The 394894-nt window shown below is 65.3% G+C and carries 356 protein-coding genes, 2 tRNA genes, 5 pseudogenes and 2 riboswitches (1 of these 365 only partly in view); of the genes and pseudogenes, 168 read left to right on the forward strand and 195 right to left on the reverse strand.

The window, feature by feature from the left end:
• Both LOC56_RS16210 and LOC56_RS11775 read right to left on the reverse strand, forming a co-directional pair.
• A protein-coding gene (locus LOC56_RS16210; RefSeq protein WP_269437983.1) for a resuscitation-promoting factor crosses the window boundary here: on the reverse strand, positions 1 to 1058 show its 5' portion. 40 nt of this gene lie to the left of the window's left edge; 1058 of the gene's 1098 nt are visible here — the first part of the coding sequence; the start codon lies at positions 1056 to 1058; its stop codon lies beyond the left edge, outside the window.
• Between the two features lie 426 nt (positions 1059 to 1484).
• The gene (locus LOC56_RS11775; RefSeq protein WP_229952451.1) at positions 1485 to 2417 is read right to left on the reverse strand and encodes a TatD family hydrolase; all 933 of its coding nucleotides are present in this window, start codon (positions 2415 to 2417) and stop codon (positions 1485 to 1487) included.
• A gap of 156 nt (positions 2418 to 2573) precedes the next feature.
• Between LOC56_RS11775 and LOC56_RS11780 the strand changes: the two genes are divergently transcribed.
• The 3 genes from LOC56_RS11780 (at position 2574) to LOC56_RS11790 (ending at position 7390) form a co-directional block, all read left to right on the forward strand.
• Positions 2574 to 3638, forward strand: a complete 1065-nt coding sequence (locus LOC56_RS11780) for an AAA family ATPase (RefSeq protein ID WP_229952452.1) — start codon at positions 2574 to 2576, stop codon at positions 3636 to 3638.
• A gap of 69 nt (positions 3639 to 3707) precedes the next feature.
• Positions 3708 to 5054 (forward strand): DUF58 domain-containing protein, encoded by a 1347-nt coding sequence (locus LOC56_RS11785; RefSeq protein WP_229952453.1) that lies wholly within the window; start codon positions 3708 to 3710, stop codon positions 5052 to 5054.
• A complete protein-coding gene (locus tag LOC56_RS11790) occupies positions 5051 to 7390 on the forward strand; it encodes a transglutaminase family protein (protein WP_229952454.1) in 2340 nt (779 codons plus the stop codon). Before LOC56_RS11785 ends, LOC56_RS11790 begins: the two co-directional genes overlap by 4 nt.
• 91 nt (positions 7391 to 7481) lie before the next feature.
• Here LOC56_RS11790 and LOC56_RS11795 read toward each other — a convergent pair whose 3' ends face one another.
• Together LOC56_RS11795 and rsmI are read right to left on the reverse strand one after the other, a co-directional pair.
• Positions 7482 to 8963: an NAD-dependent succinate-semialdehyde dehydrogenase gene (locus tag LOC56_RS11795; RefSeq protein WP_229952455.1), complete on the reverse strand. Its 1482-nt coding sequence runs from the start codon at positions 8961 to 8963 to the stop codon at positions 7482 to 7484.
• A 170-nt stretch (positions 8964 to 9133) separates the two neighbouring features.
• Positions 9134 to 10003, reverse strand: coding sequence for a 16S rRNA (cytidine(1402)-2'-O)-methyltransferase (rsmI, locus tag LOC56_RS11800; protein ID WP_331460949.1), 870 nt, complete (start codon positions 10001 to 10003; stop codon positions 9134 to 9136).
• A 229-nt stretch (positions 10004 to 10232) separates the two neighbouring features.
• On the opposite strand from rsmI, the gene LOC56_RS11805 reads away from it, so the two are divergent.
• Positions 10233 to 11705, forward strand: coding sequence for a dolichyl-phosphate-mannose--protein mannosyltransferase (locus LOC56_RS11805; RefSeq protein WP_229952782.1), 1473 nt, complete (start codon positions 10233 to 10235; stop codon positions 11703 to 11705).
• 44 nt (positions 11706 to 11749) lie between these two features.
• The gene (locus tag LOC56_RS11810) at positions 11750 to 13558 is read left to right on the forward strand and encodes an AMP-dependent synthetase/ligase (RefSeq protein ID WP_229952456.1); all 1809 of its coding nucleotides are present in this window, start codon (positions 11750 to 11752) and stop codon (positions 13556 to 13558) included.
• A 72-nt stretch (positions 13559 to 13630) separates the two neighbouring features.
• Here LOC56_RS11810 and LOC56_RS16305 read toward each other — a convergent pair whose 3' ends face one another.
• Together LOC56_RS16305 and LOC56_RS11820 are read right to left on the reverse strand one after the other, a co-directional pair.
• The gene (locus LOC56_RS16305; protein WP_331460940.1) at positions 13631 to 15367 is read right to left on the reverse strand and encodes a TIGR01906 family membrane protein; all 1737 of its coding nucleotides are present in this window, start codon (positions 15365 to 15367) and stop codon (positions 13631 to 13633) included.
• A gap of 78 nt (positions 15368 to 15445) precedes the next feature.
• The gene (locus LOC56_RS11820; protein ID WP_229952457.1) at positions 15446 to 16438 is read right to left on the reverse strand and encodes a stage II sporulation protein M; all 993 of its coding nucleotides are present in this window, start codon (positions 16436 to 16438) and stop codon (positions 15446 to 15448) included.
• Between the two features lie 54 nt (positions 16439 to 16492).
• On the opposite strand from LOC56_RS11820, the gene LOC56_RS11825 reads away from it, so the two are divergent.
• Positions 16493 to 17293 carry an RDD family protein gene (locus LOC56_RS11825; protein WP_229952458.1) on the forward strand — a complete coding sequence of 267 codons (801 nt, stop codon included), beginning with the start codon at positions 16493 to 16495 and terminating at the stop codon, positions 17291 to 17293.
• Positions 17294 to 17643: 350 nt separating this feature from the next.
• Here the strand turns inward: LOC56_RS11825 and ahcY are convergent, their stop codons facing one another.
• The 3 genes from ahcY to LOC56_RS11840 form a co-directional block, all read right to left on the reverse strand.
• A complete protein-coding gene (gene ahcY, locus LOC56_RS11830) occupies positions 17644 to 19110 on the reverse strand; it encodes an adenosylhomocysteinase (protein WP_229952459.1) in 1467 nt (488 codons plus the stop codon).
• Positions 19111 to 19147: 37 nt separating this feature from the next.
• Complete coding sequence (locus LOC56_RS11835) at positions 19148 to 19333, reverse strand: Trm112 family protein (RefSeq protein ID WP_229952460.1); 186 nt, start codon at positions 19331 to 19333, stop codon at positions 19148 to 19150.
• A gap of 89 nt (positions 19334 to 19422) precedes the next feature.
• Positions 19423 to 19812 carry a DUF3499 domain-containing protein gene (locus tag LOC56_RS11840; protein WP_229952461.1) on the reverse strand — a complete coding sequence of 130 codons (390 nt, stop codon included), beginning with the start codon at positions 19810 to 19812 and terminating at the stop codon, positions 19423 to 19425.
• A 141-nt stretch (positions 19813 to 19953) separates the two neighbouring features.
• Between LOC56_RS11840 and LOC56_RS11845 the strand changes: the two genes are divergently transcribed.
• Positions 19954 to 20496, forward strand: a complete 543-nt coding sequence (locus tag LOC56_RS11845; protein ID WP_229952462.1) for a metallopeptidase family protein — start codon at positions 19954 to 19956, stop codon at positions 20494 to 20496.
• Between the two features lie 22 nt (positions 20497 to 20518).
• Here LOC56_RS11845 and LOC56_RS11850 read toward each other — a convergent pair whose 3' ends face one another.
• From LOC56_RS11850 to LOC56_RS11860, 3 genes are read right to left on the reverse strand one after another with little or no spacing between them, the layout of a single operon-like run.
• Positions 20519 to 22225 carry a DUF5719 family protein gene (locus LOC56_RS11850; protein ID WP_229952463.1) on the reverse strand — a complete coding sequence of 569 codons (1707 nt, stop codon included), beginning with the start codon at positions 22223 to 22225 and terminating at the stop codon, positions 20519 to 20521.
• A complete protein-coding gene (locus tag LOC56_RS11855; RefSeq protein ID WP_269437989.1) occupies positions 22222 to 25740 on the reverse strand; it encodes a glycosyltransferase family 2 protein in 3519 nt (1172 codons plus the stop codon). The genes LOC56_RS11850 and LOC56_RS11855 overlap by 4 nt, the downstream gene beginning before the upstream one ends.
• Positions 25686 to 26231, reverse strand: a complete 546-nt coding sequence (locus LOC56_RS11860; RefSeq protein ID WP_229952464.1) for a WhiB family transcriptional regulator — start codon at positions 26229 to 26231, stop codon at positions 25686 to 25688. The genes LOC56_RS11855 and LOC56_RS11860 overlap by 55 nt, the downstream gene beginning before the upstream one ends.
• Positions 26232 to 26570: 339 nt before the next feature.
• Here LOC56_RS11860 and LOC56_RS11865 point away from each other — a divergent pair, with 339 nt between their 5' ends.
• Complete coding sequence (locus tag LOC56_RS11865; protein ID WP_229952465.1) at positions 26571 to 27305, forward strand: TIGR03089 family protein; 735 nt, start codon at positions 26571 to 26573, stop codon at positions 27303 to 27305.
• On the opposite strand, the gene LOC56_RS11870 is transcribed toward LOC56_RS11865, so the two are convergent.
• The gene (locus LOC56_RS11870; protein WP_229952466.1) at positions 27283 to 27834 is read right to left on the reverse strand and encodes a GtrA family protein; all 552 of its coding nucleotides are present in this window, start codon (positions 27832 to 27834) and stop codon (positions 27283 to 27285) included. The genes LOC56_RS11865 and LOC56_RS11870 overlap by 23 nt on opposite strands.
• Positions 27835 to 28027: 193 nt before the next feature.
• Between LOC56_RS11870 and LOC56_RS11875 the strand changes: the two genes are divergently transcribed.
• From LOC56_RS11875 to manA, 4 genes are read left to right on the forward strand one after another with little or no spacing between them, the layout of a single operon-like run.
• A complete protein-coding gene (locus LOC56_RS11875) occupies positions 28028 to 29194 on the forward strand; it encodes a 5-(carboxyamino)imidazole ribonucleotide synthase (protein ID WP_229952467.1) in 1167 nt (388 codons plus the stop codon).
• A 3-nt stretch (positions 29195 to 29197) separates the two neighbouring features.
• Positions 29198 to 29737 carry a 5-(carboxyamino)imidazole ribonucleotide mutase gene (purE, locus tag LOC56_RS11880; RefSeq protein ID WP_229952468.1) on the forward strand — a complete coding sequence of 180 codons (540 nt, stop codon included), beginning with the start codon at positions 29198 to 29200 and terminating at the stop codon, positions 29735 to 29737.
• Positions 29734 to 31380, forward strand: a complete 1647-nt coding sequence (locus LOC56_RS11885; RefSeq protein ID WP_229952469.1) for an LCP family protein — start codon at positions 29734 to 29736, stop codon at positions 31378 to 31380. Before purE ends, LOC56_RS11885 begins: the two co-directional genes overlap by 4 nt.
• A 48-nt stretch (positions 31381 to 31428) precedes the next feature.
• Positions 31429 to 32751 carry a mannose-6-phosphate isomerase, class I gene (gene manA, locus LOC56_RS11890; RefSeq protein WP_229952470.1) on the forward strand — a complete coding sequence of 441 codons (1323 nt, stop codon included), beginning with the start codon at positions 31429 to 31431 and terminating at the stop codon, positions 32749 to 32751.
• Between the two features lie 4 nt (positions 32752 to 32755).
• On the opposite strand, the gene LOC56_RS11895 is transcribed toward manA, so the two are convergent.
• Both LOC56_RS11895 and glpX read right to left on the reverse strand, forming a co-directional pair.
• Positions 32756 to 33784, reverse strand: coding sequence for a lipid II:glycine glycyltransferase FemX (locus tag LOC56_RS11895; RefSeq protein ID WP_229952471.1), 1029 nt, complete (start codon positions 33782 to 33784; stop codon positions 32756 to 32758).
• A gap of 136 nt (positions 33785 to 33920) precedes the next feature.
• Positions 33921 to 34961 carry a class II fructose-bisphosphatase gene (glpX, locus tag LOC56_RS11900; RefSeq protein WP_229952472.1) on the reverse strand — a complete coding sequence of 347 codons (1041 nt, stop codon included), beginning with the start codon at positions 34959 to 34961 and terminating at the stop codon, positions 33921 to 33923.
• Between the two features lie 175 nt (positions 34962 to 35136).
• Between glpX and LOC56_RS11905 the strand changes: the two genes are divergently transcribed.
• From LOC56_RS11905 to LOC56_RS11925, 5 genes are all read left to right on the forward strand, one after another.
• Entirely contained in the window at positions 35137 to 35730 is a 594-nt protein-coding gene (locus tag LOC56_RS11905) for a DUF4245 domain-containing protein (protein ID WP_229952473.1), read from the forward strand.
• A 63-nt stretch (positions 35731 to 35793) separates the two neighbouring features.
• Entirely contained in the window at positions 35794 to 36456 is a 663-nt protein-coding gene (locus tag LOC56_RS11910) for a carbonic anhydrase (protein WP_229952474.1), read from the forward strand.
• A gap of 41 nt (positions 36457 to 36497) precedes the next feature.
• The gene (locus LOC56_RS11915; protein ID WP_229952475.1) at positions 36498 to 37919 is read left to right on the forward strand and encodes a class II fumarate hydratase; all 1422 of its coding nucleotides are present in this window, start codon (positions 36498 to 36500) and stop codon (positions 37917 to 37919) included.
• Between the two features lie 122 nt (positions 37920 to 38041).
• Positions 38042 to 38746 (forward strand): TetR/AcrR family transcriptional regulator, encoded by a 705-nt coding sequence (locus LOC56_RS11920; RefSeq protein ID WP_229952476.1) that lies wholly within the window; start codon positions 38042 to 38044, stop codon positions 38744 to 38746.
• Positions 38747 to 40486 carry an MDR family MFS transporter gene (locus LOC56_RS11925; protein ID WP_229952477.1) on the forward strand — a complete coding sequence of 580 codons (1740 nt, stop codon included), beginning with the start codon at positions 38747 to 38749 and terminating at the stop codon, positions 40484 to 40486.
• An 81-nt stretch (positions 40487 to 40567) separates the two neighbouring features.
• Here the strand turns inward: LOC56_RS11925 and LOC56_RS11930 are convergent, their stop codons facing one another.
• The 4 genes from LOC56_RS11930 to LOC56_RS11945 form a co-directional block, all read right to left on the reverse strand.
• Complete coding sequence (locus LOC56_RS11930; RefSeq protein WP_229952478.1) at positions 40568 to 41038, reverse strand: NUDIX hydrolase; 471 nt, start codon at positions 41036 to 41038, stop codon at positions 40568 to 40570.
• Positions 41039 to 41042: 4 nt separating this feature from the next.
• On the reverse strand, positions 41043 to 41576 hold the full coding sequence (locus LOC56_RS11935) for a prepilin peptidase (protein WP_229952479.1): 534 nt from the start codon (positions 41574 to 41576) through the stop codon (positions 41043 to 41045).
• 61 nt (positions 41577 to 41637) lie between these two features.
• Entirely contained in the window at positions 41638 to 42954 is a 1317-nt protein-coding gene (locus LOC56_RS11940; protein WP_229952480.1) for a PhoH family protein, read from the reverse strand.
• 180 nt (positions 42955 to 43134) lie between these two features.
• Positions 43135 to 43896: an isoprenyl transferase gene (locus LOC56_RS11945; RefSeq protein ID WP_229952481.1), complete on the reverse strand. Its 762-nt coding sequence runs from the start codon at positions 43894 to 43896 to the stop codon at positions 43135 to 43137.
• Positions 43897 to 44080: 184 nt separating this feature from the next.
• Here LOC56_RS11945 and trhA point away from each other — a divergent pair, with 184 nt between their 5' ends.
• A complete protein-coding gene (gene trhA / locus LOC56_RS11950) occupies positions 44081 to 44833 on the forward strand; it encodes a PAQR family membrane homeostasis protein TrhA (RefSeq protein ID WP_229952482.1) in 753 nt (250 codons plus the stop codon).
• Here trhA and LOC56_RS11955 read toward each other — a convergent pair.
• Genes LOC56_RS11955 through mca form a run of 3 tightly spaced genes read right to left on the reverse strand, consistent with a single transcriptional unit; the run spans position 44830 to position 48238 of the window.
• Positions 44830 to 46944 (reverse strand): thioredoxin domain-containing protein, encoded by a 2115-nt coding sequence (locus tag LOC56_RS11955; RefSeq protein WP_229952483.1) that lies wholly within the window; start codon positions 46942 to 46944, stop codon positions 44830 to 44832. The genes trhA and LOC56_RS11955 overlap by 4 nt on opposite strands.
• A 10-nt stretch (positions 46945 to 46954) precedes the next feature.
• Entirely contained in the window at positions 46955 to 47269 is a 315-nt protein-coding gene (locus LOC56_RS11960; protein ID WP_229952484.1) for a hypothetical protein, read from the reverse strand.
• Between the two features lie 51 nt (positions 47270 to 47320).
• Complete coding sequence (gene mca / locus LOC56_RS11965; RefSeq protein WP_229952485.1) at positions 47321 to 48238, reverse strand: mycothiol conjugate amidase Mca; 918 nt, start codon at positions 48236 to 48238, stop codon at positions 47321 to 47323.
• Between the two features lie 57 nt (positions 48239 to 48295).
• Here mca and LOC56_RS11970 point away from each other — a divergent pair, with 57 nt between their 5' ends.
• Entirely contained in the window at positions 48296 to 48754 is a 459-nt protein-coding gene (locus LOC56_RS11970; protein WP_229952486.1) for a DUF4307 domain-containing protein, read from the forward strand.
• A 223-nt stretch (positions 48755 to 48977) separates the two neighbouring features.
• Complete coding sequence (gene greA, locus LOC56_RS11975) at positions 48978 to 49469, forward strand: transcription elongation factor GreA (RefSeq protein ID WP_227924248.1); 492 nt, start codon at positions 48978 to 48980, stop codon at positions 49467 to 49469.
• Between the two features lie 31 nt (positions 49470 to 49500).
• Here the strand turns inward: greA and LOC56_RS11980 are convergent, their stop codons facing one another.
• The 6 genes from LOC56_RS11980 to LOC56_RS12005 all read right to left on the reverse strand — a co-directional run bounded on the left by LOC56_RS11980 (position 49501) and on the right by LOC56_RS12005 (position 55297).
• Positions 49501 to 50082 (reverse strand): rhomboid family intramembrane serine protease, encoded by a 582-nt coding sequence (locus tag LOC56_RS11980; protein WP_229952487.1) that lies wholly within the window; start codon positions 50080 to 50082, stop codon positions 49501 to 49503.
• A gap of 4 nt (positions 50083 to 50086) precedes the next feature.
• Positions 50087 to 51328, reverse strand: coding sequence for a threonine ammonia-lyase (gene ilvA / locus LOC56_RS11985; protein WP_229952488.1), 1242 nt, complete (start codon positions 51326 to 51328; stop codon positions 50087 to 50089).
• Complete coding sequence (locus tag LOC56_RS11990; RefSeq protein WP_229952489.1) at positions 51325 to 52557, reverse strand: AI-2E family transporter; 1233 nt, start codon at positions 52555 to 52557, stop codon at positions 51325 to 51327. Before LOC56_RS11990 ends, ilvA begins: the two co-directional genes overlap by 4 nt.
• 66 nt (positions 52558 to 52623) lie before the next feature.
• Positions 52624 to 53574 (reverse strand): aldose 1-epimerase family protein, encoded by a 951-nt coding sequence (locus LOC56_RS11995; RefSeq protein ID WP_229952490.1) that lies wholly within the window; start codon positions 53572 to 53574, stop codon positions 52624 to 52626.
• 30 nt (positions 53575 to 53604) lie between these two features.
• On the reverse strand, positions 53605 to 54315 hold the full coding sequence (locus LOC56_RS12000; RefSeq protein ID WP_229952491.1) for a GAF and ANTAR domain-containing protein: 711 nt from the start codon (positions 54313 to 54315) through the stop codon (positions 53605 to 53607).
• Between the two features lie 139 nt (positions 54316 to 54454).
• On the reverse strand, positions 54455 to 55297 hold the full coding sequence (locus tag LOC56_RS12005) for a Bax inhibitor-1/YccA family protein (protein WP_229952492.1): 843 nt from the start codon (positions 55295 to 55297) through the stop codon (positions 54455 to 54457).
• 345 nt (positions 55298 to 55642) lie between these two features.
• Between LOC56_RS12005 and LOC56_RS12010 the strand changes: the two genes are divergently transcribed.
• The 4 genes from LOC56_RS12010 (at position 55643) to LOC56_RS12025 (ending at position 59743) form a co-directional block, all read left to right on the forward strand.
• The gene (locus LOC56_RS12010; protein WP_229952786.1) at positions 55643 to 56938 is read left to right on the forward strand and encodes a branched-chain amino acid ABC transporter permease; all 1296 of its coding nucleotides are present in this window, start codon (positions 55643 to 55645) and stop codon (positions 56936 to 56938) included.
• Positions 56939 to 56952: 14 nt separating this feature from the next.
• The gene (locus tag LOC56_RS12015; RefSeq protein ID WP_229952493.1) at positions 56953 to 57933 is read left to right on the forward strand and encodes a branched-chain amino acid ABC transporter permease; all 981 of its coding nucleotides are present in this window, start codon (positions 56953 to 56955) and stop codon (positions 57931 to 57933) included.
• Positions 57934 to 58052: 119 nt separating this feature from the next.
• The gene (locus LOC56_RS12020) at positions 58053 to 59000 is read left to right on the forward strand and encodes an ABC transporter ATP-binding protein (protein WP_229952788.1); all 948 of its coding nucleotides are present in this window, start codon (positions 58053 to 58055) and stop codon (positions 58998 to 59000) included.
• Complete coding sequence (locus tag LOC56_RS12025; protein WP_229952494.1) at positions 58997 to 59743, forward strand: ABC transporter ATP-binding protein; 747 nt, start codon at positions 58997 to 58999, stop codon at positions 59741 to 59743. Before LOC56_RS12020 ends, LOC56_RS12025 begins: the two co-directional genes overlap by 4 nt.
• A 143-nt stretch (positions 59744 to 59886) precedes the next feature.
• On the opposite strand, the gene LOC56_RS12030 is transcribed toward LOC56_RS12025, so the two are convergent.
• Positions 59887 to 61278 carry an ABC transporter substrate-binding protein gene (locus LOC56_RS12030; RefSeq protein WP_229952495.1) on the reverse strand — a complete coding sequence of 464 codons (1392 nt, stop codon included), beginning with the start codon at positions 61276 to 61278 and terminating at the stop codon, positions 59887 to 59889.
• Between the two features lie 212 nt (positions 61279 to 61490).
• Here LOC56_RS12030 and LOC56_RS12035 point away from each other — a divergent pair, with 212 nt between their 5' ends.
• A complete protein-coding gene (locus LOC56_RS12035; protein ID WP_229952496.1) occupies positions 61491 to 62042 on the forward strand; it encodes a hypothetical protein in 552 nt (183 codons plus the stop codon).
• Positions 62043 to 62045: 3 nt separating this feature from the next.
• On the opposite strand, the gene LOC56_RS12040 is transcribed toward LOC56_RS12035, so the two are convergent.
• The 18 genes from LOC56_RS12040 to LOC56_RS12125 form a co-directional block, all read right to left on the reverse strand.
• Positions 62046 to 62119: transfer RNA gene (locus tag LOC56_RS12040), tRNA-Leu, on the reverse strand.
• 110 nt (positions 62120 to 62229) lie between these two features.
• Entirely contained in the window at positions 62230 to 63615 is a 1386-nt protein-coding gene (locus tag LOC56_RS12045; RefSeq protein WP_229952497.1) for an NAD(P)/FAD-dependent oxidoreductase, read from the reverse strand.
• Between the two features lie 69 nt (positions 63616 to 63684).
• Positions 63685 to 65094 carry a S8 family serine peptidase gene (locus tag LOC56_RS12050; protein WP_442860099.1) on the reverse strand — a complete coding sequence of 470 codons (1410 nt, stop codon included), beginning with the start codon at positions 65092 to 65094 and terminating at the stop codon, positions 63685 to 63687.
• Positions 65091 to 66035, reverse strand: coding sequence for a Ppx/GppA phosphatase family protein (locus LOC56_RS12055; RefSeq protein ID WP_229952791.1), 945 nt, complete (start codon positions 66033 to 66035; stop codon positions 65091 to 65093). Before LOC56_RS12055 ends, LOC56_RS12050 begins: the two co-directional genes overlap by 4 nt.
• A gap of 29 nt (positions 66036 to 66064) precedes the next feature.
• Positions 66065 to 66730 (reverse strand): DUF501 domain-containing protein, encoded by a 666-nt coding sequence (locus LOC56_RS12060; RefSeq protein ID WP_229952498.1) that lies wholly within the window; start codon positions 66728 to 66730, stop codon positions 66065 to 66067.
• Between the two features lie 64 nt (positions 66731 to 66794).
• A complete protein-coding gene (locus LOC56_RS12065) occupies positions 66795 to 67628 on the reverse strand; it encodes an FtsB family cell division protein (protein WP_229952499.1) in 834 nt (277 codons plus the stop codon).
• A 164-nt stretch (positions 67629 to 67792) separates the two neighbouring features.
• Positions 67793 to 69079, reverse strand: a complete 1287-nt coding sequence (eno, locus tag LOC56_RS12070; RefSeq protein ID WP_229952792.1) for a phosphopyruvate hydratase — start codon at positions 69077 to 69079, stop codon at positions 67793 to 67795.
• Positions 69080 to 69251: 172 nt separating this feature from the next.
• Positions 69252 to 69941 (reverse strand): MazG nucleotide pyrophosphohydrolase domain-containing protein, encoded by a 690-nt coding sequence (locus LOC56_RS12075; protein ID WP_229952500.1) that lies wholly within the window; start codon positions 69939 to 69941, stop codon positions 69252 to 69254.
• Positions 69934 to 71073 carry an adenosine deaminase gene (locus tag LOC56_RS12080; RefSeq protein WP_229952501.1) on the reverse strand — a complete coding sequence of 380 codons (1140 nt, stop codon included), beginning with the start codon at positions 71071 to 71073 and terminating at the stop codon, positions 69934 to 69936. The genes LOC56_RS12075 and LOC56_RS12080 overlap by 8 nt, the downstream gene beginning before the upstream one ends.
• Before the next feature lie 19 nt (positions 71074 to 71092).
• Positions 71093 to 71761, reverse strand: coding sequence for a DedA family protein (locus tag LOC56_RS12085; RefSeq protein WP_229952794.1), 669 nt, complete (start codon positions 71759 to 71761; stop codon positions 71093 to 71095).
• A gap of 424 nt (positions 71762 to 72185) precedes the next feature.
• Positions 72186 to 73475 (reverse strand): thymidine phosphorylase, encoded by a 1290-nt coding sequence (locus LOC56_RS12090; protein WP_229952502.1) that lies wholly within the window; start codon positions 73473 to 73475, stop codon positions 72186 to 72188.
• Between the two features lie 2 nt (positions 73476 to 73477).
• Positions 73478 to 73894, reverse strand: coding sequence for a cytidine deaminase (locus LOC56_RS12095; protein ID WP_229952503.1), 417 nt, complete (start codon positions 73892 to 73894; stop codon positions 73478 to 73480).
• A gap of 90 nt (positions 73895 to 73984) precedes the next feature.
• Positions 73985 to 75274: an ABC transporter permease gene (locus LOC56_RS12100; RefSeq protein ID WP_229952504.1), complete on the reverse strand. Its 1290-nt coding sequence runs from the start codon at positions 75272 to 75274 to the stop codon at positions 73985 to 73987.
• Complete coding sequence (locus LOC56_RS12105; RefSeq protein WP_442860100.1) at positions 75271 to 76620, reverse strand: ABC transporter permease; 1350 nt, start codon at positions 76618 to 76620, stop codon at positions 75271 to 75273. Before LOC56_RS12105 ends, LOC56_RS12100 begins: the two co-directional genes overlap by 4 nt.
• Positions 76617 to 78179 carry an ABC transporter ATP-binding protein gene (locus tag LOC56_RS12110; RefSeq protein ID WP_229952505.1) on the reverse strand — a complete coding sequence of 521 codons (1563 nt, stop codon included), beginning with the start codon at positions 78177 to 78179 and terminating at the stop codon, positions 76617 to 76619. Before LOC56_RS12110 ends, LOC56_RS12105 begins: the two co-directional genes overlap by 4 nt.
• Positions 78180 to 78307: 128 nt before the next feature.
• Complete coding sequence (locus LOC56_RS12115) at positions 78308 to 79396, reverse strand: BMP family lipoprotein (RefSeq protein ID WP_442860101.1); 1089 nt, start codon at positions 79394 to 79396, stop codon at positions 78308 to 78310.
• Between the two features lie 288 nt (positions 79397 to 79684).
• Positions 79685 to 80827: an amidohydrolase gene (locus LOC56_RS12120; RefSeq protein ID WP_229952797.1), complete on the reverse strand. Its 1143-nt coding sequence runs from the start codon at positions 80825 to 80827 to the stop codon at positions 79685 to 79687.
• A 148-nt stretch (positions 80828 to 80975) separates the two neighbouring features.
• The gene (locus LOC56_RS12125; RefSeq protein WP_229952506.1) at positions 80976 to 82115 is read right to left on the reverse strand and encodes a mannose-1-phosphate guanylyltransferase; all 1140 of its coding nucleotides are present in this window, start codon (positions 82113 to 82115) and stop codon (positions 80976 to 80978) included.
• A 225-nt stretch (positions 82116 to 82340) separates the two neighbouring features.
• Between LOC56_RS12125 and sdhC the strand changes: the two genes are divergently transcribed.
• From sdhC to LOC56_RS12150, 5 genes are all read left to right on the forward strand, one after another.
• Complete coding sequence (gene sdhC / locus LOC56_RS12130) at positions 82341 to 82718, forward strand: succinate dehydrogenase, cytochrome b556 subunit (RefSeq protein WP_146363726.1); 378 nt, start codon at positions 82341 to 82343, stop codon at positions 82716 to 82718.
• A gap of 6 nt (positions 82719 to 82724) precedes the next feature.
• The gene (locus LOC56_RS12135) at positions 82725 to 83207 is read left to right on the forward strand and encodes a succinate dehydrogenase hydrophobic membrane anchor subunit (RefSeq protein WP_229952507.1); all 483 of its coding nucleotides are present in this window, start codon (positions 82725 to 82727) and stop codon (positions 83205 to 83207) included.
• Between the two features lie 68 nt (positions 83208 to 83275).
• On the forward strand, positions 83276 to 85042 hold the full coding sequence (gene sdhA / locus LOC56_RS12140; protein WP_229952508.1) for a succinate dehydrogenase flavoprotein subunit: 1767 nt from the start codon (positions 83276 to 83278) through the stop codon (positions 85040 to 85042).
• Positions 85042 to 85818, forward strand: a complete 777-nt coding sequence (locus tag LOC56_RS12145; protein ID WP_227914227.1) for a succinate dehydrogenase iron-sulfur subunit — start codon at positions 85042 to 85044, stop codon at positions 85816 to 85818. Before sdhA ends, LOC56_RS12145 begins: the two co-directional genes overlap by 1 nt.
• 77 nt (positions 85819 to 85895) lie before the next feature.
• A complete protein-coding gene (locus tag LOC56_RS12150) occupies positions 85896 to 86672 on the forward strand; it encodes an alpha/beta hydrolase family protein (RefSeq protein ID WP_229952509.1) in 777 nt (258 codons plus the stop codon).
• Here the strand turns inward: LOC56_RS12150 and LOC56_RS12155 are convergent.
• From LOC56_RS12155 to LOC56_RS12170, 4 genes are all read right to left on the reverse strand, one after another.
• Positions 86669 to 87265 carry a 2'-5' RNA ligase family protein gene (locus LOC56_RS12155; RefSeq protein ID WP_331460941.1) on the reverse strand — a complete coding sequence of 199 codons (597 nt, stop codon included), beginning with the start codon at positions 87263 to 87265 and terminating at the stop codon, positions 86669 to 86671. The genes LOC56_RS12150 and LOC56_RS12155 overlap by 4 nt on opposite strands.
• Before the next feature lie 4 nt (positions 87266 to 87269).
• Positions 87270 to 88304, reverse strand: coding sequence for a tryptophan--tRNA ligase (trpS, locus tag LOC56_RS12160; RefSeq protein WP_229952510.1), 1035 nt, complete (start codon positions 88302 to 88304; stop codon positions 87270 to 87272).
• 11 nt (positions 88305 to 88315) lie between these two features.
• Complete coding sequence (locus LOC56_RS12165; protein ID WP_229952511.1) at positions 88316 to 89143, reverse strand: exodeoxyribonuclease III; 828 nt, start codon at positions 89141 to 89143, stop codon at positions 88316 to 88318.
• A 134-nt stretch (positions 89144 to 89277) separates the two neighbouring features.
• A complete protein-coding gene (locus tag LOC56_RS12170; protein WP_229952512.1) occupies positions 89278 to 89781 on the reverse strand; it encodes a hypothetical protein in 504 nt (167 codons plus the stop codon).
• A gap of 112 nt (positions 89782 to 89893) precedes the next feature.
• Between LOC56_RS12170 and LOC56_RS12175 the strand changes: the two genes are divergently transcribed.
• The gene (locus LOC56_RS12175; protein ID WP_229952513.1) at positions 89894 to 90415 is read left to right on the forward strand and encodes an O-acetyl-ADP-ribose deacetylase; all 522 of its coding nucleotides are present in this window, start codon (positions 89894 to 89896) and stop codon (positions 90413 to 90415) included.
• Between the two features lie 8 nt (positions 90416 to 90423).
• On the opposite strand, the gene LOC56_RS12180 is transcribed toward LOC56_RS12175, so the two are convergent.
• The 5 genes from LOC56_RS12180 to glyA form a co-directional block, all read right to left on the reverse strand.
• Positions 90424 to 91257, reverse strand: coding sequence for an ABC transporter permease (locus LOC56_RS12180; protein WP_229952514.1), 834 nt, complete (start codon positions 91255 to 91257; stop codon positions 90424 to 90426).
• Positions 91254 to 92150: an ABC transporter permease gene (locus tag LOC56_RS12185; protein WP_229952515.1), complete on the reverse strand. Its 897-nt coding sequence runs from the start codon at positions 92148 to 92150 to the stop codon at positions 91254 to 91256. Before LOC56_RS12185 ends, LOC56_RS12180 begins: the two co-directional genes overlap by 4 nt.
• Positions 92143 to 93108 (reverse strand): ABC transporter ATP-binding protein, encoded by a 966-nt coding sequence (locus LOC56_RS12190; protein WP_442860102.1) that lies wholly within the window; start codon positions 93106 to 93108, stop codon positions 92143 to 92145. Before LOC56_RS12190 ends, LOC56_RS12185 begins: the two co-directional genes overlap by 8 nt.
• Positions 93109 to 93187: 79 nt before the next feature.
• A complete protein-coding gene (locus LOC56_RS12195; protein WP_229952517.1) occupies positions 93188 to 94162 on the reverse strand; it encodes a bifunctional methylenetetrahydrofolate dehydrogenase/methenyltetrahydrofolate cyclohydrolase in 975 nt (324 codons plus the stop codon).
• A gap of 20 nt (positions 94163 to 94182) precedes the next feature.
• The gene (gene glyA, locus LOC56_RS12200) at positions 94183 to 95466 is read right to left on the reverse strand and encodes a serine hydroxymethyltransferase (protein ID WP_331460942.1); all 1284 of its coding nucleotides are present in this window, start codon (positions 95464 to 95466) and stop codon (positions 94183 to 94185) included.
• Between the two features lie 282 nt (positions 95467 to 95748).
• Between glyA and LOC56_RS12205 the strand changes: the two genes are divergently transcribed.
• On the forward strand, positions 95749 to 96819 hold the full coding sequence (locus tag LOC56_RS12205; RefSeq protein WP_229952518.1) for an FAD-dependent oxidoreductase: 1071 nt from the start codon (positions 95749 to 95751) through the stop codon (positions 96817 to 96819).
• Here LOC56_RS12205 and LOC56_RS12210 read toward each other — a convergent pair.
• A complete protein-coding gene (locus tag LOC56_RS12210) occupies positions 96794 to 97333 on the reverse strand; it encodes a GNAT family N-acetyltransferase (protein ID WP_229952519.1) in 540 nt (179 codons plus the stop codon). The genes LOC56_RS12205 and LOC56_RS12210 overlap by 26 nt on opposite strands.
• A gap of 54 nt (positions 97334 to 97387) precedes the next feature.
• On the opposite strand from LOC56_RS12210, the gene purU (LOC56_RS12215) reads away from it, so the two are divergent.
• The 7 genes from purU (LOC56_RS12215) (at position 97388) to LOC56_RS12245 (ending at position 105633) form a co-directional block, all read left to right on the forward strand.
• Positions 97388 to 98257, forward strand: coding sequence for a formyltetrahydrofolate deformylase (gene purU / locus LOC56_RS12215; protein ID WP_229952800.1), 870 nt, complete (start codon positions 97388 to 97390; stop codon positions 98255 to 98257).
• A gap of 64 nt (positions 98258 to 98321) precedes the next feature.
• Positions 98322 to 98849, forward strand: a complete 528-nt coding sequence (locus LOC56_RS12220) for a gamma carbonic anhydrase family protein (protein WP_229952520.1) — start codon at positions 98322 to 98324, stop codon at positions 98847 to 98849.
• Between the two features lie 50 nt (positions 98850 to 98899).
• Complete coding sequence (locus tag LOC56_RS12225; protein WP_229952521.1) at positions 98900 to 100114, forward strand: ROK family transcriptional regulator; 1215 nt, start codon at positions 98900 to 98902, stop codon at positions 100112 to 100114.
• 212 nt (positions 100115 to 100326) lie between these two features.
• Positions 100327 to 101898: a multiple monosaccharide ABC transporter ATP-binding protein gene (gene mmsA, locus LOC56_RS12230; RefSeq protein ID WP_229952522.1), complete on the forward strand. Its 1572-nt coding sequence runs from the start codon at positions 100327 to 100329 to the stop codon at positions 101896 to 101898.
• Positions 101895 to 103187, forward strand: coding sequence for a multiple monosaccharide ABC transporter permease (mmsB, locus tag LOC56_RS12235; RefSeq protein ID WP_229952523.1), 1293 nt, complete (start codon positions 101895 to 101897; stop codon positions 103185 to 103187). The genes mmsA and mmsB overlap by 4 nt, the downstream gene beginning before the upstream one ends.
• Positions 103188 to 103243: 56 nt before the next feature.
• Positions 103244 to 104326, forward strand: coding sequence for a substrate-binding domain-containing protein (locus LOC56_RS12240; protein WP_229952524.1), 1083 nt, complete (start codon positions 103244 to 103246; stop codon positions 104324 to 104326).
• 218 nt (positions 104327 to 104544) lie between these two features.
• The gene (locus LOC56_RS12245) at positions 104545 to 105633 is read left to right on the forward strand and encodes a Gfo/Idh/MocA family protein (RefSeq protein WP_229952525.1); all 1089 of its coding nucleotides are present in this window, start codon (positions 104545 to 104547) and stop codon (positions 105631 to 105633) included.
• A 90-nt stretch (positions 105634 to 105723) separates the two neighbouring features.
• Here the strand turns inward: LOC56_RS12245 and LOC56_RS12250 are convergent, their stop codons facing one another.
• From LOC56_RS12250 to LOC56_RS12260, 3 genes are read right to left on the reverse strand one after another with little or no spacing between them, the layout of a single operon-like run.
• Positions 105724 to 106353, reverse strand: a complete 630-nt coding sequence (locus LOC56_RS12250; RefSeq protein WP_229952526.1) for a DUF3618 domain-containing protein — start codon at positions 106351 to 106353, stop codon at positions 105724 to 105726.
• A complete protein-coding gene (locus tag LOC56_RS12255; RefSeq protein WP_229952527.1) occupies positions 106350 to 106775 on the reverse strand; it encodes a phage holin family protein in 426 nt (141 codons plus the stop codon). The genes LOC56_RS12250 and LOC56_RS12255 overlap by 4 nt, the downstream gene beginning before the upstream one ends.
• Positions 106775 to 107548 (reverse strand): hypothetical protein, encoded by a 774-nt coding sequence (locus LOC56_RS12260; protein WP_229952528.1) that lies wholly within the window; start codon positions 107546 to 107548, stop codon positions 106775 to 106777. The genes LOC56_RS12255 and LOC56_RS12260 overlap by 1 nt, the downstream gene beginning before the upstream one ends.
• Positions 107549 to 107773: 225 nt before the next feature.
• Between LOC56_RS12260 and LOC56_RS12265 the strand changes: the two genes are divergently transcribed.
• The 3 genes and pseudogenes from LOC56_RS12265 to LOC56_RS12275 form a co-directional block, all read left to right on the forward strand.
• Complete coding sequence (locus LOC56_RS12265; RefSeq protein WP_229952529.1) at positions 107774 to 108313, forward strand: hypothetical protein; 540 nt, start codon at positions 107774 to 107776, stop codon at positions 108311 to 108313.
• 6 nt (positions 108314 to 108319) lie between these two features.
• The gene (locus tag LOC56_RS12270) at positions 108320 to 109789 is read left to right on the forward strand and encodes a glutamate--cysteine ligase (RefSeq protein WP_229952530.1); all 1470 of its coding nucleotides are present in this window, start codon (positions 108320 to 108322) and stop codon (positions 109787 to 109789) included.
• Positions 109790 to 109973: 184 nt separating this feature from the next.
• Positions 109974 to 110402: pseudogene (locus LOC56_RS12275) on the forward strand (Hsp20/alpha crystallin family protein); the annotation flags it as partial.
• Between the two features lie 335 nt (positions 110403 to 110737).
• Here LOC56_RS12275 and LOC56_RS12280 read toward each other — a convergent pair.
• The 4 genes from LOC56_RS12280 to LOC56_RS12295 all read right to left on the reverse strand — a co-directional run bounded on the left by LOC56_RS12280 (position 110738) and on the right by LOC56_RS12295 (position 116044).
• Positions 110738 to 111700 (reverse strand): bile acid:sodium symporter family protein, encoded by a 963-nt coding sequence (locus LOC56_RS12280; protein WP_229952531.1) that lies wholly within the window; start codon positions 111698 to 111700, stop codon positions 110738 to 110740.
• A gap of 128 nt (positions 111701 to 111828) precedes the next feature.
• The gene (locus LOC56_RS12285; RefSeq protein WP_227924196.1) at positions 111829 to 113064 is read right to left on the reverse strand and encodes an NADP-dependent isocitrate dehydrogenase; all 1236 of its coding nucleotides are present in this window, start codon (positions 113062 to 113064) and stop codon (positions 111829 to 111831) included.
• 163 nt (positions 113065 to 113227) lie between these two features.
• A complete protein-coding gene (purH, locus tag LOC56_RS12290) occupies positions 113228 to 114841 on the reverse strand; it encodes a bifunctional phosphoribosylaminoimidazolecarboxamide formyltransferase/IMP cyclohydrolase (protein ID WP_229952532.1) in 1614 nt (537 codons plus the stop codon).
• Positions 114842 to 115069: 228 nt separating this feature from the next.
• Positions 115070 to 116044, reverse strand: coding sequence for an endonuclease domain-containing protein (locus LOC56_RS12295; protein WP_229952533.1), 975 nt, complete (start codon positions 116042 to 116044; stop codon positions 115070 to 115072).
• A 117-nt stretch (positions 116045 to 116161) separates the two neighbouring features.
• On the opposite strand from LOC56_RS12295, the gene LOC56_RS12300 reads away from it, so the two are divergent.
• Entirely contained in the window at positions 116162 to 117514 is a 1353-nt protein-coding gene (locus LOC56_RS12300) for an MFS transporter (RefSeq protein WP_229952534.1), read from the forward strand.
• 7 nt (positions 117515 to 117521) lie between these two features.
• On the opposite strand, the gene purN is transcribed toward LOC56_RS12300, so the two are convergent.
• Positions 117522 to 118100 (reverse strand): phosphoribosylglycinamide formyltransferase, encoded by a 579-nt coding sequence (gene purN, locus LOC56_RS12305; RefSeq protein ID WP_229952535.1) that lies wholly within the window; start codon positions 118098 to 118100, stop codon positions 117522 to 117524.
• A 40-nt stretch (positions 118101 to 118140) separates the two neighbouring features.
• Between purN and LOC56_RS12310 the strand changes: the two genes are divergently transcribed.
• Entirely contained in the window at positions 118141 to 118572 is a 432-nt protein-coding gene (locus tag LOC56_RS12310; protein ID WP_229952536.1) for a hypothetical protein, read from the forward strand.
• On the opposite strand, the gene LOC56_RS12315 is transcribed toward LOC56_RS12310, so the two are convergent.
• Positions 118569 to 119819 carry a cell division protein PerM gene (locus LOC56_RS12315; protein ID WP_229952802.1) on the reverse strand — a complete coding sequence of 417 codons (1251 nt, stop codon included), beginning with the start codon at positions 119817 to 119819 and terminating at the stop codon, positions 118569 to 118571. The two genes, LOC56_RS12310 and LOC56_RS12315, sit on opposite strands and share 4 nt — an antisense overlap.
• A 116-nt stretch (positions 119820 to 119935) precedes the next feature.
• The gene (locus LOC56_RS12320) at positions 119936 to 120682 is read right to left on the reverse strand and encodes a TSUP family transporter (RefSeq protein WP_229952537.1); all 747 of its coding nucleotides are present in this window, start codon (positions 120680 to 120682) and stop codon (positions 119936 to 119938) included.
• A gap of 22 nt (positions 120683 to 120704) precedes the next feature.
• Between LOC56_RS12320 and LOC56_RS12325 the strand changes: the two genes are divergently transcribed.
• From LOC56_RS12325 to LOC56_RS12335, 3 genes are all read left to right on the forward strand, one after another.
• Positions 120705 to 121340, forward strand: coding sequence for a DUF1684 domain-containing protein (locus LOC56_RS12325; RefSeq protein ID WP_229952538.1), 636 nt, complete (start codon positions 120705 to 120707; stop codon positions 121338 to 121340).
• Positions 121341 to 121408: 68 nt separating this feature from the next.
• The gene (locus LOC56_RS12330) at positions 121409 to 121966 is read left to right on the forward strand and encodes a GNAT family N-acetyltransferase (protein ID WP_229952539.1); all 558 of its coding nucleotides are present in this window, start codon (positions 121409 to 121411) and stop codon (positions 121964 to 121966) included.
• A gap of 12 nt (positions 121967 to 121978) precedes the next feature.
• Entirely contained in the window at positions 121979 to 122773 is a 795-nt protein-coding gene (locus tag LOC56_RS12335) for an MSMEG_6728 family protein (protein ID WP_229952540.1), read from the forward strand.
• A 398-nt stretch (positions 122774 to 123171) separates the two neighbouring features.
• Here LOC56_RS12335 and LOC56_RS12340 read toward each other — a convergent pair whose 3' ends face one another.
• The gene (locus LOC56_RS12340; protein ID WP_229952541.1) at positions 123172 to 123897 is read right to left on the reverse strand and encodes a hypothetical protein; all 726 of its coding nucleotides are present in this window, start codon (positions 123895 to 123897) and stop codon (positions 123172 to 123174) included.
• Positions 123898 to 124072: 175 nt separating this feature from the next.
• Complete coding sequence (locus LOC56_RS12345) at positions 124073 to 124738, reverse strand: DUF6318 family protein (RefSeq protein ID WP_229952542.1); 666 nt, start codon at positions 124736 to 124738, stop codon at positions 124073 to 124075.
• A 259-nt stretch (positions 124739 to 124997) separates the two neighbouring features.
• On the opposite strand from LOC56_RS12345, the gene LOC56_RS12350 reads away from it, so the two are divergent.
• Entirely contained in the window at positions 124998 to 125579 is a 582-nt protein-coding gene (locus LOC56_RS12350) for a GNAT family N-acetyltransferase (RefSeq protein WP_229952543.1), read from the forward strand.
• Between the two features lie 9 nt (positions 125580 to 125588).
• Here the strand turns inward: LOC56_RS12350 and LOC56_RS12355 are convergent, their stop codons facing one another.
• Positions 125589 to 126239, reverse strand: a complete 651-nt coding sequence (locus LOC56_RS12355) for a hypothetical protein (RefSeq protein WP_229952544.1) — start codon at positions 126237 to 126239, stop codon at positions 125589 to 125591.
• A 331-nt stretch (positions 126240 to 126570) separates the two neighbouring features.
• Between LOC56_RS12355 and LOC56_RS12360 the strand changes: the two genes are divergently transcribed.
• A complete protein-coding gene (locus LOC56_RS12360; protein WP_442860103.1) occupies positions 126571 to 128064 on the forward strand; it encodes a stealth family protein in 1494 nt (497 codons plus the stop codon).
• Positions 128065 to 128130: 66 nt separating this feature from the next.
• Here the strand turns inward: LOC56_RS12360 and LOC56_RS12365 are convergent, their stop codons facing one another.
• Positions 128131 to 129804, reverse strand: coding sequence for a catalase (locus LOC56_RS12365; protein ID WP_229952545.1), 1674 nt, complete (start codon positions 129802 to 129804; stop codon positions 128131 to 128133).
• 140 nt (positions 129805 to 129944) lie between these two features.
• Here LOC56_RS12365 and LOC56_RS12370 point away from each other — a divergent pair, with 140 nt between their 5' ends.
• The gene (locus LOC56_RS12370) at positions 129945 to 130370 is read left to right on the forward strand and encodes a pyridoxamine 5'-phosphate oxidase family protein (protein WP_229952546.1); all 426 of its coding nucleotides are present in this window, start codon (positions 129945 to 129947) and stop codon (positions 130368 to 130370) included.
• Here the strand turns inward: LOC56_RS12370 and LOC56_RS12375 are convergent.
• Entirely contained in the window at positions 130367 to 131263 is an 897-nt protein-coding gene (locus LOC56_RS12375; protein ID WP_229952547.1) for a phosphodiesterase, read from the reverse strand. The genes LOC56_RS12370 and LOC56_RS12375 overlap by 4 nt on opposite strands.
• A 197-nt stretch (positions 131264 to 131460) precedes the next feature.
• On the opposite strand from LOC56_RS12375, the gene LOC56_RS16310 reads away from it, so the two are divergent.
• A complete protein-coding gene (locus LOC56_RS16310) occupies positions 131461 to 132111 on the forward strand; it encodes a hypothetical protein (RefSeq protein WP_331460943.1) in 651 nt (216 codons plus the stop codon).
• 9 nt (positions 132112 to 132120) lie between these two features.
• Here LOC56_RS16310 and LOC56_RS12385 read toward each other — a convergent pair whose 3' ends face one another.
• Positions 132121 to 132870, reverse strand: a complete 750-nt coding sequence (locus LOC56_RS12385; RefSeq protein WP_229952548.1) for a sulfite exporter TauE/SafE family protein — start codon at positions 132868 to 132870, stop codon at positions 132121 to 132123.
• Positions 132871 to 132966: 96 nt separating this feature from the next.
• On the opposite strand from LOC56_RS12385, the gene LOC56_RS12390 reads away from it, so the two are divergent.
• The 7 genes from LOC56_RS12390 to LOC56_RS12420 are packed head-to-tail and all read left to right on the forward strand — an operon-like array spanning position 132967 to position 138298.
• A complete protein-coding gene (locus LOC56_RS12390) occupies positions 132967 to 133269 on the forward strand; it encodes an urease subunit gamma (RefSeq protein WP_229952549.1) in 303 nt (100 codons plus the stop codon).
• Positions 133266 to 133583 (forward strand): urease subunit beta, encoded by a 318-nt coding sequence (locus LOC56_RS12395; protein WP_331460944.1) that lies wholly within the window; start codon positions 133266 to 133268, stop codon positions 133581 to 133583. Before LOC56_RS12390 ends, LOC56_RS12395 begins: the two co-directional genes overlap by 4 nt.
• A gap of 2 nt (positions 133584 to 133585) precedes the next feature.
• Complete coding sequence (locus LOC56_RS12400; protein ID WP_229952550.1) at positions 133586 to 135292, forward strand: urease subunit alpha; 1707 nt, start codon at positions 133586 to 133588, stop codon at positions 135290 to 135292.
• 8 nt (positions 135293 to 135300) lie between these two features.
• A complete protein-coding gene (locus LOC56_RS12405; RefSeq protein ID WP_229952551.1) occupies positions 135301 to 135984 on the forward strand; it encodes an urease accessory protein UreF in 684 nt (227 codons plus the stop codon).
• On the forward strand, positions 135977 to 136732 hold the full coding sequence (gene ureG, locus LOC56_RS12410) for an urease accessory protein UreG (RefSeq protein ID WP_229952552.1): 756 nt from the start codon (positions 135977 to 135979) through the stop codon (positions 136730 to 136732). The genes LOC56_RS12405 and ureG overlap by 8 nt, the downstream gene beginning before the upstream one ends.
• Positions 136704 to 137543: an urease accessory protein UreD gene (locus LOC56_RS12415; RefSeq protein ID WP_229952553.1), complete on the forward strand. Its 840-nt coding sequence runs from the start codon at positions 136704 to 136706 to the stop codon at positions 137541 to 137543. Before ureG ends, LOC56_RS12415 begins: the two co-directional genes overlap by 29 nt.
• 32 nt (positions 137544 to 137575) lie before the next feature.
• Positions 137576 to 138298: an AAA family ATPase gene (locus tag LOC56_RS12420; protein ID WP_229952554.1), complete on the forward strand. Its 723-nt coding sequence runs from the start codon at positions 137576 to 137578 to the stop codon at positions 138296 to 138298.
• Between the two features lie 44 nt (positions 138299 to 138342).
• Here LOC56_RS12420 and LOC56_RS12425 read toward each other — a convergent pair whose 3' ends face one another.
• The 7 genes from LOC56_RS12425 to LOC56_RS12455 form a co-directional block, all read right to left on the reverse strand.
• Complete coding sequence (locus LOC56_RS12425) at positions 138343 to 139440, reverse strand: HoxN/HupN/NixA family nickel/cobalt transporter (RefSeq protein ID WP_229952555.1); 1098 nt, start codon at positions 139438 to 139440, stop codon at positions 138343 to 138345.
• Positions 139441 to 139616: 176 nt separating this feature from the next.
• Positions 139617 to 140633: a zinc-binding dehydrogenase gene (locus LOC56_RS12430; protein ID WP_229952556.1), complete on the reverse strand. Its 1017-nt coding sequence runs from the start codon at positions 140631 to 140633 to the stop codon at positions 139617 to 139619.
• Positions 140634 to 140765: 132 nt separating this feature from the next.
• Entirely contained in the window at positions 140766 to 141821 is a 1056-nt protein-coding gene (locus LOC56_RS12435) for a zinc-dependent alcohol dehydrogenase family protein (protein WP_227923509.1), read from the reverse strand.
• Positions 141822 to 141969: 148 nt separating this feature from the next.
• Entirely contained in the window at positions 141970 to 142383 is a 414-nt protein-coding gene (locus LOC56_RS12440) for a YchJ family protein (RefSeq protein WP_227933961.1), read from the reverse strand.
• A gap of 27 nt (positions 142384 to 142410) precedes the next feature.
• A complete protein-coding gene (locus tag LOC56_RS12445) occupies positions 142411 to 143838 on the reverse strand; it encodes a serine/threonine-protein kinase (protein ID WP_229952557.1) in 1428 nt (475 codons plus the stop codon).
• 185 nt (positions 143839 to 144023) lie between these two features.
• Entirely contained in the window at positions 144024 to 145322 is a 1299-nt protein-coding gene (locus LOC56_RS12450) for an Nramp family divalent metal transporter (protein WP_229952558.1), read from the reverse strand.
• A gap of 281 nt (positions 145323 to 145603) precedes the next feature.
• Positions 145604 to 145807, reverse strand: a complete 204-nt coding sequence (locus LOC56_RS12455; RefSeq protein ID WP_146362590.1) for a cold-shock protein — start codon at positions 145805 to 145807, stop codon at positions 145604 to 145606.
• Positions 145808 to 146013: 206 nt separating this feature from the next.
• Between LOC56_RS12455 and glsA the strand changes: the two genes are divergently transcribed.
• Positions 146014 to 147828 carry a glutaminase A gene (gene glsA / locus LOC56_RS12460; protein WP_229952559.1) on the forward strand — a complete coding sequence of 605 codons (1815 nt, stop codon included), beginning with the start codon at positions 146014 to 146016 and terminating at the stop codon, positions 147826 to 147828.
• Between the two features lie 562 nt (positions 147829 to 148390).
• Here glsA and LOC56_RS12465 read toward each other — a convergent pair.
• The 5 genes from LOC56_RS12465 to LOC56_RS12485 all read right to left on the reverse strand — a co-directional run bounded on the left by LOC56_RS12465 (position 148391) and on the right by LOC56_RS12485 (position 151790).
• Positions 148391 to 148594, reverse strand: coding sequence for a cold-shock protein (locus tag LOC56_RS12465; RefSeq protein WP_146362594.1), 204 nt, complete (start codon positions 148592 to 148594; stop codon positions 148391 to 148393).
• A 202-nt stretch (positions 148595 to 148796) separates the two neighbouring features.
• Positions 148797 to 149564, reverse strand: a complete 768-nt coding sequence (locus LOC56_RS12470; protein WP_229952560.1) for a VWA domain-containing protein — start codon at positions 149562 to 149564, stop codon at positions 148797 to 148799.
• A gap of 71 nt (positions 149565 to 149635) precedes the next feature.
• Positions 149636 to 150181, reverse strand: a complete 546-nt coding sequence (locus tag LOC56_RS12475; protein ID WP_229952561.1) for a DUF421 domain-containing protein — start codon at positions 150179 to 150181, stop codon at positions 149636 to 149638.
• A 99-nt stretch (positions 150182 to 150280) separates the two neighbouring features.
• A complete protein-coding gene (locus tag LOC56_RS12480; protein WP_229952562.1) occupies positions 150281 to 150751 on the reverse strand; it encodes an acyl-CoA thioesterase in 471 nt (156 codons plus the stop codon).
• 49 nt (positions 150752 to 150800) lie between these two features.
• Positions 150801 to 151790: an LLM class flavin-dependent oxidoreductase gene (locus LOC56_RS12485; protein ID WP_229952563.1), complete on the reverse strand. Its 990-nt coding sequence runs from the start codon at positions 151788 to 151790 to the stop codon at positions 150801 to 150803.
• Between the two features lie 197 nt (positions 151791 to 151987).
• Between LOC56_RS12485 and LOC56_RS12490 the strand changes: the two genes are divergently transcribed.
• Complete coding sequence (locus LOC56_RS12490) at positions 151988 to 152722, forward strand: DUF72 domain-containing protein (RefSeq protein WP_229952564.1); 735 nt, start codon at positions 151988 to 151990, stop codon at positions 152720 to 152722.
• On the opposite strand, the gene LOC56_RS12495 is transcribed toward LOC56_RS12490, so the two are convergent.
• Both LOC56_RS12495 and LOC56_RS12500 read right to left on the reverse strand, forming a co-directional pair.
• Positions 152719 to 153681, reverse strand: a complete 963-nt coding sequence (locus LOC56_RS12495) for an L-lactate dehydrogenase (RefSeq protein ID WP_229952565.1) — start codon at positions 153679 to 153681, stop codon at positions 152719 to 152721. The genes LOC56_RS12490 and LOC56_RS12495 overlap by 4 nt on opposite strands.
• A 111-nt stretch (positions 153682 to 153792) precedes the next feature.
• Positions 153793 to 155610 carry a gamma-glutamyltransferase family protein gene (locus tag LOC56_RS12500; protein ID WP_229952566.1) on the reverse strand — a complete coding sequence of 606 codons (1818 nt, stop codon included), beginning with the start codon at positions 155608 to 155610 and terminating at the stop codon, positions 153793 to 153795.
• 118 nt (positions 155611 to 155728) lie between these two features.
• Here LOC56_RS12500 and LOC56_RS12505 point away from each other — a divergent pair, with 118 nt between their 5' ends.
• The 3 genes from LOC56_RS12505 to LOC56_RS12515 all read left to right on the forward strand — a co-directional run bounded on the left by LOC56_RS12505 (position 155729) and on the right by LOC56_RS12515 (position 159249).
• Positions 155729 to 156430 (forward strand): YoaK family protein, encoded by a 702-nt coding sequence (locus LOC56_RS12505; RefSeq protein WP_229952567.1) that lies wholly within the window; start codon positions 155729 to 155731, stop codon positions 156428 to 156430.
• A 165-nt stretch (positions 156431 to 156595) separates the two neighbouring features.
• Positions 156596 to 158335, forward strand: coding sequence for an L-lactate permease (locus tag LOC56_RS12510; protein WP_229952568.1), 1740 nt, complete (start codon positions 156596 to 156598; stop codon positions 158333 to 158335).
• Positions 158336 to 158388: 53 nt separating this feature from the next.
• Entirely contained in the window at positions 158389 to 159249 is an 861-nt protein-coding gene (locus LOC56_RS12515; RefSeq protein WP_229952569.1) for a methylenetetrahydrofolate reductase, read from the forward strand.
• A gap of 2 nt (positions 159250 to 159251) precedes the next feature.
• Here the strand turns inward: LOC56_RS12515 and LOC56_RS12520 are convergent, their stop codons facing one another.
• Positions 159252 to 160235, reverse strand: coding sequence for an ABC transporter substrate-binding protein (locus LOC56_RS12520; protein ID WP_229952570.1), 984 nt, complete (start codon positions 160233 to 160235; stop codon positions 159252 to 159254).
• Positions 160236 to 160538: 303 nt separating this feature from the next.
• Between LOC56_RS12520 and ligM (LOC56_RS12525) the strand changes: the two genes are divergently transcribed.
• Both ligM (LOC56_RS12525) and LOC56_RS12530 read left to right on the forward strand, forming a co-directional pair.
• Positions 160539 to 161945, forward strand: a complete 1407-nt coding sequence (gene ligM, locus LOC56_RS12525) for a vanillate/3-O-methylgallate O-demethylase (protein ID WP_229952571.1) — start codon at positions 160539 to 160541, stop codon at positions 161943 to 161945.
• Between the two features lie 217 nt (positions 161946 to 162162).
• Positions 162163 to 163272 carry an alpha/beta hydrolase gene (locus LOC56_RS12530; RefSeq protein ID WP_229952572.1) on the forward strand — a complete coding sequence of 370 codons (1110 nt, stop codon included), beginning with the start codon at positions 162163 to 162165 and terminating at the stop codon, positions 163270 to 163272.
• Positions 163273 to 163283: 11 nt separating this feature from the next.
• On the opposite strand, the gene LOC56_RS12535 is transcribed toward LOC56_RS12530, so the two are convergent.
• From LOC56_RS12535 to LOC56_RS12545, 3 genes are read right to left on the reverse strand one after another with little or no spacing between them, the layout of a single operon-like run.
• Positions 163284 to 163904: a LutC/YkgG family protein gene (locus tag LOC56_RS12535; RefSeq protein ID WP_229952573.1), complete on the reverse strand. Its 621-nt coding sequence runs from the start codon at positions 163902 to 163904 to the stop codon at positions 163284 to 163286.
• A complete protein-coding gene (locus LOC56_RS12540; RefSeq protein ID WP_229952574.1) occupies positions 163901 to 165400 on the reverse strand; it encodes a LutB/LldF family L-lactate oxidation iron-sulfur protein in 1500 nt (499 codons plus the stop codon). The genes LOC56_RS12535 and LOC56_RS12540 overlap by 4 nt, the downstream gene beginning before the upstream one ends.
• A complete protein-coding gene (locus tag LOC56_RS12545) occupies positions 165397 to 166221 on the reverse strand; it encodes a (Fe-S)-binding protein (RefSeq protein ID WP_229952575.1) in 825 nt (274 codons plus the stop codon). The genes LOC56_RS12540 and LOC56_RS12545 overlap by 4 nt, the downstream gene beginning before the upstream one ends.
• A 168-nt stretch (positions 166222 to 166389) precedes the next feature.
• On the opposite strand from LOC56_RS12545, the gene LOC56_RS12550 reads away from it, so the two are divergent.
• Positions 166390 to 166752 carry a hypothetical protein gene (locus LOC56_RS12550; RefSeq protein ID WP_229952576.1) on the forward strand — a complete coding sequence of 121 codons (363 nt, stop codon included), beginning with the start codon at positions 166390 to 166392 and terminating at the stop codon, positions 166750 to 166752.
• A gap of 6 nt (positions 166753 to 166758) precedes the next feature.
• Here LOC56_RS12550 and LOC56_RS12555 read toward each other — a convergent pair whose 3' ends face one another.
• From LOC56_RS12555 to LOC56_RS12575, 5 genes are all read right to left on the reverse strand, one after another.
• Positions 166759 to 167148: a VOC family protein gene (locus LOC56_RS12555; protein WP_229952577.1), complete on the reverse strand. Its 390-nt coding sequence runs from the start codon at positions 167146 to 167148 to the stop codon at positions 166759 to 166761.
• A gap of 180 nt (positions 167149 to 167328) precedes the next feature.
• Positions 167329 to 168738 (reverse strand): vanillate/3-O-methylgallate O-demethylase, encoded by a 1410-nt coding sequence (ligM, locus tag LOC56_RS12560; protein WP_229952578.1) that lies wholly within the window; start codon positions 168736 to 168738, stop codon positions 167329 to 167331.
• A gap of 44 nt (positions 168739 to 168782) precedes the next feature.
• Positions 168783 to 169712: a formyltetrahydrofolate deformylase gene (gene purU, locus LOC56_RS12565; protein WP_229952579.1), complete on the reverse strand. Its 930-nt coding sequence runs from the start codon at positions 169710 to 169712 to the stop codon at positions 168783 to 168785.
• A 12-nt stretch (positions 169713 to 169724) separates the two neighbouring features.
• Positions 169725 to 169883, reverse strand: a complete 159-nt coding sequence (locus LOC56_RS12570) for a hypothetical protein (RefSeq protein ID WP_229952580.1) — start codon at positions 169881 to 169883, stop codon at positions 169725 to 169727.
• 13 nt (positions 169884 to 169896) lie between these two features.
• Positions 169897 to 171384, reverse strand: coding sequence for an aldehyde dehydrogenase family protein (locus tag LOC56_RS12575; RefSeq protein WP_229952581.1), 1488 nt, complete (start codon positions 171382 to 171384; stop codon positions 169897 to 169899).
• A gap of 227 nt (positions 171385 to 171611) precedes the next feature.
• On the opposite strand from LOC56_RS12575, the gene LOC56_RS12580 reads away from it, so the two are divergent.
• Genes LOC56_RS12580 through LOC56_RS12595 form a run of 4 tightly spaced genes read left to right on the forward strand, consistent with a single transcriptional unit; the run spans position 171612 to position 175444 of the window.
• A complete protein-coding gene (locus LOC56_RS12580; protein WP_229952582.1) occupies positions 171612 to 172502 on the forward strand; it encodes an aldo/keto reductase in 891 nt (296 codons plus the stop codon).
• Positions 172503 to 172546: 44 nt separating this feature from the next.
• A complete protein-coding gene (locus LOC56_RS12585) occupies positions 172547 to 173248 on the forward strand; it encodes a type 1 glutamine amidotransferase domain-containing protein (protein WP_229952583.1) in 702 nt (233 codons plus the stop codon).
• A gap of 3 nt (positions 173249 to 173251) precedes the next feature.
• On the forward strand, positions 173252 to 174097 hold the full coding sequence (locus LOC56_RS12590) for an SDR family oxidoreductase (RefSeq protein WP_229952584.1): 846 nt from the start codon (positions 173252 to 173254) through the stop codon (positions 174095 to 174097).
• Positions 174098 to 174130: 33 nt separating this feature from the next.
• A complete protein-coding gene (locus LOC56_RS12595) occupies positions 174131 to 175444 on the forward strand; it encodes a multidrug effflux MFS transporter (protein WP_229952585.1) in 1314 nt (437 codons plus the stop codon).
• 20 nt (positions 175445 to 175464) lie between these two features.
• On the opposite strand, the gene LOC56_RS12600 is transcribed toward LOC56_RS12595, so the two are convergent.
• The 3 genes from LOC56_RS12600 to LOC56_RS12610 all read right to left on the reverse strand — a co-directional run bounded on the left by LOC56_RS12600 (position 175465) and on the right by LOC56_RS12610 (position 177268).
• The gene (locus tag LOC56_RS12600) at positions 175465 to 175920 is read right to left on the reverse strand and encodes a DUF3817 domain-containing protein (protein WP_229952586.1); all 456 of its coding nucleotides are present in this window, start codon (positions 175918 to 175920) and stop codon (positions 175465 to 175467) included.
• A 55-nt stretch (positions 175921 to 175975) separates the two neighbouring features.
• On the reverse strand, positions 175976 to 176230 hold the full coding sequence (locus tag LOC56_RS12605) for a MarR family transcriptional regulator (RefSeq protein WP_229952587.1): 255 nt from the start codon (positions 176228 to 176230) through the stop codon (positions 175976 to 175978).
• 135 nt (positions 176231 to 176365) lie between these two features.
• Positions 176366 to 177268: a DUF5996 family protein gene (locus LOC56_RS12610; RefSeq protein WP_229952588.1), complete on the reverse strand. Its 903-nt coding sequence runs from the start codon at positions 177266 to 177268 to the stop codon at positions 176366 to 176368.
• A gap of 143 nt (positions 177269 to 177411) precedes the next feature.
• Between LOC56_RS12610 and LOC56_RS12615 the strand changes: the two genes are divergently transcribed.
• From LOC56_RS12615 to LOC56_RS12625, 3 genes are all read left to right on the forward strand, one after another.
• A complete protein-coding gene (locus LOC56_RS12615; protein ID WP_229952589.1) occupies positions 177412 to 177795 on the forward strand; it encodes a VOC family protein in 384 nt (127 codons plus the stop codon).
• 608 nt (positions 177796 to 178403) lie between these two features.
• Positions 178404 to 178793: a hypothetical protein gene (locus LOC56_RS12620; protein WP_229952590.1), complete on the forward strand. Its 390-nt coding sequence runs from the start codon at positions 178404 to 178406 to the stop codon at positions 178791 to 178793.
• On the forward strand, positions 178742 to 179830 hold the full coding sequence (locus LOC56_RS12625; protein WP_229952591.1) for an HNH endonuclease signature motif containing protein: 1089 nt from the start codon (positions 178742 to 178744) through the stop codon (positions 179828 to 179830). The genes LOC56_RS12620 and LOC56_RS12625 overlap by 52 nt, the downstream gene beginning before the upstream one ends.
• A gap of 217 nt (positions 179831 to 180047) precedes the next feature.
• Here the strand turns inward: LOC56_RS12625 and LOC56_RS12630 are convergent, their stop codons facing one another.
• Positions 180048 to 181073 carry a LacI family DNA-binding transcriptional regulator gene (locus tag LOC56_RS12630; RefSeq protein WP_229952592.1) on the reverse strand — a complete coding sequence of 342 codons (1026 nt, stop codon included), beginning with the start codon at positions 181071 to 181073 and terminating at the stop codon, positions 180048 to 180050.
• Positions 181074 to 181208: 135 nt separating this feature from the next.
• Here LOC56_RS12630 and LOC56_RS12635 point away from each other — a divergent pair, with 135 nt between their 5' ends.
• The 5 genes from LOC56_RS12635 to LOC56_RS12655 are packed head-to-tail and all read left to right on the forward strand — an operon-like array spanning position 181209 to position 187718.
• Positions 181209 to 182519: an ABC transporter substrate-binding protein gene (locus LOC56_RS12635; protein WP_229952593.1), complete on the forward strand. Its 1311-nt coding sequence runs from the start codon at positions 181209 to 181211 to the stop codon at positions 182517 to 182519.
• Between the two features lie 20 nt (positions 182520 to 182539).
• On the forward strand, positions 182540 to 183490 hold the full coding sequence (locus tag LOC56_RS12640) for a carbohydrate ABC transporter permease (RefSeq protein WP_229952594.1): 951 nt from the start codon (positions 182540 to 182542) through the stop codon (positions 183488 to 183490).
• Positions 183490 to 184308 (forward strand): carbohydrate ABC transporter permease, encoded by an 819-nt coding sequence (locus LOC56_RS12645; protein WP_229952595.1) that lies wholly within the window; start codon positions 183490 to 183492, stop codon positions 184306 to 184308. Before LOC56_RS12640 ends, LOC56_RS12645 begins: the two co-directional genes overlap by 1 nt.
• 2 nt (positions 184309 to 184310) lie before the next feature.
• Entirely contained in the window at positions 184311 to 186674 is a 2364-nt protein-coding gene (locus tag LOC56_RS12650) for a glycoside hydrolase family 3 N-terminal domain-containing protein (RefSeq protein ID WP_229952596.1), read from the forward strand.
• Positions 186675 to 186725: 51 nt separating this feature from the next.
• Entirely contained in the window at positions 186726 to 187718 is a 993-nt protein-coding gene (locus tag LOC56_RS12655) for an acetylxylan esterase (protein ID WP_229952597.1), read from the forward strand.
• Here the strand turns inward: LOC56_RS12655 and LOC56_RS12660 are convergent.
• From LOC56_RS12660 to xylA, 5 genes are all read right to left on the reverse strand, one after another.
• The gene (locus LOC56_RS12660) at positions 187715 to 188260 is read right to left on the reverse strand and encodes a GNAT family N-acetyltransferase (RefSeq protein ID WP_229952598.1); all 546 of its coding nucleotides are present in this window, start codon (positions 188258 to 188260) and stop codon (positions 187715 to 187717) included. The genes LOC56_RS12655 and LOC56_RS12660 overlap by 4 nt on opposite strands.
• Before the next feature lie 31 nt (positions 188261 to 188291).
• Positions 188292 to 188453: a hypothetical protein gene (locus LOC56_RS12665; protein ID WP_229952599.1), complete on the reverse strand. Its 162-nt coding sequence runs from the start codon at positions 188451 to 188453 to the stop codon at positions 188292 to 188294.
• A 335-nt stretch (positions 188454 to 188788) separates the two neighbouring features.
• On the reverse strand, positions 188789 to 189706 hold the full coding sequence (locus LOC56_RS12670; protein WP_229952600.1) for an aldose-1-epimerase: 918 nt from the start codon (positions 189704 to 189706) through the stop codon (positions 188789 to 188791).
• Positions 189707 to 189716: 10 nt separating this feature from the next.
• The gene (locus tag LOC56_RS12675; protein WP_229952601.1) at positions 189717 to 191138 is read right to left on the reverse strand and encodes an FGGY family carbohydrate kinase; all 1422 of its coding nucleotides are present in this window, start codon (positions 191136 to 191138) and stop codon (positions 189717 to 189719) included.
• A gap of 90 nt (positions 191139 to 191228) precedes the next feature.
• Complete coding sequence (gene xylA / locus LOC56_RS12680; RefSeq protein ID WP_407079881.1) at positions 191229 to 192410, reverse strand: xylose isomerase; 1182 nt, start codon at positions 192408 to 192410, stop codon at positions 191229 to 191231.
• A gap of 205 nt (positions 192411 to 192615) precedes the next feature.
• Between xylA and LOC56_RS12685 the strand changes: the two genes are divergently transcribed.
• Entirely contained in the window at positions 192616 to 193803 is a 1188-nt protein-coding gene (locus tag LOC56_RS12685; protein WP_229952603.1) for an ROK family protein, read from the forward strand.
• 12 nt (positions 193804 to 193815) lie between these two features.
• On the opposite strand, the gene LOC56_RS12690 is transcribed toward LOC56_RS12685, so the two are convergent.
• Positions 193816 to 194970 (reverse strand): NAD(P)/FAD-dependent oxidoreductase, encoded by a 1155-nt coding sequence (locus LOC56_RS12690; protein WP_229952604.1) that lies wholly within the window; start codon positions 194968 to 194970, stop codon positions 193816 to 193818.
• An 88-nt stretch (positions 194971 to 195058) separates the two neighbouring features.
• Between LOC56_RS12690 and LOC56_RS12695 the strand changes: the two genes are divergently transcribed.
• A complete protein-coding gene (locus LOC56_RS12695) occupies positions 195059 to 196102 on the forward strand; it encodes a nucleoside hydrolase (protein ID WP_229952605.1) in 1044 nt (347 codons plus the stop codon).
• On the opposite strand, the gene LOC56_RS12700 is transcribed toward LOC56_RS12695, so the two are convergent.
• The 7 genes from LOC56_RS12700 to LOC56_RS12730 all read right to left on the reverse strand — a co-directional run bounded on the left by LOC56_RS12700 (position 196089) and on the right by LOC56_RS12730 (position 205261).
• On the reverse strand, positions 196089 to 196961 hold the full coding sequence (locus LOC56_RS12700) for a 3-hydroxyacyl-CoA dehydrogenase family protein (protein ID WP_331460945.1): 873 nt from the start codon (positions 196959 to 196961) through the stop codon (positions 196089 to 196091). The two genes, LOC56_RS12695 and LOC56_RS12700, sit on opposite strands and share 14 nt — an antisense overlap.
• Complete coding sequence (locus LOC56_RS12705; protein WP_229952606.1) at positions 196942 to 197751, reverse strand: enoyl-CoA hydratase/isomerase family protein; 810 nt, start codon at positions 197749 to 197751, stop codon at positions 196942 to 196944. The genes LOC56_RS12700 and LOC56_RS12705 overlap by 20 nt, the downstream gene beginning before the upstream one ends.
• Positions 197752 to 197836: 85 nt before the next feature.
• Positions 197837 to 198901 carry an SGNH/GDSL hydrolase family protein gene (locus LOC56_RS12710; protein WP_229952607.1) on the reverse strand — a complete coding sequence of 355 codons (1065 nt, stop codon included), beginning with the start codon at positions 198899 to 198901 and terminating at the stop codon, positions 197837 to 197839.
• A 117-nt stretch (positions 198902 to 199018) separates the two neighbouring features.
• A complete protein-coding gene (locus LOC56_RS12715) occupies positions 199019 to 200959 on the reverse strand; it encodes a DUF7937 domain-containing protein (protein WP_229952608.1) in 1941 nt (646 codons plus the stop codon).
• A gap of 290 nt (positions 200960 to 201249) precedes the next feature.
• Entirely contained in the window at positions 201250 to 203685 is a 2436-nt protein-coding gene (locus tag LOC56_RS12720; RefSeq protein ID WP_229952609.1) for a hypothetical protein, read from the reverse strand.
• Positions 203686 to 203811: 126 nt separating this feature from the next.
• Complete coding sequence (locus tag LOC56_RS12725; protein WP_229952610.1) at positions 203812 to 204270, reverse strand: class F sortase; 459 nt, start codon at positions 204268 to 204270, stop codon at positions 203812 to 203814.
• Between the two features lie 157 nt (positions 204271 to 204427).
• On the reverse strand, positions 204428 to 205261 hold the full coding sequence (locus LOC56_RS12730) for a hypothetical protein (RefSeq protein ID WP_229952611.1): 834 nt from the start codon (positions 205259 to 205261) through the stop codon (positions 204428 to 204430).
• Positions 205262 to 205501: 240 nt separating this feature from the next.
• Here LOC56_RS12730 and LOC56_RS12735 point away from each other — a divergent pair, with 240 nt between their 5' ends.
• Positions 205502 to 206125 carry a sigma-70 family RNA polymerase sigma factor gene (locus LOC56_RS12735; RefSeq protein WP_229952612.1) on the forward strand — a complete coding sequence of 208 codons (624 nt, stop codon included), beginning with the start codon at positions 205502 to 205504 and terminating at the stop codon, positions 206123 to 206125.
• Positions 206122 to 206877, forward strand: a complete 756-nt coding sequence (locus LOC56_RS12740) for an anti-sigma factor (protein ID WP_229952613.1) — start codon at positions 206122 to 206124, stop codon at positions 206875 to 206877. The genes LOC56_RS12735 and LOC56_RS12740 overlap by 4 nt, the downstream gene beginning before the upstream one ends.
• A gap of 65 nt (positions 206878 to 206942) precedes the next feature.
• Here LOC56_RS12740 and LOC56_RS12745 read toward each other — a convergent pair whose 3' ends face one another.
• Positions 206943 to 207248: a variant leucine-rich repeat-containing protein gene (locus LOC56_RS12745; protein WP_229952614.1), complete on the reverse strand. Its 306-nt coding sequence runs from the start codon at positions 207246 to 207248 to the stop codon at positions 206943 to 206945.
• Between the two features lie 325 nt (positions 207249 to 207573).
• Here LOC56_RS12745 and LOC56_RS12750 point away from each other — a divergent pair, with 325 nt between their 5' ends.
• The 11 genes from LOC56_RS12750 (at position 207574) to LOC56_RS12800 (ending at position 218510) form a co-directional block, all read left to right on the forward strand.
• The gene (locus LOC56_RS12750) at positions 207574 to 208686 is read left to right on the forward strand and encodes a DUF475 domain-containing protein (RefSeq protein WP_229952615.1); all 1113 of its coding nucleotides are present in this window, start codon (positions 207574 to 207576) and stop codon (positions 208684 to 208686) included.
• Between the two features lie 12 nt (positions 208687 to 208698).
• A complete protein-coding gene (locus tag LOC56_RS12755; protein WP_227923335.1) occupies positions 208699 to 209289 on the forward strand; it encodes a TerD family protein in 591 nt (196 codons plus the stop codon).
• 28 nt (positions 209290 to 209317) lie between these two features.
• Positions 209318 to 209899 (forward strand): TerD family protein, encoded by a 582-nt coding sequence (locus tag LOC56_RS12760; protein ID WP_227923333.1) that lies wholly within the window; start codon positions 209318 to 209320, stop codon positions 209897 to 209899.
• Between the two features lie 28 nt (positions 209900 to 209927).
• Positions 209928 to 210509, forward strand: coding sequence for a TerD family protein (locus LOC56_RS12765; RefSeq protein WP_227923331.1), 582 nt, complete (start codon positions 209928 to 209930; stop codon positions 210507 to 210509).
• Between the two features lie 92 nt (positions 210510 to 210601).
• A complete protein-coding gene (locus tag LOC56_RS12770) occupies positions 210602 to 211795 on the forward strand; it encodes a toxic anion resistance protein (RefSeq protein WP_227923330.1) in 1194 nt (397 codons plus the stop codon).
• A gap of 38 nt (positions 211796 to 211833) precedes the next feature.
• Positions 211834 to 212352 (forward strand): hypothetical protein, encoded by a 519-nt coding sequence (locus LOC56_RS12775; protein ID WP_229952616.1) that lies wholly within the window; start codon positions 211834 to 211836, stop codon positions 212350 to 212352.
• Positions 212352 to 212903 (forward strand): TerD family protein, encoded by a 552-nt coding sequence (locus tag LOC56_RS12780; protein WP_229952617.1) that lies wholly within the window; start codon positions 212352 to 212354, stop codon positions 212901 to 212903. The genes LOC56_RS12775 and LOC56_RS12780 overlap by 1 nt, the downstream gene beginning before the upstream one ends.
• 3 nt (positions 212904 to 212906) lie before the next feature.
• Positions 212907 to 213815 carry a hypothetical protein gene (locus LOC56_RS12785; protein ID WP_229952618.1) on the forward strand — a complete coding sequence of 303 codons (909 nt, stop codon included), beginning with the start codon at positions 212907 to 212909 and terminating at the stop codon, positions 213813 to 213815.
• A gap of 5 nt (positions 213816 to 213820) precedes the next feature.
• The gene (locus LOC56_RS12790) at positions 213821 to 215011 is read left to right on the forward strand and encodes an HpcH/HpaI aldolase/citrate lyase family protein (protein ID WP_229952619.1); all 1191 of its coding nucleotides are present in this window, start codon (positions 213821 to 213823) and stop codon (positions 215009 to 215011) included.
• Positions 215008 to 217707 (forward strand): phosphoribosyltransferase domain-containing protein, encoded by a 2700-nt coding sequence (locus LOC56_RS12795; RefSeq protein ID WP_229952620.1) that lies wholly within the window; start codon positions 215008 to 215010, stop codon positions 217705 to 217707. Before LOC56_RS12790 ends, LOC56_RS12795 begins: the two co-directional genes overlap by 4 nt.
• 5 nt (positions 217708 to 217712) lie before the next feature.
• On the forward strand, positions 217713 to 218510 hold the full coding sequence (locus tag LOC56_RS12800) for an HAD family hydrolase (RefSeq protein WP_229952806.1): 798 nt from the start codon (positions 217713 to 217715) through the stop codon (positions 218508 to 218510).
• Here the strand turns inward: LOC56_RS12800 and LOC56_RS12805 are convergent.
• The 4 genes from LOC56_RS12805 to LOC56_RS12820 all read right to left on the reverse strand — a co-directional run bounded on the left by LOC56_RS12805 (position 218507) and on the right by LOC56_RS12820 (position 221097).
• On the reverse strand, positions 218507 to 218917 hold the full coding sequence (locus LOC56_RS12805; RefSeq protein ID WP_229952621.1) for a hypothetical protein: 411 nt from the start codon (positions 218915 to 218917) through the stop codon (positions 218507 to 218509). The two genes, LOC56_RS12800 and LOC56_RS12805, sit on opposite strands and share 4 nt — an antisense overlap.
• A gap of 67 nt (positions 218918 to 218984) precedes the next feature.
• The gene (locus LOC56_RS12810) at positions 218985 to 219584 is read right to left on the reverse strand and encodes a hypothetical protein (protein WP_229952622.1); all 600 of its coding nucleotides are present in this window, start codon (positions 219582 to 219584) and stop codon (positions 218985 to 218987) included.
• A gap of 120 nt (positions 219585 to 219704) precedes the next feature.
• Positions 219705 to 219896, reverse strand: coding sequence for a hypothetical protein (locus LOC56_RS12815; RefSeq protein WP_229952623.1), 192 nt, complete (start codon positions 219894 to 219896; stop codon positions 219705 to 219707).
• A gap of 16 nt (positions 219897 to 219912) precedes the next feature.
• Complete coding sequence (locus LOC56_RS12820) at positions 219913 to 221097, reverse strand: thiolase family protein (protein ID WP_229952624.1); 1185 nt, start codon at positions 221095 to 221097, stop codon at positions 219913 to 219915.
• A 108-nt stretch (positions 221098 to 221205) separates the two neighbouring features.
• On the opposite strand from LOC56_RS12820, the gene LOC56_RS12825 reads away from it, so the two are divergent.
• Positions 221206 to 222435, forward strand: coding sequence for an acyl-CoA dehydrogenase family protein (locus LOC56_RS12825; protein ID WP_229952625.1), 1230 nt, complete (start codon positions 221206 to 221208; stop codon positions 222433 to 222435).
• Between the two features lie 12 nt (positions 222436 to 222447).
• Here LOC56_RS12825 and LOC56_RS12830 read toward each other — a convergent pair whose 3' ends face one another.
• Positions 222448 to 223635: a hypothetical protein gene (locus LOC56_RS12830; RefSeq protein WP_229952819.1), complete on the reverse strand. Its 1188-nt coding sequence runs from the start codon at positions 223633 to 223635 to the stop codon at positions 222448 to 222450.
• Positions 223636 to 223814: 179 nt separating this feature from the next.
• The gene (locus LOC56_RS12835; RefSeq protein ID WP_229952626.1) at positions 223815 to 224639 is read right to left on the reverse strand and encodes an excalibur calcium-binding domain-containing protein; all 825 of its coding nucleotides are present in this window, start codon (positions 224637 to 224639) and stop codon (positions 223815 to 223817) included.
• A gap of 179 nt (positions 224640 to 224818) precedes the next feature.
• Between LOC56_RS12835 and LOC56_RS12840 the strand changes: the two genes are divergently transcribed.
• Positions 224819 to 225340 (forward strand): hypothetical protein, encoded by a 522-nt coding sequence (locus LOC56_RS12840; RefSeq protein WP_229952627.1) that lies wholly within the window; start codon positions 224819 to 224821, stop codon positions 225338 to 225340.
• Here the strand turns inward: LOC56_RS12840 and LOC56_RS12845 are convergent.
• Positions 225303 to 225893 (reverse strand): TetR/AcrR family transcriptional regulator, encoded by a 591-nt coding sequence (locus LOC56_RS12845; RefSeq protein WP_229952628.1) that lies wholly within the window; start codon positions 225891 to 225893, stop codon positions 225303 to 225305. The two genes, LOC56_RS12840 and LOC56_RS12845, sit on opposite strands and share 38 nt — an antisense overlap.
• 26 nt (positions 225894 to 225919) lie before the next feature.
• Here LOC56_RS12845 and LOC56_RS12850 point away from each other — a divergent pair, with 26 nt between their 5' ends.
• Positions 225920 to 227185, forward strand: a complete 1266-nt coding sequence (locus LOC56_RS12850; RefSeq protein ID WP_229952629.1) for an MFS transporter — start codon at positions 225920 to 225922, stop codon at positions 227183 to 227185.
• A gap of 51 nt (positions 227186 to 227236) precedes the next feature.
• Here the strand turns inward: LOC56_RS12850 and LOC56_RS12855 are convergent, their stop codons facing one another.
• From LOC56_RS12855 to LOC56_RS12890, 8 genes are all read right to left on the reverse strand, one after another.
• Positions 227237 to 228445: an alpha-hydroxy acid oxidase gene (locus LOC56_RS12855; protein ID WP_229952630.1), complete on the reverse strand. Its 1209-nt coding sequence runs from the start codon at positions 228443 to 228445 to the stop codon at positions 227237 to 227239.
• 448 nt (positions 228446 to 228893) lie between these two features.
• Positions 228894 to 229340 carry a hypothetical protein gene (locus LOC56_RS12860; protein WP_229952631.1) on the reverse strand — a complete coding sequence of 149 codons (447 nt, stop codon included), beginning with the start codon at positions 229338 to 229340 and terminating at the stop codon, positions 228894 to 228896.
• Positions 229331 to 229915, reverse strand: coding sequence for a hypothetical protein (locus tag LOC56_RS12865; RefSeq protein ID WP_229952632.1), 585 nt, complete (start codon positions 229913 to 229915; stop codon positions 229331 to 229333). The genes LOC56_RS12860 and LOC56_RS12865 overlap by 10 nt, the downstream gene beginning before the upstream one ends.
• A complete protein-coding gene (locus tag LOC56_RS12870; protein ID WP_229952633.1) occupies positions 229866 to 230870 on the reverse strand; it encodes a hypothetical protein in 1005 nt (334 codons plus the stop codon). Before LOC56_RS12870 ends, LOC56_RS12865 begins: the two co-directional genes overlap by 50 nt.
• Complete coding sequence (locus tag LOC56_RS12875; RefSeq protein ID WP_229952634.1) at positions 230867 to 231361, reverse strand: hypothetical protein; 495 nt, start codon at positions 231359 to 231361, stop codon at positions 230867 to 230869. The genes LOC56_RS12870 and LOC56_RS12875 overlap by 4 nt, the downstream gene beginning before the upstream one ends.
• 138 nt (positions 231362 to 231499) lie before the next feature.
• Positions 231500 to 232678: a YkvI family membrane protein gene (locus LOC56_RS12880; RefSeq protein WP_229952635.1), complete on the reverse strand. Its 1179-nt coding sequence runs from the start codon at positions 232676 to 232678 to the stop codon at positions 231500 to 231502.
• 194 nt (positions 232679 to 232872) lie between these two features.
• Positions 232873 to 233493 (reverse strand): phosphatase PAP2 family protein, encoded by a 621-nt coding sequence (locus tag LOC56_RS12885; RefSeq protein ID WP_229952636.1) that lies wholly within the window; start codon positions 233491 to 233493, stop codon positions 232873 to 232875.
• Positions 233494 to 233567: 74 nt separating this feature from the next.
• Entirely contained in the window at positions 233568 to 234596 is a 1029-nt protein-coding gene (locus LOC56_RS12890) for a LacI family DNA-binding transcriptional regulator (RefSeq protein WP_229952637.1), read from the reverse strand.
• Between the two features lie 148 nt (positions 234597 to 234744).
• Here LOC56_RS12890 and LOC56_RS12895 point away from each other — a divergent pair, with 148 nt between their 5' ends.
• The 5 genes from LOC56_RS12895 to LOC56_RS12915 all read left to right on the forward strand — a co-directional run bounded on the left by LOC56_RS12895 (position 234745) and on the right by LOC56_RS12915 (position 240091).
• The gene (locus LOC56_RS12895) at positions 234745 to 236106 is read left to right on the forward strand and encodes an ABC transporter substrate-binding protein (protein ID WP_229952638.1); all 1362 of its coding nucleotides are present in this window, start codon (positions 234745 to 234747) and stop codon (positions 236104 to 236106) included.
• A gap of 65 nt (positions 236107 to 236171) precedes the next feature.
• Entirely contained in the window at positions 236172 to 237092 is a 921-nt protein-coding gene (locus LOC56_RS12900) for a carbohydrate ABC transporter permease (RefSeq protein WP_442860106.1), read from the forward strand.
• On the forward strand, positions 237092 to 237916 hold the full coding sequence (locus LOC56_RS12905; protein ID WP_229952640.1) for a carbohydrate ABC transporter permease: 825 nt from the start codon (positions 237092 to 237094) through the stop codon (positions 237914 to 237916). Before LOC56_RS12900 ends, LOC56_RS12905 begins: the two co-directional genes overlap by 1 nt.
• Before the next feature lie 34 nt (positions 237917 to 237950).
• On the forward strand, positions 237951 to 238925 hold the full coding sequence (locus tag LOC56_RS12910; protein ID WP_229952641.1) for a glycoside hydrolase family 68 protein: 975 nt from the start codon (positions 237951 to 237953) through the stop codon (positions 238923 to 238925).
• Positions 238922 to 240091, forward strand: coding sequence for a serine hydrolase domain-containing protein (locus tag LOC56_RS12915; RefSeq protein WP_229952642.1), 1170 nt, complete (start codon positions 238922 to 238924; stop codon positions 240089 to 240091). The genes LOC56_RS12910 and LOC56_RS12915 overlap by 4 nt, the downstream gene beginning before the upstream one ends.
• Positions 240092 to 240136: 45 nt before the next feature.
• Here LOC56_RS12915 and LOC56_RS12920 read toward each other — a convergent pair.
• Positions 240137 to 240244: pseudogene (locus tag LOC56_RS12920) on the reverse strand (arginine deiminase family protein); the annotation flags it as partial.
• Positions 240245 to 240369: 125 nt separating this feature from the next.
• On the opposite strand from LOC56_RS12920, the gene LOC56_RS12925 reads away from it, so the two are divergent.
• Positions 240370 to 240783 carry a hypothetical protein gene (locus LOC56_RS12925; protein WP_229952643.1) on the forward strand — a complete coding sequence of 138 codons (414 nt, stop codon included), beginning with the start codon at positions 240370 to 240372 and terminating at the stop codon, positions 240781 to 240783.
• A gap of 141 nt (positions 240784 to 240924) precedes the next feature.
• Here LOC56_RS12925 and LOC56_RS12930 read toward each other — a convergent pair.
• The 10 genes and pseudogenes from LOC56_RS12930 to LOC56_RS12975 all read right to left on the reverse strand — a co-directional run.
• Positions 240925 to 241084 (reverse strand): annotated as a pseudogene (locus LOC56_RS12930) (arginine deiminase); the annotation flags it as partial.
• Between the two features lie 26 nt (positions 241085 to 241110).
• Positions 241111 to 242559 (reverse strand): basic amino acid/polyamine antiporter, encoded by a 1449-nt coding sequence (locus LOC56_RS12935; protein ID WP_331460946.1) that lies wholly within the window; start codon positions 242557 to 242559, stop codon positions 241111 to 241113.
• A gap of 288 nt (positions 242560 to 242847) precedes the next feature.
• Entirely contained in the window at positions 242848 to 244113 is a 1266-nt protein-coding gene (locus LOC56_RS12940; RefSeq protein WP_229952644.1) for an arginine deiminase, read from the reverse strand.
• Positions 244114 to 244199: 86 nt separating this feature from the next.
• Positions 244200 to 245306 (reverse strand): hypothetical protein, encoded by a 1107-nt coding sequence (locus LOC56_RS12945; RefSeq protein WP_229952645.1) that lies wholly within the window; start codon positions 245304 to 245306, stop codon positions 244200 to 244202.
• A gap of 9 nt (positions 245307 to 245315) precedes the next feature.
• Positions 245316 to 246377, reverse strand: coding sequence for a restriction endonuclease (locus LOC56_RS12950; protein WP_229952646.1), 1062 nt, complete (start codon positions 246375 to 246377; stop codon positions 245316 to 245318).
• Positions 246378 to 246544: 167 nt separating this feature from the next.
• Positions 246545 to 247282: a M48 family metallopeptidase gene (locus LOC56_RS12955; protein WP_229952647.1), complete on the reverse strand. Its 738-nt coding sequence runs from the start codon at positions 247280 to 247282 to the stop codon at positions 246545 to 246547.
• Positions 247269 to 250370, reverse strand: a complete 3102-nt coding sequence (locus tag LOC56_RS12960) for a type I restriction endonuclease subunit R (protein ID WP_229952648.1) — start codon at positions 250368 to 250370, stop codon at positions 247269 to 247271. The genes LOC56_RS12955 and LOC56_RS12960 overlap by 14 nt, the downstream gene beginning before the upstream one ends.
• Positions 250367 to 251569, reverse strand: a complete 1203-nt coding sequence (locus LOC56_RS12965; RefSeq protein WP_229952649.1) for a restriction endonuclease subunit S — start codon at positions 251567 to 251569, stop codon at positions 250367 to 250369. The genes LOC56_RS12960 and LOC56_RS12965 overlap by 4 nt, the downstream gene beginning before the upstream one ends.
• Positions 251566 to 254016 (reverse strand): type I restriction-modification system subunit M, encoded by a 2451-nt coding sequence (locus LOC56_RS12970; protein ID WP_229952650.1) that lies wholly within the window; start codon positions 254014 to 254016, stop codon positions 251566 to 251568. Before LOC56_RS12970 ends, LOC56_RS12965 begins: the two co-directional genes overlap by 4 nt.
• 403 nt (positions 254017 to 254419) lie before the next feature.
• Positions 254420 to 256519, reverse strand: a complete 2100-nt coding sequence (locus LOC56_RS12975; protein WP_229952651.1) for an N-6 DNA methylase — start codon at positions 256517 to 256519, stop codon at positions 254420 to 254422.
• 350 nt (positions 256520 to 256869) lie between these two features.
• On the opposite strand from LOC56_RS12975, the gene LOC56_RS12980 reads away from it, so the two are divergent.
• The gene (locus tag LOC56_RS12980; RefSeq protein ID WP_229952652.1) at positions 256870 to 258642 is read left to right on the forward strand and encodes a nuclease-related domain-containing DEAD/DEAH box helicase; all 1773 of its coding nucleotides are present in this window, start codon (positions 256870 to 256872) and stop codon (positions 258640 to 258642) included.
• Between the two features lie 93 nt (positions 258643 to 258735).
• A complete protein-coding gene (locus LOC56_RS12985; RefSeq protein ID WP_229952653.1) occupies positions 258736 to 259530 on the forward strand; it encodes a hypothetical protein in 795 nt (264 codons plus the stop codon).
• 197 nt (positions 259531 to 259727) lie between these two features.
• Here the strand turns inward: LOC56_RS12985 and LOC56_RS12990 are convergent, their stop codons facing one another.
• The 3 genes from LOC56_RS12990 to LOC56_RS13000 all read right to left on the reverse strand — a co-directional run bounded on the left by LOC56_RS12990 (position 259728) and on the right by LOC56_RS13000 (position 264195).
• Positions 259728 to 260141 carry a hypothetical protein gene (locus tag LOC56_RS12990; protein WP_229952654.1) on the reverse strand — a complete coding sequence of 138 codons (414 nt, stop codon included), beginning with the start codon at positions 260139 to 260141 and terminating at the stop codon, positions 259728 to 259730.
• Positions 260142 to 260243: 102 nt separating this feature from the next.
• Positions 260244 to 263375: a DUF3427 domain-containing protein gene (locus LOC56_RS12995; protein WP_229952808.1), complete on the reverse strand. Its 3132-nt coding sequence runs from the start codon at positions 263373 to 263375 to the stop codon at positions 260244 to 260246.
• 121 nt (positions 263376 to 263496) lie between these two features.
• On the reverse strand, positions 263497 to 264195 hold the full coding sequence (locus tag LOC56_RS13000) for a restriction endonuclease (protein ID WP_229952655.1): 699 nt from the start codon (positions 264193 to 264195) through the stop codon (positions 263497 to 263499).
• Between the two features lie 296 nt (positions 264196 to 264491).
• On the opposite strand from LOC56_RS13000, the gene LOC56_RS13005 reads away from it, so the two are divergent.
• Positions 264492 to 264983 carry a hypothetical protein gene (locus tag LOC56_RS13005; protein ID WP_229952656.1) on the forward strand — a complete coding sequence of 164 codons (492 nt, stop codon included), beginning with the start codon at positions 264492 to 264494 and terminating at the stop codon, positions 264981 to 264983.
• A gap of 435 nt (positions 264984 to 265418) precedes the next feature.
• Here LOC56_RS13005 and LOC56_RS13010 read toward each other — a convergent pair whose 3' ends face one another.
• Complete coding sequence (locus tag LOC56_RS13010; protein ID WP_229952657.1) at positions 265419 to 266567, reverse strand: GDSL-type esterase/lipase family protein; 1149 nt, start codon at positions 266565 to 266567, stop codon at positions 265419 to 265421.
• Between the two features lie 312 nt (positions 266568 to 266879).
• Here LOC56_RS13010 and LOC56_RS13015 point away from each other — a divergent pair, with 312 nt between their 5' ends.
• Entirely contained in the window at positions 266880 to 267296 is a 417-nt protein-coding gene (locus LOC56_RS13015; protein ID WP_229952809.1) for an HNH endonuclease, read from the forward strand.
• 17 nt (positions 267297 to 267313) lie between these two features.
• Here the strand turns inward: LOC56_RS13015 and LOC56_RS13020 are convergent, their stop codons facing one another.
• From LOC56_RS13020 to LOC56_RS13030, 3 genes are all read right to left on the reverse strand, one after another.
• Complete coding sequence (locus LOC56_RS13020; RefSeq protein ID WP_229952810.1) at positions 267314 to 268498, reverse strand: ROK family transcriptional regulator; 1185 nt, start codon at positions 268496 to 268498, stop codon at positions 267314 to 267316.
• 79 nt (positions 268499 to 268577) lie between these two features.
• Positions 268578 to 269633: an ABC transporter permease gene (locus LOC56_RS13025; protein WP_442860104.1), complete on the reverse strand. Its 1056-nt coding sequence runs from the start codon at positions 269631 to 269633 to the stop codon at positions 268578 to 268580.
• Positions 269630 to 271105 carry a sugar ABC transporter ATP-binding protein gene (locus LOC56_RS13030; RefSeq protein ID WP_229952812.1) on the reverse strand — a complete coding sequence of 492 codons (1476 nt, stop codon included), beginning with the start codon at positions 271103 to 271105 and terminating at the stop codon, positions 269630 to 269632. Before LOC56_RS13030 ends, LOC56_RS13025 begins: the two co-directional genes overlap by 4 nt.
• Positions 271106 to 271335: 230 nt before the next feature.
• Between LOC56_RS13030 and LOC56_RS13035 the strand changes: the two genes are divergently transcribed.
• The 4 genes from LOC56_RS13035 (at position 271336) to LOC56_RS13050 (ending at position 277611) form a co-directional block, all read left to right on the forward strand.
• Positions 271336 to 272376 (forward strand): substrate-binding domain-containing protein, encoded by a 1041-nt coding sequence (locus LOC56_RS13035; protein ID WP_229952658.1) that lies wholly within the window; start codon positions 271336 to 271338, stop codon positions 272374 to 272376.
• Positions 272377 to 272456: 80 nt separating this feature from the next.
• Positions 272457 to 273644, forward strand: a complete 1188-nt coding sequence (locus LOC56_RS13040) for a Gfo/Idh/MocA family protein (protein ID WP_229952659.1) — start codon at positions 272457 to 272459, stop codon at positions 273642 to 273644.
• Between the two features lie 52 nt (positions 273645 to 273696).
• Complete coding sequence (locus tag LOC56_RS13045) at positions 273697 to 274698, forward strand: sugar phosphate isomerase/epimerase family protein (RefSeq protein ID WP_229952660.1); 1002 nt, start codon at positions 273697 to 273699, stop codon at positions 274696 to 274698.
• A gap of 258 nt (positions 274699 to 274956) precedes the next feature.
• Positions 274957 to 277611 (forward strand): M14 family metallopeptidase, encoded by a 2655-nt coding sequence (locus LOC56_RS13050; protein WP_229952661.1) that lies wholly within the window; start codon positions 274957 to 274959, stop codon positions 277609 to 277611.
• 64 nt (positions 277612 to 277675) lie between these two features.
• Here the strand turns inward: LOC56_RS13050 and LOC56_RS13055 are convergent, their stop codons facing one another.
• The 3 genes from LOC56_RS13055 to hisD all read right to left on the reverse strand — a co-directional run bounded on the left by LOC56_RS13055 (position 277676) and on the right by hisD (position 280797).
• On the reverse strand, positions 277676 to 278641 hold the full coding sequence (locus LOC56_RS13055) for a 3-hydroxyacyl-CoA dehydrogenase family protein (protein WP_229952662.1): 966 nt from the start codon (positions 278639 to 278641) through the stop codon (positions 277676 to 277678).
• Between the two features lie 62 nt (positions 278642 to 278703).
• Positions 278704 to 279447 carry an SDR family NAD(P)-dependent oxidoreductase gene (locus tag LOC56_RS13060; RefSeq protein WP_229952663.1) on the reverse strand — a complete coding sequence of 248 codons (744 nt, stop codon included), beginning with the start codon at positions 279445 to 279447 and terminating at the stop codon, positions 278704 to 278706.
• A gap of 6 nt (positions 279448 to 279453) precedes the next feature.
• Entirely contained in the window at positions 279454 to 280797 is a 1344-nt protein-coding gene (hisD, locus tag LOC56_RS13065) for a histidinol dehydrogenase (protein ID WP_229952664.1), read from the reverse strand.
• Positions 280798 to 281001: 204 nt separating this feature from the next.
• Here hisD and LOC56_RS13070 point away from each other — a divergent pair, with 204 nt between their 5' ends.
• Positions 281002 to 282351, forward strand: coding sequence for an MFS transporter (locus tag LOC56_RS13070; RefSeq protein ID WP_229952665.1), 1350 nt, complete (start codon positions 281002 to 281004; stop codon positions 282349 to 282351).
• Positions 282352 to 282554: 203 nt separating this feature from the next.
• On the forward strand, positions 282555 to 283553 hold the full coding sequence (locus LOC56_RS13075) for a LacI family DNA-binding transcriptional regulator (RefSeq protein ID WP_229952666.1): 999 nt from the start codon (positions 282555 to 282557) through the stop codon (positions 283551 to 283553).
• Here LOC56_RS13075 and LOC56_RS13080 read toward each other — a convergent pair.
• Positions 283485 to 284438, reverse strand: a complete 954-nt coding sequence (locus tag LOC56_RS13080; protein ID WP_331460947.1) for a helix-turn-helix domain-containing protein — start codon at positions 284436 to 284438, stop codon at positions 283485 to 283487. The genes LOC56_RS13075 and LOC56_RS13080 overlap by 69 nt on opposite strands.
• Before the next feature lie 34 nt (positions 284439 to 284472).
• On the opposite strand from LOC56_RS13080, the gene LOC56_RS13085 reads away from it, so the two are divergent.
• Positions 284473 to 285015: a VOC family protein gene (locus LOC56_RS13085; protein ID WP_229952667.1), complete on the forward strand. Its 543-nt coding sequence runs from the start codon at positions 284473 to 284475 to the stop codon at positions 285013 to 285015.
• Positions 285016 to 285031: 16 nt separating this feature from the next.
• Here the strand turns inward: LOC56_RS13085 and LOC56_RS13090 are convergent, their stop codons facing one another.
• Both LOC56_RS13090 and LOC56_RS13095 read right to left on the reverse strand, forming a co-directional pair.
• On the reverse strand, positions 285032 to 285466 hold the full coding sequence (locus LOC56_RS13090) for a VOC family protein (RefSeq protein WP_229952668.1): 435 nt from the start codon (positions 285464 to 285466) through the stop codon (positions 285032 to 285034).
• Positions 285467 to 285615: 149 nt separating this feature from the next.
• The gene (locus LOC56_RS13095; RefSeq protein ID WP_229952669.1) at positions 285616 to 286005 is read right to left on the reverse strand and encodes a hypothetical protein; all 390 of its coding nucleotides are present in this window, start codon (positions 286003 to 286005) and stop codon (positions 285616 to 285618) included.
• A 389-nt stretch (positions 286006 to 286394) separates the two neighbouring features.
• Here LOC56_RS13095 and LOC56_RS13100 point away from each other — a divergent pair, with 389 nt between their 5' ends.
• On the forward strand, positions 286395 to 287318 hold the full coding sequence (locus LOC56_RS13100; protein ID WP_229952670.1) for a thermonuclease family protein: 924 nt from the start codon (positions 286395 to 286397) through the stop codon (positions 287316 to 287318).
• 94 nt (positions 287319 to 287412) lie between these two features.
• On the opposite strand, the gene LOC56_RS13105 is transcribed toward LOC56_RS13100, so the two are convergent.
• A complete protein-coding gene (locus LOC56_RS13105; protein ID WP_229952671.1) occupies positions 287413 to 290181 on the reverse strand; it encodes a beta-glucosidase in 2769 nt (922 codons plus the stop codon).
• A gap of 385 nt (positions 290182 to 290566) precedes the next feature.
• Here LOC56_RS13105 and LOC56_RS13110 point away from each other — a divergent pair, with 385 nt between their 5' ends.
• The 5 genes from LOC56_RS13110 (at position 290567) to LOC56_RS16405 (ending at position 298438) form a co-directional block, all read left to right on the forward strand.
• Positions 290567 to 291961 (forward strand): FAD-binding oxidoreductase, encoded by a 1395-nt coding sequence (locus LOC56_RS13110; protein WP_229952672.1) that lies wholly within the window; start codon positions 290567 to 290569, stop codon positions 291959 to 291961.
• Between the two features lie 176 nt (positions 291962 to 292137).
• Positions 292138 to 292896 (forward strand): LamB/YcsF family protein, encoded by a 759-nt coding sequence (locus LOC56_RS13115; protein ID WP_229952673.1) that lies wholly within the window; start codon positions 292138 to 292140, stop codon positions 292894 to 292896.
• Complete coding sequence (locus tag LOC56_RS13120; RefSeq protein ID WP_229952674.1) at positions 292893 to 294704, forward strand: carboxyltransferase domain-containing protein; 1812 nt, start codon at positions 292893 to 292895, stop codon at positions 294702 to 294704. The genes LOC56_RS13115 and LOC56_RS13120 overlap by 4 nt, the downstream gene beginning before the upstream one ends.
• Positions 294701 to 296461 (forward strand): acetyl/propionyl/methylcrotonyl-CoA carboxylase subunit alpha, encoded by a 1761-nt coding sequence (locus tag LOC56_RS13125; protein WP_229952675.1) that lies wholly within the window; start codon positions 294701 to 294703, stop codon positions 296459 to 296461. Before LOC56_RS13120 ends, LOC56_RS13125 begins: the two co-directional genes overlap by 4 nt.
• A gap of 558 nt (positions 296462 to 297019) precedes the next feature.
• Entirely contained in the window at positions 297020 to 298438 is a 1419-nt protein-coding gene (locus LOC56_RS16405; RefSeq protein WP_442860107.1) for a DUF222 domain-containing protein, read from the forward strand.
• 76 nt (positions 298439 to 298514) lie between these two features.
• Here LOC56_RS16405 and LOC56_RS13130 read toward each other — a convergent pair whose 3' ends face one another.
• From LOC56_RS13130 to LOC56_RS13145, 4 genes are all read right to left on the reverse strand, one after another.
• Complete coding sequence (locus tag LOC56_RS13130) at positions 298515 to 299762, reverse strand: MFS transporter (RefSeq protein ID WP_229952676.1); 1248 nt, start codon at positions 299760 to 299762, stop codon at positions 298515 to 298517.
• A gap of 51 nt (positions 299763 to 299813) precedes the next feature.
• Positions 299814 to 301103 (reverse strand): NRAMP family divalent metal transporter, encoded by a 1290-nt coding sequence (locus tag LOC56_RS13135; RefSeq protein WP_442860105.1) that lies wholly within the window; start codon positions 301101 to 301103, stop codon positions 299814 to 299816.
• A gap of 107 nt (positions 301104 to 301210) precedes the next feature.
• Positions 301211 to 302038: an MBL fold metallo-hydrolase gene (locus LOC56_RS13140; protein WP_229952677.1), complete on the reverse strand. Its 828-nt coding sequence runs from the start codon at positions 302036 to 302038 to the stop codon at positions 301211 to 301213.
• A gap of 17 nt (positions 302039 to 302055) precedes the next feature.
• Positions 302056 to 302694: a GNAT family N-acetyltransferase gene (locus LOC56_RS13145; RefSeq protein WP_229952678.1), complete on the reverse strand. Its 639-nt coding sequence runs from the start codon at positions 302692 to 302694 to the stop codon at positions 302056 to 302058.
• 156 nt (positions 302695 to 302850) lie between these two features.
• Here LOC56_RS13145 and LOC56_RS13150 point away from each other — a divergent pair, with 156 nt between their 5' ends.
• The 7 genes from LOC56_RS13150 to LOC56_RS13180 all read left to right on the forward strand — a co-directional run bounded on the left by LOC56_RS13150 (position 302851) and on the right by LOC56_RS13180 (position 309533).
• Positions 302851 to 303219 (forward strand): ArsR/SmtB family transcription factor, encoded by a 369-nt coding sequence (locus tag LOC56_RS13150; protein WP_229952815.1) that lies wholly within the window; start codon positions 302851 to 302853, stop codon positions 303217 to 303219.
• Positions 303216 to 303722 (forward strand): SRPBCC family protein, encoded by a 507-nt coding sequence (locus tag LOC56_RS13155; RefSeq protein ID WP_229952679.1) that lies wholly within the window; start codon positions 303216 to 303218, stop codon positions 303720 to 303722. Before LOC56_RS13150 ends, LOC56_RS13155 begins: the two co-directional genes overlap by 4 nt.
• Positions 303722 to 304213 carry an SRPBCC family protein gene (locus LOC56_RS13160; RefSeq protein WP_229952680.1) on the forward strand — a complete coding sequence of 164 codons (492 nt, stop codon included), beginning with the start codon at positions 303722 to 303724 and terminating at the stop codon, positions 304211 to 304213. Before LOC56_RS13155 ends, LOC56_RS13160 begins: the two co-directional genes overlap by 1 nt.
• A 9-nt stretch (positions 304214 to 304222) precedes the next feature.
• Positions 304223 to 304657 carry a VOC family protein gene (locus tag LOC56_RS13165; RefSeq protein ID WP_229952681.1) on the forward strand — a complete coding sequence of 145 codons (435 nt, stop codon included), beginning with the start codon at positions 304223 to 304225 and terminating at the stop codon, positions 304655 to 304657.
• A gap of 281 nt (positions 304658 to 304938) precedes the next feature.
• Entirely contained in the window at positions 304939 to 306312 is a 1374-nt protein-coding gene (locus LOC56_RS13170; RefSeq protein ID WP_229952816.1) for an amino acid permease, read from the forward strand.
• A 458-nt stretch (positions 306313 to 306770) separates the two neighbouring features.
• On the forward strand, positions 306771 to 307703 hold the full coding sequence (gene gluQRS, locus LOC56_RS13175) for a tRNA glutamyl-Q(34) synthetase GluQRS (protein ID WP_229952682.1): 933 nt from the start codon (positions 306771 to 306773) through the stop codon (positions 307701 to 307703).
• A 9-nt stretch (positions 307704 to 307712) separates the two neighbouring features.
• Positions 307713 to 309533, forward strand: a complete 1821-nt coding sequence (locus tag LOC56_RS13180; protein WP_229952683.1) for a glycoside hydrolase family 15 protein — start codon at positions 307713 to 307715, stop codon at positions 309531 to 309533.
• 69 nt (positions 309534 to 309602) lie between these two features.
• Here LOC56_RS13180 and LOC56_RS13185 read toward each other — a convergent pair whose 3' ends face one another.
• On the reverse strand, positions 309603 to 310601 hold the full coding sequence (locus LOC56_RS13185) for a GmrSD restriction endonuclease domain-containing protein (protein ID WP_229952684.1): 999 nt from the start codon (positions 310599 to 310601) through the stop codon (positions 309603 to 309605).
• Positions 310602 to 310750: 149 nt separating this feature from the next.
• On the opposite strand from LOC56_RS13185, the gene ppk2 reads away from it, so the two are divergent.
• Positions 310751 to 311785 (forward strand): polyphosphate kinase 2, encoded by a 1035-nt coding sequence (ppk2, locus tag LOC56_RS13190; protein ID WP_229952685.1) that lies wholly within the window; start codon positions 310751 to 310753, stop codon positions 311783 to 311785.
• Between the two features lie 84 nt (positions 311786 to 311869).
• Positions 311870 to 312679: an alpha/beta fold hydrolase gene (locus LOC56_RS13195; RefSeq protein WP_229952686.1), complete on the forward strand. Its 810-nt coding sequence runs from the start codon at positions 311870 to 311872 to the stop codon at positions 312677 to 312679.
• Here LOC56_RS13195 and LOC56_RS13200 read toward each other — a convergent pair.
• A complete protein-coding gene (locus LOC56_RS13200; RefSeq protein WP_229952687.1) occupies positions 312676 to 313248 on the reverse strand; it encodes a GNAT family N-acetyltransferase in 573 nt (190 codons plus the stop codon). The two genes, LOC56_RS13195 and LOC56_RS13200, sit on opposite strands and share 4 nt — an antisense overlap.
• Positions 313249 to 313510: 262 nt before the next feature.
• Between LOC56_RS13200 and LOC56_RS13205 the strand changes: the two genes are divergently transcribed.
• The 3 genes from LOC56_RS13205 to LOC56_RS13215 all read left to right on the forward strand — a co-directional run bounded on the left by LOC56_RS13205 (position 313511) and on the right by LOC56_RS13215 (position 317868).
• A complete protein-coding gene (locus LOC56_RS13205) occupies positions 313511 to 316828 on the forward strand; it encodes a DEAD/DEAH box helicase (protein ID WP_229952688.1) in 3318 nt (1105 codons plus the stop codon).
• A gap of 217 nt (positions 316829 to 317045) precedes the next feature.
• Positions 317046 to 317306 (forward strand): hypothetical protein, encoded by a 261-nt coding sequence (locus tag LOC56_RS13210; RefSeq protein WP_229952689.1) that lies wholly within the window; start codon positions 317046 to 317048, stop codon positions 317304 to 317306.
• 109 nt (positions 317307 to 317415) lie between these two features.
• Positions 317416 to 317868, forward strand: a complete 453-nt coding sequence (locus LOC56_RS13215) for a MarR family winged helix-turn-helix transcriptional regulator (RefSeq protein ID WP_229952690.1) — start codon at positions 317416 to 317418, stop codon at positions 317866 to 317868.
• Between the two features lie 17 nt (positions 317869 to 317885).
• Here LOC56_RS13215 and LOC56_RS13220 read toward each other — a convergent pair whose 3' ends face one another.
• A complete protein-coding gene (locus tag LOC56_RS13220; protein ID WP_229952691.1) occupies positions 317886 to 318509 on the reverse strand; it encodes an FMN reductase in 624 nt (207 codons plus the stop codon).
• Between the two features lie 234 nt (positions 318510 to 318743).
• On the opposite strand from LOC56_RS13220, the gene LOC56_RS13225 reads away from it, so the two are divergent.
• Complete coding sequence (locus LOC56_RS13225) at positions 318744 to 319277, forward strand: hypothetical protein (protein WP_229952693.1); 534 nt, start codon at positions 318744 to 318746, stop codon at positions 319275 to 319277.
• Between the two features lie 74 nt (positions 319278 to 319351).
• Here the strand turns inward: LOC56_RS13225 and LOC56_RS13230 are convergent, their stop codons facing one another.
• Positions 319352 to 321022, reverse strand: a complete 1671-nt coding sequence (locus LOC56_RS13230; protein ID WP_229952694.1) for an FAD-binding dehydrogenase — start codon at positions 321020 to 321022, stop codon at positions 319352 to 319354.
• A 193-nt stretch (positions 321023 to 321215) separates the two neighbouring features.
• On the opposite strand from LOC56_RS13230, the gene LOC56_RS13235 reads away from it, so the two are divergent.
• Positions 321216 to 321359: a hypothetical protein gene (locus tag LOC56_RS13235; protein ID WP_229952695.1), complete on the forward strand. Its 144-nt coding sequence runs from the start codon at positions 321216 to 321218 to the stop codon at positions 321357 to 321359.
• 124 nt (positions 321360 to 321483) lie between these two features.
• On the opposite strand, the gene LOC56_RS13240 is transcribed toward LOC56_RS13235, so the two are convergent.
• Positions 321484 to 321720 (reverse strand): YegP family protein, encoded by a 237-nt coding sequence (locus tag LOC56_RS13240; protein ID WP_229952697.1) that lies wholly within the window; start codon positions 321718 to 321720, stop codon positions 321484 to 321486.
• Between the two features lie 127 nt (positions 321721 to 321847).
• Between LOC56_RS13240 and LOC56_RS13245 the strand changes: the two are divergent.
• From LOC56_RS13245 to LOC56_RS13255, 3 genes and pseudogenes are all read left to right on the forward strand, one after another.
• Positions 321848 to 322261, forward strand: a pseudogene (locus LOC56_RS13245) (very short patch repair endonuclease); the annotation flags it as partial.
• A gap of 151 nt (positions 322262 to 322412) precedes the next feature.
• Positions 322413 to 323105: an HAD family hydrolase gene (locus tag LOC56_RS13250; protein WP_229952698.1), complete on the forward strand. Its 693-nt coding sequence runs from the start codon at positions 322413 to 322415 to the stop codon at positions 323103 to 323105.
• Positions 323106 to 323124: 19 nt separating this feature from the next.
• Entirely contained in the window at positions 323125 to 323349 is a 225-nt protein-coding gene (locus tag LOC56_RS13255; protein WP_229952699.1) for a hypothetical protein, read from the forward strand.
• Positions 323350 to 323357: 8 nt separating this feature from the next.
• Here the strand turns inward: LOC56_RS13255 and LOC56_RS13260 are convergent, their stop codons facing one another.
• Positions 323358 to 325838: a Tex family protein gene (locus LOC56_RS13260; RefSeq protein ID WP_229952700.1), complete on the reverse strand. Its 2481-nt coding sequence runs from the start codon at positions 325836 to 325838 to the stop codon at positions 323358 to 323360.
• A gap of 54 nt (positions 325839 to 325892) precedes the next feature.
• Positions 325893 to 326186, reverse strand: a complete 294-nt coding sequence (locus LOC56_RS13265; RefSeq protein ID WP_229952701.1) for a DUF503 domain-containing protein — start codon at positions 326184 to 326186, stop codon at positions 325893 to 325895.
• Between the two features lie 78 nt (positions 326187 to 326264).
• On the opposite strand from LOC56_RS13265, the gene LOC56_RS13270 reads away from it, so the two are divergent.
• The 5 genes from LOC56_RS13270 to LOC56_RS13290 all read left to right on the forward strand — a co-directional run bounded on the left by LOC56_RS13270 (position 326265) and on the right by LOC56_RS13290 (position 330796).
• The gene (locus LOC56_RS13270; RefSeq protein ID WP_229952702.1) at positions 326265 to 326753 is read left to right on the forward strand and encodes a DUF2243 domain-containing protein; all 489 of its coding nucleotides are present in this window, start codon (positions 326265 to 326267) and stop codon (positions 326751 to 326753) included.
• The gene (locus LOC56_RS13275; protein WP_229952703.1) at positions 326746 to 327525 is read left to right on the forward strand and encodes a cytochrome c oxidase assembly protein; all 780 of its coding nucleotides are present in this window, start codon (positions 326746 to 326748) and stop codon (positions 327523 to 327525) included. The genes LOC56_RS13270 and LOC56_RS13275 overlap by 8 nt, the downstream gene beginning before the upstream one ends.
• Positions 327526 to 327664: 139 nt before the next feature.
• Positions 327665 to 328879 (forward strand): type III polyketide synthase, encoded by a 1215-nt coding sequence (locus tag LOC56_RS13280; RefSeq protein WP_229952704.1) that lies wholly within the window; start codon positions 327665 to 327667, stop codon positions 328877 to 328879.
• A complete protein-coding gene (locus LOC56_RS13285) occupies positions 328876 to 329607 on the forward strand; it encodes a class I SAM-dependent methyltransferase (protein ID WP_229952705.1) in 732 nt (243 codons plus the stop codon). The genes LOC56_RS13280 and LOC56_RS13285 overlap by 4 nt, the downstream gene beginning before the upstream one ends.
• 10 nt (positions 329608 to 329617) lie before the next feature.
• On the forward strand, positions 329618 to 330796 hold the full coding sequence (locus LOC56_RS13290) for an FAD-dependent oxidoreductase (RefSeq protein WP_229952706.1): 1179 nt from the start codon (positions 329618 to 329620) through the stop codon (positions 330794 to 330796).
• Positions 330797 to 330800: 4 nt separating this feature from the next.
• Here the strand turns inward: LOC56_RS13290 and LOC56_RS13295 are convergent, their stop codons facing one another.
• The 5 genes from LOC56_RS13295 to speB all read right to left on the reverse strand — a co-directional run bounded on the left by LOC56_RS13295 (position 330801) and on the right by speB (position 336173).
• Complete coding sequence (locus tag LOC56_RS13295; RefSeq protein ID WP_229952707.1) at positions 330801 to 332516, reverse strand: MDR family MFS transporter; 1716 nt, start codon at positions 332514 to 332516, stop codon at positions 330801 to 330803.
• Positions 332513 to 333025 (reverse strand): MarR family winged helix-turn-helix transcriptional regulator, encoded by a 513-nt coding sequence (locus tag LOC56_RS13300; RefSeq protein ID WP_229952708.1) that lies wholly within the window; start codon positions 333023 to 333025, stop codon positions 332513 to 332515. Before LOC56_RS13300 ends, LOC56_RS13295 begins: the two co-directional genes overlap by 4 nt.
• A 77-nt stretch (positions 333026 to 333102) precedes the next feature.
• Positions 333103 to 333492, reverse strand: a complete 390-nt coding sequence (locus tag LOC56_RS13305) for an ACT domain-containing protein (RefSeq protein WP_229952709.1) — start codon at positions 333490 to 333492, stop codon at positions 333103 to 333105.
• A gap of 34 nt (positions 333493 to 333526) precedes the next feature.
• On the reverse strand, positions 333527 to 335209 hold the full coding sequence (locus LOC56_RS13310) for a thiamine pyrophosphate-binding protein (RefSeq protein ID WP_229952710.1): 1683 nt from the start codon (positions 335207 to 335209) through the stop codon (positions 333527 to 333529).
• The gene (gene speB / locus LOC56_RS13315) at positions 335199 to 336173 is read right to left on the reverse strand and encodes an agmatinase (RefSeq protein WP_229952712.1); all 975 of its coding nucleotides are present in this window, start codon (positions 336171 to 336173) and stop codon (positions 335199 to 335201) included. The genes LOC56_RS13310 and speB overlap by 11 nt, the downstream gene beginning before the upstream one ends.
• Before the next feature lie 124 nt (positions 336174 to 336297).
• On the opposite strand from speB, the gene LOC56_RS13320 reads away from it, so the two are divergent.
• A complete protein-coding gene (locus LOC56_RS13320) occupies positions 336298 to 337989 on the forward strand; it encodes an FAD-dependent monooxygenase (protein ID WP_229952713.1) in 1692 nt (563 codons plus the stop codon).
• Between the two features lie 25 nt (positions 337990 to 338014).
• Here LOC56_RS13320 and LOC56_RS13325 read toward each other — a convergent pair whose 3' ends face one another.
• A complete protein-coding gene (locus LOC56_RS13325) occupies positions 338015 to 338590 on the reverse strand; it encodes a helix-turn-helix domain-containing protein (RefSeq protein WP_227923078.1) in 576 nt (191 codons plus the stop codon).
• Between the two features lie 150 nt (positions 338591 to 338740).
• On the opposite strand from LOC56_RS13325, the gene LOC56_RS13330 reads away from it, so the two are divergent.
• A complete protein-coding gene (locus LOC56_RS13330) occupies positions 338741 to 340273 on the forward strand; it encodes a sodium:solute symporter (protein ID WP_229952715.1) in 1533 nt (510 codons plus the stop codon).
• A gap of 7 nt (positions 340274 to 340280) precedes the next feature.
• Here LOC56_RS13330 and LOC56_RS13335 read toward each other — a convergent pair whose 3' ends face one another.
• Positions 340281 to 341450 carry an AI-2E family transporter gene (locus LOC56_RS13335; RefSeq protein WP_229952716.1) on the reverse strand — a complete coding sequence of 390 codons (1170 nt, stop codon included), beginning with the start codon at positions 341448 to 341450 and terminating at the stop codon, positions 340281 to 340283.
• A gap of 16 nt (positions 341451 to 341466) precedes the next feature.
• Positions 341467 to 343254 (reverse strand): long-chain-fatty-acid--CoA ligase, encoded by a 1788-nt coding sequence (locus LOC56_RS13340; protein WP_331460948.1) that lies wholly within the window; start codon positions 343252 to 343254, stop codon positions 341467 to 341469.
• A 333-nt stretch (positions 343255 to 343587) separates the two neighbouring features.
• Between LOC56_RS13340 and LOC56_RS13345 the strand changes: the two genes are divergently transcribed.
• The 6 genes from LOC56_RS13345 (at position 343588) to LOC56_RS13370 (ending at position 352782) form a co-directional block, all read left to right on the forward strand.
• Positions 343588 to 344718: a VIT1/CCC1 transporter family protein gene (locus tag LOC56_RS13345; protein ID WP_229952717.1), complete on the forward strand. Its 1131-nt coding sequence runs from the start codon at positions 343588 to 343590 to the stop codon at positions 344716 to 344718.
• 155 nt (positions 344719 to 344873) lie between these two features.
• Positions 344874 to 346136 (forward strand): DUF6507 family protein, encoded by a 1263-nt coding sequence (locus tag LOC56_RS13350; protein WP_229952718.1) that lies wholly within the window; start codon positions 344874 to 344876, stop codon positions 346134 to 346136.
• Positions 346133 to 347998, forward strand: coding sequence for an alpha/beta hydrolase (locus LOC56_RS16315; protein WP_229952719.1), 1866 nt, complete (start codon positions 346133 to 346135; stop codon positions 347996 to 347998). Before LOC56_RS13350 ends, LOC56_RS16315 begins: the two co-directional genes overlap by 4 nt.
• On the forward strand, positions 347995 to 348579 hold the full coding sequence (locus LOC56_RS13360) for a hypothetical protein (protein WP_229952720.1): 585 nt from the start codon (positions 347995 to 347997) through the stop codon (positions 348577 to 348579). The genes LOC56_RS16315 and LOC56_RS13360 overlap by 4 nt, the downstream gene beginning before the upstream one ends.
• A 447-nt stretch (positions 348580 to 349026) precedes the next feature.
• Positions 349027 to 350934: a BCCT family transporter gene (locus LOC56_RS13365; RefSeq protein WP_229952721.1), complete on the forward strand. Its 1908-nt coding sequence runs from the start codon at positions 349027 to 349029 to the stop codon at positions 350932 to 350934.
• Between the two features lie 294 nt (positions 350935 to 351228).
• Complete coding sequence (locus LOC56_RS13370) at positions 351229 to 352782, forward strand: alpha/beta hydrolase family protein (protein ID WP_229952722.1); 1554 nt, start codon at positions 351229 to 351231, stop codon at positions 352780 to 352782.
• A 65-nt stretch (positions 352783 to 352847) separates the two neighbouring features.
• Here LOC56_RS13370 and LOC56_RS13375 read toward each other — a convergent pair whose 3' ends face one another.
• The 5 genes from LOC56_RS13375 to LOC56_RS13395 form a co-directional block, all read right to left on the reverse strand.
• Positions 352848 to 354251, reverse strand: a complete 1404-nt coding sequence (locus LOC56_RS13375) for a sugar porter family MFS transporter (protein ID WP_229952723.1) — start codon at positions 354249 to 354251, stop codon at positions 352848 to 352850.
• Positions 354252 to 354328: 77 nt separating this feature from the next.
• Entirely contained in the window at positions 354329 to 355231 is a 903-nt protein-coding gene (gene sucD / locus LOC56_RS13380) for a succinate--CoA ligase subunit alpha (RefSeq protein WP_229952724.1), read from the reverse strand.
• A gap of 36 nt (positions 355232 to 355267) precedes the next feature.
• Positions 355268 to 356437 carry an ADP-forming succinate--CoA ligase subunit beta gene (sucC, locus tag LOC56_RS13385; protein WP_229952726.1) on the reverse strand — a complete coding sequence of 390 codons (1170 nt, stop codon included), beginning with the start codon at positions 356435 to 356437 and terminating at the stop codon, positions 355268 to 355270.
• A gap of 204 nt (positions 356438 to 356641) precedes the next feature.
• Complete coding sequence (gene pcrA / locus LOC56_RS13390; RefSeq protein ID WP_229952727.1) at positions 356642 to 359092, reverse strand: DNA helicase PcrA; 2451 nt, start codon at positions 359090 to 359092, stop codon at positions 356642 to 356644.
• Positions 359093 to 359179: 87 nt separating this feature from the next.
• Positions 359180 to 359983 carry an inositol monophosphatase family protein gene (locus tag LOC56_RS13395; RefSeq protein ID WP_229952728.1) on the reverse strand — a complete coding sequence of 268 codons (804 nt, stop codon included), beginning with the start codon at positions 359981 to 359983 and terminating at the stop codon, positions 359180 to 359182.
• 91 nt (positions 359984 to 360074) lie between these two features.
• Here LOC56_RS13395 and LOC56_RS13400 point away from each other — a divergent pair, with 91 nt between their 5' ends.
• The gene (locus LOC56_RS13400) at positions 360075 to 360713 is read left to right on the forward strand and encodes a hypothetical protein (RefSeq protein ID WP_229952730.1); all 639 of its coding nucleotides are present in this window, start codon (positions 360075 to 360077) and stop codon (positions 360711 to 360713) included.
• A 21-nt stretch (positions 360714 to 360734) separates the two neighbouring features.
• Here the strand turns inward: LOC56_RS13400 and LOC56_RS13405 are convergent.
• Positions 360735 to 362696, reverse strand: a pseudogene (locus LOC56_RS13405) (MMPL family transporter); the annotation flags it as partial.
• Positions 362697 to 362780: 84 nt separating this feature from the next.
• Between LOC56_RS13405 and LOC56_RS13410 the strand changes: the two are divergent.
• Together LOC56_RS13410 and LOC56_RS13415 are read left to right on the forward strand one after the other, a co-directional pair.
• Positions 362781 to 363314: a MarR family winged helix-turn-helix transcriptional regulator gene (locus LOC56_RS13410; RefSeq protein WP_229952732.1), complete on the forward strand. Its 534-nt coding sequence runs from the start codon at positions 362781 to 362783 to the stop codon at positions 363312 to 363314.
• A 32-nt stretch (positions 363315 to 363346) separates the two neighbouring features.
• Positions 363347 to 363420, forward strand: a tRNA-Arg gene (locus LOC56_RS13415).
• 29 nt (positions 363421 to 363449) lie between these two features.
• Here LOC56_RS13415 and LOC56_RS13420 read toward each other — a convergent pair.
• The 3 genes from LOC56_RS13420 to LOC56_RS13430 all read right to left on the reverse strand — a co-directional run bounded on the left by LOC56_RS13420 (position 363450) and on the right by LOC56_RS13430 (position 366583).
• Entirely contained in the window at positions 363450 to 364355 is a 906-nt protein-coding gene (locus tag LOC56_RS13420) for a carbohydrate ABC transporter permease (RefSeq protein ID WP_229952734.1), read from the reverse strand.
• 1 nt (position 364356) lies between these two features.
• Positions 364357 to 365280, reverse strand: coding sequence for a carbohydrate ABC transporter permease (locus LOC56_RS13425; RefSeq protein WP_229952735.1), 924 nt, complete (start codon positions 365278 to 365280; stop codon positions 364357 to 364359).
• Positions 365281 to 365344: 64 nt separating this feature from the next.
• Complete coding sequence (locus LOC56_RS13430) at positions 365345 to 366583, reverse strand: extracellular solute-binding protein (RefSeq protein ID WP_229952736.1); 1239 nt, start codon at positions 366581 to 366583, stop codon at positions 365345 to 365347.
• Positions 366584 to 366938: 355 nt separating this feature from the next.
• Here LOC56_RS13430 and LOC56_RS13435 point away from each other — a divergent pair, with 355 nt between their 5' ends.
• The 3 genes from LOC56_RS13435 to LOC56_RS13445 are packed head-to-tail and all read left to right on the forward strand — an operon-like array spanning position 366939 to position 368827.
• Positions 366939 to 367166 (forward strand): hypothetical protein, encoded by a 228-nt coding sequence (locus LOC56_RS13435; RefSeq protein ID WP_229952737.1) that lies wholly within the window; start codon positions 366939 to 366941, stop codon positions 367164 to 367166.
• Positions 367163 to 368017 (forward strand): class II fructose-bisphosphate aldolase, encoded by an 855-nt coding sequence (locus tag LOC56_RS13440; protein WP_229952739.1) that lies wholly within the window; start codon positions 367163 to 367165, stop codon positions 368015 to 368017. The genes LOC56_RS13435 and LOC56_RS13440 overlap by 4 nt, the downstream gene beginning before the upstream one ends.
• Before the next feature lie 6 nt (positions 368018 to 368023).
• Entirely contained in the window at positions 368024 to 368827 is an 804-nt protein-coding gene (locus tag LOC56_RS13445) for a DeoR/GlpR family DNA-binding transcription regulator (protein ID WP_229952741.1), read from the forward strand.
• A 3-nt stretch (positions 368828 to 368830) separates the two neighbouring features.
• Here LOC56_RS13445 and LOC56_RS13450 read toward each other — a convergent pair whose 3' ends face one another.
• On the reverse strand, positions 368831 to 370726 hold the full coding sequence (locus LOC56_RS13450; RefSeq protein WP_229952743.1) for an ABC transporter ATP-binding protein: 1896 nt from the start codon (positions 370724 to 370726) through the stop codon (positions 368831 to 368833).
• Positions 370727 to 370922: 196 nt separating this feature from the next.
• Here LOC56_RS13450 and LOC56_RS13455 point away from each other — a divergent pair, with 196 nt between their 5' ends.
• Positions 370923 to 372635, forward strand: a complete 1713-nt coding sequence (locus LOC56_RS13455; RefSeq protein WP_229952745.1) for an ATP-binding response regulator — start codon at positions 370923 to 370925, stop codon at positions 372633 to 372635.
• A gap of 20 nt (positions 372636 to 372655) precedes the next feature.
• On the opposite strand, the gene fdhD is transcribed toward LOC56_RS13455, so the two are convergent.
• The 9 genes from fdhD to LOC56_RS13500 all read right to left on the reverse strand — a co-directional run bounded on the left by fdhD (position 372656) and on the right by LOC56_RS13500 (position 380296).
• Positions 372656 to 373501, reverse strand: a complete 846-nt coding sequence (fdhD, locus tag LOC56_RS13460) for a formate dehydrogenase accessory sulfurtransferase FdhD (RefSeq protein WP_229952747.1) — start codon at positions 373499 to 373501, stop codon at positions 372656 to 372658.
• Positions 373502 to 373593: 92 nt separating this feature from the next.
• Entirely contained in the window at positions 373594 to 374889 is a 1296-nt protein-coding gene (locus tag LOC56_RS13465) for a molybdopterin molybdotransferase MoeA (protein WP_229952748.1), read from the reverse strand.
• A complete protein-coding gene (locus tag LOC56_RS13470; protein ID WP_229952750.1) occupies positions 374886 to 375170 on the reverse strand; it encodes a DUF6457 domain-containing protein in 285 nt (94 codons plus the stop codon). The genes LOC56_RS13465 and LOC56_RS13470 overlap by 4 nt, the downstream gene beginning before the upstream one ends.
• Before the next feature lie 36 nt (positions 375171 to 375206).
• Positions 375207 to 375848 (reverse strand): molybdenum cofactor guanylyltransferase, encoded by a 642-nt coding sequence (gene mobA, locus LOC56_RS13475; protein ID WP_229952751.1) that lies wholly within the window; start codon positions 375846 to 375848, stop codon positions 375207 to 375209.
• On the reverse strand, positions 375848 to 376348 hold the full coding sequence (locus LOC56_RS13480; protein WP_229952752.1) for an HNH endonuclease: 501 nt from the start codon (positions 376346 to 376348) through the stop codon (positions 375848 to 375850). The genes mobA and LOC56_RS13480 overlap by 1 nt, the downstream gene beginning before the upstream one ends.
• A gap of 263 nt (positions 376349 to 376611) precedes the next feature.
• Entirely contained in the window at positions 376612 to 377418 is an 807-nt protein-coding gene (locus LOC56_RS13485; RefSeq protein ID WP_229952753.1) for an NlpC/P60 family protein, read from the reverse strand.
• An 18-nt stretch (positions 377419 to 377436) separates the two neighbouring features.
• Entirely contained in the window at positions 377437 to 378231 is a 795-nt protein-coding gene (locus tag LOC56_RS16320) for an NlpC/P60 family protein (protein ID WP_229952754.1), read from the reverse strand.
• A 3-nt stretch (positions 378232 to 378234) separates the two neighbouring features.
• Positions 378235 to 378393: riboswitch (cyclic di-AMP (ydaO/yuaA leader) on the reverse strand.
• Positions 378394 to 378541: 148 nt separating this feature from the next.
• The gene (locus LOC56_RS13495) at positions 378542 to 379306 is read right to left on the reverse strand and encodes a M23 family metallopeptidase (protein WP_229952755.1); all 765 of its coding nucleotides are present in this window, start codon (positions 379304 to 379306) and stop codon (positions 378542 to 378544) included.
• Positions 379307 to 379309: 3 nt separating this feature from the next.
• A riboswitch (cyclic di-AMP (ydaO/yuaA leader) is annotated at positions 379310 to 379507 on the reverse strand.
• Between the two features lie 90 nt (positions 379508 to 379597).
• Positions 379598 to 380296 (reverse strand): metal-dependent transcriptional regulator, encoded by a 699-nt coding sequence (locus tag LOC56_RS13500; protein ID WP_229952756.1) that lies wholly within the window; start codon positions 380294 to 380296, stop codon positions 379598 to 379600.
• A gap of 216 nt (positions 380297 to 380512) precedes the next feature.
• Between LOC56_RS13500 and serC the strand changes: the two genes are divergently transcribed.
• Complete coding sequence (serC, locus tag LOC56_RS13505; RefSeq protein ID WP_229952757.1) at positions 380513 to 381640, forward strand: phosphoserine transaminase; 1128 nt, start codon at positions 380513 to 380515, stop codon at positions 381638 to 381640.
• 48 nt (positions 381641 to 381688) lie between these two features.
• Here the strand turns inward: serC and LOC56_RS13510 are convergent, their stop codons facing one another.
• Genes LOC56_RS13510 through LOC56_RS13520 form a run of 3 tightly spaced genes read right to left on the reverse strand, consistent with a single transcriptional unit; the run spans position 381689 to position 384010 of the window.
• Positions 381689 to 382969, reverse strand: a complete 1281-nt coding sequence (locus tag LOC56_RS13510; protein ID WP_229952758.1) for an MFS transporter — start codon at positions 382967 to 382969, stop codon at positions 381689 to 381691.
• A gap of 54 nt (positions 382970 to 383023) precedes the next feature.
• Positions 383024 to 383605 (reverse strand): DUF3027 domain-containing protein, encoded by a 582-nt coding sequence (locus tag LOC56_RS13515; protein WP_229952818.1) that lies wholly within the window; start codon positions 383603 to 383605, stop codon positions 383024 to 383026.
• 21 nt (positions 383606 to 383626) lie between these two features.
• Entirely contained in the window at positions 383627 to 384010 is a 384-nt protein-coding gene (locus LOC56_RS13520; protein WP_229952760.1) for a cold-shock protein, read from the reverse strand.
• A 211-nt stretch (positions 384011 to 384221) separates the two neighbouring features.
• Here LOC56_RS13520 and LOC56_RS13525 point away from each other — a divergent pair, with 211 nt between their 5' ends.
• The 11 genes from LOC56_RS13525 to LOC56_RS13575 all read left to right on the forward strand — a co-directional run bounded on the left by LOC56_RS13525 (position 384222) and on the right by LOC56_RS13575 (position 394761).
• Positions 384222 to 384533 carry a hypothetical protein gene (locus tag LOC56_RS13525; RefSeq protein WP_229952761.1) on the forward strand — a complete coding sequence of 104 codons (312 nt, stop codon included), beginning with the start codon at positions 384222 to 384224 and terminating at the stop codon, positions 384531 to 384533.
• Between the two features lie 39 nt (positions 384534 to 384572).
• Positions 384573 to 387005 carry a helicase-associated domain-containing protein gene (locus LOC56_RS13530; RefSeq protein WP_229952762.1) on the forward strand — a complete coding sequence of 811 codons (2433 nt, stop codon included), beginning with the start codon at positions 384573 to 384575 and terminating at the stop codon, positions 387003 to 387005.
• Positions 386998 to 388644: a DNA repair helicase XPB gene (locus tag LOC56_RS13535; RefSeq protein WP_227933795.1), complete on the forward strand. Its 1647-nt coding sequence runs from the start codon at positions 386998 to 387000 to the stop codon at positions 388642 to 388644. The genes LOC56_RS13530 and LOC56_RS13535 overlap by 8 nt, the downstream gene beginning before the upstream one ends.
• A 146-nt stretch (positions 388645 to 388790) precedes the next feature.
• Positions 388791 to 389132 (forward strand): DUF6507 family protein, encoded by a 342-nt coding sequence (locus LOC56_RS13540; RefSeq protein WP_229952764.1) that lies wholly within the window; start codon positions 388791 to 388793, stop codon positions 389130 to 389132.
• Entirely contained in the window at positions 389129 to 390328 is a 1200-nt protein-coding gene (locus tag LOC56_RS13545) for a hypothetical protein (protein ID WP_229952765.1), read from the forward strand. The genes LOC56_RS13540 and LOC56_RS13545 overlap by 4 nt, the downstream gene beginning before the upstream one ends.
• Positions 390322 to 390762, forward strand: coding sequence for a hypothetical protein (locus tag LOC56_RS13550; RefSeq protein WP_229952766.1), 441 nt, complete (start codon positions 390322 to 390324; stop codon positions 390760 to 390762). The genes LOC56_RS13545 and LOC56_RS13550 overlap by 7 nt, the downstream gene beginning before the upstream one ends.
• Complete coding sequence (locus LOC56_RS13555) at positions 390743 to 391198, forward strand: hypothetical protein (protein ID WP_229952767.1); 456 nt, start codon at positions 390743 to 390745, stop codon at positions 391196 to 391198. Before LOC56_RS13550 ends, LOC56_RS13555 begins: the two co-directional genes overlap by 20 nt.
• Positions 391191 to 392030 carry a hypothetical protein gene (locus LOC56_RS13560; RefSeq protein WP_229952769.1) on the forward strand — a complete coding sequence of 280 codons (840 nt, stop codon included), beginning with the start codon at positions 391191 to 391193 and terminating at the stop codon, positions 392028 to 392030. The genes LOC56_RS13555 and LOC56_RS13560 overlap by 8 nt, the downstream gene beginning before the upstream one ends.
• A gap of 75 nt (positions 392031 to 392105) precedes the next feature.
• Positions 392106 to 392819: a response regulator transcription factor gene (locus tag LOC56_RS13565; RefSeq protein ID WP_227913521.1), complete on the forward strand. Its 714-nt coding sequence runs from the start codon at positions 392106 to 392108 to the stop codon at positions 392817 to 392819.
• A gap of 55 nt (positions 392820 to 392874) precedes the next feature.
• Positions 392875 to 394290: a sensor histidine kinase gene (locus tag LOC56_RS13570; protein ID WP_229952770.1), complete on the forward strand. Its 1416-nt coding sequence runs from the start codon at positions 392875 to 392877 to the stop codon at positions 394288 to 394290.
• Between the two features lie 180 nt (positions 394291 to 394470).
• Positions 394471 to 394761, forward strand: a complete 291-nt coding sequence (locus LOC56_RS13575; protein ID WP_229952771.1) for a WXG100 family type VII secretion target — start codon at positions 394471 to 394473, stop codon at positions 394759 to 394761.
• Positions 394762 to 394894: the final 133 nt, after the last annotated feature.

Below are 394894 nucleotides of genomic sequence, written 5' to 3' on the forward strand. Positions count from 1 at the left end.
CCCCATCCGCCGTTGGCCCGCAGCTTCTCGGCTACCGCGATCTGCTGCTCCGGGGTGGCTTCGCTGGCAACAGGAGCGTAGGCGCCGCCGCCGGCACCCAGCCAGCTGCCGGAGCTGAACTGCAGGCCGCCGTAATAGCCGTTGCCGTTGTTGATGTGCCAGTTGCCACCGGATTCACACTGCGCCAGGGCAGCCCAGGTTCCGGACGCGGGTGCCTCACCGCCGCCGCCGCCGCTACCCGAACCTGTAGCGGGTTTGGCTTCCGGGCGCTTCTTGGTGCCCTTGGCCACGGCTTCGGCTACGGGTTCCTTAGTGACGCTTTCCTTCACGAGGGTACGGCTGACTTCCTTGCCGTCGACGCGGGTGACCGAGAAGACACGGGAACGTTCCCCGTCCACTCCGGCAGTGGTGACCTTCTTCTCGCCTTCCAACAGGTCCGCATTGGGAACCTCGGAGCTGGTAAACGGCACCGGTTCAGTGACGGTTTCCTCAACGCCGGCGGAAACACGCGTGACCTTCAGGCCCATGCCGTCCACCAGGCCGGCGCTGCGCGGAGCCGAGACCTGGTCCGCGGCGCCGAGCTGCACCCCTGATTCCTTCAGCAGGTCCCGCACCGTTCCCGCTGTGGAGCTGTGTTCGTGGGTTTTGCCGTCCACGGTGACGAACACCGTCTTGGGAGTGGAGATCGAAATTCTGCCGTCCAGCCCGTCCAAAGAAGTATCCATCGGGGCGGAGACGGCGGAGTTGGTGGCCACCCGCAGCTCCGAGACCAGGTCCTCGACAGTCTCGCCGGTGGTGTGGACCGTGGTTCCCTTCCCGTCCACCACGACGTCCACCGCGAGTGCCCGCTGGACTTCGATGGTGGCGCCGTCCTCCAGGGTTGCCGACGGCTCCGGCGTCACCCGATCAACGGAGGTTACGGACACGTCGGCCTGGGCCAGTACCTCGGCAACGGTGCCGTCGAAGGTCTGCACCTCCTGGCTCTCACCGTCGACGGTCAACACCACCGACTTGCTGGCGCCGACAAAGGCAACCATGCCGAGCAGGAGGCACACCATAACGGTTGCCTGGCCAACGAGCTTTACCCCACGCCTTACGAGTGAATTTGCCACGAAATTCCAAACTGTCACAGAATCCGGGCACGGGGACATTAAGCGCCGTGCGCATTCCGGTGCACCCTGCCGGACGGCAGGGTAAAGGAACGCGGCCAGGCACAGGCATGGCGAACAAAACCATGACAGCAGCAGCGAACTGCCGCGGACACGGCTCCACAGGTCCGTGCAGCCGCTCGGCGGCATGGGCCCGCAAATTGTTGCAGTGATTATGCAGTGTTATTGCAGTGATAGTCCGGATGCCTTCCCCGACCCCGGCTAATTGCTCCCTACCGTAACCGAACCGTGATGTGAGGGCAAACAGGGGGTCGGCGGGTAGCGTGGCGGCCCGCGGCGCGGCGCCGGCTTCAGCAGGTAATGCCGACCTTCCTACTACTCGGCCCAGGAGCCGTAGGCCCGGACAGTGTTCGCGGCCAGCGCTGCGCCCAGCTCGGAAAGGTCAACGCCCATGCGGTCGGCCATGGACCGCACCGTGTAGGGGACCATATAGCTGGCGTTGGGACGCCCGCGGTGCGGGTGGGGGGTCAGGAACGGAGCATCCGTTTCAACCAGCAGCAGGTTCCGGTCCGCGATTGAGAGGGCCTCGTGGAGACCGTGCGAATTCTTGAAGGTCACGGTGCCGGAGAAGGACATGTACCAACCGTTTTCGTTGCAGGTACGGGCCAGCTCACGGTCCCCCGAGAAACAGTGGAAAACCACCGTATCGGGGGCTCCCTCCTCTTTCAGGAGGCGGACGACGTCGTCATGGGCATCGCGGTCATGGATCTGAAGTGCCAGGCCCAGGCGCTTGGCGATGTCGATGTGCCGGCGGAACGAATAGTGCTGGCGTTCCCTGCCGTCTTCCCCGGTCCGGAAGTAATCGAGCCCGGTTTCGCCGATCGCCCGGATGCGCGGATGCGCTGCGAGCGCCTCGATCTCGGCGAGCGCCGGCTCCAGCGTCCCCTCCGTGGCAAGCACGGGTGCGTCGTTCGGATGGATGGCCACCGCGCCGAGCAGGCGCGGATCGGCGTCGACGGCGGAGGCAGTGAAGCGGGAAGACTCCAGATCGGTGCCTACCTGGACGGCGCCCTGGACGCCGGCCGCCTCGGCCGCATCAAGGGCAGCGGCGAGGGCAACCGTAAAGTCGCCGGCAATGTCACCGGCAGGAAAGTCGAAATGCGTGTGGTTATCCATTACGGGCACGGGCAGCGGAACAGGTGCCGGCGGATAGCCTTTGCCCTTGTGCCGGACGGTTCCGGCGCCTTCGGCGGACGGGAGGTAGGCCGCCGGCGTACTGCCGGGGACAAATCCACTTCGATTAATCATGTTCTTAAGCCTAGGTGAGCTAGTAGCCTAAACAGACAAACTGCTGTTGGAGCTCCCGCCGGTCGACTACGGATAGCGGTGCCGACTCCGCCTGCCGTGTTCCCGCAGGTGCGGTCCGTATGCTGCAGCTGCAACCGCCGAGTATGGAAGGTGTCCATGGACGCTCCGATCCCCTCTGCCGCCGGAGCGTCCGTTACCGGCTTTCCTTCCCGGCCATCAGCCGCGACCCTTCAATCCTCTCCCGCCGTGGCCGACGCCGAGTCCTTCTCCGCTGCGGCGGAAGGGATCCTGGCCGCCGTGAATACGGTGATTGACGGCAAGGAGGACGCGGCCCGGCTGGTGCTGACGGTCCTGCTTGCCGAGGGGCATGTGCTGCTTGAAGACGTTCCCGGGGTCGGCAAGACGATGCTCGCAAAGACACTGGCCCGGACCATAGACTGCACGGTCAGCCGCATCCAGTTCACCCCGGATCTGCTTCCCTCGGATGTCACCGGGGTGTCCATCTATAACCAGGACAGCCACCGGTTCGAATTCCGCCAGGGTCCGGTGTTTGCCAACCTGGTGATCGCGGATGAAATCAACCGGGCTTCCGCAAAGACCCAGTCTGCCCTGCTGGAGTGCATGGAGGAACACCAGGTGACCGTCGACGGCGGCACTCACCGGCTCTCGGCGCCCTTCATGGTGGTTGCCACGCAGAATCCCATCGAGATGGAGGGAACCTATCCCCTGCCGGAGGCCCAGCGGGACAGGTTCATGGCCCGGCTCTCCCTGGGCTACCCCGATGCGCGTTCCGAAGTGGAAATGCTTGAAAACCATCAGTCCGGTTCACCGTTGGAAAGCGTTACCCCGGTGGTGGGAATACGGGAGGCCTCGGCCATGATCGCCAGGGTCCGCGACATCTACGTTTCCGACGCCGTCAAGGAGTACACGGTTTCCCTGGGCCGGGCCACCCGCGAACACCCGGATCTCCGGCTGGGCGCCAGCCCCCGTGCCCTCCTGCAGCTGCTCCGTGCGGCCAAGGCCTACGCGGCGCTCGAAGGCCGGGATTTCGTGCTGCCTGATGACGTGACGAGGCTGGCGGATCCCGTCCTCGCGCACCGGCTCCTGTTGCAGCGCAAGGCCGCCGGAGCCGGGATCAGCGCCACGAGCGTTATTGCTTCCGTGATTGCGGCCGTGCCGGTTCCCCGGTCCGCCGGTACTCCTCAGCGGCTGCACCGCTAGCTGCACCGAACGGTTTCCCCGCGCCGGCTTCCGACGCACCGAGTCCGCACCGCCGAGCGAAAGGCTCCCATGGACACCTCATCCGTTACGAGGTTTTTCACCCCGCGCGGCTGGGGCCTGGTGTGCGCCGGGGCGGTGGCGCTCCTTGGCGCAGTTAGCCTGGGCCGCCGGGACCTACTGGCGCTCGCGGTCCTGCTGATCGGGCTGCCGGTCCTGGCCGCAGCGCTGCTGCGCCTGTTCAAACCGGGCTTTGAGGTCGAGCGGACCTTCTCTCCCCCGCTGGTGGAAACGGGCACGGCCGCCACGGTATCGCTGCGGGTGCTCAGCCGGGGAACGCCTGCGTCGGGAGCACTCATGCGCGAGGGCCTGCCGTTCCGTTTCGGCCCCAGCCCCGTGTTCCGGTTTCCGTCCGGATATGCGGCGGAGGACGGATCCAGCACCTATGAGTACCGCCTGCGGTCGAGCCGCCGCGGCCTCTATGCCATCGGGCCCGTAACCGCAGAGTTCGTGGATCCCCTGGGCCTGGCGCGGACGGTGCACACGCTGGGCGGAACCGACCGGCTGGCAGTGGCGCCGGCCCCGCTTGAGTTTCCGCCGTCGTCGTTGTTCGGCGCCCTGGGCACCGACGGCAGCGCGCCGAGCAGGCGCCGCGGAACACCCAGCGAGGATGATGCTTCCACCCGCGAGTACCGCCACGGCGACCCTATGCGCCGGGTGCACTGGCCGGCCACGGCCAGGCACGGGGAGTTGATGGTCCGGCAGGAGGAACCCGTGACGGCTCCAACCGCTTCCATCGTGCTGGACCAGCGCCTGGCCTCCTACGATGACGGATCGCCGCTGAATCCCGGGAACGGGGAGCTGCTGACCTCGGAAACTTTCGAATGGGCAGTTTCGGCGGTTGTCTCGTGTGCCGTTTTCTTCGCCGAGTCCGGCTACGGCGTGCGCTTTACCGATGAGCTCTCCCGGCCCGGGCTGGCCCGTTCCCCGTCTGCCGTAGACGGCAGCGAGACCGGTTTCCGCGGGTCCGACGGGGTACAGAACCTCGCCGAAGGATTGGCCGCCCTGGGCCTGGAATCTCTGCCGCCGTCGCAGGCCGGGCCTCCCCGTGGCGCCGATGCTGCCGCCCCCTTTGCCGCGCTGGACGGGTCCGGCCAAGCGCCCGGTCCCCTCCTCGTTGTCGCCGGCCGGATCGACGTTGCTCAGGCACATACGCTGGCTCCGGCTGCCCGGTATGCCCGCCAGCCGCTGGTGCTGCTGGTCACCGACCGGCCCGCCGCTCTGCGTCCCGTACTGAAAATCCTGCGGGAGGCCGGGTGGACTGCCGTGGCCGTAACACCGGCAACTCCGGTACCCGCGGCCTGGTCCCTCCTGGACCATGACCCGCAGGGCGTGCACGCCGCCGGGGGACGGGTATGAGCGCCCTGCTTAGCCGCCCGGAGGCCGCGCCGGCGTCCGGCCACCTGCAGGGCACGGAACCGGCGCCCGCGGGCGACCGCCAACCGGCCAACCTGGCGGTAGCCGGGGCAGGAGCGTTGGCGGTCCTGCTTTGTTCGCTCAGCGTGCACGGGGTCATCGAGGGCTGGTCCTGGCTGCCGCCGCTTTTCTTCGCCGTTCTCGTCCCGCTGGCGGCCACCGCAGGTGCGCGGCGGCTGAGGATGCCGCAACCTCTGGTTCCAGTGGTGGGAATGGCTGTCCTGGCGTGCACCCTGACGTGGCTGTTTGCTTCATCGGCGTCGTTCCTGGGGTTCCTGCCCGGGCCGGGGACCCTTGCCCGTGCGGATGCGCTGTTATCCGAGGCGCGGATGGTCGTCCTTACCGAAGTCACCCCCGTGCAGCCATTGCCCGGCATCCTGTTCCTGTGCTGTGCGGGAATCGGACTGGTAGCCGTCCTGACGGATACCCTGGCGGCCACGCTGCGAATGCCGGCAACGGCCGGGCTGGGCCTGTTCGCCGTGCTGATGATCCCTGCAGTGCTGAAACCCGAGAGCCTGGGAGCAGGATATTTCTCCCTCGCTGCGGTCGGATACCTGTTGCTGCTTGCGGTCGGTGCACGCAGGGAACAGCACGAATCCGTTACCCCGCGGACCTGGCTGGTACGCGGAACCGCAGTTTCGGCATCTGCCCTGGCGTTGGCACTCCTGCTGCCTCCGGTGCTGCCGGGATTCAACGGCGGTGCCTTCCCGGAAGGCACCAGATTCAATTTCTTCTCCGGCAGCACCGGGCTGAATCCCATAGTCACCTTGGGCAATGACCTGCGCCAGCCCCAGTCCGCCGGACGGATTACCTACGCAACCTCGTCGGTTGAACCCGTGTATCTCCGCTCCACTACCTTGGAGGACTTTTCCGGGAGCCGCTGGGCTCCAAATGTGCGCGAGGAGGAACGTCGGGAGGGCGTGGCAACCATGTCGGGAGGCACCTACCCGCTGCCGAGGGGAAGCGGGGCCGAGACAGTGGTAACGCGGATCAGCTCCGACGCCTATTCGAGTCCTTGGCTGTTGGCCCCCTACTATCCGCTGGGCATTACCGGTGCCGAAGGAAGCTGGTCCTGGGATCCCAAGACCATGACCGTACTGGAGGGCGATTCCAACGACGCAGCCCGGCAGGACTACCAGGTGCTGAGTGTCGCAGCCGAGTTCACACCGGAGCAGCTGGCTGCAATTCCGGCGGCCGACAGCACAAGTCTGGACCCCGTGTTTACGGACCTGCCCGCAGACCTCCCCGGAAACATCCGGGATGCCGCCGCGGACGCCGTCGGGGATGCCGCCACACCGTATGCCAAGGCCATGGCTATCCAGAGTTATCTGCGCGGGCCGCAGTTCTCCTATTCGCTTCAGGCACCGGTGGAGGGCGGCTATGACGGGAACGGGATTTCCGTCCTGTCCGAGTTCCTCGAACGCAAGGCCGGTTACTGCGTGCATTTCGCCGCGGCCATGGCCGTGATGGCCCGCCAGGAGGGCATCCCCAGCCGGATGGCTCTGGGATACGCACCTGGCGAGGGCACCGGCGAGGCCCCGGACGGGACCGGGCCCGGCGGAGAACCGCTGCGTGAGTTCGTTGTCGATTCCACGGACGCCCATGCGTGGCCCGAGCTGTACTTCGAAGGTGCCGGCTGGGTCCGTTTCGAGCCCACCCCTTCCCGCGGATCGGTGCCTGCCTACGCCCAGCAGCAGCGGACGCCCGGGAGTACCGCTATTTCCGACGACGACGATCCCCGGGTCCCTGACGCGCTCGCGACGGCGCCGGCCGTCCCGCAGCAGGAAACTCCGCTGGCACCGGAAACCGTGCTCGAATCCGATGCGGGCACAACGGCGTGGCTGGCTGCCCTGCTTGGAACGCTGGCGGCCGCGGCTGCCGTGCTGATGCCCTGGGCGATGCGGCGACGCCGTGCGGCTCGAAGGCGGAAGGCTGCCGCCGACGGCACCCGTTCGGGTCCGGTCTGGGACGAAATAGCGGATCTGGGGATCGATTACGGGTATCCCGGCCGGACATCCGACACTCCCCGGACCTACGCCCGCCGGCTCGCTGCCGAAGCCGGTTTCTCCCCGCAGGCTGAGGAGGCGCTGGCCCGCATCCGTGTCTCGTTCGAGGAAGAGGCTTACGCCGGGGCGGGCCGCGGCGGACGGAGAGCCGCACCGACGTGGGCGGACCTTGAAACGGTGCAGCAGGAACTGCGGAGCGGCACCAGCCTGTTCGAGCGGCTGCACGCGCGGTTCCTCCCGCCGTCGCTGGCTATGCGGTTTCGGCACGACTGAGCACCCTGGCACGCACCCGCCTGCCCGGAAGCGGCAAAAAAGAAACCCAGTGATGCCGGGGGCGTCACTGGGTTTCTTCTACGCCGGTTACCTACCCGGCGTAGAGGTCGGCGATCCCGATGTACTGCGTGTAAAGGTACTCCTCGATGCCTTCGGCGCCGCCCTCGCGGCCCAGCCCGGACTGCTTGACGCCGCCAAACGGTGCAGCGGCGTTGGACACCACGCCGGCGTTGAGTCCCAGCATGCCGGATTCCAGCTTTTCGCCGATCCGCAGTCCGCGGTTCAAGTCCCGGGTGAAGACGTAGGACACCAGTCCGTATTCGGTGTTGTTGGCCAGCGCGACGGCTTCGTCTTCAGTGGAGAAAGTAACGATCGGTGCCACCGGGCCAAAGATCTCTTCCTTCAGGATCCGGGCGTCCGGGGCAACGTTCTTCAGGACGGTGGGCCGGTAGAAGTAGCCCGGGCCGTCCACGGGTTCGCCGCCGACCAGTGCCACCGCGCCGCCGTCGACCGCTTCGCTGACGAGTGCGTGCACCTTGTCCCGTGACTTGGCGTCAATCAGCGGCCCGATCTTGGTGTCGTCTTCGGTGCCCCGGCCGGTAGTCATGGCACCCACTCGTGCCGCGAACTTTTCTGCGAACTCTTCCGCGACCGAGTCCTGGACGATGAAGCGGTTGGCCGCAGTGCAGGCCTCGCCCATGTTCCGCAGCTTGGCGGTCATGGCGCCGTCCACGGCTTTGTCCAGGTCTGCGTCCTCGAAAACAATGAAGGGTGCGTTGCCGCCGAGCTCCATGGAGGTGCGCAGAACGTTTTCGGCAGCATCCCGGATCAAGCCCTGGCCTACGGGCGTGGACCCGGTGAAGGAGACCTTCCGCAAACGGGAATCCTTGAGGATGGGCCCGGTGACGTCGCCGGCAGAAGTAGTGGAGACAACGTTCAGGACCCCGGCAGGCAGCCCGGCTTCCATCATGACGGACGCGAAGAGCTGGGAGGTCAGGGGGGTCAGCTTGGCGGGCTTGAGCACCATGGTGCAGCCGGCCGCCACGGCGGGCGCGATCTTGCGGGTTGCCATGGCCAGCGGGAAGTTCCAGGGCGTGATCAGCAGGCACGGCCCCACCGGCTTCTTGTTCACCAGCATCCGGGATTTACCGTCCGGGGAGGTGCTGTAGCGTCCGGAAACCCGGACGGCTTCCTCGGAGAACCAGCGCAGGAACTCCGCGCCGTACACCACCTCGCCGCGGGCTTCAGCCAGCGGTTTACCCATTTCCAGCGTCATCAGCAGGGCGAAGTCCTCGGCGCGTTCCGTCACCAGCTCAAAGGCACGGCGCAGAATTTCCCCGCGTTCACGGGGTGCCGTCCGCGCCCAGCCATCCTGTGCGGCTGCGGCGGCGTCCATCGCGAGCGCACCGTCTTCGGTGGAGGCATCGGCAATGCTCATCAGCACCTTGCCGGTGGCGGGATCTTCGACGTCGAACGTGCGGCCGCCGGACGCCTCCCGCCACTGGCCGTCAATCAACAGGCCGGTGGGGACCTGTGCCAGAAGTTCGGCTTCACGGTCTGCGGGAATGCCCATAGGGAATGCCTCCAAAATGATCGGATCCACCGCGGGCGGCGTGCCCGCGGTCTCTCCTAAACCGTAGGCTTCGGCGGCACTGCCTGTAAATGCGGGTATGCACTACCTTCTGCGGGAACTACTGTGCATCTGCCCAGCGTCCGGCGTGGTGCTGCCGGTCGTCCGCAGGCTTAGCTGCGCGCTTCCAATACCGCCGAGTACAGTTCGCGCTTGCTGATCCGTGCGTCCTCGGCCACGGCAGCCACTGCGTCTTTGAGCCGGATGCCCTGCTCCACCAGGGAATTTACGGCGGCCACGTGGTCCGCTGCCTGTTCCGGTGCGGCGTCCGGTGCACCTTCCACCACCACGGCGATTTCCCCGCGCACGTCCCCTGCTTCCGCCCATTCCAGCAGCTCACGCAGGGGCCCGCGCAGTACCTGTTCATGCAGCTTGGTGAGCTCGCGGGCGACGGCGGCGCGGCGGTCCCCGCCGAACGCGGCATCCAGTGCACGCAGCATGGGTTCGAGGCGGTGCGGGGCCTCGAAGAACACCATGGTCCGTTGCTCGCCGGCCAGCTTCGCGAGCCGGCTGCTGCGTTCCCCGGGCTTCCGGGGCAAGAAGCCTTCGAAGCAGAAGCGGTCCGTCGGCAGGCCGGAAAGGGCCAGCGCGGTCAGCACCGCAGAGGGTCCGGGGGCGGCGGTGACGGTCAGCCCTTCGGCGGCCGCAGCCTCCACCAGGCGGAAGCCGGGATCGGATACGGCGGGCATGCCGGCATCCGTCACCATCAGGAGGGTGGCGCCGCCGCGGACCATCTCCAGCAGATCCGCAGTGCGGGAAGCTTCGTTGTGTTCGTGGTAGCTGATGATCCGGCCCCGCGTGGTGATGCCGAGGGCGCTTACCAACCGGTGCAGACGCCGGGTGTCCTCCGCGGCAATGATGTCGGCGCTTTCCAGCAATCCGATCAGCCGGTTGGTTGCGTCGCCCATGTTGCCGATGGGCGTAGCCGCCAGGACAATCTGTCCCGGCCCTGCGGCGTCGCTGTGTGCGGTGCCTGCCGTTATCGTGCCTGTCTTGCTGCCTGTTACCTTGCTCGAGTCCACACTCTAACCCTACGCGACAGGCTATAGAGTGGTGCGCGTGAGTCTCTCCGGCACCTCGACGACCCGCCGCGCGGCGCCGGCCCCGGTCGAGTCCCCACAGCATGCGTTCACCTTCGATGCCCTGCGGAACCGCCTGCTGGGCAGCACCTTGGTTCCGCTGGGAGCGGCCGGATGGATCCTGCCGCTGCTGATGGCGGTACTGGGCGGTGTGCTGCGCTTCACCCGCCTGGGTGAGCCGGGATCCCTGGTTTTTGACGAAACCTACTACGTCAAGGACGCCTACTCGCTGCTGCAGTCCGGCTATGAACGTGCCTGGCCGGAAGATGCAAACGAGTCCTTCACTGCGGGCCAGCCCCAGGTCCTGCTTGATGAGCCCGAATATGTGGTGCATCCGCCCGTTGGCAAATGGATGATCGCTTTCGGGATGGCACTTTTCGGCTCGGATAATTCCTTCGGCTGGCGCTTCGGCGCCGCGCTGACCGGCGCCCTCACGGTCCTGCTCCTGGGACTCATCGCCGCACGGTTGTTCTCCTCGCCGGCTCTCGGTGCCCTGGCCGGGTTGTTCCTGGCCGTGGACGGACACCATCTGGTCCACTCCCGCACCTCCCTGCTGGATGTCTTCCTGACGTTCTGGGTTGTGGCCGCGTTCGGTGCGCTCCTGTTGGACCGAAGGGACGGCCGGCTGCGGCTGGCACGTGCCCTCTCACGCACGGCCGGCGGCGGGGACCCGGGCGGCGGGGCATTGCTGTACGGGCCGTGGCTGCTCTGGCGTCCGTGGCGGATCGTCGCCGGCGTCTGCCTCGGCCTCGCCGTAGGCACCAAGTGGTCAGCCCTGGCCTTCGTTGCCGTGTTCGGGCTCATGACTGTCCTCTGGGATGTCAGTGCCCGGCGGGTGGCGGGAGTTCACCGGTGGGAAAGTGCCCTGTTCCGGGACGGCATTCCAGCGTTCCTCACCATCATCCCCACCGCGTTGATCACCTATGCTGCCAGCTGGAGCGGGTGGCTGTTTTCCGATGACGCGTATAACCGGCAGTGGGCCCGGGAGAACCCTGACGAAGGCTGGAGCTGGCTGCCTGCTCCGGTGCGCTCCCTGGCCGAGTACCACCGCAGTGCCTACGCCTTCCACAACGGACTCAGTTCGGAGCACAGCTACTCCTCCAACGCCTGGACCTGGCTGTTCATGGGCCGCCCCACTTCGTTCTTCTACGAGTCCTCTGCCGAAGGAGAGGCCGGCTGCGCCGTGGTGAGCTGCTCCACTGCGGTCACCTCCGTTGGCAATCCCCTGATCTGGTGGGCTGCCGCCCTGTCGCTGCTGGTGGTGCTCTTCTATTGGGCCGGCCGGCGGGACTGGCGGGCCGGTGCCGTACTGTCCGGAGTGGCGGCTGGATACCTTCCGTGGTTCGCCTATCCTGAACGGACAACTTTCTTCTTCTATGCGGTGTCCTTTGAACCGTTCCTGATCCTCGCCCTGGTGTATGTCCTGGGCCTGATCCTCGGCCGGCCGTCGGACAGTCCGCAGCGCCGGCGGGTCGGCCTCCTGGTAACCGGCTGCTTCGTCGCGGGGGTCCTGGCGCTCTCGGCATATTTCCTGCCGGTCTGGACAGCGGAAACCATCCCGTATTCTGGCTGGCGGCTGCGTATGTGGATGCCCAGCTGGATTTAGTCTCATTACCCATGTGCTCAACGCACAGAAAGCGAGGGTCATAAGTGCGCGAGTCCGCCACTGACCTCCTGGTTAGCCTTCCCGAAGATTCGAATGTTACGGATCTCCTGCTCCAGATGCATCGAAAAGACCCCGGCCGCGTCCTGTACGCGGTCAAGAACGGCAGCAGCTGGGAAGACATCACCGCCGCGCAGTTCCTCGCAGAAGTTACCCGGCTGGCCAAGGGCTTGATCGGATCCGGTGTCCGTCCCGGAGACAGCGTTGCCGTCATGTCCCGGACCTCCTACGAGTGGACCGTGGCGGATATGGCCAACTGGTTCGCCGGGGCCGTCACCATCCCGATCTATGAAACCTCCTCCCCCTCCCAGGTCGAGTGGATCCTCAAGGATTCCGGTGCCCGGCACGTGTTCGTGGAGGACGCACGCAAGGCCGACGTCGTGCTTGCTGCCGCTTCCGCCCTTGAAGGGGAGTTTTCCATCTGGCTGATGAACGACGGCGACGGCGCCGACACGTTCACCGGCCTCAGCGCCGCAGGAAGCAGTGTCAGCGACGACACGCTGGAAACGGCCCGCAGTACCGCGAACCTCAGTGACACCGCGTCGATGGTGTACACCTCCGGAACCACCGGCCGGCCCAAGGGCTGCGAAATCACGCACGGCAACTTTGCCCTCTTCGGCGTAAACGTCATTGAAGTCCTGCCGGAAATGCTGAAGATCCCCAAGCCGACCACGCTGATGTTCCTGCCGCTGGCACATGTGCTGGCCCGCGCAGTCCAGGTGGGCTGCCTGCATGCCGGCGTCAAGGTGGGCCATTCCCGCAGTGCCTCCGACCTGATGTCGGACCTCAAGTCCTTCCAGCCGACCTTCCTGCTGGCCGTGCCGCGGATCTTCGAAAAGATCTACACCGGCGCCCAGGCTTCGGCCGAAGCCGCCGGCAAGGGCAAGGCCTTCGAGGCTGCCGCCGCCACGGCCATTGCCTACTCCGAAGCGCAGGACTCGGCCGCCCGCGGCGGCCGCGGCCCGTCGGTGGCGCTGGCAATGAAGCACAAGCTTTTTGAGCGGCTCTTCTACCCGAAGGTGCGTGCGGTCCTTGGCGGAAACGCCGCATTCGCCATCTCCGGTGCCAGTGCGCTGAGCCCGATGCTCGCGCACTTCTTCCGCGGCTGCGGCGTCACGGTGCTGGAGGGCTACGGCCTGACCGAAACCACCGCCCCGGCGAGCGTCAACCAGGCAACCCGCACGCGGGTGGGATCGGTGGGACTGCCCATGCCGGGCACCACCATCCGGATTGCCGACGACGGCGAGGTCCTGGTCCGCGGCGCCGTGGTCTTCAAGGGCTACCACCGCAATCCTGAAGCAACTGCGGAGGCCTTCGAGGGCGAGTGGTTCAAGACCGGCGACGTGGGCGTTCTCGACGACGACGGTTTCCTGCGCATCACCGGCCGCAAGAAGGACCTGCTGGTCACGGCCGGCGGCAAGAACGTGGCCCCCGGACCGCTGGAAGAAAAGATCCGCGAGAACCGGCTGGTCTCGCAGGCCATCGTGGTGGGCGAAGGCCGCCCGTTCGTTTCCGCCCTGATCACCCTGGACGAGGATGCCCTCGCCGCGTGGAGCCGGGAAAACGGTGCCCCGGACGGAGATGCCGCGGAGGATCCCCGGGTGCAGCAGCTGCTGCAGGAGTCGGTCGACGCCGCCAATGCAACGGTGTCCCGGGCCGAACAGATCCGCAAGTTCACCGTGCTGCCCAAGGATTTCACCCTGGAATCGGGCCATCTCACGGCCACGCTGAAGCTGCGCCGCAATGCAGTGATTGCGGATTACTCCGACGAGGTCGACAAGCTCTACGCCAAGTAGGCAGCGGCAGTAAAAATCCCCCGTACCGATACCGGTACGGGGGATTTTTATGCTTACGCTGCGGGCACCGGCCTAGAGCGCTTCGAGGGACTCTGCGTAACGGCGTCGGGCGTCTTCCCGGGCCTGCTGCACGCGTTCCCTGCGTGCCCGGGTGGGCCAGCAGCAAACCAGCACGACGATGCAGGTGAGCAGCACCAGCGCGGCGATGGTAATCCCGGCGTCCATCCAGAACTGGGCCGGGAAGAGCCGGATCAAGGTGTCGTCCAGCCGGAAGGTCCAGTTTCCGTTCGCGAAGAAGATCGTATGCAGCTGGGTGAAGAACTGTTCCCAGCCCAGAACGGCGAGGACCACCAGTGCCGCCACCAGTACCAGTGTGAGCACCGCCCCGGAGAACAGCGACCGGCGGATGCCGCCCGGGCTGCGGCGGTGCAGATACAGCGCGGCGAAGAGGCTCAGGACCGCCATCACCATCGCGGCGATGAAGGCCACCGTCAGCACCGTCTTAACATCGGCCATGTGGCTGACTTCGCTGTCCAGGTACAGCGGTTCTCCGCCGTCCCCGACCAGGTCCCCCAGATACCGCGAACCGCTGAAGTTGAGCAGGTAGTCCACGGCGTAGGAACCGTAGGTCATCCGGTCATCGGTGGAGAAGCCGTAGCTGTCTGCCGGGAAACCGGGACGGTGGTACTCCACCCACAGGAACAGGGGCGTCGCGACCGCACGGATGGCGGCGGCCAGCACCATGATCGGGAAGAACACGGCAATCATTACCTGGAGGACACGGGCCAGGACTGGCTTGCCTGCTGCCGCCTTCTCCCGTTCCTGGGCGCGCCGCTGCGCTTCCGCCAGGGCGGGGTCGACGTCGTCAGCGTGGTCCGCCGAGTCATGGACTGACTCCGTCCCGTTCTTCGTCTCCCTCTCAGTTTCGGCGGAGCGGGCGATGACGGGTGTGACGGCAGTGTGTGTGGACTCGGTGGTCTCCGCCGCAGCGCCGTCATGCCCGTCGACGGCGCCGGATGTTTCCGTTTCGCGGTCCGGCGTCGTTTCGAAGTCCGTTTCGAAGTCCGATTCGGAGTCCCCTGGCACGTCGGCTTCATGGCGGCCGGCTTCATGGGCTCCGGAGGGCACGGCATGCGGCCGGTCTTCGCCTGCTTCCACTGCGCCGGAAGACGTTTCCACGGAGGTTGCCGCCGTTTCCTCTTCCGGGGCGTTCCGGTCCTCGGGGCCGGCGTCCACGGCATCGTCGGTGGAGGAATAGCCGCTCAGGTCCGGCAGGGTGCTGGCACGGCGCATGGGAAGGTGGCTGCGCTGGGCAACCTTCGGGTGCCCGCCCGGAACGGTTCCGCCGGCGCCGGCGGTTGCTGCTGTTGCTGCTGCTGCGCCACGATTTTCGGATGCAGCCGGGCTCTCAGCCTCGTCCCGGATGTCGACGTCCTCAGCGTCCTCCGCGTCTTCGATGCCCGTCGCGTCCTTCGACGCTTCCGGGTCCTCGACGCCCTCCGGCGACTCCGGGGTCCGCTCGACGTCCGGTTCTTCGGCGTCTACGGGTGCGTCGCCCGCCTCATCTGCCGCAGCCTCCACATCGGCATCGGCCCGCTCGGAGGCGGTGAGGTTGTCGAACTCGGCGTCCCAGTCGGCGTGCTCACTGGTCCCGGTGAGATCCGGGGCAGTAGCGGCGTGGGAGCCGGATCCGTCGGGGGCACTCCCCTGCGACGGCACTGAAGCCTCGGTTCCGTTGAGCGGCTCCCCTCCGGCCGTCGATCGATGCGTGGGGGTTTCGTCCTGGCTAGCCACTGCTTCCTCTTTCACTTCCCTAAACTGTTCTCCGCTGGTCTTACACTCGACCCTACCGGGACAGCACCGGGTGGACCGCACGCCACCCCGCGGCTAGGCAGTACGCAGGTGCACCCCGGCGTCGCGCGCGGACAGGTCACCGCGGTGGCCGGCCCGGTAGGCCCTGCCGCCGAGGATGAGCGTGTACGCCCAGTACGCCGCGAATACTCCGAACCCGATGGTCAGGCGCAGCCAGGCCGGCAGCGGGCTGGGTGTAACGAATCCCTCAACCAGGCCCGAGATAAACAGGACCACTACCAGGCCAAGGGCAACCGTCATCAGGGAACGTCCCTCCTGCGCCACAGAGGTCATCCGGGAACGCCGGCCGGGTGCAACGAAGGCCCAGAAAATCCGCAGCCCCGCGGCTGAGGCAATGAAAATGGCGGTCAGTTCCATGAACCCGTGCGGCAGGATGTAGGTGAAAAACACATCCAGGCGGCCGTGCGCTGCCATCATGCCCGCGGACAGCCCCACGCTTACGGCGTTCTGGTAAAGGATCCAGGGCACCCACACGCCGGTGATGCCGAACGCAACCGCTTGGACGGCGATCCAGGCATTGTTGGTCCAGACCATGCCGGAGAACGACGCCGCCGGGTTTTCGGAGTAGTAGTTGACGAAATCCTCTTCGACATAGCGGCGGAGCTCCTCGTCCGTCCCCACTGCTGCCAGCACGCCCGGTGTATTGACGGCCCAGAAACCGGTCAGCCAGGCCACCAGGACGAAGACTGCACCTATTGCAACGGTGAGCCAGCGTACGCGGTAAAAGGCTGCGGGGAGGGAGAAAACGAAGAAGTTCGCGAGGTCCTCCATGAAGTTGGACCGGCTGCCGGTGAACCTGGTGCGCGCACGGGACAGGCGCATGGAGAGGGAGGCGGAAAGCGTTCCTTCCGGCGCCACCGAGCGCACGATGGAAAGATGGGTGGAGGCACGTTGATAGAGCCGAAGCAGTTCGTCCGCTTCGGGGCCGCTTAGGCGGCGGCGGGCAGCCAGCTCGTCGAGGCGTTTCCAGTCATCGTTGTGCACGGCAGTGAAGGCATCGAGGTCCACGGTTACACCCTAACGGGTCGGTACAGTGGTCCTCATCACTTCAGGAGGACTCGAATGAGCAGCATTGTTACCGGCGAAGCGGTGGTCCTTGAACTCCGTCCTGCCGGCTTCGCCGCCCGAATAGTCAGCGCCCTCATTGACGTCGTTGTCCAGGTCCTCGTGTTTATCGTCCTGTTGCTGCTGGTCGCTCAGGCCGTCGCGTCGTCGGACCCTGCCCTGGCGCAGGCTTTATCGCTGAGCCTTGTGGTGCTGCTGTTTGTGTTGGTCCCGGCGACGGTGGAAACCCTGACGCGGGGAAAGTCGCTCGGCCGGCTGGTCATGGGGCTGCGGATCGTCCGCGACGACGGCGGTTCGGTGCGGTTCCGGCACGCCTTCATCCGGGCGTTCACTGCGGTACTGGAGATCTACATGCTCGCCGGTTCGCTGGCCCTCATGGTGGCGTTGTTCAATGACAAGTCCAAGCGCCTCGGGGACCTCATGGCCGGCACCTACGCCCTGCGCGACCGGGTGGTGGCACCGCTGCCGGAACTGGTGGCGGCGCCCCCGGAGCTTGCCGGCTGGGCGGACCTGGCCGATATCGGCCGCCTGCCCGACGGGTTGGCCCGCCGCATCTCCCGCTTCCTCGCGCAGAGCGGACGGATGACCGGAACGGCCAGAATGGTGCTCGCCTCCGAACTTGCCTCGGAAACCACTGCGCATGTTTCGCCGCAGCCGCCGCCGGGCACGCATCCGGAGACCTACCTCCGGGCGGTCGTCGCGGAGCGCCGGGACCGCGACTACGTCCGGCTGGACCGCCAACGGCGGCAGTCCCGGGCCCTGGCCGAACGGCTGCACCGGATGCCGTTCACCGATTGAGCCCGGGTTATCCGGCGGGACCGGCCGCCGGTAGTACAGAAGACGGGCTTATCCAGCGCCCCAAGCCCCATTAGCTGTACACCCAACGCGCAACTGATAGCCCTGGACCGCTGGTAGTACAGCTGACGGGCTCATCCGCCGCCCAACGCCCCACTAGCTGTACACCCAACGCGCAACTGATAGCCCTGGACCGCTGGTAGTACAGCTGACGGGCTCATCCGGCGGGACCGGCCGCCGGTAGTACAGCTAACGGGCTCATCCGGCGCCCAAAGCCCCATTAGCTGTACACCCAACGCCCACCAGACAGCCCCAACCGCCGGTAGTACAGCAAACGGGCTCATCCGGCGGAGTCAGTACCGGTAATGCTCAGGCTTGAAAGGCCCGGCCACGTCAACGCCAAGGTAGTCCGCTTGGCTCTTGGTCAGCTCAGTCAGTTCGACGCCGAGGGCGGACAGGTGCAGGCGGGCCACCTTTTCGTCCAGGACCTTGGGCAGCACGTAGACCTGGTTGGCGTAGGTCCCGTCGCCGTGCCTGGTGAACAACTCAATCTGCGCGATCGTCTGGTTCGCGAAGGAATTGCTCATTACAAAGGACGGGTGGCCGGTGGCGTTGCCTAGGTTGAGCAGCCGCCCTTCGGAGAGCACTATGATGCTGCGCTGCGCGTCGGTGCCTTCATCGAACACCCATTCATGGACCTGCGGCTTGATTTCAATCTTGCGGATTCCGGGAACCCGGGCCAATCCAGCCATGTCGATCTCATTGTCGAAGTGGCCGACGTTGCCGACGATCGCCTGGTGCTTCATGGCGGCCATGTGGCTGGCCATGATGATGCCCTTGTTGCCGGTGGTGGTGATGAAGATGTCGCCCTGCGCCAGCACGGATTCCAGCTTCGCCACCTGGTAACCGTCCATCGCCGCCTGCAGCGCGCAGATCGGGTCGATTTCCGTGACGATCACCCGGGCGCCCTGCCCCCGAAGTGCCTCCGCGGCTCCCTTGCCGACGTCACCGTAGCCGCAGACCACGGCAACCTTGCCGCCGATCAGCGTGTCGGTGGCACGGTTCAGACCGTCCGGGAGGGAGTGCCGGATGCCGTATTTGTTGTCGAACTTGGACTTGGTGACGGAGTCGTTGACGTTGATGGCCGGGAACAGCAGCCTGCCTTCGGCCGCCAGCTGGTAAAGGCGCAGCACACCGGTGGTGGTTTCCTCCGTGACGCCCCGGATGCCCTTGGCGATTTCGGTCCACTTCCCCGGATGCTCGGCCAGGCTGCGGCGCAGCCGGTCGAGGATTACGGTGAACTCGTAGGAGTAGCCCTCATCACCGTCCTGGGGGTTCTCCGGAACGAACCCCGCAGCTTCGAACTCCACGCCCTTGTGCAGCAGGAGGGTCGCGTCGCCGCCGTCGTCAAGGATCATATTCGGGCCGCCGGACCCTTCCGGCCAGGTAAGGATCTGCTCGGCGGTCCACCAGTAGTCCTCGAGGGACTCGTTCTTCCAGGCGAAGACGGGAACGCCAGCGGGTTCGGCCACCGTTCCCCCGCCCACCACCACGGCAGCAGCCGCTTCGTCCTGCGTGGAGAAGATATTGCAGGACGCCCACCGGACTTCAGCGCCCAAGGCCGTCAGCGTCTCGATCAGCACGGCGGTCTGCACTGTCATGTGCAGGGACCCGGCGATTCGGGCCCCTGCCAGCGGCTGGCTTGGACCATACTCGCGCCGCAGCGCCATCAAGCCCGGCATCTCGTGTTCGGCCAGGCGGATCTGGTGGCGTCCGGCTTCGGCGAGGGAAAGGTCGGCTACTTTGAAGTCAATGCTCACGCTGGAATCCTCACAGGTTCGCGGCGGGTCCGGGCGGTTAGCCCTCCTGCCGAGTGGCGGCGGCCTTCAGCAGAACGGGAATTCCTTCTTCCACGCGGTACCGCACCGGTTTGCCGCCTGCGTCGGGAACGGTCGAAACGAGTTCGTCACCGTCCTGGACGAGGACGGATCCGGTGACGGGGCAACGCAGGACGTCGAGGAGTCCGGCTGTCAGATTGGCCATTGATACAGCACTTCCTTGAATTCGGGTGCCGCGGTGGGCGGCGCATCACAGCCAAGCCTAACGCGTGGAAGCCAGGCGCAGGGCGGTGCCTAGTTCTGTTCGCGCAGCACTTTCAGGTGCGCCCGGCGCGTCCCGGGGGTTTCCGCCGGTGGTTCCAAGGCATGCTTTCCGTTGCGCTGCGGCTCTGTGCTGTCCTCGTCCGTTGCCTTCGAGGCCTGTTCGCGTACGGCATCCACCAAAGCGGAGAGTTCGTCACCGCTCGGAGTCCGGGGCCGGCCCTCCAGGTTCAGGCGGACAAGTTCCCATCCCAGCGGGGCGGTAAGCCGGGCGGAGTGGCCGGCACACAAATCGTAACAATGCGGTTCGGCGTAGGTCGCCAGCGGGCCAAGCACTGCAGTGGAATCGGCGTATACGTAGGTCAGCGTTGCTACCGCCGGCTGGCGGCAGGCTGACCGGGAGCACTGGCGTAAAGATTCCACGGACGACCACTTTACCCGCTCCCTGCTCGGTGCCCGCGCAGGCGCGCCGGACCGCGGTCCCCCGGGCCCCGCTGCGCCGCCGGCGGTTGCACAAGAAAAAAAGGGGTCCCGGGGGCCGGGGGCAGCGGTTAGAGTTCTTACATGTCCATGGGATCTTCATTCCGGGTGCGCCTCGACGTTGAGTCAAGTGCCGTTGAGTCAAGTGCCGTTGAGTCAAGTGCCGCAGCCGCCTCCTCCCCCGGCGTGCCGGCCCGGTCCTTCCGGCAGCGGCGGCGCAACCGGCACGGCCGCGGCCTGCGGGGAGATGTGATCCCGCCGCATCTGGCCGGTGCCCGCACGCGTGCGGAACGTTTCGACGAGTGGGTACTCGAATCAGCCCAACGACTGGAACGGCTCTGGGGCGAACGGATCCAGACCTACCAGTTCGTGGTCGAGGAGATCCCTCCGGGGCTTGAGGAGCTGGCGCGTTCCGGCGGACCCATTCCGCTGGGCGCCGGGACGGCTTCCGCACCGAACCGGCCGCCGGTCATCACCATCTACCGGCATGCCGTCGAAACGGCTGCCCGCTCCCTGGTGCCCGCCAGCGAATTGGTCCATGACGTCATCGTGGAGCAGCTGGCGATATTGATGGGAATGGACCCGGAAACCGTTGATCCTGCCTACGGCCGGTTCCGTCCCCTATAGGTTCCGTCCCTCTAGCGGAGGGCTAGTACCCCACGCCCACCTGTACGCGGCTGCCGCCCACGGTGCCCCGGGGCAGGGGCAGTACGCTGATCCCGGTATCTCCCCCGGTCACTATCTGTGCGCCGTAAACCGGTGCTCCTGTGGCCCTGACCAGGACTGCGGCTGCCGGTCCACCCAGGTCGCCCGGGTTGACCATGGTTGTGGAGGCCGCTTTCAGCTGCACTGTCTTCTCGGCCAACAGGACGCCGTCGGCGGTGACAGCAGCGAGGCGCACTTCGGACGCCCCTTCCGGTGCCGTGAAGGAGAGCGTGGAGTCCCCCGATGCCAGCACCGCCAGGTGCTCGCTGCCCAGGCGTTCACCGGCGGGAGCAACTGCAAGATCGGTTCCCTTCTCGGCATCGGAACCGCGGCTGAAGACGGCCGAGGCGGCCACGGCGACGTCGGACGAGATATCGAGCGTGTAGGTGCCTTCGGGCAGCGTATCCAGCGGAAGGCGCGTGACTGTGCCTGCCGCAGCGTTGTAGCTTCCGCCGCCCTCAAGGACGGCTTCGCCGTTGCTGCCGAAGACCCGGACGTTCACGACGGCGTCGCTGGCGCCGGGCACCGCTATCTGCAGCGACGGCGTGACCGACGCGTAGCCCTCCTCCTTCGCCAGGTTGCGGGTAGCCTCCGGGTTCTGGATGCGCACGCCGCTGACCACCTGCGCCGGCCCGGGAGCCGCTGTGGGCTGGATCAGCTCCACACCGCCGGGGGTCAGGCCCCGCAGCAGGTTCTGTGAAATCACCGCTGAAACCGGGCCGCCCGAACTACGCACCCGCACGGCAAGGGAGTCCTGGTTGGCGGCCAGTCCGGCAAGGACCACCGACTTTGTTTCGCCCGGTCCCACGGCGATGCCCCTGCTTCCCGGCCCTTCCACCGGACCGGCAGTGCCGTAAAGTTCCAGGTTGACATCGGCAGGGGTTACGGACGGGTTGGTTAACTGCAGCACCGCGGCGGCTCCGACGTTGGTCCGTGCCCCCACCAGCCAAAGGTCGTTGGCCGGGGCCTGGCAGGTGGCTGCCGTGAGTCCGGCCAGATCGCCGTCCGCAGCGGTATAGGTCATGGTGGCACCGGCCGTGACCTGCTGGGCGCCGGAAGGCTCCGCACTCAAAAGCGCCGCCGCAGAGACCGGCATCTCGCGTACGACGCCGGCGGTCCGCTCTCCGGCAAGCGGTGAGTCCGTGCCGCCGCCGATGCTTTTGAGGACCGATCGGTCCGAGACTGTTGACAGCTCGGCGGCGGGCAGCGGGTTGCCTGCATCGGCTAGGAGAACGGCGCTGACTACGGACTTGGCAGAGGTGGACTCCGCACTGAACTCGGCGTCCGTACCGGCTGTGTTGCCGGCGAGCAGCCGCGGCGGCTGCGGGCACACACCGGTCAGGGGGCCGGCGGGAACTTCGGCAGAGGGAACGTCGACGGCACCGCCTGCGGAGCCTGTTCCAACAAACGACGTCCCCGCCACCAGGGCACCGGTGGCAGTCAGGAGCAGGACTCCCGTGGTCCAGCGTCCTGCGGTTTTGGCCCCGCCGGAGCTGGACCGGCGGGCAGTGGCCCCGCCGGAGCCGGCTGGCGCGGACGCAGGAGAAGTTGAAGCAGACCGTTCGGGCGCCTCTGGTCGCACCTCAGCCTCTTCCCCGGTGGAAGAGTGGTTTTGCTTTCCCGGCTTGCTGCCGGACTTGTCCCTGCTCATTGCTGGCTTCCTTCCGGGGTCCGGTCAACCCGGTGCGGGCCTGCGCCGAAGGGCACGGGCGATTCCTCTTTTGCAGCCGGCTGTTCCGAACCGGATACCGGCCCGGGAGCGGGCTGCAGCTCGCTGGCCGCCGTTTGTATCTCGGGGTAATCCCGTTTGCCGGGAAGGCGGACAGTCCGGCCGGTGGGTGTTGGAAGCGCCAGCAGCAGAGTCAGTCCGATCACCAGGATCTGCAGCGCCTCAAGCCACGGCGAAGCTGCGCTGACATAGTCCACGCGAAGCTCTCCACCCTCGGCAGGCAGTTCGAAGGCCTGCACCCACTCACGATCCGTTGCGGTCAGCGGCCTGCCGTTCAGGCTGGCCTGCCATCCGGCGTCGGCGCGTTCCGCGAGGACCAACAGTCGGCCCTCGGCGCCGGCCGGGATGGAGGTGCGGATGTCTTCGGGCTGGGACGGCACGGCCGACGCAGTGCTGCCGTCCGCATTAAGGATGCGCGCCCTCGCGCCAAGCCCGGACTGCGTCTCCGTACCGGCTGCGCTGAGTGGTTCACTCACCCGCCAGAGCCACCCTGAGCCGGTTTGTCCCACTGCGGACAATCCGGGTACGGAGTCCATCCGCCCGGCCAGCAGCTCGGCCGCCGTATCGGATTCCTGCAGCACCACGAAGGCGACGCCGAGACGGGCAAGGTCCGTCCGGGGGTCAACTCCCGTGCCGGCGGTAATCGCGGCAACCGCGCGGCGCAGGTCAGCAGTCGCCGGATCGTCGTCCGACAGCGTTTCCTCGCCCGCACCGCCCTTTACGCCGCGGGCAGCGTAAATGGTGGAAAGCTGCTCCAGCGTGGTCCCGCCGCCCCGCATGAGCGCGGCTGAGACATTGCCCTCGCCGTCGACATGAAGGACGAGGCTGCGTGACTGTGTAGTGTCATGGCCGGCATCGGCTGCCGTGGCGGGCAGGCTGCGGTCTTCTGCACCCTGGACCTCCAGATTGGTTCCCGGCAGGATGGCCGCGGCGGCCTCGTCCGGGGTCTCGGTTCCGGGGAAACCGCTGCCGGTGAACTGCGGGATGACCCAGAAGCCCAGGCTGGCGGCCGGACCGGCTGCCAGCACCGTTCCGAGCACTACGGCCAGGACGCGGCTGCCGCGGGCCACCGTGCGGCGCCGCGCACCGGACAGGAGGTCGCCGGCAAAGACCAGCGCCGGGCAGAGAAGCAACAGTATGCAGACGGAGACGAGCGGTCCCGTGAATGCCGTCACCACCGCATCCGGTGCGGCGGCGGTTCCCACGTAGGACGCTGCGGCGTTGAGTGCCAGGGCCGTCAGGACCAGCAGCCAGCTCAGCCTGGCCAGCGGCGCGGACCGGGGCCGGAAAAGGGCAAGGGCCGCCAGGAACACAACAGGAGCACCGACCACCAGTGCCAGCACCAGGGGCCAGGGGCCTACCGGAAGCAGGCCCGCCAGGGTGCCGTTGATGTCGAAAGCCAGCGGATAGCCGAGCAGTTGCTGCCAGGCCTCGGACCGGACGAAAGCAAGCGGCATGCCAGGATCGGCCAGGAGTGCGCGAAGGTTGGGAGCAGCCGAAAGGACCTGCGGTAGCAGGAGGACAGCACCGGGCAGCAGGGCCCACCACAGGGTCCTTGCACGGCGCCGCAGTCCCAGCGTCAGGAGGAGCACTGCTGCGGCAGCCAGCACGAACACAAGCGGAGCGGCAGAAGTGACGGCGGCCAGCAGCAGGCCTGCGGCGGCGGCAGCGGTCCAGGAGGCGGCACCGGCAGGTGCTGCGGTCCCGGATGCTGCTGTCCCGCGTGCTGCGGTCCCGGGTGCTGCACCCGAGCCAACGGCGCGGGCAACCGCCAGCACCGTAAGTGGAAGCAGGATGTGCACAACCAGTGCACCGAGCCGGCCGCTGCCCAGGGCCACCTGGAACGCAGGAACCGCCGCCCAGAACATCGCTGCCCAGAAGCGCAGCCCGCGATGGCTGGTAAAGGCCCCGGCTGCGAACCAGGCACTCAGCCCTGCCAGCGGGAGCGCGAGCAACAGCAGGATCAGCACGGCGGCATTGCCGTTGCCGAATCCGGCGATCGCCAGCAGTGAGAGGACAAAGTTGAACGGGTCGCCATGGGCCGGGGCTCCGGAGCCCAGGTGCGCCCACCAACCGGTCGCCGCGGCCCAGACCTCGCCCACGCCCTGCCCCAGGGGCACCAACGCCCCGCCGGCCACGGCCGAGGCGCCGAAGAGCCGGTGCAGGCCGGCCAGGGAGAACCCTGCCAGCAACAACACAGCAGCGAGGGCGCCGAGCCCTACCCAGGCGCGTCCAGGACCTTCCAGGGCGGCAAAGTCGTTATTGGTGTCCCCGCTGGGGACGTATTCCGCGCTCCCTGTTTCGGAAGCTTCCGGCGAAGCATCGCGGTACATGGTCCGCCGGTGCTCCCGGACCTCCCTGCTGCCGCTGCGCAGTGCATTAACCGCGTTGCGCGGGCGACGACGGGTACCCGCCGCACGCCGTCGGGAGCGGTACAGATCGACCGGACGCAGGACCGCCGCGGCGCTGGATAGCAGCGAGGACACCGCATATCCGGGGTCCTTCGCCACCATCCCGAGGAAGAAGCGGCCAATGCCGCCAAGGACCGCACCTACCGCTAGGAACGGCACCTGCCACAAGGGGGCGTGCTTGAGCCGGAGGAAGATCTCCGCCCGTCGGGCAGCAGATGCGGAGGCAGCAGGGTTGGGCCGGTTGCCCGCATGGCGCATCCGCGCCGAAGGCACCACGACCACCCGGTTTCCGGCCAGCCGGTTCCGCCAGCAGAGGTCAATGTCGTCTCCGCTTCCGGGCAATGCAGGGTCGAACCCGCCCAGCAGGTCCCAGGCATCGCGGCGGATCAGCATGCCCGCCGAGTTCACGGCAAATATGTCGCTGCGGGAGTCGTACTGCCCCTGGTCCAGTTCATCGGCGTCGATCAGCGTGAGCCTTTCGGCCCACCGGTCAATGCTGAGGCCCACGTCCACCAGGCGTCGGTCGTTGTCCCATTCCACCTGCTTCGCGCCCGCGATGGTTACGGAAGGTGCGCGCTCAACGGCCAGGAGCAGTTCTTCCAGTGCCCCCGGATCCGGAGCCGAGTCGTCATGAAGCAGCCAGATCCATTCCTGCACGGTGCCGGCGCCGTCCCCGGTTCCGCCGTCGTGAGCGGACGCGCTGCCGGTGGAGCGCAGGTTGTCCGGGAGTTCGGCCAGGCCCGCCTTCACAGCTGCGCCGAAGCCGCTGCGCGCCGGAACTGCAATGACCGGGCTGCCGACCGGGAGTCCCAGTTGCAGCAACGAGGCGCTGGCATCCGTGGAACCGGCGTCAACGCCGATGCAGAAGTCCGCAGGCCGGGTTTGGGCCGTCAGCGCAGAGAGTGTATCGGGCAGATAAGAGGCACCGTTATGGGCTACAACAACAGCGCAAACATGGACTTGCGAATGAATTAGACTGCCTGCTTCCGAAGCCGACGGCGTTCGCGCTCGGACAAGCCGCCCCAGATTCCGAACCTCTCGTCATTGGCCAGTGCATATTCGAGGCACTGCGAACGGACATTGCAGGCCGCGCAGACCTTTTTGGCGTCCCGCGTGGAGCCGCCCTTTTCGGGAAAGAAAGCCTCGGGATCGGTCTGTGCGCAGAGGGCATCCGCCTGCCAGCCCAGCTCGCCCTCGTCTGCGTAGTCCTGGCCTAGGCCCGGCAGTCCAATCCAGACGGGCCGGCTTTCGGACTCGGGCGGAGCCTGGAACAACGAAACGGGCGGGTCCAGCACGAGCTCTTCGTCGGCAGGAGCATCCGCCAGCGCCTCATGCGCGGCGAGGAAGGCAGTGGCCTGGTCCTCGAGGGTCCCGGCGGTTTCCCGGCGGTAGCGCTCGGCAGCAGCCGGATCTGCAGGATCCACGTACCAGTCAACGGGGACACCCCTTGAGCCGTAGCTGGCCGAAGCCTGCCCGGCGATGACCGTGCTGTCCTGCGTTTCTTCTGCTTGCCCCATGGAGTCCTCCCGGTGTTACTGCTCCAGCGGCGGCTGTGTGGTGGTGCCGGCGGGGCCTGGGCCCTGCGGCTCCTCCCATGTGGCTGGAACAAATCCGATACCTAATTACACGCGTGTAATACGGCTCCGTCAAGCTGTTCAGGCATCCTATAGAGTTCAATCAACGGATGCCGGGAACGCCACGCCCGGGATTTCGCACATCAGCCCGGCGCGTCGCACTTTTCCCGGTCCGGGAACCGGGAACTGCATGTTCCCCACATTTATTACGCGCCGCCATTCGCATAAGGCCGGTGCACGCCGTGCCGCCTCATGCGGGAACCAACGAAAGAGGCCATTTCCATGACCATGTCTGCAGCAAGCACCCTGCTGTCGGGGCTCCGCACGCACCAAGCTACTTCCCCTGCCCTGATCTGGTACGGCCCCGCCGGGGAACGGATCGAGCTTTCAGGGAAGGTGCTGGACAACTGGGTGGCCAAGACCTCGAACTTCCTGGTCGATGAACTGGACGCCGAGCCCGGCCTGCGCGTCCGCCTGGACCTCCCCATCCACTGGAAGACCCTGGTCTGGGCACTGGCTGCCTGGCAGACCGGCTGCACCGTGGTTCTCGGTTCCCCGGCCGACGGAGACCACGTGGACGTCACAGTCACCGACGCTGCGGACAGCGGCGCGGAAGGGACCATCGTCGCCGTCGCGCTGGGGGCCTTGGACCTGGCGTTCCCGTCGGAGCTGCCGGCCGGCGTCGTCGACTACGCGGCGGAGGTGCGCTCCTACGCCGACACGTATATGGAGGGCGACCGGCCCGAGGGCGGACAACCGGCCCTCGAGGTCGGGGGCCCTACTGCCGCCCGCGAATTGAACGGAACGGTGTCCTACGGATCGCTCGGGACCCTGCTCGGAGCAGCGGATGATTCCGCCGAAGTGCTGCTCGCTTCGGCTCCGGACCTGCCGCTCGTGCTGGAGGAGGCGGTGGGCACATGGGCCTCGGGCGGCGCCGTCGTGCTGACTGCGGCCGGCGTGGAACCGGATGAACGGGTATTGGCCTCTGAGAAGGTTACGAAGCGCTTGGAGGCTTAACGGCGCCGTACGGCTTGACCTTGCCGGGCGGGATTATGGACTCATCGATCAGTTCATAGTCCTGCTCGAAGCCGGGCTCCTGGTCCAGTTCAACGTTGAAGACCCAGAACCGGTACGCAAAGAACCGAAGGACGGTGGCGACGGCGATGCCCAGCACGCCGGCCAGGAACAGCATGTTCTTGTCCTCTATACCCATGGGGTAACGGGCGACCCAGGTGAAGCCCGTGGAAATCACGATGCCCACGCCGTTGATCAGAATGAACAGTCCCAGTTCACGGCCCACGTTGTCCACGCTGCGGCGGCGGCGGAAGGTCCAGTAGCGGTTGGCAATCCAGGAGACCATGGTGGCGACGACGGCGCCCACGAACCGTGCCTTGACCTCGCTGCCGGACATCGGTCCGTGCATCAGGTAGAGGGTAAGGCCGTTGTCCACCACGAAGGCCACGGCACCTACCGTCCCGAACTTGGCAACCTCACGCCAAAAAAGAGAAACCAGGCCCCGAAGCCGATCTGACAGCGATGTATTCATGACCCTCCGAGGCCGATCCGCGGCAGCACTTCCGAAAACTCGCGGAAGAGTCGACGGCTGCCAGTTGCCGACGCGCGGACGCGCGGCGGTCAACAGCCGATATTACCGCGCCTTTATGGGAGTCTGCTTAGTGTCCAGGGCGACAACGGTGCCGCGAGGCGGGAATAACAGCCCTCTTCGGTACGCTTAAGCCGTGGATTTCCCAATTATCGGCGTGATAGGCGGCGGCCAGCTCGCCCGGATGATGGCCCCGGCGGCCACAGCCCTCGGATTTGAGCTGCGTGTGCTCGCCGAGGGCCCCGAGGTATCTGCCGTGGCGGCAGTGGCCAATGCCACAGTGGGTGACTACCGGAACCTTCAGGATTTGGCGGATTTCGCCGCCCAAGTGGACGTTGTCACGTTTGACCACGAGCACGTGCCCGGTGACTATCTGCGGGCACTCGTGGAAAAGGGCATCAATGTCCAGCCCGGTCCGGCCGCACTGATCCATGCCCAGGACAAACTGGTTATGCGTGCCGCCGTGGAGCGACTCGGACTGCCCAATCCCCGCTGGGCGGAGGTCTCCACTCCCGGGGAGCTGGTCTCGTTCGGCAACGCCGCCGGCTGGCCGGTGGTCCTGAAAACGCCGCGCGGCGGCTATGACGGCAAGGGCGTACGCATAGTGGACGACGCCGCGGCTGCCGCGGACTGCGCCGACTGGTTCGGCTCCGGGCCCCTGCTGGTCGAGGAGAAAGTACCGTTCCGCCGGGAATTGTCCGCCCTCGTGGCCCGCACGCCCAGCGGCGAGAGCCGTGCCTGGCCGGTGGTCGAATCCATCCAGGTCCACGGTGTCTGCGACGAGGTCATCGCGCCGGCACCGCACCTGGATCCGGCCGTCGCGGATGCTGCCGCGGCAGCGGCCCTGCGCCTGGCCGAGGAACTGGGCGTCACCGGCGTCATGGCTGTCGAACTCTTCGAGACCCCGGGCCGCGGCCCCGGCTTCCTGATCAATGAACTCGCGATGCGCCCGCACAACTCCGGGCACTGGACCATGGACGGCTCCGTCACCGGCCAGTTCGAGCAGCACCTGCGCGCGGTCCTCGACCTCCCGCTCGGCGCAACCGCTTTGCGGGGCGGTGCTGCCGTGATGAAGAACTTCCTCGGCGGCGACAACAGCGACCTGTTTGCCGCCTATCCCCTGGCGTTGGCGGCCGAACCCGCCGTCAAGGTCCATACCTACGGCAAATCCGTCCGGCCGGGACGTAAGATCGGCCACGTTAATGCCGTCGGTTCCGCCGACGACCTCCCCGCCCTCCGCCGCAGTGCCGGCCGGGCAGCAGCCATCATCCGTGACGGCCGCGACCCCCTGAAGGAGAACTGAAGCATGCCCCACCGTGCTACCACGCCGCTGGTAGGCCTCGTTATGGGTTCGGACTCCGATTGGCCGGTCATGGACGCAGCAGCCGCTGCCCTTGCCGAATTCAATATCCCCTATGAAGCCGACGTCGTTTCAGCCCACCGGATGCCGGTCGACATGCTGGAGTACGGGCAGGACGCCCACCGGCGCGGGCTGCGCGTCATCATTGCCGGAGCGGGCGGCGCCGCCCACCTCCCCGGCATGCTGGCCGCCGTTACCCCGCTTCCGGTCATTGGAGTCCCCGTGCCGCTGAAGTACCTGGACGGGATGGACTCCCTGCTCTCAATCGTCCAGATGCCCGCGGGAGTGCCGGTGGCCACGGTCTCGATCGGGGGTGCCCGGAACGCCGGCCTGCTTGCTGTCCGGATCCTCGCAGCGGGCACGGACCCGCTCGCTGCCCGCCTCCAGCAGCAGCTCATCGAGTTTGCCGGCGGGCTGCGCCAGTCCGCCATGGCCAAAGGCGCCGCGCTGCGCACATCCCTGCCCGGAACGGACCAGCAGCAATGAACCAGCAACGCTCCGAACCATCGGGCAGCTCCTACACCGATCCCGTGCGGTACCCCCAGGCTGCGGCCCCGGCGGTGCGCACCAAGCGGGCCTTCATCCTCCTGCTGCTGACCCTGGTGCTTCCCGGGTCAGCGCAGGTGGTTGCCGGGGACCGGCGCCTCGGCAGGCGCGCCCTGAAAGTCACCTTCGCGGTCTGGGCAGCGGCGATTGCAGCCATCATCCTGGCCGTCACCAACCGTGCACTGCTGATCAACGTCCTGACCAATGGCTGGGCCTCGTTCCTCATCATGCTGGTGCTGGCCGCGCTGGCCGTTGCCTGGGGTCTATTGTTCCTGAACACCCTGCGCATCATCCGCCCTCCCCTGCTCCAGCGCAGGGTGCGGCCGCTCGTTGCCGGTTGCCTGGTCCTGCTGATGGTTGGCACCAGCGGCAGCCTCGCCTACGGTGCCTACCTGATGAACGTCAGCCGGCAGACTTTCGGCTCCATCTTTTCCTCGGGCCCGTCCCTTGACCCGGTGGACGGCAGGTACAACTTCCTGCTGATGGGCGGAGACGCCGGCGAGGACCGCACCGGCCTGCGTCCCGACAGCATCTCGATGATCAGCGTGGATGCGAAAACCGGCCAGCCCGTGACGTTCAGCATTCCCCGCAACTTCCAGAACGCCCAGTTCCCCACGGATTCCCCGCTGCACGATGTGTACCCCGACGGCTATAACTGCGGCGACGAGTGCATCATCAACAGCCTTTACCAGACGGTGACGGAGAATTACGCGGATCTCTACCCCGGGGCAGCTGATCCCGGCGCTGAAGCCATGATGGACGCCGTCAGCGGCAGCCTGGGGCTTGAGGTGCAGGCCTACGTCATCGTGGACATGGGCGGTTTCGAACAGCTGGTCGACGCCATGGGCGGCGTCACCATCAATTCCGGCGGCTGGGTGCCCATCACTGCCGGGGAAATTCCCGGCACGAACCGGCACTATCCGCCGGACGGCTGGATTCCGCCTGGCACCCAGACCCTCGACGGCTACCATGCACTTTGGTACGCCCGCTCGCGCGAATTCGTGACCGACTACCACCGGATCGCCCGGCAGCAGTGTGTCCAGCAGGCCATGGTGGCGCAGATGGACCCGTCTACGCTCCTGACCCGCTTCCAAGCCATCGCCACGGCCGGTGAGGAGATCGTGAAGACGGATCTCCCCCAGGACCAGCTGGGCAGCTTCGTGGACCTGGCGTTGAAGGCCAAGGGCCAGCCCATGGAGCGGATGACCATCGGCCCGCCGGACTTCGGCGCGGCGGCGGACAACTTCGTGACCTATCCGGACTTCAACCTGATCCATGCCCGGGTGCAGGAATTCCTGGCCGGTCTGGAAGCCGCACCTGCCGAACCTGCTCCGGCCCCCGCTCCCGCGGAGGAAGCTGCCCCGGCCGCACCGGAGGAAGCTGCACCAGAGGAAGCCGCACCGGCACCGGAGGCGGACGCCGGGACGGACGGCGAAGCAGCCGACGGAACTCCCATCACCGAGGTGCCGCTGGAGGAAGAAACCGAAATAACGGTGGAGTATCTTCAGTACCTCGCGGAAATAGGCCATGATGCCACCCTCGGCTCGCTCCTGAACAACAACGGCGAGTGCAGCGTGGGATAGTTCCGCCTTCCCAGCCCGACCCGACTCTCCAGCACACGAAAGAGGCCCGTGTACCTGCTCCGGAACACCGTTCGACCCTATGCCTGGGGATCGACCACAGCGATCGCCGAGCTGTTCGGCCGGGAACCCTCCGGTGATCCCGAGGCTGAACTGTGGATCGGTGCGCACCCGGGGGCACCCTCGGCGCTGGTTCCGCCCGTGGACGGAAGCGAAACGCTCGACGAGTTGATTGCGGCCGATCCCGAACTGATGCTCGGCGCCGACACCGCCGGGCGTTTCGGCCCCGAGTTGCCTTTCCTGGCAAAAATCCTTGCGGCCGGGGCTCCCCTGTCCCTGCAGGTCCACCCCACACCCGAGCAGGCCCGGGCCGGGTACGCCGCGGAGGAGGAAGCCGGCGTGGACCGCGGTGCCCGGGAACGCAACTACAAGGACGGGAACTCCAAGCCCGAGATGATTCTCGCGCTCACGCCCTTCGAGGCGTTGTGCGGTTTCCGGAAGCCGGAGGACTCCGCGGGCCTCTTCCGTGCCGTCAATGCTGCGGTCACCGCCTCCGGCCGCGAGGTGCCCGACCTGCTGGAATGGATCGTGGCGGAGCTGTCCTCCGGCCATCCTGCCCCGGCGCGGCTGCAGTCCGTCTTCCGCACCCTTATTAATGACGGCGAATCCGTGCGTGAGGCCGTCGAACTTGCCGCGTCCGCCGTCGCGAAGCTCGACGGTGAATATGCCCGCGAAATGTCCACGCTGGCCGAGCTGAACGGCTACTACCCGGGGGACCCCGGTGTCCTGATCTCCCTGCTGCTTAACCGTGCTTCGCTGCAGCCCGGCGAAGCGGTCTACCTGCCGGCCGGCAATGTCCATGCCTACCTCAGCGGGTTGGGGGTGGAGGTTATGGCGGCCTCGGACAATGTCCTGCGGGGCGGGCTGACCCCTAAGCACATTGACGTACCCGAACTGCTTCGGACCGTGGATTTCCGTCCCTTGGGCGTCCCGTACCTGGCTGCCGAGGACACGGGGGCGGGTCAGCAGGTATTCCGCCCGCCGTTCGAGGAGTTCGCGCTCCAGCGCCTGGAGCTCGCTCAGGGACCTTCCGCCGCGCCCGGAGATCCGTTCCCGGCCGAAGCGCCGGTCCTGCAGCACGGACCGGCGGTCGTCATTGCGGTGCGGGGCACCATTGCCCTGACGTCCCCGGCGGGCAGCCTGACGCTCGAGGCCGGAGACAGTGCCTTCCTTCCGGCGTCCGAGGGACCCGTGGTGGCCCGGCTCGCTGCGGATTCCGCACAGCACGACGACGGCGCGCTTGCGTTTGCCGTGACGGTCGGGTCGGTTCCGGCCGGGGAAGCAGATGCCCCCCGGCTGGATATCGAGGCCTAGGCGGCTAGCGGCCCAGCCGGGCCTTCAGGGCGGCCGCTGCCCCGCGGGCCTTGCGCATTGCTGTCTTGGCCAGCGGCAGCGCGGTGGAGAAGACCGGATAGAGCGGGGACAGGGGCTTGTCCCAGGTGCCGGCCAGCTGATCCTCGTGCTTCGCCCAGCCCATCTTGAACTTCGACACCCCGTCATTGAGCAGGCCGTTGAAGTCGTACCGCGTGATCCCCCGCTCCTTCATGTCGGAGATGGCATGCCATTTGAGGGCGTAGTTCGCCCGTAGCCGTTCGCCCTCCTCCGTCATTCCGCCGTAGAGCTCGAACGAGGTGTAGTCACTGGTGGAAAGCCACAGGAAAGCGACCACGTCCTCGCCCTTGAAGGCAGCGTAGACCGGTGAATCCTCGCCGAGGTTGTCGAAGATATCCAGGTAGTAGGAATCCTCGTGGATGCCGAAGTTGGCCCGTTCGGCGGTCAGCTTGTACACGGCCAGGCATTTGGCGATTTCCCCGCGCGTCACGCGCCGGTAGGTCAGGTCCTCGCGCCCGGACTTGCGGATGTACTGCCGGTGTTTCTTGCTCATGTCCCCCGACAGGTCCTCGAGGCTGCGCTGCAGGTCCAGGATCAGCGTCCGGCCGATGAGGATGGTGTTTTCGCTGCTGCGGAAGCCCAGTCCGGGCAGCCCCGCCACCAGCTTCCCGTCCGCATCCCAATCGGGTTCGATGGACAAGGCCACGGCGGAATGGGTGCTCTTGACGTAATCCGCAACGGCGTCCAGGACTTCGAGTTCCCGCCCGGACTCGCCCTGCGGGCCGCGGGGAATGTAGGCAAGGGCCCGGAAGGGGAAGGGAAGCGCACGCAGCAGGACCTGCGCGCATCCGAGGACCGTGCCGGCGTCGTCGCTCACCAGGACGCGGTCTACGTTCCATCCGTGGTCTGCCTTGGTCTTCCCCCAGCCCCACAACTGCTGCGGATGTCCGCGGAAGCGGTTCACGGTTTCGTTCCAGGAAGCAGCATCGGAGCAGGAGGTAACGCGCAGTGTCATGCCTTCCAGCCTACTTGGCTCCGCTGCCACACCCGAAAAGCGGCGGTACCGGCGCCTTACAAACAGCTGATGCTGCCCGGCGGATCCGCCGGGCAGCATCAATTGCGTCTTGTCAGTTCGGGTCCTGCGTCAGCGCCTAGTTGGAGCGGGCGTAGGACTCCCACTTGTGTGCCTGGTGTTCGCCGTCCACCACGCGGATGGTGCCGGACTTGGAGCGCATCACGATCGACTGGGTCAGGACCCGGTCCTTCTTGTAGCGGACGCCGCGCAGCAGGTCGCCGTCGGTGATTCCGGTAGCGGCAAAGTAGCAGTTATCGCTCGTGACCAGGTCATTGGTGGACATCACGCGGTCCAGGTCATGTCCGGCGTCGATGGCCTTCTGCTTCTCGTCGTCGGAGGTCGGCCACAGCCGGCCCTGAATGACGCCGCCCAGCGTCTTGATCGCGCAGGCGGTGATGATGCCCTCGGGGGTGCCGCCGATGCCCATCAGGGCGTCGACGTCGGTGCCTTCGCGCGCTGCAGCGATGCCGCCGGCGACGTCGCCGTCCATCAGCATCCGGGTGCGCGCACCGGCGTCGCGGATTTCCTGCACCAGCGGCTTGTGCCGGTCCCGCTCCAGGATCATCACATTGAGCTGGTTGATTTTCTTGCCCTTGGCCTTGGCAATCAGGTGCAGGTTCTGCTTCACCGGAAGGCGGAGGTCCACCATGTCTGCGGCTTCGGGTCCCGTGACCAGCTTTTCCATGTAGAAGACAGCCGAGGGATCAAACATGGTGCCGCGTTCCGCGACGGCCAGCACGGCAAGGGCGTTGTTGATGCCCAGTGCAGTCAAGCGGGTGCCGTCGATCGGATCCACCGCGACATCGCAGAGGGCTCCGGTGCCGTCACCGACGTGCTCACCGTTGTAGAGCATCGGCGCTTCGTCTTTTTCGCCTTCGCCGATCACCACCACGCCGTTGAAGTGGACCGTGGAAATGAGCGAGCGCATGGCGTCAACGGCAGCACCGTCTGCCGCGTTCTTGTCGCCGAAGCCCACCCAGTGGCCGCCGGCGATGGCCGCCGCCTCGGTGACTCGGACGAGTTCCAGGGCCAGGTTGCGGTCCGGCTCGGAGTCCCCGACTGCCAATGCGGGGGAAAGTGTGGAGTACTGGGCACCTTTGGACACGTCAAACCTCATCTTCGAAATTATGATGTAGAAATTCTGCTGTAAACGTCTGCGGACACCGCCAAAAGCGGGTGGCCTTTGTCCGATCATAGTCTGCGTGCCCCCCGTCACCACCTCAGGCAAAAGATTTCGGCGGCCGCCGTTACTCGGAGTAGGACATCGCATCCGAATAAGAGAATATGGATGGGTGAGTGAAACGCAGCCCGATCCCCAGCAGACCGATGAACCCGTAACGCCGGTATTGACCGCCAAGCAGGCCAAGCGGGCCAATGCCACCGTGATAGGCATGCTGATCGCCACCGGACTCACGCTGGCGCTGTGCCTGGTGCCCGTGCTGCTGAATCCCGCGCCCAAGATGCAGGCCCGCAACGTCGATGTTGCTGCCGCTGCCAACCAGGCTGCCGGAGACGCCGGCTACCAGCCGCTGGCTCTGGAGCTTCCGGATGGGTGGAGTGCCAACTACGCCCGCTGGAACGCCGGGACCAACGACGGCGTCCCGAACTGGGAAGTCGGATATGTCACCCCGGATACCGAGTTCATCTCCCTGACGCAGACCAACGCCGCCAATCCCACCTGGATCTTCGAGCACAGCGGCAACTCGACCGTGTCCGGTGAACGGCCGGCAGGCGGAGTCTCCTGGGAGCTGCGCGATTCCTCCAACGCGGACTCAACACTGGTCGGGGAAATCGACGGGCAAACCGTGATCCTCACCGGATCCGCCGACCTGGCGGAATTCGATGTGCTCGCCGAACACGCGGTCCGAGAACTGCGCGGCAACTGACCGTGACGGCTGCGGGCGTCACGTGTAGGCACCACCGGTTCCCGTAGGAGTAACCTCGATAGCGTGGAAACAGCGAGCGAAAAGATCATCACACCCGCCCAGGCCTGGCAGAAGCTGCGCGAAGGCAACGAACGTTTCGTAGCCGGCACCGCCAGCCACCCCAATCAGGACGCGCCTCGACGCAGTTCGCTGGTTGAGGGGCAGAACCCGTTTGCAGTGATTTTCGGCTGCTCGGATTCCCGCCTCGCCGCCGAGATCATCTTCGACCTCGGTCTCGGGGACGCGTTTGTGGTCCGCACCGCCGGGCAGGTCATTGACGACGCCGTGCTCGGCTCGCTGGAGTACAGCGTGGGCACGCTGGGCGTGCCCCTCATTGTGGTGCTGGGCCATGACAACTGCGGCGCCGTTACTGCCGCCAAGGCCACCGTGGACACGGGCGAAATGCCCACCGGGTACGTCCGCACCCTCGTGGAGCGGATCACTCCGTCCGTGCTGGCGGCGCAGCGCAAGGACCTGCACGAAGTCAATGACATGGTGGTTGAACACACCAAGCAGACCGCGGAACGCCTGGTGGAAAGCTCCCGCCTCATTTCCGCGGCAGTGGAGGAAGGGCGAGTTGCGGTCATCGGCCTGTCCTACCGGCTGGCGGAAGGCAACGCCGAGCTCGTCTCCGGCTTCGGCGCCCTCGAGCATCCCGCCGTCGTGCGTTCGTCGCTGCCCACGTAGCGGTTATCACTGCGGCGCCTTCGGAGATTAGGCTTGGGGGCATGACTTCTGACACCTCCGAATACCGCATCGAACACGACACCATGGGTGAGGTCCGCGTTCCGGCCTCCGCCCTCTACCGCGCCCAGACCCAGCGCGCGGTCGAGAACTTCCCCATTTCCGGCACCACGCTGGAACCCTCGCACATCGAAGCGCTCGCCCGGATCAAGAAGGCCGCCGCGACCGCCAACGCGGAACTGGGAGTACTCGACGACGAGCGCGCCCGGGCCATTGAAAAGGCCGCCGACGCCGTCGCCGCCGGCACCTACAATGACCAGTTCCCGATCGACATCTTCCAGACGGGCTCCGGCACCTCCTCGAACATGAACACCAACGAGGTCCTCGCGGAGCTCGCCACCCGGGCGCTGAAGGATGCCGGCAGCGAGACCACTGTCCACCCCAACGACCATGTGAACGCCTCGCAGTCCTCCAACGACGTTTTCCCGACGTCGGTGCATGTTGCCGCCACGTCCGCCCTGATCAATGACCTGGTCCCCGCCCTCGAGCACCTTGCCGTGTCCCTGGAGCGCAAGGCCGAAGAATTCAAGGACGTCGTCAAGTCCGGGCGAACCCACCTGATGGACGCCACTCCGGTCACCCTTGGCCAGGAATTCGGCGGCTACGCCGCACAGGTGCGCTACGGCATCGAGCGCGTACAGGCATCCCTGCCCCGCGTAGCCGAAGTCCCGCTGGGCGGCACCGCCGTCGGCACCGGCATCAACACTCCTGCCGGATTCCCGCAGCGCGTGATCGAACTGCTGGCAGCTGACACCGGCCTGCCGCTGACCGAGGCGCGGGACCACTTCGAAGCGCAGGCCAACCGCGACGCACTGGTCGAGGTGTCCGGCATGCTGCGCACCATCGCCGTGTCCTTCTCCAAGATCGCGAACGACCTGCGTTGGATGGGTTCGGGCCCCAACACCGGCCTGGGCGAAATTGCCATCCCGGACCTGCAGCCGGGCTCCTCGATCATGCCGGGCAAGGTCAACCCCGTCATCTCCGAGGCCGTCCTGCAGGTCGCCGCGCAGGTAGTGGGCAACGACGCCGCCGTGGCCTGGGCCGGAACCTTCGGTTACTTCGAACTCAACGTGGGCATCCCGGTGATCGCCGCGAACCTGCTCGAGTCCATCCGGCTCCTGGCGAACTCCTCCCGCGTGATGGCGGACAAGATGATCGACGGCATCGAAGCAAACGTCGAGCGCGCCCGCTACCTGGCCGAGGCTTCCCCGTCCATCGTGACTCCGCTGAACAAGTTCATCGGCTACGAAAACGCTGCGAAGATCGCCAAGTACTCGGTCAAGGAAGGCAAGACCATCCGCCAGTCCGTCGAGGACCTCGGTTACGTGGAGCGCGGCGAGCTCACGGTTGAACAGCTGGACAAGGCACTGGACGTCCTGTCCATGACGAAGCCGCCGCAGGCCTAACGGACACTGCTGCCCAGCAAGGCAGGCCCGCCGAAGGAGCGTCCGGATCCCCGGGCGCTCCTTCGTTTTGCCCGGCAACCGGAAATTTGCACCTGCGGACCACAAGTGCAAAACTCTACTCCGTGACGAAGGGTGCAACAGGAGACTGCGGACTGCGGGAGCGCAAGCGGACGGCCACCCGGGCCGCCATCACGGCACAGGCCCGCATCCTGACCGCCGCCAACGGTGTCAACGGCTTCACCGTCGAACAGCTGTGCGAACAGGTCGGCATTTCCCGCCGGACGTTTTTCAACTACTTCCCTGCCAAGGAAGATGCCATCCTGGGTTCACCCGCAGATGACCTTCCCGAGGATCTGGTTCAGCGCTTCATTGACGGCGGAGCAGGCTCCGCAGGCGAAGGAACCTCCCCCACCCTGGTTGCCGACTTCGTGGACCTGGCCGTCGGCATGACCGAACGCATGGCCATGTCCCGCTCGGAGATGGCCCAGCTGAAGGACGCTGTCAGCGCCGAACCCCGGCTCATCTCCAAGGCCATGCGCGGCTCGCAGGAGACCGAGGAAACCTTTGCGCGGTTAGTAGCTGCCCGGGAGTCCCTGCCGGCCGATGACCCACGCGTCCGGGCAACCGTTGCCGTCCTCGGAGCACTGGTCCAGCGTGCCGGGCTCCGCTTCTTCGATCCGTCCAACACCGATTCCTACCGCAGCATCCTCGTCACCGAGGTCAACGCGGCCATCGACGTGTTTTCGTCCGCGCCTCCACTCTCCGTCGAACCGACGGACCACCGCCCTGCATCCACCGCCCCTGCCGATACCGCCAAGGACACGTAAATGACCTCCACCACCGAGCGTGCTTCCGGGCCGCTTCTGCTGACCCAGAAACGCATCTGGATCATCTTTTCCGCCCTGATCGCGGGCATGCTGCTTTCCAGCCTCGACCAGACCATTGTGTCCACCGCCATGCCCACCATCGTGGGAGAACTGGGCGGCGTCGAGCATCAGACCTGGATCACCACCGCTTATCTGCTGGCCACCACCATCGTGATGCCCATCTACGGCAAGTTCGGTGACGTGCTGGGCCGGCGCAACCTGTTCCTGTTCGCCATTGTCCTGTTCACTGCGGCATCGGTTGGATGTGCCTTCGCCACCGATTTCTGGGGCTTCGTGATCTTCCGGGCCATTCAGGGCCTTGGCGGCGGCGGCCTGATGATCCTGTCGCAGGCCATCATTGCGGACATTGTGCCGGCCGACCAGCGCGGCAAGTACCTCGGCCCGCTGGGCGGCATCTTCGGTCTGTCCGCCGTTGCCGGACCCCTGCTGGGCGGCTTCTTCGTGGACCACATGACTTGGCAGTGGGCGTTCTACATCAACATCCCGATCGGCATCGCTGCCTTCCTGATCGCCTTCTTCACCCTGACGCTGCCGAGCAAGAAGGCAACCAAACGGATCGACATCGCCGGCGTGGTGCTGCTGTCCATTGCCACCACCTGCCTGATTTTCTTCACGGACTTCGGCGGCAGCGACGAGCGCGGCTGGACCGACCCGCTGACCCTGGCCTTCGGTGCCGGGATGCTGGTCGCGGCAACCCTGTTCGTCATGGTGGAAAACCGCGTCGCGGACCCGATCATCCCGATGAGCCTGTTCCGGAACCCGATCTTCGTCAACAGCACGGCCATCGGCTTCACCCTGGGCATGGGCATGTTCGCCGCCCTTGCCTTCGTGCCGACCTTCCTGCAGATGTCCACCGGCACCTCGGCCGCGGTCTCCGGCCTGCTGATGCTGCCGATGATGGTAGGCATGATGGGTACCTCGATCTACTCGGGTCTCGCCATCACCAAGCACGGCACCTACAAGAAGTACCCGATCATGGGTGCGGCCCTGGTGATCGCTGCCATGCTCTGGATGACCACCCTCTCGGCCGACACCCCGGTCTGGGTGATCTGCGCACAGCTGTTCGTCTTCGGCGCCGGGCTCGGCTACATCATGCAGGTGGTGGTCCTGGTGGTGCAGAACTCCGTCCCCGTGGACCAGATCGGCACCGCGACCTCCAGCAACAACTACTTCCGCGAGGTCGGTGCCTCCCTGGGCGTGGCCATCTTCGGTGCCATGTTCACCTCGCGCCTTTCGGACAACCTGAATGAGGTCTTCACCAAGGCCGGCTTCGATCCTTCCGCGGCCGGGGAGGCCACCGCGACCCTGCAGCCGTCCGTCATGAACGACCTGCCGGAACCGATCCGGGACGGCATTGTCACCGCCTATGCCGATTCGCTGGCCCCCGTTTTCTGGTATTTGATCCCGTTCCTGGTCATCGCGCTGGTCCTGGCCTTCTTCCTGAAGCAGATCCCGTTGTCAGACGTCGCCGGAATGGTGGCCCGCGGGGAAGCCGTCGCCGGCCCGGAGGCGGACCGGCTGGAGGCCGAACGCCTGGCCGCACTCAAGGGAACCGGTGCGCAGGCCGCCGGCCCTGCTGCGGAAGCCGGCCCCAAAGAAGCCGGCCCCAAAGAAGCCGGCCCGGCAAAAGCCTCAGAGCCTCCGCTGCCGGCTCCGGAGAACCCCGACCGGGAGAAGTAGCGGCTTCGCTGCCTTAACCGGCGAAAGGGCCGTCCCGCTGCTGCGGGGCGGCCCTTTCCCGTTCGGGGAGGGGTCAGCGGCTCAGCGTTCGAAGACCGGCACGCCGTCGGCCGTCAGGGCCAGGTCAATCAGCATTCGGTGCCGTTCGCTCAGGGGCGGCAGGGCGTCCAGGTGGTACCAGCCCACCTCGGTGGACTCGTCGTCGTTCACGCGCGCCTCCCCCGACACATACCGGCAGCTGAAAGCCAGGTTCAGGAAGGAGCAGACATCGCCGTTGGGGAAGGTAACCGGCCCGTGGGCGCCGACGTGGATGAGGTGCTCCAGTTCGGCCCGGATGCCGGTTTCCTCTTCCACTTCACGCACGGCTCCCGGCCCTGCTTCCTCCCCCGGTTCGAGCATTCCGGTGATCAAGGCCCAGCGTGCGTTGTCCGCGCGGCGGCCCAGCAGCACCTGCCCTTCCGCGTTGAACACCACGGCCGTGACGCCGGGAAGCCAGAGCGGATCATGTCCTATCCGCTTCCGCAGGGACAGGACAAAATCAGGGGTAGGCATGCTTCTACTGTAGGGCAGGGGCCAACATGGCCACGGCGGCCCCCAGGAGCAGGAACGGACCGAATGCCACCGTTGACGACGCCGTTCCCCGCCGGGCGAGGATCAACGCCACTCCCCAGAGTCCGCCGAAAACAAATGCAGCCACTATCCCCGCCAGGACGTGGCCTGCGCCGAGGAAACCCAGATAGAGGCCCAGCAGCCCGGCAAGCTTAACGTCCCCGAAGCCCATGCCGGCCGGACTGAGCAGCCGCAGGGCAAAAAACCCGATCCACAGCGCAGCGGCCCCCACCAGCATTGCGCCGACGCGGTCCGGCTCGCCGGCGGCCAGCGCCGCACCGGCCAGCAGCGCCCCGGCTACCGGATAGGACGGCAGGACCAGGGCGTTGGGCAGGCGCCGGGTACGGACATCGATCACGGCCAGCCGGACGGCGACGGCTGCAAACCACACGAGCGCCGCACCAAGCAGCACCACGGCAACGGATGGACCCGCTTCACCGTTGGCGCCTGCTGCCCAATAGCCCGCCAGGATGCCCACCATGGAACCACCGTAGCCTGAGGCCCGCCCGGTTCAGGGGTCCTGGCCTGCGGCTGTGGACAAGCTAGCCGATCTGCCCTTCCTCCAGCAGTTCGGTCACGAGTGCGGCAATCGGCGAGCGCTCCGAGCGGGTGAGCGTCACGTGTCCAAAGAGCGGATGGCCCTTGAGCGTCTCCACCACGGCGGCCACGCCGTCGTGCCGGCCCACCCGCAGGTTGTCCCGCTGTGCGACGTCGTGGGTCAGGACCACCTTGGAGTTCTGTCCGATCCGTGACAGGACCGTGAGCAGGACGTTCTTCTCCAGGGACTGTGCCTCGTCCACGATCACGAAGGCGTCATGGAGTGAACGGCCCCGGATGTGGGTCAGGGGCAGCACCTCGAGCATGCCGCGGTCCAGGACCTCCTCCACCACCTCCGCGGAGACCAGCGCCTCAAGGGTGTCGAAGACCGCCTGGCCCCAGGGGCCCATTTTCTCGGACTCCGTGCCGGGCAGATAACCAAGCTCCTGGCCGCCCACGGCGTAGAGCGGCCGAAACACCATCACCTTGCGGTGTTCCCTGCGTTCGAGCACCGCTTCCAGCCCGGCGCACAGGGCCAGCGCGGACTTACCCGTGCCTGCCCGGCCGCCCAGCGAAACAATGCCCACCTCCGGGTCCATCAGCAGGTCGATGGCCAGCCGCTGTTCGGCAGAGCGTCCGTGCAGCCCGAAGACGTCCCGGTCCCCGCGGACCAGCCGCAGCCGCTTATCCGCCCCCACCCGGCCAAGGGCCGAGGAGCGTCCGGCCATCAGCACCGTGCCGGTGTTGACGGGCAGGTCCGCGGCTTCGGGGATCAGCAGCGGCTGGTGGTCGTACAGCAGCGCCATGTCCGCGTCGGAGATTTCCAGTTCCGCCACACCGGTCCAGCCCGAATCCCGGACGAGTTCGTTGCGGTACTCATCCGCCGCCAGTCCCATCGCCGAGGCCTTCACCCGCATGGGCAGGTCCTTGGACACCACTGTCACGTTCCGGCCGCCGTCGGACAGGCTCTTGGCCACGGCGAGGATCCGGCTGTCATTGTCGCTGCCCCGGATGCCCGCCGGCAGCACGTCCGTGGAGATGTGGTTCAGCTCCACCCGCAGTGTGCCGCCGCTCTCTCCCAACGGGATGGGCGCCCCGAGCCCGCCGTGCTGGACCCGGAGGTCGTCCAGCAGCCGCAGCGCGTTCCGGGCAAAATACCCGAGTTCGGGATCCTGGCGCTTGCGCTCCAGTTCGGTGATGACCACCAGGGGAAGGATCACTTCATGTTCGGCGAAACGGAGGATCGCCCGCGGATCGGACAATAGCACCGAGGTGTCCAGCACAAAGCTGGCCCGCTCCTGCACTTGCTGTTCAGCTGCCACGTGGAACTCCCGTCAGGGGCGCCCCAGGGCCCCGGTCGCTGGATGTATTCCATCCCGATGTTGCGTTGGACGTTCCGCCCGCTGCCTCAGCCGGGCCGGTAGCACCAAAGTACGCCCGCAGGCCGCAGTCCCGCAGCAGGACACGGCCGTTCCCGGCCTGCCGGCCCTGCGGAGAAGCCGCTAGGAGCCGAAGCGCCGCTGCCGGCTGGCGTAATCGCGCAGGGCACGCAGGAAATCGACCCGCCGGAAATCCGGCCAGAGCGCTTCGCAGAAGTAGAACTCGCTGTAGGCGCTCTGCCACATCAGGAAGCCGGAGAGGCGCTGCTCGCCGGAGGTCCTGATGACCAGCTCCGGATCCGGCTGGCCGCGGGTGTAGAGGTATTCGGAAATCTTGGTGTCGCAGATTTCCTCGGTCACTTCCGCGATGCCCTTGCCTTCGGCTTCGGCGTCCCGCAGAAGTTCCTTGACGGCGTCGACGATTTCCCGGCGTCCGCCGTAACCGATCGCCACGTTGACATGCAGCCCGTCGGCGTCGCCAGTGCTTTCGCCAAGCTCAGTGAGCTGTTTGGCCAGCCGCGACGGGAGGATCTCCAGTGCCCCAACCGGCTGGACCCGCAGGTTGCCTTGTTCACCCAGCCGGTCCAGGGTGTTGCCGATAATATCGAGCAGCGGTTCCAGTTCGTCCGCATCGCGGTTCAGGTTGTCCGTGGAGAGCATGTAGAGGGTAACCATCCGCACCCCGAGCTCCTGGCACCACCCCAGGAACTCCAGGATCTTGTCCGCTCCGGCCTGGTGCCCGTCGCTGGTCGGCGCCCCGGCGAGTTTGGCCCACCGCCGGTTTCCATCCACCATCACCCCGATGTGTTCGGGGATACGGTCTCCGATAAGGGACCGCCGCAGCTTACGCTCATAGTAGGCGTAGACAACACCGGGGAATTTCATTGTTTGCCTCACGTGCCTGGGATCCGGAGCGGGGACCGCCAAGGGTCCCGCATACCCCGGGTCTGCCCATAGGATAAAAATCTTCTCTTAGGCTACCGCTAGCTCGGCTCGCCGAAGCGCATATCTGCGCCGCCGTCTGCTTACCGGACCGTAACTTACCGGGACGTAGGTTAGAATTTCCGTTATGGATTCGTCACCATTTTCCGCCCCGTCTCCGGGAGTTCCCGCACAGCACGACCCCGAATCACGGACCACGCCCGGCCCCTTGGAAAACGCCGTTGAAGCAGTAGCCGAAGAACTGGAGATCAAGCCCAGGCTGCGCGGCTGGCTGCATGCCGGCGCCACTCCCCTTGCCCTGGCGGCGGGGATCATCCTTGTAGTCCTGGCACCGACGACGGACACCCGGATTGCCTCCGCAATCTACGCCTTTACGGGCGTGCTGCTGTTCGGCACCAGCGCCGTCTACCACCGCGGCAACTGGTCCCCGAAGGTGAAAGTGGTGCTCAAGCGCCTGGACCACACGAACATCATGCTGGTCATTGCCGGTTCCTACACCCCGCTGGCGTGGTCCCTCCTGCCCCGGGACAGCGCGGTCACGCTGCTGTGGATCATCTGGTCCGGTGCCCTGGTGGGCGTCGCGTTCCGGCTCCTGTGGCTCCACGCGCCCCGCTGGCTCTACACACCCGTCTACATTGCGCTGGGGTGCGCGTCCCTGTTCTACATTCCGGATTTCTACGGGACCAACCCGACGGCCGCCATCCTCATCTGCGTGGGCGGGGCCATGTACATTGCCGGTGCCGTTATGTATGCCATGAAGAAGCCCAATCCCTCGGTGGACTGGTTCGGCTTCCATGAGATCTTCCACGCCTTTACCCTGGCTGGATTCGCCGCCCACTACGTCGCCATCATGATGGCCGTCCGCGCGGTGGCAGGCTAGGAGTCCAGCGTGCGGAACTGGGCCGCCAGTTCCTCCGGATCCGCCACCGGCCGGCTGCAGACCATCCCCCGGCAAAGGTAGGCCAAGGCACCGCCGTCCGGCGCGGGCCGGTCCCGCAGCAGCGGCACCGCTGTTTCCCCTCCGGAGCCGCTGGCTACGACCACGGCGGGCCCGCCCGCGGCCCGCCCGGTCCGAAGCAGCTCACGCACCAGCCGCGGATCGCTGCCTGTGACGGCGAGTTCGCGGGGACCCTCCAGCGCCTGTACCAGGACGGACATCGCCCAGCCGCCGGCGCGCGGGGCCCGTGCCGCCACCAGCTGAACATGGGACAGCAGCGCTTCTGCGAGGGCACGGTGCCGGGAGGATCCGGAATAGGCCGCGTAAGTCACCAGCACACCGGCAAAAAGCGCTGTGCCGCTGGGGGTGGGGCCGTCCATCGGATCGGCGGCCGAGAGCGAACCCTGCGCGGCCGCCAGCTGGTCCGTGCGCACAGCGGTGTCCTGCAGGACGCCGTCCACGATGAAGCGCTGCTCTGCGGCCAGTACCAGCTCCTCTGCGGCGCGGTACCACTGTTCCTCACCGGTGGCGGCGAAGAGCGCAAACATTCCCTCGGCGACCCCGGCATAATCTTCGAGCAGGCCCTCGATGCCGGCGGCCGTGCCGGCATGGGACACCCGCGCCAACAGACCGTTCCGGTAGTGGACACGCAGCAGGTAACCGGCAGCGTCCCGGGCCAGGTCGAGGATGATTGCTGCCTTCTCCCCCGGGTCTCCGGCATCGTCAAGTGCCAGGGCGGCGTCGGCCAGGCCGGCGATGGCCAGGCCGTTCCATCCGGCCACCACTTTGTCGTCGCGGTCCGGCTGGGGCCGCCGGTCCCGTACGGCCAGCAGCGCAGGCCGCACGCGCTGCCAGAGCCGGTCCTCCTCCGGCTGCAGGACGCGCCCGAAGTGCAGGGTGGACCCGCCGTCCTCCATCCGGCCGGTTTCCAGGTCCAGCAGGGACAGGACCGCATCGGGGTCGGCGCCGGAACCGGACAGGACCGTGCGGAGCTCGTCGGGAGTCCAAACATAGGTGGCACCTTCCCGGCGGTGCCCGTCCACGAGGGTGTCGGCGTCGAGCGAGGACGCAAATCCTCCCCCCTCGACGCGCAGCCGCTTGGCCAGCCAGGCTGCGGTATCGGCGCTCACCTGCAGCGCCAGGTGCCGCTGGTCCTCCGAGGGCGCCGAACGGCTCCAGTGGGCGTAGAGGCGCAGCAGCTGGGCATTGTCGTAAAGCATTTTTTCAAAGTGCGGGATGGCCCAGGCCCGGTCCACGGTGTACCGGGCGAAGCCGCCTTCGAGCTGGTCGTACAGTCCGCTGCGGGCCATGGTTTCCAGGGTTCGGTCAGCCACGGACGCGGCGGCGCCGGCAGCCGGCCGGTCAGTGGATCCGTAAACCAGGAGGAACCGCAGCAGGGGCGACGGCGGGAACTTCGGGGCACCGCCCAGCCCGCCGAAACGCTGGTCAACTTGTTCGAGCACCGCGTCCACCGCGGCCTCGAGCACCTCGCCTGAGAGCGGACCGGACTCGGCCGTCACCTCCAGGCTGCCGATCAGCCGCCGGTTTCCCGCCTGGGCGGAGGCAAGGTGTGCGGCAATCTGGGCGGCGCTTGCTTCGACTTCGGCCGGGCGGTCCCGCCAGGCGGAGGAAACCGCTTCCATAACCTGCTGGAAGGACGGCATACCCTGCAGCTGCCGGGGCGGAAAATAGGTGCCGGCATAGAAGGTGCGGCCGTCCGGCAGGGTAAACACGCTCATCGGCCAGCCGCCCTGGCCGGTCAGCGCCTGCGTAGCTGCCATGTACACGGCGTCGACGTCGGGACGTTCCTCGCGGTCCACCTTCACCGACACGAAGTGCTCATTCAGGTACCGCGCCGTGGCTGCGTCCTCGAACGATTCGTGCGCCATGACATGGCACCAATGGCAGGCCGCGTAACCCACGGAGATAAAGACGGGAACATTCCGGCGCCGGGCTTCGGCAAAGGCTTCCTCACTGAAGGGCCACCAGTCGACGGGGTTGTCCGCATGCTGGCGCAGGTAGGCCGACGCCTGGTCCCTCAGTCTTTCAGCCATGGCTTTCTCCTTACCGGAGGTGGTCCCAGGTGGTGTCCCGTTCCTCCGGCGCACCGGGGGTGCCCTTTGCAGGCGCGGTTCCGGAGGCGTCGCGCTCCGCGCTCTCCTGGGCAGCTTCCTGGGTGGCCAGCACCTGTTCGCGGTAACGGACCCTGCGGATGCGTTTGGTCATATCGCGGATCAGGAAGATGATCGCAATCACCACGAAGAGCGTGAAGAGGAACCCCAGGGTTCCCGGGGTGACGTCTTCTGCGGCAACTCCCGGTGCGAGGGACTCCTCGGGTGCCGGAGTGGCGGCCGTAGCCAGGCTGTACAGGAAGTTCACGGTATATCTCTCTTTTAGCCAATACTGCGGCGGAACCTACGTTCCCAGGGTCTATCGTATGCCAGCGAACAGGTCGGTTTCAGGCAGGTCAGTGTCCACGCGCGACTCAATCAGGGAGTAGTCCTCCCAGGGCCAGACCTTGCGCTGCAGATCCGGGCTGACCGCGAAAAAGAAGCCGTTCGGATCCACCTGCGTGCGGTGGCTGCGCAGGGCTTCGTCCCGCACTTCGAAGAAGTCGCCGCACTCGATCTGCGTGGTGGTCGCATGAGTGGGAGCGGGCGGCTGGTGGCCTTCCGCATCGGTTTCCTGCCAGGCGGCGATCCGCTCCGCGTACGGGGACTCCAGGCCGGCCTCTTCCAGGGCAAAGTGCAGGGCACGGAACCGCTCCGGGTTGAAGGCCCTGTCGTAGTAGAGCTTCGACGGTTCCCACGCGGCCCCTGTCCCGGGGTACCGCTCCGGATCGCCGGCCGCGGCGAACGCCTCCACGGCGACCTTGTGGGCCATGATGTGGTCCGGGTGCGGATAGCCGCCGTTTTCGTCGTAACTGATGATGACGTGCGGCCGGAACTCGCGGACCAGCTTCACCAGGGGCGCCGCAGCCCGCTCCAGCGGCTGCAGGGCGAAGCAGCCAAAGGGCAGGTCCGGCAGCGGATCGCCCTCGGGCAGCCCGGAATCCGTGAATCCAAGCCAGCGGTGCCGGACTCCCAGGGCCGCCTGTGACGCGGCCATTTCACGCCGGCGCAGTCCGGCCAGATCCCGCTTGCCTGCGGGATCATCTTCGGCACCGGGGTTGAGGATGGATCCCCGTTCCCCTCCGGTGCAGGTGGCAACCATCACTTCGACGCCGGCGGCGGCATAGGAGGCCATCATGGCCGCGCCCTTGCTCGCCTCGTCGTCGGGGTGGGCATGCACCGCGAGCAGGCGCAGCGGGGCGGTAGGCCGGGAATCGGTGCTTTCGCGGGCAGACAAGGCAACTCCTGAGGTAAGCGGAAAACGACGGTGGAATCGAGAAGCTAAAATGGGCCTGTGAGCACTTCGGAAGGTCAGCCCGAGACGTCGGCACCCCATCAGCCGGACGTTTCCACGTCCGAGTCCAGATTAGCCAATCGCTACGGCGCGCCAAAGCGGCGCCTGTCGCGGCGGGCGCGGATCATCGGCACGTCGGCCGCGGTGGCCGCCGGCATAGTGGCCGCGGCGTGGATGAACATCCCCGCCTCCACCGGAACGGTCACGTCGAAGGACGTGGGCTTTACCTTTCCGGAGGACGGCCGTGTGGCGGTGGATTTCAAGGTCGACAAATCGCCCGGAAGCACCGCTGCCTGCGCCATTCAAGCGCTGAACGAGAGTTACGCCGTCGTGGGCTGGAAGACGGTTGTCCTGGGTCCGGATGCTCCGGAAAGCAGCACCCAGCGGGTTGAACTCCGCACGGACTCCCCGGCAGTTACCGGCGGTGTCTCCTCCTGTTGGATAGTGGACGAGGGCTAGCCCCGTAAGACGTCCCGCCCGCATATTGGGTTATGTGCGCGGGCAAACTACTATGGGAACTTACGACATGCCCCGCCCAGGTGTCCGGCTGGTCTTTGGTAGACATTCCAAACCAGTTGGTCTCCGCCCGGCGGGGTCTTTGCTTGTCAGGCCAATCCGGCCGGCGGGCATTCAGCCATGCCGGACCAATGGATGGCCCGGACGTTTATATAAGGAGATACCCGTGTCAACCAACAGCGCATCTGTCGCCTGGCTCACGCAGGAGTCTTACGACCGCCTGAAGGCGGAACTGGATCACCTGTCCGGCCCCGGTCGGACGGAAATCGTTGCCCGCATCGAGCAGGCACGGTCCGAGGGCGACCTCAAGGAAAACGGCGGCTACCACGCAGCCAAAGAGGAACAGGGCAAGGCTGAGGCCCGGATCCGGCAGCTGACGCAGCTCCTTGAAAGTGCACAAGTTGGTGAATCTCCGGCCGACGACGGCGTCGTGGAGCCGGGCATGCTGGTGGAAGCCCGCGTCGCCGGCGATGTGGAGACCTTCCTGCTGGGCAGCCGTGAGATCGCCGGCGACGGCAATATCGACGTCTACAGCGAAAAGTCTGCGCTGGGTGCGTCCATCCAGGGCCTCAAGGCCGGGGACAGCACTACCTACACCGCACCGAACGGCAAGAACATCTCCGTCGAGATCATCTCTGCCAAGCCCTACACCGGGTAGGTTTTCCACGGTTCGGTGGTGGCGGGCTCTCCTACGGGAGGGCCCGCTTTTGCGTTGATGCGCGGCGGTCGTGCCGCAGCACGACGGCGGCCAGCACGCCGCCCATCGCGCCGAACAGGTGCGCCTGCCAGGAGACGCCCAGCGAGGTGGGGAAAAGGCCCCAGAGAATGGATCCGTACACCAGGAACAACACGCCGCTGAGCAGGATCTGCCCGATATTGCGGTTATAGAAGCCGCGGACAATCAGATACGCGAATAAACCGAACACCACACCGGAGACGCCCACGGTCAGTCCGCTGCCGAACAGCCATACCCCGATTCCAGAGCACAGCCAGGATATGGCAAGCACCGAAACGAACCGCCGCACCCCCTCCAGCAGCGTCAGGAACGAAAAGACGATCAAGGGGAGCGTGTTGCCCAGGAGATGGGACGTCCCGCCGTGGAGCAGCGGAGCGAACACCACGCCGTCGAGCCCCTCAAGCTGCCTCGGCAGGATGCCCAGCAGCGGAAAGAGGACCGGTTTGAAGAGCAGCGTAAGCAGGTACACCGCCCAGAGTACGGCGGCGAACAGGAGCGACCCGGCCAGGGCAGTGCGTGCACGGGAGGCAGCCATCGGCTTAACCCTCCAGCACTACGGGTTGGAAGCCAACAGTGCGCAGGTTCTTCAGCACCAGTTCGCAGTGCTCGTGGCCCTTTGTTTCCATGTTGATGGTGATCGCTACGTCTCCCATGCTGATTGATCCTCCTACCCTCGTGTGGTCCACTCCGGTGACGTTGGCGTCCGCTTCCGCGATGATCCGCGAAATGGTGGCCAGCGACCCGGGACGGTCGTCAAGGAGGATGCGGACCACCAGGTAACGGCCCGCAGCCGCCAGTCCCCGTTGGATGACCTTCAGCATCAGCATCGGGTCGATGTTGCCGCCGGAGAGGATGACCGCCGTGTTTCCAGGATTGTCGATTTTCCCGTCCATCAATGCAGCCACGCCCACGGCTCCGGCCGGTTCCACGACCATCTTGGCACGCTCGAGAAGGAAAATCAGTGCGCGGGCAAGGGAATCCTCGCTCACGGTCACCACATCGTCCACCAGTTCACGGATGATCGAAAAGGGCAGTTGCCCGGGCCGTCCGACGGCGATGCCGTCCGCGATGGTGCTGACCCTGGTCAGGGGTACCAGCGCGTCGGCAGCCAGTGACGGCGGATAGGACGCAGCGTTTTCCGCCTGCACTCCGATGATCCGGATCTCACGGCCCAGTTCCCGTGCACGGGACTTGATCGCGACGGCGACGCCGGCAAGCAGGCCGCCGCCGCCCACCCCCATCAGCACGGTGTCCAGGTCCGGTATCTGGTCCAGGAGCTCAAGTCCGATGGTCCCCTGACCGGCCACCACATCCACGTTGTCGAACGGATGGACAAAGACGGCACCGGTTTGGTCGGAGTACCGCTGGGCCTCTCCCAGGGCCTCGTCGACGGTATGGCCGTGAAGGACGACCTCCGCGCCGTGTCCCCTGGTGGCGGCCAGCTTGGGCAGCGCCACTCCCTGCGGCATATAGATCCGGGCGGAAATACCCAGGCGCGCCGCAGCTACGGCCACACCCTGTGCGTGGTTGCCGGCAGAGGCGGCCACCACTCCCCTGGCTTTGTCCGCGGGAGACAGCTTGGCCATGCGGACATAGGCGCCGCGGACCTTGAACGAACCTGCCCGTTGGAGGTTTTCGCATTTGAGGTGAACCGGCGAGCCGATTTCGCGGGCCAGGGCCCGTGATGACTCGACGGGTGTGTGGGCAATGACTCCGTCGAGGAGCTTCGCCGCAGCCCGGATATCGTCCAGGGTGACGGGCAACTGCGACAGATCGGTCATTTGCGGTGCTCTTCCTCTGTAGCCAACGTATCCACCGTGCCGGAACCGTGTTCCCCCGACACAGGGTTATCGCCGTCGTCGTTCTCTTCCCCCTCCTGTTCCATAGCCGGGTCGTCCTCCCAGCCGCGGGCCGCTATATAGCGGACCATCGTGTTGAGGATGGCCAGCAGCGGCACTGAAAACAGGGCTCCGGGAACCCCTGCGGCGAGGGTGCCCCCAGTGACTGCCAGGATCACGGCCAGGGGGTGGAGGGAGACGGCCTTGCCCATGACCAGCGGCTGGAGGATGTGGGATTCCAGTTGCTGCACCAGCAGGACGATGCCCAGCATGATCAGCGCGTTGACTCCGCCGTTTGCCACCAATGCCAGCAGGACCGCCACGAAGCCGGTGACAAACGCACCTACCAACGGAACGAACGAGCCCAGGAAGACCAAAACCCCGAGGGGCAGGGCGAGCGGTACACCGATGAGGGCTGCGCCGCCGCCGATGCCGATGGCATCGATGAGCGCCACCACCACCTGCACCCGCACGTAGTTGACCATGGATTCCCAGCCATGGATGCCGGCTCCGTAGGCAGCGGGCCGTGCCCGGCGCGGCAGTAGTCCGGAAGTGAACTCCCAGATCCGGCGGCCGTCCAGCAGGAAGAAAACCAAGGCGAAGAGGGTCAGCAGGATGCCGGCGGCGAAGTGGCCGGCACTGCTGCCCACGCTCAGGGCACCGGAGAGGATGTTGGCCGAATTGTCCTGCAGCGTGGTCGTGGCTTCGTTGAACAGCGAGTCCATGTCGCCTGCGGTGATGTTCAGCGGACCGTCGGACAGCCAGCCCTGGATCTGGCGGACCCCCGCAAGCGTTTCTCCCCAGAGATCCCGGAACCCGAGGGCAAGCTGCCGTCCCACCAAGGTCAGGGCAGCGATAACGACGCCGAGGAAGGCCACGATGGTCACAGCAACCGACAGACCGCCGGGGAGCCGGTTCCGCCGGAGCCAACTCGAAACCGGGGACAGCAGCCCGGCCAGCAGGGCGGCGATCATCAGCGGAATGATCAGCAGCGAGAAGTGGCTGAGGATCCAGATAAGCCCGGCGCCGACGATCAGGACAATGCCGAGGCGCCAGGCCCAGGCGGCACTGACCCGCAGGGCGAAAGGGACCTCGTCGTTGTTCCGGTTGGAATTCGCCGCTGCTGCCTGCAGCACGCGGGGCGCCGCTGTGCGTCGCGCATGGGGTTTCATGGGGCCATCTTTCCATACCGGGCTTGGGCAGGGACCCCTCTTTACGTGCCTATCCGCGCTGTTACCTCAAGCCGGGTCCAGCTGGGCGCGGATGCCCCAGTGGGCGGAAAAGACCGAGCCCGGGGGCAGCCACGCCAGCCCCTCCCCCGAATTCAGGGCGTTGGCCGGGGCGGTCATCGGTTCCAGGGCCACCGCGCGCCGCTGCCCGGGGAATGTGTCGGTGACGAAAACGTGGACATAACCGCATTCGGCTCCGGTCCAGAGACTCACCGTTCGGCCGTCCGGCGCGGTGAGCGTATGCCGGTGGGTGCCGGGGGCAGCCTCATCGAACGACAGGTCCGTGTAGGCGTTGTCCAGTGCCAGGTCCCCTACCCTGGCCCCGCCGCGGAGGTCCGCCGTTCCGGTTGGTTCCTGCCGGCCATTGGGAATGAGCCGCTCATCAACGGTCAGCACGGTGGCCGCAGACACCGTGAGCACCAGGTCTTCGGTCGGCACGTCGCCGAGCCGCAGGAAGGGATGGGCTCCGAGGGCAACGGGAGCGGCGGCGGTGCCCACATTCGTCAGGCTCTGCTGCACCCGCAGACCGCCGTCGTCGTCAATGCTGTAGCGGGCACGGTGCAGCAGGTGGAAGGGATACCCGTGCTGCGGGAAGATTTCCGCGCTGAGCTCCACGGCGCCCGGCACCTGTTCCCGGACCGTGTAGCCGGTATTGCGCAGCAGGCCGTGGCTCGCGTGCCCGCGGGAGGGCTCGGTGATGTCCAGCTGCTGGGTCTTCCCCGCCAGGGTCCAGCGTCCGTCCGCTGTCCGGTTGGGCCACGGCGCCAGCAGCACCCCGTTGGCGGACGGGGGTATCGCAGCGTCCGGATACGTCTGCACCAGATCGACGCCGTCAACCGTGTACCGGCGCAGCGCGCCGGCCAGGGAGGCGATGACGGCGCGGGCACTGCCGCGGCTGATTTCATATTGCGGACCGGTGGCCGGGCGGGCCTCCACCGGTTCGCTGCCGGTTGCGTTCATGCCACCCGATCTTACCCGCGCGCCCGGTAATCACTCATCGAAATGCGTGTTGACGCGGTCGCTGACGGCGGCAACCACACCTGCTGCGACATTGCGGATTTTGATATTACGGCTGTTCGAGACACTGCGCAGGATGTCGATTGCAGCCTGCTGGCTGCAGCCGTTCTGCCCCATGATGATGCCTGCCGCAAGGTCCACCACGGTCCGCGATTCCAGCGCGGCCTGGAGGTTCGCCGCCCGGTTCGCCTGCGCATCGATCTGCAGGGCCAGCCGGAGGACCTTGGCAGTTTCAGCGGCAACCGCACGCACACCGGCAATCTTGCCTGGGCCGAACGCGTGTCTCCGCGCCGAATAGCAGCTGAGGACCCCGCGGTCCCCCTCCAACGGCAGGGCGACGGCGGCAATTGACCGGATTCCGTTATCGGCTCCCCCGGCGAGCGCGGGCCAGTGCTGGTCCGCGGCAAGGTCCGTCACCACGACGTCGGGTCCGCCGCCCAGCACCGTCCCGCCCGGGCTGCCGGGACCATGCTCCGCCCGGACTGCCGGTAACCCCGGGGTCCGGACGGTGAGCAGCGGCCGCCGGCTGCGTTCCACGGCGATCGCACAGCCGTCCGGTGCAGACAGGCCCAGCCGTCGGGCAGCGATCCCGGCGGCAACGGACAGGAATACCTCGGTATCCGATCCGGCCAACAGGGCGGCAACGAGCTCCTCGACCACCGGCTGCCGCTCAGATTCGGCCATCGAAGCCCCCTTTCCCGGTCCCCCAGCGGCCATGCTACGTCCGTATAAGGAGGGTGCCCAGAGTCATCCCCTTAAACGACGGAAGGACCGCAGGCACGGTCCTTCCGGTAGTACTACCGATGTGTCGTTGCCGGAACGTCTAGTCGTTGCCTCGGAGAATCGACAGGAGACGGATGATCTCCACGTACAGCCACACCAGCGTCACGGTCAGGCCGAACGCAGCGGTCCAGGAGTAACGCTCCGGGGTGCCGGCCTTGACGCCCTGCTCGATGGACGTGAAGTCCATGATGAGCGAGAACGCTGCCAGGCCGATGGCCAGGACGCCGATGAAGACGCCCAGCGGGATGCCGAAGATCTCCACGCTGCCCCGCAGGCCCCACGGGTCCTGCACGCCGCCGAAGATCATCAGGCCGACGTTAAGCAGGGAGAAGACCGCGTAGCCGATGATCGCGATCATAAAGAAGCGGACAGCCTTAGGTGTGGCGCGCACCTTGCCGCTGCGGAACAGCACAAGGGTGACAGCGAAGACTGCCAGGGTTCCGAGCACTGCCTGCAGGCCGACGCCCGGGTACATGTTGTCCAGGACAGCGGTGAGACCGCCGAGGAACATACCTTCGAGGAAGGCGTAAGCCAGGATCATTGCGGGAACGGGCTCACGCTTGAAGGAGTTGACCAGGCCCAGGACGAAGCCGCCCAGTGCGCCCAGGATCATCAGTCCGCCGCCCAGTCCCGGCAGCAGCAGGGTCGGAACTGCGGCACCCACCAGGACCATCGCCAGGCAGAACACCGTCTTCATGATGACGTCGTCGTAGGTCATGCGGCCCATGTCCGACGGCTTGGCCGAAGGGGCCGTGTAAAGATCCTGCAGCTGCTGCGGGGTCATGTAGCTGTTATCTGTTGCCAGGGAGCCCGTTGCGGTACCGCCGCGGGTCTGGGAACGGAAGTTCTTTCCGTTGAATACCGGATTTCCGCCAAGTGCCATTGAATCTGTCCTCCATCTGGGGGCTGTTTCAGCCCAGCCTACCAAGTACAACGAGCACAGGGGGCGGCAGATTCCCGCGGAACTGCTGCCGGGAGATAACGGTTTGGCACCGCCGGATGCCCCGGAGGAACGCGGGCTTGCGTTTGCACCAACCCAGTCGTTACCCGATCGCGACATGCACACCCGGAGAAAGGTCATTGCCTGAAACATTCTGTGGGTAGCATGTTCTCCAATCGGTGACCCGTGTCACATCTGCCCGCCTGTGCGCCGTTTTTTCGGTTCCGCAGCCCTGCGTGGAGGTTTCAAAACTTGGTAAGAACATCGGCGCTGACCCGTTATCTGGGGATGCTGGCGGCCGTGGCAGCAATGTTTGCTGCCCTGCTGCTCTCGGCTCCAGCCGCGTCCGCAACCACTGCAACGTCTGACGCCTCGCCGTCATCCACAAGTCCCGCCCCCGGGGCGGACTACCCCGACCGGATCAGCGGCGTCATCAAGAATGAGGGCACTCCGCTCGAGGGGGTGAAAATCACCGCGACCGGCAACGGGTACGAGGGCGAAGCCGTCACCGGGGCAAACGGCTCCTGGTCCATCGGCGTCCCGCAACAGGGCGCATATGAAGTGGAGCTGGACGAATCCACCCTTCCGGAGGGTGTCGCCCTGGCGGAAGACCAGCAGAACCCGCGCACCGTCACCTTCGCCAACACCACCAACATCACCACGCTGTTCCTGCTGGGTGAAGGCATCGTGCTGCAGGAGGAAAGCTTCGGGTCCCTGCTGCTCGAACGAGCCGTGGCGGGCCTGAGCTTCGGACTCCTGCTGGCGCTGAGCGCCGTCGGTCTCTCGCTGATCTTCGGCACCACCGGCCTGACCAACTTCGCCCATGGGGAAATGGTGACTCTGGGCGCCATCCTGGCCTTCGCCTTCGCCTCACTGGGCATGCCGCTCTGGGCCGCGCTTCCGCTGGCGGTAGTGGGCGGCGCGGCCTTTGGCTACGTGCAGGACGCCGGTATCTGGAAGCCGCTGCGACGCCGCGGCACCGGCCTGGTGCCCATGATGATCGTCAGCATCGGCCTCGCCGTGGCAGTGCGCTACACCGTCCTGTTCTTCTTCGGCGGCGGAACCCAGCAGCTGCCGGGCTCCCAGAGCCCCATATTGGAACTCGGCCCCGTGTCCATCCCCCGGAATACCTTGGTGTCCCTGATCGTCAGCCTGGCCGTCATCCTGGTGGTCGCGCTCCTGCTGCTGCGCACCCGGATCGGCAAGGCCACCCGGGCAGTGGCGGACAACCCCGCCCTGGCCGCGGCGTCGGGCATTGACGTGGACCGGGTCATCCGGCTCGTCTGGGTGATCGGTGGAGCCCTTGCCGCCATGGGCGGCATCCTCTGGGCGTACTACCGCCCCGGTGTGTCCTTCAACATGGGCCAGCAGATCCTGCTGTTGATCTTCGCCGGAGTGACCCTGGGTGGTCTCGGCACGGTCTTCGGAGCACTGGTCGGATCCGTCCTGGTAGGCCTCTTCGTGGAAATCTCCACCCTCTGGCTGGAGGCGGACCTGAAATACGTGGGCGCCCTGGTCATCATGATTCTTGTCCTGCTGGTCCGGCCGCAGGGACTCCTCGGCCGCCGCGAGCGCATAGGTTAGGGGCTTAGGTACAAATGGATTTCGCCAACATTCTTCTCGGTGCCTTCACTGAAATCATCAGCCCCACCACGGCCGCGTACGCACTGGCCGCCCTCGGGCTGGCCGTGCACTTCGGCTACACCGGCCTGCTGAACTTCGGCCAGGCCGGGTTCATGGCCGTCGGCGCCTACGGCTTCGCCATACCGATCCTCTCCTTCAATGCCCCGCTGCCGCTGGCGCTGTTGATCGCCCTGCTGGCATCCGCGGTGTTTGCCGTCATCCTGGGCATACCCACGCTTCGCCTCCGTGCGGACTACCTTGCCATCGTTACCATTGCCGCTGCCGAGATCATCCGGTACGTCGTCACCACCAACTCCATGACACCGGTGACCGGATCCGCCAACGGCCTCGCCGCCTTCACCGGCAGCTTCTACGCCCTCAACCCGATACCGGACGGCTCCTACAGCCTCGGCCCCGTCTCCATGAACGAGCGGGATCTCTGGATCCGTCTGGTGGCCTGGAGCCTTGTGGCCCTCGCCTGCCTCTTGGTGTGGATGCTGATCCGCAGCCCGTGGGGCCGCGTGCTCAAGGGCATCAGGGAGGACGAGAATGCCGTCCGTGCCCTGGGCAAGAACGTGTACGCCTACAAAATGCAGGCGCTGGTCATCGGCGGCCTCCTGGGCTCGCTGGCCGGAATCATCTTCACCCTCCCCCGGGACGCCGTGCAGCCGGCAAACTACGGGACCGAGTTGACCTTCTACCTCTACACGGCCCTTCTCCTGGGCGGAATGTCGACCGTACTGGGACCGGTCCTGGGGTCGATGATCTTCTGGGCCATCCTCTCTGTCACGCAAGGTCTGCTTTACGGTGCCATTGAATCCGGGTACATCACGTTCATCACCACTACCCAGGCAGGCCAGATCCGCTACATCCTTGTAGGCGTAGCCCTGATGCTGCTGATGATCTTCCGGCCCCAGGGCATTCTGGGCAACAAGAAGGAGCTGTCGTTCGCATGAGCCACAAAGCAGACGAGCCCCGGGCGAAAGCGCGCGCCGCAGGGGCGCACGCAGCCGGTACGGAAGCGGAAGCATCCCACGCCGGTCCCGTCACCCCGGTGTCCGTGGACAACGAATACATGGACGACACCCGTCCCATCGCACAAGGTGAGATCGGCCCGGGATGTGCCAAGCGGGATCCGATCCTGGTGGCGGAAAACGTCACCCGGACCTACGGCGGAATCAACGCGGTGGATGTGGAGCACGTGGAGATTCCGCGGCATAAAATCACCGCACTGATCGGCCCCAACGGTGCCGGGAAAACGACTCTTTTCAACCTGCTGACCGGCTTCGACACGCCCCAGTCGGGCGCCTGGCAGTTCGAGGGCAAAGACCTCGCCGGGGTCTCCGCCTATAAGGTGGCACGCCTTGGCATGGTCCGCACATTCCAGCTGACCAAGGTCATGGGCAAGCTGACCGTCTTGGAGAACATGCGCCTGGGTGCCACCGCCCAGCCGGGGGAATCCCTCAGGCGGGCGCTCCTGCCTCCGCTGTGGCGCCAGCGGGAAAAGGAGATTACCGAACAGGCCGACGTCCTGCTGGCCAAGTTCAAGCTGGACACCAAGCGGAGCGACTATGCAGCGTCCCTCTCCGGCGGCCAGCGCAAGCTGCTGGAGATGGCCCGGGCCCTGATGGTCCGCCCCAAACTGGTCATGCTGGATGAGCCCATGGCCGGCGTGAACCCGGCGTTGACCCAGTCCCTGCTGGACCACATCAAGAACCTAAAGGCCGAGGGCATGACCGTCCTGTTCGTCGAGCACGACATGCACATGGTCCGCCACATTGCCGACTGGGTGGTGGTTATGGCCGAAGGAAAGGTGGTGGCCGAAGGCCCGCCGAGCGAGGTCATGAAGGACCAGGCCGTGATCGACGCCTATCTTGGGGCGCACCATGATGTGGACCTCGCCGATTCGGAGGGTTTCGAAAAGCTGGAGGCCGAGTTGGAGCACGACGCCGAGTCATCGGTGGGTATGGAACCTGACGGCGTGGTCGGCGGGCGGATCGACGAACGGAAGGACCAGGCATGACTGCCGATGCATTCGAAGGCGACTCCGTCGTCAAGGTAACCGATCTCGTGGCGGGCTACATCCCCGGGGTGAACATCCTCAACGGCTGCAGCATCGAAGCCCGCCGGGGAGAGCTGATCGGGATCATCGGACCCAACGGTGCCGGTAAGTCCACCCTGCTCAAGGCGATGTTCGGCCTGGTCAAGGTGCATTCCGGGACCGTCGTGGTCCGCGGCCAGGACCTTACCGGGCTCAAGGCCAACAAGCTCGTCAGCCGGGGTGTGGGATTTGTTCCGCAGAACAACAACGTCTTCCCTTCCCTGACCATCGAGGAGAACCTGCAGATGGGCGTCTACCAGGCGCCCAGGACCTTTCGGGAACGCTTCGATTTTGTGGCCGGCGTGTTCCCCGAGCTGGCCAAGCGCCGTGCCCAGCGGGCGGGTTCCCTGTCCGGCGGTGAACGCCAGATGGTCGCCATGGGCCGTGCCCTGATGATGGATCCCGCCGTGCTGCTGCTCGACGAACCCTCCGCCGGTCTCTCCCCCGTCAAGCAGGACGAGGCGTTCCTGCGGGTGCATGAGATCAACCGGGCAGGGGTCTCCGTGATCATGGTGGAACAGAATGCCCGCCGCTGCCTGCAGATCTGTGACCGGGCGTACGTACTGGACCAGGGCCGGGACGCCTACACCGGTACAGGCCGCGAACTTATGAAGGATCCAAAGGTCATCCAGCTCTATCTGGGCACCCTGGCCGAGACCGCCTAGCCCCTCCCGGCCTCAGGAGGGGCCCAGGGGAGGTACGGAAGACTCCGCGCGCCTCTGGGAGGCATCACCAGAGGACAGTCAGCAGCAAGGAAGAAGCCCCCGCCGGAACCGGCGGGGGCTTCTTCCTTGCTGTTCTGCTTCAGTTACAGTTTGCCCGCTTCGGAGCGGCTCGGCTGCGGCACGTTGTCACCGTCGTACTGGTAGATACCGATGAAGGCCTCCGTGGGGTCGCCGTTCTCATCGAACGTGATCGGTCCGGAGTAGCCGTCATAATCGATGTCTCCGCCGCCGCGCAGGATGGTCACGCAGCCGGCAAAGTCGTAGCATTTCTCGCCCTCGCCGGACACGCTCTCCAGCTGGGCGGCTATGGCCTTGCCATCGGTGCTGCCCGCGGCCTCGGACGCGAGCGCCAAGAGGGTAACGGCGTCGTAGCTTTCACCCGCGTAGGACCAGTCCTTCAGGGCCGGATCGACTCCAAGCAGGGACTCCTTGAAGTTTTCCGATGCGAAGGTTCCGGGAATGGTTCCCTGCGCGCCTTCAAGGGTTCCGGCGTCCAGGTCCTTGCTGTAGTCCGACGTATTGCCGTCCACAAAGAACAACTGGCTGGCGTCGACACCCTTGGCCGTCAGCAGCGGCACGATGCTCTTGGCCTGGTCAAAGCTGATCACCACGATGGCGTCGGGCTTTGCTGCCACAACGGAGTCCACCTGGCTGCTGAACTGGGAGTCGCCCTCATTGAACATCTCCTCGGCCACTACCTGGCCGCCGGCGGATTCAACCGAGGTCTTCACGTTGCTCTGCAGCCCCGTGCCGTAGGCGTCGTTAAGCACGATCATGCCCACGGTCTGCGCGCCGCAGGACATGATGTAGTTGCCCAGGATGCGTCCCTGCAGAAGATCCGAGGGAGCGGTCCGCCAGTACAGTCCGTTGTCATCCCAAGTGGTGAAGTCCGGTGACGTGTTGGCCGGGGAGAACTGGATGACGCCGGCGCCGGTGATGTTGCCGATCACCGTTTTGGAGACGCCCGAGGACGCTGCACCGACAATGGCGCTGACGCCCTGGCTGAGCAGGTCGTTTACCGACTGGGTGGCGATATCCGTGGTGGTGTCGCCGGAATCGCGGTGGACAATTTCGATGTCCTTGCCGAGGACGCCGCCGGCCGCATTGATTTCCTCAACTGCCAGGTTGGTGCCGGCAATTTCCGGCGGGCCGAGGTACGCCAGTGAACCCGTGGTGGGCAGCAACGTGCCGACCTTGAGCGGTACGTCCGTGGTGCCGGTGGAGGCAGGAACCGCCGCCGGATCGCCCTTGGCGCCCGGGTCTTCCCCCGTTCCCCCCTGGCTTTCCGGGCAGGACAGGACTGATGCAGCGGCGGTTTCGGTCTCTGCGGATGTTTCTTCAGCGGACGATTCCCCGCTGCCGCCGCTGCATCCGCTGGCGAACATTGCGAGGCCCAGCCCAAGGGCGGCGATCTTGGCGGTGCGGGCGTATCCCGTGCCCGTGCCAAAACCGCTGGCAGTGCGTAGTGCAGTCATAAAAGTTTCTCCCCGATCGAAAGGCGGGTGCCTTTGACGCAAATACCAGGTGTTCCTGATTAGAAGAAAAGCTAGTAGATCATTGTGTCGAATATAAGAGGCTGCGGTTACAGCCTTGTAACGCTCGTCACATTCCAACATTGATCCCCTTGCCGGGAAGTGCGCGTTAGCCCTATACGATGGCCGTAGAACCGTTATCTTGGGGGAAACAAATGCATATTCCGCGCCTGTCCACTGCCGCTTCCGCACTTGCCGTGCTGCTCCTGATGGGGCCTGCTGCTCCGGCACAGGCCCTGGAGTGCGCGCCGGGCTACCTTCCCGCCGTCGTCGACGGTGTCGAGACGTGCGTCGTTAGCACCTACAGCCCCGCTGTGCCGGCACCGTCCTACAACCCGGGCGAAAGCAACTACGATCCGTCCACCGGCAACTACTCCGAAGCGGTTCCCGCCGTTCCGGTTCCGGCCGCGCCCGCCGTACCCGCGGAGCCCACGCCGGAAGCCACGCCGTCCGCCGTGCCGCCGTCCCCGGCTTCCACCGGCAGTACGGGCGGAACAACCGGCGGCGGAACGGGAGGGAACTCTTCGACCGGCACGACGTCGCCGAGTCCCAGCCGGACTGCCAGCCCCTCGCCGTCCGCTACGGACGCGGTGGATGAGGAACGTACCGCCTCGGATCTGGCGCTGCCGGCAATTGCGGCCGTCGTCATCCTCGGGCTGCTCGCCGGCGGACTGCTGCTGCGCCACCGGAACCGGTCACGCGGCTAGGGGTACCCCAGGTCGGACTCGAACCGACAACACGCGGATTTTAAGTCCGTTGCCTCTGCCAATTGGGCTACTGGGGCTCTGCGATTGCCTTCCAAGCCTACTGGAAACGCGTGGACGGCAGGAAACACAACAACGGCGGCCCTCCTGCTGGAGGGCCGCCGTCGTCGTCTGTGACGAATGCGGAAGACTAGGCCTTCACGGCCGGCTTCTTAGCCGGCGTTGCTGCTTCCTCGAAGCCGCGGCGCGGATCTTCCAGGTTTCGCAGCGACGTCAGGTCGCGGCCGTAGCTCACGTTCAGCAGCCAGCCCGAGATGACGCGGAACTTGCGCTCGAACATCGGCATGGCCAGGCCGTGGTAGCCACGGTGCGCCAGCCAGGCCGGGAAGCCCTTCAGGCCAAAGCCCATGATGTTGGCGACACCCTTGTACTGGCCGAGGCCGGCAACAGCGCCAAGGCTCTTGTGGTTGTACTCTTCCACGGTGCCGACGCCGTAGCGGGCGGCCATGATGTTCTTGGCCAGCAGCTTCGCCTGGCGGACGGCATGCTGTGCGTTCGGGACGCAGAAGCCGCCCACTCCGCCGCCGGAAAGATCCGGAACCGCGGAGACGTCGCCGGCAGCCCAGGCGCCGTCGATGGGGCCGTCGTCGCCGGTGATGCGCAGTTCGGCGTTGGCACGGACACGGCCGCGCTCATCCACCGGGAAGTCGGTGGCGCGGACCATCGGGTTCGCCTGCACACCGGCGGTCCAGATCAGGGTGTCAGCACCGAACTCGCCCGCCGGGGACTTGTCCGCCATGTTGATCAGCTTGAGGAGGCCGCCTTCTGCGGACGCCAGCGACGTGTTCAGCAGGACCTCGATGCCGCGCTCACGCATGCTGGAGACAACCCACTCGGCCTGGTCCGGCTTGACCTCGGGCATAACCCGGCCCATGGCCTCGATCAGGACGAAGCGGAGGTCTTCGCGGCGAAGCCGGTCATTGATACGGACCGCATCGCGGGCCATGTCTTCGAGCTCGGTCAGGGTTTCGATGCCGGCAAAGCCGCCGCCGACGACGACGAAGGTCAGCGCGCGTTCGCGTTCCGGGCCGACGGGCATGAGCGATGCGGTTTCAATGCGCTCGAGCACGTGGTTCCGGGTGGCCATTGCTTCTTCGATGCTCTTCATTCCGATGCCGGCCTCGGCGAGGCCCGGGATCGGGAAGGTGCGGGTGATCGAGCCAGCCGCTACGACGACATCCTGGTAGGGCAGCTCGAACGGCTCGCTGCCGTCGCCCGGCTCAACGGTCGCGGTGCGGGCGGCATGGTTGATGGAAGTCACCTTGCCGTTGATCAGCTCGGTCTGCTTCAGGTGCATGCGGTGGGACACAACGGCGTCGCGGGCTTCAATGGTGCCTGCGGCAACCTCGGGAAGGAAAGGCTGGTAGGTCATGTACGGCAGCGGATCCACTACCGTAACAATCCCTCCCTGTTCCTTTACCTTCTTCTGGAGGTCTTTGGCTACGTACAGACCGACGTAACCACCGCCGACCACCAGAACGCGGGGACGGTCAGAAAACTGCTTGTTCGATGCCATGCCCCAATCCTACCTGAGTTTGTGAAAGCTTTCACGAACCATTTGACAAACCACGAACAGGGCGTTTCGCTACCGGACTCCGGCTTCGTCCAGGGAGCCCGTTTCGGTGGGCTGCGTCCCGCCGGCCGTTCTCCCGCGCCGTCGAATGTGGGTGACATGCACAGTGCCGGCCACCAGCAGGGCCACCAGGAGCCCGCCGAAACCGAGTACGACGACGGCGGGAAGGTCGCCGTTCGCAGCTGCCGGCTCCTGCGCCTCCGGGACTTCGGGTTCCGGCAGGTCCGGGACCGTGGGGGCGGGAATGTCGGCGGCGCCGGGCGAGGCGTCCGCCACCCGCCGGTGCACGCGGATCCACTCGGCAATGGTTCCCAGCGGGTTGCTGGTGACGGAAGGAACATCGGCATTCACTGCGGCATTGGCGTCCAGGATCCCGTACCCATAGATGGTGTCCGTACCCGGGGCGCCGGCATCCCGCGCGGTACTGACGATCCGGTTGACTACGTCCGCAGCGCTCATTTCCGGATGTGCCGCACGGATCAGTGCAGCAACACCGGACACCAGCGGCGCCGCCCCGGAGGTGCCTTCCCACGTTGCATACCGGGATGTGTTCCCGGGCATCCCCCCGATCAGGTCTTCGGCAGGAGCGGCAACACCAATGCTGATGCCTTCGGAGGACGATTCCTGGCTGGCCTCGCCCTGCCGGTTCAGGCCGGCCACGGTGAGGACCCCGGGAATGGTGGCGGGTGCTCCCACCTGGATCATGCCGACACCGCGGTTGCCGGCGGCTGCGACAACCACCACGTCATTCTGCTCGGCGTAAAGGAACGCGTCATCCCAGCTCTCCGGCCAGGCGGTCGAGGTACTGCCGAGGGACATGTTGATGACCTGGGCACCGTTGTCCACGGCCCAGCGGACGGCGGCGGGGATCTGCGTGTCAATCGGAACTCCGCCGGGATTCGTTCCGCCGATCCAGGTGGAGACAGCGAGGATCTCCGCCTCGGGGGCAACGCCGATAATGCCGTCGGGGCGGTCCGCCGGCTTGTCCTTGTCCTCTTCTTCCTTTTTGTCGCCTTCGCTGGCTTCCGTGTCCTCCGGGGGTTTCTCGTGGCCGCGGCCCGCCAGCAGTGTCGCCACCAGCGTTCCGTGCCCGGGTGTGCTGCCCAGGCCCTTGGCACCCTGCGGATCGCCCGCGCCTGATGCATCGAACCCTCCGACGACGGCACCGGCAAGGTCGGGGTGGGTTGCATCGACGCCGGTATCGATGACGGCCACCTTCACTCCTGCGCCCTTGGTGGTCTTCCAGGCCTCGGTCACACCGTAGTCGGTGAGCCAGTACTGTTTGTCCCGCCATTCATCGGCCTGTGCCGGAGCAGGTGCCAGCAGCGGCACCGCCACTGCTGCGCAGAGCGCTGCGGCGGCGGTCCTCAGGCGTGCTGCGCCTCCCCGGCGGCGGCCGGGCGCGGTTCCCGTTGCCCTCACGCGCTCAGCGCAATGCCGTCAAGGATGTCGTGTTCGCTGGCGAACGCCGTGGCCACGCGGCCGTCGGTCAGTTCGTCGATGCGGTCCACGATGGTGCGCCAGATCAGCGCTCCGGCCCCGATAACGTCCACGCGGCCCGGATGCATGTACGGCAGCGCTGCCCGCCCGGCACGGTCCCGCCGCAGCAGGGCGTCGGCTGTCTCGTCAATCCGCTCCCGGCTCAGCTCGGCCCCGTGTATGGCCTCGGGAGAGTACTCCGCCAAGCCCAAGGCCGCGGCGGTGACAGTGGTGATGGTCCCGGCCACCCCGACCAGCCGATCGGCTTCGGCCAGCGGCACAGTAACCAGTGCGGAAGCAATCATGTCCAGGATATCGGCGCGTGCGGACGCGATTTCTGCTTCGGTAGGCGGATCCGACAGCAGGTACCGTTCGGTAAAGCGCACGCAGCCCATGTCGGTGCTCTTCGCCGCCAGGACGCCGGAGCCGTCACCGAGGACGAACTCGGTGCTGCCGCCGCCCAGGTCCACCACGAGCGTCTTGGCGCCGTTCCCGCCGGCGAAGACGCTAGCCGCGCCGGTAAACGAAAGCGCCGCTTCCTCGTCTCCGCTGATCACTTCGGGTTCAACGCCGAGGCGTTCGCGGATTCCGTCGACGAATTCCTGCCGGTTTTCGGCGTCGCGGCTGGCGGAGGTGGCAACAAACCGGATCCGGGCGGCCCCATGCTCACGGATCAGGGAAGCGTACTCATCAGCCGCGGCAAAGGTGCGTTCCAGTGCTTCCGGGGCCAGCCGTCCGGTGGCATCCACACCCTGTCCCAGCCGGTTAACCCGCATCAGGCGAACGACGTCGGTGAGCTGGGCCGCGCCGTGATCGTCCCGGGTGATGTCCGCGATGAGGAGCCGGATGGAGTTGGTGCCGCAGTCGATGGCTGCAACCCGCATGCCTTCGGCGCGGGTGTCTTCCTGGCCTGTCACAGTTCCCCCTCGTTCGTTGCGGCATCCGTTGCCTGCCGGCGTGCAGCCTTCTTGCTCTCGAGTTCTTCCGGGCTTAGGCCCTGCGTCTTCATGTGGCGGCTAAGGTCACGCGCCGGAGCGGGAGCTGCAGTGTCCCAAGCACCTTCGCAGTAGCAGCGGTCGGTTGTCCACCATTGTTCAATAGCGGCCAGCGCTTCGTCGCCCAGCGGATTCACCCCGGGGCCGGCGGCCAGGGAATGGCCCACCAGCACGTGCAGGCATTTCACGCGGTTGGGCATTCCGCCCGCGGAGACACCGTCGATTTCCGGTACCGGACCGGTTCCGGTGCGCTCCCCGATCTCGTTACGGACCCGGAGGTAGTGTTCGTGGGCGCTTCGGTACCGCTGCGCCAGCTCCGGGTCTTCCTCCAGCCGGCGGCTCATATCGGTCATCAGGCCGGCGGCTTCCAGCCGGGACACGGCAGCCGTGATGACCGGATGCGTCAGGTAATAGGTGGTGGGGAAAGGTATGCCGTTGCTCAGCCGGGGGGCCGTGGTGGCTACCAGAGGGTTGCCGCAGACGCAGCGGGCGCCGATTTCAACGACGTCGCGCACCGGGCGGCCAAGCTGCCGGCTCAGGGTTTCCAGGTCTTCCTGGGTGGGGGCGAGCTGGTCCTGGGTCATGCAGGAGGTTCCTTCCGTGGGGGCCGGTGAGGGCCCCGGGCTGCTTCTTCTATCAGCCTCCAGATTACTGTGCCGTGGCGGATTTCTTGACCGAGTCCCACAGCGAATCCACCCACTGCAGGTCTTCGGGCTCCTCTTCGGAAGCAATCTGCTCTGCTTGTTCCACGCCGTTTTCACCCTTGACCAGGTACCGTTTCTCCCCCGGCATCACCAGGAAAATCCGGTCCCTCGCCTGCTGCTTGATGTAGGCAGGATCTTCCCAGCGGCCAAGCTGGACTTCCAATTCGGCCTGTGTTGCCTGGGCCTCGGCAATCTCCGCCTTCATCACGGCGATCTCCGAGCGCTGCTGGAGGTACGTCCGTACCGACGGTGCAAGCAGCACGGTGATGGCCACCATCACCATGGCCAGGACCAGCAGCCGTCCGGAGAATGCCTTTGCGGGCACGGGACGCAGTTCATCGGGGGCTTCCACCTCCGGCACGGCTGCGGGGGCTTTTGATTCCGGTGCAGGATCGGACTTGCGCCGGATCGCGCCGGAAAGCTGGGAGCGCACTGCTGCGCGGGCGTCCGATGCCGACAGCTTCCCGAAGCGCTGGTTCCCCGGCTGCGTTCCGGCCTTCGGAGCTTCGGTTTTCCGGGCCGCCGGCTGCTTAGCTGCAGCCTTCGGGGCCGGTGCTTCCTTAGCCGCAGCCTTCGGGGCCGGTGCTTCCTTAGCCGCAGCCTTCGAGGCGGCAGCTTTGGGTGGCGCCGTCTTCGCTGCAGCAGCTCTGGGGGCCGCAGCCTTCGAGGCGGCCGGCTTCGCCGTCACCGGTTTCGACGCGTTGCCTCCGCTGGCTTTAACCCTGTCCGGGTTCGTTGGGGCCGCGGGCCGGGGCACCTTGGGGCGTCGGGTTGGCATGCGCTTCCTGTCTAAATCGGTGCTGAAAGAAAAGGCGGGGCAGACGGTGAAAAACAACCGCGGGCGGGTTCCCTCCTATGAGGTTACCCACCCGCGGTGATTGGAGCCTGTTCCGCAACGCCTACCGTCCCGGAATCGGGCCGGCAGCCGCCGCGGCGGTACGGCTACTTGGCGTTGTTGAAGCGCGGGAACGCGCTGCGCCCTGCGTAGCGTGCGGCGTCGTCCAGCTCCTCTTCGATGCGCAGCAGCTGGTTGTACTTGGCCACGCGCTCGGAACGGGCCGGAGCACCGGTCTTGATCTGCCCGGCGTTGGTGGCAACGCAGATGTCCGCGATCGTGGTGTCTTCGGTCTCACCGGAGCGGTGCGACGTGATGGTGGTGTAGCCGGCGCGCTGGGCCATGGTGATGGCGTCCAGGGTTTCGGACAGGGTGCCGATCTGGTTGACCTTTACCAGCAGCGAGTTGGCGGCATTGTTCTTGATGCCGGTTTCCAAGCGTGCCGGGTTGGTGACGAAGAGGTCATCGCCCACAATCTGCACCTTGTCGCCGATGGACGCGGTCAGGGTCTTCCAGCCGTCCCAGTCCTCCTCGTCCAGCGGGTCCTCGATGGAAACCAGCGGGTAGTCACGGACCAGTTCCTCGTAGTAGGCGGACATTTCGGCCGCGGTCCGGTTCTGACCTTCGAAGAGGTACGAGCCGTCCTTGAAGAATTCGGAGGCTGCCACGTCCAGGGCCAGGGCGATGTCGTTGCCCGGTACGTAGCCGGCACGCTCGATGGCTTCGATGATCAGGTCCAGGGCTGCACGGTTGGAGGGCAGGTTCGGAGCGAAGCCGCCTTCGTCGCCAAGACCGGTGGAGAGGTTCTTTTCCTTCAGCACGGACTTGAGGTTGTGGTAGACCTCAACGCCCCAGCGCAGGCCCTCGGAGTAGGTCTGCGCACCCAGGGGAACAATCATGAATTCCTGGATGTCGACGTCGGAATCGGCGTGCGAGCCGCCGTTCAGGATGTTCATGAGCGGCACGGGCAGGATGTGCGCGTTGGGACCGCCGAGGTAGCGGTACAGCGGCAGTGCAGCGGATTCAGCTGCGGCACGGGCGACGGCGAGGGAGACGCCGAGGATGGCGTTGGCGCCCAGGCCGGACTTGTTCTCGGTGCCGTCCAGGTCGATCATGGCCTGGTCGATGGCACGCTGGTCGGATGCGTCGAACCCGAGCAGTGCCGGCTGGATCTGTTCGATCACGGCTTCAACGGCCTGCAGTACGCCCTTGCCCTGGTAGCGGTTCTTCTCGCCGTCGCGGCGTTCGTTGGCTTCGAAAGCGCCGGTGGAGGCGCCGGAGGGGACAGCCGCGCGGCCGAAGGTGTCGTCGTCGAGCAGCACCTCCACCTCGATGGTGGGGTTGCCGCGGGAATCAAGAATCTCGCGGGCATGGATGGCATCGATGATGGCCATTGAATTGCTCCTGTTCATTGGAACGATTGGAAAGAAAACCGCAGGCCTGCCTGCCGGGCAGGTTCTGAGTGTCTGCCTCTTAGCCTAATAGAATCGCGGCTCCGAGTAAGGTCCGGTGAGCTGAATCACGGATATCGGTGATCTCTTCGGCGCAGGGCAGGCGGCGCCGAAATCAGGTGCCTGCGTCTTCGTCCGTGTACCGGCGGACCGCCGCCCGCAGGGCTGTTTCGGCGTCGAGCCCCTGTTCCGAGGCGCGGCGGACCAGTGAAAACAGCGCGTCACCGAGCCCGTTTTCGTCGGTAAATTCCACGTTCGAGGCCTGCGGCAGCTGCCGTCCGGCACGGCCGGCACGGCCGGCACGGGACAGGGTCTTGGCGGCCAGGAGCAGCGCCGGCAGGCCTGCGGGAATTCCCTCGAACGGGGAGGTCCGGTTGGGCGTCTCGGCTTTCTTCGCTTCGTCCCAGGCCTGTTCAATCGCCGCGATACCGGACTCTTCGCTGGATTCCCGGAGGCTGCCGTCGGGACGGAAGACATGCGGATTCCGGCGGATCATCTTCGCGGTAAGGGAATCAATCACGTCCGCCACCGTAAAGCTGCCGGCTTCCTGCTGCAGGCGGGCATGAAGCAGCACCTGGAGCAGCACGTCTCCGAGTTCGCCGCGCAGTTCCGCAGCTCGCCCGGGAGCGGCCGTTCCGCCCTCCACCGCTTCAACGAGTTCATATGTTTCCTCCACGAGGTACTCGAGCAGGGACTCGTGGGTCAGTGCCCTGGTCCAGGGGCAGCGCTCGCGGAGGGCGCCGATGACCTCGGTGAGGCGGGTGAACCGCTCACCGAGGTCATCGGGAAGGGGGATTTCAGCCACGGGCGCGGTTGAACCCCTCGGTGACATAGGCCGAAAGCGCAGCACGCTCGTCCAGCGGCAGGAACGCGGCGTTGACGGCGTTCATTGTCAGTTCCAGGACATCGTCGAGGTCGTAGTCGAAGGTCTCCATCAGGAGCTCGAACTCGCCGGTGAGCGTCACCGAGCTCATCAGCCGGTTGTCCGTGTTGACGGTGACGGCGAAGCCTGTCTGGTAGAGCAGGTCGATCGGGTGGGTCTCGATGTCTTCACCGAAGGAGGCAACGGCACCGGTCTGCAGGTTCGAGGACGGGCACACTTCCAGGGCGATGCCGCGGTCCCGGACCCAGTTCGCCACCCGGCCCATGCTCACGATGCCCACTTCGGGTTCGTCCGGTGCGCCGTTGTCCTCGAATTCGACGTCGATGTCCTCGGCGATCCGCACGCCGTGACCCAGCCGCAGTGCCCGGCCGTGGACCAGGGCATCCACGATGCTCTCGATTCCGGCTGCTTCTCCGGCGTGCACGGTGGCCGGGAACTGGTTTTCGGCCAGATAAGTGAACGCGTCCTTGAACCGCGAAGGCGGGAAGCCGTCTTCCGGGCCGGCGATATCGAAGCCCACGGCGCCGGAATCGCGGTGCCGTACGGCCAGCTCGGCAATTTCCATGGCACGGTCGGCGTGCCGCATGGCGGTGATCAGCTGTCCCACCTGGATGAAGCTGCCCGCGGCTTCCGCGTTCGCAACGCCTTCTTCGATGCCGGCCTGCACTGCTTCCACGGCTTCGTCCAGGCTCAAGCCCGCCTGCACATGCTGTTCCGGCGCCCAGCGGACTTCCGCATAGACCACGCCGTCAGCTGCGAGGTCTTCGACGAATTCGCGGGCCACCCGCACCAGGCCCTCGCGCGTCTGCATGACGGCGATGGTGTGGTCGAAGGTTTCGAGGTAGCGCTCCAGGGACCCGGAGTCCGCCGAATCGCGGAACCACTCCCCCAGCGCGGCGGGGTCGGTGCTCGGCAGGGTATGGCCGACGGCGGCGGCCAGCTCAATGATGGTGGCCGGACGGAGGCCGCCGTCAAGGTGGTCGTGCAGCGATACCTTCGGCAGGCTGCGCACGTCGAGGGAAGAGGACGCGGGGAGATTTGTAGGCTCAGTCACACAGCAACTCTACGGTGTTTCAGGCGGCCTTCTGCGTGCTCTCGTCGTCGTCGGCGTTCGGCATGCCGTCCGCTGCCCCGGGTGCTGCCCCTGCTGCGGAGCCCCGGACCATGGTGATGATGCGGTCGATGATCAGGCCCAGGACAAGGGCGCCGGTCACACCCACCACGACACCGAGCAGGTGGTGCTCGTTGAACCAGGCACCGGCTATCGCGCCGATAGCCACGCTGTAGGCGGCCCAGACAATTCCGGAGATCGCGGTCAGGGAGATAAACCGGCGCCGCGGGAACCCTGTGGCGCCGGCGGTGAGGTTCACTACCACGCGGCCGACCGGGATGAACCGGGCCACGAGGATCAGCGACATGGAGCGTTTGTCGAGTTCATGGCGGGCCCAGGCGAAGGAACGGCGCATCTTCGGCGTGCGCATCCAGCGGAACCGTTCGGTTCCGATCCAGCGGCCCAGCAGATAGGCGAGATTGTCGCCCAGGAAGGCACCCAGGGCTGCTGCGGGAATGAGCAGCCAGATATTCACGCCTGCGCCGCTGAGCGCCAGCGATGCCAGTGCGACCACCAGGGATTCGCTGGGCACCGGCGGGAAGAACCCGTCGATCAGGCAGCAGGCCAGGAGCCCGATGTAGACCCACGGCGAACCCGCTGTGGAGAGGATGAAGTTGTTTATGCCGTCCACTGTGGCACTGAGAACGTCCAACAGCTGCCGCTCCTTGAGTTAGCTACCTAGGTCCTTTACAAGCATGCCACGCAGAGACCGATGCCTGCGGCGCCCCCTTCCGGCGACGCGCCCGGAGTGCCCAGCGGAGATCCCCCACCTGAGGGGCACCGGTGCCGCCGGCCTGCGGAGGGCGGGCGCGGGACTTGACCGGCGCGCCGGACCCGGAGGGCCGCGGAGGACCCCGGAGGCAGGCCCCTTCACCGAGGGGTCCCGCCGCCGAGGGGCCCGGTCTCGCCGGACCCGAAGGGCCGCGGAGGGCCCCGGAGGAAGGCGGCTTTAATATTTCCTGCGAGCTCTGCGAGCAGGAAATTTCGTTGCCGCCGTTCCGGGGCCCGTAGGGCCCGCAGGGCCCGGCACCCCGGCGCGCCGGGCCCCGAAGCCCCTAGCTGATCCGGTCGATGATCAGCTTCCGGGCCGGACGTGACCCCTCGGGAGCGACGACGACGGCGTCGGCCAGTGCCTCGCGGGCACGGTCGAACTTTTCGGGGGTGTCGGTCAGCAGCGTCATCAGCGGCTCGCCGGCGCGGACGGTGGCGCCCGGCTTGGCGTGCATCACGACGCCGGCACCGGCCTGGACCGCGTCTTCCTTGCGGGCACGGCCGGCGCCGAGGCGCCAGGCGGCAACGCCTACGGAGAGGGCATCAAGTTCCACCAGTACGCCGTCTGCGGGCGCGTAGATGGTTTCGGATTCGCGGGCCACCGGAAGCGCAGCATCCGGGTCGCCGCCCTGCGCGGAGATCATCCGGCGCCAGACGTCCATTGCGCGGCCGTCCTTGAGGGCTGCTTCGGGGTCGGCGTCAGGCTGCCCGGCCGCCGTGAGCATTTCGCGGGCCAGGGCCAGGGTGAGCTCTACAACGTCCTCGGGTCCGCCGCCGGCGAGTACATCCACGGACTCCTGTACCTCGATGGCGTTGCCGGCAGTCAGGCCCAGCGGGGTGGACATGTCGGTCAGCAGGGCCACCGTGTTCACGCCGGCGTCCTTGCCCAGGGCCACCATGGTCTCGGCCAGTTCGCGGGCACGGGCTTCGTCCTTCATGAACGCGCCGCTTCCGACCTTGACGTCGAGCACCAGCGAACCGGTGCCTTCGGCGATCTTCTTGCTCATGATCGAGGAAGCGATCAACGGAATGGCTTCCACTGTTCCCGTGACGTCACGCAGCGAGTACAGCTTCTTGTCGGCCGGGGCCAGGCCGGCACCGGCAGCGCAGATAACCGCGCCGACGTCGCGCAGCTGGGCCATCAGCGCATCATTGCTCAGGGCCGCCTGCCAGCCCGGAATGGCTTCGAGCTTGTCCAGGGTGCCGCCGGTGTGGCCGAGCCCGCGGCCGGAGAGCTGCGGGACGGCAACACCGAACACGGCTACCAAAGGTGCCAGCGGGAGGGTGATCTTGTCTCCCACGCCGCCGGTGGAGTGCTTGTCCGAGGTCGGCTTGCCGAGGGAGGAGAAGTCCATCCGCTCCCCCGAGTTGATCATGGCGTTGGTCCAGCGGGAGATTTCCGCCCGGCTCATGCCGTTGAGCAGGATTGCCATGTTCAGCGCGGCCATCTGCTCATCCGCGATCGCTCCGCGGGTGTACGCGTCGATGGTCCAGTCAATCTGTTCCGGGGTCAGTGTGCCCCGGTCCCGCTTGATTCCGATGATGTCTACGGCGTCGAACTTTTCAGCGGTCATGTTTATTTGTCCTGCCCTTCGAGGTGCTGCGGTCCAAAAGCATCCGGCAGGACTTCGTCCATGCTTCGAATGCCGCTTACTGTCATCAACTGCATACCCGGTGCCCGGAATTCGTAGAGCAGCTGCCGGCAGCGGCCGCACGGCATCAGTACGTTGCCGGATCCGTCCACGCAGGCAAAGGCGGCCAGGCGGCCGCCTCCGGTCATCTGCAATTGGCTGATCATCGAACATTCGGCACACAGCGTCAGCCCGTAGGAGGCGTTTTCAATGTTGCAGCCGGAAACAATGCGGCCGTCGTCGGTAAGCGCCGCAGCGCCTACCGGGTATTTCGAGTAGGGCACGTAGGCGTGGGCCAGGGCCGCGCGTGCGGTTTCCAGGAGCTGGTCCCAGTCCACCTGGCCGGGGGTCGTCTGTGTCATGTCTTCCTTCCAATTGGGTTTCCGGTCCGGTCGGACCGGAAACCACGAGGGACCTGCCGCCGGTTTCCCGGCAGCAGGTCCCCCTGAGAGCTATCCCTTGATGTACGGCACGCCGCTGGCAGCCGGGCCGCGGGACTTGCCCACAACGCCGGCCACCGCGAAGATCGTCACCACGTAGGGCAGCATCGACAGGAACTGGCTGGGTACCGGGGTACCCAGCAGGCCCAGGACGTACTGCAGGTTCGTGGCGAAGCCGAACAGCAGGGCCGCGGCTGCGGCACCAAGCGGGTTCCAGCGGCCCAGGATGAGGGCCGCGAGGGCAATGTAGCCCTGGCCGCCGGTCATGTCCTGGCCGAAGCTGGAGACCGACACGAGGGTGAAGAACGAACCGCCGACGCCGGCCACGGCACCGGCGAGCAGCACGTTCGTGAACCGGGTCCGGTTGACGTTGACGCCCAGGGTGTCGGCCGCCTTCGGGTGTTCTCCGACCGCACGGGTACGCAGGCCCCAGCGGGTGTGGAACAGCCCGAAGTAGACCGCCGCAACGGCGAAGTACATCAGGTAGCCGATCAGCGACTGGTCGAACAGGATCGGTCCGATGATCGGGATGTCTGCCAGGAACGGAATCCGGATGTTCGGCAGGCGCGGCGCCGAGTTCAATTCGGCCGGGTTCGCGCTGAGCACGGTGGAGAAGAGGAAGCCGGTCAGGCCGGACACCAGCACGTTCAGCACGACGCCCACGATGACCTGGTTGACCACGTACTTGATGCTGAAGACGGCCAGCACCAGGGAGACGAGCACACCGGCGATGGCTGCTGCCAGCAGACCGACGAAGGCACTGCCGGACACCGTGCCGGCCACTGCCGCGGCAAAGGCGCCGAAGAGGAGCTGGCCTTCGATGGCGATGTTGACCACGCCGACGCGTTCACACAGGACACCCGAGAGCGAACCGAAGATCAGCGGCACGGCGAGGGTGATGCTGCCGGCCAGCAGGCCGTAGAGGGCAATGTTGGGCGTGCCGGCACTGCCGACGGACCAGGAAAGGAACGCCGCCACGAAAACGACGCCGAAAATCACCGGGAGCCAGAGCGGCAGGCGCCGCCCCGAACGGACCAGGACAAAGGCCCAGGCAGCGGCCAGGACGAGCACGATGGCGCCTGCCCAACCGAAGACCTTGGCGGAGAACACCAGGTCCGGGAGCGTAATGGCTGCCCCGGGATCGGTCAGCCGGAAGGTGACATCGGTGGACGGGGCTCCGAAAGCGAAGAACACCAGGGACAGCAGGGCAAGCACGCCCAGCAGGATCGGTGTCTTCCAGCTGCGCACAACGGCAGCGGGCGCCGGTGTCAGCGCGGGGGTGGGGGTGGTTGCGGTGCTCATGCTGCTCCTCCGGCGGCTGCGGCGGGCTTGCGGGTGGAGCGGAAGGCTCCGGGCGGCGGGATCCTGAACAGCGAACGCACCAGCGGCGGGGCCGCGATGAACAGCACGATCAGGGACTGGACCACCAGGACAATGTCGATGCTGGTACCGGTGTTGGTCTGCATGGCGACACCCCCGGCGCGGAAAGCGCCGAAGAGGAGGCCGGCAGCGAAGGTACCCCACGGCGTCGAACGGCCCAGCAGCGCCACCGTGATGGCGTCAAAGCCGAAGCTGGCCGCCACGTCGGTGGTCAGCACGCGCTCGGTTCCGGAGACCTGGGACACGCCGGCGAGGCCGGACAGGGCGCCGGCGATGAGCATAACCACCACGTAGCCCTTCGTGGTGCTGATACCGGCGTTCCGGGCGGCGTCGGGGTTGGCGCCCACGGCACGCAGTTCGAAGCCGATCGTGGAGCGGTTGAGCAGCCACCATACGAAGACCGTGGCCGCGATCGCCAGGATGAAGCCCCAGTGCAGGCGGAAATCCGCGCCGAACAGCTTGGGGAACATGGCGCTGTCAGCCAGCAGCGGGCTGATCGGGTTGTTGCTGCCCTCCCGCTGGAAACCGGGAGTGGAGAGCAGGAACGCGACCAGTTGGATGGCCACATAGTTGAGCATGATCGTGACGATCACCTCGTGGGCTCCCGTGCGGGCCTTCAGCAGGCCGGCAATGCCGCCCCAGATGGCTCCGCCGAGCAGACCGGCGATGATCACCAGGACGATGTGCAGCACTGCGGGCAGCTGCCAGGTGAACCCGACCCACGCCGCCAGGGTGGCGCCCATGATGATCTGGCCCTGCGCACCGATGTTGAACAAGCCGGCACGGAACGCCAGCGCGACGCCGAGGCCGGCGCAGATCAGCGGGGTCGCGGTGGTCAGCGTCTGGGTGAGGGGGTAGATCGCACGGCTGAAGGTCTCAGCCTCCAGATTGATGATCGAACCCTGGAAGAGCGAGTAGTACGCTCCGGCCGCCGCGTCCCAGGCAGCGGCGAAGAAATCGCCGGGACGGTTGAACAGGTAGCCTGCTGCCTCTGTGGCTTCCTCGTTGGTCAGGGCGATCAGCACCCCGCCCACAATCAGGGCCATCAGGACGGCGAGCACGGATACCAGACCGTTTCCGGTCACGATCCGTTCGAGGACGCCGCGCCGGGTGTCCGGCTCCGGTGTCATGGTAGTGCCGACGGCGGCCGCGGGCGGCGCCAGCTGGCCTCCGGCGGTTTCCGCAGCTACTTCGAGGCGTGCCTCATCGGCAGCCGAAGTCTTGCGGTCTGGTGCTGGCCCACCAGTGGTGGACTTTTCCGGGCTCACTGCGCCCCTCCCTCAATAATTTGGTTTTCCTCGGGCGCGGCCTCTCGGGCCAGCGCCTCGTCGGCGGTCATGCCGGCCATCATCAGGCCCAGCACGTTCCGCGATGTGCCGCCGGGCACAATGCCCATCAGGCGGCCGCCGTACAGCACGGCAATACGGTCCCCGAGCTCGAGGACCTCGTCCAGTTCGGTGGACACGATCATCACCGGCGTGCCGGCTTCCCGTTCGGCGATGATCCGCCGATGCAGGAATTCGATGGAACCAACGTCCACCCCGCGGGTGGGCTGGGAGGCGATGAACAGCGAGAGCGGCCGGGACAGTTCCCTGGCCATAACCACCTTCTGCTGGTTACCGCCGGACAGTGTGCCCGCCGGGGTGGCCGCAGTCTGGGTACGGATATCGAATTCGGTGATCTTTTCCTCGGCGTTGGCGCCGACCACTGCGGGCTTCATCGACAGGCCGCGCGCAAACGGCGGCTCGTCATAGCGGTTGAGGACCAGGTTTTCGGCAACCGAGAAGGTGCCGACCAATCCGTCAACGTTGCGGTCCTCGGGCACGAAGCCGACGCCGGCGTCGATGATCTTGTGGGTCTTCATGCCCACGAGTTCCCGTCCGTCCAGCTTGATGGAGCCGGTCACGTGTGCCTGCAGTCCCATAACTGCTTCGGTGAGCTCGGTCTGGCCGTTGCCCTGGACACCGGCGACGGCCAGGATCTCGCCCTTGGCAATGCCGAAGCTCAGGCCGTTGACCACCGGCTGGCCGCTGGCGGAGAGAACCGTGAGGTTATCCACCCGGAAGGTCTCTTCGCCCGGGACGGCCGGAGCCTTGTCCAGGCTCAGGCTGACCGAACGGCCGACCATCAATGCCGCCAGTTCGGTGGTGCCGGCGCTGGGCTCTGCGGAGCCGACTACCTTGCCGCGGCGGATTACCGTGATGACATCGGAAACGGCCTTTACCTCGCGCAGCTTGTGCGAGATGAAGACGACGCCCTTGCCGTCACTGGTGAGCTGGCGCATGATGCCCAGCAGTTCGTCTGTTTCACGCGGGGTGAGCACCGCGGTCGGTTCGTCGAGGATCAGGACTTCTGCGTCCCGGATCAGTGCCTTGATGATTTCCACGCGTTGCTGGACGCCGACGGGCAGGTCTTCCACAAGAGCGTCGGGATCGACGTCGAACCCGTACTGGTCCGAGATCTCCCGGATCCGGCGGCGGGTGTCGTCCAGGTTGAGCATTCCGGCGAACCGGGTTTTTTCATTTCCCAAGGCCACGTTCTCGGCCACGGTAAAGACCGGTACGAGCATGAAGTGCTGGTGCACCATGCCGATGCCGGCGGCCATGGCGTCCGAGGGGCCGCTGAAGGTTACCGGCCGCCCGTCGATGAGGATCTGCCCCTCGGTCGGCTCGTAGAGGCCGTAGAGGACGTTCATCAGCGTCGATTTACCGGCGCCGTTCTCGCCGAGCAGGCTATGTACCTGCCCCGGCTCGACCACGAGGTCGATGTGGTCATTGGCTACCAGCGAACCGAATCGCTTGGTGATGCCTTGAAGCTCGAGTTTCACAAAACCCCAACCAATCTGTTCTAAAAAGTGCTGTGTGGGAGGTAGGGCTGTCCGGCACAGACAAACCGCCATGTCCCGCAGTCGCAACTGCGGGACATGGCGGTTGTCTGAGGGCAGTTCGCCCGCTGCTACTGCTTCGGGCTGGACTCGGATTCGATCGTGATCTCACCGGAGATGATCTTGGCCTTCAGGTCCTCAACCGCGGACTTGACGTCTTCGGGAACGTTGGCCTCCTGGTCGTGGAACGGCGCCAGGTCAACGCCGCCGTTCTCCAGGGTGCCCACGTACGGCTCGGCGCTGAAGTTGTCATCAACGGACTCGGTGAGGACGTCCTCGACTGCGTCGCCCATCAGCTTCATGACCGAGGTCAGGATGAATTCCTTGCCGATTTCGGCGGTCTCGTATCCGTCGGAGTCAACCCAGACGGCGCGGACGTTCTTGCCGCCTTCGTTGGCCTCGACCACTGCTTCCATGGTGCCCAGGCCAACCGGTCCTGCGACGGGCATGATGACGTCGGCGCCTTCGTTGATGAAGTTCTGCGTCAGGGTCTTGCCTGCGGCACGGTTGTCGAAGCTGTCAACGAAGGAGTCTGCGCCGAGGACCTTGACGTCGGCGCCGGTCTCCTTGTTGAAGTACTCAACACCCTGGGCGAAGCCCTCCATGAAGATGGTCACGGTGGGGATGTTCATGCCGCCGTAGGTAGCGACGGTGCCGGTCTCGGACGAGCCTGCAGCGACGTAGCCGGCAAGGAAAGCAGCCTGGGCCGTGTCGTAGATGATCGGCTTGACGTTGTCGAGCTCGATCGCGTTGTCATCGACGATCGCGAAGTTCACGTCGGGGTTCGCTTCGGCGGCGGCCTTCGTGGCGTCGGAAAGCAGGAAGCCGACGGTCACGGTCAGGTCGCAGCCGGCCTGGACCATGCTGTCAACGTTGTTCGTGAAGTCGGTGGGAGCCTGGGACTCAGCGTCGCGGGTCTCGATGCCCAGCGAATCCTTCGCAGCCATCAGGCCTTCGTAGCTGGACTGGTTGAAGGAGCGGTCATCCCAACCACCGGCGTCGGAGACAATGCAGCCGGTGAAGTCGCTGTTGGCTGCCTCGGAGCCGCCTTCTTCCTCTTCCGGTGCAGCACCGCAGCCGGAAAGCAGGAGAGCCGATACGCCGAGCATGGCGGCGGAGACGCCTGCGTTGCGCTTAAAGCTGCGCGGGTAATTCTTCAATGTTCCTCCAGAAAAGAAATGGTTTTCGCCGAACGGTGCCCTTTCAAGGTGCAGCGTGTGGCGCAGCGCTCCGTCCGTCGTTGGACCGCAGCAACATAACCATAATGTGTCGGAGGCAACACCAAATCCAAATTAGGTGCTGGCGGAACATTGTTTACATGTTGTTATCAAATGGGTACTTCCGGCCGGGACCGGAATGCTATGGTCCCGGCCCGGTCCGCTGCGCCGCGGCAGCCCTTATTGTGTCGTCAGGTTACGCGGCCCCGGAGGTCCGGAACGGGCGCGGATTCAGTGCCGCAGGCCCCGTGCGGCGCGGAGGGCGGCAGCCGCCATCACGCTTACGCCGCAGCTGATTGCCCGTTCATCCGGGTTGTAGTCTCCGCGGTGCAGATCGAACGTTTCCCCGCCCGGCGAGCGTGTGCCGAGCCGCATCAGGGCGCCCGGAACCGCCTGCGTCATCCAGGCAAAGTCCTCCCCGCCCATCGACTGCGGGGCCAGCACGACGGCGTCTTCGCCCAGTTCGGCGCGGGCCGCCGCCTCGATCAGGCTGATCTCGGCGTCGGCGTTGATTACCGGGGGAACGCCCCGGATGTGCTCCAGATGCACGTCGACGCCGAACGGCGCCGCGATTTCCCGCACCACCTTGTCCAGCAGTTCGCCGGCGGCGTGCCAGGCCTCGGCATCGAGGCAGCGCATGGTGCCGGCCATGAATCCGTGTCCGGGAATGGCATTGGGTGCGGAACCCGCGTGCATCTGGCCCCACACGACGGAAACTCCGCTGCGCACATCGATGCGGCGGGAGAGCACGGCCGGAACACTGACGGCGATCTCGGCCAGCGCGAAGACCAGGTCCTCGGTCAGGTGCGGGCGGGAGGTATGTCCGCCGCGGCCGCTGAGTTCGATCCGAATGGTGTCGGACGCCGAGGTAATCGCACCGATGCGGGTGCCTACCTGCCCCACATCCACCCGGGGGTCGCAGTGCAGGGCCAGGACGCGCGGTACGCCGTCCAGGGCCCCCTGCTCGATCACCGAGAGGGCGCCGCCCGGCATCACTTCCTCCGCCGGCTGGAAGATCACGCGCACCCGTCCGCCCAGCTCTCCGGCGGCGTCGAAACCTGCGAGCACCTTGGCTACGCCCAGCATCACCGTGGTGTGGATGTCATGGCCGCAGGCGTGGGCTATGCCGGTGTTCTCCGACGCGTACGGCAGCCCGGTCTCCTCCAGCACGGGAAGGGCATCGATATCCGCCCGGACCGCCAGCCGGACGGGACCGTCGCCAATGTCCACCACAACACCCGTGTTTTCGAGCCGTTTGGGTGTCAGGCCTGCATGCTCCAGGGCTTCCACAATGCGGTCGGTAGTACGGAATTCCTTATGCGAGAGCTCGGGATGCGAGTGCAGGTCCCGCCGAAACTCGATCAACCCGCCCATGAGCGGCGCCACACTCCCCCGTATTGAGGGGATTGGCGAATTGCTCAAAGGGATAGTCTGCACAACTTCAAGGTTAGCCAATTCCGGAGCCAAAGCGGGAATGTGCGACGCCGGAAACGACGCCGCGTGACGGTGTTCCGCGGACGGCCTACAAGACGTCGGTGTCGCCGCTGGCCTTCAGGTGCTCCACTGCTTTCTTGACTTCCTGCGCGTGTTCCTTTGTGGTCACCAGCAGGGCGTCCGGGGTGTCCACTATGACGACATCCTCGATCCCGATCAGCGCAATGACACGCTTGGTATCGGAGACGACTATTCCGGAGGCGTTTTCGGAGTAGACGCGGGCGCCCTCGCCCATCACAGTCAGGTCGCTGTTTTCCGCTGCGGGGTTCAGGCGGCCGATCGCGGCGAAGTCACCTACGTCGTCCCAGCTGAAGGCGCCGGGGATCATTGCGACGTCGCCTGCTGCCGCTGCCGGTTCAGCGACGGCATAGTCAATGGCGATCTTGGGCAGCGTGGGCCAGATCCGGCGAACCACTTCGCGGCGCCGGGTGGTGTCCCAGGCGTCGGCAATTTCCATCAGGCCGGAGTAGAGCACCGGCTCACTGGCTTCCAAGTGCTTGAGCATCAAGTCCACCGGCGCCACGAACATCCCGGCGTTCCAGCTGTAGCTGCCGCTGTCCAGATAAGTCCGGGCAACCTCCGCGGACGGCTTCTCCACGAACTCGACCACGGAGCGTGCGCTCGGTGCCCCGGCAACCCGGAGCTGGTCCCCTGCACGGATATAGCCGAATCCGGTGGACGGATGCGTGGGCTCGATGCCGATGGTGACGATATATCCCTGCGCCGCGGTGTGCACGGCTTCCCGGACAGCGGCCTGGAAGACCTCCACGGGGGCAATCACCTGGTCTGCGGCGAAGGATCCCATGATGATCTGCGGATCCCGCTTGTAAAGGATCGCCGCGGCAAGGCCGATCGCTGCGGCCGAATCCTTCGGCTCGAGTTCCAGGACCAGGTTCTTGTTGGAGATCTCGGGCAGCTGCTGCCGCACGGCCTGCCGGTGCACGGCCCCGGTCACTACCATGACGCGGTCCCCGCTGAGCGGGCTCAGGCGCTCGTACGTGGCCCGGATCAGGGTGGAGCCGGAACCTGTCAGGTCATGCAGGAACTTGGGTGCGGCCGCCCGGGAAAGGGGCCAAAGGCGCGTCCCGACGCCGCCCGCCGGGATGACCCCGTAAAAACGGTCAAGAACAGCGGACGTGTTGGCGGCTTGTGGCTTTTCGTTACTCATCACAGCCAAGATTAGCCCAGCCGGTCGGCGAACATCAGGAACCCGCCCTGATACACGGGTTTCATTGCGGGTTCAATGTAATCAGCGTCACACCATAGGCGAACCTAAATTGAAACCCCGGTCACGCCAGCCTAGATTATGGTAGAGCTTATATCGCTGTCGCACCGGCGTCTTCACTGCGTGGAACACGCGCTAACGCCGCTGCGATGCAGGGAGGAAAATTCAGTGTCGAAGTTACCAGCAGGCACTCTCTACCGTGGCCGTGAGGGCCAATGGTCGTGGGTTGTGCACCGTATCACCGGCGTGGCGATCTTCTTCTTCCTTTTGGTCCATGTTCTGGATACCTCTTTGGTGCGAGTTTCGCCGGAGGCCTACAACGTGGTGATCGAATCCTACAAGAACCCGATTATGGGCCTCGGCGAGCTTGGTCTCGTTGCGGCGATTGTGTTCCATGCCTTCAACGGCCTGCGTGTAGTCCTGATCGACTTCTGGAAGAAGGGGCCCAAGTACCAGCGCCAGATGCTCTGGGGCGTTGTTGCCCTGTGGGCCGTTACGGTTATCGGCTTCTCTATTCGCCACCTGCCCAACGTCTTCGGGGGTTAATAACCAATGAGCACATCTACTAACGAAGCGCACGCCCTCGAAGCACCCCGTTCAGGACGCATCGCCCCGCGCTACACGCGCAATGCCTCGGGCCGCGGCAACTTTGAAATGCTTGCGTGGCTGTTCATGCGCGTCTCCGGCGTGATCCTTGTTGTCCTGATCTTCACGCACCTGTTTATGAACCTGGTCCTGGGCGACGGCATCCACGCCGTTGACTTCGGCTTCGTTGCCGGCAAGTGGGCGAGCCCGCTGTGGCAGGTCTGGGACCTGGTCATGCTGTGGCTGGCCATGCTTCACGGCACCAACGGCGTCCGCGTCATCATCAACGACTACGCAGACAAGAAGGCCACCCGCATGTGGCTCAAGACTGTCCTCTATGTCGCGACCTTCGTGATCATCGTGCTCGGCACCCTGGTGATCTTCACCTTTGACCCCTGCCTTGCAGGCGCCTCGGCTGAGACGCTCCAGGAGTTCTGCGGCGCCAGCTAAGGCCGGCGCAGGACAACCACGGGTACGCCCACGATTTTCTAGTAGTTTCAACAGAAAGAGCATCTGCTATGCAGGTCCATAAGTACGACGTCGTCATCGTCGGCGCAGGCGGCGCCGGTATGCGTGCCGCCATCGAATCAGGTCAGCGCGCTCGTACGGCGGTACTGACCAAGCTGTACCCCACCCGCTCCCACACCGGTGCGGCACAGGGCGGCATGTGCGCGGCCCTGGCCAATGTCGAAGAAGACAACTGGGAATGGCACACCTTCGACACCGTCAAGGGCGGTGACTACCTGGTGGACCAGGATGCAGCCGAGGTCATGGCGAAGGAAGCCATTGACGCCGTGCTGGACCTGGAGAAGATGGGCCTGCCGTTCAACCGCACGCCCGAAGGACGCATCGACCAGCGCCGCTTCGGCGGGCATACCCGTGACCACGGCAAGGCACCGGTCCGCCGTGCATGCTACGCCGCAGACCGCACGGGCCACATGATCCTGCAGACGCTCTACCAAAACTGCGTCAAGCACAACGTTGAGTTCTACAACGAGTACTACGTCCTGGACCTCATCACCGTCGTCGACCTTGACGGCCAGAAGCGGGTTGCGGGTGTTATTTCCTATGACCTCGCCACCGGCGAGCTCCACATCTTCCAGGCCAAGTCCGTGGTGTTCGCCTCCGGCGGCGCCGGCAAGGTCTACAAGACCACGTCCAATGCACACACCCTCACCGGTGACGGCATGGGCATTGCGTTCCGCCGCGGCATTCCCCTGGAAGACATGGAGTTCATCCAGTTCCACCCGACCGGCCTGGCCGGGCTGGGTATCCTCCTCTCCGAAGCTGCCCGCGGCGAGGGTGCCATCCTCCGCAATTCCGAGGGTGAACGCTTCATGGAGCGCTACGCCCCCACCATCAAGGACCTGGCGCCGCGTGACATCGTGGCCCGTTCCATGGCCAATGAGGTGCGCGAGGGACGCGGCTGCGGCCCGAACAAGGATTACGTCCTGCTGGACCTGACGCACCTGGAACCGGCGCACATCGATGCGAAGCTTCCGGACATCACCGAGTTCGCCCGCACCTACCTCGGTGTGGAGCCCTACACCGAACCGGTGCCGGTGTTCCCGACGGCGCACTACGTGATGGGCGGCATTCCCACCAACATCAAGGCCGAGGTCCTCCAGGACAACGACACGGTGATCCCCGGGCTGTACGCGGCCGGCGAAGTGGCCTGCGTGTCCGTACACGGCTCCAACCGGCTGGGTACCAACTCCCTGCTGGACATCAACGTCTTCGGCAAGCGGGCCGGCATCTACGCGGCCGAATACGCCCTGACCGCCGATTTCGTCGACCTGCCGGAGAACTCCGAGCTGGACACGGTCAACCTGCTGGACCACGTCCGGAATTCCGAAGGCACCGAGCGTGTCTCCGAAATCCGCCGCGACCTGCAGAACACCATGGACCTGAACATGCAGGTGTTCCGCACCGCGGAAACCATCCAGCAGGTCCTGACGGACATCGCTTCCTTCGAGGAGCGGTACCAGAAGATCAGCGTCCAGGATAAGGGCAAGCGCTTCAACCTCGACCTCCTTGAGGCCGTTGAGCTTGGCTTCCTCCTGGAACTGGCAAAGGTCATGAGCGTTGCCGCCCTGCACCGCACCGAATCCCGCGGCGGACACTTCCGCGAGGACTTCCCGGAGCGCGATGACGAGAACTTCATGAAGCATTCAATGGCCTACAAGGTTGACGAAGCCGAGAATACCGAGCACACCGCCGGCATCCGGTTGGACACCAAGCCGGTCATTTTCACGCGCTACGAGCCGATGGTGAGGAAGTACTAATGACAACCGAAATCGCCGAGCCGGCCTCGAAGGTGGAGCTCCCCGAGTCAATCGGCGGAGAGATCCCCTCGTTCGAGATCACCCTGAAGGTCCGTCGCTACAACCCGGAGGTTTCCGACGAAGCCTACTGGGATGAGTGGAAGCTGACCATGTACGGCACGGACCGCGTGCTGGATGCGCTGCACAAGGTCAAGTGGGAGCACGACGGCTCGGTTTCGTTCCGCCGTTCCTGCGCCCACGGTGTCTGCGGCTCCGATGCCATGCGCATCAACGGCCGCAACCGCCTGGCCTGCAAGACCCTGCTGAAGGACCTGGACACGTCCAAGCCCATCCTCGTCGAGCCCATCAAGGGCCTGCCGGTAGAAAAGGACCTGATCGTGGACATGGAGCCGTTCTTCCAGTCCTACCGCGAGATCATGCCGTTCCTGGTCACCAAGGGCCACGAGCCCACGAAGGAACGCCTGCAGTCCGCCGAGGACCGTGAGCGCTTCGACGACACCACCAAGTGCATCCTCTGCGCCGCGTGCACGTCCTCCTGCCCCGTCTTCTGGACCGACGGCCAGTACTTCGGCCCGGCGGCAATCGTCAACGCACACCGCTTCATCTTCGATTCGCGCGACGACGCCGGAGACATGCGCCTGGAGATCCTGAACGACAAGGAAGGTGTGTGGCGCTGCCGCACCACCTTCAACTGCTCGGAAGCCTGCCCCCGCGGCATCCAGGTCACCAAGGCCATTTCAGAGGTCAAGCAGGCCATCCTGGCCCGCTCCCTCTAAGCAGTTCCTGCGCCAGGCGCCGGTAAGCGGATTTCACCGCTTACCGGCGCCTTTTGCATACTCGATAGAGTTGCTCCATGCCTTCGTTTGAATCTGTGTCCTTTTCCGGCGTTAACGGGACCACCCTCTCGGGAACCCTCGATGTCCCCGACGGCGGAGCCCGCGCCTGGGCGGTCTTTTGCCACGGCTTCACGCTGGGAAAGAACAGCGCCGCGGCCTCCCGGATTTCCAAGGCCCTGGCCGCCCACGGCATCGGTGTGCTTCGCTACGACGCCGCGGGGCTGGGTAGTTCCACCGGCAGGTGGGAAGACGGCAGCTTCAGCACCAAGGTGGCGGATGTGCTCAGTGCGTGCACCTTCATGGCGGATACCGGCCGCCCGGCCTCCCTGCTGGTGGGCCATTCGCTCGGCGGCGCCGCCGTCCTGGCAGCCGCTTCACAGGTCCCCGGACTGGATGCCGTGGTGACCATCGCGGCGCCCTTCCGCCCCTCACACGTCGTCCACCTCTTCGAATCGGAGCTGGACCGGATTCACGAACAGGGATCGGCAGCCGTAGATCTGGGCGGCGGGGAACTGGAAATCCGCCGCCACCTGATTGAGGACCTGCGCAGTCATGACCTCACGGACAGCATCAAGGCGCTGCACCTGCCCTTGCTGGTGATGCACTCCCCCACCGACAACACCGTGGGCATAGACAACGCGAGCGAGATCTTCCGGACGGCTCGGCATCCCCGTAATTTCATTTCGCTCGAAGGCAGCGACCACCTGATGGTGGACCGGGCCCAGACAACCCGCGCCGCGGCAATCATTGCCGCCTGGGCCGGAACCTATCTGGACCTGGGCGGGGAGTCCTAGTCCGGCTGCTTTCCGGATCCGAGCCTGACGTGCTCCTGCAGCTTCCACAGGCCGGTGGCATCGTGCTCGTAAAGGCCCACGCAATCCACCGTAAAACCTGCGGAATAGCTGCCCAGCCGGCGAACGGCCTCGTCCATGCTCTGCTCGCTGACATCGTGCGCCACCGTAACGTGCGGGTGGAAGGGGAAGGTCAGGTCCCGGGCCAGCGGGCCGCTCTGGAGCTCCTTATGCAGGGCAGTGCACTCGTCAAAGCCCTCGTCGACGTTCAGGAAGACCACGGGCGAAACCGGCCGGAAGGTAGCGGTCCCCTCCAACGTCACCCGGAACGGCTCCTGCGCCGCGGCGACTTTGCGCACATGCTTCAACGTCGCTTCCCAGTCATCCGTTTCCGTGGTGGTGACCAGGGTGATGTGGGCGGGAATCAGCGCCGCCATGGGATCCCCGAAGGACGCCCGTGCCGCCTTCAGTTCTCCCGCCATCGGCTCCGGAACCGCGATCACTATCCCCACGCAGCGCGCATCGCATTGAGGAGAGTGGCTGCCGTTCATGCTGCCGGCTGCCATGGCCTGGTCGTAGGATTCGGAGATTCTCATGGGACTACGCGGTAACGCTGCCCAGCGGCAGGAAGCCGACCTTGTTGTACACGTCCGCGAGAGTCACCGAGGCCGACTCCCTGGCCTTGGCCGCACCGACTGCGAGCAGGCGGTCCAGCTCGGCCGGATCGTCCAGGAGGTGCAGGGCACGTTCACGGATGGGCCGGATGTGTTCGGTGACGACCTCCGCAAGGTCCACCTTCAGGTGTCCGTACATCTTCCCCTCGTACTCCTTCTCCAGTGTTTCCACGCTGCGTCCGCTGATCAGGGAGTAGATGGACAGCAGGTTCGAGATCCCCGGCTTGGCGTCCCGGTCGAAACGGATCTCGCTGCCGTCGTCGGTCACTGCCGACTTGATCCGCTTGGCTATGATCTTGTCCTCATCGAGGAGGTTGATCAGGCCCGCCGGCGACGCGGCCGACTTGGACATCTTCGCCGACGGGTTCTGCAGATCGTAGATCTTGGCCGCTTCTTTTTGGATAAAGGCCTCGGGCACCACGAAGGTGTCGCCGAACCGCGTGTTGAACCGCTTGGCGAGGTCCCGGCTCAGCTCTACGTGCTGCCGCTGGTCTTCGCCCACGGGCACGCCGTGCGGCTGGTAGAGCAGGATGTCGGCCACCTGCAGGATCGGGTAGGTGAACAGTCCGACGCTGGCCGAATCGGAGCCGAAGCGCTGCTGCTTGTCCTTGAACTGCGTCATGCGGGAGGCTTCACCGAATCCGGTGAGGCAGTTCAGCACCCATGCCAGCTGGGCGTGCTCGGGCACCTGGGACTGTACGAACAGAGTCGCCTTGTCGACGTCGACACCGCCCGCGATGTACTGGGCAGCGGTGACGCGGGTGCGCTTGCGCAGGTCCTCGGGATCCTGGGGCACGGTGATGGCGTGCAGGTCCGGGATGAAGAAGTAGGCGTCGTATTCGTCCTGAAGCCGCACCCAGTTCACCAAGGCGCCGAGGTAGTTGCCCAGATGCAGGGAATCGGCGGACGGCTGCATGCCCGAGAGGATGCGCCGGCGGCTGCTGGAAGACTCAGATGTCATGGAGGAAACCCTTAGAACTGGTAGTCAATCACTACTGGAGCGTGGTCTGAGAAGCGGGAGTCGTACGTGGGGGCACGGTCGACGACGGCGTTGACGGCCCGTGCCGCCAGCTCCGGCGTGGCCATGTGGTAGTCGATCCGCCAGCCGGAGTCATTGTCGAACGCCTGTCCGCGCCAGCTCCACCAGGTGTACGGTCCGTTGACCTCACCGGCAAGGGAGCGGTGGACGTCGGTGTAACCGATTTCCTCGCCGAAGAAGCGGTCAAAGTAGGCACGTTCCTCGGGCAGGAAACCTGCGCGCTTGACGTTGCCCTTCCAGTTCTTGATGTCCAGGGGGGTGTGTCCCACGTTCAGGTCCCCCACCACCAGCACGAAGTCGCTTGTCTGCGCCAGGGCGGGCAGCCGGACGGCCATGGTGTCGAGGAAGCGGTACTTGTCCACCTGCTTGGGCGTATCCACCTCGCCGGAATGGACGTAGGCGCTGACGACGGTGAGGATCTTCTCTTCTCCCGCCACGGCGACCTTGAAGTCCGCCTCCACCCAGCGGCCCGAGCGTGCGAAGTACTCGTCGCCGATGTGCTCGCGGACGGCGACCGGTTCGGTACGGGAGGCGATGGCAACACCGGCACGGCCCTTGGCCTCAAGGCATTCGGCGTGCTGGACGTGCCAGGTATCACCGAGCAGGTCCTTCAGGATGGCGTCAGGGGCGCGAACCTCCTGCAGGCACAGGATGTCCACATCGCGCTCCGCCAGCCAATCGGCCATGCCCCGCTTGTAGGCGGCACGGATGCCGTTGACGTTCACGGACGCAATGCGCAGGGTTTCCCCGGAACTGTCCATAGTCCCTGTTGATGCCGTCCCTGTTGATGCCGAACTCACGCGAATAACCATACTCCTCAGTAGCTGTTCATCCCGAAACGGCCGCCCCCGGCACGGCGCGCCGGTGCGGCGCTCCCGGAAGCGGCGGGTGGGAACTAGTCGACTACGGTGCCTTCGACAGACCCGCCGTCGTCCTTCTTGATCATGCCACGGCCGTTGGACGCCGTGATCTCGATGGTCTCCAGGGCACGGTCCACCATTTCCCGGTCAGCGTCCAGGTTCTGGGCAATGACATTTGCCTGGACCTGGATGATCTTGAAACTGTGGTCCAGTTTCTGGTCGCGCACGGTGGTGCTTTCGTCGACAACCTGGACGCCGCCGCGGGGAGCAAGGCCGGCGGCGGCACCGGCGAACTTTGCGGTGGCCTTGCGCGTGGCACTCCGAACCGAGAACACCACGAACGTCGCGAGGAACAGCCAGCCGAGGGACACAATGACCACCAGCCAACCGATGACGTCATTCTGGTTGGCGGCAAAAACCACTGCGACCAGGAAGACAATGAGCATCACAACGATGCCCGTAGAGCCCATCTTGCGGCTAATGCCGCGGCCGGGCGAGGACGAGGACGACGGCGTCTGGCCGTTTCGGATCGACTGCATGGTTTTATTCTCTCAAACTCGGACAGGTGCCCGATGCCGCGTTCGCTCTGCGCACTGGTGCCGGCCTGCTCCGCGGTGGAAAACGGGGCAGCTGCAGTGGCAGACTGGCTCGATGCAGATCACCATCGCCACCGGCGACATCACCACCAGGGATACCGACGTCGTCGTCAATGCCGCCAACTCCTCGTTGCTCGGCGGCGGCGGGGTGGACGGCGCCATCCACCGTGCGGCGGGCCCGAAGCTCCTGGCCGCCTGCCGTGAGCTGCGCAGGACATCATTGCCGCAGGGGCTTCCCACCGGCCGGTCCGTGGCGACGGACGCGTTCGACCTGCCGGCGCGGTGGGTGGTGCATACCGTGGGTCCCAACGCCGGGGCAGGGGAAACCGACCCGGAGCTGCTGAGGTCGTGTTTCCGCACCGCCCTGGCCGTTGCCGAGGAGCTGGGCGCGGAGAGCATTTCCTTTCCGGCCGTGAGTGCGGGCATCTACGGGTGGGACCCGGAGACCGTGGCGGGAATCGGACTGCAGGAGGTCCTGGACCACACCCCGGGGACGTTGAAGCGCGCGGAGTTTGTACTGTTCAACGACCGCCTGGCCGGGATCTTCGCCCGGAAGTATGAGCAGCTGGCCGGCTGACCCGGAGCCTACTTCAGGAACAGCGCCCGGAGCCGGTTAGTGGTCAGGGTCAGGCCCAGCACAATCATCACCACGAAGTACAGCAGGTGCCCGGCCGTTCCCCAGCTGAAGATGCCTACGCTGATCTGCCGGAGCAGTTCGACGCCGTGCCACAGCGGCAGTGCCTGGATCACGGACTGCACCGCTTCGGGGTACACACTCAGCGGATAGAACGTGGCAGAGAGCAGGAACATGGGCAGCATGATCATTTGGACCCAGTCCAGCTGCTGGAATGTCTTCATGTAACTGGTTATTGCCATCCCGAAGGAGGCGAAGCCAAAGGCGATCACCACGGCGGCCGGAATCATCAGCAGCGCCCAGGGCGAGGTGATCAGGCCCATCGCGCCCATCACGGCGGTGAAGCCCGTGGCATACATGGCGCCGCGGAGCAGGGCCAGGAAGATCTCGCCCATCGCCACGTCCAACGGACCCAGCGGCGTGGACAGCATGCCCTCGTAGAGCCGGGCGTAGTTGAGCTTGAAGAACACGTTCATGGTGGAGTCGTACACCGCGCCGTTCATCGCCGACACTGCCAGCAGCGCCGGCGCAATGAAGTTGGCATACTCCATTTCCTGCCCGCCGGGGCCGGAGACCGCCCCCACCAAAGCGCCCAGGCCTATGCCCATGGCCACCAGGTACAGCACCGGTTCGACGAACCCGCTGACCATGATGCTCCAGTTGGTGCCCCAGGTGGCCTTGAGCCCGCGGGCAATCACGGCCCGGATGTTCCGACCGTACAGCGAGCCGAGGAACCTGTCCTGCGGTACCAGCGCAGTAGGCGCCGTGCGGTTTTCGATGCTCATCCGTCGAGCCTCCTCGTGAAGTTCCGCCGGGCCAGCACCAGTCCGCCGACGGTCAGGACCAGCAGGTACGCCAGGTGGAGGGCGGTCATGGCTGCCGGCTCCGGGTGGCCGTAGCTGAGCACCCGGCCCAGTTCGGTGGAATGCCAGAGCGGTGAGATCCAGCCGATCCAGCGGACGGCCAGCGGCAGCGACTCCAGCGGAAAGAAGGTGCCGGAGAACAGGAACAGCGGCATCACGATGAACCGCTGGACCATGGCGAACTGCCCCTTGTCCTCTTTCAGGGTGGAGCTGAACGCCAACAGCGGCATCCCGAAGGCCAGTCCGGCCAGCAGCGCCGTGAAGATCATGAGCCAACCGGTTGCAGGCTGCACCACGGCACCGAAGAGCACCAGGAACAGGTAGTAGAGGCCCGTGGTCAGCAGGATGCGGACAGTGACTCCCAGGACGTGGCCGAGGGCAATCTGTCCGCTGGAGATCGGAGAAGCGTTGGGCCCGTAGTAGGTCCGGTGCCACTTGAATCCGCCCATGACGGTGTAGGTATTTTCCTCGCTGGAGACCATTAGCGCTGCCGTGGCCACGAGGGCCGGTCCCAGGAACACCAGGTAGGACACGGTCGAACCGTTGCCGCCCGGGAAACCCGCATTCGAGTTCCCGTCGATCAGCACCGCCAGACCCGTGCCCATGCCCAGCAGGTAGACCAGCGGGGTGCCTACGGCGGTCATCAGCACGGTCCCCTGGTAGCCGCGCATCCGGCGGATCCACATGTCCGCGTAGTAGAAGGCACCGAAGCGCCGTGCCCTGGCGGCGGTTTGGCGCGGGGTCAGCGGCGACCGCAGCCCGAGCACCTCATGGCGTTCAAGTGCAGGTTGGGCAGCGGATTCCGGCCTAGTCAACGAGGCTCCTCCCGGTCAGGCGCAGGAACACATCTTCCAGCGAGGAGCGGCGCACCAGCGAGGTGATGGGCCGCAGCCCCCGGCCGGTCACGGCTTCCAGGGCGGCTTCGCCGTCGTCGGCATAAATAAGCACACGGTCAGGGAGGGTCTCCAACCGCTCCCCGATTCCCTCGAGTTCGGCGGCCACGGTGGTGTTGCGCTCCGAGCCGAACCGCAGCTCCACCACCTCGCGGGTGGAATGCTCACGGATCAGGGCCGACGGCGACCCTTCGGCCATGATCGCGCCCTTGTCCACTACTATCAGCCGGTCGCACAGCTGCTCGGCCTCGTCCATGTAATGGGTGGTGAGGATCAGCGTCACCCCGGCTTCCTTAAGCCGGAACAACCGGTCCCAGAGGATGTGCCGGGCCTGCGGATCCAGGCCGGTGGTCGGTTCGTCCAGCAGCAGGATCTTCGGGTCGTTGATCAGGGACCGGGCAATGGTCAGGCGCCGCTTCATACCCCCGGAGAGCGAGTCCACACGGGCCTTGGCCTTGTCGGTGAGCTGCGCGAATTCCAGCAGTTCGTCCGCCTTGGGCTGCAGGTAGCTCTTGGGCAGGCCGAAGTAGCGTCCGTAGGCAAGGAGGTTGTCCCGCACGCGCAGGTCCTCGTCCAGGTTGTCCTGCTGCGGCACCACGCCCAGGTGGGCGCGGACCTCCGGACCATAGGTGTTCGGGTCCAGCCCCATGATGCTGAGGTCTCCGCCGCTGCGCTGGGCGACGCCGCCGATCATCTTCATGGTGGTGGATTTCCCGGCGCCGTTGGGCCCGAGCAGCCCGAAGGACTCCCCCGGCGGGACGTCGAAGGAGATGCCGTTGACGGCGGTGAAATCGCCGTAGGACTTGGTCAGGTTCCGAGCGGAAATGACAAAGTCGGAGCGGATTTCGGGGACGGTTTTGCTTGATGTGATCTGCGACACCTGAGACAGCATAGTGGACGCAGAACGGGGCCGGTGCATGTTGCCGCGCACCGGCCCCGCCAATTGCACCGATTCGGTTCTAGGCCAGGATTCCGGCCTGCCGTTCGGCGGCTTCCACCACGTTCGCCAGCAGCATTGCGCGGGTCATCGGGCCCACGCCGCCCGGGTTGGGCGAGATCCAGGATGCGACGTCGGCCGCTGCCGGCTCGACGTCGCCGGTGAGCGTGGTTTCCCCGGTTTCCGGATCGGTGACCCGGGTGACGCCGACGTCCAGCACGATGGCACCGGGCTTGAGCTCCTCGGCACGGATCATTTCAGGGAAGCCGGCCGCGGCAACCACCACGTCGGCTGCCTGCAGGTGCTCGAACAGGTCCGCGGTCCCGGTGTGTGCCAGGGTGACCGTGGCATTGATCGGACGGCGGGTCAGGAGCAGGCCGAGCGGCCGCCCGACGGTGACGCCGCGTCCAACCACCAGGACCTTCTTGCCGTTCAGCGAAATCCCGTTGCGGACCAGCAGCTGCACGATCCCGTGCGGTGTGCAGGGCAGCGGAGACGTCATCGGTTCGCTGACGTTGAGCACCAGGCGGCCCAGATTGACCGGGTGCAGCCCGTCCGCATCCTTTTCCGGAGCGATCCGCTCCAGGATGGCATTCGCATCGATGTGCGCCGGCAGCGGCAGCTGCACAATGTACCCGGTGGTGGCCGGGTCCTCGTTCAGCTCGTCAATGACCTTTTCCAGCTCTGCCTGGCTGATGTCACCGGGAAGGTCCCTGCGGATGGAGTTAATCCCCACCTGTTTGCAGTCCTTGTGCTTGCCGCCCACGTAGGAGTGGCTGGCGGGATCATCGCCCACGAGCACGGTGCCCAGGCCCGGGATGATGCCGTGCTCGTCCTTCAGCACCCGCACCCGTTCGGCCAGGTCATCCTTGATCTCCCGGGCGGCGGCGCGGCCGTCCAGGATCTTCGCCGCGACCGGAGTGCCGAATTCGGTTTTCTCCTTAACCTCCCAGCCAAGGTTGACGCTGGCGGCCTCATCGGTCGCGGGACCCTCCATATTGGTTCCTTTCTCCACGGTTACCATTCCTCCTGTCCGGGGTAGAGCGGGAAGTTCTCAGTCAGTGCACCCACGCGGGCACGAAGGGCCTCGACGTCGGGCGCGGGCTTCAGTGCGGCGGCGATGATCTCGGCAACCTCGGTGAACTCCGTTGCGCCGAAGCCGCGGGTTGCGAGCGCGGGGGTGCCGATCCGCAGGCCGGACGTGACCATCGGCGGCCGCGGGTCGAACGGCACGGAGTTGCGGTTCACTGTGATGCCAACGGAATCAAGCAGGTCTTCGGCCTGCTTGCCGTCCAGGGCGGAGTGCCGCAGGTCCACCAGGATCAGGTGTACGTCGGTGCCGCCGGTGAGCACTGATACTCCGTGTTCGGTGACGTCCGGCGCATTCAGGCGGTCGGCAATGATCCGCGCGCCCTCGAGCACGCGTTCCTGCCGTTCCCGGAACTCCTCGGTGCCGGCGATCTTAAAGGCCACGGCCTTCGCGGCAATCACGTGCATCAGCGGACCGCCCTGCTGGCCGGGGAAGACGGCGGAGTTCAGCTTCTTCGCGTATTCCTTTTTTGCCAGGATCATTCCCGACCGCGGTCCGGCAAGGGTCTTGTGCACGGTGGAGGTGACGACGTCGGACACCGGCACCGGGTTGGGGTGCAGTCCCGCGGCCACCAGTCCGGCAAAATGCGCCATGTCGGTCCAGAGATAGGCACCTGCTTCATCGGCGATGGAGCGGAAGGCCTCGAAGTCCAGCTGCCGCGGGTAGGCGGACCAGCCGGCGACAATAACCTGGGGGCGTTCCGCCAGCGCCTGTTCGCGGACCCGGTCCATGTCCACCCGGTACGTCTGCTCGTCCACGCCGTAGGCGGCGACGTCGTACAGCTTGCCGGAAAAGTTCAGTTTCATGCCGTGGGTAAGGTGCCCGCCGTGGGCCAGGTTCAGCCCCATCAGTTTCTCGCCCGGTGCCATCAGGGCCGCGAGCGCCGCAGCGTTGGCCTGCGCACCGGAGTGCGGCTGGACGTTGGCGAACTCGGCACCGAACAGGGCCTTCACCCGCTCGATGGCAAGGTTCTCCGCCACGTCCACGTGTTCGCAGCCGCCGTAGTAGCGGCGCCCGGGGTAACCCTCGGCGTACTTGTTGGTGAGGACGGAACCGGCGGTTTCCAGGACGGCGCGCGGGGCGAAGTTCTCGGAGGCGATCATCTCCAGGGTGCTGCGCTGGCGGGACAGTTCATCATTCAGTACCGCCGCTATTTCGGGATCAACATCGATAAGCGGCGCGTTGGTGACGGGTTGGGTGGATACTCTCACGTGGATCTCCTGGGAAGGGGTTCTCTATAGGTCAGGCTACCTGTCGGGGCATAGGCCGGGCATGGCACAACAGTTTCGCGCGTGACCCGCGGCCCAGGCGTGCGATCCGTGGTCGTTAGGACACCCCCGCAGGGGTGCCGTGCCGCTTCCTGGTGGTAATCCACCTAACGCCAGTCGCGACGCTCTCCATCCTAGCCTCACCTGTCCCCCGTCTGCAGGGGGTCGGCGGAATAGCCGCAATGCCCGGACCGTTACGGTTCTCAAGAACGAAGGAGTGCACAGGTGGAAACGGACATACTGGTGATCGGAGCCGGCCAGGCCGGGCTCAGTGCCGCCTATCACCTGCGCCGCCGCGGCCTGGAGCCCGGCGCCGGCTTCACTGTGCTGGACGCGAACCCCGGGCCGGGCGGGGCCTGGCGGCACCGGTGGGATTCGCTGACCTTCGGTGCGGCGCACGCCCTGCACGACCTCCCGGGGATGCCGCTGGGCTCACCCGATCCCGCCGAACCCGCTTCCGCCGTCGTCACCAGGTACTACGGACGCTATGAGCAGGAGTTCGGGCTCGACGTCGTCCGGCCGGTCTCCGTGTCGACGGTGGCGGAGGGCGACGGCGGCCGGCTCGCGGTCCGTGCCGTGGACGGCCGCGAATGGCAGGCCCGCACGGTCATCAACGCGACGGGTACGTGGGACCGGCCGTATTGGCCCTACTATCCGGGGCGCGAGTCCTTCCGCGGCCGGCAGCTGCATACCCGGGACTTCCGCAGCGTGGCTGACTTTGCCGGGCAGCGGGTCCTTGTGGTCGGCGGCGGCACCTCCGCCGTGCAGTTCCTGCTGCAGCTGCACCGTGCCGGTGTGGAAACCGTCTGGTCCACCCGCCGGCCGCCGGAATTCACCCTCCGTCCGTTCGACTCCGAATGGGGGCGTGCCGTGGAAGCGAAAGTCAGCGCCAGGACCCGTGCCGGCCTGCCGCCGCTGAGCGTCGTTTCCGCCACGGGTCTGCCGCTGACGGATGAATACCGTCGGGGCATTGAGGACGGCGTGCTCGTTTCGCGCGGAGCCATCGACCGCCTGACCACCTCCGCTGTTGTTTTCACGGACGGGTCCGCCGAGTCCGTGGACACGGTCCTCTGGGCCACCGGTTTTCGTGCCGCCCTGGAGCATCTGGCACCGCTGCACCTGCGCGAACCCGGCGGCGGGATCCGCATGGACGGAGTCCGGGTGGTGCGCGAGCCGCGTCTGCTGCTGGTGGGCTACGGCGAGTCCTCCTCCACACTGGGGGCCACCCGCGCCGGCCGCGCAGCGGCGATTGCCGCCTTACAACAGCCGGCTACGAAAGCACCTCTTCCCAGTTGACGGGCGTAACCGTGCCCTTCTCCCAGTCACGCCGCAGGATCGCGTAAATCACCGTGGCGACCCGATGTCCGTCTTCCAGCGGCCAGTCCTCCCGGTGATGCGCTTCCTTCACGAAGCCTGAACGCAGCAGGGTCTTGCGCATGGGGATGTTGTCCTCCCGCGTACGGCCCGCGAAGCGGTGCGCTTCGGGGTAGTCGTCGAACACCATGCCGGTCAGGGATTTCAATACCGGGACGCCGTTGCCCCGGCCGCGGAACTTCTCCACCAGGCGCAGGTCCAGCACCGGCGTACTCGTACCCAACTCCTCCAGGATGACCAAACCCATGCGGTGGTTGTCGCCGAACACCCAGAAGGTACTCACGCCGTCGCCGTCGAACCGTCCCTCGATCAGGAGGCGCCGCACCAGCCCCTCGGAAGGCGCCTTGATCCGGTGGTAGGGGAAGCTGTTGGTAGTGAGGAAACGTACGAGCTCTCCCTCGTCCTTGTCAGAAAACGGAAGGAACATCACATCCATGTGCCCACCCTAGGTCAGGGCACTGAAACCGGTAACCTAGCAAGGGTGACAGACATGATTTCTCCTCCCGACGCCCCCGCCGCGAACGCCTTTACCCTGACGTTGTCCTGCCCCGACCGTCCCGGCATTGTCCATGCCGTCAGTGCTTCCCTGGTGGCGGCTGAAGGCAACATCACCGAGTCCGCGCAGTTCGGCAGTCCGGAAACCGGCTCCTTCTTTATGCGCGTGGACTTCACTTCCCCGCGCTCCTACGAGCAGGTCCATGCGGAACTCGCCGCAACGGCCTCTGTATTTGCCATGTCCTGGGAACTGCACCGCGCCGGCCGCCGGACCCGCACCCTGATCATGGCGTCCAAGTCCGGCCACTGCCTGAACGACCTGCTGTTCCAGCAGCGCGCGGGGACGCTGCCGATCGATGTCCCGGCCATTGTCTCCAACCACCGCGAGCTGGAGTCCCTCGCCGACTTCTACGGCGTGCCGTTCCACTATGTCCCAGTCACCCCGGACACAAAGGGCCAGGCGGAGGACCGGCTGCGCGCCCTGATGGCCGAACTGGACATTGAACTGGTGGTCCTCGCCCGCTACATGCAGATCCTGAGCAACGACCTCTGCCGCGACCTGTCCGGGCGTGCCATCAACATCCACCATTCCTTCCTGCCGTCCTTCAAGGGAGCGAGGCCCTACCACCAGGCGCATGCCCGGGGAGTGAAGCTGATCGGCGCCACGGCGCATTACGTAACTTCGGACCTGGATGAAGGTCCCATCATCGAACAGGAAGTCATCCGGGTGGACCACGCCCGTTCGGCTGCCCAGCTCGCGGCCCTGGGCAGCGATGTCGAGGGGCGGGCACTGTCCAAGGCCGTGCAGTGGCATGCCGAGCACCGGGTCCTGCTGGACGGCCGGCGGACCATCGTCTTCAACTAGGCGGTTCCTTCTACGGGTGCCGGCTTCCGCTGACCGGCCCCCGGCCGGCGCTACGCTGGGTTCCATGGCACACATCATTGAATTCCGGGGCAAGACCCCCGCCGTCGATCCCACCGTCTTCCTCGCTCCCACCGCTTCGCTTATTGGCGACGTCACCATGGCCGCGGACTCCAGCGCCTTCTACGGAGCCTGCGTCCGAGGTGACTCCAACAGCATCAGCGTGGGTGCCGGAACCAACCTCCAGGACAACGTGGTTCTGCACGCGGACCCGGGCTTCCCGACGTCGGTGGGCGATCGGGTCAGCATCGGACACAACGCCGTGGTGCACGGCTGCACGGTCGAGGATGACTGCCTGATCGGCATGAGCGCCACGATTATGAACGGTGCCGTCATCGGTGCAGGCTCCCTCGTGGCCGCCGGCGCCCTGGTCCTTGAAGGCACTGTGGTCCCGCCCCGTTCCCTGGTGGCCGGCATGCCGGCAAAGGTCCGCCGGGCCCTCACGGACGAGGAGATCGCCGGGGTGAAGGCGAACGCGGAAAACTACCGGCGGACAGCTGCCGAGCACCGGGCTGCCGTTGCCGGACAACCCTAGGCTTGTGTTCACTTCTTGACTGCAAAGGTGTGATGTAGCACGCTAAACAGATGCCAGCCCATCCATCCTCGACGTTGAGGACCACCCGCACACCGGGGACCACCACACCCAAGCCGGGCTCCCAGAGCGCCCTTCGCGAAAGCAACCGGCAGCGTATTATCGAGGCCCTCCTGGCATCGGGGTCGTTGACGCAGGCGGAAATTTCCCGCCAGACGGGACTGTCCCGCGCCACGGTGTCCAACATCGTGCGGGTCATGAATGAGCGTCGGCTCGTCATTACCGAGCCGACCACCAGCTCCGGGCGCAGGGCACTTTCGGTGCGGCTCAACGAGTCCGGAGCCGTTGCCGCCGGCATCGACATTGGACGCCGGCACGTCAGGGTGGTCCTGGCCTCGCTCGGCCACCGGATCCTCCAGGAGGAGTCCATCCAGCTTCCGCTGGGCCACTCCGCGGCAGAGGGCATGGATGCCGCTGCTGCCCTGCTGGCCCGGCTGCTGCGCCGGCAGGGGGTGGACCGCAGCGCCGTCCTGGGCGCCGGCGTCGGCATCCCCGGCCCCATTGACCGGCGCACGGGCACTGTGGTCCAGGGCGCGATCCTTCCCGAGTGGGTGGGAATCAACATGCGCGAAGACCTCGCCGACCGGCTGGGTGTGCCGGTCTACATCGACAATGACGCCAACCTCGGCGCGCTGGCGGAAGTCACCTGGGGGCCGCACGGCTGCAGCGAAAACCTGATCTTCATCAAGGTTGCCTCCGGCATCGGTGCCGGGCTGGTCATCAACGGGTCGCTCTACTACGGCAATGTCGGCATCACCGGGGAAATCGGCCACGCCACCATCTTCGACCAGGGGCTGATCTGCCGCTGCGGCAACCGCGGCTGCCTGGAAACCATAGCGTCGACCTCCATCATGATCGAGCTGCTTAGCCGCGCCTCCAAGGGCACCGTCACCACCGCGGACATCCTTTCGCGCGCCGCCGGAAAGGATCCGGCCACCCTGCGCGTCATTGACGACGCCGGCGTTGCAGTCGGCCGCGCCGCCGCCAACCTCGCGAATACCCTGAACCCGGAACTCATCATCATCGGCGGTTCGCTGACCGACCTCGGGGACACGTTCCTGGACCCGATCCGCCGCGGCCTGCTGCGGCATGCCGTTCCCCTTGTCGGTGAAACCTCCACCGTGCTTATGTCCTCCCTCGGGGACCGCGCCGAAGCCTTGGGTGCAGCCGCGCTCGTCCTCCAGGAACAGGGAACCGCGGCAGCGTAATACTTGCCGGGCGAATCAAAAACTACCCGAAACCGCCGCTGTTGCGTTCAAGACTTGACGGCAGTGCCTGTGACCGTGGTAACTTCCTTACCGGCCCACTCTGTGGGCCGTATCACGACAAAGAGGTCACACGGAGGCACTCATGCGAGCAGAAGCAGCTCCGGCAGTAGGCGCGCGGCGCGCTCCCTGCCACCACGGCAGGGACAAAACGCATGTCGGCTAGTCCATTCATTCTGGAAATGCACTCCATCACCAAGGAGTTCCCCGGCGTCAAGGCCCTCGCGGATGTGGCCCTGAACGTCCGGGCCGGCGAAATCCACGCCATCTGCGGAGAAAACGGCGCCGGAAAATCCACGCTGATGAAGGTCCTCTCCGGGGTCTACCCCCACGGCACCTACACCGGAGAAATCGTCTTCCAAGGCAAGCCCGTCCAGTTCCGGGATATCCGGTCCAGCGAGGCCGCGGGAATTGTCATCATCCACCAGGAACTGGCACTGATTCCCGAACTCTCCATTGCCGAGAACATATTCCTGGGTAACGAACCCACCCGGTTCGGCGTCATCGACTGGGACAAGGTCAACTTCGACACCCTGGACCTCATGGAACGGGTGGGACTCAACGAAGACCCCACCACGCCCATCAAGGACCTGGGCGTGGGCAAGCAGCAGCTGGTGGAGATCGCCAAGGCGCTGAACAAGCGGGTGCAGCTGCTGATCCTCGACGAGCCCACCGCCGCGCTCAACGAGACCGACTCCCAGCACCTGCTGGGCCTGATGTCCGGCCTGCGGGACAAGGGCATCTCCTGCATCATGATCTCGCACAAGCTCAATGAGATTGAGCAGATCGCGGATTCCATCACCATCATCCGCGACGGCCGGTCCGTAGAGACGATCGACGTCGCTGCCGAAGGCGCCGACGAAGACCGCATCATCCGCGGCATGGTTGGACGTTCCCTCGAATCCCGGTTCCCGGACCACACCCCGAAGATCGGCGAAACGTTCTTCGAGGTCCGCGGTTGGACCGTGGGCCACCCCTCCGTCGCGGACCGCCTGGTCTGCAAGAGTGCCGACTTCCACGTAAAACGCGGCGAGATTGTCGGATTTGCCGGGCTGATGGGCGCCGGGCGCACCGAGCTGGCCCGTTCCGTTTTCGGCCGCTCCTACGGCAACTTCATCTCCGGCCAGATCATCAAGGACGGCAAGGAGATCACCCTCAAGACGGTGCACTCCGCAATCAACCATGGCCTGGCCTACGTCACTGAAGACCGCAAGACCCTGGGCCTGAACCTCCTGGACGACATCAAGGCCACCACGGTTTCTGCCGACCTAAAGAAGATCACCCGGGGCCTGGTTGTCGACAACGACGCCGAGTTCCGCCACGCGGAGGAATACCGCAAAAGCCTGCGCACCAAGGCACCCACGGTCGATGAGGGCGTTTCCAAGCTCTCCGGCGGCAACCAGCAGAAGGTTGTCCTGGCCAAGTGGATGTTCACCGACCCGGACCTGCTGATCCTGGACGAACCCACCCGCGGCATCGACGTGGGCGCCAAGTACGAAATCTACGGAATCATCCAGCAGCTCGCGAACCAGGGCAAGGGAGTCATCGTGATCTCCTCTGAGCTCCCCGAGCTCCTGGGCCTCTCGGACCGCATCTACACCATCTTCGAAGGGGCGATCACCGGCGAGGTCTCCAAGGCGGAGGCCAACCAGGAGAACCTCATGAGGCTCATGACCTCCCCCGCCCGGAAGCCCGCCGACTACGCCACTCAAGGAACACTTTCATGAACGCCATCAAGCAACTCCTGGGCGGCAACGGCCGCCAATTCGGGATGATCTTCGCCTTGGCCATCCTGGTCGGCCTGTTCCAGGTCCTCACCGGGGGCAAGACCCTGACGCCCACGAACATGATCAATCTGTTCAACGGCAACTCCTACATCCTGATCCTGGCGGTGGGCATGGTCTTCGTGATCATTGCCGGCCACATCGACCTCTCGGTGGGATCCGTCGCCGCGTTCTCCGGCATCGTCGTCGCGATGGCCATGCGGGACTGGGGCCTGCCCTGGTACGCGGGCATACTCCTGGGCCTGCTGGTGGGCGCGGCAATCGGCGCCTGGCAAGGCCTGTGGGTGGCGTACGTCGGAATCCCGGCGTTCATCGTGACACTGGCGGGCATGCTGATCTTCCGCGGTGCCAACCAGTGGGTGGGCAAGTCCAACACCGTTCCGGTCCCCTCCGAATTCCAGTTCATCGGCGCCGGCTACCTGCCCGAGGGCGGCCCGATCCCGGGTTACAACAACCTGACGCTGCTGCTGGGCCTGATCCTCTGCGCCGCAGTGATCTACGGCGAAATGCGCAAGCGTTCCCGCAATGCCAAGCTAGGCACCGCCAACCCGCCTACCTGGGTTCCGGTGGTCAAGATCGGCCTGCTCTGCGCAGTCATCCTCTACGCCACGTACCTCTTCGCCACGGGCCGCCCCGGCACGTCCTTCCCGGTCTCGGGCATCATCCTGGGCGTCCTGGTCCTCTTCTACGGTTTCGTCTCCAACAAGACCATCCTTGGCCGCCACGTCTACGCGGTGGGCGGCAACCGGCACGCTGCGGAGCTCTCCGGCGTGCAGGGCAAGAAGGTCAACTTCATGGTCATGATGAACATGTCGATTCTGGCCGCCCTGGCCGGAATGATCTTCGTGGCCCGCTCCACCGCCTCCGGTCCGTTTGACGGCACCAACTGGGAACTTGACGCCATTGCCGCCGTCTTCATCGGCGGAGCGGCGGTTTCCGGCGGCGTCGGAACCGTAGTCGGTTCCATCGTGGGCGGCCTGGTCATGGCCGTCCTGAACAACGGCCTGCAGCTGCTCGGCGTGGGCGCGGACACGACCTCCATGATCAAGGGCCTGGTCCTGCTGCTCGCCGTCGCACTGGACGTCTACAACAAGACCCAGGGCAAGCCCTCAATCACCGGGCTGCTGATGCGCAACTTCGGCGGCAACAAGCCCAAGCCGGCCCCCGCCGTCGTCGACGCCACCCCGGAAATGCCCACGGGCACCAAGACCGTCATCGCCACCGACGCCTAGACCGCACCACTTCCTCCGCTCTATTTCCCAGTACCGCTATCAAGAAAGAGAACACCATGCGTAAATTCGCTAAGTCCTTCGCCGTTGCGGCAACGGTGGCAGCATTGTCGCTGTCCGCCTGCGGCCGCACCGAAGAAACCGCTTCCGGCGCCGAAGAAGGCTTCGAGGACGGGGCATCCATCGGCGTTGCCCTGCCGCAGAAAACCTCGGAGAACTGGGTGCTCGCCGAGACCCTCTTCAACGACGGCCTCAAGGAGGCCGGCTACGAGGGCCAGGTCCAGTTCGCCAACGGCGGCGTGTCCGAACAGCAGAACCAGATCAGCTCCATGATCACCAACGGTGTCGAGGTCCTGATTGTGGGTGCCATTGACGGCAGCCAGCTCGGCTCGCAGCTGCAGGACGCCAAGGATGCCGGCATCACCGTCATCGCCTATGACCGCCTGCTGACCAACACCGAAAACGTTGACTACTACGTGGCCTACGACAACTTCAAGGTCGGCCAGCTGCAGGGCCAGGCCCTGCTGGACGGGCTGAAGGAAAAGAAGCCCGAAGGTCCGTACAACATTGAGCTGTTTGCCGGTTCCCCGGATGACGCCAACGCCCAGGTCTTCTTCGACGGCGCCATGGATATCCTCCAGCCGGAGATCGAAGCAGGGAACCTCGTAGTTGGCTCCGGCCAGACCGAGTTCAACCAGGCTGTCACCCAGGGCTGGAAGGCAGAGAACGCCCAGAAGCGCATGGACACCCTGCTCTCCAGCAACTACGCCTCGCAGGAGCTGGACGGCGTCCTCTCCCCCAACGACACCCTGGCCCGCGCTGTCCTGACCTCGGTCACCGGCGCCGGCAAGGCACTGCCCGTCATCACCGGCCAGGACTCCGAGGTGGAATCCGTCAAGCTGATCATGGAAGGCAAGCAGTACTCCACCATCAACAAGGACACCCGCAACCTGGTGAACCAGAGCATTGACATGGTCAAGGCACTGGGCGCCGGTGAAGAGGTCGAAATCAACGACGACGAGAGCTACGACAACGGCACGAAGGTAGTCGAGAGCTACCTGCTGGAGCCGGTCATCGTCACCAAGGCCAACGCTGCCGAGGCCTACGAGAACGACCCCACGCTCTCCGAGCTGACCAAGTAATACCTCTGCACAGCAACTGCCCTTTCGGGCGGAACAGCCCGGGTTTCCTTCAACGGAAGCCCGGGCTGTTCCACACCTGTTCCACACCCGTTCCACCCGTTCCACACGCCAGCCGCCGGCACCTGGACCTGCACGGACTCACTGTCCACCCCTAGGCCCCGGCAGGCGGCAACCTTAGAGTAGGGGTACTCCCTGCAACGACGCGGAAGACGAGGACCATGACTGCCGTTCAACACATACCCACACCCCCCTGCGTCCAGCCGGGAGCTCCAAGTCCCGTCCAGTCCACGGGACGGACCCTGCGCTGGGGCGTAGTGGCCACCGGAAACATCGCGGAGCGTGTCACTGAAGACATCGCCCGGCTGGAGGACGCTGTCCTGCAGGCTGTCAGTTCCCGCCGGCAGGCAACGGCCGAGGAGTTCGCCTCCCGCTTTGGCTTCGCCAGCAGCTACTTCGACGCAGACGATGTCTCGGGCTATGACCGGCTCTTTGCCGATCCCGAAGTGGACGTCGTCTACATCGCCTCCCCGCACGCCCAGCACTATCAGATAGCCCGGCGTGCGCTGGAGGCCGGCAAACACGTGCTGTGCGAAAAGTCGCTGACCATCAATGCCCGCGAAGCCGAGGACCTGATCGAACTGGCCCGGTCCCGCAACCTGTTCCTCATGGAAGCGGTCTGGACCCGTTTCCTGCCCTGCATCAACCGGATCTGGGAACTCATTGCCTCGGGTGAACTCGGGGACATCAACTGGGTGCAGGCAGACCTGGGTTTCCCGGCAGCGTATGACCCGGCCAGCAGGCTCTGGGACCCGGCAGCTGGCGGCGGAGCACTTCTTGACCTGACCGTCTATCCGCTCACCTTTGCCCTGGGTGCGCTCGGCTACCCCGAGACGGTCCACGCGGTCGGCAGCATCAACTCCGACGGCGTGGACACGCAGAACGCGTTGACGCTCGGGTACGCGTCCGGCGGCCTGGCGCAGCTGACCTCGTCACTGGTTTCCTCCTCCCCGCGGACCGCGGTCATTTCCGGCACCAGGGGCTGGCTCCGCACCGGTTCACCCCTGCATAACCCGGTGGAACTGACCATCGTGCCGCATGACGGAGAGGCCCGGGTGGAGAGGTTCCCGCAGGTCGGCAACGGCTATGCGTACGAGTTGCGGGAGGTGACCCGCTGCATCCAGGCGGGCCTGGTGGAGAGCCCCACCATGACGTGGGCGGATTCCCTGCGGACCATGCGGCTCTTCGACGCCGTACGGGCGCAGATCGGTGTGCTGTATGCCAATGACAAGGACGCTGTCCCCCGCTGACCGGCCCTGGGGCCGTAGCGTCTGAGGACACGAAAAACGGCGGTGCCGCACCTTATGCAGGTGCGGCACCGCCGTCGTTTTAGCGCTGTACTAGGCGTTCTTCACGTTCTGCGGTGCTTCGGTAGCGGAATCCTTGACGTCGGAGGCGGCTGCCTGGCCTTCGGACTTCACGTTCTGCGCGGCGTCCGTGGCAGTGGCCTTGATGTTCTCGACCGCTTCCTGAGCCGGTTCCTTGAGGCCCTCGGCCATTTCCTTGGCTGCCCCGGCCAGTTCGTCGGTCATCGGCTGCGCGGCGGTCTTGATGTTGTCGGCAGCGACACGCTCCTTGTCGCTGGTGGGGATCAGCGTTGCTGCGAGCAGACCGGCGCCGAAGGCAATCAGGCCTGCTGCGATGGGGTTGCCCTGCGCCTGGCCTGCGATCTTGGCCGGTGCGCCCTGGACAGCGGAGCCGGCGGCGGACATGCCGTCCGAAACACTGCCGCCCATGTCGGAAACGCTGCCGCCGATGTTGCTGCCGGTGTTGCTTGCGCTGTTACCTACTGAATCGGCCACACCCATCACCCTGTCCTTCACTCCGAATACCTTGTCCTTCATCTTGTCCGTCTGGCGCTGGACGATGTGGGAGGGAGTTACCTTGTCCGCCACTGCGTCCACGTTGGTGCCTAGGCGCCGGCGGGTTGCTTCGATGTCGGCGCGGATCTCATCGGGGTTTTCACTCATCGTGTTTCCTCGCTTGGTTTCATGGTCTGGGGGATCTCCTGCAGCGTCTCGGACGTCTGCGGCATGCCCTTGATCTTCTTCATTTCCTTGCGTCCACGTGATGCCAGGACGGCGGCAACGATGGCCCAGAGAACCGCCACGATCACTGCGGACCAGCCGAAGCCGATCGCCGTCGTGCCCAGTGCGTACCACAGGGCGATAGAGAGGAAGAGGAGTACGAAGTACCCTGCGACGGCCGCGCCGGCGAACATTCCGGCACCCGTGCCTGCGCGGGTTGCGGACTGCTTCAGTTCGACCTTCGCCAGCTCCACTTCCTGACGCATGAGAGTGGACATGTCCTGCGTCACCTGGCCGAGCAGATCGCCCAGGGACGTGGACTCAGCCTTAGCCTGCGCTGGTGTGGGAGGGAGTTCGGTACTCATCAGTGCCGACCACCGCTGTAGGGATCAGCTGCCGGAACGCCGGTGGAGGGGGTGGGGGGAAGAGTCTGGGCCGACGCGGGACCCGTTCCGGGCTGGCGGACCGGTTCGGTGCCGAACGGATCGTTGGTCCCGGTGGTGCCTACCGTGGGGTTGGCCGCCGGTGCCTGCGGGACAGGCGTCACGGGCGGCACGGGCGGTGCCACGCGCTGACCGGCGGTTCCGGATGCGCCCTGAGTCGGGAGGCCTGCACTCAGGCCCTTGTTAAGGCGGCCGGCCAGGAAACCGGCTCCGGCTGCAAGAGCCAGGAAGGCGACGGGACGCTGGCGGGCAAAGCCCTTGACCTCGTTCAGCAGGGATCCCGGATCACGGCCGTCAAGCCAGGTGGCAGCGGACGATGCACGGCTGGCTGCTTCACCGACGAGATCGGTGGCTACGCCGGACTGGCCGGACTGTGCCATGGAGTGCAGCTCGTCAGCCATCGAGCGGAGCCCTTCGGCCACCTTCTGCTGCTGGGTACCTGCCTGCTCGGTGAGATCGGAACGGGCCTGGGTAAACAGGTCCTTGGCGTTGGTCTTTACTTCGGAGGCGACGCCCGCTGCTTCAGACTTGGCGGTGTCCGCTACCTGAGCGGCATTACCCTTGGCCTGCTGGGCGAGGTCACCTGCCTGCTGCTTGGCGGCGTCGGCCTTCGCTGCGGCCGTGGAATCGTTGGTGCTTCCAGCCGGGGATGCTGCATGGCTTCCGTCACGCGGAGTGAAGTTCTCTGTCATCATCGCTCTCTTTCGTCATTGCAACTGCTGATCAAGATCGGATGGTCCGTGACTCGATAATAAGCACACTTAGTTACGAATGTGTAGCGTGTTAGGATTGTAAGTGCCCTTGCTATTGGATTCTGTGCGTGGTTTTCTTTTTGCACCGATCAGAAGAGCCCGCGGGCCCGCTTCCTGCCGAATAATCCGGCGGGACGGCCCCGGCCCACAACGCACAGGAGCATCACATTGGCGGCAAACCTAATAGCACGATCTGTCCATGACCTCACGGCAGCGGCTTGGTTCGGTGGTTCCCTGATGGGCGCCGTCGGGCTTAACGGAGCCACCGCGAAGGCCAAGGACCCCGCTGAGAGAACGCGGCTGTCCGCCCTTGGCTGGAAAAAATGGGCCCCCGTGCAGGCCGGGGCCATCGGACTGCACGTCCTCGCCGGACTCGCGCTGATCGGCGACAACAAAACCCGGGTTTCCCAGCAGGAGGGGGTCGCCTCCCTCACCGCATACAAGACGGCGGTTACCGCCCTTGCAGCCGTCGTCACGCTGTATTCCGGGATCCTCGGCGGTAAGGTCGGCAAGCTCTCGGAACAGGGCAGCCAAGGCGCTACGGAGCCCCACGAGGGAGCATCAAAGGAACTGAAGTCGGCCCAGCGCCAACTGAAGATCCTGCAGTGGAGCATCCCCGTGCTTTCGGGGGCGGTGATTGTGATGGGCGCCCAGCACGGTGAAATGCAACGGCCCGCCAATGTCCTCAAGGGCCTGAAAAAGAAGTAACGGGCCATGGGCGCAGAAGTTACGAGCAGGACTTTCAGCCGGGCGCAGCGCACGGCTTACCGGCAGCGCTTGCTGGAAAACCTGGACCACTTCGCTCACTTCCTTTCCACCGCGCAGTTTGCGGACACGGCCAGCATTGGCCTGGAACTGGAACTGAACCTGACCAACCGCGATTTCTCCCCCGCTCTCCGCAACACGGCTGTCCTTGAGCGCATCGCCGATCCGGCCTTCCAGACCGAGATCGGCGCCTTCAACATCGAGATGAACCACCCCGCAATGTCGGTGGCGCAGTTTGGGTTGAAGGAGCTCGAGGACAGCCTGCGGATGCAGCTCAACCGCGCCGATGAGCGTGCTGCCCAGGAGGCGGCGGACATCATGATGGTGGGCATCCTCCCCACCCTCACCCCCCGCTTCATGGACGGATGGGACTGGCTCAGCAGCGGGCAGCGTTATGCAGCCCTGAACACGTCAGTCCTGCAGGCCCGGGGAGAAGACGTTCTCCTGGATTTGTCAGGCCCGGAGCCGTTGTCCTTCTACGCACAAAACATCGCGCCGGAGGCTGCGTGCACATCGGTCCAGCTGCACTTGGAAGTCTCACCCGATCAGTTTGCGCCGGCCTGGAACGCGGCGCAGATGATCGCGGCCCCACAGGTTGCACTTGCCGCCAATTCGCCCATCTTCATGGAGCACGTGCTCTGGCATGAGACCCGGATTGAACTTTTCAAGCAGGCCATTGACACCCGGCCGCCGGAAATGCGCAATCAAGGCGTACGCCCCCGTGTCTGGTTCGGGGAAAGGTGGATTACATCGATCTTCGATCTCTTCGAGGAGAACGTACGCTATTTCCCTGCGCTGCTTCCGGAGCTTTCCGGCAACGGAACGGAAGCCACCGCGTTCGGTGCCCCGCTGCTGCCTGAGCTGCGCCTCCACAACGGTACGGTCTACCGCTGGAACCGGCCGATCTATGACCCAGGCAGCGGCACGCCCAACCTGCGCCTGGAGAACCGGGTACTGCCGGCCGGCCCGTCCGTCCTGGACGTGGTCGCCAACGCCGCGTTCTATTACGGCCTCGTGGAGTATCTCCGCACGGCAGACCGGCCGGTGTGGAGCCGCATCGCCTTCAAGACGGCGTCGGACAACTTCCTGGCCTGTGCCCGGCACGGGCTGGAGGCGGCCGTGTACTGGCCGGGCATCGGCGAGATTCCGGTGGCCGAACTGATTGTGCGCCACCTGATTCCGCAGGCCGCCGAGGGGCTCCGGGAACTGAAAGTGGATTCCTCCCTGATCGACCGCTACCTGAACGTCGTGGCCGAGCGTGCCCGCACGGAGCAGAACGGCGCGGCGTGGCAGATCGCCACGCTGGGCCGCCTCGAGGGTGCCGGGATGTCCCGGTCGGCGGCGCTGGCCGAGCTCTCCCGGCTCTACTGGGAGAACATGCACACCAATGCGGCCGTCCATTCATGGCCGATCGGCTGAGCGAGTAAAAACCGGGAGGCTGCGGGTAAAAATCGGACGTGGAACCTAGCAGTCAAAAGTGCCGAGTGCTAGCGTGAATTTCATCGTTGAGTCACGACGACTCAACCTTTATCGACCCTTTTCCTACAACGGCATTCCAACCACCGGTGCCCGGCGGGTACCGGCGCAACAGGAGTTGATGACAATGGCGATGAAGTTTGATCCTTTCCGTGAGCTTGACCGGATGGCAGGCGCTCTTCTCGATCCCCGGCAGCGGTTGCGGCTTATGCCGATCGACCTCTACCGCGAGGGCGACCACTACATCCTCAACGCGGATCTGCCCGGTATCGACCCCGGTTCAGTGGACGTGGACGTTGACGGCCAGTTGCTGACCATCAGGGCCGAGCGGACCATCCACACCACCGAGGGGGTTACCTGGCTGACCCGCGAACGGGAAAGCGGGACCTTCCTGCGCCAGCTGAATCTCGGCCAGGGCATTGATATTGACTCGATCTCCGCGAAGTACGAGAACGGTGTGCTGAGCGTCTTCATTCCGGTGAGCGAACGGTCGAAGCCGCGCAAGATCGAGGTGTCAGCCACCTACAAGGACAGTTCCACCATTTCCGGGCAGTCTTCGTCTTCCGGGCAGTCGTCTTCGGAGCCCGCATCGGTCTCGTCCAGCAGCCGCTCCAGTTCCGGCAGCGGCTCCAGCGGCTCGGGTTCCAGCGGTTCCGGCTCCGGCTCGCCGGGCTCGTTCGGTCAGCCCGGCGGTTCCGGATCATCCGGTTCCGGGTCATCCGGTTCCGGCGGGCAGCATTCCTCCGGCGATCAGGGCGCCGGCATCTAGCCGCAGCACGACCAGCAGAACCAGCGAAACCAGCAGAACCAGCGCAGGCCCCGGACAGCAGGTCCGGGGCCTGCGCCGTGTCACTGCGGTTTCGAGTTCGGCGGCGAGGCGCAGCGGGACAATCAGGCGGAGGGCCTGCGCTGCCAGATGGCGGCCATCAAGGCACCGCTGACGTTGTGCCAGACCGAGAAGACCGCTGCGGGCAGTGCGGCTTCGGGAGCGAAGTACTGCTTGGCAAGTCCCGCGGCCAGCCCGGAGTTCTGCATGCCCACTTCAATCGCCATGGTCCGGCGCGAGGGAACCGGTTGCCGGAACAGTTTCGCCGCGCCATAGCCGAGGGCCAGGCCCAACCCGTTGTGCAGGACCACCGCCAGCAGGATCAGCCAGCCCGCGGTAAAGATGGCTTCGGCGCTGCCCGACACCACGGCAATAACCACGAAGGTAATGGCCAGCACCGAAATCCAAGGCAGGACGGGCAGTACCCGGTCCACCAGCCGGGGTACCAGATACCGGATGGCCAGGCCCAGCACCACCGGGATCAACACAATCTGGACAATGGACCAGGCCATTGATCCGGCGTCCACCGCCATGTACCGGCCGGCGAGCCACAGCGCGAGGATCGGGGTCAGCAGGGGCGCAAGAAGAGTGGAAACCGACGTCATGGCGACGGAGAGGGCTACGTTGCCGCGGGCAAGGTACGTCACCACGTTCGACGCCGTGCCGCCGGGTGCGCAGCCCACCAGGATCACGCCGGCCGCGAGTTCGGGGCTGAGCTGCAGGGCCCAGGCGATACCGAAACCGAGCAGCGGCATAATGACGTACTGCGCCACCACTCCCAGCAGGACGGGCAGCGGCTGCCGGATGACCAGCGCAAAATCCGGCAGGGTCAGCGTCAGGCCCATCCCGAACATAATGAGCATCAGCCCGGGGTTGATGTAGCCGGACAGGCCGGTGAACAGCTGCGGGAAGAACAGGGCCACCGTTCCCCCGGCGACAATCAGCAGCGGGAACACGGTCACTGCTATACGGGCGCTTCGCTCTTCGGCGCTCTTCGCGGCGGGCTGCGCTGTGGTGGAGTTCGACATTCCCACATGGTGGCACCGCTGTTGCGGCTGCGCTAGTTGTTACGCCCGTGCTTAACAAGGAGGGAAACGACGACGGCGCGCCGCCCCGGTAAGGGGGCAGCGCGCCGTCGTCGTTGGTGCAGTGATGCTTAGGCTGCAACCTCGGCACCCAGGCGGGCCTTGAGGTTCTCGTCCAGTGCGGCGAGGAACTCTTCCGTGGTCAGGTAGGCCTGGTCGGGGCCGACCAGCAGTGCCAGGTCCTTGGTCATCTTGCCGGATTCGACCGTCTTGATGACAACGTCTTCAAGGGTCTCGGCGAAGTTAATGACCTCGGGGGTGTTGTCCAGCTTGCCGCGGTGCATTAGGCCACGGGTCCACGCGAAGATCGAGGCGATCGGGTTCGTGGAGGTGGGCTTGCCCTGCTGGTGCTGGCGGTAGTGGCGGGTAACCGTACCGTGTGCAGCTTCGGCCTCGACGGTCTGGCCGTCCGGGGTCATCAGCACGGAGGTCATCAGGCCCAGCGAGCCGAAGCCCTGTGCCACGGTGTCGGACTGGACGTCGCCGTCGTAGTTCTTGCAGGCCCAGACGTAGCCGCCTTCCCACTTCATCGCGGAGGCAACCATGTCATCGATCAGGCGGTGCTCGTAAGTGAGGCCGGCTGCTTCGAACTGGTCCTTGAACTCGGCGTCGAAGACTTCCTGGAACAGGTCCTTGAACTGGCCGTCGTAGGCCTTCAGGATCGTGTTCTTGGTGGAGAGGTACACCGGGTAGTTGCGCTGCAGGCCGTAGGCGAAGGAAGCGCGCGCGAAATCCTTGATGGAATCGTTGAAGTTGTACATACCCATGGCGACGCCGCCATCTTCGTTGTACGTAACAACCTGCTGCTTGATTTCTTCGCTGCCGTCGGCGGGCGTGTAGGTCAGCGTCAGGGTACCGGCACCGGGAACCTTGAAGTTAGTGGCCTTGTACTGGTCGCCGTGGGCGTGGCGGCCGATGATGATCGGCTTGTTCCAGCCCGGAACCAGACGCGGGATGTTGGAAATGATGATCGGTTCGCGGAAGACCACGCCGCCCAGGATGTTGCGGATGGTCCCGTTCGGGGAGACCCACATCTTCTTCAGGCCGAATTCCTCGACGCGTGCTTCGTCGGGGGTGATCGTGGCGCACTTGACGCCTACGCCGTGTTCCTTGATCGCGTTGGCAGCGTCGATCGTCACCTGGTCATCAGTCGCGTCGCGGTTCTGGATGGAGAGGTCGTAGTACTTCAGGTCTACGTCGAGGTACGGGTTAATCAGGCGATCCTTGATGAACTGCCAGATGATGCGGGTCATCTCGTCGCCGTCGAGCTCTACTACAGAGCCCACAACCTTAATTTTCTCAGCCACACGATCTCCTTGTGTGTTGGTGGGCACCGGAGCATGTCTTGTGGCATGACGGAACCCGTCTTTTTGGCTTTTATTTGAGTTCAACTATGCCACAGCCCACTATCCGCACCCTAAACAGCAAGGCGGCGCATTACCTGCACCGCCTTGCTGTTCCGCGAAGACTTTAGTGGAAGAAGTGGCGCGCACCCGTGAAATACATGGTGACGCCGGCCGCCGCCGCAGCTTCGATCACTTCGTTGTCCCGGACCGATCCGCCCGGCTGCACGACCGCGCGGACGCCGGCATCGGCCAGGATCTGCAGGCCGTCCGCAAAGGGGAAGAACGCGTCGGAGGCGGCTACCGACCCGCGGGCCCGCTCCTCGCCGGGACCGCCGAGCGTATTGGCACGTTCGACGGCGAGCCGGCAGGAATCGACCCGGTTGACCTGCCCCATGCCCACGCCCACCGAGGCGCCGTCCTTCGCCAGCAGGATGGCGTTGGACTTGGCGGCACGCACGGCAGACCATGCGAAGGCCAGATCGGCCAGCGTTGCTTCATCCGCGGCCTCCCCCGCCGCGAGGGTCCAGTTTGCAGGGTCATCACCCTCGGCCTGCAGCCGGTCCGCCTTCTGCACGAGGACGCCCCCGGACACCTGCCGGAATTCGGTGTCATTGCGCCCGTAGCCGTCCGGCAGCGCCAGCAGGCGGATATTCTTTTTCGCCGAGAGGATCTCCACGGCTTCCGGCTCGAAGTCAGGGGCGATCACCACCTCCGTGAAAATCTCCTTCACGGTCCGGGCCATGCCGGCCGTGACCGTGCGGTTGGCTGCAATCACTCCGCCGAAGGCAGAAACCGGGTCGCAGGCATGGGCCTTGGCGTGCGCGTCCGCGATGGGGTCTGCGGCACCGGGCGAGGCCACGGCGATGCCGCACGGGTTGGCATGCTTGACGACGGCGACTGCCGGTTCCGTGAAGTCGAAGGCTGCGCGCAGGGCGGCGTCGGCGTCCACGTAGTTGTTGTAGGACATGGCCTTCCCGTGCAGCTGGTCGGCCTGGGCGACCCCGGGCTGGGCACCCTTGTCCACGTAAAGCGCGGCGTCCTGGTGCGGGTTTTCGCCGTAGCGCAGCACCTCGGCCCGTTCCAGGGACAGACCGGTGTAGGCCGGCCATTTGGTGCCGTCTTCGGTGCCGTCGCCGAACTGCTCTGCCGTCCAAGTGGCAACGGCCGTGTCATAGGCAGCGGTATGCGCGAACGCTTCCGCGGCGAGCCGGCGCCGCTCTGCCAGGGCGAATCCGCCTTCGGCTGCAGCCGTAACGACGTCGGAGTACTTGTTGGGGTCCACCACCACAGCCACCGAGGGGTGGTTCTTCGCCGCGGCGCGGACCATGGAGGGGCCGCCGATGTCGATCTGTTCCACCACTTCGTCCTGGCCGGCGCCGGAGCGGACGGTCTCCACGAACGGGTAGAGGTTCACCACCACGAGGTCGAAGGGTTCAATCTCCATTTCCTCCAGCTGGGCAATATGGTCCTCGCGGCGGCGGTCGGCGAGGATTCCGGCATGGACCCGCGGGTGCAGCGTCTTGACGCGTCCGTCCAGGCATTCCTTGAAGCCGGTGACTTCGGCGACCTCGGTTACGGAGACGCCCGCTGCGGCAATCTGCTTTGCGGTGGAACCGGTGGAGACAATGCTGACGCCGGCTGCCGCGAGGCCCTGCGCGAGTTCCGTCAGGCCCGTCTTGTTGTAGACCGAGATCAGGGCCCGGCGGATAGGAACACGGTCAAGGACGGGATTGCTCACTGCTGACACTCCAAATGGTCGATGATCGGTGTGCGCAGGCCGTGCGGCCCACGAGAAGTTTATGCCTTCGCTTCCCATCGGTCCCCGGACTCCGTGTAACAACCCGTCTCGGGAGCCGTTTCCGCACCATCCCGGGATCGAGTCTGCACAAATTACCGTTCCCGGGATCGAGTCTGCACAATTTACCGTTTTCCCGGCTGAAATCCGTAAGTTGTGTGGAATCGATGCCTAGGCCGGGTGTCCCGGGCGCCATCCCCGTGCCAGCAAGGCATCCCGGACCTTTTCCGCCGTCCCCGCACGGTTTTCCGGTCGGAGATGCTGTTTCGTGAAGCGCAGCACCGCCCACCCCAATTGGCGGAGCCGGTCGTCCCGCTCGATATCCCGATGCCACTGATCAGGATCCAGCAAGTGGTGTTCCCCTTCGTATTCGAGGGCAATTCGCAGCCGCCGGTACTGCAGGTCCGGGCGGGAGATTGCTCTGCCGTCTGAACCAAGAATCCATTGGTTCACGTCGGGATCCGGCAGGCCTGCATGGTGTACAAGGAGCCGCAGGCGTGTCTCAGGGGCGGAATCCACCCCTGCCCTGACCAGTCCGAGAGCGGTCAGGGCGGTGGAGACGCCCCGGGTTCCCGCTCTCCGATCCAAAACGTCCTGCAGGTCCTGGACCTGGCACAACGGGTCCGGCCAGGGCAAGTCACCGCCTCGAGGCGGTGCGTCCTGGCGTCGAAGGAGGGAATCACCCGCAACGACGAGGTCATCGAGTGACAGCACGGAAGCCAGGTCCGTCCACGTGAAAACCGGCGAAGTCACCAGTAAGCCGTTAGATCGAATCACGTCTCTCTGCTGCAACGCTGCGTTATGGCCAACAACACCGCTTCGACGTGGCTGGCCGTACCGAAGCGGTCGGGTCAGGTGCAGCGGACCCGCCTCCAGGCCGCGCGGCAGCCACATTTCCCAGAGGGCCGCAGCCGTGGTGTGGCTGGCTACCGTGCGGCCCGAGTCCGGCGCCAGCGGTCGAACCTGCTCGGCGAGAGAACACTCCCTGCCGCGCTGCGCACGCAAACCGTACCCGACGGCGTCGAACTCGTTTCGCCGCAGCCGTGACGGCGGCAGGCCGAGGGAGCGGGCCTCGTTGACAGTGAAAACGGGCCCGGGCAGCCCCTCGCCGCGAGGCCCGGGTCCCGGCCGCAGATGCTCAGCCATGGCCCCATCCTCCCGGACACCGAAAGCAGTTTCCGGGCTATCCACAGGGAGGGGCACCGAGCCCTGTATTGTTCTCCCCGAACCCGAGCACCTCCCCTCCGAAAGGCCCCGAACCACATGTCCGTCGCTAATGCCCTGCCCACCGGAGACCAGGTGGTCCAGAACCTGCCCTGGCGGTGGAAGGTTCAGGGCAAAATCTTCCTCATCGGCGGCCTCGGCTTTATGTTCGATGCCTGGGACGTAACGCTGAACGGCGTCCTCATTCCCCTGCTCTCCAAGGAGTGGGCGCTGGCCCCGGCGCAAGCGGCCTGGATTGGAACAGCCAACCTGCTCGGCATGGCGATCGGCGCCTTCGTCTGGGGGTCCATTGCCGATGCGATCGGCCGGAAGCGTGCCTTTTCCGCCACGCTGCTGGTGTTCTCAATCTTTACGGTGCTGGGCGCCTTCTCCCCTGACATTGTCTGGTTCTGCATCTTCCGCTTTATGGCCGGCTTCGGATTGGGCGGCTGCGTCCCGGTGGACTATGCCCTGGTGGGTGAGTTCACTCCCATGAAACAGCGAGGGAGGGTGCTCACGGCCATGGACGGCTGGTGGCCCGTCGGCGCCGCGTTGTGCGGTGTCACCTCGGCCGCCATCATGGCCACCTTCGCGGACTGGCGCTACACCATGCTGATCATGGTGATCCCCGCATTCCTGGTCTTCTGGGTGCGGCGCTCGGTCCCCGAGTCTCCGCTTTATCTGGTCCGCAAGGGCCGCACAGTGGAAGCCTCCGCCGTCATCGATGACCTGGTCCGCCGAACCGGCGGGACGCAGACCGAATGGCACCTGCCCGAACCGCAGGCCCCTGAGAAGCTGTCCCTGCGCACCATGGGTACCCAGCTCACGGACATCTGGCGGTTCAGCGCCAAGACCACTATTGCCGCCTGGTCCCTGTTCCTGACCATTCTGCTGGTCTACTACCTGGCCCTGCAGTGGATGCCGAAAATCCTCGTGGATGCCGGGTTTGCCGAACACCGCGCGTTCCTGACCACCTCGGGGATGGCCGCCGTCGGCCTGCTGGGAGTCATCGTGGCGGCGCTGCTGGTGGAAAAGGTCGGCCGGAAATGGATCCTGGCGATCACCGGTCCGCTTTCGGCCGCCATTCTGGTGGTGGTCGCCCTGGTGGTGGATGTCCCCGCTGCGGCCACGATCCTGCTGCTGGTGTACGGATTTGTGGTGCAGGTGGCCATTCCCGTGCTCTATGCCTACGTCTCGGAGCTCTACCCCACCAACCTGCGCGGCAGCGGCTTCGGCTGGGCGTCCACCGTTTCCCGGATCGGGGCCGGGTTCGGTCCGCTGATCTTCGTGTCGGTGCTCTGGCCATATCTGGGACTGCCGATGTCCTTCGCGCTGGCCGGGGTCCTGGTCCTGCTGGCCGTACTGTGGATGGCCCGGTTCGCGCCCGAGACAAAGGGCGCCGCACTGGACTAGCCGCTGGTTACAGCGCGGGCAGGCCTTCGCGGCTGATCCGGTCCAGCGTTTCAATCAGCAGCCGCCGTTCCTGCACCTTGATGCGTTCGTGCAGCGTTTCCTCGGTGTCGCCGTCGAGCACCTCGACGGCGGCCTGGGCGAGGATCGGCCCAGTGTCGACGCCGGCGTCCGCCAGGTGTACCGTGCAGCCGGTGACCTTCACACCGTACGCAAGTGCGTCACGGACGCCGTGCGCCCCGGGGAAGGACGGCAGCAACGCCGGGTGCGTGTTTAGGTAGCGTCCCTCGAAGGTGTCGATGAAATGCTCGTCCACTATCCGCATGAATCCGGAGGACAGGACCAGATCCGGCTCATACGAGGCAACCTTGTCCGTGAGGGCCCGGTTCCAGTCCGCCCGCACCGGGTACTCCCGGAAGGGGACCACGAAGGTCGGGTAGCCGGCGTCGGCGGCGCGCTGGACCCCGTAGGTTCCGGGCCGGTCCGAGCCGACGGCGGCAATCTCCACGTCAAGCGTGCCGTCGCGGACGGCGTCCAGCACTGCCTGAAGGTTGGATCCGGTGCCGGACACGAGGACTACGATGCGCATGCGTCCACCATAGGACGCGGCGTCCCCTACGCTTAAACCCATGACCGACGGCACTCAGCACCAGACCAAGACCCTGCCCGCGCCCGACAGCGGCCGTCACGCGCCCACGGACGAGCAAAAGCGCAACGCGATTCAGTACGTTCGCCTGTTCTGGCTCCTGATGCTCGCCACGCTGCTGAGCAGCAGCATGGTCCTGCCGTGGAAGCTGATCCCGCTTGCGCTGGGGATCGCCGGACTGGTGGTGGGGATCATCGCCGTGATCAAGCTGGCCAGGCGCCGGATGGGGCCGTTGTTGCCGATACTGGTGTCGCTGGGCCTGGTCATGACAGCCCTCACTACCTTGGGGCTGGCCGGAATGACCTTGCTCTGGGATGAAACCATGACCTACGAATCCTGTATGCGCTCCGCCCTCACCCTCGACGGTGTGGAAGCCTGCGAGGCGGAATACCTGCCGTTCCAGCAGATCCGCTAGGCGTCCGGCTTGGGTTCGCGCTCCAGCCACGGGCCTACTGCGTAACCAAGTACGACGCCGATCCCTACTTCCGCGGCCACCCACAGTCCCAGACACACCGGGTCCGGTCCCAGGCTGACGAAGCGTCCAATGCCAAGTGAGCCGAGCGCCAGCCAAGCAGCGCCGGCGGCCAGCAGCCCGGACACCAGACCGACGATCACCCCGAGTACAAGCGTGGAGACGGGTGCGGTGAACCAGCGGGCACGGATCTTGATGGAAAGCCACTCATCGAAGTGGTTTTCGCCTTCCCGCAGGAACCACCAGCCCGCCAGGATTCCGGCCATCACCGGGATCAACAGTGCCGCGTAGCCGTATTCCATACTTCCCACGGGCAGCGCTGCCAGAACCGGCAGAGCGGGCAGCGGACCGACGGTGGTTTCCAGCGGACTGATCATGCTTCCGGTTCCCAGCGAGAAGCCCGTACCCGACGCCCAGCCCAGAGTCCACACCACGAAGTTCGGCATCAGCCCCAGCTCCACCACGGTGAGCACCGCCCCGCCCAGCGCACCGGCGTCGAGCCGCTCGTAGACGGATGCGATCTCGGCCCAGTTCATTGCCAGGGCCGCCACGAGCAGTACGGATGAGAGACCCAGCGCGGCGAGCGTGCCCACCGCGCCGGCGCGCAGCGCGGCCCACATGTATGAACCCGCCCAGCGGGAATGCTGGCTGGTGCGGGCGATCCAGTCGGTCAGGTCCATGCCGATCAACCGCACCCAGGAACCGGCCTCTATCCGGGCACCCACAATGAGTCCCGCTCCTGCAGCGATCAGCGGCACCAGTGCCCCTGCGGTCGGGGAAATCCGCACACCTTCGGTACTGCAGAAGTACGCCGCTGCGGCACCGATCAGCGCATAGGTGCCGAGCGCGCCCAGCACTGCCTGCCAGAGCTGGTCCGTGTAGGAGGCCCGGGCAAGCCGCCGGCCGGCCCGCCAGGACAGGAAGAACGGAATCAGCGTCAGTCCCAGCGGAAAGAAAGAGAGCAGCCCGGAGGTGGGTGCCTCCCCCAGTTCGCCGGCAGGGAAGCTCAGCGTCATCGGCACGCCGTGGATCAGCAGCCACGCCTGGCCACCCAGTCGAGCCAGGGAGGTGAAGTCCCGGTCCGTAAAGCCGTTGGCAAACCACACGCCGACGAGCGGCAGGAGGACCAGCAGGGCGGAGAGCACCGCGGCCTGACCCAATTCGAAGGTTCCCTGCAACCAGAGTGGCATGGGCGGCACACCCGGCTTCTTCGGCCGCAATAAAATTTTCATCGTTTCTATCGTGCCATCCGGCCCTCCGCAGCCCGTTGAGGCGCCGGCGTGAGTCGGGTAACTCCGGCGGGGTCCTAGAGGTCGACCAGGCCCTTGACCAATGCCGTTGCTGCGCCAATGAACGCAATAACGATCACGGCCAGCCGCGCCTGGTCATCGCGGATGAAGCGCTGCAGTTTCTCGCCAACGAAGATCCCGCCCACAATCATGAGCCCGATCAATGCCCACGCCCAGGGCTCGAACGGCGGCATCTGACCCGGATCCAGCAGCAGCTTGGACGTCAAGGTGACCATGGCGGTGGTGACGAAGAACGGCTGCAGCGTGGCGGCGAACGGGCGCTGCGGCCAACGGGCCAGCAACGCATACACGCTTACCGCGGGACCGCCGACGCCGGCCATCGCGTTGGTGATCCCGGAAGCGAAACCCGCCACGGCTTTCGGGACGTTGCCGGTCAGCACCACAGAGGTGCGCTGCAGGAGCAGGGAGATGCTCAGCGCCACGAGGACGACGGCGCCCACGGTCACGGCCAGCGGTGCTGCGGGCAGGTAAACCGCGGCTGCTGATGCCGGCACGCTGGCAATGACCGCGGGGACGGCCAGCCACCGGTACATGGACCAATCGACGTCACGCCAGACGCGGAACATGATCAGCAGAGAAGAGACCAGTCCGCAGATGTTCACCATCAGCACTCCCCCGTGGGAGCCGAGGATGATCACCAGGAAGGGGGAAATCAGGAGCGCAAAGCCCAGGCCGGCGATCCGCTGGGCGATCGCGCCGATAAAGATGGCGACGAGCACCACTATGAGGAGTCCGGTAGTCACTCGAACACACTACGCTGGACGAATGGTATCTCCCGTCACAGCCCTTGCCACCGCCGATTGGCGCCGTAATACGTTCGCCCTTTACGAGCAGGCGCGGCGCGCCGCGGAGGGCATTTCAGCGTCACACTCCCATGCCTTGTGGGCCACCGGACGGGACCGGCTCTTCGGCACCCACCCGGCGTCGCCCCTTCCCGAAGACACGCGGCGCCGCTTCCGCGGGCTGCGGACGGCCCGCTACGATCCGGCGTTCCGGTTCGAGGCAGTAATTGACGACGCCGGCGCCGGCGAGAAGATGGAGGTCGCCACGGGAACGGACGGCGTGGTGCCGTTCACCCGGCTCGGCACAGTCTCCGCCGACGGCGTAGGCAGCCTGGCCGTCTGGCATCTGGACTCCTATGGCGGCGGGATCTTCATTCCGGTGCGCGATGCGACGTCCGGCGTCGACGGCGGCAGCTACGGAGGCGGGCGGTACCTGCTGGACACCATTAAGGGTGCGGACCTCGGGACGGGCGATCTTCCCGGCAGCCTGATCCTGGATTTCAACTTCCTCTACAACCCGTCCTGCGCCTATGACGAGGCCTGGGCTTGCCCGCTGCCGGGTCCGGACAACACCGTGGACGCCGCCCTGCAGGTGGGCGAGCTGTACGCGCGGTACTGATTCGGAGTAAACCCTGCCGGGTTACGTAGGCGGGCGGCTCCGGCGTTCCCCGTGCCTATGCTGGAAGGGTGCAAGCTTCCATTTCATCCGCAACGCTTGAAGATGTTCCCGGGCTTGCCGACCTGGCTGCCGTCACCTTTCCGCTGGCCTGCCCGCCTGAGGTAACCCCGGAGGACAGCGCGGCGTTTGTCGCGGCGAATCTTTCCGCGGAGCGGTTCGCCGCCTATCTCAACGATGGGACCTGCCGTGTGCTGGCCGCCCGGACGGAGGGCTGGCTAAGCGGATACTGCCTGCTGGTGCTGGCGCCGCCGTCGGATCCGGATGTCGTGGAGGCGCTGGCATCGGGGCGGGCGATGCTGCCCTCCGCAGAGCTGAGCAAGTTCTACCTGCATCCGACTGCGCACGGAAGCGGTCTTGCCGGGCAGTTGGTCGAAGCTGCTGCCCGGGCGGCTGCGTCCGCGGGCGCCCGGTCTATCTGGCTGGGTGTGAACAACCGGAATGTGCGGGCACAGTCCTTTTACCGCAAATCCGGGTTCCAGACCGTCGGGCGCCGGTCCTTCCAAGTGGGAGTCCATACTTTCCGGGACCTGATCATGGTTCGGCAGCTCGGCACCGGCGGGCAGTGACAGACTAGGCCCGTGCAGACCTTCCTTCCGTATCCGGGCTTCGCCCGCAGCGCCGCCGTCCTGGACCAGGCGCGGCTGGGCAAGCAGCGGGTGGAAACCCTGCAGTTATTGCGCGGGCTGGTGGTTCCGGACTACGGCTGGCAGCGCCACCCGGCCTTGCTGATGTGGAAGGGCTTCGTGCCGGCGCTCACCGCCTACGGGCTGGCGATGACGGATGAGTGGATTGCCCGCGGACATGCCGATACCGTCCGGGAACAGATCCTGGAGTTCGCTCCGGAGGCTGCAGAGGCCGACGTCGACCTTCCCGCCTGGATCGGGAACGAGGAGCTGCACCGCAGCCATCGGTCCAACCTGATCGAGAAGTCTCCGGACGTATACGGACCGCTGTTTCCGGATACCGATGCCGGATTGCCCTATGTCTGGCCCTCCCCTGCCGACATTCCGGATCCCGCGGATCCGGGTCCCGGCGAAGGGCTGTGGGTGGTGCGTGCAGTGCCCGACGGCGATGCTGCCGCCATCGTGCTGCCGATGCTTTCCGACAAGGGCACCCCCATCACCGGCAAGAAGGGCCGGCAGTTGGTTCGGTTGCTGGAGGACATGGACGACGGCGACCAGGTGGCTGTTCTTTCTCCAGCTGACCGGACCCGCCTGCTTCTTGGCCGTGCCGGACCGGTGGAGCTCACGAACGATACGGCGGTGCGGCAGGTAAAGCTGACCGGGGAAATTTCCCGGGCAGCGTTCTCCTACCCTGCGGTGCTGCAGGATCCCCGGACATTGTTTGCGGTGCCGCGGCCGGAATCGGTCTAGCAGCTGTCATCTGTTGGGTTTAGCGTGCATGTACCTTCGTGGTCGCGCTGGTGACGACTTACACTTCGCCATCCTTGTCCGGATCCCCGCTGCGGTTTGTCCGAATCCCCGCACCTTGTCCGGATCCCCCCTGCGGTTTGTCCGAATCCCCGCACCTTGTCCGGATCCCCCCTGCGGTTTGTCCGAATCCCCGCACCTTGTCCGGATCCCCCCTGCGGTTTGTCCGAATCCCCGCACCTTGTCCGGATCCCCGCGCTGCGCGGCGCAGGGATTGTCACAAACCGTAGGGATTCCGACAAATTGAAGGATTTCCGGGGCCGGCGCCCGGAACTCATGCGATTCTCGGCCCGCCGGCTTGAACCCGTAGTTCGCAGGCTCATACCACGCTGTGTGCCGGGCTAGCATCCTACGCCGTTCGGGTTCACCAGGCAGTTGTCGGCGACGCTGCGGGTTTCCGCCCGCCAGACGCTCAGGGTCTGAGGTGGCGACGACACAGCTGCACGACCATCGATGGGAATCATCGGCCCGCCGTTCACGGAATACGTTCCGGAGAAATGGACTGTCGCACTCACTTGGTAGTCGCCGCTGGCCGTGTATTTGTGGCTGGTCTGGGTCTGCTCACCCCACCGGTCCTGGGCCAGCGGGGCTCCCGGAACACTGGTGGGTCCGTAAACCGTGCCGTCCCCGTAGTTCAGTTCGAATTCGGTGGGGGTAGCGACAATCCGGACCGTTTGTTCGAGCAGCACCATTTCGAAGACCTGCTCCGCGGCCTCGACGTAAACGTTGGTTTCCATTCCTATCAAGGTGTGCGGACTGGGCTGAAGGACCAGTTTCCCGGCCGCTATGGGCCGCTCCTGAAACGCCGTGAGGATCTGCGCCTGGATCTGCTCGCCGACATCCACCGGCTCTTCGGAGTAGATGCATGACGGGGTTTCGCTGACCTTTTCCCAAGTACTCGGGTCCGTTGCCTTCAATCCGGAAAACCAGTACACAAGCCGGCCGTCTTCCCCCGCGGTGCACGCGGCCTGGTTCGCGGCCAGGCAGGAGACATCGCCGGCGAGATCATCAAAACAGACAGGCTCGAAGCGGTACCCAAATGGGTCACCAGGGATACCTATGGGCATCGACGTCCACATGCCGCTGTTCGGATCCTCGTGGTAAACGGAACCTCGCACATTTCCGTTGCCGATAATGTCCCCGCTCGTTGATGCAACCGCGCTCCCCGAAGTCCAGAATACGAGGAGGAAAGCAACGATACATATACAGGAACGCCGCATGGCTCCACGGTTATTCATAGAACTAGCCAGCCTTGAGTGTTGCAATGTTCACGGCAATCCATTGCTGACCAGTCCACGCGGCCTCGAAGAGTTGGGCCGATGGCATAGGCCGGCTCTCATCTGTCCGTAGGTGGCCTGCGGGGGCGTAGTATTCCATGTCGTCTTGCCGCAGTTGGACCACTGCCTGATACCTATTTTCAGGAGTTAAGAGAAAATCCGAGTGCGTATCTTGAACGTTGATTTGAGACTTCGCCATCCAATCGTCACCCGCGAATCCCCGGTCAACAACCTCGTAGTAGTTCAAGCAAGTTGTGCATTCCGGACTGCTGATCGCCTTTACAAGCTCCACATCGCCAGTTTCATAGCCGTAATTCGCCGCCTCATACCAATACCGGGCAAACGCCTCGAGCCCTTCTTTCGACTCGACCTTTGCTTCCTCCGGCATCACCGGCAACGGAACGTTCTCCGCCGGGCCCTCAGCCGACGCGGGCTTGTACGTTGCGCTGGGAGTGGGGGTCGGCGTCGGCGTTTCGGAAGCCGTGGCAGCCGGACTTGAAGGCGACTCACCTGCGCCGGAATCCCCTGAATCGCCCGACGCTCCCGAGCACGCCGTCAGGAACAGCAACACGACCGCAGCCGCGGCGGTCGCAAGCCGCACTCGGACAGGACGGCGGAGAACTTTACTCATTCGAAAACCCCCAAGGCTGGGTGGGCCGCGAGACAAAATCAAGCAGTCGGTCCGGCCATAGTAATCAGGCCGCCGCCGAGCCTAGCGACTTATCCACAGGGCACCAGAGTGGCTGAAAGAAATCAGCTTGCTTATAAATGAGCCATTTGGCAGTATCGTCTGAACGTGGTCCAGCAGCTGTCCACCCGGTCCTACCTCCGCGGAGCCTGCTGTGAACCCCCTGACCCCTATGACCCCTACCGCCCCGGCGGCCACACCGATGCCACACGACCTCGGCACCCTCACCACCACCGACCTGCAGGAACTGGCTGCCTCTGCTGCCGAAGACCTCGCCGGCAACCAGAACGGTGAAACCAAAGAACGCTACCTAGCCGTCCTATCCGCGTTAGAGGAACGCCATGATGCGAACCGCGGACGCGAACGTGCCTTGAGGACTCACACGGTGACGCCGGAGAACACCACTGTCTACAACAACCGCCTGCACGGCCGATACGAGCTCTTCGTCAACGGAACCCTGGCGGCCTACCTCGGGTACGAAATGCACCGCGGCGAGCTCTGGGCCCTGCGAATCACAGTGGACCCGGATTACCGGTCCAAGAAAATCCAGACCCTGCTCATCGAGGAAGTCCTCGCAGATTCCCTGCGCCGGCGTGTGGCGGTATTGCCCTTCTGCCCGGAGACCCGGGAGCACCTAGCCGCCAAAAGGGAATACCACAAGCTCGTGCCGCGCGAGCATTGGCCCCGTTTCACGCTCCGGTCCCCGCGCAAATCACGACGGCGGCGCGCAGCTTCCGCCGCCACGGCAAGCAAACCCGCGGGCAAGCAAACCGGGAGCCAGTAAACACCGCAGCTAATCCGCGTTGCGCAGTGAGGTCAGCATCTCCCGAAGATCCCGGTACTCCTGTGTCTCCCGGTACCGCGAAACGCCTTCGAGGTATTCCTCCTGTGACGCCCCGGAACCGGCCGCGTACTCCCCCGCGAACCGTCCCCCGCTCGACTCGGTCAGTGTGAAGAAGTCGAACAGCCCGCACTCCGGACTCTGCTGCTGCCCGCTCACCACGGCGTAGGTTGCCTGCGCCGCCCGGCCTCCGGACGGCGCCAGGGAACGGTAAACAAAACGCTGGTCGGACCCCTGTTTGGACTCCAGCGCCGGCATCGGCACGCTCTCATACTCCACGTAGGACGCGGTTTCGGCGGGTTCGGTGCAGCTCAGGTCCGTGATGATGCCGGTGTCCAGCCGGGCAAGCACGCGCCCGCCGTCGTCGACCACTTCCAGGGACACCCCGCCCGCCGGATCATTGGCGCGTGCCGGAAGCTCCCGGATGTCCCAGCCGGAAGGGTGCTCGAAACTGAGACTGCTATCCGCCGTCGTATAGCTGGACCATTGCGGGGCGGACGACGTCGGGCCCTCCTGCGGCGGAGCAGCACAGGATGAGATACTGGTGAGGAGCAATGCTGCCGCGAGCAGGCCACTGTTACGGGCGGTTATGTTACGAGCCATGGCTTTACGGGCGGTGCTGCCACGGGCGGTGTTACGGTATCCCACATCTACTCCCGGAATGTCCGTGTCCGAAGACAATGCTACTGGCGGCCCGCAGTTGAGCACATAGCGTTCGGAGCATCCCCGGCGCATCTTGAATGACCCGCCGGACGCCCGGCAGCAGTTCCCGTGCAACGCAGCACTCATCAGCGCCTGCACTGTGGGCGCCTACCCGCCTTAGGAGGTTCCTATTACCGATACAGCCGCTGAACACGACATCTACTTCGGAGCCCCGGAACCGGATCTCGAACCGGAGACCCTGCTCGCCGCTTCCCCCGCGGTGCTTCAGCGAGTGGAGCAACGAACCAACGTCGCCCTGGTCAAGGGACGCCTGGCCCTCATGGATACAGGACTCACGCCGCACGAGGCCATGGTGGAGGACCTGCTCTTCGTGCGCCGTGTGCTCGACGACGCCGGTGTGACCTACCTTCTGGTGCGCGGGAATGACCAGCGGCCGGTCATCGCCGTCGACCTCCGGATGCGCCAGCAGCTGCGGAAGGCGATGGTCGAGGCCTGCCGCGACGAACCGTTCTACGCCCGCACCGTCGATACTAAAAAAAGCCGGACCCTGCTGATCGCAGACGGCGACCTCTCCTCCATCGACAAAGCCCGGATCATCCGGGTGTACCGTCCGCGGGCGTTTACCGGCACCAATCTGCTGATTTCAGGCTCGGCCGGCGTGCAGATTGAACTCTGGGACCTGGAGGGCGAGAACATCACCCTGCCCGTGGAGAACTCCCTGACCCGCCGCACCCTGCCGGCGGCCGAGGTGGTCCGCGGCACCGTGGAAAAGCACGGACTGGTTTGGCCGACCATCGAGAACATGTTCGCGGACCATGCCACGGACATCCGGTTCGACATCGATCTGGTGTTCTCCTGGGTGGACGGCAGTTCCCCCGAGTTCCAGGCCGCCCGTGCCGCGCGGATGAGCGGCGCCGTGGTGGGCGAAGGCGATGACCACGAGGCCCGGTTCCGGCAGATCAACGAATTGAGATACGCCCTCCGTTCGGTGCACATGTTCGCCCCCTGGATCCGCCGCATCTTCATTGCCTCTGACTCGCCGCGGCCCAGCTGGCTGGCTGAGCACCCGTCCGTCACCTTCGTGCCGGCGTCGGAGCATTTCAAGGACCCGTCCGTGCTGCCCACCCACAACTCCCAGGCGGTCGAGGCCCAGCTGCAGCACATCCCGGGACTGGCGGAGCACTTCCTGTACTCCAATGACGACATGTTCTTTGGCCGTCCGGTTGCCCCGGACATGTTCTTCTCCCCCGGCGGGATCACCAAGTTCATCGAGGCCAGCACCCGGATAGGCCTGGGCGACAACGATTCCGAGCGCAGCGGCTTCGAAAATGCCGCGAGGGTGAACCGGCGGCTGCTCTGGGAACGCTTCGGCCGGGTCACCACCCGCCATCTGGAACACACGGCAGCTCCCCTGCGCCGCAGCGTCCTGCTGGAAATGGAGGAGGAATTCCCCGAGGAGTTCGCCTCCACGGCCGCAAGCACCTTCCGGGCCAAGGACAACATCTCCGTGACCAACTCGTTCTACCACTACTACGCGCTGCTCACCGGCCGGGCGGTCACCCAGGAAACGGCAAAGGTGAAGTACGTGGACACCACCAGCTACGCCGGCCTGAAGGCGATGGACCGGCTGCTCGCCAAACGCCACAAGGACATGTTCTGCCTCAATGACGGAAGCTTCCCGGAAGTCCCCGCGGCGGAACGGGCCGAACGGGTGACAGAGTTCCTCGAAAAGTACTTCCCGGTCCGGGCACCCTGGGAAAAGTAGGGGATTAAACGACGACGGCGCGGAACGCACCAAAGTGCGCCCGCGCCGTCGTTGTTTGAAAGCTACTTACCGGGTAACTACCACGTGCTCATTGGGCACGCAGTGGGTCATGGTGAGGCCTTCGACGTTCCGGGGACCGTTGTGGCCCAGGTTCTTCATGCGCTCGGTTTCTTCCTCGTTGAGCGTCTGGGTGGCCAGCGGGCCGAGATCCTTGATCTCGTCCAGGCTGATGCCCAGACCCTCGCCGACGCGTGCGCCCAGCTCGTCGTCGCTCATGTAGAAGTGCCAGAGCATGCGCTCCTGCACCGGGCGGACAGCCTGGCCGACGTTGGCAATGAAGTTGGCGACCAAGTCGTCCTTCTCCCACTGCTCCATCAGCTGGTAGCGCTGGCCGGCCTGCATGTAGTCGTTCGTGCGGGGCAGGCGGGCGCGGGTCAGGCGGCCCTCAAGCTCGGGGCCGACCTCAGCCTGTTCCGGCTTGGATGCTTCCTGCAGGCCGCCGGTGATGTTCGGCTCGTAGTTCACGTGCGGGTTCTGGCCCGGCGCGAGGTCGGTGCCGAAGGACATCTGGCCGCCGCGCTGGTTAGTGGCGACCCGGGCGTTCTTCGCGGAGTTCACCGGAAGCTGCAGGTAGTTCGGGCCTACGCGGTAGCGCTGCGTGTCGGAGTAGCTGAACGTACGGCCAACAAGCATCTTGTCGTCGGAGAACTCCAGCCCGTCAACCAGGACACCGGTACCGAAAGCGATCTGCTCGTTTTCGTTGTGGTGGTCCGTGACGTTGCGGTTCAGGGTCATGGTGCCCACGTACTTGGGCTCAAACTCCTGCTCCGGCCAGGTCTTGGTGTCGTCCAGCGGATCGAAGTCCAGTTCCGGATGATCGTGGTCATCCATAAGCTGAACGTACAGGTCCCACTTGGGGTAGTCGCCGCGTTCGATGGCCTCGTAGAGGTCCTTCGAGGCGTGACCCAGGTCGTTGGCCTGAATGTTCGCGGCGTCTTCCTCGGTCAGGGACTTCACGCCCTGCTGCGGGAGCCAGTGGTACTTGACCAGCTTGGATTCGCCTGCGGCGTTGACCCAGCGGTAGGTGTTCACACCGAAGCCCTGCATGTGGCGGTAGTCCGCGGGGATGCCGCGCGGGCTGAAGAGGTTCACCAGCATGTGCATGGCTTCGGGAGTCTGCGACATGAAGTCGAAGATGCGGGCCGGTTCCTGGCGGAAGGTGACGGGGTCCGGCTTCAGGGAGTGGATCACGTCGGGGAACTTGATGGCATCGCGGATGAAGAAGACACCCAGGTTGTTGCCGACCATGTCCCAGTTGCCGTCTTCGGTGTAGAACTTGATGGCGAAGCCGCGGGGGTCGCGTGCGGCCTCGGAAGAGTCACGTCCGCCGATCACGGAAGAGAAACGGATGGCAACATCGGTCTTCTTGCCGGGCTCGGAGAAAAGCTTGGCGCGGGTGTACTTGGCAATGGGCTCGTCGCCCCACTTGCCGGAAGCCTCGAACTCGCCGTATGCCACGAAACCGCGGGCGTGGACTACACGCTCGGGGATCCGCTCACGGTCGAAGTGGCTGATCTTCTCGAGGAGCTGGTAGTTCTCCAGCGTGGCCGGGCCACGAGCTCCCACAGTCCGGGTGTTCTGGTTGTCGTAGACCGGGTGTCCCTGGCGTGTGGTCAGGGTCTTCGGGTCTCCGGCGTCGTTCTGGCCGGTAGTGGAATGCTGCTGTCCTGCGTCTGTCATAACGTGTGCTCCTCGGTGGTGAGGTCTATTGCTGGCTGGCAATACTACCTACTCCACTCTCTTGCAAGGGTAGGGACAGAGTCAAGTTCATAAGCAACCTGATAGTGGCGGTCTGGAGGTGCTGTTGGCACACTGTGTGAATGACTAATGAAGAGCTGCCGCCCGTGGTTGAACTGTCTTCAGAAGAAAGCTGGAAGTATCTGGAACACACGCATCACGGCCGCATTGCGGTCAGCGTGGCTAACCGCCCCAGCATCTATCCCATCAACTATCTGGCGCACGACGGCGTACTCCTCCTTCGCACCGCACCGGGCACGAAGCTGGCGGAAATGGCCGTCAATACTCACGTCGCGTTCGAAGCCGACGGCATCCACAGTGACCAGGCCTGGTCCGTCATCGTCAAGGGGACAACCCGATTCCTGGAGATGGCCGCCGAGATCGAAGCCGCGGACAGCCTTCCGCTGCAGCCCTGGGTTCGCACGGAGAAGTACCGCTACGTGGAAATTGTGCCCGAAACCGTCACCGGGCGGTTCTTCAACCTGGGCCCGGACCCGTCCCGGGACTAGGCGGATGTCAGTGTGAGCGCACCGGGTAGCCGGATACCTGCCTCCGCCAGGCGGGCAGCCGTTTCCTCCGGTCCCACCTGCTCCCCCACGGTGCCGCTTTCCTCCAAGGGCACTACGGAGTGCACCACCGAATCCTCATAGAGGTGGATCATGTTGTAGCCCTGGCCCGCGTCCTGGCCGCGGGTTCCCGGCGTCGCGAGGTCCTGCGTGTAACAGGTGGCTGACGCGACGGACACGGGGATTCCGGCGAAGGTGCTGAAGGTCGAATAGTGCAGGTGCCCGGCAATGATGGCGCGCACATCGCTGCCCGCCAAGACGCCTGCGAGCCGGTGCTGATGCCGCAGCTCAACCAGGACGGCGAGGTCCTGCACGCTGGGGACCGGCGGATGGTGCATTGCCAGAATGGTTCCCTCCGGGGCGGCCTTCTCCAGCTCCCGCCGCAGCCAGGCAAGCTGGCTGTCACTGAGCTCCCCGTGGTGGTGGTCCGGGACGGTGGTGTCGAGGGTGATGATCCGCAGCCCGCCGAGGTGGTGCACCTGGTCCACCGGTGACATTTCCGGAGCCTCGTTGAGCAGGACCTGGCGGAAAGCCGCCCGGTTATCGTGGTTGCCCATCGCCCAGATCACCCGGGCGCCCATCCGTTCAGCGGCAGGGAGAACGATCTCCCGGAGCTTGGCGTAGGCGCCGGCTTCACCGCGGTCCGCCAGGTCGCCGGTGAAAATAAGGGCTTCGGGCCGTTGTCCGCTGTCTTCGAGGCGGGCGAAGAGTGCTCGAAGTTTGGCATGGCTGTCCACTGCGCCATACAGGCGGTTGTCACCCCCGAGGAGATGTGTGTCGCTGAGATGGAGGAGGAAATGACGCGGGCGAGGATGCTCACCCGGGAGGAATTCCATCGGAACCTTCTTGTGTCGACAACTGCTGGGGCGTACCCCTTTATAAAAGCAGACAGGGCGACCGGTGAGTAACCTGTTCCCCCGCGTTTCGGACATTTTTGCCCGGCTATTCGCCACCGTTCGTTCCGGCGTCTACTCTGGCGCAGGCACCGCGGCGGTCGTAGGCTCAGAACTGAATCGTCTGTGAAGGGACCCCCATGAAACTCAGCCACATTCCCCTGCGCCTGACCACGGGCGCCTACATCCTCAACTCCGGACTCAACAAGCGCAACATGGATGCGGAAAGCGCGGCCTACCTGCAGCAGATGGCCGCCAAAGCCTTTCCCCAGGTCCAGGACATTGAACCGGCGAAATTCGGCAAGCTGCTGAGCAACGCGGAGATCTGCGTGGGACTGTCCCTGTTGCTCCCGTTCGTTCCCAGCCGCCTGGCCGGGCTCATTTTGGGCGGCTTCTCCGGCGGCATGATCCGGATGTACCTCAAGACGCCGGAAATGACGGAAGCGGATGGCATCCGCCCCTCCCCCGACGGCATGGGGCTGGCAAAGGACACCTGGATGGCCGGCATTGCCACCGCACTGGTCCTGGACCGCAAGCGGCCGAAGACCAAGGTCAAGGTCGTCACGGTTCCGACGCCGGTGATGGGTACCGCGGCTGCGGTCGGCACCAAGGGCGCCGCCAAGGGTGCTGCCAAGGCCGGCAAAGCGGCCAAAGCCGCCAAGACTGCGAAGGCAGCCAAAGCCGACAAGTCCGACAAGTCAGGGAAGGCCGTGAAGGTTGCCAAGGCGGCCGCAGCCGTGAAGGTTGCCAAGGCCGCCAAGGAGCGTGCCGCGAAGCACGGCGGCAAATAGGCTCTGCGGCTACTGCAGGTCGATGATTCCCTTGACGAGCGCGGACACGGCTCCCAGGTAGGCCAGGACGACGACGACGCGGCGGGCCGTGGACTCGGGAACGTGCGGTGCCAGCCGGCTTCCGGTTCGAAGCCCGGCAACGGTGAGGACGCCGAGCAGTACCCAGAGCCACCAGGCCAGCTGCGGCCACTCCCCCGGGTCTACCACGGCGTGGGCCGCCAGGGTCACGATGCTCAGCGTAGCAAGGAAGGGCTGCATGGTTGCCATGAAGGATGCCTGCGGCCACTTGGCCAGGACTGCGTAGGCGCTCACCGCTGGAACCCCGGCTCCGGCCATGGAGTTACTGATCCCGGCTAAGAGTCCTGCGGCAGCTTTCGGCGAACCTCCGCGCAGCACCATCTCGGTCCGGTTCAGCACCAGGGATGAAGTCAGGGCCGCGAGCATAAAAATGCCGACTCCGATCTCCAGCGGTCCCACCGGAAGGACCGACGCCGCGTACGTTCCCAGCAGCACGCCGAGCGCCGCCGGCACGGCCAGGGAGACGTACATTTTCCAGTCGATACGCTGCCAGACGTGCCGGATCACCAGACCGGCGGCCAGCATGCCGCACACATTAGTGACCACGACACCCGGGTACGGCCCGAGGGCGACAATGAAGAACGGCGCCAGCAGCAGTCCGAAGCCAATCCCGGCCACACGCTGTGCGATTCCCCCAACAAAGACGGCGATCAAGATCGCCAGCAGCAGTCCGGAACTCACTGCCGAAGTCTATGGCGGAAGACTCCCGGCACCCAATTTCGCCGTTTAGGCAAATTACGCAACACCCCGGAAACAACCCGGTGGCAGAATCGGCGCATGTTCCTCACTCCCGCTGATAAGGACAAGCTGCTGCTCAGTGTTGCCGGCATGGTGGCACGGGACCGCCGGCAACGCGGTATCCGGCTCAACTATCCCGAGGCCGTGGCACTGCTTTCGTGCTGGGTGATGGAACGGGCACGCGAGGGCGGGCTGGTTGCCGATCTGATGAGCGAGGGACGCTCGGTCCTGCGCCGCGACGAAGTGATGGAGGGGGTGCCGGAAATGCTTCCGGACCTGCAGATTGAAGCGACCTTTCCTGACGGCCGCAAGCTGGTCACTATTACGGACCCGATCTCATGAGCATGGTTCCGGGCGAGATCCGTACCGCGCAGGGAGACGTGGAGATCAATGCCGGACGCGAGACCCGCAGCCTGGTGGTAACCAACGACGGCGACCGTCCGGTCCAGATCGGCTCCCACTTCCACTTCGCGGACGTGAATTCGGCGCTGCGCTTCGACCGGGATGCCGCTGTCGGCTTCCGGCTGGGCGTCCCGGCAGGTACGGCCGTCCGCTTTGAACCCGGCGCCTCCCGCGAGGTAACCCTCGTCCGGTTGGCGGGCAGCGGCAAGGTTCCCGGCCTTCAACTACGGGGCACCGCGAAGGAAGGGGCCTGAACATGCGGATCAGCAGGGATGAATACGCCCACCTGTACGGCCCCACCACGGGCGACTCGGTCCGGCTGGGCGATACCGATCTTTGGATCAGCCCGGAACAGGATTACACCTTCGGCGGGGATGAATCCGTCTTCGGAGGCGGCAAGAACATCCGCGAGTCCATGGCCCAGTCCACCCGTACTTCCGCCGAGGGCGCTCCGGACCTGGTGATCACCAACGTCGTCATCGTGGACCACTGGGGCATTGTGCGCGCCGACGTCGGCGTCCGGAACGGCCGGATAGCGGGCATCGGGAAGTCGGGCAACCCGGACATCATGGACGGAATCGATCCGGCGCTGGTCATCGGCCCCGGGACCGAGATCATTTCCGGCGAGCGCCGGATCCTCACTGCCGGCGGAATCGACACCCACGTCCACCTGCTGGGCACCGAAGCCCTGCGGGAGGCGCTTGCTTCCGGCATCACGACCGTGGGCGGCGGCGGCACAGGACCGGCCGAAGGGTCCAAGGCGACGACGGTGACGCCGGGCGCCTGGAACCTGCAGGTGATGCACCGGGCGCTGGACCACCTGCCGCTGAACTTCCTGCTCTACGGCAAGGGCAACACGGTCAGCCAGGCCGGGCTGGAAGAGCAGGCCCTTGCCGGAGCCGCAGGCTACAAGGTCCACGAGGACTGGGGTTCCACGCCTGCCGCCATCGACGCCGCGTTGACCGCCGCGGACCGGTGGGGCGTGCAGGTGGCGTTGCACGCGGATTCACTGAACGAGGCCGGCTATGTGCAGAACACGCTGGAGGCGATCAACGGCCGCGGCATCCATGTGTTCCACGCCGAGGGCGCCGGCGGCGGGCATGCCCCGGACATCATCACGGTGGCTGCCGCCGCGAATGTACTGCCGGCGTCGACGAACCCGACTCTCCCCTTCACGGTCAACACCGTGGCGGAGCATCTGGACATGCTGATGGTCTGCCATCACCTGAATCCGCGGATCCCCGAGGACCTGGCATTTGCCGAGTCCCGGATCCGGGCCAACACCATGATGGCCGAGGACGTCCTCCAGGATCTCGGCGCCATGTCCATTACCTCTTCCGACGCCCAGGCCATGGGCCGCATCGGCGAAACGATCACCCGCACCTGGCAGGTGGCGCACGTTATGAAGGACTACATGGGCGCCACGGCGTCCCAGCTACCGGCCGACAATGAGCGGGTGCGCCGCTACATCGCCAAATACACCATCTGCCCTGCAGTGGCGCACGGCATCGACCATGAGGTCGGCTCCGTCGAGGTCGGCAAAATGGCGGACCTGGTGCTGTGGGATCCGGCGTTTTTCGGCATCCGTCCGACGCTGGTGATCAAGGGCGGAGCGATCGTGGCCGGTCAGATGGGAGATCCCAATGCCACCCTGCCCACGCCCCAGCCCGTCTGGATGCGGGAAGCGCTGGCGGGAACGGCGTCGTCGGCTCCGCATCTGTCCACCTCCTTTGTGGCGCCGGCAGCGCTCGAGAACGGATTGGCGGACCGGCTCGGCCTGACCCGGACGCTGACCGCCATCCGCTCCACCCGGGACGTCACCAAGGCATCACTGCCGAACAACACGGCGCTGCCCGACATCCAGGTGAACCCGGAAACCTTTATGGTCAGCATCGACGGGCAGGTCATCGAACCGGCTCCCGTATCCGAGCTGCCCCTGACCCAGCGCTACTCGCTGTTCTAGGGGGAACAATGCTGCTAGCTCCCGACGCCGGCGTTGCCGCTTTCCTGCTGGCCGATTCGCGGTTGCCGTCCGGAGCGTACTCGCATTCGGCGGGCCTGGAGCCGGCGGTCCTGGCCGGCCTGGACGTCGACGGCGTGTATCCCTACCTGCTCACCCGGCTGCACACAGTGGTCCGGGTGGAAACCGCCGCCGCCGTGCTGGCACACCGGTCCGCCTGCGGCATAGCGGGCATCGGCTTTGCCCGGATCGAAGCTGCCCTCGACGCGCGGACACCCTCCGCCGCACAGCGGGACGCCTCGCGCCGCCTGGGCCGGGGCATGCTGCGGCTGGCCGGAAAGCTGAAACCGGACTCTCCGGCCGTCGTCGAGCTGCAGCGGACCGTCCCGCGCCCCACCCGTCCGGTGGCACTGGGCGTCACCGCCGCCGCGCTCGGCGTCGGCGAGCTGCAGCTCGCCCGGCTCTGCTGCTACGACGACGCGCAGTCGGTGGTGGCGGCCGCCCTGAAGCTGCTGCCCATCGACCCGATGGATGCCACCGCCTGGATCCTGGACGCCGCCGAAGAGATTGATGCCGTTGCCGTGGAGTCGCTGCTCGTCGGCGGCCTGGACGATATTCCTGCCCTCAGTGCCCCGTTCATGGAGCACTGGGCCGAAGACCACACCACTAGAACAAGGAGACTGTTCGTTGCCTGACAATTCGATCCCCGCCGCTGCCCCGTCCACCCGATCGCTGCGCCTGGGAGTTGCCGGTCCGGTCGGCACCGGCAAGAGCTCGCTGATTGCCACCATCTGCCGGTCCATGGCCGGCGAGCTGCAGATCGGCGTCATCACCAACGACATCTACACGGATGAGGATGCCCGGTTCCTCCGCTCGGCGGGAGTGCTCCCGGAAGAGCGTATCCGCGCAGTGGAAACCGGTGCCTGTCCGCACACAGCCATCCGCGATGACGTGACCACCAACCTGCTTGCCGTTGAGGACCTGGAGTCGGACTTCGCTCCGCTGGACCTCGTCCTGGTCGAAAGCGGCGGCGACAACCTCACTGCGACCTTCTCCCCTGCCCTGGTGGACGCGCAGATCTTTGTCCTGGACGTGGCCGGCGGCGGCGACGTTGCACGGAAGGGCGGACCGGGTATTGCCCGTGCCGATCTCCTGGTGATCAACAAGATCGATCTGGCCCCGTACGTGGAAGTCGACGTGGACCAGATGGTGGCGGACGCCGTTGCGGCCAGGGAAGGCGCTCCGGTGCTGGCTCTCTCCCGCAAGCAGCAGGACACCGTGGACGAGCTCTGCGCCTGGGTCCGAGGGTTGGTGGCCCTGCACCGGTCCGGGCAGCACACGCCGCAGGATCCCGGGCCCATGGCTCCGCATTTCCATGCTGACGAAGACGGCGGGTTTGTGCACACACACGGGGATGAAGACGCTGTCCGCCACCAGCACTGAACGGGTGCCTGCTTCCGCACCGGCCGGCGCACACCCCGGGCAGCGGCCTACCCGTATCGCGGTGGAACCCTCCGGCGAGGGAGCGCGCTTTGCGCTCCTGGACCAGGGGCATTATCTGGCGCCCCGTCCGGTTGCCGGCGGCTCGGGTTCCGGCGCACGCCAGCTGCGGGTGGCGCTCATCGGGATCCACATGATGCTGCTCGGCGGAGACGACGTCCGGATTGAGGTGGCCGTGGGTCCGGGGGTCATCTTGGAGGTGGTCGAGCCGGCCGGCATGGTGGCCTACGACGCCGAGGGTATGCAGTCCCGCTGGACGCTGGAGGCGGTGCTGGATGAGGGCGCGGTGCTGATCTGGGAGGGAGCGCCGTTTGTGGCTGCCGCCGGGTCCAACGTACTGCGCGAAACCCGGGTGAAGCTGGGCGCCGGCGCCCGGGTGTTGATCCGCGAAACGCTGGTCCTTGGCCGCTCCGGCGAGGAGGCCGGGCCGCTGCGGAGCACCACCCGGCTGACCGGTCCGAACGGGGACTACCTGTACGAAGACCTTGACCTGCGCGGACCGCGGCAACGCGCCGTCGGCGTCCTGGGCGCCGCCAAGGTGCTGTCCAGTGCGACGGCGGCCGGTTGGCGGCCGCCGTCGCTGCCTCCGACCGGCGGCGCCAGGGCAGGTGACGGCGGTGCACGGCGGCTGGAGTTTGCGGCGGAGGGAGCAGCGGTTCGGGCGCTTGCGGGTACGGCACATGAAGCCGCACGGGAAACCGACCCCGTCTACCGGTCTTGGAAGGACCGGCTGCGCGGTGGTCCCCCTGCCTGATCCGGCGCGCCTGTTCGTGGCAGAATCTGCGTATGTTCACGGACCGATACCCCATCCGCCAGGTTCGGGAGCATCCCTTGGAAACTCTGGACCGGCAGAAGTGGCCTGCAACCCTGCCTCCTGTGGCTCAGCTGCTGAAGACGGGCCTTGACCTTGCCCAGGCCACAGTGTTTGTGGGCGAAAACGGGTCCGGCAAGTCCACGCTGATCGAATCGGTGGCACTGGCCTTTGGCCTCTCCCCCGAAGGCGGTTCCACCGGCGCCCGCCACACCACCCGCAGCACCGAGTCAGAGCTCAGCAGCCACCTGCAGCTGGTGCGCAATCCCGGCGGGACGAAGCGGGGCTACTTCCTGCGGGCCGAGACGATGCACGGCTTCTTCACCTACCTGGAGCAGAACCCCTCAACATCCCGTCTGGATGTGGAGTTCCATTCCCTCTCCCACGGGGAATCCTTCCTGGCCCTGGCATCGGACAGGTTCCGCGGACCGGGGCTGTGGGTCCTGGACGAACCCGAATCCGCGTTGTCCTTCTCCGGCTGCATGGCCCTGCTGGGTGTCCTGAAGGACAAGCTTGCTGACGGGAAGTCGCAGGTCCTGCTCTCCACCCACTCACCGCTTCTCGCCGCGCTTCCGGGAGCCCGGATCCTCGAGCTGGGTCCGTGGGGATTCCGGGAGCGTCAGTGGGACGAACTGGATCTGGTGACCCATTGGAAGAGTTTCCTCAACAGTCCGGAACGCTACCTGCGCCGGCTGTAGCGCGTAGGAGGGCACCGAGGACTCAGGTATTTCCACTGCCGGAATCAGGCCCCCTCAGAAGCACTCACCCGATCCCCCGAGACCCGCCAAAACGCGTAGGCGATTCCCCAGGCGCCAACAAACAGACCCACCACTGAGAAGCCGAAATACTCCAGGTTCAGGTTCCCCAGCCACGCGACCGGCCCCGATTCCAGCGCCAGCGTCTCGGTGAACAGTCCGCCAAGCACCACAGCTCCGACGCCGAAGGCAGCCAGCACGGAAACGGCTGTAATGACCAGGTTGTAGAACAGTTTCCGTTTTGGAGAGTCGAAGGCCCACCGGTACACCCGGCTCATGAGGATCCCGTCCAGCGAATCGAAAAGCACCATGCCCGCCGTGAACAGCAGCGGCAGCACCATCACCGCCTGCCATGGCAGGACGACGACGGCGCCGCCCGCCACCACAAACAGGCCGATGGTGGTGGCGGTGTCCAGCCCGAGCCCGAACAGGAAGCCGAGTGGATACAGCTTCCAGGCCTTATCCACTCGGCGTGCCACCGGGGCCAGCATCCGGGCCACCAATCCGCGCTGATCCAGCGTCCGCTCCAGCTCGACGTCGTTGTATCTCCCGGCCCGCAGTTTCCGGTACGCCCGGACAATGCCGTGCAGGGCCAGCAGGTTGATGGCCCCGATTGCCAGCAGGAAGGTCCCGGAAACTGCCGGCCCCCACACCCCGGAAAACTGTCGAAGCACCGAGGCATCGTCGGTGAGCTGCCCGGCGACTGCGTCAACGCCGGCAGCGAGCAGCCCGACGGCGAGCAGCACAACGGTTGAATGGCCCAGGGCAAACCAGAAACCGGTCGAGACCGGCGGGTTGCCGCCGCCCGCCAGTTTCCGGCTCGTGTTATCGATCGCCGCGATGTGGTCCGCATCGAACGCATGCCGCACGCCCAGCAGGTAGGCGGTCAGGGCAAGTCCGACGCCGAACCCTGACCCGGCGGCGGTGGTATATCCGTGCGGTGCGACCGCAAGGAGGAAACCGCCCCACCCCAGCAGGTGCAGCGCGAGGACGGCGAGCCCCATCCACACCAGTGTCCGACGGCGGCGGGGGTCCTGCGGGGCGGCTGGACCAGACAGGGCAATGGGACGGGACGGTGCAGTCATGGGCCGATCGTAGGGAACATAGATTTCCGCGATGTAACAGCACTGGATACCAAGGGACTGGAACAGGCCCTCGCCGACGCCGTCCGCTACGCAGACATGCCGTAACGGCGCACGTAGAACGACAGCAGGAGCTCCCCGCCGCGGCGGAGAGCTCCTGCTGTTTACGGCCGGGGAAGCTACGGGATCAGCACCAGGCGGATCGGGTTGCCTTCCTTCGCGTCGAGCGCCTTGACCGCCTGCTCGGCGTCGGCCAGCGGAATGCGCGCACTGACGGACTTGGCGAAATCGAGCCGGCCCAGCCGGGCCAGGGACACCAGCTGCGGCACGTGGTGCGCGTCCGAGCCGTAATGGCCGCGGATCTGCTTGCGTGCGTAGGAGAAACCGGTGCTGTCATTGATGGTCATCGGCTTGCCGGACAGACCCACGAGCACGAGGCGTCCGCTCCGGCCCAGGCAGTTGATGGCCTGGGTCCGGACGGCGTCAACACCGGCGAAGTCCAGGGCGACGTCGAGCCCCTGGCCGGCGGTGGCTGCCTTCATCGCCTCCGAGAAGTCCTCCGCCATCGGATCAAGCGCCAGATCGGCACCGAATTCCAGGGCACGCTCCCGGGCCTCGGGGATGGGATCAACGGCAATGATGGGCGCGGCACCAATCAGGCGCAGCAGCTGGACACCGTGCGCACCGAGCCCGCCGATGCCCCAGACGCCCACTGCTTCACCGGCGCGCACTTCAGCAGTGGAGGCAATGGCAGCCCAAGGAGTGGACACGGCGTCGGGAATGATGGAGGCCTGGTCGAAGGGAATGTCATCCCCAAGCGGCACCAGCACACCGGCGGGAACCACGAGGTACTCGGCCCAGCCGCCGTCGAAATCAACACCCATGGTCAGCGTGACGCCGTTGTATTCGTACCCGGCCTGCACCACCACCCGGTCTCCGGGAGCAACGGAGGTGACTCCTGTTCCGGGAAGGTCCACGGTGCCGGCCACCTCGTGGCCGAGGGTGACCTCGTTGCCCTCGAGGAACTGCGGACGCAGCATGCCCTGGATCAGGTGGACGTCTGACAGGCACACGCCCGCAGCTCCGACCTTGATACGGACAAAGCCCGGACCGGGATCGGGAATCGGAACTTCCTTCATGGCGAACGTGCCGGTCTCAACGTTGAGCCGTCCTGCAATCATGGTGCCGTTAGACATGGAAAACCTCTTCTGAACTCAGAACTGCGGCGGCAGACGCGGCCGCAGCTCTCATTATCTGCCCGTGCCGCCGGTGCACAAAAAGGCGGCAACCGGAACCGGCTGCCGCCCTCCTGCCCGCAGAAGAACCGTTCAGGCCTGCAGGATCACCTTGAGCGCGTTCGTTTCGGCGGCCCGGGAGAAGGTGTCATACGCCGTGAGGATGTCGGCCAGCGAATAGCGGTGGCTGATGAACTCCTCGGCCGGCAGCTTCCCCTCGGCAATCAGCTTCAGGAGCATGGACAGGGTATTCGTGTTGACCAGGCCCATGCTGATGTTGATGTTCTCGATCCACAGCCGGTCCAGTTCCAGGCTCACGGGCGTCCCGTGCACCCCCACGTTGGCCACGTTGCCGCCGGGCCGGACGATACTGGTGCACATCTCGAACGTGGCAGGGATGCCCACGGCCTCCACCGCGACGTCCACGCCCCAGCCATCCGTCAGGTCCATGATCTGTTCGCGCCAGTTCTTATCCCCGGAGTTCACTCCGTGGGTGGCACCGAATTTTCGGGCCTGCTCCACCCGGTTGGCGTCCAGGTCCACGGCGATGATTTTCGCGGCACCGTACAGTCCCGAGGTCGCAATCACGGCCAGCCCCACGGGGCCTGCGCCGATCACTGCGACGACGTCGCCCGGCTGGACCTGCCCGTACTGCACACCCATTTCAAACCCGGTGGGGAAGATGTCGCTGAGCAGGACACCATGCTCCTGGGAAACGTTTTCCGGCAGCCGATACATGGACGTGTCCGCGTAGGGAACACGGACGTACTCGGCCTGCGTCCCGTCGATCAGGTGTCCGAAGATCCACCCGATGCCGGATTGGCCTTCCTCTCCGGTGCAGTGCGAATAGAGCCCATCCTTGCAGAAACTGCAGGAGCCGTCCGCAGAGACGCAGGACAGGATCACTTTGTCGCCGGTCTTGAAGGCATTCACGCCGGAGCCGGTCTCCGTCACGGTGCCAACCCCCTCATGGCCAAGGATCCGGCCCGGCGTAACGGCCGGAACGTCGCCCTTGAGGATATGCAGGTCGGTGCCGCAGATGGTGGTGGTATCTATCTTGACGATGGCATCCCGCGGGTCTTGGATCTGAGGGTCGGGAACGTCCTTCCAGGACTTCTGGCCGGGGCCTTCGTAAACGAGTGCTTTCATAGTGTCCTCGCCTGCTCATCCGACTTACATGCAGGACCTCTGATGCGCCTGTGTTTCGGGAGCTTCCCTGAGCGGGCCTGTTTCGGGGCCGCCGTCGGATGCTTTCAAGCCTAGGTCCCGGCCGTGGCTGTCCGGAAGAAGCGGCGGGCTATCGGCCCTCCACATAGAGCCATTGGCCCCGTTCACGAACAAAGCTGCTTCTTTCCTGCTGCGTACCGCGCTGACCGTCCTCCCGGTAGTGGGCACGGAACTCAACCGTTCCGGTGTTGTCCAAGGGGCCGCCGCCGGAGGTGGAAAGGATATCCAGCCGACGCCATTCGATCCCTGCGTCCAGCTCGAGGTTCGCGGGACGGTGGTCCGGATGCCACGTGGCCAGCAGGTAGGGGACGTTGCCGGTGGCGAAGGCGCTGTACCGCGAGCGCATCAGCGCCTCTGCGGTGGGGGCGGTGGCGGCTCCGGAGTGGAAGCGTCCGCAGCAGTTCCCGTAGGTTTCCCCGCTGAGGCAGGGGCACCGGCTTTCATCGGTGACAGCGGTGGACGGGACGGGTGTAGAGGTACTCATCCCTCCAGTATCCCGCGACTGGTCCGGTTACGGCCCGAAACTGTCCTGCAGCCGCTCCAGGTTCTGCCCGATCTCCCCCGGAATGACGCCGCCGTCCGGCAGCGCCCCCACCCGCCCAAGCATCAGGACCACCGTTGCCGTCAGCACGGCCATCACCAGGACCGCAAGCAGGGCTCGTCCGGCATAGGAGGGGCGCGGTTCGGCAAGCACCTGCACGCGCGGCGTCGGCTCGGACAACTGCCTTGCGGCCACCGTCCCTACGGTGGGCGGGATACTCGGCGGAGACGTGATCTGCCCGGACAGGGCAGGCAGGTCCGTGGGCGGAGGAACCGAGGGCAGCGGCGCCGAGGGATGCCGGCCCAGGGCCTGGCCGCCGCCGGTTCCGTCGTCTTCTCCGGCGACGACGACGCCGCCTCCCCCGGTCCCGTCGCCGACCATCCCGGAGGTGGCATCCGCCTGTGTCGGCGGTCCGCCCCACGGGTCCCACGCCGGTTCGGCGGGAGCGGGGTCAGCGGGAACCGCAGGCCCGGCCGGTGCGGCCGGTCCCGAGACTAGCTGCGGGACTCGTCCCGGCTGCACCGTCCCTTCCGCCCACCGGTAGTCCAGCAGGGTCGCAGAGACTTCAGCCGCCGTCGGCCTCAGGTCCGGGTCCCGGCTGGTCATGGCGGACAGCAGGCCGCGCCAATGGCTTTCCAGCGAGTCGGGAATCTCGGGGTCACGGCTGAGGCGGGCGACCGCCGCTTCGATAGCGCTGCCGTTGAATTCCACCCGTCCCGTGACGGATTCCAGCAGCACCAGGCCAAGGGAGTAAATATCACTTGCTGCCTCTGCCCCGAGTCCGGAAGCCTGCTCGGGGCTGAGGTAGTTGGCGGTTCCGAGGGTGGCACCGGCAGCAGTGATCCGGGCGCCTCCCAGGATCCGGGCGATACCGAAATCCGTCAGCTTGGCCCGCGGCGATGTCCCCGCGCCAGCCGGCGGCAGCAGGATATTTGCCGGCTTTACGTCGCGGTGAACCACGCCCCTGTCATGGATGTAGGCCAGGGCTCCCGCCAGTTCGGCCCCGATGAAGGGGACATCCGCAGATTGGACGCCGCCGTCGCGCAAGCGCTTGCGCAGATCCGGCCCGTCCACCAGCTCCATGACCAGATAGGTCCGTGGCTCCCCCGCCTTGCCGTCGGCGCCGGCGGCGGGACCGGCGTCGTCCTTCCCCGCATCGAACAGGGTGACCAGGCCCGGATGCGAAAGTGAAGCGAGGAGGCGCATCTCGTTATCCTGCCGCCCGATGTCGTCCGGAGCCACGGCACTGGCACGGAAGACCTTAACCGCAATGTCGCGGCCGAGCGCTTCATCCTGGCCTCGATAGACGGTGGCCATGCCGCCGCGTCCAATGGGTTCGATGAGTCGGTATCGGCCTGCAATGAGCCTGTCGAGGCCACCCGTTGCGCTGGTTTCCATCCTGCAACCTTCTCTCGCCGCTAATAGCGTAGCTGAGCAGAATCGCTGCGTAGATGGCCCGTAAGCACTTTTCTTTTACTCTGTTTTACCCCTCGTGGAAGCCCGTCTACTGCGCTAAACTAGCCCGCCGCCGAAGGTCGGCGGCGGGCTGGTCTGCGGGAGCTTTTTCGGTTGTTTCAGTGCCGCTACAGCACCTTGGCGATGTTGTCCCACAGCTGCTGGATGCCCAGCGCGATGAACAACAGTGCGGTGAAACCGAGGGCAAGGTTGGTATGGAGTTTGTTGGCCCATTGCTTCGGGATGCGGCGGCCGTTGAGCAGGCCGAGCAGGGTCACCGCAAGGAAGGGCATAAACAGCGAACCCAGCACACCGTAGACCAGGATCAGGCCGATGGGTTGTCCGAGCTGGAACAGGATCATCGGCGGGAAGGTCAGCCACAGGACGTAGAAGCGGAAGTACTTTCCGCCGATACGGGTGTCGGGGTGGCCGGATTCCTTGCCGCGGATGTTCCCCCAGAAGTCGGCAAACATCAGCGAGACGCCGTTCCACACCCCGATGATCGAGGAGAAGGACGCGGCCCAGAACCCGATCAGGAATCCGGTGCCGACCACGTCTCCGTATTCCACCTTCAGCACGTCATACAGATCCAGCAGGCCGGCATCGCCGCTGGAAAGGGACACTCCTGCGGAGCGGACCACTTCGGCGCCGACAATGAGCATTGCCACCACGAAAATGCCCGTCATCACGTAAGCCATCGAATTGTCGATGCGCATGACCCGCATCCACTTGGGGGTGTACCAGCCCTTTTCCCGCAGCCAATACCCGTAGGCAGCGAGGGTGATGGTTCCGCCCACACCGCCAGCCAGTGCCAGTGTGTAGAAGACGCCGCCCTCGGGGATCATCGGCACCAGACCGGCGAACATCGCCGGAATGTTCGGTGCGGCAATCACGGCCAGCCCCACCACCGTAACGAACATCAGCCCGACCAGCACTGCAGTGATTTTCTCGAAGGTGGCGTATCGGCCGAACCAGACCATCACGAAACCGGCGAGCCCCATCAGGACCGCCCACGCCGTCAGCGGGAGAACCGGGAAAACGGCGGCCAGCGGCAAGGCGGCGGAGGACATGGCCGTGGCTCCGTAGATGAAGCCCCAGATCATGATGTACGGGCCGAAGTACCAGGTGGTCCATTTACCCAGGGACCGCCAACCCTCGAAGATGGTCAGGCCGGTCGCAAGGGTGAAGCGGCCGGCGCCCTCCACCAGGATGATTTTCAGGATGACGCCAAGGATCACTGCCCAGAGCAGCGCATACCCGTAGCGGGACCCGGCAACGAGGGTGGCCACCATATCGGCTGCGCCGACGCCGGTTGCCGCCACCACCAGTCCGGGGCCGACCACCTTCCATTTGGCGGGGGCGCCGCCGTCGTCATCCACTGCGTCGGAGTGGTTTAAGGGCCTCTTCGGAGGGGTGTCAGCAGACATGCTTAGTTCCTAACCGTGGGGTGCGTGTGGCCGGAGTTTACCGTGTGCTGCACGTCACGTCCGGCCAGGCAATCTTCGCATCCAGGCAGGTGCAAGCGGAATTAGGCGCGTCATCATGAGTTAGATTGCTCACCGTGCCCGGTGTGCGGCCGCACCGGACACCCGGTGGCTCTGGGTGGCCGCACGGAAAAGAATCCGGCGGACAAAACAAAAGCAGGACGGGAATTAATCCCGTCCTGCTCCTGATTCAAGCCGGCCCGTGAAACGGACCTAATGTCTTATTAGACAGCCTGGATGTTAACCGCCTGCGGACCCTTGGGGCCCTGCTCGGTGTCGAAAGTGACCTTCTGGTTCTCTTCGAGAGACCGGTAGCCACTGGAGTTGATAGCGGAGTAGTGGGCGAAAACATCGGCGCTGCCGTCATCGGGCTCGATGAATCCGAAGCCCTTTTCAGCGTTGAACCATTTCACGGTACCTGTTGCCATTTTTAATCATCCTTCTGAACGAAACCTGCCCCGACCTTCGGGGAGTTTCACGCTGCCGTGCCTTCCATGCAAAATACAGAAAAAGCGGCTGGCCCTAGATCTGGGTTTCGCCGCTTGAACGTACAAATTGCACAACACTGCAACAACAAAAGTATACCGCGCACTTCGTGGAGAGTCACCCCTCCGCAAGCCCCTAGGCTTGAAGTATGGACTCCCCGATCGAGAACTACCTGCGCAGGATCCACGCCGAGATAGCCGGTTTGAAAGACGGCACCCCGTACCGCGGCATACCGGCCATGGCCAATGTCAACCCGGATTGCTTCGGGATAGCTCTCGCCACCGCTGACGGCTTTGTCTATGAGGTTGGGGATACGCGCGAAGAGTTCAGTATCCAGTCCATCTCCAAGCCCTTCACCTACGCCCTGGCCCTCGCAGATCTGGGCCCTGAAGCGGTGGACGAGAAGGTGGACGTGGAACCGTCCGGAGACTCCTTCAACGAAATCTCCCTGGCCGAAGGTACCGGCCGCCCGGCCAACGCCATGATCAATGCCGGCGCCCTGACCGCCACTTCCCTGGTCAAGGGATCCGGCGGCAGGTCCCGGTTCAAGCGCATCCTGGATACCTACTCGGCCTTCGCGGGCCGTGACCTCGACGTGAGCCAGCGGATTTACGCCTCCGAGCTGAGGTCCGGCCACCGCAACACCGCGCTGGCCTATCTGCTGCGTTCCTTCGGCATCATCGAGTCCGATCCCGCCCCGATCATCAAGGACTACTTCCGGCAGTGCTCGGTCATGGTCAACGCCCGGGACCTGGCCCTGATGGCCGCTACCCTGGCCAACAGCGGCCGCCATCCCCTCTCCGGAGAAGAAGTCCTGGACCTGTCCTCGGTGGAGCGCGTCCTTTCGGTGATGACCACCTGCGGCATGTACGACGACGCCGGGTCCTGGATCAGCAGCGTGGGCATGCCCGCAAAGTCCGGAGTGGCCGGTGGCATCCTTGCCGTCCTGCCCGGCCAGGTGGGCCTGGCCGTCTATTCCCCTCCCCTGGACGCCCACGGCAACAGCGTGCGCGGGGTGGCGGTCAGCCAGAGACTCTCACATGACCTTGGCCTCCACTTTGTCCGGGCTGCACGGACGGGCCGCTCCGCCATCCGGGCCATCTATGACATCACCTCCACCCCCTCCGGCATCCGTCGAACGGACGAGGCCGCGGAGATCCTGGCCGAGCACGGACATCGGGTACAGGTCATCGAACTCAACGGCGACCTGCTCTTCGCCGGCGCCGAGTCCATGGTGCGGGCCCTCACCGACCTGCCCGACGACGTCGAACTCGTGGTTGCCGATCTGCGCAGCGTGGACGAAGTGTCCGACGTCGCCATCCGGCTGATTGCCGAGGCGGAAGACATGCTCCGCCGTGCCGGCCGCGAACTGGCCCTGGTGGACATCGAGGGTTCGGTCACGGCAGCCCTGCAGGAACTGGGCCGGAAAACGGAATCCTTCACCATGCGTTCCGCGGCCATCGAGTGGTGCGAGAACAGGCTGCTGGAAGGCTACGGCACCGAGCTTGTCCTGCCGGACAGCATCGACCCCGCCGAGTCCCCCGCCCTCAGCCCGCTGGACCCCGAAGAGGCACAGCTCCTGCAGAACATGATGGAGGACCGGACGTACGACGACGGCGACGTGGTCCGCCGCGTGGGCCAACGCTTCGGGGGTGTCTTCTTCATCGTCTCCGGGCACATCACCACATCCATGCCCGGTTCGGACGGCAGCAGGGTCAAACTCGCCACGCTGGGTCCGGGCATGACCTTCGGAGAAATGGCGATGGGCGAGGACAAGCGCCAGGAAACCACCGTCAAAGCGGCGGGACCGGTGAAGGTCAAGGTGCTGACTGCCGACTCGATCGACGAGCTGGCCGAAAAGGATCCGGTGCTGAGCATGAACCTGTGGAAGGCCCTGACCCAGGACGCGTACAGCCGGGTTGAACAGTACCTGCGCGAAGCGGCTGTCCGGATTCACGACTGAGGGCACTCGGTCCGGCGCCCGTTCCGGCGCCTCCCGCTCCGGCGCTCGGAACGGCGGCAACGAAATTCCTCGCTCGCAGAGCTCGCAGGAATATTAAAGCCGCCTAACCCGGGCGCCTGCACGGGAAGGGCGGCTCGAACCCGGGCGCCTGCACGGGAGACACCGCACCGCAGGCTTGAACAGAATCAGTGCCGGACGGCACCCAACCGTTACCGAACCCCGCACACGCTGGCCTGGAAAGCTTCTTCCGCGCCCGGATTCCCTCCGGTTTGTCCGATTCCCTCCACTTTGGGAAAATCCCCACACTGCGCAGCGCAGTAATTGCCACAAACCGTAGGTTTTTTCCCAAACCGCAGGGAAAACGCGCTTTCCGGCGAGCTGCAGTCCGGCACCGGCAGACACAGCAGCCGCGCCTGGACCACGCACCGGGCCGGTATGGACCGTTGCTCGCGACAGACCAGCCCCAAGCACGACGGTTAAACACAAGAGCAGGACGGGAGATCCCGTCCTGCTCTATGTAGTATCGGCGCGCTAAGCGGCCGTTACAAAGTCTCTAAGAATATTAGAGGGCCTGGATGTTCGAGGCCTGCGGGCCCTTGGGGCCCTGCTCGGTGTCGAAGCTAACCTTCTGGTTCTCGTCCAGCGACTTGTAGCCGTTGGAGTTGATCGCGGAGTAGTGAGCGAAGACGTCGGCGCTGCCGTCGTCGGGCTCAATGAAGCCGAAGCCCTTTTCGGAGTTGAACCATTTCACGGTACCTGTAGCCATTTTTTTAATTCCTTCTGCATTCGAAACACATCCCGACTTTCGGGCGGTTTCAGTCGCGGTGTTCCTTTACCGCTTCTACAGAAAAAGCAGCTAGACCAATTGGGTTTCGCCACTTGAAATACAAAATGCGCAACACAACAACTGCGTTTCAGCCTACACGAGGTTTGCCCGGACGCCTAATCCACTCCCCCGCACCCCCCGCTTACCTGATCAGGCCCTTGCTGCGGGCCTCAGCGATCCAGGCTGGATACTCGTCGAGCATGGCGTCAAACAGGGCTACATCGGAAAGCTGGTCGGTATCCCCCACCGCCTTGTAGTCGGCGTTGTCCATGAACCGTTCGTCGAGGTCATCGAGTTTCTGCAGGAAAGCCATCTCCTCGCGGCCGATGGACAGGAACTTCCAAAAGATCGGCGTAGTACTGACCTCGGTCAGCGCCTTGACGGCCGCCGGCTTGCTGTCAGGGGCACCGTCCGTAAGGAAGAGGGCGTAGACGGGCTGGTCGGCGGGCACCGTGCCCGCAGCCGGCTCCACCTTCTTCGGGCCGCCGAACAGCCCCTTCCGCGTAGGCGTCTTCAGAGCCGGCGGAAACCCAAAGTGGTCACGGACGGCAAGGAAGGCCGCTGCGTAGTTAGTGGTACCCATCCGCCGCTTACCGATCAGGCGGGAGACGCCGTCGCTGAAATCGTCGAGGCTGATTTCACCCAGGTGAGCCGCACCGCTGTCGAACACGAAGAAGTCGATGGCGCCGTCGTCGTCGAACTGGGTGGCCAGGGCCAGGACCTTCTCGGCCAGCCGCTGCATGGCACCGGACTTGTACTGCGAGTGCATGGAGCCGGAAAAGTCCAGGACAAGTGCGACTTTGGCGGACTGACCGTTCAGGCCGGACATGTCCACGGCAGCTGAGGCGTTCTTCGCAAGGCTGAGGAGGGAAGGAGCCTTCTCGGCAACCTTGTCGAGTGAAAGGGGCATCGTGGTCCTTTAGGTGAGTGTGGCGCCCGTCTCAGGGCAGGTACGCAGAAGCCTACCCGGACACGGAACACCTACTCCGGGAGCACCAGTTCCCGTGGAATCCGGGATTGGTTAGGGACCCGGCTCAGCAGCAGCGGATCAATGCGCTCGCCCCGGCGCAGGATGCTGACCTCGCCCGTGGGTTCCAGAATCACCACAGCCACTTCGGTCAGGTTCCGAATGCCGGACTGCCTCAGCTTGAAGAACAGCTCCTCCTCCAGGATGTGCGCCTTACGCAGTCCCTCCTGCACCACCTCGCTTCCGGCCATCAGGAGGATCGGCCGGCTGGTGAGGTAGGCTCCGTGCCGGCTCCGGCGAAGGTAGCCCTCCACCCGCAGCATCCCGAACATCGTGGCCAATCCGATGACGCCGGCCGCAAGGGTCGGCGTGTAGCCGAGGACCACCCGGCCAAGCACAGCGCCCAGGGCAATAACGATGGCGCGGTCCAGCGTGGACCAGCTGGCCAGTGCGCGCTGCCCAAAGCCGCGGACCAGCAGGGAGAAGGCTGCGTAAATGCCGAGGGCACTCAGGACAACCCAAAGAGCTTCGGACGGGGTGATGCCGAGGTTGTGCCACACGGTGCATCTCCTTGGTTACCGGGCTGGACCTGCCGGGACTACGGAAGATGTTAATAGCGGACGCGTGCCGATCACAGGGGTCGAGGGGCGGCGGGGAGCTCAGGCGAAAACTGAGGCTCCTGTGTGGGCTGCCGCCATTTCCCGCTGGGCCGGCGTCAGGCGCTGCAGCGCACCCGTGGCGCCGTCGACAAAGGCCAGCGTGGTTTCCGCCCGGACACAGGCCTGCCGTGTCACCGGGTCATGGATCACGTAGGCGAGTGTGAGGCTGGCGCCCTTGACCGCGCTTATCCAGACGGCGACGTCGGCCGGGATGTTCCGGTAGGTCAGTTCCGCCACGTACCGGACGCGGTGTTCCACGACAAGGGACTGGGTGCCGGGCGGAACATCGCTGAACAGCGGCACTGCGGGCTTGTCCCCCGGCCCTCCCGTTCCGCCGGGAGGGCCGAAGGCATGCACGCGTGCTTCCTCGAGCATCCGGACGATCTCAACATTGTTGATATGCCCGTAGGCATCCATGTCCCCCCAGCGCATGCCGACGGAACAGTGGATGACGTGGGGGTTAGAACTCATCCTTCATATCTAGCACAGCAGCCGCAGGCCTCTGTGGATTAGGCATCGTTCAGGAGTGGACGGGCAGCGCCGCGTCCGCGAGGAGCTGGAAGGAGCGGAGCCGGGATTCCAGCGTGGCGGTCTGCGTGGCAACGATCAGTTCATCGGCCTGCGCATGTCCGGTGAACCAGTCGAGGTAGTCCCGGACTTCCTCGGGGTTGCCGACGGCCGAGTAGCGGCCCATCTGCTTGACCTGCTGGCCGCCCGGCGACTGCAGGATGGCATCTGCCTCTTCATCGGTGAAGGTGCGGTCCCGGCCGAAGAGCTGGGTCACCCGGCGGCGCTGCGAATCGGCAAACATCTGCTGGGCCTCTTCGGTGGTCTCGGCAGCCACAACGTTTACGCCGGCAATCACGTACGGCTCGGCCAGCTGGGCCGAGGGCTTGAAGTCGCGGCGGTAGATGGTTACTGCGTCCTGCAGTGCCTGCGGGGCAAAGTGCGAGGCAAAGGAGTACGGCAGGCCCAGGGCGGCGGCCAGCTTGGCACCGAAGAGGGAGGAGCCCAGGATGTACAGCGGCACGTTGGTGCCGGCTCCCGGCGTGGCGTTGATGCCCGGGATCAGGGTGTTGCCGCTCAGGTAGCCCTGCAGTTCCTGGACATCCTGCGGGAAGCTGTCCGAGGACATGTGGTCCCGGCGCAGCGCATGCAGGGTCTTCTGGTCCGTGCCGGGAGCCCGGCCGAGGCCGAGGTCAATCCGGCCCGGGAAAAGCGTTTCCAAAGTGCCGAACTGCTCCGCAATGGTCAGCGGGGCGTGGTTGGGCAGCATCACTCCGCCGGCTCCGAGCCGGATGCTCTGTGTGTGCGCGGCAATGTAGCCGATGAGCACACTGGTGGCGGAGGAAGCGATGGTCGGCATGTTGTGGTGCTCCGCGTACCAGATGCGGGTGTAACCCAGCTTCTCCGCTTCCTGGGCCAACGCCAGCGAAGACGCAAACGAATCACGTGCGGTCTCGCCCTCATCGATGATGGCGAGATCGAGAATTGAGAGCGGAACAGTCATAGGGGGACTTGCCTTTCAGTTGCTTGCGCGCGGGGCCTTTTTGGCCGGGCACGTAGGATGCAACCGCGGCGGCGGCCGGGTTATTTCATCTGCGGGCGCTCCTGCGGCGACGGCTCCGTCACTCCGGTCCCCGCTGCCGGGCAGGCGGCCGGCGCAATCTCGGCAGGCGGGTCCCGGAACCGGCTAGTTTGGATGGTGTGAGCATCCATATCGGAACATCGGGCTGGGCCTACAACCATTGGCGCAACGTGCTGTACCCCAAGGGTGTGCCTGCCCGGGTGTGGCTGGAAAAGTATGCGAGTGAATTCGACACCGTTGAGTTGAACGGCAGCTTTTACCGCTGGCCGCGCGAGGAGGCGTTCGCTGCCTACCGGGACCGACTGCCGGAGGGGTACGTCTTTTCCGTCAAGGCGCCCCGCGGGCTGACCCATGCCCGGAAGCTGCGGGATCCGGATGAATGGATCGGCCGGATCGAGCGCTGCTTCGCTGAATTGGGAGACCGCAGCGGAGTCTTCCTGCTCCAGCTCTCCCCGGACATGGCGCGAGACGACGACCGTTTGGATTACGTCCTCTCAAAGCTGCCCGAGACTATCCGTGTGGCGGTGGAGTTCCGGCACGACAGCTGGAACGATGAAGAGGTCTTCCGGCTGTTGGAGCGCCACGGCGCCGCCTACACCGTAATGAGCGGCGCGCATTTGCCGTGCACCCTGCGCGCCACCGCCCCGTTTGTGTACGTCCGGCTGCACGGACCGAACCCGGAGCAGCTCTACGTCGATTCCTACACCGAGGAAGACCTGCAGTGGTGGGCGGCACGGATCCGTGAATGGGATGCCATGGGCAAGGACGTGTACGCATACTTCAACAACGACGGCGAAGGGCACGCGGTCCGGAATGCCTGGCGGCTGCGCGAACTGACCGGGCAAACCCGCTAGATCCCCAGTGACGTCAGGGTGTTCTGCAGTGTCTCGGCAGAGGCCATGAGTTTCCCGGCCTCTGCCTCGTCCAGCGGCATTTCGAGCATTTTGTAGACCCCGTTGTGGCCGACGATGGACGGGAGGGACAGTGCAACACCGCTGATCCCGTACTCGCCGGTCAGCGTGGCTGCAACGGGCAGGACGGCGTTTTCGGCATTCAGCACCGCCTCGATAATCCGCACCCCGGCCAGTCCGATCGCGTAGTTCGTTGCTCCCTTGCCCTCGATCACCTTGTAGGCGGCGTTGACGACGTCGTCCGTGGCGGCGGCAAGGAACTCATCGGTGAAAACCTGCCGGCCGCTGATTTCCCATTCCCGGATGGGCACCGGGCCGATGGTGGCGTTGGACCAGACAGGGAACTCGCTGTCTCCGTGTTCACCGATGATGGTGGCGTGCACGCTGGTCATGAGTACGTGCGCTTCGCGGGCCAGCAGCAGCCGCAGCCGGGAGGTGTCCAGGACCGTTCCGGAGGAAAACATCCGGTTGCGCGGCAGGCCGGCGATTTTCTGTGCGGCAACGGCGAGGACGTCGGCCGGGTTGGTGACCATGATGTAAACGGCGTCCGGCGCCTGTTCCATCAGCTGCGGCATCAGTTTCTCCAGGATCCGCACGTTCGCGCCGGCCAGATCCAGCCGGCTCTGGCCCGGCTGCTGGCGTGCTCCGGCGGTGATGGCTATGACATCCGCCCCGGCCAGATCCTCGATATTGCCTCCGCCGGTGACCGTGTTGGCGCCGGTGAACTGGGTGCCGTGGGCCAGGTCCAGACCTTCAGCCTCGGCCCGGACGGCGTCGATATCGTAGATCGCAATCTGGCGGGCCGTATCCCGGATGATCGCTGCGTATGCCATGGACGTGCCGACACTTCCGGCTCCCACGATTCCAAGTTTTGTGACGGGTCGGGTGGTGATATTGGCCATCTTGAAGCCTCGCTCACAGTAGGAAGGAACCCCTCTTGAACTATAGGCTCGGGGCTCGCCCGAACGGAACGGCCGGAACTCCCCTCCCCCTGAGGAAGCGGTAAGCCGGTATCACCGCCCGGCTGCATACCCCTGCGCTCCCCGGGGATTTGCAGCCGCCTGCAGGAGGCCCGAATCCGGCTCCCGGACCACCGAGGACAACCGTCCCAATGCCCAGTCCCCGGCCCGGGTCACCACATGCCCCCTGGATTCCAGCTCGGCAATCACGTCCTCCCCCAGCCGGTCTTCAACTACCGCGCCGCCCGGTGTCCAGGTACGCGGCCAGAAAGAACCGGGAATGGACGTGGTGTGCAGGGCGGGAGCGTCAATTGCCTGCTGCGGTGTGTAGCCGCCCACGATCGTGCGCAGCAGGTACAGCAGCTGCCATTGGTCCTGCTGGTCTCCGCCGGGCGAACCCAGGGCAACCACCGGCCTGCCGTCCTTGAGGACCAGCGTGGGGGTCAGCGTTGTGCGCGGCCGCTTCCCCGGGGCCAGGGTGGACGGCGCGCCTTCTTCGAGCCAGGTCATCTGCAGCCGGGAGCCCAGGCAGAACCCCAGTTCCGGGATGGTCGGCGAGGACTGCAGCCAGCCTCCCGACGGGGTGGCGGAGACCATGTTGCCCCACCGGTCCACGACGTCGATGTGGCAGGTGTCTCCGCGGGTCTCGCCGGTGGGCAGCACGGTGGGCTCGCCGACGCCGGCGAAGCCACCCGCGCCGCCGGCTCCGGCCAGGGCCGGCGGCGCGTACTCCGTGCGCAGCGGCGGCACGAAGGGCGTGTATCCCGGCACCGTACCGGGGCGGAATTCAACGCAGGCGGTGTCGGTGATCAGGGCGCGGCGGCCGGCCGCGTATTCCTCGCTGAGCAGGTAGTCCAGGGGCACCTGTGCGTCACCGTAGTAGGCCTCGCGGTCCGCGATGGCCAGCTTCTGGGCTTCCAGGATGGTGTGTGCACCCAGCGCCGTGGACGGGTCCAGGCGGTCGTCGTCGAAGCCGGCGAGGATGGCCAGGGTCTGCAGCAATGCAGGCCCCTGCCCCCAGGCTCCGGTCTTGGCGATGGTGTAGCCGCGGAAGTCGAACGTGACAGCCGGTTCAAACCCCGCGTCGAAGGCCGCGAAGTCTGCGGCAGTAATGACGCCGGCGTGGTCGGTGCCTGAGGAGTGGCGGTGCGGCGCGGCCGCGAAATCCGCCGCTGCCTGCGCCACGAAACCCTCGCGCCATTCACGCCGGGCGGCGTCGATACGTTCTTCCCGGCTTCCGGCGCCGGAACCGGCGTCGACCAGCCGGTCCAGCACACTGGCATAGGCCTCGTTGCGGATGATGTCGCCCTCACGCGGCACGCGGCCCTCCGGCATCCACTGGGCCGCCGAGGTGGGCCAGTGGTCGGTGAACAGCTCCGCCACGGATTCGATGGTGGCTCCGACCCGGGCCAGGACGGGATGACCGTTGCGGGCGTAGTCCACGGCGAAGGCCAGGACGTCTGTCAGTTCCCAGGTGCCGTGCTCCCGCAGCAGCAACAGCCACGCGTCGACGGCGGCGGGAACGGCTGCGGCGAGGGCACCGGCACCGGGAACCAGCTCCAGGCCCTCGGCGAGATAGTGCTCCCGCGTGGCTGCGGCGGGCGCCGGTCCCTGGCCCATCAGCACCACCGGTTCGCCAGGGTTCTCCGCCGTCGCGAAAACACCGGTCATGTCCCCGCCCGGACCATTGAGGTGCGGTTCCACGACATGCAGCACAAAGCCGCCGGCTACTGCGGCGTCGAAGGCGTTTCCGCCGCGCTCCAGGACGGCCTGGGCTGACGCGGTGGCCAACCAGTGCGTAGACGCACTCATCCCGAAGGTGCCCTGCAGGGTGGGCCGGGTGGTGAAGGAATCCGGGGCGGTATAGGTCATGGGGCACCTTTCGGGAGACAACACAGTTAGGCGAATCCTTGCATCACGCGATTTTGAATACAATCGGACCTTCCGCCACGTTCGTATACGGACGGCTGCCTAAGGAGACATTCCGCCAGTGAAGCGACTGAACGCCGTACCGACCGAACGGGTGCATTTATGGCTGATGCTGGCCCTGACTTTCTCCACCGGGGTAGTGGACGCCGTCGGTTATCTGGGCCTTGACCGGGTCTTCACTGGAAATATGACAGGCAACGTGGTGCTGCTGGGCATGGCCTTCGCCGGCGGTGCCGATCTGCCGATCCTGCGTCCGGTCCTGGCGCTTCTCTTCTTTATGCTGGGCGCCGCCCTTGCCGGCCGGATGCTGCGCAAAGGTCCGGAGGGCTGGTCCTGGCGGACCACGCTGTCACTGATGGTGGTGGCCGGTGTCATTTCCGCATTGGCCGTCCTCACGGCGGTGGTGGATGTACAGAGCAGTTCCCTTTTAGGCAGCATCACGACGTCGGCTCTCGCCATATCGATGGGCGTCCAGGCCGCGACCGCCAAGCGGTTGAAGGTCGCTGAGATTACAACAGTGGTGGTGACCTCAACCATTACGGGGCTTGCCTCGGACTCGCGTCTGGCCGGTGGGGACAGCAAGCACTGGGTCCGCCGTGCCCTCGCGATTGCCCTGATTATGCTTGGAGCCGTAGCCGGCGCTGCTGCCCTGAATGTCGGGCTCTGGCTGGGATTGACTATCTCGGCCGTCATCTCGATTGCTGTGGCCGTGACCGGTTACGTCCGCCACCACCGCGAGCGTGCCGGCTCCGTACCTTCATGACGGGTGACGGGCCGGCCAAAGCCGGCCGGGGGTTACCTACAGGGAACACCGCCGTACGCTTGAATGAACGCTTGTTCCAGTGCTTCCACGGTTCAGCCGGAGTTTCGGCCTCATCGGGAAGCTCCATCCGTTGAAGTCGGTTCCGCAGCCGACGCGGAGGTCTTTATGGACAGCTTCACTCCCAGCACCAATCCCGTCCTCGGCAGCGTGGCCTTGTCCGCGCTCGTAGCGCTGCTGCCGTTGCTCACCTTTTTCTTCCTGCTGGCTTTCGCCAAGACCCGGGCATACGTGGCCGGGGCATGGGCGCTCCTCGTAGCCCTCGCCGTCGGCATCTTGGGTTTCGGCATGCCGGTGGGACTTGCCCTGCTCTCTGCCACGCAGGGCGCCGCCTTCGGGTTGTTCCCGGTGGTCTGGATCATTGTGATGGCCGTGTGGCTGTACCAGGTGACGGTACTCAGCGGCCGGTTTGAGGACCTGCGAAGGGTCTTTGATGCAATCGGCGGCGGGGACCTGAGGGTGCAAGCCATTCTGGTGGCCTTCTGCTTCGGCGGCCTGCTGGAGGCGCTGGCCGGATTCGGCGCACCGGTCGCCATCACGGTGACCATGCTGCTGGCTCTGGGCATCGCCCCGATCCGCGCGGCCACCGCCGTGCTGGTGGCCAACACCGCCCCGGTGGCGTTCGGCGCCCTGGCCATCCCCATCACCACCGCCGCCAATCTCACCGGCTACACCGGAGATGAAATCGGTGCCGTGGTGGGCCGGCAGACACCGGTGCTGGCCCTGTTTGTACCGCTGATCCTGCTGTTCATCCTGGACGGACGCCGCGGCCTGCGGGACTGCTGGCCCATAGCCCTGTTCACCGGCGTCGTTTTCTCCATCTTCCAGTTCCTCTGCTCAAACTATTTCTCCTACGAACTCACCGACATTGTGGCCTCCCTCGTGGCGATGCTGGCCGCCGTGGGATTCCTGCGCTTCTGGCATCCGCGCAACGGAGGCGAGGCCGGCCAGCGGATGAAAGCGGAACTGGCCGAAGCGCGGGCGGGCGGCTGGACGCCGGCCGGCGCCGGCACGGCGTCGGACGTCCAGACCGCAGCGGATGACACCGCCGACGACCGTCTGACCCCGGTACGCGCGTGGATGGCGTTGTTCCCCTATGTGGCGGTCATTGTCATTTTCGGTTTTGTGAACCTGTGGACACTGGGCATCGATGTGCCCGAAACACTGGCGAAGACCAACATCGAGATCCCCTGGCCTGTGCTGCACGAAGCCCTGCTGGACAGCAACGGCCAGACCCAGTCCTCCACCGTCTACAACTTCGACTGGCTGATCAGCCCCGGTACCTTGCTGCTGATCACCGGCCTGATTGTTGCCCTGGTCTACTCCCGCTTCAATGAAAACGGCCGGTATCCGCTGAGCATGGGCGCGGCGGTTCGGGAAATCTGGACGACGGCGGTGCGGATGCGTTCCGCAGCGCTGACCATCCTTGGGGTGCTGGCTCTCGCCTATGTGATGAACTTTTCCGGACAGACGGTATCGATCGGGACGTGGCTCGCGGCGACCGGCGGCTTCTTTGCCTTCCTATCCCCCGTGCTCGGCTGGATCGGCACGGCGGTGACCGGTTCGGATACCTCCGCGAACGCGCTCTTTGCCAAGCTGCAGCAGACAGCCGGAATTGAAGCTGGCCTGGATCCCCAGCTGATGGTTGCCGCCAACACCGGCGGCGGTGTCATGGGCAAGCTCATCAGCCCGCAGAACCTTGCCATCGGGGCTGCCGCGGTGAACATGAGCGGCCAGGAATCGGTGCTGCTGCGCAAGGTGGTTGGCTGGAGCGTGCTGCTGCTCCTGGCCCTGTGCATCCTGGTCTATCTGCAGTCCACCCCGGTCCTGGATTGGATGCTGCCGTAGCTGCGGGACCGGAACCGTGGACACCGGTTTCCGCGGTCGCTAGGGTAACGCGCATGACTCCGGACCCCATTGAAACGTCTTCCGCCCCCGCCCGGCTACTTACTGGTTTCTCGCTCGAGATGACCGGCAAGGACATTGGCGCGCTCCAGGAAGCGCAGCCTTCCCTCCCCCCGGGGACGCGGATCAACGTCACTTTCCTGGGTAATGAGGACCTGCCGATGCGCGTCGCCGCTGCTGCGGCCGTCCGCGCCGGCGGATTCGTTCCCGTTCCGCATATTTCCGCGCGGCGGCTGGAATCCCGGGAAGACCTCGCCAAGTTCCTGGTGGCGCTCGAGGAAGCCGACGCAACGCGTGAGCTCTTTGTAGTCGGCGGAGACCCGGTTTCCCCGCTGGGCCCCTTTCCGGACGCACTGTCCGTGATCCGGAGCGGACTGCTTCCCGGGCACGGGGTTCGGGCCGTGAGCATCAGCGGCTATCCCGAGGGACATCCGGACATTGATACCGATACCCTCTGGACTGCCCTGGAAGACAAGATCCAGGCGCTGGACCAGAGCGGTTTGGAGGCGTCGATCACCACGCAGTTCGGCTTCGACGTGGCACCCGTCCTTGTCTGGCTTGAGGAACTCCGCAGCCGCGGCGTGAGTGCACCCGTCCGAATCGGCGTCCCCGGCCCCGCAGGCGTGAAGCGCCTCCTCGGTTACGCCCGCCGGTTCGGTGTTGCCTCCTCGGCAGGGATCGCCCATAAGTACGGGTTTTCCCTGACCAATCTGCTGGGCACGGCAGGCCCGGACCGGTTCATCCAGGACCTGGCCCGGGCTCTTTCACCCACAACCCACGGCGATGTCCGGCTGCATTTCTACACCTTCGGCGGGATCAAGACCACGGCGGATTGGGTGCACGCGTACCGCAGCTGAACTCACCCGGACCGTGGCAGGAGCTCTTCCAGATCAGGTTCCTCCTCGATCAGGCCGCGGTCGAGCGAGATGCGCATAACCTCCTCCAGCGAATCCTGGTTGATCTCGCCGTAGTACCTGGGCAGGGTCAGCTCCTCGATGACGTCCGGTTCCAGCGAGGTGTAGCTCGGCAGGACAGCGCGTACCTCGTCAGGGTTCTGATCGGCATATTCAAGCGATGCCGTCATCGCACGGACAAATTTCTCCGTAGTCTCCGGGTTCTCCTGCGCGTACTGGTCCGAGGTGAAATAAACGGCCACGGTGAGGTCCTTGATGGGCTCCGCGTAGTTCGAGAACACCGGAACGGCGCCCTGTGCCTCGGTGATGGTCACAAAGGGTTCCACTGCGGCAATGGCGTCCACGTTGCCGCCGTCGAGCTGGGCCGGCATATCGGGAAACTGCATCTCGACAAATTCGATGCTCTCGTAGTCGCCGCCGGCCTGCTTCACCGCTTCCGAAATGGTGGAGTCTGAAATGTTGTTGAGCGTATTCACGCCCACCCTTTTGCCGGCCAGGTCCGCGATCTCCTCGATTCCGCTGCCGGGAAGCGTCATCACCGACGCGAAGTCCGCGTCGACGTCGCCGGTGGTGCTGGCGCCCGGGGCCACCATCTGGATGGGAAGGCCTTTGGACTTGCCTACGATCATGGAGGTTACGTTGGAGAAACCGAACGCCATCTGCCCCGAGGTGACTGCCGGAACAATTGCCGCCCCGCCCTGTGCAAGCGTCAGGGTCAGTTCCAGGCCTTCGTCCTCGAAGAAGCCCTGCTCCACCCCCAGGTAGATGGGAGCCACATCCACAATGGGGATCACCCCCACTTCAATGGGCACCAGGTCCCCGCTGGCTTCGGTTTCGTTTTCGTTTTCGGACGACGGCGAACCGCCGCCGCATCCCGTAACGCCCAATAAAGCCGCCGCCAGGATCACAGCAACACCGGTTTTCCTCATAGTGCCCTCCAGTTTTCATTAGCCGGAGGCAAGCCACGTCCCGGCCGCCCTGTCGGTAGCTGCACCCTAGCCTCGTTTAGCCTGCCCGGCCAGCGAGGTATCCGGCGGCCCCGGGAACCCCGCCGCCCGGGGCTCCGCTTAGCGGCTCTCGACAGCACTCGAAGATGGCCCTAGGGTCATGGTCAATCCGTGCTGCTTCTCCGCGGGCGGACCAGGGACAGCAAAAAGAATCCCTGGTCCGCCGGCGGAGACGCGGATTGCGGTGAAAAGCGTTTCCATATCCCAGCAAAGAAGAGGTTCAACGTGGCACCTAAGAATCTGCAGGAGGTCCTCGACTCGAGCGGAAGTGTTGTGGATCGACTCCGCAACTCCCAGATCGGGGCGTACATCTATCCCGTCGTGGCACCGGAGTTCAGCAACTGGCGCAGCGAACAGCGGGCCTGGCGCGAGACGGCGGTGCTGTTTGACCAGTCCCACCACATGGACAACTTGTTCATCAAGGGCCCCGACGCCCTGAAGCTGATCTCTGACACAGCGGTCAACAGTGTGGCGAATTTCCCGGTCAACAAGGCGAAACAGTACGTTCCCACCGGCCCGTCAGGCCACGTGATCGGTGACGGCATCCTCTTCCACGAGGACGACGACGAATACATCTACGTGGGACGGGCACCCGCGGCCAACTGGCTGCTTTTTAACGCCGAAACCGGCGGCTATGACGTTGACGTCCAGGTCGACCGGCGCTCCCCCTCACGTCCGATGGGCCGTCCGGTATCCCGCCGCTACTGGCGGTTCCAGATCCAGGGCCCGAACGCCTGGCAGATTATCGAGAAGCTGAACGGTTCCTCGGTGGAGCAGCTGAAATTCTTCAACATGGACCATATGACGATTGCCGGTGAACGGGTCCGGACGCTTCGCCACGGGATGGCCGGAGCTCCCGGGCTGGAGATCTGGGGCAACTACGAGTCCTATGAGAAAGTGCGGGACACCATCATGGACGTCGGCGCGGAGTACGGGATGGCCGCCGTCGGCGCCCGCGCCTATCCGTCCAATACGCTCGAGTCCGGCTGGATCCCTTCTCCGCTGCCTGCCATTTACACGGGTGAGGAGCTGCGGCCGTATCGGGAGTGGCTGGGAGCGGACAGCTACGAAGCTTCCAACGCCATTGCAGGCAGCTTTGTCAGCCCGAACATCGAGGACTACTACCTGACCCCGTGGGAACTGGGCTACGGGTCCTTCGTGAAGTTCGACCACGATTTCATTGGCCGGGATGCCCTGGAACAGATGGACCCTTCGGCACAGCGCCGCAAAGTAACCCTGGATTGGAACGCCGAAGACCTGGGGAAGATCCTGGCCTCACCCTTGGGCACGGAGGAACCCTACAAGCACTTTGACCTTCCCCTGGCCAACTACGGATCCTCCAACTACGACTCCGTCATCGATGCGGACGGGAACGTCGTGGGCCTCTCCATGTTCACCGGGTACTCGGCGAACGAGCGCCGCGGCCTCTCGCTGGCAACGGTCGATCCGTCGGTGCCCCTGGGCGCCGAACTGAGGGTGGTGTGGGGCGAGCCCGACGGCGGCAGCGCCAAGACGACGGTGGAACCGCACCGGCAGCTTGATGTGCGTGCAACCGTGAGCCCGGTGCCGTTCTCCGAAACGGTCCGCAAGGAGTACAAGGGCGGCTGGCGGACGGGTAACAGCCCGGCCTGACTGGGCCCGCGCCGGGCGCTGCAGGTGCCGGGGACCTTACGGAACCCGCTGCAGCGTCCGGCAGGCCGGGCGCGCTGTCCGGGATCCGGATAGCGCGTCCCCGCAGTGCGGTCCACCACCACCGGCCATGAGATTCCTCGCAGCTGCCTGCCCGGAGCCGCTCAACGGCGCGGAACCGGCCGAAAGGGGCCTGTTTCCGGGGATTTAGCTTAAGGGAATGAAGCTCTCCTCGCTTACTTCGGCGGGGATCCTGGCCGGCGCTGCCGCCGTTGCCGGGATCAGTGCCGCTGCCGTACTGCAGCGGGATCCCCGGCCGGCTGCGCTGCTCATTCGCGGCGTTTTCGCCGGTGCAGGCAGGGTTCCGGTGAAAAAGGTCCTTCCCCATGTCCCCCGGTTCACAGTGACCGGACACCGGGACCTGCGTTATCTGGGGTCCGCCGGTAAACCCTCCCTTGACCTGTTCCTTCCTGACGATCCGGCCCGGAAACCGCTCCCGGTGGTGATGTGGATCCACGGAGGGGCATGGATTTCCGGCACCAAGGAAGATGTGGCGCCGTACCTCAAGGTCCTCGCCGGATACGGTTACGCCGTACTGGGGGTCGGGTACTCGATCTCACCCGAAGCCGTCTATCCGACCGCGGTGAAAGAGCTGAACGCTGCGTTGGGCTTCATCCGCGAGCGCGCGGACCGTTACGGGCTGGACCCCGACCGGATTGTGCTGGCCGGCGATTCCGCCGGCGCGCAGCTGGCCGCACAGCTGGCCCTGGTCATCACCAACCCGGAGTACGCCCGGGACACTGGGGTTATTCCTGCAGCGGGCCCCGGACAGCTGTGCGGAATCGTGTTGAACTGCGGTGTCTTTGATCTGGAATCCGTGGCCCGCATGGCCGGTCCGGTGGGCTGGGGACTTCGAAAAGCCCTGTGGGCCTACACCGGGTCCAGGAACTGGGCGGCCACCCCTGCCGCAGACCACATGTGCATTCCGAAACACGTGGATTACCGTTTCCCGCCCACCTACATTTCCGGTGGAAACGGTGACAACCTGACCCGGGAGCAGTCGATGCCCCTGGCAGACCGGCTCGAGGACCTTGGGGTACCCGTCCGCCGCAGGTTCTGGCCGAAGGATTACAAACCGAAGCTGGGACACGAGTATCAGTTCCAGCTGCACCGCCCGGAGGCGATGGAATCGCTGCAGTCGACGGTTGCTTTCCTGGCGGACGTGACAGGCGTATCCGCCCTGCCCGGACAGACGCCGCAGAAGGTGATCTCCCTGGGCACGGATCTCGCTGAGGACCTTTCCCGCACGAAGGGGCTGCTCGCCGCCTAGCCGGCCGCATGTCAGGACCGGATGATCACGACGTCCAGCCTCCGCGGCCCGTGCACGCCTTCCACCCGCTGCAGTTCGATGTCGCTGGTGGCGCTCGGGCCGCTGATCCAGGTCAACGGATGCGTGACGTCCAGCCGCCGCACCGCTTCCGGCAGCACTCCGGCGATGTCCCGGGCCAGCACCAGGCACACATGATGGTCCGGGACCAGTGAACACGCCCGCCGGCCCTGCCCCGGGCTGCCGTCCAGAATGATGGTGCCGGTTTCGGCCACCGCTGCCGCGCAGCCGGTGACCACCGCGTCAATGCCGTCCAGCTCCTCCACGCTCAGCGGCTCCTCAGGTGAATCCACCACGCGTCCCGGGGCCAGCGCCGTCCAGCGTTCATCGAGTCCTGCGGGAACCACGTAGGAGGTTTCCCCTGCCAGCAGTTCGGCCACTTTGGCGGGCACGGATGCCTCATCCACCACGCTGACGCCGGCCTTGTAATCCAACAGCCGGTCTCGAAGCAGTTCGATGAGTTCGTCCTCGTTCATGCCGGAGCTGTGCCGGTACTTCCGTGGAATTTCCGGTACTTCCGGGGCATCGTGGAGGGCGGACCGAAGCCGGTCCAGGATTTCCGTACGGGCGCTCATGCTTGCTCTTTCGACGCAGTGTCTTCGTGCTCTTTTACCCACCAGTCCCGGAAGGACCGCGCAGGCGGAGCCGGAAGGTCGCGGCTCCGGGTCCACCCGGCAGCGATGCCGGGAAGCTTCTTGATTTTCCTATCCGGTCCGGCCGCCAGCTTTCCCAACGGCAGGGCCTTCTCCACCAGGGCCATCCGGCGACCCGAGCCCATCATCCAGGACGCTGCCTTCATGGCAACATCCATCTGCCCCGGCACCTTTTTCGTCCCGCGGCGGCTCTCGACATCCTCGGAGCGCAGGTGCACCAGGATTTCCGGGATGTTGATCTTCACCGGGCACGCGTCGTAGCAGGCTCCGCAGAGTGAGGAGGCGTAGGGCAGGGACGCGTTCTCTTCGGAAGTGATCCCGGTCAGCAGCGGCGAAAGGATCGCACCGATGGGTCCGGGATAGGTGGAGCCGTAGGCATGCCCGCCGGTGCGCTCGTACACGGGGCAGACATTCATGCACGCGCTGCAGCGGATACAGTGCAGGGCCGAACGTCCTCGCTCATCCGCGAGCGCCGCGCTGCGCCCGTTGTCCAGCAGCACCAGATGCACATTCTGCGGCCCGTCGCCTGCCGTAACTCCGGTCCAGAGCGAGGTGTAGGGGTTCATCCGTTCCCCCGTTGAGGAACGGGGCAGCAGCTGCATAAACACCTCGAGGTCCGTCCACGACGGCAGCAGCTTCTCCACCCCCATCACGGTGATCAGGGTTTCCGGGAGGGTCAGGCACATCCGGCCGTTGCCTTCGGATTCGACGACGGCGAGCGTGCCCGTATCGGCCAGGGCAAAGTTCGCGCCGGAGATGGCGACCTTCGCGGAAAGGAACTTGCGGCGCAGGTGCAGCCGCGCCGCTTCGGCCAGCCGTGCCGGGGTGTCGGTGAGGTTCGGATCAACGTCCGGCATCTCCCGCAGGAAGATGTCCCGGATCTGGCTGCGGTTCTTGTGGATGGCCGGCACAAGGATGTGGCTGGGCTTGTCATGGTCCAGCTGGACAATCAGTTCCGCCAGATCGGTTTCGAACGCGGAAATGCCGTGCTCTTCAAGGTATTCGTTGAGTCCTATTTCCTGGGTGGCCATGGATTTGACCTTGACCACCTCGTCCGCGCCGGCGTCGCGGATCAGGTCCCGCACTATTTCGTTGGCTTCCGCTGCGTCCCGCGCCCAGTGGATGACGCCGCCGCGTGCGGTGAAGTTTCCCTCGAACTGCTCGAGCAGTTCCGGCAGCCGTGCCATGACGGCGGCCTTGGTGGCGCTGCCGGCTTCGCGCAGTTCCTCCCAGTCCGGCAGTTCGGCCACTACGCGCAGCCTCTTGTCGCGGATGGTGTGGGTGGCGTGGCCGAGGTTGGCACGCAGCTGCTCGTTGTCCAGTTCCCGCCGCGCTGCAACGGGAAAGGGTTCAGCGGTGTGCAGATTGCCGCTGCCGTAAACCGGTACCGCCGGCATGCCCAGATAGGTGGAGCTCATTGGTGTGCCTTTCCCGTGAGGCGAGCGGCGCTCCGGGTCCCGCCGCGCACGGCACCCGGCGGCGGTGCCGGGTGTTCGCGCGTGCTGGCGAGGATCTCCGCGAAGTGCAGGGTCGATATGCCGCTGCCTTCCCGGGAGAGGCCCCCGCCGATGTGCATCAGGCAGGAGGCGTCACCGCCGCTGCACAGCTGGGCGCCGGTCGCGGCGATGTTCGCGTTTTTGTCTGCCAGCATGGCCGAGGAGACGTCCGCGTTCTTGAGCGAGAATGTTCCGCCGAAGCCGCAGCACTGGTCCGCTTCGGGCAGCGGTTCCAGTTCCAGGCCTTCCACTGTGCGGAGCAGGTTCGCTTGCCGGTCCCCCAGCCGCAGCAGCCGCATGCCGTGGCAGCTGGGGTGGTAGGTGATCCGGTGCGGATACCAGGAGCCCAGCTGGGCGGCGGCGTCCGTCACGCCCAGTACATCGGTCAGCAGGGCGGAGAGTTCGTAGGTCCGTGCGCCGACGGCGGCAGCCCGGGTTTCGAGGTCCGAATCGCCCACGGATCGGGCCAGCATTGCATGCTGGTGTTTCACCGAGGCGACGCAGGAGCCCGACGGCGCCACGGCGACGTCGTACTCCTCTGCCTCAAAAGCCTCTACGTGATTGCGGACCACGGGCACCGCCTCCGGGAAATACCCGGAGTTGAGGTGCATCTGCCCGCAGCAGGCCTGGCCGGCCGGGAACACGACGTCGTGCCCCAGCCGTTCCAGGATGGAGACCGTGGCGCGGGCCGTGGAGGGATACATCGCGTCCACAATGCAGGTGGCGAACAAAGCAATCTTCATGGCTGCCTTTCAGCGGAAGTGCGGCGCTGCACCTCCTCGGGTGGAACCATCTTTCAATATAACTCCGCCGATTGATATGCCTGCTGCAGGTGAACTTCGTGATCGGTCCCTGGCATCCTCCCTCCGCGCCTTCCGCCGGGCAGTCACCGCTGCGCTATTCTCTGTTGCATGACGAACATGGGGAATGCCAGAACAATCAGTCTCGAAATAACCTCCAAGCGGGCACGCGGCAGGGGTGAGCTGGTGATCACCGCCCCCGTGGCTGCCTTGCCGCCCGCCGTCGAGCGGGCAGCCTACAGGCTGCCGACGATGACGCTCACCGGGGTGTGGCAGGAACGGGCCGAACTCTCGGTCGGAATGACCTGGAAGTCCTTCGGCTCCAGCATCGTGCTCACCTTTGAACCGGTCGACGCCGGCACCACGCGCGTGCTGGCCACGAGCACGCCGGCGGTTCCCACCACGTTGTCGGACTGGGGCCAGAGCAAAGCGGACCTGGCCGCGGTCCTGAACGCCGTAGCCGCCGAACTCTAGCCTGCGCTACAGCTGCGACGGCAGGGTGGGCGGGATTTCCGGCAGTTCCTGCAGTGACCACTGGTTGCCGTCCGGATCCCTGAAATAAACAAACGTTCCCCAGTCCAGCGGAGTGATCTCACTGGCGGTCACGCCGTGGTCCACCAGGTGCTGCCGGGCGTCGGCGGCACTGGGGACCACCACCTGGATCCGCTGCGTGCCGGGAACCATATCGGTGGTGCCCGGGCCGATAACCACCGAGCAGGCCGACCCGGGCGGGGTCAGCTGCACAAAGCGCAGGTTCTCGTCGATGCGTTCGTCAAAGTCATCGTTGAAACCCACCTGGTCTACGTAAAACCGCTTGGCGGCGTCGACGTCGGACACCGGCACGGGAACGAGCTCGATTTTCCAGTCCATGGCCCTGAGCGTAGGACCGCCGACGACGGCGTGGAACAGTGCTGCGGACAGCTTCGGTCCTCGTCCGGCAGACTGGTCCGGACCGGAAGTGCCCGTCGGCGCATGCCTCGGGAGTTCCGCCACTAACAAGTGCAGCCCTGTCGATTTACTGACACGGGCTGCACTGCTAGGGACAGGGTCCTACACAGCCACTGATTTCCGCCATCCACCGTCCGTATAACCCTTCCGAACCACCTCGGAGAAGGGCACGGGACTGACGTCCACATTGACTTCGTACTGGCGGTGCGGCTCGACAGAGGATTTTTTGGTCCCGCCTTCCGGCTCTCCCCAGACGACCTTCAGCTGGGATCCGATCTCCACATCAGGGTTCACAATCGCAAGGGAAAGCGGCCTCTTCTCATTCCAGCTGTACCCGGTGAACATGGAGACTCCTACCACCTGGCCCGCTTCATCGACTACCGAATCGAAATTCGACGCTCCGTAATTCGCATTTGGCAGGTCGAAGAACTTATAGGGCAGCTGATCCTTTTGGTACATCGACGCGTGAATAGTTGCTACGTCGTCGCCGTCCCAGGCCAACGTGACTTTCCTGCGCTGTGCCTCTGCGTCCATCGCTTCAAGGGCATCACGCCCGATGAAGTCATGGTCGTACTTAATGAACGATCCGTACCCCAGTTCCCACGGCGTGGTGTAGTAGCCGTCGATGCTCTCGGGAACATAGGACCCGGCAATGGCTGAGTTCGCCTCATAGCTATCTGCACCGAGCCACTGACGGTAATCCGCGAGTTGCTCTCCGCTGTAGATTCCGGGCAGCGGTGAGGGGATCCATCCGGATTCCAGGGTGTTGCAGGAATAGGCACGCGCTCCAGCGGGTTCCAACCCAAACTCCGCACCTGCTTCAAGAATGGTTTCCCGAATCTTGTCATAGTCCTTGTACGGACCCCAGAGTTCCAGCCCGGGCGCTCCCGCCATTCCGTGGCGCAAGGTCCGGACCTCGGTGCCTCCCACGTTCATATGGGACATGTTGAAGAATTTCAGCTGCTCCAGCGGACCACCGTGCACTTTTTCGATGACATCCCAGGCCCGGGGACCCTGGATCTGCAGACGCCAGCATTCACGGGACACTGCCTTCCCCATGGGCCGGGAAGGGGACCTCCTGTCCGTCTTCAGCTCGACGTCATATCCGCCCTTTTCCGCGTTGTAGAGCAGCCAGTTTGCAGCGGGTGAGCGGCCGACATACACAAATTCCTCCTCGGCCTCCCGGAACATGATGCCGTCCCCTATGACGTGTCCATAGGGTGTTACGGGAACGTATTGCTTTGCCTTGTTCACGGGGAAAGCGGCTACCGAGTTGATAGCGGTGTCGGAGATCAGCTGCAAGGCCCCCGGCCCTGATATAAACAGGTTGTCCATGTGATGGGACTGATCAAACAGCACAGCGGATTCGCGCCATGCCCGCACCTCGTTACGCCAGTTGGTGAACTCCGCAGCAACAACCGGGTAGACGTAGGCTCCGACCTGCACATTGCGCAGGTGGTCCACGATGTTTCCGGATGCGTCTAAAACCTCTTGCAGGGAAGCGTTGGTCATATCAGGTTTCCTTTCGTTGTGATTAAACGGTCAAGGATCTTCCGCTAAAAAACTATGGTGACGTTGCCGTCGCGAAGCACCCGGTCCGCGCAGTGGGCTTCCACCGCGTGCGAAAGCACACGTCGCTCTACATCCGCTCCGCGCCGCTGAAGGTCGACTACAGAGTCACGGTGGCTAACGTGAATAACGTCTTGACTGATGATGGGACCTTCGTCCAGGTCTTTGGTGACGTAATGCGCGGTGGCTCCGATAAGCTTCACGCCTCGTTCTTTGGCCTTCCGATAGGGAGCCGCGCCGATAAAAGCCGGAAGGAATGAGTGATGGATGTTAATGATGGGGACGCTTGCCTGGTCAATGAATCCTTCGGTAATGATCTGCATGTACCGGGCCAAGACAATGAGGTCAACGTTCCCGCGGATGAGTTCCAGCTGGCGTTTCTCTGCCTCGCCTCGACTCTCCTTGTCAGCCGGGATATAGAAATAGGGGATCCCGAAGGGACGGACGTCTTCGCTGAGGTCCGGGTGGTTCGAGATGACCATGGTGATATTGATCGGCAGTTCGCCACGGCGCTGCCTCCAGAGAAGGTCCAGCAGGCAGTGATCTGATTTCGAAACGAAGACGGCCACGCGTTTGCGCTTCTTCGCCTCGATCAGCTGCCATTCAAGACCGAAATCAGTGAGGCGGGAGCTAAGTGCGCCTCGTAGATCGTCAAGTTTGGTAGCCAGATTGGGAAGCGTAAAAACGGTACGCTGAAAAAAACGGCCGCCAACCGGATCTGAGGTGTGCTGGTCAAGTGAAACAATGTTTCCCTCGAATTGGGCCAGAACCTCGGTGATGGCAGCTACGATGCCGGATTGGTCTGTTCCATGAAGGACGAGCCGCGCAACGTCGTCGTCGGTAGGGTAGGGCGCAGAAGACGCCGGGGGAAGCGGAGCAGGGGTTGCTCCGGGCTGCGGCGCAATGGATCTGTCCATGAAGGTTTTCCTCTATCCGCGTGTCTGCTCGAGCATGCGCCGACGCCGGATTTCCGTCTGGGCAAGGTCATTGAAAGTGAAAATGTGGAAGCCTTTGATAGCGGCCTCGCTGGACGGCAGTCCCTGGACCAGTCCATGAATGTACGGATCAAAGCAGATTTGGGTCAGCACACGGGTTGCATGCTCAGTGCGCATCCGCGGCTGAAACTTCGTCAAGGTGGGCAATGGATCGGGTGTCCTGGAAGGCCCGGACGCCCTGGATTCCCTGTTCGCGGCCCATGCCGGACTGCTTCATGCCGCCGAACGGGGCACGAAGGTCCAATCGGGTTGCTCCGTGGTCGTTGACCCAGACGTAGCCGCAGGCCAGCCGCGAACCGACCGCGTTGGCCCGAGCCGGGTCCTCGGTCCAGACCGAGCCGCAGAGTCCCGCCCAGCTGTCGTTGGCCCAGGCAACGGCTTCGTCCTCCGAATCAAACGGAATGATCGGAATCACGGGCCCGAACTGCTCTTCGGTGACCACACGCAGTTCCGGCGGCGGATCAAGGACCAGCGCCGGGCGCAGGAAGTTGCCGTCGCGCAGTTCCGGATCCAGGGGAAGGGTGCCGAACCGGCGGACCTCGGCGCCGGCCGCCTCTGCCTCCTCGATCAGGTCTTCCACGAAGCTCTTCTGCGCCGGTGAATGCAGCGGCCCCATGGTTGTTCCTTCGTCGAGGCCGTAGCCGATGACTGCGTTTTCCAACCGGGCGGACAGTCCCTGCACCAGTTCTTCGATGCGGGACCGGTGAACGTAGATCCGCTTGGCGTTCATGCAGATCTGGCCCGTTGTATCGAAGACCGCGGCATGGAGCCGGTCCAGCCGTGTGTCGTCCAGCAGTGCATCGTCGAGGATGATGGCCGCGTCGTTTCCCCCGAGCTCGAGGGTGACCCGGGTCAAGGACCCGGAGGCCATTTCCATGATGCGTTTGCCGCCGTTGACGCTGCCGGTGAAGCAGACCTTGGCAACGTCGTCGTTCCGGATCAGGCCGGACATGTCGCTGTCCCGGCCGGTAACGACGTTCAGCACTCCCGGCGGCAGCTTCTCGGCAACGCGCTGCACAATCCGGGTGGTTGCCAGTGGCGCGGTTGGCGGCGGTTTAACGATGGCGGTGTTGCCTGCCAGCAGGGCGTGGGGCAGGGAGGCACCCAAGATTGCGACCGGCCAGTTGAAGGGCACAATCACGGTCACCACGCCCAGCGGCTGGTAGGACACGGTGGTGGTCACGGGGATACCCGGTGCCGGTTCGAGGATCGCGTCCTGATCCACCTGATCGGCCAGGGACAGGGCAAGCTGCCACCGGAGCTCGAAAACGAGGGCGTCCACCCAGCTCTCCATAACGATCTTGCCGTTCTCACGGGACAGGATGGCCGCGTCCTCATCCCGCAGATCGGCGATGCCCGCAATTGCGTCGGCCATCCGCGCCGCCCGTTCCTGAGCCGACAGTGCGGACCAGACGGGAAAGGCCGCCTTCGCGGCACCGACGGCGTCCGCCGCGTCCTGAGGCGACGCAGCCGCTGCGTGGCCCGCCACCTGCCCGGGCCTGCCAGGATCGGCGACAGCCAGGGTTTCCTGCGTCCTCCGGGGCTCGCCGTTGATGTACAGCCCGGTGACCACCTGGGCGGAAGTCTTTGTCATTGCCAACACCTCTCTGTGTTGCTGCTGGGTTGCTGCTCAGCTGTGTTCGCCGGCGGCGCCTCCGGGCGCCGCGCGGCAGTGGTCACAAGGTAGCCCACCCCGGGGGTCCGGACAACAGGGTCCGGAAGGCCGCCGCCGGACCACGGTTGCCCGTACAGCACCGGCCGCCGCTTCCGAACTAAGGCTGCTGAGGAATAAACCCGGCGACGGGCCTTGTTGACGCCTGTATGACTGATACGACGGAAACCTCTCCCGCCCTGTCCCCCACCATCGACCTCAAGGACCTCGGCACCGTACACCGCCTGGGCTTCGGGGCGATGCGCATTGTCGGACCCGGCATCTGGGGCGAACCGGAAAGCCGCGGAACCGCCGTCGACGTGGTGCGCCGCGCCGTCGAGCTGGGCGTCGACTTCATCGACACCGCCGACTCCTACGGACCGAACATCAGCGAAGAAATCATCGCCGAAGCGATCTACCCGTACCCGGACGGCGTCCGCATCGCCACCAAGGTCGGCTTCGTCCGTACCGGGCCCGACGTCTGGGTGCCGGTGGGCCGTCCCGAGTACCTGCGCCAGCAGACCGAGCTCTCCCTGCGCAAGCTGAAGGTCGATTCCCTGGACCTGCTGCAGCTGCACCGCATTGACCCCAAGGTCGATCCCGAAGAGCAGTTCGCCGTGCTGCGCGACCTCCAGCAGGAGGGCAAGGTGAAGGCACTCGGCCTGTCCCAGGTCTCCGTTGCCGAACTGGAAGCCGCGTCGAAGTTCTTCACTGTCTCCACCGTGCAGAACCGCTACAACCTCACCGACCGTTCCTCCGAGGACGTGCTGAAGTACGCCGAGGACAACGGCATCGGCTTCATCCCGTGGGCCCCGATCTCCGCCGGCGAACTGGCCCAGCCGGGCGGCCCCGTGGACGAAGCCGCCAAGCGCCTGAACGCCAGCACCTCGCAGGTTGCCCTGGCCTGGCTGCTGCGCCGCTCCCCGGTCATGATGCCGATCCCGGGCACCGGCTCCATCAGCCACCTCGAGGACAACCTGGGTGCCGCAGACATCCGGCTCGACGACGCCACCTTCGCTGAGCTGGACGCCGCCGGCGCCGCCGCAGCACCGGCCAAGTAACAACACTTTCCGCTTTTCCCGCCAAGCAAAGGAAAAAAGAACGCATGGCAAATATCCTGATGGTTGTATCCGCAGCAGACTCCCTCACCATGAAGGACGGCAGCGAACACCCCACCGGCTACTGGGCCGAGGAACTGGTTGAATCCCACCGGGTGCTGCGCGACGCCGGACACACGGTCCGCATCGCCACCCCCGGCGGTGTGAAGCCCACCGTGGACCAGGTATCCCTGGCTCCCGAGTCGGCCGGCAGCCCCGAGAAGGCCGCGGCCTTCACCCAGTACATTGCCTACATCGACGCCGAGCTCTCCTCGCCGCTGGTGCTCGCGGATGCAGACCCGTCAGAGTACGACGCCGTGGTGATGCCGGGCGGGCACGGTCCCATGGCGGACCTGGCGTTCGACAAGGACATGGGCAGGATCCTCGTTGCGGCCGACGACGCGGGCAAGATCATTGCCCCGTTCTGCCACGGCCCGGCAGGCCTGCTGGCCGCCGAAACCGAAGACGGCAAGTTCATCTTCTCCGGCCGCAAGCTCACCGTCTTCACCGACGAGGAGGAGCTCAATGGCGGCACCGGCGAGAACACCCCCTGGTTCGTGGAGGAAGTGCTCCGGAACAAGGGCGCCGTCGTCGAAACCGGCCCCGCCTGGACCAGCTACGTGGTCCGCGACCGGAACCTGATCTCGGGCCAGAACCCCCAGTCCAGCGAGGATGTGGCCAAGGCCGTCATCTCCGCCCTGGCTGAGTAGAACATGACGGTCCTGATCGCCGGCTGCGGCGATCTGGGCACGGAAGCCGGCCTGCGGTTTGCTGCGGCCGGCTTTTCCGTGCTCGGGTGGCGGCGCTCCCCGGAGAAACTGCCGAAGCAAATCACCGGATCTGTCGTGGATCTGACCGGCGACCTGCCGCGCATTCCTGCGGACACCGACGTCGTCGTGATTGCGGTGGCCGCCGATCAGCGGACCGAGGAGGCCTACCGTGCCGCCTACGTCACCGCCACCGCCAACGTCCTGGACGCGCTTGAGCGCGACGGCGTGGAGCCGCGCCGCATCCTGTTCGTTTCCTCCACTGCGGTGTACGGCGACGCCGACGGCGGCGAGGTGGACGAGGAAACCCCCGCCCGCCCGGCGTCGGCCACCGGTGCCGTCATCCTCGAGGCGGAGCAGCTGCTGCACGACCGCCGCCCCGATGCGGTGGTGCTGCGGCTGTCCGGCATTTACGGGCCGGGACGCACCCGGCTGATCGATTCGGTGATGTCCGGAACCGCCGTCGTACCTGCCGGAACCCAGCTGACCAACCGCATCCACCGCGATGACGCAGCCGAGGCCATCGTGCACCTGACGACCCGGGTTTCCCCTCCCGCGCCGCTGTATGTTGGAGTGGATATGGAGCCGGTGGAGCTGGCCGATGTGCTGGGCTTCCTGGCTGCAGAGCTCGGCCGCGAACTGCCGCCGGCGGGCGACACGTCCAGCAGCCGCGGCGGCAACCGCAGGCTGAGCAACCGGCGGCTGCGCGCAACCGGCTTTGAATTCGCCTACCCCACGTACCGGGAAGGCTACCGCGCCGTGCTGGCCGGTGCCGGCGTACGCCATCTCTAGAATTTAGAAACGACAACCGCACCAGGAGTGCCTGTGAGCGATACCCCGCCCGAAACCGGAACACGAAACCGCACCGCGACCCGCACGAGCATCAAGTACATCCTGATGCTCGGCGCCCTGGCCGCGCTTCCGGCAGTGACCACCGACATGTACCTACCGGCCCTGCCGGAGGTGGCCGAGGACCTGCACACCAGCGCCGCCGCCGCGCAGTTCACGCTCTCGGGCACCCTGCTCGGCGCCGCCGTCGGGCAGCTGGTCATCGGTCCGTTCTCGGACCGCTTCGGCCGGCGGCTGCCGCTGATCATCGGCATTTCCCTGCATGTGGTGGTTTCGCTGCTGTGCTTCCTGGCGCCGAACATCGGCGCGTTGATTGTGCTGCGCCTGCTGCAGGGCTTCTTCAACGCCGCCGCCGGCGTGGTGGCCCTCGCCGTGGTCCGCGACCGGTTCACCGGCTCCTCCGCCGCCGCGATGCTGTCCCGGCTGATGCTGATCATCGGCCTGGCGCCGCTGCTGGCCCCGAGCATCGGGCAGGCCGTTTCCGGGCTCTGGAACTGGCGGGCGGTGTTCCTTGCCCTGGCGCTGATCGGCGTGGTCCTCGGCGCGATCGTGTTGAAGTGGATGCCCGAAACGCTGCCGCCGGAACGGCGCCGGACGAAGGGCGGTGCCAGTACGTTCAGCGGCTTCCGGGTCCTGTTGAAGGACCGGCAGTTCCTGGCCCTGGCCACCATTCCCGGCCTGGGCATGGCCGTGATCATGAGCTACGTGGTGGGCTCACCGTTCGTCTTCCAGGACGAATACGGCCTCAGCCCGGCACAGTACGCCGCGGTGTTCGCGATCAACGGCGTCGGAATGGTTATTTCCGCGCAGCTCAATGCGTGGCTCGTGGGCCGCTACTCCCCCATGGGGATCCTGCGGCTGGCTGTCATCCTGCTGCTGGGGCTGACCGTCCTGCTGCCGGTGATTGTGCTGACCGGGCTCGGCGGCGTCGCCGGCCTGACCGCCGGACTTTGGCTGGTCCTGGCCATGCACGGCTTCATTGCCTCGAACTCGTCAGTGCTGGCACTGAACGACTACGGGCACATGGCCGGCAGTGCCGCGGCGCTGATCGGTGCCCTGCAGGTGGGCCTGGCCGGGATCATCAGCCCGCTGGTCGGCATTCTCGGCGGCGGGGCCATGGCCATGGTTTCGGTCATCATCGGCTGTGCCGTCCTGATCGTCCTGATCCTGGCCACGGCGACGACGGCGTACCGCGGCGGCGGCTCCAACCGTCCGGGCCGGCGTCGGCTGCGTCGCAGTGCCGAGCCGGGCCCCGGCAAGTCCGCCGCCCCGTTCCCCGCGGAGTCCTAGGGCTTACCCCTTGGGAACGCTTACCCCTTCGGGACGGGCGGGCCGAGGTAGAGCAGGACGCTGAAGACCACGGCGACGGCCACCAGGGCCACAATCCCGGCGGCGATCGGCCGGCGCAGCACGAGGGCGGCGATCCGGTCCACGCCGTTGGTGGGCTCTTCGCCTCCGGGGGCCATCCGCCAGCCGCCGTTCAGCATGCCCCGGCGGTCCACCGACCTCTCGAAGGGAATGGTGGCCCACGGGATCACTGTGGTGGCCAGACCGAGGATGCCGGTCCGCGCCGGCCATTTCTGGTTGGCCCAGACAAAGAGGGTGACCACGCCGTAGGCCAGGAAAACGAAGCCGTGCAGGCCACCGAAGATCGGCGTCAGGGCCTCAAAATCCAGCACGTACTTGGCGAACATGCCGATCAGGAGCAGGGTCCAGGTCACGGCTTCGGCCAGGGCTAGGGTGCGGAACAGTTTGCGGGGTGACATCGAGGGATCCGCCTTCAAATCGGGTTTACCAACAGTATGTCAGCATGCCCCGGGTTCAGGCGAATCCCCCGCTGCTCCTTAGGCGCCCGGAGAGGCCGAAGGCGTTGCACAGCTCCGTAGCCAGCGAGGATTCCTGCTCCCGCGGGTCATGGATCTGGATGGAGACGTACCCCCGGTCCTTGCCGTGCTGGATGAGCTTGGAAACAGTCGGACGCGACAGCCCCAGCCGCTGGGCAACCTCGCCCTGCGAAAGTCCGGTTCCGTAGTAGAGCTTGACCGCGTCAAGCGCCTGTTCATCCCGCGCGTCCATCGTTTCCCCCTTGTCGCACCCTCGCCAATGAGGTAGCTCACAGGTGATTGTTCCGGCTTTTTTCGGCGGCGCCTAATTTACCGGGGCAAGTGTCGGTTCATCGGTCTGCCGGTCCGCCCGCCAGCCGGCCTGCCGTCAGTAGGTCAGCGGTTCGGTGATCCAGTCGATGTCGTCCCACGGATCCAGCCGCTGCACTATGTCGAAACTCGTTCGGCAGAAGTCCACCACGGCCTGCTGCGGATCGTCATAGGAGAAGGCGTCCTTGAGCGTAAGAATGAATTCGCTGGACCGGGTGAGGAATTGTGCCTTTGCCGGAGCCAGCATGGTTCCGTAGCTGCCGATGTTGGAGAGGAACGGATAGGGCATCACATAGAACGCCGGTTCTGTGGAGGACGGGTCGCCGGGCCAGAAGCCGAACTCGCAGAACCGCTCATCAAAGCAGTTCACGGCAATCACTCCGTTTCCCGGGTACGGCTCCGATTGGCCGCTGAAGATGGTTCCGGAAAGGTCCATGGTGCCGAACCAGTACGACGGCGCGAAGACCTTTCCGCGCACCGGCCCGAGGAACTGTCCAAGGCTTCGGTGGGCGAAGTGCAGGTTGTCCAGGAAGAGCTCCACCGCGTGTTTGTCATAGGTGGAGTGCTTGGTATCGGCGTCGAATGGCACCGGATCGTAGAATTCCTGCGGATCGGTGTTGATGGAGGTGGGCGTCTCGATGAATTCCAGCGCTCCCATTAGCTGGCGGTAAAAGTCCGCCACGCTGAGGCCGTCGCTGAGCTCGATCCGGGTGCGGATGTAGTTGGTGTTCTGCACGTCCACATGATGCTGGCGCAGGTTGAAGTAGATCTCGAAGTTCGCATCGGGTCCCGGCATGATGCCGGTCCCGATGCCTTGGACGGTTAGGGGCATCCGCACGTGGCCCCATTCCGGTTCGGGGTAGCCGCGTTCCAGTTTCACCTTGCCTGCCACCTGCAGGTAGAGGTGCAGGGTGTCGGCGGTGGCCTGCCAGTCCGGATAGTTCAGGAAGTTCTTGTCCATGGGAAGCGCCTTCGGTCGGGGGCTCGGTTGGCTTGGTGGCGGACGCTGCTCCCAGTCTGAAACCGGCTCCGGAACCGGTCAACGGCACCCTCTGGCACAATCAGTTTCGTTACCGCAATCAGTCGGGACTCGGGGGGGGATTCATGCGGCTGCACCATGTTCAGGTTTCAATACCCAAAGACGGGGAGGACCAGGCCCGGCGGTTTTACGGTGAGGCGCTGGGCCTGACTGAGGTGGACAAGCCGCCGTCGCTCGCCGGTCGGGGCGGCTGTTGGTTCCGGGCATTCGACGGCGATGCCGTCGTCGCGGAGATTGGAGTGGACTCCCCCTTTGTTCCTGCCAAGAAGGCGCACCCGGCCCTGCTGCTGGGTTCAGCTAAGGAGCTCGAGGAGCTGGGTGCCCGGATTTCAACGTGCGGCTTCGAGGTCTCCTGGACTGACCGCTACACCTTCGAGGGTTACGAGCGGTTCCACTGCAAGGACCCGTTCGGCAACCGGGTGGAGATCCTTTCACCGCCTGCGGGCTGATGGCGCCGGATCACCGTTCAGTAATGCCGGCAATATGCGCTCAATCCGGTCTGCCACCCTCCTCCGCCACTCGTCGTCGTCCCCCCTGCTGCGGCTCGGACGGCAAAAGCGGCTGAAAGGGTTTCATCGCGGACATCTTCAACACTTTCCGGCATAGCTGGACGAGCCATGATCAGGTGGTCCGTCGAACCTGGGTGCTGAGACATCGGTGTCGTGGCGTTGGGGGGCTCCCCCGGCGGACACTTTCGGAGCCAGGTTCCCGGGGGTAGGTAGTGCTGCAGAAAAGACAGGTATTTTTGATTTTTGGGGAAGCCATTTAGGGGCTGGTTTGGGCCCGAAAATGTCAGTGCCGGATGAAATCCTGAGGTATGGATCAGCTCGGGAATACCGAACCAATAACCGAAGAGCAGGGCAGTAAAGACCAGCAGCCGGAGGGGCAGCCTGGTGAAGCAAATGCTCCCCGCTCTCCGATATCTCTGTCTGTATACCGAGCGCAACTTGCCGCGCGAGCGTCTGCCGGGGCCGCTGGCGAGGGTACCTCCGTCTCCGCTGATTCCGGTGCCGATCCTGTTGAGGCTTTCCCGGACGGTTTCACCGGGACCCTTGCGTTGCAGAACCTGGAAGCCTTCGACGAAGCCATGGTTGGTGAGGCCCTGGTCCGGGTGGAGCATTTGATTTCCTGGGGGCAGGCGCAGCGGGCCCACCTATTGAACCGGATGGAGCAAATCTTCCGGCATAACTTCTTCGACCCGTCGGAGCGGGATAAACCCGGGATCGCTTTCAGCCTTGCGGCGTCCGAATGCGCCGCCATTCTGAATGTTCCGCAGGTGACCGGTCAGCGGCTCCTCAGTGAAGCCGGGCAGCTGTGCGGCACCCATACGGCGACCTTGTCCGGGCTGGAAGGCGGACGGTTTTCGTACCAGCATGCGCAGGTGGTGCTGGAGCAGTGCCAGAACGTTTCCGCGGAGAAACTCCCGGGTTCGAAGCGGACCTGTTGAAGGCTGCGGAAGGGCAGACACGGGCGCAGTTCTCGGCCAAAGCCCGGCGGCTGCGCGAAAAGAAGTTCCCGGAGACCGTCAGCAAAAGGCACCTGACCGCTTTCGAGCAGCGCAAGGTCACCCTGGACCGGGAAGAGGACGGCATGTCCTGCCTGTCGGCCCATCTGCGGGCTGCGGAAGCCCAGCAGATTTACAGCGCTCTCAGCACTGCGGCCCGAGGCGAGCAGGCGGGAGGGGATTCCCGGACCACGGATCAGCTGCGTGCGGATATTCTGGCGCAGCTGCTGATGGGCGGCAGTCGGGGACTTTTCGCGACGGGAGGGGATCAACGCGGCCCCGGGCGCACCGGCAATGACACTGGCACAGCCACTCGGGATGAGGACCGAACCGGCTTTGCCAGCGGCTCGGAGGGCGTCCCCGATCGCCAAACCGGACCGGATGAGGGGATCGTCCCTCGGGCGGAAATCATGGTCCTGATCAGCGCCGAAACCCTCTTCGGAGCCGACGACCAGCCCGCCGAGCTGCATGGCTACGGACCCATCAGCGCCGAAGAAGCCCGCAGGCTGGCCCGCAACGCCGTCGGATGGACCGGGCTGGCCCAAAACCCGCAGACAGGTGAAATCCTCGGGGTGGGACGGCGTAGAAAAGTCCCGGCAGGCCTCAGACGCTGGCTCCGCGCAAGGGACGGAACCTGCAGGTTCCCCGGCTGCCGGGTCAGCACCGCGAACGCGGACATCGACCACACCGTCGACTGGGCCCGCGGCGGACTCACGGACCACGGAAACCTGGAACACCTCTGCCGGCGGCACCACCGGTTCAAGACCCTGGGTTTCTGGAAAGCCTGCCAACCGGTGCCCGGGGTGATCGATTGGACCTCTCCGACCGGCCGGATCTATCGCACAGAACCGTTCCTGGAACTTGGTCCACCGGACCCGGCAGTCGAACAGACAGGGGATCTGCGGAAGGACCACGAACGGAAGAATCATGGGCGGACGGACCATGCTCAGACCGAGCCGGCACAGGCACCGCCTTTTTGATGGGTGTGCAGAAGGCGTGCTTCCGAACCGGCGGGCTCGGCCAGGCGAACCGGACCCAGGAAGACGGACCCAGCCAGCCGGACTATGTACAGACCAGCCCCGGCAAAAACAGGAGCCCCCGTTCGGCGCGTGCTTGGCACCCCCGTTCTAAGCGTGCTCGGCGCGTGTTCAGCGCGTGTTCTGAGCCTGTTCAAAAGCGGGTGCTCAGAACCCGCAATCAAGAACCCACGGCCGCAGGCACCCGAGCCGTGCTCTGCCGCACCACCAGGGACGTGGCCAGATCCAGACGCAGGTTGTTCGGCCGCTCCCCCTCGAACAACCGGACCGCCATCCGGGCAGCTTCCTCGGCCATTTCAATCAGCGGCTGATGCACCGTGGTCAGCGCAGGACTGGACCACTGTGCCACCTGCAGATCGTCGTACCCCACAATCGAGAGCTCGTCCGGAACGCTGATACCCAGCTGCCGGGCGGCGTCGAGCACCCCCAGCGCCTGCAGGTCACTGCCGGCAAAAATCGCAGTGGGTCGGTCCGGAAGGCTAAGCAGTTCCAACGCGTGATCGCGGCCGCCGTCAACGTGGAAGTTTCCGTACCGGATCAGATCCCGGTCCAACGGCAGTGCGGCGTTGTTCAGCGCAGATCGGTAGCCGTCAATCCGCGCCAGCGAACACATCATGTCCTCCGGCCCCGTTATCGCAGCAATCCGGGTGTGCCCCAGATCGATCAGATGGCGGGTGGCCATCATGCCTCCGGACCAGTTTGCCGACCCGACGGACGGCACATCCGGAGCCGGATCCCCCGCCGGATCGATGATCACAAACGGGATGGACCGCGCTTCGAGCTGCCGGCGCGAGTCCTGCGCCAGGTCGGAGAAGACCAGAACGACGCCGACCGGCCGGCGGGCGATCACACCTTCCACCCACTCGGGCGACGGCGCGTGCCGGGTGCCGCTCTCCGTCAGGACCACACTCAGGCCCTTCTCCCGGGCAATGTTTTCCACGCCGCGGATAATCTCCAGTGCCCAGGCGCTTTCGAGTTCATGGAACACCAGTTCCAGCAGCCGTGACTTGGCCCCACCCTTACGGCGATAGCCGTGCTCGTCCAGCAGCGCCTCGACTTTCGCACGGGTTTTCCGCGATACGTCTGTCCTCCCGTTGAGAACTTTCGAAACTGTCGAAAGTGAAACCTCGGCCTCGGACGCCAGGTCCGCCAGCGTGACCGGGTTCTGCGGCAGTGATGACTGCATAGGTAGTCCTTCGGGGTTCGAAGCAACGCGGACAACAGTTTATTTAAAAGTGTTGCGCATCACATTATGTACATCTTATGCTGACGGCATCTAGTAACTTTCGACCAATATACCGAAAATTTCGGAAGGTGTTCAATGATGAACAAACCCTCGTCCCGGACCCCGGTCCTGGCTGCCGCCGGCATACTGGCGCTCAGCCTCACCCTGGCCGGCTGTGGAGGCGGCGACTCCGCTGCCTCGGACCGTCCCGAAAATGAGATCCATGTCCTCGTTTACGGAGACGCGAGCAACGACGTCGAATCCGCAATGGTCGAACGCTTCAATGAGACCTCCGACGTGAAGGTGGTGCTGGATACCATCCCCGGCGCCGAATACCAGCAGAAGCTGCAGACGGTTATGAGCACTGACGCAGCACCGGACATCTTCTTCAACTGGGGCGGAGGCAGTATCCAAGACTTCGTGGACGCAGACCTGCTGATGCCGCTGGATGACTTCATCGAGGAGGATCCGAAGCTCAAGGACGCTTTCCTTCCCTCGGTGTTCGACGTCGCCACGGTCGACGACACCCCGTACGGTGTGCCGATGCGCGGCACCCAGCCCGTAATGCTCTTCCACAACAAGGAAGTGCTCGCCTCGGCAGGCATCGAGGAAGCACCGCAGACCTGGGACGAACTGCTCGACGCCGTCGAGAAGCTCAAGGCTGCAGGCAAGACCCCGATCGCCCTCGGCGGCGGCGACGAATGGCCCACTCAGATGTGGTTCTCCTACGTCTATGACCGCGTAGCCGGACCGGAACTCTTCCAGTCTGCTATCGACGGCGACACCGACGTCTGGGATTCAGAAGAAAGCCGGGAATCGCTGGGCATGCTGCGTGAACTGGTGGACACCGGGGCATTCGGCACCAACTTCCAGTCCGTGAAGTTCACCGACGGCGGCTCCCACACCCTGCTCTCCACCGGACAGGCCGGCTTCGAACTGATGGGCTCCTGGGAGTACTCCACCATCCAGGACGTCAACCCCGAGTTCGCAGCCAGCGGCCTGGGCTGGAGCGAATTCCCCGAGATCGAGGGAGGCAAGGGAGATCCCGCCAACCTGGTCGGCAACACCAACAACTACTACTCCGTCCTTAAGGACACCCGCTACCCGGAAGCCGCACGTGACTTCCTGAAGCTGATGTACTCGGACGAGTTTGTCCAGGAGCAGATGGCCATCGGCAACCTGCCCACCACCACCAGCACCGAGGGGTTCCTGGATCAGGCGACCAACCCGGAATACGCCCGCTTCCAGTTCGGACTGGTGCAGGATGCGCCTAACTTCCAGCTGTCCTGGGACCAGGCCTACCCGCCGGCCGCAACACCCACCATCCACAGTGCTGTTGCCGACTTCTTCGCCGGAAGCATCGACGAAGACGGCTTCATTGAAGCCATGCAGTCGTTGAAGAAATAGCCGGACCGATTGCCGAGACCATGACCACTCTGCTTCCACCCCGGCCTCCGGCCGCACCGGACAACCCCTCCAAGGGTCGTCCGGTGCGGGCCGGCCGGGCCCGGCTGAACCGTCCGGGCGTCGCCTGGACCCTGCCCGCAACCGTCTTTTTCCTGCTTTTCGCCGTGGTGCCGCTGATCGCCGTCGTCGTCCTGTCCTTTATGACCTGGACGGGACTGGGCGAACCGAAGTTTGTCGGCACGGAGAACTGGGAAACGCTCGCCGGCGATTCGGTAATGCTCAAGAGCCTGTGGCTCAGCGTGCTGTTCATTGTGCTCGGTGTTGCCACCCAGACTCCGGTGAGCATCCTGCTCGGTGTCTGGGCCGCTGGACCGCAGCGTAACCGCGCCGTGCTCAGCGCCATCTTCTTCCTCCCCCTGCTGCTCTCCTCCGCAGCCATCTCGGTGCTGTGGCGGGCGCTGCTGGATCCGAACTTCGGTGTTCCCGCACAGCTCAAGTGGCTGTTCGGGGACGGCAACCTCTTCGGCAACCAGTCCACCGCCATCGGCGTAATCATCTTCGTGGGCATGTGGCAGTTCACCCCCTTCCACACGCTGATTTACCAAGGCGCCGCCAAGTCCGTTCCGCCGGTGCTGTACCAGGCCGCGGAAATCGACGGCGCCGGACGGGCTCGGCAGTTCTTTTCCATCACGCTGCCGCAGCTGCGCAACAGCATCATCACCTCGGTGATCCTGATGGTGGTCGGCGGACTGACCACCTTCGAGACGGTGCTGATCCTGACCAACGGCGGACCCGGGACGGACACCACAATCACCGCGTTCTACATGTACGAGGAAGCCTTCCGCCGCTACAACTTCGGCATGGGCTCCGCCATCGCGCTGGTCCTCGTGGTGGTGGCCACCGCCATCTCGCTGATCATGGTGAAGGTCTCCGGCTACGACAAAATGCGCAGCACCATGGAGGGAGTCTGATGCGTACCCGCCCCAATTACATTGCCGGAGCCGCGGTCACCGTCTGGCTCCTGATCGTTGCCCTGCCGCTGTACGTCATGGTGGCTGCCAGCGTGCAGAGCCGTGCCGAGTTCAGCGCCAACGGCCCGCTGTCCGTGCCCACCAGCTTCACCTTCGAGAACTTCCTGTTGGTCTTCGACAGCGGTTTCGGCAAGTACTTCCTGAACACCTTCCTTGTCACGGCCGGCGTGGTGGGCATTGTCCTGCTGGTGGTGCCGCCGCTGTCCTACGCAATTGTGCGCAGCCAGTCCCGCTCCACCACATTGATCTTCCGGTTCTTCCTGCTCGGGCTGGCCATTCCGGTCCAGGCAGTGATTGTGCCGATGTTCTACCTGATCAACTCGGTGGGCCTGTATGACACCCTGCTGGGCATCATCCTGCCCACGGCCGCGTTCGCGCTGCCGATCTGCACGCTGATCCTCTCCGGGACCATGCGGGACATCACGCCCGAACTCTACGAAGCCATGTCCGTGGACGGAGCGTCCACCACACGTACCTTCCTGCGCCTGGTGCTGCCGCTGTCCAAAGGCGGCCTGTCCACGATTGCGGTGTTCGCCGCGCTGCAGGGCTGGAACGGGTTCCTGCTGCCGCTGATCCTGACCCAGTCGGAATCCACCAAGGTGATCACGCTTGGCCTCTTCAACTTCCAAACCCAGTACGGCATCAACGTGCCGGGCATCCTCGCCGCAGTGATGCTCTCCATGATTCCCGTCCTGCTGGTGTACCTCTTTGCGCGCCGCGCACTGGTCCAGGGCCTTATGGGCGTTGGCGGAAAGTAGACATGACAGAAACAACAGTTCAGCACCTCCCCTGGCGGGACACCTCCCTGACCGCCCGCGAGCGCGCCGCCCGGCTGGCGGCGCAGATGACACTGCGGGAAAAGGTGGCCCAACTCTTCGGCGTCTGGGTGGGTGCCTCCAACGAAGGCGGCCAGGTGGCGCCCCACCAGCACGATATGAAGGAACCGGTGCCGCTGGAGGATCTCCTGCCGAACGGGTTGGGCCAGCTCACCCGGCCGTTCGGCACCCTGCCTGTCGACGCCGGCATGGGCGCCCTGTCCCTGATGCGCACCCAGCAGCGGATCGCCGAGTCCAACCGGTTCGGCATCCCGGCCATGGCGCATGAGGAATGCCTCGCCGGGTTCGCGGCCTGGGGTGCCACGGCGTATCCGGTGCCGCTGTCCTGGGGTGCAACGTTCAACCCGGAGCTGATCGGCCGGATCGGTGCGGCCATCGGCACCGACATGCGCTCGGTCGGCGTGCATCAGGGACTCGCTCCAGTGCTCGACGTCGTCCGCGACGCCCGCTGGGGCCGGGTGGAAGAGACCATCGGCGAAGACCCTTATCTGGTGGGCAGCATCGCTTCGGCCTACATCCGCGGGCTCGAAGGCGCGGGCGTGGTGGCCACGTTGAAGCACTTTGTCGGCTACTCGGCATCCAAGGCCGGCCGCAACCTCGCCCCGGTCTCCGTCGGTGCACGCGAACGCGCGGACGTACTGTTGGTGCCTTTCGAAATGGCAGTGCGGGAATCCGGGGCGCGCTCGGTGATGCACGCCTATACCGACGTCGACGGCGTCCCCTCCGCTGCGGACCGCTCACTGCTCACCGGGCTGCTCCGCGAGACGTGGGGTTTCGACGGCACAGTGGTGGCCGACTACTTCGGGATCGGCTTCCTCAAGGAACTGCACCGTGTGGCCGGTTCGCTCGGCGAGGCCGCTGCGGCTGCACTGACGGCCGGCGTGGACGTGGAACTGCCCACCGTGGATGCGTTCGGTGAGCACCTGATCGAAGAACTGGAGTCCGGGCGGCTGGACGAATCCGTCATCGACACCGCGCTGCTGCGGGTCCTGACGCAGAAGGTCGAACTCGGGCTGCTGGACCCGGACTGGTCCCCGGTGCCCGCGGCCCTGGCCGGTGTGGACGTGACGGACTCGTCCGGCGTGCTGGGTTCGGTGGACCTGGACCGGCCGGAGAACCGGTCCCTGGCGGCCGAGGTCGCTGAGCAGGCACTGATCCTCACCGCCAACAACGGAATCCTGCCGCTCGCAGCCCCGGGGCGGATCGCCGTCGTCGGACCCAATGCCGACAACCCGATGGCGTTCCTGGGCTGCTACTCCTTCCCCGCCCACGTGGGTGTGCAGCACCCGGAGGTGGCAGCGGGAATCGAGTTGCCCACCGTCGCCGCGGCACTGCACGGCGAATTCCCCGACAGCTCCCTCACCGTGACCACCGGCTGCAGCGTGGACGGACCGGAGACGGACGGATTCGCCGAAGCGCTGACCGCCGCCCGCGAGGCCGACGTCGTCGTGGCCGTGCTGGGTGACCGCTCCGGTCTCTTCGGACGCGGCACCAGCGGCGAAGGCTGCGACACCGAGTCGCTGGTCCTGCCCGGGGTGCAGCAGCAGCTGCTGAATGAACTGCTGGACACCGGCAAACCCGTGGTGCTGGTGCTGCTCACCGGACGCCCCTACGCCCTGGGCCGCGCAGCCACGGAAGCCGCCGCCATTGTGCACGCGTTCTTCCCCGGCGAAGAGGGCGGACCGGCGATTGCCGGTGTGCTGAGCGGGCGGGTGAATCCCAGCGGCCGGCTGCCGGTCAGCGTTCCGGCGTCCCCCGGCGCGCAGCCGTCCACTTATCTGGCCGCTCCGCTCGCGCAGCTGAGCGATGTGTCCAGCATCGACCCGACCCCTGCCTTCGCGTTCGGCCACGGGCTGGGCTACAGCAGCTTCGACTGGACGAACGTCGCCCTGGACGGTCCGGCACAGTTCAGCGTCGACGGCGAAACGTCCGTTTCCGTGACAGTGGCCAACACCGGCGAGCGCGACGGCGTCGAGATCGTCCAGCTCTACCTGCACGATCCGGTGGCCTCGGTAGTGCGCCCGGTGCAGCGGCTGGCCGGGTTCGCCCGGGTACCGCTGCGTGCGGGAGAAGCGGCGAAGGTGCGGTTTACGGTTCCGGCCGACGCCGCGTCCTTCACCGGGCGGGACGGGCAGCGGATTGTGGAGCCCGGAGACCTGGAGCTGCGGCTCGGAGCGTCGAGTGCCGACATCCGCGGAACGGCCGGTGTTAGCCTGACCGGAACCGTGCGGGTAGTGGACCACACCCGGCGGCTGCACTGCCCGGCGGACGTGGCGCCGCTGGGCTGAGCACCCGCAACCGCACGCAACGCACCGCCGAAACCCGGGAGCCTGAACCACATGTACTCCGACCTGCCCGCCGACCAGTTGCCCGCCTATCGCGGCAGCACCCGTGCCCCGGAGGGCCTGGAACGGTTCTGGGCGGACACCCTGGACGAGGCACGGCAGCACCCGCTGGCGGTAGAGGTCAACCCCTACCCCAGCGGGCTGCGGACCGTGGAGCTCTATGACGTGGTGTTTCCGGGCTTCGGCGGTGAACCCATCCGTGCCTGGCTGCGGCTGCCGGCCCGGAGCATCCGCGGCGACGTTCCACTGCCCGGCGTCGTACAGTTTGTCGGTTACGGCGGCGGGCGCGGGGACGCACACGAGAACCTGTTCTGGGCCTCGGCCGGGTTCGCCCACCTGCAGATGGATACCCGCGGGCAGGGGGCCGGCTGGAGCAAGGGCGCCACACCCGACGCCGCCGGCAGTGCCGGACCGCAGGTGCCGGGCGTGATGACCCGCGGCGTGCTCGATCCGCAGACCTACTACTACCGGCGACTGTTCACCGACGCGGTCCGGGCGGTGGAGGCCATGCGCTCCCTGTCGGAGGTGTCAGCTGTCCAGGTCGATCCGGCCCGGGTGGCGGTGCTGGGACAGAGCCAGGGCGGGGCACTGGCCCTCGCGGCGTCGGCACTCTGCCCGGACGTGGCCGCCGTCGTCGCGTTTGTGCCGTTCCTGTCCGATTTCCCGCGGGCGGTGTCCGTCACGGATTCCTATCCATACCGCGAGATCCGGGATTACCTCGCCGTCCAGCGCGGGCAGGTGGAGACGGTGATGGAAACGCTGCGCTATTTCGACGCCGTGAACCTGGTCCCGCGGTCTACCGCGCCTGCACTGTTCTCGGTGGCGCTGATGGACACCACCACTCCCCCGTCCACGGTCTACGCCGCGTACAACAGCTACGCCGGACCGAAGGAACTGACGGTGTGGCCGTTCAACGGGCACGAGGCCGGGGCAATCGAGGACGACGTCGCCGCGCTGGCGTTCCTGCAGAAGCAGCTAGCGGGTTAGCCCGGATTCTCGGCGGTGAACAGCTCGCACACGGTGTTGTAATACCGGTCCGTGGTGCCCTGGTGCTGCAACCCGACCTTTTCGCAGACCCGCATCGATGCCGTGTTGGCAGGGTTGGTTACGGCCACAACGCGCGGCAGGCCGGCGTCGAACGCGTGTGCCAGTACAGCGGCACCGGCCTCCGAGGCGTATCCCCTGCCCCAGCTGTCGGGGTGGAAATGCCAGCCGATCTCGATATCGCCCGATGGCTTCCGCTCCGGGCCCGACGCCGGGATGGGCTTCAGCAGTAGGGTTCCGGCGAGGTTCCCGGACTCCTGCTCCTGCACCACCTTCTCCTGCACTGCCCAAATGCCACAGATCTCGTCGTCCCTGCGGACCCATGCCTCAATCAAGGTGAGCGCCTCAGCCCGGTCCTGCATCGTCTTCGGAACGGCGCCCAGAAAACGCTGCACCTCCATGCGGGAGTACAGGTCCAGGACGAAGTCCGCATCCTTGGAAGTGAACGGGCGCAGGGTCAGTCGATCGGTCTCCAGGGTCTGCATCCGGGAAGTCTACAGCGGCTGAAATTGCAGGTCAGGGGCCAGCAGGCCCCGGCCCGCCCGGGTTCTCCCCCGACGGGTCCGGTTCCTTGAGCTCCACGAAAAACACATGGGTTTCCGTCTCTCCGGTGTTTTCGCCGTAGTGCTCCTGGGCGGGCAGCCAACGGACGGCACCGGCGGGCAGTTTTACGTCCATTCCGCCGCCCGGCGCGGGAGTCGGTCCGCCCGGCCCGGGTCCTCCGCCCGGCCCCGGCCCCGGCATAGGACCCGGCATCGGCCCCGGCACAGGACCTACCCCGGGTTCCCCGCCCGAATGCAGCCGCCGGTGAAACGGACTGGCGGTTAGCATCACGCTGTCCGGATGCCGGTGCGGTTTGCTGATGTGCCCGGGCGTATCCCGGTACTCAAGCACGCGCACGCGATCGTTTTCAAACACCACTTTGTAATGGTCGGGATTGGACTCGACGGGGTCCTGAGTCATACCTCAAAGGGTAGGCCGGTTCCTTTCCGGGAAACAGGACAGCCCGACGGTTAGGCAGCAGCAATCCGGTAGCCCAGCCGGTGCTCCTCACCGGGAACCAGCACAATGAGGTCCTTGCCGGAATTGAAGGCATCCGGCGGGCAGGTCATCGGCTCCACGCCCACGCCCAGCCGGTCCATCTTCTCGCCGGAGTAGACCTGCAGCCACGGCGCATCCTTGCCGGTGGAGGACAGGACGGCGCCGAAGCCGGTCTCCGGGTCGGTGAGCGTCACCTGCCACCCGCCGTCGGGCAGGCCGGTGAAGGCATGGTCTACGGTGCGGGTGCCGATCGGTTCGGGAGCGGAGAAGGAGAGCACGGTGCCCTCGGTGTCCCGCAGTTCGCTCAAATCCAGGGGGCTCCCGGACTGCTCCGGGCCGCCCAGCACCTGCGCGGCAGGAACGTCCAGCACGCAGCGGTCCACGGGCACCCGGCCGGCAGTGAGATACGGGTGGGCGGAGACTCCGTAGGGTGCGGGCGCCGTCCCCGCATTGGCGGCGGACAGCTCCACGCTGAGCCCGGTTTCGGCATCGAGCGCATAGACCGCCTGCAGTTCCAGCTGGAACGGATAGCCGGGCTGGCCCATCAGCCGGTGCCGCAGGACCACCCGCTCCGGCGAGGTTTCGGCAATGTCCCAGGCCTCCCACGCCACCAGCCCGTGCAGGGCCATACCGGTCTCGGGTTCGTTGACCGGCACCTGGTACTCGGTGCCGTCGAAGGTGTAGCGGCCGCCGACAATCCGGTTCGGCCAGGGCATCAGCACCTTGCCGGTGAAGGCCTGCGGAATTTCGTCCTCCGCGAGCGGCAGCACCACGTCCCGGCCGCCGAAGGTCAACCCGGCGAGCGTGGCACCCACCGGCAGGATGGTGGCCCGGTAGTCCCCGGCGGCCAGGGAAACGGGATGGCCGTTGGGGCCGAAAGAGGAAGTCATGGGGCCGATCCTATCCGGCCGCCCGCAGCGTAGGGCCTCCCGCCGCCTGCCGGTAACGCTGCAGCACCCCCGGAGTGGGATCCGCCGTCACCACCACGGACGCGCCGTCGTTCCAGGCGGGCCATGCACCGGTGAGGATGGCAGCGGCCTGCCGGGCGGCGCCGTCGGCCACGTACTCCCCCGGGCGCGGGACCGTGACGGGAAGCTCGAAGACCCCGGCAATGGCCTGCTGGATCGCCTCGGACCGCGCAGCACCGCCCACCAGGATGACGCGCTGCGCGGAGACCCCCGTGTTCTTCAGTGCCGCGAAGCCGTCCGCAAGGGAGCAGGCCACGGCCTCGACGGCGGCGCGGGCAAGGTTGGCGGGAGTGAAGTTCCGCAGCGTCATGCCGTGCAGGGAACCGGTTGCGTCCGGAAGGTTGGGGGTGCGCTCCCCTTCAAAGTAGGGCACCATCACCAGGCCGTCGGCACCGGCCGGAGCGGAGAGGGCCAGCCGCGTCAGTTCGTTCAGTTCCACCCCGAGCAGGGCAGCGGTGGCGTCCAGGACACGGGAGGCGTTCAGGGTGGCGGTCAGCGGGAGAAAGTGGCCGGTGGCGTCGGCAAAGCCGGCCACAAGTCCGGTGGCGTCCGACGTCGGGGCGTCGGCGACGGCGAAGACGGTGCCTGAGGTGCCGATGGAGACCACCACATCCCCCACCCCGGCTGCGACACCCAGCCCGGCGGCCGCGTTGTCACCGGCACCCGGGCCGATCAGCGCGCCGGCGGGAGTGCGGGCACCCGCTTCGAGCGGACTCAGGACGCGGGGCAGCTGCGGCACGTGGCCGAGGGTCTGCTCCAGGACGTCGGGAAGGTACTCGCCGGTGGACGGGGACCAGTAGCCGGTGCCGGAGGCGTCGGACCGGTCGGTGGTCAGGGCGGCCAGTCCTTCCGCCCCGCTGCCCGGCCCGTAACCGGCCAGGCGCCAGCTCAGCCAGTCGTGCGGCAGGCAGACGGCGGCGGTGCGGGCGGCATTTTCCGGCTCATTTTCGGCCAGCCAGCGCAGCTTCGTCGCGGTAATCGAGGCCACCGGCACGGTACCCGTGGTGTCGGCCCAGTACCGGGCGCCGTCGGGTCCGGCGTCGGCAATGAGCTTGTCCGCGGCTGCGGCGGAGCGGACATCGTTCCAGAGCAGCGCCGGGCGGACCACGGCGCCGGTTTCGTCCAGGCAGACCATGCCGTGCTGCTGCCCGCCCACCGAGACGGCGTCGACGTCGTCCAGTCCCCCGGCAGCCGCCGCGGCTTCCAAGAAGGCTGCCCACCACGCTTCGGGATCCACCTCGGTGCCCGCCGGGTGGCGGGCCGTGCCTTCGCGCAACAGCGCGCCGGTCTGGGCATCGCGGATAACTACCTTGCAGGACTGGGTGGAGCTGTCGACTCCGGCAACGAGTGGCATGTCGAGCCTTTCAACGGGTGCTGCCGCCGGTCCCCCAGGACCCGGCGGCAGCACGATTCGGTGATGTTTTGCGCGTCGTGCGCAGGTAGCCTAGCGGGCACCCATCAGGTGTTCCAGCGCAAGCTGGTTCAGCTTCACGAACCCGAAGTCGCGGTCTGCGGCGGCGTCGGCGTTGAAGTCCTCGAAGGACGCGGCGTCGGAAAGCAGGTCCGCGACGGATTCACCGGCAGCCAGCGTGGGCTGTGCCAGCTCGGTGATGCCGGCGTACTGCATGGCTTCCTGCACCTCGGGATCGGCGCGGAAGGCCAGGGCACGTTCCTTGAGCAGCAGGTACATGTCCATGTTGGCCTTGGCGGATTCCCAGACACCTTCGTAGCCCTCGGTACGGGACGGCTTGTAGTCGAAGTGGCGCGGGCCTTCGTAGCGCGGTCCGCCGTTGGGGAAACCGTTCTCCAGCAGGTCGACGGTGAAGAAGGCGCTGGTGAGGTCACCGTGCCCGAAGACGAGGTCCTGGTCGAACTTGATGGACTTCTGTCCGTTGAGGTCAATGTGGAACAGCTTGCCGGACCACAGTGCCTGGGCGATGCCGTGGGTGAAGTTCAGCCCGGCCATCTGCTCGTGCCCGGTTTCCGGGTTCAGGCCGACAATGTCACCGTGCTCAAGCTGGGCAATGAACGCCAGGCCGTGGCCGATGGTCGGCAGGAAGATGTCGCCGCGCGGTTCGTTGGGCTTGGGCTCGATTGCGATGCGCAGCCCGTAGCCCTTCTCCTTGATGTAGCCGGCAGCGGTGTCGATGCCCTCACGCATGCGGTCAAAGGCTGCGGAGAAGTCCTTGGAACCGTCGTATTCACTGCCTTCACGGCCGCCCCACATCACGAAGGTTTCCGCGCCGAGCTCCGCGGCGAGGTCGATGTTCCGCAGCACCTTGCGCAGTGCGAAGCGGCGGACGGAGCGGTCATTGGAGGTGAAGCCGCCGTCCTTGAACACCGGGTGCGTGAACAGGTTGGTGGTCACCATGGGTGCCTTGAGGCCGGTTTCGGCCAGGGCGTTGGTGAAGTTCTTGATGATGATGTCCCGCTCCTGCGCCGTGGCGTCGAAGGGAACCAGGTCATTGTCGTGGAAGGTCACCCCGTAGGCGCCCAGTTCGGCGAGCTTGTGCATGCCCTTGATGGGATCCAGGGCGGCCCGCGTCGGTGTGCCGAAGGGGTCGGTTCCGGTCCAGCCGATGGTCCAGAGGCCGAAGGTAAAGCGGTCGGAAGGCGATGGCGTCATTGTCACGTTAGCTCCAGGATAAGGATTAGTTGGAACCAACAACATATTGGGGCGATACTCCCGTGTCAATGGTTATCGGACAATAAAACTCCCCTCCGCGGGCCCTCGCGGCCAGCCGAGGGGTATTTTGTTGCCACCCCCAACCAAATCACGGCGGCAGCAGGTAGGCTGGAGGATGGCCATCAACTGGAGAGGGAACAAAGACGTGGAAAGCGGCATTATCAGCGCGCCTGCCCCGGCGGGCCGCGGCACCGATAACCTGCGGTCCACCAACCTCTCCCGCATCCTGACCCTGCTGCACCGGAACGGGCAGCTCTCCCGTGCGGACCTGACCCGGCTTACCGGGTTCAACCGCTCCACCATCGGTGCCCTGGTCGGCGAACTGGCCGGCATGGGGCTGGCGTACGAGACGGATCCCCCCGCCGGACGGGTCGGAAGGCCCAGCCCGCTGGTCCACCCCAACGAGCGGGTGGCCGCCGTAGTGGTCCATCCCGACGTCGACGCCGTGACCGTAGGCCTGGTGGGGCTGGGCGGGCGGGTGCACCGCCGGGTCCGCCATGACACCGTTTCCCGGCCGAGCGTGGCCGAGACGGTAAGCATCACCCGCGCCGTGCTGGCCGGGATGGCTCCCGATCTGGCCGGGATGGACCGGATTGCCGGCGTGGGTGTGGCTGTTCCCGGACTCACCCGCACCTCCGACGGCCAGGTACTGCTGGCGCCACACCTGGGTTGGCGGAACGAGCCGCTGGCCGCTCCCCTGGCCGAGGCACTGGCCCTGCCGGTGTTCGCCGGCAACGACGCCACGCTGGGTTCGGTGGCAGAGAGTCTCTTCGGTGCCGCCGTCGACACCGATAATGCCGTGTACCTCAACGGCAGTGCGAGCGGGATCGGCGGCGGGATCATCGTTGCCGGCACGCCGCTGCGCGGGGCGGACGGCTACGCGGGCGAGCTCGGGCACACGCTGGTCCGCAGCGACGGCGAACAATGCCACTGCGGCCGGCGCGGCTGCCTGGAAACGGAAGTGAACCTGGCCCGCCTGCTGGAGGTCCTGGGCCTGGACCGCGCGGACCAGGACACGCTGGACGCAGCGATGGCCGACCAGCAGACCGCGGCGGTGCGCGCCGAAGCGGACCGGCAGCTGGACCAGCTGGCAGTGGCGCTGACCAACTTCGTGAACATCTTCAACCCGGACACGATTGTCCTGGGAGGTTTCCTCGGCACCCTGTTCGCCTCCAATCCCGAGCGGCTGACCGACGCCGTTGCCGCCGAGGCGGTGGCGAGCCTCGGCGAGCGGGTACAGCTGCGCCGGGCGGCGCTGCGCTCGGAGCTGCTGCTGGTCGGCGCCGCGGAGCTGGCCTTCGCCCCGGTGCTGGCGGCGCCGCGCCCGGCTTAGGAATCGCCCGGCTTAGGAGTCCCAGCCGAAACTGAAACGCTCGGGCCGGAACGGTTCCAGCAGCGGATGCCGGCGGCCGGTGAGGATTTCATCGGCCACCAGCTCCCCGGTGATCAGGCCCAGCGTGGCCCCCGAGTGCGTGAAGGCGGTCCAGCAGCCGGGCAGCGCGGCAAGCTCGCCGAGCACGGGTTCGCCGTCCCCCGGCACCGGTTTCAACCCCGGCTGCCGGCTCTGCGGCACCACTTCCGGATGCCCGGCCAGCACCCGGCTCGCCTCCGCCGCCAGCTCGGCCGGCACCTCGGGATCCACGCTCCAGCTGCCGTCCTCAAGGCGCTGCACCCGGTCCAGGTACCAGGTGGAATCCATCGCGAGCCGTCCGCCGGGGTGCGGGCGCAGCGAAATCCGCGGCGTGTTCAGCACGGCCCGCAGTCCGTGGTCCACCGGTTCGCTGATCACCAGCATGGCCGGGTCGGAGGCGTCGGGCAGGTGGACACCTGCCTCGGCGAGTACCGCGGGGGTGCCGGCTCCGCAGGCGACGACGACGGCGTCGGCCGCGTATTCTTCCCCGCCGGCCGTGCGGATCCCGCGCGCCCTGATGACGCCGTCGGACCCGTCCCCGCGGGGAACAGTGCGGGTAAGAGTGCATCTGCCGGCGTGTTCAATCAGGGTGCCGCCGCGCATTGTGAACTCCTCGGCCAGGTACCGGACCAAGTGCGGCAGCGACACCCAGCCCTCGCCCGGGTTGACCAGCACCCGGTGCGGCAGGACCCCCGGGTCCACGCCCGGCACCATGGCCGGAACGTCTTCGCGTTCCACCATCCGGGCCTCGTAGCCCTGTCTGGTCTCTGTGTTGTGCCGTTCGATGACAACAAACGGGTCATCGTCCCAGTACAGGGCGCCGTCAAAGGCAAGCCAGTCGATGCCGGGGTTCTGGGCCAGCAGGGTCCGGTACCGGTCGATGCCGGCCATCCGCAGCCGGTAATAATCCTGGCCGTAACCGCCGGCGTTCAGCCAGGACAGCGAGCGACCGGAGGCTCCGCTGCCCACTTCCGCTTCCGTCACCAGCAGCACGCCCGCCCCGCCGCGCAGCAGCTGCACCGCAGTGGAAAGTCCCAGCACTCCGCCGCCCAGGACGGCGACGGTATCCGGCGGAAGCGTGTTCGGCATGCTTTTCCCCTTCATGAAGTACCGCAGGGTTCAATTCTCTGATTACCTTGTCAGGTAATTTCCAGCAGTTTAAGTGAAAGACGGCGCCGTGCATTCTTCTTCCTCCTCCGAACAGCCGCGCCGCATCCCGGTTATTGCCGACGTCGACACCGGCGTGGACGATGCCCTGGCCCTGACCTTCCTGGCCCGCAGCCCGCGCATCGATCTGCGGGCAGTGACCTGCGTGGCCGGGAACACCGACGTCGACCAGGTACTGCGCAATACCCTGGACGTGCTGGACCTTGCCGGACGGCCGGATGTTCCAGTGGCCCGCGGGGCGGAGCGGCCGCTGATCAACGAGCCCCGCAATGCTCACGCCTTCCACGGTGCCAACGGGATCGGCGGGCTGCAGCTGCCGGCCGCCAGTGCACTGGCCTCGCCGCTGGCCGCCGTCGAACTCCTGCACCGCACCATCGAAGATTCACCGGAGCCGGTGACCCTGCTGGGCATCGGCCCGCTGACCAACCTGGCGGTGTTCCTGCGTGCCTACCCGCTCACGGCCCGGAAGCTGGAACGGATTGTGTTTATGGGCGGATCCGCAGGGATGGGCAATGCCACCTCGCATGCCGAGTTCAATGCCTGGCATGACCCCGAGGCACTGGCCGTGGTGCTGGAAAGCGGAGTGCCGGTGACCATGTACGGGCTGGACGTCTTTATGCTGGCGACACTCGATGCGCCGCAGTACCTGAAATTGGAAGCCTCCACGGATCCCGGTGCACGGCTCGTGGGTTCGCTGCTGGCCTTGGGCGCCCGGACTCGGGCGGCCGGAGGTGTCCTGGGCGCGGAGCCGCTTCCCACGGTGAGCGCCAATGACGGCACCCTCGAGCCCATGACCATCGGCGACGCCGGTGCCGCCTGCCTGATCGCCGCCCCGGAAACCGTGGTGCTGGAGGATTACCCGGTCCGGGTGGAGCTTGCCGGGCACAGCCGCGGGCAGACCCTGGTGGACCGGCGGAGAATCGCCGGCGAGGACGCAGTGCACGGCCTGCTCGCCCCGGCACCGGTGATTTCGGTGGCCATGGCGCTGGACCACCCCGCCATGGTCCGGACGTTCCTGGAGACGGTGGCTCCGGACGAGGCTATTCGTAGCTAAAGAAGCCCTGCCCGGTCTTCCGTCCGAGTTCGCCGCGGGCCACCTTGTCCCGGAGAATCTGCGGCGGCGCGAAGCGGTCGCCGAGCGTCGAGTGCAGGTACTCGGCGATCCCCAGCCGGACGTCCAGTCCCACCAGGTCAGTGGTGCGCAGCGGGCCGGTGGGGTGGCGGTAGCCCAGAGTCATGGCCGCGTCGATATCCTCGGCGGACGCCACCCCCTCCTCCACCATCCGCATGGCTTCCAGTGCGATGGCGACGCCGAGCCGGGAGGACGCGAAGCCGGGCGCATCGCGGACGACGACGGCGGCCTTGCCCAGGGCTTCAATCCATTCCTGCGCGCTTGCGGCCAGCTGCTCCGATGTCCGGGCGCCGAGGACCAGTTCCACCAAACGGGAAGCCGGCACGGGATTGAAGAAGTGCAGGCCGCAGAAATTCTCCGGCCGCTTCAAACCCGCAGCCAGCCGGTCCACGGACAGCGAGGACGTGTTGGTCGCCAGCCACGCGCCGTCGTCGAGCTGTTCCTCCACAGCGTGCAGGGCGGTGGATTTCAGCGCGAAGTCCTCCGGCACCGCTTCCACCACCAGGCCGCAGCCCGCGAACTCGCCGTAATCCACGGCGAAGGCGGCACTGTCGGCGAGCTCTTGGGCGCTTTCGTCCGTGTCCCCGCGTTCCACGCTTTTGGCCAGTGACGCGGTGACCCGGGAGAGGGCGGCGTCGGCGGCTTCCCGGTCCCGTTCCACCACCACCACCTCCGCTCCGGCCAGGAGGAACGCGTGGGCAATGCCCGCTCCCATGCGTCCGCCGCCCAGCACCCCCACCCGTGCCGGAACGGTACCGGCGTTAGCGCTCCCGGGTGCCACGGGGGTTCTCCTTACGGTCGAGGAAAGCCTGCATGCGGTCCAGCTTCGCCTCGGATTCGAAGAGGATTCCCTGGGCAAGGTTGTCGATCAGCGGATGGGCTTCGCGCGGTGCCGCGAAGGCAGCTTTGGTCAGGCGCAGGGCCAGCGGATCGGACGCGGTGATGCGGTCCGCCAGCGCGTGGGCGGCGGGCAGCAGGCCGGCGGGGTGGTGGAGTTCGGTGATCAGCCGGACGGCCAGTGCTTCCTCCCCGGACAGGATCCGTCCGGCCAGCAGCATGTCCTTGGCCAGCGGCTCCCCCACGAGCTCCTTCAGCCGCCAGGTGGCTCCGGCAGCTGCCATGATTCCCAGCCCCGCTTCGGGCTGGCCGATCTTCAGCCGCGGTGTGCCCAGCCGGAAGTCCGCGGCGTAGGCCAGTTCCGCCCCGCCGCCCAGGGCAAATCCGTCCAAGGCTGCAATCACGGGCAGCGGCAGGGCGGCAATCCGGGTGAAGAGACCGGAGTTGATGCCTGCCAGGGCGTCGTCGCGACGCCGTTCGCGCAGCTCGGTAATGTCCGCCCCGGCGGCAAAGATCCCCTTTCCACCAACCTCGGTGCCGGAGAGGATCAGCACCCGCGGCCGCCGCTCCAGTTCGGCGCAGACCGCATGCAGTTCCGCCACCATGGCCGCGTCAATGGCGTTGCGGACCTCGGGCCGGTGCAGCTGGACGTGGATCCGGTCCGCGCCCTCGGTCACCCGGAGCGTAGAGAATCCTGCGAATGCCTCGGTCTGCTGCTGCGGGGGTTCCGTCACGGTGCGCCCGTCCTCTCGTTGCGGGCCGGCGTCCTTGCCGGCAGTCCCAGTATTACGCAGGCACCGGACTTTGCCGTGATGCGGCTCACTGCGGCACGGGATGCTCTGTGGCCCAGCGGACCAGCTCCGCGGTCATGGCACGGTAGCCCGCGTCGGTGGGGTGCAGCAGCTCCTGGTTGGCGGTAAACGAGTCGGCGGCCCGCAACAGCCCGGAGAGGTCTGCCGCATGCACGAACGGTTCCGGGCTGCAGGCGCCGTGTCCGGCCAGGGCCTGTTCAACGGCGTCCACGTAGTAGACGTTGGGAAAGGAAGACGTATCCACGGCGGACCGGATGACGGCGTTCAAGTCATCGATGAGGTCCCGGCCGAAGCGTTGTTCCTCCGTGCTGAGCCGGCCGCAGTCGCCGTCGGGCTCATCAAAAAGCTGGGGGTACGGAAGCACCAGCACGGGAGCAGGGACGGCCGTCGCGACGCTGGCATAGGCGTCCACGAGGTCCGCTTCCAGGGCGGACAGCTGCTCCGCCGCATGGGCGACAAGTTTCGGGTCATCACTGCAGGGAGTGGTTTCCAGCAGGCAGGCCTGCAGGATTCCGGCGAAGTCGAGGTTGTTGCCGCCCACCGAGAGCACCACCAGGGTCGGTTCGAAGCCCTGCAGCTGCTCCAGCTGCGCAGGGACCGTGCCGGGGTCCGTTGCCGGTCCGGCTCCGGGATCCAGAACGGCCAGCCGTTGCTGAGCAGTCAGGTGCCCGGTGGTGGCCCGGGAACACGCCAGGTTCGCAATGTTCTGCGGGGCAAACAGTTCCGCAGCGGGCGGGTGGAGGCTGCGGTGGCAGGAATCCCCGCCGCCGGACACTGCAGGCTGATAATCGCCGGCACCCTCCCCCGCGGCGAAGGAGTCGCCGAGGATGGCCAGGCGTCCGGCGTCGCCGGTTACCTCCGCGAGCCAGCCCGAGGGGCGGGGCGGTTCCGGGGTCGGGGCGGGGCTGGGGGTTGGATCGCTGGGCGTTGGATCGGGGCTGGCCGCCGTCGTCGTACTGCCCGACGGCGGACCCGCGGCAGGTGCGGTCGAGCATCCGGAGAGCAGTAGCGCGGTCCCAACGATGCCGGCTGCTGCACTCCGCCTCGCGCCCGCGCACGTCCGCTTTTTCATGAGCGCCCCTGAATCATTGAGCTGGTGGAAGTTAAACGACGGCGGCCGGCGTCGTTGGCAGTGATAACCCCTACCAACGACGTCGGCCGCCGCTTCATACCTATTGCTTAAGGCCGGTTACCGACGGCGGCCCAGCGCCTCGTTCACGACCGGGTCCCCGAGCTGGCTCAGCCAGGTCAGCAGTGCCGGGTAGGTGGACGGGTTGGCTGCCACGACTACCCGGGCACGCGGGTGGGTAGCCAGTTCCTGGAGCCGTGCCAGGGGCGTGGCAGGATCGGCGGCTTCGGCCAGCAGGGCGGCATCCGGGTCAGCGACCGGGGTACGCCGAACGGTGTCTTCGGACACTTCCTCGTCCTGGTCCTGCGACTCAGTTGCCGCAGACTGCACGGGTTCCTGGGCCGGAGCCGGGTCGGTTGCGGTCTCCTGGACGGGGGCCTGCTGCTGGGGTTCCTGGACCGGCGCCTGCTGCTGTACCGGCTGCACCGGCTGCGGGAACTGGTGCTGCTGAGCCCCAACGAAAGTGGCCGGCGTCGGAATGGCGGGAACCTGCGCCCGGGCCGGAGCCCCTTCAAAGGCGAAGCCGGTGCCCGTGTTGCCGGAGGCCGGCAGCGACTTGAAGTGTGCCCGCGCAGCCTTATCCAGCCAAAGCACGGCCAGCACCGCGAACGGCATAACCCAGGTGAGCACCATGATCAGGGACATGACCGTCCCTACCGGCAACGGCTCGGTGCCCGCCGACCACTCGGAGTCCTGGACTTCGAACAGGATCATGAGGATCAGCGCCAGGACAAACACGGCACCCGCGTACACGCTGCCCATCACGAAAGCGGACCGCTCGTCGCGGGAGGCAAGCTTCGGGGTCAGTGCGGTGGCGGCAACCAACAGGAGCGCCAGAACCAGGCCAACCGACCAGGAGGCCACTCCGTCGTAGTCTTCGATCAGTGTCTGCACCAGTCCGATCAGCATGAAGACGGCCAAAGCCGCTGCCAGGATCAGGGTCAGGAGCAGTACGGGACGGAGGGCAGCGAGTCGGTCCGCGGGGGCAGGCGCGGTCCGGTCCGTGGTGCGGGCGACGGACGGAGCGGAAACCGTAGCGCCGAAGGCCATCCAGAACAAGATGGAGAATCCTGCTCCTCCCGGGAAGAACCCCTGCGGAATCGAATCCACGCCCATGAGTCCCAGCACCGCGAGGAAAGCGCCGCCCACACCGAGCGCCACACCGGCAAAACGCCAGGCGTCGGAGCCGCGGAAGACCTTCAGTGCGATGAGTCCAAGAACCGCTACCGACAGGAGCGCGGCAACAATCCGGGAAACCAGCAACATCCATCGGTCCCCGACCGTGTAGTACTCCTGTACTTCCATGGCAAGCAGGATGATCTGCAGGATGGTGGTGACGGCCATAAAGCCCACAATGCCCAGCATGACGAACAGCCACCGCCGGTGGCGTGCCCCATCAACCTCGCCGGGAGCTATTTCACCCTTTCGCGGCTGTGCGGCGAGGATGGCACCTGCGAGTCCGAAGGCCACGGCGTTGCCCAGGAACCGGAAATCATCGTCCCCGAAGCCGGAAACGAGGCTCAGCACGAAGTAGACGAGCACCAGGATCACGTACGGAAGATTTGCCAGGAGGCGAATGTCCTGGATCATCCGGTAGCCGATTCTGGGTCCGAAGACGCCCGCTCGCCACAGGTAGCTGACGCCAATGGACATCATGCTTAGGAGAGTGATGAGGAGTACGTCTACCCGGGTTCCGGCCTTGCTGGGGTCGTCGTAGCTACTCGTACTGATGGTCCACGTCATGAACAGCGAGGCGAAGAGAGCCAGGAAAGCCAGGCCGTCACGGACGTAGTCACTGATCGGAACCCCGGCAAAAGGCGACGGGCGCTTGATGCCCGAGGGAACCTGCGCCTGAGCCTGGCCGTAGCCGGGGTGACCCGGATACTGCTGCTCTTGACGCTGCTGGGGCGGCTGACCGTACGCCTGCTGGCCGTAGCCCTGGCCGGGCTGGCCGTAAGGCGCCTGGCCGTAACCACCCTGGCCGGGCTGGCCGTAAGGCACCTGGCCGGGCTGGCCGGGTGCGCCGACTGCTGCGAACTGCCGATCGTCCGCCGGTCCGGCAGCTGGTGTTGCGGGTTCGGAAGCAGGCTCCGCGACTGGAGCGGAAGCTGCAGCAGCGGGCGCGGCACCTATGGCATACCCGCAGTCCGCACAGAACCGGCCTCCCGGTTCTTGTTGTTTCCCACATTCGGGACAGAATTTCATAACGCCTTCCTTGGATCCTCAAAAATCATTTATGCCGGTGGCCCGGCAGACCCGGCTGCAGGCTGGAGCGCCCGCCGGGAAGCCTGCTATTTCGTCTTGACCGCGACCGTGTAGCTCACAAGGTTGAAGTCGGTCTCCGGAGTGGCGGACAGAATCTGGACTTTCAGCTCATGGTCCTTGCCGTCATTGGGGTAGGCGATGGAGTACTCGACCCTCTCCCCCATCGGGATTTCAAGCTTCTCTTCCTTACCATCCAGCGTGATGCCGAGCACGATCGTTGAACTCGATGAGCCGAGGGCGCTGATCTCCAGATCGGCTTCGACGTCCGCGCCCGCGATGGTGTGGCTCTTCGCGGACTCTTCCGAGGACCCGGTGGAAAGCACTCCGTAATCGCTGCTGATGTACGAGCCTGAAGGCACTGAGTCCGCCGAGTAATCCGAATCGGAGTAGTCCGAGTCATTGGAAAAGTCGTAGCCCTTCCCCTCAACCAGGGTCAGGTCGGCGGAGTGCTCGAAGTCGTTGCCCTTTTCAGCGAACTCTTCCTGCCATTCCGGGCCGGCAAAGACCACGAGCTTGTAGCTGCCCGCCTCGACCTCATCGCCCCATCCGAGGTCCGCGATCTGGTCCTTGCCGTCCTCGGAGTACACCAGCATGTCGCCGAAGTCGCCGTCTTCCGGCTCCAGGGCCATGTCCTCGTCAACCGTCAGGTTGAGGACCGCGAAGCCGGCCGAGTTGAACTCCACCTCGGTGGATTCGTCCACGCTGATATCTCCGGTGGCATCCTCGGTGTTCGCGAGTTGCATCAAGGCCAGCGCCTGCTCACGGGTCAGGGAATCGGTCCAGTTGATGATCCAGTCCGCAACGGTGTGCCCCAGGCTCACCCGCCACTTGCCTTCCTCCTCAATGGTGGTCAGGCTCATGATCTTCGCGCCGCCCAGCATCTCCATGGAGGGCTCAATGGAGTAACCGGAATCGCTGAAGCAGATGCTGTCGGACTCCCGCTCGCCTTCGATGCACTCGCTGGTGAGGGTGATCTCGTCGCCGTATTCGCTTTCAACCGTGATGTTCTCGACGACGGCGACGGCACGGTCACCGTCCTTGTCGCCATCCGTGAAGCGCACGTCGCTGATGTTCAGCTCTTCCCCGCCCGCCCCGGCCATCATGTCGTCAAACAGGTCCTGGTACAGGTACAGCAGGCTGCCTTCGTGGATGGACAGTGTCCCGGCCAGCGGCTCCAGGCTTCCTTCGGAAACCACGTCCGGAACGGCCTCTACTGCGGCCTGCGCAGCTGCAGCCGGGCTGTCGCTGCCGCCTGCGGTTTCGGGAACGCTGCCGCGGTCATACCCTTCGCTCTCATTGATGATTTCGGCGATGCTGTACATCGGGCTTACGTACCAACGGCCGTCACGTTCGGTGGCCACCAGGGTCAGCGGAGAGCCGTCCGCTCCCATTTCGTTGAGCTGGACGGTTTCATCAATCTTTTCTTCGTCTTCGTAGCCGCCGGCCTCGAGACCGGAGCGGATGGCTCCGGTGGTTTCAGCCGGATCCAGCTGGAACCGCGCCTCACCGGAGGTGTACTTGATCAGCGCCGTGGACTCGTCGATCTCGGTGACCTCGGGATCGACACCCTCGAAGGTGATGCTGATGCCGTCGAAAGTCAGCTCGTCGTCGATTTCGGCGTCTTCGTCGGCGACCTTGTTAATCGCTTCCTCCAGGCCGAATTCCTCGACCTTGTCCATCACTTGTTCCTGGATGCGCTGGAGCGGTTCGCGTTCCTCCGGCGGCACCATGGTGGCCAGTCCAATGATGTCCTTGGACTCGATGGACTCCACCACCTTGTCGGCAGCGTCTTCGGCGGACCCGGCACCTCCGCGGACCATGTTCTGCACGATGAAGAACGCCGCCAGCCCCAGAATGACCAGGAGTGCCAGTACGGAGACCAGGATGATCGTCAGCTTGCGGGAGGGCTTCTTACCGCCCGACGACGGCGCGCCGGGTCCGGTGGGTCCCTGCGGGCCGGCGGGGCCGCCGTCGTTGGGAGCACCGTATGTGGGACCTGAACCGGCGGGGCCGGTGTAGCCGGTGCCGGGCTGGCCGGATCCGGACTGGGCCGCAGCTTGCGAGACAAAGGGTGGGTCAAATACTGAAGTCGACGCAGCCGGGGTACGCATAGCTGCGGTCTGCTGTTCGCTGTGCTGCTGGGCCGGAGCCTGCTCGAACCGCTGCGTCGGCTGCTCTGTCTGGGCCGGAGCCTGCTCGAACCGCTGCGTCGGCTGCTCGGCCTGGGCCGGGCTCTGGGAGTCGACAGCCTGAGGGGAGGCCGCCTGGGGGGACGCTGCCTGCGGGGACGCTGCCTGCGGGGAGTCGGCGCGGTGCGTTCCGGAACTCGGGGCGGCATCGGCTTCCGTGCCCTGAGGGGCGGTGGTTTCGCCGCCCGACAGTGCCGGCTGAGGCGCCTGGCAATTGGTACAGAATTTCCAATGCGGCTGCAGTTCAGCGCCGCAGGACGTGCAGTGTTTCAAGACTCCCCCAGGATGTCAGCAAGGACCCGGAAGGAGTAAGTGATGGTCCCCCCGAGCCAACAGATACGTACGGCACTAGACCCTAGCACGGGCCGTGGTCAGGCAAGGGGCAGGTTCGGGGCAGTTTCAGCCGCTAAGACTGGCGTAGACAACGTAGTTGTCGTCGAAGGTTCCGGTGGCAGGGTCAAAACCGTCGCAGGTGATCAGGCGCAGCTCTGCACCGGCTGTATTGCCGTACACCGCGAGCGTAGGAAACTCGTCTTTCCCGTACTGCTCTCCGCGGTCCACCGAGAAGACCGCAGTAGTCCCGTCTTCCCGAGCGATTTCGAGCCGGTCGCCGGGCACCAGGTTCCGCAGGCCGGCAAAGACTCCCTCGCCTCCACCCGTGGCATTGACATGCCCCAGCAGCACGGCCGGGCCGCGTTCCCCCGGTGTGGGCGAGCCCGTGTACCAGCTCGCCGGCGATCCGGGAGGCTCCGGCGGAACCTCCAGGGAACCGTCCTCCCGCAGTCCAAGATGCAGCAGCCGGGATTCAGTGCCGGTGGCAGGGATAGATAAGGACACCGGCGCGGAGGGGGCCAGCACCTGAGAAGAGTCAGCCGGCGGAGCTGCGGGCTGGCTCGGGACGGCGGCCGGGGAAGCCGGGGCAGCCGCCGTCGGTGTGCTTGTGGATGGTCCGGCCTCCGGGGCGGCCGTGGCGGGATACCGTCATGGGAATCGACGCTCCGGTAACGGGTCAGTCTTAGGCGTTGGCACGACGGCGGATAGCCATCGCCCCACCGGCCAGGGCCAGGACACCGGCGCCGGCTACGGCAATTCCGGCGGCGTTGCCGTTGCCGGCTGCTGCCTCCACCCCTGTGTCAGCTCCACCTTCGGGCATCGCATCCATCTGCGAACCGGCGAGGGTGCCGCAGGCCGCGGGGAGGGTCGCTGCGGCAGACAGCGTCTCGTCGAGGTCGGACATCTTCTCCGCTGCGGCGGCGGGCATCAGCGCGGGATCCACGCCATGGACTACAACTACCGCGGACCCGTCCTTCAGCGATGCTGCCGTCTCGGGAGTCAGTTCGAAGGTGCGCTCGTAGGTGTAGGCGGATCCGCCCGGGAAACGATCGATGGCCAGTGCGGAGTCTGCACTGGTGTCACCCTCGGTGGTGAGCGAGTTGCCGATGTGGCCGTAGAACGGGTGGCCCTCGGTCGTGTTGACCACTCCGTCGCCGTCGGTGTCGGCGTCGGGACCGGGGCAGACCCCCTGGGCGGCGATGTGGATGTGCTGTGCGTGCGGGAAGGGACCGTCCATAAACGTCTCGGCCGCTCCGGCGACGTTGACCGTTACCTTGGCTTCCATGCCGTGCACCTCCACCATGGCCTGGCCGGTGGTGCCGGAATTATTCATCGTGTTCAACGTGGCCTGGCTCGACCAGGAGTCTTCGCCATGGGCCATGGCGGGACCCGTCGAGAGGGCCAACGCACCCAGGGCCAGGGTGGGAACGGCTAGCAGGCGCATCTTCTTGTTCATGATCGGTTCCTTCGTCGTGTCGGTGTGCACATCGAGGTGCGTGCATCGGTCGTTAGACATGGAAGGTTCGGAGCCGATCCTCTTCCGGATGGGTGCCGGGAAAAAATACTTTGAAATCTTCACCAGCTACCTGTCCGGGAAAATAGACGAGACCCATCCAGCGGCGGTCCGGCAGCGAACACTGGGTATGGAGACTCGGTATCTGCGCGGTGCAAAAGTATGACAGTGTTCTCAGCGAACATCTCCCCGTCCGTTGCCTCGGCCGGGCGCCGCCGTCGAAGGGATGACCTGTGGGAGCCCATGACTGACTCTGGAACCGGCCCGACGGATTTCACCGCTCGGCCTGCCTCCGCACCGGAAGACTGGCAGGAGGGCCGAGGGGCCGGGCTCGCCGACCTGGTGCGCCGCTGCGGTGAAGGTGACGAAGCCAGTTTCGCGGCCCTGTATGACGCCACCTCTGCGAAGGTGTACGGGCTGGCGGTGCAGGTGACCCGGTCTCCGGAAATCGCGGCCGAAGTTGTCCAGGAGGTCTATCTGATGGCCTGGCAGCAGTCCGCACGTTTCGACCCGACACGCGGAACAGTGCTGGGATGGTTATGCACTCTTGCCCACCGGAGGGCGGTGGACCGGGTACGCAAGGTGGCCCGTGAACGGGAGCGGGAACAGACCTACGAGGACCAACGGACGGGACCGCCAGTGGACCAGACATGGCAGGAAGTGGAGCAGGGTATGAAAACCCATGAGGTGCAAACAGGGCTGAGCACTCTTACCCCGCTTCAGCGCGAAGCCGTTGCCTTGGCCTATTACCAGGGATTCACCTATCAGGAGGTTGCCCTGCGCCTGGACATCCCGTTGGGCACCGCCAAAGCCCGCATCCGTGACGGGTTGAAGAAGCTTCGCTCGGCATTGGGGGGACAAGCATGAACCAGCACAGCCACAACGCCGGGGACCTCCATGAGCTCGCCCCGCTGTATGCCGTGGACGCCCTGGAGCCGGCCGAGCGCCGCGAATTCGAACAGCACCTGGCGGACTGCCCCCGCTGCCAGGCGGAGGTCGCCGAATATGCCGAGGCCACCGCGGGCCTGGCTGCCGGGACGGCCCAGACTCCCCCGCCTGCCTTGCGCAGCTCCGTACTGTCTTCCATCCACGGCACCCAGCCGCTGCCTGGCCCCCAGACCGGACCCGCCGTCGTCGTCTCCCTGGAAGAACGACGACGACGGCGCGGACGTCGCCTCCTGGCGGCCGCAGCGGCTGCGGTCCTGCTCCCCGGAATCGGCCTGGCCGGCTGGAACCTGGGGGTCCAGTCGGAGCAGCGCGAGCAGGAACAGCTGTCAGCTCAGGAACAGGACCGGGAAACCCGGCTGCTGGCCGCACCGGATGTCGCCACGCAGCGCGTCGACGTCAATGGCCAGCCGGCCACCCTGGTTGTTTCGCGTGAGGAGGACGAAGCCCTGTTCGTCGCGGACACCCTTCCCGATCCCGGCGAGGGACGGGAGTACCAGCTGTGGCTGCTCGAGGGCGAGACTCCCATTCCGGATACGCACTTTTCCGGAGGGGACGTCAGCGTCTGGCTCAGCGGCGACGTCGCCAAGGCCGGAGCCGTGGCCCTGACGGTTGAGCCTGCGGGCGGGTCCTCCACGCCTACGTTCCCGCTGGTGGCCGTCGCCGAGATCTAGGCTTCCCTTTTAAACGGAACGTCCCGCCGCATCGACTTCGTGCAGCGGGACGTTCTCAGTGGAGGCTAGCGGCCGCGGCGCGCGAGGGCCTCGTTCACGCCGGCGTCGCCAAGCGCGCCGAGCCAGGCAAGCAGCTCCGGGCCGGCAGCGGGGTTGGCTGCCACCGCAGGGCGGGCCAGCGGATAGTCGGTGGCCAGTTCCTGCAGCCGGAGCGGGTCGGTACCCGGATCTTCGGCCTCGGCCAGGATGGCAACCTCGGCGGGGTCCACCTGCGCGGGCGGGGCGGCGGATGCACCGCCGCTGACGATGTCTGCTGCCGGAATGTTCATAACCGGTTCCGGATTTCCGTTCCCAAACTTTTCGTCCTGCATGCAGTCCTCCTTCAAATGGTTGCCTGAGTAAGCAGGCTTTCCATTATTCTTTCAGACCACGAGGGCCGCCGCCCAATCGCCGCCGCCCAATCGCCGCCGCCTCGCCAAAGGACTCAAGGGACTGCCGCGGTCGGCCGCTGCTCTGGCACCCTGCACTCCCCTGGCTCTACCCTCTCCGCGAACGTCACCGCCGGTAGTTGCCCGCGGTGTCCGGGGTGCGACATACTGAAGCCTAATTCGATTCGGATGAAGCCATCCTCTACCTAGTTTTTGCCCTTTCCGCCCCCACCGGCTGCGCGCAGGAACTGAAGGAGCTGCAAGCAGAGTGTTTTTCAAAACTTTCGGGTGGTCGTTTGTCATCACGGCCGCCGCGCTGGTAACGGCGTTCTTCTACGGCGGGGTAGAGGCACTCATCCTCTGCGCCATCCTGGGCGTTCTCGAAATCAGCCTTAGCTTCGACAATGCCGTGGTCAACGCGCGCATTCTCGAAAAAATGAGCCCCTTCTGGCAGAAGATGTTCCTCACCGTGGGCATCCTCATCGCCGTCGTCGGCATGCGCATCGTCTTCCCGCTGGTTATTGTGGGCGTCACCGCCAGCATCAACCCGATCGAAGCCCTGCAGCTGGCCCTCGAAAAGGGCGATCCGGACGAGCCCGGGAGCTACGGCTACCTCCTGCATGAAGCCCACCCGCAGATCGCCGCCTTCGGTGGCCTGTTCCTGCTGATGATCTTCCTGGACTTCATGTTCGAAGACCGCGACATCCGGTGGCTGCGCTGGCTGGAAACCCCGTTCGCCAAGGTCGGCAAGATCAACGGCGCTTCCCTGATCGTCGGCCTCGGTGCCCTGCTGGCCGCCGGTGCCCTCTCGGATCCCTCGCACACCACCGATGTCTTCGTCGCCGGCGCCGCCGGCCTGATCACCTACCTGCTGGTCACCGGCCTGGGTGACATGTTCGACGTCGACGGCGACGGCGACTTCGATGCCGACGACGTCGAGGCACGCGCCCCGAAGTCCGGCAACGGCGCCCTGGTGAAGGCCACCGGCAAGGCCGCCTTCATGCTCTTCCTCTACCTGGAAGTCATTGACGCGTCGTTCTCCTTCGACGGTGTCATCGGCGCCTTCGCGATCACCTCGGACCCGATCATCATTGCCCTGGGCCTTGGCCTCATCGGTGCGATCTTCGTCCGGTCCCTGACCGTGTTCCTCGTGAAGCAGGGCACCCTGGACGAGTTCGTTTACCTGGACCACGGTGCCCACTGGGCCATCGGCGCCCTGGCTGCCATCCTGCTGCTCACCATCGAAATCGAAATCAACGAGGTCATCACCGGCCTCATCGGCGTGGTCTTCATCCTCGCGTCGCTGACCTCCTCGATTGTGCGTAACAAGCGCGCAGCGAAGTCCGCCGGTGCATCAAAAGATCCTGTCTACACAAACTAACGAGGGAGAATCATGGGCCTGAGCCTGGAAAAAGGTCAGTCGCTGTCGCTGACGAAGAAGGACGGCGGAGCACTGAGCAAGACCCGCCTGGGACTGGGCTGGGATTCCGCTGCCCCGGTCAAGCGCGGCCTGTTCGGCGGCAAGAAGACCGCGGAAGTGGACCTCGATGCCTCGGCCATCTTCTTCGACGCCAACGGCAACGCTGTTGACCAGGTCTGGTACGGCCAGCTCGCCAGCAAGGACGGCTCCACCAAGCACACCGGCGACAACCTCACCGGCGCCGGCGAGGGCGACGACGAGGTCATCCTGGTGAACCTGGCAGCCGTCTCCCCCGCTGTGCAGAACATCGTGTTCGTGATCTCCAGCTACAGCCGGCAGACCTTCGACCAGGTGCAGAACGCCTTCTGCCGCCTGATCGACGACTCCACGCCCGGCAGCCCGGAAATCGCCCGCTACCAGCTGACCGACGCCGGCACCCACACGGCCATGGTTATGGCCAAGGTTGGCCGCGAAGGCTCCGGCTGGAGCTTCAAGGCCATCGGCGAACGCGCCCAGGGGCGTACCGTGATGGACCTGATCCCCACCGCAGCCCGCTCGCTCTAACCACCCGCCCGTCCGTAAGGAGAGCACCTTGTCCGGCCTGACACTTTCCAAAGGAAGCAATCTTTCCCTCACCAAGGCTGACCCGGGCCTGGAACGGGCCCTGATCGGCCTGGGCTGGGATCCGCGCACCACCAGCGGAGATCCGTTCGATCTGGACGCCTCCGCACTGCTGCTCGGAGCCGACGGCAAGGTGCGCTCCCAGGACGACTTCATTTTCTACAACCAGCTGTCCGCCAAGGACGGCTCGGTGGTCCACCTGGGCGATAACCGCACCGGCCAGGGCGACGGCGACGACGAGCAGATCCTGATTGACCTCAGCATCCTGACCGACGACGTCGACCGCGTGGTCATTGTGGTCTCCATCGACCAGGCCGAAGCGCGGCACCAGAACTTCGGGCAGGTGCGCGATGCGTACTGCCGGGTGGTCAACCAGGACACCGACGCAGAAGTTGTCCGCTACGACCTCAGCGAGGACGCCGCAGCGGAAACCTGCATGATTTTCGCCGAGATCTACCGCAACCGCGGAGAGTGGAAGTTCCGCGCCATCGGCCAGGGCTACGCGTCCGGGCTGTACGGGGTTGCCACCGACTTCGGCATCGCCCTCGACTAATCCCCACGTCTACAAGGAGCTGAACAGCATGGCAGGACTGACCCTCACCAAGGGCAACAACCTTTCCCTCACCAAAACCGATCCCGGACTCCAGAAGGCCGTAGTCGGCCTGGGCTGGGACCCGCGCACCACCACGGGCGAACCCTTCGACCTGGATGCCTCGGCGCTGATGATCGCAGCCAACGGCAAGGTGCGCTCCTCCGACGACTTCATCTTCTACAACCAGCCCGCCGCCAAGGACGGTTCCGTCACCCACCTGGGCGACAACCGTTCCGGCGCCGGCGAAGGTGACGACGAGCAGATCCTGATCGACCTGACCCAGATGGCCGCCGACGTCGACCGCGTGGTCATCGTCGTATCCATCGACCAGGCCGAAGCCCGGAACCAGAACTTCGGCCAGGTCCGCGGGGCGTACTGCCGCGTCATCAACCAGGACAACGACAGCGAAATTGTCCGGTTCGACCTCAGCGAGGACGCCGCTCCGGAGACCTCCATGATCTTCGCCGAGGTGTACCGCAACAACGGCGAGTGGAAGTTCAAGGCCGTCGGCCAGGGCTACGCCACCGGTCTGGCCGGCATCGCCACCGACTTCGGTGTGCAGCTCAGCTAGACTCGCATTTCAGTTACACCCTGCGGGGAGTGTTCCGCAGGCCGGGACACTCCCCGCATCCGTATACGCAGCTCACAAGAAAAGGCTGGACCATGACCACACCGTTGACTCCCCCGGACGCCACCGAAGCCGCCCTGGTGCTGAAAGCCCCGGAACCGCCCGCTCCGGTCGCTCCCGAGAGCGCTCCGGGCATGGTTCCGGTGCCGGAGGAACGCCGCGTCGAAATTGCCGCGCAGGCCAAGTCCTTCATGGAGGAAGTCTCCAAGCTGGACGCCCGCAGCCCGGAGTTCACCGCCCAGGTGGATTCCATCAACAAGCTGGCCGGTGCGGAGATGGTGCAGTCCGCCGGATACTCCACCCGCCTGCTGGACCGCTCCTCCACCTCCGTGGCCGGGGCGAAGAAGTCCGGCAACGACGCTCAGAAGAAGGTCGCCGTCACCCTGGGCGATCTGCGCAGCACCGTTGAGGACCTCACCCCGAACCAGGCGAACCTGGGCACCGGACGCAAGATCCTCGGCATCATCCCCGGCGGCAACAAGCTGGCCAAGTACTTCCAGAAGTACGAATCCGCCCAGGTCCAGCTGGACAAGATCATCAAGGCCCTGATGGCCGGCCAGGATGAACTGCTTAAGGACAACGCCTCCCTCGCCGGGGAAAAGGTGGAGCTGTGGAAGACCATGCAGACCCTGAGCGAATACTCCGTGCTCGCCGAGTCGCTGGATGCGGCCTGCGTGGAAAAGGTGGACAAGCTTAAGAACTCCGGGCAGATTGAGCAGGCCAACGCCCTCGAAGCGGACGTGCTCTTCCCCATCCGCCAGCGCCGCCAGGACATCCTCACCCAGCTGGCCGTGTCCGTGCAGGGCTACCTCGCCATGGACCTGATCCGCAAGAACAACGTGGAACTGATCAAGGGCGTGGAGCGGGCGCGCACCACCACCATCTCCGCCCTGCGCACCGCCGTCATCGTGGCCCAGGCCCTGGCCAACCAGAAGATGGTGCTGGACCAGATCGACGCGGTGAACACCACCACGAACAACATGATCCTGAGCACCAGCGAAATGCTCAAGGACCAGACCGCCCGGATCCACCAGCAGGCCTCCAGCTCCGGCGTGAGCGTGGAAACCCTGCAGAAGGCGTTCGACAACGTGTACCAGACCATGGACGCGATCGACACGTTCCGTTCGGAAGCGGCCCGCAACATGGAAGGGACCGTGAAGTCCCTGGAATCCACCATCACGCAGGCCAAGCCGTACCTCGAGCGCTCCCGCCAGAGCGAGTCCCGCTAAATGCCGGGCAGGACAGCACCGGTGGGTAGGAGCCGGCCATGGCAGTAGGCAGGTTCTTCGGTTCCCTCTTCGGCAACTCGCCGGAGCCGGAACCCCCACCGGCGCTGTCCCCGGCCACGCCGCCGTCGGGCCCCGACGCCGAACACCAGGAGACCGTGAAGTCCCTGGAAAACCTGCGCAGGGCCGTGCGCAGAGCCGGCGCCGCCCTGCCGACCCTGGTGTCTTCCATGGTTCGGCAGATCGATGACATCCTGGCGCCATTGGTGGAATACGTGGGCAGCCACGGCGCCTCCACCGAGCAGCGCGTGCTGCTCAACGCCATCATTACCAATTACCTCCCTACTCCCCTGCGTGCCTACGTGGCCCTCAGCGACCGGGAGCGGACCGAGAGTTCAGAGGCCACCACATTGCTCGTTGACCAACTCACCATCCTGGAAGGCATTGCCCGGGACCTGGAGAACCAGGTCCGCACCGGTGCCATTGCCGAGCTGTCCACCCACGGGCGGTTCCTCGATGACAAGTTCTCCCCCTCCTCCCTGACCTTCGGGGAGCACTGATGGGAACCCTGGTAGCCGGCGCCAACGCCGCCCTCACCGCCGAAAACCCCGGACTCACCTCCGTCCTGGTGGGACTGGGCTGGGATGTGATCCCCAGCCGCGGTCCCGCAGCCGAACTCGTTCCGCTGACCCTGCTGTGCGGCTCCGACGGCCGGGTCCTCTCCGACGAGCATCTGGTCTTCTTCAACCAGATCGCCAGCCCGGAGGGTTCCGTCGTGTTCGAGGGCGACGACGACACCGAGCAGATCGACGTCGACCTGTCCCGGGTGCCGGACGCCGTCTCCAAGATTGTCTTCGCCGTCTACGCCGACCCGGAGATGCGCGGACCCGGCACCTTCGCCGCCGTGCGCAGCGCCTACATCCGGGTGGCGCGGCCCAACGGCGGGGAACTGGTCCGCTTCGACCTGCCCTCGGCGAACCGGGACAGCATTACCGCCATGATGTTCGGCGAGCTGTACCGGCACCGCACCGACTGGAAGTTCCGCGCCCTGGGCCAGGGGTACACCACCGGCCTGCGCGGACTGGCTGCCGACTTCGGATTCGACCTTTAGGCGATGGCCGTCAACCGCTCGTCGGCCGTCCGCACCGACCTTCCGTTCCTGAGCCGCCGGGTTAAGCCGCGTGCTGCGGCTCCGGTGGCACCCCAGGCTGCACCCGCACCCGCACCTGCCCCCGCACCGCGAACGACGCCGGCACCTGCCGCAGCGCCGCGCACTTCCGCGCCCGCCCGGCCCGCTACCCCCGCCACCCCGGCTCCGGGGTCCCTCTCGCTGTCCCCGACGCCGCGGCAGCAGCCCGCGCCGTCGGTTTCCCCGTCGCTTTCGCTGGGTCTGTCCCCCAATGCCGAGGCGGCCAACAGCCGTGCCGCTGCCCCCGCAGCGTCCCGGCCGACGTCGTCGTCCCGCACCCCTGAACCCGTACGGGCGGAGCCCCTGCACAACAGGCTCTTCCCGGCACCGGGCATGGGCGAGCTGCGCAGCCTGGACCGGCAGAACCCGGTAGTGCGCCTGACCCCCATGGAATCCGCCGTGGGCAGCCTCGTGGTTGCCGGTACCGTGCGTGCGGTGTGGGAAGGGCCGGGATACAGCACCGGTTCCGTTTCCGCCGGCGAGTTCCGGCCCGAAGACCTGGACGGCGTTATGGTCCAGGCTCCGGGCAACCGGCCGCTGGTCGGCTATGAGGACGAGCTCGCGCTGGTCCCGCTGCGCCATGTTCGGATGCTGCGCCGGGCACTGTTCTTCCCGAAACCGAAGCAGCCCATGAGCGTGGGAGTCTACAACGGCAAGTCGGTGACCATCCCGGCACAGGCCGGCCACCGCAGCTATTACGCGCTTTCCGTGATCCGCATTGACGACGTACTGGAACTGCGGGCCGAGGAACTGCCGTACGGCATGGAGTTCAAAGCCATCTGGGAGGCCTTCGGCTTCACCATGACCACCCGCCTCCCCTACCAGGGGCGGTAACCGCGATGCGTCATTTCTCCTACCTGAGCGAGCCTGAAACCGCCCGCCTGTTCCATCTCGCACCCCAGGAACTGACCCTCGATTCCGACGCGGGCCTGCTGGCCACCGCGCTCGGGGCCACGCTTTACTGCCCCGCGACCCGGCCGGACCTGGTCAAGGACATCCGCAAGCAGGCCGCCCGCGGAGCCGTCAGCATGGTCATCTGCCTGGAGGATTCCATTGCCGACGCAGAGGTCCCGGCCGCAGAGACCAATGTGGTGGGTGCCCTCGCCGAACTGCATGCCGCCGGCATCCGGAAAGCCGGCGACCCCGAAGACCTGATGCTCTTCGTCCGCGTCCGCACGCCCGAACAGCTGCTGAGCCTTGCCGAGCGCGGCGGCCAGACCCTGGACGTCCTCACCGGGTTCGTGATTCCGAAGTTCGAGAACACCTCCGGCGCCGCCCAGCGCTTCCTCGACGCCCTGCACACCGTGAACGACGCCCGGTGGGCCGCCGATCCCGGTGCCCGGCCGCTGCGGATCATGCCGATCCTCGAGTCTCCGCTGATGATCCATGCCGAGACCCGCACGCATACCCTCGGCGGTATCTTCGAGGTGCTGGAAGCGAACCGGCCGGACATCCTGGCCGTGCGGATCGGCGCGACGGACATGTCCAGCGCCTACGGGCTGCGCCGTTCCCGGGACCTCACCATTTACGACGTCAAGGTGGTCTCCGCGGTGATCGGGGACATCGTCAACATGCTCGGCAGGCCGGGCGGCTTTGTCATCAGCGGACCGGTCTGGGAACACTACAGCTCCGGCGAGCGGCTGCTGCGTCCGATGCTTCGTTCCTCTCCCTTCGCGGACGCGGACGAGCTGGGTCTGCGCCAGCGGCTGCTGACAGCGAACCTGGACGGGCTGATCCGCGAAATCGAACTGGACCAGGCCAACGGACTGCTCGGCAAGACCGTTATCCATCCCTCGCATGTTCCCCTGGTCCACGCCATGTCCGTGATCAGCCACGAGGCGTACCTGGATGCCCTCCACATCTCCGGCGAGGCCGGGGGCGGTGCGGCGGCGTCGCCCTACCGCAACAAGATGAACGAAATGAAACCGCATCAGGCGTGGGCAGCTTCCACCCTCGTCCGGGCCGCCGCCTTCGGCGTTGCAGCCCCCGACATCACCTATGTAGATCTTCTGGAAGCGAGCATGAATTGAAGCACCACCCCTGGACCGGCGGATTTGTGAACGAGGCCCTGGGAGTGCGGATCACCTCTGATCCTGCAGCACTGTTGCCGGTAGAGGACCTGGTGGGACTGGCCCTGCGTCGCAACCCCCGCCGCGCGCACCTGCTCGTGTCCCGTGTGTTGGCCAAGCATGTGCCCACCGAACCGGCGCTCGTCCTGGCGGCCGGCGAGCTGCTCGGCGCACTGGCCGGAGCGGCACTCGGCAGCAAGGTGGACGACGCCGTGCTGCGCGGCGTCGCAGCCGAACTGGCGGCGGTGCTCGAGGACGGCGAAAGAACGGCCGGGTCCAGGCGGGCGAACGACGGCGGCCGCCACGCCGCGCCCCGCACACCGCGCGCCCGGCTGCAGTATGCCCGCGAACGGCTCTGGGACCTGCCCGTCTCCCACCCCGAGGTGGTGACCATCGGCTACGCGGAGACCGCCACCGGTCTGGGCCGGCTCGTCGCCGACATGCTCGGCTCGTACTACATCCATTCCACCCGGCACGCCCCGGAGGGTGCGGTGGCGTACGGCGCGTTCGAGGAAGCCCATTCACACGCCACCTCGCACCGGCTGCTGCCCGTGGATCCGGCCCAGCTGAACAGCCCGGGCCCCGTGGTGCTGGTCGACGACGAGCTGAGCACCGGCGCCACCGTCATCAACACCATCACCGAACTCCACGCCGCCGCACCGCATCCGCTCTACGTGGTGGCCTCGCTCATCGACCTGCGCTCCGACGCCGACCGTGCCCGTTTCGACGAGCTCGCGGACGAGCTGGGCTGCAGCATCCGCGTGGTCGCTCTGGGGACGGGCAGCATCGAACTCGGTGAAGACATCCTGGCCCGGGCCGAGAACCTGATCGGCGGGCTTTCGGACTCCCCTGCCGGGGCCGCCGGTTCTGCTTCCGCACCCGGCACCGTGACCCTGCTGGAGGACACCGCACGAAGCCTGCGCAGTGACCGCTTCGGCAACCGTGCCGGCATCTCCTCCGATTACCTCGGCACCCTGCCGGACGCCCTGCCGGGAGCAGTCTCGGCAGAAAGCCTGGCTCTCGTTGCCTCCCGCATCTCCGCCGCGCTGCCCGCTTCGGCGGAATCGGTGCTGGTCCTGGGCTGCGAGGAATTCATCCATGTGCCGCTGACCATCGCCAATGCCGTGGCCGAAGCGCTGCCGGGCGCCTCCGTCCGGTTCTCCACCACCACCCGCTCCCCCATCGTGCCGATCGACCGGCCGGACTATGCCATTGCCAATGCCGTGGACTTCGCCAGCCACGATCTCACCGAGGACGGTCCCGGCCCGCGGCACGCCTACAACGTCGGACCCCGCCGGACTGCCGACGGCAGCTCATCCACCACCGGCTTCGACTGCATTGTGCTTCTGCCCGAACCCGGCACCGACCCTGCATCCATCACCGGTCCGGGCAGCGTGACCGAGGCGCTGCGCGCGGTGACCGGCGCCGTCGTCGTCGTACTGTTGCCGGCCGATGTCCCCGCGGACTGGACCGGTTCCGCTGCTGCGGCCGTGCCGCTCACCGGCCCGGAGTTCGGCTCCTACGCGCCCGAGGACGTGACCTGGCTGCTGAAGGACCTGCGCGACGCCCAGCTGGAGGCCCCCACCGCCGAGCGGGAGGCTGCCATCCAGTCCGGCGGGGCGAACTACGCCGAGTCGCTGCCGATGGAGTACCTGCCTTCGGCGCAGTACCAGGACCTGTACGAGGAGGCGCTGCGCCGTTCCGCGCCCCGGGTCGCGTCCGCCGTCGGCACCGTGACCGAACTGGCCCTGTCCGCCCGGAACCGTGAACCGGTTCTGGTGTCGCTCGCCCGGGCCGGCACCCCGATCGGAATCCTGATGCGCCGCTGGGCGCAGCGGATGCACGGGCTGGACCTGCCGCACTACACCATGAGCATTGTGCGCGGCGTGGGGATGGATGAAACGGCGCTGCGTTACCTGGCGCGGACGTACTCCCCCGAGCGGATCCTGTTCGTGGACGGCTGGACCGGCAAGGGCGCCATCACGCGCGAACTGACCGCGGCACTGGATAAGTTCGAAGCCACCGACGGCGTACGGTTCTCCTCGGAGCTTGCGGTGCTGGCCGATCCCGGCCATTCCGTGGAGCTGTTCGGCACGCGGGAGGATTACCTGATCCCGTCGGCCTGCCTGAACTCGACCGTCTCCGGGCTGGTGTCCCGCACGGTATTCAACAAGGACCTCATTGCGCCGGACGATTTCCACGGCGCGAAGTTCTACGCCCATCTCGCCGGCGCCGACGTGTCCCGGGATTTCCTGGCGGCGATCGAGCGGCACTTCGACGACGTGCGGCCCGAAGCGGAGGCTGCTGCGGCGTCGCTCGCTGCTGCCGACCGGACCCCCACCTGGGTGGGCTGGCAGGCCGTGGAGCGCCTGAGCGAGGAATACGGCATCCACAACGTGAACCTGGTGAAGCCCGGCGTCGGCGAGACCACCCGCGTGCTGCTGCGCCGGGTGCCGTGGAAGGTGCTGGTGCATCCCGGGGCGCTGGAGGACGTGGCGCATGTGCTGCTGCTGGCCGAACAGCGCGGCGTGCCCGTGGAGGAGGTGCCGGACCTGCCGTTCAGCTGCGTGGGCCTGATCCATCCCCGCTTCACCGCCGGCGCCGTGGGCGCGGACGGCCGGGCGGTTGCTGCTGCCGCTCCGGGGGCCGACGCGTGAAGACGATGCTCGCGTCCGATCTGGACCGCACCCTGATCTACTCCGCCAACGCGCTGTTCCTGAACACCGAGGATGCCCTGGCTCCGGCCATGGTGGTGGCCGAAGTCTATGAGGGTAAGCCGCTGTCCTTTATGACCCGTGCGGCCGAGGCGCTGCTGGTCTCTGCCTCGGAGGCCTCCGTGTTCGTCCCGGTGACCACGCGGACCGTGGCGCAGTACCGGCGGATCCAGCTGCCCGGTCCGACGCCGGAGTATGCCGTCACCACCAACGGCGGCGTCATCCTGCACCACGGGGAGCCCGACGCCGACTGGCAGGCCTCCGTGCGCGGCCTCGTCACGTCCGGGTGCGCGCCGCTGGCCGAGATCGAGGCTTACCTGGGCCGTCCTGAGTTCCATGAATGGATTCTGAAGCTTCGTTCCGCTGAGGATCTGTTCGCGTACGCGATTGTGGACCGAGATGCCCTCCCCGGGGAGTTCCTGCTGGCTCTGGAGGACTGGTGCGATGCGCGCGGCTGGACCGTGTCGCTGCAGGGCCGCAAGCTCTACTGTGTGCCGACGCCGGTCACCAAGCAGCAGGCCGTGGCCGAGGTTGCCCGCCGGATCGGTGCGGACCGCATCATCGCTGCCGGGGATTCCCTGCTGGACCGGCCGATGCTGGAGTGCGCCGACATCGCCTTCCGTCCCGCACACGGCGAACTGGACGACGCCGGCTACTTCGAGCCGCACCTGCAGGTCACCGAGGCGCGCGGGATCCTGGCCGGGGAAGAAATTGTCCGGCGGATGCTGGGGCTGGTACGGGCCTAGAGGTTGAAGCGCGGCGGGGCAGGAACAGGTCCGGTGACGGGCCGGTCGATGCCGATCACCCCTGCTGCATAGCTCAGGAATTCCTCCAGCCGCCGGTTGAAGGTCTCCGGGACACCGAAGGACTTTCCGCTGCCGATTCGGAAGCCGAAGGTGTCGAACGCATGCACCTCGATGGCGGCACCGGTTCCGGACTCGGACGCAGTAAAGGTCAAGGCGACCGGCAAATGCGCGCGGCCCTCAGCGGTCATGTTGCCCCACGTCCGGTACAGCGTGTTTGACCCCATGTGCACCTCCAGCGAGGACTTTTCCCGCCGGACGTCCTCGCCGTGGGATGAGAAAGCCGAGGCCAACGCGTCCAGGACCGCCTGCGGCGGCTGGGCCGAGGTCCACTGCTCCTTCTTTTCCACTATCGGTTTCGTGCTGAACAACCCCATGGCGATACCCCTGTTTGAGACCGGTTTATTTGAGAGTGGTTTATTCGAGAGTTGCGCCGGTGAAGGCCTGCTCGTAGAGAGCCGCTTGCTCGGGACTAAGTGCTCCCGACACCCGTAGGAGCACTGTTCCCTGCAGATAGTGGTACTCAGCGTTGAAGGCCGGTCCCATGCCGATGTGCTGCTGCAGCGCGTACAAGCGGTCCTGGGCTTCTGCTTCGCTGGCAAATACCTCCACGACGGCTCCGCCGACCACGCTGTTCTCAGTCGCCGCAGCACCAGTGTCGGCAATCCACGCAGCAGACGTGTACTTGCCGGGCTGGCCGATAGACCCGGTTGAATCATTGGCTTCCGTCACTTCAATGACGGATGTGATGGTCGGTACTACTGCCTGCAGACGTTGGGCAATGGTTATGGCGGTCAGGGGCTGCGCAGCGTCGTCGGCGGGAGCGGACGTACTGGGGGCGGCCGACGGCGTGGCCGGGGCCGTCGTCCCGGTGGTGGACGGGGTCGGGGTGGCCTTGGCCGACGCCGATACGCTCGGGGAAGCTGCGGAAACGGGTTGTTTGGCTGCTTCGGATGAGCACCCAGCTATTCCCAGAGAACCGATAAGCAGCAGCCCGGCAATACTTCCCTTGTGCATTCTTCCCCCCATATCTGCAGACCGATTATCTGCCACAGCCTATCCCGGAGAAATATGCGACTCTTCCAGCTGATACGGCGGACAGCAGAGCGCGGGCTGCCCTCCTGCGCCCAGTGTCGCCTACGCCGGGCGTTCCACGCCGAGGGCGGCGGCGGCCTTCCCCAACAGGACGTCCAACCGGTTCGCGAAGGTTTCATCCGCTCCGAAGTACATACCGCCTTCGAACCGGAAGCCGAACGTGTCGAACGCCCGTGCCGTAATGCTGGTCCCGGAAGGGGTGACACGTGTCCGGAACTCCACGGCCACGGGCACGCTGGCCCAGCGTGGCTTAAGCCTGCTCCAGCAGCATCGACACGCCCTGGCCCAGCCCCACACACATGGTCACCAAGCCCCTCGAGGCACCCTCGCGTTCCATCCGGTTCAGCATCGTCACCGTAAGCCGGGACCCGGACGACCCCAGCGCATGCCCAAGGGCGATGGCCCCGCCGTCGCGGTTCACAATGGACTCGTCCAGGTTCAGGGCACGTATGCACGCCAGTGACTGCGCGGCGAAGGCCTCGTTCAGCTCCACGGCTTCGATGTCGCCGATCGACCAGCCGGCCCGGTCCAGCACCTTCTGCGTCGCAGGCACCGGCCCGATGCCCATCACCGCCGGCGCCACCCCGGCGGAGGCGCCGTCGACAATCCGGGCACGCGCGTTCAACCCGAGCCGGCGGACGGCATCGGCACTGGCGACGACGACGGCGGACGCGCCGTCGTTCAGCGAGCTCGAGTTCCCGGCGGTCACCACGCCGTCGGGCCGCACGATGGGCCGCAGCTTCGCCAGGGCCTCGATACTGGTTTCCCGGCGTGGCCCCTCGTCGGTCTTCACCACACCCTTTTTCGTTTCCACCGGCACGATCTCGTCCGCGAACCGCCCCTCGTCAATGGCCGCGACCGCCCGCTGATGCGAGCGCAGCGCGAAGGCGTCGGAGTCCTCGCGGGAGATCCCGTCCCGGGCGGCCAGCTCCTCGGCGGTTTCGGGCATGGAGTAGGTGGTGCCGGGCAGGTCGTAGAACCGAGGATTGGTGAAGCGGGCACCGATCGCGGAATCGGCCAGCTCCCCGGGATTCGCGAAGGCTTTCTCCGGTTTCGCCAGCACCCACGGCGCCCGCGACATCGATTCCACTCCCCCGGCCACCACAATGTCCGCGGCACCCGTCTTGATCATCTGCGCGGCCGTGATGATCGCACTGAGCCCGGAGGCGCAGAGCCGGTTCACCGTCATTGCCGGCACGGTGTCGGGGAACCCGGCGAGCAGAGTCGCCATCCGGGCCACGTTCCGGTTGTCCTCGCCGGCCTGGTTCGTGTTGCCCAGCAGCACCTCGTCGACGTTGGCCGGGTTCACCCCTGCCCGGGCCACCGCTTCCCGAAGTACCAAGGCTGCCAGATCGTCGGGGCGGACGCTCGAGAGGGCACCGCCGTAGCGGCCGACGGGAGTGCGGACGCCGGACACCAGGTAAGCCTCAGTCATGCAGGAAATAGTACTGCGCCCGCAATAGTAATGTGACTTGGACAACACGCCGCCGATCCCGGCAAGACACCCCGTTCGGGCCGCAGAGCTGCGGCCGCAGGAGGAACCATGAGCACGCCCACGACGCCGTCCACCGCCCCGGCTTCCCCCGCCCCCGCTGCGCCGGACCTCGAGACCCTCCGCACGACGTCGGACGTCCTGGGTTTGGACGGGCTCCTCACCGCGGACGAGCTGGCCCTCCGCGCGAAAGTCCGGGCCTTCGTGGATGAGCGCATCCGTCCGAACATCAAGGACTGGTACGAGGACGCGGTGTTCCCGGTGGAGATCGTCCGGGAGCTGGGCGACCTCGGGCTACTCGGCATGCATCTGGAAGGCTACGGCTGCCCCGGCCGCTCCGCCGTCGAGTACGGGATCGCCGCCATGGAACTGGAGGCCGGCGATTCGGGCCTGCGCACCTTCGTCTCCGTGCAGGGCTCGCTGGCCATGACCGCGATCCATAAATGGGGCTCCGAGGAGCAGAAGAACCGGTACCTGCCCGGCATGGCCCGCGGCGAACTGATCGGCTGCTTCGGCCTCACCGAACCCACTGCCGGTTCCGACCCGTCCAGCATGAGCACGTTTGCCCGGCACGACGGCGACGGCTGGGTCCTGACCGGCGCCAAGCGGTGGATCGGGCTGGCCTCCATTGCCGACGTCGCCGTGATCTGGGCGCAGACCGACGACGGCGTCCGCGGCTTCCTCGTCCCCACGGACACCCCGGGCTTCTCCGCCGTGCCAATCGAGCCGAAGCTCTCCATGCGGGCCTCCATCCAGTGCGATGTGTTCCTGGCGGACGTGCGGCTGCCCGACTCGGCGCTGCTGCCCGGAGCGAAGGGCCTGCGCGGACCGTTCTCCTGCCTGAACGAGGCCCGCTACGGGATCCTCTGGGGCTCGATGGGCGCGGCCCGGGACAGCTACGAGGAGGCGCTGAAGTATTCACTGGAACGGCTGCAGTTCGACAAGCCGCTCGCCGCCTACCAGATCACCCAGGAGAAGCTGGTGAACATGCTGCTGGAAATCTCCAAGGGCGTGCTGCTGGCCATCCACACCGGGCGGCTCAAGGATGCAGGCACGCTGGAACCGGTGCAGATTTCCGTGGGCAAGCTGAACAATGTGCGCGAAGCGATCGCGATCTGCCGGGAGGCCCGCGCCATCCTGGGCGGCAACGGCATCACGCTGGACTATTCACCGCTGCGGCACGCCAACAACCTCGAATCGGTGCGGACCTACGAGGGCACCGACGAAGTGCACACCCTGATCCTGGGCCAGCACATCACGGGAATTTCCGCGTTCCGGTAGGCGGTAGACGGTTTACCGGGCGGCAGGCAGTACGGCTTCGATGGCCGCGTCAGTCGGATCCGGTGCGTCTATCGGCGGGGCGAATGACGACGGCGGCGGGGTTGGCCGGGGCGGCGACGGCGGGTTGGGCGGGAACGGGAATTCCGGCGGAATGACCGGGATGTCCGGGTCCGGGGTCCCCGGGTCCGGCGGCTCCGGCGGTCCCGGCGGTGTGGGCGGGACCGAGGGCGGCGCCGTCGGGTCCGGGCTGGGCGGGGAGGTCGGCGGTTCGGTGGGAGGTTCCGTCGGCGGCTCCGTCGGTGGCTGCGCAGGCGGCTGGCCTGGTTCCGGCGGTTCAGGCGAGGGTTCGGTCGGCGGGGGCTGCGGCGAATTGCCCGGCGGGTTCACCGGTGGCTGCTGAGGTGCCGGTTGCGGGTTCCGGGCGGCGTCCTCAGCACGCGCGCGTTCTTCGGCAGCCCGTTGCTGTGCCTGCTCCCATCGGTCTGCCTCCGCCTGACGCGTCCTTTCCTCCTCAGCCTGGCGTGCCTCTTCCTCCTGCTCATCCAGCTGGGATGCACTGTCCAGCCACACGAGGTCCCCGGCCGGGTTGCGCGTGCAGCGGTACTCCACCTGGCGTTCCGTGCGCACGTCCCCCTCGGTGGCACACGGGCCGTTTCGGATGGAAACCTGCTGGACGGGTTCCTGCACCAAAGCATCAGCAAGTACGGCTACGTCGTCCGGCTCGTTGGCAGAATCGTCGATGGCGTCCTCCACTCCGGGCGGGACGGGGAGGTTTAGGACGGAGCCGGGCGGCGGCGTCGTCGGCAGGGCGAAAGGATCGGGCCGCGGCCGAAGACCGTCGGCCTCTGCAGATAGTGAACTTGGAACGGGATCCGGCGTCGAGACGACTCCAGCGACCATGCCGACCACCAACACCACGGCGCCAAGGGACAGGGCGAATTTCCGCTGTTCGAGCGTGTCCAGGTTGGCCCAGCTGCGACGTCGGAAACCCAACGCGTAGAGCGCGGTAAGCACCAGCAGCGATCCGATGGCCAGCAGCCACACGATGACGCCGAGGCTCCCCTGCAGTGCCGCAACCCAGAGCAACCCGGCTGCCAGGCCGAGGACCAACCACGCGGAGCGGGGATTCCCGAGACCGGGACTTCGCTGCGGCACGGACGCATTGAAGGGAGCTGCTGCCGGTGTTGATTCGTGCGACATGATGCCTCAGCGCTGTGGAACCGGGCCGGTCTCCCCCCGATCCGCGGACCGCGGCCGGCTTCTGATGCGGCAACAGCGCTGGCCGGACCGGATACCGGAACCGTTAACGCGAGTTGCCCTTGGAACCACGCTAGGCGGGTCCAAGGGCAACTTCTACTGCTTCCGGAAACTGGAGGGGATTACTCGCAGCCGACGCCGTCGCCGTCGCGGTCCAGGTGGGTGCCGTAGCCGGGTCCACCGGCGTAGACGGGAGCGCCTCCGGCGTTACGGGCCGCGGTGCAGTTGGGGTAGTAAACGCTGGCCGGGGGCGCGGGCGGTGCCGGTGCCGGAACCACGGGGGCGGGAACAGCCTGCTGGCGGGCCTGTTCGTCCGCCACTCGCTGCGCTTCCGCCGCGGCTGCCTGCTCGTCGGCCACGCGCTGCACCTCAGCCGCCGCGGCCTCGTCATCAAGGCGCTGCTGTTCGGCTGCTGCCGCGGCTTCCTCTGCCGCTTGCTTGTCCGCAGCTTCCTGGCGCTCGGCAATCAGCTTGATGGAGCTGTCCTTGTCCATCCAGACGAGCAAGCCGTTGTCATTTTCGGTGCAGACATAAACCACGGACTGGGACGTCGGGGTGGCTGACGGTGTGGCTGACGGCGAAGCCGTTGTCGTCGACGGGGATGGGGATGGCGACGGCGTGGCCTTGGCGGATTTGGTGGATGCCGACGGCGAGGGTGTGGGGGTGGCGGTTCCAGCCTGCTTCTGCGTCTGGGTGGCACCGGCGGTCTTGCAGGCTTTATTGGCGATCTGCGTCGCGGTCGGCGTCGGCGTCGGTGTCGGCGACGAGGTGGTCTTGGTCGGCGACGGAGTGGCGGCAGCGGGTTCGGCGTCGCCGCCGCCGCAACCGGATAGGACGACGACGGTGCTGATCGCCAGCGCGCCAAGAGTGAGCACCCGGGAGCGGGCGGAAGATGCAGTGCTGCGGGTCATCGTTGACGCGGTGCGGCGGGCGGGCAAAACAGGCATAGGTCCCCCATGGACAAGACATGAATGTGGATGCAAATGCATCGACCCAAAGGCTACAGGACTTGTGGAGGAGCAATTACCAACCGGAACGGACACCAAGTAGTCCGGTCCGACGTCGGTTCTCTAGCCGATGCCCGGACAGGGCCGTAGCCTCTCTGCACGTCCTGGAGGAGGTTGCGATGGAGTGGATCTGGAACGTTCTCTGGCCCATCGTCGGGGTGCTGATCGGCTTCGGTGCAGGCTGGCTGACCAAGCGGAGCCTGGACCGGCGGCACGAGTCCCGGGCACTCAACGAGCTGGTCACGTACCTGCACCTGAAACGGACGCTGGCCCCGATCGATCCGCAGCCGGCACAGGGCGGACCGATGGAAGCCCGGCACCGGTCCGCCGTGCAGGATCTGCGGGAAAACGTCATGGAGACACTCGCGCATCTCACGCCCGGATCCGGTGCCACCGAGATATTGATGCGGATGTCCGCCGCCAGCAACCGTTACCTGCGCGATGTGGCCGCAGATCCGGGGAGCTACCAGTTCGCGCTGATGGAGCTGCGGCGGAACCTGGACGAGGACCTGCGGATCCTCACCGATGGCCGCCGCGACGTCCAGTACCTCAGCCCCGGTGAAGCCCCGGCCCGCAAGCGGCCGCCGTCGTCGTCGTCCGGAACTACCCGGCCGAGCGGGACGAGCCGAACCCGTCAATAACGAACCCCGCGGTGGCGCGGCCCGTGGCCGCCGCTTCTTCCGGCGAGGAACCGCGGAGCAGCATGCCCAGCACGCCGGTGAAGATCAGCAGCAGGTGGGCCGCCACCGCGCCGGCGTCGTCCGCACCAACAACGGGCACCGCCAGCTCGCGGAAACGGTCGGTGAGCAGCTGCGTATCCTGCGACAGGGTTTCGGCGAGCTGCTGGCCCGGGTCGACGGTTTCGGCAGCGACACCGAGTGCGGCACACCAGCGGGCGGCAGACGCGCCGGACCGGTAGCTGGTCAGGGCGGGAAAGACGGCCAGGAGCCGGTCCCGGTCCGTGGCGGCGGCGTCGATTTCCCGCTGCCAGGCCGCGTCCCAGTTCTGCAGCCGGCGGCGCAGCGCCTCCGCGATCAGGCCCTCCTTGTTGCCGAAATGCGCGTACAGCGTCGCCGGGGCAACGTTGGCGCGCTGCAGGATCCGGTCCACGGGCGTCGCCGCGACACCCTGCGTGAAGGCGAGTTCCTCGGCGGCGTCGAGCAGCCGGTTTCGTGCACTGGGTTGTCCAACCATGCCGACAGCATATAACGTACGTTTCAATGAAACGACCGTTACAGCCTTCTGTTCCAACCGCCGGCCCGCTTTTCGCGGTCGCCGCGGTGACCCTTATCGCCGCGACCTACGGACTGGCACGGCTGGGCTACGGCCTGTTCCTGCCGGCCTTCTCCGCCTCCTTCGAGCTGACCCCGGCCGTCGGCGGGCTGCTCTCCTCCGGCGCCTCGGTGATTTACTGCGTCTCGGCCGGGCTGGGGTTTGCGTACGCGCCGCGGCATCCGCGGCTGATGACCATTCTGGCCGGGTCGACGGCGGCACTCGGCTCGGCCGCTATTGCCGCGGCTCCGTCCACGGGCTTCTTTGCCGCGGCCGTACTGCTGGCCGGGATCGGGGCAGGGTTTGCCTCCCCCGCCCTGGTGGAACTGGTGCAGCGGAACACGAAGCCTTTCTCCGCGGCGAAGCGGCAGTCGGTGGTGAACTCCGGCACCGGCTTCGGTGTAGTCGCAGCCGGGCTGCTCGCACTTCTGCTGGGGCCCGCATGGCGGCTGGCGTGGGTGCTGATCGCGGTGATCGCAGTGGCGGGGATGATCGGCGTGCTGCTTGGGGACGTCTCGCGGAACCGCGGGAACGCGGGTCTTCAAGACAGCAGAGAAGGCGCGGGCGGGAACGACGACGCCGGGCAGCGGCAGCGCAGCGGAAGCCAGCAGCGGGGGCTAGGCCTGGGCGCATTGAAATGGCCGCTCGCCGCAGCGTTCATTTACGGCATCGGCTGCGCCGCAGTCTGGGTGTACGGACGCACCCTGCTCGAGGACCAGGGCGGCATGCCCGTCGCGCTGTCCGCCGGAGCCTGGATTGCCCTTGGCGTTGGCGGCGCGGCCGCAGTGCTGACCGCACCGTGGCTGGCCCGGCACTCGATCCGCCTCACCTGGCCGGTCACGGTGCTGGCCACCGCGGCAGCAACGGCGGGTATGGCCCTCGCACCCGGGAGTACCGGGATCTCCTTCGCCACGGCTGCACTGTTCGGACTGGCCTACACCGCCGCGACGTCGGTCCTCATCATCTGGGCCACCGCCACGGCGAGCAGCAGCGCAGCCGGCACATCGGCCCTCTTCATCAGCCTCATTCTCGGGCAGGCCGCCGGGGCGTCCCTGACCGGCGCGCTCATCGAAGCATCCTGTTTCGGGCTGGCCTTTGCCGTAGCCGCAGCCGCTTGCGGAATCAGCGCTGCCGGGGCCATTGCCCGCACCCGAAACCACGGCACGCCGCAAGCCGACGGACTCCGGGCTGCCCGTTCCGACGCCGCGTCCTGACCGGCCGGCCGGCGCCCGCGGGTTGCAATCCCCGGTGCCAAGCCACCGGGGTCAGACGCTGCGGATATGCTCCGGACGCAGCTCGGCCACGCTCGTGACGCCGAGCAGCTGCATCACGAGGGTCATTTCCGTCCGCAGCAGCTCCAGCGTGCGCTCGGCGCCCTGCCGCCCGCCGGCCATCAGCCCGTACAGGTAGGCCCGGCCGATCAGCGTGAAGTCCGCGCCGGCAGCAAGCGCCGCCACGATATCGCCGCCGGACATGATGCCCGAGTCCAGGATGATTTCCGCCTCGGGTCCGACGGCGGCCCGGATGGACGGCAGGATCCGCAGCGGCACCGGGGCACGGTCCAGCTGCCGGCCGCCGTGATTGGAGACCACCAGGGCGTCCGCGCCGCGGGCCAGGACCTCGACGGCGTCGCCGGGCGTCTGGATGCCCTTGACGATGAGCTTGCCCGGCCAGGTCTCGCGCAGCCAGTCCAAGTCCGCGAGGTTCAGCGAGGGCTCGAACATGGTGTTCACAGTTTCGGCCAGGGAGACCCGTTCACCTTCGAAGTTGGCGAAGCCCAGCGGTTTGGTGGTGAGGAAGTTGAACCACCACTCGGGCCGGTAGGACGCATCCAGAATGGTTTTGGCGGTCAGGGTGGGCGGCATCGTCATGCCGTTGCGGGTGTCGCGCAGCCTTGCGCCGGCCACCGGGGTGTCCACCGTGACAATCAGCGCGCCGTACCCCGCCGCCGCAGCCCGCTGCACCAGCTCCCGGGAACGTCCGCGGTCCTTCCAGAGGTAGAGCTGGAACCATTTGGCGGCGTCGGGCACCGTTGCGGCCAGTTCCTCGATGGAGGCCGTACCCATGGTGGAGAGCGAGAAGGGCACCCCGAAGGCGGCCGCAGCCTGCGCGCCACCCACCTCCCCTTCGGTGTGCATCAGCCGAGTCAGCCCGGTGGGCCCGATGCCGACGGGCATGGCCGACTGGGTGCCGGCGATCTTGGTGCTCAGGTCCACGCTGGTCACATCGCGCAGCACGTGCGGCACGAATTCGATGTTGTTGAAGGCCTCGCGGTTGCGCTGCAGGGCATGCTCCCCGAACGAACCGCCGTCCACGTAGTCGAAGGCTGCGGCCGGGATCCGCCGCTTCGCGATGTCCCTCAGTTCCCAGATGTTGGTGGCCTTGGTCAGGCGGGCACGGCGGCGGTCCAGGTCGAAGGACTGAAACTGGACGAGATCGCGGAGTTCGGAGTACTGGGGAATTCGGCGTTTCATGGCTGCTTTCTGGCTCGGCTTGGCGCCAGTCTAAGACGGCGGGACTGCCATGGAGCAGGAGTTGACCGATCGTTACGCGCAGCCTCAATGCCTTTTCGTTAAACAGCGAAGCCAGCGGAGGATATCCGCTGGCTTCGCTTGCAGCCTTCCACCGACCCCCCACAGGCAGCGGATGCTACAGATACAGCGCGCCGAAACGCGCCGACAAACGGGAACGGAGGCCTGTAGGCCTTCGAGGTGGAGACTTCGGCAGTGACCCCCCAGCCACAGATACACGAAGGATCCACATCGGCCCAGGATCACTCCGTCCGCATTTATGGACTTTTCACTCATGTCTCACACATGTGTGAGACATGAGTGAGACGCTACCACCGCTCGGTGCCCGGGTCAAAGTTGTCCCAGCGCAGTGACGCTTCGAAGAACGCCGCACGAGCACAGGGGTGGAGGTCTAGCGATCCTCGTCCAGGATTTTCGCGATCGCCTTCAGGGCCTCCGGATCGACCGGACCCAGGGCCCGGGCCGCAAAGTTCCGCACCTCGGCGCGGCGCAGGCTGCGGAGCAGCTCCAGCTCGGCTTCGACCCGCTCGGGCAGGTTTCCGTCTTCCTGCAGCAGGTAGTCGGGATCGACGTCGAAGACGGCGGCAATGGCGCGCAGGGCTTCCTCCGGAACCACCTGCTCCTTGCCGGATTTCAGCAGCGACCACCGGGTGCGGGAAAGGTAGTAGCCGGCTTTCTGCGCGCCGTCCCTGATGGCCGGGTAGTCAAAGGGCTTGCCGGAGTCGGACATGATGACGTCCAGCAGGAGATTGATCTTCCGGGCAAGCGTTTCGGCTCGTCGGAGGCCCGCAGCGCGCTCCGGGGGAAGATCAAAATCATTCACGTAGTTCAGCTCCATGTCATAACTGCGAGGAAACAGCAGAAGGTGGCCAGTCCCAGGGCCGCGCCGGACAGCGCTTCCCTCAAGGTATGTTCGCCGAGGGACACCCGGCTGAAGATCATCAACGGCGATAGTATCAACAGCCACGCCCAGCCCGCCCCGTATGCCGCTATTACCCAGAGCACACCGAAGGTCAGCACGGAAACGTGCGCCGAAACGTTGAGCCAGCGCCGGAAGAAGACGAGGCCCAGGTTGCCGAGCAGCAGCCCGGTCACCGTTTCCGGCACCGGTGAGGCCACGGGCAGGAGGTAGCAGACGACGGCGCCGGCGAGCATCAGGGCAGCCACCAGGGCGGCCCGCCAGCGGTCAGGTATCCCGCGGCGCCGGAACAGCCCTTTGGTGCCCTTGTAGATCGCCCCGGGCACAACGACGACGGCGGCCAGAAGCAGGAGCACGCCAACCGGTCCCAGCCCCGCCTCGATCCCCGCAGCAATGATGAGGACGGCCAGCACCAGGGCCGGCGGCAGGATTTTGGAGTACCAGCTAACCGCCGGCGATAGCTGCGCGGCGGGCCGGTGTTCCGTTGTGTTCAATTCTTCTGCCTATCTCGTCAATGATGCGGGTTTCCTCCGGCGACAACAGCCCGGGTTCCAGGACCCGGATGTCGCCGATGAGGATGAACCAGCGGTACAGCTGGGTTTTGGAGGAGCGGGCGGTGAGGGATACGTTGGCCGCTTCCAGGGCCCGGGTGCATTCGCAGGTCTTTATCAGGCGGCGCACGATCGGCCGCAGGGTATCCAGATCCTCAGCACGACGACGGCGGGCGGCGGCGGCGGTTTTGAGGCGGGCGTAGGACGGCACGGCGAACCCGACCGCGAAGCCGAACATGGTCAGCGCCATGAGGATGCGGTAGCCGAGGTAGAGGCCGAAGGATGCCTCAACGCCGGCAAATTCCAGGCCGATGAGCAGCATTTTCACGGACACGGCGCCGACACCAGCCAGGCACCCGGCACTGAGGATACCCAGGCCGATGCCGAATTCCCGGGATTCCCCGCTCTTGTCCCGGCGCAGGCATTTGATGCCGGTGTAGCCGAGCACCAGGCCGATCCAGGCAAAGAAGCTCGCCTGGTACGGGGCGATCGTGGGGATGGACGCGAAGGTGTCGGTGAAGTTGGTGGCGGAGCCCGGGGTATCGGACACCAGCAGCAGGGTCGTCTGAATGAAGGCCAGGACAAGTCCTATGCCGATCAGTACCTTCACGTGCCGACCGCCGTCGTCGTCGGTTCTGCCGGTGGCCTTGAGCAGCAGGCGGCTCAGTTCCGTCATGCCGGCGCCCATGAACAGGTGGACGATCAGGTTGAGCAGGTTCCGCTCCCCCAGCAGGGAATCGACGAAGAGGTAGACCTGGTCAATGTTCAGGGTGGCGCCGGTGGCCACGGCGGCCATGCCGGGCAGGATGCCAAGCTTCCAGCCGAAGCGCAGGCCCACCAGCCGGATGATCACCAGCGTCCAGAGGGCGGCCGCGGGCATCATCTGCAGGGTGATCACAGGAAGGTCCGTTCAAAGGTGCTGGAGCTGCCGCGTTCCCGAGGCAGCAGGGCCAGCGAGAGGAGGTAGGCCACCTGCTCGGCGGCGCGTTCGGTTTCGTTCCAGGTCAGGGACCGCGCGAGCATCCGCCGGATTCCCTGGCGGCTGCCGACGTGCTGGAACACGGACGGCATGGCCGTTTCCACTCCGCCGCATCCCTGGTGGCGCAGGAGGATGTGGCCGAACTCGTGGCAGGCGGCGTGGGTGCGGTGCAGCCGGTTGTCGCCGGAGGGCAGCAGGATGATCGACTTCGTGTCCTTCTCGATCCAGAGACCGGTGACGGAAGGAATCACGGCGGAGTCGATGTCGCGCAGTTCAATGGGTTTTCCGTGCGTTCGAGTCACGGCGGCCAGCAGTTCATCGAAGGTGACGTGCTCGCCCAGGCGTAGGGCGGCGACCACTGCTTTTGAGGTGGCCCGTTCACCGGCGGACTTCCTATAGCGCGTTGTCATTCATTCCCCATCGTTGTTCCACACATCTTTTGCGTGCCTGCCTATGTCCAATTTGTGTGAAGAGACTGCCCCTGACTTTATCGCAAACTGTGGATTGGCCCCGGGGTGGGCTGCCGGGAGCTGCAGCGGTTCGCCGGGCTACCCGACCTGGACGTCTTGGGGCGCAGCAGCTGCCTTCTCCTCAGGCAACCGCTCGAACGCAACGGCGTAGACGTCGGTCCCCCGCTTCCGGGCCCGGATGTTTCGGATCTGCCGGATGACAATGCACCCCACCAGAAGGAGTGCCAGGTAACCGGCAACCGGGTACAGGACGTTGACGAGTTCCGCGAACTGCACCTGCGCCAACAGCACCGCAGCCACCGTGGCAATGAGGGCGAACAGCTTTGCCCGGTTGCTCCTGTCGTTTGTCTCGATCCGGTTGATCGCTGTCCACAGCAGCGGAACGGCCGTGGTGTAAATGCCTGCGAAGAGGACCACCGAGAAGATGCTGCCAGCGCCGGAGAAAATCTGGTTGGCAATCCACAGCATGGGGATTTGCTTGTCATACACGTCACCGATGTTGGCCAGCAGACCGAAAGCCACCACGGCAACCGCCGCCACAAACGTCATGGCTCCGGCCAGTCCGGCGGTGACGGCTTCCCTGTCATTGCGGACTCGTGTGCTCAGGCTTGCAAGGAACGGGACCAGCATCAGGATCCCCAGTCCCGGGTAGTTGAATCCTGACACGGCCCAGTTCGGGGCCGCCTGCAGAACGTCGATGGTGGGGAGGGTATCCGCTGATGCCGCGATGCCCTGCGGGCTCCTGGCGATACCGATGATGCCGACGACGAGGCACAGGGCGACGATAACGGGACCGAGTTTGGACACAATGCCCACCAGGCCATCAAGCCCCATCATCACGGTCAGCAGCACTACCACCGCCATCGCAAGGATTCCCACCTGATTGTTCCAGCCCAAGTGCTCGTTGAGGGCAGCACCGGCCCCGGAGAGCATGACCCCGAACAGGCAGAAGAAGAACAAGGGCGTAAAAACGCCGAAAAATTTGCCGATGTACTTTCCGCAGTAATATTCGAAGATCGCATTTCCGGATTTCAACCGGAGGTTGTGGCCATCGCGGAGAACCACCGCCGTGACGTAGGAATAAAGGCAAAAACTAATCACCAGGGCACCGGCTGCACCGACCGCACCGAAGGACGCGAAGTACTGCAGGGCCTCCTGGCCTGTGGCGAAACCGGAGCCGATCAGGTAGGCGAGGATTGCCCCCATCATGGTGATGACCGTGCCGGCACGAACGCTTTTGGATGCTGTCTGAGTCATTCGTCCACATTATGACAAGCGTCACGGTGCCCCGCGTCGCTTCGGGTGTCAGGGCATCCGGATTCAGCGGGTTTGTATTTCGCTCAAACTTCTGTTAATTGGAACGGCCTATTAAAAGCAAATTGCAGGGGCGGAGATCGTTAAGTGTTTGTAACATGACTTATGGTTGCAAGAAGCGCTTTCCGGACTGCGGATCAGGGCAGCAGCAGGGCAGCAGCAAAGGTCAGGCAGCCGGCGATGTGTCCGGCCAGGACCTGCGTGGGGGTGTGGTCGCCGAGCTTCACCCGGGACCAGCCTGTGGCCGAGGCCAGCAGCAGGGCCAGCGCCGCGCCGACCGCCGGGATGGGCGCCAGCAGGGCCAGCCCGACGTAGGCGGCGACGGCGGAATGCACCGAGAGCTTCCACACCAGGTTCGCCGCCAGGCACAGCATCATGCCGATGAAGACGCCGCCGATTTCGCCGAACATTGCGGCCGGGGCGTCCAGCAGGACCAGGAGCAGTGCGCCGATGCCCAGCGACACTGCGGAGGCGGCCAGGATCGGAGCGCGCTGGGTCCGGACGCCCACGTGATGGTCGGTCACCCTGCCGCGCCGCTTCAGCACCAGGATCCCGGCGAAGGGCAGCCCCACGGTGAACAGCGCCGCGACGATGCCCTGCAGCCAGGTCACGCCCGGGCTGAGCAGGGGCTGCAGCAGCAGGAGGATTCCCACGAGGACGGCCGGGGCGGAGGCTTCCGTGACGATGCGCGCCAGGCGGGTGGAGGTGGTGGCGGCGCGTGATGCGGGCGGTGCGGTGGGCTGCAGGGTTTCGGACATCCGTCGATTCTACGGGGGCGGGGTTGGCGTTCGAGGCCGCGTCGTCCGGACAGGCACCTGCCCTGCCATCAGCTTCAGGTCGATGCCGGCCGAATTGAGGAACGGATAATGACGGGCATTTCTATGAGATGCTCGCCGCGCTCTTCACCGTTCAGGAGCAGTTGGACCGCGCGTGCACCCATTTCTTCATGGGGAAGCCCGACGGTCGTCAGGCCCGGGCGAAGGTAGGAGGCGATTTCGTCATTGTCGAAGGAAACAATCGAGACATCGTCCGGCACCCGGAGGCCCCGCTCGGCGAGTGCCTGATACGCCCCGAACGCCAGCCTGTCGTTAAGGCAGACGAGTGCCTTGAGGTTCGGCATCTCATTCAGCAGGGCATTCACCGATGCGAAACCATGGTGAGGTTCCCAATCCCAAATTGATTCCTCCCGATCAAAAGACAGTCCCCTATCTTTCATCTCGGCCCGGATTCCGGAAATCCGACGCGCAACGGTCGTTGACCGGAAGACATCCCGTTCCGTCAGCTCGTTATGCCCCAGAAGGACGATGCCCGCAGCGTGGCCGGCGTCTCCCAGGAGGGAGACCGCCGCGCGACCTCCCCGTTCCTCGTCAGGCAGAACCGACGTTGCATAGTGTTCATTGATGGCATTGAGCAGCACCACCGGTGTGTTTCCCTGCAGGTCGGGAATGAACAATTCACGTGCCCGGGTTGTGGCAAAAACAATTCCGTCCACCTGCCGATCGAGCAGGGCGGCGATAGCTTGGGTTTCACGCGCTGGGTCCCCGCCGGTCTCGGCCAGCAGGATGACGTGGCCCGCTTGCTGTGCCGCTGCCAAAGCTCCCTTGATGAGTCCGCCGGCGAAACGCGTTGTGGCAACAGTGTCCGAAACAAAACCGATGGTCTGCGTCTTATCTATCCGCAGGCTGCGTGCCGCTACATTCGGCCGATAGCCGAGCTCGGCGGCCGCCCGGTTGACCCTGTCGTGGGCGTCTTTGGACAGCCTGGTATCTGGACGCCCGTTAAGAATCAGGGACGCTGCAGAAGATGATAAACCTGCCCGACGTGCGACGTCGGCAAGGGTCACACGCTTAGTGGTGGCCACATTTCCTCCTGGCTTGAATGCTAACGCTCCATAACTACTTGGAAAACTCACTTGCGCTATTGGCCAGCACGCCACAGGCTATGTGCTGAATGGATTTAGCACTGTGGCTAAATGGCAGCGAATCGAATCATCGACAAAGGAGTCAAGCATGTATTCATCTCTGTGGCGCGCCGGGCGACGTCGTCCCATTGCCGTAGTTGCCTTCATGGCCGCCGCCGGTATCTCCCTCGCCGGATGCGCTCCGGGCAGCAGCGGACCGGCTGCCGATTCTTCCGATGCCAGCGTTGACGTGAACACGGAACTCACCTCCGAAGAAGTCACCATCACGATCGCCGACGAGACGGGCTTTCCCGTGACTGACAAGCTGGCGGAGGAGTTCACCAAGCAGCACCCCAACGTCACCTTTGAGGTCACGCGTGACACGTTCCAAAACCTCACGGCAAACGCCCCCAAACTGCTTGCCGGGGACAACCCGCCCGACCTGATCCGGTTGCCCACCATCGGCGACACTGCCCGTGACGGTCTGCTCGCCAACCTTGATCCGTACGCCGAGGCTTACGGATGGGACGCCTGGCCGGAGTCGCAGCTGGCACCGCTGCGCATGAACGACGAGGGCACGCGCGGTTCCGGGCCCCTCTATCAAGTGGGTCTGGGCTACAGCGTTACCGGCATCTTTATGAACACCGCCAACGCCGAGAAGCTGGGTATCGATGGTCCTCCGCAAACCATGGCCGAGCTCGAAGAGGATCTGGCCACGGCGAAGGCCGGCGGAGTCCAGCCCATCATGGCCGGAGACAAGGACGGCGTGGTGAACTTTGCCATTCAGGCGGCCATGAACCAGTACGCGGACAAAGAGGAATTCCTCTCCTGGATGTTCAATGAACCCGGCAGCTCGTACGCCACCGAAGGCAACATCGAGGGCGCCGAAGTGATCCGCACCTGGGCTGACAAGGGATACTTCCCCTCCGACATCAACGCCATCGACTACTTCACCTTCGTCAGCCGTTTCTCTGAAGGCGACGGCCTCTTTGCTTTCAACGGCAACTGGGAGGCAGCCAACTACCAGAAGGCCCTGGGCGACGACGTCGCCTTCTTCCTGGTCCCGCCGGTCGAGGAGGGTGGCGACCACGTTGCCATGGGAGCCGCCAACTCGTTCTCCGTAGCGGCAGGCTCCGATGACCTGGACACCACCACGTACTTCCTCGACTGGATCCACACGGACCCTGCAGCCCGCCAGATCATTTCCGACGTCACGGGTGCCTCCCCCGGCGGCGATCCGTCGCTGGAACAGCCGTCTGTGGAGGAAGGATCGCTGATCGCTTCCGCTCTGGAGATGGCTGCCCAGGTGGGTGAGGAAAACGGCCAGGTCGACTTCATGTCCAACACCACCGCCGGCATTTACGCGGGGTCCATCATTCCTGAGTCACAACTGCTGGTGACCAGCGAGATCACCGGTGAAGAGTTCGTCAACCGCGTACAGGCGTTCTACGAGAGCGAAGTGAGCGACTAATGCAGAAGGCCGCCACCGGTCCTGTCCGCCGCCGTTCCGGCGGTGGCGAACCCACAGCCGCAGATATGACGCCGACAGGGCCGGTAGTGGCCGCCACCAAACAGAGCAAACGCAAACCGCTGGGCCGCGCCGGCTACGTGGCATGGCTGATGCTCCTTCCCGCCCTTGCCGTCTACATCGGTTTCGTCATCGTTCCACTCGCCATGGGGCTGCAGTACTCGTTCTATGACTGGAACGGTGTCGGCGTCTCCACCTTCGTGGGCCTGGGCAATTACCTCCAGGTCTTCACGGATCCCGCCCTGCTCGGCTCCATCCTGAATGCGGTCACGCTGATTATCTACTTCACCCTCATACCCATCGGTGTGGGGCTGATCCTGGCCAGCCTGATCAGGTCGATGCGGCAGGGCCTGCTGTCCTCCGCGGCGCAGACCATCCTTTTCCTCCCCCAGATTGTGCCGCTGGCCGCCGCCGGCATTGCCTGGTCATGGATGTACGCGCAGACCGGCACGGTCAACCAGTTCCTCAGCGCCGTCGGCCTCGGCGGCATTACCAGGTCCTGGCTGGCCGACTACGGCACGGCGCTTCCCGCCGTCGGGCTTATCGGCTCCTGGGTCCTGACCGGGCTGTGCACGGTGCTGCTGCTGACCGGCATCGGAAAGATCGACTCGTCCCTTTATGAAGCGGTCCGCTTAGACGGTGCCGGCTGGTGGCGGGAGTTCTTCACCGTGACGCTGCCCGGACTGCGGCAGGAAATCGCCGTCCTCGCGACACTGACCATCATTGCCGCCTTGAGCAGCTTCGACATCATTTACACCTCCACGCAGGGCGGCCCCGGCCGCACCACCCTCGTCCCGGGCATCTCGATCTTCCGGATCGGATTCACACAGAGCGACGTCGGACTGGCCTCAGCGTTCGGCATTGTGCTCATGGTGCTCGTCCTGCTTGTGGTCCTTCCCATCCAGCGACTTTCGAAAGTGAACGACTGATGCGTACCAGCCGCAGTGAACTGATACTCGGCCGGCTGCTGCTTGCGGTGGCTCTCATCCTGACCCTGCTGCCCCTGATCAGCATGCTGTCCGCGGCCCTGCAGCCGGCGGATCGGAATCCCACCGGCATTGTCTGGCCCACAGACCCGCAATGGGGGAATTTCGTCACGGCGTTCGAGGTGGGGAACGTCTGGCGGCTCATGAAGTCGAGCGCATTCATTGTTCTGGGAGTGGTGCCGGCGTCCATGCTCATCGCCACCCTCGCCGGTTACGCCCTCGGCGCGCTGGCCCCGAAGGGCGGCCGGGCAGTCCTGATCTTCTTCATTGCAGGCCTGACCATCCCGTTCGAAGCGCTGATCATTCCCCTGTACTACCAGTCCCAGTCCCTGGGCACCCTCAATACGTCCTGGGCCGTGATCTTCCCGCTTCTGGGACTCTTCATGCCCTTCAGCGTCTTCTGGATGCGCGCCCACTTCATCAATGTGCCCCGGGAATTGTCCGAAGCCGCCCGCGTGGACGGCGCATCAGTCCTGCAGGAGTTCCGGCAGATCCAACTGCCCCTGGCCCTGCCCGCACTCTCGGCCCTGGCCATCCTGCTGTTCCTCTGGACCTGGAACCAGTTCCTGCTTCCGGTGGTGCTCATTGCCGATCCGCTGGACCGCACCGTGGCCGGAGCGCTCACCTTCTTCCAGGGGCAGTATTCCCTGAGTATCCCGCTCCTGAATGCAGGCGCCCTGCTCATCATCACGCCCGCCATCGTGGTGTTCCTCATCTTCCAGCGCCAGTTTGTCCGCGCCCTGCTGCAGGGCGCCGTCAAGGGTTGATACGGCACCTCTTACCGAACTAAGGATCCGCACCATGAGCTTCACCCGTACCGACCACTGGGTCTGGGACTTCTGGCACGCCACCGACGGCGTCGAAGACTACCTCTACTACCTCCACGCGCCGAAATCCCTGCTGGACCCGGACCTTCGCCATCGGAACGCGCGGATCGGGCTTGCTACCTCCGTGGATCTCGAACGGTGGGTGGACCACGGCGTCGTACTTCAACCGGGACGAACCGCCGACTTCGATGCCAGCGCCACGTGGACCGGCAGCGTTGTCCGCGCCGACGACGGCTCCTGGCACATGTTCTACACCGGCACCCGCTTCCTGTCCGCCGATGCGGTGACCAATGTGGAAACGGTAGGCCGGGCCGTTTCCACCGACCTGATGTCGTGGACCAAGCAAGCGGGATACCTCCCGGCAGATCCCCGCTGGTATGAAACCCTCGGAGACGACACCTGGCACGAAGAAGCCTGGCGGGACCCGTGGATCCACCGCGATGCCGACGGACTCTGGCACATGCTCCTCACCGCCCGGTCACGGGCCGGTTCTGGACGGGACCGCGGAGTCATCGGCCACGCCACGTCAACTGACCTCCAGCACTGGACGGTCCAGCCTCCGCTCAGCGAACCGGGCGCCGGGTTCGCGCATCTCGAGGTGATTCAGCTGGTGACCATCGAAGATCGGCCTGTTCTGCTCTTCTCCTGCGATACCGCCCATCTGGCGGGCCAGCGGGAGGCTGACGGGGTCCAAGGCGGGATCTGGGCACTGCCCCTCGATACCGATTTGCTCGACCAGCCCATGGATGTTGCCTCCGCCGTCCAGCTGACAACCGAAGACCTTTATGCCGGCCGTGCCGTCCGCACCAGGACCGGTGAGTGGGCGCTGATGGCGTTTGAGAACGTCGACAGCGACGGCACCTTCATCGGAGGGATCTCGGATCCGCTGCCCCTGGAATGGGCGCCTGACGGGTCTCTCTCGCTCGCCCGGACGGAGGTCGGCGCATGAGCGGGATCCACGGGACGGTGGAGGAACGGTTCCAGCCGGTGCGGGAAGCCTTCACCACTGCCTTCGAGGGACGGCCTCGGATGGGCGCCGCCCTGGCGGTGCACCATCGGGGACAGCCGGTGGTCGACCTGTGGGGTGGAGTGGCGGACGCACGCAGCTCCGCACCCTGGACCAGCGATACGTCCACGGTGGTCTTCTCCTGCACCAAGGGGATCATGTCGCTCCTCATCGCCCGGCTGGTCGAGGCCGGGAAGCTGGATTACGAGCTGCCACTCACCGATATCTGGCCCGAGTTCGGCGCCAACGGCAAAGACACAGTAACCGTCGGTGATGCACTCTCCCACCGGGCCGGGGTGTCAGCCCTCCGGACATCCGTCGGGCTGGCGGAGGCCCTCGACTGGTACGCCATGACCACCCTGCTCGCGGAACAGGAACCTCTGTGGCAGCCCGGCTCCGGCTACGGGTACCACGCGCTGACGCACGGCTGGCTCAGCGGCGAGATCATCCGCCGCGTCACCGGGAAGATGCCGGGGAAGTTCCTCGCCGAAACGCTGGCTGATCCCCTGGGCGCTCATCTACGCCTGGGCGTGCCAGTCGACCACCAGACGAACATCGCCCACAGTGAAGCAGCGGAAAGTCTGCGCGAGTCGGTCCGCGCTCAGCAGGCCGAGGGCCGGCCGGGTGAACCGAACTGGCCCAGCGCCGCGATGACACTCGGAAGTGCCTTCCCCCAGGAACTAGTGGGCTCGGATGCCGGTTTCAACCGTCCCGATGTCAGGGCCGCGGAATTCCCGGGTGCCGGTGCTGTTGCTACTGCCCGGGGTCTGTCCGCCGCCTGGTCATCTGCCATCCATGACACCGACGTCACCAGCCGGTTGGACCCCGCGGTGCTCAAACAGGCCACCGAGGTGCGCAGCGAAGGGGAACCCGTGTTCCCCGCACCCGCTCCGTGGCCGCGCTGGGGCGCCGGATTCCAGCTGGATTCGGGTGCGCGCCGCTACGTCTCGGTGGAGGGGTTCGGGCACGACGGTGCGGGCGGCCAAGTGGCCTTTGCCGAGCCCGGACTGGACCTCAGCTTTGCCTTTGTCACCAACTGGATGGAAGCCGGGGACGATGACCGGGCTACCCGCATTGTCGATGCGCTCCGGAAAGTGGTGGAGCGCTAGCGCGTGGGGTGCGCCGAGCGCGCCGTCGTCGTTAGTCGATGCCTTCCGGATGATCGGGCAGGTCATGCAGTGTCCGCCGCCGCGGCCGCGACCGAGTTCGGCCCCGACAATCGGGATCACCTCGACGCCGGCGTTCCGCAGCGCCGCATTGGTTGGTCTGGGTGTTGCTGTCATTCCCGGTCGGCAAGGTGGACACGGTGTTCAGCTGCATCACTGCCGGTGTCATGAAAGGAAGGAATCAGTACTAACTTTCCCGAGAGCGGGCGCGACAATGAGGCATGGATGAACGCGGCGGGCTACTTAGAGCAGTGAAGGTGTTTCACACGTTTGCGTGGGTCACCATTGAAAGCTGCATGCTTTATGTTCTGGTCGCCGGCATCCGGAAGCGGTCTGACCGGAGAGCAGGAATCGCGGCCGCTGTGGTTTCCATGGAGGTTCTGGTCTTCGCCGGCAACGGATTTCACTGCCCGCTTACGGCGGTGGCACGAGATCTCGGAGATAGTTCCGGGTCTGTCACCGACATCTATTTGCCTCAATGGCTGGCCAGAAATCTCCCCGCCATCCACGTCCCGCTCATCATTGCGGCAGTGGTCCTTCACTGGCGGAACGTCTCGGCCCGGAAAGCTGCGGATAGAAACATCGAGCCGGTTGCCGACACTGCCGGTGCTGCCCGAAGTCTGCCGGCTAGGTAAACCCATGGGCGACGCCGGCGAGCTCGAGGTGACTATGCCCCGCCCGCGCCGCCGTCGTCGTCGGCCGACGAACCCACCGGACGCGCGCCGCCGTCGTCGTCGTCGAGCCCATCCCGGATGATCGGGCAGGTCATGCAGTGGCCGCCGCTTGGCGACGAAGTCCGCGTGGTCGCGCTGGACGATCCACCCACATGACGTCGTCGAACAGCAGGTCTTCACGGTTGGTCGGCGTGAGCCGTTCGTGGGTCAGACCCGGGGCACAAACCAGAACCTTGCGCAGCTTGCCCACCTCCGGGTGCATACCGCAGGACGCGGCACGCCCTCTGCTCAGAGCGCTATCCAGCCTCTGGTCAGGGCGAGCACGCCTGCAACGGCTCCTGCCAAAGTAATGAGGAAAAGAACCAGCTCCCCTCCCCGGAAAACGCGCTGCCCTTGTTCACGGCGGGCAATCACGAACAGGACGGTGGCGGGGGCGTAGAAGATCATCGAAAGCAGCACCAGGGGCAGCCCGGCGGCATAGACCAGGAACACTGAATAAATGGTGGCGACGACGGCAATGGCCAGGTCGCCCCGCCGGGTGCGGCTCGGGGCTCCTTCATACGTTTCCCCGCTCCAACCGAGCTTGAGGGCGTAGAGGGCCGCGAAAAGGAGGGAAAACAACGTCAAGACCGCGGTCATGTCCAGTGCGAAGTCGAAGGCGTCCCCGGAGAAGTAGGTGATGACCATTACCAGCTGGCTGAGCAGGGTGCTCAGCAGCAGGGCGTTGACCGGGACATCGTCCTTACTGACCCGGGACAGGAACCGCGGCATGTCCTTCTCCGTGGCGGCCACGTACAGAACCTCCGCTGCCATCAGGCTCCAGGCCAGGTAAGCCCCCATCACCGAAATGATCAGGCCTGCGCTGACGAACACCAGCCCCCAGGATCCCACCCCGGCCTCCAGGACACCCGCCATGGATGGTTGGCGCAGCTCGGCGAGCTGTTCCATCGGCAGGACGCCGTAGGAAACGATCGTGACCGAGGCAAAGATGGCAAAGACGCTCAGAAATCCGAGGACGGTTGCCCGGCCAACGTCCTCCCGCCGTCGGGCATGGCGCGAATACACGCTGGCACCTTCGACACCGAGGAAAACGAAGACCGTCACCAGCATCGTGTTGCTGACCTGCTCGAACAGCGGCCCCGTATAGTCCGCACCGGTAAGGTTTCCCGCGAAGACGGCTGGGTCGAACAGGAAGACAGCAAACAGCACGAAGACCAGGATGGGAACAACCTTGGCGATCGTGACTATCCGGTTAATGGCCGTGGCTTCTTTGATGCCGCGCCTGATCAGGAAGAAGAATCCCCACAGCCCGGCCGAGGACAGCACGACGGCGAGGAGGGTGTCCCCTGCGCCCAGCTGCGGAAACAGGGCTCCCAGCGTGGACATGGTGAGCACCCAGTAGGTGACGTTTCCAACACAGGCACTGGCCCAGTAACCCGCTGCGGAGAAGAACCCCACGTAGTTTCCGAAGCCGGCCTTGGCGTAGGCGAAGACCCCCGCATCAAGCGCTGGTTTGCGCATGGACAGCCGCTGGAACACGAAAGCCAGCATCAGCATGCCGGAACCCGCAATCAGCCAGGCGACCAGCGCACCCCACACCCCGGTTTCCTCGGCGAAGCGCCGGGGCAGGGAAAACACCCCGGCCCCGACCATGGACCCGATCACCACAGTGGTGAGGGTCAGCAGGGAGAGTTTGGCCGCTGGGGCTTTGTCCCCTGAAGCAGGCGCATTAGACACGGTTCTTTTCCAATCGGATGTTGCGGCCACTGAGGCAACACCGCTTAGACATCTGTGGAGGGACAGACCGCTTCCTGCGGAGGCTCCTCCGTCAGCGGCTCACCACAATCCTCTCAGAGGGAGACGGCAGGGTCCGAATCGGCGGCCAGCACCTCGAGACAGTTGCCGAAGGGGTCCCTGCAGTGGAAAGGCGTGCACCCGTCAAAGGCGGTGCGTTCGCTGGAGTCCACGTCGAAACCGTGGCCGGGGCCGCGGTCACATGCCAGCCGCGGCACGCCGCCGTCGTCGTTAGTCCAAGCCGTCCCGGATGATCGGGCAGGTCATGCAGTGCCCGCCGCCGCGGCCTCGGCCGAGCTCGGCCCCGACAATCGGGATGACCTCGACGCCGGCGTTCCGCAGCGCCGCGTTGGTCTGGGTGTTGCGGTCATAGGTGAACACCACGCCCGGTTCCAGGGCGACGGCGTTGTTCGCACTGTCCCACTGTTGCCGTTCGGAGGCGGAGTAGTCGCCGGCGGTTTCCACCAGCCGCAGCTTTTTGTAGCCCATGGATTCGGCCACCACGTCCACGAAGCGGCGGTCGCGGTGGTCCCGCACCTCCAGGCCGGGGCTGCGGTCCGAGGGGTGGATGGTGAAGGCGTGGATGCCGTCCACGATGGCCGGGTGGATGGTGGCCAGGTCCCGGTCGGCGAAGGTGAACACGGTGTCCAGGTGCATCGCGGCCCGCAGCTTGGGCATGCCGGCCACCACGATCCGCTCGGCGGCCTCGGCGGCAAACAGCGACTGCGCGAGCTGGGTGATGGCCTGGCGGGAGGTGCGCTCCCCCATGCCGATCAGCACGGTGCCGTTGCCCACGGGCATCACGTCCCCGCCTTCCAGGTAGGCCTGGCCCCAGTCCTGTTCCCCGTCGCCCCACCACACGGTGGACGCCGCGTACTCGGGATGGAACTTATAGATGGCCTGCATCAGCAGGGTCTCGTCGTGCCGGGCAGGCCAGTACAGCGGGTTCAGCGTCAGCCCGCCGCCGCCGACCCAGCACGTGGTGTCCCGGGTGTAGAGGGTGTTGGGCAGCGGCGGCAGCAGGTACTCGGGCCGGCCCGAGGATTCCCGGGCCAGCGCAATGTAACCGGTGCGGTAGTCGGCGGGAAGGTCCGACGTCGCGAGCCCGCCGATGAGGTACCGCGCCAGGTCCGCGCCGGTCAGTGAATCCAGGAAGGCCCGGGTGCCGGACACCAGTCCCAGTCCGACCCGGTTGGCGACGATTTTCCGGTCCAGCAGCCAGGTCCGTGCCTCGGGCAGGTCCATGGTCTGGCCGAGCAGGTCGTGCAGCTCCACCACGTCCACGCCGTGGTTTTCCATCTTGGTGACGAAGTCCGCGTGGTCGCGCTGGGCGTTTTCCACCCACATCACGTCGTCGAAGAGCAGGTCTTCCCGGTTGGTCGGGGTGAGCCGTTCGTGGGCCAGGCCCGGGGCGCAGACCAGGACCTTGCGGAGTTTGCCGACCTCCGAGTGCACCCCGTAGGTGGCAGCGTTCGGGGTGGAGGTGGGGGAAGGCATGGGGAACTCCTTTATCAGCAGGCTTACCAGCATCCTTGCAGACGGAGGGGCGGGGGCCGAATCGGTGACGGATGCCACCCTCGAGGTCAGGACCGGGGCGGCGTGCCTGGCGGAACTGCACCACTCCCCCGCAGCAGCCTCAGCACCTGCAATCCGCGCCGCACCGATTCCTCATCCAGCGATGCCAGCGACACGTTCGGTCGGCGGGTGGTGAACTTGCTGGAGCGCAGGTTCCGGCCGACGTCGACCAGCCCCGGCGTGTTTTCCAGCTCGCTCAGGAAGGCCTCGATCGCGGTGTCCGCCGGCCACTCGTCGTCGGGCAGCCGCGTCATCGGGATGAGATTGAACTCCACCGAGGCGCCTTGCCCCGAGAAGTGGAACAGAGACACCGTACCGAGCCGCCTCCCCTGCGCGTCGTGGATCTTTAGTCCGCCGGACGGGCTGACCGCACTGGAGCCTTCAAACTTAAGCCCAAGGGCGGTGGCCTCTTCGACGATGGCGACGAAGTTCGTGACCGACGCCGGTTCGTTCGCTTCCAGCCACTCCCGGTATGTCTCTGCATCCCACACTGTCCGGTTCTGGGCGGCCGATGCCGACTTCGCATCCGCTAGTTCCTCGCCGTAGGTCTGGGCCATCAGTATCTCGATCGAGCCCTGCCTGAGCCGGGCGTATTCGATGGCGATGATCGACGTTTCCGGTCCGGACATGGCGTTGAGGTATTCGGTCATCCGCTTCAGCGGCTCGTTGATCGCCTCGACAGCCAGGACAATCCGAAACCGGCCCTGCTCGAGATTCCGGGCGACGGCGTCCCGCAGCCGGACGCCGTCCTCGTCGGCAGGGAACGGTGATCGACTGGTCCGATCCTGCCAGCGGGCATCGAAGTCCTCGATGCCCATCTTCCACAAACGCGAGGCATAGTCGAACATCTGGCCCACAATCTCGCGCCGTATCTGCGGGTTGCTGGCGAGCTTGCACTCCACGAGCGTCACCTGTCCGTCGGCATCCACAACGACCACGTCGGCCGGCCCGGCTGCCGATTGGAACTCCCGGCAGGTCACGGCGTCGGCGCTGACGCCCGGGATGAGCTCCGGGTGCTCGGCGAGGATCTGCTGCAGCTCCGCTTCGGCGGCATACCCGGCGGGGTCCGGCTCGCGCCACGTGCCGTCCGGCTGCCGGATGAGGATCTGTCCCATGTCCCCGGTTTACCCGGCTTCGTCGGCCAGCGTCCAGATCTGTTTGAGCGGAAGTTCGCGTCGCACCCGGGCCGGGAGGGAGCCGTAGTGCTCCTGCAGCTGCGCCACCACTTCATCAGCGTCCCAAACCCGAATGGCAAAGCGTTGGGATTCCAGCAATTTCCTGGCCTGTCTGGTGAGACCGCCCCACGCTATGAGCAGGCCCTGGTCCGCGCCGTGGATTGCCAGCGAACCGTGCAGCTGCGAGACGGTAGGCGAATCCACCGGCGATGCCTGGCTTTTCACTTGCACAATCAACCGTGGCGGTTCGAGGCCGAGGATTCCTTTCCCCGCCACAATGTCGATCCCATCGTCGGTTCCTTCACCGTGCTCAGTGCACACGTAACCCGCGCTCCGGAGGATATCGGCGATAAGCCCTTCCATCTTGTGTCCGGAGAAGGCCTCGATGAGCCGGCTCGCAATGGAGTCAGCGGCGTACCGCGAGACATCCACCGGGGGTTCTACAAGTTCGGGGTCATCCATCCGGACTGAGGGAGTTGAGGGGGTCGGAACAAGTATGGGTTTGGATGAACCCACGCGCGCCCCTGGATCGGATCCTCCTGAAATGCACGCGCGAAGCCGGTATTCGGCGTCGTTACGCTGGATTTGGCAAACCGTAGAGAAGGCACCGAGGGAGTACAGCAGGTCCTGCTTGATCCGCGATCGGGCGAGATCGGTGACTTTCCACGTCACCCGGCGCACATGCCTGCGCTGAGGGTCCGGATCGTCTAAGTAGGTGTACTCGCTGTCGATGCTGCCAATGGCGACCTCCGAGGTTCGCTTCAAGGGCATCACAACCAAGTCGCCTATTTCCATGCGGTCCTTCAGCGCCCACAGCTGTGCCGCGAAATTCTTCACAGCGCCGCTCGAGCTGTTGGGAATACCTTGGCTCACCTTGCGCGCCACATCTTCGCGAGTGACGCAATCGGTTAGAGAGTCGACGTCGCCATACCCAGCGCCCGTGTAACCGTTATCCAAGGCCCATTGTTCGCGCTCTCCCGCGCTGCCAGCCCTCACCATCCATGCCGTCATAGAACCACCTCCCCTAGCTGTTACCGTCGAGGCAGTCTACGGGAAGTTGAACGAACCACAGCCGTCGTGCATGTGGGTACCGATCGTATTTGTGCTATTAACGCTCCTTCGCCGCGCTCTTATAAAGGGGACGTTAATTGCATGCCGAACACCCGGAGCCCGCATCATTACGTCCGCCTGTCTTCTCCCCACTCCTCGTACCCGAGCGGAGCATCGTTCAGCTCGTCTCGACGTGCACGCCAGTCCGGAAGGACCTTGTCCATCAGGGCGACGAACTTCTCGCCATGTCCACGTTCACGAAGGTGGACGAGTTCGTGGACGACTATGTACTCCAGACACCGCGGAGCTTTCTTCGCCAACTCCGGGTTAAGCCAGATTGTCCGAGACGCGCTGACACACGTACCCCATTTGGTCTTCATTCGGCGCACGATGAACTTATCCGCTTCCACCCCGAGGATCGACTGCCACTTTTCCAAAATTGCGGGCAAGGCAGCCTTCAGCTCCCGTCGATACCATCGATCGAGTGCCCCGAAGCGCCCGCGGGCATCGGTTTCAGGTGGAGTGACCACCCAGAGCGTGCCGCCTTTGATCTCGACACCGTAGGCACCGCTGGACTTGGATACATCGAGGAGATACCGCTGTCCCCACACGTAGTGAGTCTCACCGGAGACCATCTTCCTCTCAGTCTGCCTAGCCGCGCTCCTAAGCTGCTCCCGCTGCCGCTTGATCCACGATAGCCGCTGTACGATCGCAAGCCGGATCGCCTCTTTAGACGTCCGGTGCGGTGCAGCCACGCGGACCCCGCCCTCCGGTGGGTATACAGAGATGTGCATATTCTTGATGTCCTTGTAGACGACCTCGACATCAAGTCCGGCAACGGTGAGATAACCGTTAGTGATACTCATCATTGTTCTTCAACACCTCGATGAATGCCGCCAGCGAGTCCTCATCAACCCCGGCCAATTCCTTGCGGAGCTCACGAGCTAGCGCACGTTCCTTCATCTTCCCTGCACCCGAGTCGGCCCACCCATGCTCCTTGCTGGATTGAATCCGGTAATGAAGTGCCTTGTAGTCGACGGCAAGGCCAGCCGGTTGCCACACGAAGTCCACGATGGCCCGACGGGACGGAGTGCTCGCCCATTCCGGGTAGGCCGTGCCGTCAGCAGATTCCCTAGTGCCGACCTTCTTCGTTAGCTCGATGAGTGTTCGCAGGTACTCCGCATAGTTCTCGGCATCTTCCTTCTGTTTCTCTATGAGCGCGTCGAGAAGTTCAGACATGTGGTCGTAGTACCGCGGGTTCATGGCATGCTCATCCACGATCGTCTTACGGACGTTGTTGATGATCGTTTCTGCAGCAGCGGCTGGGCTGCTTTTGATTCCAGCTGGCAAGGTGCTGATGGCATCGCCGCCTCGTTCGACGATCAGCTCAACCAAGCTTTTCTCTAGGTCGGCAACCTGCTCGACGGGTGCGGCATTGATGTAGTTGTCCAGAAGTAGCCGCATTCCGGCCTCGTACTGTTTCATGTCGACGTTCTCGCCTGCACCGGCCTCAACTTCGGTCTTGACCGCAGCGTAATGGGCGACCTCGGCCTTTATCGACGCGAGCTGACCAGCAGTGTACCCGGCGGCTTCCCCGTCGCTTGCAACGTCCGCGAAGGCACGTACGAGGGTCGCTACCGATTTGTACAGCAGGACCCGTTTTGCCTCGTTGTCCTTAATCTCCGCGGCATCTCCTGGCGTCGAGGCCACAAAGTAGTGCTGATACTCCAACGTGCCTTTGGGCGCTGCGACTGCCTCGCACAGGGTCCGCACCGCATCAAGAGCGTCTTCGAGGTCCTGGCGGTCCTGCTCGCTCCGGTCGGAAATCAAGCCCTCCACGTCGTCGTCGTCATACTCGCCAAACGCCTCGGAGGTGTAGTCCGTCACGGTCTTGTCAAGAGACTTGAAGAGGTCGCGATAATCCACAATGTATCCGTACGCCTTGTCATCGCCGTCAAGACGATTGACGCGGCAAATCGCTTGGAAGAGGCTGTGGTCACGCATCGTCTTGTCAATGTACAAGTACGTTGCACTTGGAGCATCAAAACCGGTCAGAAGTTTGTCGACCACAATGAGGAGTCGCATCTGGCCGGGCTTCTGGACGAAGATCTTCTTGACGTCGGTGTCGAACTCTTCAACCCGGCCTACTGCCTTGTCGGGGTGCTCGCCGAAATGGTCGGCAAGCATTCGGCGATAAATGTCGTACTTGCGGAGCTCTTCTGTGTCTCCGTCACCTGCGTCTTCTTTGGAGATAGCAGTCGGGCTGGGCTTGTAGCTGGTGACGATGGCAACTTTGCCTTTGAACCCGCTCTTCACGAACGCCTCAAAGAACGTGCAAGCCTGATATACCGAGTCGGTCACCAACATGGCGTTTCCCCGCCCGCTGAGCAGCCTCGGCTGGGTCTCCATGTCCATGAGAATGTCCTGGACGATCTGCGCCGAGCGGGGCGCCGAAGAGAAGACCTTCTGCATCGTGCCCCACTTCCTTTTTAGCCGCGCCTTCGACAGGTCGGTAAGGTTGCGGGTCTTGGCGTCGAACCACTTGTCTACGGCTACGGATCCCTGAAGGACCTGTTCAACCTTGCGTGCCTCATACTTTAGATCCAGCACGACGCCGTCACGAACAGCTTCGTCGAACTTGTATGTATGGATAAACGCGCCAAAGGTCTCGATGCTGGTCTTCTTGTCACTCTTAAGAAGTGGCGTCCCAGTAAAACCGATGAACATCGCCCCTGGCAGCAGCTCCTTCATGATGCGATGCATCTTGCCGCTCTGCGTGCGATGTGCCTCGTCGACGAACACAAAGAGGTTGCCCTTCGCGCTGAACCCTTCAGGGATATTCGTCTTGAGTTCCTTCGCGAAATCCTCGGCACTGTTACCGCGAGCAGGATCATCAGTACCGCGGAACTTGTGCACCAGCGAACATATGAGCGGAGGGTTCGATTTGTTGAGGGTGGCGAGCATGTCCGCCCCCGACTGGGTGCGGACGATCTTCTCCCCGACACCGGAAAAACCGTCCTCGATCTGCTGATCCAGCTCGGTACGGTCAGTGATAACCAAAACGCGTGCATTACGCTGGGTCTCCAGAATCCACTTGGCCAGCCACACCATCGTCAGGGTCTTGCCCGACCCCTGTGTATGCCAAATGATGCCGCCCTCCCGCTTCGCGATCCGTGTCTGGGCAGCCTTCACCCCGAAATACTGATTATGGCGCGGGGACTTTTTGACACCAGCATCGTAAACGATGAAGTCGTGGATGACTTCCAGGAAACGTTCCTTGGAGCACATCTGTGTGATCGCGAGGTCTAATTCCGCGTTCTCGCCTTCCTCCTTCCATCGCAACCAGTACTTCTCCGGGGTCTCGATAACCCCGTAGTACAGACCCTCGACGTCGTTTCCCGCGAACAACAACTGGACGGTAGTGAAGAAGGGGCGGACGAAGTCATGACGTTGGTTGCCAATGTTCTGGCGAATACCACTGGCTGCGCTTACGGTCGAGCGCTTCAGCTCGATCACGCCCAGCGCGATTCCGTTGACGTAGAGCACGAGGTCGGGACGTTTACTGTGCTCGCCCTTGATCGTGACCTCTTCGGCCACGACGAACTCGTTCTTCGCCGGGTCCGTCCAGTCGATAAGGTGGACTGACTGGGTCGTCTCCCCGACGTCGGCCTTGACCTTCGCACCGTACCGGAGCAGTTCATAAACCTTGCGATTCTGGTCATACAACGATGAGCCGCGCCCGAACGCAGCGGCTGTCAGAAGCTGCTGTACCGCTCGAGAGACCAGAGCCTCGTCGTATCCTCTCCCCAGCAGGTATGCACGAAGCTTCGCCTCATCGACATTGCGGTTATCCTGATCGTTCAGGTTCCCGCCGTAGGCGTATCCCAAATCGTCACGAAAGAGCTTGACGATCCGGTCCTGCGTTTCGCGTTCCTTCTGACCTACTATGCTCATTCTTTCCCCCCAAATGGAAGACGGGTTCGACCCGTCAAAAGCTCCTGCATCATCCCAATCTTGACAGCGCGCGCAGACTCAAGCCGATGCTCCGACGCTTCGATCTCAGCGTCAGCATTCTGCAAGACCTCGGCAATAGCATGCTGCTCATCGATAGCAGGAAGTCTAAATCGAAGCGTCGACAGTGCACCCGCACCGATATGCACTACTGCATCACCCTGTCCACGACTCGCCTTTTGAGCAGCCAACGATGGAGTGTTTAGGAGCGACGCGAGGAAAATAGGATCGAAACCAGCCCCACGCAGAACGATGATGTCCCCGCCGGCCACAGCAGCCACCTGGCCTACATAGGCGACCACCATACCGATTTCAGCCTTAGTCTCACCAGACCCAGCGAAAAGCAGGTCTCCTGACCTGACCGGCAAAGCCGATATAGACACGTCGGGATCTACGAACGAAACGGTTTCGCGAGCATAATCGCGATATACAGTGTAGAGCTCACCGTATCGAATGCACGGAACGCCGGAAGAACGTACTTTATCTCGAGTGACTCCGCGCCCCTTGAGGAATACCCCGAGATGACCAAGTTCGACCTCGCGCCAGTCGCCCGTAAATCCGGGAAGGCGGGTGCGGCCGGTAAGGAGCTCCTGCATCATCCCCTGCTTGACTGCACGCTTCTTCGCAATTAGCCGCTCCAGTGACACCACAAAAGCATCAACATCGGCAAGCCTTGCGGCGATCTCATCACGCTCCGCTTCCCCTGGATAGCGAACTCGGAAGCCCCGCAAACTTGCGTTGGTGATCTGATTGATAGTAGCGCCGAGATGCTCGTCTACCTGTCGTTTAAAGTCGCCCGATTCAAAGAAATATCGCAAATATGAGTTGAGAGGCGATCGAAACACCGCCATGAACGCACCAAACGTTTCGCCAGCGACTCGATTGTCTAGGTACAAGCTCTTACCGATGAGCCTACGGCTGCCGTTGCGAACACATATCAGCACATCCGATTCGCGAACACGAATTTTCTCCGGTATCTGGGCATTAACTTGCACGGTGTCCGTCAGGTCCAACCGACCGCGTTGGATATTTGACGATCGCAGTACGAGTGTCCCGCTGCTAGAAACCTGGTTCGGCGAATACGTGAGTCCAATAAAGGCCTCACCGAGCTCACCCAAGGTTGCCTCGGTCCAGCCAGTCATGCTCGGATTCCAAGTTCTGACAGGTGCAGGTCAACCCTCGCAGCAAAATGGCTGGCTGCAGCGTCAAGCTCATCCAAGGTGTTCGCGTAGCGGGTCGCGAGCGCCGCAAGCCGCGCGATTAGAGTCTGGCTGAGCGCCGTCACTTCGCTGTTGATCTGACGTTGGAGGGTTGCCCCCCACTTGCGGTTAATGATGAGGTCTTGCACCTCGCACTCGCTAAGGCCTTTGTACTTCGCGACGGTCTTCTCATTGAGTGCGATGGCCGCGTCCTTGACGGCGCTCTTCCCATTCGCTTCTGCCGCGTATAGGGCGATGACCTTCTTCAGGGCAGCGATCTCATCGGGGTCACCCTTGGCGATCTTTCGCTCCTTGAACGCTGCCTTCGCCGAAGCATTGGTAAACTTGCCTTCGTCGTCAGCAGTGTCGAACAGCGGCCCGCCTTCGACGGCGTACTCTTCTATGTACTCAGCAACCGCTAGGGTGGCTGCATCGCGTGCCTCGGTGAGGCGTTCCAGTTCGGCCTGCTCGGCAGCGAAGTAACGGGCGACCACGTGTTCGGGCGGCAGGAGGTCCATGACCCAGCGTTGCGCCTTCACACCGGTGCCGAAGACGATGTGGGCCTCTTCGTACTTAGGTTTATTGTTCTTATCCTTCCATGCCCGTGCGGCGCGAGGCTGCACCGACTGGACCCACCCTTCACTGACGATCAGCGACACGTCGTCGTGCATGACGCGGTTCCAGTAGCTCATGAGCTGCTCATACACGGCGTACTCGTCGATCAGCGGTCGTGGCCGGAACGCGTCAAGGAGAGCCTCCGAGATCTCGTGAATGAGATCAGCGGGTTTGGTGGTCGGCTCGATCGATTCGAGAAGACCGCGCTTGCTTGCCCACCACCGCTGCACCGTGTTCACAATGTCATGGTCGAAAGCCTCGTACTCGGGGGAGCCAGTAACCATTGATCGAATCTCGCGCGGTTCGACCTTCAACTCCGAGTAGCCGTCACGCAATGGTATGAAGAGCTCACTGCGGAGGTTCGGGAACGCATCCCAGTAGGGCTGAAGTTCGTCAAGGTCGCGGTTCGGGATGCCGCCGTGCACGTGGGCCCGGAGGTCCTGAATGTCTTCGGGCTCGGCAGAGTCGATGTAACGGGGAATGTTGAGGTTGTAGTCATTCTTCGGATCCGCGATCTCGCTGGTGGGTACCATGCGGGAGTAGCGGGCGATCTCTTTGCCACTAGTGAAGGCGTCGACGATCTTATGCATATCGCGCGGGCGCAGTCTGTTTTTAGGACCGTCCTTGGCGAACCCCTTGCTCGCGTCGATCATGAAGATGCCTGTGCGTGTCTGGGCGTTCTCCTTGTCGAGCACGATCAAGCAGGCGGGGATGCCAGTGCCGTAGAAGAGGTTCGCGGGCAGACCCACGATCGCCTTGATGTACCCACGTCTAATGAGTTCGGTACGGATCCTCGCCTCGGAGTTCCCCCGGAACAGCACTCCATGCGGGAGGACGACGACCCCCTTGCCTCGTGGCCGTAACGACTTGACCATGTGCAGAAGAAACGCGTAGTCGCCGTTCTTGTCCGGCGGCGTATCGAAGCCATCGAAACGGCGGAAGGAAAAGTCGAAGCCGTTTTGCCAGGTCTTGACCGAGAACGGCGGATTAGCTACGAGGTAGTCGAATGTCTGGAGGTTGCCGTTATAGGTGAACTTCGGATTGGCCAGAGTGTTGCCCTGGCGGAGGTCGTGGGTCTCATTGCCGTGGAGAATCATATTCATTCGGGCTAGGGCCCAGGTAGCGTTGTCGTTCTCCTGACCGTAGATCGTCAGTCCGTTGGGTGCGGCATCGGCTACCTTGATCAGCAGGGATCCGGATCCACAAGTCGGATCGTAGACCGTCGTGGACTTCGGGGTGTCGGCCGGGATCTCGAGCAGCTGCGCCATCACACGTGAGACTTCTGCAGGGGTATAGAACTGGCCCTTGCTCTTGCCTGATTGGGTGGCGAAGTGCCGCATGAGGTACTCATAGGCGTCGCCTAGGAGATCGTCACCTTCGGCGTTGGAACCGGTGAAGTCCATGTCCTGGAAGATGCCGATCAGGTTCGAAACCTTGTCCTGCAACTCCTTGCCGGAGCCCAGCTTGGCTGGGTCGTCGAAGTCTGCGTTGTTTATAACGCCCAACAGGTCGTTCTCTTCCGCGAGGCGCCTGACCGCCACATTGACCTTTTCCCCCACGTCTGCGTTACCTTTGAGCGAGATCAAATAGTCGAAGGAGCCGTCATCGGGGACGTAGATGAGCGACGATTTATCGGCCTTTGCCTTGTCGGAGACATATTTCACGAACAACAGGGTGAGGACGTAGTCCTTGTACTGGCTGGCATCCATCGAGCCGCGCAGCTCGTCGGCGCTGCTCCACAGCGATGAGTACAAATCAGATTTTTTCAGTGCCACGACTCATTCTTTCTACGTTCATATCGATACTCCGAGCCGAGGAAGCTTCCCAGACCCGCCATACTGCTTAAAGTCAATCGGATTCATCCCGAGTCCAAGACCCCGACACCTTCGGACCACCTGTTAAACGGCGAGGGATTCCCGAACCCGGCCCACCCCGAGGCTGACAGTGAGGGGTCGATGAGTCGTGTCTGCGTGGGGGGCTCGCCGATACCGCACGCTTGTTTCGCAATCCAGGCCCAGAGTCTCGTCTGCCCCAACGATACCGCTTCCTCGTGCCCTCGCTTTGGGGCAAGTCCTCCCAGGTTCGCACCGTTTCCCGGCGACTTCATGTGTCCCCGCGAGTTGTCCCAATGCCCCGCAGCCCACCTGCCCTCGACCATAGAAGCACCAGCACGGCGGGTCATTCACTAGCTCGGTTCAAGTGGTCCACTTCGATCCGCCCGGTCGAGACTGCATCCCGAAGACTTTCCATATACGCCTCGGCCTGGTCAGCTGCTTGGCGGGCGGTCACGGTGAATGCCATGAGCTTGCGGATAATTTGACCAAGCTCCTGCTGGACATCGATGGGAAGGTGCGGTAAGAGGAGCTGCTTCACGTCAACACGCATAACCGTGGTGCCTGTTCGCATTGCCTGGTTATGGCCCGCCATTAATTGATGGGCGACGAAATCTGCGTCCCAAGCGTTACCGAGCCCTCGCACAATACTCACGTTGCGATCTACTTCGAGACCGGCCTCCGAACACACAATTGCTTCAATCCGGGAACCGGCAGTTGTCACCAGAACATCGCCCACTTTGGTGCTAGCGCGCCCGTTGGCATTACTTTCACTCATATCCGGCAACACCTCCGGCGTCCCTGTGCGGATCGATCTCTGGGTGATCACCCGCATGGTCTCGAGTGTTACATCATCAGTCCGTGTTTTGCTCCTGAGGTAGTTCCCGTGCAATATTTCCAGGCCAAGCTCTGGCAAAGGTCGAAGCGGAAATCCATCTTCTGCGTGGCGAACTGAGACCAATTTTGGAACTGATGGCCATGACCGGGTTGCCGTTCCAAACTCTGTGGCCGCCACATGCACGGAGCTAATGGTTTTCTCCACGTCCTCCACGGTCATCTCAGTCATGGATGTTACCCAACGCTGCGGCATTAGATTCGCGTCGGGAGCCATGAGGTCCGCGATGGGAACGGCGACAGAAACGCGGCTTGACCCGTCTCCGCTCGTTCGCCATCTTTCGACTGCGGCGGTTGCAGTGCTGAATGCCAGTCTGAAGTCACGCTTTCCCCTGGCATGCTCCTCCGACCCTTGGGCGAATTTCGATACATCGATCATTAATACTTCACCAGGCAATCCCTCCTTATCCCTCCTAAGGAGGACGATGCTGATCGGTATCCCGGTATTGAGCTGTGTGCGGGCAGGGAGGCTGACGACGGCTTCGATAGCCCCCTGCGCCACCATCCGCTGCATGATGGCCTTCTCCGCTCCGCCCCTATAGAGCACGCCGGGCGCTACCGCTACTGCTGCGGTTCCTCCATCCGCCAGTGCCTGATACGCGAGCTGAAGCCATGCGGTGTCCCCTCTGGACAAGGGAGGTTTACCGAATGGCCACATTCGACCTTCAACGTCCCTTGGACGCAGCCGCAGACCAAATGGAGCATGAACAGTGATTCGATCGAATTCCGTAGTAGGGATCCACTCAAAAAGGTCTCCCGCATGGAGTTGAGCCACAACCCCATGGAGATATAGATAACACGCCGCGTACCGACTCATCGACTTATTGATTTCGACACCGTGAAGTTCCAGACCGCGGTCGCGCTCAGCAGCAGTGAGGAGGTTCTGTCCACCTCCAAATCCAAAGTCCGCGTAAGAGTGCGCCCCGTCAGGCAGGAGCGAGAGCAGGAATTCAGAGAAACCAGGAGTAGTGAAATGCTCTCCGTATCCCGCCTGGGGATCCTTTAGTGCAAGAGCTGTCGTATCACGGGCGACTCCCGCTAAGTCGTCGGCTTGGGCAATTGCATGAAGCAGATCAACCAAAACAGCTTCATCGGAGTTCCGTTCATAATCGTCAACCCAGGCCATAATGGCATCGCTGAGAAGGGGAGTCTCCCGAACCAGGGACTCCCTGCACGCGTGCGCCAGTCTGTGCAGACTGTGCGGCTCGCTCAATTCCGGTAGATAACTAGGACGATTTATACGGGCCCAATGGGTCAAGGCGAGAGCGGGAATCACCGTCCGGGGAATATCGCCCATTTGAAACCGCCCCCGCAGCATATTAAATAGTCGAAAGGCAAAATTCGGGTCCTGAATGTCGACGTCCTTCCCGGTTTCTCGGATCCACGCCTTAACTTCCGACAGAGCAAACAAAGGCCGTTGTTCGCTTCCACCCACGGGCTTAGGAAAGGTAGCGTCACGTTTTCGCCAGTTGCTGATGGTGGGCATCTTCAGCCCAGTAATACCCGCTATGCCGCTGAGATTAATCAGCTCTTGGTTCTGATGGGTTTCCAATTAGGCAATATCCTTTTCGTGACACTCGATTGAAAAACTGACGGTCTCGCGTGCCAGCATCCGCCTGGTTTGCAAAATGAAACCCGAGGAAGTCTTTATGCCGACCCAGTATCCACTCGCCACCTTCTCCCCGTGGCTCGGTTTGCAGCGCGCACTCCTTAAGTGAAAAACGTATCACAGAGTTTTCACGACAACAAGTGTGTGAACATGTTTCCAGGGCGGACTGCCCAATCATTTTGGGTTTGTTCGTGGGCAGCCAGAACCCAGCGCACACGCGTCAACCCCTACCATGACGGGCCAGAGCCGACGCCAGCAAACTCCGGCACCAGCCGGAACGATGAGGGGGAATCGTGCGCTGCATACCGGAAGAGCCCGACTTTCAGGACGGGCACCTAGCCGAAGAGGCGGTCTGGAACGCCCTGCGCGCCCAACTGCCCGACGACGTCGTGCTGGCGCACTCGGTCCAGCTGCGGCACGGCCGCGCCGAACACGAGATCGACATTCTGGTCCTCTGGCCCGGCGTCGGCATCGCGGTCGTCGAGGTCAAGGGCGGCCGGGTGTCCGTGGAGAACGGTCAGTGGTACCAGAGCGACAGGACCGGCAAGCGCCGGATGGAAAGCCCCGTCGCCCAGGCCCAGAGCGCGCAGCACGCCTTCAAAGACTGGATCAGCGGCCGCCTCGGCACTCCCCTGACCAGCCGCATCACCTATATGGCGTGCTTCCCCTATTCCGATGTGCAGCCCGGCTGGGAGATGGCCGGCACACCGCGCAGCCTCGTCATCGACCAGGCGGAGCTGGATACCGGATGCGCCGCAAAGATTCGGGCAGCAATCCAGACGGAAGGGCAGGGGTCCGTCCCGCTCTCCCCCAAGTACCTCGAGCGCATCCTTCCCCACCTCTCCGGTGATCTGGCCCCGGCAGACCGTCCGGGTCTGGACGCTGCCGAGCTCGAAGACCATCAGGAACGGCTCACCACCCGGCAGAAGGTCCTGCTGGATTCCACCCGCTCGATCACCCGCGCCCGCTTCGTCGGCGGCGCCGGCAGTGGCAAGACCTGGCTCGCCGTCGAGAAGGCCAAGCGCCTCGCCAAGGACGGCCAGCGCGTCGGGCTGTTCTGCTACAACAAGGGACTTAGCCTGCACCTGCGCCGCGAGGTCGCCGGCTGGAAGCAGGCCCGGCCGGTTTTCGTGGGCGAGTTCCACGACTACGTGCAGTCCCTGGGCGTGCCCGACGGGTCCGGGCAGGAGTACTTCGATGAGGAGATGCCGCGCCTGCTCAAGGAGCTCGCAGACCTCCTGCCGGTCGAGGAGAAACTGGATGCCGTCGTCATCGACGAGGCCCAGGACTTCGCCCCGCTCTGGTGGGAGGCGCTGCTCGCATGTCTGAAGAAGCCCGACCACGGCGGGGTGTACGCGTTCATGGACGAGCGACAGAACGTCTACGGCCGGTGGGACGCGGCAACCGCGGGAACGGCCGACGACCCCACTGCCGGGCTCGTCACCCTGCACATCGATGAGAACCTGCGCAACACCAAACGGATCGCACATACCTTCCGCGGGTTCGCCGGCGAACACTTCTCGCCCCGCGGCGGGGACGGGCTGCCGGTTCGCCTCGTCGCCTGCGCCACCGAAGATGCGCTGGACGTGGCGAGCGACTGCGTGGACGCGCTCATCGACGAGGGCTGGGCGGCCAACCAGATCGCCCTGCTCACCACCAACAAGCGCCACCCGATCCATCAGGATTATTACGAGTCCCAGCGCATCCCCGAGTACTGGAAGTCTTTCCACGACGACGACGCGGAGTTCTACGGGCATGTCTTGGGGTTCAAGGGGCTGGAGCGCTCGGTCGTAATCCTCTGTGTGAACGGGTTCAAGGACCTGGCCCGGGCTCCGGAGCAGCTCTATGTCGGGCTGTCCCGGGCGCGGTGTCTGCTGGTGGTGGTTGGCGATCCGGAGCTGATTGCTGATGCCGGCGGGCGGGAGCTGGAATTTGCGTTGGGGCGGGCGGAGGGGTGGAGTCCGTCGACGCATGACGCGGCGCCTAGAAAGGCAAATAGCGTTTCCCGGATGCGAGCCTCTTCGTCCCTCGGCATGACTGCTCTCTTCGACGGTGGCGCGTATTGATCCAACCTTTACACTTCACTTAACTGCCACGGCTGTGAGGGCGATACCGAACGAGTAAATTCACGGACAATACTAGGATGGGGAAATTGCTAAATGCCGTACACATATGACACTGCTGACTGGAAGAATCTGGTCGAAAAGTCCCTGGCCGCTACAGAGGCTGGGAACCTTACTTGGGAGCAAGACGAAAACTATTCATCCGATTCCAACGCCTTCCACTTTCTCGCCCACAAAGGTCCCACCACCCTCGGACTCTTTGGCCGCCGTCGGGGGTTTTCTTACCAGATGTCGTTTAGTCGGGAGGTCGAGGGAGATGAAGTATCAGGTGACAAGATCAAGGTAACCAATAAGAGAGCCGCTGAGGGAATTCCATTTGACCTACTCTTTCGGGCTGTCAGGGAGCAAGTACGGTTAGCCGCGCTGGAGGCGGAAAAGCAAGCTGAGAGCGCGACTCTTGCCCTCGTTCTTGAAAGCATCGATACCGGTGTCGCACTGGATGAAGAACGACAGCTGTCGCTAGTTCCCCTTACATCGCATAACAACTGGGATACAGTGATCAGCCGGCTAATCACTGCTACACGAGAAGGTGCAGTGAAGTGGGTGCTCGATAATCAGAGTGGTGGCCATGTCTACACCGTCGAGCGAGGCACTTTCACATACTTGGTCGAGAAGGACGCACGACCTGACAATGGATTCGTCCTCTGGATCGACGTCGGGGAGGGAGATTTGTGCTCTACACAACAGTGGGACGACAGCCTTCTAGAGACCTTGGCGGAGCTCATCGGTCTTCCCACTCGGATCGCTGAGGCCCAGTTCGAGAAAATCGCTAAGGCCGCGTTATTTGAAGACGTACTAAAGGACCTCGAGAGCGAGAAAGGTTCGCGATAGCGCAGCTGAAGATTGCAGGACGCACCTCTGAATCTGTCTGACAATGGTGGGCGCCATCGCCGGGGTGCGGATCGCGGCCTCCGTGACGCGGAATTTGTTCTGGTGAGGACATCATGATTGGTCCGGCCTTCCGCACCTCGTCCACCCGTTAGGCGGGCTACCGATTTGGCGGCCCGCCTAACGCAGACGGCAGCCCCCTACTCTGGGTGTTTGCCGCTGTAGACCCAGCTATAGAGAACGCTGTACAGCTCTGACTGACCAGCGAATCCTGCCTGCGACCACATCCAGAGATTCCCCGGAATTTTCGCCCAGTCCACTGCAGCCAGTTTCCCGATGAGCTGGGCAAACCTCTGGTCAAAGTTGTCATGCTCCAGGGCACTCGCTATGACGTTCTGACCCAGCCTTGCCAGGGAGGCCACACCTACCAGTTCTTTTAGCCGGTACGCGACATCCGCCTCAACCACTTCACCGTCGTCGTTCGTGATTTTCCGCGGCTCGTTATTCCAGGCATCCGGGCAGGCTTCTGCGACCAGCCGCCAGAAATCACGGGCAATCCTTTCGGCGTTCAGGTCCCTGGCATCAACGCGCTCAAGAATCTCTTTAGAGAACATGGAAGCGGTGGAACGTCGTGGGATTGATAGTGAGTTGTAGCAACGCAGCGCGTGGTTACTTGGCAGTGAAACGATGCGGACGGATCAACAATAAATTCAGGGTCACAAAGCAACAGCACTAGCGTCGACGTAGACGTCGCCAGGCATCGGCCGGTGCAGCTTCCACGTGATAGCGATAGGTTTTGATCCCGTGTGCGACATGTAGTCCATTTGCCCCAGGCAGGTGTAGGCCATGGTCAAACCCGAGTCGTCATTTTCACGTGGCCGGGTGAACAACAGCACCTGACTGCCTGCCTTCTTGTGGTCCAGATACCGCTGACCGGTTGGACTTCCGGGAGCCGTCGCGTTCTGGGATTCCCAATGGAACACTTCAGGACTCATCGCGTAGTCCTTGTACATGATTGACGCTGCCCTGTCCTTGGCATCCTTTTCGAGCGTGACGAAGAAGGCGTCAGTCTTTGTGTCCTCACACCAAGCAACGCCTTCCCGGTGTCGCGCCCGGCGTCCTTCCAACGAAAGGTAACCCAAAGCAGCGAGGACTTCCTCGCGCCGGTAGGTTGCGTGGGAGTACAGCGGCACGTGCTGGAGGCCGCGGCCCAGGCCTTTGGGCGCGTAGCGGGACCGCTGGATGCCCAGATCCATGAGCTGTTGGATTTCAGAAACAACGGGTGGCAGCGCGCGCACAAAATCCAGTCCGGCGTCGTAATCAGAAAAACCGCCACCTTCCGGCCACAGGGCGAAGAACAGCATCCGGGCCAGCGTCTGCTCCCGGTTGCTCAACTGGTCATAACGCGGAGAGTCTTCCGAAACGAGACGGGCATAGGTTTCAGCACGTTCCGGATCGTCAACACATAGGAACGTCGTCATGCGCCGAAGGAGAATAGCCTCCTCAGCCACGGACAGGGCAGGTTTTCCTGCAATAACGGCCTCCGGACCATAGACCAGGTCGAGGAGACCCGCGTCCCGGAGCAGCGCTGTCCATGATTCACCGGTCTTCCGGTAGATGTCCTCGAGGCTGAGCCCCGATTCCCGCAGAAAGTCCTCGAGTCTAAGCTCCCCATGGGACTGCACATCCGCAACGAGCTGGCGCCTGTTGAATCGGAGCTGGGTACGAATGTTGTCGAGGATGATCTTCTGCGCCACCCTGTCCAGCACAATCTGCGATCCGGACGGAAGATATGGGAATTCATCCTCCACAGCTTTTGCGAGCGTTTTGCGTCCCAACCCGGTCAGCGCGCGGAGTTTGGTCTCGAAACGGAACTCGCGATGCTGTTGCCCGATGTAGTCCAGCACGGTGAGGACCGATTTGTCCTTTGCCCGGCGCAAGCCTCGGCCGAGCTGCTGTAGGAAAACGGTTGAACTCTGCGTCGGGCGAAGCAGCATGATGGTGTCGACTTCAGGCAGGTCCAGTCCCTCGTTGAAGAGGTCGACCGCAAAGATGCAGTTCAGTTCTCGTGTACGGAGCCGCCTCAGCGCATCTGCCCGTTCATGCTCCGGGGTGGTCCCTGAGACGGCGATGGAAGCGATCCCGGCTCGGTTGAAGACCTCAGCCATGTATTCCGCGTGTTGAACCGAAACGCAGAAGCCCAGTGCGCGCATCTGCTCTGTGGAAGTGACCTTGTCCCGCAGTTCCTTGATGACTTTCGCAGCACGCGCATCGTTGCCCGTATAGAGACTGCTCAGCTGGCCGACGTCGTAGTTTCCACGTTTCCATTCAATCTTCGAAAGATCCACATCATCGGAGACTCCGAAGTAGTGGAAGGGCACGAGCAGGTCGGCATCCAGCGCATCCCACAGTCGCAGTTCACTGGCGATGCGACCGCCAAAGAACTGCTCGGCAACGTTGACGCCGTCGCCTCGCTCCGGGGTAGCAGTCAGGCCGAGGAGCTCCTGAGAACGCAGGTGGTCGATCAGCCGCCTATACGTCGGCGCCTGGGCGTGATGAAACTCGTCAATGACGACGACGTCGAACGCGTCCGGGGCGAGCTTATCGATGCCGAAGGCAGCGAGGGACTGGACGCTGGCGAACACCTGCTTCCACACCGTTGGGCGGTGATCACCGACGAACAATTCACCAAAGGATCCGCTCTGCATCACGTCACGGTAGGTATGCAGCGACTGTTCCAGGATCTCTTTCCGATGCGCCACGAAAAGAAGCGACAACGGCCTCCCTGCTGCCTCGCAGAGTCGCTTGTAATCGAGTGCGGCAATAACCGTTTTCCCGGTGCCTGTTGCTGCCACGAGGAGGTTGCGGTGGTAACCATGGACTTCCCGAGCGGCGTCCAGCTCTTCCAGCATCTCCTGCTGGTGGACGAACGGCTGAAGTTCCAACCCGGTAGCTGCAGCCGGGCGCGCCGTGGATTTACCGCCGTTTCGGGCCAGAGCGGCGTCGAGTTTATCGCCGTCCCGCACAGGGTCGTACGTCTGAAAAGCCGTTTGCTCCCAGTAGCTGTCGAAAGTGACCTCGAATTTTTGCAGCAACTCGGGTGTGCCGACCGATGAGAGCCGGACGTTCCATTCCAGTCCGTCGAGCATGGCAGGCGCGCTGAGGTTAGAGCTGCCCACATAGGCTGTATCAAAACCCGTGTTCCGCCGGAAGAGCCATGCTTTGGCATGCAGCCGGGTGGCATGCGTTTCGTAATTGATCTTGATCTCCGCGCCGTACTTCACCGCGAGTTCATCAATGGCCCGGCGTTCCGTGGCACCCATGTAGGTGCTGGTGAGGACCCTCAGCTTCACGCCACGGTCCCGCAGGTCTTCCAGGGCCGGCTCGAGGAGGCGCAGTCCTGTCCAACGGATGAACGCGCACAACAGGTCAACGCTGTTAGCGGAACCCATTTCTGCTCGCAGTTCTGCTGCGAGGTTGGGGTCGTCTTTGCCGTTGGTCAGGAGCGCCGGCTTGCGCAGCGGGGTGGAGGGGCGGCGGAGGTGGCGGCGTTTCAGCGATTCCTGCGGGAAGAGAGATAGGAGCTGGGTCGGGCCAGGTTCTACGAGGTCCGCGGAGATGCTGGCTAGGACGGTGTTCGCCAGCTCCACCCTGTCTTCGGGGTTGGCTCCGTCCAAGAGGACACGGACCTTTTCCGCGATGTGCTGTGCGAGGACAACTGGAGATTCGGTGGAGGGAACGGACTCGAATATCGGGTCGAGTTCGGGATTATTATCTAGCTGTCCTTTGAGACCTCGGGTGTGCAGTTGTTCGTACAGACCCGGCACAATGCCGCCACTTTTTCCCATATTTCCCACCTGTTCAGGTTACGTCACACGCTTCAGGATTCCCGGTACGTCCGTCTGAGAATGATCTGTGCCAAGATTCCGGAGTGAGTATTCAACCTGGTGAGTCGTCCACCATCGCAGGTTAGGGCACATCATTGGACCGGCAGTGTAGAGTCAACGGCCGATCTGTGAGCTGGAATATGGGCACTTGCGCGAGAATGAGGACAACACCGGACGAGGCACGTTTTGCGTAGCTCTGGTTGATCTCGTCACGTGTGATGCTTCCGTTCCTCAAAATATGGTTGATAGCAAGTCGGAAAATCTCTATGTCGATTCGACTCCGCCTTCCATTGGAACTAACCCGCTCGACGCCAGCCCAATCGACTTCCACAATGAGGTTTCGTCTAGTTCCCTCTCCTCGAAGAACCTGTCCCGCTAACGGCATAACGTGATCCCTCCATATTTGGTCAAAAAAGGGTGCTTCATCAGTGCTCAAGCTATCCGAAGAGACCGGCGACATGGCCACCGCTGGCATCGATAGGACCTGAATACCTAGCTTTTTCGCCACCTCAAGAGCGTCCGGTAGGAATTCACCGTCAGTTACTAAGACTGCCCTGTGACAGTCGAAATAGTCTTTGGCACCGTGAAGCTCCATCACCATTTGACGGTTCACTCGCCGGGTAGTGTGCCCGTACATCTTGACCTGGATGGCCAATCGTTCATCCGCTTTTTCGGCAAAAACATCGACACCATAGTCACCAGACATAGCTGTTTGCCGGGTGCGGTACCCGAGCCCAGCAAAATGGGCTGCAATCTGCGACTCATATTCTGCAGGTGTCATAATGGGTATCCGATCAGAGAAGGGGGCATTGTTGATTATTACTTCTATGAAATCAGACTCGGTCCCGCTTCTCTAATGGTTGGAACGACGTTGGCGCGCCAACTCAGCTCCAGCAGGACGCCGACCTTTCAGAGCTTGGGCCAGCCCCTGACATTCCTTAATCAGCATTACTTGCAGTGGCGCGGTAATCATCCGATATCCCGCATCTGACCCACTACATAAACTCATTATCTGAAGCCTTTGAAGCGCTCGGGGCTTTCGATGGCATCTTGCTCGAGGATCCAAGGAGGACCATTGTGGCCGATTTTGATGAAAATGACTTGAAGAACCGTGGCTTCCTCGGTTTCAAGCAATTCCGTGAACTGGACCTGCTGGAGGTGCCCACAGCCCCTGGAGTGTACGCGGTTCTGCGAGACCGTGACCGGATTCCCCATGTGCTGGACACTTGTGTAGGCGGATGGTTCAAAGGCAAAAATCCAACTGTCGATAGGCATACCCTCACAGCAAAGCTGGCGCACTCGGCTGAAACCCTGTACATAGGGAAGGCAGATAAGGGCAGCGGAAACCGGGGATTGCGTAAGCGGATCACAGAATTCGTCCGGTTCGGCAATGGTGAACCCGTTGGGCACTGGGGTGGCCGCTGCATATGGCAGTTGGCGGACTCCCAGGACCTGCGAATTGCCTGGCTGCCGGTTCTCGACCGGCTGGCAAGCGAAATGGAAACGGAGCTTATAGACCAGTTCGTCCGTACCTACACATCGCTGCCATTCGCCAATCTGCGCCGATGACCTGCAGCCATTCCATAAACCGCGTATGTGCTACAGGACGCTGCGGCCGCCGTCTAACGTTTCCGCGCCGACGGCAAAAAGGTGCTGCTGCACTGCGTGCGTGCCGAGTCCCGGACCCCGACCGTCGCTGCGCTGTACGGGGCGCGGGTTACGCCGTTGGAAGCGCTGGAGCATGCGCGCCGGGCGGCTGCCCACTGACCATCCGAATCCGGCGTTCCGGGAGGTGCTGGCGGCGGAGAGCAGAACACCCTGACCGGTTACGACCCAGCACCTATTATTCGCCGGATTTGGCTTCGTTGACGACCATTTCCACTAGATCCTGATCCTCCACGAAGTGCGCCGAGCCTTTCCGTTGCTGGCTGAGGGCCGTCAGACGTCGAACCGCGTTTGTGCTCTCCACCCCATGCGCTAGACAAACGCCTGGACGAATTGGCTCTACAACTGCCCAAACGGCCCCTCCGCAGCAAACGCATACTCCGCAAACCGCTCTCCGATCAGCCGATGCGTAGCCGTATCCGGGTGCAGCGCGTCGGGCAGCGGGTGCACCTCGGCGTCCTCGGCCCCGTACAGACTCAGTCCGTCCAGGAAGTGCAGCTTCGGATCGTCCGTCCGGCGCGCCACCAGCGACTCCAACGCCTCACGGATCACCCGGAGTGTCAACTGGCCCGCAGCCACCCCCTCCGGCGAACCGGTAGCAACGAACTTCACCTGATCCGTGCCGAACGACGCCGGGTCGAAAGCGCCGGGACCCGGAGTGTCCTCGTGGATACCGCAGAAAATAGGCGAAATAAGGACCAGCGGCGTCTCCGGATGTCCTTCCCGGATCGTGTCGAGGAACCCGTGCACCGCAGGCACAAAGGCGCGCAGCCGCATGGAATCCATATTCACCACGTTGATGCCCAGCTTCACGCTGATGAGATCAGCAGGGGTATCGCGCATCACCTGCGCCGTGAACGGATCCACCAGGGCACTGCCACTCAGGCCAAGATTGTGGAGTTCGACGCCGCCGAGCTGGGCCGCAACCACAGGCCAGATCTGGGCCGGCGTGGCGGCATTTGAGCCGTGACTGATGGAGCTGCCGTGGTGCAGCCAAACGGGCTTGCCCGAGGAATACGGCGTCACGGGAGCATCCGAGCGCATCTCGACCAACTCGACGGCCTCGTTGTGCGGCAGCCAGACCTCAGCAACCTTTTCGCCCGCCGGCAGTCGGAACACACTGGTGTGCGAAGGACCTTCAAATGGAGTCGCCGCCCCGGTCGACATATCCACCTCGACGTAGTCGCCGCCGGTGAGCTCGTCGCTCTCGAGCAGCTTTCCGTCGACCACCAAATCCACAGAACCCCGCGGCCGGTCCGCACCGCGGTAAACCACGCGGGACGGGTGCAGCACAACCGCCAGGACCTCCGACGTCGTCGTCAGCGCCAGCCGGACACCGGACGGTTGGCCTTCCGCCGACATCAGCTGCGGATCGGGAAAACGGGTACGCACCCAGCCCGGCAGCCGGTGCGGCCGCAGACCGCGCGGTGTCGTTTCGATTTCCGCCGCTCCGCAGACCAGGGACGGGATGATGGGGGTGGTGATCATGCGGGTGGTTCTCCCAAAGGTGCGGATAGAAGGTTAGGCACCCTCAGTATAGGCGGCAAGGCGCTATAGAAGCCCCCGGACGTCCTGCCATACAAAGAGCCGTACAACTAGTAAAGTCGTCCACTACTAGGTGGATCAGATAATCCGCCTAGCCGCACTAGGTAAAGGTATTTGGGGATGCTACGCAAGGCCGAAAACGTGAAGCTTAGTCATCGACCCGGTTTTTGGACTGGTAAAGGTCCTGCTGTCCTCACCATCGGGAAAAAGGTTTTCCTTCTGCGCAAGATGTCACGGGCCGATTATCGGGACCGGATGGACTTTCAACGCCGATATCCCCGACTCGTGGCCAAAATTGCCGGCAAGAGATACTGGCACTATCAAGACTGGTTCTATTGGGAAAATGAAGGGCTAAACCCGGATCAGGTTTACGCCCTGATTACGACGAGAGAACAACGACGAGTTCAGCAGATCGAGCGCGCACAAGCCACCGTGGCGTTGGGATCCCATCCGCGGGGTTCATTCTCCAGAACACGGATCCCCGACGACGTAAAGCAGTACGTCTTGACGCGAGATAGTGGCCGATGCCAAGGGTGCGGTTCCGCGGATGACATTCAGTATGACCACATAATTCCTGTATCAAAGGGCGGCAGCAGCAATGTTGAGAACCTCCAGATACTGTGTGGATCGTGCAATCGCTTCAAATCTGATGGACTGACAACGCGTCGATGATATGAGCTGCTGATTTCTTAAACCCCCACCCGCCCCGCAAGCATCCGCTCCACACTCTCCGCCGACAGCGCATGCTGGATGGCAAGCTGGGACGCGCCGAGCATCCCGGCGTCGAGCCCGGACGAGGACTGCACAATCCGCAGATGCTGGGTGGCAAGTGGCATGGTGCGTGAATAGACCACTTCGCGCACCCCGGCAATGAAGTGCTCGCCGGTCATCGCCATGGAGCCGCCAAACACAATCACCTCGGGGTTCAGCATGCTCAGGCAGGCGGAAAGCACCTCGCCCACCTCGCGGCCGGCCTGCCGCACCGCATGTACCGCCTTGTGGTTCCCGGAGTGGACCAGGGCAACGACGTCGCGCCCGTCCTCGGCCGCCAACCCCAGGGACTGGAGCCGCGCGGCCACGGCAGGCCCTGACGCCAGCGCTTCAAGGCAGCCGCGGTTCCCGCACCGGCAGAGCAGGTCCTCCCCGGACGGCACGCGGATGTGCCCGATATCCCCGGCCACCCCGTCGGCACCGCGCAGCAGGACACCGTTGCAGATGATCCCGGCGCCGATGCCGGTGGCGACCTTCACGAAGACCAGGTTCTCGACGTCGGGCCACGCGGCTTCGCGCTCCCCCATCGACATCACGTTCACGTCGTTATCCACCAGCACCGGCACGTGGAAGGATTCCTGCAGGTAGCCGGGCACGTCGAAGCCGTGCCAGCCGGGCATGATGGGCGGGTTGATCGGACGGCCGGAGCGGTGCTCCACAGGTCCGGGCAGCCCGACGCCGACGGCGAGCAGCTCGGCAGCGGACCGGCCGGTCTCGGCCAAAAGCGCATTGCCAAGCTCCACCACGGTGTCCAGCACGGCACCCGGACCGTCACTGACGAGCAGGTCGCGGGACGCATCAGCCAAGGCTGTACCGGCCAGGTCGGTGAGGCCCACACGCAGGTGGCTCGCGCCGACGTCGACCCCCAGAACCACGCGCGCCCCGGTCTGCAGCGCAAACCGGGAGGACGGCCGCCCGCCGGTGGACACCGCATCCTCAATGGGCGCCACGAGCCCGAGGTCCATAAGCAGCTCGAGCCGCAGCGCAATGGTGGAGCGGGCCACCCCCACCAGATCGGCCAGCTCGCTGCGGGTGCGGGGCTGCCCGTCCCGCAGGAGCTGGAAAAGTTCGCTGGCCCCGGGAGCGGTGGGGTTATTCCTTATATCGACCACTGGGCAATTGAAGCATAGGGATCGACGCTACGGCGTCGGCCCGGCGACGCGAACGGTCCAACAGGCACGCTCATAACGCCCCCTTCCTTCGCCCGGTCCCCCGCACGGCGAACCGCTGCTGCAGCAGCACGGCCACCACAATGATCGCGCCGCGGGCCACGGCCTGCACCGAGGTGTCCAGGTTGTTCTGCGTGAAGACGTTGATGAGGGTGCTGAACAGCAGCACGCCCAGCACGGTGCCCACAATGGTGCCGCGCCCGCCGATCAGCAGGGTTCCGCCGACGACGACGGCGGCAATCACTTCCAGCTCATACAGCAGCCCGTGGGTGGAGGTGCCGGCGGTGGTGCGGCCCATCATCATGATTCCGGCGATGCCGGCGGTGAGGCCGGAGAGGACGTACAGCAGGACAATGTGCCGCTTCACCTTGATGCCCGCCAGCCGTGCGGCCTCCAGGTTCCCGCCGATCGCCACGGTCCGGCGCCCGAAGGTGGTGCGGTTGAGCAGGAACCAGCCGGCGACGGCCACCAGCAGGAAGATCCAGATCAGCAGCGGCACGCCCAGGAAGTTCGAGCGCATCACCGAGAGGAAATCCCGGTTGGTGACAATCTGCGTGCTGCGGCCGGAGATCAGCTCCGCCACGCCGCGCGCGGCCACCAGCATCGCAAGGGTGGCAATAAACGCCACCACGTTCCCGTACGCGATGATTACCCCGTTGATCAGGCCCGCCCCCACACCGACCGCCAGCGCCACCGCCACCATGAGCAGCCAGCTGCTGTTCGTGGCGGCCAGCTGCACTGAGGTGAGGGTGGCCAACACCGTGGTCAGGCCCATCACCGAACCCACCGAGAGGTCGATGCCGCCGGCGGTGATCACAAAGGTTGCCCCGATGGCGATCACCCCGAAAATCGAGGCGTACCGCAGGATGGTCAACATGTTGTCCAGGTTCAGGAACCGTTCCCCGCTGGTGACCGCCCCGACAATAAACAGCAGCGCCAGGGCAATGATCAGGCCAATGTTGCGTCCCGCGGAGCCGCCCAGGAACTTCCCCAGCGGATTGCTGCGGGGCACCGCCGCCGTGCCGCCGCTGGGAGGCGGCTGCAGCGCCGCCGTCGTTGATTCGCTCACTGCGCACTTCCTTTCAGCACCAGGTCAAGCACGGCGTGCTCGTCCATCTCATCTGCGTTACCGGTGGCAAGAACGCGACCGGCGTCGAGCACCAGGATCCGGTCCGCCAGGCCAATCACTTCCTCGATCTCGCTGGACACCACCACAATCGCCACGCCTTGGGCCGCGAGGCTGCGGATCAGCGCGTAAATCTCGGTCTTGGCGCCGACGTCGACGCCGCGGGTCGGCTCGTCCAGCAGCAGCACCCGGGTGCCGTGGATCAGCCAGCGGGCCAGCAGCACCTTCTGCTGGTTGCCGCCGGAGAGGGTGCGGGCGGCACGGTCCGGATCGGACGGACTAAGCTGCAGCGCTTCGGCCTGCTTCCGTGCGGCCTTCTTTTCGGCGCGTTCGTTCAGCCAGCCGTGCCGGGCGAACCGGGCAAAGGTGGACAGCGTGATGTTGCGGTAAATGGGCTCCTCCAGCAGCAGCCCCTGGCTTTTGCGTTCCTCCGGGGACAGGCCGAGCCCGGCGTTCACCGCAGCCCGCACCGATCCGGGCCGCAGCGTCTTGCCCTCCACAGTGACGGTGCCCGACGTCGCGCGCCTGGCACCGTAAACGGTCTCCAGGATTTCCGAACGGCCGGATCCGACCAGTCCGGCCAGGCCGAAGATTTCCCCGGCCCGGACCGTGAATCTCACGTCACGGAACGATCTCTCCAGCGCGAGCCCCTCCACCTGCAGCGCCACCGGGGCGTCCGACGACGGCGGCTTCCGCGGCGGGAACACGTTGGCTACGTCCCGGCCGGTCATCAGCCGGACCAGGTCGGCGCGGGACGTATCTGCCACCGGCAGGGAGGATGCGGTGCTGTACCCGTCCTTGATGACCGAGATCCGGTTGCCGATCTGCCGGATCTCCTCCAGCCGGTGCGAGATGTAGACAACCGCGATGCCCTGGCCGGTGAGTTCCCGGATCACCCGGAACAGGTTGGCCACCTCGCCGGAATCCAGGATGGCGCTGGGTTCGTCCATGATGATCAGCCGGGCGTTGCGGGACAGGGCCCGGGCCAGGCTGACAATCTGCTTCCCGGCGGCGGACAGGCTGCCCACTTCCGCGGACGGTGACAGGTCCTCGTGCCCCAGCCGCGCCAGCAGCTCCCGGGTCCGACGGCGCGCGTCCCGGACCCGGAGCACTCCCCCGCGGGCGTCTTCGTGGCCCAGGAAGATGTTCTCGGTGACGCTCAGTCCGTCCACCACGTCCAGTTCCTGGTACATGGTGGCAATGCCCAGTGCCAGGGCGTCGGCCGGCCTAGCCAGTTGCACAGGTTCCCTGTTCCAGCGGATCTCCCCGCCGTCCGGTACGTACACCCCGGACAGGGCCTTGATCAGGGTGGATTTCCCGGCGCCGTTCTGGCCCAGGACGCAGTGCACCTCGCCGGGCAGGACGTCCAGGTCGACGCCGCGCAGCGCCCGGACACCGGCGAAGCTCTTGCTCAGGTTGCGCACCTCAAGCAGCGGCTGCTGTAGCGGCTGAGGAGGGGCGGCGGGGGCTCCCGATGCTGTCATGGCACGGAGCTTACACACTTATGTCGATGACCAGTAGTATGTTGGCGCTTTATCGCCGGACTTCTGTTACTGTGACGCATGTCACGACGATGTGCAGTGCGCTGACTGGTTCCGATGGGGTGCGGACTCGCCTCAGCGCCCCACTTACAGAGGAGAGAACCATGCACGCACCACGCATGCGCGGGAAGATCATCACCGCAGCGGCCTTCTTCGCCGCCGGCGGGCTTGCCCTCACCGGCTGCACTGCAGGCGAGGACACCAATGCCGAACCGACCAACAACTCCGTGGAGGGCAACCAGTCCGAGGGCGAGACCGTCGTCATCGGGTTCTCCGGACCTGCCGCCGACCACGGCTGGCTGGGCGCCATCAACTCCGCAGCCACCGCCGAAGCCGAGAAATACCCGGACATCGATCTGCGGGTGGCCGAAGGAACCAATGACGCGAACCTGCAGATCAGCCAGGTGGAACAGTTCATCAATGACCAGGTGGACGCCATTGTCCTGTTGCCCACCGACGGCGCCGCACTCACCGACGTCGCCATCCGCGCCATGGAGGCGGGTATCCCCGTGATCAACGTGGACCGCGAGTTCTCCAGCCCCTTCGCCGCGCGGGCCACCGTCCTCGGCGACAACTACGGCATGGGCGTCAGCGCCGGTACCTACATCTGCGAACAGGTGGGCGACCAGCCCGACGCCGTGGTGGCCGAGATTGCCGGCATCGACGCCCTGCCGCTCACCCAGGACCGCAGCGAAGGCTTCAAGGACGCCCTCGCCGGCTGCGGGCTCGAGGTCAACAACCGGGTGTCCGCGGACTTCACCGTCCAGGGCGGCGAGGCCGCAACGTCCCAACTGCTCGCCGCCGCACCGGAAATCGACGCGCTGTGGAACCACGACGACGATCAGGGCATCGGTGTCCTGGCCGCCATCGACGCTGCCGGACGCGACGAGTTCATCATGGTGGGCGGCGCCGGCTCCGCAAATGCCATGCGGGAAATCGAGTCCGGGGACAGCGTCCTGCAGGCCACCATCATCTATCCGCATACCCAGGCCGCGGACGGCATCCGGCTCGCCCGGCTGCTGGCGCAGGACAAGGCCATGAGCGACCTGGTCGAGACCGAGGTGCCCAACCGCGTGGTGCTCAACGCCCCGGTGGTCACTAGCGAAAACGTCGACGAATACCTGCCCACCGCCTTCGAGTCCTGACCGGGCGGTCTTTCGCAGGCGGTTCGAACGGCCGGGCAGGGCACCCGCTCCAAACAGCAGCACAGCACTAAGGAGAGAACATGCAGGACGATAAGCCGCTGAGGGTGGCGCTGGTGGGCCACGGCTTTATGGGGGCGGCCCACTCACAGGCCTGGCGGGTGGCCCCCCGGTTCTTCGACCTGCCCCTGCAGCCGCGGATGAACCTGCTGGTGGGCCGGGATGCGGACCGCACCTCCGCCGCCGCCCGGAAATGGGGCTGGGCCGAGTCCGCCACCGATTGGCGGGAGGCGGTCACCCGGGAGGATATCGACGTCGTGGACATCGTGACGCCCGGGGCCTCCCATGCCGAGATCGCCATCGCAGCGCTCGACGCCGGCAAGCACGTGCTCTGCGAAAAGCCGCTCGCCAACACGGTGGAAGAGGCGCAGGCGATGGCCGACGCCGCAGCCCGCGCCGAGGCGAGGGGCGTTCGGGCGATGGTGGGCTTCACGTACCGGCGGCTGCCCGCCACCACGCACGCCCGGAATCTGGTGGCCTCGGGGGCGATCGGCACGGTCCGGCAGGTGCGGGCCGTGTACCTGCAGGACTGGCTGGTGGACGAGGACTCCCCGCTGACCTGGCGGCTGCAGCAGGACGAGGCCGGGTCCGGCGCCCTCGGGGACCTGGGCGCGCACGCCATCGACCTGGCCCAGTACATCACCGGGATGCCGCTGGCCGAGGTCAGCGGCACCCTCGCCACCCTGGTTCCCACCCGCCCGGTGCCCGAAACGGACCAGCGGGGCACGGGCCTGGGCGGAGGACGCGCCGACGCCGGCGCCCGCGGACCGGTGACGGTCGACGACGTCGCACTGTTCCTCGGGCGCTTCGAGGACGGCGTGCTCGGGTCCTTCGAAGCCAGCCGGATGGCCACCGGACGCAAGAACGCGTTCCGGCTGGAAGTCTCCGGCAGCAAAGGTGCCATCAGCTTCGACCTCGAGGACCTGAACTTCCTGGGCTTTATGGATTACACGGTTCCGCCGGACCGGCAGGGCTTCACCCGCATCATGGTGACCGAACCGGACCACCCCTATGTCTCCGCGTGGTGGCCGGCCGGCCACTCGCTCGGCTACGAACACGGCTTTGTGCACCAGGCAAAGGATTTCGTGGAGGCCATCGCCGCCGGAACCGCACCCGCGCCGTCGTTCGTTGACGGTCTGCAGGTCCAGGAAGTCCTCGACGCCGTGTCCCGCAGCGCCGCGAAATCCAGCGTCTGGCTGCCCGTGGGCTGACCGTCCCGTCCCGTCCCACCATCCCCCGTCCCCGCAGGCAAAGGAGCCCGCCATGTCCCGACCAGTCACTCTGTTTACCGGCCAGTGGGCCGACCTGCCCCTCGAAGAAGTGGCCCGGCTTGCCTCCGGCTGGGGGTACGACGGGCTGGAAATCGCCTGCTGGGGCGACCATCTGGATCCCTGGCGGTGGGATGACGAGGAGTACGTGCAGAGCCGCCGCGACATCTTGGAGAAGTACCACCTCAAGGTGTTCGCCATTTCCAACCACCTCAAGGGGCAGGCGGTCTGCGACGACCCGATCGACCAGCGGCACCGGGACATGGTGTCCGACGCCGTCTGGGGCGACGGCGATCCGGAGGGCGTCCGGCGCCGTGCCGCAGAGGAAATGAAGCACACCGCCCGGCTCGCGGCAGCCCTCGGGGTGGACACCGTGATCGGCTTTACCGGTTCGTCCATCTGGAAATACGTGGCCATGTTCCCGCCGGTCTCGGCCGAGGCGATCGACGCCGGCTATCAGGACTTTGCCGACCGGTGGAACCCCATCCTCGACGTCTTCGACGAGGTGGGCGTGCGCTTTGCCCATGAGGTCCATCCCAGCGAGATTGCCTATGACTACTGGACCACCGTCCGGGCGATGGAGGCCATCGGGAACCGGCCTGCCTTCGGCTTGAACTGGGACCCGAGCCACTTTGTCTGGCAGGACCTGGACCCGGTCGCGTTCCTCTGGGACTTTCAGGACCGGATCTACCACGTGGACTGCAAGGATACGAAGAAGCGGATGACCAACGGCCGCAACGGCCGGCTCGGCTCGCATCTGCCCTGGGCCGATCCGCGCCGCGGCTGGGACTTCGTGTCCACCGGCCACGGCGACGTCCCGTGGGAGGACGCCTTCCGGATGCTCAACAGCATCGGCTACGACGGCCCGATCTCGGTGGAATGGGAAGACGCCGGAATGGACCGGCTGGTCGGAGCACCGGAGGCCCTGGCGTTCGTCCGTTCACTGGCGATGGATCCGCCCGCTGCGGCGTTCGACGCAGCGTTTTCGTCGCGGTAGGTCCGGGAAACGCAAGGGAAACCGCTCCAACTGCCCACCGATCCCACTACCTTGGTTGACGCGCCCTCGCCACCCCCATACCGTCCCCCATACACTCGCGCCGCCGCACCGTCACTGGGTGCGGCACACCGCGGACCCCGTCGGCCGGTCGAAGGTGACCGGCCGGCGTCGTCCGCACCGCCGCACGCTCCATGGTGCGGACTCGAAGCGGTACTCGCTGCGCCGGGGGGGGCGCAGCCTCTTTATGAGGGATCCTCCATGCAACTTCGACATCGAACCGCCGCGGCGGTTGTCACTTCCTTTGCCCTGCTCGGGCTCACCATTTCCCCGGCCGCCGGAACGCGCGTCGAAACCGCCCCTGCCAGCAAGCTTCCGGATCTGCCCACTCCTGCCGAGTACTTCGGTTTCGAAATGGGTGACGAAGGCCGGCTGGCGGCCTTCAGCGACATTTCCGAGTACTTCGAAACCATTGCCGACTCGTCGCCCGAAGTGGAGTACGAGGTGGTGGACCGGACCACGGACAACAACGAATATCCGATCCTGCGCCTGAGCAGCGAGGAAAACCTGGCCCGGCTGGATTCGATCCTGGCCGTCAATGAACGGCTGGCCGATCCCGACGCCATGGCTGCCGAAGCCGCCGGCGCCGGGATGGAACCGGAAGCCTACGCCCGGCAGCTCGCCCAAACCACGGTCCCGGTCTACTACATCGAAGCGTCCATCCACGCGACGGAAGTCGGGAACACCCAGGCGCTGGTCGACGTCGTCCACCGCCTGGCCACCGAAGATTCGGAGGCGATGAACCGGATCCTGGACAACCTCGTGGTGCTGGTGGTGCCCTCCGCCAATCCGGACGGCCAGCAGATGGTGGTGGATTACTTCAACGAGACGGCCGGCACCGAATATAACCGGGTCTATCCGGACCTCTACCACCGCTACGTGGGGCACGACAATAACCGCGACTGGTTCATGTTTACCCAGAAGGAATCCCGCACCCGGGTAGCGCTGGAACAGAAATACCGGCCGGTGGTACAGCACTACATGCACCAGGCCGGCACGGAAAGCCCGCGGATCTGGACCCCGCCCTACGACGAACCGCTCTCCCCCGATGTGGACCCGATTGCCATCTCATCCTCCAACGCGCTCGGCCAGTTCACCCAGCGGGACCTCGTGGCCGAAGGGCTCAAGGGCGTGAAGTCCGACGACGCGTACGGCATCCTGTGGAACGCCGACGTCGCCGGGTACGGCACCTTCCTCGGCACCTCGACCTTCCTCACCGAGATCGCTTCCGTCCGGGACCTCGCCTACCCCTACACCGGCGAGGGCGTGCTGGAGCCGGTGGACAAAACCATGCGCTCTCCCCTGCCGTATGACTCGGACACCTGGACGCTCAAGCAGATTGTCCAGTACGCCACCTCCGCCGCGTTCTCCGGGCTGAACACCGTGGCCGGCGATCCGCAGTCCTGGCTGCTGAACAACCTCTACCGGGTCAACGCGAACAGTGAAACCTGGGACGGCGGCCCGTACGCCTACGTGGTGCCCGCCGACCAACGGGATCCTTACGCGGTCTACGACATGATGCGGATCTTCGACTTCGGCGAGGTGGAGATTGAGCAGGCCACCGCGCCGTTCACTGCCGAGGGCCGGGAGTTCGACGCCGGGTCCTACATCCTGCGCACCCAGCAGCCGCTGGGCCGCTGGGTGGATCAGCTGCTGCGCATCGACGAGTATCCGGACAGCGCCCGCAAATGCGACGACTGCCCGCTGATCCTTCCGTACAGCGAAACCACCGACAACGTGGCCCTGTTTATGGGCGTGGACGTGGCGGCGGTGCAGGAAGAGTTCGACGCCGAGACCCGGCAGGTGCAGGCCATCACGCAGGAGCGGATCCGGATGCCCCGTGCACCGGGTGCCGACGGCGCCTACATCCTCAGTGCCGAGTCCTACGGGCTGGGCCGGATCATCGACGCGCTGCAGGACGCCGGCGTGGACGCCTACCGGGCCGCCGGGGCGATCACGGTCGACGGACAGGAATTCGCGCCCGGCGCCCTGATGGTTCCCGCCGGGGAGCCCCGGGCACGGGAAACGCTGACCCGGGCCGTCCGGGAAACGGCGCTGCCGGTGTACGCCACCGCTGCAATGCCTGCCAGCGGCGCGGTCCAGCTCGCCGAGAACACCCGGGTGGGCCTGGTCCGGGGTGCGAACAACATGCCCGGCGGCTGGCTGATGTGGATGATGGACCAGTTCGGCACCAACTACGAGGTGGTGGAGGCCGCGGACTACGCCACCCTGTCCGAGCAGTTCGACACCATTGTGCTGGCTCCGGGCATCACCACCGAGCGGTTGACCGTCGGGCTGGACGCCACGAAGTATCCGGAGGAGTTCGCCTGGGCTGCCGGTGTTCCGGATGCTCCGCAGCGGCTGGCCGAGTTCGCCAACCAGGGCGGGAACGTCCTGGCACTGGGCTCCTCGTCCCTGACCGCCGCGTCCGCGATGGGGCTGCCGGTGGAGAACGTGACGCCGACGGACCGGGAAGTCTTTACCGTGCCCGGTGCGCTGCTGGCCCAGGAGTATGACACCTCCCAGCCGGCGGCGTGGGGCATGCCGGCGGCCTGGCCCACCTGGTTCAACAACGACGCCGCGTTCCGGCTCACCGGCGCGGGCACCTCGGTCTCGCGCTATCCGGCCGAGGGCAACCCGCTGGTCAGCGGCTACGCTCTTGGTGCCGAGGCGCTCAACGGAGCCACCAACATTGCGTCCTTCGATGTTGGGGAAGGGGAAGTGACCATTGCCGGCGGCCACATCACCTTCCGCACGTGGCCCCGTGCCTCCTGGACGGTGGTCACCAACGCCATCTACAACGGGGCAGGCACCGAGCTGACGGCCGAGGAGATGGCTGCCCGGTTCGGGGGCTAGCTGCCAAGAAATCAATCCCCGGGGCGGCGCTTTGGCTTCGCCCCGGGGATTGATCCCCGGTTGGTTACAGGCCCGGGGCCTTCCCCAACTCGGCTCTCAGCTCTGACAGACGGGCGTAGGCGGTATCGCGGTAAGCGAGAAGCGCCTGTCGGTCCGTCGGGTCGATCTCCAGGAATCCACGGCCGGTCTTGAGGCCCAGGTTCCCGTCCGCGACGGCGGCGCGAAGGCTGTCGGGCGCCGCTAACCGCTCGCCGTATGCCTTTTCCAATGAACGGTAGGAGGATTCATACACATCCAGGCCGGCCATGTCGCCGATGGCGAAAGGACCGAAAAGTGCCAACCGGAAACCGAAGCTGTTGCTGACTACGGCGTCAATCTGCGTGGGTGTGGCGACGCCTTCTTCAACGAGGCGAAGCGCCTCCTTAAACAGCGCGAACTGCAGCCGATTGGCAACGAATCCCGGAGTATCAGCGACCCGGGCCGCGGTCTTTCCCAGACCGGTGATAAATTGTTCCGCGAGGTCTACGGCTTCGTCCGCAGTTTCGGGGCCGGGAATGATTTCGACACCGGGGATGAAGGGCGCAGGATTCATCCAGTGAACCCCCAGGAGCCGCGCCGGTGCCTGTACGGAGTCTGCCAACTCAGCGATCGGTATGGCGGACGTATTGGTGCCGATGATGCTGCTCTCCGGGGCTGCCGCCGAAATCCGAGCCAGGATTGTCGACTTTAGTTCCGGGTTCTCGGGTACTGCCTCGACTATGTAGTCGGCTTCGGCCACTGCCTTTTCCACGCTCGGTGCTGCGGTGAGGTTGGCGGCGATAAGTTCGGCACCGCCGGGCGGAAACAGTCCGCGGTCCTCGAACTGCCGTGCCTGTTCCGTAAGGCGGACCCGTGCCGCTTCGGCGGCGTCGCCGTCGACGTCACCCAGCGTGACGCGGTAGCCGTGCAGGGCAATGACCTGCGCGATGCCGCCTCCCATATAGCCGGCTCCGATAACTGCGACGGCGTCGATGCTCTGTGTAATGCCCATGTCGGTTCTCCTGATAAAAGAGCGGAACCGGGACCGGCCTGTGCGGCCGGTCCCGGATGCCGTCAGCGGATGGTGTAGCCGCCGTCGATAGGCAGGGTGTGCCCGGTGATGAGCGACGCGGTGTCACTCAGCAGGAAGGCCACTGCCCCGGCGATTTCTTCGGGCTCACCGAAGCGGCCCATGGGAATTCGGGAGAGCAGCTCAGCAGCCCAATCCGGCCGGCTGAGCGTTGATTCCAGTAACTCTGTTCGCACAAACGTGGGAGCCACGGCATTCACACGGATACCGGCGGAAGCCCATTCCAGTGCCAGCACTTTGGTCAGGTGGATCAACGCTGCCTTACTCGCCCCGTATGCGGCCCGCTCCTCGATCGCTACGATTCCTGCCTGCGACGCTACGTTGACGACGGCGCCGGGAGACCCCTTTGCAATCCAGTGCCTGGCAACGGCCTGGGTGAGGAAGAAGATCCCCTTCAGGTTCGTATCCAGGACCGTGTCCCACTGCTGCTGCGTAACCTCCAGCGCGGGCCGGGGAATGTTAACGCCTGCATTATTGACCAGCAGGTCCAGCCCGCCGCTGCGCTCCTCCAACTCGTCGATGAAGGCCCCTATCCCCTCGGTCCGGGCCACGTCCAGGACCAGTGGCAGGGTTCCGTAACGCTGGCCGATTTCCTGGGCAGTCCCGGCGTCACGGCTGGTTCCGTAAACAGTTGCACCGCACTCGGCAAGGCCGTCAGCGATGGCCCTGCCGAGTCCGCGGGCAGCTCCCGTTACCAGGACAGCTTTTCCCTCCAACTGCAGTTTCACGGATCCCTAGCTGGTGAAGGTGTGGTCGGACCAGTCCAGCGAGGTGCCGCGGTACTTGGCGGCCCGCACGTCACCTGACCGGGCATGGCCCTCAAAACGTTCGACCCGCGCCGCGCGTCCGCAAAGTTCGCCGAAGAAAGCGCTGGATTCTTCGTTCACGACCTCCTGGTACGTGACGGTGCGCAGGTACTTCCCTACCCAGAGCCCTCCGGTGTACCGGGCAGCGCCTCGGGTGGGGAGAACATGGTTCGTACCGATTACCTTGTCGCCGTAAGACACGCAGGTGCCCTCGCCCAGAAACAATGCTCCGTAGTTGTGCATCTTTTCGAGAGCCTCCCGGGGGGCAGCAGTCAGAATCTGCACGTGTTCGTATGCGTATTCGTCAGCCAGCGCGTACGCGTCATCGAGATTCTTGACCACATGCACGGCACCCCAATCCCGCCAGGCAGGAGCAGCAAAGTCACGGGTGGGCATATCCACCAGCAGGGTGTCGATATGGTCGATCACCTTGCGTCCCAGCTCCTCGCTGGTGGTAATCAGTACCGCCGGTGAATCGGGGCCGTGCTCAGCCTGGGAGAGAAGATCGACGGCAACAATGAAGGGATCAGCGTGTTCATCCGCGACGATCAAGACCTCTGTGGGGCCGGCAAAGAGGTCAATGCCTACCTCGCCGAAGAGCTGGCGCTTCGCTTCCGCTACGAAGGCGTTCCCCGGTCCGGCAAGCATGTTGACCGGCTTGATGCTCTCGGTACCGATGGCCATCGCGGCAACAGCCTGGATGCCGCCGAGCAGGTAGATCTCGTCCGCACCAGCCAGGTACATGGCTGCAACCGTGGCGTCCGGGACCTCGCCTTGAATGAGGGGCGTGCACGCAGCTACCCGTTCCACGCCGGCAACCTTGGCGGTAACGATGGTCATGTGGGCACTGGCCAGCAGGGGATACTTGCCGCCGGGAATGTAGGCACCGACAGCCTCGATGGGAATGTTCTTCTGGCCCAAGAGGACGCCCGGCATGGTTTCGATTTCGAAATCCGAAAGTGATTCGAGCTGCTTCTGCGCCATGAAGCGGACCTGTTCCTGGACAAATTTAATGTCCTCGATGACCTGCTCCGGCACCCGGGCAACGATCTCTTCCAGCTGCTCCTTGCTGAGAAGGAAGGAATCCGGTGCGTACTTATCAAACTTCTGCGAGTACTCGCGTACCGCCTCGTCGCCGCGCTTGCGGACGTCCGCAAGCACGCCTTCCACGGTGGCGCGCACCTCCGGGGTGCTGCCCCGGGACGTACTCAGCTCAGCCGGTTCCTTGAGCATCTCGGAGAAAACTGAACTGGTTTCGGTATCAGCGGTCATCAGAGGGATCCTTCCATCTTCATTGATGAGCGATCAGCGGAGCGCCCGGACCGGACAGGTCCGCCCGGTTGACCAAGACTGTATACGTATACATTCGCCCCTGCAAGGGATTGTGCTGCAGATTTGTATACGTATACACTCCTTTCTGATGCGGCCTCCTGTGGTTGCCATCACACCCCGCAAACCAGACAAAGGAGTCGCGCCATGAGTGTCCCCGGGACCACGGCCCCACCCGCCATTGATCCGAAAATGCGCCGACGGGCGCTCGTTTCGTCCGTACTCGGAAGCTGCATCGAGTGGTACGACTTCTACGTTTACGGTGTTGCTGCTGCAATTATTCTCAACACCCAGTTCTTCCCTTCGGTGACCCCCTTCACGGGAATCCTCCTGTCCTTCAGCACCTACGCCATCGGCTTTGCTGCACGTCCGATCGGCGGCTTCATCTTTGCCCACTTCGGTGACCGGCTGGGGCGCAAGAAGATGCTGATGATCACGCTGGGCCTGATGGGCGGCGGAACCTTCCTTATCGGCTGCCTCCCTAACTTTGCGGCGATCGGTATTGCCGCACCGATCCTGCTGGTGCTCCTGCGCATCGTCCAGGGCATTGGGGTCGGCGGGGAGTGGGGCGGCGCCGCTCTGATGGCCACTGAATACGCGCCTGCAGAGCGCAGGGGCTTCTTCGGGTCCTGGCCGCAGATCGGGGTTCCGGTGGGAACTCTGTTGGCGAACGGCGCCTTCTTCGTTATGGCCGGCACCTTCGACCCCGAGGCCTTCGCCGCTTGGGGATGGCGTATACCGTTCCTCTTCTCCGTGGTTCTGGTTGCCCTCTCCTTCTACATCCGCAGCAAGGTGGACGAATCGCCTGCCTTCGAGGAGATCAAGCGCAAGGGAGACATCGAGAAGCTTCCGGTGGTGAAGGTCATCCAGACCAAGCCCGTCACCATCCTGAAGGTCATCATGATGCGGTTCGCGGAGAACGCGAACTATTACATCTACACGACCTTCCTCCTGGCCTATGCCCCGGCAATCCTGCTCGGCAACAACACCGTCCTTTTGGCCACCATGATCATGGCGGGTCTGGGCGTCTTCTCTATCCCGCTATGGGGTTGGGTTTCCGACCGGTGGGGCCGCCGGTACACGGTCCTGGCAGGCGCACTGACCATGATGCTGATGGCGTTCCCCTTCTTCTGGGCCGTCCAGACGGGTGAATTCCTGATGGTCCTGCTGGTGCTGATCCTTACCTGCAATGTGGGCAGGGACCTTTGCTACTCCGTCGAACCGGCGTATTTCACCGAGCTGTTCGAACCGAAGCTCCGGTATTCCGGTGCGTCGGTGGGGCCGCAGGTTGCCGCCGTCTTCGCTGGAGGCTTTGCGCCGCTGATCGCCACCGCGCTTATCGGCCCGGACTTCGACCGCTACTGGCTCGTTGCTCTGTACATGGTCTTCACTTCCCTCATCACCGTCGTCGGCGTCCTGTGGGCACCCGAAACAGCTCCGCGGGTCCGGATGCGCCGGGGACTCACGCCGGAATACGACGCAACCGCTACCCGGTAGCCCCGAACAGCGCTTCAGCCGCCGGCAGGGAGGCCGCCTCATCGGAGGTGGCTTCCCTGCCTGGTTTTCGATGTCTCAAACCCCGTCCTTGCGAATTGATGGCGTCCTCTTGGATACGCTGATCCGAGTAATTACCTGACCATCTAAGTAGGCCGACTGAAACGGAAAGAATGAATTCGAACGCGAGGGGACATGGCAGAACGGTGACCAGCCGAGACGTCGCGGAGCTGGCCGGCGTGTCGCAAGCCACGGTCTCCCGCCTGTTGGCCGGCTCCGGGAAGGTATCCGCATCCACGCAGGCCAAAGTCCACGCGGCGATGGAAGCCCTCGGCTATGTGCCCCATGCGGGGGCAAAGGCTATGAAAACGATGCGGACGAACACCATCGGAGTGGTCGTCGCAGATCTGACTAATCCTTTCTACTCCGAAGTTTTGGATGAACTCAGCCGTGAACTCACCGCTGCGGGCTTCCGGGTCGTCATATGGAATGCGAGTGGTGGGAGCCACCAGGACGCGTTGCAGGCCATCCGGGAACGTGCTGTTGACGGCGTCATTTTCACCACGGCCACGGCGGATTCCGTGGAGCTGCAGGCCGCAGTAGAGCAGGAAAGTCCCATCGTCCTGATAAACCGCGTGGTTGAAGGCCTGGATTGCGACCAGGTATCCAGCAGCAACCTGCACGGGGGTGCGATCGTGGCGGATCATTTGCTGGAGCACGGAAAAACCCGGGTGGCTTTTATCGGGGGAACCAACCAAGCCAGCACCTCCCGCGACCGCGGGCGGGGTTTTCTGGGCAGAATGGAAGAACTCGGGCATCCGGTTCCCGACCATTTCCGCTTCTACGGCGAGTTTTCCCACGACCGAGGCGCCCATATCGTCAACCGGCTGCTATCCCGCGCTGACCGGCCTGACGCCGTTTTCTGCGCCAACGACTACATGGCCTTCGGTGCCCTTGACGCCCTTCGCGCCAATGGGCTTTCCGCCCCGGAAGACTGCTGGGTCATCGGCTACGACGACGTCGACATGGCAGGTTGGGACTCCTTCAGCCTGACCACGGTCCGGCAGCCCAGTAGGGAAATGGCCCGGATCGGTGCCCGATTGCTGGTGGAGCGCATCAACACCCCTGGGCTACCGTCACGGCAGGTGAATTTCCCCTGCGATCTGATTGTCCGCGGCAGCACCGGGCATCAGCCGATCCGTTAGCAGCTGCTGGCCCACGGACTGCCGGTAGCCGCTGGGAGTGAAGCCCAGGACCTCCCGGAACGCGTTGGCCAGATGGGCGTGGTCGGCGTAACCGAGGTCCGCGGCGACATCGGCAATGGAGATTTCACTGTTTTCGCGCAGCCGTTCCGCTGCCTCCTGCAGCCGGTAGCGGCGGATCATCGTCAGCGGCGGCAATCCCACAAACCGGTGTGCCAGGCGCTGCAGGGTCCGGACCGAGACGCCGAGCTGGTCGGCTGCCTGGTCAACCCGGGTCAGCTCCCGGTCGGATTGGATCAGATCCTCCATCCGGTTGGCCGCTTCGCCTTCGGCTGCCGGGACCGGGACGCGGGCCGCCAGCCACTCGGCAGCTGTAGATGCTGCGCGGCGGTGCCCACTTAACCGCTCCTGGCGGCGGGCGCCGTCGTCGTCATTGTCGTTTTCGGCAGCACCGCCCGCGCCGCAGCTCATAGCGGCCGTCACCGCGGCATGCAGGTCCGGGGCGTGGAACGGGATTTCCGCGTCGCGGAGGCTGCCGGGGTCATCAGTGAAGACCGGCACGGCGGCCGGACGCAGCAGCATCCCGACAGCCCAGCCCTGTCCCGCCAAATCACGGAAGGAGCGCCGCGTGGCGGGACCGGAAAGACTGACACCATCCTCCTGCACCACCAGGTTCAGGGCGGGGAACGGCAGTACCTCCTGCCGGGAGACCTTGCCGGGCGCCAGGTCCCATTCCGGAATCCAGATCCAGCGCAATCGATCCCGGAGCGCGTCCGGCGGGGGCAGCCTGTGGAACGCGGGCAGCCGGGCGGGATAGAGCAGTCCGCGCCACTGGTCCTCCATAGCCTGCTCATTTCTATTGCTTCCGGGCTTGTCGTGAATCTTCAAGCGCCACCATACTGCTGCTGCCTAGCCTTGCAGCATGACATCCACAGACAACACCACTTCAGACAAAACCATCACCGGCCTCACCGGCGAACACACCACCGGCGGGATTCCGCACGGCGCCACCAGCCTGACCCCGTTCCTGGCCGTACCGGATGCCCGAAACGCCATCGCGTTCTACCGTGACGCGTTCGATGCGCGGGTGGTGGACATAACCGAGATGGACGGCGTTGTGGTGCACGCCGATCTCGACTTTGGAATGGGCCGGCTGCAGCTGGGCGAGCCCAATCCGGCTTTCGGGCTCGTGCTTCCGCCGGAAGGGGACAACGACTGCTACTCGCTCGGGCTCTACTGCGCCGATGCGGACCAGACCGTCTCCCGGGCGGTGGCGGCCGGCGCCGTTATCCGCGAACCACTGACTACCTTTGTCTCGGGAGACCGCTTTGCCAGTATCCGTGACCCGTTCGGGGTCCGCTGGTCAGTGATGTCCCGGGTAGAGGACCTCTCCGAAGAGGAGAGCGCCCGCCGGGTCGCCGAGTGGGCGGCCGAACAGGGCATGGCGGGGCAGGGCACGGCATGACCAAGCAGCTCGGGTCCTAGGAGTCCTCAGTCTCGATGCTGATCATCCAGCTGGTCCCGAACCGGTCGGTCACCATGCCGAACACGTCGCCCCAGGGTGCCTTTTCCAGCGGCAGGGTCATCTGGCCACCGTCGAGCAGCTTGTCCCAGTAGCCGCGCAGCTCGTCGCTGTTGTCGCCGCTCAGTGCAATGGCATAGCCGTTGCTGGAATCAGGGGCCACGCTTTCCGGCCCGGCCATCGCGTTGGGCGTATCCGAGGCCATCAGCACAAAACCGCTGTCCGTGGTGAGCGTCGAGTGCATGATCTTGTTTGCCTCGGACGGGTCATCGGACATGTTCATTTCCGCAAATGTGGAGCTTTCCAGGGTGCCGCCGAAGACATCCTGGTAGAAGGACATCGCTTCCGCAGCGTTGTCCCGGAAGTTGAGGTAAGGGTTCATGTTCGAGGGCATAGCGGTCTCCTTACGGATGAGGATCGGATGCTCCCGAGTATGCGCCGACGACCATCCCTGCGGAAGCCACCGGACCTAATTCCGCAACCATCCTGCGCGGTCCGGCCCGGCGGCTTCCCAGCCTTACTTCCCGACCTTACTTCCCGGCCTTACTTTCCGGCCGGCCGTCCGCGCACCGCAGACCACTGGCTGTTGAGCACGGCATCGCCCACGGGCTCCCAGTCATTCGTTTCAACGAGGGAAGCCACGGTGTCCCGGTTCAGGTCCGGTGTGCCGCCGTCGATCTCTGCCGTCGGATAGCAGACCCAGAGGGATCCGCCGGGCTCGACGGCGGCAGCGGCCTTGGCCAGGTCGTGTGCCAAATCGGCAGCGGAGCCTACGAACAGCAGCACGACGTCGGCCGGGAAGCGGCCGTCATCTTCGGCGAGGAACGCGGAGTCGGGCAGCAACCCGGCCACCTCCGGGAAGTTCTTCGCACCGTAGACGGTGACGCGGTCCGTTTCGGAAATTTCAAACGGGTGGGCTGATTCGGAAGGCACTTCGGGGGGCTCCATTCACGGGCGTGAGACTGTGGCTGTACGGGCGGCTCGAACAAGTAAGCCGCCTTTCCTATTGTTTCAGTTACGGCCCCCGGATTGCCCCGGTTTGGGCGAATCGGAAGCACCGAATCTGTAACGACAGCAGCTTCCGGAACACTGCCACGTGACCCATAACACCTCAGGTCCCCTACCCGGCGAATACCCTCCGGCCGATAGGTCTAAGGGATAGTTTCAACAGTTGGGGAAAAATTAATGATCAGCAGCAAAGCAGCGCTGGCCGCAGTCGCGGCCATCGTCGTTGCAGCTTCGGCGGTGGATGCTCCTCTGCCTCGACCGCGGATAAGTCGAACACAGCGGAAGTCGTCCGCGTCATTGACGGCGACACCCTCGTGGTCGACTTCGAGAACGAGGAACTCACCGTCCGTCTGCTCAACGTGGACACTCCGGAAACCAAGGATCCCGACAAGGCTGTCGAGTGCCTGGGTCCGGAAGCAACAACCTTCCTGGAGGAGGCCCTGCCGCCCGGCAGCACGGTGACTTTGGAGTTCGACGTCGAGCGTGAGGACCGCTACGGACGCACCCTCGCCGGTGTGTACGACGCCGATAACCGGCTCATGAACGCAGAGGTGGCCCGCCACGGTTTCGGGATTCCCGTGACCTACGAACCGAACGCCAAGTTCCGCCCTCCGGTGGACGAAGCCTACGAAGAAGCGCGGGACAACCAGGCCGGGCTGTTCAGCGCCGACATTGAGTGCACTGTGTCTGCCCAGGTCAGCGCACTAGAAGACGCTGCCGAGGAAGCCGTTTCCAGCGGCACATCGGGAGGCGCGGCTGCTGTCTATGCAGTCGTGAAAACCGTGGACGAGGGCTTCGACGCCCTTGAAGCCGCGTCCAAAGCAGCCGAATCAATGGTCTGGGCCGCGCTTTCCGAGACGGAGCGGGCTTCACTGATGGCCCGTGCCGCAGCGGCGAAAACCAAAATCCATACGCAGCATGAAACGCTGGTCGCCCTGGATGAGCAGCGCCTGGAAGAGGCCCAGCGCCAGGCAGCTGAAGCCGAAGCCCAGCGCGTGGCTGCGGCCGAAGAAGAACGGATCGCGGCGGAACAGGCGGAGGCAAACCGGATCGCCCAGGCGGAAGCGGACCGGCAGGCAGCGGCCCAGGCGGAAGCCAACCGGCGGGCTGCGGTACCGGCTCCGGCTCCGGCACCTGCGCCGCAGTACGTGGCGCCCCCTGCGCAGACCAACCCCTACCCGGGCTACACCGGACCGCGTTGCTACGCGCCCGGCGGCAAGTCCTGGAAGCCCTGCTAGAGGCGCACCGGTTGACGTAAAAGGCCTCCCCGACGACGATTAGTCGTTCCGGGAGGCCTTTTACTTTCCGGTTCGCGTTCAGCGGCAACCCTGCCTAGCCGCGGCCTCCCCCGTGTCCACCCCCGCCCCAGCCAGCGTGATGACCCGGATGGCCGTGGTGTCCATGGTGTCCGTGATGGCCGCCGCCCTTGTCACTGACGTACAGGCTTCCGGCCAGCCGGATATCCTCCACCGAGCGGCCCACATAGATGGGGACCTCCCCGGTGGGAGTTACCCAGGCACCCTCGGTCTCGTCCCAGTACTGCAGGGAGCGCGGATCCAGTTCGATTTCCACCCGGCCCGACTCCCCCGGCGCCAGCGTCACGCTGCCGTACCCGGCGAGCTGTAGGGCCGGCGTCGGAACATCGGTGGGCAGGTTGCCCACGTACACCTGCAGTGTTTCTTCACCGGTGTAATGCCCTGTGTTCCATACCCGCACCGACACCGCGGCCTCCGGATCGGAGGCGTCCACCTTGTGCGTGGTCCGCAGTTTCCCGTAGTCGAACTTGGTGTAGGACAGGCCGTGACCGAAGGGGAACAGCGGCGTCAGCCCCTGCTCGAGGTACCCCTTGTAGCCAACGAACACGCCCTCGACATAAGGCACCTCGGGGTCCACGATCTCAATGAGTGAGAACGGCGCCGGCGGTGCCACCTGGACGGCCTGCTCATCGGTGACCGGGAAGGTCACCGGGAGCTTGCCGGACGGGTTCGCGTCGCCGAACAGCAGCGCCGCCGTCGACGTTCCCTGTGCCTGCCCTGGGTACCAGATTTCCATCACCGACGGGACGTCTTCGAGCCACGGCATGGTCACCGGACCGCTCGTAGCCAGGACGACGACGGTGTTCGGGTTCACTGCCGAGACCGCGGAAATGAGCCGGTCCTGATCCTGCGGAAGCACCAGCGACCCGCGGTCAGCAGCCTCGCCGGTGTAGTCCCGCGCCACGATCACGGCCACTTCGGACTCGGAGGCGAGAGCCACCGCTTCGGCCATGGCCGGCGGCAGCACGTCCTCCGGCGGAGTCCAGCCGAAGCGCATCATGGCGCCGGGCTGGTCGTTGAGTCCGCCGTTGAACTGGTTCGGTGCGTCCGTGGTGTATTCGATCCGCACCGCCACATTCTGTCCGGCGGTCAGGTCCACGGTTGCTTCCTGGGTGCCGAAGGGAGCGGCCGGTCCGGTAATGACTTCCTGCTCGTCGAGGAACAGCCGGGCGGTGCCCAGATGGGTGAGCGACAGCGTGTAGGCCCCCGTGGAGGGAGCCACCAGCGTTCCGGTCCAACGGGCGGAAATCGGCTGCGATGCCAGCTGTGCCCCGATCCCCGGCACCTGCGAGGTGTTGATGGTGTCGGCCGAGATGCCGGTCCGCAGATTGACCTGCAGCTCGTCCCGGGCCAGTGCAGGCTCGCCCTCGAAGGTATTGATCCCGGTCCAGTAGCTCGCGGACACGTCCGTCAGCACTCCGCTGGGGACCGGCGGCGGACCGGGAATCGTGTCGCCCAGGGACACCGGATCCGTGCCAGGTGCCCATTCGACGGCTGTTCCGGCAGCCCGGGCGGTGATCCCGTCCAGGATGGTGGTCAGCCGGGCAGGGTTGGGAATGGCACCGCTGCCGCCGCCGTCGATGTACCAATCGGCGTCGGAACCGATGACCGCCACGGAACCGGTGTCGTCGTCCAGCGGCAGGGTCCTGCCCTCGTTCTTCAAAAGCACCGCCGCTTCGAGGGCGGCCTGTTCCGCCACCTCCGCGTGCTCGTCGAGCATTTCCGCGGGCACCGGCGGATCGGCCGGCTGCGGGTTGATGAAGGAGCCGACCGGCGGGTTGTCCACAATGCCCTTGTCGAACATGGTGCGCGCGACCCGGCGGGCGGCGTCGGTCACCCGTTCCTCGGAGACCTGGCCGTTCTGCACCGCTGCCAGGAGCGCGGGTCCGGAGAATTCGAGGCCCGGCCCGGCGACGTCGAGCCCCGCCGCATAGTCTTCGAAACTGTGCGCAGCGTTGAAGTCCGAGGAAACGAAGCCCGGGAAGCCGAGCTGGCCCTTGAGGATCTGGTTGAGCAGTGTGTCATTGCCGCAGGCGTACGGTCCGTTCACCCGGTTGAAGGAGCACATAATGGCGCCGGGATCGCCCTCGGTCACCATGGTTTCCCAGGGGCGGGTGTAGGTCTCCTGCAGGGTCCGCTCGTCCACCAGGACGTTCACGTGCCCGCGGCGGGTCTCGAAGTTGTTCAGGTTGTAGTGCTTGGGAAGCGCCGAGATGTCCGCGCTCTGCTCACCCTGCACCTGCCCCGCGGCAATGTCGCCGCTCAGCATTGGGTCCTCGCCAAGGTCTTCCCACATCCGTCCGTTGAAGGGCGTCCGGACCAGGTCCATGGTGGGGCCGGCGATGGCGTTGTAGCCGGTCGCCCGGGCTTCTTCGCCGCCCACGGCGCCGTAGGCCTGCGCGAGTTCCGGACTGAAGGAGGACGCGAGTCCCACTCCGGCCGGCAGTGCCGTGGTGTCCTGGGTTTCCAGGGCAAGTCCGCAGCAGCCGTCCTTGCTGCGGATGGGCGGCAGGCCCAGTTCCGGCAGTCCCGGCCCGCCGCTTTGGATCAGGTAGGTCACCTTCTGTTCCAGGGTCATCACGGCGACCACCAGATCCGCCCGTTCATCCGGTGACAGTTCCGGGTCCATCCACGGCATGCCCGGCGGCGCCTGGGAGGGGAGGGAAATCCGGGTTTCGGGTGCTAAGGGTGCCGCAGCGGCACCGGCTGGATAAAAAGTTCCGGCAACCAGCATCGCCGCAAGCGACGCCAGCCCGAGTCGTACTGATTTCTTTCGTTGATGCATGGCGGGTTCCCTCATACTGGGCTTGCGTCTCACCCCCAGGGGCGCAGCGGTGTCAGTTGCCGCATCCGTCCAGATGCGAAGTCGCAGAACAGGCTGACCCCTCCCCGGAGGGCGGCCCGTGCAGCTGACGTGCCGTCCCGGGTGGCGGGACGACGGTGCGAGTGCAGGAAGGACGCTATGGGGCCGGATGGGAAGGGACAACCAAGGTTCGCGGTATCGGTTGCGGGAGGCGGGAATTAGCTTCCGTACCGGGCTGTTCTTGCAGCCGGCAACCCCTTGATTCCCCCGGGCGGCAGGCGAAGAATTTGTTGCAGCGGCAGGAAAACCTAAGGACCGGACACCATCCGGGCGTCCGGCGGCTGCCGCGTGAAGGCGGTGTAACGCCATGGACCCCCAGTTTTCCCCGGACTCCGTTGCGGACCTGCGGGCGTCCCTGACCGGTTCCGTCGTCCTGCCGCAGGATGAGAATTACGACGACGCCCGCCGCGTCTGGAACGGCATGATCGACGTCTTGCCGGCGATGGTGGTGCGCGTTGCTTCCGTCGAGGACATCGCCGCGGTCCTCGCCTTCGCCCAGCAGTGGGACCTGCCGCTGGCGGTCCGCGGCGGCGGGCACAACGTTGCGGGGAACGGGACGGTGGCGGACGGGATCGTGCTGGATATGGGTGGCCTGCGGGATGTCAGCGTAGACGTGGACAGCGGCACCGTTACGGTGCAGGCGGGAGCCACCATGGGCGACGTCGACGCCGCCACCGAACCGTACGGCCTGGCCGTTCCCATGGGCGTCGTTTCCGGTACGGGGGTGGCCGGGCTGACCCTCGGCGGGGGTGTCGGCTGGCTGACCCGCGCGCATGGACTAAGCATCGACAATCTGGAGGCTGCCGACGTCGTCACCTCCGACGGCGAGTCGGTCCACGCATCCGCCGATGATCATCCGGAACTGTTCTGGGGGCTGCGCGGCGGCGGCGGGAACTTCGGCGTCGTTTCTTCCTTTACCTTCCGGGCGCATCCGCTGCCCGCGCAGGTCCTCACCGGGAACCTGGCGTACGGCAACATGCACTGGCACCAGGCGCTCGCCGCCTATGACGCGTGGGCGGCCGATCTGCCCGATGAGATGACCACCATCATCAGCTGCCTGGTACCGATCGAGGAATGGGACATGGGAGACCAGCCGCTGATGGTGATTGGACTCGCCTGGGCGGACCCGGACCAGGAGGCCGGGGCAGCACTGATCCGGCAGCTTGCCGCGGCAGCTCCCCCTGACATCGAGGCAGTGGAAGCGGTGCCCTGGTCGGACTGGCAGACGGCCATGGATTCAACCTTCCCGCCAGGCTCACGCGCCTACTGGAAGAATGCCTCCATCGACCGGCTGGATGACGCCGCCATCGACGCCCTGGTCCGCGCCGGCTGTGAGCAGACCTGGCGCGGGACCGGCTTTGACATCCACCATCTGGGCGGCGCCTACGGCCGGGTGGCGGACGACGCCACCGCCTTCCCCACCCGGGATGCCCCCTACTGGCTGAACATTTACGGCTTCTGGCAGGACCCGGCGGACGACGCCGCCCGTACGGCTTTTGTCCGCGGGCTGGCGAAGGCGGTGGAACCGTTCTCCTCCGGCGCGCAGTACGTGAACTTCATGGGCGCCGAGGATCCGGTGGCGCAGGGCACCGCCCCGTCGGTCTACGGGGCGGACAAGCTGGCCCGGCTTACCGCGCTGAAGACCGCCTACGATCCGCAGAACCTCTTCCGGCGGAACCACAACATCGTGCCGACCGGGTAGGAGGTCAGGCGTATCCCGGGAGACTTGGTACCGAGACGGGTGTCCGGGACCGCCGGCATTCGCCACAAACCGCAGATTATTGATCCCGCCAACCGGACCGGGCACACTGTTACCGGACGCTTCCCACCATGTTCCACGTTCCCCATTCGGCGTCCCCTCAGCGCGGAGGTTCCACCATGCCGGTCATCGATCTGAACAGTGACGTCGGCGAATCCTTCGGCAACTGGACCATGGGCGACGACGCCGCAATCTTCGAATCCGTTTCCAGCGCCAACGTGGCCTGCGGCTTCCATGCCGGAGATCCTTCCACCATCGCGCAGACCTGCCGCGACGCCGTCGCCGCCGGTGTCACCATCGGCGCGCACGTGGCCTACCGGGACCTGGCCGGGTTCGGCCGCCGGTTCCTGGACTGCTCCTACACGGAACTGCTGGACGACGTGCTGTACCAACTCGGCGCACTGCAGGGCCTGGCCCGCGCGGCGGGGTCCGAGGTCCGCTACGTGAAGCCGCACGGTGCCCTCTACAACACCATCGTCCGGCACGAGGTGCACGCCCGCGCCGTCGTCGACGCGGTCCGGGCTTTCAACAAGGACCTGCCTGTCCTGCTGCTGCCCGGTGCCGTCGCCCTGGAAATGGCCGCCGACGCCGGTCTGCGCGGTGTTGCCGAAGCGTTTGCTGACCGCAACTACAACCCCGACGGCACGCTCGTCTCCCGCCGCGAGCCCAATGCGGTAATCCACGACGCCGGCACGGTCACCGCCAACATGGTCCGGCTGGCCACGCAGGGCACCATCACCGCTATCGACGGCACCGAGATTCCGATGCAGGCCGAGTCCATCTGCGTCCACGGCGACACCGCAGGTGCGGTCGCCATGGCGAAGGCGGTCCGTACCGGCCTGGAGGATGCCGGCGTGAGTATTTCGAGTTTCGTGTGAGCGTGGGCGGGGCCGGCGAATCGGGCGGGGGCACCGGCGCTCGTATCCGCGGCATCCGGCCTGCCGGGACGCGCGCACTGCTGGTCGAACTCGAGTCGCTGTCCGACGTCGTCGCCCTCCACGCCGAGCTCCGCGCCAGGCCGCTGCCCGGGCAGGTGGATGTGCTGGCCGCCGCCGCCACCGTCCTCGTCCGGTTCGCCGGCCGACGGGAAACAGTTGCCGCCGCAGGACTCATCGAGACGCTGGACCTCACCCACGGCACGGCTGCCGATGCGCGGACGGTCACCATCGAGACGGTGTACGACGGCGAGGACCTCGCCGAGGTTGCCCGACTCACCGGATTGTCCGAAGACGCAGTGATCAAGGCACACACCGGTACCCCGTGGACCGGTGGTTTCGGCGGGTTTGCGCCCGGGTTCACCTACCTCGTGGGCGGCGACCCGGTATTGAAGGTGCCCCGCCGCAGCAGTCCCCGCACGGCGGTGCCGTCCGGTTCGGTGGCACTTGCCGGGGACTATTCCGCTGTCTATCCGCGCGAATCCCCCGGCGGCTGGCAGCTGATCGGCCACACCAACGCCGTGATGTGGGACCTGGCCCGGGAGTCTCCGGCGCTCATCCGGCCTGGGGATTCGGTTATCTTCCAAGCAGTCCGCGAACTCATCACCACTACAGCTCCAAGGGACGGGGCCGAGGCTGGCCAAACCAAAGAGGAGGTGGCAGACCAGGGGCGCGGGCACCTCGTGGGTCCCGCATCGCCGACCGAGGAACGAGGGAGGTGTCTAAGGGACGACGAGGTGCCCTCGCCCACCCAAGGCGGGCACGCTGCACTCGAGATCAAAGCGCCCGGCCTCCAGTCCCTGATCCAGGACCTCGGCCGGCCCGGCTTCGCCGACCTCGGCGTCTCCGTGTCCGGCGCCGCAGATTCCCGTTCCGCGCGGCAGGCCAACCGCCTGGTGGGCAACCCGTCCGACGCTGCTGTCATCGAAAACCTCTTCGGCGGATTGGAGCTGATTGCCCGCGGCGATACGGTCCTGGCCCTTGCGGGCGCGGAGCTGCCGTCCGCCGTCGTCTCCCCCAAAGGCGACCGTGACCGTCCCGCGCCGCTGAATGCGCCCTTTGCGCTGCTCGACGGGGAAACCCTGGCCCTGGGCTCGCCCTTCCGCGGCGTACGCAGCTATGTGGCGGTGCGCGGCGGGATTGCCGTGGAGCCTGTCCTGGGCAGCCGGAGCACGGACACGATGAGCGGTATCGGACCGGCGGCGTTGGACGCCGGGACGTTGCTGCCCGTGGGCACCGTGTCCGGGTCGGCTCCGGTTGGGGCTTCCGAGCCGACGTCGTTGGCGTTGGGATCGGACGCCGGTCGCGACAATGAGAAGGCTCCGACACAGCTGCGGATCACCGCCGGTCCCCGGCACGACTGGTTCGGGCCCGACGCCGCCGCGGCCCTCACCCGCCCCGTTTGGCTTACCACCAACGAGTCGAACCGGATCGGCGTGCGGCTGGCGACCGACCCCGAAGACCCGGAAGCGCAGCCGCTGAACCGCTTTCGGGACGGGGAACTGGCCAGCGAAGGCGTGGTTGTCGGCTCGCTGCAGGTGCCCCCGTCAGGCCTGCCCGTCCTCTTCCTGGCCGACCATCCGGTCACGGGCGGGTACCCGGTGATCGCCGTCGTCGTTCCGCAGGACGTACCTATTGCCGCCCAGCTCCCGCCCGGGCACCCGGTGCGCTTTGTTTTTGTCGATCCCGACACCCTGGCTCCGCTCTCCCCCGCTGAAGCGGGCGCGCTGTTTCCGGAAGGAACCCCATGAAAAAGGTCCTGATCGCTAACCGCGGCGAGATTGCCGTCCGTGTAGCCCGTGCCTGCTCGGACGCCGGAATTGTCTCAGCTGCCGTGTATTCGGAGCCCGACGCCGATGCGCTGCACGTGCGGGTTGCCGATGAGGCGTATGCGCTGGGCGGAGCGTCCGGTGCGGACACGTACCTGAATATTCCGAAGCTGATTGTCGCCGCGCATCGGGCAGGGGCGGACTCGGTCCATCCGGGGTACGGGTTCCTTTCGGAGAATGCAGACTTTGCCCAGGCGGTGCTCGACGCGGGACTCACCTGGATCGGTCCGTCGCCGCAGGCCATCCGCGATCTGGGGAACAAGGTCACGGCGCGGGAGATCGCCGTCCGGGCCGGGGCTCCCCTGGTGCCGGGCACGGAGGGTCCGGCGCAGAATGCTGAAGAGGTCCGCGCCTTTGCAGAAGAGCACGGGTTGCCGGTGGCGATCAAGGCGGCGTTCGGCGGCGGTGGACGCGGCATGAAGATTGCCCGGCGGATGGAGGATGTGGAGGACGCGTTCGAATCCGCTGTCCGTGAAGCCGTTTCCGCGTTCGGCCGCGGAGAGTGCTTTGCGGAACGGTTCCTCGATAAACCCCGGCATGTGGAGGCGCAGGTGCTGGCCGATACGCACGGGAACGTCGTCGTCGTCGGCACCCGGGACTGCTCGCTGCAGCGGCGGAACCAGAAACTCGTGGAGGAAGCGCCCGCACCGTTTCTGAGCTCCGAGCAGCGCGCGACCATTCACGAATCGGCCAAGGCCATCTGCCGGGAGGCCGGCTATACCGGTGCCGGAACCGTCGAATACCTGGTCTCGCCTGACGGCCTGATCAGTTTCCTGGAAGTCAACACCCGGTTGCAGGTCGAGCATCCGGTGACGGAGGAGACCACCGGCGTCGACCTGGTCCGGGAGCAGTTCCGGATTGCCGACGGGCTGCCCTTGTCCCTCACGGAGGATCCGGTGCCGTACAGGCATGCGTTCGAGTTCCGGCTCAATGCCGAGGATCCCGCACGGGGTTTCCTGCCCGGGCCTGGTCTTGTGGAGGCGTTCGAGCCGCCGACCGGTCCCGGCATCCGGATGGATTCCGGCGTGCGGTCCGGCTCTGTGGTGCCTGCCGAGTACGACTCGCTGATGGCCAAGCTGATTGTCTGGGGCGAGGACCGTCCGCAGGCTCTGCGCCGTGCCCGGGCTGCGCTGGACGAGCTGGTGATCCGTGGCGTGCCGACGGTTGTGCCTTTCCACCGTGCTGTCGTCCGGTCCGAAGCGTTTACCCGTTCCGGCGAGCTGGGCGTCTACACCACGTGGATCGAGTCGGAATTTGCTGAACCTCTTGCTGCTTCGCCCGAAATTGCTGCGTCGGTGCCCGGTGCCGAGCGGGAAACGCTCACCATCGACGTCGACGGCCGCGCTGTAACTGTGGGGCTTCCGGCGGCGCTTTTGAGTGCGTTGCGGGCGGGTGGTTCTGGTGGGGCTGGTGGGGCTGGTGCTGCGGGCGCTGGTTCTGGGGCCGGTGGTGCCGGGGGCGACGACGTCGTTCTTGCCTCACCCATGGCCGGGAACCTGGTGAAATGGGTGGCCGACGACGGCATGGAGTTGGCGGAGGGCGATCCCGTGGCGGTGCTGGAGGCTATGAAGATGGAGACCACCGTGCGGGCTCATCGTGCCGGCGCTTTCTCCCGTGCTGCTATCGAGCCGGGTACTGCCGTCGGCCGGGGGGATTCGCTCGGGGAGATTCGCTCGTGAGTTTAGGGTCGGCGGGATTTCGTCGTCCCGGGCTCGCCGGTTCGGTTTTTCGCCGACTGATCCCTCCCCGCCCTGCCTGATCTATCCCCGCTTTGCCGCCCAATCCCTCTCCCCGCTCCGCCGGCCGGTCGTGCCCCGTCCTGCCCGCTTGATCCCTCCCCGCCCCGCCGCCTAATCCCCTCCCCGCCCCGCCGCCCGGTCGTTCCCCGTTCCCCGTTCCCCGTTCCCCGTTCCCTTTCTCCTTACCTGGCACCCACCTCCCCCACACCCGCACTTTTCCTCCACAGATGACTTCCGCTGAGTGCCTCAGTCTTGTTCTCCACAACGGGCTTATCTTCTGGCGACGTGCGTCCTGCGTCTTGATGGAATTGGTCCATGCAGTCATACGAGTTCCATGTGTCGGAGACCGGAGCAGCGAGCACCGGCAACGATGCCTGTGCCGGTACGGCTGCGGACGCCTCGATTGCTGACGGACTCAGCGGAAGCCTGCGGTTGCAGAACATCCAATCCCTGGGACAGGAAGACGTCCTGAGAACCTTGGAGAGTCTTGACGCTCTTATGGGATGGTTGCAGGCACAGCAGGCTCGGGCCGTGACTCGGCTCGAAGCAATCGTCGCCCGCGATGTTGATCCGGACGATAGCTTGAGCACCGCCGGCGGTCCGCAAACGGCGTTCCGCCTTGCGGCTTCCGAAGTCGGGGCTCTTCTGTCCCTCCCGCCTATGACTGCTCAACGTCTGCTTGTCGATTCCTCCACTCTTTGCTCAGAGTGCCCATCAGTTCTGGCCGAACTCGAGGCGGGTAGGCTCAGCTACCGCAAGGCACAGGTCATCTGCTCCACTGTCGTTTCCCTCCCGGAGCCCACACGCATAAAGCTGGAAAACCGGCTGCTGCACGAGGCAGATGGCCTCACGGCTGCGCAGTTGGAGCGGAAAGCCCGGAGATTGTACGAGGGCATAGTCCCGGAATCGGAGCTGAACGTTCGCCACCGGCGCGCTAAGAATGACCGGCGGGTTTGTCTCGAACCGCAATTGGACGGAATGTGCTTCCTCTCGGCTCGTCTTCCTGCGCCCGTCGGTCAGGCTATTTTTACCGGGCTCACAACATGTGCGCGGTCCGAACAAGCAGCCGGGGATCCGCGGACCGTGGACCAGTTGCGTGCGGACATATTCACGTCCGTGTTGCTGGGTGAAAGCACGGTCCCTGGCGGCGGCCAGCGCACGGCATCTGGGGGCCGCGAGCGCGCAACCTCCGGCTCTCGCTGCCGCGATCGTCGTGACGGCTGGGACGACGTTTCCCTCCTAGCCAACACACGTTCCGAATCGGACCCTTCTCGTTCTGGCAGTGACGCAACCGATTCCGCAGCCGACCCCGCTAGTGTCTCCCCTGCCGACGTCCCGGGAACTTCGCCCGGCCCTGTCGCTCCTCTCGGGCCGCGGGTGAAGGCCGAAGTGATGGTCCTGATCAACGTGGAAACCCTTCTCGGCCTGGACAACCGTCCCGCGGAACTTAACGGATACGGACCCATCAGCGCCGAGTCGGCCCGAGAGCTTGTCCGCAGCATCGGACATTGGACCGGGCTGCTTCACAAGGGCACTACCGGCGAAATTCTCGAAGTGGGTCGACAGCGACGGGTGCCTCCTGGACTCCGCCGATGGCTGCAGGCCCGCGATTCAACCTGCCGCTTTCCAGGCTGCTCTGCAAACGCACTCACAGCGGAAATAGACCACACCATTCCGTGGGCTAGGGGCGGGCCTACCGACCATGGGAACCTCGAATGCCTTTGCCGAAAGCACCATGCCTTCAAGACGGCTGGTTTTTGGACTGCTCGGCAACCCGAACCGGGCCTACTCGAGTGGACGTCTCCCGCTGGCCGGAAGTACAAAACCCGGGCACACCTCAATCTGGCCGAAGGCACTGCTGAACTCCGACAGGAACCAGCGCTCACCGGAGCAACGTATGAGCCTCCACCGTTCTGAGCGGATATCTCCGCGGGACCCAAACCACCGACGCGTGGCCCCTGTCCTGTCCGTCCCACCGATCCCCACTATCGCCCTACACCGCCTGCCCGTCGGGCGATACCTTCCCGTCCGATTCATCACCGACGGGCCGTCGGGGCCCCGGAATGACTGCCACAGCAACCACACCGAGGGCAGCAGCAAGCGCAAACACGTAGAACCCGAACGGATACGCAACCCCTGCGGCGACCAGCAGCCCGGTTAGCCAAGGGCCCACAATCGCACCCAGCCGTCCGACGCCGGCAACAAACCCCATTGCCGATGCCACTACGGCACGCGGATACAGATAACCGACAAACCCGTACACCAGAACCTGCGCACAGAAGACAAAAACGCCGGTCACAAGAACCACGGCGTTTACCAGAAGCGCGCTCTCCATCCGGATGCTCAGCAGAACCAGCAGCACTGCGGCGGCACCGAACCAAACCATGGTGGTCCCCTTCGGACCCCGCTTGTCCGCAACTCGTCCGCCCACCAACAGCCCGATCACTGCCCCGACATTCAACACCAGCAGCAGCACCAGCGAGGCGGAAACGGCATAACCGGCTTCGCGCATAATCTGCGGCAACCAGGTATTGAGCCCGTACACAAGCATCAGCCCCATAAAAGCCGCCACCCAAAGCCCAAGAGTGATCCGCAGGTACGGCGGCCGAAGCAGGTCTCCGATCTTCACCTGCACATGCCCCTCCTGCTTGGCAGCCAGATGCGCCGATCCAGTCTCCGGCAAACGGAACCACATCACGACGGCGGCAGCCAGACCCACCGCACCGCCCGTATAGAACAGCCAAGCCCAGTGTTCCTTGAAAACAATGGCCAGCACCGATGCCAGAACGGCACCACCGTGATAGCCCGTCATGGTGATGGTGGTGGCGTTGGCCTTGCCGTTCTGCGAAGCGGTTTCCTGCATCGCAGTCAGGGCGACCGGCATGCACCCGCCCAGACCCAAACCGGCAAGAAACCGGACCACTCCCATCAACGCGACGTTGGGCATGAGGGGAAGCAGCAACGTCAACACGGAGAAGATCACTACGCAGACGATCAACGGCACCCGGCGGCCGAGCCGATCGGAAATCGGCCCGATCAAGGCAGCACCGATGCCCACCCCCACCAGTGAAATTGTGGACACATAAGTGGCTCCGGCAGCGGTGATCCCGACGTGCCGGGTATCCAGCAGGGTGGGGATGGCAGCGCCGAGGGCAACAATGTCGAAGCCTTCAAAAACCACCGTCAGCCAGCAGAGGGCAATGATCCAACGCCGCCTGGTAGAGGAAGCCTGCTTGTGCATGATTCACGTCCTTGAATTGGACCGCGGCTCTTCGTTAGTACACCGGTCCGGCTACGTCCACAAGGCCTGCAGTCCGGCAAGCGAATTCCACCCCAGATACAGGGTGAGCAGCCAGGCCACGACACCGACGGTAAGCAGCCAACGCGGATACCGATACCCGGACAGGAGGTCACTCCGCCGCCAGGCAGCCCAGAGCAGGACGGCGAATCCGAGCGGAAGAATGAGCCCGTTGAAAGCCCCCGCAAAGACCAGCAAGGTCTGGGGCGGCTGGCCCAGCAGGAGGTAGGCCGCAGCGCACACGGCGATGAAGGCAACCGTAAGCAGGTTTCGCACCCGGTCACTGCCGGAAAGCTTGGTGATGAACGAAACCGAAGTGTAGGAAGCGCCGATTACCGAGGTCAGGGCAGCGGCCCAGAAAACTATCCCGAAGAGCCGAATTCCCAGTTCGCCCGCCGCAATCCGGAAGGCATCGGCAGCGAGGTTCTCTCCGCTCAGCACAGCTCCTCCGGCAACCACTCCCAGAACGGCCAGGAACAGCAATACCCGCATCACCCCCGTAACGATGACCCCCAACAGGGCAGCCCGGGTAATGGGCTTGATGTTCTCCAGACCGGAATTTCCCGAGTCGACCATCCGGTGCGCCCCGGCGTAGGTGATGTAGCCGCCGACCGTCCCGCCGATCAGGGTGGTGATGGCCAGGAAATCCACCTGCTCCGGCAGGACCGTGTTCTTCAGGGCACTGCCGACCGGCGGGTTGGCGACGATGGCCACGTAAAGCATCAGCAGGATCATCAGGGCGCCGAGGACCACCACTACCCGGTCCAGTGCCAGGCCCGCCCGTTTGGACAGGAAGATGAGGATGGCGAGCACTGCGGAGATCCCGGCACCAATCCGCGGATCGAGTCCGAGCATGGCATTTAGGCCCAGCCCTGTCCCGGCCACGTTGCCGATATTGAAGACCAGTCCGCCAACAAACACCAGGATGGCCAGCACCAACCCGGCACCCGGCAGGACCTTGTTCCCCAGCACCTGGGCACGCAGACCGGAAATGCCGATGATTCGCCAGACGTTCAGCTGCACGGCAATGTCCACCAGGATCGAAACCAGGATGGCGAACGCGAATGCTGCCCCCAGCTGGACCGTGAAAACCGTGGTCTGCGTGATGAACCCCGGGCCGATGGCACTGGTGGCCATCAGGAACATGGCGCCGAGGATGGCGGCCCGCTTCGGATCCGGAGGCTTCCGTCCCCGCCGCTTTCCGGCGGCCTGCCCGGGTTGCGCCGCGGAGGCGGCGCTACGCGTTCCGGCCGCCTTCTTCCGTTTGCCATTGGCACCCGGCACAGCGTCTGGATCTTTTGGGACAGCCTGTTCGTCCATGCGCTTCTCCGTTCAGCGCGGATGCGATTTCCGCGGCCAGTGTACGGCGGCCGGACACGGGCCGGAAGACGTTATTCAGGCTTCGATCTCCCGGCAGGTTCCACCCGCCCGTAGGTAGGCTCGCCCGCCCACCCGGCCCCCGGAGCAAACACAGGTTTGGCCTTGGCGGTTGGCTGCCTCCTGGCGGTGTCCACGGCATCACGGATTGCCACCCTCACCGCCGGACCATGCCCGGGCAGGATCAGGGAGGCATCAAGCCTGGCCAGGATCGGAAGTGCTGCGGCAACCGCTGCGCCGTCGTGATGGAACATCGAGTGCAGCAGCTGCGGACCGCTGCGCGCACTGATGGCGTGGCCGGTGACCAGCGCGTCGCCGGTGATGACAGCCCTGGCGGTGGGCAGGTAGAACGCGGTATGGCCCGGGGTATGCCCGGGGGTCGGCACGGCCACCGGGCGGCCGGGAAGATCCGCCAGCACCTCATCCGTCCAAATGGCTGCGGACGGCACCGGGATTCCCCTGACCCCTCCGGCCCGCAGCACGTGGACGCTCCACTGCAGGATCCGTGGCTGCCATGCCCGCGCCAGCACCTGCAGCGGGGACACCTGGAATTTTTCCTTCCCCTGCAGGTGCCGGTGCTCGGCCGCGCTGGAAAGTACCGGCGTGCCGTAGGTGACGGCGAAATACGCTGCGGCGCCGGTGTGGTCCACGTGGGCATGGGTTATCAGCACCGCCGCCGCGTCGGCGGGATCCAACCCGGCGGACCGGACCGATTCCAGCACCAGCGGCAGGTCCCCGCGGTAGCCGGCGTCGACCAGCGTGAACTTTTCCTCCCGGCGCATAATGATCCAGTTCGACGCCGGTCCCTCCACGAATACGACGTCGGCTGCCGGTTCGCTCATGCGGTACTGGCTGCTCTTCACGGCTCCCCTCCCGGTTCTGCCTGCCATTGTCCCTGCCGGCGGGCTCCGCCGACAGACCCCGCCCTCCTGCCGCGCCATTCATCGGCCAGGAGCGCATAGCGAAGGTCATCGAGCCAGCGGCCCGAGCGGTGTAGGGACCCCTGCCGGGATCGCCCCTCGCGCCGCATACCCGTTTTTTCCATGACCCGCCAGGATGCGGTGTTGTCCGCGAAACATTCCGCCACGACCCGCCGCAGGCCCAGTTCCTCGAAACAGATGCGCACCAGTTCAGCCACGGCTTCGCTCGCATATCCCCGTCCGGCATATTCCGGTGCGATGACATAGCCGATCTCCGCCTGCGTACCCCGCGCCAATACCTCTATTTCTTTCTGCGCCCACGCGTCCTGGCGGACAAGATAGAGGTCACCAACCAGCGTTCCGGCGTGTTCCACAACAAAAATGGCTGCCAGCTGCTCCGGCTTCCCGAGCCGCTCCACGAAGGTATCCACGTCCGTGGGCTCGGCCGTCAGCCATTGCGCGACCTCGGGCTTCCGGCGGTACTCGAACACCTGCGGCAGGTCTTCGAGGACGGCGGGGCGGATGGTGAGGCGGGGTGTGGTGACGGGCCAACGGACGCCAAGGGGATTCGCAGTCATGGCACCATAATGGCCTAGACGGGTCTCCGGCCGGCCTCCCGGAAAAACCAGCCGCAACCCATTGACCGGCACCCCGCCCGGGCGTAGCTTCGTAATCAACCGAAAGGTTGAACAACCAGCAACTTGATTACACATCGACAGAAGCTGACCGACCGCATGGACTCCCACAGCGACGAACCCCTTCTGGACAAGGCCTTCCTGGCCCTGGCCGATCCGGCCCGCCGCCAGATCATTGCCCGGCTTTCCCGGGGCCCTGCCACGGTCAACGAACTGGCGGAACCCTTCGAGATTTCCAAGCAGGCCGTCTCGAAGCACATCCAGGTCCTCGAGCAGGCGCAGCTTGTCACGCGCAGCCGTGACGCGCAGCGCCGGCCCGTCCACCTGAATCCCGCACGGTTGGAGGCACTCACCGCCTGGATCGGCCAGTACCGGCTGGTCCGCGAGGAGCAGTTCCGCAGCCTTGACGCCGTGCTCAACGCACAGGCCGCAGCCAAAGGCGGCCCGCAGGCAAAGGATCCATCATGACCAACGCACTGCAGCTCACCGTCCCGGACGGTGTCCCCTTCATTGATTTCACCCGCGAGGTGGACTATCCCGTGGAGCAGGTCTTCCGGGCATACGCCGAACCGGACCTGCTGGCCCAGTGGCTGGGGCCCCGGGGAATGAAGATGGACATCAACCACTACGATTTCCGCACCGGCGGCTCCTACAGCTATATCCATACCGGCCCGGAGGGAGTGCCCTACGAATTCCGCGGCATCTTCCACACCGTGCGGGAAAATGAATCCGCGATCCAGACCTTCGAGTTTTCCGGCTATCCCGACGTCACCAGCCTGGAATTCATGACACTCGAAGCGCTCGACGGCGGCCGCACCCGGATCAGCGCCCACGCGGTCTACCCCTCCATGGAGGCACGCGACGGCATGGCGGCCTCCGGCATGGAGTCCGGCGTCGCCGAGGGCTTTGACCGGATGGATGAGCTGCTCGCCCAGCTCCAGCCGGAGGCACTGCAGGGAAGGGGTGCGTGATGAGCAAAAATCCCCTGACGTTGAGCGCCCCCGCCGGAGAACCCTTCCTGGAGTATCAGCGCGACTTCGATTTCCCGGTCAGGGCTGTGTTCCAGGGACACACGGATCCGGACCTCTATGTCCAATGGATCGGCCCGGTGGACCTGACCACTCGGATGGACGTGTTCGAGCCGCGGTCCGGCGGTGCCTACCGGGTAGTCCAGTCCGCAGGTGACGGCGAGGAATATGCCTTCCACGGCATGTTCCACACGGTGCGCGACAACGAGTTTCTGCTGCAGACCTTCGAATTCGAGGGCTACCCGGACGTCGTGACGCTCGAATACAGCACCTTCTCCGAGCTGCCCGACGGCAGGAGCCGGGTGACCGGCCGTTCCCTCTACCCATCGGTTGAATCCCGGGACGAGTTCCTGGGCAACGGCATCGAAGAGGGCATGTCGGACGGCTACGACCAGCTGGATGATCTGCTCGCCTCCGTCCGGACCGGAAGCTAGGGGCTGATCATGGATTGGACCCTTGAGGTGGTGATCGTCCCGGTCAGCGACCAGGACCGGGCGATCTCCTTCTACCGCGACCAGGTGGGCTTCAACCTGGATCACCGCACGTCGACCGGGCAGATGGACTTTGCGCAGCTGACTCCGCCGGGCTCGGGCTGCTCGATAGTGCTCGGGGATACGGGTTCCCAGCAGGGCATGGTTCCCGGTTCCCTGCGGGGACTGCAGCTGGTGGTTTCGGATGCGCAGGCCGCCCGGCAGGAGCTGCTGGACCGCGGCGTGGAGGTTGGCGACGTGACCGTCTTTGATCAGCGCGACGGCGGAACATTCTTCAGCTTCTCGGATCCGGACGGCAACGCCTGGACCGTGCAGGAAATGAAGGTCCGGGCGGACAAGCCCCTGATTCCGCACGAGGCGCGGATCAGCTATCCACCGGAGCAATAGGGGCTAAGCCGAGTCTTTAACCTGTGACGACGGGGCTTCCATGCTGGAACCCCCGTCGTCCAGATCGTCACGCAGACCGACGGCGCCGCTATGAGATGGCTCACCCTGCCCTCCAAAGGTTCGGGACGTGGGACGCAACGAAAAATCCCGGTGGCTCCAGCGGGCGTAATATGGATTGGCCCCTGAACTGGGCCTACCCCCACATTCCAAGGTGCGTTTACTTGAAGTCCTCCTTTACCCAGGCGCTGGCCCGCGGGTTGAACGTCCGGCACATCCGCTTCATGGCGCTCGGTTCGGCCATCGGCACCGGCCTGTTCTACGGGTCCGCATCGGCCATCCAGTCCGCCGGACCGTCCGTCCTACTGGCCTACATGATCGGTGGAGCCGCTGTGTTCCTGGTTATGCGGGCCCTCGGCGAGATGGCAGTCCGGCATCCGGTGACAGGTTCGTTCGGGCACTACGCCAGCCGTTATCTGGGCCCGTTCGCCGGGTTCATCACCGGCTGGACGTTTGCCTTTGAAATGGCCATCGTCGCGATTGCCGACGTCACCGCTTTCGGCATCTATATGGGCTTCTGGTTCGAAGACGTGCCGCGCTGGATCTGGATCCTCGCCGTCATCCTGCTGATTGCCGCACTGAACCTCATGCGGGTGAAGGTCTTTGGCGAGACCGAGTTCTGGCTCTCGCTGATCAAGGTCTCAGCGATCATCGCGATGATCGTGGGCGGAGCAGCCATCGTGGTCTTCGGGTTCGGACTGCCCGACGCCGCGAACCCCGGCCTGGATACGATGCTGGGCTCCGGAGGGTTCTTCGCCAACGGATTCTGGGGCCTGCTGGCGTCCTTCTCGATTGTGATGTTTGCCTTCGGCGGCATCGAAACCATCGGCATCACCGCCGGCGAAGCCGACAACCCCAAGAAGGCCATCCCCGCGGCAGTGAACACCGTTCCGGTACGCATCCTGCTCTTCTACGTCTGCGCCCTGGGCATCCTGATGATGATCTTCCCGTGGCAGGACATCAACGGGGAAACCAGCCCGTTTGTGCAGATCTTCGACACCTTGGGCATCCCGGCAGCGGCACACATCCTCAACGCTGTGGTCATCACCGCAGCGATCTCCGCCATCAACTCCGACATTTTCGGTGCCGGCCGCGTCCTCTACGGACTCGCGCAGGAAGGCCAGGCCCCGGCGTCGTTCGCTCGCATTTCGCGTAACGGGGTGCCGTGGATGACCGTGGCGACCATGGCGGTGGTGCTGCTCGTCGGCGTCGTACTGAACGCCCTGCTGCCCGAATCGCTGTTCACGATCATTGCGTCCATCGCCACCTTCGCGACCGTTTGGGTGTGGCTGATGATCCTGCTCTCGCACATCGCCATGAAGCGCGAAATCAAGCGCCGGAACCTGCCGGCGTCGGAATTCGGTGTGCCGTTCTGGCCGGCCGCATCCTATGCGGCACTGGCTTTCATGGTGTTCATCGTGGTGCTGCTCGGCATCATGCCGGACACGCGGATCGCGCTGGTTGTCGGCGCCGTGTGGATTGTGCTGTTGTTCGCGGCGTACCGGCTGTGGGTGCGCGGCGACGGTCTGGTACGTGCGGAACTGGCAGACGAAACGGGCGACGCCGGAGCGCACGGGGCAGCGGAAAGCCGAGTCTGATCCCCTCCCCCGTTTTTCACAGGAGGACCGTCCGGTTAGCCCGGGAGCAGTCCGGACGTCCCGTGTGAAGACACACCCGCAGCGGGCATCCGGAGGGTACGGAACAGAGCGAGGCTGAACCGACCTAACCGGAGCGTGATCAGCGGCCAATCGGTCTGGGCACACTCCTGTCCGTCCGATTGCTCCCGCTCCTGCAGGGTTTGCCTGAAGCGGCGGCGCTGCTCCGCTTCAGCCTGCCGCTGCCGATGTTCCAGCCGGGCAAGTTCGAGCTCCATAAGTCCCATAGCTGCAACGCTAGGCACCGCACCGGCAAGCACGCCACAGCCTTGCGGACAGCTTCGGTCCGGAACGACAGGACCCGTCCGCGGCCTCTGGAAACGGCATCGCAAAACTTACGTCCGGTCCCCTGCAGCTGGGGAGAGGCGCCGGGCAACACGGCACCGGAATAGACTGAAGCTGTGCCTATTTCCTCCGCCGCCGGCCGCTTCGCTCCCAGTCCCACCGGAGAGCTGCATGTAGGAAACCTGCGCACCGCCCTGCTGGCCTGGCTCTTTGCCCGCAGCACCGGCCGCCGGTTCCTGCTGCGGATGGAGGACCTCGACCGGGTGCGGTCCGGCGCCGAAGCGGCCCAGCTGCGCGACCTGACCGCCGTCGGCCTGGACTGGGACGGCGAGATCATCCGGCAGACCGAACGCACCGAAATCTACTTGGACGCGATCGCCGGGCTGCGCCGTGCCGGACTCGTCTATGAATGCTTCTGCACCCGGCGCGAAGTGGCGGAAGCGGCGTCGGCCCCGCACGCGCCGCCCGGAGCCTACCCCGGAACCTGCCGCCATCTCACCGAAGAGCAGCGCGCCCGACGACGGCGGGAACGTCCCGCCGCCCTGCGCCTGCGGTCGGAGGTAAACGAGTTCACCGTGACCGATGAGCTGCACGGCAGCTACACCTCGGCGGTGGATGACCTGGTGCTGCTGCGCAACGACGGTGTCCCCTCCTACAACCTTGCGGTGGTCCTCGACGATGCGCTGCAGGGCATTGACCAGGTAGTGCGCGGGGATGACCTGCTCAGCTCTGCACCCCGCCAGGCGTACCTCGGTTCCCTCCTCGGGTTGCCTCCGGTCAGCTACGCCCATGTTCCGCTGGCGCTGAACACCGCGGGCCAGCGGCTGGCCAAGCGCGACGGCGCGGTCACCCTCCAGGACCTCGCCGCTGCGGGGCTGGACGCGGACGCGGTCCGGACCCTGATCCTCGGGTCACTGGGGCTGCCCGGAAACCTCAGCGACGCCCTGGCCGGATTCTCTCCCGCTCGAATCCCGCTGGAGCCGTGGATCTTCGACCCCGCACAGGAAACCACACCCCATCCCCCGTCATTGGTGAACCCTCGACCCTAGGAGTCCTGCATGAGCCTGCCCTCCCCGGACCGCCGCGACGGCTACGTGGACCTGCGTTCCTACGGCGCAATTGGCGATGGCCGGACGGTGGCACTCGTTGCGCTGGATGGATCGATCGACTGGTACCCGACCCCGGACCTGGATTCAACGCCCGCCTTTGCCCGCCTGCTCGATGCAGCGCACGGCGGACAGATTGAACTGCGTCCCGTCGCGGACTTCACAGTCGAGCGGGCCTATGTGGAAGGCACCAACGTCCTGGCCACTACGTTTTCCACCGGGACCGGACGCGTGCGGGTCACGGACTCGCTGAACACAGGGGTGGCGGGAAGGCTTCCGTGGGGCGAACTGGCGAGGCGGATTGAGGGTCTCGACGGCGAGGTTCCGATGCGCTGGGAGGTAACCCCGGGCAGCAGTTTCAACACCGCCTCACCGTGGGTCCAGCATTCGGTGCACGGCCCCGTCCTGCAGGTGCAGGGCACCACCATGGCCGTACGGGGCCAAGGCATCGGCTTTGAGGACACGCAGGTTGCCGCGGACGCCGCCGACTCCGGCACACATGAGGTTTCCGACCGCGGAATCAGCGGCACGTTCACCTCCCGGTCAGGTTCACGGCATCTGCTGGCCCTGATTACCACCCATGAAGAGCCGCTGCCGCTGCCGGAGCTGGACACTATCGACGACGGCGTGGACCGCACCATCGCCAACTGGCAGGCCTGGTCCCGGGAGTTTCAGTACGACGGGCCGTGGGCCGACGCCGTCGAACGCAGCGCACTGGCCCTGAAGCTGCTCCTGCACAGCCCCACGGGTGCCATCGCGGCAGCAGCCACGACGTCACTGCCCGAGAACCTCGACGGCGGCAAGAACTGGGACTACCGCTATGCCTGGGTCCGGGATACCGCCTACACCCTGCACGCCATGATCCGTTTCGGGCTGCGCGAGGAGGTCCACGCCGCCGTGTCGGGAATGCTCAAGAGCGTGCGCCGGCAAGGCGACGACCTGCAGGTCTTCACCCGGCTGAACGGCGACCGGGCCGAGGGCGCAGATATCCTCGATATGCCCGGCTGGCGCGGCATCGGGCCGGTGGTCAACGGGAACGACGCCGCCAAGCAGCTGCAGATGGGCGTCTTCGGCGACCTGTTCAACATTGTCCAGATGTATGTGGACGCCGGGCATGTCCTGGATACCGGAACGGGACGGTATCTGGCAGACCTCGCGGACCTGGCCTGCGATGTGTGGCAGCGGAAAGACTCGGGCATGTGGGAGCTGGACGAGGAACGCCACTACACCACTTCCAAACTTGGCTGCTGGCATGCGCTGAGCTGCGCGTCGCATCTGGCCGACCTGGGGCAGATCCCGGGAAATCCCGAACGCTGGCGCGCCGAGCAGGAACGCATCCGCGACTGGGTGGCAAGCAACTGCTGGTCCGAGGAGCGGGGCAGCTACGTCTGGTATCCCGGCACGGACCAGCTGGACGCCTCTATCCTGCTGCACGCCATCAGCGGCTTCGACCGCGGCGAACGCATGTCCTCCACCCTGGATGCCCTGCGCAGCGAACTCGGCCGCGGGCCGCTGCTGTACCGGTTCAGCGGCGCCGAGAAGGAAGAGGGGACCTTTGTGGCATGTGCGTTCTGGATGGCTGCGGCCCTGGACCGCGTGGGCCGGCGGGAGGAAGCCACCGCACTGATGGATGAACTGGTTCCGCTGGCAAACGACGTTGGCCTGTTCACCGAGATGATCGCCGAGGATCACTCCTTCCTCGGCAACTTCCCGCAGGGGCTGTCCCATCTGGCGCTGATTACTGCGGCGCTGACCCTCGCGGAGGAGCGGTAGGTCCTGCAACGGCAACAGGCCCCGTTTCCGCTAGTGGTGCGGATCCGGAGCCTGTTAGTGAGCCAACCGCTAGGATGTGCAGCCCACGCCGTCGCCGTCCCCGTCGAACTTTGGATCCCAGCCGGCGTCGCCTGGGCGGATCGGCGCCACACCCGCGGCCTTGACGGCGGTGCAGTTGGCATAGACGGTTCCGGCGGGTGCAGCGGGAGCGGGTTCTGCCGCCGGTGCAGCCGGAGCGGGCTCGACGGCGGGCTGCGCGGCACCGGCTGCAGCAGCCGCTGCGGCAGGAACGGTGCCGTCCCGCGCGGGAACCGGCTCATCCGGGCAGCCGGACAGGACGGCAGCAATCGCATCATGCTCGGCCTGCGTCATCCACAGCCGGTATTCGGCCTTGACCGCCGTCTGGCGGGCTACGTATTCGCAGCGGAAGGCCTTGTTGGCCGGCAGCCAGGTGGCGGCGTCGCCGTCGGACTTCGCGCCGTTCGCGGGACCGTCTGCGGCCATGAGGTTCAGCGGATCATTGGCGAATTGCCGGCGTTCTTCGGCGGACAGCTGCTGCGCCCCCTTCTGCCAGGCATCGGACAGGGCCACCACATGGTCGATCTGGACCGCGGTACTGGTGGTGTTGCCGCGGACAAACCCAATAGTGGTTCCCGTGTAGGGATCCAGGAACGTGCCGGAGGCAACCACGCATTCCTGAGTTCCGTCCTTGTACACAATGTCCACGAGGTCGCGGGCGAGGATGTCGTTGCGGGTGTCGCAGCCGTTGTGGTCGGTATCGGCCCAGGCCGGCCCGAACTGCTCGCGGTCGTACCCGGTCTTCGGCGCGCGGCCCTTGATCGGGATGCCTGCCAACTGGTCCAGCGCGGTGCCGGCTGCGGCGGGCTCGGCAGGTGCGGCGGGTTCCGCTGCGGCAGACGGGTCCGCGGGTTCGGCAGACCCCGTCGCAGGCTGGGTCGCGGAGGACGGGGCTGGAACGGAACCGGTGTCGGTAACGGGGGTGCAGCCGACAACGCCTAGGGCGAGCAGGGCAACGAGGGACAGAGCTTTAGTGCGTAGTGAAGTCATCGCGATCCATTATCGGCGGCACGACGCCGGCTCCCGCTCAGGCGCGCCGCCCGTGCGGCCCGCCGCCGCTATGAACAGAGACGCGTTCCCTCTTCCAGTCGGTGGGCAGTGCCGCGTAAGTTCGGATAACTAACCCGGCAGGAGATGTCATGGCAACTAATAAGAACGGCACCAAGGAAGTTTCGGCCCGGCGACCGTCAGCCAACGGACTTGCGGCGGATGAGCAAAGCCTGGACGGCCAGCGCGTGGCGGTCGCGGAAGACTATGCCCAGGAACTCGACGAGCTCCAGGAACTGAAAACGAAGGGCAAAAAGCTCAAGATCAAGGTCGACGACGAGGCCTGGCGCCAGAACTACCCCTACGACACCAAGCTCAGCCGGCGCACCTATGACCGGCAGAAACGCCGGCTCCAGATCGAACTGTTGAAGATGCAGCTCTGGGTCAAGGAGACCGGGCAGAAAATGCTCATCATCTTCGAAGGCCGCGATGCCGCCGGAAAGGGCGGGGCGATCAAACGGTTCGATGAGCATCTGAATCCCCGCGGTGCACGCGTCGTGGCGCTGGAGAAGCCCACCTCCGAGGAGCAGACCCAGTGGTACTTCCAGCGGTATATCCGGACCCTGCCCAGCGGCGGAGAGATCGTGATGATGGACCGCTCCTGGTACAACCGGGCCGGCGTCGAACGCGTGATGGGGTACTGCACCCCGGCGCAGTACCTGGAGTTCATGCGGGAGGTTCCCGAGCTCGAACGGATGCTCGTCAATTCCGGCACCCTGCTGCACAAGCTGTGGTTCTCGGTAGGTCGGGCGGAGCAGCTGGCCCGGTTCGCTGCCCGGGAAACGGACCCGGTGAAGCAGTGGAAGCTCTCCCCCACCGACCTGGCCAGCCTCGATAAGTGGGACGCGTACACCGAGGCGAAGGAAGCCATGTTCTTTTACACGGACACCGGAGACGCTCCCTGGACCGCGGTGAAGTCCAATGACAAAAAACGCGCCCGGCTCGAAGCGATGCGCCATGTGCTCAGCACGGTGGAATACCCGAACAAGGACCAATCCATTGCGCATGCACCGGACCCGCTGATTGTGGGACGTGCCTACAACCATTTTGAAGAGGACGAAAAACCGCACGGCAGTTTCCCCGTGGTGAAACCGCAGGGAAACGCTACGACGCAGGCCGCGGGGTAGCTGCCGCGTAGTCGTGCCGGGCACGGCTCATACTCCGGCCAGTCGCTCCCCCGGCGAGACCAGGAGCACGCATAGGATCGCGGGGTGATAGCCCGCGAAATAGGAAACGGCCAACCCCTGGTGCTCATACATGGGTTTGGTGTGGACCACCGGATCCTGCTGCCTCTGGAAAGCGCCCTCGGCGACCTTGCCTGGCGTCGCATCTATCTTGACCTTCCCTGGGCCGAGAACGGCTCCGGGAAGCCCGCCGCCGGCACCCAAGAGGTGGCGGACGGCGTCGTCGACGAAATCAGGAACCGGCTCGGCGACGAGCCGTTCGCCCTCATCGGAAATTCCTTCGGCGGCATGGTGGCCCGGCACGTTGCCCATATCCTGAAGGACCAGGTGCTCGGGCTGGCAACCCTGGTGTCGGTGTTCACGGCAGTCCACGAAGACCGGATCCTGCCGCCCCGGCAAATCATTCACCGGGACCCGGCCCTCGCGATGGCCGCGGCAGAAGGCGCATCCGACTTCGAGGACGAGGCGGTCCTGCAGACAGCCGACGTTTTCGCGGGCTTCTCCGAATACGTGCTTCCTGGCCTCCAAGGCGCAGATCAAGCACTTATGGAACAGATCGCCGCCAACTACGCGCTGGACGCGGAGCCCGAGCTCGCCCACCCGCAGCCGTTCGAAGCACCGTCCCTGCATATTTTCGGCCGGCAGGACCACGTCACGGGATACGAAGACGGCTGGGCAATGCGGAAGCATTACCCGCGCGGCACCTTCACCGTGCTGGACGCGGCCGGGCACAACCTCCACCTCGAACGTCCGGCGCTGGTCTCAGCACTGATTCGGGATTGGATTGAGCGCGTTGAAATCCATGGCGGTTCCGGTTCATCCGCCGGGCTGTCCTAGCCCGCGGCCCGGTATTCCTCTTCCAGCATTCCGAGCAGCACCTGGTCGTGGAACTCTCCACGGTGGAACACGGCCGCGCGGCGTCGCCCTTCTTCCCGGAACCCCAGCGACCGATACAGATGGATGGCCCGCGAGTTATAGGACCACGTCTGCAGTTCGGCCTTGTGCGCACCCATTTCCTCAAAAACAATCCGCAGTCCAAGTTGCAGGGATTCCCGGCCCAGGCCCTGGTCCTGGAATTCCGGACTAATGATGATTGCCAGGGTGGCAATCCGTTCCGGAACGGATATACCCCAGACACTGATATGTCCGATCAGCTTTTCGGCCGGATTGACAATGCTGTAACCGAAACCTGACGGTGACTCATTCTTGCTCCAGGTCCGGAACATGGCCGCCGCGGTCTCCTGCGGACGGACGGTGACCCGGTCCTGCTGGAGGATCGCCTGGGACGGGTCATTCCACCACTCGGCCAGGTGTGCGAGGTCAGGTTCACGAAGCTCCCGGAAGCGGACCCGCTCGCCGGTGAGCATTGACGATGACCATTCCTGGAGACCGGCAGAATCATTCATGCGGCGATAATAGCGCACGGGTATTTGGGGGCCGGGACTGCACCGGGGCTTAACGCGGAGGAGGGCGGACGACGACGACGGCCCGCTCCGGCATGTGAAACGGCGGTTCCACGCCCGTACCCGACCAGAGGAAAGTAAAACGCAGATCACGCCATTGTGACCCGCGCTACTAACATCCTAAGCAGGACACCCCTGAGCCTGCCAAATCCGCCGAAGGAGCCGGGCGGCGGAAACCGTCAGTACTGCGTGAGACGATAAAACCATGCTCGAAACCCCTCCGCTCGTAGACGTTACCGACGTCATCCGCGTGGTCGGCGGATCGGCGTTTCAGCGGGGCCAGACCTACGCCAAGGGCGGGGCCGTGGAGGCCCTGGAATGGGATGCGCAAGGCGAGGTGCTGCGCGCGTCTGTCCGCGGCAGCGCATCGGTCCCCTACCGGATCATGCTGCAGCTCGGCGCTAAACGCCAGGGTGACTACCGCCTGCTGGATAACCACTGCAGCTGCCCCCTCGGCTTCGACTGCAAGCATGTTGCCGCGGCAGCGCTGCAGAGCAACACCGAGCATTTGATTTCCAGGCAGGAGCTCTCTGCCCCCGCCATACGGCCATCCGTGCCGGCCTGGCAGCAGTCGCTGCAGACCCTGATCGATGCGGATCTGGCGGACAGCACCAAGCCGACGGAAACCACTCCCCTGGCGCTGCAGTTCGAACTGCGGAACTTTGCCGCGGCAGCGGCGTCCCGCTGGGGTGCTCCCACCCCGCGCAGCCGGCACCGGGCCACACCCTTCCGCCTGGGGGTGCGTCCGGTGGTGCGCAATTCCAAGGGCAACTGGGTCAAGAACAACCTGGCGTGGAGCAACATCAGCTACCAGACCTACGGGCTGCGGCTGGATCCGGACCAGCACCGCTGGTTCTCCCAGTTCCCGGCCCTGCATCGTTCCAACGGCGTGAGCTACTTCGGGCAGAACGACTCGTGGCTGTATCTCGACGACTTCGCCAATCCCCTGCTCTGGCAGCTGCTGGATGAAGCGGTGCGGTTGGGCATCCCGTTTGTCGGCACCAAGAAGGACGCCGCCGTCCGGGTAGGGAAACTAGCCACCCTGTCCCTGGATGTCCGGGCCGCCGGCGGGGACACTCCGGCGCCGCTGCAGCTGCTGCCGACACTCGAAGTGGACGGCTCGCCGGTCCCGCTGGAAGATGCCGGAATCATCGGCAGCCACGGTATTTACCTCCGCTCGCCGCAGAACACCATCACGCTGGCACCCACGGCCAAGACCCTGACCGAACAGGACAAAGGCCTGCTGCTCCAAGGCGCCCCGGTGATGGTGCCGAAGGCAGATGCCGCCGTATTCCTCGAGAAGTTCTATCCGCGGCTGCGGCAGGTCCTGCCGGTCACCAGCAGTGACGACTCCGTGGAGTTTCCCGAGATCGAGCCGCCCGCACTGGTCCTCACCGCCGCCTTCGGCCCCGAGGACCAGTTGACCCTGACCTGGAACTGGGTCTATCAGCACGGCAGTTCCCAGACCCGGCTGCCGCTCACCCGTGCACCGCAGAACGCCAAGGCAGGGGCAGCGGACGACGGCGATACCTCCTACCGCGACATTCCCGCCGAGGCAGCACTCCTAGCCGCCGCGGGGAAAACCCTCCACGCGGTACCCCGCAACCGGACCCTGCGCGAGATCGAAGCAGCTGAATTCACCGAACATGTCCTGCCGGAGTTGGAGAAGCTCGACGGGGTGCGGGTGGAAATCGAGGGAACCCGGCCCGATTACCGGGAGCTGCTCGAGGCGCCGAAGCTGAAGATCACCACGGTGGAAACCGAACGCCGCGACTGGTTCGACCTCGCGGTGATGGTCACGGTGGAGGGCCGGCTGGTCCCGTTCGCGGACATCTTCAAGGCCATAGCGCAGGGAAAAACCAAGCTGATGCTCGTGGACCGGACCTACCTTTCCCTGGACCGTCCCGAGTTCGAACATCTCCATGCCCTGATCAATGAGGCACAGGGCCTGCAGGAATGGGATACCGGGGAACTGTCCATCAGCCGTTACCAGGCCGGGCTGTGGTCCGAACTGGAGGAACTGGCGGAGGAAACCGAGGAAGCCGTCGCTTGGCGGGAGTCCGTCTCGGCCCTGCTGGATCTGGAGTCCGTGGACCCGGTGCCGCTGCCGGCCGGGCTCCAGGCCAGCCTGCGCCCGTACCAGCAGGACGGCTTCAACTGGCTGGCGTTCCTCTGGGACCACGGCCTGGGCGGAATCCTGGCCGATGACATGGGGCTCGGCAAGACCCTGCAGACCCTGGCCCTGCTTGCCCATGCGCGTGAGCAGGGCGGGACTAAGCCGGCTCATCCCTTCCTGGTGGTTGCCCCCACCTCGGTGGTTCCCAACTGGGCCTCCGAGGCCGCACGCTTCACGCCCGGGCTGAAGGTGGTGACAGTCTCCGACACCAGCGGCAAGTCCCGCGTACCGCTCGCCGAAGTGGTGGCGGACGCCGACGTCGTACTTACCTCCTACGCGGTGTTCCGGCTGGACTTCGCCTCCTACCGGAAACTGGACTGGGACGGCCTGATTCTCGATGAGGCGCAGTTCGTCAAGAACCGGGTGACCCGCGTCCACCAGTGCGCACGGGACCTGCCCGCGCCGTTCAAACTGGCCATCACGGGCACCCCGATGGAAAACAACCTGATGGAACTCTGGGGGTTGTTCGCCATCGTTGCACCGGGCCTGTTCCCTTCCGCCCGTAAATTCGCCGACGAATACCAGCGGCCCATCGAACGCGGCGACAGCCCCGAACTGTTGGCTCGGCTGCGCCGGCGCATTCGGCCGCTGCTGATGCGCCGCACCAAGGAAGCCGTGGCCAAGGATCTGCCGGAGAAGCAGGAACAGATCCTTGAGGTGGAACTGCATCCGAAGCACCGCAAGATTTACGAGACGCATCTGCAGCGCGAACGCCAGAAACTCATGGGCCTGATCCAGGACATGGACCGGAACCGCATGATCGTCTTCCGTTCCCTCACCCTGCTGCGCATGCTCAGCCTGGACGCCTCGCTCGTCGAGGCGGAGGAGTACGACGGCGTGCCTTCGGCGAAGCTGGACGTGCTCTTTGAGCAGCTCGAAGACATTACCGCCGAGGGCCACCGGGCCCTGATCTTCAGCCAGTTCACTTCCTTCCTGAAAAAGGCCGCCCAGCGCCTGGACGAGCAGGGCATCAAGTACGCCTACCTCGACGGCTCCACCCGCAACCGGGCCGAGGTGATTGCTTCCTTCAAGGACGGCGTTGTCCCCGTGTTCCTGATCAGCCTCAAGGCCGGCGGATTCGGGCTGAACCTGACGGAGGCGGACTACGTCTTCCTGCTGGATCCGTGGTGGAACCCGGCAGCGGAATCCCAGGCCGTGGACCGCACGCACCGGATCGGGCAGAAGAACAACGTGATGGTCTACCGCATGGTCGCCAGGGACACGATCGAGGAAAAGGTCATGGCGTTGAAGGAACAAAAGGCGAAGCTGTTCTCGTCCGTGATGGACGACGACGCCGTCTTCAGTTCCGCGCTCACCGCCGACGACATCCGGTCGCTGCTCCAGTAGCGGAACTGCGTTGGAACCGCTGCAGTAACGGACCTGTATCAGCAGCGGATCCTCACGTGAATTCGGACACCCTGTGTCTGAGGACAGCCGCTCAATCACGCGCCGGCGCCGGATCGGCCAGATTCTACGGCGCGTGGAACCGATTACCTTGGAAACAGGGCCCGCTTCCGCCGTCGGACGGCGTCGGGCCGAGCAACATGCGTACCAAGGAAAGGCAATGAGCGTCCAGGAATCAACGCTGGTCCGGCCGGTCGAGACTCGCCCCAAGGATGAAGACGATCTGGTCCACGTTTTCTGCACCCCCTGCAAGCGGCGGGCACGCAGCCGTGCACGCCGCCCGGTCCCCTACTGCGGCAAACAGATGCCCAACCGTCCGCTGCAGGACGATACCGGCGACCTTCCCGTGTGTGCGGTTTGCCTGGACCTGGCCCGGTCCGCCCCCTGCCCCCGGTGCGGCACCCAAGCCCGCTTCGACTAAGCAGAACCCCGGTGCCTGGTCCGGCGCGGCCCCCAATCCCGCTTCAACTGCGGCCGACTGCCTGCATCCTGCCATTCCCTGCACGGGGTTTGATTTGTACAGTGGAGTGATGGCGAATCAGGAGCGGCCCATCGGATTCTGGCTCAAGCTCGTCGACCAGCTGGTCGACGACCAGTTTGGCGCCAGCTTCGAAGAACACGGCGTGACCCGACGGCAGTGGCAAATGATGAACCTGCTGGTTGAAGGCCCCGCCACCCAAAAAGAGTTGTCGGACGGCCTGCGCCCCTTCTTTCCCGCGGTGGAGACCGGCACCTCCGCAGAACTTATCGAGGAACTGCGGGAATCCGGGTGGGTGCTGCTGGACGACGGCCAGTACCGGCTCACCGACCTCGGCAGCCGAAGCCTGGAGAACCTCCGCGGTGCGGTGGACCGGATTCGGCAGCTGATGACGGACAACATCACTGAAGAGGAATACACCGCCCTGCTTGCCGTCCTGCAGCGGATGGCCAGCAATCTGGGGTGGGACGGCGACGTCGCGTCCGGGCCCCGCGTCGACACGTAGGCGTTCGCGCTCCAGGCCTACTTGCGCTGCGTCTGGGCGAGCAGTTCCTCGAAGGGCAGCGACTGCGCCGGATCCCGGCGCTTCTGCACCGGGGCATCCCCCAACAGTGCCACCAGTTCTCCGGCGGCACGGCGGACCCGCTGGTCCAGGGAACCGGTACCGGTTTCGCCTGTTCCCCAGTCGCCCGGTGCGGCGTAGACAGCGGTTGGGGCAACCCGAGCGCGCAGATAGCTGAACATCGGCCGCAGGGAGTAGTCCAGGACCATGGAGTGCCGGGCACTGCCGCCGGTGGCGCCGAGCAGTACCGGTTTGCCGTCCAAGGCGGTGTTGTCGACGACGTCGAAGAAAGACTTGAACAGCCCGCTCATGGACGCGGTGAAGACCGGGGTCACTGCCACCAGCGCATCGGCCGCAATAAGCTCGTTTATCGCCGCGTCCAGCCGCGGCGCGGCATAACCGGTCACCATGTTGTTGGCGATATCCACGGCGTATTCACGCAGTTCGAAGGTGCTGACGCTGGCGCTCAGCCCAAGTCCCTCGATCTCAGCCTTGGCCGCCGAGGCCAGGGCATCGGCAAGCATCCGCGACGACGACGGAACACCCAGTCCGCCCGAAACCACGACAATCCTGCGATCTACCATGTTGGACTCCTCTTCATGCGTTTGCATGTTCATCTCAACTGCGGCGAGGACGGCGTTATTCCGGCGTGGAAACCAAATGGGGTGCAGCGCCGCAGGGTGGGCGGTTCCGGAGTAATCCGTCGGTAATCTCCCCCGGAGTGGGGAGGCGCAGTGGCGAAATCTTGGCTACGCTGGGCCGAAACGAGCGTTTTGGCATTTCCGCAAACCGCTGGCCCAAAGCACCTAAGGGGAAAAATGAGTACGCCTTCGAACTACAACTACAACGCCTTCAGCGGGGGACAACCTGCTGCCCCTCCTGCCGAGCCGGAGCGTCCGGCCGCCGTGGAGCGTGGTTTTTGGCTCCTGATCGCCTCCGCCGTTGTCAGCCTCATTGCCGGAATCCTTTCCATTGTCACCCTTATGTCGGATGAGGGCCGCAGCGAACTTGCCCGGGTCAGCGGGCTCAGCTCCGCTGAAGCGGACACGGCAGTAACCATCGGGATTGTTACCGGCGTTGTGATCGGCGTGATCAGTGTTGCGGTCAGCATCCTGTTCGCCGTGTTTGCACGGAAGGGACACAACTGGGCACGCATCGTCATCACCGTGTTCGCTGCGCTTTCCCTGTTCGGCCTGGTCGGAATCAACGGCTCCCTCGAGGGGATCCTCAGCCTTGTTTCCATCCTGCTGATCATTGCCGCCGTGGTGCTGTTCTTTACCGCCCCGGCCACTGCCTACTTCAACCAGATGAAGCAGTACCGCCAGGCGAAGTCCCTGGGCTACGCCGGCTAAACCCGCTACACCGCAAAGCGCTGGCCGGGGCACCTCAAGGTGTCCCGGCCAGCGGTCTTTTACAGACCTGTTGCCTAGCCGGCCGCAGCCCGGCCGGCAGCCCGTCCACTGAACAGGCACCCACCGAGGAACGTCCCTTCCAGCGAGCGGTAGCCGTGCATTCCACCGCCGCCGAAACCGGCGGCCTCCCCTGCTGCGAAAAGGCCGGGGACCGGGGCGCCGTCGTCGGCCAGGACCCGGGACTGCAGATCCGTCTCCAATCCGCCGAGGGTCTTGCGCGTCAATACGGACAAGCGCACGGCGATCAGGGGTCCGGCCTTCGGATCCAGGATGCGGTGCGGCGCAGCGGTACGGATCAGCCGGTCCCCCAGATAGGTGCGTGCCCCGCGGATGGCGGTCACCTGCGAATCCTTCGTGAACGGGTTCCGGATTTCCCGGTCCCGGGATTCCAGTTCATGCCGCACGGACTCAGCCGACAGTTCCAATGCCTCACCATGCGAGGACGAGCCTTTGGCCAGCAGGTTCATGCCGGCAACGAGTTCCTCGACCGAATTGGCGGTAATAAAATCCTCGCCGTGGTCCAGGAACGCCTGGACGGGGGCAGGCACTCCGGCGGTGGCCCGCTTCAGCACGTCCCGGAGTGACTTTCCGGTGAGGTCCGGATTCTGTTCCGAACCGGAAAGCGCAAATTCCTTGCGGATGATCGCCTTGTTCAGAATGAACCAGCTGTAGTCGGAGCCGCTGCGGCGCAGGTGCTCCAGCGTGCCCAAGGTGTCGAAGCCCGGGAACAACGGTACGGGCAAGCGGTTTCCGGCCGCATCCAGCCACAGCGAGGACGGACCGGGCAGGATGCGGATTCCGTGGTTCTTCCAAACCGGGTCCCAGTTCCGGATTCCTTCCACGTAATGCCACATGCGGTCCGGGTTGATCACCCGCCCGCCGGCAGCCTGGGCAATTCCGATGCCCCGCCCGTCCACATGCTCGGGCACCCCGCTGAGCATGTTCGCGGGCGCAGGTCCCATCCTCCGGGGCCACGCTGCCCGGACGGCGTCATGGTCCCCGCCGATGCCTCCGGTGGTTATCACCACGGCGGAGGCACTGAATTCGAAGTCCCCGACGACGGTGCGGTTGGAAGCGGTGCCGCGCGGCGCCGTCGTCGGCTCCAGGACGCTGCCGCGCACGCCCGTCACGGCACCGCCGGTCAGGACCAGGTCATCCAGGCGGTGGCGGAACGCGAAACGCACCAGCCCGCGTTCGACGCCGTCGCGCACCTTGGCCTCGAAAGGCGCGGTGATCCCCGGCCCCGTACCCCAGGTGATGTGGAAGCGCGGAACAGAGTTGCCGGGCCCGTTGGCACCGTATCCGCCGCGTTCGGCCCAGCCCACCACAGGGAAGAGCCGGTGCCCCATCTGCTGCAGCCAGGCCCGCTTCTCCCCTGCGGCGAAATGCACGTACGCTTCGGCCCACTTCCGCGGCCAGAAATCCTCGTCGCGGTCAAAACCCGCGGTGCCCAGCCAGTCCTGCCAGGCAAGCTCCACGGAATCCTTCACCCGCAGCCTGCGCTGCTCAGGGGAATCTACCAGGAAAAGCCCGCCGAAGGACCACCATGCCTGGCCGCCCAGCCCCTGGGGTCCTTCCTGCTCAACCAGGATCACCGAGCGCCCGGCGTCCACAAGTTCTGCTGTGGCTACCAGGCCGGCAAGTCCGGCTCCTACAACAATGACGTCCGCGTCTTTTGGCTGCATCCGGCTCACGCTACCGGCGACGCCGGGTACTGGCCAGCAGTTTGCTGCAGGCGTGTCCTCACCCGCCCCTCGAGCCCGGGTGCGGCCGTCAGGGGTTTTAGACTCGGGCAGACGTTTCTAGACTGGAGATGGGCCGCTCTGAAGGAGAACCGGCGGATGCCGGTGTCGGCTGGAAACGAATCGGAGAAACCGCATGAGCGAACAGAGCGCCAACGAGGAAAAGGACTCCAACCGGACACATCCGCAGGAGCCGTCCGAAGGCGATACCACCGACCAGAAGAACGAGCAGCGCGAGCACACCCAGGAGCCGGCCGAAGGTGGCGAAGACCAGACCTGAGTGAGGCTTTTAGGGCCCGGCCCCGCGCCCCGCAGTAATGCAGCGCAGCTACAACGGACTAGGCCTCCGGTTCCCGGTGAGGGAGCCGAAGGCCTGTTTGTGTGTACGTATGTTCGTCGTCTCGTCAGCTGGCTGCTGCCTTGGGTGCCGATTCCTTGGCTTCGCCCAGTACATCCGAATCCCGGCTCTGGTCGACTACCGGACCCGTTCCTGCGATCTCCCGCAGCTGCGCGATCCCAGCCGCTGCCTCCCGCTTGGTTTCGAAAGTCGTGGACACTGCCATCAGCGTTCCGTCGCCGGCAATGAGCTTAATGCGGAAACTTCCCTCGTGGGCGTCCACCAGCTTGAAGTAGCCCGACATCACTTACCTCCTTGTAAGGGGTCTATCAGTGCCTCCAATGCTAAGCCACCTTACGAGTTCCGGGATCCCCTGCCGAAAGAATCGAGTAGTGCGAAATGCAATTGTGATCTGTTCCTAGACTGGTCCCATGGCCGATACCGTCAGTCCGGAACAGCGCAGCCGCAACATGGCGCGCATCCGGGGAAAGAACACCAAACCTGAGCTCCTGATCCGCGGCATCCTTCACGCCGCGGGATACCGGTTCCGGTTGCACGGCTCCTTCGGTAAGACCCGCCTGCCGGGCAAGCCCGACCTGGTTTTCGCCGGGCGCAGGAAAGTCCTCTTCGTCAACGGGTGTTTCTGGCACTTCCACTCCTGCCGGGCGGGCCAGCACGCCCCAAAGACCAATAGTGAATTCTGGGCTGCGAAACGCAAACGCACCGTCGAGCGGGATGCGGCGGCCCAGGAACGGTTGGCGGCCTTAGGTTGGGATGTCCTGGTGGTCTGGGAATGCGAACTTCGGGACCGCAGCCTCCTCGAAGAACAGCTGCGTACCTTCCTGGGCCCGCCCGGGCGGGTTCGTCCGACGCCGGCAACCACCGGAGTTATCGGGACGACGACGGCGGCGGCGGCTGCGTCGTCGTCGGCACGGACACTAGACTTCGAACCAGACGAACCAGACCTAGGCTCCAAGGAAAACTGAGGCACACAGCATGAGTGATTCAAGCAAGGGCAAGCGCGGAGTTCTTTTCGACGTAGACGGAACCCTGGTGGATTCCAACTACCTGCATGCGGTCGCGTGGTGGCAGGCCTTCCGCCGGATGGAGCATGATGTCCCGATGTCCGCCATCCACCGTGCCATCGGTATGGGCGGCGACAAGCTCGTAGAGCACCTGCTGGGCGAAGACCGCAACAAGGACGAGGATGAGCAGCTCGATGCGACGCACGGCGCCATCTTCTCCACCTGGTGGCCGTCGCTGCGGTCTTTCGACGGCGCCAGCGAACTCCTGAACGCCTGCTCGGACAAGGACCTCACCCTGGTTCTTGCCTCGTCCGCCTCCGCTGCCGAACTGAAGTTCCTGCGCACCGTGATTGAGGCCGACTCAGCAATCACCGGCGCCACAAGTTCCTCAGACGCCGAAGCCAGCAAACCCTCACCGGACATCCTCGAAGCTGCACTGGAGGCCGGTGGCCTGGAGGCCTCGAACACCGTGTTCGTGGGCGATTCGGTGTGGGACGTCAAGGCAGCCGGCGAGCTCTCCATTCCCACCATCGGCCTGACCTGCGGCGGCACGAGCGAAGCCGAACTGCGCGAGGCAGGCGCCCAGGAAGTCTACGAAAACCCGCGGGCACTTCTTGCCGCCATGGACACCAGCCTGCTCGGCGAACTCCTCGCCCAGGGCTAAACGTTTTCGAGAGGACACCATGACTACTGAACCCACCGGCCCCGCTAACGACGCCGAGGATCCCCTCGGCCCCAGCGCCCCGCAGCCCGGGCCAACGGGCGAACCCCGGAGACCGGGGAGCGCCTCGCATTCGGCCGGCAACATCCGTGACGATCAGGGGACCTCACCCGCCGGCGCGGTGCCTGCCGCCCAGGACAAGGCGGACGAAGCAGCCGACGCCGAGGCACCCTCCGACTCCGAGTAAAGGCCCGGCTACTTCAGCAGCCCGGCCGCCCGCAGCGCGTCCGCCATGGCCCCGGTGGGCGCGCTGGTTTTCGGGGCGCCGGCCTTCTGGGAGCCGTTTTTCGAGGATCCGCCCGGACCTTGAGCCTTGGCCTGATTGGGCCTGCCAGTACCGGGCTTCGAGGTGTTGGACTTGGCCGTGCCCGGCTGACTAATGCCTGTCGTGGCGCTGCCCGGCTTGGTTTTCTCGGCTTTGCGGCTTCCCTCGGGAGGGCGTCCGGACCGCCCGCCCGGCTCCGCGGCGTCGTCGTCAAGCCGCAGCGTCAGCGAAATCCGTTTCCGCTCCGGGTCCGCCTCCATCACCTTGACCTTCACCACCTGGCCGGACCGCACCACCTCGCGCGGATCCGAAATGAAGGTGTGCGACATCGCGGAAATGTGGACCAGCCCGTCCTGATGCACTCCGACATCCACGAAGGCTCCGAAGGCAGCCACGTTGGTGACCACACCGTCGAGGATCATTCCGGGACGCAGGTCCGAAATCTTCTCGATTCCCTCCGAAAAGCTGGCTGTTTCAAAAGCGGGCCGCGGGTCCCGCCCCGGCTTCCGCAGCTCGGCGATGATGTCCAGGACGGTGGGAAGGCCAACCTGGTCATCCACGAACGCTGCCGGGTCCACGCCCTCCAGGGCCGCTCCTGCCGCACTCATGGTGGTCCCGGCCGCAGCAAGGATCTTCCGGGCAATCGGGTAGGACTCCGGGTGGACGCTGGTCCCGTCCAGCGGTTCCTTTCCCCCGCTGACGCGCAGGAACCCCGCACACTGTTCAAAGGCCTTTGCCCCGAGTCGAGGCACCTTCATCAGGTCCTGCCGGCGGGCAAACGGCCCGTTCGCATTGCGGTAGGCCACGATGTTTTCGCTGAGCAGCGGACCGACGCCGGCCACCCGGGTCAGCAGTGACGGGGAAGCCGTGTTCACATCCACCCCCACGGCATTCACACAGTCCTCAATCACCGCATCCAAGGAACGCTCCAGCTTCGCCGGCGTTACGTCGTGCTGGTACTGGCCCACCCCGATGGATTTTGGATCGATCTTCACCAGTTCCGCCAACGGATCCTGCAGCCGCCGGGCAATGGACACGGCGCCGCGCAGGGACACGTCCATTCCGGGCAGCTCGGCCGAGGCAAGGGCGGACGCCGAGTACACCGAGGCACCGGCCTCGGAGACCACCAGCTTGCGCACCGACGCGCTCGGGACGAGGCGGATCAGTTCCGCAGCCAGTTTGTCCGTTTCGCGGGAAGCGGTTCCGTTGCCGATGGCAATCAGTTCCACCCCATGCTGCTTCACCAGACCGGCCAGCGTGGCCAGGGCGTCATCCCAGCGGCGCATGGGCGCATGGGGATAGACCGTATCGGTGGCAACCACCTTGCCGGTGCCGTCCACCACCGCAACCTTGACGCCGGTTCGCAGCCCGGGATCGAGCCCCAGGGTGGTCCGGTTTCCGGCCGGCGCGGCCAGCAGCACATCCCGAAGGTTGGCCGCAAACACGCGCACTGCCTCGGTCTCCGCCTCAGTAAAGAGCCGGACACGCAGATCCACCGAGAGCTTCGCCAGGATCCGGCGCCAGGCCAGCTGCACGGTGGTCATCAGCCACGCGTCAGCGGGACGCCCGCGGTCCGCCACCCCGAGACGGGCGGCCACGGAGCGTTCGTAGCGGGCGCGGGCTGTGGCCAGGGCATCGGCGTCAGCGGGATCCCCCTCCGTCAGGGCCAGCTCCAGCATGCCTTCCTTCTCGCCGCGGAACAGGGCGAGAACGCGGTGTGACGGCATTCCGGAGGGTGACTGGGAAAAGTCGTAGTAGTCGGTGAATTTACGCCCCTCGGCTTCCTTGCCGGGACGCACCTGCGAGCGCATCCGGCCCTGGCGCCAGAGCTTCTCGCGTTGTTCGGTCAGCAGGTCCGCGTCCTGGGAGACCCGTTCGATCAGGATGGCGCGTGCTCCGGCGAGCGCCTCGGCTGTGTCCGGGATCCCCTCGCGCACGTACCGGAAGGCTTCCTCGTCCGGGGAACGCCGGGGATCGGCCAGCAGCGCATCCGCCAGCGGTTCCAGTCCTGCCTCCCTGGCTATCTGCGCCTTGGTTCGCCGTTTGCTGCGGTACGGCAGGTAAATGTCTTCCAACCGGGACTTGGTCTCGGCGCCGACGACGGCGGCCCGCAGCTCCGGGGTCAGCTTCCCCTGGGCAGCAATGGCCTCGAGGATGGCCCGCCGCCGGTCCTGCAGTTCGCGCAGGTACCGCAGCCGTTCGTCCAGGTCCCGCAGCTGGGCGTCATCCAGCGTGCCGGTGGCCTCCTTGCGGTACCGGGCGATGAACGGAACGGTGGCGCCGCCGTCGAGCAGGCCAACGGCCGCCCGGACCTGCCAGGGCGCTACCCCCAGCTCGGCGGCCAGTTGGGCAATCACCTGCTCGTCGGTGGATGCGGAATCATTGACTGGTTCTACGGTGCTAAGACTCACCCCGCCAATTGTTCCCCATTTATCCGGCGGATGGGCGGATGCGGAGCGCGCTGGCTAGTCCTGCTCGGTGAACAATTGACGCCGGGCGCTCAGCAGCTCCACTTCAGGCCGGCCGGCCACCAGCCGTTCTGCGGCATCCAGCACATCCACCACGTGGGCGCGGTCCGCTGCCACAATGCCCACGCCTATCCCTGACCGGCGGTGCAGGTCCAGGGAGCCGACCTCTGCGGCGGAGACATCGAATTTTCGCCGCAGCTCCGCAAGGATGGGCCGGATGACCGACCGTTTCCCCTTGAGGGAATGCACGTCCCCCAGCAACAGGTCCAGCTCGAGCGCCCCAATCCACATGGCTCCCATCCTTGCTGCAGCCGTCGTGCATGTCACGCACCCCTGCGGCCGGCGCCGTGCCGGTGTTATGTTCGAAGCATGAGCTCTCCCCTCCGCGAGCGCCGCTCTCCTCGGCGGCGCAACCTGGTTTCCGGCTTGCTTTTCGGGATCGGACTGGCTGCCTTCGTCGATGAAGTGATCTTCCACCAGCTCCTCCAGTGGCATCATTTCTACGACCGCTCCACTACGTCTGTTGGACTGTTTTCGGACGGGCTGTTCCACGCCTTCGGCTGGTTCGCAGTTGTAGCCGGCCTCTTCCTGTTCGCCGATCTGCGCCGGTGGCATGAGACTCTCCTGAAGCGGTGGACCGGCGGCGTCCTGCTGGGTGCCGGTGCGTTCCAGCTCTATGACGGCACGGTGCAGCACAAGCTTATGGGGCTTCACCAGATCCGCTACGAGGTGGACCTGCTGGTGTACGACACGGTTTGGAACGTCATCGCGGTGCTGTTGATCGTTGCCGGGGCGTTCCTGACCTACCGCACCCGCGCTGCCGTCCCGCGGGAATCGACGGCCCCGGCCGATGCATAACCACGGCAGTGACTTTCCCGTAGAGTCGCTGTTCTTCATTCCCGCCGTAGTTGCCCTGGTCGCCTACTGGGCGGGTGCGCGTTCGCCGCGCTCCGGCCGTTGGCCCTGGCACCGGACGGCTTTCTTCACGCTGGGCGTGGCCGCCGTGCTGGTTACGGTCCTGAACCCTTTGGCCGAACTGGCCCACCAGGATTTCGCGGTATTGAGCTTTTCCCATCTCCTCGCCGGGATGCTCTCCCCGCTGCTGCTGGTGCTCTCTCGGCCGTTCACCTTGGCACTGCGCACCCTCGATGTTTTTCCGGCCCGCCGGCTCTCCCGGGTGCTGCGCAGCAGGTTCGCCCGGTTCCTGTCCTTCCCGGTCACCGCCGCACTGCTCAATACCGGCGGCATGATCCTGATGTTCCGCACCGGACTGCTGCAGGCAATGCAGCAGTCCATGCCGGTGCACTGGCTGGTGACCTTCCACCTATTGGCTGCCGGCTACCTGTTCACGGCTTCCATAGTGGGGCGGGATCCCTCCCCGCACCGGGCCGGTTATCGGCTGCGGGCCATCGTCCTGGTGCTTTCCATCGCGGCGCACAATATCCTCGCCAAGGGCATCTACGCCGACCCGCCTCCCGGGATCCCGGCCGCCTCCGCGGAAACCGGAGCGCTGGTGATGTACTACGGCGGCGGCATCCTCGAACTGGTGCTGATCGTACTGTTGTGCCGCCAGTGGTACGCGTCTGCGCGGCCACGCGGCAAAGTCACGTCCGCCGTTCATCCTCAGTAGGCCTGCCGGCTGCGATAACTGTGATCGATAGACCTGGTGCTCGAAACGGAACCCTCAGGCCGCGAAACCAGTAGCCGGGGTTATTCGTTCAGCAACCCCAACCATTGTGCAGAGCATCACAATCCCTTAACAATGGACTATGACGGTTACCCTCAGGTCCCTTGAAACTGCGATCCCGCCCACTGTCCTGGTGCAGTCCGAAGTCCGCGACGCCTTCGCGTCCCAGCCCGGCCTGACCCGGCTGGGAGAGCGACTGGTGAATACCTGCTTCAATTCCGCTGCCATCGATACGCGCCGCACCGCGCTGGCGGAACTCTCGCTCACCGATACCTCGGAGCATCCCCGGTTCTATGATGCGGCCAGTGGACTGCTGCTGCGGCCCAGCACCAAGACCCGCAACGACATCTTTGCGGTCGAGGCCACCAAGCTTTTCATTGAGGCAGCAGCCAAGGCGCTGGACGCGTGTGCCGGTATTGCCGCCGCCGATATCACCCATGTCATCACCGTTTCCTGCACCGGCTTCTTCAATCCCGGCCCGGATTACAAGGTGACGCGGGCCCTGGGGCTGAATCCGTCCGTGCAGCGCTACCACCTGGGTTTCATGGGCTGCTATGCGGCCTTCCCCGCCATGCGCGCGGCGAAATCCTTCTGCGAGTCCGATCCGGACGCGGTGGTGCTGGTGGTCAGCGCGGAGCTCTGCTCCCTGCACGTACGCACATCGAATGACCCGGACGCCATCATGGGATCCTCACTCTTCGCCGACGGAGCCGCCGCGGCCGTCATCACCGCCCGCGAAGACCTGCCCGACTCCGGACCGGCCATCCAGCTGGACCACTTTGAAACCATCCTGACCCCGGTCGGCGAGGAGGCCATGGCCTGGAACATCGGCGACGAAGGCTTCGAGATGGTGCTGGGCACCTACGTCCCGCACATCATCGACGACCATATTGTCGGCGCCCTGGAACCCCTGCTGGCGCACGACCCGTCGGTCAGCGCCCGGCCCTACCGGGAGATCGAGCACTGGGCCATCCATCCCGGCGGCCGCAGCATCCTGGACAAAGTCGAGGCGAAGCTCGAACTGAGCGAACAGCAGCTGATGCCTGCCCGGGAGACACTGCGCACCGTGGGCAACATGAGCAGCGCCACCGTGCTGTTCGTGCTCAAGTACATCCTGGAACAGCCCTTCAGCGGAGGCAACGAACGGATCTGCTCCATGGCCTTCGGCCCGGGCCTCACCGTGGAGACGGGCTTGTTCACCCGCGTCGGCGGCCCGGTGAAGCCTGCGGCTGCGGCGTCAGCGGAACTGGCAGCGCCGGCGGGGGCAGTACCGGCGGGGGTCCCGGCCACAGTATGACCGCTGTTTTTCCCTCCTTGGCCACCCGGGCAGCAGACGCGGTGGAGGAAATGGACCGGCCCGACGCCGACCTGCAGCGCCTCGAGCGCACCTACGCTCAGTTCTGGCTGGTCAACGCGGTGGTCTCGGGGTGGCGGCGCAACTACATCCGGTACCTCCGTCCGATCTTCGCGGCGAATGGCGGTGGCACGCTGCTGGATATCGGTTCCGGCGGAGGGGACGTTCCCCGCTGCATTGCCCGCTGGGCGCGCAGGGACGGGTTGGCCTTGGAAATCACCGCCATTGACCCGGATCCGAGGGCGCACGCGTTCGCCTCCGCGCTGCCGGCCCTGCCGGGGTTGTCCTTCCGCCAGGCATACAGCCACGATCTGGTGGCGGAGGGGCGTTCCTACGACGTCGTGATTTCCAACCACATGCTCCACCATCTGGCGCCAACAGAACTGCAGGCGCTGCTCGCGGACTCAAGGCGGCTGGGCCGCAAGCTCTGCCTGCACAGCGACATAGAGCGCAGCCGCTGGGCCTACGCCCTGTTCTCCGTCGGAACCTTGCCGTTTTTCCCCGGCTCGTTCATCCGGGCCGACGGGCTGACCTCCATCCGCCGCAGTTTCACCGCGGCCGAAATCGCCGAGGTGACGCCCCGGGGCTGGCAGAGCCTGCAGCAGCGGCCGTGGCAGAACCTGCTGGTTTATCCGCCGTTCTCCCGGGGAGCCGACCGCCGTGCGGGCTGAACTGCCGTCCGTGTCCGCGGAACAAGCTGCCTCCCCCGCTCCCCGCAGCGTTCCCCGCCGCTCGTCCGAAGTGGTTGTGGTGGGCGGCGGGCCGGTGGGCATGTATCTGGCCGTCCTGCTGCTGCAGGAGGGGGTATCCGTCCAGGTATTGGAACAGCGGCTGAACCGCAGCACGCATTCGCGGGCCATCGGCGTGCATCCCCCTGCCCTGTCGTCCCTGGCACAGGCCGGCATTGCCGACACCATGACTCGGGAAGGCATCCGGATCACCCAAGGGGAAGCCCGCAGCGCAGGGCGGACCGTGGCCCGCCTGGACTTCGCCGCGGCATCGGCCCGGTACCCCTTTGTGCTGACCCTGCCGCAGGTGAGGACCGAACAGCTGCTGGAGGAACGCCTCAGAGCCCTCGACCCGGGAGCTCTGGTCCGCGGCGCCCGGGTAGAAACCTTCAGTGACAACGGCGCCGCCGTACACGGCATCCACGGCGGAGAACCCTTCACCACACAGGCGTGCCTCCTCGTGGCGGCCGACGGCGCCCGGTCATCGATCCGGTCGGCGCTGGGCAGCGGCTGGGCATCGCGCGAACTGCCGGATACCTATCTGATGGGCGATTTTCCGGACGGCACCGGGGACGGGACGCTGGCCGTGCTTTACCTCGAGCCGGACGGGATCGTGGAGTCTTTCCCGCTGCCCGGCGGCCTGCGCCGCTGGGTCGTCCGTACCGACGCGCTGCAGCAGGATCCCACCGCGTCCAGTCTCGCGGAGCTGGTGCGCCGGAGGACCGGGCACCGGCTGGAGGTTGCCGGGAACTCCATGCTGAGTGCTTTCGGCGTACAGATCGGCCGGGCGCACCGGCTGGTGTCCGGACGGACGGTCCTGATTGGCGACGCGGCACACCAGATCAGCCCCATCGGCGGGCAGGGAATGAACCTGGGCTGGCTGGATGCCGCTGCCGTTGCCCCGATCATGGCGGCATCCCTGCACGGTAAACCGGTGGGCAGGGAACTGCGGGAATTCGAACGACGGCGCCGCCGGGACGCCGTCGTCGCCTCCGCCCAGGCACAGCTCAACATGATGCTGGGCCGGCCGCTCCCGCCAGGGGTGATGGCCCTGCGCAACGCCGGGCTGGAACGGATGTTCCAGGTCCCGGCGCTGGGCGGAGCAGTTGCACGGCGTTTCACCATGCAGTAGATGCTTACGGCCGGGCGGTGCCGGCCTTTTCCGTGCCGTCGGTCCGCGGTACGGACTCCGATGCAACCGGGGAACCCGAGCCCGGCACGATGGCCGGCTCGACGGCGGACATGGCGCCGGTGTGCAGGATCTCCGCACCGCCGGCCAGGCCCGGTTCAACCGGGTTGGAGGAGGTGGGCTTGATGTCCAGGGTCCGGCGCAGTGCCTTCTCCTTGATGAACAGCACCGCAACCAGCGCGATGATGGCCACCGCCGCGGCGATCTTGAAGATGTCCGCCGTACCCTCCGCATAGGCGATCCGGAAGAACATCTGGACCTCTGCCGGGAGCCCGCCCAGATCCAGCGTGGCTGTGGTGCCGCCGCCGTCGGTCGGCATGCCTGCCTTGTCCAGTTCCTCCGTGACGCGGCGGCTGACCGAGCTTGAAAGGACCGCGCCCAGTACCGAGACGCCGATGGCGCCGCCCACGGTGCGGAAGAAGGCAACGGACGCACTGGCGGAGCCGACGTCGCTGACCTTGACCGTGTTCTGCACGGCCAGCACCAGGTTCTGCATCAGCAGGCCCATGCCCACACCGAGGATGAAGATGAACAGGCTGACGAGGATCATGTCGGTTTCATGGTTGATGAAGCCGGCCAGCGCCGTCCCGAGGATCACCAGGACCGTGCCGATGATCAGGAAACGCTTCCACTTGCCGAAGCGGGTAATCAGCAGGCCGGACCCTACGGAACCGAGCAGGTTGCCGGCAATCATCGGCAGCATCAGCAGCCCGGCCTCGGTGGGAGTGAAGCCGCGTGCCAGCTGGAAGTACTGGCCCAGGAAGGTGGTGGAACCGAACATCGCGATGCCCACGGCGACGGAAGCGACGATGGCCAGGGCTGTGGTCCGCTGGCTGATGATCTTCAGCGGAATGATCGGTTCGGCAACCTTGGACTCCACCAGCACCAGCAGTGCCAGCAGGATGACGGATCCGCCCACCATGGCAGCCGTTTCCCATGACCACCATTCGTAGTAGTCGGGCTTGCCCGCGAAAGAGACCCAGATCAGGAGCAGGGAGACGCCTGCGGTGAGCAGGATCGAGCCAAGCCAGTCGATCTTGGCCGGACGGCGTACATGCTGCAGATGAAGCGTGACCTGCAGCAGGAAAAGGGCGACGACGGCGAGCGGAACGCACAGGAAGAAGGTCCAGCGCCAGCCCAGCGGGCTGTCCACGATGAAGCCGCCCAGCAGCGGGCCGCCGGCGGTGGCCACTGCCATCACGGCACCCATGTAACCGGAGTACCGGCCGCGTTCCCGCGGCGGAATGATGGAACCGATGATCGCCTGGGCCAGTGCCGTCAGGCCGCCCATGCCCAGGCCCTGGATGACGCGTGCGGTCAGCAGCAGCTCCATGGAATGGGCGAAGCCGGCGAGGACGGAACCGGCAACGAAGATGACGATGCTCAGCTGCACCAGCAGCTTCTTGTTGAACAGGTCCGCGAGTTTGCCCCAGATCGGGGTGCTCACGGCGTTGGCCAGCAGGGCGGCCGTGACCACCCAGGCGAAGTCGGTCTGCGTTCCGTGCAGGTCGGCCATGATGGTGGGCAGTGCGTTGGCCACGATGGTGGTGCTCAGCATTGCCGTGAACAACGCGGCAAGCAGGCCGGTCAGGGCCTGCAGGATCTGTCGATGGCTCATTTCACCGGGAACGTGTTTCTTCCGGGCGGTCTTGGAATCGGTCACTTAGTTGCTAACTCCTGCGGATCGGATACGGGGGTTTCCAGCGTCGGCTCGGCGGCTCCGGGCGCTCGGCGGATGGAGGTGAAGAGGGCGTCTGAGAGCGCCCCTAGGGTGTCGGAGGCAAGCTGCGCCTGGTCCTCGGACCAGTCGGCAAGGGCTTCCTGCAGCAGGACGGCCCGCCCCTTGAGTGCTTCGCGGAGGACTGACTCCCCCAGCGCGGTCAGGCTGATCAGGTAGGCGCGGCGGTCATCCGGATGCGGGCGACGCCGGACGTAACCGAGTTCTTCCAGTTCTGCGACGTGGCGGCTGAGTCCGGCAGGGCCGACACCGAGTTTGGCGGCAAGCTCGGTCGCCCGCAGCTCGCCGTCTTCGCCGATCATCCGCATGACGCCCTGGAGTGCCACCCCGGGTCCGCCGATGTCGGCGCTGTGCTGGGTCACGCACCGCAGTGAACGTTGCAGGGCGAAGATCTTCCGGATCAGGTCATCCGCCGTTTCCTGTTGCATGGGCATGGGGATGGGTCTCCGGGAGGTTGGTAATGATAGTTGACCTAGGCAACTATACGCGGAAATTTGCCTAGGTCAACTAACTAAACCCCTGGAAGCGTGTGGCCTGCCGCGCGCAGCAACGCGAGGGCCTGGTCGTACTGCGGCGAGGGGACCATGAGGACGTCGCCGTCAAAGGTCGACACGACAAACACCGGGCAGCCGGCGGCTGAGAGCGGTGCGACCAGCGAGGCCACCACACCGGTCAGCCCGAAGGGAATGGGACCGGAGGCATAAAACGCCGCCCACGTTCCGTCGATTTCGGCGTCCGCCGGGGCAAGCGCGGCGGGGCAGACAATCGAAAGCTCCTGCGGCGTGCGGGTGACGGAGATGAATCCATCCGGGAGTGCCGCTGACAAAAGCGCGGCGGGAATCTCCGCCGCCGGGGGAAGCCGTGCGATTACGTAATCGCCGGCGAGAACGTGCAATTCCACGGATGGAGCGGATGGAAGGGGCATGGGATTCGATTCAGACGAGGTGGGTGGGAGCAAAAAGACCTATCCGCGCTTCAACCACAACTACGTTGGGGCCTTCTCCGGCAAATGCCTCTTCCAGTGCGGTGCGGATGCTTTCCGGGGCGCAGCGGCGGGCGGGCACACCGAAGGATTCCGCGAGCTTCACGAAATCCGGGCGCGCGAGTTCCGTTGCGGTGGCCTTGCCGAACGCGTCCTCCATGTATTCGCGCAGGATGCCGTAGCCGCCGTCGTCGACAATCAGCCAGGTCACCGGAAGGCTATGCTGCCGGGCCGTGGCCAGTTCGGAAATGGAGTACATGGCCGAACCGTCACCGGACACGGCAAGCACCCGCTCCCCCAGGCCCACCGCGCCGCCGATGGCGCCCGGATAGCCGTAGCCCAGGCCGCCGGCGCCCTGGGCGGAGTGGAACCGGCCGGACCTGGCGTCCCAGCAGCTCCAGGCCCAGTAGGCGGAGATGGTCATGTCCCAGTAAGTCTGCATGTCATCCGGGACGGCGGCGCGGATGTCCGCCATGAAGCGGCGTTCCATGTCCAGCCCCTGGGTATCCAGCCGCGCCTGCACCCGGGCCAGGGCACCGGCCACGAGTTCCTCGGAGGTTTGGCCGTGCCAGTCGGGACGCTGTTCCGCCGCCGGAAGGGCGGCGTCGAGCGCCTCCAGGGCCTGCCGGGCGTCGGCTCGGATGCCCAGCGCAGGACGGTTGGATTCCAGGACCCGGGGTTCGGCGTCGATCTGGATGATCCTGCCGCGGGGGGCCATGGTGAAGTAGTTGGACGTCACTTCGCCCAGCGAGGAGCCGATGACCACCAGTACGTCGGCATCTTCGAGGACCTCCGTCATATGCCGGTCCTCCATCCAGGACTGCAGGGACAGCGGATGGTTCCAGGGGAAGGCCCCGTTGCCGCCGGGCGTGCAGATCACCGGGGCATGCAGCTTTTGGGCAATGGACAGCAGCGCGGCCTCGGCGCCGCTGCGGCGCACGCCGCCGCCGGCAATGACGGCGGGCCGGCGGGCATCGGAAAGCCAGCGCACAGCCTCCTTGACCAGTTCGCTGCGCGGAGGGTTGTCGAACGGTTCCGCCAACGCGTCTTCCACGGCAGGCACCATGACCGGATTGAGCAGCACGTTCTGCGGGATCTCGATCCACACCGGCCCTGCCGGCGAGGAGATGGCTTCGGTCCACGCGTCCTGGATGGCGGACGGGATGCCGGAGGCATGCTGGATCAGGCGCTGGCTCTTGGTGACGTTGGCTGCGGAGGCCTTCTGGTCATCGAGCTGGTGCAGCATTCCCCGGCGCCGCGCCCCGAGCCCGTCAATGGGGATCTGGCTGGCCACCACGATCATCGGCACTCCGGTGGCATAGGCCTCCTGCAGCCCGGCCAGCGAGGTCAGGGCGCCGGGGCCGGTGGACAGGAAAAGCACTCCGACCTGCCCGGTGGCCCGGGAAAAGCCGTCGGCCGCAAATGCGGAGTTGTTCTCCACCCGGGAGGAGATGAACTCCAGCCGCGAGCGGGAGAGCGCATCGAACAGTCCCAGGGCATGCTGGCCGGGGATGCCGAATACCTTGCTGGCACCGAGGGCTTCGAGGGTTTCCACCACCAGGTCTCCGCCGTTGCGGACGGGACCGGCGACGGGAACGCCGTCACCCGTTCCCGGAGCGGCCGATTCAGTGCTCATCCGACAGTCCCATCAGGGTGATCAGGTCATAGGCCACGTGCGAGGCGGCCACGGCGGTGATGTCCGCATGGTCGTAAGCAGGGGCGACTTCGACGACGTCGGCGCCCACCAGGTTCAGTCCACGCAGTCCGCGCAGGATCTCCAGCAGTTCACGGCTGGTGATGCCGCCGGCCTCGGGGGTGCCGGTCCCCGGGGCATGGGCCGGGTCCAGGACGTCGATGTCCACGGACACATACAGCGGACGGCTGCCGATCCGGTCCCGCAGCTTCGCCACCACCTCATCCACGCCCTGGCGGAAGACATCGGAGGAGGTCAGGATGCCGAAGCCGAAGCGGCGATCATCCTCGAGGTCCTTTTTGCCGTACAGCGGACCTCGGGTGCCCACATGGGAGATGGCCTCGGTATCGAGGATGCCTTCCTCGACGGCGCGGCGGAACGGGGTGCCGTGCGTGTACTCGGCGCCGAAATAGGTGTCCCAGGTGTCCAGGTGTGCGTCGAAGTGCAGCATGGCCACCGGAGAACCGGCACGCTCAGCGGCGGCGCGCAGCAGCGGCAGCGCAATGGTGTGGTCCCCGCCCAGGGTCAGGAGCTTGGTGCCGTTCCCGGTGAGGTCCAGGGCGTTCTGCTGGACGGTCTCGATGGCCTCATTGATATTGAAGGGGTTGACGGCCATATCGCCGGCGTCGGCCACCTGCAGGTTTTCGAACGGGGAGGCATCCAGGGCGGGGTTATACGGACGCAGCAGCCGGCTTGCCTCGCGGACGTGGTTGCCGCCGAACCGTGCGCCGGGCCGGTAGGAAACTCCGCTGTCGAAGGGCACTCCCACCACCGCGACCTCGGCGTGCTCCACCTGGTCCAGACGGGGCAGCCGGGCAAAGGTTGCAGCTCCTGCGAAGCGCGGGACCTGCGCCGCGTCCACGGGTCCGATGCGGCCGTTCACGTTCACTCGGGGAAGGTTGTCCATAGGTACTGTCTCCGGTTCCGGGATGGGCGTCGTCGCCCGGTGTGCTGGGTTACCTGAGGGTAACCAAAAGTTTACCTAAAAGCTAAAGTGGAAGTGCGGTTGGGGTCAAGACTAGGCTGAGGACATGGCGGCTCACGATAACAGCGAAGACCCGAACTACGACGTCGATGTTCTGATTGTTGGTGCCGGCCCTACAGGCCTTGCCCTGGCCGCCCAGTTGGCTGCCTTCGGCGCCAGCTTCCGCATCATCGACCGGCGCCAGTCCCCCGGGACCGAATCGCGGGCCATCGCCATCCAGCCGCGCACTCTGGAAGCGCTGCGCCCCTTCGGCGTCAGCGGCGAGCTGGTTGCCGCAGGGCGTCCCGCGCGCGAGCTGCACCTCCACCTTCCGGAGGAAACGCTGGAAGTAGACCTGTTTGACTCCGGGCTGGAGGATTCGGCGTTCCAGCAGCTGCTGTTCCTGTCCCAGACGGAAACCGAGCGCATTCTGACCCAGCACCTGCTCTCCCGCCGGGTGCGTATCGAGCGCGGCGCGGAGCTGCAGGACCTGGCACGCCTGGATCCCGAGGACCCGTTTGCCGGCATGGAGGCCAAGGTCCAGCGGATGGACCGCGGTATCGAGCGCATCCGCGCCCGTTACGTGGTTGGTGCCGACGGTGCCGGGAGCACGGTCCGCGCCAAGGCAGGCATGGACTGGCGCGGCGGAGCCTACCCCGACACCTTCATCCTGGCCGACGTTGAAATTGACGGTGCGGAACCGGATGCCGTGCATTCCTACCCCACCGAGGACGGTTTCCTCTTCCTGTTCCCGCTCGGCGGCTCAGCCACATGGCGGATGATCGCGATGAAGCCGCCGCATCGGCCGGCCACCCTTGAAACGATGCAGGAGCTGGCCGACACCTTTACGCACGGCGCACTGCACGTGCGGGATCCGAAGTGGATCAGCACCTTCCGCCTGTCGCACCAGATGGCCGAGTACTTCCAGCAGGGTTCCGTGTTCCTGGCCGGCGACGCCGCCCATGTCCACTCCCCCGTTGCCGCCCAGGGCATGAACACCGGCATCCAGGACGCACTGAACCTGGGCTGGAAACTGGCCCTGGGTGCCCGCGGCCTCGCCAGCGATGAACTGATCGACAGCTACGACGCCGAGCGCCGGCCCGTGGGCCGGGAGGTGGTGTCCACGACGGACCGCATCTTCAAGCTCGCCACCAGCCGCAATGGCCTCAAGAAGCTCCCCCGTACCAAGCTCCTGCCCGCGCTGGCCCCGAAGGCCATAGGCTGGGACGGACTCCGCTCCCGGCTCTTCCGGACCATGGCGCAGCTGAACATCAACTACCGCGGCAGCAGCATGGTCGACGCCGGAAACTCCCGCCTTCCGGCGCTCCTGGCCCGCGGCGTCCGGCCCGGTGACCGCCTGCCCGATGCCGATGTCATCTACCAGGACCGGGAACGGCGCCTGCAGGATCTGGTGGCCGCGCCCGGCTTCGCCATCCTCCTCAGCGGACCCGGCTGGCCGCAGGACGCACCGCATCAGCTCCGGGCGGCACTGCCCCAGCTCGCCGGCCTGCTGAATATCCAGCAGCTGACCGTCGGCAGCAGCCTGATTGCCAATACCCCCGGCATCATCAAGGACGTCAGCGGTCTGGCTTTCCACCGCTTGGGCCTGAGCTCGCGCCGGCCTGAACTGCTGGTCATCCGCCCAGACGGTTACGTGGGCTACCGGTCGGCCGGCAGGGACATCACCGGCGCGGTGGAGTACCTGCAGCGGCTGACCGGTGAAGCCCCGGCCGAGCCGGTGGCGGGCGAAACAGCCTAGGCTCGGCTGTCCCCGGCTCCCCGGCCTAGGCGCCGCCGGGGCTGACGAGGGTCCAGAGCACAATCGTTTCCTCGTCGGACGGGTTGTGCCATGAGTGCGGTTCCCGGCCGGGGAAGGTGACCGTGTCACCGGTAGTAAGTTCAATCCGCTCGTTGCCCAGGATGAGTTCGAAGCTGCCCTGGGCAACATGCAGCACCTCCACCTCGCAGTCCACCGAATAAAGATCGGCTTCGCCGGACCCGCCGGGTGCAATCACGGAGCGGACCACTTGGACGCGCCGCTCGGTCCGTGCCGTGACCAGCCGTTCCACGATTCCCTCGCCGCCCAGGCTGATACGCGGGGCATCCGCCAGGCGCGTCACATTGGTTTCCGGCGCGGCAAAGAGGTCACCGATGGAAATGGAAAGCACCTGGCACAGGGTCAGCAGGGAAGCCACTGACGGAGAGGTCAGGTCCCGCTCCACCCGGCTGAGGAAACCCTTGGTGAGGCCGGTGGCTTCAGCCACCTGCTCAATGGTCAGATGCCGGGCTTGGCGTGCGGAGCGGATCCGCACCCCAATCGCCACCGGAGCGTTGGTCGGTTCTACGGGCAAAGCCTTCATGCTTATGAGCATACCGAGGGAAACATGCACGTAATGCGGTGGTATTGCGAGGCGGCTAAATTGACGGCGTGACTGAAAACACACTAGTTTCAGTAAACACTTGTTGCCTGTCAGGCAATTCGACGCCGGTTCCCTAGCTCGAGGACTGCAATGGAATACATCAACGGGACCATCGTGGTCCTTTACCTGCTGTCAATGTTGGGTTTCGGTTGGTGGGGCAAGTCCCGCACCAAGAACGTCAGCGACTATCTGGTGGCCGGCCGCCGCCTGGGGCCGCTCTTTTACACCGGCACCATGGCCGCCGTCGTCCTCGGCGGGGCATCCACCGTCGGCGGGGTGGGGCTCGGGTACAAGTACGGCCTCTCCGGCATGTGGCTGGTGGTCGCCATCGGCACCGGAGTCCTGCTCCTCAGCTTGCTCTTCGCCTCCACATTGCAGAAGCTGCGGATCTACACCGTGTCGCAGATGCTGTCCCTGCGCTACGGGACCGAATCCACCAAGGTCTCCTCGATCGTGATGCTGGCCTACACGCTGATGCTCTGCGCCACCTCCACCGGCGCCTATGCCACCATTTTCGTGGTCCTCTTCGGCTTTGAGCGGTGGCTGGCCATCGCCGTGGGCGGCGCCGTCGTCCTCATCTACTCCACCATCGGCGGTATGTGGTCCATCACGCTCGCCGACATGGCGCAGTTCATCATCAAGACCATCGGCGTTTTCGCCCTGATGCTGCCCTTTACGCTCTCCGCTGCCGGGGGCCTTGACGGTATCCGGGAGCGTGCCGGAGCGGAATTCTTCAGCATCACCGGTATCGGCGCGCAGAGCATCATCACCTATTTCGTGGTCTACACGTTGGGCCTGCTGATCGGCCAGGATATCTGGCAGCGGGTCTTCACGGCCCGCACCCCGCTGATAGCCCGCTGGGGCGGCACCGCGGCCGGGATCTACTGCATCCTCTACGGCGTGGCCGGGGCACTGATCGGCATGGGCGCCAGCGTCGCTCTTTCCGCGGTGGAGTCCCAGGACGATGTCTACGCCGATGTCGCAATGAACCTGCTGCCCGTCGGCATTGGCGGCCTCGTCCTGGCCGCTGCAGTGGCCGCCATGATGTCCACGGCCTCGGGAGCGCTGATTGCTGCAGCCACCGTGGCGCGGACCGACGTCGTCCCCTTTGTGAGCGGATGGTTCCGCCGTGGTTCCGGCAGTTCCACCGGCCAGGTGGCCGGTACCGAACCGGAGACCGGGGATAAGGCCGGGGAAGACATTGCGTCCAACCGCTACTGGGTACTCGGGCTGGGCGTCCTCGCGATCCTCGTGGCCATCGTGGTCCAGGACGTGGTCGCTGCGCTAACCATTGCATACGACATTTTGGTGGGTGGACTGCTGGTGAGCATCCTGGGCGGACTGGTGTGGAAGCGCGGCACCGGACTGGGGGCAGGCGTGTCCATGGCCGTCGGAACCGTGGTGACCCTGGGCACCATGATCTACCTTGAGCTCCAGGCAGCGGCCCCGTACGACGGCGTGTATGCCAATGAACCGATCTACTACGGGCTCGCCGCCTCGGCCGTTGCCTACTGCGTGGTTTCCCTGCTCTCCCGGCCCACGGCCCCCGAGGTCCGGGCGGCTTGGGACAAGCGGGTGGCCGGCACCTCCACCGCAGAGGCGGAAGGGGTGCCGGCCGTCTAAGCCGGTACTACTTTTCCGCGGATTCCATTTCCGGCTGGTCCTCCGGATCCGGAATCTCCTTCGCTTCGTCGAGATCCTCGCCGTCGTCTTCCCCGGTCCAGACCTTGATCACGGCCCAGCCCACTGCCGCGATCGGGACCGCAAGGATGGCGCCGACAATGCCGGCCAGGATGGTTCCAGCGGTCAGGGCCAGCAGGATCACCAGGGCGTGGATGCTCAACGACTTGCCCATCACCACCGGCTGCAGGAAGTTGCCCTCCAACTGGTTCACCGCGATGATCACCACGACGACAATCAGGGCAACAACCGGCCCGTTGGCCACCAGCGCAATCAGGGCTGCGAAGACACCGGCTGCGGTGGCACCAACCAGCGGGATGAACGAGCCGACAAAGACGATCACAGTCAGGGGCAGGGCCAGCGGAACCTGCAGGATGAACAGCGCCGCGCCGATGCACACCGAATCGACCAGCGCCACAATGGCGGTGCCGCGGATGTACCCGCCGAGGACCTCCATGACGCGGAAGCCGGAGAGGCGGGCCTTGTCCCGGCGGTCACCTTCCGGGAACATGCGCAGGAAGAAGGCCCAGATGCGGTCCCCGTCCTTGAGGAAGTAGAACAGGACCACTGCCATCAGCAGGAACCCGGTGGCAAAGGTCGTGGCCGCGGAGATCCCGGCGATGGCCCCGCTGCTTACCGTGCTGCTGGTTGCAAAGTCGATCACCGCATCCCGCGCGTTGGCGAGCATCTCCTGGTCGATCGGGAGCGGGCCGTTAAGTACAAAGTCGTAGAGCTGGTCGAAGCCTGCCACGGCCTGGTCCACCAGGTCGCCCCATTCGCTGCGGATGGCGAAGACAATTCCGGTGACCAACCCGCCGAAAATCCCGAGCAGCAGCAGGAAGGACAGGCCTGTCGCCAGCGCGCTGGGCCATCCCTTGCGGCGCAGCCAGTTCACGAACGGAGCTATTGCCGCGCCCAGGATCAACGCCAGCAGCACGGGAATAACCACAAGCGTGACCTGCAGCAGCCCGTAGACCGTCACCGAAACCAGAAGCAGGATCAGCAGGATCTGGGCGGAGCGCTGGCCGGCGTGGCCGAGGGCGCCGCTCCAGTACCGTCCGGGTCTGGCGTGATCCGGCTGGGTATCCCGTTCAACCCTGTCAGGGCTTGATGCGCTCATGTTTGCTTCTTCCTGGTCACGGCTTGCTCTGGGGATCAGTAGGGGAATTTGTTTCTGCGGTGCCGTCGGCCTGCGCGGAACCGGCGCTGCCGTTCTGCAGGCTGTCGCGGACATGCCGGCGCAGGACCTTGCCGATCAGGGACTTCGGCAGCTCCTGGATCTCCACGATCCGGCGGGGCACCTTATAGGCTGCCAGTTCCTTGCGTACGAACGCCCGCAGTTCCTCGGCGTTAAAGCGGGAACCCGCCTTGGGTACCACCGCTGCCACCACGTCCTCGCCGCCGCCGGAACGGAGCAGGCCGACGACGGCGACGTCGTCGACGGATTCGTGGCGCTTCAGGGCGTTTTCCACTTCCGAGGGGGAGACATTGAAGCCGCCGGTAATGATCAGCTCCTTGATCCGGTCCACGATGGTAACAAAGTGGTCCTCGTCCACGGTGACAATGTCTCCGGTACGGAACCATTCGCCGTCGAGCAGCACCGCCTCGGTTTCCCGGGGCTTGTTCCAGTAACCGGCAAAGACCTGCGGGCCCTTGATCAGCAGTTCGCCCCGGTGGCCCTGGGGCACGTCGACCGAAGGATGCTCGGGATCCACCACCCGGATGTCGGTCAGCGGGAAGGGAACGCCCACCGTTCCCGGTTTCCGCGACTTGGCGAACGGGTTGCCCAGCGCGATGGGAGAGGTTTCAGTCAACCCGTAGCCTTCGATCAGGAGTCCGCCGGTGGCCTCTTCCCAGATTTCGACCGTCCGAGGCGGGAGGTTCATGGCACCGGAAATGGCGGACCGGACACCCTTGAGGGAAATGTTCTGTTCCTTGGCTCCGGCGGCCAGGCGCTCGTAAATGGGCGGTACGGCAGGGAGGAAGGTGGCCGGGGTCTTTTTCATGGCCTTGAGCGTCATGTCGACGTCGAACTTGGGGAACAGCACCACCCGGGCACCCAGGCTCATGGCGGTGGTAAGGCACAGGGTCAGCCCGTAGGCATGGAACATGGGCAGCACGGCGTAGAAGGTTTCATTGCCGGGCTTCAAGCCGGGAACCCATGCCCGCCCCTGTGCCGCATTGGCCACGAGGTTGGCGTGCGTCAACATGGCGCCCTTGGGATCTGCGGTGGTTCCGCTGGTGTACTGGATTGCTGCCAGATCCGTCGCCTCCGGACGCGGATGGCGTTTGCGCAGCGGGCGGTTGTCCAGCAGTTCCTGCCACCGCACCACTCGCCGCGGCCCACGGGGCGGACGTTTGGACGGGGAAAGGGCGGCCCGGGCCTCGCGCAGGGCGGGAACGGGGAGCTTCAACGCCAGCCGGTTGACCAGCGGCATGGCCGGGATCAGGTCCACCGAAACAATGCTGCGCACCGGAATATCTGCCGGCAGCTTCTGGACGTTCTCCACAACCTTGTCCCAGACAACGGCCACCGTGGCGCCGTGGTCCTCGAACTGGTGCCGCAGCTCCCGGTCCGTATAGAGCGGGTTGTGTTCCACCACCACGGCTCCGAGCCGGAGGACGGCGTAGAACGCGACCACGTGCTGCGGCGAGTTGGGCAGCACAAGGGCCACCCGGTCTCCCTTACGCACGCCGAGCTTCATCAGGCCCGTCGCCGCACGACGGATCTGGTCACCCAGTTCCTCGTAGGAAGTGGTGGCACCGAAAAACTGCAGGGCGGTCTTGGACCGGTATTTGCGGACCGAGCTCTCCACCACGTCAACGAGGGATTCATCCGGGAGGCTGAAGCCTTCCAGGACTCCCTCGCTGTAGTGGCGGGTCCAAGGGCGGGCAGGATCCGTAAGAGGGAAGTTTTTGCTCACAATCTGACTGTAGCGCCTGCCCGTCACGGACAAGAAGTCAGGGTGCTTAGGGCCGAAACCGGGCTGGGGCGGACCCGCGCATCTCCGGCCGGTTCAGCCACCGGATTCGACTACACTAGGACACGCGAAGGGGAGTAGCTCCGGTGCGGACTTGATGGGTTATCCCAGACGGTTCGGTTTCCGCCGAGGCCTGTCGACATACTGGACGCCGCGGCGTCCCGGCAGTCCACCCGCCGGCATCACGCCGCGGGCGAGCGAGACCTTCGGTCAGAAGAGTTGTCTTTTACTTTGAACTGACCGGATCCCCCGTTTCCGGTCCCTGTCAGGAGCACCGTGAATTCCCCTTCCTCGCCGGAGCCCGCATTCAGCGATTCCAGCGTTCCCACCAACGCCGACAAAAAGCGATGGCGGCAGTATCTGGCCGATGAACAGGCCGAAGCAGCAACCTACCGGTATCTGGCTGAGCGCCGGGACGGTGAGGAACGCGACATCCTCCTGGCACTGGCCGAGGCTGAGGGCCGCCATGAAGAACACTGGCGCACGCTGCTGGGCGACGACGCCGGGCGCAGGGCCCGTGCTTCCTTCCGCAACCGCGTCCTCGGCCTGCTGGCCCGCCGTTTCGGCTCGGTGTTCGTGCTGGCCTTGGCGCAGCGCGCCGAGGGCCGCTCCCCCTATGCCCGGGATCCCAACGCCACCAGTGCGATGGCCGCCGATGAACAGATTCACGAGGAAGTGATCCGCGGGCTGGCCACCCGGGGACGGACCCGGCTGTCGGGGAACTTCCGGGCGGCGGTCTTCGGCGCCAATGACGGGCTGGTCAGCAACCTTGCCCTCATCATGGGCATCGGCGCCACCGGGGTGTCCAGTACGTTCATCCTCATCAGCGGTCTGGCCGGCCTGCTTGCCGGAGCGTTGTCCATGGGGGCGGGAGAATATGTCTCGGTCCGGTCCCAGCGTGAACTCCTGGAGGCCTCCCGGCCGACCCAGATCACGCTGTCGGCCGCGAAGTCGCTGGACATTGACGCCAACGAGCTGGTGCTGGTCTACCGGGCACGCGGTATGACCAAGGAGGCGGCCGAACACCGTGCGGCGGAACGGATGGGCCTCTACAGCTGCGACTGCGATCCGAGTTTCTCGCTGAACCCCGAGGCTGACGCCGAAGACAAACGCGACGAGCACGAGTCCGTAGGGACGGGGCTGGGTGCTGCTGCTTCCAGCTTCTGCTTCTTCGCATCCGGTGCGGTGATTCCGGTACTCCCCTACCTGTTTGGCCTCACCGGGATGACCGCCGTCGTCCTCTCCTGTGTGCTGGTGGGCCTGGCACTGTTGATGACCGGCGCCGTCGTCGGCCTGCTCTCCGGCGCCTCGCCCCTCAAACGGGCACTGCGGCAGCTGGCGATCGGCCTTGGTGCAGCCGCCGCCACGTATCTGCTGGGCATGGTTTTCGGGACGACCGCCCTCTAGGACACGGAGCATGGGTAGTTCTCCCCATGTACGGATTTCTTCCGGCGGGTTATGTTCTTCCTGACAATCAGGGGGAACTGTCAAAGTGCGGCTCTCCCGCCGCCTCGCGACTGCAGCATTCTTACTGCGTTCGGGGCCCGTACAAGGGGGAGAAAATGGGCGCCTATGACATAGACGCTGCAACAGTAGGCAGGATAATCACGGACACCGAGTCCATCCTGTTGCAGAACGAGAGTCTCTACATCGACCTTCAAGACCGGATCGACGGGGTTGAAACCGCACTCGGCAAGAGTGGGGCACTCGCGGGGTTTTCCACGTTCGCTTCAGAGACGCTGATGCCGGGCGCCAAGACGGTAATCACCCGGGGCGATAACGCCGTCCTGGCAACCCGGCGGGCCCTGAACGCATATGTCCAGGGTGACGAGGAGATGGTGGCGAATGCGCAGCAGGCGGCAGCGAGCATCGCGCCGCTGGCCATTGGCGCTGGAGCCGCAGGCGGTGCTGCGATTTCCCGCGGCAAGTGGGAGAGGAACCTGACTCCCGCGCCGGCACCTGCCCCAGCTCCCGCGCCAGCACTAGCGCCTTCACCAAGCGTGCGCATGCCGGCAGCTCCTGCTCCCGTTGCGCCCGCTCCGGTTGCCCCTGCCCCGGCGCCCGCCCCTGCACCGGCACCCGCTCCAGGAAACGTACTCCATCCCCTGCCGATGCCCCTCCCCGAAGCCAAGCCGGGTGAACACGTCTACCACCCGCTGCCGATGCCCCTCCCCGAAGCCAACCCGGGCGAACACGTCTACCACCCGCTGCCGATGCCCCTCCCCGAAGCCAACCCGGGCGAACACGTCTACCACCCGCTGCCGATGCCCCTCCCCGAAGCCAACCCGGGCGGAAACGTACTCCACCCGCTGCCGGCGCCCCTCCCCGAAGCCAACCCGGGTGGACACATCGCCGAGCCTGCGCCCTACTACCCGGGCAACCCGGGCCGTGTGTGGCCGGGAATAGACCCCGGATTCTGGGCCGACCCTTCGCGTCCGGGCGTCGAGCGGCTTCCCGGCGAACTGCCGCAGGAGATCACGAAGATGCCCGACGTCATCCACGCCGAGCCGTGGATGCCGGAAGTCATCCACTTCGAGCCAAGGCCGGAATACATCCATGCCGAGCCGTGGATGCCCGAAGTCATTCACTTCGAGCCAAGGCCGGAATTCATCCACGCCGAGCCGTGGATGCCCGAAGTCATCCCTTTCGAGCCGATGCCGGATACGGCGCCCGGAGACTTTGGGGGCGCCGGCGTTATACCCGAACCCGTCCCCGTGCCGCGGGAAATCAACGGCATTCCGGTAGTCGATGCGATCCTCCTAGCTGACCAGGCACCGTCCGACGCGGAGCCCAACAAGACCCGCGGAAGGTGGGGTTTGACGTGAGCATCAATGTTGATCTGAGTGGTACCGACAATCTGCCCAACGAAGCGGCACTGTTGGCTGCTGCCGGCAGGCTGGACAGACGCGCTGAACGCATGGCCGATACCTTGGACGATGCACAGGCCAAGTGGCAGACGGTGAGTGCCTTCTACCGCGCCCCGGAAGCAAGTCTCGTGTACACGGCTATGGACAAACCGCGCGAAGACGGCGAGGAGATGCTGCTTGCGGTGCGCTCCTCAAAACAGGCGTTGGAGGTCTTTGCGGGAGAAATCACCGCAATCAAGGCAAAGCGCGCTGAACTCAAGGCCAAAATTGCAACTGCCCAAGCGCAAGACAAACGCGAAGCCGAAATCATCGATGGAATGGGAGAATTCGGGTTCCTAGGAGAGGCTGTCAGTAAAATCGGGTCCGTCTTGGACTCCGCAGACGCTTTCATGGATCAATTCATGCTCCAAAGAGAAGCGGACCAGCTGGCAGCCGACCTGCAAAAGGCAGAGCAGGAGTGTAACCGGGCGCACCAGGCCTTGGTTCGCCCTGCTGCTGATGTTCCGCCAATCAGCAAGGAAGCCCTGAACGAATGGGCTATCCAGGACGTCACCCAGGCCTATAACCGGGTGCAGAACTCCATCGGTGACCCGACTGTAGCCATGCAGCAGTATCTTGCGCTCTTGGCCGGGCTCAGGCCTGACCAGATGGAACAGTTCCTGGCCCGTAACCCGGAGGCTGCTCTGTCGCCGCCGGCCCTCGGATCGGATCCCCAGAAAAACAAGCAAGCCTGGGAGAAGCTCACCCCGGAGCAACGCGCTGTCATCAGCCAGAAGGTGCCGTCGCTCGTGGGTAATCTGGAGGGCATTCCTTACTCAGACCGAATTGCCGCGAACAACGCAGCGCTGGACCTGGCACTGGCCCAGAAGCCGCTTCCGGATGCACAGCGGGATGTCCTGAAGGAAATAAAAGCGGCCGTCGATGCGGGTCGTGACGACACAACCGTCCGCGGACTCATTTCCTTTGATCCCACGCACCCGCCGCTCGCCGCCCTGGCTATCGGAAATATGGATACTGCGGATAACGTCACGTGGAATGTCCCGGGGATGGGAACGACGGCGGGGTCCATGGACAATTGGGCCGAGGGATCACAGAACATTTACGATGCCCAACTGAAGCTCGGCGGCGGCGACCCGGCGGTAGTTGCCTGGATCGGTTACCACACACCAGGCATGCCGCCCTCCACCGAAGTCTTGGGCAACGAGCATGCCCTAGACGGTGGTGAGCGGCTTGCCTCATCGTTGAACGGCTTCAACGCTGCCAGCGACGGCCGCGACACTTACGTTTCAGTGGCAGCGCACTCCTACGGCACCACGACCACCGCCCACGGCCTGACCGGGATTGATTTTGACGTGGACTCCGTGGCGTTTTACGGCTCCGCAGGCCTGGACGATACGGCACTGGCGGACATGCGCATTAAAGATGGTCCCGAGGGACAACCGGCACTCTTCGCCACCCATGCATCCCAGGACCAGGTTGCCTGGACCGGCAACGTCCTCTCGCAGCGCACCGACCCATTGGGTGACGGTTTCGGGTCACATGAATTCAGTTCGGAAGGGGACGCAGAGCGGGAGCTCAAGCAGACCCTCGGGCACTCCGCCATCGGGGAGGACGGTGACAAATGGAATCCCCTCCACACCTACGATGAACATGGGTATCTGGACAATGGAACACAGAGCCTGGATTCCATCGCCAAGATTACAACCGGAAACGGCGATGAGGTCCTACAGCGCGAGGAAGAATTAGCGGATACTTCGAGAGCCTTTGAAGAGAGACGGTCTGAGATGCCTTACTACCCGCACAGTTTGGGCAGGCGATGAACCGGCTGACCCTGGCGGTCGGCTCGATCGCCCTTGCCCTAGCCCTAACGGTGGCCGGCTGCGCCACCCCGTTCGAATCAGAGGACACCATGAAAAGTGAAAACAGCGAAGCCGTGGATCAGTCCAGGCCTGCCTCGGAGCTGCTCGCCAGGATGCTGGAGTTGAGCGACGAAACCACCAAGGTCCACGGCGGTCAATGGACCTATTCCAACGACGCACGTTCTGCCTGGGACGGTACGAAAACAAGCGGGTATGTCGCATACACCTGTACGAGGCTAAAGCCCGGAAGCGGTGAGAAGCGCTCCTACCGCTACAGGACGATGATCATGGGCCCGGCAGTGGAAGACCCGGAAGCCGCGATGGAGAAGTACGTCTCGCACTTCGAACAGCAGGGGTTCACCGAAACCAACCGCTACGATTCCCCAGTGCCCAAGTCCGTGGGACCGGGGTACTACATCATGGTTACCCTTCAGGATGAGGAGGGAAGCAAATTGGTTTACCAAGCCGGGAATCATCTCAGCAGCCTGACTTATGAAGGACCATGTTCCTACGATCCCGAAATGGAATTCCGGACCACCTAGGAAGACCACCACATGGCAATTCGAACCATCTCAGCAGCCTCACGGTGCAGCGCCCCTGCACGGATGATCCTGCGATGAAGATTCGCCCCGGCCGGGAACCTTAACAGCTTCACCTCAGCATCCGTGGCCCGGCGCACAGTGCGGCGTGGCCTACAGCACAGCTACCAAGTACGGCGCCGGGGAACAGTGCGCAAGCGCCCGTGCGGCGTCCTCCGGGGACGCTGTCCAATTTGACTTGGTGCGCCGCAGGCCGCGAGTCTGGAACTAACACACTTGCGAATTATGTAAAGGGACGCAGAAGCTAGGCAGCGTTACTTTATCGATTCCGGTGGACGGGAAACCGTCCACCACACGCTCAAATAAAGAGTGGCTGCCATTCTGCCTGCCCGGGTCCTCCAAGGAGGGTTCGGGCCCTTTTGCGCTGACATGCTGACATAAGGAAGGCCTATGGCTACCACAGAAGGTCCACCGCGCGACGCCGGAAGGCATGCGGCTGACCCCGTCGCCCCGGTTCCCGCCACCACCCACTCCTCCGTTGCCCCGGAGGATCCCTCCACTTCGTCGATGCCCATCGTGGAGCAGGAACACGAACTCGTCCAGCAGTTGATCGAGGGACAGCGCGAGCAGGAAGCGGCGCTCAATCGCGGCGTGCCTGCGAAGCTCGACAAGGTGATCTTCGCCATCACCGGTGCCCTTGCGCTGGCGTTCATCGCGTGGGGTTTCTTCGGGACAGACAGCCTGTCCGCCGTCTCCTCGACGGCACTGGACTGGGTCATCACTAACGCGGGCTGGTTCTTTGTGCTCCTTGCCTCGTTCCTCGTGGTTTACGTGATCTGGCTGGCTGTGGGACGCTACGGCAAGATTCCCCTAGGCCACGACGGCGAGGAACCGCAGTTCAAGACGATCTCCTGGATCTCCATGATGTTCGCCGCAGGCATGGGCATCGGCCTGATGTTCTACGGCGCGGCCGAGCCTCTGTTCTACTACATCTCCCCTCCCCCGGGCACCGTTGACGGCCAGACCCCCGAGGCCCTGCAGACCGCCATGGGCACGTCCCTGTTCCACTGGGGTCTGCACCCGTGGGCCATGTACGCCGTCGTCGGCATTGCCATGGCCTACGGCACCTACCGTCTCGGCCGCCGTCAGCTGATTTCGTCGGCCTTCACCTCACTCTTCGGCGTGAAGCGGGTGGAAGGCCCGCTGGGCAAGGTGCTGAACATCTTCGCCATCTTCGCTACCCTCTTCGGCACCGCGGCATCACTGGGCCTCGGCGCCCTGCAGATCGGCAGCGGCCTGCAGTCGGTCGGGTTCCTCGGAACCGCCGGAACAACCGTCCTCGTCGCGATCGTCGCGATCCTCACCGGTTGCTTCGTGGCGTCCGCGGTTTCCGGTATTTCCCGCGGCATCCAGTGGCTGTCCAACATCAACATGGTCCTCGCGCTGGTGCTGGCCGCCATCGTTTTTGTTGTGGGGCCGACCCTGTTTATCCTCAACGTCATTCCGGCAGCGATCGGTGACTACGCCACCAACCTGGCACAGATGGCTTCACGCACCGAGGTGTCCGGCGACGAATCCATGCGCGCCTGGCTCTCCAGCTGGACCATCTTCTACTGGGCCTGGTGGCTGTCCTGGACGCCGTTCGTCGGTATGTTCATTGCCCGCATCAGCCGCGGCCGCACCATCCGCCAGTTCGTCACCGGCGTGCTGGTGGTTCCTTTCGTTGTCAGCGTGGTCTGGTTCTCGATCTTCGGCGGCGCCGCGATCGGTACGCAGCAGGAAGCGGCAGCCAACGGCACACCGGGACTCACCACAATGGTCGACGGTGAACCCACCATTGATTTCGACGGCTCGCTGTTCGACCTGATTGCAGCCCTCCCCATGCCGAACCTCCTGGCCACTGCGGTGGGTATCCTCGCCATGGTCCTGGTGGCCATCTTCTTCGTCACCGGAGCGGATTCTGCCTCCATCATCATGGCGTCGCTGAGCTCCAACGGGGCCGAGCACCCGTCACGCGGCGTCGTTATCTTCTGGGGCGTCCTTACCGGCGCCGTTGGGGCGGTGATGCTGCTGGCAGGCGGCGATGACCCTGCCGAGGCGCTGGACGGCTTGCAGCGGATCACCATTGTGGCCGCGCTGCCCTTCGCCGTGGTTATGCTGCTGATGACCATCGCCTTGGCCAAGGACCTGGCCAAGGACCCGCTCTCACTGCGGCGCCGGCTTGCCGTTTCCGTGGTGGACCGGGCCATCCAGGCTGGCGTGGACGAACATGGCTCCTCCTTCGATCTGCACACCACCGAGCACGACGACGGCCCGGACGCGGCAGTGCCGGCTAACACCGCGCCGGAACGCAAGTAGCTGGCCAGCACTACTACAGCGCCTTTGAGAAAAGGCGCCCACTAATACGGGAAGGTTCCCGCACGTTATCAGTGCGGGAACCTTCCCGTATCTGCTTGGTGCGCTTCTCCCAACAAGTTTGCCTACCCGCTGCCCCCGGCCTCGGGTCCAGTAGACCGCTGTACGAGCCGTGGTTTTCAGCGCTTCGAGGCCGGATTCCCTTGCTCCCCTTGTGCCGTCACCCTTCTCCTCATAGTCTGCGGAAAGTTACCGCCCGGTAACCACTTGTGCTTTCCCACAGACAATGAGGTCACTATGAGGAAACATCTTGGCATCTTGGCGGTGTCCGCCGCGCTTTTGGGGTCATCCCTGGCCGCGGCGCCCGCCGTCGCAGCGCCGGCCATCGCTGCACCCGCACCTTCCAGCCGCACCGACGTCGTTATCACCAGCTTTGACGGCACCCCCATCCACACGAACTTCTTCCCCGCCACCGGTCTTGCAGCCGGACAACAGGCACCCACCGTGATGGTGGGCCCCGGGTTCGGGCTGCCCGGCGGCCGTATCCCGCTGTCTTCCACCAGCACGCTGATCGGCTCCATCGGTATCGCTCCCCTGCGGGACGCCGGCTACAACGTGGTGACCTGGGACCCCCGCGGTTTCGGGCTAAGCGGCGGTGAGGCCTACGTCAACAATCCTGCCTATGAGGGCAGGGACGGGTCAGCGATCATCGACTACATTGCCGCCCAGCCCGAAGCTCAACTGGAGTCCCCCGGCGACCCCGTCCTCGGCATGGCCGGGGCGTCTTACGGCGGGGGTATCCAGTTTGTCCTCGCCTCCCAGGACCAGCGGGTGGACGCCATCACCCCGACCATCGCCTGGAATGACCTAACCACCAGCCTGTACAAGGCCGGTTCCTTCAAGTCCGGCTGGGGCGCCCTGCTCTGCGCCGAGGGGACGGCGCTGGGACAGCTGGGCTCGCTCGTGGGCAACCAGGGCGCCCTCGCGGCTCCGGTCCGCAAGGCCTGCCAGGAAGGCCTGACCTACCCCAACCAGCTCAGCGCCGAATCCATTGCATACTTCGAATCGCTGACCCCGGATACCCTGTTCACCTCGATCACGGCTCCCACCCTGATCATCCAGGGCACGGCGGATACGCTCTTCACGCTGGATGAGGCCCGGCGCAACTATGACCTCATCCGCAGCACCGGCACACCCACCAAGATGCTGCAGTTCTGCGGCGGACACGGGCTGTGCAATTCCACTGCCGGACCGGACCGGATCACCCCCGCGGTGTTGAACTGGTTTGCCCGCTACCTCCGGAACGAACCCGTGGACACCGGCGCGGCCTTCCAGTTCATCGACCAGACCGGCGTGACCCGCGGAGCGCCGGGCTACCCGCAGGCCACCGGCGCCCTGACCGGTACCGGGAAGGGGTCAATCATCCTCTCCCCCGCCGCCATCAGCGGGGCAGTCGTGGCGGCCGCCGTCGCTCCGGTGGCAGTCAACGTCCCCATCAGCGCCCCCACGGTGACGACGTCGGTCTTCGGCGCACCGCAGCTGACGCTGACCTACCGCGGCTCGGCCCGGCAGGTCAACACCCATGTCTATGCCCAGATCATTGACCGGTCCCGATCCTCCCTCGTGCTGGGAAACCAGGTCACACCGATCCCGCTGATCCTGGATGGGAAGGAACATACCCTAACCATCCCCCTGGAAGAGGTTTCCTACACCGCCGGCCCAAATACCCGGCTGGTCCTGCAGGTCACGCCCGCCACCTCCGTCTACGCGCTGCCGAAGGCGACGGCGCTGACCAGCTTCACGGCGTCTGTCACCGTGCCCACCGTGGCCGCCTACCCGGCGATCCCCTAGGGCCAACTAACGCAAAGAAGGGAACCTGCCGGTGGCAGGTTCCCTTCTTTGCGCGCGTCCAGTTCCTATTTAGTACCGGCCGCCCGGAGCTGTTCTTCCACCTGCTCCAGGCTCTGCCCCCGGGTCTCCGGAACGAAGCGGCGGACAAACACCAGCGCCAGCAGGCCCAGCACCACGAAGATGAAGAAGGTCTTCGAGATGCCGATGGCGTCCATCAGGATCGGGAAGGAGAAGCCGACGGCGAAGTTGGTCATCCACTGCACGAAAACCGACAGGCCGATGCCCAGGCCGCGGACCTTCAACGGGAAGATCTCCGAGAGCATCAGCCACGTCACCGGCGAAACGGCTCCCTGCTGGAAGGCCAGGAAAGTGACCGTCAGGGCCAGGATGATGTAACCGCGGACGCTGCCTTCGGTGACGAAGATGGATACCAGCCCGATCAGCAGCAGCGAGGACCCGGTGCCGATCAGTCCGGTCATCAGCATTTGCCGACGGCGGACGCGGCCCAGCAGCCAGATGCCGAAGATAGCCGCTGCCACGGACACCACACCGTTGGCAATGTTGGCGGTGAGCGCTGCCTCGGTACCGAAACCGGCGTCGGCAAGGATCTGCGTGCCGTAGTACATGATCGCGTTCACTCCGGTGATCTGCTGAACGATGGACAGTCCCATACCGATCAGCAGCACCCTCAGCAACCAGGGTTCCGCGAAGTCCCGCAGCGTGCCCGCCTGTGCCGATTCCTTTTCCGCCAGGCCGCGCACTTCCCTGTATTCAGCCTGTGCGTCGTCCGCGCTGCGGATCCGCTGGAGGGCGGCGAGGGTTTCCGCAAAACGACCCTTCGAGGCGAGCCAGCGGGGGCTCTCCGGAACGAACGCAATGCCTACCCACAGGGCAATGGCCGGCAGGGTGGCCACAACCAGCATCCAGCGCCATACGCCCTGGTCCTCACCCCAGATGTTGCCGATGACCGCGTTGGCGACAAAGGCGACCAATTGGCCCGTCACAATCATCAGCTGGTCCCGCGTCACCATTTGTCCGCGGCGTTCCGCCGGGGCAAGCTCGGCGAGGAACACGGGGACGAGCGCCGAGGCGCCGCCCACGGCCAGGCCGAGCACAATCCGGGACAGGACCATCACGGCGATCGTCGGGGCCAGGGAGGTGCCGAGGGTACCCAGCAGGAAGACGACGGCGAGGGCCATGAGGATCCGGCGCCGGCCGAACCTGTCCGTCAATTTCCCGGAGATGGCTCCGCCGAAGGCCGCGCCGAAGAGCAGGCTGGAGGTGATGAGGCCCTCGGTAAACGGGGTGAGCCCCAGATCGTCCTGCATGTAGGGCAGGGCGCCGTTAATGACACCGGTGTCATAGCCGAACAGGAAACCGCCGAGGGTGACAATCCAGGAAGCACGGCGCAGCGACCGCCGGTGCGGGCCGGCTTTCGGGGCCGAGCCGTTTGAAACTGAGGTGGACATTTCCGTCTTTCTTCTGGGACGCACAAAACCCCCGTCCACCATATGTTTCCGGTGGGCGGGGGCGTGCAGGTACGGACCTAGAGGGCTGCGTAGACTTCGCGCAGCAGCGTGGCGGTCTCGGACGGCGTCTTGCCGACCTTCACGCCTGCAGCCTCGAGGGCTTCCTTCTTGGCCTGTGCGGTTCCGGCAGAACCGGAGACAATGGCGCCGGCATGGCCCATGGTCTTACCTTCGGGAGCCGTGAAGCCGGCCACGTAGCCGACAACCGGCTTCGTGACGTTGGCCTTGATGAATTCAGCGGCACGCTCTTCGGCGTCGCCGCCGATTTCGCCGATCATCACGATGGCCTTGGTTTCGGGATCCGCTTCGAAGGCAGCGAGTGCATCGATGTGGGTGGTGCCGATGACCGGGTCGCCGCCGATGCCGATGGCGGTGGAGAAGCCAAGGTCGCGCAGCTCGTACATCATCTGGTAAGTCAGCGTGCCGGACTTGGAGACCAGGCCGATGGGGCCCTTGCTGGTGATGTTGGCGGGCGTGATGCCGACCAGTGCTTCGCCGGGGGTGATGATGCCGGGGCAGTTCGGGCCGATGATGCGGGTGACCTGGTTGCCGTCGGCGTCCACCTTGGACTGGGCGTGGGCCCAGAACTCGGCGGAATCCTGCACCGGAACGCCTTCGGTGATGACGACGACGAGGCCGATGCCGGCGTCGATCGCTTCCATGACGGCGTCCTTGGTGAAGGCCGGCGGCACGAAGACGATGGAGACATCGGCGTCGGTCTTGTCGATGGCCTCGGCTACGGTGCCGAAGACGGGCAGTTCAACGTCGCCGTGGGTGACGGTGGTGCCGGCCTTGCGGGCGTTCACGCCGCCGACAACCTGGGTGCCGGCCTTGAGCATCAGGGCGGTGTGCTTGGTGCCTTCGCCGCCGGTGATGCCCTGAACGATGACCTTGGAGTCCTTGTTCAAGTAGATAGACATAGGTGGGTTCTCTCTTCTAGGTTTCGACAGGCTCGGTTAGCGAGCAGCGTGAGCGAGCTCGGCGGCCTTGTCGGCGCCTTCGTCCATGGTGGTGGCCAGGGTGACCAGCGGGTGGTTGGCCTGGGCAAGGATGCGGCGGCCTTCCTCGACGTTGTTGCCGTCGAGACGGACGACCAGCGGCTTGTTGGCTTCGTCGCCCAGGATCTCCAGGGCCTTGACGATGCCGTTGGCCACGGCGTCACAGGCGGTGATTCCGCCGAAGACGTTCACGAACACGGACTTGACCTGGGAGTCATTCAGGATGACGTCCAGACCGGCGGCCATGACGGAGGCGGAGGCGCCGCCGCCGATGTCCAGGAAGTTGGCCGGCTTCACGTTGCCGTGCTTTTCGCCGGCGTAGGCGACGACGTCGAGGGTGGACATAACCAGGCCTGCACCGTTGCCGATGATGCCCACTGCGCCGTCCAGCTTGACGTAGTTGAGGTCGTTTTCCTTGGCCTTGGCCTCGAGCGGATCCGCGGCGTCCTTGTCTTCCAGCGCGGCGTGGCCGGGCTGGCGGAAGTCGGCGTTTTCGTCGAGGGTGACCTTGCCGTCGAGGGCGAGGATCTCACCGTTGCCGGCCTTCACCAGCGGGTTGACCTCAACGAGGGTGGCGTCTTCCTTGGTGAAGACATCCCACAGCTTGATGATGGCGTTCATAACGCCTTCGCGCAGCTCGGGGGCGAACCCGGCGGCGTCGACGATCTCTGCGGCCTTGGCGGAGTCAATGCCGACGGCGGGATCAACGGCAATGCGGGCGAGTGCGTCGGGACGCTCCACGGCCAGCTGCTCGATCTCCATGCCGCCTTCAACCGAGCACATGGCCAGGTAGTTGCGGTTCGCGCGGTCCAGCAGGACCGAGAAGTAGTATTCCTCGGCAATGTCGGCACCCTGGGCAATCATCACCGTGTTAACGGTGTGGCCCTTGATGTCCATGCCGAGGATGTTGGATGCGTGCTCGAAAGCTTCATCGGCGGTCTTGGCAACCTTCACGCCGCCGGCCTTGCCTCGGCCACCAACCTTGACCTGCGCCTTGACGACTACAACGCCGCCGATCTTCTCAGCAGCAGCTTTGGCTTCTTCAGGGGTGTGCGCCACGATTCCGGCGAGCACGGGTACTCCGTGCGCCTCAAACATATCGCGCGCCTGATATTCAAACAGGTCCACGGGCTAGTGTCCTTCTACGTCGAAGTAGGGGTTTACATGCGATCTGGCGATCGCAGAGCAGATGCATCCGGCCGGTCTGCCCCATCAGGAACTTTAGTCCCTTGGGGCAGAACGCCGATCCCAGACTACCCCTTTAGTGATAAAGCACACAGTTCTATCGTTTGTAGAAAATGCCCTGTCTGGGTTATGAAAAAAATTCCCTGCTCAGCTCTCTTTGGTAAGCGGCGCGTAACGCAGCAGCAGGCGTTTTTCGCCGACGTCGAACTTCACCTTCGCTACCGTCTTGTCCCCTGCGCCTTCCACTGCCAGCACGGTGCCGGAGCCGAAGGACGTGTGGTTGACCCTGTCTCCGGCGGCCACGGACACAACTTCCTTCTGCGGCTGCACGCGGCCGATGGCCTTGGCCACCGGCGAGTTGGCGGTGCTGCCGCCGGTGCCGCTCGGCGCTCCGGCGCCCCAGGAGGATCCGCCGTAGCGGCTTGAGGTGATGCTGCCTCCGCCGCCCCAGGTGGGACGGTCCATACCCTCGCGCTTCCACTCGATCAGCTCGGCCGGGACTTCGCTGACAAACTGGCTGGCGGGGTTGTACTGGCTCTGGCCCCACATGCTGCGGACCTCGGACCGGGTCAGGTACAGGCGCTGGCGTGCGCGGGTCAGGCCCACGTAGGCCAGCCGCCGTTCCTCGGCCAGTTCCGCCGGGTCCGTGGCCGAACGCTGGTGCGGGAACAGGCCCTGTTCCATGCCGGTGAGGAAGACGACCGGGAATTCCAGTCCCTTCGCGGTGTGCAGGGTCATCAGGGTCACCACGCCCTGCCGGCGGGATTCCTCGACGGCGGCCGCGACTTCCTCCGCCGAACCGCCGGGCGCGTCGGGGATGGAATCGGCGTCTGCCACCAGGGAGACCTGTTCCAGGAACTCGCCGAGGGAACCCTCTGGATTGTCCCGCTCGTATTCGCGGACCACTGCCACCAGTTCGGCCAGGTTCTCGACCCGGGATTCGTCCTGCGGGTCATTGCTGGAGCGCAGCTGGGCCAGGTAGCCGGTCTGTTCCAGGACGGCTTCCAGGGCAGCGGACGCGCCGGAGCCGCTGGCCACCTCGGCGAGGTCGTCAATCAGCTTGACGAAGCCGTTGATGGAATTGAGCGACCGGGTGGCCAGGCCCGGAGCCTCCTCAGCACGCCGCAGGGCTGCCATGAAGGAGATCCGTTCGCGTTCGGCGAGGGCAGCCACGGAGTACTCGGCGCGGTCGCCGATGCCCCGCTTGGGTTCGTTGAGGATCCGGCGCAGGTTCACGACGTCGTCCGAATTCACCAGCACGCGAAGGTAGGCCAGCGCGTCCTTGATTTCCTTGCGCTCGTAGAACCGCGTGCCGCCGACCACCTTGTAGGGCAGGCCCACCCGCACCAGGACGTCTTCCAAGGAACGGGACTGCGCGTTGGTCCGGTAGAAGACGGCGACGTCGCCCGGGCGCAGGTTTTCCTCGTCCTGCAGGCGGTCGATCTCCTCGGCGATGAAACGGGCTTCCTCGTGCTCGTTCTCGCCCACGTAGCCGATGATCTTTTCGCCGTCACCCTCCGCTGTCCACAGCCGCTTCTCGGGGCGGTTGGGGTTACGGGAGATCACCGCGTTGGCGGCGTTGAGGATGGTCTGCGTGGAGCGGTAGTTCTGCTCGAGCAGGATGGTCCGCGCGCTGGGATAGTCCTTCTCGAAGTCATTGATGTTGCGGACGTCGGCGCCGCGGAAGGCGTAAATGGACTGGTCGGAGTCGCCCACCACGGTGAGTTCGGCGGGCGGCACGTCCAGCGCGTCGTCGTCGCCGCCCACCAGTTCGCGGACGAGGGCGTACTGCGCGTGGTTGGTGTCCTGGTACTCGTCCACCAGGATGTGCCGGAAGCGCCGCCGGTAGTACTCGGCGACACCGGGGAACGCGCGGAACATAAACACTGTCTGCGCAATCAGGTCATCGAAGTCCATGGCGTTGGCCTGGCGCATCCGCTGTGCGTAGCCCTTGTAGACATCTGCGACGGCCTGCTCGAAGGGATCGGAGTAGTTGGCCGATTCAGCGTAGGACTCTTCGTCGATGAGTTCGTTCTTCAGGGCGGAGATCTTGTTCATGATCGACTTGGGCGTGAAGCGCTTCGGATCCAGGTCCAGCCCCTTGGCCACCAGCGTGATCAGGCGCAGCGAGTCCGCCGAGTCGTAAATGGAGAAGTTCGAGTTCATCCCCACGGTCTTGGCTTCCCGGCGCAGGATCCGCACGCAGGAGGAGTGGAAGGTGGAGATCCACATGGTCTTCGCGACGCCGCCCACCAGGTTTTCGATCCGCTCGCGCATTTCGGCGGCGGCCTTGTTGGTGAAGGTGATGGCGAGGATCTGGCCGGGGTTGGACCGGCCGGTGGCGAGGAGATAGGCGATCCGGTGGCTGAGCACCCGGGTCTTGCCCGAGCCGGCACCGGCCACGATCAGCAGCGGCGAGCCGGCATGCTTCACCGCTTCCTCCTGCTGCGGGTTCAGCCCCTGCAGCAGGTCCGCGGCCCGGCTTTCATCCGCGCAGGAGGAGCCCCTTCGCTCAGTGCCGGAATGCGGCGCCTTTGCGGCAGGCGCCGGTTCGGCTTTGCGGGGTGCGGGAAAGAGTGGATCAAAGAGATAGTCCATGATGGCTTTAAGTCTAGGCGCTGCGGCCGACATTCCGGTGAGCACCCAAACCGTCCCCTCCGGCGGGAGCGGACCGGGCCGAAACGGTCAGCCGGAGGTCAGGGCGCCGTGGATCTCGCGGACCGCTGAGGCGGTGCCGGCAATGTGCCAACGGAAGCCATTCACTTCGACGACGGCGGTGCTGCCGCCAGCGGCTCGGACTATGGCCTTGCCCGGCAGCCAGTCCCATTCCGGGCAGCTGTGCTGGAACCAGGCGCCGGACTGGCCGGTGGCCACGCGGGCCAGGTCGCAGGAGCCGGATCCCATCATCCGGATGGTCGCTGCCCGCGAGGCCGCCGCCGTCCAGGGAGCGGTGACCTCGGGGCGGAGCAGCCAGGTGGGGTGGATGTAGGTTCCCGCGGACAGGCGGTCCAGCGGTTCGTCGTCGGGTGGCGCAATGACGGATCCGTTGACTGTGGCCGGGAAGCCTTTCCCGCCGATCCACAGCCGGTCTTCCTGCGGCTGGTAGATGGCGCCCAGCAGGACATCCGGATCCCCGGGCGGTTCGTGCGGACCGGGTTCGGACCGAAGCGCAATGGCCGAGCACCAGTAGGTGGAGCCGGCGAAGAAGTTGTAGGTCCCGTCCACCGGGTCGATGACCCAGGACCGGCCGGAGGCGCCCTGGTGGCTGGCACCCTCCTCCCCCACAATCCCGTCATCCGGGCGCAGTTGCCGCAGCCGGTTCACCACCAGGGCCTCAGCCTCGCGGTCCGCGGCGGTAACGACGTCGGACACCGAGGTCTTCTCGCTGGCGGTCAGCCCTTCCGAGCGCATGCGCAGGGCAAGCTGCCCTGCCTCCCGCACCAGCTCGGCGGCGAGGTCGAAGTCTTCGGGGGATGCAACGGCACTCATAGCCCCCAGCGTAGCCGCCCGCCTCCGCGCGGGACAGGCGCACCCAGGGCGGTTCCCCGGGGTGCGGGACCGCTGCGGCCATACTGTACCTATGGGAAAAACCGCCGCGCAGCGCGCCGCCAAACACGGACTCCAAGCCGGATCTCCCCGCACGGGCGCCCCGGGAGCAACAAGTGCACCCGCGGGGCCGCAGGGCAAAAGCAGCCCGGGGCTGCTGGTCATTGCGGGCGTGGTGGCCACACTGTTCCTGTTCTGGTACCTGCACCTCATGGTGCCGGGCCAGTTGTCCGAACTCGCGGACGGCCTGTCCATGCCCGATTCCATGGTCTTCGGCTACGGCGAAGACCACCTGGCGGCCCTGCGCGGCGCCATGGACGAGGAAGCGCTGGGCCGGCTCAGTTACGTGCACAAGACGGCCGGGACGCTCTTTCCCCTGATCTTCGGCCTGACCTGGCTGCTGATCATCGGCCTGAACACCCAGCGCCGGGCATTGCGCTGGGTGCTCTTCAGTGCGCCGATCCTCTTTGTGGTGGCCGACCTGTGGGAGAACATCGCCATTGACAATGCCCTCGGTGCCGCCGAACTAACGGGCGGAGATGCCGCCCTGGCGGGCACGCTGACCGTCGCCCGCTGGATCCTGCTGGGACTCAGCCTCGTGGCGTCCGTGGTGTCCGTCTTTACCCGCGGGGTTGGACGGCCACCAGAACTTGTCACCCAGCACAAAGGTTAGGGCCGGGACCACGACGGTCCGCACCAGCAGCGTGTCGAACAGGACACCGATGGCCACGATGATGCCCACCTGGGTCAGGGTCACCAGCGGCAGGACGCCGAGGACCGCGAAGACTGCCGCCAGCAGGATGCCGGCGCTGGTGATCACGCCGCCGGTGGAGCGCAGGGCCGCCAGCATGCCCTGCTTGGTGCCCATGGTGGCTGCGTTTTCCCGGGCGCGGGTGGTCAGGAAGATGTTGTAGTCCACACCCAGGGCCACCAGGAACAGGAACGAGTAGAGCAGTGTCTGCACGTCCATGGCCGGGAAGTCGAGCACGTTCTCGAACAGCAACCAGCTCAGACCGGTTGCGGCCAGGAACGTCAGCAGCACGGAGGCGACCAGCAGCACCGGCGCCACCAGGGACCGCAGCAGGATCATCAGCACGAGGAACACCAGGGTGATCACGGAGGTGCCCACCAGGACGGTGTCGTGCTGGTTCGCGGCCAGCTGGTCCACCCGTTCGGCGGCCTCGCCGCCTACCAGCGCCTCATAGTCCTCACCGGCAAGGTCGTTCCGCAGGTCGGTGATGAAGGTGTTGGCTTCGTCGGTGCCGGCCTCGTACCCGGTGACCAGTTCCACCCGGGTGCGTCCGTCGTGCTCGGTGCCGGGGGTCGCAGCGGTGACGCCTTCGATGCCGGAGAGCTGCGCGACGGCGTCGTCCGCCGAGTCGGTGTCCACCAGGACGGTGACGGGTGAGGATGAGCCGGCCGGGAAGCCTTCGGACAGGGTTTCCGCAGCGGTGACTGCCTGGGGCTTGTCCCGGAACTGCTCGTTTTCACTCAGGCCGATCTGCAGGGTGAACAGGGCGCTGCCCAGGGCCAGCAGTACCAGGACGGCCGTGCCGGCAATGGTCTTGGGCCGGCGTGCGGTGGCTTCACCGAGGCGGCCCCAGAACTTGCCTTCCTTGGCCGGGTCCCCCACCTTGGGGACAAAGGGCCAGAACAGTTTGCGGCCCAGCAGCACCAGGGCCACGGGCAGCAGGAACAGTGCACTGAAGATGGCCAGGACAATGCCGATGGCCGCCGAGAAGCCGAGGCCGCGGTAGCTCTGGGTATCGGCGAACAGCAGGGTGAGCAGGGCCAGGATGACGGTGCCGCCGCTGGCAATGATGGCTTCGCGGGTGCGGGTCAGGGCCTTGCGCATGGCCTCGTACACGGAGTCGTGGACACGCAGTTCCTCCCGGTACCGGGCAATGAGCAGCAGGGCATAGTTGGTGGCTGCACCGAAGACCAGGACGCTGGTAATACCTACGGCGGACGGATCCACGGTGATTCCCGTGGCCGGGGCCAGCAGGTCCACTACCTTGGCGGCCAGCTGTTCGATGGCGCCGACAATCGCCAGCGGCACGATCCAGAGCCACGGTGAACGGTAGGTGATCAGCAGCAGTACGGCGACGACGCCGGCGGTGACGGTCAGCAGCACGAAGTTGGCGCCGGAGAACACTCCGGCCAGGTCAGCACTGAAGGCCGCCCCGCCGGTCAGCTCCGCCTTGACCCCCTCGGGGGCGGCATCGGAAACGGCGGTCCGGAGCTCTTCCACCTCCGCAGAGACGGCGTCGCTGTCGTCGGCGGCAGCCTGCAGCGTCAGCGGAACAATCGCGACCAGTCGGTTTTCCGAAACCACCGGCGGAACCTGCGGCGGCGGACCCGAGGCTCCGGTCTCCGTAGCCGCCGCGTTGATCCCGGCAATGCCGGCAGTGTCCGCGTCCGTCAGCGGTCCGCCGTCCTCGCGGGAAACCACCACAATGGCGGAGGATTCCTGCGCGTCGGGGAACTCCTGGAGCAGGTCGGCGACCTGGGCGGACTGGTACTTGTCATTCAGCCCACCCACGTCGGTGGTGTCGTTTTCCTGTGCCGGCAGGGCGAACAGGCCAATGATGACGGCCACCCCGATCAGCAGCGTGATCCACGCCGTCTTGGCGTTCTTCACTATCCCTGCATACATGCGCTTCTCCAAGCCGTCTAAAGTATCTCCATTCGAAAGTATCTTAGATATAGAGATACTTCAATTCCCAGTTACTATTGGTTTGTGGAGGACAAAGAGCTACGGCGGGAGATCGTCGACGCAATCCGCGGCATGAGCCTGGATGGGCAGCGTGTCGCGGACGCCTTCGCGCACTCCAACGGCCTGAATGCCACGGACATGCGCGCCCTGGTGCTCATCATGGAGGCCGAGATGCGGCATGAGGCACTAACCGCCGGGCAGCTCAGCGCCAGGCTGGGCACCTCCTCCGGCGCCACCACCGCGGTGATCGACCGTTTGGAGCGCATCGGCCACATTCACCGCAACCGCAACCATGCGGACAGGCGGAAGGTCACCCTGCACTTCGAACCCCTGGCCATGCAGCTTGCCGGCGCGTACTTCGGCCCCCTGGGCGCCCTCACCAACGAGGTCATGTCCCGCTACACGGAAACGGAGCTGCGCACCATCCTGGGCTTTATGCAGGCCATCCGGGAGAGCTATGACCGCCACATCAGGGACCGGCAGCCCGACGGCGCCGCGGCCCCCGTCAACGACGGCGCTCCGGACGGGTTGCAACCAGGCACCGGGAGAAACGGGTAAGCTGGAACCGCCCGCCGGGAAGCCGGCGGTCCGCCCTCGTAGCTCAGTAGGATAGAGCGGCCCTCTCCTAAAGGGCAGGTCGTCGGTTCGATTCCGGCCGGGGGCACATTTTTGTTTAACGCCACCCGTTCCTGGCTACTTAACGGCGCCGGCCGTGAGCCCGCCGATCAGGCGCTTCTCGATGACCGCGAACAGGATAATTACCGGCACGATCGCCACGATCGAAACCCCAAACACGTATTGCCAGCTGGTGGCGTACTGGCCGATGAATTTAGTCAGCGCCACGGACAGCGGCTGGTTCTCTGCCGTGGACATGATGACCAGGCTCGCCGCGAATTCGTTCCAGGACGACACGAAGGTGAAAATCACTGCCGTTACGATCCCCGGCCAGACCAGCGGCAGGTTGATCCGGAAAAGCACCTTGAGCCGTCCGGCGCCGTCGATCTGCGCCGCCTCGTCAATCTCGCGGGGAACTGCGGCAAAGAAACTATGCATGATCCACAACGCGAAAGAAAGATTGAAAGCCGCGTTGATCAGGATCATGGCCAGCCAGGTGTCGTTGAGGTCCAGCCACAGCATCTGGCGGAAAAGCCCCGCGGTCAGCACCGCTGGCTGCAGCATCTGCGTCACGATCACCAGGAACAGGAAGACGGTCCGGCCCGGGAAGCGGAACCGGGCCGTGTAATAGGCGGCCGGCGTGGCCACCAGCAGCACCAGAAGAGTGGCAAACACGGCAATGATTACGGTTGAAACCAGGTTGTAGGTCAGAGGCGTTTCCGGTGTGTCCCACATGGACTGGTAGTTGCCGAACTGCAGGCCGTCCTGCGGAAGATATTCAGGCGGAACCGACAGGATCTCCGGGCGGGTTTTCAAGGAGCCGACGAGCATCACGAGGTAGGGCGTCAGGAACAGCAGAGCGATCACGGCACCGGCAGCGGTACGTCCCCACATCCGCCGGGCACTGACGTTGTCGGCATACCGGCGGGGGCGCGCAGGTGCGGGACCGGCAGTGCGGATCGGAGCCGGGGCAGCGATGGCCACTTCATGCCTCCTTCGTGGGTTTGACGATCTTCACGTACGCGGCCACGATCACCAGCACGACGGCGAAGTTCACCACGCTGAGCGCGCTCGCCACGTCCAGGCGCCGGTCAAACTGAAGCACTTTGAAGATGTACGTCATCAGGGTGTCCGCGCTGTAGCCGGGAATGGATCCCGTCATGATCCGCAGAATCGGGAGGTTATTGAAGACATTGATGATGTTGATCAGCACGGCAACTGCGAGCGCGCCGCGCAGCTGGGGCAGCACCACGCTGAAGTAGGTGCGCACCGGTCCGGCGCCGTCCATTTTGGCTGCCTCCAGGGCATCCCCGGGGACCGCCTGCATTCCGGCGAGCAGGGTGTAGGTGGTGAACGGAAGGGACACGAACACCCCCACCACGATGGCCGCGCCAAGGGCGGTGGCGACATTCTTGGTGAATCCGTAGGAGGCGTCCAGCAGCCCGACGTCGACCATAAACTTGTTGATGATCCCGTAGTCGCGGTCCAGCCCGTAGTAAAACACCGTTGTGGTCATGACTACGCTCGCTGCCCACGGGACCACAACGGCCATCCGGACGAGCGTTCGGCCCGGGAACGGCTTGTTGAGGAAGTTCGCCAGGGCCAGTGAAATGACCACGGTCAGGGCAACCACAACCGTCACCCACACGACGGTATTGAAGAGGACACGGGGCAGGTTGGGATCCTCGAAGACCGTCCTGAAGTTTGCCAGCCCCACGCCTTCCACGTTCGTGCCGGCCTGGCTGATGCGGCGGGTGGAACTGTAGATCATGTAGCCGGCGGGAAAAATCACCACGCCGAACACCAGGACCAGCACCGGGCCGATCCAGGGCAGGGCAGCCCATCCGCTTTCACTTTCGCGAAGCTTCTGCCGGCGAATCCCCGCACCCGGGTGGCGGACTGTAGTCATAGGCTCAAACCGTTCTGGACCAGGAGGGGCCGCATCGGCGGGACGCGGCCCCTCGGGGCGGGTGTCAGGCTGCGTCGGCCTTGGCCTGGATCTGCTCCAGTACTGTCTGTGCGTCCTGGTCCTCCAGCTGGCCCATAAGTGCCTTGAACGCTCCGTCTGTCGCGTTCCAGTCGGGGTTGGTGGTCGGGTAGAACTTGGCAGTCGGCAGCATGTCCAGGAACGGCTTCAGGCTTTCCTCCGAGCCCATGGCCTCCGATCCGCTCTTGGTGGTGGGAAGGAACCCCTCGGTCTCCACCCACTCCACGTAGTTGTCTTCGGCGTAGAAGAAGTCCATGAAGGCCTTGATCGCCTCCTGCTTGTCCTCGTCATTCTTGAAGGCCATCAAGCGGTCCGCGACTCCGAGGGTGGAAGGTTCGCCGCTGTTGGTGGGAACGTTGGCAATCCCGTAGTTCAGGTCCGGGTTTTCTTCCTCAATCTGGCCCACGGTCTGGGGAAGGGCGTAAACCATCCCGATCTGTCCCTGGGCGAAGACGTTGATCATCGGGGTGCGCTGGGTGGCGCCCGGATCCGGCTGGGTGGCACCGTCGCTGATCATTTTCTTCATGAACTCGGCTGCCTCGAGGTTCTCGGGCGTATTCACCGCGATCTCCGATTCGTCCCCAAAGCCGCCGCCGTTGCCTGCGAACCAGATGAGGCTTTCACCCTGCGCCTCTTCCGAGCCCAACGGCATTCCGTACCCGGGAACACCGGTAGCCGAAATCTTCTGGGCGGCTGCATGGAGCTCGTCCCAGGTGGTGGGAGGGGCCTGGATGCCTGCAGCATCGAACAAGTCCTGGTTGTAGAACAGGGCACGTACCGACGCGATCAGCGGTAAGCCGTACTGGGTGCCGTCGAAGGTCTCGTTTTCAGCGAATGACTCCTGGAAGTCGCTGATGGTGTCCTCGGAGGCCACCTCATTCGCCGGATAGAGCAGCCCCTCATCCGCAAAGGCGGAAAATGCGCCGCCGTTGTAAATGTCCGGGGCCTCGCCGGCCTGGATTTTCGTCTGCAGGACCGATTCCAGGTTTTCCCAGGACTCCACCTGCAGATTCACGCTGATGTCCTCGTTGGCGGATTCGAAATCTTCGATGACGCCTTCCCAGAGGGCCTTTGTGCCGTCGGAATAGCTGGGAACAAGCAGGTCCAGGGTAGTGGCCCCGCCTTCCTCGCCCGAGTCACCGCTTCCGCCGAAACCGCAGGACGAAACCGTGAGCGCTCCCACCGCAGCCATGGCCGCCAGGCCGGTTCGAAGTTTGCTCTTCATTGGATCCTCTTTCAGACAGTCACGGTCCGGGACCGTGAATCCGAGCCACGACGCCGGGGCCGCGGGACGGCCTGAGCACCCTTGGCTGATGATGGAACTTGATAGCAAGACAAGTTATTCGATCAGCGATTATCAGTTGATGGAAGATACTTGTCCACCGACCCCGGCCCGTCAAGGGGCTGGGGCCGCCCATTTGAAGAAAGATCTGCAACACCACACCTCTTGATGCGGTTCACCGCGGGATGTGTGCTGATCCGTGCCTGATTTTTTCTGATCTATGGACAGCAACTTCAATCAGGGCCCATCATGGACAAATTCTCGTCCAATCCGGAGGACCAGCCCAGAGGAGCCGAGCATGCCTGAATCCTTTACCGCCTCCCAGGCACCTGCTGCCGGGAGCTGGATGCGCCGGGAATTGCACTCGCAGCCGGACGTTTGGGAGCGTGCCATTGCCCAGGCGCATGCGGAGGACCTCCTTCCGCCCCCCGGCAAGCCGGCAGCCGGTGAAATCTCGCCGGAACACCGGTCCCTGATGCGCCGGATCACCGTGTCCCGGCACCGGAACGGAGAGGAACTCCGATGACCCTTACCTCCACCCGTGCGCTGATGGACCGTGCCGCTGCGGCCGGAACGGGCCTTGGGAGTTTCAACGTGCTGCACTTGGAAACCGCAGAAGCGATCGTCCAAGGCGCTGAAGCCGTGGGATTGCCGGTAATCCTGCAGATTTCGCAGAACTGCGTTGCTTACCATGGTTCGCTCGAACCGCTTGGGGCTGCCTGCCTGGCGGTAGCCGCCGGAGCCCGCGTTCCGGTGGCACTGCATCTGGACCATGCCGATGATGAAGAGCTGGTCCACGAGGCGGTCCGGCTTGGGTTCAGTTCGGTGATGTACGACGGCGCGCACCTTCCCTACGGCGAGAACGTGGCCGTAACCACCCGGGTCGTGAAACACGCCGAACCGTTCGGCGTCTACGTGGAGGCGGAGCTGGGCAGGGTGGGCGGCAAGCATGGGGCCCACTACCCCGGCGTGCGGACGGACCCTTTCGAAGCTGCGGACTTTGCCTTGTCCACCGGCGTTGACGCATTGGCGGTAGCTGTGGGTTCGTCCCATGCAATGACCACGCGCAGCGCCCGGCTCGATCTGGAATTGATCCGGGAACTCCGGGCCGCGTTGGACATCCCGCTGGTCCTGCACGGCTCCTCAGGCGTTCCCGATGCAATGCTCGTAGCTGGCATTGCTGCTGGACTGACAAAAATCAACGTTTCAACGCATTTGAACGGGTTTTTCACTCGTGCAGTGCGCCAGGTGCTCGGGAACGATCAGGACCTCGTCGATTCCAGGACGTACCTGTCCGCAGGCCGCAGCGCGCTGGCCTCCGAGGCCGGACGGCTGTTATCCCTCTTCTCCCGGACCGTCCCTGCGGACAAAGGCTGAAACTCGATGGAGAAAACCGAGCGGCTCAATGCGATCCTCGACCTCCTTGCCGCACGCGGGCACGTGCAGGTTGAGGAAATAGTAGTGTCGCTCAAAGTGTCCCCGGCTACGGCCCGGCGAGACTTGGACAGTCTGGCTGCGCAGCGGCTCTTGAGCCGGACCCGGGGCGGAGCAACCATGGAAGCAGTCGCCTACGATCTACCCACCCGATACTCGCGCGACGAGCATGCCGCTGAAAAGCAGGCCATAGCCCGGGCCGCGTGCGCCCTGGTGCCCAAGGGTGCCGTGATCGGCTTGTGCGGGGGAACCACCAGCACCGCCATCGCCCAGGCGCTGGGCATGCGGCGGGACCTGATGGAACCGTCAAACCGGCCGACCCTCACCGTGGTCACGAACGCCATCAACATCGCGGTCCAGCTGGTAGTCCGCCCCAATATCCGGGTCATGGTGACCGGTGGGGTCGTGAATCCGCGTTCCTATGAACTGGTTGGGCCCTACACCGACGTCATACTGCAGCGCGTGGCGCTGGATTTCGCGTTTGTAGGGGTCAACGGCCTGGATGCCGAAGTAGGTCCCACGGTCAGTGACGAAGGGGAAGCAGCCGTCAACTCACTGATGTCCCGGAGGGCATCGGAAACCTTCATCGTCGCCGATTCCTCCAAAATCGGAAACCGGAGTTTTGCCACGCTCACCGGATACGTCTTTAGCAACCTGATCACGGATAGCGGCATTTCCGACAGCGACAAGGCTGCCTTCGAGAGCCGCGGCACCCGGGTCCTCGTGGCACCGATGGAAGGCAGCATCAGCTAGGTATCAGTACAGGTCCGCGGAGTTCCGTTCCCCGTCCCGGGCCACGGCGAACTGGGTGTTGTACAGCTCCGCGTAGCGCCCGTCCCGCTCCAGCAGTTCCGCGTGGGTTCCCTGTTCCGCGATCCGACCGCCCTCGATGACCAGGATCCGGTCGGCATTCCGGATGGTGGAGAGCCGGTGGGCAATCACGACGGCGGTCCGCCCCTGCAGCGCCTCGCCCAAGGCGGCCTGCACAGCGGCCTCGGACGTGGAATCCAAAGCGGCGGTGGCCTCATCCAGAATCACGATCCGCGGCTGTGCCAGCAGCAGCCGGGCGATGGTCATCCGCTGGCGCTCCCCGCCCGAAAGCCGGTAGCCGCGCTCCCCTACCATCGTCTCCAACCCGTCCGGCAGGGACCGCACCATGTCCTCCAGCCGTGCACGGCGCAGCGCATCCCAGACTTGCTCGTCGCCGGCTTCGGGGTTGGCCAGCAGCAGGTTCGCCCGGATGGTCTCATGGAACAGGTGCCCGTCCTGGGTCACCATGCCCAGCGCCTGCCGGATGCCCGCAAAACTCAGGTCCCGCACATCGGTGCCGGAGAAGCGCACGGCACCCGAATCGACGTCGTACAGCCGTGCCAGCAGCTGCGCAATGGTCGACTTCCCCGCTCCCGAGGTCCCGACCAGGGCGACGGTCTGCCCCGGTTCAACGCGGAAGGACACGCCGTGCAGGACCTCCTCCCCGCCGCGGGTGTCCAGGACAGCCACCTCTTCCAGCGAGGCGAGGGACACCTTCTCCGCGGTGGGATAGGCAAAGCGGACGTCGTCGAACTCCACGCTCAGGGGTCCGGCCGGCACCGGTGCCGGGGATTCCTTCTCACGGATCAAGGGGCGAAGGTCCAGGATTTCGAAGACCCGCTCGAAGCTCACTACCGCGCTCATGATCTCCACCCGGGCGTTGGCCAGGGAGGTCAGCGGCGCATAAAGCCGGGTCAGCAGCAGCGCCAGGGTCACGACGTCGCCCGTGTTCAGGCTGCCCTGGAGCGCCAGATAACCGCCCAGCCCGTAGACCAGGGCCAGGGCCAGCGCGGACACCAGGGTCAGCGCCGTCACGAAGACGGCCTGCATCATTGCCATCTTCACGCCGATGTCCCGCACCCGCGAGGCGCGGAGGGCGAATTCGCGCGACTCGGCGTCGGGCCGGCCGAACAACTTGACCAAGGTGGCCCCGGGCGCGGAGAACCGCTCGGTCATCTGCGTGCCCATGGACGCGTTGTGGTTGGCAGCCTCTCGGCGGAGCGCGGCGAGCCGGCCGCCCATCCGGCGTGCCGGCAGCAGGAACACCGGCAGCAGCAGCATGGCCAGCACGGTCACCTGCCAGGAAGTTCCGAGCATCACGATCAGGGTCAGCACCAGCGCGACGACGTTGCTCACCACGCCGGAAAGGGTTCCGCTGAAGGCCTGCTGGGCACCGATTACGTCATTGTTGAGCCGGCTGACCAGCGCACCCGTGCGCGTGCGGGTAAAGAAGGCAATGGGCATTTTCTGGACGTGGTCGAACACCGCGGTGCGCAGATCCAGGATGACGCTTTCGCCGATCCGCGAGGAAAACCAGCGCGTGGCAAGGGAGACTGCCGCGTCCGCCACAGCTACGGCGGCAATCAGCAGGGCCAGCCGGATCACGACGCCCGGCGCGGTGCCGGCCACGATGGAGTTGACCACCTGCCCGGCCAGGACCGGCGTCGCCACGGCCAGGAACGCGCCCACCACGGACAACAGAACGAACCCCAGGAGCCGGGTCCGGTAGGGAGCGGCAAAGCGGACAATCCGCTTCAAGGTATCCCGCGAAATCTTGCCGTCTACGCCTTTGGCGCGGGAGATCTGCATCAGCGAACCCCACGCTGCGCCTTCCATGCTCATGTCTGTTCCTCCGATATCCGCACGTTCCAGCTTAAGCCCGTCCGGAGGACGTTCCCGGCCGATCGCTAGTGGCTGAAACTGCTGCGGAATCCGTTCCCGAGGGCACAGTGAACCAAGTCACTGTTTTGTCTCCGGGCGCTGGTACACTTCGAATCGCTGCCCCTGGAGCTGAACCGGGCACCGACGAAAGGCCGCAATGCCCCCGGCACTCAAACCCTTCGCCGCCCCCACGGGCGACGCCTCTTCGGAGGGCAACATTCCCGGCACACAACCGCGTCCCACGGCGCTGGTTGCCGTTGAACAGCCCGAAGTCTTCTCCGTCGTGGCCGGAATTCTCGCCGATGCGGGCCTGGACGCAGTGCCCGTGCTGGACCTGGACGAGGCCATGGAAGCCGCCCGTGCCGGCTCGCCGGTGTTGGCGGTGGTGGATTCCACCATCCGCCAGGTTGCCGGAATGGACATGCTCAAGCGTCTCCGGCACGAACCGGCCATGATCAAGCTGCCGGTCATCCTCGTGGCAGGCGAAGCCGGGCTGGACATGGATTTCATGGTTGACCTGGGCATCGCCGACTTCGTGGCCAGCCCCGTGGACCCCGAGGACCTGGCGCGCCGGGTCAACCTCATCCTGGCCACCGCGCGGGCACGCAGGGAGCGGCGGGCGGCCACATCGCGGCTGCGCGAGGACACGCGCCGCATTTCGGCCGCCATTCGGGCCACGAACGATCCGCAGCAAATGGCGCAGGTAGTGGTTCACGGGCTCGGAGCCACCTTCGAAGCGGACCATGTACTGCTGGTGACCTTCCCGGATGAGCGCGTTCCGGAACTGGCGGTGGCGTGGAGCCGCGAGGACACCTCCGGGGGCATTCCCGCGTTGAACGCACATACCACCGGCGAGCTGGCCGAAACGCTCTGGGAGCGGGGCCGGGGAATGGCGGTGGAAGACCACGGTCAGCCCGCCGATGAGCCGGTATCGATAAGCGCGGAATCACGGGATGCCGGGCTGCGGACCTCCGTGATTGTGCCGCTCGGCCACGGGGACAAGGCCTTCGGGCTGCTCTGGCTTGCCGGCGAGGGTGCCCCGCGGGACTGGACGAGCACGGAGATCTCCCTGATCCAGCATGTCAGCGGAAACCTGGCGCACGGCCTCGTGCAGGGAAACCTCATTACCGCGCAGCGGATGGTGCTCAAACGCCAGCGTGACCTGGACCAGGCCAAGACCGATTTCGTGGCCACGGTCAATCACGAACTGCGGACACCGCTCACCTCGATCACCGGCTACCTGGACCTCATCCTCGACGGCTCCGGCGGGGACATCCCGGACGACGTCGCGCAGATGCTCAAGATCGTTGGCCGCAATGCCGTTCGGCTCAACCAGCTGATCAGTGATCTGCTGACCATCTCCCGGCAGGATGCGGATGAGACCAACCTCGAGGTGGAGGAAGTGGACCTGGAAGAACTCCTGCGCGCCGTTGCCGCCTCGCTGGCACCGGCCGCCGGGGCCAGCAGCCTGAACCTGCGGTTGGAGCTCGGCTCCGATCCCTTGCTGGTCGACGGAGACCGCGCCCAGTTGGAGCAGGTCTTCACCAATCTCTGCTCCAACGCCGTGAAGTTCACGCCGGCCGGCGGAACCGTGCAGGTCAGTGCCGCGCTGGTTACACCGGACGGCGCCGGCCCCGTTGTGCGGGTACAGATCCGCGACACCGGCATCGGCATCCCGGAAGCGGACCTGCCCAATCTGTTCCGGCGTTTCTTCCGAGCCTCCAACGCCACCTCCGCAGCCATCCCCGGCACCGGTCTGGGCCTGGCCATCGTCCAGGACATTGTGCTTCAGCACGGCGGGGACCTGGGGATTGCCTCGAAGGTGGGCGAGGGCACCACGGCCACGGTCCAGCTTCCCGCCGCCCGCTAGGTGCCGGCCGAGGACTGCGGCTAGACGGGTGCGGGGGCGGCGGCCAGGATCCGTTCCGGCGCGGAATAGCAGTTCAGGGACGTACCGCGGCTGAAACCGATCAGCGTCAGTCCTGCGTCCTTGGCCAGGTCCACGGAAAGCGCGGACGGCGCACTGACGGCGGCGAGCACCGGGATACCCGCCAGTTGGGCCTTCTGGACCAGCTCGAAGGACGCCCGTCCGGATACCTGCAGCACCATGCCGCGCAGGGGCAGCATTCCGGCCCGCAGGGCCCAGCCCACCACCTTGTCCACCGCGTTGTGCCGGCCAACATCCTCGCGCAGGCACAACAGCTCACCCTCGGCGTTGAACAGACCCGCCGCGTGGACGCCCCCGGTCCGGTCGAAGACTTTCTGGCCTTCGCGCAGCCGGTCCGGCAGGGCCGCCAGCATGTCCAGCGGGAGCCTCACTCCGTCCGAGGACGGATCGAAGTGCGACGACTTCCGGACCGCCTCGATGGACGCCGTTCCGCAGATGCCGCAGGAGCTGGAGGTATAGACGTGCCGTTCCATCCCGGTGTCCGGGAGAGGGGTACCCGGCCGGAGCTGGACGTCCACCACGTTGAAGGTCTGCTTGCCGTCGTCATCGACTCCGGCGCAGTACCGCAGGCTAATGAGCTGAGCCGGATCCCAGATCACCCCTTCTGAGACCAGGAACCCGGCCACCAGGTCAAAGTCGTCGCCGGGGGTCCGCATGGTGACGGTGAAGGACTTACCCATCACCCGGATTTCCAGCGGTTCCTCCCCCGCCAATACGTCGTCCCGCCGGCTGACGGTCCCGTCCAACCGGAAGCGTGTGACCCGTCCTCGCTGGGTAACCCGTCCCATGGTGTCTCCCTGTCTTTAGTGCATTGACTCTGGTTCCGGGTGGCCGGGGCTCCCCGGGATGTCCTGCTCGCCGGGCATACCGGTGTCCGGGCTTATCCGGACGGTGCGCGGTTGACCTGCCACGGCAGGGGCAGCGCCATCACGGCCTGGTCCCTGATGCAGCCCTCCGGCGGCACCACCATAACGGCGTCCGCCTCGGCCAGTCCGCGGAGCATCCCGGAGCGGAAATACGGCGAAGGCATGGCCCGGTCTTCCTGGATGCTGCAGGGAACCAGCCGGGTCCTTCCGGGCAATGGTTCCAGATCCACACCGGCAAGGACATGCCGTTCACGGGAAATCGGTGCCCCGCGGAGTCCGTCCAGCAGCGGTTGGACGATCGTGAAGACGGCCATCATCGCGGCCAGCGGGTTGCCGGGCAGCGCTACCAGCAGGCGGCCGTCCTGCAACCGGGCCAGCATCGTGGGATGCCCCGGACGCATCGCGATGCCGTCAATGAGGAGTTCAGCCTCGACCTCTTCCAAGGCACGGCGCAGGTGGTCCGCATCCGACCGTCCGGTGCCGCCGGTAGTGACGAGGACGTCTCCGGAAGACATTGCGATGGAGAGTTCATCCGTGGCTTCGCTGCTCAGCGCCGCCACTACATCCTCCAGCCGGTCCGGCAGGCGCCGGACGACGTCGATGCGTCCGCCCAGCATCGTGATCAGCTGCGGCAGCTGGGGTCCAAAGGTGTCCCGGACCTGTCCCGGCTCGGGCAGGCCGGCTTCGATGACTTCGTCTCCGGTCAGCAGCAGGGACACGCGCGGGGAGCGCAGCACCGGCAGGGTGTCATGTCCGCACACCGCAGCCAGCGCGATATGCGCCGGGTTGAGCAGCTTGCCCGCAGGGATGGTGGTCTCCCCTGCTGCCGCCTCTTCTCCGGCCGGGCGGATATGTTCGCCGGCACTCGGTTCCGACTCCTTTGCCTGGTCGCTGAGCGTCAGCTGCGGCGGCGTTGTGGCCGACACCGTGCCGCTTTCGGAGCGCAGGACGGCCTCGGCACCCTCGGGGATAAGCCCGCCGGTGAGGATCTGCACCGCCTCCCCCGGCTGAAGGGCGCGGCGGCCCGATTCGCGGTGGATCTGCCAGCGTTCCACCTCGGGTTCCTCATGGGTAATGACAGTCCACGGCGGCGGCCCCGCGACAACCCATCCGTCCATGGCGGCGGAGGCGTAATGCGGTACCGGCTGCAGGGCACTCGTTTCGAGGGCCAGGATCCGGCCGAGTGCCTCGTCGAGGGGCACCGTCTCATACGGCAGTGGACGGGCCGCCGCATAGGCGGCGTGGCGGGCCTGCGCCCAGGACGCATTGGGCTGGGCCGGCAGGATGACGGGTGCGGCATGTTCGCTCATTTGGCATCTCCTTCCGCTGCGGCGTTCCGGCACTGTTCTGTGGCTACGGCCATGGCCGATTCCATGGCGACGGCGTCGCCGGCCTGGCCGCTGCCGGCGGCGAGGCCCGCCGCGTATCCGACAATGAAGGTGGTCAGCGGGGCGGCGGGCCGCACCACGCTGTGCGCCGCAGCTGCAGCCAGATCGAGGACAGCGGAGACATCCACCGGTGTGCCCTCGAGTTCCAGCGCCTGCAGCAGCCTGCCGCTCCACGCCTCGAGTTGTTCCTGCTGGCTTGCCATTCGTGCTCCTTCGTTTCGCTTGGGGACCGCCCGGTGCTACGGCAGGTCCCCGGCGCTCACACCCAAGGTTTGTGCATCGTTCCAGGTGTCAACATCGGCTGTACTCGTCGGGGGAACATCAACACCCCTCCATTGCACCCTAGCAAGCAACGCCTTCATGGGCTTGTTCGCTAGACCCTCTGCGGCCAGGGAATCAACAGCGGCGCGCAGGTCCGCTGTGCGGTAAAGCGCTGCCAGCGGCTGGCGGGTGCCGCTGGAATCCACTGCCAGCAGGCTCTCGGCGGGCGGCACGTCGGCTGCAGCCAGCAGGGCCCGGACGGCGGCGGCGATCTGCGGCATGTCGCAGGCCAGGACCATCGTCCAGGGGCTTTCGCCGCTGTCGACGTTCCCCTCGGCCAGGGCGACGACGGCGGCTCCGACCGCTGCTGCCGGCCCCGCGTAGGCGGGCTCCTCCCGGACCAGCAGGGGTCTCCCCGGGGATCCGGCCAGCACTGTGGAACCGAGCAGCTTCGACAGTTCCGGCGGCCCTGCGACGGCAGTGCTGCGCGCATCCTGGACTGCGGCAAGGGTGGTTTCCAAGAGGGTTCGGTCCCCGGCCAGAAGCAGCGCCTTGGGCGTGCCGCCAAGGCGCGTGGAACGGCCGCCAGCCAGGATGACTGCGTCATAAGCGGTGGACATCAGGCAGCCGTGTCATTCTGCAGGAACGGGTCCCACTGCGGCGACGGACGTTCAAGCTCGCGGATCTGCCAGCGCGCACCCCGGGGTGCCTTGGGAGATACCCGCAGCTCCCAGCCAAGCTGGGCCAGCGTCCGGTCCCCTTTGCTGTTGTTGCAGCGCAGGCAACAGGCCACCAGGTTTTCCCAGCTGTCATCGCCGCCGCGGGACCGCGGGACCACGTGGTCCACGGTCGCCGCCGCCTTTCCGCAATAGGCGCATTCATGGTTATCCCGGCGCAGGACGCCCCTTCGGGTGGCAACGGTACCCTCCCGGTAAGGAATCTTCACGTACCGGTGGAGCAGGATCACCGAAGGTCGAGGGAGGATTTCGTTGGGCCCGATCACGGGCTCGCCGCTTTCCGCCACCACACTCGCCTTTCCATTCAGGACCAGCACCAAGGCGCGGCGGAAAGTGATCACGGCCAACGGTTCATATCCAGCATTCAGAACGAGAGTGCGCATGCACATACCTCTTCGCCTGCCGCCCGCGAACCGGTGAGTACAAGACACCGCTCCGCCAAGGGCACATCGGATTGTCTATGCAAGAGTAGAACGCGATCGCCGTCTTGGCCATTTATGCCGGTGGCACAGGGGCCCGGCCCCGGCCAGCAGTACGTCGCCTGCGTCCGTGCCCGGGCTGCGGTTCAACAAGGTTTAACAGGGTTTAAGCAGGCAAGGCCCCTCCCGAAGGAGGGGCCTTGCCAGGATGCTGTGCCGGGAGCTGCTTAGCCGCCCACGCGGATGTAGACGCCGCCGGAGCCGAGCTCGGCCGGAGCCACAACGGTGGATCCGCCGTTGAAACCGCCGTGCACTGCCTGACCGCCGCCCACGTACACGGCGATGTGGGCCATGCCCATCCCGCCGTCTGCGTAGTAGATAAGGTCACCGGGGATGGCCTCAGCTGCGCTCACCGTCCGTCCAAGGGAGAGGTAGCTTGCAGGCCAGCCGTGGTGGTTGATTCCGGCCGCTGCCAGTGCATTGGTAACCAACCGGGTGCAGTCCTGCCCGATGCCCAGCTGCGCGTAGGCAGCAGCTGCAATGGTGGATGCCACACCGGAAGGTGCGCTCTGCACGGGCTGAACTGCGGCCGGTGCGCTGAGGGTTGTCGCCTGAGCAGCAGGAACCGTGTTGGCAGCAGCACGCGTGCCGGCAGGGGCGGCAGCCGGTTTCGGAGCCGAAACGGCAGCAGGTGCAGCAGCTTCGGCAACCGGGGCTACCGGTTCCGGCACGGGTGCCGGGGTGGTGCCGGCAATGCTGTCGCGTTCGAACGAGACCGTGGCGTTCTCGGAGACCTGGAGGGCCTTGACCGAAGAAAGATCCAGGGTGCTTGTCTGGACGTCGCGCACGGCGTCCGCCCCGGAGGCATTGGCCGCAACACCGGTGGTCAGTACCAGCCCGGAGGCTGCCGCGATCACGGCGGCCTGGCGGCCCACCGTTCCGGCGTTGGCACTGACGGCGCCGGCAAGGGCGCTCAGCGTAGTGGTGCGTTCCACCGGCGCCCGGTGGCGGGCGCGCTCAATTGTCGAAGTCATGATGTCTCGAAACCGGGCTTAGCTGACGCGGACGAAGCTGGCGCCCGGCAGATCGGAGAGTGGGTGCAGGCCGGTGTTCATACCGTTCAACCCGCCGCTGACTACCTGGCCGTTGCCGACGTAGATCGCAACGTGGCCGCCGGTGATCACGAGGTCGCCGGGAGCCGGAGTGGAAACTACGGAACCGAACTGGAAGAACTGGCCGGGGGCCAGATCGCCGACGGACTTGCCGACGGAGCGCAGTGCCTTCTCGACCATGGCGGTGCAATCCTGTGCCACACCGATCTGGCCGTAGGCCGAAGCAACCAGGCCGGCTGCGACGTTGCCGGAAGCCGGAGCTTCGACAGGAGCCGCCATGGAGGAGGCTGCCACTACGGCGGGGCCGGAGGCTGCCGGGGCGGTGCGGGCGGCTGCGGCATTCTTGGTGGCTGCTGCCTGGGCTGCTGCGGCCTGCGAGGCTGCGAGCTCTTCTGCTGCCTGGGCTGCGGCCTCTTCAGCTGCAACCTGTGCGCGGTATTCGGCACCGGAGGTGGAGCTGGGGGCAACCAGGGGAAGCTCGAACGGTGCGTTGGCGGGAGCGGTAACGCTGCCGGCCACGATGTTCAGCGGGGTTGCTGCGAGTGCCTGGCGGTCCGTGCTTACGGAAGCCTGTGCAGGAAGTCCGGCAGCCAGCACGAGGCCGGATGCTGCAACTACGACGGCGGCCTGGCGGCCTACGGTCCCGGCGTTGCTGCTGACTGCCTTGGAAAGTGCAGTGATCGGGTTGGTCTGTACGGTGGCAGCGCGACGGCGGCCGTGAGCGTGTGATGACACAAGTTTGCCTCTCCCAATTGCCTACGAGGTGAGCTGTCGGATTCGGATGGGAGTCACCCGGTTGCCCGGCCAATGGCCTTTTGCAACTTAACCCCAAGGGTTTCTTTCGAAACCCGAAATTGGTTCCCCCGCCTCTGCCATGCGATTCTGCGAACGGACTTCAAACAGTGGCAGAGCTAGGCGATCTGTTCGAAGGTGCCCCACCTTTGGCGAATCGGGCACGAGGATGAGCGTACAGCAACATTTGAGGTATGTCACGTTCCGATCACGAAATGATATTCAACTGGTTACAACCAATTGATTTAAGCGCTTACAACCAATTCAGCGGGTCCACTACTTCGCCGTTAACCATGACCTCGAAATGCAGGTGGCAGCCGGTTGAGGAACCGGTTGTACCGCTTGCGCCGACCAGGAATCCGCGGTCGACCTCGGTGCCCATGGTGACGGCAATGTTGGAAAGGTGGTTGTACGTAGTCTGCACTCCGTTGCCGTGGTCAATCACCACGCGGTTGCCGCCGCCGTAGGGATGCCAGCCGGCGAAGACCACGGTGCCGGATGCCGCAGCGTTGACCGCGGTACCGCAGACGGCGGCGAAGTCCTGCCCGTTATGCATCTCGCCGTGCTGCCCGGTAATGGGGCTGACCCGGTGGCCAAACCCGGAGGTCTGCACCAAAGAAGCGTCCAGGGGCGCGGACAGCGTGCCCTTCGCCGCGGCAGGGACCGCATGCGAGCCGGCCGCAACAGTAATGGAGGCCAGCTTGGCGTCCGGGTCATATTTGCTGCTCAGCCCGGCCCGGGCGAATCCGATATCAGCGTTCGGGTCCGCCGAGACGGGCGCGTCGATCGCCGCCGGCTCGAGCTGGACCGGATCGTCGGCCACCGCATGCGTGGGCATGGCGGCCGTGAGGATCAGGCCCGACGTGGCAGCGGTAATGGCCACCTTCTGGGCGGCACCGCCCACGGACACGGACTTTGTTTCGGCGCGCCGACGGCCTGACGGTGAGGCGTTGCGCGGGCGCGCAGGTGCAATAGGAGCTGACGCGCGGCGCCGGCCCGAAGCAGCATGCTTCGACAAGTTATTCCCTCTCATGGATCGCCTGCGAAGTTAGCTGTCGGATTCGAGTAGAGAAACTCGGCCTTTCCGGAAAAGGCGGGGCATCACCTGCAACTATGCAGGAAATGCCGCCGGCCCCCGAAAGGCTTCACCCCAAGGCAGCAATGCTGCCGGAAAGTGGGTCCTCCGCCCCTGCCTGGACGAATTTGGTGCTCCGGTCCGCTGGCAGGGCTCGGCGGACGGACCGGATAACGATGGTGTTTCAGCGTCGGAACTCACTATAGGGTAAATGTCACAAAAGTGACCATTCCGTTACCCAATAGGAGAAACAAAGACGTGGGAGGCCACTTCCGTAGGCAGTTCCAAGGCACCCTCGATACCCGGAACGCGAACGGAAATATAGCCGCCTACAACCTCTGCAGTGATCTGCGCTCCGGGCCGCAGCCCCGCTTCGTCCAGTTGGGAAAGCAGCTCGGGTTCCACCTGGATCGGTTCGGCCAGCCGGACCAGCCGAAGCTTGGTCCCCGGCTCGGCCGTAGCGACAGTGGACACCAGGTCGACGACGCCGGTGATGAATACTTCCGCAGCCGCGCCGCCGATTCCCTCGAGGCCGGGAATGGGATTGCCGTAGGGCGATTCCGTGGGGTGGCCCAACAGCTCATACAGCCGCCGTTCCACGCGCTCACTCATCACGTGTTCCCAGCGGCAGGCTTCATCGTGCACGTAGGCCCAGTCAAGTCCGATGACGTCGGCAAGGAGCCGTTCGGCCAGGCGGTGCTTGCGCATTACTTCGGTGGCCCGGCGCCGGCCCAGTTCCGTCAGCTCCAGCCGGCGGGTCCCGGCAACCACTACGAGCCCGTCACGTTCCATTCGTCCGATGGTCTGGGAAACCGTGGGACCGGAGTGCCGCAGCCGTTCGGCAATGCGTGCACGGAGGGCAACAATGTTCTCTTCTTCCAGTTCCAGGATGGTCCTGAGATACATCTCAGTGGTGTCAATGAGATCCGTCATGACGGGCCGCTCCTAGCAAGGGAGGAAGAAGGGCAACGAACCGCTGCCCGGGGGTGTACGCCAACACGTTAGCCTATCCGCCGGACCGCCCGATAATTGCGCGGCGCCGGGCACAGGGTGCGGTGGCGGGCGTCATACATCGCCGCCTCCGGAGTGTGTACGGCAGAATGGAAGTGCATATCCGCCACCTTCGAAACCTGCTTGGAGCGTCACGCCATGGGCGATACCGCCGCACTGAAAATTCCCGCTGGACTCCTCCCGAAGGACGGCCGATTTGGTGCCGGCCCTTCCAAGGTACGCCCGGAACAAATGTCCGCACTGGCAGCGGCGGGAGCAAACCTGCTCGGCACCTCCCACCGGCAGGCTCCGGTACGGAACCTCGTGGGCAGCGTCCGTGAAGGCCTCACCGAGCTGTTCTCGGCCCCCGAGGGCTACGAGGTTGTCCTGGGCGTGGGCGGCTCCACCGCATTCTGGGACATTGCGGCCTTCGGCCTGGTCCAGGACAAGGCCCAGCACCTGTCCTTCGGCGAATTCGGCTCAAAGTTCGCGGCAGCCACCAACAAGGCTCCGTTCCTCTCGGCATCCAGCATCATCACGTCCGCTCCCGGTACGCGCCCCGAGCCTGCGGTGGAGGCCGGCGTCGACGTTTATGCCTGGCCCCAGAATGAGACCTCCACCGGCGTGGCTGCCCCCGTACGGCGCGTGGAAGGCGCCGACGCCGGCTCCCTGGTCCTGATCGATGCCACCTCCGCTGCGGGCGGCCTGGATGTGGACCTGGCCCAGTCGGATGTCTATTACTTCGCACCGCAGAAAAACTTCGCTTCCGACGGCGGACTGTGGCTGGGCATGTTCTCTCCGGCGGCGCTGGAGCGGGCGGCCCGGATCAACGCCGGGGACCGCTGGATTCCGGATTTCCTGAACCTGCAGACCGCCATCGACAACTCGAGGCTGAACCAGACCTACAACACGCCGTCGCTGTCTACGCTGGTGACCCTTAACGCGCAGATCGAATGGCTCAATGCCAACGGCGGGCTTGCCTTCGCCGCGGGCCGGACGGCGGAGTCGGCGGGGCGGATCTATTCGTGGGCGGAGAAGTCCTCCGTGGCCACTCCGTTCGTTCCCCGTGCCGAGGACCGCTCCAATGTGATTGCCACGATCGATTTCGAGGAGGACATCGACGCCGCGGCAATTGCGAAGACCCTGCGCGCCAACGGCGTGGTGGACGTGGAGCCCTACCGCAAGCTCGGCCGCAACCAGCTGCGGATTGCCACCTTCGTTGCCATCGAGCCCGACGACGTCAGTGCCCTGCTGGAGTGCATCGATTATGTGATCGCGAATTCCTGACCCGCCAAGTCGCCCCCCCCCCATAGGGGTCGTGGCAGGACCCGGACGCTAGGCGTTGTCCGGGTCCTGCTGCTTTTCCGGAGTGTCCGTGGTCATGCTCAGCCGGCGCGGCAGGCTCCGGTCATAGTGGAAACGCATGCCGTAGGTGCGCCAGGCCCAGACGAAACCAATCGCGGCGGCAAGCAGACCCGAAGCGGCGGCAACGCCCAGGCTCCAGCGGGGACCAAAGGTGTTCGAGACCCAACCCACCACCGGGGCGCCCAGCGGCGTGCCGCCCATAAAGATGGCAAAGTACAGGGCCATCACCCGCCCGCGCATGATCTGGGCCGTGGTGGTCTGGACATAGGCGTTGGCGCTGGTCATCAGGGTCAGTGCAAACAGGCCGACGGGGATCAGCGAGACGGCGAACAGGATCAGGCTGGGTGCCGCGGCGGACAGGATGCAGGCCAGGCCGAAGGCTCCGGCCGCACCAAAGACAAAGCGCAGGCGGGGCCGGTCCCGCCGGGCGGACAGCAACGCGCCGGCAACGGATCCAATGGCCATCACCGAATTCAGGACGCCGAAAATGCCGGCGTCCCGGCCGAACTCGGTACGCGCCATGGCTGCGATATAGATAGCGAAATTCATGCCGAAGGTCCCCACGATGAAGATCGCGAGCATCACCATGATCAGGTCCGGCCGGTGCCGCACGTACGCAAGTCCGGCCCGGATGCGGCCCTTCCCCGGAGGTGCCTTGGGCAACACGCGCAGCTCGCCGGCCCGCATTTTCAGCAGCGCAATGACCATGGCGCCGAACGTCACGGCGTTGAGTACGAAGACCAGGCCCGGGCCCACGGCCACGGTCAGGAGGCCGGCGACGGCGGGGCCGATCATCCGTGCCCCGTTGAAGGAGGCACTGTTAAGGGCGACGGCGTTGGGCAGGTCCCGCTCGGAAACCACCTCGGAGACGAATGCCTGACGTGCCGGCCCGTCCACGGCGGACACCACGCCGAGAGCCAGCGCGAAGGCGTAGACGTGCCACAGCTCGGCATGCCCTGAGAGCACCAGGAACCCCAGCGCCAGGCCCAGGGCGCCCATGCTGACCTGCGTGAGCAGGAGGACCTTGCGGCGGTTGTACGTGTCCGCGATCAGGCCTGACCACGGGGCCAGAAGCAGCTGCGGCCCCAGCTGCAGCGCCATGACTATTCCCATGGCTGCCGCGTCCTGGTCGGTCAGGATGTCATAGACAAGCCAGTCCTGCGCCGTACGCTGCATCCAGGTGCCGATGTTCGACACCAGGGCACCGATAAACCAGATGCGGTAGTTGAAGATGCGAAGGGAACGGAACATCAGTCCAGCGCCCCCTTGGGGATAGTGAACCCTGTTGCCGCGACCGTCACGGGATTATTCGTCCTCCTGGGCACCTGTCTCATCGGCGTGCTCTTCGCCGGCCTGGTTCTCGCCTGCCTCGTCCTGCTGCCCGTCGTTGTCCTGGCCAGCGGGTTCCGCTTCGGCCTGTTCCTGATCGGCCTGTTCCTGCGCCCGCTGTTCCTGTTCCTGCTGTTCCTGTTCGGCAGCAATGTCTTCCGGACGCAGCCGATCGGACCACGGCACCCACTCGGGAGCCAGCAGCGCTTCGTCCGAGGGGAGCAGCCCCACCTCGCTGACCGTCACCTTCTTGCTCCGGGGCATACGGGCAACTGTGGCGTACCAGTACCACCCGCGGTAGCCGGGACGGAGGGAGGAGAACCGGTGCGTTACCACCCGTTCGGCGTCGGCCGCTGCACCCAGGTAATTGCCTACTTCGTCTTCGGAGACGACGTCCAGCAGTCCGGCACGGGCTTCGGCCACGGCAGCCGCAAGCACGGCGTCGGGCTTCCCCGGCCGGCGCGGGGCGCGCTTGCGGACCGCCGGAGCAGCAGCATCCTCCGCAGCGTCGGCGTCGGGTTCGGGGGACGGGTCGGAAGAGGGAGTTACCGGTCTCATAGTCACTTCAGCGCACTTACCTTATATATCCAGATCATCGGCAACGGCCCGCAGGACGGCAGCTACCTTGGATGCGTGCTTCTTATCCGGGTAGCGGCCGCGCCGCAGTCCGTTGGAAATACCGTCCAGCAGCTTGATGAGGTCCTCGGTGATCGCGGCCATGTCTTCGGCATCCTTGCGGGTTGCCTTGGCTACCGACGGCGGCGCCTCGAGAATGCGGGCGGAGAGGGCCTGCGGTCCGCGGCGGCCGTCAGCCACACCGAATTCCATGCGGGTGCCGGGCTTGACCTCGCTGACTCCCGCAGGCAGGGCCGAAGCGTGCAGGAAGACTTCCTGCCCATCGTCCGTGGCCAGAAACCCAAAACCCTTACCAGTGTCGAACCATTTGACCTTGCCGATGGGCACTTCGGTTACCTCGTTCTTAGTTTAATTGCAGCAGGACACCTGCCGCAGGAATGGACGTGACCCGCATTGGCCCGCCAGGCCCGAAGCGGCGCCGGAGTACCTTTGGAGATACTACGGGGAAGTCTGTTCCCTTTAGAATATCCCGACAAGGGAATGGGGCACCAAGGCCTCCCCTTTGTCCCGCGGTTTTCCGCTGTTAGCGTTAATTAACATGAGCAACACCCCACCGGAGAAGGTCCGGCTCCCCTCACCACTCGCCGAGAAGCAGATGTCGGCGCCCCACACGCCGCCGGATCCCCGGGTTCCTCCCCGCAAATCACCGCTCCGCTGGTTTGCCACCCTACTTGCGGCCGTGCTGGCCCTGTTCGGACTGGGTACCCTCGCTGCGGTACTGATCCTTTCCCTCGGAGGCGAGGCAGTGGCGCCTTGGCTGGTAGCGGCATCCCTCTACGCACTCCCCCTCGCGTTCCTGCTTATGGCGGGCCTGGTGATCGACGGAATCAGGCGCCGGCGCCGGGGCTGATCGGTCCGTTTTTCTCCCCACTCAGGTAACGTGGTTTTGATGTCCGCGATTCGAGCTCTGGCCGAAGATTTAGCTGCACGCAGTGATGACCAACTGCGTGAATTGCTCACGGCCCGGCCCGATCTGGCACTCCCTGCCGTCCCGGATTTCCAGGCCCTGGCTGCACGTGCTTCCACACGTGTCAGCGTCCAGCGGATCCTCGAGAAACTGACGGCACCGCAGCTGCAGGTCCTGGAAGCGGTGGACCTGACCACCAACGAAGATTCCCAGCTCAGCACCACCGCTTCATGGTTGAAGACGGCAATCTCGGGCTCAACCATCAAATCCCTCGATGCGATCCTGGGCCACCTGCATTCCCTGGCCCTGCTTCGGCGGGCCAAGCCGCACCCCGGAGCGCCGAAGGCTGATGCCTCCCGCCGCTTCTATCTGCCCGTCTCGGTCCTTGGTGAGGCGCTGGGAGCCTATCCCGCCGGGCTGGGCAGGCCGTATTCCACCCTGGCGGCCCAGCATCCGGAGTTCGGGCAACGCCTGGTGGGCATCGTCGAGGGGCTGCGCAGCAGCGGACTGCCCATAGAGAAGGCCGACACCCCTGCCACCGCCGCCCATTCCCTGCATCATCTGGTCTCTGATCCTGCAGGCTGGGCTACGCTCATGGAGGGCGCTCCGCCGCAGACAACAGAGCTGCTTCGCCGGTTCAAGTATTCACCGGTGGGCACCATCCCCAAGAAGGCCGCCCTGGGACGCGCCGTCCTGGACAACCCCTCCCCCACCCCGGTGGAATGGCTCGTGGCCCGTGGCCTCCTGGTCCCCCTGGATGCGCTTCACGTGGAACTTCCGCGGCCGGTGGGCCAGGCCTCCCGAGGCCATGTAATCGTCTCTGACTTCCAGTTGGAGGCGCCTCGGCCGGTTCCCCGCAACGTCGCCCGCAACCTGCGGGACAACGCCGCGTTTGGAGCGGTGGCCGAAACCCTGCGGCTGGTTACGGAACTGCTGGCGCTTGCGGCCGAAAATCCGATCGGGACGCTGCGCTCCGGGGGCGTCGGCGTGCGCGAAGTACGCCGCCTCTCGGAGTCGCTGCGGCTGGACGGTGCCGCTACCTCCTGGCTGCTGGAGCTGGCTGCCCTGGCCGGACTGATCACCTTGGATGCTGCAACCTCACGCTGGGGCACCACCGAGGGAACCTGGCTTACCCAGAACCGTGAAGATCAGTGGCGCCGACTGGTGGAAGCCTGGCTGGACGCGGACCGCGCACCGTCCCTGGTGGGCGCACCCCTGCCGGCAGGCGGAGCAGTGAACGCGCTGGCCGCCGAAGTTTCCCGCCCGGACGCCCCCGTGGTCCGCCGTCGGGCCCTGGAAATGCTTGCCCTGCTCTCCGATGTCGAGGGTGCCGGCGAAAACGAGACTGTCGGTGCCTTCGAAACCGAGGACCTCATCAGTGCCCTGACCTGGCACCAGCCGCGGCTGCAGCGGCGTTTTGCCCGGCTGGTGCCGGGCATCCTGAAGGAGGCGGCCCAGCTGGGGCTGCTCGGTTCAGGGGCGTTGACGGTGCTGGGCTCGGCCGTTGCCGGCAGCGACTATTCCCGTGCCACCTCCGTGCTGCGTGACGCGCTGCCTGCGCCCTTGAATTCCTTCCTGCTGCAAGCTGACCTCACGGCGGTGGCGCCCGGCTACCTGGAGCCCGACGTCGCCCGGGAGCTCGCCCTGATTTCCACGGCGGAAGGCCAGGGCCCGGCAACGATCTACCGGTTCTCGGCCGAGTCCATCCGGCGGGCACTGGATGAAGGGCACGACGCCGACGGCATCCTCGCCTTCCTGCACCAGCATTCCGCAACGGATGTCCCCCAGCCGCTGCGCTACCTGGTGGAGGACACCGCAGCCCGGTACGGGCGGCTGCGGGTCGGTGCGGCGGGATCTTATCTGCGCAGTGATGACGAGGCCGGGCTGAACGCCCTGCTGGCGGACCCGCGGACCGCTTCACTCGGCCTGGTGCGGCTGGCCCCGACGGTGGTCGCAGCCAACGTACCCGCCAAGGAACTCACCTTTTCCCTCCGGGAGCTCGGCTATCCGCCGGCATTGGAAGGCCCGGCACGCAAGCCGGTTGGCTCCCACCGGATGGTCCCGGTGCCGGCGCCGTCCTCTTCCCGGGCCCGGCTGAACCCGTGGGAACTTACGGACGAGGACCTGGACCGGCAGCTTGCCGCGCTGCGCGGCGGAGGGCCCGTCCCGCACGCCGGCGAGAGCCAGTCGCTGGTCAGCCTGGAAACCCTGCGCAAGGCCATCCGCACCAAGAGTTCGGTGCGCATGGGCGTGGTGGATGCCCAGGGGAATCAGCGGCAGGAGATTTTCGTTCCCTTGTCTGTGAGCGACGGCAGGGTCCGGGTCTACGACCCGCGCCACGACGTCGAACGCACAGTGTCAGTACATCGGATTATGGACGTGGAAATAGTGGAGGGTAGCCCGGCACATGGTTGACGGACCGTTGATTGTCCAGAGCGATAAGACGATTCTTCTGGAGGTCGATCATGAACAGGCAACCGAGGCCCGGCACGCCATCGCGGCTTTCGCGGAACTCGAGCGTGCCCCCGAGCACATCCACAGTTACCGGCTGACGCCGCTGGGGCTGTGGAATGCGCGGGCTGCGGGGCTCGACGCCGAACAGGTCCTGAACACGCTGCTGATGTACTCCCGCTTCCCGGTGCCGCACTCGCTGCTGATCGACATTGAAGAAACCATGTCCCGTTACGGCCGGCTGCGCCTCGAGAAGGACCCCCAGCACGGGTTGGTGCTGCGCACCAATGACTATCCGGTGCTCGAAGAAGTAATGCATGCCAAGAAGATCCAGCCGCTGCTGGGCCCGCGGATCGACGGCGAAACCGTAGTGGTGCAGTCCGCCATGCGCGGCCAGCTCAAGCAGCTGCTGCTGAAGCTGGGCTGGCCTGCCGAAGACCTGGCCGGTTATGTGGACGGCACGCCGCATCCGATCCTGCTCAATGAGGACGGCTGGGCTCTGCGCCCGTACCAGAAGCTCGCCACCGAGAACTTCTGGGCCGGCGGTTCCGGCGTGGTGGTACTGCCCTGCGGTGCGGGCAAGACCCTGGTGGGTGCCGCGGCCATGGCCACCAGCTCCACCACCACCCTGATCCTGGTGACCAACACCGTCTCCGCCCGGCAGTGGAAGGATGAGCTGCTGAAGCGCACGTCCCTGACCGAGGATGAAATCGGAGAATACTCCGGCGCGGTGAAGGAAGTCCGCCCGGTCACCATCGCCACCTACCAGGTCCTGACCCTCAAGCGCGGCGGACTGTATCCGCACCTGGAGCTGCTGGACGCCAACGACTGGGGCCTGATCATCTATGACGAGGTGCATCTGCTGCCGGCACCGATTTTCCGGATGACCGCGGACCTGCAGGCCCGGCGCCGACTGGGCTTGACCGCCACCCTGGTCCGTGAGGACGGCCGCGAGGGCGAGGTCTTCTCGCTGATCGGCCCCAAGCGCTACGACGCCCCGTGGAAGGACATCGAGGCGCAGGGCTACATTGCCCCGGCCGAATGCATCGAGGTCCGGGTGGACCTGCCGCGGGATGAGCGGGTGGCCTACGCCATGGCCGAAGACGGGGACAAATACCGTCTGTGCTCGACGTCGGAAACCAAGACCGGCGTCGTCGAACAGCTGGTGAAGCGCCATGCCGGTGAGCAGACCCTGGTGATCGGGCAGTACCTGGACCAGCTGGACGAACTTTCCGAGCGCCTGGACGCACCGGTGATCAAGGGTGACACCCCGGTCAAGGAACGCCAGCGGCTCTTCAACGAATTCCGAGAAGGTGCCCTGAGCACCCTCGTAGTGTCCAAGGTTGCGAACTTCTCCATCGACCTGCCCGAGGCCTCCGTGGCCATCCAGGTCTCCGGCTCCTTCGGCTCCCGGCAGGAAGAGGCCCAGCGGCTGGGCCGGCTCCTGCGCCCCAAGGCTGACGGCAAGGCGGCACACTTCTACACCGTGGTTGCCCGCGACACCCTCGACCAGGACTTTGCCGCCAAACGGCAGCGGTTCCTCGCCGAGCAGGGCTACGCCTATTCCATTCTGGACGCCACGGATATCGAAAAGCCGGTGTAGCGTCCTTTTCCGGCCCGCCCCCCTGAAGATAAGGGCGGGAGGGACATGGGCAGTTCTCCCCATCGCGCACACCATAACCGCCGCATATCTTTAGCGGTAAATGGAGTGCTTTCCGGTACTGTTGTGCCGATTGGGGGAAAAGGGAAATGTCCATAAACGGATGGGATATTCAGGTGGCCGTTGTGAACGGCATTCTCGGTGCGGCCGGAGGCAGCACCGAGGATCTCCGCGCAGAAGAAACGGCCCTGCAGGATGCTGTCTCGGGGGCCGCGGAATCGGTGAACAGCCCGGTCATCCAGCAGGCCTTGACTGCCTGCTACGAGGAATACCTCTCCAGGCTTCTTTCCAGTGGTGTTATTCAGGCCGAGAATGCCTGCAAGTACACAGGCGAGGCGGTTCAGCATTACATTAGCGGCGACGCGGACATGGCCGATGCCGCCGCTCGGAACGCGGGCAATATGCCCGAAGACGCGGGAGCATTGAAATGAGCATCGACGTTTCAGCACTTCCCGTCCTGCCCGACACCGGAACCGTACGCGCGGACGCTGGCAAAATTGCGGCTTCAGGTGCCCGGGCTGCCGCTTTGGGTGACAACCTTGTGTCCCAATGGGCCGGATTGCAGGGCAACTACCTGGCTCCTGAGCAGGACACGGTTTACGGCGCAATGCAGAAGGTGGTGCCGTTCACCGATGAAACCCAGACCGTTGCCTCTGGCATCCGCAGTGCCCTGGACACGTTCTCCGACACCGTCGATGCCCTTCGTCCCCGCTTCGACGCGTTCCTAACCTCAGTCAGCGACCACTCCTGCGCCCCGCCCCTTGAGGATGCCTCCGAAGCAGCTGCCGCGACCGCCCGGCTTCAGAGTCAGATGCAGGCCCTCATCCGCGAGTTCCATGCCGCCGAAGACGCCTGCGCTGCGGCCATTGGCCGCAGCTACCTCATGCTTCCCGATGCACCCGGCATGTTCGACACTCCTGCATATGCCCTGGGCAGCGGGCTGATCAGCACGGGGCTGCAGTCCATTCATCATGGCAGCGGGCAAAGACTCGTCCGGATTGTCCTTGACCCCGGGTCCAATCAGAGGCACCTGAATGTTTCCGGCTCCTATACCATCCGCATAAACGGACGGCCCGAGCGGTATTTCCCACGGTCTTCCTTTATGGCTCCGGCCATTGCGCGTCTGGGCCACCGTGCCCTCGACGTGCGGATGCCGCGCGAACCTGTCATTAACACGTGGTCCCGGCGCCGACCCCAGGCCAATGGACGCCCAGCCCCGATACCGAACGTGCCCGGATGGGCCAAGAAGGCCGGCAACGCCTTCGGGGTCGTGGACGTTGGGCTCAGTGTCTACGGCAATGCCGCTGAACAGTGGAATGAAGACCAGCTGGCCCACCCCGAATACAGCACGGCGCAAAAAATCGGCAGCGCTGCCACGAATGTGGTCCTGGAAAGCGGCGGCGCCGCCATGGGTGCGGCCATTGGTACCGGGATTGGCGCAACCCTTGGCAGTTTCATACCCATTCCGGTGGTTGGCACGGTTGTCGGGGCCGCGGTGGGCGGTTGGATAGGCAGTTCCATCGGGGAAGGCGTCGGCAGTGCGGTGAAGGGTATATTCATCGACGGCAAGGGCGTGGGGAAGTCGCTCAAGGACGGGGCAAAGGAGTTTTTGGATTCATTGTGGTAATTCTCGGAGTGCTTATATTGTCATTGCTGATTCTCGCGGGAATCCTTTGGTGCGCCCTGACCGGCATCGCTGCCTATAACGGAACATGGCGGGTCTGGGCCGCCGGAAATGCTCTGCCCGTGCAGCTTGGAAAACACAACTATTCAGGGTTTTTCGGACTGTATATGCTCCCGGTTTTCGCCGCGCTGGCGGTGCTCGCGGTACTGGGACCGGCCGGGCTGGGGACGGTTTCATCAACATACGCGCCACTGATACTGCTTCCTGCTGCATTGCCGGCTGCGCTCTGCTTCATCCGCCTGCCGCGCTTCCTGCTGCCACAGTGGTACAAGGACTGGTTGGACCGCGGAGCAAACAAGCAGGAACTCCTGCTGGAAGAATATTCTTCACCGCTGACCTGGCTACGAAGGACAAAGCATGCTGATCGCCGAAAGTAGCGGCGGGGTTTCCCTGCTCCGCCCGGAAGACTGGGCGGTAGTGCCATCCCCGGACGTGGAACTTGTCATTGCGGCGCCCCCGGCGCAGTGGCTGGGCGAAGATGGCTTCCGGCCGAATGTCACCGTGACGAGTTTCCCGTTTCCCGGAAGTGCCGCCCAACTCAGTACCACCGTCCTGGCTTCGCTGCTCGCCTCCCTCACGGATCCCTTCCTGGTATCCGTGGAGTTAGTGCCGGATGCCGAGGCCGAACGGCGGATTGAGTACACACACCTGGGATCGGGCGGCAGCATCCATTGCGTGTCGCAGCTCCTGCTTCACGAGGATGAAGCCTGCGTGGTTACGTCATCCTGCGCCTCGGGGCAGCTCTCTGCTTACGAGGGAATCCTTGACCTGATACTCGCCTCCGCAACGCAAAAGGGGTTCCTGAATGGTTAGCCTGGTTTCCGAACGGGAGCCGGAGCTGGACCCGGCCGCGAGTGCCCTTCTTGGCACCGATGCGGAAAGACTGAGCGGGCTTGCGCAGCTGCAGCCGTACTCGTCCCGCGGCCCGTGGCTGGACTCCGACTCCGTGGCGCTGCTCGATGTTGCCGCAGACGGCGGCCGGGTGGGACGCTTCCAGCGTGCCGGCAAGGCCGGTGCATTAGCCGTGCTTGGAGAAGCCGGCCTTATGGATCCGGGCGGTCGCCTAACTCCCGAGGGCCTTTCCGTCACCGCACCGCTTTCGGGCAACCGGGCGGCCCTGAAACTCGAATCCAGCTTCGGGGGCCGAAGCGCGGGAATGCAGGTGCTGATGAACGAGCAGGACGCGATGCTCCTTGCCGGCCCGTCCCACGCCGAATTGACCGGTCCGGAACCGGAACAGCACCGGGAGATGCTGCAGCTGGATCTGGTAGGCCTCAACGACCTGTTCCCGGCCCTGGCCGCCTGGCTCGGCATAGGCCCGGCCTGGACGGTGCCGGCGGCACCGGTCACGGTCCCTGTTGCCACCCTCAACCGCAGGTTGGCAGCGCCGGAAGAACCGGTACCAACGGCCGATCCGTCCTGGGTGCGCATGTGGAACCAGCCATGGTTCCTTTGGCACGTGGCCGATGCCTACGACCCCGGGGAAAATACCGGCTGGGGATACATAGGCGCCGGAACCGCTGGCCATTTCCGCGTAGTCGTCGACGGAGAAGCGGCCACCATTACCCCCACCCAATCCAGCCGGGTGTACCGGGAGCTCATGGACGCCGTCGAGGGTGCACTCCTGCGCGGCAGCGGCTCCTAGGATTCACTGCCGCTTTTCAGTGACCGTCATGCTTACCTACAGACAACGTCCAGCTAAATGTAAGAAACTGGGCGGGTGAACAAATCGTCTGCACCCGAAGCACGCCTCCTTGTTGTCGATGATGAACCCAACATCCGCGAGCTGTTGTCCACCTCGCTGCGCTTCGCCGGGTTCGACGTCGTCGCCGCCGCCAACGGCCGTGAGGCCCTTGCCGCCGTCGACTCCCACAATCCGGACCTCGCGGTCCTGGACGTAATGCTCCCGGACATGGACGGCTTCACGCTCACGCGCCGTCTGCGCGCTGCCGGACAGCACTTCCCCGTGGTCTTCCTGACCGCCCGCGACGACACCGAGGACAAGGTCACCGGCCTGACCGTGGGCGGCGATGACTACGTCACCAAACCCTTCAGCCTCGACGAAGTGGTGGCGCGCATCCGCGCCGTGCTTCGCCGCACCCAGCCGCTTGAGGACGACGACGCCGTCATCCGCGTGGATGACCTGGAGCTCGACGACGACGCCCACGAGGTGCGGCGCGGCGGGGTCACCATCGACCTCTCCCCCACCGAGTTCAAACTGCTGCGGTACCTGATGCTGAACCCGAACCGGGTCCTGTCCAAGGCACAGATCCTGGACCACGTCTGGGAATACGACTTCAACGGAGACGCCTCGATCGTGGAGTCCTACATCTCCTACCTGCGCCGCAAGATCGACCGCAGCCCGGACGCGCCGGCGCTGATCCAGACCAAGCGCGGCGTGGGCTACCTGCTCCGCTCCTCGGAGAAGCGCTAGGGCTTTGATACGGCGCTGGAAATCCGCTTCACTTCGGTCGCAGCTTCTCGCCATCATGGCGGTGCTGATGGTGGTCACGGTGACCATCACCGGCTTCGCCACCATTACCCTGCTGCGCCAGATACTGGTGGACCGGCTGGACGCGGACATCGACGCTAATGCGTCCAAGGTCTCGCGCTACCTGCTGGTGAACGAGCCGAGCACTGATGCTTCCCTCTTCCGGTACTACGGGCTGTACCTGAACGAAGACGGCAGCCATGGTCCGGCGACGCATTCGGAGTCGGCAACGGACATCCCGAAGCTCGATAACTACACCTCCGAGCAGGTTGAGGCCATGGACGCCGAGGGCTTTGACGTCCGCGGCACGGAGCCGACGTCCAAGGGCTGGCGGGTACGCATCTACGACTTCGAGAACCTGCCCGGTTCCGTGGCCGTTGCGATTCCGCTGGACTCGGTTGCAGCGACCGTGGACGAGGCGGCTTCACTGGTGTTTTCGGTCGGACTGCTCGGAACCCTGGGCGCCACCGGGATTGCCTACTGGGCGGTCACCCGGCAGTTCCGTCCGCTGAGCCAGGTGGAAAAAACCGCCGCCGCCATTGCCGCCGGAGACCTCTCCCGCCGAGTGGAGGTGGGCAACCCGGCAACGGAAATCGGCCGCCTGTCCCGCTCGCTCAATGCCATGCTGGCCCATATCGAAACCGCGTTTGCAGCCCGCACCCAATCCGAGCGCAAGATGCGCCGCTTCGTGCAGGACGCCTCGCATGAGCTACGGACCCCACTGGTGACCATCCGCGGGTTCTCGGAGCTGTATCGCCACGGCGCCCTCCAGAAACCGGAAGAGATCTCCGCTGCCATGGGCAGGATCGAGAGCGAAGCCAAGCGCATGGGACAACTCGTAGAGGACCTCCTGACCCTGGCCCGGGTGGACGAGCAGCGCCCGCTCGAATACGAGCCGGTGGACCTGATGATCCTGGGCAACGACGCCGCACTGGACGCGCGTGCCAGCGCGCCCGACCGCGACATCCGGGTGGTGGGGCTGGACGGCCACGCGCCGCAGAGCGCACCGACCATGGGAGACGAGGCCCGGCTGCGGCAGGTCGTGGCGAACCTGATGACCAATGCCCTGCGTTACACGCCGGCCGGTTCTCCCATCGAAGTGGCAGTCGGAGTTGCACCCGTTATCCATGACCGGATGGATGCGGTGCTGGAGGTACGGGACCACGGGCCCGGGATCTCGGAGGACGACGCCGCGCGGGTGTTCGAACGCTTCTACCGCGCCGATTCCTCCCGCTACCGGGAGACCGGCGGCACCGGCCTCGGACTGGCCATTGTGGCCGCCCTGGTGGCCCAGCACGACGGGACGGTGCGGCTGGCCGAGACGGAAGGCGGAGGCGCCACCCTGTCCATCCGCCTCCCCTACCGCGCTCCGGAGCAGTTCCCTGAGCGTCCCGACGAGGCTGACGACAACTGACCCTCCCCTGGGCGCCGCCGGGCCTCCAGACGGGCGGAAGGGGCCGTTCTGCCCTCCACAGGGGTATCCCGGAGGAAGACCCGCCGTAGTCCTCCACACCTATTGGTCCTTCGCGCGCCGGCGGCCGGCTGCCGTCCTACCCTTCCGGTATCCGATCCAAGCCGCTACCAGGAGGAAATCATGCCCCTATTTGCCGTGGACAGCGAGGCACTGGCTGCCAAGAGTGCCGAAGTGCAGGGAACCATCGAGCGCCTTCGGGCCGATGTGAACGGTATGCAGGCCGGGCTGGCCTCGCTAAGCGAAATCTGGCGGGGATCCGCGTCGGCCAATTTCCAGCTGCTGGTTACCGATTGGCGGGCCACGCAGGCCCGGGTGGAGGAATCACTGGACAGCATCAACCAGGCGCTGGCGTTCGCGTCAGCGCAGTACGCCGAGACGGAGGCGGCGAACACGTCGCTCTTTATGCACTGATTCCGTCCCCGCCCGGAGCCGTACTGGCGCGTTGCAGGGCGTGCGCTTTTAAATGCAAGAGGCGGGGGGGGGGGGGGCGGGGGGGGGGGGGGGTGCTTAACCTTTATTAAAAACGTTGGGGGGGGTGTTTTCC

It is taken from the genome of Arthrobacter sp. zg-Y179 (genome assembly GCF_020907345.1).
Classification (GTDB): domain Bacteria; phylum Actinomycetota; class Actinomycetes; order Actinomycetales; family Micrococcaceae; genus Arthrobacter_B; species Arthrobacter_B jinronghuae.

Excerpts from the sequence above, each read along its gene's own strand:
- LOC56_RS11775 (WP_229952451.1), bottom strand. The coding sequence starts at position 2,417 with ATGATTAATCGAAGTGGATTTGTCCCCGGCAGTACGCCGGCGGCCTAC.
- LOC56_RS11780 (WP_229952452.1), top strand. The coding sequence starts at position 2,574 with ATGGACGCTCCGATCCCCTCTGCCGCCGGAGCGTCCGTTACCGGCTTT.
- LOC56_RS11785 (WP_229952453.1), top strand. The coding sequence starts at position 3,708 with ATGGACACCTCATCCGTTACGAGGTTTTTCACCCCGCGCGGCTGGGGC.
- LOC56_RS11790 (WP_229952454.1), top strand. The coding sequence starts at position 5,051 with ATGAGCGCCCTGCTTAGCCGCCCGGAGGCCGCGCCGGCGTCCGGCCAC.
- LOC56_RS11795 (WP_229952455.1), bottom strand. The coding sequence starts at position 8,963 with ATGGGCATTCCCGCAGACCGTGAAGCCGAACTTCTGGCACAGGTCCCC.
- LOC56_RS11805 (WP_229952782.1), top strand. The coding sequence starts at position 10,233 with ATGGCGGTACTGGGCGGTGTGCTGCGCTTCACCCGCCTGGGTGAGCCG.
- LOC56_RS11825 (WP_229952458.1), top strand. The coding sequence starts at position 16,493 with ATGAGCAGCATTGTTACCGGCGAAGCGGTGGTCCTTGAACTCCGTCCT.
- LOC56_RS11835 (WP_229952460.1), bottom strand. The coding sequence starts at position 19,333 with ATGGCCAATCTGACAGCCGGACTCCTCGACGTCCTGCGTTGCCCCGTC.
- LOC56_RS11845 (WP_229952462.1), top strand. The coding sequence starts at position 19,954 with ATGTCCATGGGATCTTCATTCCGGGTGCGCCTCGACGTTGAGTCAAGT.
- LOC56_RS11850 (WP_229952463.1), bottom strand. The coding sequence starts at position 22,225 with ATGAGCAGGGACAAGTCCGGCAGCAAGCCGGGAAAGCAAAACCACTCT.
- LOC56_RS11860 (WP_229952464.1), bottom strand. The coding sequence starts at position 26,231 with ATGGGGCAAGCAGAAGAAACGCAGGACAGCACGGTCATCGCCGGGCAG.
- LOC56_RS11865 (WP_229952465.1), top strand. The coding sequence starts at position 26,571 with ATGACCATGTCTGCAGCAAGCACCCTGCTGTCGGGGCTCCGCACGCAC.
- LOC56_RS11870 (WP_229952466.1), bottom strand. The coding sequence starts at position 27,834 with ATGAATACATCGCTGTCAGATCGGCTTCGGGGCCTGGTTTCTCTTTTT.
- purE (WP_229952468.1), top strand. The coding sequence starts at position 29,198 with ATGCCCCACCGTGCTACCACGCCGCTGGTAGGCCTCGTTATGGGTTCG.
- LOC56_RS11885 (WP_229952469.1), top strand. The coding sequence starts at position 29,734 with ATGAACCAGCAACGCTCCGAACCATCGGGCAGCTCCTACACCGATCCC.
- LOC56_RS11895 (WP_229952471.1), bottom strand. The coding sequence starts at position 33,784 with ATGACACTGCGCGTTACCTCCTGCTCCGATGCTGCTTCCTGGAACGAA.
- glpX (WP_229952472.1), bottom strand. The coding sequence starts at position 34,961 with ATGAGGTTTGACGTGTCCAAAGGTGCCCAGTACTCCACACTTTCCCCC.
- LOC56_RS11915 (WP_229952475.1), top strand. The coding sequence starts at position 36,498 with ATGACTTCTGACACCTCCGAATACCGCATCGAACACGACACCATGGGT.
- LOC56_RS11925 (WP_229952477.1), top strand. The coding sequence starts at position 38,747 with ATGACCTCCACCACCGAGCGTGCTTCCGGGCCGCTTCTGCTGACCCAG.
- LOC56_RS11930 (WP_229952478.1), bottom strand. The coding sequence starts at position 41,038 with ATGCCTACCCCTGATTTTGTCCTGTCCCTGCGGAAGCGGATAGGACAT.
- LOC56_RS11935 (WP_229952479.1), bottom strand. The coding sequence starts at position 41,576 with ATGGTGGGCATCCTGGCGGGCTATTGGGCAGCAGGCGCCAACGGTGAA.
- LOC56_RS11945 (WP_229952481.1), bottom strand. The coding sequence starts at position 43,896 with ATGAAATTCCCCGGTGTTGTCTACGCCTACTATGAGCGTAAGCTGCGG.
- trhA (WP_229952482.1), top strand. The coding sequence starts at position 44,081 with ATGGATTCGTCACCATTTTCCGCCCCGTCTCCGGGAGTTCCCGCACAG.
- LOC56_RS11955 (WP_229952483.1), bottom strand. The coding sequence starts at position 46,944 with ATGGCTGAAAGACTGAGGGACCAGGCGTCGGCCTACCTGCGCCAGCAT.
- LOC56_RS11980 (WP_229952487.1), bottom strand. The coding sequence starts at position 50,082 with ATGGCTGCCTCCCGTGCACGCACTGCCCTGGCCGGGTCGCTCCTGTTC.
- ilvA (WP_229952488.1), bottom strand. The coding sequence starts at position 51,328 with ATGACCGATCTGTCGCAGTTGCCCGTCACCCTGGACGATATCCGGGCT.
- LOC56_RS11990 (WP_229952489.1), bottom strand. The coding sequence starts at position 52,557 with ATGAAACCCCATGCGCGACGCACAGCGGCGCCCCGCGTGCTGCAGGCA.
- LOC56_RS11995 (WP_229952490.1), bottom strand. The coding sequence starts at position 53,574 with ATGAACGCAACCGGCAGCGAACCGGTGGAGGCCCGCCCGGCCACCGGT.
- LOC56_RS12000 (WP_229952491.1), bottom strand. The coding sequence starts at position 54,315 with ATGGCCGAATCTGAGCGGCAGCCGGTGGTCGAGGAGCTCGTTGCCGCC.
- LOC56_RS12005 (WP_229952492.1), bottom strand. The coding sequence starts at position 55,297 with ATGGCACTTGGCGGAAATCCGGTATTCAACGGAAAGAACTTCCGTTCC.
- LOC56_RS12010 (WP_229952786.1), top strand. The coding sequence starts at position 55,643 with ATGCTGGCGGCCGTGGCAGCAATGTTTGCTGCCCTGCTGCTCTCGGCT.
- LOC56_RS12015 (WP_229952493.1), top strand. The coding sequence starts at position 56,953 with ATGGATTTCGCCAACATTCTTCTCGGTGCCTTCACTGAAATCATCAGC.
- LOC56_RS12020 (WP_229952788.1), top strand. The coding sequence starts at position 58,053 with ATGGACGACACCCGTCCCATCGCACAAGGTGAGATCGGCCCGGGATGT.
- LOC56_RS12025 (WP_229952494.1), top strand. The coding sequence starts at position 58,997 with ATGACTGCCGATGCATTCGAAGGCGACTCCGTCGTCAAGGTAACCGAT.
- LOC56_RS12030 (WP_229952495.1), bottom strand. The coding sequence starts at position 61,278 with ATGACTGCACTACGCACTGCCAGCGGTTTTGGCACGGGCACGGGATAC.
- LOC56_RS12035 (WP_229952496.1), top strand. The coding sequence starts at position 61,491 with ATGCATATTCCGCGCCTGTCCACTGCCGCTTCCGCACTTGCCGTGCTG.
- LOC56_RS12045 (WP_229952497.1), bottom strand. The coding sequence starts at position 63,615 with ATGGCATCGAACAAGCAGTTTTCTGACCGTCCCCGCGTTCTGGTGGTC.
- LOC56_RS12055 (WP_229952791.1), bottom strand. The coding sequence starts at position 66,035 with ATGCGGGTTGCAGCCATCGACTGCGGCACCAACTCCATCCGGCTCCTC.
- LOC56_RS12060 (WP_229952498.1), bottom strand. The coding sequence starts at position 66,730 with ATGACCCAGGACCAGCTCGCCCCCACCCAGGAAGACCTGGAAACCCTG.
- LOC56_RS12065 (WP_229952499.1), bottom strand. The coding sequence starts at position 67,628 with ATGCCAACCCGACGCCCCAAGGTGCCCCGGCCCGCGGCCCCAACGAAC.
- eno (WP_229952792.1), bottom strand. The coding sequence starts at position 69,079 with ATGGCCATCATCGATGCCATCCATGCCCGCGAGATTCTTGATTCCCGC.
- LOC56_RS12090 (WP_229952502.1), bottom strand. The coding sequence starts at position 73,475 with ATGACCGCTGAAAAGTTCGACGCCGTAGACATCATCGGAATCAAGCGG.
- LOC56_RS12095 (WP_229952503.1), bottom strand. The coding sequence starts at position 73,894 with ATGACACAGACGACCCCCGGCCAGGTGGACTGGGACCAGCTCCTGGAA.
- LOC56_RS12100 (WP_229952504.1), bottom strand. The coding sequence starts at position 75,274 with ATGAGCACCGCAACCACCCCCACCCCCGCGCTGACACCGGCGCCCGCT.
- LOC56_RS12120 (WP_229952797.1), bottom strand. The coding sequence starts at position 80,827 with ATGGGCGGGTTGATCGAGTTTCGGCGGGACCTGCACTCGCATCCCGAG.
- LOC56_RS12125 (WP_229952506.1), bottom strand. The coding sequence starts at position 82,115 with ATGAGTAACGAAAAGCCACAAGCCGCCAACACGTCCGCTGTTCTTGAC.
- LOC56_RS12135 (WP_229952507.1), top strand. The coding sequence starts at position 82,725 with ATGAGCACATCTACTAACGAAGCGCACGCCCTCGAAGCACCCCGTTCA.
- sdhA (WP_229952508.1), top strand. The coding sequence starts at position 83,276 with ATGCAGGTCCATAAGTACGACGTCGTCATCGTCGGCGCAGGCGGCGCC.
- LOC56_RS12145 (WP_227914227.1), top strand. The coding sequence starts at position 85,042 with ATGACAACCGAAATCGCCGAGCCGGCCTCGAAGGTGGAGCTCCCCGAG.
- LOC56_RS12150 (WP_229952509.1), top strand. The coding sequence starts at position 85,896 with ATGCCTTCGTTTGAATCTGTGTCCTTTTCCGGCGTTAACGGGACCACC.
- LOC56_RS12155 (WP_331460941.1), bottom strand. The coding sequence starts at position 87,265 with ATGAGAATCTCCGAATCCTACGACCAGGCCATGGCAGCCGGCAGCATG.
- trpS (WP_229952510.1), bottom strand. The coding sequence starts at position 88,304 with ATGACATCTGAGTCTTCCAGCAGCCGCCGGCGCATCCTCTCGGGCATG.
- LOC56_RS12165 (WP_229952511.1), bottom strand. The coding sequence starts at position 89,143 with ATGGACAGTTCCGGGGAAACCCTGCGCATTGCGTCCGTGAACGTCAAC.
- LOC56_RS12170 (WP_229952512.1), bottom strand. The coding sequence starts at position 89,781 with ATGCAGTCGATCCGAAACGGCCAGACGCCGTCGTCCTCGTCCTCGCCC.
- LOC56_RS12175 (WP_229952513.1), top strand. The coding sequence starts at position 89,894 with ATGCAGATCACCATCGCCACCGGCGACATCACCACCAGGGATACCGAC.
- LOC56_RS12180 (WP_229952514.1), bottom strand. The coding sequence starts at position 91,257 with ATGAGCATCGAAAACCGCACGGCGCCTACTGCGCTGGTACCGCAGGAC.
- LOC56_RS12195 (WP_229952517.1), bottom strand. The coding sequence starts at position 94,162 with ATGGAGGGTCCCGCGACCGATGAGGCCGCCAGCGTCAACCTTGGCTGG.
- LOC56_RS12210 (WP_229952519.1), bottom strand. The coding sequence starts at position 97,333 with ATGGATGTGATGTTCCTTCCGTTTTCTGACAAGGACGAGGGAGAGCTC.
- purU (WP_229952800.1), top strand. The coding sequence starts at position 97,388 with ATGATTTCTCCTCCCGACGCCCCCGCCGCGAACGCCTTTACCCTGACG.
- LOC56_RS12220 (WP_229952520.1), top strand. The coding sequence starts at position 98,322 with ATGGCACACATCATTGAATTCCGGGGCAAGACCCCCGCCGTCGATCCC.
- LOC56_RS12225 (WP_229952521.1), top strand. The coding sequence starts at position 98,900 with ATGCCAGCCCATCCATCCTCGACGTTGAGGACCACCCGCACACCGGGG.
- mmsA (WP_229952522.1), top strand. The coding sequence starts at position 100,327 with ATGTCGGCTAGTCCATTCATTCTGGAAATGCACTCCATCACCAAGGAG.
- mmsB (WP_229952523.1), top strand. The coding sequence starts at position 101,895 with ATGAACGCCATCAAGCAACTCCTGGGCGGCAACGGCCGCCAATTCGGG.
- LOC56_RS12240 (WP_229952524.1), top strand. The coding sequence starts at position 103,244 with ATGCGTAAATTCGCTAAGTCCTTCGCCGTTGCGGCAACGGTGGCAGCA.
- LOC56_RS12245 (WP_229952525.1), top strand. The coding sequence starts at position 104,545 with ATGACTGCCGTTCAACACATACCCACACCCCCCTGCGTCCAGCCGGGA.
- LOC56_RS12250 (WP_229952526.1), bottom strand. The coding sequence starts at position 106,353 with ATGAGTGAAAACCCCGATGAGATCCGCGCCGACATCGAAGCAACCCGC.
- LOC56_RS12255 (WP_229952527.1), bottom strand. The coding sequence starts at position 106,775 with ATGAGTACCGAACTCCCTCCCACACCAGCGCAGGCTAAGGCTGAGTCC.
- LOC56_RS12260 (WP_229952528.1), bottom strand. The coding sequence starts at position 107,548 with ATGATGACAGAGAACTTCACTCCGCGTGACGGAAGCCATGCAGCATCC.
- LOC56_RS12270 (WP_229952530.1), top strand. The coding sequence starts at position 108,320 with ATGGGCGCAGAAGTTACGAGCAGGACTTTCAGCCGGGCGCAGCGCACG.
- LOC56_RS12280 (WP_229952531.1), bottom strand. The coding sequence starts at position 111,700 with ATGTCGAACTCCACCACAGCGCAGCCCGCCGCGAAGAGCGCCGAAGAG.
- LOC56_RS12295 (WP_229952533.1), bottom strand. The coding sequence starts at position 116,044 with ATGGCTGAGCATCTGCGGCCGGGACCCGGGCCTCGCGGCGAGGGGCTG.
- LOC56_RS12300 (WP_229952534.1), top strand. The coding sequence starts at position 116,162 with ATGTCCGTCGCTAATGCCCTGCCCACCGGAGACCAGGTGGTCCAGAAC.
- purN (WP_229952535.1), bottom strand. The coding sequence starts at position 118,100 with ATGCGCATCGTAGTCCTCGTGTCCGGCACCGGATCCAACCTTCAGGCA.
- LOC56_RS12310 (WP_229952536.1), top strand. The coding sequence starts at position 118,141 with ATGACCGACGGCACTCAGCACCAGACCAAGACCCTGCCCGCGCCCGAC.
- LOC56_RS12315 (WP_229952802.1), bottom strand. The coding sequence starts at position 119,819 with ATGCCACTCTGGTTGCAGGGAACCTTCGAATTGGGTCAGGCCGCGGTG.
- LOC56_RS12325 (WP_229952538.1), top strand. The coding sequence starts at position 120,705 with ATGGTATCTCCCGTCACAGCCCTTGCCACCGCCGATTGGCGCCGTAAT.
- LOC56_RS12340 (WP_229952541.1), bottom strand. The coding sequence starts at position 123,897 with ATGCCCATAGGTATCCCTGGTGACCCATTTGGGTACCGCTTCGAGCCT.
- LOC56_RS12345 (WP_229952542.1), bottom strand. The coding sequence starts at position 124,738 with ATGAGTAAAGTTCTCCGCCGTCCTGTCCGAGTGCGGCTTGCGACCGCC.
- LOC56_RS12350 (WP_229952543.1), top strand. The coding sequence starts at position 124,998 with ATGCCACACGACCTCGGCACCCTCACCACCACCGACCTGCAGGAACTG.
- LOC56_RS12355 (WP_229952544.1), bottom strand. The coding sequence starts at position 126,239 with ATGGCTCGTAACATAACCGCCCGTAACAGTGGCCTGCTCGCGGCAGCA.
- LOC56_RS12365 (WP_229952545.1), bottom strand. The coding sequence starts at position 129,804 with ATGACAGACGCAGGACAGCAGCATTCCACTACCGGCCAGAACGACGCC.
- LOC56_RS12370 (WP_229952546.1), top strand. The coding sequence starts at position 129,945 with ATGACTAATGAAGAGCTGCCGCCCGTGGTTGAACTGTCTTCAGAAGAA.
- LOC56_RS12375 (WP_229952547.1), bottom strand. The coding sequence starts at position 131,263 with ATGGAATTCCTCCCGGGTGAGCATCCTCGCCCGCGTCATTTCCTCCTC.
- LOC56_RS16310 (WP_331460943.1), top strand. The coding sequence starts at position 131,461 with ATGAAACTCAGCCACATTCCCCTGCGCCTGACCACGGGCGCCTACATC.
- LOC56_RS12390 (WP_229952549.1), top strand. The coding sequence starts at position 132,967 with ATGTTCCTCACTCCCGCTGATAAGGACAAGCTGCTGCTCAGTGTTGCC.
- LOC56_RS12395 (WP_331460944.1), top strand. The coding sequence starts at position 133,266 with ATGAGCATGGTTCCGGGCGAGATCCGTACCGCGCAGGGAGACGTGGAG.
- LOC56_RS12400 (WP_229952550.1), top strand. The coding sequence starts at position 133,586 with ATGCGGATCAGCAGGGATGAATACGCCCACCTGTACGGCCCCACCACG.
- LOC56_RS12405 (WP_229952551.1), top strand. The coding sequence starts at position 135,301 with ATGCTGCTAGCTCCCGACGCCGGCGTTGCCGCTTTCCTGCTGGCCGAT.
- LOC56_RS12415 (WP_229952553.1), top strand. The coding sequence starts at position 136,704 with ATGAAGACGCTGTCCGCCACCAGCACTGAACGGGTGCCTGCTTCCGCA.
- LOC56_RS12420 (WP_229952554.1), top strand. The coding sequence starts at position 137,576 with ATGTTCACGGACCGATACCCCATCCGCCAGGTTCGGGAGCATCCCTTG.
- LOC56_RS12425 (WP_229952555.1), bottom strand. The coding sequence starts at position 139,440 with ATGACTGCACCGTCCCGTCCCATTGCCCTGTCTGGTCCAGCCGCCCCG.
- LOC56_RS12430 (WP_229952556.1), bottom strand. The coding sequence starts at position 140,633 with ATGTCTAACGGCACCATGATTGCAGGACGGCTCAACGTTGAGACCGGC.
- LOC56_RS12435 (WP_227923509.1), bottom strand. The coding sequence starts at position 141,821 with ATGAAAGCACTCGTTTACGAAGGCCCCGGCCAGAAGTCCTGGAAGGAC.
- LOC56_RS12440 (WP_227933961.1), bottom strand. The coding sequence starts at position 142,383 with ATGAGTACCTCTACACCCGTCCCGTCCACCGCTGTCACCGATGAAAGC.
- LOC56_RS12445 (WP_229952557.1), bottom strand. The coding sequence starts at position 143,838 with ATGGAAACCAGCGCAACGGGTGGCCTCGACAGGCTCATTGCAGGCCGA.
- LOC56_RS12450 (WP_229952558.1), bottom strand. The coding sequence starts at position 145,322 with ATGTCTGCTGACACCCCTCCGAAGAGGCCCTTAAACCACTCCGACGCA.
- LOC56_RS12455 (WP_146362590.1), bottom strand. The coding sequence starts at position 145,807 with ATGGCAACAGGTACCGTGAAATGGTTCAACGCTGAAAAGGGCTTCGGA.
- glsA (WP_229952559.1), top strand. The coding sequence starts at position 146,014 with ATGGACTCCCCGATCGAGAACTACCTGCGCAGGATCCACGCCGAGATA.
- LOC56_RS12465 (WP_146362594.1), bottom strand. The coding sequence starts at position 148,594 with ATGGCTACAGGTACCGTGAAATGGTTCAACTCCGAAAAGGGCTTCGGC.
- LOC56_RS12470 (WP_229952560.1), bottom strand. The coding sequence starts at position 149,564 with ATGCCCCTTTCACTCGACAAGGTTGCCGAGAAGGCTCCTTCCCTCCTC.
- LOC56_RS12480 (WP_229952562.1), bottom strand. The coding sequence starts at position 150,751 with ATGAGTTCTAACCCCCACGTCATCCACTGTTCCGTCGGCATGCGCTGG.
- LOC56_RS12485 (WP_229952563.1), bottom strand. The coding sequence starts at position 151,790 with ATGACTGTTCCGCTCTCAATTCTCGATCTCGCCATCATCGATGAGGGC.
- LOC56_RS12495 (WP_229952565.1), bottom strand. The coding sequence starts at position 153,681 with ATGGCCAATATCACCACCCGACCCGTCACAAAACTTGGAATCGTGGGA.
- LOC56_RS12500 (WP_229952566.1), bottom strand. The coding sequence starts at position 155,610 with ATGACCTATACCGCCCCGGATTCCTTCACCACCCGGCCCACCCTGCAG.
- LOC56_RS12510 (WP_229952568.1), top strand. The coding sequence starts at position 156,596 with ATGGACAGCTTCACTCCCAGCACCAATCCCGTCCTCGGCAGCGTGGCC.
- LOC56_RS12515 (WP_229952569.1), top strand. The coding sequence starts at position 158,389 with ATGACTCCGGACCCCATTGAAACGTCTTCCGCCCCCGCCCGGCTACTT.
- LOC56_RS12520 (WP_229952570.1), bottom strand. The coding sequence starts at position 160,235 with ATGAGGAAAACCGGTGTTGCTGTGATCCTGGCGGCGGCTTTATTGGGC.
- LOC56_RS12530 (WP_229952572.1), top strand. The coding sequence starts at position 162,163 with ATGAAGCTCTCCTCGCTTACTTCGGCGGGGATCCTGGCCGGCGCTGCC.
- LOC56_RS12535 (WP_229952573.1), bottom strand. The coding sequence starts at position 163,904 with ATGAGCGCCCGTACGGAAATCCTGGACCGGCTTCGGTCCGCCCTCCAC.
- LOC56_RS12540 (WP_229952574.1), bottom strand. The coding sequence starts at position 165,400 with ATGAGCTCCACCTATCTGGGCATGCCGGCGGTACCGGTTTACGGCAGC.
- LOC56_RS12545 (WP_229952575.1), bottom strand. The coding sequence starts at position 166,221 with ATGAAGATTGCTTTGTTCGCCACCTGCATTGTGGACGCGATGTATCCC.
- LOC56_RS12550 (WP_229952576.1), top strand. The coding sequence starts at position 166,390 with ATGACGAACATGGGGAATGCCAGAACAATCAGTCTCGAAATAACCTCC.
- LOC56_RS12555 (WP_229952577.1), bottom strand. The coding sequence starts at position 167,148 with ATGGACTGGAAAATCGAGCTCGTTCCCGTGCCGGTGTCCGACGTCGAC.
- ligM (WP_229952578.1), bottom strand. The coding sequence starts at position 168,738 with ATGACCAACGCTTCCCTGCAAGAGGTTTTAGACGCATCCGGAAACATC.
- purU (WP_229952579.1), bottom strand. The coding sequence starts at position 169,712 with ATGGACAGATCCATTGCGCCGCAGCCCGGAGCAACCCCTGCTCCGCTT.
- LOC56_RS12575 (WP_229952581.1), bottom strand. The coding sequence starts at position 171,384 with ATGACAAAGACTTCCGCCCAGGTGGTCACCGGGCTGTACATCAACGGC.
- LOC56_RS12580 (WP_229952582.1), top strand. The coding sequence starts at position 171,612 with ATGACTGATACGACGGAAACCTCTCCCGCCCTGTCCCCCACCATCGAC.
- LOC56_RS12585 (WP_229952583.1), top strand. The coding sequence starts at position 172,547 with ATGGCAAATATCCTGATGGTTGTATCCGCAGCAGACTCCCTCACCATG.
- LOC56_RS12590 (WP_229952584.1), top strand. The coding sequence starts at position 173,252 with ATGACGGTCCTGATCGCCGGCTGCGGCGATCTGGGCACGGAAGCCGGC.
- LOC56_RS12600 (WP_229952586.1), bottom strand. The coding sequence starts at position 175,920 with ATGTCACCCCGCAAACTGTTCCGCACCCTAGCCCTGGCCGAAGCCGTG.
- LOC56_RS12605 (WP_229952587.1), bottom strand. The coding sequence starts at position 176,230 with ATGGACGCGCGGGATGAACAGGCGCTTGACGCGGTCAAGCTCTACTAC.
- LOC56_RS12610 (WP_229952588.1), bottom strand. The coding sequence starts at position 177,268 with ATGGACAAGAACTTCCTGAACTATCCGGACTGGCAGGCCACCGCCGAC.
- LOC56_RS12615 (WP_229952589.1), top strand. The coding sequence starts at position 177,412 with ATGCGGCTGCACCATGTTCAGGTTTCAATACCCAAAGACGGGGAGGAC.
- LOC56_RS12630 (WP_229952592.1), bottom strand. The coding sequence starts at position 181,073 with ATGCAGTCATCACTGCCGCAGAACCCGGTCACGCTGGCGGACCTGGCG.
- LOC56_RS12635 (WP_229952593.1), top strand. The coding sequence starts at position 181,209 with ATGATGAACAAACCCTCGTCCCGGACCCCGGTCCTGGCTGCCGCCGGC.
- LOC56_RS12640 (WP_229952594.1), top strand. The coding sequence starts at position 182,540 with ATGACCACTCTGCTTCCACCCCGGCCTCCGGCCGCACCGGACAACCCC.
- LOC56_RS12645 (WP_229952595.1), top strand. The coding sequence starts at position 183,490 with ATGCGTACCCGCCCCAATTACATTGCCGGAGCCGCGGTCACCGTCTGG.
- LOC56_RS12650 (WP_229952596.1), top strand. The coding sequence starts at position 184,311 with ATGACAGAAACAACAGTTCAGCACCTCCCCTGGCGGGACACCTCCCTG.
- LOC56_RS12655 (WP_229952597.1), top strand. The coding sequence starts at position 186,726 with ATGTACTCCGACCTGCCCGCCGACCAGTTGCCCGCCTATCGCGGCAGC.
- LOC56_RS12660 (WP_229952598.1), bottom strand. The coding sequence starts at position 188,260 with ATGCAGACCCTGGAGACCGATCGACTGACCCTGCGCCCGTTCACTTCC.
- LOC56_RS12665 (WP_229952599.1), bottom strand. The coding sequence starts at position 188,453 with ATGGACGTAAAACTGCCCGCCGGTGCCGTCCGTTGGCTGCCCGCCCAG.
- LOC56_RS12670 (WP_229952600.1), bottom strand. The coding sequence starts at position 189,706 with ATGACTTCCTCTTTCGGCCCCAACGGCCATCCCGTTTCCCTGGCCGCC.
- LOC56_RS12675 (WP_229952601.1), bottom strand. The coding sequence starts at position 191,138 with ATGCCACTCGTTGCCGGAGTCGACAGCTCCACCCAGTCCTGCAAGGTA.
- xylA (WP_407079881.1), bottom strand. The coding sequence starts at position 192,410 with ATGACGCCATCGCCTTCCGACCGCTTTACCTTCGGCCTCTGGACCATC.
- LOC56_RS12690 (WP_229952604.1), bottom strand. The coding sequence starts at position 194,970 with ATGCCGAACACGCTTCCGCCGGATACCGTCGCCGTCCTGGGCGGCGGA.
- LOC56_RS12710 (WP_229952607.1), bottom strand. The coding sequence starts at position 198,901 with ATGAAAAAGCGGACGTGCGCGGGCGCGAGGCGGAGTGCAGCAGCCGGC.
- LOC56_RS12730 (WP_229952611.1), bottom strand. The coding sequence starts at position 205,261 with ATGTCTAACGACCGATGCACGCACCTCGATGTGCACACCGACACGACG.
- LOC56_RS12735 (WP_229952612.1), top strand. The coding sequence starts at position 205,502 with ATGACTGACTCTGGAACCGGCCCGACGGATTTCACCGCTCGGCCTGCC.
- LOC56_RS12740 (WP_229952613.1), top strand. The coding sequence starts at position 206,122 with ATGAACCAGCACAGCCACAACGCCGGGGACCTCCATGAGCTCGCCCCG.
- LOC56_RS12745 (WP_229952614.1), bottom strand. The coding sequence starts at position 207,248 with ATGCAGGACGAAAAGTTTGGGAACGGAAATCCGGAACCGGTTATGAAC.
- LOC56_RS12755 (WP_227923335.1), top strand. The coding sequence starts at position 208,699 with ATGGGCCTGAGCCTGGAAAAAGGTCAGTCGCTGTCGCTGACGAAGAAG.
- LOC56_RS12765 (WP_227923331.1), top strand. The coding sequence starts at position 209,928 with ATGGCAGGACTGACCCTCACCAAGGGCAACAACCTTTCCCTCACCAAA.
- LOC56_RS12770 (WP_227923330.1), top strand. The coding sequence starts at position 210,602 with ATGACCACACCGTTGACTCCCCCGGACGCCACCGAAGCCGCCCTGGTG.
- LOC56_RS12775 (WP_229952616.1), top strand. The coding sequence starts at position 211,834 with ATGGCAGTAGGCAGGTTCTTCGGTTCCCTCTTCGGCAACTCGCCGGAG.
- LOC56_RS12780 (WP_229952617.1), top strand. The coding sequence starts at position 212,352 with ATGGGAACCCTGGTAGCCGGCGCCAACGCCGCCCTCACCGCCGAAAAC.
- LOC56_RS12785 (WP_229952618.1), top strand. The coding sequence starts at position 212,907 with ATGGCCGTCAACCGCTCGTCGGCCGTCCGCACCGACCTTCCGTTCCTG.
- LOC56_RS12790 (WP_229952619.1), top strand. The coding sequence starts at position 213,821 with ATGCGTCATTTCTCCTACCTGAGCGAGCCTGAAACCGCCCGCCTGTTC.
- LOC56_RS12800 (WP_229952806.1), top strand. The coding sequence starts at position 217,713 with ATGCTCGCGTCCGATCTGGACCGCACCCTGATCTACTCCGCCAACGCG.
- LOC56_RS12810 (WP_229952622.1), bottom strand. The coding sequence starts at position 219,584 with ATGCACAAGGGAAGTATTGCCGGGCTGCTGCTTATCGGTTCTCTGGGA.
- LOC56_RS12820 (WP_229952624.1), bottom strand. The coding sequence starts at position 221,097 with ATGACTGAGGCTTACCTGGTGTCCGGCGTCCGCACTCCCGTCGGCCGC.
- LOC56_RS12825 (WP_229952625.1), top strand. The coding sequence starts at position 221,206 with ATGAGCACGCCCACGACGCCGTCCACCGCCCCGGCTTCCCCCGCCCCC.
- LOC56_RS12830 (WP_229952819.1), bottom strand. The coding sequence starts at position 223,635 with ATGTCGCACGAATCAACACCGGCAGCAGCTCCCTTCAATGCGTCCGTG.
- LOC56_RS12835 (WP_229952626.1), bottom strand. The coding sequence starts at position 224,639 with ATGCCTGTTTTGCCCGCCCGCCGCACCGCGTCAACGATGACCCGCAGC.
- LOC56_RS12840 (WP_229952627.1), top strand. The coding sequence starts at position 224,819 with ATGGAGTGGATCTGGAACGTTCTCTGGCCCATCGTCGGGGTGCTGATC.
- LOC56_RS12845 (WP_229952628.1), bottom strand. The coding sequence starts at position 225,893 with ATGGTTGGACAACCCAGTGCACGAAACCGGCTGCTCGACGCCGCCGAG.
- LOC56_RS12850 (WP_229952629.1), top strand. The coding sequence starts at position 225,920 with ATGAAACGACCGTTACAGCCTTCTGTTCCAACCGCCGGCCCGCTTTTC.
- LOC56_RS12855 (WP_229952630.1), bottom strand. The coding sequence starts at position 228,445 with ATGAAACGCCGAATTCCCCAGTACTCCGAACTCCGCGATCTCGTCCAG.
- LOC56_RS12860 (WP_229952631.1), bottom strand. The coding sequence starts at position 229,340 with ATGGAGCTGAACTACGTGAATGATTTTGATCTTCCCCCGGAGCGCGCT.
- LOC56_RS12875 (WP_229952634.1), bottom strand. The coding sequence starts at position 231,361 with ATGACAACGCGCTATAGGAAGTCCGCCGGTGAACGGGCCACCTCAAAA.
- LOC56_RS12880 (WP_229952635.1), bottom strand. The coding sequence starts at position 232,678 with ATGACTCAGACAGCATCCAAAAGCGTTCGTGCCGGCACGGTCATCACC.
- LOC56_RS12885 (WP_229952636.1), bottom strand. The coding sequence starts at position 233,493 with ATGTCCGAAACCCTGCAGCCCACCGCACCGCCCGCATCACGCGCCGCC.
- LOC56_RS12895 (WP_229952638.1), top strand. The coding sequence starts at position 234,745 with ATGTATTCATCTCTGTGGCGCGCCGGGCGACGTCGTCCCATTGCCGTA.
- LOC56_RS12900 (WP_442860106.1), top strand. The coding sequence starts at position 236,172 with ATGACGCCGACAGGGCCGGTAGTGGCCGCCACCAAACAGAGCAAACGC.
- LOC56_RS12905 (WP_229952640.1), top strand. The coding sequence starts at position 237,092 with ATGCGTACCAGCCGCAGTGAACTGATACTCGGCCGGCTGCTGCTTGCG.
- LOC56_RS12910 (WP_229952641.1), top strand. The coding sequence starts at position 237,951 with ATGAGCTTCACCCGTACCGACCACTGGGTCTGGGACTTCTGGCACGCC.
- LOC56_RS12915 (WP_229952642.1), top strand. The coding sequence starts at position 238,922 with ATGAGCGGGATCCACGGGACGGTGGAGGAACGGTTCCAGCCGGTGCGG.
- LOC56_RS12925 (WP_229952643.1), top strand. The coding sequence starts at position 240,370 with ATGGATGAACGCGGCGGGCTACTTAGAGCAGTGAAGGTGTTTCACACG.
- LOC56_RS12940 (WP_229952644.1), bottom strand. The coding sequence starts at position 244,113 with ATGCCTTCCCCCACCTCCACCCCGAACGCTGCCACCTACGGGGTGCAC.
- LOC56_RS12945 (WP_229952645.1), bottom strand. The coding sequence starts at position 245,306 with ATGGGACAGATCCTCATCCGGCAGCCGGACGGCACGTGGCGCGAGCCG.
- LOC56_RS12950 (WP_229952646.1), bottom strand. The coding sequence starts at position 246,377 with ATGACGGCATGGATGGTGAGGGCTGGCAGCGCGGGAGAGCGCGAACAA.
- LOC56_RS12955 (WP_229952647.1), bottom strand. The coding sequence starts at position 247,282 with ATGAGTATCACTAACGGTTATCTCACCGTTGCCGGACTTGATGTCGAG.
- LOC56_RS12960 (WP_229952648.1), bottom strand. The coding sequence starts at position 250,370 with ATGAGCATAGTAGGTCAGAAGGAACGCGAAACGCAGGACCGGATCGTC.
- LOC56_RS12965 (WP_229952649.1), bottom strand. The coding sequence starts at position 251,569 with ATGACTGGCTGGACCGAGGCAACCTTGGGTGAGCTCGGTGAGGCCTTT.
- LOC56_RS12985 (WP_229952653.1), top strand. The coding sequence starts at position 258,736 with ATGCCGTACACATATGACACTGCTGACTGGAAGAATCTGGTCGAAAAG.
- LOC56_RS12990 (WP_229952654.1), bottom strand. The coding sequence starts at position 260,141 with ATGTTCTCTAAAGAGATTCTTGAGCGCGTTGATGCCAGGGACCTGAAC.
- LOC56_RS12995 (WP_229952808.1), bottom strand. The coding sequence starts at position 263,375 with ATGGGAAAAAGTGGCGGCATTGTGCCGGGTCTGTACGAACAACTGCAC.
- LOC56_RS13000 (WP_229952655.1), bottom strand. The coding sequence starts at position 264,195 with ATGACACCTGCAGAATATGAGTCGCAGATTGCAGCCCATTTTGCTGGG.
- LOC56_RS13010 (WP_229952657.1), bottom strand. The coding sequence starts at position 266,567 with ATGATCACCACCCCCATCATCCCGTCCCTGGTCTGCGGAGCGGCGGAA.
- LOC56_RS13015 (WP_229952809.1), top strand. The coding sequence starts at position 266,880 with ATGGACTTTCAACGCCGATATCCCCGACTCGTGGCCAAAATTGCCGGC.
- LOC56_RS13035 (WP_229952658.1), top strand. The coding sequence starts at position 271,336 with ATGCACGCACCACGCATGCGCGGGAAGATCATCACCGCAGCGGCCTTC.
- LOC56_RS13040 (WP_229952659.1), top strand. The coding sequence starts at position 272,457 with ATGCAGGACGATAAGCCGCTGAGGGTGGCGCTGGTGGGCCACGGCTTT.
- LOC56_RS13045 (WP_229952660.1), top strand. The coding sequence starts at position 273,697 with ATGTCCCGACCAGTCACTCTGTTTACCGGCCAGTGGGCCGACCTGCCC.
- LOC56_RS13050 (WP_229952661.1), top strand. The coding sequence starts at position 274,957 with ATGCAACTTCGACATCGAACCGCCGCGGCGGTTGTCACTTCCTTTGCC.
- LOC56_RS13055 (WP_229952662.1), bottom strand. The coding sequence starts at position 278,641 with ATGGGCATTACACAGAGCATCGACGCCGTCGCAGTTATCGGAGCCGGC.
- hisD (WP_229952664.1), bottom strand. The coding sequence starts at position 280,797 with ATGACCGCTGATACCGAAACCAGTTCAGTTTTCTCCGAGATGCTCAAG.
- LOC56_RS13070 (WP_229952665.1), top strand. The coding sequence starts at position 281,002 with ATGAGTGTCCCCGGGACCACGGCCCCACCCGCCATTGATCCGAAAATG.
- LOC56_RS13085 (WP_229952667.1), top strand. The coding sequence starts at position 284,473 with ATGACATCCACAGACAACACCACTTCAGACAAAACCATCACCGGCCTC.
- LOC56_RS13090 (WP_229952668.1), bottom strand. The coding sequence starts at position 285,466 with ATGCCCTCGAACATGAACCCTTACCTCAACTTCCGGGACAACGCTGCG.
- LOC56_RS13105 (WP_229952671.1), bottom strand. The coding sequence starts at position 290,181 with ATGCATCAACGAAAGAAATCAGTACGACTCGGGCTGGCGTCGCTTGCG.
- LOC56_RS13110 (WP_229952672.1), top strand. The coding sequence starts at position 290,567 with ATGGACCCCCAGTTTTCCCCGGACTCCGTTGCGGACCTGCGGGCGTCC.
- LOC56_RS13115 (WP_229952673.1), top strand. The coding sequence starts at position 292,138 with ATGCCGGTCATCGATCTGAACAGTGACGTCGGCGAATCCTTCGGCAAC.
- LOC56_RS13125 (WP_229952675.1), top strand. The coding sequence starts at position 294,701 with ATGAAAAAGGTCCTGATCGCTAACCGCGGCGAGATTGCCGTCCGTGTA.
- LOC56_RS16405 (WP_442860107.1), top strand. The coding sequence starts at position 297,020 with ATGGGATGGTTGCAGGCACAGCAGGCTCGGGCCGTGACTCGGCTCGAA.
- LOC56_RS13130 (WP_229952676.1), bottom strand. The coding sequence starts at position 299,762 with ATGCACAAGCAGGCTTCCTCTACCAGGCGGCGTTGGATCATTGCCCTC.
- LOC56_RS13140 (WP_229952677.1), bottom strand. The coding sequence starts at position 302,038 with ATGAGCGAACCGGCAGCCGACGTCGTATTCGTGGAGGGACCGGCGTCG.
- LOC56_RS13145 (WP_229952678.1), bottom strand. The coding sequence starts at position 302,694 with ATGACTGCGAATCCCCTTGGCGTCCGTTGGCCCGTCACCACACCCCGC.
- LOC56_RS13150 (WP_229952815.1), top strand. The coding sequence starts at position 302,851 with ATGGACTCCCACAGCGACGAACCCCTTCTGGACAAGGCCTTCCTGGCC.
- LOC56_RS13155 (WP_229952679.1), top strand. The coding sequence starts at position 303,216 with ATGACCAACGCACTGCAGCTCACCGTCCCGGACGGTGTCCCCTTCATT.
- LOC56_RS13160 (WP_229952680.1), top strand. The coding sequence starts at position 303,722 with ATGAGCAAAAATCCCCTGACGTTGAGCGCCCCCGCCGGAGAACCCTTC.
- LOC56_RS13165 (WP_229952681.1), top strand. The coding sequence starts at position 304,223 with ATGGATTGGACCCTTGAGGTGGTGATCGTCCCGGTCAGCGACCAGGAC.
- LOC56_RS13170 (WP_229952816.1), top strand. The coding sequence starts at position 304,939 with ATGGCGCTCGGTTCGGCCATCGGCACCGGCCTGTTCTACGGGTCCGCA.
- LOC56_RS13180 (WP_229952683.1), top strand. The coding sequence starts at position 307,713 with ATGAGCCTGCCCTCCCCGGACCGCCGCGACGGCTACGTGGACCTGCGT.
- LOC56_RS13185 (WP_229952684.1), bottom strand. The coding sequence starts at position 310,601 with ATGACTTCACTACGCACTAAAGCTCTGTCCCTCGTTGCCCTGCTCGCC.
- ppk2 (WP_229952685.1), top strand. The coding sequence starts at position 310,751 with ATGGCAACTAATAAGAACGGCACCAAGGAAGTTTCGGCCCGGCGACCG.
- LOC56_RS13200 (WP_229952687.1), bottom strand. The coding sequence starts at position 313,248 with ATGAATGATTCTGCCGGTCTCCAGGAATGGTCATCGTCAATGCTCACC.
- LOC56_RS13205 (WP_229952688.1), top strand. The coding sequence starts at position 313,511 with ATGCTCGAAACCCCTCCGCTCGTAGACGTTACCGACGTCATCCGCGTG.
- LOC56_RS13210 (WP_229952689.1), top strand. The coding sequence starts at position 317,046 with ATGAGCGTCCAGGAATCAACGCTGGTCCGGCCGGTCGAGACTCGCCCC.
- LOC56_RS13215 (WP_229952690.1), top strand. The coding sequence starts at position 317,416 with ATGGCGAATCAGGAGCGGCCCATCGGATTCTGGCTCAAGCTCGTCGAC.
- LOC56_RS13220 (WP_229952691.1), bottom strand. The coding sequence starts at position 318,509 with ATGGTAGATCGCAGGATTGTCGTGGTTTCGGGCGGACTGGGTGTTCCG.
- LOC56_RS13225 (WP_229952693.1), top strand. The coding sequence starts at position 318,744 with ATGAGTACGCCTTCGAACTACAACTACAACGCCTTCAGCGGGGGACAA.
- LOC56_RS13230 (WP_229952694.1), bottom strand. The coding sequence starts at position 321,022 with ATGCAGCCAAAAGACGCGGACGTCATTGTTGTAGGAGCCGGACTTGCC.
- LOC56_RS13235 (WP_229952695.1), top strand. The coding sequence starts at position 321,216 with ATGAGCGAACAGAGCGCCAACGAGGAAAAGGACTCCAACCGGACACAT.
- LOC56_RS13240 (WP_229952697.1), bottom strand. The coding sequence starts at position 321,720 with ATGTCGGGCTACTTCAAGCTGGTGGACGCCCACGAGGGAAGTTTCCGC.
- LOC56_RS13250 (WP_229952698.1), top strand. The coding sequence starts at position 322,413 with ATGAGTGATTCAAGCAAGGGCAAGCGCGGAGTTCTTTTCGACGTAGAC.
- LOC56_RS13255 (WP_229952699.1), top strand. The coding sequence starts at position 323,125 with ATGACTACTGAACCCACCGGCCCCGCTAACGACGCCGAGGATCCCCTC.
- LOC56_RS13265 (WP_229952701.1), bottom strand. The coding sequence starts at position 326,186 with ATGTGGATTGGGGCGCTCGAGCTGGACCTGTTGCTGGGGGACGTGCAT.
- LOC56_RS13270 (WP_229952702.1), top strand. The coding sequence starts at position 326,265 with ATGAGCTCTCCCCTCCGCGAGCGCCGCTCTCCTCGGCGGCGCAACCTG.
- LOC56_RS13275 (WP_229952703.1), top strand. The coding sequence starts at position 326,746 with ATGCATAACCACGGCAGTGACTTTCCCGTAGAGTCGCTGTTCTTCATT.
- LOC56_RS13280 (WP_229952704.1), top strand. The coding sequence starts at position 327,665 with ATGACGGTTACCCTCAGGTCCCTTGAAACTGCGATCCCGCCCACTGTC.
- LOC56_RS13285 (WP_229952705.1), top strand. The coding sequence starts at position 328,876 with ATGACCGCTGTTTTTCCCTCCTTGGCCACCCGGGCAGCAGACGCGGTG.
- LOC56_RS13300 (WP_229952708.1), bottom strand. The coding sequence starts at position 333,025 with ATGCCCATGCAACAGGAAACGGCGGATGACCTGATCCGGAAGATCTTC.
- LOC56_RS13310 (WP_229952710.1), bottom strand. The coding sequence starts at position 335,209 with ATGAGCACTGAATCGGCCGCTCCGGGAACGGGTGACGGCGTTCCCGTC.
- speB (WP_229952712.1), bottom strand. The coding sequence starts at position 336,173 with ATGGACAACCTTCCCCGAGTGAACGTGAACGGCCGCATCGGACCCGTG.
- LOC56_RS13320 (WP_229952713.1), top strand. The coding sequence starts at position 336,298 with ATGGCGGCTCACGATAACAGCGAAGACCCGAACTACGACGTCGATGTT.
- LOC56_RS13325 (WP_227923078.1), bottom strand. The coding sequence starts at position 338,590 with ATGAAGGCTTTGCCCGTAGAACCGACCAACGCTCCGGTGGCGATTGGG.
- LOC56_RS13330 (WP_229952715.1), top strand. The coding sequence starts at position 338,741 with ATGGAATACATCAACGGGACCATCGTGGTCCTTTACCTGCTGTCAATG.
- LOC56_RS13335 (WP_229952716.1), bottom strand. The coding sequence starts at position 341,450 with ATGAGCGCATCAAGCCCTGACAGGGTTGAACGGGATACCCAGCCGGAT.
- LOC56_RS13350 (WP_229952718.1), top strand. The coding sequence starts at position 344,874 with ATGGGCGCCTATGACATAGACGCTGCAACAGTAGGCAGGATAATCACG.
- LOC56_RS13360 (WP_229952720.1), top strand. The coding sequence starts at position 347,995 with ATGAACCGGCTGACCCTGGCGGTCGGCTCGATCGCCCTTGCCCTAGCC.
- LOC56_RS13365 (WP_229952721.1), top strand. The coding sequence starts at position 349,027 with ATGGCTACCACAGAAGGTCCACCGCGCGACGCCGGAAGGCATGCGGCT.
- LOC56_RS13370 (WP_229952722.1), top strand. The coding sequence starts at position 351,229 with ATGAGGAAACATCTTGGCATCTTGGCGGTGTCCGCCGCGCTTTTGGGG.
- LOC56_RS13375 (WP_229952723.1), bottom strand. The coding sequence starts at position 354,251 with ATGTCCACCTCAGTTTCAAACGGCTCGGCCCCGAAAGCCGGCCCGCAC.
- sucD (WP_229952724.1), bottom strand. The coding sequence starts at position 355,231 with ATGTCTATCTACTTGAACAAGGACTCCAAGGTCATCGTTCAGGGCATC.
- pcrA (WP_229952727.1), bottom strand. The coding sequence starts at position 359,092 with ATGGACTATCTCTTTGATCCACTCTTTCCCGCACCCCGCAAAGCCGAA.
- LOC56_RS13395 (WP_229952728.1), bottom strand. The coding sequence starts at position 359,983 with ATGAGTGCCGTTGCATCCCCCGAAGACTTCGACCTCGCCGCCGAGCTG.
- LOC56_RS13400 (WP_229952730.1), top strand. The coding sequence starts at position 360,075 with ATGGGAAAAACCGCCGCGCAGCGCGCCGCCAAACACGGACTCCAAGCC.
- LOC56_RS13425 (WP_229952735.1), bottom strand. The coding sequence starts at position 365,280 with ATGACTACAGTCCGCCACCCGGGTGCGGGGATTCGCCGGCAGAAGCTT.
- LOC56_RS13430 (WP_229952736.1), bottom strand. The coding sequence starts at position 366,583 with ATGAAGAGCAAACTTCGAACCGGCCTGGCGGCCATGGCTGCGGTGGGA.
- LOC56_RS13435 (WP_229952737.1), top strand. The coding sequence starts at position 366,939 with ATGCCTGAATCCTTTACCGCCTCCCAGGCACCTGCTGCCGGGAGCTGG.
- LOC56_RS13440 (WP_229952739.1), top strand. The coding sequence starts at position 367,163 with ATGACCCTTACCTCCACCCGTGCGCTGATGGACCGTGCCGCTGCGGCC.
- LOC56_RS13445 (WP_229952741.1), top strand. The coding sequence starts at position 368,024 with ATGGAGAAAACCGAGCGGCTCAATGCGATCCTCGACCTCCTTGCCGCA.
- LOC56_RS13450 (WP_229952743.1), bottom strand. The coding sequence starts at position 370,726 with ATGAGCATGGAAGGCGCAGCGTGGGGTTCGCTGATGCAGATCTCCCGC.
- LOC56_RS13455 (WP_229952745.1), top strand. The coding sequence starts at position 370,923 with ATGCCCCCGGCACTCAAACCCTTCGCCGCCCCCACGGGCGACGCCTCT.
- fdhD (WP_229952747.1), bottom strand. The coding sequence starts at position 373,501 with ATGGGACGGGTTACCCAGCGAGGACGGGTCACACGCTTCCGGTTGGAC.
- LOC56_RS13465 (WP_229952748.1), bottom strand. The coding sequence starts at position 374,889 with ATGAGCGAACATGCCGCACCCGTCATCCTGCCGGCCCAGCCCAATGCG.
- LOC56_RS13470 (WP_229952750.1), bottom strand. The coding sequence starts at position 375,170 with ATGGCAAGCCAGCAGGAACAACTCGAGGCGTGGAGCGGCAGGCTGCTG.
- mobA (WP_229952751.1), bottom strand. The coding sequence starts at position 375,848 with ATGTCCACCGCTTATGACGCAGTCATCCTGGCTGGCGGCCGTTCCACG.
- LOC56_RS13480 (WP_229952752.1), bottom strand. The coding sequence starts at position 376,348 with ATGCGCACTCTCGTTCTGAATGCTGGATATGAACCGTTGGCCGTGATC.
- LOC56_RS13485 (WP_229952753.1), bottom strand. The coding sequence starts at position 377,418 with ATGACTTCGACAATTGAGCGCGCCCGCCACCGGGCGCCGGTGGAACGC.
- LOC56_RS13500 (WP_229952756.1), bottom strand. The coding sequence starts at position 380,296 with ATGACGGATCTCATTGACACCACTGAGATGTATCTCAGGACCATCCTG.
- serC (WP_229952757.1), top strand. The coding sequence starts at position 380,513 with ATGGGCGATACCGCCGCACTGAAAATTCCCGCTGGACTCCTCCCGAAG.
- LOC56_RS13510 (WP_229952758.1), bottom strand. The coding sequence starts at position 382,969 with ATGTTCCGTTCCCTTCGCATCTTCAACTACCGCATCTGGTTTATCGGT.
- LOC56_RS13515 (WP_229952818.1), bottom strand. The coding sequence starts at position 383,605 with ATGAGACCGGTAACTCCCTCTTCCGACCCGTCCCCCGAACCCGACGCC.
- LOC56_RS13525 (WP_229952761.1), top strand. The coding sequence starts at position 384,222 with ATGAGCAACACCCCACCGGAGAAGGTCCGGCTCCCCTCACCACTCGCC.
- LOC56_RS13530 (WP_229952762.1), top strand. The coding sequence starts at position 384,573 with ATGTCCGCGATTCGAGCTCTGGCCGAAGATTTAGCTGCACGCAGTGAT.
- LOC56_RS13535 (WP_227933795.1), top strand. The coding sequence starts at position 386,998 with ATGGTTGACGGACCGTTGATTGTCCAGAGCGATAAGACGATTCTTCTG.
- LOC56_RS13540 (WP_229952764.1), top strand. The coding sequence starts at position 388,791 with ATGTCCATAAACGGATGGGATATTCAGGTGGCCGTTGTGAACGGCATT.
- LOC56_RS13545 (WP_229952765.1), top strand. The coding sequence starts at position 389,129 with ATGAGCATCGACGTTTCAGCACTTCCCGTCCTGCCCGACACCGGAACC.
- LOC56_RS13555 (WP_229952767.1), top strand. The coding sequence starts at position 390,743 with ATGCTGATCGCCGAAAGTAGCGGCGGGGTTTCCCTGCTCCGCCCGGAA.
- LOC56_RS13560 (WP_229952769.1), top strand. The coding sequence starts at position 391,191 with ATGGTTAGCCTGGTTTCCGAACGGGAGCCGGAGCTGGACCCGGCCGCG.
- LOC56_RS13570 (WP_229952770.1), top strand. The coding sequence starts at position 392,875 with ATGGCGGTGCTGATGGTGGTCACGGTGACCATCACCGGCTTCGCCACC.
- LOC56_RS13575 (WP_229952771.1), top strand. The coding sequence starts at position 394,471 with ATGCCCCTATTTGCCGTGGACAGCGAGGCACTGGCTGCCAAGAGTGCC.